This window comes from Pantoea sp. MBD-2R (assembly GCF_039134845.1).
Lineage (GTDB): Bacteria > Pseudomonadota > Gammaproteobacteria > Enterobacterales > Enterobacteriaceae > Erwinia.
Window position 1 is genome coordinate 3,791,984 of record NZ_CP152417.1, and the last position, 461,373, is coordinate 4,253,356.

At 52.7% G+C, this 461,373-nt stretch carries 442 protein-coding genes, 6 tRNA genes, 3 rRNA genes, 1 other RNA gene, 3 pseudogenes and 1 riboswitch (2 of these 456 only partly in view); of the genes and pseudogenes, 193 read left to right on the forward strand and 262 right to left on the reverse strand.

Translation table 11 applies throughout. The features are described 5' to 3' along the window. The 4 genes from AAGQ96_RS17335 to AAGQ96_RS17350 form a co-directional block, all read right to left on the reverse strand. A protein-coding gene (locus tag AAGQ96_RS17335; RefSeq protein ID WP_342754151.1) for a penicillin-binding transpeptidase domain-containing protein crosses the window boundary here: on the reverse strand, positions 1-91 show its start. Its footprint begins 1,631 nt before the window's first position; 91 of the gene's 1,722 nt are visible here — the first part of the coding sequence; its start codon is at positions 89-91; its stop codon lies off the left edge, out of view. 371 nt (positions 92-462) lie between these two features. Further along, positions 463-939 carry a hypothetical protein gene (locus tag AAGQ96_RS17340; RefSeq protein WP_342754152.1) on the reverse strand — a complete coding sequence of 159 codons (477 nt, stop codon included), beginning with the start codon at positions 937-939 and terminating at the stop codon, positions 463-465. Then, on the reverse strand, positions 908-1,105 hold the full coding sequence (locus AAGQ96_RS17345) for a hypothetical protein (protein WP_147199651.1): 198 nt from the start codon (positions 1,103-1,105) through the stop codon (positions 908-910). Before AAGQ96_RS17345 ends, AAGQ96_RS17340 begins: the two co-directional genes overlap by 32 nt. Before the next feature lie 66 nt (positions 1,106-1,171). Beyond that, positions 1,172-3,436 (reverse strand): molybdopterin guanine dinucleotide-containing S/N-oxide reductase, encoded by a 2,265-nt coding sequence (locus AAGQ96_RS17350; RefSeq protein ID WP_342754154.1) that lies wholly within the window; start codon positions 3,434-3,436, stop codon positions 1,172-1,174. Between the two features lie 242 nt (positions 3,437-3,678). On the opposite strand from AAGQ96_RS17350, the gene galR reads away from it, so the two are divergent. Then, on the forward strand, positions 3,679-4,698 hold the full coding sequence (gene galR, locus AAGQ96_RS17355) for an HTH-type transcriptional regulator GalR (protein ID WP_147199653.1): 1,020 nt from the start codon (positions 3,679-3,681) through the stop codon (positions 4,696-4,698). 24 nt (positions 4,699-4,722) lie between these two features. On the opposite strand, the gene lysA is transcribed toward galR, so the two are convergent. Next, positions 4,723-5,976 (reverse strand): diaminopimelate decarboxylase, encoded by a 1,254-nt coding sequence (gene lysA, locus AAGQ96_RS17360; protein ID WP_342754155.1) that lies wholly within the window; start codon positions 5,974-5,976, stop codon positions 4,723-4,725. Between the two features lie 123 nt (positions 5,977-6,099). Between lysA and AAGQ96_RS17365 the strand changes: the two genes are divergently transcribed. Then, positions 6,100-7,020 carry a LysR family transcriptional regulator gene (locus AAGQ96_RS17365; RefSeq protein ID WP_342754156.1) on the forward strand — a complete coding sequence of 307 codons (921 nt, stop codon included), beginning with the start codon at positions 6,100-6,102 and terminating at the stop codon, positions 7,018-7,020. Here the strand turns inward: AAGQ96_RS17365 and AAGQ96_RS17370 are convergent. Beyond that, on the reverse strand, positions 7,017-8,180 hold the full coding sequence (locus tag AAGQ96_RS17370; protein WP_342754157.1) for an MFS transporter: 1,164 nt from the start codon (positions 8,178-8,180) through the stop codon (positions 7,017-7,019). The genes AAGQ96_RS17365 and AAGQ96_RS17370 overlap by 4 nt on opposite strands. A 483-nt stretch (positions 8,181-8,663) precedes the next feature. Here AAGQ96_RS17370 and AAGQ96_RS17375 point away from each other — a divergent pair, with 483 nt between their 5' ends. After that, the gene (locus AAGQ96_RS17375; RefSeq protein ID WP_147199657.1) at positions 8,664-9,287 is read left to right on the forward strand and encodes a serine protease; all 624 of its coding nucleotides are present in this window, start codon (positions 8,664-8,666) and stop codon (positions 9,285-9,287) included. 59 nt (positions 9,288-9,346) lie between these two features. Here the strand turns inward: AAGQ96_RS17375 and lysS are convergent, their stop codons facing one another. From lysS to xerD, 5 genes are all read right to left on the reverse strand, one after another. After that, positions 9,347-10,867 carry a lysine--tRNA ligase gene (gene lysS / locus AAGQ96_RS17380; RefSeq protein ID WP_147199658.1) on the reverse strand — a complete coding sequence of 507 codons (1,521 nt, stop codon included), beginning with the start codon at positions 10,865-10,867 and terminating at the stop codon, positions 9,347-9,349. A 9-nt stretch (positions 10,868-10,876) separates the two neighbouring features. After that, positions 10,877-11,975 (reverse strand): peptide chain release factor 2 gene (prfB, locus tag AAGQ96_RS17385; protein WP_342754158.1). Its coding sequence is split into 2 segments (ribosomal slippage): positions 10,877-11,899 and positions 11,901-11,975, totalling 1,098 coding nucleotides; the frame shifts between segments, so codons are not numbered across the junction. A 159-nt stretch (positions 11,976-12,134) separates the two neighbouring features. Further along, positions 12,135-13,853 (reverse strand): single-stranded-DNA-specific exonuclease RecJ, encoded by a 1,719-nt coding sequence (gene recJ, locus AAGQ96_RS17390; RefSeq protein ID WP_342754159.1) that lies wholly within the window; start codon positions 13,851-13,853, stop codon positions 12,135-12,137. A 2-nt stretch (positions 13,854-13,855) separates the two neighbouring features. Beyond that, positions 13,856-14,563, reverse strand: coding sequence for a bifunctional protein-disulfide isomerase/oxidoreductase DsbC (dsbC, locus tag AAGQ96_RS17395; RefSeq protein WP_147199661.1), 708 nt, complete (start codon positions 14,561-14,563; stop codon positions 13,856-13,858). A 44-nt stretch (positions 14,564-14,607) separates the two neighbouring features. Continuing rightward, entirely contained in the window at positions 14,608-15,501 is an 894-nt protein-coding gene (gene xerD, locus AAGQ96_RS17400) for a site-specific tyrosine recombinase XerD (protein WP_147199662.1), read from the reverse strand. Between the two features lie 99 nt (positions 15,502-15,600). On the opposite strand from xerD, the gene fldB reads away from it, so the two are divergent. After that, entirely contained in the window at positions 15,601-16,119 is a 519-nt protein-coding gene (gene fldB / locus AAGQ96_RS17405; protein WP_147199663.1) for a flavodoxin FldB, read from the forward strand. Between the two features lie 162 nt (positions 16,120-16,281). Here fldB and AAGQ96_RS17410 read toward each other — a convergent pair. The 3 genes and pseudogenes from AAGQ96_RS17410 to sdhE form a co-directional block, all read right to left on the reverse strand. Next, a pseudogene (locus tag AAGQ96_RS17410) lies at positions 16,282-16,581 on the reverse strand (DNA-binding protein); the annotation flags it as partial. A gap of 129 nt (positions 16,582-16,710) precedes the next feature. Further along, on the reverse strand, positions 16,711-17,118 hold the full coding sequence (locus tag AAGQ96_RS17415; protein WP_342754160.1) for a protein YgfX: 408 nt from the start codon (positions 17,116-17,118) through the stop codon (positions 16,711-16,713). After that, the gene (gene sdhE / locus AAGQ96_RS17420; protein WP_147199665.1) at positions 17,099-17,365 is read right to left on the reverse strand and encodes an FAD assembly factor SdhE; all 267 of its coding nucleotides are present in this window, start codon (positions 17,363-17,365) and stop codon (positions 17,099-17,101) included. Before sdhE ends, AAGQ96_RS17415 begins: the two co-directional genes overlap by 20 nt. Positions 17,366-17,584: 219 nt before the next feature. On the opposite strand from sdhE, the gene ygfZ reads away from it, so the two are divergent. After that, on the forward strand, positions 17,585-18,565 hold the full coding sequence (ygfZ, locus tag AAGQ96_RS17425; RefSeq protein ID WP_342754161.1) for a tRNA-modifying protein YgfZ: 981 nt from the start codon (positions 17,585-17,587) through the stop codon (positions 18,563-18,565). 36 nt (positions 18,566-18,601) lie between these two features. Here ygfZ and AAGQ96_RS17430 read toward each other — a convergent pair whose 3' ends face one another. The 8 genes from AAGQ96_RS17430 to AAGQ96_RS17465 form a co-directional block, all read right to left on the reverse strand. Further along, positions 18,602-19,255 (reverse strand): hemolysin III family protein, encoded by a 654-nt coding sequence (locus tag AAGQ96_RS17430; RefSeq protein ID WP_342754162.1) that lies wholly within the window; start codon positions 19,253-19,255, stop codon positions 18,602-18,604. Between the two features lie 305 nt (positions 19,256-19,560). Beyond that, positions 19,561-22,434: an aminomethyl-transferring glycine dehydrogenase gene (gcvP, locus tag AAGQ96_RS17435; RefSeq protein ID WP_342754163.1), complete on the reverse strand. Its 2,874-nt coding sequence runs from the start codon at positions 22,432-22,434 to the stop codon at positions 19,561-19,563. Between the two features lie 79 nt (positions 22,435-22,513). Next, complete coding sequence (gene gcvH / locus AAGQ96_RS17440) at positions 22,514-22,900, reverse strand: glycine cleavage system protein GcvH (RefSeq protein WP_147199669.1); 387 nt, start codon at positions 22,898-22,900, stop codon at positions 22,514-22,516. Positions 22,901-22,963: 63 nt separating this feature from the next. Continuing rightward, entirely contained in the window at positions 22,964-24,058 is a 1,095-nt protein-coding gene (gene gcvT, locus AAGQ96_RS17445) for a glycine cleavage system aminomethyltransferase GcvT (protein ID WP_342754164.1), read from the reverse strand. A gap of 511 nt (positions 24,059-24,569) precedes the next feature. Then, positions 24,570-25,772 carry an FAD-dependent 2-octaprenylphenol hydroxylase gene (gene ubiI / locus AAGQ96_RS17450; RefSeq protein ID WP_342755582.1) on the reverse strand — a complete coding sequence of 401 codons (1,203 nt, stop codon included), beginning with the start codon at positions 25,770-25,772 and terminating at the stop codon, positions 24,570-24,572. A gap of 14 nt (positions 25,773-25,786) precedes the next feature. Next, positions 25,787-26,965: a 2-octaprenyl-6-methoxyphenyl hydroxylase gene (ubiH, locus tag AAGQ96_RS17455; RefSeq protein WP_342754165.1), complete on the reverse strand. Its 1,179-nt coding sequence runs from the start codon at positions 26,963-26,965 to the stop codon at positions 25,787-25,789. Continuing rightward, entirely contained in the window at positions 26,965-28,278 is a 1,314-nt protein-coding gene (pepP, locus tag AAGQ96_RS17460; protein ID WP_342754166.1) for a Xaa-Pro aminopeptidase, read from the reverse strand. Before pepP ends, ubiH begins: the two co-directional genes overlap by 1 nt. 43 nt (positions 28,279-28,321) lie before the next feature. Continuing rightward, positions 28,322-28,900 carry a YecA family protein gene (locus tag AAGQ96_RS17465; protein WP_147199674.1) on the reverse strand — a complete coding sequence of 193 codons (579 nt, stop codon included), beginning with the start codon at positions 28,898-28,900 and terminating at the stop codon, positions 28,322-28,324. A 170-nt stretch (positions 28,901-29,070) separates the two neighbouring features. Between AAGQ96_RS17465 and zapA the strand changes: the two genes are divergently transcribed. The 3 genes from zapA to AAGQ96_RS17480 all read left to right on the forward strand — a co-directional run bounded on the left by zapA (position 29,071) and on the right by AAGQ96_RS17480 (position 30,393). Then, a complete protein-coding gene (gene zapA, locus AAGQ96_RS17470; protein ID WP_147199675.1) occupies positions 29,071-29,400 on the forward strand; it encodes a cell division protein ZapA in 330 nt (109 codons plus the stop codon). Positions 29,401-29,441: 41 nt separating this feature from the next. Beyond that, positions 29,442-29,626: non-coding RNA, 6S RNA (gene ssrS, locus AAGQ96_RS17475), on the forward strand. A 179-nt stretch (positions 29,627-29,805) separates the two neighbouring features. Further along, a complete protein-coding gene (locus AAGQ96_RS17480) occupies positions 29,806-30,393 on the forward strand; it encodes a 5-formyltetrahydrofolate cyclo-ligase (RefSeq protein WP_342754167.1) in 588 nt (195 codons plus the stop codon). Between the two features lie 34 nt (positions 30,394-30,427). On the opposite strand, the gene serA is transcribed toward AAGQ96_RS17480, so the two are convergent. Both serA and rpiA read right to left on the reverse strand, forming a co-directional pair. Then, a complete protein-coding gene (gene serA / locus AAGQ96_RS17485; RefSeq protein WP_147199677.1) occupies positions 30,428-31,663 on the reverse strand; it encodes a phosphoglycerate dehydrogenase in 1,236 nt (411 codons plus the stop codon). Positions 31,664-31,958: 295 nt separating this feature from the next. Beyond that, complete coding sequence (gene rpiA / locus AAGQ96_RS17490) at positions 31,959-32,618, reverse strand: ribose-5-phosphate isomerase RpiA (protein ID WP_147199678.1); 660 nt, start codon at positions 32,616-32,618, stop codon at positions 31,959-31,961. 201 nt (positions 32,619-32,819) lie between these two features. Here rpiA and AAGQ96_RS17495 point away from each other — a divergent pair, with 201 nt between their 5' ends. Next, positions 32,820-33,716: a LysR family transcriptional regulator ArgP gene (locus AAGQ96_RS17495; protein ID WP_147199679.1), complete on the forward strand. Its 897-nt coding sequence runs from the start codon at positions 32,820-32,822 to the stop codon at positions 33,714-33,716. 46 nt (positions 33,717-33,762) lie between these two features. Here the strand turns inward: AAGQ96_RS17495 and AAGQ96_RS17500 are convergent, their stop codons facing one another. From AAGQ96_RS17500 to tkt, 7 genes are all read right to left on the reverse strand, one after another. Next, entirely contained in the window at positions 33,763-34,488 is a 726-nt protein-coding gene (locus tag AAGQ96_RS17500; protein ID WP_147199680.1) for an oxidative stress defense protein, read from the reverse strand. A 145-nt stretch (positions 34,489-34,633) separates the two neighbouring features. Next, complete coding sequence (gene argO, locus AAGQ96_RS17505) at positions 34,634-35,254, reverse strand: arginine exporter ArgO (protein WP_342754168.1); 621 nt, start codon at positions 35,252-35,254, stop codon at positions 34,634-34,636. Positions 35,255-35,424: 170 nt separating this feature from the next. After that, positions 35,425-36,333 carry a small-conductance mechanosensitive channel MscS gene (gene mscS / locus AAGQ96_RS17510; protein WP_147199681.1) on the reverse strand — a complete coding sequence of 303 codons (909 nt, stop codon included), beginning with the start codon at positions 36,331-36,333 and terminating at the stop codon, positions 35,425-35,427. Between the two features lie 193 nt (positions 36,334-36,526). Beyond that, entirely contained in the window at positions 36,527-37,606 is a 1,080-nt protein-coding gene (fbaA, locus tag AAGQ96_RS17515; protein WP_147199682.1) for a class II fructose-bisphosphate aldolase, read from the reverse strand. A gap of 94 nt (positions 37,607-37,700) precedes the next feature. Further along, entirely contained in the window at positions 37,701-38,861 is a 1,161-nt protein-coding gene (gene pgk, locus AAGQ96_RS17520) for a phosphoglycerate kinase (protein WP_342754169.1), read from the reverse strand. A gap of 22 nt (positions 38,862-38,883) precedes the next feature. Continuing rightward, a complete protein-coding gene (gene epd, locus AAGQ96_RS17525; protein ID WP_147199684.1) occupies positions 38,884-39,930 on the reverse strand; it encodes an erythrose-4-phosphate dehydrogenase in 1,047 nt (348 codons plus the stop codon). A gap of 507 nt (positions 39,931-40,437) precedes the next feature. After that, complete coding sequence (tkt, locus tag AAGQ96_RS17530) at positions 40,438-42,429, reverse strand: transketolase (RefSeq protein ID WP_147199685.1); 1,992 nt, start codon at positions 42,427-42,429, stop codon at positions 40,438-40,440. 288 nt (positions 42,430-42,717) lie between these two features. Here tkt and AAGQ96_RS17535 point away from each other — a divergent pair, with 288 nt between their 5' ends. Further along, positions 42,718-43,470: a M48 family metallopeptidase gene (locus AAGQ96_RS17535; protein ID WP_342754170.1), complete on the forward strand. Its 753-nt coding sequence runs from the start codon at positions 42,718-42,720 to the stop codon at positions 43,468-43,470. A 78-nt stretch (positions 43,471-43,548) separates the two neighbouring features. Here AAGQ96_RS17535 and speB read toward each other — a convergent pair whose 3' ends face one another. Next, complete coding sequence (gene speB / locus AAGQ96_RS17540) at positions 43,549-44,472, reverse strand: agmatinase (RefSeq protein WP_147199687.1); 924 nt, start codon at positions 44,470-44,472, stop codon at positions 43,549-43,551. Between the two features lie 161 nt (positions 44,473-44,633). Further along, entirely contained in the window at positions 44,634-46,610 is a 1,977-nt protein-coding gene (gene speA / locus AAGQ96_RS17545; RefSeq protein ID WP_342754171.1) for a biosynthetic arginine decarboxylase, read from the reverse strand. Between the two features lie 786 nt (positions 46,611-47,396). On the opposite strand from speA, the gene metK reads away from it, so the two are divergent. From metK to ruvX, 8 genes are all read left to right on the forward strand, one after another. After that, entirely contained in the window at positions 47,397-48,551 is a 1,155-nt protein-coding gene (gene metK, locus AAGQ96_RS17550) for a methionine adenosyltransferase (protein ID WP_147199689.1), read from the forward strand. Positions 48,552-49,023: 472 nt separating this feature from the next. Then, positions 49,024-50,421: a sugar porter family MFS transporter gene (locus AAGQ96_RS17555; RefSeq protein WP_147199690.1), complete on the forward strand. Its 1,398-nt coding sequence runs from the start codon at positions 49,024-49,026 to the stop codon at positions 50,419-50,421. A gap of 69 nt (positions 50,422-50,490) precedes the next feature. Continuing rightward, on the forward strand, positions 50,491-51,033 hold the full coding sequence (locus AAGQ96_RS17560; RefSeq protein ID WP_147199691.1) for a SprT family zinc-dependent metalloprotease: 543 nt from the start codon (positions 50,491-50,493) through the stop codon (positions 51,031-51,033). An 84-nt stretch (positions 51,034-51,117) separates the two neighbouring features. Further along, entirely contained in the window at positions 51,118-51,831 is a 714-nt protein-coding gene (gene endA / locus AAGQ96_RS17565) for a deoxyribonuclease I (protein ID WP_147199692.1), read from the forward strand. A 75-nt stretch (positions 51,832-51,906) separates the two neighbouring features. Beyond that, complete coding sequence (rsmE, locus tag AAGQ96_RS17570) at positions 51,907-52,638, forward strand: 16S rRNA (uracil(1498)-N(3))-methyltransferase (protein WP_342754172.1); 732 nt, start codon at positions 51,907-51,909, stop codon at positions 52,636-52,638. Between the two features lie 87 nt (positions 52,639-52,725). Further along, positions 52,726-53,670 (forward strand): glutathione synthase, encoded by a 945-nt coding sequence (gene gshB / locus AAGQ96_RS17575; protein ID WP_147199694.1) that lies wholly within the window; start codon positions 52,726-52,728, stop codon positions 53,668-53,670. 92 nt (positions 53,671-53,762) lie between these two features. Beyond that, positions 53,763-54,326 carry a YqgE/AlgH family protein gene (locus tag AAGQ96_RS17580; RefSeq protein ID WP_147199695.1) on the forward strand — a complete coding sequence of 188 codons (564 nt, stop codon included), beginning with the start codon at positions 53,763-53,765 and terminating at the stop codon, positions 54,324-54,326. Then, the gene (gene ruvX / locus AAGQ96_RS17585) at positions 54,326-54,748 is read left to right on the forward strand and encodes a Holliday junction resolvase RuvX (protein ID WP_174822366.1); all 423 of its coding nucleotides are present in this window, start codon (positions 54,326-54,328) and stop codon (positions 54,746-54,748) included. Before AAGQ96_RS17580 ends, ruvX begins: the two co-directional genes overlap by 1 nt. A 2-nt stretch (positions 54,749-54,750) precedes the next feature. Here ruvX and AAGQ96_RS17590 read toward each other — a convergent pair whose 3' ends face one another. After that, positions 54,751-55,746, reverse strand: coding sequence for a type IV pilus twitching motility protein PilT (locus AAGQ96_RS17590; RefSeq protein WP_342754173.1), 996 nt, complete (start codon positions 55,744-55,746; stop codon positions 54,751-54,753). A 15-nt stretch (positions 55,747-55,761) separates the two neighbouring features. Here AAGQ96_RS17590 and AAGQ96_RS17595 point away from each other — a divergent pair, with 15 nt between their 5' ends. The 4 genes from AAGQ96_RS17595 to hemW are packed head-to-tail and all read left to right on the forward strand — an operon-like array spanning position 55,762 to position 58,783. After that, positions 55,762-56,469, forward strand: a complete 708-nt coding sequence (locus tag AAGQ96_RS17595; RefSeq protein ID WP_342754174.1) for a YggS family pyridoxal phosphate-dependent enzyme — start codon at positions 55,762-55,764, stop codon at positions 56,467-56,469. Positions 56,470-56,477: 8 nt separating this feature from the next. Further along, positions 56,478-57,032: a YggT family protein gene (locus AAGQ96_RS17600; protein ID WP_342754175.1), complete on the forward strand. Its 555-nt coding sequence runs from the start codon at positions 56,478-56,480 to the stop codon at positions 57,030-57,032. 25 nt (positions 57,033-57,057) lie between these two features. Further along, complete coding sequence (locus tag AAGQ96_RS17605; protein WP_342754176.1) at positions 57,058-57,651, forward strand: XTP/dITP diphosphatase; 594 nt, start codon at positions 57,058-57,060, stop codon at positions 57,649-57,651. Next, complete coding sequence (gene hemW, locus AAGQ96_RS17610; protein ID WP_342754177.1) at positions 57,644-58,783, forward strand: radical SAM family heme chaperone HemW; 1,140 nt, start codon at positions 57,644-57,646, stop codon at positions 58,781-58,783. The genes AAGQ96_RS17605 and hemW overlap by 8 nt, the downstream gene beginning before the upstream one ends. A gap of 61 nt (positions 58,784-58,844) precedes the next feature. Here the strand turns inward: hemW and AAGQ96_RS17615 are convergent, their stop codons facing one another. From AAGQ96_RS17615 to trmB, 3 genes are all read right to left on the reverse strand, one after another. Beyond that, positions 58,845-59,558: a DUF2884 domain-containing protein gene (locus AAGQ96_RS17615; RefSeq protein WP_147199702.1), complete on the reverse strand. Its 714-nt coding sequence runs from the start codon at positions 59,556-59,558 to the stop codon at positions 58,845-58,847. Between the two features lie 63 nt (positions 59,559-59,621). Further along, positions 59,622-59,948, reverse strand: a complete 327-nt coding sequence (locus AAGQ96_RS17620; protein ID WP_147199703.1) for a YggL family protein — start codon at positions 59,946-59,948, stop codon at positions 59,622-59,624. Next, a complete protein-coding gene (gene trmB / locus AAGQ96_RS17625) occupies positions 59,948-60,667 on the reverse strand; it encodes a tRNA (guanosine(46)-N7)-methyltransferase TrmB (RefSeq protein WP_342754178.1) in 720 nt (239 codons plus the stop codon). Before trmB ends, AAGQ96_RS17620 begins: the two co-directional genes overlap by 1 nt. A gap of 152 nt (positions 60,668-60,819) precedes the next feature. On the opposite strand from trmB, the gene mutY reads away from it, so the two are divergent. From mutY to mltC, 3 genes are read left to right on the forward strand one after another with little or no spacing between them, the layout of a single operon-like run. Beyond that, positions 60,820-61,908, forward strand: coding sequence for an A/G-specific adenine glycosylase (gene mutY / locus AAGQ96_RS17630; RefSeq protein ID WP_342754179.1), 1,089 nt, complete (start codon positions 60,820-60,822; stop codon positions 61,906-61,908). After that, positions 61,908-62,180, forward strand: coding sequence for an oxidative damage protection protein (locus tag AAGQ96_RS17635; protein ID WP_147199706.1), 273 nt, complete (start codon positions 61,908-61,910; stop codon positions 62,178-62,180). The genes mutY and AAGQ96_RS17635 overlap by 1 nt, the downstream gene beginning before the upstream one ends. A gap of 51 nt (positions 62,181-62,231) precedes the next feature. Beyond that, positions 62,232-63,311, forward strand: a complete 1,080-nt coding sequence (gene mltC, locus AAGQ96_RS17640) for a membrane-bound lytic murein transglycosylase MltC (RefSeq protein WP_147199707.1) — start codon at positions 62,232-62,234, stop codon at positions 63,309-63,311. A 110-nt stretch (positions 63,312-63,421) separates the two neighbouring features. On the opposite strand, the gene AAGQ96_RS17645 is transcribed toward mltC, so the two are convergent. Both AAGQ96_RS17645 and AAGQ96_RS17650 read right to left on the reverse strand, forming a co-directional pair. Next, positions 63,422-64,249 carry a phosphoenolpyruvate hydrolase family protein gene (locus AAGQ96_RS17645; RefSeq protein ID WP_147199708.1) on the reverse strand — a complete coding sequence of 276 codons (828 nt, stop codon included), beginning with the start codon at positions 64,247-64,249 and terminating at the stop codon, positions 63,422-63,424. 2 nt (positions 64,250-64,251) lie between these two features. Further along, the gene (locus tag AAGQ96_RS17650; protein ID WP_342754180.1) at positions 64,252-65,472 is read right to left on the reverse strand and encodes a Tm-1-like ATP-binding domain-containing protein; all 1,221 of its coding nucleotides are present in this window, start codon (positions 65,470-65,472) and stop codon (positions 64,252-64,254) included. 371 nt (positions 65,473-65,843) lie between these two features. Here AAGQ96_RS17650 and AAGQ96_RS17655 point away from each other — a divergent pair, with 371 nt between their 5' ends. Beyond that, entirely contained in the window at positions 65,844-66,389 is a 546-nt protein-coding gene (locus tag AAGQ96_RS17655) for a TetR/AcrR family transcriptional regulator (protein ID WP_254446366.1), read from the forward strand. Positions 66,390-66,427: 38 nt separating this feature from the next. On the opposite strand, the gene AAGQ96_RS17660 is transcribed toward AAGQ96_RS17655, so the two are convergent. Further along, on the reverse strand, positions 66,428-68,572 hold the full coding sequence (locus AAGQ96_RS17660) for an ornithine decarboxylase (protein WP_342754182.1): 2,145 nt from the start codon (positions 68,570-68,572) through the stop codon (positions 66,428-66,430). A gap of 670 nt (positions 68,573-69,242) precedes the next feature. Here AAGQ96_RS17660 and AAGQ96_RS17665 point away from each other — a divergent pair. Then, positions 69,243-69,318: transfer RNA gene (locus tag AAGQ96_RS17665), tRNA-Phe, on the forward strand. 307 nt (positions 69,319-69,625) lie between these two features. On the opposite strand, the gene AAGQ96_RS17670 is transcribed toward AAGQ96_RS17665, so the two are convergent. The 6 genes from AAGQ96_RS17670 to AAGQ96_RS17695 form a co-directional block, all read right to left on the reverse strand. Continuing rightward, positions 69,626-70,018 (reverse strand): hypothetical protein, encoded by a 393-nt coding sequence (locus tag AAGQ96_RS17670; protein WP_342754184.1) that lies wholly within the window; start codon positions 70,016-70,018, stop codon positions 69,626-69,628. 72 nt (positions 70,019-70,090) lie between these two features. Then, complete coding sequence (locus tag AAGQ96_RS17675; RefSeq protein ID WP_342754185.1) at positions 70,091-71,026, reverse strand: type VI immunity family protein; 936 nt, start codon at positions 71,024-71,026, stop codon at positions 70,091-70,093. A gap of 127 nt (positions 71,027-71,153) precedes the next feature. Then, a complete protein-coding gene (locus AAGQ96_RS17680) occupies positions 71,154-71,621 on the reverse strand; it encodes a TIR domain-containing protein (RefSeq protein ID WP_342754186.1) in 468 nt (155 codons plus the stop codon). A 138-nt stretch (positions 71,622-71,759) separates the two neighbouring features. Continuing rightward, a complete protein-coding gene (locus AAGQ96_RS17685) occupies positions 71,760-72,341 on the reverse strand; it encodes a TIR domain-containing protein (protein WP_342754187.1) in 582 nt (193 codons plus the stop codon). 30 nt (positions 72,342-72,371) lie between these two features. Continuing rightward, complete coding sequence (locus AAGQ96_RS17690) at positions 72,372-72,962, reverse strand: hypothetical protein (RefSeq protein ID WP_342754188.1); 591 nt, start codon at positions 72,960-72,962, stop codon at positions 72,372-72,374. After that, positions 72,963-74,159 carry a toll/interleukin-1 receptor domain-containing protein gene (locus AAGQ96_RS17695; protein ID WP_342754189.1) on the reverse strand — a complete coding sequence of 399 codons (1,197 nt, stop codon included), beginning with the start codon at positions 74,157-74,159 and terminating at the stop codon, positions 72,963-72,965. A 553-nt stretch (positions 74,160-74,712) separates the two neighbouring features. On the opposite strand from AAGQ96_RS17695, the gene AAGQ96_RS17700 reads away from it, so the two are divergent. Then, on the forward strand, positions 74,713-75,267 hold the full coding sequence (locus AAGQ96_RS17700) for a hypothetical protein (protein WP_342754190.1): 555 nt from the start codon (positions 74,713-74,715) through the stop codon (positions 75,265-75,267). Between the two features lie 292 nt (positions 75,268-75,559). Here AAGQ96_RS17700 and AAGQ96_RS17705 read toward each other — a convergent pair whose 3' ends face one another. Further along, on the reverse strand, positions 75,560-76,579 hold the full coding sequence (locus AAGQ96_RS17705; RefSeq protein WP_342754191.1) for a LacI family DNA-binding transcriptional regulator: 1,020 nt from the start codon (positions 76,577-76,579) through the stop codon (positions 75,560-75,562). Between the two features lie 298 nt (positions 76,580-76,877). On the opposite strand from AAGQ96_RS17705, the gene AAGQ96_RS17710 reads away from it, so the two are divergent. Genes AAGQ96_RS17710 through AAGQ96_RS17725 form a run of 4 tightly spaced genes read left to right on the forward strand, consistent with a single transcriptional unit; the run spans position 76,878 to position 80,348 of the window. Next, positions 76,878-77,198, forward strand: a complete 321-nt coding sequence (locus tag AAGQ96_RS17710; protein ID WP_147199775.1) for a PTS sugar transporter subunit IIB — start codon at positions 76,878-76,880, stop codon at positions 77,196-77,198. Next, positions 77,198-78,529: a PTS sugar transporter subunit IIC gene (locus AAGQ96_RS17715; RefSeq protein WP_342754192.1), complete on the forward strand. Its 1,332-nt coding sequence runs from the start codon at positions 77,198-77,200 to the stop codon at positions 78,527-78,529. Before AAGQ96_RS17710 ends, AAGQ96_RS17715 begins: the two co-directional genes overlap by 1 nt. A gap of 5 nt (positions 78,530-78,534) precedes the next feature. Continuing rightward, positions 78,535-78,867: a PTS lactose/cellobiose transporter subunit IIA gene (locus tag AAGQ96_RS17720; protein WP_342755584.1), complete on the forward strand. Its 333-nt coding sequence runs from the start codon at positions 78,535-78,537 to the stop codon at positions 78,865-78,867. Positions 78,868-78,908: 41 nt separating this feature from the next. Next, the gene (locus AAGQ96_RS17725) at positions 78,909-80,348 is read left to right on the forward strand and encodes a 6-phospho-beta-glucosidase (RefSeq protein WP_147199777.1); all 1,440 of its coding nucleotides are present in this window, start codon (positions 78,909-78,911) and stop codon (positions 80,346-80,348) included. A 53-nt stretch (positions 80,349-80,401) separates the two neighbouring features. Here AAGQ96_RS17725 and AAGQ96_RS17730 read toward each other — a convergent pair whose 3' ends face one another. The 8 genes from AAGQ96_RS17730 to AAGQ96_RS17765 form a co-directional block, all read right to left on the reverse strand. Further along, positions 80,402-81,139 carry an amino acid ABC transporter ATP-binding protein gene (locus tag AAGQ96_RS17730; RefSeq protein ID WP_147199778.1) on the reverse strand — a complete coding sequence of 246 codons (738 nt, stop codon included), beginning with the start codon at positions 81,137-81,139 and terminating at the stop codon, positions 80,402-80,404. An 11-nt stretch (positions 81,140-81,150) separates the two neighbouring features. Further along, the gene (locus AAGQ96_RS17735) at positions 81,151-81,903 is read right to left on the reverse strand and encodes an amino acid ABC transporter permease (RefSeq protein WP_342754193.1); all 753 of its coding nucleotides are present in this window, start codon (positions 81,901-81,903) and stop codon (positions 81,151-81,153) included. 4 nt (positions 81,904-81,907) lie between these two features. Beyond that, positions 81,908-82,603 (reverse strand): amino acid ABC transporter permease, encoded by a 696-nt coding sequence (locus AAGQ96_RS17740; protein WP_342754194.1) that lies wholly within the window; start codon positions 82,601-82,603, stop codon positions 81,908-81,910. A 21-nt stretch (positions 82,604-82,624) separates the two neighbouring features. Beyond that, positions 82,625-83,377, reverse strand: coding sequence for an SDR family oxidoreductase (locus AAGQ96_RS17745; RefSeq protein ID WP_147199781.1), 753 nt, complete (start codon positions 83,375-83,377; stop codon positions 82,625-82,627). 114 nt (positions 83,378-83,491) lie between these two features. Continuing rightward, the gene (locus tag AAGQ96_RS17750) at positions 83,492-84,268 is read right to left on the reverse strand and encodes a 5-oxoprolinase subunit PxpA (RefSeq protein WP_342754195.1); all 777 of its coding nucleotides are present in this window, start codon (positions 84,266-84,268) and stop codon (positions 83,492-83,494) included. Beyond that, the gene (locus AAGQ96_RS17755) at positions 84,265-84,693 is read right to left on the reverse strand and encodes an acetyl-CoA carboxylase biotin carboxyl carrier protein subunit (RefSeq protein WP_342754196.1); all 429 of its coding nucleotides are present in this window, start codon (positions 84,691-84,693) and stop codon (positions 84,265-84,267) included. The genes AAGQ96_RS17750 and AAGQ96_RS17755 overlap by 4 nt, the downstream gene beginning before the upstream one ends. Before the next feature lie 187 nt (positions 84,694-84,880). Continuing rightward, complete coding sequence (gene nac, locus AAGQ96_RS17760) at positions 84,881-85,804, reverse strand: nitrogen assimilation transcriptional regulator NAC (protein WP_147199784.1); 924 nt, start codon at positions 85,802-85,804, stop codon at positions 84,881-84,883. Then, a complete protein-coding gene (locus AAGQ96_RS17765) occupies positions 85,801-85,959 on the reverse strand; it encodes a hypothetical protein (RefSeq protein WP_168199650.1) in 159 nt (52 codons plus the stop codon). Before AAGQ96_RS17765 ends, nac begins: the two co-directional genes overlap by 4 nt. Positions 85,960-86,138: 179 nt before the next feature. On the opposite strand from AAGQ96_RS17765, the gene AAGQ96_RS17770 reads away from it, so the two are divergent. Continuing rightward, positions 86,139-87,344 (forward strand): pyridoxal phosphate-dependent aminotransferase, encoded by a 1,206-nt coding sequence (locus AAGQ96_RS17770; RefSeq protein ID WP_342754197.1) that lies wholly within the window; start codon positions 86,139-86,141, stop codon positions 87,342-87,344. Positions 87,345-87,412: 68 nt separating this feature from the next. Here AAGQ96_RS17770 and AAGQ96_RS17775 read toward each other — a convergent pair whose 3' ends face one another. The 3 genes from AAGQ96_RS17775 to AAGQ96_RS17785 are packed head-to-tail and all read right to left on the reverse strand — an operon-like array spanning position 87,413 to position 89,976. Further along, positions 87,413-88,441: a biotin-dependent carboxyltransferase family protein gene (locus tag AAGQ96_RS17775; RefSeq protein ID WP_342754198.1), complete on the reverse strand. Its 1,029-nt coding sequence runs from the start codon at positions 88,439-88,441 to the stop codon at positions 87,413-87,415. Continuing rightward, the gene (gene pxpB, locus AAGQ96_RS17780) at positions 88,438-89,136 is read right to left on the reverse strand and encodes a 5-oxoprolinase subunit PxpB (RefSeq protein WP_342754199.1); all 699 of its coding nucleotides are present in this window, start codon (positions 89,134-89,136) and stop codon (positions 88,438-88,440) included. The genes AAGQ96_RS17775 and pxpB overlap by 4 nt, the downstream gene beginning before the upstream one ends. A 3-nt stretch (positions 89,137-89,139) precedes the next feature. Further along, complete coding sequence (locus AAGQ96_RS17785) at positions 89,140-89,976, reverse strand: transporter substrate-binding domain-containing protein (protein ID WP_174822368.1); 837 nt, start codon at positions 89,974-89,976, stop codon at positions 89,140-89,142. 247 nt (positions 89,977-90,223) lie between these two features. On the opposite strand from AAGQ96_RS17785, the gene AAGQ96_RS17790 reads away from it, so the two are divergent. After that, the gene (locus tag AAGQ96_RS17790) at positions 90,224-91,141 is read left to right on the forward strand and encodes a DMT family transporter (RefSeq protein ID WP_342754200.1); all 918 of its coding nucleotides are present in this window, start codon (positions 90,224-90,226) and stop codon (positions 91,139-91,141) included. Between the two features lie 5 nt (positions 91,142-91,146). Here AAGQ96_RS17790 and AAGQ96_RS17795 read toward each other — a convergent pair whose 3' ends face one another. Beyond that, on the reverse strand, positions 91,147-92,181 hold the full coding sequence (locus AAGQ96_RS17795) for a Gfo/Idh/MocA family oxidoreductase (protein ID WP_342754201.1): 1,035 nt from the start codon (positions 92,179-92,181) through the stop codon (positions 91,147-91,149). Between the two features lie 192 nt (positions 92,182-92,373). Between AAGQ96_RS17795 and AAGQ96_RS17800 the strand changes: the two genes are divergently transcribed. Further along, positions 92,374-92,721: a hypothetical protein gene (locus AAGQ96_RS17800; protein WP_342754202.1), complete on the forward strand. Its 348-nt coding sequence runs from the start codon at positions 92,374-92,376 to the stop codon at positions 92,719-92,721. Positions 92,722-93,480: 759 nt separating this feature from the next. On the opposite strand, the gene AAGQ96_RS17805 is transcribed toward AAGQ96_RS17800, so the two are convergent. Continuing rightward, positions 93,481-94,419, reverse strand: a complete 939-nt coding sequence (locus AAGQ96_RS17805) for a LysR family transcriptional regulator (protein WP_342754203.1) — start codon at positions 94,417-94,419, stop codon at positions 93,481-93,483. A gap of 83 nt (positions 94,420-94,502) precedes the next feature. On the opposite strand from AAGQ96_RS17805, the gene AAGQ96_RS17810 reads away from it, so the two are divergent. The 7 genes from AAGQ96_RS17810 (at position 94,503) to AAGQ96_RS17840 (ending at position 102,553) form a co-directional block, all read left to right on the forward strand. After that, positions 94,503-95,579 carry a tartrate dehydrogenase gene (locus tag AAGQ96_RS17810; protein WP_147199793.1) on the forward strand — a complete coding sequence of 359 codons (1,077 nt, stop codon included), beginning with the start codon at positions 94,503-94,505 and terminating at the stop codon, positions 95,577-95,579. A gap of 598 nt (positions 95,580-96,177) precedes the next feature. Continuing rightward, positions 96,178-96,585: a hypothetical protein gene (locus AAGQ96_RS17815; RefSeq protein ID WP_342754204.1), complete on the forward strand. Its 408-nt coding sequence runs from the start codon at positions 96,178-96,180 to the stop codon at positions 96,583-96,585. 97 nt (positions 96,586-96,682) lie between these two features. Next, a complete protein-coding gene (locus AAGQ96_RS17820; protein ID WP_342754205.1) occupies positions 96,683-97,252 on the forward strand; it encodes a fimbrial protein in 570 nt (189 codons plus the stop codon). Between the two features lie 56 nt (positions 97,253-97,308). Beyond that, the gene (locus tag AAGQ96_RS17825; protein ID WP_342754206.1) at positions 97,309-98,010 is read left to right on the forward strand and encodes a fimbria/pilus periplasmic chaperone; all 702 of its coding nucleotides are present in this window, start codon (positions 97,309-97,311) and stop codon (positions 98,008-98,010) included. A gap of 47 nt (positions 98,011-98,057) precedes the next feature. After that, on the forward strand, positions 98,058-100,679 hold the full coding sequence (locus tag AAGQ96_RS17830; RefSeq protein ID WP_342754207.1) for a fimbria/pilus outer membrane usher protein: 2,622 nt from the start codon (positions 98,058-98,060) through the stop codon (positions 100,677-100,679). A gap of 14 nt (positions 100,680-100,693) precedes the next feature. Then, complete coding sequence (locus AAGQ96_RS17835) at positions 100,694-101,845, forward strand: fimbrial protein (protein ID WP_342754208.1); 1,152 nt, start codon at positions 100,694-100,696, stop codon at positions 101,843-101,845. Positions 101,846-101,902: 57 nt separating this feature from the next. Next, the gene (locus AAGQ96_RS17840) at positions 101,903-102,553 is read left to right on the forward strand and encodes a LuxR C-terminal-related transcriptional regulator (protein WP_342754209.1); all 651 of its coding nucleotides are present in this window, start codon (positions 101,903-101,905) and stop codon (positions 102,551-102,553) included. A gap of 41 nt (positions 102,554-102,594) precedes the next feature. Here AAGQ96_RS17840 and AAGQ96_RS17845 read toward each other — a convergent pair whose 3' ends face one another. The 5 genes from AAGQ96_RS17845 to AAGQ96_RS17865 all read right to left on the reverse strand — a co-directional run bounded on the left by AAGQ96_RS17845 (position 102,595) and on the right by AAGQ96_RS17865 (position 108,788). Further along, a complete protein-coding gene (locus AAGQ96_RS17845) occupies positions 102,595-103,695 on the reverse strand; it encodes an NADH:flavin oxidoreductase/NADH oxidase (protein ID WP_342754210.1) in 1,101 nt (366 codons plus the stop codon). Between the two features lie 202 nt (positions 103,696-103,897). Beyond that, a complete protein-coding gene (locus AAGQ96_RS17850; protein ID WP_342754211.1) occupies positions 103,898-104,902 on the reverse strand; it encodes a fimbrial protein in 1,005 nt (334 codons plus the stop codon). Positions 104,903-104,906: 4 nt separating this feature from the next. Continuing rightward, positions 104,907-107,465 carry a fimbria/pilus outer membrane usher protein gene (locus tag AAGQ96_RS17855; protein WP_342754212.1) on the reverse strand — a complete coding sequence of 853 codons (2,559 nt, stop codon included), beginning with the start codon at positions 107,463-107,465 and terminating at the stop codon, positions 104,907-104,909. Between the two features lie 13 nt (positions 107,466-107,478). Then, a complete protein-coding gene (locus AAGQ96_RS17860) occupies positions 107,479-108,177 on the reverse strand; it encodes a molecular chaperone (RefSeq protein ID WP_147199803.1) in 699 nt (232 codons plus the stop codon). 53 nt (positions 108,178-108,230) lie between these two features. After that, positions 108,231-108,788 carry a fimbrial protein gene (locus tag AAGQ96_RS17865; RefSeq protein WP_342754213.1) on the reverse strand — a complete coding sequence of 186 codons (558 nt, stop codon included), beginning with the start codon at positions 108,786-108,788 and terminating at the stop codon, positions 108,231-108,233. Positions 108,789-109,420: 632 nt separating this feature from the next. On the opposite strand from AAGQ96_RS17865, the gene mrdA reads away from it, so the two are divergent. Further along, positions 109,421-111,316 (forward strand): penicillin-binding protein 2, encoded by a 1,896-nt coding sequence (mrdA, locus tag AAGQ96_RS17870; protein ID WP_342754214.1) that lies wholly within the window; start codon positions 109,421-109,423, stop codon positions 111,314-111,316. A gap of 95 nt (positions 111,317-111,411) precedes the next feature. Here mrdA and AAGQ96_RS17875 read toward each other — a convergent pair whose 3' ends face one another. From AAGQ96_RS17875 to AAGQ96_RS17895, 5 genes are read right to left on the reverse strand one after another with little or no spacing between them, the layout of a single operon-like run. Beyond that, positions 111,412-112,185, reverse strand: coding sequence for a heme ABC transporter ATP-binding protein (locus AAGQ96_RS17875; RefSeq protein ID WP_342754215.1), 774 nt, complete (start codon positions 112,183-112,185; stop codon positions 111,412-111,414). After that, a complete protein-coding gene (locus tag AAGQ96_RS17880; protein ID WP_342754217.1) occupies positions 112,178-113,179 on the reverse strand; it encodes an iron ABC transporter permease in 1,002 nt (333 codons plus the stop codon). Before AAGQ96_RS17880 ends, AAGQ96_RS17875 begins: the two co-directional genes overlap by 8 nt. Then, the gene (locus tag AAGQ96_RS17885; RefSeq protein ID WP_147199808.1) at positions 113,176-114,003 is read right to left on the reverse strand and encodes a hemin ABC transporter substrate-binding protein; all 828 of its coding nucleotides are present in this window, start codon (positions 114,001-114,003) and stop codon (positions 113,176-113,178) included. Before AAGQ96_RS17885 ends, AAGQ96_RS17880 begins: the two co-directional genes overlap by 4 nt. Next, positions 114,000-115,028 (reverse strand): ChuX/HutX family heme-like substrate-binding protein, encoded by a 1,029-nt coding sequence (locus tag AAGQ96_RS17890; RefSeq protein ID WP_147199809.1) that lies wholly within the window; start codon positions 115,026-115,028, stop codon positions 114,000-114,002. The genes AAGQ96_RS17885 and AAGQ96_RS17890 overlap by 4 nt, the downstream gene beginning before the upstream one ends. A gap of 58 nt (positions 115,029-115,086) precedes the next feature. After that, positions 115,087-117,477 carry a TonB-dependent receptor gene (locus tag AAGQ96_RS17895; protein WP_342754218.1) on the reverse strand — a complete coding sequence of 797 codons (2,391 nt, stop codon included), beginning with the start codon at positions 117,475-117,477 and terminating at the stop codon, positions 115,087-115,089. A 237-nt stretch (positions 117,478-117,714) separates the two neighbouring features. On the opposite strand from AAGQ96_RS17895, the gene AAGQ96_RS17900 reads away from it, so the two are divergent. Both AAGQ96_RS17900 and AAGQ96_RS17905 read left to right on the forward strand, forming a co-directional pair. Beyond that, positions 117,715-117,996 carry a SelT/SelW/SelH family protein gene (locus AAGQ96_RS17900; protein WP_342754219.1) on the forward strand — a complete coding sequence of 94 codons (282 nt, stop codon included), beginning with the start codon at positions 117,715-117,717 and terminating at the stop codon, positions 117,994-117,996. Between the two features lie 280 nt (positions 117,997-118,276). Then, on the forward strand, positions 118,277-119,494 hold the full coding sequence (locus AAGQ96_RS17905; protein WP_147199812.1) for an MFS transporter: 1,218 nt from the start codon (positions 118,277-118,279) through the stop codon (positions 119,492-119,494). Between the two features lie 54 nt (positions 119,495-119,548). Here AAGQ96_RS17905 and AAGQ96_RS17910 read toward each other — a convergent pair whose 3' ends face one another. Continuing rightward, a complete protein-coding gene (locus tag AAGQ96_RS17910) occupies positions 119,549-120,745 on the reverse strand; it encodes an MFS transporter (RefSeq protein ID WP_342754221.1) in 1,197 nt (398 codons plus the stop codon). A 108-nt stretch (positions 120,746-120,853) separates the two neighbouring features. Here AAGQ96_RS17910 and AAGQ96_RS17915 point away from each other — a divergent pair, with 108 nt between their 5' ends. The 9 genes from AAGQ96_RS17915 to AAGQ96_RS17955 all read left to right on the forward strand — a co-directional run bounded on the left by AAGQ96_RS17915 (position 120,854) and on the right by AAGQ96_RS17955 (position 130,690). Next, complete coding sequence (locus tag AAGQ96_RS17915) at positions 120,854-121,840, forward strand: AraC family transcriptional regulator (protein WP_217363417.1); 987 nt, start codon at positions 120,854-120,856, stop codon at positions 121,838-121,840. 194 nt (positions 121,841-122,034) lie between these two features. Then, a complete protein-coding gene (locus tag AAGQ96_RS17920) occupies positions 122,035-123,072 on the forward strand; it encodes a dipeptidase (RefSeq protein ID WP_342754222.1) in 1,038 nt (345 codons plus the stop codon). Positions 123,073-123,236: 164 nt separating this feature from the next. Beyond that, on the forward strand, positions 123,237-123,308 hold the full coding sequence (pqqA, locus tag AAGQ96_RS17925) for a pyrroloquinoline quinone precursor peptide PqqA (RefSeq protein ID WP_071822147.1): 72 nt from the start codon (positions 123,237-123,239) through the stop codon (positions 123,306-123,308). Positions 123,309-123,359: 51 nt separating this feature from the next. Continuing rightward, complete coding sequence (pqqB, locus tag AAGQ96_RS17930) at positions 123,360-124,271, forward strand: pyrroloquinoline quinone biosynthesis protein PqqB (protein ID WP_147199816.1); 912 nt, start codon at positions 123,360-123,362, stop codon at positions 124,269-124,271. An 11-nt stretch (positions 124,272-124,282) separates the two neighbouring features. Continuing rightward, positions 124,283-125,047, forward strand: a complete 765-nt coding sequence (gene pqqC, locus AAGQ96_RS17935) for a pyrroloquinoline-quinone synthase PqqC (protein ID WP_342754223.1) — start codon at positions 124,283-124,285, stop codon at positions 125,045-125,047. Beyond that, positions 125,047-125,331 (forward strand): pyrroloquinoline quinone biosynthesis peptide chaperone PqqD, encoded by a 285-nt coding sequence (gene pqqD, locus AAGQ96_RS17940; protein WP_342754224.1) that lies wholly within the window; start codon positions 125,047-125,049, stop codon positions 125,329-125,331. Before pqqC ends, pqqD begins: the two co-directional genes overlap by 1 nt. Continuing rightward, positions 125,318-126,451, forward strand: coding sequence for a pyrroloquinoline quinone biosynthesis protein PqqE (pqqE, locus tag AAGQ96_RS17945; RefSeq protein ID WP_342754225.1), 1,134 nt, complete (start codon positions 125,318-125,320; stop codon positions 126,449-126,451). The genes pqqD and pqqE overlap by 14 nt, the downstream gene beginning before the upstream one ends. Before the next feature lie 4 nt (positions 126,452-126,455). Beyond that, positions 126,456-128,897 (forward strand): pyrroloquinoline quinone biosynthesis protein PqqF, encoded by a 2,442-nt coding sequence (gene pqqF / locus AAGQ96_RS17950; protein ID WP_342754226.1) that lies wholly within the window; start codon positions 126,456-126,458, stop codon positions 128,895-128,897. A gap of 155 nt (positions 128,898-129,052) precedes the next feature. Then, a complete protein-coding gene (locus AAGQ96_RS17955; RefSeq protein ID WP_147199821.1) occupies positions 129,053-130,690 on the forward strand; it encodes a methyl-accepting chemotaxis protein in 1,638 nt (545 codons plus the stop codon). 32 nt (positions 130,691-130,722) lie between these two features. Here AAGQ96_RS17955 and AAGQ96_RS17960 read toward each other — a convergent pair whose 3' ends face one another. Beyond that, the gene (locus tag AAGQ96_RS17960; RefSeq protein WP_147200676.1) at positions 130,723-130,932 is read right to left on the reverse strand and encodes a helix-turn-helix transcriptional regulator; all 210 of its coding nucleotides are present in this window, start codon (positions 130,930-130,932) and stop codon (positions 130,723-130,725) included. Positions 130,933-131,061: 129 nt separating this feature from the next. On the opposite strand from AAGQ96_RS17960, the gene AAGQ96_RS17965 reads away from it, so the two are divergent. The 3 genes from AAGQ96_RS17965 to ftnA all read left to right on the forward strand — a co-directional run bounded on the left by AAGQ96_RS17965 (position 131,062) and on the right by ftnA (position 132,771). Beyond that, positions 131,062-131,280: a helix-turn-helix transcriptional regulator gene (locus AAGQ96_RS17965; RefSeq protein WP_147199822.1), complete on the forward strand. Its 219-nt coding sequence runs from the start codon at positions 131,062-131,064 to the stop codon at positions 131,278-131,280. Between the two features lie 258 nt (positions 131,281-131,538). Further along, positions 131,539-132,006, forward strand: coding sequence for an NUDIX domain-containing protein (locus AAGQ96_RS17970; protein WP_342754227.1), 468 nt, complete (start codon positions 131,539-131,541; stop codon positions 132,004-132,006). 255 nt (positions 132,007-132,261) lie between these two features. Beyond that, on the forward strand, positions 132,262-132,771 hold the full coding sequence (ftnA, locus tag AAGQ96_RS17975) for a non-heme ferritin (RefSeq protein ID WP_342754228.1): 510 nt from the start codon (positions 132,262-132,264) through the stop codon (positions 132,769-132,771). Between the two features lie 31 nt (positions 132,772-132,802). Here the strand turns inward: ftnA and AAGQ96_RS17980 are convergent, their stop codons facing one another. The 7 genes from AAGQ96_RS17980 to fliS all read right to left on the reverse strand — a co-directional run bounded on the left by AAGQ96_RS17980 (position 132,803) and on the right by fliS (position 139,174). Beyond that, positions 132,803-133,294, reverse strand: a complete 492-nt coding sequence (locus AAGQ96_RS17980; RefSeq protein WP_342754229.1) for a GNAT family N-acetyltransferase — start codon at positions 133,292-133,294, stop codon at positions 132,803-132,805. A gap of 17 nt (positions 133,295-133,311) precedes the next feature. Further along, positions 133,312-133,746 carry an SRPBCC family protein gene (locus AAGQ96_RS17985; RefSeq protein ID WP_147199826.1) on the reverse strand — a complete coding sequence of 145 codons (435 nt, stop codon included), beginning with the start codon at positions 133,744-133,746 and terminating at the stop codon, positions 133,312-133,314. A gap of 201 nt (positions 133,747-133,947) precedes the next feature. Further along, a complete protein-coding gene (locus tag AAGQ96_RS17990) occupies positions 133,948-135,213 on the reverse strand; it encodes a phosphatase PAP2 family protein (RefSeq protein WP_342754230.1) in 1,266 nt (421 codons plus the stop codon). Positions 135,214-135,377: 164 nt separating this feature from the next. Beyond that, positions 135,378-136,601, reverse strand: coding sequence for a cupin domain-containing protein (locus AAGQ96_RS17995; RefSeq protein ID WP_342754231.1), 1,224 nt, complete (start codon positions 136,599-136,601; stop codon positions 135,378-135,380). 436 nt (positions 136,602-137,037) lie between these two features. Beyond that, complete coding sequence (locus AAGQ96_RS18000; RefSeq protein ID WP_147199829.1) at positions 137,038-137,637, reverse strand: cupin domain-containing protein; 600 nt, start codon at positions 137,635-137,637, stop codon at positions 137,038-137,040. 229 nt (positions 137,638-137,866) lie between these two features. Continuing rightward, positions 137,867-138,565, reverse strand: coding sequence for a FliA/WhiG family RNA polymerase sigma factor (locus AAGQ96_RS18005; protein ID WP_147199830.1), 699 nt, complete (start codon positions 138,563-138,565; stop codon positions 137,867-137,869). 225 nt (positions 138,566-138,790) lie between these two features. Further along, entirely contained in the window at positions 138,791-139,174 is a 384-nt protein-coding gene (gene fliS / locus AAGQ96_RS18010) for a flagellar export chaperone FliS (RefSeq protein ID WP_147199831.1), read from the reverse strand. Between the two features lie 475 nt (positions 139,175-139,649). Here fliS and AAGQ96_RS18015 point away from each other — a divergent pair, with 475 nt between their 5' ends. After that, positions 139,650-140,603, forward strand: coding sequence for a transcriptional regulator (locus tag AAGQ96_RS18015; protein WP_147199832.1), 954 nt, complete (start codon positions 139,650-139,652; stop codon positions 140,601-140,603). After that, positions 140,578-141,048: a hypothetical protein gene (locus AAGQ96_RS18020; protein ID WP_147199833.1), complete on the forward strand. Its 471-nt coding sequence runs from the start codon at positions 140,578-140,580 to the stop codon at positions 141,046-141,048. Before AAGQ96_RS18015 ends, AAGQ96_RS18020 begins: the two co-directional genes overlap by 26 nt. Positions 141,049-141,112: 64 nt before the next feature. Here the strand turns inward: AAGQ96_RS18020 and AAGQ96_RS18025 are convergent, their stop codons facing one another. Next, a complete protein-coding gene (locus tag AAGQ96_RS18025; RefSeq protein ID WP_342754232.1) occupies positions 141,113-141,616 on the reverse strand; it encodes a flagellar basal body P-ring protein FlgI in 504 nt (167 codons plus the stop codon). A gap of 274 nt (positions 141,617-141,890) precedes the next feature. Here AAGQ96_RS18025 and AAGQ96_RS18030 point away from each other — a divergent pair, with 274 nt between their 5' ends. Both AAGQ96_RS18030 and flgM read left to right on the forward strand, forming a co-directional pair. Further along, a complete protein-coding gene (locus AAGQ96_RS18030) occupies positions 141,891-142,151 on the forward strand; it encodes a hypothetical protein (protein ID WP_147199835.1) in 261 nt (86 codons plus the stop codon). Between the two features lie 106 nt (positions 142,152-142,257). Beyond that, on the forward strand, positions 142,258-142,518 hold the full coding sequence (gene flgM, locus AAGQ96_RS18035) for a flagellar biosynthesis anti-sigma factor FlgM (RefSeq protein ID WP_342754233.1): 261 nt from the start codon (positions 142,258-142,260) through the stop codon (positions 142,516-142,518). Positions 142,519-142,594: 76 nt separating this feature from the next. Here the strand turns inward: flgM and AAGQ96_RS18040 are convergent, their stop codons facing one another. The 5 genes from AAGQ96_RS18040 to AAGQ96_RS18060 are packed head-to-tail and all read right to left on the reverse strand — an operon-like array spanning position 142,595 to position 146,633. Then, complete coding sequence (locus AAGQ96_RS18040; RefSeq protein ID WP_147199837.1) at positions 142,595-143,488, reverse strand: hypothetical protein; 894 nt, start codon at positions 143,486-143,488, stop codon at positions 142,595-142,597. A gap of 37 nt (positions 143,489-143,525) precedes the next feature. Beyond that, complete coding sequence (locus AAGQ96_RS18045; protein ID WP_342754234.1) at positions 143,526-143,969, reverse strand: flagellar export protein FliJ; 444 nt, start codon at positions 143,967-143,969, stop codon at positions 143,526-143,528. Positions 143,970-144,027: 58 nt separating this feature from the next. Beyond that, positions 144,028-145,248 (reverse strand): flagellar basal-body MS-ring/collar protein FliF, encoded by a 1,221-nt coding sequence (fliF, locus tag AAGQ96_RS18050; RefSeq protein ID WP_342754235.1) that lies wholly within the window; start codon positions 145,246-145,248, stop codon positions 144,028-144,030. Positions 145,249-145,255: 7 nt separating this feature from the next. Then, the gene (locus AAGQ96_RS18055) at positions 145,256-145,606 is read right to left on the reverse strand and encodes a flagellar hook-basal body complex protein FliE (RefSeq protein WP_342754236.1); all 351 of its coding nucleotides are present in this window, start codon (positions 145,604-145,606) and stop codon (positions 145,256-145,258) included. A gap of 19 nt (positions 145,607-145,625) precedes the next feature. Then, positions 145,626-146,633 carry a sigma-54 dependent transcriptional regulator gene (locus tag AAGQ96_RS18060; RefSeq protein ID WP_342754237.1) on the reverse strand — a complete coding sequence of 336 codons (1,008 nt, stop codon included), beginning with the start codon at positions 146,631-146,633 and terminating at the stop codon, positions 145,626-145,628. Between the two features lie 498 nt (positions 146,634-147,131). On the opposite strand from AAGQ96_RS18060, the gene fliP reads away from it, so the two are divergent. Genes fliP through AAGQ96_RS18085 form a run of 5 tightly spaced genes read left to right on the forward strand, consistent with a single transcriptional unit; the run spans position 147,132 to position 152,198 of the window. Beyond that, positions 147,132-147,932, forward strand: coding sequence for a flagellar type III secretion system pore protein FliP (gene fliP, locus AAGQ96_RS18065; protein WP_342755585.1), 801 nt, complete (start codon positions 147,132-147,134; stop codon positions 147,930-147,932). Continuing rightward, the gene (locus tag AAGQ96_RS18070; protein ID WP_147199841.1) at positions 147,929-148,201 is read left to right on the forward strand and encodes a flagellar biosynthetic protein FliQ; all 273 of its coding nucleotides are present in this window, start codon (positions 147,929-147,931) and stop codon (positions 148,199-148,201) included. Before fliP ends, AAGQ96_RS18070 begins: the two co-directional genes overlap by 4 nt. A gap of 10 nt (positions 148,202-148,211) precedes the next feature. Further along, entirely contained in the window at positions 148,212-148,985 is a 774-nt protein-coding gene (gene fliR, locus AAGQ96_RS18075; protein WP_342755586.1) for a flagellar biosynthetic protein FliR, read from the forward strand. After that, positions 148,982-150,115, forward strand: coding sequence for a flagellar type III secretion system protein FlhB (locus tag AAGQ96_RS18080; RefSeq protein WP_342755587.1), 1,134 nt, complete (start codon positions 148,982-148,984; stop codon positions 150,113-150,115). The genes fliR and AAGQ96_RS18080 overlap by 4 nt, the downstream gene beginning before the upstream one ends. Continuing rightward, positions 150,102-152,198, forward strand: a complete 2,097-nt coding sequence (locus AAGQ96_RS18085; RefSeq protein WP_342754238.1) for a flagellar biosynthesis protein FlhA — start codon at positions 150,102-150,104, stop codon at positions 152,196-152,198. The genes AAGQ96_RS18080 and AAGQ96_RS18085 overlap by 14 nt, the downstream gene beginning before the upstream one ends. Positions 152,199-152,219: 21 nt before the next feature. Here the strand turns inward: AAGQ96_RS18085 and AAGQ96_RS18090 are convergent, their stop codons facing one another. Next, positions 152,220-153,212 (reverse strand): hypothetical protein, encoded by a 993-nt coding sequence (locus AAGQ96_RS18090; protein WP_342754239.1) that lies wholly within the window; start codon positions 153,210-153,212, stop codon positions 152,220-152,222. A 162-nt stretch (positions 153,213-153,374) separates the two neighbouring features. On the opposite strand from AAGQ96_RS18090, the gene AAGQ96_RS18095 reads away from it, so the two are divergent. Continuing rightward, positions 153,375-153,857: a YlaC family protein gene (locus AAGQ96_RS18095; RefSeq protein ID WP_147199845.1), complete on the forward strand. Its 483-nt coding sequence runs from the start codon at positions 153,375-153,377 to the stop codon at positions 153,855-153,857. 11 nt (positions 153,858-153,868) lie between these two features. Here the strand turns inward: AAGQ96_RS18095 and AAGQ96_RS18100 are convergent, their stop codons facing one another. Beyond that, the gene (locus tag AAGQ96_RS18100; RefSeq protein WP_342754240.1) at positions 153,869-155,302 is read right to left on the reverse strand and encodes a PLP-dependent aminotransferase family protein; all 1,434 of its coding nucleotides are present in this window, start codon (positions 155,300-155,302) and stop codon (positions 153,869-153,871) included. Positions 155,303-155,392: 90 nt separating this feature from the next. Further along, entirely contained in the window at positions 155,393-157,486 is a 2,094-nt protein-coding gene (locus tag AAGQ96_RS18105) for a bifunctional diguanylate cyclase/phosphodiesterase (protein ID WP_342754241.1), read from the reverse strand. Between the two features lie 200 nt (positions 157,487-157,686). Between AAGQ96_RS18105 and AAGQ96_RS18110 the strand changes: the two genes are divergently transcribed. From AAGQ96_RS18110 to AAGQ96_RS18140, 7 genes are all read left to right on the forward strand, one after another. Continuing rightward, a complete protein-coding gene (locus tag AAGQ96_RS18110) occupies positions 157,687-157,869 on the forward strand; it encodes a hypothetical protein (RefSeq protein ID WP_342754242.1) in 183 nt (60 codons plus the stop codon). Positions 157,870-158,032: 163 nt separating this feature from the next. Beyond that, positions 158,033-158,599, forward strand: coding sequence for a spore coat protein U domain-containing protein (locus AAGQ96_RS18115; RefSeq protein WP_147199849.1), 567 nt, complete (start codon positions 158,033-158,035; stop codon positions 158,597-158,599). Positions 158,600-158,655: 56 nt separating this feature from the next. Further along, positions 158,656-159,153 carry a spore coat U domain-containing protein gene (locus tag AAGQ96_RS18120; protein ID WP_342755588.1) on the forward strand — a complete coding sequence of 166 codons (498 nt, stop codon included), beginning with the start codon at positions 158,656-158,658 and terminating at the stop codon, positions 159,151-159,153. A gap of 23 nt (positions 159,154-159,176) precedes the next feature. After that, a complete protein-coding gene (locus tag AAGQ96_RS18125; protein WP_342755589.1) occupies positions 159,177-159,887 on the forward strand; it encodes a molecular chaperone in 711 nt (236 codons plus the stop codon). Between the two features lie 3 nt (positions 159,888-159,890). After that, on the forward strand, positions 159,891-162,305 hold the full coding sequence (locus AAGQ96_RS18130; protein WP_342754244.1) for a fimbria/pilus outer membrane usher protein: 2,415 nt from the start codon (positions 159,891-159,893) through the stop codon (positions 162,303-162,305). Next, positions 162,302-163,282 carry a spore coat U domain-containing protein gene (locus AAGQ96_RS18135; RefSeq protein ID WP_147199851.1) on the forward strand — a complete coding sequence of 327 codons (981 nt, stop codon included), beginning with the start codon at positions 162,302-162,304 and terminating at the stop codon, positions 163,280-163,282. The genes AAGQ96_RS18130 and AAGQ96_RS18135 overlap by 4 nt, the downstream gene beginning before the upstream one ends. Before the next feature lie 155 nt (positions 163,283-163,437). Beyond that, on the forward strand, positions 163,438-164,757 hold the full coding sequence (locus AAGQ96_RS18140; protein WP_147199852.1) for an MFS transporter: 1,320 nt from the start codon (positions 163,438-163,440) through the stop codon (positions 164,755-164,757). 44 nt (positions 164,758-164,801) lie between these two features. On the opposite strand, the gene exbD is transcribed toward AAGQ96_RS18140, so the two are convergent. Together exbD and exbB are read right to left on the reverse strand one after the other, a co-directional pair. Beyond that, positions 164,802-165,224 carry a TonB system transport protein ExbD gene (gene exbD, locus AAGQ96_RS18145; RefSeq protein WP_147199853.1) on the reverse strand — a complete coding sequence of 141 codons (423 nt, stop codon included), beginning with the start codon at positions 165,222-165,224 and terminating at the stop codon, positions 164,802-164,804. A 5-nt stretch (positions 165,225-165,229) separates the two neighbouring features. Continuing rightward, on the reverse strand, positions 165,230-165,964 hold the full coding sequence (exbB, locus tag AAGQ96_RS18150) for a tol-pal system-associated acyl-CoA thioesterase (RefSeq protein ID WP_342754245.1): 735 nt from the start codon (positions 165,962-165,964) through the stop codon (positions 165,230-165,232). A gap of 245 nt (positions 165,965-166,209) precedes the next feature. Here exbB and metC point away from each other — a divergent pair, with 245 nt between their 5' ends. Next, entirely contained in the window at positions 166,210-167,403 is a 1,194-nt protein-coding gene (gene metC / locus AAGQ96_RS18155; protein ID WP_147199855.1) for a cystathionine beta-lyase, read from the forward strand. Positions 167,404-167,511: 108 nt separating this feature from the next. Next, positions 167,512-168,168 carry a DedA family protein gene (locus AAGQ96_RS18160; protein ID WP_147199856.1) on the forward strand — a complete coding sequence of 219 codons (657 nt, stop codon included), beginning with the start codon at positions 167,512-167,514 and terminating at the stop codon, positions 168,166-168,168. 21 nt (positions 168,169-168,189) lie between these two features. Here the strand turns inward: AAGQ96_RS18160 and AAGQ96_RS18165 are convergent, their stop codons facing one another. Continuing rightward, positions 168,190-169,083 carry an AraC family transcriptional regulator gene (locus AAGQ96_RS18165; RefSeq protein ID WP_147200681.1) on the reverse strand — a complete coding sequence of 298 codons (894 nt, stop codon included), beginning with the start codon at positions 169,081-169,083 and terminating at the stop codon, positions 168,190-168,192. Between the two features lie 229 nt (positions 169,084-169,312). Here AAGQ96_RS18165 and dkgA point away from each other — a divergent pair, with 229 nt between their 5' ends. Further along, on the forward strand, positions 169,313-170,137 hold the full coding sequence (dkgA, locus tag AAGQ96_RS18170; RefSeq protein WP_147199857.1) for a 2,5-didehydrogluconate reductase DkgA: 825 nt from the start codon (positions 169,313-169,315) through the stop codon (positions 170,135-170,137). A gap of 33 nt (positions 170,138-170,170) precedes the next feature. Here the strand turns inward: dkgA and ftsP are convergent, their stop codons facing one another. The 4 genes from ftsP to AAGQ96_RS18190 form a co-directional block, all read right to left on the reverse strand. Further along, on the reverse strand, positions 170,171-171,586 hold the full coding sequence (ftsP, locus tag AAGQ96_RS18175; protein ID WP_342754246.1) for a cell division protein FtsP: 1,416 nt from the start codon (positions 171,584-171,586) through the stop codon (positions 170,171-170,173). A gap of 166 nt (positions 171,587-171,752) precedes the next feature. Then, entirely contained in the window at positions 171,753-172,490 is a 738-nt protein-coding gene (locus AAGQ96_RS18180; protein WP_147199859.1) for a 1-acylglycerol-3-phosphate O-acyltransferase, read from the reverse strand. A gap of 242 nt (positions 172,491-172,732) precedes the next feature. After that, on the reverse strand, positions 172,733-175,006 hold the full coding sequence (gene parC / locus AAGQ96_RS18185; protein WP_147199860.1) for a DNA topoisomerase IV subunit A: 2,274 nt from the start codon (positions 175,004-175,006) through the stop codon (positions 172,733-172,735). Positions 175,007-175,156: 150 nt separating this feature from the next. Next, positions 175,157-175,924, reverse strand: coding sequence for a transporter substrate-binding domain-containing protein (locus AAGQ96_RS18190; protein ID WP_147199861.1), 768 nt, complete (start codon positions 175,922-175,924; stop codon positions 175,157-175,159). 202 nt (positions 175,925-176,126) lie between these two features. On the opposite strand from AAGQ96_RS18190, the gene AAGQ96_RS18195 reads away from it, so the two are divergent. Next, entirely contained in the window at positions 176,127-176,708 is a 582-nt protein-coding gene (locus AAGQ96_RS18195; RefSeq protein ID WP_342754247.1) for an NAD(P)H-dependent oxidoreductase, read from the forward strand. Positions 176,709-176,740: 32 nt separating this feature from the next. Continuing rightward, on the forward strand, positions 176,741-177,049 hold the full coding sequence (locus AAGQ96_RS18200) for an antibiotic biosynthesis monooxygenase (RefSeq protein WP_342754248.1): 309 nt from the start codon (positions 176,741-176,743) through the stop codon (positions 177,047-177,049). Positions 177,050-177,146: 97 nt separating this feature from the next. On the opposite strand, the gene AAGQ96_RS18205 is transcribed toward AAGQ96_RS18200, so the two are convergent. The 5 genes from AAGQ96_RS18205 to AAGQ96_RS18225 form a co-directional block, all read right to left on the reverse strand. Then, positions 177,147-178,403 carry an NAD(P)/FAD-dependent oxidoreductase gene (locus AAGQ96_RS18205; RefSeq protein WP_147199864.1) on the reverse strand — a complete coding sequence of 419 codons (1,257 nt, stop codon included), beginning with the start codon at positions 178,401-178,403 and terminating at the stop codon, positions 177,147-177,149. Between the two features lie 248 nt (positions 178,404-178,651). After that, positions 178,652-179,689 (reverse strand): ABC transporter ATP-binding protein, encoded by a 1,038-nt coding sequence (locus tag AAGQ96_RS18210; RefSeq protein ID WP_342754249.1) that lies wholly within the window; start codon positions 179,687-179,689, stop codon positions 178,652-178,654. Positions 179,690-179,700: 11 nt separating this feature from the next. Continuing rightward, positions 179,701-181,464 (reverse strand): ABC transporter permease subunit, encoded by a 1,764-nt coding sequence (locus tag AAGQ96_RS18215; RefSeq protein WP_342754250.1) that lies wholly within the window; start codon positions 181,462-181,464, stop codon positions 179,701-179,703. 106 nt (positions 181,465-181,570) lie between these two features. Further along, positions 181,571-182,656, reverse strand: a complete 1,086-nt coding sequence (locus AAGQ96_RS18220; protein WP_147199866.1) for an ABC transporter substrate-binding protein — start codon at positions 182,654-182,656, stop codon at positions 181,571-181,573. Positions 182,657-182,715: 59 nt separating this feature from the next. After that, positions 182,716-185,085: a glycoside hydrolase family 3 C-terminal domain-containing protein gene (locus AAGQ96_RS18225; protein ID WP_147199867.1), complete on the reverse strand. Its 2,370-nt coding sequence runs from the start codon at positions 185,083-185,085 to the stop codon at positions 182,716-182,718. Between the two features lie 402 nt (positions 185,086-185,487). Here AAGQ96_RS18225 and AAGQ96_RS18230 point away from each other — a divergent pair, with 402 nt between their 5' ends. Next, positions 185,488-186,435 carry a LysR family transcriptional regulator gene (locus tag AAGQ96_RS18230; protein ID WP_147199868.1) on the forward strand — a complete coding sequence of 316 codons (948 nt, stop codon included), beginning with the start codon at positions 185,488-185,490 and terminating at the stop codon, positions 186,433-186,435. Here the strand turns inward: AAGQ96_RS18230 and argE are convergent. From argE to AAGQ96_RS18245, 3 genes are read right to left on the reverse strand one after another with little or no spacing between them, the layout of a single operon-like run. After that, positions 186,432-187,586 carry an acetylornithine deacetylase gene (gene argE, locus AAGQ96_RS18235; RefSeq protein WP_342754251.1) on the reverse strand — a complete coding sequence of 385 codons (1,155 nt, stop codon included), beginning with the start codon at positions 187,584-187,586 and terminating at the stop codon, positions 186,432-186,434. The two genes, AAGQ96_RS18230 and argE, sit on opposite strands and share 4 nt — an antisense overlap. After that, a complete protein-coding gene (locus AAGQ96_RS18240) occupies positions 187,579-188,253 on the reverse strand; it encodes a DUF1028 domain-containing protein (RefSeq protein ID WP_147199870.1) in 675 nt (224 codons plus the stop codon). The genes argE and AAGQ96_RS18240 overlap by 8 nt, the downstream gene beginning before the upstream one ends. 1 nt (position 188,254) lies before the next feature. Beyond that, positions 188,255-188,674 carry a RidA family protein gene (locus AAGQ96_RS18245; RefSeq protein ID WP_342754252.1) on the reverse strand — a complete coding sequence of 140 codons (420 nt, stop codon included), beginning with the start codon at positions 188,672-188,674 and terminating at the stop codon, positions 188,255-188,257. Positions 188,675-188,921: 247 nt separating this feature from the next. Here AAGQ96_RS18245 and AAGQ96_RS18250 point away from each other — a divergent pair, with 247 nt between their 5' ends. From AAGQ96_RS18250 to AAGQ96_RS18265, 4 genes are all read left to right on the forward strand, one after another. Next, a complete protein-coding gene (locus tag AAGQ96_RS18250; RefSeq protein ID WP_147199872.1) occupies positions 188,922-189,434 on the forward strand; it encodes a flavin reductase family protein in 513 nt (170 codons plus the stop codon). An 85-nt stretch (positions 189,435-189,519) separates the two neighbouring features. Continuing rightward, positions 189,520-190,341 (forward strand): ABC transporter substrate-binding protein, encoded by an 822-nt coding sequence (locus AAGQ96_RS18255; RefSeq protein WP_147199873.1) that lies wholly within the window; start codon positions 189,520-189,522, stop codon positions 190,339-190,341. Between the two features lie 21 nt (positions 190,342-190,362). Next, positions 190,363-191,889, forward strand: a complete 1,527-nt coding sequence (locus AAGQ96_RS18260; RefSeq protein WP_147199874.1) for an amino acid ABC transporter permease/ATP-binding protein — start codon at positions 190,363-190,365, stop codon at positions 191,887-191,889. Positions 191,890-191,912: 23 nt separating this feature from the next. Further along, positions 191,913-192,845 (forward strand): nucleoside hydrolase, encoded by a 933-nt coding sequence (locus tag AAGQ96_RS18265; protein ID WP_342754253.1) that lies wholly within the window; start codon positions 191,913-191,915, stop codon positions 192,843-192,845. Positions 192,846-192,903: 58 nt separating this feature from the next. Here the strand turns inward: AAGQ96_RS18265 and parE are convergent, their stop codons facing one another. From parE to nudF, 5 genes are read right to left on the reverse strand one after another with little or no spacing between them, the layout of a single operon-like run. Beyond that, the gene (gene parE / locus AAGQ96_RS18270) at positions 192,904-194,799 is read right to left on the reverse strand and encodes a DNA topoisomerase IV subunit B (RefSeq protein WP_147199876.1); all 1,896 of its coding nucleotides are present in this window, start codon (positions 194,797-194,799) and stop codon (positions 192,904-192,906) included. 47 nt (positions 194,800-194,846) lie between these two features. Continuing rightward, the gene (gene yqiA / locus AAGQ96_RS18275) at positions 194,847-195,428 is read right to left on the reverse strand and encodes an esterase YqiA (RefSeq protein ID WP_342755590.1); all 582 of its coding nucleotides are present in this window, start codon (positions 195,426-195,428) and stop codon (positions 194,847-194,849) included. Positions 195,429-195,430: 2 nt separating this feature from the next. Beyond that, a complete protein-coding gene (cpdA, locus tag AAGQ96_RS18280) occupies positions 195,431-196,258 on the reverse strand; it encodes a 3',5'-cyclic-AMP phosphodiesterase (RefSeq protein ID WP_342754254.1) in 828 nt (275 codons plus the stop codon). A 45-nt stretch (positions 196,259-196,303) separates the two neighbouring features. Then, on the reverse strand, positions 196,304-196,729 hold the full coding sequence (locus tag AAGQ96_RS18285; RefSeq protein WP_342754255.1) for a DUF1249 family protein: 426 nt from the start codon (positions 196,727-196,729) through the stop codon (positions 196,304-196,306). Continuing rightward, the gene (gene nudF, locus AAGQ96_RS18290; RefSeq protein WP_342754256.1) at positions 196,726-197,361 is read right to left on the reverse strand and encodes an ADP-ribose diphosphatase; all 636 of its coding nucleotides are present in this window, start codon (positions 197,359-197,361) and stop codon (positions 196,726-196,728) included. The genes AAGQ96_RS18285 and nudF overlap by 4 nt, the downstream gene beginning before the upstream one ends. A 214-nt stretch (positions 197,362-197,575) precedes the next feature. Between nudF and tolC the strand changes: the two genes are divergently transcribed. From tolC to AAGQ96_RS18305, 3 genes are all read left to right on the forward strand, one after another. Next, on the forward strand, positions 197,576-199,054 hold the full coding sequence (gene tolC, locus AAGQ96_RS18295; protein WP_147199880.1) for an outer membrane channel protein TolC: 1,479 nt from the start codon (positions 197,576-197,578) through the stop codon (positions 199,052-199,054). Positions 199,055-199,197: 143 nt separating this feature from the next. After that, a complete protein-coding gene (locus tag AAGQ96_RS18300) occupies positions 199,198-199,866 on the forward strand; it encodes a DUF1190 family protein (protein ID WP_147199881.1) in 669 nt (222 codons plus the stop codon). Between the two features lie 6 nt (positions 199,867-199,872). Then, positions 199,873-201,033 (forward strand): glutathionylspermidine synthase family protein, encoded by a 1,161-nt coding sequence (locus tag AAGQ96_RS18305; protein WP_342754257.1) that lies wholly within the window; start codon positions 199,873-199,875, stop codon positions 201,031-201,033. An 82-nt stretch (positions 201,034-201,115) separates the two neighbouring features. On the opposite strand, the gene ygiD is transcribed toward AAGQ96_RS18305, so the two are convergent. Further along, positions 201,116-201,901 (reverse strand): 4,5-DOPA dioxygenase extradiol, encoded by a 786-nt coding sequence (gene ygiD / locus AAGQ96_RS18310; RefSeq protein WP_147199883.1) that lies wholly within the window; start codon positions 201,899-201,901, stop codon positions 201,116-201,118. Between the two features lie 189 nt (positions 201,902-202,090). Between ygiD and zupT the strand changes: the two genes are divergently transcribed. Beyond that, a complete protein-coding gene (gene zupT, locus AAGQ96_RS18315; protein WP_147199884.1) occupies positions 202,091-202,858 on the forward strand; it encodes a zinc transporter ZupT in 768 nt (255 codons plus the stop codon). A 99-nt stretch (positions 202,859-202,957) separates the two neighbouring features. On the opposite strand, the gene ribB is transcribed toward zupT, so the two are convergent. Continuing rightward, entirely contained in the window at positions 202,958-203,614 is a 657-nt protein-coding gene (gene ribB / locus AAGQ96_RS18320) for a 3,4-dihydroxy-2-butanone-4-phosphate synthase (RefSeq protein WP_147199885.1), read from the reverse strand. A gap of 96 nt (positions 203,615-203,710) precedes the next feature. After that, positions 203,711-203,862: riboswitch (FMN riboswitch) on the reverse strand. Positions 203,863-204,009: 147 nt separating this feature from the next. Between ribB and AAGQ96_RS18325 the strand changes: the two genes are divergently transcribed. Then, on the forward strand, positions 204,010-204,321 hold the full coding sequence (locus AAGQ96_RS18325; protein ID WP_147199886.1) for an accessory factor UbiK family protein: 312 nt from the start codon (positions 204,010-204,012) through the stop codon (positions 204,319-204,321). Positions 204,322-204,369: 48 nt separating this feature from the next. On the opposite strand, the gene hldE is transcribed toward AAGQ96_RS18325, so the two are convergent. From hldE to AAGQ96_RS18340, 3 genes are all read right to left on the reverse strand, one after another. Next, positions 204,370-205,797: a bifunctional D-glycero-beta-D-manno-heptose-7-phosphate kinase/D-glycero-beta-D-manno-heptose 1-phosphate adenylyltransferase HldE gene (gene hldE, locus AAGQ96_RS18330; protein ID WP_342754258.1), complete on the reverse strand. Its 1,428-nt coding sequence runs from the start codon at positions 205,795-205,797 to the stop codon at positions 204,370-204,372. 90 nt (positions 205,798-205,887) lie between these two features. Continuing rightward, entirely contained in the window at positions 205,888-208,719 is a 2,832-nt protein-coding gene (gene glnE / locus AAGQ96_RS18335) for a bifunctional [glutamate--ammonia ligase]-adenylyl-L-tyrosine phosphorylase/[glutamate--ammonia-ligase] adenylyltransferase (RefSeq protein ID WP_342754259.1), read from the reverse strand. 48 nt (positions 208,720-208,767) lie between these two features. Beyond that, positions 208,768-210,072: an inorganic triphosphatase gene (locus AAGQ96_RS18340; RefSeq protein WP_147199889.1), complete on the reverse strand. Its 1,305-nt coding sequence runs from the start codon at positions 210,070-210,072 to the stop codon at positions 208,768-208,770. Between the two features lie 283 nt (positions 210,073-210,355). Between AAGQ96_RS18340 and AAGQ96_RS18345 the strand changes: the two genes are divergently transcribed. Together AAGQ96_RS18345 and AAGQ96_RS18350 are read left to right on the forward strand one after the other, a co-directional pair. Next, entirely contained in the window at positions 210,356-210,976 is a 621-nt protein-coding gene (locus AAGQ96_RS18345; protein ID WP_147199890.1) for a TIGR04211 family SH3 domain-containing protein, read from the forward strand. A 139-nt stretch (positions 210,977-211,115) separates the two neighbouring features. Next, positions 211,116-212,342, forward strand: coding sequence for a multifunctional CCA addition/repair protein (locus AAGQ96_RS18350; RefSeq protein ID WP_342754260.1), 1,227 nt, complete (start codon positions 211,116-211,118; stop codon positions 212,340-212,342). 41 nt (positions 212,343-212,383) lie between these two features. Here the strand turns inward: AAGQ96_RS18350 and bacA are convergent, their stop codons facing one another. Together bacA and folB are read right to left on the reverse strand one after the other, a co-directional pair. Further along, the gene (bacA, locus tag AAGQ96_RS18355) at positions 212,384-213,202 is read right to left on the reverse strand and encodes an undecaprenyl-diphosphate phosphatase (protein ID WP_147199892.1); all 819 of its coding nucleotides are present in this window, start codon (positions 213,200-213,202) and stop codon (positions 212,384-212,386) included. A 143-nt stretch (positions 213,203-213,345) separates the two neighbouring features. Further along, positions 213,346-213,705: a bifunctional dihydroneopterin aldolase/7,8-dihydroneopterin epimerase gene (folB, locus tag AAGQ96_RS18360; RefSeq protein ID WP_147199893.1), complete on the reverse strand. Its 360-nt coding sequence runs from the start codon at positions 213,703-213,705 to the stop codon at positions 213,346-213,348. A 107-nt stretch (positions 213,706-213,812) separates the two neighbouring features. Here folB and plsY point away from each other — a divergent pair, with 107 nt between their 5' ends. After that, positions 213,813-214,427, forward strand: coding sequence for a glycerol-3-phosphate 1-O-acyltransferase PlsY (gene plsY, locus AAGQ96_RS18365; protein WP_147199894.1), 615 nt, complete (start codon positions 213,813-213,815; stop codon positions 214,425-214,427). 73 nt (positions 214,428-214,500) lie between these two features. Here the strand turns inward: plsY and tsaD are convergent, their stop codons facing one another. Beyond that, entirely contained in the window at positions 214,501-215,523 is a 1,023-nt protein-coding gene (gene tsaD, locus AAGQ96_RS18370) for a tRNA (adenosine(37)-N6)-threonylcarbamoyltransferase complex transferase subunit TsaD (RefSeq protein WP_147199895.1), read from the reverse strand. A 303-nt stretch (positions 215,524-215,826) separates the two neighbouring features. Between tsaD and rpsU the strand changes: the two genes are divergently transcribed. The 3 genes from rpsU to rpoD all read left to right on the forward strand — a co-directional run bounded on the left by rpsU (position 215,827) and on the right by rpoD (position 220,067). Next, complete coding sequence (rpsU, locus tag AAGQ96_RS18375; protein WP_001144069.1) at positions 215,827-216,042, forward strand: 30S ribosomal protein S21; 216 nt, start codon at positions 215,827-215,829, stop codon at positions 216,040-216,042. A 111-nt stretch (positions 216,043-216,153) separates the two neighbouring features. Then, on the forward strand, positions 216,154-217,899 hold the full coding sequence (dnaG, locus tag AAGQ96_RS18380) for a DNA primase (RefSeq protein ID WP_147199896.1): 1,746 nt from the start codon (positions 216,154-216,156) through the stop codon (positions 217,897-217,899). A gap of 323 nt (positions 217,900-218,222) precedes the next feature. Next, positions 218,223-220,067 carry an RNA polymerase sigma factor RpoD gene (gene rpoD, locus AAGQ96_RS18385; RefSeq protein ID WP_147199897.1) on the forward strand — a complete coding sequence of 615 codons (1,845 nt, stop codon included), beginning with the start codon at positions 218,223-218,225 and terminating at the stop codon, positions 220,065-220,067. Between the two features lie 123 nt (positions 220,068-220,190). Here rpoD and AAGQ96_RS18390 read toward each other — a convergent pair whose 3' ends face one another. From AAGQ96_RS18390 to AAGQ96_RS18405, 4 genes are all read right to left on the reverse strand, one after another. Next, positions 220,191-220,343, reverse strand: coding sequence for a Hok/Gef family protein (locus AAGQ96_RS18390; protein WP_147199898.1), 153 nt, complete (start codon positions 220,341-220,343; stop codon positions 220,191-220,193). 239 nt (positions 220,344-220,582) lie between these two features. Beyond that, positions 220,583-221,110: a G/U mismatch-specific DNA glycosylase gene (gene mug, locus AAGQ96_RS18395; protein ID WP_147199899.1), complete on the reverse strand. Its 528-nt coding sequence runs from the start codon at positions 221,108-221,110 to the stop codon at positions 220,583-220,585. A 17-nt stretch (positions 221,111-221,127) separates the two neighbouring features. Then, positions 221,128-222,078 (reverse strand): WD40 repeat domain-containing protein, encoded by a 951-nt coding sequence (locus tag AAGQ96_RS18400; protein WP_342754264.1) that lies wholly within the window; start codon positions 222,076-222,078, stop codon positions 221,128-221,130. A gap of 78 nt (positions 222,079-222,156) precedes the next feature. Continuing rightward, complete coding sequence (locus AAGQ96_RS18405; RefSeq protein ID WP_147199901.1) at positions 222,157-223,071, reverse strand: LysR family transcriptional regulator; 915 nt, start codon at positions 223,069-223,071, stop codon at positions 222,157-222,159. Positions 223,072-223,219: 148 nt separating this feature from the next. Between AAGQ96_RS18405 and AAGQ96_RS18410 the strand changes: the two genes are divergently transcribed. The 3 genes from AAGQ96_RS18410 to AAGQ96_RS18420 all read left to right on the forward strand — a co-directional run bounded on the left by AAGQ96_RS18410 (position 223,220) and on the right by AAGQ96_RS18420 (position 226,901). Next, positions 223,220-223,609 carry a tautomerase family protein gene (locus AAGQ96_RS18410; protein WP_147199902.1) on the forward strand — a complete coding sequence of 130 codons (390 nt, stop codon included), beginning with the start codon at positions 223,220-223,222 and terminating at the stop codon, positions 223,607-223,609. A gap of 185 nt (positions 223,610-223,794) precedes the next feature. After that, the gene (locus tag AAGQ96_RS18415; protein ID WP_147199903.1) at positions 223,795-225,708 is read left to right on the forward strand and encodes an FAD/NAD(P)-binding protein; all 1,914 of its coding nucleotides are present in this window, start codon (positions 223,795-223,797) and stop codon (positions 225,706-225,708) included. Continuing rightward, entirely contained in the window at positions 225,705-226,901 is a 1,197-nt protein-coding gene (locus AAGQ96_RS18420) for a cytochrome c (protein WP_342754265.1), read from the forward strand. The genes AAGQ96_RS18415 and AAGQ96_RS18420 overlap by 4 nt, the downstream gene beginning before the upstream one ends. Positions 226,902-226,958: 57 nt before the next feature. Here AAGQ96_RS18420 and AAGQ96_RS18425 read toward each other — a convergent pair whose 3' ends face one another. After that, entirely contained in the window at positions 226,959-228,110 is a 1,152-nt protein-coding gene (locus AAGQ96_RS18425) for an autotransporter domain-containing protein (protein ID WP_147199905.1), read from the reverse strand. Between the two features lie 472 nt (positions 228,111-228,582). Here AAGQ96_RS18425 and opgB point away from each other — a divergent pair, with 472 nt between their 5' ends. From opgB to fucO, 3 genes are all read left to right on the forward strand, one after another. Continuing rightward, complete coding sequence (gene opgB, locus AAGQ96_RS18430; RefSeq protein WP_342754267.1) at positions 228,583-230,880, forward strand: phosphatidylglycerol--membrane-oligosaccharide glycerophosphotransferase; 2,298 nt, start codon at positions 228,583-228,585, stop codon at positions 230,878-230,880. A 73-nt stretch (positions 230,881-230,953) separates the two neighbouring features. Continuing rightward, on the forward strand, positions 230,954-232,144 hold the full coding sequence (gene ampH, locus AAGQ96_RS18435; RefSeq protein ID WP_147199907.1) for a D-alanyl-D-alanine-carboxypeptidase/endopeptidase AmpH: 1,191 nt from the start codon (positions 230,954-230,956) through the stop codon (positions 232,142-232,144). Positions 232,145-232,737: 593 nt separating this feature from the next. Then, positions 232,738-233,889 (forward strand): lactaldehyde reductase, encoded by a 1,152-nt coding sequence (fucO, locus tag AAGQ96_RS18440; protein WP_147200684.1) that lies wholly within the window; start codon positions 232,738-232,740, stop codon positions 233,887-233,889. A 137-nt stretch (positions 233,890-234,026) separates the two neighbouring features. Here the strand turns inward: fucO and AAGQ96_RS18445 are convergent, their stop codons facing one another. Both AAGQ96_RS18445 and AAGQ96_RS18450 read right to left on the reverse strand, forming a co-directional pair. Further along, positions 234,027-235,331, reverse strand: coding sequence for an LLM class flavin-dependent oxidoreductase (locus AAGQ96_RS18445; protein WP_342754268.1), 1,305 nt, complete (start codon positions 235,329-235,331; stop codon positions 234,027-234,029). Between the two features lie 44 nt (positions 235,332-235,375). After that, complete coding sequence (locus AAGQ96_RS18450; RefSeq protein WP_342754269.1) at positions 235,376-236,479, reverse strand: iron-containing alcohol dehydrogenase family protein; 1,104 nt, start codon at positions 236,477-236,479, stop codon at positions 235,376-235,378. A 284-nt stretch (positions 236,480-236,763) separates the two neighbouring features. Between AAGQ96_RS18450 and AAGQ96_RS18455 the strand changes: the two genes are divergently transcribed. From AAGQ96_RS18455 to AAGQ96_RS18465, 3 genes are read left to right on the forward strand one after another with little or no spacing between them, the layout of a single operon-like run. Beyond that, entirely contained in the window at positions 236,764-237,300 is a 537-nt protein-coding gene (locus tag AAGQ96_RS18455) for a GNAT family N-acetyltransferase (protein WP_342754270.1), read from the forward strand. Further along, positions 237,297-238,451: an amidohydrolase gene (locus AAGQ96_RS18460; protein ID WP_342754271.1), complete on the forward strand. Its 1,155-nt coding sequence runs from the start codon at positions 237,297-237,299 to the stop codon at positions 238,449-238,451. Before AAGQ96_RS18455 ends, AAGQ96_RS18460 begins: the two co-directional genes overlap by 4 nt. Before the next feature lie 16 nt (positions 238,452-238,467). After that, entirely contained in the window at positions 238,468-239,799 is a 1,332-nt protein-coding gene (locus AAGQ96_RS18465) for an MmgE/PrpD family protein (RefSeq protein ID WP_342754272.1), read from the forward strand. Here the strand turns inward: AAGQ96_RS18465 and AAGQ96_RS18470 are convergent. From AAGQ96_RS18470 to AAGQ96_RS18485, 4 genes are read right to left on the reverse strand one after another with little or no spacing between them, the layout of a single operon-like run. Continuing rightward, on the reverse strand, positions 239,739-242,108 hold the full coding sequence (locus AAGQ96_RS18470) for a molybdopterin-dependent oxidoreductase (protein ID WP_342754273.1): 2,370 nt from the start codon (positions 242,106-242,108) through the stop codon (positions 239,739-239,741). The genes AAGQ96_RS18465 and AAGQ96_RS18470 overlap by 61 nt on opposite strands. 28 nt (positions 242,109-242,136) lie before the next feature. Then, a complete protein-coding gene (locus tag AAGQ96_RS18475; protein WP_342754275.1) occupies positions 242,137-242,898 on the reverse strand; it encodes an amino acid ABC transporter ATP-binding protein in 762 nt (253 codons plus the stop codon). Further along, on the reverse strand, positions 242,891-243,802 hold the full coding sequence (locus AAGQ96_RS18480; protein ID WP_147199914.1) for an amino acid ABC transporter permease: 912 nt from the start codon (positions 243,800-243,802) through the stop codon (positions 242,891-242,893). The genes AAGQ96_RS18475 and AAGQ96_RS18480 overlap by 8 nt, the downstream gene beginning before the upstream one ends. Further along, a complete protein-coding gene (locus AAGQ96_RS18485; RefSeq protein WP_147199915.1) occupies positions 243,799-244,692 on the reverse strand; it encodes an ABC transporter substrate-binding protein in 894 nt (297 codons plus the stop codon). Before AAGQ96_RS18485 ends, AAGQ96_RS18480 begins: the two co-directional genes overlap by 4 nt. Before the next feature lie 282 nt (positions 244,693-244,974). Here AAGQ96_RS18485 and AAGQ96_RS18490 point away from each other — a divergent pair, with 282 nt between their 5' ends. Continuing rightward, the gene (locus tag AAGQ96_RS18490) at positions 244,975-246,282 is read left to right on the forward strand and encodes an FAD-binding oxidoreductase (protein ID WP_342754276.1); all 1,308 of its coding nucleotides are present in this window, start codon (positions 244,975-244,977) and stop codon (positions 246,280-246,282) included. A 74-nt stretch (positions 246,283-246,356) separates the two neighbouring features. On the opposite strand, the gene AAGQ96_RS18495 is transcribed toward AAGQ96_RS18490, so the two are convergent. Genes AAGQ96_RS18495 through idnO form a run of 3 tightly spaced genes read right to left on the reverse strand, consistent with a single transcriptional unit; the run spans position 246,357 to position 247,660 of the window. Then, the gene (locus AAGQ96_RS18495) at positions 246,357-246,602 is read right to left on the reverse strand and encodes a YhcH/YjgK/YiaL family protein (RefSeq protein ID WP_342754277.1); all 246 of its coding nucleotides are present in this window, start codon (positions 246,600-246,602) and stop codon (positions 246,357-246,359) included. A 39-nt stretch (positions 246,603-246,641) separates the two neighbouring features. Further along, a complete protein-coding gene (locus tag AAGQ96_RS18500; RefSeq protein WP_342754278.1) occupies positions 246,642-246,881 on the reverse strand; it encodes a hypothetical protein in 240 nt (79 codons plus the stop codon). Positions 246,882-246,895: 14 nt separating this feature from the next. Further along, entirely contained in the window at positions 246,896-247,660 is a 765-nt protein-coding gene (gene idnO, locus AAGQ96_RS18505; protein WP_342754279.1) for a gluconate 5-dehydrogenase, read from the reverse strand. A 275-nt stretch (positions 247,661-247,935) separates the two neighbouring features. Between idnO and AAGQ96_RS18510 the strand changes: the two genes are divergently transcribed. The 6 genes from AAGQ96_RS18510 (at position 247,936) to AAGQ96_RS18535 (ending at position 256,361) form a co-directional block, all read left to right on the forward strand. Continuing rightward, on the forward strand, positions 247,936-248,928 hold the full coding sequence (locus AAGQ96_RS18510) for a LacI family DNA-binding transcriptional regulator (protein ID WP_342754280.1): 993 nt from the start codon (positions 247,936-247,938) through the stop codon (positions 248,926-248,928). Between the two features lie 172 nt (positions 248,929-249,100). Beyond that, positions 249,101-250,039 carry a 2-hydroxyacid dehydrogenase gene (locus tag AAGQ96_RS18515; RefSeq protein ID WP_342754282.1) on the forward strand — a complete coding sequence of 313 codons (939 nt, stop codon included), beginning with the start codon at positions 249,101-249,103 and terminating at the stop codon, positions 250,037-250,039. A gap of 95 nt (positions 250,040-250,134) precedes the next feature. Then, positions 250,135-251,469, forward strand: coding sequence for an MFS transporter (locus AAGQ96_RS18520; RefSeq protein WP_147199920.1), 1,335 nt, complete (start codon positions 250,135-250,137; stop codon positions 251,467-251,469). 796 nt (positions 251,470-252,265) lie between these two features. Next, positions 252,266-253,771, forward strand: a complete 1,506-nt coding sequence (locus AAGQ96_RS18525) for an OmpA family protein (protein ID WP_342754283.1) — start codon at positions 252,266-252,268, stop codon at positions 253,769-253,771. 14 nt (positions 253,772-253,785) lie between these two features. Further along, entirely contained in the window at positions 253,786-255,534 is a 1,749-nt protein-coding gene (locus AAGQ96_RS18530) for a hypothetical protein (RefSeq protein WP_342754284.1), read from the forward strand. Further along, positions 255,531-256,361 carry a hypothetical protein gene (locus AAGQ96_RS18535; RefSeq protein WP_342754285.1) on the forward strand — a complete coding sequence of 277 codons (831 nt, stop codon included), beginning with the start codon at positions 255,531-255,533 and terminating at the stop codon, positions 256,359-256,361. Before AAGQ96_RS18530 ends, AAGQ96_RS18535 begins: the two co-directional genes overlap by 4 nt. 61 nt (positions 256,362-256,422) lie before the next feature. Here the strand turns inward: AAGQ96_RS18535 and aroD are convergent, their stop codons facing one another. The 4 genes from aroD to AAGQ96_RS18555 form a co-directional block, all read right to left on the reverse strand. After that, entirely contained in the window at positions 256,423-257,322 is a 900-nt protein-coding gene (gene aroD, locus AAGQ96_RS18540) for a type I 3-dehydroquinate dehydratase (RefSeq protein ID WP_342754286.1), read from the reverse strand. Positions 257,323-257,457: 135 nt separating this feature from the next. Further along, positions 257,458-258,996, reverse strand: coding sequence for a NosD domain-containing protein (locus AAGQ96_RS18545; RefSeq protein WP_147199922.1), 1,539 nt, complete (start codon positions 258,994-258,996; stop codon positions 257,458-257,460). A gap of 249 nt (positions 258,997-259,245) precedes the next feature. Beyond that, the gene (locus tag AAGQ96_RS18550; RefSeq protein WP_342754287.1) at positions 259,246-259,965 is read right to left on the reverse strand and encodes a DUF554 domain-containing protein; all 720 of its coding nucleotides are present in this window, start codon (positions 259,963-259,965) and stop codon (positions 259,246-259,248) included. A gap of 70 nt (positions 259,966-260,035) precedes the next feature. Continuing rightward, the gene (locus tag AAGQ96_RS18555) at positions 260,036-261,520 is read right to left on the reverse strand and encodes a UbiD family decarboxylase (protein ID WP_147199924.1); all 1,485 of its coding nucleotides are present in this window, start codon (positions 261,518-261,520) and stop codon (positions 260,036-260,038) included. A 191-nt stretch (positions 261,521-261,711) separates the two neighbouring features. On the opposite strand from AAGQ96_RS18555, the gene AAGQ96_RS18560 reads away from it, so the two are divergent. Next, a complete protein-coding gene (locus AAGQ96_RS18560; protein ID WP_147199925.1) occupies positions 261,712-262,611 on the forward strand; it encodes a LysR family transcriptional regulator in 900 nt (299 codons plus the stop codon). A gap of 101 nt (positions 262,612-262,712) precedes the next feature. Here AAGQ96_RS18560 and AAGQ96_RS18565 read toward each other — a convergent pair whose 3' ends face one another. The 10 genes from AAGQ96_RS18565 to AAGQ96_RS18610 form a co-directional block, all read right to left on the reverse strand. Beyond that, positions 262,713-263,543, reverse strand: a complete 831-nt coding sequence (locus AAGQ96_RS18565; RefSeq protein WP_342754288.1) for a nucleotidyl transferase AbiEii/AbiGii toxin family protein — start codon at positions 263,541-263,543, stop codon at positions 262,713-262,715. Beyond that, complete coding sequence (locus AAGQ96_RS18570; RefSeq protein ID WP_342754289.1) at positions 263,497-264,504, reverse strand: type IV toxin-antitoxin system AbiEi family antitoxin; 1,008 nt, start codon at positions 264,502-264,504, stop codon at positions 263,497-263,499. The genes AAGQ96_RS18565 and AAGQ96_RS18570 overlap by 47 nt, the downstream gene beginning before the upstream one ends. A 156-nt stretch (positions 264,505-264,660) precedes the next feature. Beyond that, positions 264,661-265,722, reverse strand: coding sequence for a DUF1176 domain-containing protein (locus AAGQ96_RS18575; RefSeq protein WP_342754290.1), 1,062 nt, complete (start codon positions 265,720-265,722; stop codon positions 264,661-264,663). Between the two features lie 111 nt (positions 265,723-265,833). After that, positions 265,834-266,505, reverse strand: coding sequence for an RES family NAD+ phosphorylase (locus AAGQ96_RS18580; RefSeq protein WP_147199929.1), 672 nt, complete (start codon positions 266,503-266,505; stop codon positions 265,834-265,836). Next, positions 266,498-267,211: an integrase gene (locus AAGQ96_RS18585; RefSeq protein WP_342754291.1), complete on the reverse strand. Its 714-nt coding sequence runs from the start codon at positions 267,209-267,211 to the stop codon at positions 266,498-266,500. Before AAGQ96_RS18585 ends, AAGQ96_RS18580 begins: the two co-directional genes overlap by 8 nt. A gap of 127 nt (positions 267,212-267,338) precedes the next feature. Further along, positions 267,339-268,388 (reverse strand): DUF1176 domain-containing protein, encoded by a 1,050-nt coding sequence (locus AAGQ96_RS18590; RefSeq protein WP_342754292.1) that lies wholly within the window; start codon positions 268,386-268,388, stop codon positions 267,339-267,341. 110 nt (positions 268,389-268,498) lie between these two features. Then, on the reverse strand, positions 268,499-270,232 hold the full coding sequence (locus tag AAGQ96_RS18595) for a DUF4153 domain-containing protein (protein WP_342754293.1): 1,734 nt from the start codon (positions 270,230-270,232) through the stop codon (positions 268,499-268,501). Between the two features lie 35 nt (positions 270,233-270,267). Continuing rightward, entirely contained in the window at positions 270,268-270,753 is a 486-nt protein-coding gene (locus AAGQ96_RS18600) for a DUF943 family protein (RefSeq protein WP_342754294.1), read from the reverse strand. Beyond that, positions 270,746-271,588, reverse strand: a complete 843-nt coding sequence (locus AAGQ96_RS18605) for a DUF3289 family protein (protein WP_342754295.1) — start codon at positions 271,586-271,588, stop codon at positions 270,746-270,748. The genes AAGQ96_RS18600 and AAGQ96_RS18605 overlap by 8 nt, the downstream gene beginning before the upstream one ends. A 152-nt stretch (positions 271,589-271,740) precedes the next feature. Further along, positions 271,741-272,112 (reverse strand): hypothetical protein, encoded by a 372-nt coding sequence (locus tag AAGQ96_RS18610; RefSeq protein WP_342754296.1) that lies wholly within the window; start codon positions 272,110-272,112, stop codon positions 271,741-271,743. Positions 272,113-272,473: 361 nt separating this feature from the next. Here AAGQ96_RS18610 and AAGQ96_RS18615 point away from each other — a divergent pair, with 361 nt between their 5' ends. From AAGQ96_RS18615 to symE, 3 genes are all read left to right on the forward strand, one after another. Beyond that, entirely contained in the window at positions 272,474-273,487 is a 1,014-nt protein-coding gene (locus AAGQ96_RS18615; protein WP_342754297.1) for an HNH endonuclease, read from the forward strand. Beyond that, positions 273,487-274,131, forward strand: a complete 645-nt coding sequence (locus tag AAGQ96_RS18620; RefSeq protein WP_342754298.1) for a class I SAM-dependent methyltransferase — start codon at positions 273,487-273,489, stop codon at positions 274,129-274,131. The genes AAGQ96_RS18615 and AAGQ96_RS18620 overlap by 1 nt, the downstream gene beginning before the upstream one ends. Before the next feature lie 239 nt (positions 274,132-274,370). Beyond that, positions 274,371-274,706, forward strand: a complete 336-nt coding sequence (symE, locus tag AAGQ96_RS18625; RefSeq protein WP_342754299.1) for an endoribonuclease SymE — start codon at positions 274,371-274,373, stop codon at positions 274,704-274,706. Between the two features lie 59 nt (positions 274,707-274,765). On the opposite strand, the pseudogene AAGQ96_RS18630 reads toward symE, so the two are convergent. Next, a pseudogene (locus AAGQ96_RS18630) lies at positions 274,766-275,338 on the reverse strand (transposase); the annotation flags it as partial. A gap of 662 nt (positions 275,339-276,000) precedes the next feature. Here AAGQ96_RS18630 and AAGQ96_RS18635 point away from each other — a divergent pair. Beyond that, entirely contained in the window at positions 276,001-276,855 is an 855-nt protein-coding gene (locus AAGQ96_RS18635; RefSeq protein ID WP_342754300.1) for an HNH endonuclease, read from the forward strand. A 509-nt stretch (positions 276,856-277,364) separates the two neighbouring features. Here the strand turns inward: AAGQ96_RS18635 and AAGQ96_RS18640 are convergent. Beyond that, on the reverse strand, positions 277,365-277,895 hold the full coding sequence (locus AAGQ96_RS18640; protein WP_342754301.1) for a DUF2778 domain-containing protein: 531 nt from the start codon (positions 277,893-277,895) through the stop codon (positions 277,365-277,367). 413 nt (positions 277,896-278,308) lie between these two features. Here AAGQ96_RS18640 and AAGQ96_RS18645 point away from each other — a divergent pair, with 413 nt between their 5' ends. Together AAGQ96_RS18645 and AAGQ96_RS18650 are read left to right on the forward strand one after the other, a co-directional pair. Further along, positions 278,309-280,852 carry a hypothetical protein gene (locus tag AAGQ96_RS18645; protein WP_342754302.1) on the forward strand — a complete coding sequence of 848 codons (2,544 nt, stop codon included), beginning with the start codon at positions 278,309-278,311 and terminating at the stop codon, positions 280,850-280,852. Continuing rightward, on the forward strand, positions 280,827-282,707 hold the full coding sequence (locus AAGQ96_RS18650) for a DUF2357 domain-containing protein (protein ID WP_342754303.1): 1,881 nt from the start codon (positions 280,827-280,829) through the stop codon (positions 282,705-282,707). Before AAGQ96_RS18645 ends, AAGQ96_RS18650 begins: the two co-directional genes overlap by 26 nt. A gap of 285 nt (positions 282,708-282,992) precedes the next feature. On the opposite strand, the gene AAGQ96_RS18655 is transcribed toward AAGQ96_RS18650, so the two are convergent. Both AAGQ96_RS18655 and AAGQ96_RS18660 read right to left on the reverse strand, forming a co-directional pair. Further along, complete coding sequence (locus AAGQ96_RS18655) at positions 282,993-283,244, reverse strand: ogr/Delta-like zinc finger family protein (RefSeq protein WP_342754304.1); 252 nt, start codon at positions 283,242-283,244, stop codon at positions 282,993-282,995. Further along, entirely contained in the window at positions 283,241-283,963 is a 723-nt protein-coding gene (locus AAGQ96_RS18660) for a hypothetical protein (RefSeq protein ID WP_342754305.1), read from the reverse strand. The genes AAGQ96_RS18655 and AAGQ96_RS18660 overlap by 4 nt, the downstream gene beginning before the upstream one ends. A gap of 518 nt (positions 283,964-284,481) precedes the next feature. On the opposite strand from AAGQ96_RS18660, the gene AAGQ96_RS18665 reads away from it, so the two are divergent. Genes AAGQ96_RS18665 through AAGQ96_RS18690 form a run of 6 tightly spaced genes read left to right on the forward strand, consistent with a single transcriptional unit; the run spans position 284,482 to position 288,453 of the window. Then, positions 284,482-284,739: an AlpA family transcriptional regulator gene (locus AAGQ96_RS18665; RefSeq protein WP_342754306.1), complete on the forward strand. Its 258-nt coding sequence runs from the start codon at positions 284,482-284,484 to the stop codon at positions 284,737-284,739. Beyond that, on the forward strand, positions 284,736-284,984 hold the full coding sequence (locus tag AAGQ96_RS18670) for a hypothetical protein (RefSeq protein WP_342754307.1): 249 nt from the start codon (positions 284,736-284,738) through the stop codon (positions 284,982-284,984). Before AAGQ96_RS18665 ends, AAGQ96_RS18670 begins: the two co-directional genes overlap by 4 nt. A 13-nt stretch (positions 284,985-284,997) precedes the next feature. After that, on the forward strand, positions 284,998-285,522 hold the full coding sequence (locus AAGQ96_RS18675) for a host cell division inhibitor Icd-like protein (protein WP_342754308.1): 525 nt from the start codon (positions 284,998-285,000) through the stop codon (positions 285,520-285,522). Beyond that, positions 285,519-285,788 (forward strand): hypothetical protein, encoded by a 270-nt coding sequence (locus AAGQ96_RS18680; protein ID WP_342754309.1) that lies wholly within the window; start codon positions 285,519-285,521, stop codon positions 285,786-285,788. The genes AAGQ96_RS18675 and AAGQ96_RS18680 overlap by 4 nt, the downstream gene beginning before the upstream one ends. Then, a complete protein-coding gene (locus tag AAGQ96_RS18685; RefSeq protein ID WP_342754310.1) occupies positions 285,778-286,125 on the forward strand; it encodes a DUF5375 family protein in 348 nt (115 codons plus the stop codon). The genes AAGQ96_RS18680 and AAGQ96_RS18685 overlap by 11 nt, the downstream gene beginning before the upstream one ends. A gap of 9 nt (positions 286,126-286,134) precedes the next feature. Beyond that, on the forward strand, positions 286,135-288,453 hold the full coding sequence (locus AAGQ96_RS18690) for a phage/plasmid primase, P4 family (RefSeq protein ID WP_342754311.1): 2,319 nt from the start codon (positions 286,135-286,137) through the stop codon (positions 288,451-288,453). 189 nt (positions 288,454-288,642) lie between these two features. On the opposite strand, the gene AAGQ96_RS18695 is transcribed toward AAGQ96_RS18690, so the two are convergent. Both AAGQ96_RS18695 and AAGQ96_RS18700 read right to left on the reverse strand, forming a co-directional pair. Further along, positions 288,643-289,893, reverse strand: a complete 1,251-nt coding sequence (locus tag AAGQ96_RS18695; protein ID WP_342754312.1) for an integrase arm-type DNA-binding domain-containing protein — start codon at positions 289,891-289,893, stop codon at positions 288,643-288,645. 164 nt (positions 289,894-290,057) lie between these two features. Further along, positions 290,058-290,142: transfer RNA gene (locus AAGQ96_RS18700), tRNA-Leu, on the reverse strand. Positions 290,143-290,689: 547 nt separating this feature from the next. On the opposite strand from AAGQ96_RS18700, the gene AAGQ96_RS18705 reads away from it, so the two are divergent. Next, positions 290,690-291,196: a DUF2501 domain-containing protein gene (locus AAGQ96_RS18705; RefSeq protein WP_342754313.1), complete on the forward strand. Its 507-nt coding sequence runs from the start codon at positions 290,690-290,692 to the stop codon at positions 291,194-291,196. A gap of 235 nt (positions 291,197-291,431) precedes the next feature. Here AAGQ96_RS18705 and AAGQ96_RS18710 read toward each other — a convergent pair whose 3' ends face one another. Further along, positions 291,432-291,971 (reverse strand): hypothetical protein, encoded by a 540-nt coding sequence (locus AAGQ96_RS18710; protein ID WP_342754314.1) that lies wholly within the window; start codon positions 291,969-291,971, stop codon positions 291,432-291,434. Between the two features lie 323 nt (positions 291,972-292,294). Continuing rightward, complete coding sequence (locus AAGQ96_RS18715) at positions 292,295-292,915, reverse strand: LysE family transporter (protein ID WP_342754315.1); 621 nt, start codon at positions 292,913-292,915, stop codon at positions 292,295-292,297. Positions 292,916-293,093: 178 nt separating this feature from the next. Here AAGQ96_RS18715 and AAGQ96_RS18720 point away from each other — a divergent pair, with 178 nt between their 5' ends. Both AAGQ96_RS18720 and AAGQ96_RS18725 read left to right on the forward strand, forming a co-directional pair. Next, a complete protein-coding gene (locus AAGQ96_RS18720; protein WP_342754316.1) occupies positions 293,094-294,617 on the forward strand; it encodes a hypothetical protein in 1,524 nt (507 codons plus the stop codon). 75 nt (positions 294,618-294,692) lie between these two features. Then, on the forward strand, positions 294,693-295,973 hold the full coding sequence (locus AAGQ96_RS18725) for a DUF445 family protein (protein ID WP_342754317.1): 1,281 nt from the start codon (positions 294,693-294,695) through the stop codon (positions 295,971-295,973). A 57-nt stretch (positions 295,974-296,030) separates the two neighbouring features. On the opposite strand, the gene AAGQ96_RS18730 is transcribed toward AAGQ96_RS18725, so the two are convergent. The 4 genes from AAGQ96_RS18730 to lptF form a co-directional block, all read right to left on the reverse strand. Continuing rightward, on the reverse strand, positions 296,031-297,008 hold the full coding sequence (locus tag AAGQ96_RS18730; protein WP_342754318.1) for a YsnF/AvaK domain-containing protein: 978 nt from the start codon (positions 297,006-297,008) through the stop codon (positions 296,031-296,033). Between the two features lie 28 nt (positions 297,009-297,036). Next, on the reverse strand, positions 297,037-297,444 hold the full coding sequence (locus AAGQ96_RS18735; protein WP_342754319.1) for a YsnF/AvaK domain-containing protein: 408 nt from the start codon (positions 297,442-297,444) through the stop codon (positions 297,037-297,039). A 386-nt stretch (positions 297,445-297,830) separates the two neighbouring features. Beyond that, the gene (gene lptG, locus AAGQ96_RS18740; RefSeq protein WP_342754320.1) at positions 297,831-298,907 is read right to left on the reverse strand and encodes an LPS export ABC transporter permease LptG; all 1,077 of its coding nucleotides are present in this window, start codon (positions 298,905-298,907) and stop codon (positions 297,831-297,833) included. After that, a complete protein-coding gene (gene lptF / locus AAGQ96_RS18745) occupies positions 298,907-300,007 on the reverse strand; it encodes an LPS export ABC transporter permease LptF (protein WP_342754321.1) in 1,101 nt (366 codons plus the stop codon). The genes lptG and lptF overlap by 1 nt, the downstream gene beginning before the upstream one ends. Positions 300,008-300,263: 256 nt before the next feature. On the opposite strand from lptF, the gene pepA reads away from it, so the two are divergent. The 3 genes from pepA to AAGQ96_RS18760 are packed head-to-tail and all read left to right on the forward strand — an operon-like array spanning position 300,264 to position 305,098. Further along, positions 300,264-301,775, forward strand: coding sequence for a leucyl aminopeptidase (pepA, locus tag AAGQ96_RS18750; protein ID WP_147199957.1), 1,512 nt, complete (start codon positions 300,264-300,266; stop codon positions 301,773-301,775). Positions 301,776-301,778: 3 nt separating this feature from the next. Continuing rightward, positions 301,779-302,237, forward strand: coding sequence for a DNA polymerase III subunit chi (locus AAGQ96_RS18755; RefSeq protein ID WP_147199958.1), 459 nt, complete (start codon positions 301,779-301,781; stop codon positions 302,235-302,237). A 5-nt stretch (positions 302,238-302,242) separates the two neighbouring features. Further along, positions 302,243-305,098 (forward strand): valine--tRNA ligase, encoded by a 2,856-nt coding sequence (locus tag AAGQ96_RS18760; protein ID WP_342754322.1) that lies wholly within the window; start codon positions 302,243-302,245, stop codon positions 305,096-305,098. Between the two features lie 71 nt (positions 305,099-305,169). Here the strand turns inward: AAGQ96_RS18760 and AAGQ96_RS18765 are convergent, their stop codons facing one another. Genes AAGQ96_RS18765 through AAGQ96_RS18775 form a run of 3 tightly spaced genes read right to left on the reverse strand, consistent with a single transcriptional unit; the run spans position 305,170 to position 306,588 of the window. Beyond that, positions 305,170-305,883: a winged helix-turn-helix domain-containing protein gene (locus AAGQ96_RS18765; RefSeq protein ID WP_342754323.1), complete on the reverse strand. Its 714-nt coding sequence runs from the start codon at positions 305,881-305,883 to the stop codon at positions 305,170-305,172. Further along, a complete protein-coding gene (locus AAGQ96_RS18770) occupies positions 305,880-306,272 on the reverse strand; it encodes an amino acid-binding protein (RefSeq protein WP_342754324.1) in 393 nt (130 codons plus the stop codon). Before AAGQ96_RS18770 ends, AAGQ96_RS18765 begins: the two co-directional genes overlap by 4 nt. Then, positions 306,265-306,588, reverse strand: a complete 324-nt coding sequence (locus AAGQ96_RS18775) for an antibiotic biosynthesis monooxygenase (protein WP_342754325.1) — start codon at positions 306,586-306,588, stop codon at positions 306,265-306,267. Before AAGQ96_RS18775 ends, AAGQ96_RS18770 begins: the two co-directional genes overlap by 8 nt. A gap of 203 nt (positions 306,589-306,791) precedes the next feature. Here AAGQ96_RS18775 and AAGQ96_RS18780 point away from each other — a divergent pair, with 203 nt between their 5' ends. Further along, complete coding sequence (locus AAGQ96_RS18780) at positions 306,792-307,295, forward strand: GNAT family N-acetyltransferase (RefSeq protein ID WP_147199960.1); 504 nt, start codon at positions 306,792-306,794, stop codon at positions 307,293-307,295. A gap of 47 nt (positions 307,296-307,342) precedes the next feature. Here AAGQ96_RS18780 and AAGQ96_RS18785 read toward each other — a convergent pair whose 3' ends face one another. The 4 genes from AAGQ96_RS18785 to rraB form a co-directional block, all read right to left on the reverse strand. Further along, positions 307,343-307,471 carry a hypothetical protein gene (locus AAGQ96_RS18785; protein WP_342754326.1) on the reverse strand — a complete coding sequence of 43 codons (129 nt, stop codon included), beginning with the start codon at positions 307,469-307,471 and terminating at the stop codon, positions 307,343-307,345. A gap of 22 nt (positions 307,472-307,493) precedes the next feature. After that, entirely contained in the window at positions 307,494-308,822 is a 1,329-nt protein-coding gene (locus AAGQ96_RS18790) for an OprD family outer membrane porin (RefSeq protein ID WP_342754327.1), read from the reverse strand. Positions 308,823-309,215: 393 nt separating this feature from the next. Continuing rightward, on the reverse strand, positions 309,216-309,980 hold the full coding sequence (miaE, locus tag AAGQ96_RS18795; protein ID WP_147199963.1) for a tRNA isopentenyl-2-thiomethyl-A-37 hydroxylase MiaE: 765 nt from the start codon (positions 309,978-309,980) through the stop codon (positions 309,216-309,218). A 137-nt stretch (positions 309,981-310,117) separates the two neighbouring features. Further along, positions 310,118-310,537 carry a ribonuclease E inhibitor RraB gene (gene rraB / locus AAGQ96_RS18800; protein WP_147199964.1) on the reverse strand — a complete coding sequence of 140 codons (420 nt, stop codon included), beginning with the start codon at positions 310,535-310,537 and terminating at the stop codon, positions 310,118-310,120. Positions 310,538-310,696: 159 nt separating this feature from the next. Between rraB and argF the strand changes: the two genes are divergently transcribed. The 7 genes from argF to treC all read left to right on the forward strand — a co-directional run bounded on the left by argF (position 310,697) and on the right by treC (position 316,435). Continuing rightward, on the forward strand, positions 310,697-311,707 hold the full coding sequence (gene argF / locus AAGQ96_RS18805; RefSeq protein WP_147199965.1) for an ornithine carbamoyltransferase: 1,011 nt from the start codon (positions 310,697-310,699) through the stop codon (positions 311,705-311,707). An 81-nt stretch (positions 311,708-311,788) separates the two neighbouring features. After that, positions 311,789-311,953, forward strand: a complete 165-nt coding sequence (locus AAGQ96_RS18810; RefSeq protein WP_168199572.1) for a hypothetical protein — start codon at positions 311,789-311,791, stop codon at positions 311,951-311,953. A gap of 2 nt (positions 311,954-311,955) precedes the next feature. Next, on the forward strand, positions 311,956-312,891 hold the full coding sequence (gene pyrB / locus AAGQ96_RS18815; RefSeq protein ID WP_147199966.1) for an aspartate carbamoyltransferase: 936 nt from the start codon (positions 311,956-311,958) through the stop codon (positions 312,889-312,891). Between the two features lie 11 nt (positions 312,892-312,902). After that, a complete protein-coding gene (gene pyrI / locus AAGQ96_RS18820) occupies positions 312,903-313,367 on the forward strand; it encodes an aspartate carbamoyltransferase regulatory subunit (RefSeq protein ID WP_147199967.1) in 465 nt (154 codons plus the stop codon). 78 nt (positions 313,368-313,445) lie between these two features. Beyond that, positions 313,446-313,832 carry a 2-iminobutanoate/2-iminopropanoate deaminase gene (gene ridA, locus AAGQ96_RS18825; RefSeq protein WP_342754329.1) on the forward strand — a complete coding sequence of 129 codons (387 nt, stop codon included), beginning with the start codon at positions 313,446-313,448 and terminating at the stop codon, positions 313,830-313,832. 165 nt (positions 313,833-313,997) lie between these two features. After that, positions 313,998-314,534, forward strand: a complete 537-nt coding sequence (gene cybB / locus AAGQ96_RS18830; RefSeq protein WP_147199969.1) for a cytochrome b561 — start codon at positions 313,998-314,000, stop codon at positions 314,532-314,534. Positions 314,535-314,764: 230 nt separating this feature from the next. After that, on the forward strand, positions 314,765-316,435 hold the full coding sequence (gene treC, locus AAGQ96_RS18835) for an alpha,alpha-phosphotrehalase (protein WP_147199970.1): 1,671 nt from the start codon (positions 314,765-314,767) through the stop codon (positions 316,433-316,435). Positions 316,436-316,463: 28 nt separating this feature from the next. On the opposite strand, the gene AAGQ96_RS18840 is transcribed toward treC, so the two are convergent. Continuing rightward, on the reverse strand, positions 316,464-319,034 hold the full coding sequence (locus AAGQ96_RS18840; protein WP_342754330.1) for a DEAD/DEAH box helicase: 2,571 nt from the start codon (positions 319,032-319,034) through the stop codon (positions 316,464-316,466). Positions 319,035-319,155: 121 nt separating this feature from the next. Continuing rightward, a complete protein-coding gene (locus tag AAGQ96_RS18845; protein WP_342754331.1) occupies positions 319,156-319,707 on the reverse strand; it encodes a TetR/AcrR family transcriptional regulator in 552 nt (183 codons plus the stop codon). Positions 319,708-319,869: 162 nt separating this feature from the next. Here AAGQ96_RS18845 and AAGQ96_RS18850 point away from each other — a divergent pair, with 162 nt between their 5' ends. From AAGQ96_RS18850 to nrdG, 3 genes are all read left to right on the forward strand, one after another. After that, the gene (locus AAGQ96_RS18850) at positions 319,870-320,610 is read left to right on the forward strand and encodes a 3-oxoacyl-ACP reductase family protein (protein ID WP_147199973.1); all 741 of its coding nucleotides are present in this window, start codon (positions 319,870-319,872) and stop codon (positions 320,608-320,610) included. 157 nt (positions 320,611-320,767) lie between these two features. After that, on the forward strand, positions 320,768-322,903 hold the full coding sequence (gene nrdD / locus AAGQ96_RS18855; RefSeq protein ID WP_342754332.1) for an anaerobic ribonucleoside-triphosphate reductase: 2,136 nt from the start codon (positions 320,768-320,770) through the stop codon (positions 322,901-322,903). Then, positions 322,900-323,370: an anaerobic ribonucleoside-triphosphate reductase-activating protein gene (nrdG, locus tag AAGQ96_RS18860; protein ID WP_147199975.1), complete on the forward strand. Its 471-nt coding sequence runs from the start codon at positions 322,900-322,902 to the stop codon at positions 323,368-323,370. The genes nrdD and nrdG overlap by 4 nt, the downstream gene beginning before the upstream one ends. Here nrdG and AAGQ96_RS18865 read toward each other — a convergent pair. After that, complete coding sequence (locus tag AAGQ96_RS18865) at positions 323,361-323,993, reverse strand: NAD(P)H-binding protein (protein ID WP_342754333.1); 633 nt, start codon at positions 323,991-323,993, stop codon at positions 323,361-323,363. The genes nrdG and AAGQ96_RS18865 overlap by 10 nt on opposite strands. Positions 323,994-324,159: 166 nt before the next feature. Between AAGQ96_RS18865 and AAGQ96_RS18870 the strand changes: the two genes are divergently transcribed. Beyond that, complete coding sequence (locus AAGQ96_RS18870; protein ID WP_147199977.1) at positions 324,160-324,681, forward strand: type 1 glutamine amidotransferase domain-containing protein; 522 nt, start codon at positions 324,160-324,162, stop codon at positions 324,679-324,681. A 216-nt stretch (positions 324,682-324,897) separates the two neighbouring features. Here the strand turns inward: AAGQ96_RS18870 and AAGQ96_RS18875 are convergent, their stop codons facing one another. Further along, positions 324,898-325,338 (reverse strand): YhbP family protein, encoded by a 441-nt coding sequence (locus AAGQ96_RS18875; RefSeq protein ID WP_342754334.1) that lies wholly within the window; start codon positions 325,336-325,338, stop codon positions 324,898-324,900. 122 nt (positions 325,339-325,460) lie between these two features. On the opposite strand from AAGQ96_RS18875, the gene AAGQ96_RS18880 reads away from it, so the two are divergent. After that, positions 325,461-325,763, forward strand: a complete 303-nt coding sequence (locus AAGQ96_RS18880; protein WP_147199979.1) for a GIY-YIG nuclease family protein — start codon at positions 325,461-325,463, stop codon at positions 325,761-325,763. On the opposite strand, the gene AAGQ96_RS18885 is transcribed toward AAGQ96_RS18880, so the two are convergent. Together AAGQ96_RS18885 and AAGQ96_RS18890 are read right to left on the reverse strand one after the other, a co-directional pair. Further along, on the reverse strand, positions 325,750-326,253 hold the full coding sequence (locus AAGQ96_RS18885) for an N-acetyltransferase (RefSeq protein WP_147199980.1): 504 nt from the start codon (positions 326,251-326,253) through the stop codon (positions 325,750-325,752). The two genes, AAGQ96_RS18880 and AAGQ96_RS18885, sit on opposite strands and share 14 nt — an antisense overlap. Beyond that, positions 326,247-326,774: an SCP2 domain-containing protein gene (locus AAGQ96_RS18890; RefSeq protein WP_342755591.1), complete on the reverse strand. Its 528-nt coding sequence runs from the start codon at positions 326,772-326,774 to the stop codon at positions 326,247-326,249. The genes AAGQ96_RS18885 and AAGQ96_RS18890 overlap by 7 nt, the downstream gene beginning before the upstream one ends. A 204-nt stretch (positions 326,775-326,978) precedes the next feature. Between AAGQ96_RS18890 and AAGQ96_RS18895 the strand changes: the two genes are divergently transcribed. From AAGQ96_RS18895 to AAGQ96_RS18905, 3 genes are all read left to right on the forward strand, one after another. Next, positions 326,979-327,974, forward strand: a complete 996-nt coding sequence (locus tag AAGQ96_RS18895; protein ID WP_147199981.1) for a peptidase U32 family protein — start codon at positions 326,979-326,981, stop codon at positions 327,972-327,974. A gap of 8 nt (positions 327,975-327,982) precedes the next feature. Then, positions 327,983-328,861 carry a U32 family peptidase gene (locus AAGQ96_RS18900; protein ID WP_147200686.1) on the forward strand — a complete coding sequence of 293 codons (879 nt, stop codon included), beginning with the start codon at positions 327,983-327,985 and terminating at the stop codon, positions 328,859-328,861. 208 nt (positions 328,862-329,069) lie between these two features. After that, positions 329,070-330,077, forward strand: coding sequence for a luciferase-like monooxygenase (locus tag AAGQ96_RS18905; protein WP_147199982.1), 1,008 nt, complete (start codon positions 329,070-329,072; stop codon positions 330,075-330,077). Between the two features lie 74 nt (positions 330,078-330,151). Here AAGQ96_RS18905 and AAGQ96_RS18910 read toward each other — a convergent pair whose 3' ends face one another. The 13 genes from AAGQ96_RS18910 to secG all read right to left on the reverse strand — a co-directional run bounded on the left by AAGQ96_RS18910 (position 330,152) and on the right by secG (position 344,348). Continuing rightward, positions 330,152-331,306: an MFS transporter gene (locus AAGQ96_RS18910; protein WP_342754335.1), complete on the reverse strand. Its 1,155-nt coding sequence runs from the start codon at positions 331,304-331,306 to the stop codon at positions 330,152-330,154. A gap of 195 nt (positions 331,307-331,501) precedes the next feature. After that, positions 331,502-333,436 carry a DEAD/DEAH family ATP-dependent RNA helicase gene (locus tag AAGQ96_RS18915; protein ID WP_147199983.1) on the reverse strand — a complete coding sequence of 645 codons (1,935 nt, stop codon included), beginning with the start codon at positions 333,434-333,436 and terminating at the stop codon, positions 331,502-331,504. Between the two features lie 177 nt (positions 333,437-333,613). Next, positions 333,614-334,498 carry a lipoprotein NlpI gene (gene nlpI / locus AAGQ96_RS18920; protein WP_147199984.1) on the reverse strand — a complete coding sequence of 295 codons (885 nt, stop codon included), beginning with the start codon at positions 334,496-334,498 and terminating at the stop codon, positions 333,614-333,616. Between the two features lie 124 nt (positions 334,499-334,622). Then, positions 334,623-336,752, reverse strand: coding sequence for a polyribonucleotide nucleotidyltransferase (gene pnp / locus AAGQ96_RS18925; RefSeq protein ID WP_147199985.1), 2,130 nt, complete (start codon positions 336,750-336,752; stop codon positions 334,623-334,625). Positions 336,753-337,058: 306 nt separating this feature from the next. Beyond that, on the reverse strand, positions 337,059-337,328 hold the full coding sequence (gene rpsO / locus AAGQ96_RS18930; protein ID WP_024966694.1) for a 30S ribosomal protein S15: 270 nt from the start codon (positions 337,326-337,328) through the stop codon (positions 337,059-337,061). A 108-nt stretch (positions 337,329-337,436) separates the two neighbouring features. Then, positions 337,437-338,381, reverse strand: coding sequence for a tRNA pseudouridine(55) synthase TruB (gene truB, locus AAGQ96_RS18935; protein ID WP_342754336.1), 945 nt, complete (start codon positions 338,379-338,381; stop codon positions 337,437-337,439). Continuing rightward, entirely contained in the window at positions 338,381-338,782 is a 402-nt protein-coding gene (gene rbfA / locus AAGQ96_RS18940) for a 30S ribosome-binding factor RbfA (RefSeq protein WP_147199987.1), read from the reverse strand. Before rbfA ends, truB begins: the two co-directional genes overlap by 1 nt. 65 nt (positions 338,783-338,847) lie before the next feature. Then, complete coding sequence (gene infB, locus AAGQ96_RS18945) at positions 338,848-341,538, reverse strand: translation initiation factor IF-2 (RefSeq protein WP_147199988.1); 2,691 nt, start codon at positions 341,536-341,538, stop codon at positions 338,848-338,850. A 24-nt stretch (positions 341,539-341,562) separates the two neighbouring features. After that, positions 341,563-343,050: a transcription termination factor NusA gene (nusA, locus tag AAGQ96_RS18950; protein WP_147199989.1), complete on the reverse strand. Its 1,488-nt coding sequence runs from the start codon at positions 343,048-343,050 to the stop codon at positions 341,563-341,565. A 24-nt stretch (positions 343,051-343,074) separates the two neighbouring features. Further along, entirely contained in the window at positions 343,075-343,527 is a 453-nt protein-coding gene (gene rimP / locus AAGQ96_RS18955; RefSeq protein ID WP_147199990.1) for a ribosome maturation factor RimP, read from the reverse strand. 212 nt (positions 343,528-343,739) lie between these two features. Beyond that, positions 343,740-343,816: transfer RNA gene (locus AAGQ96_RS18960), tRNA-Met, on the reverse strand. A 59-nt stretch (positions 343,817-343,875) separates the two neighbouring features. Continuing rightward, positions 343,876-343,962 (reverse strand) — tRNA-Leu (locus tag AAGQ96_RS18965). A 56-nt stretch (positions 343,963-344,018) separates the two neighbouring features. Then, the gene (secG, locus tag AAGQ96_RS18970; protein ID WP_147199991.1) at positions 344,019-344,348 is read right to left on the reverse strand and encodes a preprotein translocase subunit SecG; all 330 of its coding nucleotides are present in this window, start codon (positions 344,346-344,348) and stop codon (positions 344,019-344,021) included. A gap of 90 nt (positions 344,349-344,438) precedes the next feature. Here secG and AAGQ96_RS18975 point away from each other — a divergent pair, with 90 nt between their 5' ends. Beyond that, positions 344,439-344,582 carry a hypothetical protein gene (locus tag AAGQ96_RS18975; protein WP_342754337.1) on the forward strand — a complete coding sequence of 48 codons (144 nt, stop codon included), beginning with the start codon at positions 344,439-344,441 and terminating at the stop codon, positions 344,580-344,582. 28 nt (positions 344,583-344,610) lie between these two features. On the opposite strand, the gene glmM is transcribed toward AAGQ96_RS18975, so the two are convergent. The 4 genes from glmM to rlmE all read right to left on the reverse strand — a co-directional run bounded on the left by glmM (position 344,611) and on the right by rlmE (position 349,485). Further along, on the reverse strand, positions 344,611-345,945 hold the full coding sequence (gene glmM, locus AAGQ96_RS18980; protein WP_147199992.1) for a phosphoglucosamine mutase: 1,335 nt from the start codon (positions 345,943-345,945) through the stop codon (positions 344,611-344,613). Between the two features lie 4 nt (positions 345,946-345,949). Further along, on the reverse strand, positions 345,950-346,783 hold the full coding sequence (folP, locus tag AAGQ96_RS18985) for a dihydropteroate synthase (RefSeq protein WP_147199993.1): 834 nt from the start codon (positions 346,781-346,783) through the stop codon (positions 345,950-345,952). Positions 346,784-346,892: 109 nt separating this feature from the next. Next, positions 346,893-348,800, reverse strand: a complete 1,908-nt coding sequence (gene ftsH, locus AAGQ96_RS18990) for an ATP-dependent zinc metalloprotease FtsH (RefSeq protein WP_147199994.1) — start codon at positions 348,798-348,800, stop codon at positions 346,893-346,895. A 55-nt stretch (positions 348,801-348,855) separates the two neighbouring features. Continuing rightward, on the reverse strand, positions 348,856-349,485 hold the full coding sequence (rlmE, locus tag AAGQ96_RS18995) for a 23S rRNA (uridine(2552)-2'-O)-methyltransferase RlmE (protein WP_147199995.1): 630 nt from the start codon (positions 349,483-349,485) through the stop codon (positions 348,856-348,858). A gap of 127 nt (positions 349,486-349,612) precedes the next feature. On the opposite strand from rlmE, the gene yhbY reads away from it, so the two are divergent. Next, a complete protein-coding gene (yhbY, locus tag AAGQ96_RS19000; RefSeq protein ID WP_125287107.1) occupies positions 349,613-349,906 on the forward strand; it encodes a ribosome assembly RNA-binding protein YhbY in 294 nt (97 codons plus the stop codon). 120 nt (positions 349,907-350,026) lie between these two features. Here yhbY and greA read toward each other — a convergent pair whose 3' ends face one another. Then, positions 350,027-350,503: a transcription elongation factor GreA gene (gene greA, locus AAGQ96_RS19005; RefSeq protein ID WP_147199996.1), complete on the reverse strand. Its 477-nt coding sequence runs from the start codon at positions 350,501-350,503 to the stop codon at positions 350,027-350,029. Positions 350,504-350,749: 246 nt separating this feature from the next. On the opposite strand from greA, the gene dacB reads away from it, so the two are divergent. Further along, positions 350,750-352,183, forward strand: a complete 1,434-nt coding sequence (gene dacB, locus AAGQ96_RS19010) for a serine-type D-Ala-D-Ala carboxypeptidase (RefSeq protein ID WP_147200688.1) — start codon at positions 350,750-350,752, stop codon at positions 352,181-352,183. Between the two features lie 105 nt (positions 352,184-352,288). Here dacB and AAGQ96_RS19015 read toward each other — a convergent pair whose 3' ends face one another. The 5 genes from AAGQ96_RS19015 to rplU form a co-directional block, all read right to left on the reverse strand. After that, positions 352,289-354,511 carry a TonB-dependent siderophore receptor gene (locus AAGQ96_RS19015; protein WP_342755592.1) on the reverse strand — a complete coding sequence of 741 codons (2,223 nt, stop codon included), beginning with the start codon at positions 354,509-354,511 and terminating at the stop codon, positions 352,289-352,291. Positions 354,512-354,890: 379 nt separating this feature from the next. Further along, positions 354,891-355,859 (reverse strand): Fe2+-enterobactin ABC transporter substrate-binding protein, encoded by a 969-nt coding sequence (gene fepB / locus AAGQ96_RS19020; protein ID WP_342754340.1) that lies wholly within the window; start codon positions 355,857-355,859, stop codon positions 354,891-354,893. 180 nt (positions 355,860-356,039) lie between these two features. Beyond that, entirely contained in the window at positions 356,040-357,218 is a 1,179-nt protein-coding gene (gene cgtA, locus AAGQ96_RS19025; RefSeq protein WP_147199998.1) for an Obg family GTPase CgtA, read from the reverse strand. A gap of 328 nt (positions 357,219-357,546) precedes the next feature. Continuing rightward, positions 357,547-357,804, reverse strand: coding sequence for a 50S ribosomal protein L27 (rpmA, locus tag AAGQ96_RS19030; protein WP_013204035.1), 258 nt, complete (start codon positions 357,802-357,804; stop codon positions 357,547-357,549). A 15-nt stretch (positions 357,805-357,819) separates the two neighbouring features. Continuing rightward, positions 357,820-358,131 (reverse strand): 50S ribosomal protein L21, encoded by a 312-nt coding sequence (rplU, locus tag AAGQ96_RS19035; protein WP_125287102.1) that lies wholly within the window; start codon positions 358,129-358,131, stop codon positions 357,820-357,822. A gap of 255 nt (positions 358,132-358,386) precedes the next feature. Here rplU and ispB point away from each other — a divergent pair, with 255 nt between their 5' ends. Beyond that, positions 358,387-359,358, forward strand: a complete 972-nt coding sequence (ispB, locus tag AAGQ96_RS19040; RefSeq protein WP_147199999.1) for an octaprenyl diphosphate synthase — start codon at positions 358,387-358,389, stop codon at positions 359,356-359,358. Between the two features lie 319 nt (positions 359,359-359,677). Further along, a complete protein-coding gene (locus tag AAGQ96_RS19045) occupies positions 359,678-359,938 on the forward strand; it encodes a helix-turn-helix domain-containing protein (RefSeq protein ID WP_147200000.1) in 261 nt (86 codons plus the stop codon). Positions 359,939-360,062: 124 nt separating this feature from the next. On the opposite strand, the gene murA is transcribed toward AAGQ96_RS19045, so the two are convergent. The 7 genes from murA to mlaF form a co-directional block, all read right to left on the reverse strand. Further along, positions 360,063-361,325 carry a UDP-N-acetylglucosamine 1-carboxyvinyltransferase gene (gene murA / locus AAGQ96_RS19050; protein ID WP_147200001.1) on the reverse strand — a complete coding sequence of 421 codons (1,263 nt, stop codon included), beginning with the start codon at positions 361,323-361,325 and terminating at the stop codon, positions 360,063-360,065. 73 nt (positions 361,326-361,398) lie between these two features. Further along, positions 361,399-361,653 carry a BolA family iron metabolism protein IbaG gene (gene ibaG, locus AAGQ96_RS19055; protein ID WP_342754341.1) on the reverse strand — a complete coding sequence of 85 codons (255 nt, stop codon included), beginning with the start codon at positions 361,651-361,653 and terminating at the stop codon, positions 361,399-361,401. Positions 361,654-361,778: 125 nt separating this feature from the next. Continuing rightward, the gene (gene mlaB / locus AAGQ96_RS19060) at positions 361,779-362,075 is read right to left on the reverse strand and encodes a lipid asymmetry maintenance protein MlaB (protein WP_147200003.1); all 297 of its coding nucleotides are present in this window, start codon (positions 362,073-362,075) and stop codon (positions 361,779-361,781) included. Then, positions 362,075-362,710, reverse strand: a complete 636-nt coding sequence (gene mlaC / locus AAGQ96_RS19065) for a phospholipid-binding protein MlaC (protein ID WP_342754342.1) — start codon at positions 362,708-362,710, stop codon at positions 362,075-362,077. The genes mlaB and mlaC overlap by 1 nt, the downstream gene beginning before the upstream one ends. 18 nt (positions 362,711-362,728) lie before the next feature. Continuing rightward, positions 362,729-363,271, reverse strand: coding sequence for an outer membrane lipid asymmetry maintenance protein MlaD (gene mlaD / locus AAGQ96_RS19070; RefSeq protein WP_147200005.1), 543 nt, complete (start codon positions 363,269-363,271; stop codon positions 362,729-362,731). A gap of 4 nt (positions 363,272-363,275) precedes the next feature. Further along, positions 363,276-364,058 (reverse strand): lipid asymmetry maintenance ABC transporter permease subunit MlaE, encoded by a 783-nt coding sequence (mlaE, locus tag AAGQ96_RS19075; RefSeq protein WP_147200006.1) that lies wholly within the window; start codon positions 364,056-364,058, stop codon positions 363,276-363,278. Positions 364,059-364,065: 7 nt separating this feature from the next. Further along, a complete protein-coding gene (gene mlaF, locus AAGQ96_RS19080; protein ID WP_147200007.1) occupies positions 364,066-364,878 on the reverse strand; it encodes a phospholipid ABC transporter ATP-binding protein MlaF in 813 nt (270 codons plus the stop codon). Between the two features lie 224 nt (positions 364,879-365,102). Between mlaF and AAGQ96_RS19085 the strand changes: the two genes are divergently transcribed. From AAGQ96_RS19085 to npr, 11 genes are all read left to right on the forward strand, one after another. After that, positions 365,103-366,083, forward strand: coding sequence for a calcium/sodium antiporter (locus AAGQ96_RS19085; RefSeq protein WP_147200008.1), 981 nt, complete (start codon positions 365,103-365,105; stop codon positions 366,081-366,083). 14 nt (positions 366,084-366,097) lie between these two features. Beyond that, a complete protein-coding gene (kdsD, locus tag AAGQ96_RS19090) occupies positions 366,098-367,081 on the forward strand; it encodes an arabinose-5-phosphate isomerase KdsD (protein ID WP_147200009.1) in 984 nt (327 codons plus the stop codon). 14 nt (positions 367,082-367,095) lie between these two features. Next, complete coding sequence (gene kdsC, locus AAGQ96_RS19095) at positions 367,096-367,662, forward strand: 3-deoxy-manno-octulosonate-8-phosphatase KdsC (RefSeq protein WP_147200010.1); 567 nt, start codon at positions 367,096-367,098, stop codon at positions 367,660-367,662. Then, on the forward strand, positions 367,659-368,231 hold the full coding sequence (gene lptC / locus AAGQ96_RS19100) for an LPS export ABC transporter periplasmic protein LptC (protein ID WP_147200011.1): 573 nt from the start codon (positions 367,659-367,661) through the stop codon (positions 368,229-368,231). Before kdsC ends, lptC begins: the two co-directional genes overlap by 4 nt. Beyond that, positions 368,203-368,751, forward strand: coding sequence for a lipopolysaccharide ABC transporter substrate-binding protein LptA (gene lptA / locus AAGQ96_RS19105; RefSeq protein WP_147200012.1), 549 nt, complete (start codon positions 368,203-368,205; stop codon positions 368,749-368,751). The genes lptC and lptA overlap by 29 nt, the downstream gene beginning before the upstream one ends. Before the next feature lie 5 nt (positions 368,752-368,756). Next, positions 368,757-369,482, forward strand: coding sequence for an LPS export ABC transporter ATP-binding protein (lptB, locus tag AAGQ96_RS19110; RefSeq protein ID WP_342754343.1), 726 nt, complete (start codon positions 368,757-368,759; stop codon positions 369,480-369,482). Positions 369,483-369,530: 48 nt separating this feature from the next. Then, positions 369,531-370,964, forward strand: a complete 1,434-nt coding sequence (rpoN, locus tag AAGQ96_RS19115; protein WP_342754344.1) for an RNA polymerase factor sigma-54 — start codon at positions 369,531-369,533, stop codon at positions 370,962-370,964. Between the two features lie 22 nt (positions 370,965-370,986). After that, positions 370,987-371,274: a ribosome hibernation promoting factor gene (gene hpf / locus AAGQ96_RS19120; protein ID WP_034936715.1), complete on the forward strand. Its 288-nt coding sequence runs from the start codon at positions 370,987-370,989 to the stop codon at positions 371,272-371,274. 212 nt (positions 371,275-371,486) lie between these two features. Next, positions 371,487-371,969, forward strand: a complete 483-nt coding sequence (gene ptsN / locus AAGQ96_RS19125) for a PTS IIA-like nitrogen regulatory protein PtsN (RefSeq protein ID WP_174822395.1) — start codon at positions 371,487-371,489, stop codon at positions 371,967-371,969. 108 nt (positions 371,970-372,077) lie between these two features. Continuing rightward, positions 372,078-372,932 (forward strand): RNase adapter RapZ, encoded by an 855-nt coding sequence (gene rapZ, locus AAGQ96_RS19130; RefSeq protein ID WP_147200016.1) that lies wholly within the window; start codon positions 372,078-372,080, stop codon positions 372,930-372,932. After that, positions 372,929-373,201 (forward strand): PTS phosphocarrier protein NPr, encoded by a 273-nt coding sequence (gene npr, locus AAGQ96_RS19135; protein WP_147200017.1) that lies wholly within the window; start codon positions 372,929-372,931, stop codon positions 373,199-373,201. The genes rapZ and npr overlap by 4 nt, the downstream gene beginning before the upstream one ends. A gap of 16 nt (positions 373,202-373,217) precedes the next feature. Here the strand turns inward: npr and mtgA are convergent, their stop codons facing one another. Both mtgA and arcB read right to left on the reverse strand, forming a co-directional pair. Then, on the reverse strand, positions 373,218-373,937 hold the full coding sequence (gene mtgA, locus AAGQ96_RS19140) for a monofunctional biosynthetic peptidoglycan transglycosylase (protein ID WP_342754345.1): 720 nt from the start codon (positions 373,935-373,937) through the stop codon (positions 373,218-373,220). Positions 373,938-374,812: 875 nt separating this feature from the next. Then, complete coding sequence (gene arcB / locus AAGQ96_RS19145) at positions 374,813-377,152, reverse strand: aerobic respiration two-component sensor histidine kinase ArcB (protein WP_342754346.1); 2,340 nt, start codon at positions 377,150-377,152, stop codon at positions 374,813-374,815. A 1,141-nt stretch (positions 377,153-378,293) separates the two neighbouring features. Between arcB and AAGQ96_RS19150 the strand changes: the two genes are divergently transcribed. Together AAGQ96_RS19150 and AAGQ96_RS19155 are read left to right on the forward strand one after the other, a co-directional pair. After that, a complete protein-coding gene (locus AAGQ96_RS19150; RefSeq protein WP_342754347.1) occupies positions 378,294-383,825 on the forward strand; it encodes a glutamate synthase-related protein in 5,532 nt (1,843 codons plus the stop codon). A 57-nt stretch (positions 383,826-383,882) separates the two neighbouring features. Then, positions 383,883-385,640 carry a sulfite reductase subunit alpha gene (locus AAGQ96_RS19155; RefSeq protein ID WP_147200021.1) on the forward strand — a complete coding sequence of 586 codons (1,758 nt, stop codon included), beginning with the start codon at positions 383,883-383,885 and terminating at the stop codon, positions 385,638-385,640. A gap of 41 nt (positions 385,641-385,681) precedes the next feature. Here AAGQ96_RS19155 and AAGQ96_RS19160 read toward each other — a convergent pair whose 3' ends face one another. From AAGQ96_RS19160 to zapE, 7 genes are all read right to left on the reverse strand, one after another. Beyond that, positions 385,682-386,305 carry an acyltransferase gene (locus AAGQ96_RS19160; RefSeq protein ID WP_342754348.1) on the reverse strand — a complete coding sequence of 208 codons (624 nt, stop codon included), beginning with the start codon at positions 386,303-386,305 and terminating at the stop codon, positions 385,682-385,684. Then, positions 386,268-387,185: a glycosyltransferase gene (locus AAGQ96_RS19165; RefSeq protein WP_342754349.1), complete on the reverse strand. Its 918-nt coding sequence runs from the start codon at positions 387,183-387,185 to the stop codon at positions 386,268-386,270. Before AAGQ96_RS19165 ends, AAGQ96_RS19160 begins: the two co-directional genes overlap by 38 nt. A gap of 350 nt (positions 387,186-387,535) precedes the next feature. Next, positions 387,536-388,030, reverse strand: a complete 495-nt coding sequence (gene sspB, locus AAGQ96_RS19170; protein WP_147200023.1) for a ClpXP protease specificity-enhancing factor — start codon at positions 388,028-388,030, stop codon at positions 387,536-387,538. A 5-nt stretch (positions 388,031-388,035) separates the two neighbouring features. Beyond that, on the reverse strand, positions 388,036-388,677 hold the full coding sequence (gene sspA / locus AAGQ96_RS19175; RefSeq protein ID WP_147200024.1) for a stringent starvation protein SspA: 642 nt from the start codon (positions 388,675-388,677) through the stop codon (positions 388,036-388,038). A 318-nt stretch (positions 388,678-388,995) separates the two neighbouring features. Then, positions 388,996-389,388 (reverse strand): 30S ribosomal protein S9, encoded by a 393-nt coding sequence (gene rpsI, locus AAGQ96_RS19180; RefSeq protein ID WP_125287074.1) that lies wholly within the window; start codon positions 389,386-389,388, stop codon positions 388,996-388,998. A gap of 15 nt (positions 389,389-389,403) precedes the next feature. After that, a complete protein-coding gene (rplM, locus tag AAGQ96_RS19185) occupies positions 389,404-389,832 on the reverse strand; it encodes a 50S ribosomal protein L13 (protein ID WP_147200025.1) in 429 nt (142 codons plus the stop codon). Positions 389,833-390,077: 245 nt separating this feature from the next. Then, the gene (gene zapE / locus AAGQ96_RS19190; RefSeq protein WP_147200026.1) at positions 390,078-391,205 is read right to left on the reverse strand and encodes a cell division protein ZapE; all 1,128 of its coding nucleotides are present in this window, start codon (positions 391,203-391,205) and stop codon (positions 390,078-390,080) included. Positions 391,206-391,390: 185 nt separating this feature from the next. Here zapE and zapG point away from each other — a divergent pair, with 185 nt between their 5' ends. The 3 genes from zapG (at position 391,391) to degS (ending at position 394,414) form a co-directional block, all read left to right on the forward strand. Continuing rightward, positions 391,391-391,795, forward strand: coding sequence for a Z-ring associated protein ZapG (gene zapG, locus AAGQ96_RS19195; protein WP_147200027.1), 405 nt, complete (start codon positions 391,391-391,393; stop codon positions 391,793-391,795). Positions 391,796-391,917: 122 nt separating this feature from the next. Continuing rightward, positions 391,918-393,279 (forward strand): serine endoprotease DegQ, encoded by a 1,362-nt coding sequence (gene degQ, locus AAGQ96_RS19200; protein ID WP_147200028.1) that lies wholly within the window; start codon positions 391,918-391,920, stop codon positions 393,277-393,279. 76 nt (positions 393,280-393,355) lie between these two features. Further along, on the forward strand, positions 393,356-394,414 hold the full coding sequence (gene degS / locus AAGQ96_RS19205; RefSeq protein WP_147200029.1) for an outer membrane-stress sensor serine endopeptidase DegS: 1,059 nt from the start codon (positions 393,356-393,358) through the stop codon (positions 394,412-394,414). Positions 394,415-394,441: 27 nt separating this feature from the next. Here the strand turns inward: degS and mdh are convergent, their stop codons facing one another. Further along, positions 394,442-395,377, reverse strand: a complete 936-nt coding sequence (gene mdh / locus AAGQ96_RS19210) for a malate dehydrogenase (protein ID WP_147200030.1) — start codon at positions 395,375-395,377, stop codon at positions 394,442-394,444. Between the two features lie 446 nt (positions 395,378-395,823). Here mdh and argR point away from each other — a divergent pair, with 446 nt between their 5' ends. The 4 genes from argR (at position 395,824) to yhcN (AAGQ96_RS19230) (ending at position 397,713) form a co-directional block, all read left to right on the forward strand. Beyond that, positions 395,824-396,294, forward strand: coding sequence for a transcriptional regulator ArgR (gene argR / locus AAGQ96_RS19215; protein ID WP_147200031.1), 471 nt, complete (start codon positions 395,824-395,826; stop codon positions 396,292-396,294). Between the two features lie 430 nt (positions 396,295-396,724). Then, positions 396,725-396,988, forward strand: coding sequence for a peroxide/acid stress response protein YhcN (yhcN, locus tag AAGQ96_RS19220; protein WP_147200032.1), 264 nt, complete (start codon positions 396,725-396,727; stop codon positions 396,986-396,988). 102 nt (positions 396,989-397,090) lie between these two features. Then, positions 397,091-397,357 carry a peroxide/acid stress response protein YhcN gene (yhcN, locus tag AAGQ96_RS19225; protein ID WP_147200033.1) on the forward strand — a complete coding sequence of 89 codons (267 nt, stop codon included), beginning with the start codon at positions 397,091-397,093 and terminating at the stop codon, positions 397,355-397,357. 92 nt (positions 397,358-397,449) lie between these two features. Continuing rightward, positions 397,450-397,713, forward strand: a complete 264-nt coding sequence (gene yhcN / locus AAGQ96_RS19230; RefSeq protein WP_147200034.1) for a peroxide/acid stress response protein YhcN — start codon at positions 397,450-397,452, stop codon at positions 397,711-397,713. A 77-nt stretch (positions 397,714-397,790) separates the two neighbouring features. On the opposite strand, the gene AAGQ96_RS19235 is transcribed toward yhcN (AAGQ96_RS19230), so the two are convergent. The 5 genes from AAGQ96_RS19235 to aaeX form a co-directional block, all read right to left on the reverse strand. Next, positions 397,791-398,054: a hypothetical protein gene (locus tag AAGQ96_RS19235; protein WP_342754350.1), complete on the reverse strand. Its 264-nt coding sequence runs from the start codon at positions 398,052-398,054 to the stop codon at positions 397,791-397,793. 51 nt (positions 398,055-398,105) lie between these two features. Beyond that, positions 398,106-399,560 carry an NAD-dependent succinate-semialdehyde dehydrogenase gene (locus tag AAGQ96_RS19240; RefSeq protein WP_342754351.1) on the reverse strand — a complete coding sequence of 485 codons (1,455 nt, stop codon included), beginning with the start codon at positions 399,558-399,560 and terminating at the stop codon, positions 398,106-398,108. A gap of 285 nt (positions 399,561-399,845) precedes the next feature. Beyond that, positions 399,846-401,804, reverse strand: coding sequence for a p-hydroxybenzoic acid efflux pump subunit AaeB (gene aaeB / locus AAGQ96_RS19245; RefSeq protein WP_342754352.1), 1,959 nt, complete (start codon positions 401,802-401,804; stop codon positions 399,846-399,848). Between the two features lie 4 nt (positions 401,805-401,808). Then, on the reverse strand, positions 401,809-402,741 hold the full coding sequence (aaeA, locus tag AAGQ96_RS19250; RefSeq protein ID WP_147200038.1) for a p-hydroxybenzoic acid efflux pump subunit AaeA: 933 nt from the start codon (positions 402,739-402,741) through the stop codon (positions 401,809-401,811). Positions 402,742-402,748: 7 nt separating this feature from the next. Then, positions 402,749-402,952, reverse strand: a complete 204-nt coding sequence (gene aaeX, locus AAGQ96_RS19255) for a p-hydroxybenzoic acid efflux pump operon protein AaeX (protein WP_024966634.1) — start codon at positions 402,950-402,952, stop codon at positions 402,749-402,751. Between the two features lie 261 nt (positions 402,953-403,213). On the opposite strand from aaeX, the gene aaeR reads away from it, so the two are divergent. After that, positions 403,214-404,131, forward strand: a complete 918-nt coding sequence (gene aaeR, locus AAGQ96_RS19260; protein WP_147200039.1) for an HTH-type transcriptional activator AaeR — start codon at positions 403,214-403,216, stop codon at positions 404,129-404,131. Between the two features lie 82 nt (positions 404,132-404,213). Here aaeR and tldD read toward each other — a convergent pair whose 3' ends face one another. The 8 genes from tldD to csrD all read right to left on the reverse strand — a co-directional run bounded on the left by tldD (position 404,214) and on the right by csrD (position 416,630). Next, positions 404,214-405,659, reverse strand: coding sequence for a metalloprotease TldD (gene tldD, locus AAGQ96_RS19265; protein ID WP_147200040.1), 1,446 nt, complete (start codon positions 405,657-405,659; stop codon positions 404,214-404,216). 82 nt (positions 405,660-405,741) lie between these two features. After that, positions 405,742-409,551 (reverse strand): AsmA2 domain-containing protein YhdP, encoded by a 3,810-nt coding sequence (gene yhdP / locus AAGQ96_RS19270; RefSeq protein ID WP_342754353.1) that lies wholly within the window; start codon positions 409,549-409,551, stop codon positions 405,742-405,744. A 145-nt stretch (positions 409,552-409,696) separates the two neighbouring features. Then, positions 409,697-411,166: a ribonuclease G gene (gene rng / locus AAGQ96_RS19275; protein ID WP_147200042.1), complete on the reverse strand. Its 1,470-nt coding sequence runs from the start codon at positions 411,164-411,166 to the stop codon at positions 409,697-409,699. After that, positions 411,156-411,749, reverse strand: a complete 594-nt coding sequence (locus AAGQ96_RS19280) for a Maf family protein (protein ID WP_342754354.1) — start codon at positions 411,747-411,749, stop codon at positions 411,156-411,158. The genes rng and AAGQ96_RS19280 overlap by 11 nt, the downstream gene beginning before the upstream one ends. Before the next feature lie 8 nt (positions 411,750-411,757). After that, a complete protein-coding gene (gene mreD, locus AAGQ96_RS19285; protein WP_147200044.1) occupies positions 411,758-412,246 on the reverse strand; it encodes a rod shape-determining protein MreD in 489 nt (162 codons plus the stop codon). Next, entirely contained in the window at positions 412,243-413,253 is a 1,011-nt protein-coding gene (gene mreC / locus AAGQ96_RS19290) for a rod shape-determining protein MreC (RefSeq protein ID WP_147200045.1), read from the reverse strand. The genes mreD and mreC overlap by 4 nt, the downstream gene beginning before the upstream one ends. Positions 413,254-413,320: 67 nt before the next feature. Then, positions 413,321-414,364, reverse strand: a complete 1,044-nt coding sequence (mreB, locus tag AAGQ96_RS19295) for a rod shape-determining protein MreB (RefSeq protein WP_003855260.1) — start codon at positions 414,362-414,364, stop codon at positions 413,321-413,323. Between the two features lie 316 nt (positions 414,365-414,680). Next, complete coding sequence (gene csrD / locus AAGQ96_RS19300) at positions 414,681-416,630, reverse strand: RNase E specificity factor CsrD (protein ID WP_147200046.1); 1,950 nt, start codon at positions 416,628-416,630, stop codon at positions 414,681-414,683. A 201-nt stretch (positions 416,631-416,831) separates the two neighbouring features. Between csrD and AAGQ96_RS19305 the strand changes: the two genes are divergently transcribed. The 15 genes and pseudogenes from AAGQ96_RS19305 (at position 416,832) to AAGQ96_RS19375 (ending at position 431,164) form a co-directional block, all read left to right on the forward strand. After that, a complete protein-coding gene (locus tag AAGQ96_RS19305) occupies positions 416,832-417,809 on the forward strand; it encodes an MDR family oxidoreductase (RefSeq protein ID WP_342754355.1) in 978 nt (325 codons plus the stop codon). Positions 417,810-417,937: 128 nt separating this feature from the next. Further along, on the forward strand, positions 417,938-418,939 hold the full coding sequence (gene msrP / locus AAGQ96_RS19310) for a protein-methionine-sulfoxide reductase catalytic subunit MsrP (RefSeq protein WP_147200048.1): 1,002 nt from the start codon (positions 417,938-417,940) through the stop codon (positions 418,937-418,939). Between the two features lie 2 nt (positions 418,940-418,941). Then, complete coding sequence (msrQ, locus tag AAGQ96_RS19315; protein WP_342755593.1) at positions 418,942-419,541, forward strand: protein-methionine-sulfoxide reductase heme-binding subunit MsrQ; 600 nt, start codon at positions 418,942-418,944, stop codon at positions 419,539-419,541. A 240-nt stretch (positions 419,542-419,781) separates the two neighbouring features. Beyond that, positions 419,782-420,234 (forward strand): type II 3-dehydroquinate dehydratase, encoded by a 453-nt coding sequence (gene aroQ / locus AAGQ96_RS19320; protein ID WP_147200050.1) that lies wholly within the window; start codon positions 419,782-419,784, stop codon positions 420,232-420,234. Positions 420,235-420,255: 21 nt separating this feature from the next. Then, positions 420,256-420,729, forward strand: coding sequence for an acetyl-CoA carboxylase biotin carboxyl carrier protein (accB, locus tag AAGQ96_RS19325; protein ID WP_147200051.1), 474 nt, complete (start codon positions 420,256-420,258; stop codon positions 420,727-420,729). 12 nt (positions 420,730-420,741) lie between these two features. Next, the gene (gene accC, locus AAGQ96_RS19330) at positions 420,742-422,091 is read left to right on the forward strand and encodes an acetyl-CoA carboxylase biotin carboxylase subunit (RefSeq protein ID WP_147200052.1); all 1,350 of its coding nucleotides are present in this window, start codon (positions 420,742-420,744) and stop codon (positions 422,089-422,091) included. 108 nt (positions 422,092-422,199) lie between these two features. Continuing rightward, positions 422,200-423,081: a 50S ribosomal protein L11 methyltransferase gene (gene prmA, locus AAGQ96_RS19335; RefSeq protein WP_342754356.1), complete on the forward strand. Its 882-nt coding sequence runs from the start codon at positions 422,200-422,202 to the stop codon at positions 423,079-423,081. A gap of 135 nt (positions 423,082-423,216) precedes the next feature. Next, positions 423,217-423,954: a carbonic anhydrase family protein gene (locus tag AAGQ96_RS19340; protein WP_342754357.1), complete on the forward strand. Its 738-nt coding sequence runs from the start codon at positions 423,217-423,219 to the stop codon at positions 423,952-423,954. A gap of 307 nt (positions 423,955-424,261) precedes the next feature. Next, positions 424,262-425,224 (forward strand): annotated as a pseudogene (gene dusB / locus AAGQ96_RS19345) (tRNA dihydrouridine synthase DusB); the annotation flags it as partial. 27 nt (positions 425,225-425,251) lie between these two features. After that, positions 425,252-425,548 carry a DNA-binding transcriptional regulator Fis gene (fis, locus tag AAGQ96_RS19350; protein WP_000462905.1) on the forward strand — a complete coding sequence of 99 codons (297 nt, stop codon included), beginning with the start codon at positions 425,252-425,254 and terminating at the stop codon, positions 425,546-425,548. A gap of 200 nt (positions 425,549-425,748) precedes the next feature. Next, on the forward strand, positions 425,749-426,669 hold the full coding sequence (lpxP, locus tag AAGQ96_RS19355; protein WP_147200056.1) for a kdo(2)-lipid IV(A) palmitoleoyltransferase: 921 nt from the start codon (positions 425,749-425,751) through the stop codon (positions 426,667-426,669). Positions 426,670-427,009: 340 nt separating this feature from the next. Continuing rightward, the gene (locus AAGQ96_RS19360) at positions 427,010-428,035 is read left to right on the forward strand and encodes an amino acid ABC transporter substrate-binding protein (RefSeq protein WP_342754359.1); all 1,026 of its coding nucleotides are present in this window, start codon (positions 427,010-427,012) and stop codon (positions 428,033-428,035) included. Positions 428,036-428,102: 67 nt separating this feature from the next. Then, entirely contained in the window at positions 428,103-429,281 is a 1,179-nt protein-coding gene (locus AAGQ96_RS19365) for an amino acid ABC transporter permease (protein WP_342754360.1), read from the forward strand. A gap of 15 nt (positions 429,282-429,296) precedes the next feature. Then, the gene (locus tag AAGQ96_RS19370; RefSeq protein ID WP_342754361.1) at positions 429,297-430,397 is read left to right on the forward strand and encodes an amino acid ABC transporter permease; all 1,101 of its coding nucleotides are present in this window, start codon (positions 429,297-429,299) and stop codon (positions 430,395-430,397) included. 8 nt (positions 430,398-430,405) lie between these two features. After that, positions 430,406-431,164 carry an amino acid ABC transporter ATP-binding protein gene (locus AAGQ96_RS19375; protein ID WP_342754362.1) on the forward strand — a complete coding sequence of 253 codons (759 nt, stop codon included), beginning with the start codon at positions 430,406-430,408 and terminating at the stop codon, positions 431,162-431,164. Between the two features lie 195 nt (positions 431,165-431,359). On the opposite strand, the gene rrf is transcribed toward AAGQ96_RS19375, so the two are convergent. The 5 genes from rrf to AAGQ96_RS19400 form a co-directional block, all read right to left on the reverse strand. After that, positions 431,360-431,475: ribosomal RNA gene (gene rrf / locus AAGQ96_RS19380) — 5S ribosomal RNA — on the reverse strand. Between the two features lie 104 nt (positions 431,476-431,579). Continuing rightward, positions 431,580-434,488: ribosomal RNA gene (locus tag AAGQ96_RS19385) — 23S ribosomal RNA — on the reverse strand. A gap of 205 nt (positions 434,489-434,693) precedes the next feature. Continuing rightward, positions 434,694-434,769, reverse strand: a tRNA-Ala gene (locus AAGQ96_RS19390). Positions 434,770-434,913: 144 nt separating this feature from the next. Continuing rightward, positions 434,914-434,990: transfer RNA gene (locus tag AAGQ96_RS19395), tRNA-Ile, on the reverse strand. A 74-nt stretch (positions 434,991-435,064) separates the two neighbouring features. Further along, positions 435,065-436,605, reverse strand: a 16S ribosomal RNA gene (locus AAGQ96_RS19400). The 16S, 23S and 5S rRNA genes sit together here with 2 tRNA genes alongside, the layout of an rRNA operon. A 516-nt stretch (positions 436,606-437,121) precedes the next feature. Between AAGQ96_RS19400 and AAGQ96_RS19405 the strand changes: the two genes are divergently transcribed. Next, positions 437,122-437,676, forward strand: coding sequence for a gamma carbonic anhydrase family protein (locus AAGQ96_RS19405; protein ID WP_147200062.1), 555 nt, complete (start codon positions 437,122-437,124; stop codon positions 437,674-437,676). Here AAGQ96_RS19405 and AAGQ96_RS19410 read toward each other — a convergent pair. Genes AAGQ96_RS19410 through dprA form a run of 6 tightly spaced genes read right to left on the reverse strand, consistent with a single transcriptional unit; the run spans position 437,652 to position 441,440 of the window. After that, positions 437,652-437,903, reverse strand: a complete 252-nt coding sequence (locus tag AAGQ96_RS19410; RefSeq protein WP_147200063.1) for a DUF1488 domain-containing protein — start codon at positions 437,901-437,903, stop codon at positions 437,652-437,654. The two genes, AAGQ96_RS19405 and AAGQ96_RS19410, sit on opposite strands and share 25 nt — an antisense overlap. Further along, positions 437,900-438,715 carry a shikimate dehydrogenase gene (gene aroE / locus AAGQ96_RS19415; RefSeq protein ID WP_147200064.1) on the reverse strand — a complete coding sequence of 272 codons (816 nt, stop codon included), beginning with the start codon at positions 438,713-438,715 and terminating at the stop codon, positions 437,900-437,902. The genes AAGQ96_RS19410 and aroE overlap by 4 nt, the downstream gene beginning before the upstream one ends. Positions 438,716-438,726: 11 nt before the next feature. After that, entirely contained in the window at positions 438,727-439,260 is a 534-nt protein-coding gene (gene tsaC / locus AAGQ96_RS19420; RefSeq protein WP_342754363.1) for an L-threonylcarbamoyladenylate synthase type 1 TsaC, read from the reverse strand. Between the two features lie 28 nt (positions 439,261-439,288). Continuing rightward, positions 439,289-439,846, reverse strand: a complete 558-nt coding sequence (locus AAGQ96_RS19425; protein WP_342754364.1) for a topoisomerase DNA-binding C4 zinc finger domain-containing protein — start codon at positions 439,844-439,846, stop codon at positions 439,289-439,291. Positions 439,847-439,870: 24 nt separating this feature from the next. After that, the gene (smg, locus tag AAGQ96_RS19430; protein ID WP_147200067.1) at positions 439,871-440,344 is read right to left on the reverse strand and encodes a DUF494 family protein Smg; all 474 of its coding nucleotides are present in this window, start codon (positions 440,342-440,344) and stop codon (positions 439,871-439,873) included. Next, on the reverse strand, positions 440,316-441,440 hold the full coding sequence (gene dprA, locus AAGQ96_RS19435; protein ID WP_342754365.1) for a DNA-protecting protein DprA: 1,125 nt from the start codon (positions 441,438-441,440) through the stop codon (positions 440,316-440,318). Before dprA ends, smg begins: the two co-directional genes overlap by 29 nt. A 118-nt stretch (positions 441,441-441,558) precedes the next feature. On the opposite strand from dprA, the gene def reads away from it, so the two are divergent. The 5 genes from def to mscL all read left to right on the forward strand — a co-directional run bounded on the left by def (position 441,559) and on the right by mscL (position 446,342). Then, positions 441,559-442,068, forward strand: coding sequence for a peptide deformylase (gene def / locus AAGQ96_RS19440; RefSeq protein WP_147200068.1), 510 nt, complete (start codon positions 441,559-441,561; stop codon positions 442,066-442,068). A 24-nt stretch (positions 442,069-442,092) separates the two neighbouring features. Continuing rightward, complete coding sequence (gene fmt, locus AAGQ96_RS19445; protein WP_342754366.1) at positions 442,093-443,037, forward strand: methionyl-tRNA formyltransferase; 945 nt, start codon at positions 442,093-442,095, stop codon at positions 443,035-443,037. A 43-nt stretch (positions 443,038-443,080) separates the two neighbouring features. Next, positions 443,081-444,370, forward strand: coding sequence for a 16S rRNA (cytosine(967)-C(5))-methyltransferase RsmB (rsmB, locus tag AAGQ96_RS19450; RefSeq protein ID WP_342754367.1), 1,290 nt, complete (start codon positions 443,081-443,083; stop codon positions 444,368-444,370). Between the two features lie 57 nt (positions 444,371-444,427). Then, positions 444,428-445,804: a Trk system potassium transporter TrkA gene (trkA, locus tag AAGQ96_RS19455; RefSeq protein ID WP_147200071.1), complete on the forward strand. Its 1,377-nt coding sequence runs from the start codon at positions 444,428-444,430 to the stop codon at positions 445,802-445,804. A gap of 127 nt (positions 445,805-445,931) precedes the next feature. Continuing rightward, on the forward strand, positions 445,932-446,342 hold the full coding sequence (mscL, locus tag AAGQ96_RS19460; RefSeq protein WP_147200072.1) for a large-conductance mechanosensitive channel protein MscL: 411 nt from the start codon (positions 445,932-445,934) through the stop codon (positions 446,340-446,342). A gap of 41 nt (positions 446,343-446,383) precedes the next feature. Here mscL and AAGQ96_RS19465 read toward each other — a convergent pair whose 3' ends face one another. The 29 genes from AAGQ96_RS19465 to rplW all read right to left on the reverse strand — a co-directional run. Then, positions 446,384-446,590: an alternative ribosome-rescue factor A gene (locus AAGQ96_RS19465; protein WP_342754368.1), complete on the reverse strand. Its 207-nt coding sequence runs from the start codon at positions 446,588-446,590 to the stop codon at positions 446,384-446,386. Between the two features lie 55 nt (positions 446,591-446,645). Beyond that, the gene (gene zntR / locus AAGQ96_RS19470; RefSeq protein WP_147200074.1) at positions 446,646-447,068 is read right to left on the reverse strand and encodes a Zn(2+)-responsive transcriptional regulator; all 423 of its coding nucleotides are present in this window, start codon (positions 447,066-447,068) and stop codon (positions 446,646-446,648) included. Further along, positions 447,068-447,439, reverse strand: coding sequence for a DUF1992 domain-containing protein (locus AAGQ96_RS19475; protein ID WP_342754369.1), 372 nt, complete (start codon positions 447,437-447,439; stop codon positions 447,068-447,070). The genes zntR and AAGQ96_RS19475 overlap by 1 nt, the downstream gene beginning before the upstream one ends. Positions 447,440-447,550: 111 nt before the next feature. After that, positions 447,551-447,934 (reverse strand): 50S ribosomal protein L17, encoded by a 384-nt coding sequence (gene rplQ, locus AAGQ96_RS19480; RefSeq protein ID WP_120458461.1) that lies wholly within the window; start codon positions 447,932-447,934, stop codon positions 447,551-447,553. A gap of 40 nt (positions 447,935-447,974) precedes the next feature. Next, on the reverse strand, positions 447,975-448,964 hold the full coding sequence (gene rpoA, locus AAGQ96_RS19485) for a DNA-directed RNA polymerase subunit alpha (RefSeq protein WP_002919219.1): 990 nt from the start codon (positions 448,962-448,964) through the stop codon (positions 447,975-447,977). Between the two features lie 25 nt (positions 448,965-448,989). Beyond that, complete coding sequence (rpsD, locus tag AAGQ96_RS19490; RefSeq protein WP_133847020.1) at positions 448,990-449,610, reverse strand: 30S ribosomal protein S4; 621 nt, start codon at positions 449,608-449,610, stop codon at positions 448,990-448,992. 32 nt (positions 449,611-449,642) lie between these two features. Beyond that, positions 449,643-450,032: a 30S ribosomal protein S11 gene (gene rpsK, locus AAGQ96_RS19495; RefSeq protein WP_034899652.1), complete on the reverse strand. Its 390-nt coding sequence runs from the start codon at positions 450,030-450,032 to the stop codon at positions 449,643-449,645. 16 nt (positions 450,033-450,048) lie between these two features. Beyond that, on the reverse strand, positions 450,049-450,405 hold the full coding sequence (rpsM, locus tag AAGQ96_RS19500; protein ID WP_048917626.1) for a 30S ribosomal protein S13: 357 nt from the start codon (positions 450,403-450,405) through the stop codon (positions 450,049-450,051). Between the two features lie 136 nt (positions 450,406-450,541). Beyond that, positions 450,542-450,658, reverse strand: a complete 117-nt coding sequence (gene rpmJ, locus AAGQ96_RS19505; protein WP_020322760.1) for a 50S ribosomal protein L36 — start codon at positions 450,656-450,658, stop codon at positions 450,542-450,544. Between the two features lie 31 nt (positions 450,659-450,689). Further along, positions 450,690-452,021, reverse strand: a complete 1,332-nt coding sequence (gene secY, locus AAGQ96_RS19510; protein WP_124233601.1) for a preprotein translocase subunit SecY — start codon at positions 452,019-452,021, stop codon at positions 450,690-450,692. Positions 452,022-452,028: 7 nt separating this feature from the next. Then, positions 452,029-452,463: a 50S ribosomal protein L15 gene (rplO, locus tag AAGQ96_RS19515; RefSeq protein WP_147200076.1), complete on the reverse strand. Its 435-nt coding sequence runs from the start codon at positions 452,461-452,463 to the stop codon at positions 452,029-452,031. 3 nt (positions 452,464-452,466) lie between these two features. Next, on the reverse strand, positions 452,467-452,646 hold the full coding sequence (gene rpmD, locus AAGQ96_RS19520) for a 50S ribosomal protein L30 (RefSeq protein WP_004160569.1): 180 nt from the start codon (positions 452,644-452,646) through the stop codon (positions 452,467-452,469). 5 nt (positions 452,647-452,651) lie between these two features. Then, positions 452,652-453,152, reverse strand: a complete 501-nt coding sequence (rpsE, locus tag AAGQ96_RS19525; RefSeq protein ID WP_147200077.1) for a 30S ribosomal protein S5 — start codon at positions 453,150-453,152, stop codon at positions 452,652-452,654. Between the two features lie 14 nt (positions 453,153-453,166). Next, the gene (gene rplR / locus AAGQ96_RS19530; RefSeq protein ID WP_004160572.1) at positions 453,167-453,520 is read right to left on the reverse strand and encodes a 50S ribosomal protein L18; all 354 of its coding nucleotides are present in this window, start codon (positions 453,518-453,520) and stop codon (positions 453,167-453,169) included. 9 nt (positions 453,521-453,529) lie between these two features. Then, entirely contained in the window at positions 453,530-454,063 is a 534-nt protein-coding gene (gene rplF / locus AAGQ96_RS19535) for a 50S ribosomal protein L6 (protein WP_147200078.1), read from the reverse strand. A gap of 10 nt (positions 454,064-454,073) precedes the next feature. Next, complete coding sequence (gene rpsH / locus AAGQ96_RS19540; RefSeq protein ID WP_147200079.1) at positions 454,074-454,466, reverse strand: 30S ribosomal protein S8; 393 nt, start codon at positions 454,464-454,466, stop codon at positions 454,074-454,076. Between the two features lie 30 nt (positions 454,467-454,496). Beyond that, entirely contained in the window at positions 454,497-454,802 is a 306-nt protein-coding gene (rpsN, locus tag AAGQ96_RS19545) for a 30S ribosomal protein S14 (RefSeq protein ID WP_062749332.1), read from the reverse strand. Between the two features lie 14 nt (positions 454,803-454,816). After that, positions 454,817-455,356, reverse strand: a complete 540-nt coding sequence (rplE, locus tag AAGQ96_RS19550) for a 50S ribosomal protein L5 (protein ID WP_056232433.1) — start codon at positions 455,354-455,356, stop codon at positions 454,817-454,819. 14 nt (positions 455,357-455,370) lie between these two features. Beyond that, complete coding sequence (gene rplX / locus AAGQ96_RS19555) at positions 455,371-455,685, reverse strand: 50S ribosomal protein L24 (protein WP_147200080.1); 315 nt, start codon at positions 455,683-455,685, stop codon at positions 455,371-455,373. A 10-nt stretch (positions 455,686-455,695) separates the two neighbouring features. Then, positions 455,696-456,067, reverse strand: coding sequence for a 50S ribosomal protein L14 (rplN, locus tag AAGQ96_RS19560; RefSeq protein WP_004160583.1), 372 nt, complete (start codon positions 456,065-456,067; stop codon positions 455,696-455,698). Positions 456,068-456,369: 302 nt separating this feature from the next. Further along, entirely contained in the window at positions 456,370-457,680 is a 1,311-nt protein-coding gene (locus tag AAGQ96_RS19565; protein WP_342755594.1) for an 8-oxoguanine deaminase, read from the reverse strand. 468 nt (positions 457,681-458,148) lie between these two features. Next, positions 458,149-458,403 (reverse strand): 30S ribosomal protein S17, encoded by a 255-nt coding sequence (gene rpsQ / locus AAGQ96_RS19570; RefSeq protein ID WP_147200082.1) that lies wholly within the window; start codon positions 458,401-458,403, stop codon positions 458,149-458,151. Then, positions 458,403-458,594 carry a 50S ribosomal protein L29 gene (gene rpmC / locus AAGQ96_RS19575; protein ID WP_024966580.1) on the reverse strand — a complete coding sequence of 64 codons (192 nt, stop codon included), beginning with the start codon at positions 458,592-458,594 and terminating at the stop codon, positions 458,403-458,405. The genes rpsQ and rpmC overlap by 1 nt, the downstream gene beginning before the upstream one ends. Further along, positions 458,594-459,004 carry a 50S ribosomal protein L16 gene (gene rplP / locus AAGQ96_RS19580; protein WP_002438716.1) on the reverse strand — a complete coding sequence of 137 codons (411 nt, stop codon included), beginning with the start codon at positions 459,002-459,004 and terminating at the stop codon, positions 458,594-458,596. Before rplP ends, rpmC begins: the two co-directional genes overlap by 1 nt. Positions 459,005-459,016: 12 nt before the next feature. Continuing rightward, the gene (rpsC, locus tag AAGQ96_RS19585; protein ID WP_002919766.1) at positions 459,017-459,715 is read right to left on the reverse strand and encodes a 30S ribosomal protein S3; all 699 of its coding nucleotides are present in this window, start codon (positions 459,713-459,715) and stop codon (positions 459,017-459,019) included. A gap of 17 nt (positions 459,716-459,732) precedes the next feature. Continuing rightward, positions 459,733-460,065 carry a 50S ribosomal protein L22 gene (gene rplV, locus AAGQ96_RS19590; protein ID WP_000447532.1) on the reverse strand — a complete coding sequence of 111 codons (333 nt, stop codon included), beginning with the start codon at positions 460,063-460,065 and terminating at the stop codon, positions 459,733-459,735. Positions 460,066-460,077: 12 nt separating this feature from the next. Next, complete coding sequence (gene rpsS / locus AAGQ96_RS19595) at positions 460,078-460,356, reverse strand: 30S ribosomal protein S19 (protein ID WP_013204132.1); 279 nt, start codon at positions 460,354-460,356, stop codon at positions 460,078-460,080. A 16-nt stretch (positions 460,357-460,372) separates the two neighbouring features. Then, entirely contained in the window at positions 460,373-461,194 is an 822-nt protein-coding gene (rplB, locus tag AAGQ96_RS19600; RefSeq protein ID WP_147200083.1) for a 50S ribosomal protein L2, read from the reverse strand. Between the two features lie 17 nt (positions 461,195-461,211). Further along, a protein-coding gene (gene rplW, locus AAGQ96_RS19605) for a 50S ribosomal protein L23 (protein WP_147200084.1) crosses the window boundary here: on the reverse strand, positions 461,212-461,373 show its 3' portion. 141 nt of this gene lie beyond the right edge of the window; only the last 162 of its 303 coding nucleotides appear in the window; the start codon falls outside the window, past its right edge; it ends in the stop codon at positions 461,212-461,214.

The following is a 461,373-nucleotide window of genomic DNA, read 5'->3' on the forward strand; positions in this document are numbered from 1 at the left end:
CAAATACCCCTAAGCAAATAAGACGAAAGCGAACAGGATGGAATGGCGTTTTTGCCTGGTCTTTGGCCAGTGATTTCTTTAAGCGGGGCATAGCTCTTCTATTAATGGCTGGAGGATAACTGTCGGGGAGTTATACAAAAAATGCGGTGATGATGACAGAGAAACTGTGTTTCAGATCGTGATTACTGGCGGTTTTATGACGGTCGACAAACCTGATGCAGATAATTAATTCAGAAAGTTAGCGGACAGCCGGAGATTGAGATAAAAAAAACCTGCGCATCTGCGCAGGTCGGTGAAACAAAGTAAAAACTTTTTGATGTTCACCCATCAATACCTCTGGGACTTAAACTGTAGCAATCTGACGAGGCGGCTCGCCAGCGCCTATTCGCAACAGTTACCCGCAAAATGTAACCAGCCATGTGATTAGACTACGGTTTTGCAACTTTTCAGGCTGGAGGCTAATTAGCTTTTGTCATCAGAAAATTTGCCTTTTAGCAAATTATCCAACTTTTGGTTGATGAGGCGCATTTGTTGCATATTGTGTTTTGCTGGACCCAGTGCACCAAACATATCGGCATGATCAATCATGGTAAGAATCATAAGCACGGGATCGACCAACCCCTGGCGTTCCTCAAATGAAATAACCAATAGCGGATCATTTTCTTCATCATCGTCCATGACTCGCGTGTGGTGCAGGCCAATGTAGAAAGAAACAAGCGTTCCATCACCTTTGATGTGGGACTCTTTTACCCAACCATATTGATGCTTTTCACCCTGAGAATAGACCCAGACTTCATGATTCTTTTCCCATAACTGCTGGAGATCATCGATATCCTGATAATATGAAAGCACGACCTCGCTATCAAAACCATACTCATTACTGATTGCCTGAAATAAGGCACTGGTTTCAACGTGCGCAATCCTTTTTCTTCTGGCCATGGTTTGTTCCTTCAAACCTGTGAGCGTCTTCCATGCTCATGACATCTTTAATGAACTGCGCGCGACGCTCATCATAGGAGCCGCCTGCAATCCGCACGGAGCCCGCTTTGCGAGCTTTGGTTAACATGTTTGAGAGATTCTCGGCATTGACTGGTGTACTTTTCATACATCCCCCTGTTCATTTATCCATCAAGCATATCACAGGGACAAAGAGTTAAAAGAGGCTAACTTTTTAGAAAACCTTTTTTATTTCTACCAGGCAGCTCATCGCGTTAGGCCCCTGCGTCAGAGAAGATGTGCCGATATCTAGCGTAAGGACGTTTGGGTTCCCTGCGCGATCGTAAGGCTGCCACGCTTTGCCAAAGCCAGGATCAAACCAGGCGCCGGTAGCAATCAGCACCACGCTCGGGCTGACGCCTTCGGTAAGCCGGACGCCTGCCCGCATGCGGCCTCGATCGTTACTGACGTCAATGACATCGCCATCGGCAATACCGCGCGGCTTAGCATCCTGCGGATGCATCCATAGCGTCTCGTGCCCTGCCGTTTTATTTGCCTGCACCGATGGCGTCGCATCCATCTGGCTGTGCAGACGGTCGCCGGGCTGGATAGAGATCATATGCAGCGGGAAGCGCTGGCTGATATCCGCACCAAGCCATTCAACGGGCGGCTGCCACTCCGGGTGCGGGGCAAAGTCGGCCAGCTGATAGCCTTTAATCGTTTCGCTAAACAGTTCGATTTTGCCGCTGGCGGTTTGGATCGGATTTGCTGCCGGATCCTGACGAAACGCCTCCATAAAGACATACGGCTTTTCCGGCTCGGGAATTTCTACGTAACCTTCTTTCCAGAAGCTGTCGAAATCAGGCCAGTGCAGGCCTTTGAGCTGATGCGCTGTCGCACACTGTTGATACAAATGCTCAATCCACTGTGCTTCATTGCGGTTTTCCGTAAAGACTTCGCGATAGCCCAGTCGGTCGGCAAGATCGGCAAAAATATCAAAATCATTACGTGCCTGGTGCTGAGGCTTAATTGCCTGATGCATGGCCAGCACGAAACGGTCGCGGGACGATCCGCCAATGTCGTTACGCTCCAGCGTCGTTGTCACCGGTAACACGATATCGGCCATCTGTGCGGCAGGCGTCCAGACAATGTCCTGAACGATAACCGTATCCGGACGCTGCCAGCCTTCTACCAGCCGGTTAAGCTGCTGATGGTGGTGGAACGGATTACCGCCAGCCCAGTGGATTAGATGAATATCAGGATAGGTGTGAGTTTGCCCCTGGAAGCTGTAGGGCGCGCCTGGATTAAGCAGCATATCGCTGATACGCGCCACCGGGATCGCCCGGTCGGCAACAGGATTCACCCCGGCAGACATCAGCGGTGCCGGGCCTTCAATACGCGGATTTCCTACGCTGTTCATCGAACCATGGCCGAACGAGAACCCTGCGCCCGGCAAACCAGGCTGACCCAGCATTGAGGAGAGCGCGATCATCATCCAGTAAGGCTGCTCGCCGCGATGCGCGCGCTGAACCGAATAGGAACAGGTCATAAAGCTGCGTTTGCCAATCAGCTGCTTCGCCAGCAGTTCAATCCGCGCTGCCGGAATGCCGGTAATGTCGCTGGCCCACTGCGGCGTTTTCGCGATGCCGTCAGTTTCGCCCAGCAGATAGCCGCGCAGCTGCGGATAGCCGGTGCAGTGAGAATGGAGGAAAGCGCGATCGGCCGCGCCAAGCCGCTCAACTTCAAACCCCAGCGCCAGCATCAGCGCCACGTCGGTATTTGGCCGGATCGGGATCCATTCGGCGTTAACAAATTCCGGGCAGTCATCCCGCATCGGGCTGATATTAATGACCGGCGTTCCCTTCGCGGCCAGTTCAAGCAGCGCAGGTTTCAGGCTGTGCTGGCCTGCCCCACCGGAAGCGACCTGTCCATTTTTCAGCGCCAGACCGCCAAAAGCGACAAACACTTCACAATGTTCCACCACGCTCGGCCAGTCGGTGACGCGTCCGGTTAGCGGCATATAGGTGCCGATAACATAAGGCAGGAAAAACTGTGCGGCCCCCCAGCTGTAATTTCCCAGCTGATCGATGCCGCCGCCGCCAGCAGAATAGAAGCGGCGAACCAGCGTACGCGCGTGGTTTACCCTTCCCGCCGAAGACCAGCCGTAAGAGCCGTTAAAAATCCCTTCCGCGCCATAACGATCGCGCACCCGGCGGTTTTCTTCCGCGACCAGATCCAGTGCAGTCTCCCAGTCCACCGCCACAAAATCTTCACGTCCACGCAGCGTACGGTCGCTTTTTTCTCGCGATTTAAGCCATGAGCGGCGCACCATCGGCTGCCGGATACGCTTGTCCGAATAGACCAGTTCAGGAATGCTGTTCAGCATTGGCGACGGATCGCGATCGGCGAAGAAAGGTTCACAGCGTAAGAGTTTGCCATCTTCAACAACGGCGGTGAAGGCGCCCCAATGGGCGAGGTGCGGCACTTTTTTTATGGTCATCGGACGATCCGGCAGGTGTTATTTTTTCTGGATCCTCAGATTACCATTTTTTACGCGTGATTTAGCAACTCCATCGGTGCTGACCTGAAAGCCCACGGTGTTATTAACGAGCTGTTCCTGTCGACAAGGGTTGTTTTCACCTGCTTTGCGACAGGGATGACATTCTGTGTGCTTGAAGTAGCAGGAAAATTCCGCAACACTTAAGCACAATGTAAACGATTACCCTTGAAGGCATTAGACCTATGGCCACCATTAAGGATGTTGCCAGGCTTTCTGGCGTTTCTGTCGCAACGGTCTCACGTGTTATCAATAACTCGCCGAAGGCCAGCGAGGCGTCACGACTGGCCGTTAACAGCGCAATGGAACAGCTACAGTATCATCCAAATGCCAATGCGCGTGCGCTGGCCCAGCAGTCTACGGAAACCATGGGGCTGGTTGTCGGTGATGTTTCCGATCCCTTTTTTGGCGCCATGGTGAAAGCCGTTGAACAGGTCGCCTATGAAACCGGCAACTTTTTACTGATTGGCAACGGCTACCATCAGGAGCAGAAAGAGCGTCAGGTTATTGAACAGCTCATTCGCCATCGCTGCGGCGCGCTGGTGGTGCATACCAAAAAAATCCCCGATGCCGATCTGGTGCCGCTCATGAAGCAGATCCCCGGCATGGTGCTGATTAACCGCCTGCTGCCCGGCTTTGAAAAACGCTGTATCGCGCTCGATGACCGCTACGGTGCCTGGCTGGCGACCCGCCATTTGATCCAGCAGGGCCATCAAAATATTGCCTTTATCTGTTCGACCCACCCGATTTCCGATGCGGAAGATCGCCTGCAAGGCTATTACGATGCGCTGCGGGAGCATAACCTGCCCTGTAACGATCGGCTGGTCGCCCTGGGCGAGCCGGATGAAATCGGCGGCGAGCAGGCGATGACCGAGCTGCTTGGACGCGGCAAACCTTTTACCGCTGTCGCCTGTTATAACGATTCGATGGCAGCTGGCGCACTGGCGGTATTGAGTGATAACGGCATCAACGTGCCGGAAGAGATGTCGCTGATTGGCTTTGATGATGTGCTGGTTTCGCGCTACGTGCGCCCCCGACTGACCACGGTACGCTACCCGATTGTCACCATGGCTCAGCAGGCCGCAGAATTGGCCCTGGCCCTGGCAAATAATCAGCCGCTGCCCGAGGTGACCAACATGTTCAGCCCGACGCTGGTACGTCGTCATTCCGTCGGCGCGCCCGGCCTGGTGCGGACAGAGTCGTAAAGCGCTGCCGCACCGGGTAAGCCGTTACATTTCCAGCGCCAGCAGTTCCTGCACGGTTTGCGCACGACGGATCTGACGCGGCTCGCCATTTTCAAACAGCACCTCCGGCAGCAGCGGCCGGCTGTTGTAGTTTGAAGACATCGATGCGCCATAAGCGCCGGTATCGTGGAATACCAGATAGTCGCCAGGTTTCACCTTTGGCAGCGCACGCGTTTCCACTTTTCCGCCTTCCAGCTGGGTAAAGACGTCGCCGGATTCGCACAGTGGCCCCGCCACCACGCAGTCTACGGTATCGTCGCCTTCCAACTCGCGCCCATCTCCCGCAATCGCAGAGATGTGATGGTAGCTGCCATACATTGCCGGACGCATCAGGTCGTTAAAACCTGCGTCAACCAGCACAAAATGACGGCTTCCCATGTTCTTGACGGCTCTTACCTGAGAAATTAGCACGCCCGATTCGGCAACAAGGAAACGGCCAGGTTCGATTTCCAGCTTCACCGCATGTCCCAGATGCCGTGCAATGCGCTGGCGAGCAGCATCCCACAGGCCAAAATAGTGTTCAGTATCAATAGATTCTTCGCCAAAGTGATATGGAATCGACAGGCCACCGCCGGCTGATATCGCCTCCAAATCCTGACCGAAGTTCACCACCAGATTGACCATCGCTTCGCAAACCTGCTGCAAATGCCCATAATCCACGCCCGAACCGATATGCATATGAATGCCTGCCAGCTTCAGCTGATAGCGCTGAATAGCTTCCAGCGCTAACGCCAGATCGCCATGCCAGATGCCGTGCTTGCTGTTTTCGCCGCCGGTATTGGTTTTTTGGCTGTGTCCGTGACCAAAACCTGGATTGACCCGCAGCCAGACCGAATGGCCGGCTGAAACCTGACCCAGCTGGTGCAGCATATCAACTGAACCCGCATTGACCGGGATTTGCAGTTCCGCCAGGCGAGCCAGTGTTGGCGTATCCAGCACGTCTGCGGTAAACACGATTTCATCTCCGCCAGGCTGGAAACCGGCCACCAGCGCGCGCTCAATCTCACCAAGGGACACTGAATCCACCTTTACGCCTGCCGCCTTCATCAGCCGCAGAATGTGAATATTTGAACAGGCTTTCTGCGCGAAACGCACCACGTCAAACTGCTGAAGCTGAGCGATGCGCTCGTTGATAACCGCCGCGTCGTAAGCCCAAACCGGGCCGCCATACTGCCGTGCTAAAGATAAAAGGTTGTCGCGGGTCAGCGCGGTTTCAGTGTTGTTAAGAGGCCGTGGCATGAAAATTCTCCTGAGATGAATAGCGCTATTACGCCACGGCGGAAAACGGATTGAAAATATCTGTTTTAGCGCAGTCTATTCATTCATGATATGGATAATCGTTTTTCGCCCTCAGGAACTATTATGGCTGGCATCACGCTGCGACATATTGAGATCTTTCATGCGGTAATCGCCACCGGTAATCTGACCGAAGCCGCTGCAATGCTGCAAACGTCGCAGCCAACCGTCAGCCGCGAGCTGGCTCGCTTCGAAAAGCTGGCGGGCCTGAAGCTGTTCGATCGGGTGCGTGGCCGCCTGCAACCTACCGTTCAGGGCCTGCATCTTTTTGAAGAGGTGCAGCGTTCGTGGTATGGCCTGGACAGGATCATCAGTGCGGCGGAAGGACTACGGCAGTTCAAACAGGGTGAACTCTCCGTTGCCTGCCTGCCGGTATTTTCACAGTCGCTGCTGCCGTTACTCTGCCAGCCTTTTTTACAGCACTACCCGGACGTCAGCCTGAATATTATTCCTCAGGAATCCCCCCTGCTGGAGGAGTGGCTGTCGGCGCAGCGCTACGATTTAGGGTTAATCGAAACCAGCCATACCCCAGCGGGCACTGAGCGTACCGAGCTGTTTACCGGAAATGAAGTTTGCGTTCTTCCGCAGGATCATCACCTGGCTGAAAAAACCAGCCTGACGCCACAGGATTTTGCCGGACAAAACTATATCAGCCTGTCGCGCACCGACAGCTACCGGCAACTGCTGGATCAGCTGTTCAATGAACATGGCGTTCAACGCAGAATGGTCATGGAAACGCACAGCGCGGCGTCGGTTTGCGCCATGGTCAGAGCGGGCGTCGGCGTGTCGATCGTTAATCCGCTCACCGCGCTGGATTATGCCAGCAGCGGCGTGGTAATCCGCCGCTTCAGCATTGATGTGCCTTTTACCGTGAGTTTGATCCGCCCACGGCATCGCCCTTCTTCCGCGCTGGTTGAGGCATTCAGCACGCATTTGCAGCAGCACATCAGCCTGTTCAACCAGCGCCTTCAGACGTTATTACATTAAGCGCGAGCGGGTTGAGGTTTGCCGCCAGCGCGACGGAAAGTTAGCAGGCAGACAAGCAAACCGGCCACCGCCAGCACCGCGGCAGCAACCGGCACGGAAGTCAGGCCATAGCCGCCGGCAATCACCGCGCCGCCAGCCCAGGCACCAAAGGCATTACCAATGTTAAACGCGGAGATATTAAGCGTGGAAACCAGGTTCGGCGCATCTTTGCCGTGACGAACCACGTTGATCTGCAAGCCGGGCACGGTAGCAAAAGTGGCCATCGCCCAGAGGAAAAGCGTCACCTCCGCCAGCCACAGCGCATGGCTGGTCCAGCTGAAAAGCAGCGAAAACACCGCAATCAGCGAAAAGCTGAGGATCAGGCTGAAAGAGACTTTCCAGTCCGCCAGTTTCCCGCCCAGAATATTGCCGACCGTCAGTCCGCCGCCAATCAGGAACAGCGTCCAGCTCACACCCTTATCGCTCATGCCCGTTACCTGTAGTAGTAGCGGTGCGATATAGCTGAACAGCGCAAACATCGCGGCGGCAAAGAAAACCGTCATCAGCAGTGACAGCCAGAGCTTGCCGTTTGCCAGCGCACCGATTTCGCTTGCCAGGTTCACCGGCTTCTCGTCACGATTGGTGGGCAGGCTGACAATTAAAGCAATAAAGGCGAGCACGCCAATCACCGCCACCCCCCAGAAAGTGGCACGCCAGCCAAACAGCTGCCCAAACCAGGTGCCGAGCGGCACGCCCAGCACGTTAGCCAACGTTAAACCGGTAAACATCAGCGCCACCGCAGAGGCCTGCTTGCCTGGTGCAACCAGACTTGCCGCGACCACGGAACCAATGCCGAAAAAGGCACCGTGACACAGCGCGGTGATTATCCTGGCTATCATTAACAGGTTGTAGCTGTAAGCCAGCGCACAAAGCAGGTTGCCGATAATAAAAATGGACATCAGCAGAATCAACGTGCGTTTGCGCGGCAGTTTTGCCGTGAGTAATGCCATGATCGGCGCGCCGATTGCCACGCCAAGCGCATAGCCGCTGATTAACCAGCCAGCTGAGGGAATCGAGACCCGCAGGTCGCCTGCCACCTGGGGCAACAGGCCCATAATGACAAACTCTGTGGTACCGATAGCGAACGCGCTTAACGCCAACGCCAGTAAAGAAACAGGCATTTCTCACTCTCCAAAAAAAACGATCGTTCTCCCAGCGCTAAAATGCCCCAGGATCGATCAAGGTTGGTAAAGTATTACAAATGGTAAATTTTGATTCAGATCACAAATATTATTAAATCACAGTTGCTCAATAACTTACAGTACAAGGCTGGCAAAGCACTATTGCGAAAAAAGCAATAAACTCGCCGAAAATTGCACTTAACTCTGCAAAAATCGCCATTACCCTGATTTGTCTGCACTCTCCCTCCTCCCACGCCTGGCTATACTTGATTTTATTTTACGCACTTTTGTGACGCTTATGGTTAAGTATCAGGCGATACGGGTCGCGATATATTACGGAAAATTATCAATTATCTGATAATCAAGAAACCTGTTGTCATGTTAAATACATAAAGTTTCATACGTGTTAGCCGATACCTCGATGAAGGATTCAACGGGCGTTAATTGTGCTGTGCCTGATCGATTCATTACCGAGGAGTAAAGATGCGACTTGCTATCTGTCTGCTGGCCCTGCTGGTTTCCGGATGCTCAGTAGGAAAATATGAGTACAGCAGCGAAGCGGAAAAACGTGTTGATATGACAGTGACCGGTATCCCGACCGTACTGGGCGTGGGGACTTTAGGCACCACGATCCCACTGACTTCGCAATACAGCCTGACGGCGGCTCACGTCGCAAAATATTCACTTTATCGCGTTAAATCCTGGCACCCCGAGTGCGATTTAGCGGTGGTGTACCATAACAACGGCAATATCCCTGCCCCGCAGTTTCGCAACGGCCATATGGGGGACAAGATCAACCTGTATGGCTACAGCTTTATTTCAGCGATGCCGGTGGCGTCAAGCGGCACCAACCTGGTTAATACCGGGCTGAATAACGGCTACAACAAACTGAGCTGCGTGGTGGTGGCTTCTGACGCTGGCGTGGTTAAAGGCATGTCGGGCGGCGCGGTTTATAACGCTTCGGATGATTCGATAGGCGGCGTGATTGTAGGCTATTCCAGCCGTATCAACGACATCAAAACGGGCAAGACATTGTACAAGAACGTGTCGCTCTACGTTCCCTATGCTCGCTTTAAAGACTGGCTGAATGAGGCGATAAAATCATAGTCGTCAAAAAAAACCCCACGTGAAAACGCGGGGTTCAGAGTCCGTCAGCAAGCCGGCTGTTATTTTCCTGAAGGGCGCAGTGCCGGGAACAGGATCACATCACGGATGGTGTGGCTGTTGGTGAACAGCATGACCATACGGTCGATGCCGATGCCCAGACCCGCCGTTGGCGGCAGACCGTGTTCCAGCGCCGTTACGTAGTCTTCGTCATAGAACATCGCTTCATCGTCACCCGCATCTTTCGCATTAACCTGTTGCAGGAAGCGTTCAGCCTGATCCTGAGCATCGTTCAGCTCGGAGAAGCCGTTACCGATTTCACGGCCGCCAATGAAGAACTCAAAGCGGTCGGTGATTTCCGGATTCTCGTCGTTGCGGCGAGCCAGTGGTGACACTTCAGCCGGGTATTCGGTAATGAAGGTTGGCTGGATCAGATGGCTTTCTGCCGTCTCTTCAAAGATCTCAGTGACCAGGCGGCCCAGACCCCAGCTCTTCTCAATTTTGATGCCCAGCGACTGCGCAATAACCGCCGCTTTATCAAAATCGTCGAGATCGGCGAGGTTGGTTTCCGGACGATATTTTTGAATGGCTTCTTTCATCGTCAGTTTGGCAAACGGCTTACCGAAGTCGAACTCCTGCTCGCCGTAAGGCACTACGGTGGTGCCCAGCACGTCCTGCGCCAGCGTACGGAACAGGCTTTCGGTCAGTTCGATCAGATCTTTGTAATCCGCATAAGCCATGTAGAGTTCCATCATGGTGAACTCTGGATTATGACGTGGCGAGATGCCTTCGTTACGGAAGTTACGGTTGATCTCGAATACGCGATCGAAGCCGCCCACCACCAGGCGCTTCAGATAGAGCTCCGGCGCAATACGCAGATACATGTCGATATCCAGCGCATTGTGATGGGTGATGAACGGACGCGCGGAAGCGCCGCCTGGGATCACCTGCATCATTGGGGTTTCCACTTCCATAAAGTCGCGGCCGACCATGAAGCTGCGGATACCCGCCATAATCTGCGAACGCACTTTAAAGGTGTTGCGTGATTCTTCGTTAGCGATCAGATCCAGATAGCGCTGGCGATAGCGCGTTTCCTGATCGGCAAGGCCGTGGAATTTATCCGGCAGCGGACGCAGCGCTTTGGTCAACAGACGCAGTTCACTACAGTGAATTGACAGTTCGCCGGTTTTGGTTTTAAACAGCTTACCGCGAGCACCGACGATATCGCCGAGATCCCACTTCTTGAACTGCTCGTTATAGATGCCTTCCGCCAGGTCATCACGGGAAACGTACAGCTGAATGCGGCCGCCAACGTCCTGAAGCGTGACAAACGACGCTTTGCCCATGATGCGGCGGGTCATCATACGACCGGCAACGCTGACCTCAACGCCCAGTTCTTCCAGCTCTTCGTTCTCTTTCGCATCATAACCGGCATGCAGCTGGTCAGAAGTGCTGTCGCGACGGAAGTCATTTGGAAATGCCACGCCGTTCTCGCGCAGCGCGCTGAGCTTTTCGCGACGCGTTTTCAGTTCGTTATTTAGCTCAACTGCGGCATCAGCGTTCTGCGGTTGTTGTTCTGACATGTCAGTTCCTTATAGCCCTGCTTTCAAACTTGCTTCAATGAATCGGTCCAGATCGCCATCCAGTACCGCCTGAGTATTTCGGGTTTCAACACCGGTGCGCAGATCCTTAATACGGGAATCATCCAGCACATAGGAGCGGATCTGGCTACCCCAACCGATATCGGATTTGTTGTCTTCCAGCGCCTGCTTCTCAGCATTTTTCTTCTGCATTTCCAGTTCGTAAAGCTTCGCTTTCATCTGCTTCATCGCCTGGTCTTTGTTTTTATGCTGAGAACGGTCGTTCTGGCACTGGGTCACGGTATTGGTCGGAATATGGGTAATACGTACCGCAGATTCTGTCCGGTTAACGTGCTGACCACCCGCACCGGAGGCGCGGTAAACGTCAATACGCAGATCGGCCGGGTTAATTTCAATATCAATGTTCTCATCCACTTCCGGATAGATAAACGCGGAGCTGAATGAGGTGTGGCGACGGCCGCCGGAGTCGAACGGGCTTTTACGCACCAGGCGATGCACGCCGGTTTCGGTACGCAGCCAGCCGAAGGCATAATCACCGATGATGCGCAGCGTAGCGGACTTAATACCGGCAACGTCGCCTTCAGATTCTTCGATGATTTCGGTTTTAAAGCCCCTGGCTTCTGCCCAGCGCAGATACATGCGAACCAGCATGCTCGCCCAGTCCTGCGCTTCTGTACCGCCGGAACCGGCCTGAATATCGATGTAGCAATCGGCGCTGTCGTATTCGCCAGAGAACATGCGGCGGAATTCCAGCTCGGCAAGTTTCTTATCCAGCCCGTCCAGCTCGGCGACCGCTTCGTTGAAGGTGTCTTCATCATCCGCTTCAACCGCCAGTTCAAGCAGACCCGCAACATCTTCCAGACCCTGGCTCATCTGATCCAGCGTCTCAACAATGGCTTCCAGTGAGGAGCGTTCTTTACCCAACGCCTGTGCGCGCTCTGGCTCGTTCCACACATCCGGCTGTTCCAGCTCGGCGTTAACTTCTTCTAAACGTTCTTTCTTGGCATCGTAGTCAAAGATACCCCCTAAGAACGCCGCTGCGCTCAGAGAGATCCTGAATTCGGTTCTTTACCGGATTAATTTCAAACATGATTTAAGATCTTCAACAGACTGGAGTGATCTGTGCAGTTTAACTGAATTTGCGGGTAGTTTGTAGCATTGAAGGTCGGGATGAGGCTTAAGGCTGAGAGGATATGTCAGTAGCGGCCAGGCTGGCCGCTACGACAGGATAACAGGCGCACTCAGCCAGCTACAGCGGCCAGAGATGCTCAATAATCAGCTGAACGCTGCGGTTGCCGCGAAACTCATTGATATCCAGCTTATAGGCCAGCTCAACCTGCTTCACGCTCGGATCCGGCCACAATGCCGTATCAATATTAAAGGCGATGCCGTCGAGTAACGGGCCGCCGCCCAGCGGTTCGATCATGACTTTTAAATGACGCTCGCCGACCAGCCGCTGCTGGATAAGTTTAAATTTACCGTCGAACTGCGGCTCAGGAAACGCCTGGCCCCACGGACCGGCTTCGCGCAACAGCTCGGCAGTCGGTAACGTTAGCTCCTGCGCCATCAGCTCGCCATCTGACCAGACCACGCCCTGTAGCGATTCCTCATCCAGCCATTCGCCCACCAGATCGCCAAAACGCTGGCGGAACTCATCAAATTTCGATGCTTCCAGCGACAGGCCAGCCGCCATCGCATGTCCGCCAAACTTCAGCATCAGTCCCGGATTCAGCGTATCAAGCCGTTCCAGCGCGTCGCGCATATGCAGTCCGCTAATTGAGCGCCCGGAACCTTTCAGCGTCCCGTCGCCGCTTGGCGCAAACGCGATCACCGGACGGTGGAAACGCTCTTTTAATCGCGAGGCCAGTATGCCAACTACGCCCTGATGCCACTCAGGATGGTACATTGCAATGCCAAGCGGTAGCGCTTCATTACTGCGCTCCAGCGCATCGCAGAGCGCCAGCGCTTCCGTTTGCATCCCCTGCTCAATTTCCTTGCGCGTCTGATTCAGCGCATCCAGCTCGTTGGCCAGCATCCGCGCCTGAGAAATATCCTCACTCAGCAGTAAGGCTACCCCGACGGACATATCGTCAAGACGCCCAGCGGCATTCAGCCTTGGCCCAAGCGCGAAACCGAGATCGCTTGCCGCCAGCTGACGCGCGTCGCGATTGGCGATTTCCAGTAGTGCTTTAATGCCGACACGACACTGGCCTGCACGTATGCGGCTCAATCCCTGCCAGACCAGAATGCGGTTATTCGCATCCAGCGGCACCACATCGGCTACGGTGCCAAGCGCCACTAAATCCAGCAGCCCGGCCAGATTGGGCAAGGTTTCTGCGCCGCTGTCGCGCAGGGTCGCCCGCAGTGCCAGCATCAGATAAAAGGCGACGCCCACGCCCGCCAGCGAGCGCGAAGGGAATTCGCAGTCTGGCAGGTTAGGATTAACGATTGCTTCGGCGTCCGGCAGCGTCTCACCCGGTAAGTGGTGATCGGTAATAACGACGGCAATGCCTTTCTCATGCGCCAGACTTACGCCAGCATGGGATGAAATGCCGTTATCGACGGTAACAATCAGCTGCGCGCCGCGTGCAGCGGCCTGCTCGACCACTTCGGGGCTGAGGCCGTAACCATCATCAAAACGGTTGGGCACCAGATATTTAACGTTGCGTCCGCCCATGCTGCGCAATGCGAGCACCGTCAGTGCGGTACTGGTTGCGCCATCGGCATCAAAATCGCCCACGATCATGATGCACAAATTATCCGCAATGGCTTTTTGCAGAATTTCCGCCGCGCGCTGAATGCCGCTCAGCGAGTGAAAGGAGTGCAGATTTTTAGCACCGCGTTCAAGCTCAACAGGCTGCTGCACACCACGATGAGCATAGAGACGACGTAATAAGGGATGCAGATTATCAGGAAGCTCGCATCCTTCCGCCGCCACGCGGCGGCGGAGTTCAGTTTTACGGTTCACGGCTATTTGCTGCCCGCTTTCTGACCATCAAGCAGCTGCTTCATCTCCTGGGGTCCCTGGTAGCCAGGGATCATCATGCCGTTTTGCAGCAGAATAGCGGGCGTTCCCTGGATGCCGTACAGAATGCCCAGTTTATATTGCTGAGAAAGATCGATATTGCAGTCAGCTGGCGCGACCGTTTCGCCTTTCATCGCGGCATCAAAAGCTTTTTTGCGATCGGCCGCACACCAGACGGATTTCATCTCTTTCGCGACTTGTCCGTTCATTCCTTCGCGAGGGAAAGCAAGATAGCGAACGGTGATGCCTAACGCGTTATAGTCAGCCATCTGGGCGTGCAGTTTATGGCAGTAGCCGCAGGTGATATCGGTGAAGACCGTGATCACATGCTGCTCTTTTGCTGCCTTATACACGATCATTTCGTTGCTCAGCGCGGCGACTTTTTTCTCCAGCAGCTTGTTGGTCACGTTGACCGGCTGCCCGCCACTGACGTCATACAGCGGCCCCTGGATAAACTGCTTGCCGTCTTCGGTAACGTAGAGCACGCCGCTTTCGGTCAGGACTGTTTTCATCCCCGGAAGCGAAGAGGGCTGAATATCAATTTGCTGTAGTCCAAGCTTTTTTAATGATTGTTGGATAGCGGCATCATCGGCGTGTGCCAGGCCAGTAACGGCCGAGATCAACAAAGAAAGTAAAAGGTAACGCTTTTTCATTTATGGTCCTTAAAGCCTCATTCGCGGGCTGTTTTGATTCCACATCAGGCACGGGGATGATGCTGTTGATGTAACTTACGCAGTCGCTCAGTGGCGACGTGGGTATAAATTTGGGTCGTTGACAGATCGCTGTGTCCCAAAAGCATTTGTACGACACGCAGATCGGCTCCGTGGTTCAGCAAATGCGTGGCAAAAGCGTGGCGCAGCACGTGAGGAGAAAGTTTTTCGCTGTCGATGCCCGCTAGTGTGGCGTAATGTTTAATCCGATGCCAGAAAGTTTGCCGGGTCATTTGCTGCGCACGGTTGCTGGGAAACAGCACGTCCAGCGTTTGTCCGTTAAGCAGCCACGGACGACCATATTCAATATACTGTTCCAGCCAGTGCAGCGCTTCTTCGCCCAGCGGCACCAGCCGTTCCTTATCACCTTTCCCAATAACTCTCACCACGCCCTGACGCAGGCTGACGTTATTTAAGGTAAGGCTGACCAGCTCGGTGACGCGTAATCCCGTGGCGTACAGCAGTTCCAGCATCGCTTTATCACGCAGCTCAAGCGGGATTTCCGTCGAAGGTGCATTTAACAACCGATCAATCTGTGCCTCGCTAAGATCTTTCGGCAGCCGCTGGGGCAGCTTCGGCGAAGCCAGTAGCGCACTCGGATCGTCCTCGCGCAGCTTTTCACGATAGAGATACTGAAAAAGGCGACGCATGGCGCTTAGCAAGCGCGCCGAACTGCTTGCCTTGTAACCCCCCTCCAGCCGTTCCGAGAGAAAGCTTTGCAAATCAACGGAATCGACGTGGCGAAGGTCTTTTTCATGATGCGCCAGCCAGCTGGCCAGTGACATTAAATCGAGACGATAAGAGGCCACGGTGTTTTCCGCCAGGTTGCGCTCGATCCACAAGGCATCAAGAAACTGTTCGATCAGGTCGCTGTCCTGCACATCATCTCCTTTTGCGGATGCCGGTTGGCAAAACCGCCGTCAAAGCTCAATTCTGATATAATTCGCGCCATTGCACCAAGTAAATTGAGTTTAGCGCATATGAATATTGGTCTGTTTTATGGTTCAAGCACATGCTACACCGAGATGGCAGCAGAAAAGATCCGCGATTTTATTGGCGATGACCTGGTCACGCTGCATAACCTGAAAGACGACTCGCCGCGGTTGATGGAGCAGTACGACATGCTGATCCTTGGCATCCCTACCTGGGATTTTGGCGAATTACAGGAGGACTGGGAAGCTATCTGGACTGAGCTTCCTGACCTTAACCTTCACGGTAAAATTGTGGCGCTTTATGGCATGGGCGATCAGGCGGAATACAGCGAGTGGTTCCTTGACGCACTGGGCATGCTTCATGATGTGCTGGTGCCTTCAGGCGTGAAATTTGTTGGTTTCTGGCCCAATGAAGGATACGAATTTACCAGCAAGAAGCCGTTAACGGCTGACGGTAAACAGTTCGTTGGCCTGGCGCTGGATGACGTCAACCAGTTTGAAGAGACGGACGAGCGCATTGCCCAGTGGTGCGAACAAATCCTGACGGAAATGGCTGAGGCGCTGTAAGGACTTTGTAATGACCCTATGGCGCTGAATCACTCAAAAACCTGCCAGAACCCGCACTGAAGAAGGTTTACGACAAGCTGATCGGCGATGCCACGTCCATGACCAGCCGAACAGCTACCCAGCTCGCGCTCAGGGTGCGCCACCAGCGACAGGACAGTAATTTCAGGCGTGTGCAGCGCGACGCCGTTCGATCAGTCTGGTGGCAATAGACTCCACTGCCGCAAAGTCCTTTGAAACGCTGGCTCTGAGTGCCAGATTCCACTTGCTGAGTGTTCGGGCATTAACAGCCAGTTCGCTGCCTGCTTTAATTCGCCCATTCTCTGCCAGCCATTCTGCAACGTCAGCCCAATCCCAAAGCGGTGACTGGCCTTTAATGCGTTGTATCGGGCAGGGGAAATCACCGTTACCACGCGTGCCGTCTTTCAGCATAGCGATGGCCTGGCGGGACATTTCAGTGATATCTTTGCATATTGAGCAAAATTAACGGGCTTTGCATTACCCTGGTAACGCATGTCCTGAACGTCATGCGTTACCAGGGTGTTCCCATCAAATTCGTGCAAACCTCATGGTGTCTTTTCCAGGCTTTTATGTTTAGAGACGCCTGCCCGGATTGAGCAGCTGCTGACGCAGCTGCCGCCATTCGTCTTCGCTCATGCTGTCACTTAGCAGCCAGAGCTTCTCCTGCGCGCCTTTCGCCGAGCGTAATGTCAGTAACATTGCCTGCCGGGTAATCCACGGCCGACCGTAGATCTGCCATTGCTGTCGCCGCCACTGCATCTGACGCCCTTCCAGCAGCGCGATATCCCCTTCCCGACTGCGGATCCGCCGTTGGCTACGCACGCATTCAAACACCGCAAGCGTGACCAACAACATCCAGACCACCGTATAGCTGGCAGGCCAGGGGGCCAGCAGCAATGCCAGAATCACTACGCCGTGCAGCAGCAGGGAGATCCACTGGGCACGCCAGGAAACCCGCAGGTCAGAGTGCCACAGGGCCACGTTGCTGGTTTCGCAATTGAATCAAATTCACCATGCGCTTCAGCTCAGGATCGGCGGGTTCACCATGATTCATCAACCAGTTAAACAGATCGGGATCGTCGTTTTCCAACAGTCGAATAAACAGATGCTTGTCGCTGTCGCTTAGCGAGTCATATTCAAACTCAAAAAACGGCATGATGGAGATATCCAGTTCGCGCATGCCGCGACGACATGCCCAGTGAACACGAGCTTTATTACTAATATCCATTTTACCCATCGTCAGTCAGTCAAATATGGGCGCTAGTGTAGCGCTTTTTCGCGGGGATGTTGATGCTGCAATTTTCATCCTGCGTAATGGTTTGCAAAACAGCTGCATACGTTGCAGGGTTATCACGCGTTTTGTGCGTCATTTTCAGAAAACCGGTTGCAAAGCCCCCCGGCTCTTTTAACATGAGTAGCAGGGCTTATCTTACTTCAGGACTCAATCATGCCGACTTTCTCTTTCCCGCCGCGTCAACCTGCGGCTTCGGCGCGTCTGCCGCTTACGCTGATCTCGCTGGAAGAGTGGGCGCTGGTGAACGTAACTGGCGCTGACCGCGTCAGTTATTTACAGGGGCAGCTTACGCTGGATGTTGCGGCCCTCGGCGCCAATGCCCATCTGCCTGCTGCCCACTGTGATGCCAAAGGAAAAATGTGGAGCAATCTGCGCCTGTTTCATCGCGGCGAAAATCTGGCTTATCTGGAGCGCCGTGGCCTGCGGGACACGCAGATTAGCGAACTAAAAAAATATGCCATTTTCGCCAAAGTTGCGATTGAAGCCGATGACGAAGCCGTGCTGCTTGGCGTAGCGGGTTTCCAGGCGCGAGCGGCGCTGGCGGGTTTCTTCACCACGCTGCCTGATGCCGAAAACCCGGTTGTTCAGCAGGAAGAGTCGACTCTGCTTTGGTTCAGTGCTCCCGCAGAACGCTTCCTGCTAATTACCAGCGCGGATAAAGCGCAGGCGCTGCGCAAGGCGCTGGACGGTCAGGCGCAGCTCAATGACAGCACGCAATGGCTGGCGCTGAATATCGAAGCCGGATTGCCGGTAATTGATGCCGCAACCAGCGCACAATTTATCCCTCAGGCGACGAATATGCAGGCACTGGATGCCATCAGCTTTAAAAAAGGCTGTTACACCGGTCAGGAAATGGTGGCGCGTGCAAAATTCCGCGGAGCGAATAAGCGAGCATTATACTGGCTGGCCGGTACTGCCGGGCGCGTTCCGGCTGCAAACGACTCGCTGGAGATGAAGCTGGGTGAGAACTGGCGTCGCACCGGCACCATTCTGGCGGCCTGCCAGTTGGAAAATGGCGATGTTTGGGTGCAGGCGGTATTGAATAACGATCTGGAGCCGGACGCTGAACTGCGCGTTCAGGGCGATGAAGGCGGCAAGCTGGCGATACAACCGCTGCCTTACGCGCTGAGTTAATGTTTACCGGGGCCAGCGGCGGCCCCGGATTTATCGTTACATGACGTAAAGATAAATAGCGAGGAAGTGGCAGATGCTTCCCCCTAAGACAAAGCCATGCCAGATGGCGTGATTGTAAGGGATGCGCTTTGAAACATAGAAAATCACGCCCAGGGAATAGACTACCCCACCTGCTGCCAGCAGCCAGATCCCACCCGCAGGTAGCTTTAACGCCAGCTGATAAATCACCACCAGCGAAAGCCAGCCCATCAGCATATAAGTAATCACCGACAATGCCTCAAAGCGGTGAATAAACGCCAGCTTAAAGAGCACGCCTGCCAGCGCCAGACTCCAGATCACCACCAACAGGCCATGCGCCAGCGGCGACTTCAGGCCCACCAGCAGAAAAGGTGTATAGGTACCGGCGATCAGAATATAGATAGCGCAGTGATCCAGCTTTTGCAGCCAGAGTTTAGCCCGCGGATGAGGAATGGCATGATAGAGAGTAGAGGCCAGAAACAGCAGGATCATACTGCCGCCATAAAGGCTGTAGCTGGTGATAGCCAGCGTATCTGCCCGGCTTTCTACCGCTTGCGACAGCAGCAAAACCAGCCCCACGATGCCAAAGATAAATCCGATACCATGACTGATGCTGTTGGCAATTTCTTCGGCCAGGGAATAGCCCTGGTCGAGTAATTTTTTATTAGCCATTGCAGATGTTCTCCATTTTCTCAAGCAGACAGGCTGAAGCCGCAGGGTGCGCAGACCCGACGTTTTTGCTAAATCCTACTCAGCCTGCCTGAAAAACGCGCACGATCAGCGTAGCGTAGAAAAATTTCAGAGTACACCTGTAAGCTAAAATAAACTGTGAGGGGCTGTTACCTGCCGCCTGCCGCCTGCCGCCTGCCGCATCGATAATGCTGCCGCCGGTTACCAATGCCGTTTTCATATAAACGCCGAATAGAAAAAAGGGCACCTTATGTGCCCTTAATAATAGCGTCGCCAGCGGCGGAAAATTACTCGTACTCGCTCATCGGTACACAGGAGCAGAACAGGTTACGGTCGCCGTAAACGTCATCGAGACGCTTCACGGTCGGCCAGTATTTGTTATGGCTGCCTGCCGGGAACACCGCCAGCTCACGCGTATAAGGATGCGACCAGTCGCCCACAATTTCCATTTGGGTATGCGGCGCGTTGACCAGAGGATTGTCCTCCGCAGGCCATTCGCCTTCTGCTACGCGATCGATTTCCATACGAATTGCCAGCATCGCGTCGATAAAGCGGTCCAGTTCCAGTTTGCTTTCCGATTCTGTCGGCTCCACCATCAGCGTGCCGGCAACCGGGAACGACATGGTTGGCGCATGGAAACCGTAGTCAATCAGACGCTTGGCAATATCCAGCTCGCTGATACCGGTCTGCTCTTTCAGCGGGCGAATATCCAGAATACATTCGTGCGCCACGCGGCCGTCTCGCCCGGTATAGAGAATGGGATAAGCTGACTGCAAGCGGGTGGCAATATAGTTAGCATTCAGGATGGCTACCGAACTGGCCTGTTTCAGCCCTTCCGCGCCCATCATACGGATGTACATCCAGCTGATAGGCAGGATGGAGGCGCTGCCGAAAGGCGCAGCGGATACCGCGCCCTGCTGCGTCAGTACGCCATCAATCTGAACCACGCTGTGACCCGGCACAAACGGCGCGAGATGGGCTTTTACGCCAATCGGTCCCATACCCGGGCCGCCACCACCGTGAGGAATACAGAAGGTTTTATGCAGGTTAAGGTGCGAAACGTCTGCGCCGATGTAGCCCGGCGTGGTGATGCCGACCTGAGCGTTCATGTTGGCCCCGTCCAGATACACCTGCCCACCGTACTGATGCACAATCTGGCAGACTTCACGAATGGTTTCTTCGTACACGCCGTGGGTTGAAGGATAGGTCACCATTATGCAGGAGAGCGCTTCGCCAGCCTGCTCTGCTTTTGCCCGCAGGTCGTGCAGATCGATATTGCCTTGCTTATCACAAGCGACCACCACCACCTCCATTCCGGCCATTTGTGCCGACGCCGGGTTGGTACCGTGAGCGGAACTCGGGATCAGGCAAATATGGCGTCCGCCTTCGTTACGGCTTTCATGATAACGGCGGATCGCCAGCAGGCCCGCATATTCGCCCTGCGCACCCGAGTTTGGCTGCATACAAAGCGCGTCGTAGCCCGTTAGCTGCACCAGCCATTGAGAAAGCTGGCCGATCATTTGCAGATAACCGGTCGCCTGGTCCGCCGGACAGAACGGATGCATTTCCGAAAATTCAGGCCAGGTGATCGGGATCATTTCTGCGGCGGCGTTCAGTTTCATCGTGCAGGAACCGAGCGGGATCATCGCCTGATTCAGCGCCAGATCTTTACGCTCAAGGCTATGCATGTAGCGCATCATCTCCGTTTCGCTGTGGTAGCGATTGAAGACCGGATGGGTCAGGATAGCCTCCTCACGCAGCATGCCAGCAGGCACCGAAGCACTGCCGGCGGCCACCTCTTCATCCAGCGTCTCAATATCTGCAACCTTGTCTTCGCCCAGCAGAACAGAAAGCAGCGCCGCGACATCTTCACGCGTAGTGGTTTCATCGAGCGTGATGCCTACGGCGTTATGAATGTCGGTACGCAGGTTGATGCCGAAGCTCAGCGCACGATCCAATACGGCCGCTTTATCATCTACCTCAACGGTCAGCGTGTCGAACCAGCTCTGATGGCGCAGCGTTAGCCCGCCTTTTTGCAGCCCAACGGCGAGAATATCGGTCAGGCGATGAATGCGGGAAGCGATGCGTTTCAGGCCTGCCGGACCGTGAAATACCGCATACAGACTGGCGATATTGGCCAGCAGAACCTGGGAAGTACAGATATTAGAGTTCGCTTTTTCACGGCGAATATGCTGCTCGCGCGTCTGCATTGCCATCCGCAGCGCGGTATTGCCAGCGGCATCGCGCGAAACACCGATAATGCGGCCAGGCATAGAGCGTTTGTACTCATCGCGGGCCGCGAAGAAAGCGGCGTGCGGCCCGCCGTACCCCATCGGAACGCCAAAGCGTTGTGCAGACCCAAATACAATATCCGCGCCCTGCTTGCCCGGCGCCTGTAACAGCACCAGCGACATAAAATCGGCGGCCACGCTGACAATGACTTTCCGGCTTTTTAGTTCAGTAATTAAATCAGCGTAATGATGTACTTCGCCGGTTGTGCCTACCTGCTGTAACAGCACGCCAAACACATCCTGATGATCCAGCACCTTTTCAGCTTTATCGACCAGCACCTCAAAACCAAACGTTTCGGCACGCGTGCGCACGACGTCCAGCGTTTGTGGATGAATATCGTCAGCGACAAAGAAGCGGTTAGCCGTTTTCAACTTGCTGACGCGTTTTGCCATCGCCATCGCTTCTGCCGCGGCGGTAGCTTCGTCCAGCAGCGAAGCGGAGGCAATATCCAGCCCGCTCAGATCTTGCGTCACCTGCTGGAAATTGAGCAGTGCTTCCAGACGTCCCTGCGACACCTCAGGCTGATACGGCGTATAGGCCGTGTACCAACCCGGGTTTTCCAGCATGTTGCGCAGGATAACCGGTGGCGTCAGTACCGGGGTATAGCCCATGCCGATACAGGATTTATAGCGCAAATTCTGACTGGCTATCGCTTTCAGCTCCGCCAGAGCCTGATGCTCAGTTAGCGCATCGCCAATCGCTGGCGGCCCCGGTAACTGAATATCAGCCGGAACGATGGAGGCGATCAGGTCGGAGAGCGATTCGGCGCCGGTCGCGTTTAGCATCGCCTGTTGCTGCTCCTGCGACGGACCAATGTGACGTTCGATAAAGGCGCCGGTGTGTTCAAGCTGGCTGAGAGTCTGGGTCATTAGCGAAAAATCCTGAATCGGGCGAAAGCGGGCGTATCCGCCTTACGTTGGCTACGGGTGGCGTGTCCACCCTTAAAAGTTACTCGTCGATGCTGGCTTTATAAGCATCGGCATCCAGCAGATTGTCCAGCTCGCTTTCATCGCTGGCTCTGATTTTAAACAGCCAGCCTTCGCTATAAGAAGCGCTGTTGACCAGCTCCGGCTCGCCATCTAACGCCGCGTTAACCTCAACGATTTCGCCGCTGAGTGGCGCATAGATATCGGAAGCGGCCTTTACCGACTCGGCGACCGCGCAGTCATCACCCTGGCTGTAGGTGGTGCCAACATCCGGGAGATCGACAAAAACCATATCGCCCAGCAGTTCCTGAGCATGTTCGGTAATGCCAACGGTATAGATGCCGTCCGCTTCTTTACGTACCCATTCATGGCTGTCACGGTATTTCAGTTCATTTGGCACATTGCTCATCACCAGCTCTCCTTTATGTTTATTGGTGGCGTATCCGGCCGATACATGACCGGATACCTCCTTTTATGCGACCGGTTTTCCGGCGCGAACAAAAATCGGTTTTGTCACTTTGACGGGCAGCTCGCGATTGCGGATCTGGACGATGGCCTGCTCGCCAATGCCTGCGGGTACGCGAGCAAGGGCAATACTGCATCCTAAAGTCGGCGAAAAGGATCCGCTGGTGATAATGCCTTCCTGAAGATTGCCTGCCGCATCGGTAAAGCGCACCGGCAGCGCGTTACGCAACACGCCTTTTTCGGTCATGATCAGCCCAACCAGCTGTTCTGTGCCTCTGTTTCGTTGCGCCAGCAGCGCTTCACGGCCAATAAATTCGCGATCTTCAGGCTGCCATGCAACCGTCCAGCCCATGTTGGCGGCCAGAGGATTAACGCCTTCATCCATTTCCTGGCCATACAGGTTCATACCCGCTTCCAGCCGCAGCGTATCGCGCGCGCCCAGTCCGGCGGGCTTAACGCCTGCGATCACCAGCTTTTGCCAGAAATCGGCGGCCTGCTCATCAGGCAACGCGATTTCATAACCCGCCTCGCCGGTATAGCCGGTGGTAGCAATAAACAGATCCCCGGCCTGTACGCCGAAGAAAGGTTTCATTCCGGCGACGGCCTGACGCTGGGTCTCATTAAACAGCGCCTGCGCTTTTGCCTGGGCATGTGGCCCCTGAATGGCAATCAGCGATAAATCATCACGAACCCTCAGTTCAACGTTAAACGGCTGAGCCTGCGAGGAGATCCAGGCGAGATCTTTTTCCCGCGTCGCGGAGTTAACCACCAGCCGGAAAAAGTCTTCGGTCATAAAGTAAACAATCAGATCGTCAATTACGCCAGCCGAAGCGTTAAGCATCGCGCTATAAAGCGCCTTGCCTGGCTGAGTGAGTTTGGCCACGTCGTTGGCGAGCAGATAACGAAGGAATTCACGGGTGCGGACGCCGTGTAAATCAACAATGGTCATGTGCGACACGTCGAACATTCCGGCATCGGTACGGACAGCATGGTGTTCATCCATCTGCGAACCGTAATGAAGCGGCATCATCCAGCCGTGAAAATCCACCATGCGCGCGCCGCAGGCCTGATGCTGTTCGAACAAGGGAGTTTGCTGAGTCATATCAATCCTGTATGCAAGTTGCCAGGCGCCACGACGAGCGGGCGCAAACGATATCCTTCCTTCGAACTTATCACTGAACACGGCCTTAAACCATAAGTTAAACAAGGTCTGATTTTTTTAAGCCGTTTTTTACTACGCAAAGCGCTGTAGCTATTTACACCAATAAATGGCGCAATATTACGCATATATCTCATTATCTGCGCATAATTTCAGGTCAAAAGCCGTGTTTTTTCACTTCAGGAATAAATAAATGCTTTAAGCGCCAAACACACACATAAATAAAAGTAATGCGAAGAGCGTAGCTAAATTAGAATTTTTCAAATGAGGCACAACGCTGGCGCAGCCATGCACAAGAAAAGTGCGCAGGCCGTTTTCTGCTATCGGGGAAGCTGAAATAAGAAGGCGTCGAAAGGGGTGAAAACCCAAATACCAGGCGTTTTTTTAGTCAGAAAACAGAGAGAAAGGACGTTCCCGGAGCCTGGGAGTAGCGCTCCGGGTCAAACAAGGAGATTTAGCGCAACCACTCCGGCAGATCGTTAAGCCCCATCGCCTGCTTCAGCAGCCGTGGCTTCACGCCCGGCAGATTATCGGCAAGGCTCATACCAATATCCCGCAGCAGCTTTTTCGCCGGGTTATTACCATCAAACAATTCGCGGAATCCTTGCATACCGGCCAGCATCATTGCGGCACTGTGCTTACGGCTGCGCTCATAGCGGCGAAGATAAAGATGCTGACCGATATCTTTCCCCTGCTGATGCAGGCGTTTCACTTCACCGATGAGTTCAGCGGCATCCATAAAACCAAGATTGACGCCCTGCCCGGCTAAAGGATGAATGGTATGGGCTGCGTCGCCCACCAGCGCCAGCCGATGCGCCGCGAAGTTACGCGCATAGCGTCCCATCAGCGGGAAGGTTTTGCGTTCGCTTTCCAGCGTGCACAGGCCTAAACGCAGGTCGAAGGCAACGGAAAGCTGTTGATTAAACACCTCTTCCGGCATCGACTGTAAGCGGGTCGCTTCCTGCGGAGGAAGAGACCAGACAATGGAACAGAGATGCGGATCGCCCAGCGGCAGAAACGCTAAAATCCCATCGCCATGGAAAACCTGACGGGCTACGGCGTCGTGCGGCTGTTCGGTACGAATATTGGCAACCAGCGCGTGATGTTCGTAGTCCCAGAACGTCAGTGGGATATCCGCTTTGTTGCGTAACCAGGAGTTCGCACCGTCCGCAGCAACCAGCAGTCGCGCACTCATCATCGTGCCATCGCTCAGCGTCACAAAGGCTTCATTATCGCCAAAAGCGACCTGCTGAAGTTCAGCAGGCGAAATCAACGTGATATCGCTCAGCTCGCTGGCTTTTTCCCACAGCGCCTGGTGGATAATCGGGTTCTCGATGATATGGCCAAGATGAGCCAGCCCCTGCTGGCCATCATCAAACGCAATGCGGCCAAAGCTGTCGCGATCCCACACTTCCATGCCGTGATAAGCACTGGCGCGTTTGGCCAAAATGCGCGTCCAGACATCAAGATGCTGTAGCAGCCGTTCACTGGCTGCATTAATCGCCGAAACCCTCAACGCGGGTGGCGCATCGGCTGATAACGTCTGCGGCGCTTCACGCTCAAGTACGGCTATTTTCATGCCGCTGCCCTGCAAACCACAGGCCACGGCCAGACCGACCATTCCGCCTCCGGCAACGATCACATCATAAGTTTGCATCACTGCTTTTCTCCTTAACGCTCGACCCAGCCTAACGTGCGCTCGGCCAGCAAATTACGCATTACCGGCAGGGAGTCCATCGCCATCAGGCCCAGATTTCGTCCCAGCACCAGCGGCGTGTAGCGGTTAGCAAATAACCGGACCAGACTGTCGGTGATGCCAATAGTCGCCATGGCATCCGGCTGACGGCGTTGCTGATACTGCTGTAAAATGGCGTAGCTGCCCGGATCCTGTCCCGCGCGCCACGCGCCAGCTACGGTTTCAGCCAGCGTCATGACATCACGAATACCTAAATTAAAGCCCTGTCCGGCAATGGGGTGCAGCGTCTGAGCGGCATTGCCGACCAGCGCCAGCCGGTGGGAAACGTGCTGCGAGGACGCCTGAAGCTGAAGCGGGTAGCTGTGCCGCCGTCCGACCTGCGTAAAACGTCCCAGCCGCCAGCCAAACGCGTTCTGCAATTCACTGAGAAAGCGTTGTTCGCTCCAGCCATCGACCTTTGGCTTATCGGCTAACGGATGACACCAGACCAGCGAGCTACGGCCACCGGACATCGGCAGCAGCGCCAGCGGACCATGACGGGTGAAACGCTCAAAGGCTCGTCCTTCATGAGGCTGCGCGGTAGAAACATTAGCAATGACTGCAACCTGCTGATAATCCTGAGACTGCCACTGAATGCCGCACGCCGCCGCGATGGACGAGCGTGACCCATCCGCAGCCACGATAAGCTGAGCCGCTAAGCTTTCACCATTGCTGAGCGAGACCTGAACCCGATCGGGCGTGCGTTTAACCTCTGTTACTTTTGCCGGGCAAACTGTCCGTACACCCGGCGCTTTTTGCAACAGAGCAAACAGTCGCTGGCCAATATCATGCAGCTCGACCACCTGACCCAGCGCGGAAATACCGTAATCCTTTGCATCCAGCGAAACAAAACTGGCGTGGCCCCGATCGCTAACGTGCACATGCGTGATCCCCGTCGCGCACGATTTCAGCGAGGGCCACAGATTGATCGCCGCCAGCTGTTGGCACGTGCCTTCGGCAAGCGCAATGGCCCGACCATCGTAGCCCGGATGCGACCGCGAGGAAGGTTCAGTGGCTTCCACCAGCGTGACCGCCAGCTGGCCCTGAGTAAGATGAGAGATAGCCAGCGCCAGCGTCGCCCCAGCCATCCCTCCGCCTGCAATAACAATACTCATTACGCTTTCGCTGCCGCCATCAGGGCTTCAATATCATCCGGGTCTTTTACCACGGTGTCCGTCAGGTTTTCGTTGCCCTGCCCGGTAATGATGATGTCATCTTCAATACGAATACCGATGCCGCGGTATTCAGCCGGAACATCTGCATCCGGCGCAATATACAAACCGGGTTCAACGGTGAGTACCATGCCTGGTTCCAGCACGCGATCGCGTTCGTTGCCGTAAAAGCCGACATCGTGTACGTCCAGCCCCAGCCAGTGGCTAAGCCCGTGCATGAAAAACTGGCGGTGAGCCTGTTCAGCAATCAGCGTCTCCACGTCGCCGCTCATGACGCCCAGCTCGACCAGTCCTGTCACCATGATCCGCACAACTTCAGCATTCACTTCGCGGATGCTGGTGCCTGGCCGGAACAGCTCCAGCGCTTTGTAAAGCGAAGCCAGTACGATGTTATAGACCGCCCGTTGGGGCGCAGTAAACTTGCCGTTTACCGGGAAAGTACGGGTGATATCGCCTGCATATCCCTGCAATTCGCATCCGGCATCGATCAGGACCAGATCGCCATCGCGCATTTCTGATTCGTTTTCGGTGTAATGCAGAATACAGCCGTTCTCGCCCGACCCGACAATAGTGTTATATGAAGGAAAACGGGCACCGTGACGGTTAAATTCATGTTGAATTTCGCCTTCCAGCTGATATTCATACATACCCGGGCGGCATTGCTGCATCGCTCTGGTATGAGCGAGCGCGCTGATGCGCCCTGCTTCACGCAGCATGGCCAGCTCGGCAGAGGATTTGAAGAGCCGCATTTCATGCACCCAGGGTCGCCAGTCGGTCAGCGTTGCCGGCGCAGAGAGATTTTGTCTTGAGCCCCGACGCAGTTTTTCCAGCGCGGCAAACAGCTGCGTATCGGCATGCGCGTACAACCCCTGAGCATGATAAACCACATCCAGACCGTTCAGCAGCTGAGGCAGCTGTTCGCTGATAGTGTCGTAAGGTAGCGCGCGATCGACCGAAAGCTTCTCTGGCGCAGCATCCTGCCCCAGACGGCGGCCAAACCAGATTTCAGCGGTTAAATCACGTACGCGATTAAATAAGACGCTGTGATTGTGGCTTTCAGCGCTTTTAATCAGCACCAGCACCGCTTCTGGCTCGTTGAAACCGGTGAAATACCAAAAATCGCTGTTCTGGCGAAAAGGGTATTCGCTATCATTGCTGCGGGTCGCTTCCGGTGCGGCAAAAATGACCGCCGCGCTGGCCGGTGCCATTTTTGCCAGCAGCGCCTGGCGACGGCGCACAAACTCTTGCTGGGTCATCAGCTTCTCCTGAATGCAGTCCATTTAATTCCGGCCCGTCCGACTAATGCAGGGTCGGTTTTTTGACTTCCACTGCGGTTGGCATTACGCGGGTAAAGGTGTCATGACAGAGCAGCGCCGCAACGCGCACGTACTCAATCACCTCTTCCAGCGACTGTTCCAACTCTTCCTGGTCTTCATCTTCATCATAGCCGAGCTGAGCAATGGTGCGCAGATCGTCAATGGCTTCACCGGTTTCCCCTTTCACTTTGTCGAGCTTAGGCTGTGATACGCCCAGGCCAAGCAGAAAATGGTTCACCCAGCCAGCCAGCGCATCAGCGCGGTCAAACACGGTGATATCGTCATCTTCCGGCAGATAAAGTTGAAACAGGAAGCCGTCTTCTTCCAGCGTGTCGCTGGTTGCCTGATGCAGCTGAGTAAGCGGCTGCGCCAGTGATTGCGAAAAGGCCATCCCTTCGTTAGTTAAGTCATGTACCAGGGCCTGCCAGCTACTGTCCTTGTTGCCACCGCAGAGAATTCCGCTAATCAGGCCATGCATTTCAGCAGGCGTCATGCCTACTCCCTGCTGCGTCATTGCTGAAGCCAGCGTGTCATAGCCCGGCATTGTGTTTGATAGTGACATACGTTTTGGTCATCGTTGGCTGGATAAGTTCGTGTTATGCTACCACCAGGTGCCTCTTTGATTCCAGAAAGGGGTTGTTTCTTCTGCCAGGGGTAGTTATAGTTGCGCCGCTCCCAAGCCTTTGAGCAGTAAGGGAGATTGGCGGCGAAGTAATCAGTCAGGATGGTTTTATGTCTGCACAGCCCGTAGATATCCAAATTTTTGGCCGTTCTTTAAGAGTGAATTGTCCGCCTGAACAGCAAGATGCGCTGAATCTGGCTGCCGAAGACCTTAATCAGCGGTTGCAGGATCTGAAAGTTCGCACTAGAGTCACCAATACCGAACAATTGGTGTTTATCGCTGCACTGAATATTTGTCATGAACTGGCGCAGGAAAAAATGAAAACCCGCGATTATGCCAGTAACATGGAGCAGCGTATCCGGATGCTTCAGCAGACCATTGAGCAGGCGCTGCTTGAACAAGGTCGCATTACGGAGCGAACCGGAGCCCAATTCGAATAACACATCAGCGTTATCTGTGATACAGTGACGGTGAAGTAAAAAATTCTCTGAGATGTTTGCAAGCGGGCCAGTCCCCTGAGCCGATATTTCATACCAAACAGAGTGTGGCGCTCTGCTACCTGTGAGCATGCTCGGTCCGTCCGAGAAGCCTGATGGTAGCGACGGTACATTCACCTTGAACCAAGGGTTCAAGGGTTACAGCCTGCGGCGGCATCTCGGAGATTCCCTTCTTTACCTTGCATTATCCCCCGGTCATCAGCTCTCACCCTGAGGGTCAAAATTCCCCTTACCGTATGGCAATATCCTTCTCTGTTAGTGTAAAACTACAGGCTGTTTGTCGTGGTTTCAGTTTGTTAACGCGATAGCCCTGACGCGCCTTTTTGCTTAACTGATACGGTAAAACCTATGAACCCCAGCCTTCTTGACCGGCAGGATATCCGCACTCACGTACGTCACTTGCGTCGTGGATTAACGTCAGAGCAACAGCAGCAGGCTGCCATCCATGTTGCCGAACACGCCCTAAATTTCCCCGCCATCCAGCAGGCCAAAAAAATCGCCCTCTTTCTCTCTTTCGATGGCGAGCTGAACACACGGCCGCTGATTGCTAAATTCTGGCAACATAATCAGCGGGTTTATCTGCCGGTGCTGCATCCTTTTTCTAAAGGCCAGCTGCTTTTCTTCCGTTACGATACTGATACCGTGCTTACGCCAAATCGTCTGGGCATTCCTGAACCGCCGTTAGATATTCGCAATCTGGCAACGTTGAGCGAGCTGGATGTGTTGATGGTGCCGCTGGTCGCTTTTGACAATCAAGGACAGCGACTGGGCATGGGGGGCGGATTTTACGATCGTACGCTGCAAAACTGGCAGCAGCATAATGTTTTGCCGATTGGCCTGGCGCATGACTGCCAGCAGGTTGAGGCACTGCCAGTGGCCGATTGGGACGTCCCGCTGAAAGCGATAATCACGCCGTCAAAACTGTGGCAGTGGTAAAGGTGAGGAGAATCGCTTCTCCTCACGCAGGCAGTTAGTAGAGCAGACGTGCGCGGATGGTTCCCGGGATAGCTTTCATTAGCTGTAGCGCGGTGTTTGCTACATCCTGAGGCGCATCAATATCAATCACGACATAGCCCATCTGCGGCGTGGTTTGCAGGTACTGTGCCGCGATGTTGACGCCCTGACCGGCGAATATGTTGTTGATGGCGGTCAGAACGCCCGGACGGTTCTCGTGGATGTGCAGCAGGCGGCTTTGCTGGCCATGCATCGGCAGGGAAACTTCCGGGAAGTTCACCGCAGACAGCGTTGAACCATTGTCAGAGTATTTCGCCAGCTTACCGGCCACTTCAATACCGATATTTTCCTGTGCTTCCTGAGTCGATCCACCGATATGCGGCGTCAGGATCACGTTGTCGAATTCACACAGTGGTGAATTGAACGGGTCGCTGTTTGTGGCAGGCTCTTCCGGGAACACGTCAATCGCCGCGCCCGCCAGATGCTTATCAGCCAGCACTTTGCACAGCGCGGGGATATCGACCACGGTGCCGCGGGAGGCGTTAATAAGCAGCGAGCCCGGTTTCATCATGGCCAGCTCTTCAGCACCCATCATATTCTGCGTTGAAGCCGTTTCCGGCACGTGCAGGCTGACGACGTCGCTCATATTCAGCAGTTCTGACAGGTAGCGCACCTGCGTTGCATTACCCAACGGCAGCTTGCTTTCGATATCGTAGAAATAGACATGCATACCTAAGCTTTCTGCCAGCACGCCCAGCTGCATACCGATATGGCCGTAGCCAATGATGCCCAGCTTTTTGCCGCGAGCTTCATAAGACCCAACGGCCAGTTTGTTCCAGATGCCGCGATGCGCTTTGGCATTCGCCGCTGGCACGCCGCGCAGCATCAGCAGCAGTTCGCCGATAACCAGTTCAGCGACGGATCGGGTATTGGAGAAAGGCGCGTTAAAGACCGGAATTCCTCGCTTAGCCGCGGCGTTCAGATCGACCTGATTGGTTCCGATGCAGAAACAGCCTACCGCTACCAGCTTCTCAGCCGCCGCAAAAATGTCTTCGGTGAGATGGGTACGCGAGCGAATGCCGATAAAATGCGCGTCGCGGATGGACTCTTTCAGCGTTTCGCTGTCCAGTGCACCCTTATGAAATTCGATGTTGGTATAGCCAGACGCCCGCAGATTCTCTACCGCGCTCTGATGCACGCCTTCGACCAACAGGAACTTAATCTTGTCTTTCTCCAGTGATACTTTTGCCATTTCCCGACCCTATTTAGCAGACTTCAGAAGTGGCTGGTTACCCCGTGGGTAATAAGCCAGCCTTCTGTCAAAATATCAAAATTTACGCGCGCGGCAATACAAACGATTGCCTGGGGTGCAGTACTGCGGAGAAAAGCATCCCTCTAAATCAACAGATAATCACGATGCGCAGACCTTCATCAGCAGGATCGCCCTGTCTGAGAAAATTATGTGACATAAGTCACCGAATTTGGCCTGTAAAATAAAAGATGTTTTTTATTAAAAATTAACCGACGCGGCCATCGCGCCGGTAAGATCATTTTTGTATGGTTTTTACGCCGCTGGCGGTGCCAATCAATGCGATATCAGCAGAACGGGTGGCGAACAAGCCAACGGTAACCACCCCAGGCAGAGCATTGATCGCCTTTTCCAGCGCGACGGCATCCAGTATATGTAAATTATGCACGTCCAGGATGACATTGCCGTTATCGGTAACGACCTGCTGACGGTACTCGGGCAGACCGCCCAACTTCACCAGTTCTCGCGCGACGAAGCTACGCGCCATCGGAATAACCTCTACCGGCAGCGGGAACTTGCCAAGCACGTCGACCTGCTTGGATTCATCGGCGATACAGACAAATTTATCTGCAACCGCAGCAATGATTTTTTCACGGGTCAGGGCTGCGCCACCGCCTTTGATCATCTGCATAAAGCCGTTGATTTCGTCGGCACCATCAACATAGACCGACAGGGAATCGACCTCATTCAGATCGAAAACGGGGATCCCCAGGCTTTTCAACCGCAATGTTGAGGCGTCCGAACTGGATACCGCCCCTTCAATTTGCTGTTTCATCGATCCCAGAGCATCAATGAAGTGCGCGGCGGTAGAGCCGGTACCCACACCAACGATGGTGCCGGGTTGAACGTATTGCAGAGCGGCCCAACCAACGGCTTTTTTCAGTTCATCCTGCGTCATGGTAAATTTAAAATCCGTGCTGCTGTTGTGTGGCGGTAGTATAAAACAACCACCCAAAAAAAATCCCTGTTCACGGCGGATTTGTTGACAGTCTGGAAGCCAGCTCGCAGCCTTGTGGGATAAACGCTTCATTGCACAGGGCAAAATGACAAAAATGTGGCATAGTGCAAACTTCACACCTGAAAGAGAGTTAAACGAACAATGAAACGCCCGGATTATCGAACGCTTCAGGCGCTGGATGCAGTGATCCGCGAGCGCGGTTTTGAACGTGCAGCGCAAAAGCTTTGTATTACTCAGTCGGCCGTTTCCCAACGCATCAAACAGTTGGAAAATATGTTCGGCCAGCCGTTGCTGGTACGTACCGTTCCACCCCGCCCTACTGAGCAGGGACAAAAATTGCTGGCCTTACTGCATCAGGTCGAGCTGCTGGAAGAAGAATGGCTGGGCGACGAGAACAGCGGTACGACGCCTTTGCTGCTGTCGCTGGCGGTCAATGCCGACAGTCTGGCAACCTGGCTGCTGCCCGCGCTGAAAACCGTCCTGACGGATTCTCCCGTGCGCCTTAATTTACAGGTAGAAGACGAAAGCCGTACCCAGGAACGGCTGCGTCGTGGTGAAGTTGTCGGCGCGGTCAGTATCCAGCCTCAGCCGCTGCCTAGCTGCCTCGTCGATCGGTTAGGGGCGCTGGATTACCTCTTTGTGGGTTCAAAAGAGTTTGCCGCCCGCTATTTCCCGAATGGCGTGACGCGCTCTGCGCTGCTGAAAGCGCCAGCGGTCGCTTTTGATCATCTTGATGATATGCATCAGGCTTTTTTACAGCAGAATTTCGATCTGTCGCCGGGTAGCGTGCCCTGCCATATCGTCAACTCTTCAGAGGCTTTTGTGCAGCTGGCGCGGCAGGGAACAACCTGCTGTATGATCCCGCATCTGCAAATTGAACGCGAGCTGGCGGAAGGCGATCTGATCGATTTAACACCGGGCCTGTTTCAGCGCCGTATGCTTTACTGGCACCGCTTTGCCCCGGAAAGCCGCCTGATGCGTAAAGTGACCGATGCGCTGATTGCACACGGGCATCGCGTACTGCGTCAAAGCGAATAAAATTAAAGGGCCGGATGGCCCTTTGGTACAGCTGTCGTACAAGCTGCTACGGATTACGTTTCAGCTCAAACACCACATCAACCTGATCGTCAAAATGAATACTCTGCTGCTCGTAGGTCTGCGCGGCGGAGGTCATTGGCGCGGCGTCAGCAGCTTTAAACATTCTGGCCACCGGCATCGGCTGATAGTTGGCAACGTGGTAGCGGATGCTGTAGACCGGCCCTAACTGAGTGTTAAAGCCTTTCGCCAGCGCACCTGCCTGCTGAGTGGCATTCTCGATAGCGGCCTGACGGGCTTTATCACGGTAGCTGTCAGGGTTCGCCACGCCCAGCTCCACGGAGCGGATTTCATTCAGACCGGACTTCAACGCCCCATCCAACAGCTCATTCAACTTGTCCAGCTGGCGTAGCGTGACCTGAACCTGACGTACGGCACGATAGCCTTTCAGCTCTGATTTACCGTCTTTCAGATAATCATATTCAGGCTGAGTACGCAGGTTAGCAGCATTAATATCTTTCTTCTCAATGCCGTTTTTTTGCAGAAAATCGAAATACTGGGCGACGCGCGCGTCAGCCTGCTTTTTCGCTTCTGAAGCATCTTTTGATGACACACTGACTTCTATTGCCAGCGTGGCAATATCAGGCGTAGCGTCTACGCTGGCCTGGCCTGATGTCACCACGTGCGGGCCATTGGGTAATTCATCAGCCATTGCTGCGGCAGGTAGAACAGACAATCCAACTATTGCGGCCAGAGCCGATTTTGTAAGCTTCACTGAATTCCTCCATGGGATTTAATCACATCCGGGCAGAAAACGGACGGCACGAACCGCCAGTCAATTGTTCCGTTATAGTGCAACAGCTTATGTTAGTGCCTGAATCGCTCTCCGACTATGATCTCCATTCCTGGAGTACGTTTCTTTACAACCAGCCTAACGCCTGAAGAGCCAGTTTTAACGCAATCGCCCACATTACCAGCCCAACCACCAGGTTAATAACACGCTGAGACGTCGCGGTGTTTAATCGGGGAGAGAGCCAGGCTGCCAGCAGCGCCAGACTGAAAAACCACAGCAGCGAAGCGCTGGCCGAGCCGAGCGCAAACCAGCGGCGAGATTCGGCAGGTAATTGTCCGCCCAGGCTTCCGAGCACCATAAAGGTGTCAATATAGACATGCGGATTAAGCCAGGTGACGGCCATCATTGTTGCGACAATTCGCCAGCGCCCCTGCCTCAGCGCGTTAGCGCTGGCCAGTTCAATATTACCGCTGGCGGCGGTACGTAAGGCACCCAGACCATACCAGAGCAGAAACAGTACCCCGCCCCATGTCACCAGGTTAAGCAGCAACGGTGACTGCGTTAATAATGCGCTGCCGCCAAATACCCCGGCGCAAATCAATACAATATCGCTTAGCGTGCAGAGACCTGCCGTCATCAAATGATACTGTCTGCGAACGCCCTGGTTCATCACGAACGCGTTTTGTGGCCCCAAAGGCAGGATCAGCGCGGCACCCAACGCCATCCCCTGGAAAAAAACAGAAATCATGGTCTATTCCTCAATCTTAACCTGGTGGCGGCGAGTTTATAGCGAGGTTAACATTAGAGGAAATGGAAAGAACTTATGGTTTATCAGAATAGCTAATGATGCAGAACTAAAAAAAGAGCGGCACTGATGTCCGCTCTTCTGAGAAGATTATCGGGCAAAATCGTCTGATATTACTTAGAAGTCACCGGTTCTGCTTTGCTTAACGTCTGCGCGTCAGCCTCTTCTTTTGGCTCAGCCGTTTTATCCTGATGCAGGTGAACATCCATCTGCGGATAAGGAATGCCTATATTGTTAGCATCCAGCGTACGCTTGAAGTTTTTCATCAGATCCCAGTAAACATTTTGCAGATCGCCCGCATTGCTCCAGCAGCGCACCACAAAGTTCACTGATGATGCTGCCAGTTCATTCAGCCCAATCTGAACGCCCATATCCTGGAGAACACGCGGATCGGCATCAACCACTTCGCGCAACAGTTTAAGCACCCGATCGACATCCGCGTCATAGGCCACACCGATAATGAATTCATTACGGCGCACCGGCTCGCGGGAATAGTTAACGATATTACCAGCAATGATTTTACCGTTTGGCACGACGACCGTCTTACCATCGGCTGATTTCAGCGTAGTCGAGAAAATCTGTACGTTCTGTACGGTTCCCATTACGCCGATATCGATAAAGTCACCGGTACGGAAAGGACGGAAGATCACCAGCAGTACGCCTGCGGCCAGGTTACTCAGCGCACCCTGCACCGCCAGACCTGCGGCCAGACCAATTGCGCCTAACAGTGCAATCACCGAGGCCGTTTGCACGCCGACACGGTTTAATGCGGCGGTCAGCGTAAAGGCGATGATGCCATAACGGGCAATGGCCGCCAGGAAGTCGCATACGGTTGTATCGATATGTCGTGCTTTAAGCACTTTATTCAGTGCGTTAGAGACAATTTTTGCAACCAATACGCCAATGATAATGATGATTATTGAGGCAACAATATTGACCGCATAGCTCAGTAGCAGTGCCTGGTTATGAACCAGCCAGCTACCCGCTCGGTTAACGCCATCTACTACGTTTAGATCTTCCATCTGATTATCCTGTTGTTGCTCTCAACTGAGCGTTCGCAGTTATTCATTGCCAGGCAATGCTGACATCCCAAACAACAAGCGTAACCAAAAATGGGGCGTACTGCCAAATATCCAGTGAAATTAATAATTTGTTACCTGACGGGCAAAAAAAAGACCCCATAAAGGGGCCTTTTATTCAGCAAGACGTTTTCGCTTAAAGCACGTCTACCGCATTCAGCTCTTTGAATGCCTGTTCCAGACGAGTAATCATTGAAGTCTGGGCAGAACGCAGCCATACACGCGGATCGTAGTATTTTTTGTTTGGCTTATCAGCGCCTTCCGGGTTACCCAGCTGGGCCTGAAGGTAGCCTTCGTTCTTTTTGTAGTATTGCAGGATGCCGTCCCAGGTCGCCCATTGGGTGTCGGTATCGATATTCATTTTAATCACGCCGTAGCCGATTGACTCTTCAATCTCAGCAGCGGAAGAACCAGAACCACCGTGGAAAACGAAATCCAGCGAGTTATGCGGCAGGTTATGTTTTTTGGTCACATATTCCTGAGAATCACGCAGGATGGTTGGGGTCAGCTTGACGTTGCCTGGCTTATAAACACCGTGTACGTTGCCGAAAGAGGCCGCAATGGTGAAGCGTGGGCTGATAGCGTTCAGCTTGGTGTAAGCGTAATCAACATCTTCTGGCTGAGTGTACAGTGCAGAAGCATCCATATGGCTGTTGTCTACGCCATCTTCTTCACCGCCGGTACAGCCCAATTCGATTTCCAGCGTCATGTCGATTTTCGCCATGCGTGCCAGATATTTGCTGCTGATTTCGATGTTTTCTTCCAGAGACTCTTCTGACAGATCGATCATGTGAGAAGAGAACAGTGGTTTACCTGTTTTGGCAAAGTGAGCTTCACCGGCATCCAGCAGACCATCGATCCACGGCAGCAGTTTTTTCGCGCAGTGGTCAGTGTGCAGGATAACTGGCACACCGTAGTGCTCAGCCATCTGATGAACGTGATGCGCACCAGAGATAGCGCCCAGAATTGCCGCAGCCTGTGGCTTATCGGATTTCAGGCCTTTGCCGGCAATAAATGCCGCACCGCCGTTAGAGAACTGGATGATGACCGGCGCTTTTACTTTCGCAGCGGTTTCCAGAACGGCGTTGATTGAGTCAGTGCCCACGCAGTTAACGGCTGGCAGAGCGAATTTGTTTTCTTTGGCGACTTGGAAGATCTTCTGTACGTCATCACCGGTGACAACGCCTGGTTTTACGAAATCAAAAATTTTAGACATGTCTTTTGTCCTGTTTCGTCGGTCGTAGTAAGAGATTCTGTACCTGATAGTCAGGTCAATCGTTCAGGCGGGAGCAAAACTCCCGCCCCAGAGATTACTGTTTTGCACGCTCTTCCAGCATGGCTACTGCTGGCAGTTTTTTGCCTTCCACGAACTCCAGGAATGCACCGCCGCCGGTAGAAATGTAGGAAATTTTGTCTTCGATGCCGAAGAGGTCGATTGCTGCCAGCGTATCACCGCCGCCTGCGATAGAGAATGCGTCGCTGTCTGCAATGGCTTTCGCGACGATTTCAGTGCCCTTACGGAAGTTAGGGAACTCAAACACGCCCACCGGGCCATTCCACAGGATGGTTTTGGCTTCTTTCAGCAGCTTAGCCATGGCTTCAGCAGTTTCGTCGCCAAAGTCCATGATCTCTTCGTTGTCTTGCACTTCGCTGACTTTTTTGACGGTAGAAGGCGCAGTTTCGGAGAACTCGGTGCCGACGCGGGAATCCGTTGGAACCGGAATTTTGAACTCATCACGCAGTTTTTTGGCTGCATCAACGAAATCAGGTTCGTACAGTGACTTGCCTACGTTGTTATCGATAGCCACGAAGGTGTTAGCGATACCGCCGCCAACGATGACCGTATCCGCAATTTTAACCAGTGAATTCAGTACGTCGAACTTGGTAGACACTTTAGAACCGCCGACGACGGCAACCATTGGGCGCTCAGGGCTTTTCAGGGCTTTACCCAGCGCTTCCAGCTCGTCTGCCAGCAGCGGGCCAGCACAGGCGACAGGGGCAAATTTACCAACGCCGTGAGTAGAGGCCTGCGCGCGGTGCGCCGTACCAAAGGCATCCATGACATATATGTCGCACAGCGCAGCATATTTTTTAGCGAGCGTTTCGTCGTCTTTCTTTTCGCCTTTGTTAAAGCGCACGTTTTCCAGAACGACCAGCTCACCGTCTGCAATTTCAACGCCGTCCAGATAATCTTTCGCCAGGCGAACTGGAGATGAAAGTTTATCTTTCAGATAGTTAACCACCGGAAGCAGTGAGAATTCTTCATTATATTCACCTTCGGTCGGACGACCAAGGTGAGAGGTTACCATCACTTTTGCGCCCTGCTTCAGGGCCGCTTCGATAGTCGGCAGTGAAGCACGGATACGTGCATCTGAAGTCACTTTCCCTTCTTTCACTGGCACATTCAAATCGGAACGAATCAGTACGCGTTTCCCGGCAAGATCCAAATCGGTCATTTTAATTACTGACATGGTGAGTCCTCTCGTTGATTCTCTAAATTTTAAAGGCGCAATCCGCGCCCTGGCTGAAACCGCTTGCGGCCATGGCTAACGTCGTGTCAATCATTCGGTTAGCAAAGCCCCACTCGTTGTCGCACCAGACCAGCGTCTTGATCAGGTGCTGACCGCTGACCCGCGTTTGGGTGCCGTCCACAATGGCACTGTGCGGATCGTGGTTAAAATCTATGGAGACTAACGGTAATTCCGTATAGTCAACTATACCACTAAATGTTTCTTCCGAGGCATTTTGCAGCAGCGCGTTGACCTCGCAGGCCCGTACCGCAGCCCGTACGCTGACGCTTAAATCAATTGCCGTCACGTTAATCGTAGGCACGCGCACGGCGATGGCTTCAAAGCGATCGTTAAATTTCGGAAAAATACGCGTAATGCCTGCGGCAAGGCGCGTATCCACCGGAATGATCGACTGGCTGGCCGCACGAGTACGCCGTAAATCGGTGTGGTAGGCATCAATAACCTGCTGGTCGTGCATGGCAGAGTGGATAGTGGTTACCGTGCCTGACTCGATGCCGAAGGCGTCATCCAGCAGTTTGATAATCGGAATAATACAGTTAGTGGTACAGGAGGCGTTGGAGACGATCAGGTCGTGGGGCTTGAGTTCTTTTTCGTTCACGCCAAAGACCACGGTGGCGTCAAGGTCGTTTCCACCGGGATGGGAAAACAGCACTTTTTTAGCGCCGGCGGCAAGATGAGCTTCGCCATCAGCCCGGCTGCCAAACACGCCGGTGCAATCAAGAACGATATCAACATTAAGCTCGCGCCAGGGAAGATCGGCGATTTCTGCACGATGCAAAATACGAATGGTATCTTCGCCCACCCACAGCAGATCTCGCTCCTGACGAACGTCCCAGGCAAACCGCCCGTGGCTGGTATCGTATTTTAACAGGTGCGCCATGCCTGCCGCTTCCGCCAGTTCATTAATGGCCACAATGGTAATTTCAGCGCGGCGTCCGGTTTCATAAAGCGCACGCAGTACGTTACGCCCAATGCGACCAAATCCGTTTATGGCAATGCGAACCGTCATATCACTCCTGCAGCAAAATTCAGTGCAAAACTGGAACGTTAGCCTGAGGCAGACGTTTACATTTGTACAGGGAATTTTTGCGCCTTCAATCCTGCATTCGATTCCAATCCCGTCAGTCGATACGCGGACTGAAACGGTTCAGCTACAATAAAGACAATACGGAATAATTGGAATGAGTTAGATCAATCCCAGGTTAAAAATCTGACCCGGATCACATTCGGGGAAAGAGTGGTCAAAAAACATCCCATTAATATCGCATTGCAGAGTCAGGCAGGCTGGTGCGATCGCGCATTCCGATCAGCACAAACTTAGCATACGCCAGGGCGAAACTGCTCTCTCGCCGCTTAAATGAGATTTTTCCCAGTCATTTTATGTTAATAGCGAAATTCATACGCAACGAACAGAAATAACCGCAACGCGAAAAGGAACCTGTTGCAGCCGTGAGGTGGCAGTGAATGCTAAGGGTTTTAGGCAGGCTCGCCTGCCTGAGCAGGCGAGCCTGACGTCTTACAGCAGCGCTTTCGCTTTAGCGACAACGTTATCCACGGTGAAGCCAAAGATTTCAAACAGCTTCTCGGCTGGTGCTGACTCACCGAAGGTGGTCATGCCAACGATAGCGCCGTTCAGGCCGGTGTATTTGAACCAATAATCAGCAATACCCGCTTCGATAGCAACGCGCGCGCTAACCGCTTTCGGCAGCACGGCTTCGCGGTAAGCAGCATCCTGCTTGTCAAACGCATCGGTAGACGGCATAGAAACCACGCGAGCCTTACGGCCTTCCGCAGTCAGACGATCGTACGCGGCAACCGCCAGCTCAACTTCAGAACCGGTAGCAATCAGGATGACTTCTGGCTGACCTGCGCAATCTTTCAGCACATAAGCACCGCGCGCAACGTTAGCCAGCTGCTCAGCATCACGATCCTGCTGCGCCAGATTCTGACGGGAGAAGATCAGCGCGGTTGGGCCGTCGTGACGTTCGATAGCATATTTCCAGGCTACGGCTGATTCCACCTGGTCACACGGACGCCATACGCTCATGTTTGGCGTCACGCGCAGGCTGGCAAGCTGTTCTACCGGCTGGTGAGTTGGACCATCTTCGCCCAGACCAATGGAGTCATGGGTATAGACCATAACCTGGCGAATTTTCATCAGCGCGGCCATACGGGCAGCATTTCGAGCGTATTCCACAAACATCAGGAACGTTGCGGTATAAGGCAGGAAACCGCCGTGCAGCGTAATGCCATTCGCGATCGCCGTCATACCGAACTCGCGTACGCCATAATGAATATAGTTGCCTGCGGCATCTTCATTGATTGGCTTAGAGCCGGACCACATGGTCAGGTTGCTTGGCGCGAGGTCAGCGGAACCGCCCAGATATTCTGGCAGCAGCTTGCCGAAGGCTTCCAGCGCGTTCTGAGAAGCTTTACGGCTGGCAATTTTAGCTGGGTTCGCCTGCAGCTGTTCGATGAACTTCTGCGACTCATTCTGCCAGTTTTCCGGCAGTTCGTTTTTAACACGACGCTGGAATTCGAGGGCCAGCTCAGGATGCGCTTTCGCGTAGGCGGCGAACTTTTCATTCCACGCAGCTTCTTTCGCCTGACCGGCCTCTTTCGCGTCCCACTGAGCGTAAATGTCCTGTGGGATTTCGAATGGCGCATGGCTCCAGCCCAGTTGCTTACGGGTCAGTGCGATCTCTTCATCACCCAGCGGTGCGCCGTGTGAATCGTGCGTGCCGGCTTTGTTTGGTGAGCCAAAGCCAATCACGGTTTTGCACATCAGCAGAGAAGGCTTATCGCTGACCGCTTTGGCTTCTTCAACGGCTTTACGGATAGCTTCCGCGTCGTGACCGTCCACGCCACGAACAACGTGCCAGCCATAAGCTTCGAAACGCGCCGCGGTATCATCGGTGAACCAGCCGTCGATATGGCCGTCGATAGAGATGCCGTTGTCGTCATAGAAAGCAACCAGCTTGCCCAGTTTCAGCGTGCCCGCCAGCGAGCAAACTTCATGAGAGATGCCTTCCATCATGCAGCCGTCGCCCATAAACACATAGGTGTTGTGGTCAACAACGTCGTGGCCCGGACGGTTGAACTGCGCGGCCAGAGTACGCTCGGCAATCGCCATACCGACAGCGTTAGCAATACCCTGTCCCAGCGGACCCGTGGTGGTTTCAACGCCTGCGGTGTAACCGAACTCCGGGTGGCCTGGCGTTTTGGAGTGCAGCTGACGGAAGTTAGCCAGTTCAGCAATCGGCAGATCGTAGCCGCTGAGGTGCAGCAGGCTATAAATCAGCATCGAACCGTGGCCGTTTGACAGCACGAAACGGTCGCGATCGGCCCACAGAGGATTCGTCGGGTTGTGATTCAGGAAGTCACGCCACAGAACCTCAGCAATATCCGCCATACCCATAGGCGCGCCCGGGTGGCCAGATTTGGCTTTCTGTACAGCATCCATACTTAGTGCGCGAATGGCGTTCGCAAGCTCTTTACGAGAAGACATGTTCTACTCCAGATCGGATTAAACGCTTCGCCGTCCTTAACCTATTTTAATCAATGAGTTATCAGGCAAAGTGGTAAAAGTCGACCCTCAATGTACATGAAAGGGGGGTAACATGTACATGGCGAAAAGTGCAAAAAACCCGGTCCAAACTTGCGTTTTTTGCCCGTCGCAACTATGCATTTGTACGCTGTACGGTTATAACGTTTACTTCTTAGTCACACTTTTTCCCTGCTATTTAGCGGCAGGTGATTGTTTTTTATTACCTTGTTATGGAATGGATGAAAATATATGAAACTCCCTGCTTCATTACTGGCTCTGACCGTTGCCACCGCACTTTCTGGTTGTCAGAATTTTGACAGCAATGCCCTGCTCCAGTCGGGTGCCCAGGCTTATCAGGCTGCCTCACTCAGCGATGCGCAGGTAAAAGAACTCAGTGTGAAATCCTGCGAGCAAATGGATAGCGAGGCACAAATTGCCCCTGCCGACAGCGTTTATACCCAGCGTCTGAATAAAATTGCCGCCGCGCTTGGCGATAATATTAACGGCACGCCGGCAAACTATAAGGTCTACGTCACGAAGGATGTTAATGCCTGGGCGATGGCGAACGGCTGTATCCGTGTCTACAGCGGTTTAATGGATATGATGACCGACAACGAAGTGGAAGGCGTACTGGGCCATGAAATGGGTCACGTTGCGCTGGGGCACACGCGTCGGGCGATGCAGGTGGCTTACGGCACGACGGCAGCACGCTCTGCTGCGGCCTCCGTTGGCGGTATTGCTGCTACGCTGTCAGCCTCGCAGCTGGGCGACCTGGGCGAGAAACTGGTGAATGCACAGTTCTCACAAAAACAGGAATCGCAGGCGGATGATTACTCATTTGATCTGTTGAAAAAGCGCGGCATCAACCCAGAAGGGCTGGAAACCAGTTTTGAAAAACTGGCGAAACTGGAAGGCAGCAACAGCAGTACAATGTTTGACTCCCATCCTTCCTCTGCTTCCCGTGCACAGCATATTAAGGAGCGGATTGCGGCAGGAAAATAATGACAAAGGCCAGCCACGCGCTGGCCTTTGATTGTTGACCTGATAGTGCCGTGAGAAACGCAAGCGGGCCCTGGGGCTTTATTCGCCTTTGTTCACTGCCTGCACATGCAGCATATCCAGCGCCAGCGTCGCCGCCGCCAGAGAGGTCAAATCAGACTGATCGTAACCCGGCGCGACCTCTACCAGATCCATTCCCACAATATTTAACCCTTGCAGACCGCGTACCAGCTTGGTTGCTTTGTCAGTCGTTAATCCACCGATCACTGGCGTGCCCGTACCTGGCGCATGCGCCGGATCCAGACAATCGATATCAAAAGTCAGGTACACCGGCATATCGCCAACGATCTGTTTCACCTGGGCAATGATGTCATCAACGCTGCGATCGTTGATCTGCGCTGCGTCGAGCACGTTAAAGCCCAGAGAATCATCGAACTCGGTACGAATACCAATCTGCACGGAATGAGCAGGATCGATCAGGCCTTCCTGCGGCGCCGTGTAGAACATCGTGCCGTGGTCAAACGTTGGGCCGTTGGAATAAGTGTCGGTATGGGCATCAAAATGCACCAGCGCCATTTTCCCGAAATGCTTCGCGTGGGCGCGCAGCAGCGGCAGCGTTACATAGTGGTCGCCGCCGAAGGTCAGCATACGCTTACCATTAGCCAGCAGCTTTTCAGCATGCGCCTGCAATTTATCCGACAGATCCTGTGAATCGCCAAACGCGTAAACCAGATCGCCGCAATCAATCACTTTCAGGCGCTGACGCAGATCGAACTTCCACGGCCAGCGGCAGCCTTCCCAGGCCAGGTTGGTAGAAATTTGACGGATGGCGCCCGGGCCAAGGCGGCTGCCAGGGCGGCCCGACGTCGCCGCATCAAAAGGCACACCGGTAATGACCCATTCTGCGTCGCTGTCGTAAGGCTGAAAGTTAACCGGGAAACGCATAAAACCAAACGCGTTTGAAACCAGGGAGTTGTCGTATTGATTGCCGAGAGTGTTATTCATTGCCAATCCTCTTTTGCTGTTGGCCAGTAGGCGCGTAAAAGTAAAGATGAAAAAAATCCCCGCCGCGTCGTTAAGCCCGACGAGGAAGGGATTGATAACCGTATTGCCTGAGCCGGGCAGCGTGCCGGCCCACAATCAGCGCGTTTCGCTAATCAGCTGGCCTACTCATCTTCCAGATAAGTGTAGCCGTACAGACCCGCTTCAAACTCTTCGATAAACTGCGCACGGAGATCGTCATCCAGATCGCTCTCTTTGATCTGTTTACGGAAGTGCGTTAACAGCTCCTGCGGATCCAGCTGAACGTATTCAAGCATGTCCGCGACGGTGTCGCCTTCATCAGACAGCTGAACATCCACGCGACCGTCTGCATAAGCAAAGACGTCCACCGCTTCGGTATCGCCGAACAGGTTATGCATGTTGCCCAGAATTTCCTGATAGGCACCGACCATAAAGAAGCCCAGCATCGGTGGATTATCCACATCGTACTGCGGCATCGGCATGGTGGTTGCAATACCGTCACCGTCAACATAATGGTCGATCGTGCCGTCGGAGTCACAGGTAATGTCCAGCAATACCGCGCGGCGTTCCGGAGACTTATTCAGGCCTTCAAGCGGCAGCACCGGGAACAGCTGATCGATACCCCACGCGTCCGGCATTGACTGGAACAGCGAGAAGTTAACGTAAATCTTATCCGCCATCCGTTCCTGAAGCTCATCAATAATGGGACGGTGAGCACGGTTGCTCGGATCCAGGTGCTGCTGAATGTAGTTACAAATACTCAGATACAGCTGCTCTGCCCAGGCACGCTGCTTGAGGTCGTAAGTGCCTTGCGAATAGCCGGTGTGAATATCGTACAGATCCATCTGGCTGTCGTGCAGCCATTCACGCAGTGAGCGACGATTGTTCGGCTCATGCATTTCCTGCCAGGTATCCCACATGCTGATGATAGGGCGTGGAGCCTCACCAGCAGGCGCCTGCGGAGTACTGAATTCATTGCGTTCAACACCAATGATGTTCGATACCAGTACCGTGTGGTGTGCAGTAACCGCACGACCGGACTCGGTGATCACCGTCGGATGTGGCAGGTCATGTTCATCGCATGCCGCGCCAATTGCCCAAATAACATTGTTGGCATATTCGTTCAGGCCGTAGTTTACCGAGCAGTCGGACTGTGAACGCGTTCCTTCATAGTCCACGCCCAGACCGCCGCCGACGTCAAAGCACTGAATGTTGACGCCAAGCTTCGCCAGTTCGACGTAGAAACGGGCTGATTCGCGCACGCCGGTAGCGATATCGCGGATATTTGCCATCTGCGAGCCGAGATGGAAATGCAGAAGTTGCAGGCTTTCCATCCGCCCTGCTTCACGCATAATATCCACCAGCTTCAGCACCTGAGTCGCAGACAGGCCAAATTTAGACTTCTCGCCGCCGCTGGACTGCCATTTACCGGAGCCTTGCGACGCCAGACGGGCGCGGATACCGAGGCGCGGAATAACATTCAGGCGCTCAGCTTCTTCCAGCACCATCTTCACTTCGGTCATTTTTTCCAGCACCAGATAGACCTTGTGGCCCATCTTTTCGCCGATCAGCGCCAGACGAATATATTCGCGGTCTTTATAACCGTTACAAACAATCACCGAGCGGGTCATACCTGCGTGCGCCAGAACGGCCATCAGCTCTGCTTTTGAACCGGCTTCCAGGCCCAGTGGTTCGCCAGAGCTAATCAGCGATTCGATAACACGTTTGTGCTGGTTAACCTTAATGGGATACACCAGAAAGTAATCGCCACGGTAGCCGTAGCCTTCACGCGCACGTTTAAAAGCGGCGTTGATCGAGCGCAGGCGGTGTTGCAGGATCTGTGGGAAGCAAAACAGCGCTGGCAGGCGCTGGCCATCGGCTTCGCGCTCTTTCACCAGTTTTGCCAGATCGACCCGAGCTTCAGGCACGTCCGGATCGGGACAAACGCTGATATGCCCCAGCTCATTGACGTCATAATAATTATTGCCCCACCAGGCAATGTTATAGGTGCGCAGCATTTTGCTGGCATCTTGATCGCTCATGGCCACCTCCTGCATTGAACGGAGTCCACCCTGTTCGCCTGCTGACGAACCCTTGATCATCTTGTTGTCGTCAGACATCGCGAGCCTCAAATTGCAATGATGCGGAATAGTTAGCTACTATCGCAGGGAAATCCCGCGACAACAACCCAAACAATGGCGTTAAAATCAGCATAAAACGCTGAATCGCCGCCTCAGGCGATAGCATAAGTATAACATTAAACACGTAGCGGACTCCCGGTAGCGGGTCAGACCAATAGCGAATCCCTTTCAGAGAGGGACCTGAAAACGACGTTAACAGAGATTAATCGGCACTTGTCTCAAATTGATGACCGAGGGGACATCGACAAGGCGCCCGAACAGAAGAGCGAAAAGAAGAGGAATTGAGCACGCCTGGCTGGCGTAATTGACCGGCTAAACCCGTGTTCATTACTTTGATCACCGCCACTTAACACAAGTGGAAACGCCCTGAAAAGCCAGCGCGAAAAGTTCGTTGCTGACGTGCCTGCCGCTAAACCCAGCTGATCTCGGTGAAAAGCAGCGGCGTTTTATACAGCCATAACGACAGTAATGCAAAACTAAAATTTAGGGGATGGGAGCGGTGTCAGGATAATTTGACACTTTCTCGCTACAGAGAAGAGCCGTTTCGCTAAAAAGTGCTGGCAATCCGCTTAACGAGTAACCTAAAATAGCCATCCAGATGTGAATCCATCTATACTGGTTAACTTCTAAGCGTCTTAAAGCCATAGTCTGCTCATGGTTTTGCCTGAGGGGGGCGCAAAGAACCACATCCAGTGAACAGTCTGGAGTCCAGTTTTTTCGCGCTATGCAGTTGATTTCAACCCGTTTCAGTAAGGTAACGAATAAATGGCTAAACACCTTTTCACTTCCGAGTCCGTCTCAGAAGGACATCCCGATAAAATCGCCGATCAGATTTCTGATGCCGTTCTTGACGCCATTCTTGAGCAGGATCCAAAAGCACGCGTGGCTTGCGAAACCTACGTAAAGACCGGCATGGTATTGGTGGGCGGCGAGATCACCACTTCTGCATGGGTTGATATCGAAGAGATCACTCGTAACACCGTGCGTGAAATCGGCTATGTCCATTCCGACATGGGCTTTGATGCCAATTCCTGTGCAGTACTGAATGCCATCGGTAAGCAGTCGCCAGATATCAATCAGGGCGTTGACCGCGCCGATCCGCTGGAACAGGGTGCGGGCGACCAGGGCCTGATGTTCGGCTATGCGACCAACGAAACCGACGTGCTGATGCCTGCGCCAGTGACCTACGCTCACCGTCTGGTACAGCGCCAGGCCGAAGTGCGTAAAAACGGCACGCTGCCATGGCTGCGTCCGGACGCCAAAAGCCAGATCACTTTCCAGTATGATGCGGGCAAAATTGTAGGGATTGATGCGGTTGTTCTTTCCACTCAGCACGCTGAAGAGATCTCGCAGAAAGATCTGCAGGAAGCGGTGATGGAAGAGATCATCAAGCCGGTTCTGCCGACTGAGTGGATCAACGAGAGCACCAAATACCACATCAACCCAACCGGTCGTTTCGTTATCGGTGGTCCAATGGGCGACTGTGGCCTGACCGGTCGTAAAATCATCGTTGATACCTACGGCGGCATGGCGCGTCACGGCGGCGGAGCGTTTTCTGGTAAAGATCCATCAAAAGTTGACCGTTCAGCAGCTTATGCTGCGCGCTACGTAGCGAAAAACATCGTTGCTGCTGGCCTGGCGGATCGCTGTGAGATTCAGGTTTCCTACGCGATCGGCGTGGCTGAACCGACCTCTATCATGGTAGAAACCTTCGGCACCGAAAAAGTGTCTACTGAGCAACTGACTCTGCTGGTACGTGAGTTCTTCGACCTGCGTCCATACGGTTTGATCCAGATGCTGGACCTGCTGCACCCGATTTATCGTGAAACCGCAGCTTATGGTCACTTTGGTCGTGAACATTTCCCTTGGGAAAAAACCGACAAAGCCGATCAGCTGCGTGAAGCTGCTGGCCTGAAATAAGTTCAGACTCGCAGTATCGAGGGCACCTAAGGGTGCCCTTTTTGCTGTCTGCTGCTGGGTGATTGCTCATCAACTGCGAATAAAACGTTATGTCCATCCACACCAGGGAATGGAATATAGGTAAAAAAAGGGGGCTTTCGAGCGAAATTCTGTCAGAAATTAACAAAATGTTAACGGTTACAGCCGGAAACGTACGATTTATCTGACAATTAAGAATTTCCAGCCTTAACAATTGCGGTCAGAATGCGCTATTTTCAGCGCTGTCTGATAGAGGACCGTCAGGGAACTAAGAGAAGCTATTTAGCGCTATGACTAACTGGTTATAAAGCGTAAGCGCGTGTGAAAATCGTCATTTTCAGAAAGATCTGGTGTGTAACCGATTACACTGATGTGATCTGCCGCACAGTCTTACGCGCTCGGGTTTTCTAACATTTATAACAACAATATGCAGTACCACTCAAATGGAGGCTTTATGCCTGATAATAAGAAACAGAGCAGAACATCGAACAAGGCGATGACCCTTTTTGTGTGTTTTCTTGCCGCACTCGCGGGTCTGCTTTTTGGTCTGGATATCGGTGTGATTGCCGGTGCCCTGCCCTTCATCGCGAAAGATTTTAGCATCACCGCACATCAGCAAGAGTGGATCGTCAGTTCCATGATGTTTGGTGCAGCCATCGGTGCCGTCGGCAGCGGTTGGATGTCCTCTTTCCTCGGCCGTAAAAAAAGCCTGATGATCGGTGCCGTCCTGTTCGTAATTGGCTCCCTGTGGTCGGCCATGTCTCCGAATGCGGAAATGCTGATTATTGCTCGCGTGCTGCTCGGTCTGGCTGTTGGCGTCGCTTCCTACACCGCTCCGCTTTACCTCTCCGAAATCGCTCCCGAAAAAATTCGCGGCAGCATGATTTCGCTTTACCAGCTGATGATCACCATCGGTATCCTCGGTGCTTATCTTTCTGATACGGCTTTCAGCTACAGCGGCGAATGGCGCTGGATGCTCGGCGTAATTACTATCCCTGCTCTGCTGCTGCTGGTTGGCGTTTTCTTCCTGCCAAACAGCCCACGCTGGCTGGCGGCTAAAGGCAACTTCCGCGATGCGCAGCGCGTGCTCGATCGTCTGCGTGATACCAGCGAACAGGCAAAGCGTGAACTGGATGAAATTCGTGAAAGCCTGAAGATCAAACAGTCTGGCTGGAACCTGTTCCAGAACAACAGCAACTTCCGTCGCGCTGTTTATCTGGGTGTGCTTCTGCAGGTTATGCAGCAGTTCACCGGCATGAACGTCATCATGTATTACGCACCAAAAATCTTTGAAATCGCCGGTTTTACCAATACGACCGAGCAGATGTGGGGGACCGTTATCGTTGGTCTGATCAACGTGCTGGCAACCTTTATCGCGATTGGGCTGGTGGATCGCTGGGGCCGTAAACCGACGCTGAAACTGGGCTTCCTGGTAATGGCGATCGGCATGGGCGTGCTGGGAACGATGCTGCATGTCGGTATTCACTCTACCGGCGCACAGTACTTCGCAATCGGTATGTTGTTGATGTTTATCATCGGCTTCGCCATGAGCGCCGGTCCGCTGATTTGGGTACTGTGTTCAGAAATTCAGCCGCTGAAAGGCCGCGATTTCGGTATCACCGTTTCCACTGCGACCAACTGGATTGCTAACATGATCGTGGGAGCGACCTTCCTGACCATGCTGAACACCCTGGGTAATGCGAATACTTTCTGGGTCTATGCGGGTCTGAATATCGTCTTTATCCTGATTACTCTGTGGCTGATCCCGGAAACGAAAAACGTTTCTCTTGAGCACATTGAGCGTAACCTGTTGAGCGGCAAAAAGCTGCGTGACATCGGTCAGCGCGACTAAGTTTGACTGGCCGGGGAAACCCGGCCAGATTCATTGAAATCCCCTTCGCCACATCGTATTCTCTGCCGTATGAAACCCCTTCGCTTACCCATCGCCCTGCAACAAGCCGTGATGCATTCGCTGCGCGTGAAATTGCAGCTGGCTAACCAGCACCTCGAACGCAACTATCCTGAACCGAAGCTGGTTTATCAGCAGCGTGGCACTACCGCGGGCACCGCCTGGCTACAGACCTGGGAAATCCGGCTGAACCCCGTTTTGCTACTCGAAAATCAGCAGGCTTTTATTGACGAGGTGGTACCGCATGAACTCGCGCATTTATTAGTCTGGCGACACTTTGGCCGGGTTGCACCGCACGGCAAAGAATGGAAATGGATGATGGAAAGCGTGCTGGGCGTACCCGCCAGACGCACGCATCAGTTTGCTATCGAATCGGTGCGCAGCCGCGCGTTTCCCTATCGCTGCCGCTGTCAGCAGCATCAGCTAACGGTCCGTCGTCATAATCGGGTGATGCGAGGCGAAAGTGAATACCGCTGCGTGCACTGCGGCGAACGCTTGCAGCCGGGTGATTTCAGCGTGCCTGAGATCAACGTTCGCGAAAAAAATGCGCAATAATTGCGATTAGACACTCAGCAATTTCCTGTTATCTGGCGCTTCTGTTACTCTCGCCGACCTGACTGACTAACAGAATATTGGAATATGCTTCGTAAAATTATTAGCGCCTTTTCGCTCACACTGCTGCTTCCCACTTTTTTTGTCCACGCTCTGAGCCTGGACAACTATCATCAGAACAATTTCACGCAGGCTAAAGCCTATGCGGCACAGATCAATGCAGATGCGCCTGGCTCGTTCTACTGCGGCTGTAAAATCCGCTGGCAGGGTAAAAAAGGCGTGCCGGACCTGGCTTCCTGTGGTTATCAGGTGCGTAAAAATGCCAACCGTGCCAACCGAATTGAGTGGGAGCATGTTGTCCCGGCCTGGACGTTTGGCCACCAGCGTCAGTGTTGGCAGCAAGGCGGCAGAAAGCAGTGCGCGAAAGATGCAGGATACCGCCGCATTGAATCTGATTTGCATAACCTGCAACCCGCTATCGGCGAGGTAAACGGCGACCGTGGCAACTTTATGTACAGCCAGTGGAACGGCAGTGAGCATCAGTATGGCCAGTGTGAAATGAAGATCGATTTTAAAAACAAGCTGGCTGAGCCCCCTGCACGCGCACGCGGCGCGATCGCCCGTACCTGGTTTTACATGCGCGATCGGTATCAGATTGCGATGTCAAAACAGCAGACGCAGCTGATGACCGTATGGGATAAGCAATATCCGGTAACGGCATGGGAATGCGAGCGTGATAACCGCATTGCCCGCGTGCAGGGGAATCATAATCCCTATATACAGCGTGCTTGCCAGCGGTAAAATCACTGGCCTAAACTAGATGTCACTTTTTGGCCGCGCGCCCTGGCGCGGCTAACCACTTTAATCAGGATCCCCATGCGAATACCCCGCATCTATCATCCCGAGCCGCTTGTTGTCGGCAGCGAGATAGCGCTTTGCGACGAAGCCGCTAACCATGTCGGCCGCGTTTTGCGAATGAATCCCGGCCAGGCGCTGGAATTGTTCGATGGCACTAATCTGACATTTGCCGCCGAAATCGTACAGGCAGACAAAAAAAGCGTACGCGTTTTACTGTCGCAAAGTCGTGAAGAAAGCCGTGAATCCCCGCTTCATCTGCATTTAGGGCAGGTTATGTCGCGCGGCGAGAAGATGGAGTTCACCATTCAGAAAGCGGTCGAGCTGGGAGTTAATACGATTACCCCCTTGTTTTCTGAACGCTGTGGCGTAAAGCTTGATGAGCAAAGGCTGGCGAAAAAAATCCAGCAGTGGCAAAAAATTGTTATTGCGGCTTGTGAACAGTGCGGCAGAAACAGCCTCCCGGAAGTGCGTGAAGCGATGTCGCTGGAAGCCTGGAGTGCTGAAGAAGATGAAGGTCTGAAACTTAACCTGCATCCCAGAGCCAGCCAGAGCATCAATACGCTGCCTCAGCCAGTCAGTCGCGTGCGGTTATTGATCGGCCCGGAAGGCGGCCTGACCGCAGATGAGATTGCGATGACAGCACGTTACGACTTTACCGATATTCTGTTAGGGCCGCGCGTGCTGCGCACTGAAACCACGGCTCTGACCGCCATCACCGCTTTGCAGGTAAGATTTGGCGATTTAGGGTAGTTCATCCGGCCGGACGTCATGGTCGCAGCCCGTTTGCACACGAATGTCGCGCATAAGGCAAGTAAGACAGCTCAACTGGAGAAAAGAATGATTAAGCTTGGCATTGTGATGGACCCGATTACCTCCATCAATATTAAAAAAGACAGCAGCTTCGCTATGTTGCTGGAAGCACAGCGCCGTGGTTACGAAATCCACTATATGGAGATGAAAGATCTCTATCTGCGTGGCGGCGAAGCGCGCGCTTTTACCCGCAAGCTGAGCGTTGAGCAGAATTACGATAAGTGGTTCGAATTTGGCAGCGAGCAGGATATCGCCCTGGCTGACCTGAACGTTGTGCTGATGCGCAAAGATCCGCCGTTTGATACCGAGTTTATCTATGCCACTTACATCCTCGAACGTGCAGAAGAAAAAGGCACGCTGATCGTCAACAAGCCGCAGAGCCTGCGTGACTGTAACGAAAAGCTTTTCACCGCCTGGTTTGCCGATCTGACTCCTGACACGCTGGTTACCCGCAGCGCCGAAAAGATCCGTCAATTCTGGCAGGAGCATGGCGACGTGATCCTGAAGCCGCTGGACGGCATGGGCGGCGCGTCAATCTTCCGCATTAAAAAGGAAGATCCTAACCTGTCGGTCATTATTGAAACGCTGACCGATCACGGTAACTTTTACTGCATGGCGCAGAATTACCTGCCGGCCATCAAAGATGGCGACAAGCGCGTGCTGATGGTGGATGGCGAACCCGTGCCGTACTGCCTGGCCCGAATTCCTAAATCTGGCGAAACACGCGGTAATCTGGCCGCTGGCGGTCGTGGCGAAGCTCGTCCATTATCTGAAAGCGACCTGGCGATTGCCCGTCGCGTTGGCCCTGAGCTGAAGGCTAAAGGACTGATTTTTGTCGGTCTGGACATCATTGGTGAAAGGTTGACAGAGATTAACGTTACCAGCCCAACCTGTATACGTGAGATCGAGGCCGCATTCCCCATTTCAATAACTGGTATGCTGATGGATGCGATAGAGAAGCGTTTAGCCTGATGAGGTAATTGGGGGCAATGCGCCCCCATGTTAACCCCGTTAATTGCTGCGGGCCTTGCCGCGAGCGGTTAACCTGACTACAGAATCCTTATATGAATTTACAGCATCATTTTTTGATTGCCATGCCCACGCTGCAGGATCCTTTGTTCAAACGCTCGGTTGTTTATATTTGCGAGCACAATGACGAAGGGGCCATGGGTATTATTGTCAATAAGCCGATGGAGAACCTGACCGTAGACGGTATTCTCAAAAAGCTTAAAATTATGCCGACGCCTCGCGAGCCTGAAATCAAGCTCGACAAGCCGGTCTTTTCAGGTGGCCCGCTGGCGGAAGATCGCGGTTTTATTCTGCATTCTGCTCAGCATACTTTTGCCTCCAGTATCCGTGTTTCTGATAATACCGTAGTGACCACTTCTCGCGACGTGCTGGAAACGCTGGGTACGCCAGAGCAGCCAGAAAACGTACTTGTCGCGCTGGGCTATTGCGCCTGGGAGAAAGACCAGCTGGAAAGCGAGCTGCTCGAAAATGCCTGGCTTACCATCCCGGCTAACAGCAATATTCTGTTCAAAACCCCCATTGCCGAGCGCTGGCGCGAAGCGGCGAAAAGCATTGGTGTGGATATCCATAATATCACCAGTGATGTTGGACACGCCTGATGAGCCATATGACTTTGTTATCTTTCGACTTTGGCACCAAAAGCATCGGCGTGGCAATTGGCCAGCAGCTGACCGGCACCGCCAGACCGCTGGCCGCGCTAAAGGCTCAGGATGGCATTCCCGACTGGGATAAAATCGAAGCGCTGCTGAAAGAGTGGCAGCCCGATCGCGTAGTGGTCGGATTGCCGCTGAATATGGACGGCACCGAGCAGCCGCTTACGGCCAGAGCGCGCAAATTTGCTAATCGCCTGCACGGCCGTTTTGGCGTTCAGGTCGATCTGCATGATGAGCGTCTGAGTACGGTAGAAGCCCGTGCCGATCTCTTTTCACGCGGTGGCTTTCGGGCGCTGAACAAAGGCAGCGTCGACTCGCTTTCAGCCGTGGTCATCCTCGAAAGCTGGTTTGAAAGCGCCTGGAGCTGATTCTATGGCAGCAAACCTGCCTGCTGACGCTCACTCAGGCTCTGTTCGAAGGTTTGCATGCCGGACTGCATACCGGTTTGCAACACGCCGGGCAACTGATGCGTTTTACCTTCCCGAATCAGGCTCGCTACCGCTGGCGTATTCACTAACACTTCAAATAAAGCGATTCTACCCTGCGTCTTGTCAGGCACCAGCTTTTGCGCAATGGCCGCTTTCAGGCTGCCAGCCAGCTGGCTACGGATGAGGTTTTTTTCCGCGCTGGGAAACACGTCTACTAACCTGTCAATGACCTGAGCCGCGCCCCGGGTATGCAGCGTTGCCAGCACCAGATGCCCGGTTTCCGCAGCGGTCAGGGCCTGCTGTATGGTATCACCGTCACGCAGTTCGCCCAGTAAGATGACGTCCGGGTCTTCACGCAGTGCCGCCCTCAGCCCCGCGCTAAAAGAGCGACAGTGCAGACCGACTTCCCGCTGCTGGATAAGCGATTGCTGGCTACGGTGAATAAATTCAATCGGATCTTCCAGCGTCAAAATATGGCGTTTTTGCTGCTGATTAATCGCCCCAATCAACGCCGCCAGCGTGGTGGATTTGCCGCTTCCGGTCGCGCCTGTTACCAGCACCAGGCCATCCTGAAGACGCAACAGTTCGCTGACAACAGGCGGCAGACGCAGGCTGGCCAGTGCAGGACAGTCGCTGGCGATCACTCGCAGTGCCAGAGAAACGCCCTGCCGCTGCCGGAAAAAATTGGCGCGCAGACGCGTTCCGCCAGGCAGCGACAGGGCAAAATCGATTTGCCCCGCCTGCTCAAACTGCGCCTGCTGCCCTGCGTCCAGCCAGCGTCGCGCAACCGCCTGCAACTGCGTGTCGTCAATGAGTGGCATATCGGCTATTTTTTCCAGATGCCCGGATCGGCGCCAGAACGGAGAATGACCACTACAAAGGTGCAGATCCCCGGCGTTATGCTTTACACTAAGCGCCACGATCTTCTCAATATCCATAATACTCCCTGACCTATGACCTCAATTCAGCACAACTTACAGCAAGTCCGCGAGCGAATCTCAGCGGCAGCCGAGCGATGCGGGCGTGATCCAGCAGAGATTACCCTGCTTGCAGTAAGCAAAACAAAACCTGCGAGCGCGATCGAAGAAGCCGCCGCTGCTGGTCAGTCATGCTTTGGCGAAAACTATGTGCAGGAAGGCGTAGATAAGATCCAGCTGCTGGAAAATTCGTCGCTGACGTGGCACTTTATCGGGCCGCTGCAATCCAACAAAAGTCGGCTGGTGGCGGAGAATTTTGCCTGGTGCCATACCATCGATCGTCTGAAGCTCGCCACGCGTCTTAATGAGCAGCGCCCCGCAGCGCTGCCACCGCTAAACGTGCTGGTTCAGATAAACATCAGCGATGAACAGAGCAAATCTGGCATCATGCTGGAAGCGCTGCCCGCGCTGGCAGAAGAGATTGCTCAACTGCCGCGCTTACGGCTGCGTGGCCTGATGGCTATTCCAGCGCCGGAAAGCGACTACCAGCGGCAGCTTGCCGTTTGCCAACAGATGGCTGAGGCGTTTTCCGGGCTACAAAAAAGCTATCCATCCGTCGATACGCTTTCTCTGGGAATGAGCGACGACATGGAAGCCGCGATTGCGGCAGGCAGTACGATGGTGCGCATCGGCACCGCTATTTTTGGCGCGCGTGACTATGGCGCGACTAACAACAACAATTGAGGGAATTCATGCTGACGTTGACTTTTCTGGTCAAAACTTTGATCGACCTGTACGTGATGGTGCTGCTATTACGTATCTGGATGCAGTGGGCGCGCTGTGATTTTTACAATCCACTTTCACAATTCATCGTGAAAATCACGCAGCCGATAGTGAAGCCACTGCGGCGTATTTTGCCTTCGCTCGGGCCAATTGACACGGCCTCGCTGCTGCTGGCCTTTGTGCTGACCACGCTGAAGTACCCCATCCTGCTGCTGATTCAGGTGGGCGCCATCTCGCTCGACCCGATGAATCTGCTGGTTGGCCTGCTGTCGCTGGTAAAATCGGCAGGTTATCTGGTGTTCTGGGTGATTATTATTCGCTCGCTGATGAGCTGGATAAGCCAGGGCCGTGGCGCGGTTGATTATATGCTGATCCAACTGACCGAGCCGCTAATGGCGCCGATTCGCCGTATTTTGCCAGCCATGGGCGGCATCGATTTTTCCGCCATGGTGGTGATCCTGATCCTGTATATGCTGAACTATCTCGGTATGGATCTGTTCCCTGGCCTTTGGTATTTGCTGTAAACCCTGACTGAATTCTGGACCTGATATGCAAAAAGTAGTGCTCGCCACCGGCAATGCCGGAAAAGTTCGTGAACTGGCTGATTTGCTGGCCGACTTTGGCCTCGACATCGTGGCGCAAACCGAGCTGGGCGTGGAGTCTGCCGAAGAAACCGGCCTGACTTTTATTGAGAATGCCATCCTGAAAGCGCGTCATGCGGCAGCGATAACGGGTCTGCCCGCGATTGCCGATGATTCTGGCCTGGCTGTGGATGCGCTGGGCGGCGCGCCGGGGATCTACTCCGCGCGCTATGCCGGCCTTGATGCCAGCGACTCGCAAAATACCGCGAAGCTGCTTCAGGCGCTGGAAAATGTCGCCGACGGCAAACGTACGGCACAGTTTCACTGCGTGCTGGTCTATCTGCGCCATGCTGAAGATCCTACGCCGCTGGTGTTCCACGGCAGCTGGCAGGGTGAAATCGCCCGCGCTATGTCGGGTGAAGGCGGCTTTGGCTACGATCCGGTTTTCTATGTGCCAACACTGGGTAAAACCGCTGCCGAGCTGACGAAAGAGGAAAAACGCGCGGTTTCGCACCGTGGCAAAGCGTTAAGCCAGATGCTGGAAGCGTTGCGCAATGCATAATCTGCCGCCACTCAGCCTTTATATCCACATTCCCTGGTGCGTGCAGAAATGCCCCTACTGCGATTTCAACTCGCATGCGCTTAAGGGCGAAGTGCCGCATGAAGAGTATGTGCGCCATCTGCTGGCCGATTTGGATATCGATCTGCCTCTGACGTCCGGCCGTGAAGTGAGCACCATTTTTATCGGCGGCGGCACGCCAAGCTTGTTGAGCAGTGAAGCGATGCAGATGCTGCTGGATGGTGTGCGGGCACGTCTTCCGCTGTCGCCAACGGCTGAAATCACCATGGAAGCGAATCCGGGCACCGTGGAAGCAGACCGCTTCAGCGGCTATCAGCGAGCCGGTATCAATCGCATCTCTATTGGCGTGCAAAGTTTCAGCCAGCAGAAGCTGACGCGTCTGGGACGCATTCACGGCCCTGATGAAGCCAAACGCGCGGCGCATTTGGCTACGGATTTAGGCCTGCGTAGTTTTAATCTCGATTTGATGCACGGTCTGCCGGATCAGTCGCTGGACGAAGCGCTGAGCGATCTGCGCCAGGCGATTGAGCTGAATCCGCCTCATCTTTCCTGGTATCAGCTGACCATCGAACCGAATACGCTGTTTGCTTCCCGTCCGCCGATTCTGCCGGATGACGATGCGCTCTGGGATATTTTTGAACAGGGTCATCAGTTACTGACCGCGGCGGGTTACGAGCAGTATGAAACCTCCGCCTATGCTAAACCGGGCTACCGCTGTGAGCACAACCTCAACTACTGGCGCTTTGGCGACTATCTGGGGATTGGCTGCGGCGCGCACGGGAAACTGACGCAGCCGGATGGACGTATTGTCCGTACCAGCAAGACGAAGCATCCGCGTGGGTTTATGGCGGGTAACTATCTGGACAAGCAGTATGACGTTGCGGATAAAGAGAAGCCGTTCGAGTTCTTTATGAACCGTTTCCGCCTGCTGGAAGCCGCGCCGCGCGAAGAGTTCGGCCGCTACACCGGCCTGGCCGAAGATGTTATTCGTCCGCAAATCAACGAAGCGCTGGCAAAAGGTTATCTCACAGAGACCGCAGAACACTGGCAGATCACCGAGAAAGGAAAACTGTTCCTGAACTCGCTGCTGGAGTTGTTTTTGTCAGAAGAGTAATCTGTCACTCCTGCCAACCGTGCTGCGAGCCTTTAATTAAGCTGGCAGCACGGCCCCTCGTTTATTTCATTCCGTTTATCAACGATTTACGCTGTTGCTCCAGGCTGGTAACACGATTACACACCTCGTGGCCGAAATTCTGGAAATCCGCTTCCTGATTGCTCCATTCAGCCTGCACCGCCTGCTGTAGGCCACCAAGGCTTCCCATCATCGCCTGCAAAGAGTTGCCGCCGCTGGATGGCTGAGTGCCCATTTCATTGAGGCTGTCCTGCACGATGCCGCCCAGCGCGCTTTGCACCAGGCGTTCACCGTCCTGACGAACCTGTTGAATAGCCTGATGATGGAAGGTCAGGCCGTCGCTGCGGCGTTCGATAATGCGGCTCATTTGCTGTTTTAACTGCTCGTCCAGCTTAGTCAGCCGACTACGAACCTTGCTGCCCTGCCCCAGTTTCTCAACAATCACCCTGTCCAGCGCCACACGGCCTTTTTCAAGACGCTGGTGAGCGCCTTGATCGATCCAGGGTAAATCGCGGCGTAATGCAGCCTGATAATCGATCGCTGTTTGCCGGGTGGCATTGTCTGGTTTGATCGACTGCCCGTTGCGCTGCACATCACCGGTTGGGGTAATGACAAGATTACCGCTGGCACCAACCACCTGTACCGTCTGAGGAGAAATAACAACGTCATCCTGAGGATTCACGCTACATTGGTAATCAGCCTGCGCCTGCCCCGCCGCAACCAGTAAGAATGCCCCTACGACCATCGCTTTACGCATCTTGCCTCCATTGAATAAAAAGGCCACGCAAGCGTGGCCTCAGAATACTGACAAACTCAACTATTAGTCCCACCAGACGTCAAAAAGTTCGGTCACCTGAACATTGGTCAGTTTGTGATCCTCAAGCCATTTGCGCACCAGCTCGCGATGCTCATCGGTACACTTGCCAATCTGCTGCAGGCAGACCAAACCTTCCCAATGCAGATAACCGCTGCCATCGAAAGCCAGGCCGTTGGGGTCGATCACTTCTTCAATCAGCGCATCAACGGTTGTATCGATCGTTTCACTGCTGCTGCCTTCCGGGAAAGAGAAGCCCACGGAAAAGCCCAGTTCCTGAAACTCATCAATATGCATTTTTTTACGCAAACGACGACTGCGTTGGGTAGCCATTATTTAATCCTCTCAAACATCAAATCCCATACACCGTGACCAAGACGCTGTCCACGCTGCTCAAATTTCGTTAACGGGCGCGAGTCCGGACGCGGCACGTAATCAAGCGTCGGCGACTGGTTTTTAAAGCCGGAAATCGAGCTCATGACTTCCAGCATATGCACGGCATAAGCTTCCCAGTCGGTAGCCATGTGGAATACACCACCCAGCTTCAGTTTACGCATTACCAGCTCAGCAAAAGCTACCTGAACAATGCGACGCTTGTTATGACGCGCTTTATGCCAGGGATCCGGGAAAAACAGCTGCACCATGCGCAGCGAGTGATCCGGGATCATCTTATCCAGCACGTCCACCGCATCGTGACACATCACGCGCAGATTCTCCACGCCAGCCTCATCCGCAGTGCTAAGGCAGGCACCTACGCCAGGCGAGTGCACTTCAATACCAAGGAAGTTCTGCTGTGGGTTCGCTGCCGCCATCGCCACCAGCGAGGCGCCCATCCCAAAGCCGATCTCCAGAACCACAGGCGCTTCACGGCCAAACAGTTCCGCCAGATCCACCGGCTCAGGCTGATACTCCACCCCTTTTACCGGCCAGAAATGGTCCAGCGCGTGCTGCTGGCCTTTCGTCAGGCGGCCCTGACGACGTACGAAGCTGCGAATACGGCGCATTGGACGGCCGTCTTCGTCAAACTCCGGTGTAATAACATCATTCTTCATGTTTTGCCTGCTGGTCTGCAATATCTGGAAAACGGGCATTATGCAAAGTTACAGCGGTTAAGCAAGCCCTGGAAAGTTCCGGTTTACAGCATAGTTGGTCTGTGCTGGAATCCCAGCCTGATTTTTTAATTCTTACTGGAAATCTCTGAAACATGATGCAAGCGCCGCAGTTCTCACGGCAGGTACTGGACTGGTATCAGCGCTTTGGCCGTAAAACCCTGCCGTGGCAACAGGAAAAAACGCCTTATAAAGTCTGGCTTTCTGAGGTTATGCTACAACAAACCCAGGTAGCGACCGTTATCCCCTATTTTGAACGGTTTATGACGCGCTTCCCCACGGTAGCCGATTTGGCAGCCGCACCGCTTGATGAGGTGCTGCATCTGTGGACCGGGCTTGGCTACTATGCCCGCGCACGAAATTTACATAAAGCCGCCATCATGGTGGTAGAAAAGCATGCGGGCACATTCCCGGAGACGTTTGAAGAAGTAGCGGATTTGCCTGGCGTAGGCCGCTCAACGGCTGGCGCTATTCTTTCTCTTTCTCTTGGCAAACATTTTCCCATCCTCGACGGCAACGTGAAGCGCGTGCTGGCCCGCTGCTACGCCGTTGCAGGCTGGCCGGGGAAAAAAGAGGTAGAAAAACGCCTGTGGCAAATCAGCGAAGAGGTGACGCCAGCCGAAGGCGTCAGCCAGTTTAACCAGGCGATGATGGATCTTGGGGCGATGGTCTGCACGCGCTCAAAACCAAAATGTGAAATTTGCCCGCTGAATCTCGGCTGTATAGCTTACGCCAACGGCAGCTGGGCTAATTATCCCGGCAAGAAACCAAAACAGACGCTGCCCGAGCGCACCGGCTGGATGCTGATGATGCAGCGCGACGAGAAGGTCTGGCTGGAACAGCGGCCTCCGGTGGGCCTGTGGGGCGGGCTGTACTGCTTCCCACAATTTGCTACCCGCCCCGAGCTGGAGCAGTGGCTCCAGCAGCGCGGGATCGATGCGGCCTCACTGTCGCAGGGCATCGCTTTTCGCCACACCTTCAGCCATTTTCACCTGGATATCGTGCCAATGTGGCTGAAACTGCCTCAGGCCAGCGCCGCAATGGATGAACCCGCTGGTCTCTGGTATAACTTAGCGCAGCCGCCGTCCGTCGGGCTGGCCGCCCCGGTGGAACGCCTGCTACAGCAGCTGCGTCAGCCGCAACAAACCGCGCTGGCTCTCCGCGCGACAGATGAGGAAGAATAATGAGCAGAACTATTTTTTGCACGTTCCTGCAACGTGATGCTGAAGGACAGGATTTCCAGCTTTATCCCGGCGAAGTGGGCAAGCGTATCTATAACGAGATCTCGAAAGAGGCCTGGTCGCAGTGGATGAGTAAGCAAACCATGCTGATTAACGAAAAGAAGCTCAGCATGATGAACCCGGAAGACCGCAAACTGCTTGAGCAGGAGATGGTGAAATTCCTGTTCGAAGGACACGACGTCCATATCGAAGGTTTTACCCCGCCAGAAGAATAATCAAAAGGCCTCGCCACAGAGGCCCTCTCAGTTTGGGCGAAGCACGACATAATGAATAAGAAGCTGATAGGTTTACTGGTTATTGCGCCGTTGTTGATCTCCTGCTCCAGCAATAAAAAGCCGGTTTTCCATGAAGAATGGGTTAAGGACACCAACGGATTCGATATCCTGATGGGGCAGTTTGCCCACAACATCGAAAATATCTGGGGCATTAACGAGGTGCTGATCGCCGGCCCGAAAGATTACGTAAAATATAGCGATCAATATTACACCCGCAGCCATATCAACTTTGATGCCGGTTCCATCACTATCGAGACCATTGCCGGAACCGATCCGATGGCCAGCCTGCGTCAGGCAATTATCACCACGCTGCTGATCGGTGAAGATCCTGGCAATGTCGATCTTTATTCCGATGCCAACGATATCCAGCTTGGTCAGGAGCCGCTGCTGTACGGCCAGGTGTTAGATAATACCGGTCAGGCGATCCGCTGGCAGGGTCGTGCCGCCAGCTTCGCCGATTACCTGATCCAGAATAAACTTCAGCGCCGTAATTCAGGCCTGCATGTTATCTGGTCGGTGACCATCCCGATGGTACCTAACCATTTGGATAAGCGTGCGCATAAATATCTGCCGATGGTACGTAAAGCGGCTGAAAAATATGGCGTCGATCAGTCACTGATCCTGGCGATTATGCAGATCGAGTCGAGCTTTAACCCTTATGCCGTCAGTCATTCCGACGCGCTGGGACTGATGCAGGTTGTACAGCATACCGCAGGCGTGGATGTGTTCCGCATGAAGGGTAAATGGGGCAAGCCAAGCCGCAGCTATCTGCTGGATCCGGAAAATAATATCGATGCCGGAACGGCCTATCTTTCTATCTTGCAGGGCAGTTACCTGGGCGGCATTACTAATCCGATTTCGCGGCGCTATGCGGTCATCACCGCTTACAACGGCGGTGCAGGCAGCGTGCTGAAAGTGTTCTCCAGCGATAAGGGGCGGGCCTTTAACGCCATTAATGACCTGTCGCCGGCTGAAGTTTATCAGACGCTGGCCACTAACCATCCTTCTGCTGAATCACGTCGCTACCTCTACAAAGTGAGCAACGCGCAGAAAAGCTATCACCGTTATTAACCGCAACGGGCAGTTCGCTGCCTGTTACTGTTCCCGGTTTGTTGGCAAAAAAAACGGCGACTCTGAGAGTCGCCGGTGGATAAGGGGAAATTCCCCAGTCTTGGCAAAAATTAAAGACTTATATTTTTAAATTTTCTGGTTGTTTCGGTCAGTGCGACTTCCGTTGGCAACCGCTCCATGGAGCTGGCACCGTAAAATCCATCACACTGCGGGCAGTGGCTAAGTATGTACTGCGCATCTTCAGGAGTTGAGATGGGCCCTCCATGACACAACACAATCACATCCTTGCGTACACGCTTTGCAGCCTCTGCCCACTGGTTAATAAGCGGCACGCAATCTGATAACTTAAGTGCCGTTTCTGCACCAATATTGCCGCCGGTAGTCAGCCCCATATGCGGCACGATAATATCTGCGCCCGCTTCGGTCATTGCCACGGCATTTTCTTCGCTAAATACATAGGGCGTTGTGAGCAGGCCTTTTTGATGAGCCAGACGTATCATTTCCACTTCCAGCCCATAGCCCATGCCGGTCTCTTCAAGGTTTGCCCGGAAATTGCCGTCAATCAGGCCCACGGTGGGGAAATTTTGTACGCCGGAGAAACCCATCGCTTTTAAATCATCAAGAAACTTATCGAAATGACAGAAAGGATCGGTGCCATTGACGCCAGCCAGCACCGGCGTGTTTTTCACTACCGGCAGGACTTCTTTCGCCATATCCACGACAATTTCGTTTGCATTGCCATAGGCGAGAAGGCCAGCAAGTGAACCGCGTCCGGCCATGCGATAGCGGCCTGAATTATAAATCACTATCAGGTCGATGCCGCCAGCTTCTTCACATTTTGCAGAGAGTCCGGTACCCGCACCGCCGCCGATGATAGGTTCACGGCGCGCAATCATTGCGTTAAATTTAGTCAGTATCTCCTGACGGGTAAAAGCCATCGTTAAAACTCCTTCTCGACCAGCTGTTGAAACTGTTTGACCGCCGCGACCGCAAACTGCGGATCGTTGATGTTAAAAGGCAGACGCAGAATTTTACGGCTTTCGGTCTGTTGGACGTGAGCTTCCAGCGTGGTGATAAAGGCCTGACTGGCTTCTGGCGACCAGAAGGGCTGTCCCGGCGCATCCAGTAGTGAGAAGCCGCCTTCCGGGATCAGGAAAACAAGATTGCCGTCACAGCGATTAAGCTTTTCAGCGATCCACTTCGCCATCGCCACATTCTCTTCCACCGTGGTGCGCATCAACGTCACCTGAGCATTGTGATGATAGAACAGGCGCCCGGCATATTTTTGCGGCACCGTAGACTGATGGCCGAAGTTAACCATATCCAGTGCACCGCATGACATCACGCAGGGAATGCGTTTGTTTGCCACCGCGTCAAAACGCGTTTCATCACACGCCAGCACGCCATCAAACAGCATGTCGCACACTTCTGTCGTGGTCAGATCCAGCAGGCCTGACAGCATACCGCTGTCTGCCAGCTTCTCCATGGCTTTACCACCGCTGCCCGTGGCATGAAACACCAGACAGTCGTAATCGTCTTCCAGCATCGCACTGACGGTCTGAATACAGGGTGTTGTCACCCCAAACATGGTCAGCCCAAGCGCAGGCTTATCCGCCGCATTCTCTTCCAGGGGAAAAAGCACCGCGCCAGCGATTTGATTCGCCGCGTTGCCCAGCACCTGACGTGAGATGCGGTTAAGCCCGGCAACATCGGTGACAGAATAAATCATGCTGATATCGCTGGCACCCACGTAGCCAGAAATATCACCGGATGCCATCGTCGACACCATCACTTTGGGTATACCAACCGGTAGCGCCTGCATGGCAGGCGTGATTAACGCCGTGCCGCAGGAGCCGCCCATCCCAATGACGCCTGCCAGATTTCCTCTTTTAGTGAGGAAAGTCTTAAATGCCAGTGCCATAGCATCAATAGCTTTTCCACGGTCACCGCAGAACACGGCATCGCGTCCGTTGGGATGAAAATCAGCAATCAGTTCAGGAGGAAAATCAGCCTGCGAAGCGGTGCTAACTAATTGAGTAGACAGGTCAACCGTGAGTACGTTAGCCCCTGCCTTGCTCAGGCAATCGCTAACATAAAACAGTTCCCTTCCTTTAGTATCTGCTGTAGCAACAACGTAAATATAGCGAGTATTAATAGTCATAGTCGTAACAACACCCTGTTATCAGACGTAATAAAGACTTGATAAAACAACAATAAAAAAGTAAATACGTCATTGGGTTTTTACACCCTTTCATGATGAGATAACAGTATCATCTTCATCATTGATAAATCAATTGAATGGAATTTACGTCTCACAAGGATGTTGGCTATGCTTACTGATGGAACCTGTCCTGCAGGCTCTGGCGGCGATACCCGTGATTATCCCGCCTGCCGTCATCAATGGCTTGAATAACAAGCAGATTTAATCGTAAAAATGAGGTTATTGTGGAGCAAAGGGATTCCGCTGGGGTTAAAATTCTGACCGCCACACGTGCAAGAACACGTCGCTTACTGATTGAAACAGCAATGAAAATGTTCGACAGCGGCGCGTTCCCATCCATTACCGAAGTTGCCGCCGTTGCCCAGCTTTCTCGTGCAACAGCCTATCGCTATTTCCCTACCCAAAGTGCGCTGGTCTCCGCCATTGTTACGGAAACCCTCAGCCCGATTAAAAGCTGGCGACCTTCACAAGAAGAGGTGGGCGATCGTGTTGAAGAGCTGCTGACCTTCGCTTTTCCGCGCATGCTTGAACACGAAGGGACACTGCGAGCGGCACTGCATCTTTCCCTAACGCAATGGGCGCAGTCGCAGTCTAATGACAACCCGGACAAAGAAAAGCTGGTGCGAGGAAATCGTAAAGCCTTGTTGCAGCACGTGGTTGAACCTTTACACAGCGAATTGCCGCCCCATCTCGTTGAGCGCGTCGTGCATGCCCTGTCGCTGGTGTACGGTTCGGAAATTTTCCTGGTCATGAAAGATATCTGGGGATGCGATAACGATCAGCTTCAGGATATCGGCAAATGGATAGCGAAAGCGATCATTCGCCAGGCCAGAGAAGATTCTGAGGCACTGAGCTAGCTGCCCTGTAGCAGGGGGTGCCCCCCCTGCTGGCAAAATCAGCCGTTGATCATATAGCCCATCAAACGCTTAACGCCGTTTTCGTCCGTTTCGGCATAGACGCCCTGAAGTTCGGGCGAGAAGCCGGGCAGTAGATTCAGCCCCTCTTCCAGCGCAAGGAAATAGCGTTGCACCGCCCCGCCCCAAACTTCGCCGGGGACCACGCAAAGCACGCCCGGTGGATAAGGTAATGCGCCCTCTGCGGCGATCCGCCCTTGTGCTTCAGCGATCGGCACCAGTTCGACATTGCCGCGAATAAACTCCCGGTTTGCATCCTGAGGGTTCATTGCCACAGCTGGTAAACTTTCCTGGCGGAACATCGCTTTCTGCAAGTCCTTCACGCCGTGGCTGACGTAAAGCTGATGCATCTCCATGCAAAGGCGGCGTAGCGTATAGCCTTCGTAACGCGCTGCATTCTTGCGGTAAATAGTGGGCAGCACATCGCGTAACAGCGCATCTTCCTTGATATGTTGTTCAAACTGCGCCAGTTTCGCCACCAGATGCGCCATTTTCTCCACGCTTTCTGCCGGGGTGAGCAGGAACAGAATCGAGTTAAGATCGCATTTCTCCGGCACTACGCCATTTTCGCGCAGATAGTTCGCCAGGATGGTGGCCGGAATACCAAACGACGCATACTGGCCGCTGGCGGCATCAATTCCCGGCGTCGTCAGCAGCAGCTTGCAGGGATCGATCAGATACTGATCCCGCTCGTAGCCAGCAAAACCGTGCCAGGCAGCACGAGGCGCAAAACTGAAATAGCGCGCGTCTGAAGCGATGGTTGCGGTTGGCGCATCCTGCCAGGGTTGCCCTTCTACCTCGTCAGGAATAAAAGGTTTGATCATCTCGCATTTGGCAAGGATCGCCTTACGCGCATCAATGCCTAACGTAACGCATTCGTGCCACAACCGGCGGCCCGCTTCGCCCTGATGCATTTTGGCATTCACGTCCAGCGCCGCGAACAGCGGATAAAACGGGCTGGTTGAAGCATGCAGCATAAAAGCATTATTGAGCCGCTTATGGCTGCAAAAACGCTGCTGACCACGAATGTGATTGTCTTTTTTATGGATCTGCGAAGTCTGCGAGAAGCCCGCCTGCTGCTTGTGCACCGACTGCGTTACAAAAATACCGGGATCGTTCTCGTTCAGCGTCAGCAACAGCGGCGAACAGGCTTCCATCACGGGAATAAACTGCTCGTACCCCACCCAGGCTGAATCAAACAGGATGTAGTCACACAGATGACCAATGCTGTCGATCACCTTACGCGCGTTATAAACCGTGCCGTCATAGGTGCCGAGCTGGATAACGGCCAGACGGAAAGGACGTGCTTCCGTGGCCCGCTCAGGCGCAACCTGGGCGATTTGCTGACGCAGATAAGCTTCATCAAAACAGTGGGCGTCAATACCGCCAATAAACCCAAACGGGTTACGTGCCGTTTCCAGATAAACAGGCGTCGCGCCAGCCTGAATCAATGCGCCATGATGATTCGATTTATGGTTATTACGGTCAAACAGCACCAGATCGCCACGCGTCAGCAGCGCATTCGTCACCACTTTATTGGCGCTGGACGTGCCGTTCAGCACAAAATAGGTTTTGTCGGCGTTAAATACTTTGGCCGCAAATTTTTGCGCATCCTTGGCCGATCCTTCGTGGATCAGCAGATCGCCTAATTTGACGTCGGCGTTGCACATATCGGCACGAAAAACGTTCTCACCGAAGAAATCATAAAACTGACGGCCGGCCGGATGCTTTTTGAAGAACGCGCCGCCCTGATGGCCCGGACAGGCAAAAGTACTGTTATCCATCGCCACATATTTAGTTAGCGTCTCGAAAAATGGCGGTAACAGGCCGGACTGATATTGTGAGGCAGCCGCTTCCAGCCTGGCGGCATCATCCGCTTCACCGGTCAATAAACCTGTCACCTCGGGTAAATCCTGCGCCTGGTCAGCGTCATCCAGGGCAATAAAGACCGGCAGATTAAACCCGGTGTGGCGCAGCAGAGCCAGCATGCCGCTGCGTGAGTCTGCAACGGAGACGACCACCGCCGCCACATCAGTAAAATCGGTTTTTTCCAGCGTGACGACTTCGCGCCCGGTCTGGAGATGGATGGCCACGGTGGTGCTGGCTGCAATTTTCAAAGGTGTCATAGCACTAATCCAAAACAAGGATGAGTGGGTGCCAGAGGCACAGCAATGGGAAAAGGCTACGGCCCTCGCCCGGCGAAGGTGTCAGGGTTTTCAGCAGATGGAGTTCGGCTTCAACCGATAGACATCAGTAAAATCAGATCGCGTCTGTTTTTACGCATGGCCAACAGTAAAGCGTATAAAAACCCTCACCGCATGGCGGGAGAATTTTTTGACGGAATGTGACAAGCGGATCGGCGGCACGACATCGAGTGATGTTGGTGACAGACGCTTTGCAGCTGTGACCTTTTCATGGCGGCGACCTCAGAAGATGGATGATGATAAACGGCCGCAATAATGGCATCTTTTTTTTTCAGGTTCAATATAGAGAGTGCATCAAACTGCAAGCGTCATTTTTACCTTATCTTTAATTTTCAATAAGTTAATCTGTTGCAAGCGGTATAAAAAGGTTGAGCTTTCGTTGCCTATGCATTTGTTATGCAAAGCTATTCAATCAGAAAGCTGTTGATAAGCGCCGTATCTGCCAGGTCGTGTTACCTGGTTGAAAAGCAATCAGGAGAGGTAAGAAAACTGTTTATTTTGCCGACAACTGCTGAAAAAGAGTGCAATCAGTTCGCTTTTCTGCATAAAGCCGTTGACGATTTTAAGCGACTACGGTTTAATGCGCCTCGTTGCCCGGATAGCTCAGTCGGTAGAGCAGGGGATTGAAAATCCCCGTGTCCTTGGTTCGATTCCGAGTCCGGGCACCACTAATTAAAGAACCCAGCCTATGGCTGGGTTTTTGCTTTCTGACGATCCGGTAGATTTCTGGTCGAGATGCTTGCTGATACCCCTGCCCTGCTTCTGCCAGCCAGCATGAGCATTTCTCTTGAGCAACTACCAACCCCTCTGGTCGTAGTGGCCTTGCCTGTCAGACTTCCTTCCCCCGACAAACACTATTTCCATCATGTGTTCTTGGCTAACAGATTCATCACCGCATGGCTACATCCGGTCTTTGTCCGGTCCAGAGAAGGACCGTTTTCTCTTCTGATATGCAAACAGCCTCATCAGGAATCATTACCGTACCCCTCTCTCCCGGAGCAACGTATTTATTTCCTTCAGTGTATTCAGTTGCCTCACTTCAAATTCAGTAGGTTTATCAGCGTTTGCAAGATTGATCAGTCCTACTACAACACCTGCTCCACCAATCAGTGAGTTTATTAACTCCAATTTGCCGGTGATGAAATACCAACCTGCAGCAATGAGTAACAGCACAGCGCAAAAAGCAAAAACCCACAACACTCTAGTAAGTCGTTTATTTCTTTCTTGCTTAACCAGGCCCCATCGATGTACTTCCTCCTGGAGCAGCTCTTCATTATCACAATGGATCAATAGCTTGAACTGACTATTATTTGAGTTATCAATAATGTTCACATCACCAGCAATGTCGCCAGAATTAAAATCTCTCATTATCTGCCCTTTAAATTTTCAAGAAAGTTGCACCATGCCCCAGACAAGCATAGTGCAGCGGGCTTCATCGAATTAATCAGGAATGAAGAACACACTTCCCTTATCGTCACGCTCCAGTAGTGACCAGCAGGCGCGGAATTTCTTGCCGTGTCTGTCTTCGAATTCTGGTAGCACCTGCCCTTCTCTAGTTTGAAGATACTGCGTCGTACCATTAACGATAGTGGCCCAACGACCGGCATAAGGGGCTAAGTCACCATCCCAGCGGGTTATACGCTCTGGCTCGAATGATTTGCCATCATCTTCTTTTTCCAGCTCCGCACTGGCTTCATCGAAGCGGGCAAACCATGCCATAGAGGACGCTTCCTCAAACTGAAAGTTTTCGTGCCCGGAGTAAAAATGCAGCCCGTTATGCCCGTCCTGACGGATAGGTTTAATCATCTGGTTTACTTTTAACAGCAATGGCGGCAACTCTTCAGTTTTCGTCTCCCCCAATGCTGGGGGCAATGCATCTGCCTTCATAATAAGGCCGCTGTTATAAGGCAATAGCTCGATTTCTGGTGTCTTCTTCAGGCGATGAGCCAGTTTTTCCAGCCATGGATTGCCCAGAATGGTATACCAACAGGCTCCTTTTACACCTTCCACAGCCTCACCGCCTTCCAGTGTCCCCAGAGAATCAACCATCACGCCAGGGAAGCGTTGGGCCAGTGCGTATTCGTATGGGAACATCCGTTCACGAGCGTAAGGCAAAACAAACGTCACTTTCTTCTTGCCCGCGAACAGCATGTCGCTGGCAGAAATCAGGCTTAGCTTCTGCTCGGCGCTGAGGGGAATCTCCCCGTTCTGCGCCTGAATCTGTACCGGGCCTTCGCTGGCATTGAGACTAAGTTTCCCCGTGTGGGCGAACAGGCCGATTTTATCCCCGGCAAGGATACTGGTGTTGCCCATCGAACCGATACTGATATCGCCCCCGGCGTTAATGGCCACATTGCCAGCAGCGGTCATCTGCATATGCTCACCGCTGGTAAATGCCCCCCTTCAGGGCCGTGAAAGTGGAGCATTTCATTCAGCGGCTTCAGGCGTTTATCAAACATCGCTATCTGGCTAAAATAAGCCATAGTAAGTCCATTTCATCTAATTATTGATTGATAGCGTTTTCAACCCAAGTTGACAAATTTTTCTTAATATCGTTATACGCATCAATACTATTGGGTTCGTATACCAATGGCTCAATAACCTCATCTCCTCGTTTGAAGATCAATTGGTCAAAAGGATTATCTCCTTTCGTTCCGTAGCCATTGTTCGGGCAGTTCAGTCGATGAATAAAGATACCAACTACAGCTTTACCCTGTTCCCAGGCTTTCTGAATCTCATAAATCACCCATGGGCGGGTGGAAGTTTCGCTACCAATCAGCACAACTAAGCAGGATTTCCCCTTCAGATTCTCATCGATCCAATCTTTCACACCTTTTTCAGTACGCTTTATCTGCTCCCAAGTGTTGGGGCTTACTGGTTCTTCGCCTTCAATTAACCCCATGTTACGAATTTGCTGCACTCTCATAACATCATTATCGAAATGAAAGCTGTAAAAAACCTGACGTTTCATATCTAACCTCCAATTTTATTGGAAAAGGAAAATATTTATTTTATATTTCTCAACCATTCTGCTGATAAGCCGAGAAGGTAAAACCACTCAGCATCAAACTAAGAATGTTGGAAAAGCACACTTCAACTTAGGCTATATCTATTTAAGCCATGAAGAAAAATTATTATATCCATCATCCTTTATCCAATCATACACACTAAAGAAATTGGAAAGATTATAGCCATTTCCTCTATAAGCAGAGTCAACTGAAGTGCTGAAGTTTGCAGAACCATCAATTTTATTATATTGTACCCACTCCCCCCCCACTTTTTCCCAAAGTGTTCCAGTTTTCCCATCGGCAGAATAAGTAATCCCAACATAAGCAAGAGGGTTTGGTCCAAGTGTTTTTGTTTTCTGATTCTTATCTTTGATTCCATTTATGTGCACGGCTAGAATGTGATTGCCACGTACAAAACTTTTTAAAATCTCATAGCGAACCCATGGGCGTTCGTATGTATTACTACCAACTAGAATGCACGTATTCGAAGTATTGACTAGCGCTCCATTAATCAATTTTTTAAGAGCCACATCCCCTTTCTTTTTCGATTCTTCCCAAACTGACGCATCAAAGTATCCCGCACTTTCGCGATCAGATTTAGTTAACCAGTGATTGCGTACAGCGTTTGCTCGAAAATCGCTTACATCCTGGTAATGAAAACTAAAAAAAACTCTTTTTGCCATAAAATTTATCTCGTGATTTTGTAGTTAAAATTATATAATACGTGCTTCGACTGGAGAAATATTAAATTCTCGATACATTAGTCCGATGAAGTCTAATGGCCCCAAATCTTCTGGTATAGCGTATCGAAGCTTTTTTGCTAATTCCCTTGTTGCTCCCCCAGTCACAGCAATAGGAATACATTTAGCATGAGGGTGCATTTGACGAAATATTCCATATTCCTCATTGATCCCTTCCATTCCTCCTATGAAGACAGCTGCATCAAATGATTCTGAAGTAAGCATTGCTTCTCGCATAATATGTAAACTCTGTTCACGGCTATTATCTACAGCGTCAACAAATGTCACGTTTGCGAATCGTTTATTATCTTCCGGGAAATAGTCCTCGAAAAATTTACTCTGAAAAAGCTTGACTGCCGTTGCATACTGAACACCTAAATCCTCAGCTGCCGCCCAAAGCATTGGGGTTATAGCAGGATGCCCGCCCCAGACAATGGTGCGTCTTCCGAAGGCAACCGTTGCTAAGGCTATAACAGCAGACTGGATCATTTGTGGCTCGCAGTCTTCATCAAATGGTTTTCTGCCAGATACAGGTACGCTTGCTGAAAGAAAAATCGCCCCCATTTATAGCCCCTCCAGTTCGGATAATTCCCATCCTGCCTGACGACTCTTGATCCACTGAACGCCTTTGACATTTGTTCCCAACCAATTCAGATGAGTCATCCATTCCTCAGAAAGTCCGACATGGTCATAAACTAAAATAGCAGGTCGGCTATCATTATCCCGCATAGCATCATGCAGCGTAACTGCAGTTGGTACACCAACACTAGGATGAGCCACAAGAGGGTTGCCTGAAGGTAACCTCAGAACAAGTGAGCGCCGGATACCGATCGCCTCTACAGCTCCCCCCATGCTTTCAATAGAACTACGGAGATGACCGGCAATATTTGCGTGACGCAGCGCAACACTTTTACTTCGTAAGCCCTCAACCTGAAGTGATAGAGAATCAATGACTTCATCTGTTAGCTTCCCATCAACAAAGTCATCTACCGACAAAACTCTCGGGGTAGCTAATGCACTGGTTCGAGATGCAGTATGGCCCGGCCAAAGAACTTGCAAGATTGAAATGTGCTTATCTGTCGCACGCCCCCATTCCGCTCGAGCCCAACGACTGTCAAAAAATCCCGGGGTATCCAGCATTACGACGACATCACAATCACACAATCGATGCCACAAAACGCTCTGAAAATCCACCGCTGCACCGACAGAATGAGTATCAAGAAATACTTCAAATTGCCGGGCTGATAGAGCTTCAAATAATTGAACGGCAACATCTCTAGACTCGGTCCGGCGGTAGCTCACAAAAACGCGGCGCTGTGTAGGAAGCAAACCTAGACACTGTAAAGCAACACCTGCCGGTTTAATTAGCTCAATATCTTCAGGTGTAAGCGCTAAGGCATTTAAAGATCTCAAACATTCGGGAAGTTCATTTGCGACATTAGCGACATTACTCACTAAAGGTATTATAGGAATGCTTAGCCGCATTAACTCAGCGTGTTCTGACAAAGAAGGGGCCGTACCACCAAAAAACAAAGCCACAGAAGGAGCCGTCTCTACAAAACTGCCTTCGAACCCCACAGTTATTGTAAAATGCTCATCGGGTTGAAGACCAAACCCTTTCATTGCATTAGAAATAGTTTTTTTGATATTAGTAACTTGGCCTGGTGTCGATTGACCAAAAATTAAACACTGATAAAGTGACTTCGACATCCTTGAGTTCATAAAGGTTTGCCCCATAGACTGAAATTGGTCATGCTGCATAACTCCTTGGTTACTAGACCTAAAGCAGTGGTTTCTCTTTATCGTATACCATTTCTCCTCTGCATTTTCATTGCGTTTTTTCAAAAAACGAGCCCATTATCAAACTAAATCCACTGTGCTCATCGAATCTGATTCGATTCCGAAACCCTGATCCATTCATAATCAGAAATAACCGGCTTCAGTCTGGCTGCATATTCTGGCAACCGGCAGATTTCTCGGCGAATTCAATTGACGTTATCCAGTCCAGCCCCCTCCCCAGTATAACTAACCTCTTACTTTTCCAACGAAAGCCTTCACATGACCGAACGCCGTTTTCCATTCAGGTTACAAAGTGTCTCATCAGCACGATAAACCTGGGCACGTAACGCTATTCACTTCACATTTAGCATCCCCAAGTACTCACTTTTTCTATTCACGCAGGAAACACAGTGGCATTGTTTTAAGCTAATACCGATGATGTGATACGTACCACCAAACATTGGATAGTAGCTTGTTGCTTTGATCAGTCATTTTGCCGTACAGCTGAAAGCGCAATCGACGCAGGGACAAGAAAATGACCAGAGTATCTAGCGATCACTACGCTGCTGGTGAACAGGGCTTAGGGTATATCTATCAGCCTCGTTTTGCGCTACTTAAGCTTCTACAGTGGCCAAAAGATACATCTGTTTTTATCGAAAAAGATGATGACCTAAACTTCGTCAATTCTGATGATGTCAAAACACTGGCATCGCTCAAACACAAAGGGGATGGGGATACTCTAACCGACCTGTCTACCGATTTCTGGAAGTCAGTCCGCATCTGGCTTGACCACTATAATCGTGATGGTAAAACCGAAGCAAATTTTCGTTTCTTTCTGTTTACGACCGGAACTATCTCAAACTCCTCGTTCCTGCAACACTTCTTAGTCGAACCGCCAGCAAAAGACAATAATTCAGTTTCAATAACTCAACTCGCCAACACAGCTCTGGCTAGAAGCAAGTCAAAACTGATCACGGCAATAGCCGATGAGTTCAATAAACTGACTCATGAGAAAAAAGATGAATTTTTTCAACGACTCAAGTCAAATGTTTGCCGCAGCACCAGCCTGCACGCATGCTCATTGCGTTGAAACTTTTGTCAGAGCGGCCTCTTTACTAAGCGGACCCAGGACACGTAAAAGACGTTACCACTTTGCTGATCGGGTTTCGCCATGCGCTGGTCTCGCCCAGCTTATCGCTTATAGCCTAAAGACATTAAATATCTTTCCAGCGGTTTAATACTCGCAGCCCCACAAACGGCAAACAGCCAGCCACAATGCTGAGGATCAATGCCGAAATAAGAGATATAGACAAAAAGCGAACCCGTGATAAAAGCATACGGCGCTACGTATAACCGGAAAACTTCCGGGCCTCAGCTTTTGTTCAGCCTGAATAATAGGGTCCCTTTCCCACCGACTCTCTTTGCATCAGCTTTCCGCGAATCAGCGGAAGCGCCTCAACATCCTGCCCATCCAGCATATTTGTCAGCTGCATTAGCGCACTGGCGACCATTTCGTTTACCGGGACGTGTACGGTCGTTAGCGCAGGAATAAAGTAGGATGCGACAGGAATATTATCAAAGCTGAGTAACGATACGTCACCAGGCACGTTTATTCCCTGAGCATGAAGCGCGTTCGCCGCGCCCATCGCCATATCATCATTACTGGCGACAATCGCGGAAAAAACCACTTTGCGGTTCAATAATTCTGTGGCCGCAATCTTTCCGCTTTCAGGTGTCCAGCAGCCTGCCAGGATCAGCGCATCATTAACGGCAATCTGATGTTTTTCCAGAGCCGACAAATAGCCGGCAAGGCGACTCTGGCCGGTGGCGGAGTTTTCCATTCCTTTAATAAAGGCAATTTCCCGGTGCCCCTGCCCGATTAACCAGCTGACGGCTTCAAAAGTATCACTGTAATGATCGGCGCAGACTGCATACTGCGGATAGTGTTGCAGCCGCCGGTTAAGTACCACCAGCGGCTTAGAAATGGTTGGCAGTAAAGCATCAATATCTTCAACGCTCAGATAGCGCGGATAGACAATAACAGCATCACAACGCGTATCCAGCAGAAACTGAATGGCCTCGCGCTCCTGTTCTGCATTGTGCTTACCATCGGCGAGGATCAGCTGCGAGCCAAGCTGCTCGGTGAGCGTCGCGACCTGAAACAGCAGCTCGCTAAAAAAGGGGCCATTATACAAGGTATTAGGCACCATCAGACCGATACTGTCAGAGCGATTGGTCGCCAGGCTCCGGGCATGGACATTAGGCCGGTAGCCCATTTCCTCGACGGTTGACATCACTCTGTCACGCACGGTTTTTGAAACATAATTATGACCCGCCAGCACGCGAGAAACGGTCGCTTTCGACACGCCCGCGCGTTTAGCCACATCCAACATCGTTACCATCTGACTGCTCTCCTCGCTTCCCTGACCCTTGCATCCAAAAAACTCCCGCTGGAATCTTCTGTTTCCGCCCTGCTCAGATCCCGGCCATAACCATAATAGCACTGTTCCGATAACGCATTGAAAGTAAAACCTGAGATAAAAATAATATGAAACCGCTCTCATATCATCATCAACATCCTTGTAAATAACGATTAATTAACGATTGCGCGACAGATCACAAAAAACAACAAACCAATCTGTAACCGGTTGCAGAAGAGAGAAATGCTGAGTAAAAGTTATTAAAAAAGAGGAGGTAATTATGATTAAAATATTATTATGTTGCTCCGCAGGTATGTCTACCAGCATGGTTGTACAGAAAATGGAAAAAGCCGCGCAGCAGCTGGCTGTGGAATCAAAAATTGATGCGGTCGGAATGGAAGAATTTACTGAAAAACTGTCCGATTATGATTGCTGTCTGTTAGGACCACAAATTAAATATAAACTTGCCGATTTTAAAAAACATGCGGATGAGCTTAACAAGCCTGTCGCCGTGATTAATACCATGGATTACGGCATGCTCAATGGCGAAAAAATCCTTCGTGCTGCTATTTCACTGGTTGAGTCTCATAAGGGGGCTTAATGAACACACTGGCGACTACGCTGTTTGGCGTGATTGAGAATCAAATCAGTCCGGTTGCGGCAAGGCTTTCATCACAGCGGCACGTGGTGGCAATCAAAGATGGTTTTATTGCTGCGATGCCCTTTCTGATTGTCGGCTCGTTTATGCTGCTTTTTTCCCATCCGCCTTTTAGCGAGAACAGCCAGTGGGGATTCGCACAATGGTGGTTAGGCATGGTTCGACAATATAACAGCCAGCTGATGATGCCCTATAACATGACCATGGGCATTATGGCGGTTTATATTACCGGAACAATTGCCTATAACCTGGCACAAAGTTATAAAATGAACGGACTCATGGCGGCGTCACTGGCTCTAATGTCATTCCTGGTCGTTGCCGCCCCACAAAAGGATGGTGCGCTTTCGGTCAGTTCATTAGGCGGAGAAGGCATATTCACCGCTATTCTGATCGCGCTTTACTGCACGGAATTAATGCATTTCTTACAGAAATATAATATCGGTTTTAAATTACCTGAACAGGTGCCGCCAAAAATACGGCAATCTTTCGATCTGCTTATTCCGATCCTGCTGATTTTTTTAACGCTCTATCCTTTTAATCTGTTCCTTGAAAGCCATTTTGGGCTGCTGTTGCCACAAGCGATTATGGCAATGTTCGCTCCCATTATCTCAGCGGCCGATTCCCTCCCCGCGGTGCTGATTGCCGTGCTGCTTTGCCACCTGCTCTGGTTTGCCGGTATTCATGGCGCAGCAATTGTGGGCGGCCTTCTGCAAGCGTTCTGGCTGAGCAATCTTGGCCTGAATCAGGAAGCGCTGAACGCGGGAGAAGCCATTCCTAAAGTGTTTATTGAACCGTTCTGGCAATTTTTCATCGTTGTTGGCGGCTCGGGCGGAACCATGGGCCTGGTGCTGCTTTATCTGCGCAGCCGCTCTGCCCATTTGCGCTCGATCGGGCGGCTGGGGCTGGTGCCCAGCATGTTCAATATCAACGAACCGATTATCTTCGGTTCGCCGGTAGTGATGAATCCCCTGCTGTTTATTCCTTTTATTCTCACGCCGCTGATCAACGCCGTTATCGCCTGGACGGCTACCCGCACCGACCTGGTTAACCACGTTATTTCGCTGGCTCCCTGGACTACACCAGGTCCGATTGGCGCGGCCTGGTCGACAGGTTGGGACTGGCGGGCAATCGTGCTGGTATTTCTGCTTATCGGATTGTCGACGCTGATTTATTACCCTTTCTTCAAAATGTACGAGCGCCAGCTGCTGGCTCAGGAAAACGAGCAGGAAGCCGCCATGTCGGAAGTGACACTGACCGAGGAGATAAAAAGATGAGTGAGATGTCGGAAATGGAAAGCACCGTAATGGAACTGATTATCCATGCCGGAGAAGCCCGCTCTGCCTCAATGCAGGCGCTTCAGGCTGCGCGGCAGCACGACTGGTCAGAGGCGGAAAGCCTGCTGAAAAGCGCCAGCGAGGCTTCGCGTCAGGCACATAAAATCCAGACGGCGCTTATTGGTGCCGATGAGGGCTGCGGCAAAGTGCCGGTGAACCTGATTCTGGTTCACGCCCAGGATCACTTAATGAACGCCATGCTCTGCCGCGATTTAGTTGAAGAGTTAATCGTCCTGCATAAGGAAATTCAGGAAATCAGGAAAGCGGCGACGCATTAATTCCTGCTACTCAATATCGTTAATTTACACGGAGAAAACCCATGTCCAGAAAGTTACCCAACGATTTTTTATGGGGAGGTGCCGTTGCCGCTCATCAGGTTGAAGGCGGCTGGCAGGAAGGCGGCAAAGGGCCGAGTATTGTTGATGTGTTTACCGGTGGCGCGCACGGTGTGGATCGCGAAATTACCGATGGCGTGATTGAGGGTAAACATTATCCTAATCATCTGGCGACCGACTTTTATCATCACTATAAAGAAGATATTGCGCTGTTTGCCGAGATGGGCTTTAAATGTTTTCGCACCTCCATCGCCTGGACGCGTATTTTCCCACAGGGCGATGAGGCGGAACCTAACGAAGCCGGATTACAGTTTTACGATGACGTGTTCGATGAACTGCTGAAATATGGTATCGAACCGGTTATCACCCTCTCTCATTTCGAAATGCCGCTGCATTTGGTGAAACATTACGGTGGCTGGCTGAACCGCGAACTGATCGATCTCTTTGTCAGATACAGCGACGTGGTCATGCGTCGTTATAAGCACAAAGTGAAATACTGGATGACGTTTAACGAGATCAATAACCAGCGTAACTGGCGTAAGCCCTTATATGGCTACAGTAATTCCGGCGTGATATTTACCGACTATGATAATCCCGAAGAAGTGATGTATCAGGTTCTGCACCATCAGTTTGTCGCCAGCGCAAAAGTGGTGAAAGCGGGCCATGAAATTAACCCGGATTTTAAAATCGGCTGCATGCTGGCAATGGTGCCGCTCTATCCCTGGTCCTGCGACCCCAACGACGTAATGTATGCTCAGAAAGCGATGCGCGAGCGTTGGCTGTTTGGCGATGTGCATATGCGCGGCTACTACCCGTCATATATTCTGAACGAGTGGGCGCTGCGCAACTTCACCATCCAAATGGAACCGGAAGATGCGCAGATTTTACGGGAAGGCTGTACCGATTATATCGGTTTCAGCTATTACATGAGCAATGCTGTTGAGCATGCTGCGGCAGAGAAAGCCAAAACGTCGGCGCTTGAAGCCTGGCCGGGCAGCCGTAAAAATCCGCATGTCCCCGCTTCTGACTGGGGCTGGCAGATCGACCCGGTCGGCTTACGCTATACGCTTAACGTCCTTTACGAACGTTACCAGAAGCCGCTGTTTATTGTAGAAAACGGTTTTGGTGCCGTGGACGAGATGAATGCGAGCGGTGAAATCAACGATGACTATCGCATCGCCTATCTGCGTGACCATATTGAACAGATGAAGCTGGCGGTGATTGAAGACGGTGTCGATCTGATGGGCTATACGCCGTGGGGATGTCTGGACTGCGTCTCGTTCGGCACCGGTCAGTACAGCAAACGCTACGGCTTTATCTACGTTAATCGTAATGATGATCAAACCGGTGACTTCACCCGCATCAGGAAAAAAAGCTTCGGCTGGTATAAAAACGTCATCGCTTCTGACGGCGAACAGCTCTGACAAACAGGCCCGGTTGCCAGACCGGGCCTGATAAAAACCTTACGGCCTGCACCTCAGTGCTGGCGTAAATCACTGAGAAAACGTTTAGCCCGCTCGTGCTGTGGATTGCTGAAGAAACGTTCCGGGCTGGCTTTCTCCAGGATTTTCCCCTGATCCATAAACCAAATGGTGTCAGCGACATCGCGCGCGAAGTTCATCTCATGCGTCACGCACATCATGGTCATTCCTTCCTGCGCCAGTCCGCGCATGACGTTTAGCACTTCACCCACCATTTCCGGATCCAGCGCTGAAGTCGGCTCGTCGAATAGCATCACCGGCGGTTTCATCGCCAGCGCTCGCGCGATGGCTACCCGTTGCTGCTGTCCGCCAGAAAGCTGCGCCGGATAAGCATTGGCCTTGTGGGACAGCCCGACTCTTTCCAGCAGCTCACCGGCATGCAGGCGAGCCTGCGAGCGTTTGATGCCCAGCACTTTGACCGGCGACATCATAATGTTTTCCAACACCGATACGTGTGGAAAAAGATTGAAGTTCTGAAAGACAAAGCCAATGCGCGTGCGCAGCTGATTAAGCCGCGTACTGCTGCCATGGATATCCGTGCCATCAAACAGAATCTGGCCTTTCTCAATGGGTTCAAGCCGGTTAACCGTGCGGATCAGCGTCGATTTACCTGAACCGGACGGGCCGCAAACCACCACCACTTCGCCACTTTTTATTTCCGCGCTCAGGTCGGTCAGCGCCTGATATTCGCCATACCATTTGTTGACCTGGTTAAACAAAATCATCGGTCTCATGTCGGTTCCTTTTACGGCTGGGCTCTGGAGAGTTGCAGGGCTTTTGCCACCTGTTCTGCCTGCGGATCGGTGTTTTTACGCCTGCGCGCGATACGCGCTTCGAGTTTATTCGCCAACCAGGTCAGGCTGAAACAGATGATGTAATAACCCAGCGCGACGATGAAAAAGACCTGGAACGGTTTGGTCAGCAGCTGGTTATTGACCTGATTGGCGGCAAAGGTCAGTTCCGGTACGTTAATCACATAGCCCAGCGTGCTGTCTTTAATAATCGAGACCAGCTGGCTAACGAGGCTCGGCAAGGTGTTGTAAAGCGCCTGCGGCAATACCACCAGCCGCAGCGTTTTCAGATAGCTCATCCCTAACGCGCGTGAAGCCTCGTACTGGCCGCCGGGTAGCGCCTGAATGCCACCGCGTACGATCTCAGCGATATAGGCACTTTCATAAATCACCAGCGTGCAGAGCATGGTGGCAAACCCGCTGATGTTATGGCCAATTAACAGCGGGACGCAGAAATAGGTCCAAAAGACCACCATCAGCAGCGGAATGCCGCGCAGCACATAGACCCAGCCTGCCGCAGGCCAGCGCAGCAGACGAAACGGAGAAATACGTGCCAGCCCCAGCAGGATACCAAGGGGGAAAGCCAGCAGCACCGCAAGCAGCGAAATCAGCAAGGTACAGAGAACCCCGCCCAACGGACCGTTTGGATATTGCCCCATCAAAAACAGCATGCCGTTGTCATGCACAATCGTGAAGATATCAATCATCAGATCACCTCGCGGTTGCGCGCTGGAAACGACGAGCCAGCATCGCACCCGCGCCCATCAGCAGCAGAGAGAAGAACAGATAGCCAACTGACGCCACCAGATAAGATTCAAAAGTACGGAACGTCTGATTTTCGATATCGCGGGTCACATAAGTGAGTTCTGCCACGCCAATCACCATCGCCAGGCTGGTATTTTTAAACAACAGCACCGTGTGATTAAGTAAAGAAGGCAAAGCGTTACGGATGCCCTGCGGCAGAATAACCAGGGTCATTGAGCGCACATAGCTCATCCCCAGCGCTCTTGCTGCTTCGCTCTGCCCTTCAGGAATGGCGCGCAGACCGCTACGAATGTCCTCTGAAAAATAGGCGGCCTGACACAAACCAAGCGCAAACATTGAGAAGAGGAATTCAGCGTTAAAATCGTTAATCCACATCTGTACCGATTCCGGCAACAGCGTAGGGATCGCGAAATACCACATCATTAGCTGGATCAGCGTCGGCACGTTGCGGTGATATGAAACATATGCCGCCACCAGAAACACGGCCAGGCGTTGATGAGATAAGCGGATGACTACCAGCAGTAAAGCAATCGTCATTGCCAGCAGCCAGGAACCTAACGCCAGTTTGAGCGTGGTTAGCGTCCCCGCCATAATCATCTGTCCAAACTGGCCGGCTATGACGGCACCGAAATCAAGTGTCATCCTCTTTCCCCTTTCAAGCCGTTATTCGGCACGGTCGCCGGGCCGCAGGGTAGAAAGTCCCCCCGGCACCTGAAGCGTTGGCGTGATTTCAATATTGCCGATGTTAACGGCAACTGGCGCAGAGAGCGCAAAGGCCACGCAGTCGGCGATATCTTTCGCCTGCGGCAGCTCAAAGCCATCAATAAAGCGGCGGCGGCCCTCTTCCCGATCGCCCATCACATTGCCGAAAATATCCGTCGCGACGCGTCCCGGACAGATTTCGGTAATGCGTACGCGTTTGCCAAAACAATCGACGCGCAGCTGACGAGAGAGTGCATGCACGCCCGCTTTGGTGGCGTGATAAATTGAATTGCCGTTGAAGTTATAGATGGCGGCAATGGAAGTAATGTTGATGACGTGGCCACAGTCACGCGCCATCATCCCCGGCACCAGCAGACGACAAAGGTGCAGCACGGCGCGCAAATTAACATCTACCTGAGTATCGATCGCTTCTTCATCCGCATCCAAAATGGAACCGGGGCGGGAAACGCCCGCGTTATTCACCAGGATATCCACGTCGATCTCTTTGCAAAGACGGGTTAACGCATCCAAATCGCCGACGTCAATCGCATGCGGAATGCAACCGGTGCGGGCGGCCAGTGCTAACAGCTGTTCTTCACGTCTGGCGACGGCGTGAACGGTAATTCCTTCCTGGCACAGGCGCTCAACAATTGCTTCTCCCATACCCGCTGACGCCCCGGTAACTAGTGCAGTCTTGTAATCTGAAAATGGCATTTCGCCTCTCCTGTAAACACATCGGCGGCTACGGCCGAAAATCGGTTAACTGACTCTATCAACTCACTCCTCGCCCGGTATAAGACATAAACGGTTTGAGGCAATAAGGGGGGCTTATAACAGTGCCGACTGCCTCGAAGGCGGGAGCAGAGCGATACCCAATTCTTCACAAATTTCCCGCAGCGTATGCACCATGGCGATGGATTCGGGCGTGTCACCATGCACCAGAATCGAGGTGGCGCTAACTGAAAGCGTCTCGCCATCAATGCTTTGCACCGTCCCCTGCGTAAGCAGCTGGCGAACCCGTGCACGAACCTGCTGCGGGTCATGGATTACCGCGCCTGGCTTCGCCCGACTGACCAGTAGCCCACTGTTTTCATAAGCACGATCGGCCAGAAAAGTACAAATTACCGGCAGCGCGAGCTCACGGGCCACCCGCTCAACGGCATTCCCCGCCATCGTGCTGATAATCAGATGGGGATTGAACGCTTTTACCGCCTGCAACAGCACCCGCGCCAGCGCTTCATCTTCTGACACCTTATTGCCCAGCGCGCCGTGAAAACTCATATGCGTCAGCGGATAGCCAGCGGCTGTCGCAAAGGCGGAGAGCGCACCCAGCTGATAAGTGACGTAATGCGCCATGACCTCCGCTTCGATCTGCATCTGACGACGGCCAAAGCCCAGCAGGTCGGGAAAACCGACGTGCGCGCCAAGATCCACGCCGTAGCGCTTCGCCATCGCCACCGTTTTTGCCATAATCACTGCGTCGCCAGCATGAAAACCGCAGGCGACGTTAGCGGAGGTGATCAGCGGCATTAAATTCGCATCATCGGCGATAACGTAATCGCCAAAACCCTCGCCGATGTCGGCATTTAAATCGATATAGTTCAAACTGTTATCTCCGAGTCGCGCAGAACAAATATCTCCGTACCGTACTCAACCACCTCGCCCTGCTGCACCTGAATTGCGGTGATGACGCCGCCGACAGGACTGCGCAGCGGCAGATAAACGGCCCCCACTTTCAACATGCCTAACAGTGCGGACTTTTCGACTGCGTCGCCCGTTTTTGTCAGTGGCAGGCCATTGAGCGGATGCTGAAGCAGGACAATGCCAGGCATCGGTGCCGACAGGGAGACCGGCGGCACATCGGGCGTTGTTTGCACAAGGTTGTCCGGCATCAAAGGCCTGAATTGCGGCGCGCACTTTATTCTTACTCGCCAGGCGCTGCCGTTAAGTTCGATAGTGTCCAGGTTAGACGCACGCATTTTTTGTGCGATCTGCCGCAGTTCCGCCAACGCTAATGCCCTGTTTTCCATAATTATCCTGTCGAAAAGGCGTGTGCCGCGCACGGTCATCTTTCTGCCGTTGATAAGAGGTTGCCCCACCGAAAGGCGACGGCAAGACGGCCCGCTGCATCCTGAAGCAGAGGGATACGGACACTCTAGCGCGCCGTCTTTACCGCCAGGTAAGAGGGTTTCGCTTTGCGGAGATAAGGTCGGCTTATCACCCAACCAGCGTTAACGGCCGGTTATCTGTGGTGCGGTTAGCCATTAAAGCCAGCAGGATCCCTTTTACCGCCTCAGCCGGCTGCGAGAGCGGGAGATGATCGGACATACAGAACGACAGCGACACCTTGAGCTCCGGTTGGGCAATTTTCGCCATCCAGCCATCGGCGGCTTTCAGCATTGCCCGTGCCGCAGATTCCGGCATTATCGTGCAGCCGAGACCCGCCGCCAGCGCGGCATTCAGCGTGGTTTGCGATTCGATTTCGCATTTCACGCGGTAGGCCAGACCTTCATGAATAAACGCGTCGTCAATGGCTTTACGCATGCTGTTATAAATACGCGGCAGGAACAGATCGTAACGGGCGACGCTGGCCAGCGTGACGGTTTTAGTCGGTTTCGCCAGGCTGTGCGGGCAAACAAACCATAGCTCCTCTTTCATCAGCGGCATAAAGCGCAGGCCATGGATTTCGCGATTGCCATAAATCACCGCCATATCCATACGCCCATTCATAATCAGTTCGCTGAGCGTTGTGCCGAAGTTTTCATTGAAGTAGAGGACGATGCCAGGATATTGACGATGGACTTCCTCCATCAACGGCAGTGCCAGCTGCTGAGCGGCGGTGCCAGGCGCAAGGCCCACCGAGACGCTGCCAGAAAGCATCTGGCCCGAACCATCGATAGCGCTCTGGGCCTGATCGCACTGGCGCAAAATCGCCTGCGCATGGGTATAAAGAATTTTGCCTGCTTCCGTCGGCGTGACGCCGCGCTTAGTGCGTATCAACAACTGCTGATTCACCTCGCCTTCCAGCGTGGCTAATTGCTGACTCAAGGCGGGCTGGGCGATATGCAAAATATCGGCGGCCTTGGTCAGGCTGCCAACGTCTACGATCTTAATGAAGTATTTCAACCGTCGCAGGTTCATAGCCACTCCTCATAACGCGGGTCGTAGCTGATATAAGCAATATCGATGCCAGTCACGGCAAAGAGCGTAATACTGGCGCTGTACGGGCGTTTAGCGGTGAAAAGATACGCGCCGTGTCCGGGCGCAGGGTCGGTAAATGCACTGATAAAGCGCATTCACAGGGGCAAACACCGCTGAACCATCGTTTTGCGTTATGTCACCACAACAAAGCGCTATTAACGCCGCCTGACTTTTCCTCAGTACCCTTCTTCTGACCTTCATCTATCCGCCTGTAGCTATGCAAAACCGCTGTTATGCAGCGAGCTGGCTACCCTGAATCTGGGATCTCCGCACCATGCCTGATATTGCCAATCGCTTAACGAACGTCGCCATTTCTGCTTCCGTAGCCATGACCCAGAAAGCCCGAGAACTGAGTGCCGAAGGCGTGCACGTCGTCACGCTTTCCACCGGCGAACCGGATTTCCCCACGCCCGACCATGCTATCGCGGCGGCCCATGCGGCAGCGCTGGCGGGCGACACGCGCTATCCGCCCGTTGACGGCACGCCAGCCTTGCGGGCGGCAATTCAACGGAAATTCAGGCGGGACAATCATCTGGATTATCCGCTCAGCCAGATCCTGACGGCTGGCGGTGCCAAACAGATTATTTTCAACGCAATGATGGCAACGATTAATGCGGGTGATGAGGTCATTATTCCCTCACCTTCCTGGATCAGCTATGCCGACATCGTCAAATTCGCCGGCGGCGTGCCGGTTCCGGTTGCCTGCTTACAGGAAAATGGCTTCAAGCCCCGGCCGGACGATCTGCAAGCGGCCATTACGCCACGCACTAAGTGGCTGCTGCTGAATTATCCGGGCAACCCGACCGGTGCGGTCGCTACCCGCGCAGAGCTGCTGGCGATAGCGGAGCTGATGCTGCATCACCCGGATATCTGGATTATGACTGACGATATTTACGAACATCTGATCTACGACGATGCGACGTTTTATACGCTGGCAGAGGTTGAACCTCGTTTGCTGGATCGCGTGCTGACGGTAAATGGCATCTCCAAAGCCTGGGCCATGACCGGCTGGCGGCTGGGGTTTTGTGGTGGCCCGGAGCCGCTGATCAAAGCGATGAGTAATGTGAATACCCAGAACAGCGGCGGCATCTCGACGCTAACGCAGGCGGCAGCCGTAGCGGTACTGGACGGTCCGCAGGAACTTTTAAAAGAGCGGGCCGCTATTTATCGCCAGCGCCGTGATTATGTTCTTGAGCGTCTGACCTCGGTGGATGGCCTGCTCTGCCACAGGCCACAAGGTGCTTTCTACCTCTTCGTGAATATCGCCGCGTTTACCGGTAAAACAACCGCGGGCGGTCGGAAGATCGGTAACGATACGGACTTTGTCATGGCGCTACTGGAGGAGCAACAGGTAGTCACCGTTCAGGGGGCGGCTTACGGTATGAGTCCTTTCTTCCGCCTGTCGTACGCGACAAGTCTCGATATATTGCAGGAAGGTTGTAACCGTATCGCGGCTTTTTGCCAGGGGATGCGGGATTAGAACGTAGAAGCATGTGATGATTCGGCACCTGACGGTGCCGAGCTCGGGAGAGGACGGATTCAGGTTTATCAGCACGCGGTTAAAGGGGAGCGGCAAGCTGTCATGCTTATCCCTTTAACTGCACAACCGCTTAACGCGCTACAACTTTGCCGCACTTTGGTCAGCCAGCGCTCTATTTCTTTTGCCACAACAATAGCCTCACCTGCCTCGCTTTTTACCAGCTGCAACCACTGGCCGGGTTGGATCTGGCCGAGACGCCATAAATCCTCTTCAATCACTCCCGCGATTTTTGGGTAGCCGCCTGCCGTATTGGCATCGCTTAACTGAATAATCGGCTCGCCTGCGGGCGGCACCTGTACAATGCCGGGCACCAGCCCGTAAGAGCGCATTTCAATGGTTTCGGCAGGGAAAATCGGTTCGCCGCTTAAGCGATAGCCCGTACGATTGCTCTGGCGGGAAACCTGCCAGCGCTGCTGCCAGAAACGGGCATGATCGGCTGCAAACAGTGCATACTCCCCGGCCGGTATGGCCCGTAGCTGCACCACGCCGTCGCTACTGACGGGAAAAGCGTGCGCCATCGCCACCGTTGGTGGCTCAATGCCGATCCCCGCTGCGGGTAAAGCCGCTGCCGATGACAGGCCAACGGGCAGCCTGTCGCCTGTTTCCAGCGCGCGCCCCTTATAACCGCCGAAACTGCCGCGCAACGCAGTACTGCGCGATCCCATGACCTGCGGTACGTCAATACCGCCAGCCACACAAAGGTAACTGCGCGCACCACCGCGGGGAAACTGCAGCGTGAGCTGCTGGCCTTTTTTGACTGAGCAGCCCCACCACGGAGGAAGATCCCTATCATCCAGCCGGGCGCGGCAGTCCGCTCCGGTAATCGCAATACTGGTATCCGTCAGAAAGCGTACGCTGAAAGGGAAGATCTGAATCTCCAGACAGGCGGCGTTTTCATCATTCCCCAGCAGGATATTTCCCGCGCGTAGCGCAAGCGGATCCATCGCGCCGCTTACTGAAACGCCCATATGCCGGAAGCCGCTGCGGCCGGTATCCTGTACGGTATTTAGCGCGGCGGATTTGATAATTTCAATCACAGCTCAATCCTCACAGGCAAAAAACGAATGCTGTCGCCCGGCGCCATCAGCGCAGGCGGATGCGCGTCGGGATCGAATACGTTAAGTTCAGCAAAACCAATCGCATTCCAGCCGTTGGGGCCGGTCAGCGCAGAGACGCCCGTCTGCGCACCGCCAATGGTAACGGTGCCCTTCAGCATATGCAGAGAAGGCACTTTTTTTCTTGGCGTGGCGAGGGAAGCATCCAGCCCGTGCAGGTAGCCAAATCCGGGCGCGCTGCCCAGTGCAAAAACCGTGTAATTTCCCTGAGCGTGCCGGCGGATCACTTCCTGAGCAGACAGGCCGGTATGCTGGCAAACGGTAAGCAGATCGCTGGCGTGTTCGCCGCCATACACAACCGGAATTTCAATGATTTTGCCAACGGGATGTACCGCTCTGGCCTGTTCCCACAGCTTTTTAAGCTTGATTAGCGTGCCGTCGTAATCGGCAGGAGTTTGTCGAAAAATAATGAGGAGATTGGTTACGCCAGGGATAAGCGATTCGACCGCTTTATCATCCTGTAGCGAGGCGGCCAGCGACCAGATCCGTCGCTGGGCGGGTAAATCAAACGCTCCCGGCGCTTCAATCAGCCAGGCGCGACTGCCGATGGTGGATATTTTGGCCTGACCGTCCAGTCCACCTGCGGCAGGTCGTTTCTCATGCAGCAGCATCGTCATCGTTTATTCCAGAGGCTGAAACTTGAGGCTGGCTAACGACTGTACTTTCTCTTCCCTGACCATTTTGTATTCCGTCGCCGGCCCAATCCACTTGTTCCAGATTTTGTCGATACTGCCGTCGTCATCCATCGCTTTCAGGCTGCTGTTCACTTTCTCCAGCAGGGCCGGCTCATCCTTTTTCATTCCAACGCCAATCGGTTCCAGCGCCATCGGCTCCTTAATCATTCCCAACGCGATGCCATCTTTTCCCGCCTGTGAAATCATTTTTGTCGCCGTCATGGTATTGGTCACGAAGCCGACTGCCTTGTTTTGCTCCAGTGCGAGGAAAGCAGAAGCCGCGTCCTGGAAGGTAATGGCTTTTGCGCCTGCCAGATAGATCGACTGTTCTGATGTCGTGCCTTTAGTCGCACTCAGCCGTTTTCCTTTAAAATCTGCCCGCGTCTTGTCCACGTTGGGCTGTTTCACTACCAGCATCTCTTTGGCTACGTAGTAAGGATCGCTGAACTGAATCTGTTTGCCACGGGTTTTGGTGTACGCAAGGTTGGCGATCAGCACGTCTGCACGGCCGGTAGCAATAACGGCGATACGCGCTTCGATGGACGTTGGCATCAGATTGGCTTTTACACCCATCTGTTTCGCTAACGCATCGCACAAATCAACGTCCATACCTGCCAGCTGACGAGTTTTAGGATCGGGAGAGGAAAAAGGCGGGACGTCGGAGTAGACCGCGCAGTTCAGCTGTCCACGCGCCTGAATATCACCCAGAAGATCTGCTTTTGCCGGTGAGAAGGCCATCAGCATCGGCAGCGCCAGTAATGAGCAGGACACCATTTTCTTCATCAAGAATTCCCCGTTATCGTTGTCAGTTACAGCAGATCGCTGCCGCTGTTCAGTTTCCGACTATAGAGAGCCTTGCAGGCGCTGTATAAGAGGTAAACCCTGTATGGCAATATGCAATTTGTATGACACTCTCCCTGATGGCTATAAGTAAATGCTATCCGTACAGAGCAAAATGATGTTATCCCCCGTCGTCTCCGGTCTTTTATGGTGAGCAGCGTTGAGGCAGGCAGGACTGGCGGAGTGAACAATGAATTCCAGAGTGGGCATAGCGTTAAAAATCGGGGCGGCGCTGTGTGCCACCTTAATGCTGGCATGTGTGAAAGGGCTGGATGGCGCCATCCCTACCGGCGAGGTGATTTTTTTCCGTTCTTTTATCGCCCTCTTTCCGCTGCTTGTCTGGCTTAAATGTCAGGGCAACATTGCCAGCCAGCTCAAAACGAAAAATATTTTTGGCCATTTAATTCGCGGATTTTCCGGCACGGGCGGCATGTATTTTAACTATATGGCGCTGGTTTATATTTCCTTAGCCGATGCGACAGCCATCAGCTATGCCGCACCGTTATTTACGGTCATTCTGGCGGCGCTGCTGCTGAAAGAAAACGTGCGTTTTTCCCGCTGGCTGGCGGTAATAGCAGGCTTCTCAGGCATTCTGGTAATGCTTTCTGCGCATTTGAGCGAAAACAATTCATTATTTGCCGGACACATCGATCTTACTGCCGGTCTGGGCGTGATGCTGGCGCTGCTCGCCGCACTCTGTACCGCCGTCTCATCGGTGCAAATCCGTTTTTTAAACGGTATTGAAAAACCGGGCGCGATCGTCTTCTACTTTTCGTTAATGACCATGCTTATCGGCATGGCCACCGTTGTTTTTGGCTGGACGCGGCCCAGCCCGTTGCAATTGTTGCTGCTGGTCGGCTGCGGATTTTTTGGCGGTATGGCGCAAATCCTGATCACGCTCAGCCTGCGCTATGCTGATGCTTCACTCCTTGCGCCCTTTGACTACACCTCGCTGGTCTGGTCGATGCTGATTGGTTATCTCTTTCTGAACAGCTTGCCGACCGTCTCCACCCTGACCGGCGCGTCAATCGTTGCGCTGGCAGGCATATTTACCGTGTGGAGTGAACAACGGAAGTGGAAACTTAGCGTCATCCGCACGGTGAACTAAGCCGTTCAGCGCTCCTCATTAAATACGATGCCCAGTTGCCTGCGCACCTCATCCATAGTGGAGAGCGTCTGCAAGGACGTTTGCAGTGAACGAACAGGCGATGTCTGTAAGCCCTGTCCTACGCACCAGGCAAAATGTTCAGCCTCATAACTGAGCTGCGCATAACGATTTTGCGGTTCTTCCCAACGCAGCGACTTATTGCCCTGGCTTGAGGTCAAAACGAAGCCGCCCGGCGCATAGAATTGTCCGTCAAGCACGATGCTGGCGTCGCGCCCGGCAATAACCGCTCGGCCCGGCGTGTTGCTGAACAGCGTAGTATGCAGCACTGAATGCATGCCGCTCGGGTGCTGTAACAGCATGGATGCCTGCCCGTTGACGCCGCCTTCTGCTGGCTGGCCGCAAGCGGTAATATGCGCAGGCGCCCCGCCTCCCACCATCACGCTGAACGCCAACAGATAACTGCCCAGATCCAGCATCGGCCCGCCAGCTAAATCGGCGTTAAAAATACGGTGATCCGGCGTGAAGAACTCACCATGATCGGCAATCAGCGTGTGCAGATCGCCTAACGCGCCATCAGCCAGCAGCTGACGCAGCACATCATATTTCGGCGTAAAATCACACCACATCGCCTCCATACAAAGTACTCCCCGCCGCTGCGCTTCAGCCTGAAGCTCTGCGCCCTCCTGCGCATTTAATGCCAGCGGCTTTTCAATCAGCACATGCTTACCCGCCCGCAACGCTTGCCGCCCATCCGGGAAGTGATGATTGTGTGGCGTGGCGATATACACCACGTCCAGCGCATTCATCGCCAGCATCTCATCAGCACTGCTGAAGGTATGCGGGATCGCCCATTTATCCGCGAAGGCGCGGGTCTTCCCGGCGTTGCGTCCGGCAACCGCCACCAGTTTTTGCGCGCTGTTTTCTTTTAACGCTTTAGCGAAATGCGCGGCTATCCAGCCAGGACCGATAATTCCCCAGCGCAGAACGGGAACGGCTTGTGGCTCAGGATTTCTCGGGACAGGTAATGCGGAGGGAAACATTCGGACTCCTTTTGCTGTTCAGCATCTGTGCTGTGAATCTAACCGCGCCGATAATGACGGGCCAGAGCGTCAAAGGATGAGAATAGTGTGGCTTCAGGCAGAGCGATAAGTGCGTTTTGCGGCGGCAATGATGGAAAACCCTCAAATGAGGCGGTAAGCTCGCCGCTTCATTTTTTTTGAAAGAAGTTGAGCATGAACCGCAAAAACATCTTGATCCTTATCGCCGTGATGACTATCGTCTACGCAATATATCTTTTTTTTAAGCCTCATAAGCAGGATCCGCACTATTTTGCTGCCGCCTGCGTTGTGCTTAACGATATGGCAGCGCCTGCGTCTACCGCGGATTTTACGGAAAAATTGCGCACCGTGATCATCAATGAAAATGCCTCTTACGCCGTGGATAAAGTTGAGTTCGACCCGGCTTCAGCGCAAGCGGCTATCAGACATTATCAACATTTGTCAGAAACAGAGCAGCGGCAGGCCAAAAAGAGTATCGATAGCTGCCTGCCGGTGATGATGCCTCAGAATTCAGGCAGTTAATTGCCTGACGGCGGTGGAGCCATGCCAACACTCATTTCATGAATTAGGTTAATAAATTTTCATTATTTCCTGATGAAAAATAGTCTTCCGCCGTCGTATACTATTCTCTAATTATTTCTATAACATGAATAAATAATTCCTTTTGCTGGCACTAAATGTCTTTAGCGAGATGAAAAGAGTTAAACCTGACAAAAGCGTGCCATGACATACTCACTTAGCAGAAAAAAATAATGAAACCACCCTGTGGCTTCAACATAATTAAGACCAGACTTTTTCAGACTCACGCCGTAAAAACGTGTAACCGTTTTAAAAAAAAGAAACACATAAATACTTTTCTTTTTGCAATAACATTGTATTAACAAAAAAAACGGAACCTACTGATAATTAGCGCTTAACATCACTGACCAGGTTTAATCTGTAAGTTATTTTCATGGTTAATAATGCCCTTATACTGGAGTCTCGCCCTTTTTTTAAAGTCAGGAGGGGTTAACTATGTCTCTTTTACGGTGGGCGCAATCTTATGCAGGCAGATTATTATTACGTTACGAAGCAAACCGAGCACACCGATTTTCACCTGGTGCACCGGCGGGGATGCCGAAAGATGCCGGAAAAGAATAAACGGGTATTTATAGGCAGTTTTTATGCCCCTCTTCAGGCTTTAACCATCGCTAAAGTGCGTTTTGGTAAGCAGGTAAAAGCCTGCTACTACTGTTGCCAGTTACATCATGATGACGTCAGACGCCAACCTGCTTCTCATGTTTACCGTTCCTGATGCAGCATTAAAGCGTTTGCTGCAAGGTGATGACTCAGATAATCCACAAAGCATCTTATCCGACGGGGAATCTGTCTGTTGTGCGCGTAAACAGCATAAATATCCGCTGACGGTGCCTGATAGCGCGTCAGGACCTGCTTCAGTTTGCCATTGCCAATGGCCTCATGAGCATCCCACCATGAACGCAGGATCAGGCCATGGCCATCAAGCGCCAGGCGCATCGCGACTTCTCCGTCATTGGTCGTTAAACTGCCCTGCACTTTTTGAGCGATCTCACGCCCTTCGCTGCTAAACCGCCATATGGCATAATCTGACTCATGCTGCCGTAACACGATGCAGTTATGCGCGGCCAAATCTTCCACCCTTTCCGGTACGCCGTGGCGTTCAAGATAGTCAGGCGAAGCGCAAACAACCCGAAAATTTGGCGCGATACGTCGGGCAATCAGCCGTGAATCGGGCACATCCCCAACGCGTATATCAATATCAATGCCAGATTCCGGCCAGTTTAAAGGCTGACTGGTGAGCTGCAGGCCGATGTTCAGAGCAGGATGCAGTCTGGCAAACGCAGAGATCAGCGGAGCAATATGCCGTCGCCCAAAACCAAATGAGGCGTTGATTTGCAAACTGCCGCGCAGTACCTCGCTCTGGCGACTGACCGTATCCTCAAGCTCTGCCAGCTGATCTAAAATCGGCCGTGCTCCGGCGGCATAAAGCGCTCCCTCCTGCGTCAATTCAAGGCGCCGTGTAGTCCTTTTAACTAACTGAACGCCAAGTTTATTTTCCAAACTGGCGAGCCTTTTACTGACGGCAGGCAGGCTTAATCCCAGCTCTCTGGCAACCTCAGTCAGGCTTGAAAGCGCGGCAACACGCATAAAAAAATGCAGGTCGTCACTGCTGGTGCTCCATTCTTTACTTTTATTCAACATTGGATTAAATCTCAGGCTAATTATTTAACCATAATGCTGAAATAGACTCAGGGAGAAAACCCCCTTTATTCAGGAGAAAAGTTATGGCTGTCGCAACATACAAAATTGCCGTGATCCCCGGCGATGGGATCGGTAAAGAAGTGATGCCCGAAGGCGTGAAGGTGATGAACGCCGCTGCCCGCCGTTTCAACATAAATATTGAATGGGTTTGGTTTGATTTTGCCAGCGCGGATTACTGGCTCCAGCATGGCAAAATGCTGCCCGATGACTGGTTCGCTACGCTGAAAGCTTTTGATGCGATCTACTTTGGGGCGGTAGGCTGGCCGGAGATCGTTCCGGATCATGTTTCACTCTGGGGATCGCTGCTGCAATTCCGCCGCCAGTTCGATCAGTACGTTAATCTGCGTCCCGTTCGTTTGCTGGCTGGGGTGAAAGCGCCGCTGGCCGATCGTAAACCAGGTGACATTGATTTCTATGTGGTTCGTGAAAATACCGAAGGTGAGTACTCCAGCGTGGGCGGCACGATGTTTCCCGATACGGAACGGGAAATTGTGATTCAGGAGACGGTGATGACCCGGACGGGGGTGGATCGCGTGCTTAAATTCGCCTTTGAACTGGCCCAGAAGCGCCCGGCAAAACACCTGACGTCCGCCACCAAATCTAACGGCATCGCTATCACCATGCCCTGGTGGGACAGTCGCGTGGCGGCAATGAGCAGCGGCTATCCTGACCTGCGCGTAGATAAATATCACATTGATATTTTGAGCGCCCATTTTGTGCTACACCCGGACAGATTTGACGTGGTCGTCGCCAGCAATTTATTTGGCGATATCCTTTCTGACTTAGGCCCGGCCTGCACCGGCACTATTGGTATTGCACCCTCCGCAAATATCAATCCGGAACGGACTTTCCCCAGCCTCTTTGAACCGGTTCACGGTTCCGCACCTGATATTGCCGGAAAAGGGATTGCCAATCCTGTTGGGCAGATTTGGTGTGGTGCCATGATGCTGGAGCATCTGGGCCATGCAGCGGCAAGCGAAGCGATCGTTAAGGCAATTGAAACCGTGCTGGCCGCCGGAAACAGCAGCCTGCTGACTCCCGATATGGGAGGAACCGGCACTACTCACGACCTGGGGGCTGCTGTTGCTGCTGCATTGTAATAGAGAAACACAGGGAATAAAGTTCCTGTAAGAATATAAGACTATTCTTATTAAAAAAACATAAAATTCATGAAGCCAGGTAAAATGACAGGAATTATGCTCAGTCAGAATTATCCTGGCTATATTCCTTTTTTTATCAAAAAAGGAGGCAGTACAAAGTTGAATTGCGAAAACTAATGCTCAAAACGCTCATCACTTTGCATATTTTAATTGAAGGCCTGTTAATGTCATCAACTTAGTTTCTTTCTCGTTAATAATTGATTAGAACCGTGTAAGCAAAATACAAAAAACCAAAACCAGACACGATATTAAACACTACAAACAAGGAAATATATATGTTTTTATCTTGATGATAAAACAGAGCATACAAGAAGTTAGATAAGCCATCAACAAAGACAATAATAATATATAATTTTACTCTTAGTTATAAAATCAGATTTTATATCTGCAAATCACGTCATGACCCTGTTATGCAACCAGTAACAATTGTATATTGAGGGAGATTTAATGAAAAAGGTAACATAGGACTTAATCAGGAAGTGCTGGTGCCATACCGCTTTTTCATAATCGTCGTGAAGTTTTAACAGAGGCGAGAGATATGGATATTCAGCAAGCGAAAGTTTTTGGCTACTTAATAGAGTCAGATATTCAGGTTAACATTTCCTACAACAGCCTGATAAATATCAAATCTCTTATTTCAGAAAAGAAACCAAACAGGCTTATTTTAAGAAAGACAATGATGCGGCTTTTTATCTATCTTCTGGAAAATGCCAATAACGCGGTGATAGAAAACGAAGAGATTTTAACAAACGTTTGGGATAAACATGGTTTAAGCTCCTCATCACAGCGGCTTTGGCAAGTGATGAAAGACCTTAAAAATAAACTTATTGTTATTGGTATATCAGAAGATTTCATTAAACGCGTTGAAAAAGGAAATACAATGGGTTTCAGAATCAATCCTCATAGCGTTACGCCCATTTACTATTTCGATGCACAGAATTTGTAGTTTCTACCTCTACAAATACGCCCTTTATGGGAACAGGCTATAGATCCATAGCGTTAAAATGGATTTATTTTTATCAAATAAAGAATAAGGATATTTCATGAAAAAGTTGCTTATTACTGCATCTGTTCTGGCTGCTTTTGCAGGCATGAACGCTCAGGCTGCATCAACGGGTACGATCACCTTTAACGGTGAGTTAACCGCCACTACCTGTGATGTTGTCGTGGATAATCAGGCAGCAGACGCCACTATTCAGCTACCCACCTTAGGTATCAACCAGCTGGCTACAGCAGGCAGTACGGCGGGTGAGACCAGCTTTAATATGGCACTGACTAACTGCGCAGGAACGCTGACTACCGCTTCAGCTTTCTTTGAAAATGGCCTGACAGTGGATACCGACGGTCGTTTAAAAAATACGGCAACTGACACGGCTGCAACAGATGATACTCCAGCCACAACTGCGGCGACTAACGTAAGTCTGGAGCTGCTTAATGGTACGACTGGGGATGTCATTGTTGCCGGTAATGACAGCCAGGTTGATGCCAACAGCTACGTCAGTATTGCTACAGGTTCAGCCGTTCTGCCTTATTCCGTACGTTACTATGCAACGGGTGCAACGACTGCGGGCCTTGTAGGCAGTAACGTCGTTTACTCTATTCAGTACAAGTAAGTTTATCTGGCAGAGAGAATTTCTCTCTGCCTTTTCTTTTTTTAAAGAAGGTCTGCATGAACAAATATGGCCGCTTTTCTTTAACGTTTTCCTGCTTCGCTATAGTGATGTTTGCTGCTGCTACCGTTTCGGCAAGCGTGGTAATCAGCGGAACACGGGTTATTTATCCATCAGATGCCAGAGAAGTCAGCGTCAAGTTGTCGAACGTTGGCAAAAAACCGGTTTTGGTACAAAGCTGGGTTGATAGCGGTGACAGTAAAGCCAAACCTGAGACAATTCATGTTCCGTTCGTTTTAACGCCACCGATTAACCGGGTTGAAGCGGGGAAAGGCCAAACGTTACGTATCAGCCAAACAGGAGAAGCGTTACCGACAGATCGCGAATCAATTTTCTGGCTTAATATTCTGGAAATTCCTGCTAAAGACCCGAAGTTAAAAAATGAAAATTATTTACAAATGGCGTTCCGATCGCGCATAAAATTTTTTTACCGGCCCGTTAACCTTGCTGGCAATGCAAATTCTGCCGTCAATACTTTTAAATGGAAGACAGAGGGAAAACAGCTTATTGCCACTAACTCAGGGCCATATTACGTTTCCTTTGTCACTCTTTCAGTGAAGAGCAAAAAGGTTGAAGGAAAAATGGTTGCCCCTTTTTCTTCAGAATCTTTTAGCCTTGCCAGTGTGAAAGGAGACGAAATAACGGGTGAATTTGTTAATGATTATGGTGCTATAGCGAAGTTCACAGCCAGAATTATGTAGATACACCAGATAAATATCACCAGCTACGTTTTTGTAAAAGGACTTTTATGGAAACCACCTTGCCGCAGGTAACTCAATGGAAAGTAGCGCCGCTGATTATCATTTTTGCGATATTACCCACCTATGCCGCCCCCCCGGTTCCTTCTTCACCTCAGGAAGTGGCTAAAAATGTCGAATTCGATTCATCATTTCTGAATATCGGAGAAGGGAATAGTATTGACCTTAGCCGGTTTGCTAATGGTGCGTCGGTCTTTCCCGGGGTTTATCGGACAGATATTTATGTCAACGATCGGATGATTGGTAACTATAATCTGGAAATTAAATCTGCCGCTAATAACACTATTGTCCCCTGCATAAACCAGGAAATTTTAAAAAACATCGCCTTTGACTATGAAAAGTTGCCCTCTGACTTTCTGACTAAAGAAGATAAAAGCTGCCCTAACCTGCAAAATGCGCTGAAAGATGCAGTGGTATTTTATGACAGTAATGAGCAACGTCTGAATATTACTGTTCCACAAATCTATATGTTAAGAACAGCCAGGGGTTCAGTCAGCCAGGAGATGTGGGACAGCGGCGTTCCCGCCTTACTGCTTGGATACACCACCAATGTCTACAGTAGCGAGAGCAACGGTGCCGACTATAAATCTTTCTACGCCAGCTTAACGGCCGGCCTCAATTTGGGCGCATGGTATTTAAGGCATAACGGTAATTATAACTGGATACAGGACGGGACAAAAAAGTACAACACCACCAATACTTATCTGCAACGGGACATACCTTCCGTGCGTGGTCGTGCGCTGATTGGCCAGGCAAATACGCAGGGTTTATTGTTCGATACCGTCCCTTTTACCGGTGTACAGTTGGCCAGTGATGAAAGAATGCTGCCGGACTCGCTCCGCGGCTATGCTCCACAAATTCGTGGCATTGCGCGCTCCAATGCTCGCGTCACCATACGGCAAAGCGATCAGATCATTTACGAAACCACCGTTACACCAGGTGAATTTTTAATTAACGATCTTTATCCAACGGGCTATGGCGGCAATCTTGATGTAACCGTACGGGAAGCGGACGGTTCTGAACAGACGTTTCAGGTTCCATACGCTGCCGTTACACAGCTTTTGCGACCGGGTAATAATCGTTATTCCATGACGGCCGGCAAACTGCGCAGTACCAGCTTGCGTGAGGATCCCGCTCTTTATCAGGCGACATGGCAACGCGGCCTGACCAATTCCCTGACCGGTTACGGCGGCGTGCAGGCCAGTCAAAATTACTACGCTGTCCAGCTGGGCACGGCGTTAGGAACGAATGTCGGCGCATTTGCACTGGATGTGACGCAAGCCAGAACCCATTTAGGAAGCAGCGACAGCCACGCAGACAACGCCATGAGCGGCCAGAGTTATCAGGTTAGTTACAGTAAAACCGTTTCTGCTACCAGCAGCACTATTTCACTGGCCGCCTACCGTTTTTCCACCAGTGGTTATATGGATTTACTCACCGCAATGCAGACGCGTGAAGCAGTTAATGACGGATTGTCGACGGAGTCCATCTGGCGTGCGAAAAACCGCTTTATTGTGACTGCCAGCCAGGGATTACCCGATAACTGGGGGCAAATTTACCTCAGCAGTTCACTACAGAATTACTGGAATCAGGGCGGTGACAGTAAGCAATATCAGCTTGGTTACAATACCACGTATAAAAGGCTGACATGGGGACTCAGTGTTAACCGCAGCTATTCTCTCTACGGTCAGACACAAAACAATTATTTGCTCAACTTTAGCCTGCCGCTGGGCAACAGTGGAATGACTCACGTCCCGCAGCTCCGGGTCGACCTGAGTCATAACACCCGTGGACGCTATGCTGAACAAGCAACGCTAAATGGCAATGCCGGAGAAGAAAATCAATACAGCTATGGCGTGAGCGCAACCAATGCTAACCAGGGTAGCGGTACCAGTGGCTCGGTTAATGGGTCCTGGCGTAGCTCAATCGCCTGGCTGAACGCAAACTACAGTCAGGGTTCCGGCTACCACAGCACTTCAGCCGGAATAAGCGGCACCGTAATCGGCCATACTGGCGGGATAACACTGACGCCCTATACCTCCGATACCTTTGCGCTTGTGGAAGCGAAAGGCGCTTATGGGGCAAAAGTTTCATCCTATCCCGGCGTTTATGTCGATCGTGCAGGCTATGCCGCCGTACCTTATTTAAATCCTTACAAGCTCAATGAGATCGTTCTTGACCCTAAAGGGATCCCTCCTGAAGTCGAGCTGGAAAATACCTCACAGAAAGTTGCGCCTTATTCAGGAGCGGTAGTGAAGTTATCTTATGGCACCCGCCAAGGAACAGCGCTGCTGATTAACGCCACTTATAACCATGTTCCCGTCGCGTTTGGCGCAGAGGTTATCGATAGCAAAGGTAACCACGTAGGCACTGTAGGCCAGGGCGGCCAGATTTATGCTCGCGTTCAGGATGAAAAAGGCCGATTACATGTGAAATGGGGTTCCGGGCCAGAGATGCAATGTACCCTGAGCTATATCCTGATGCCACGCGCTAAAAATGCAAAATATACCGCGTTGCAGCGCTTTAACAGCACCTGTGAAAGCCCCAATAAAAGTTCGGGTTCAAAGCAGCTTGCCAGTTCGAACGCCCCTGACAGTGACGTCAACAGCTAATACGGATAGTGAGAATGATGCAATTAAACGTTTTACAAAAATTCGGGATAACGGCCATTGGGCTGGCTGCGTTGAGTCTGGCCCTGGTCTATTCTCCCCAGGCTTCCGCCTTCAGTTGTAGCCTGAGTGAGGGTAATGGCGTAATGGATTTTACGATGCCCTTACAAAGTCTTAATCTTACCGTCGGGCCGGACGTTAGCAACGGCACGATAATATATCGCCAGTATTTTAAGCCGTCCCGTGCAACAACAATTAACTGTACGGGGAACAGCACCAGCTATCAACCGACGATAAGCTGGAGCTACAGTATCATTCCCAATGGGATTTCAGACTGGTCAGGCTCTCCCTTTGGAGGGAAAGTTTATGAGACTGGCGTCCCGGGAGTCGGTATTGCGATATATACTTATAACCGGGCAGTAGACAGATATACCGTCCCTTTTACCTATCAGGCGTGGCAAGAAGAGAAAACCACTGATTCCGCGAGTTGGGTAGCTCAGGGCGGGTTTGAGTTTGATGTTGTGCTCATCAAAACCGGTGTAATTACTCCCGGAACCGTTAGCGGTCTCCAGCTTCCTACGGTCGTATATAATTTTGAGGCTCAGAACATCTCTCCGCTTTACCTTGGCAGCCTCTCTTTTTCGGGCGCCATAAACATTGTTTCCCGAACCTGTACAACCCCAGATGTCGTGGTGGAAATGGGCCCTTATGAAATACCGCGCACCTTTACTAAAGTCGGTAGCTATACCGAATGGAAAGATGCATCCGTTATATTAACCGATTGCCCGCGCTTTTATGGCACCCTGAATGACGGAAGAAATACGTTTAATTCTGATGATGGCACCAGCGGAACCGGGACCATAACGAACAATGTGTTGAATTTAACCCTGGCACCGAATACGTCCGTCATTGACAGCACAAACGGTATTCTAAGCCTGAAAACCGGCACGGATGCCGCTACGGGGGTAGGTATTCAGCTTGCCTATGGCAGCGAAACGGATACCGCGCCTGAATTTGTTAACTTTTCTTCAGGCAATAATTACACGGTCGCTGACGATGCCTTAACTCGCCGGACTTTTCCCTTAATTGCCCGATATATACAGACAGAATCCGAAGTCACTGCCGGAAGAGCCGATGCAACAGTGACTTTCACCATTAATTATTATTGAGAAAAAGCCTATGAACGCATCTTAATCAGGCAGTAAAAAACTCACACAGAGGGAATTATGTGTATTTATGTTATTTCTGATGACATTTACTTTACCGCAGGGCTGGCGCATTTTTTGAGAACCAATGGTATCCCTTTAAAAATCTATAATTATCAAGATTGGTCAGCTATTTTTCAGCGCGAAAAATTAACAGCCAAAGATACGGTGATTATCGATGTTAACTTTACCGGCTGTCATTCGAGGCTGGGCATGGCTAAAAGCCTGGGTTACTTCGGCGTAAATATAGCCTTTATCATTGATCTCCCTCTACAGTTTGAAAAAAAAGGCTTTTACCCTTACTGGTTGATATCGAAGAAAAGCGGATTCAAAAAATTCATCCCCTTACTGAGAGGGCCCGTTAACAATAAAATTTTACGCTGTAGCCAGTTATCGTTTAAAGAAATGCTGATACTGAAAGAGCTCTCCTCTGGGAAATCCGTTATTTTAATTTCTAAAAAATTAAATATTTCTGTTAAAACGGTCAGCTCACATAAACAAAATGCCGTGCGCAAACTAGGCATGATGCATATGAATGATATGTCGCTGGTGTGCTACAAGGAAATTTTAAACCTTTTTTCAGGCGCCATTAACAACAATTTCAGCATGCAGGACCGCTTACCTGCTGCTGCCACGCCGTTTGTTTTCAGGCATTTTTCAGATTGTCATTAAAATCTGGAACAGGAGTTCAGCCCTCCTGCTCCAGAATTGTTTTATTCGCTTACGCGGTAACGATCCAGCCAGTGCGCATAAGGTGCAGGCAGTACCCACGACGCTTTCTCTTTCTTCAGCGCCAGCGCGGCCTGATATGACCAGTTAGGATTGGCGAGGTGTGCTTTGCCGACCATCACCACGTCCAGCTGACCTTTTTCAATTGTTTCGTTGGCAATAGGCGGAGAGTCAATGCCCCAGGCAGAAGCCACCGGAATGTCTGCTTCACGACGGACACGTTCAGCAATCGGCGCAAGGAAAGCCGGTCCCCATGGGATGTTAGCGTCTGGTGTAGAGAAACCAACGCTGACGCTAAGCAGATCCAGGCCTCCTTCACGGAATTTCTTCGTCAGCCAGATCGATTCCTGAACGGTTTCCTCATCACGGCCATCATATTCGATTACGCCGAAACGGGCGGTTAGCGGCAGATTTTGTGGCCACGCTTCACGCACGGCGGCCAGCGTTTCCAGCAGAAAACGGCTGCGACCTTCGAGGCTGCCGCCATACTGATCCTGACGCTGGTTCGCGTGAACAGAAAAAAAGCTTTGCGCCAGATAACCATGCGCAAAATGCAGCTCCAGCCATTCAAAGCCTGCGTCACGCGCGCGTTTAGCCGCTACGGCAAAATCATGACGAACGCGGGCGATCTCTTCCAGCGTCATTTCATGCGGCACCTGCGGCAGGTTCGCACCAAAAGCCGTTGCAGAAGGCGCAAGCGTTTCCCAGTGACGAGGATCGCTACTGGCAATATGGTCGTCGCCTTCCCATGGACGGTTAGCGCTGGCTTTGCGTCCGGCGTGAGCGATCTGAATGCCTGGGACCGCCCCTGCTGCTTTAATTTCACGCGCGATAACGGCCAGTTTTTCAGCCTGCTCATCATTCCAAATTCCCAGGCAGCCCGGGGTGATACGGCCTTCTGGTGCCACAGCGGTCGCTTCCACAATCACCAGACCCGCGCCACCGCGCGCCAGGCTGTTGTAATGCACGCGGTGCCAGTCATTGCTCACCCCATCCTCGGCCATGTACTGGCACATTGGCGGTACGGCGATACGATTACGTAACGTTACATCTTTCAATGTAAAAGGAGAAAAAAGTCCGGACATAACAACCTCATTGGTAGGTTAACAGCAGAATAACGCGGGATTATTGGCACGAATCTTCGAGGAACGGTTAGCCGTTAATGCGATAAAGGTTATCGCATCTGGCTATCTTGCTTTCCTCCGCTGCCAGAAAAACAGCTTGCCGGATGCCTGCGGCGATAGTGAATAGCCGGCCGTTTTACCTGATAACCTTCTGACTGATAAGCTATTCATAAGTGATATAGAAAAGCACGCTCGAATCGGCATTACCGGATTTGATGTCGCTAAGATATTGAAAGTAACGGGCAACAAAAGGGATATTTGTGGTACCCGGCTGTAAAGGATATTTGTTATTGCCGCCGGGATCCGGCTTCATACCATTCATCAATAACTGTATTCCTATCCCCTGGGCCGAGCCTGTCTCAGAGCTTAATGCTATCACGCCGTTAGCTTCATCAGCATAGTCATAGGTGGGTTCAAGCGAAACCAACGCCGTTGCTGCGCTACCAAAACAGTTTTTTAACGTTAAATTGAAGGGGACGTTGGGTCCTGTATCACCCTGTTTTCTAAAGTTGTCTGAGGAAACGGTGCCCATATTTACGTTAATAACGCTGTCAACTGAACACCCTCCAGCCTCAATATACATACTGCCCGAAAAACCAATTTGATAAAGATGGCCTCTGCTGACGCGATCGCTATCGGCTTCATCAATATAAATTAACTGGTCTATTAATGCCGTTTCACCATACCCGGGTTCCGTATTCGTTCTGACAATATAAAACTTATCAGTCAGTGTTGTCGTGCCGTTGGATTGCAACCCCCTTCGTTGTGGGCTAACAGTGGCACTACCACTAAAAACACCAGAAAAACATGCCCATGTTCCGCTCGCAGAATTATAATTAGTCCAGACAATACCTAACCCCATCGCAGATATTGCGGTTCCCTGATCGATCACCGCACAAGATAAGCCATCAACATTCGCTGTTAAACCTGAACTGCTCCAGTCACCATTTCCAACGCCAGCAACTTGTTGAAAATTACCTGTACCCGCGCAGGTAACATGAACACTGTGCGGTGCCATAGCAAGAATATGTCCCGGCAGGGAATTAGCAGGAACCATGATATTAGGAATATTGATATTATAGGCCGTCTCATCAGACGAGCAATTCATCTCGGCGCGGGCAGCCCAGGGGGCAATTAAAAAAAAGAGTACGATAAGTTTGATGGGCATTGCTTTATTTCTCGCATTCAAGTTCGGCCATCATGATGCCGTTTTGTTTATCCGCACGTTGCGCGTTGAACGGTACAGTACATATTTCACCGTCAGCCAGGCTGGCCTTTAAAATAACGTTTTCCGGCATGCCTGACAGGTAGACCTGCCCCCGTTCATTTGAGATACCGCTTACCTCACCGGCACTGACTAATGCGCCCAACGGTAACGGCTTACCTTTATGGTTAATTGTCAGAAAAACGCGATGTCCCTGACGAGTGTTGAAGTTCATCAGCACCAGGGCTTCCCGGGCTGGCACCTTTTTCTGCTCAGTATTCGTCAAGTCCGTTTCGTCGCCGAGCGTGGCGGTATCCAGGCTGACCTCGTTTTCCTGATAGGCGGTGAGGGAAGGAATAATGGCGTATCCCCTGAAATCGGTCATTACCCCGGCATGATTTAAAATCTGTACGTCGGCGGCTCCTGGCGCGCGGACCAGCGCATAGCTGTTCCCCTCTGACAGCTGGCGGGAGAGGGTGACGCCATAAGGATGCGCGACAATTGCGCCTTGAGCCGCCCAGTTTACCCTTTCGTTTTTACCGTAATAATTGGCATAACCGAGACTGACCGTCGATGCTGAGCCCTGCCAGCTGGCGGCCAGTGCCGTGCTGTTATCGACGTTGTTCTTCCTCTGACTGCGCGCCTGCATTGCAGACCAGGAGAGCGCGTTATTACTCAGTGCCGAACCCGACAAGGTTGTCGCCAGAGATTCCCCTCCCTGTTGGGAGGAAGAGAAACGGTTACTCATCCGCAAAGAACGATCGCCCTGAGGGGAGAGCCACTGGCCCAGCGGCAGGCTGAAGCTGGCTGAAAACAGGTTATCCGCTTTATCCGTATGCCTGTTTTTACTGTGGCTCTGACTCAATGATACCGTCACGCCGGAGAAATTTTTGTTCCAGCTACTGGTGTAAGCGCGCATTTTTGCGCCTTTCTGGTGCCAGTATTCTTGTTGCCAGGCGGAAAGGGATAGGGAACCCAGCTCGCCAATATTTTGATTGAGCGTCAGCTGAGCCTTATTCTTTAACGAATAGCGAGAGGCATACGGAGCATCGTTATAGTAGTCGCTTGCTTCGTTAAAATTGTAATAACCATCGGTGGCGAAACGATATCCTGCCAGCGTAATCGTAGTATCGGTACTGTCCAGCCGCTTACTGTATTTGAGACGCCAGGATTGTCCGTTTTTTTTATCTCCCTGGCTGAAGTGCGTTTGTGCCTGAGTGACGTCCAGCGACACCGCACCTAATTCTCCCATTCCCTGCCCGATCCCGGTCATTACAGAGTAATAATGTTCGCCCGCAATCAGGCCACCATAAAGCGAAGTGTTGTTCAGCAGGCCGTAAATCATCTCCGATTGCATAAACTTCTGGTTTATCGCGCCCTCTTTTACCGCGCTACGGCTGCCATATTCGCCCAGGTTGAAAGCGTATTTTATCTGGTCTTTGCGCAAAGAAATGGGCGGCGTGGCGTAGGCCTGAACCGTTGTTCGCTCGGAGCCATCTTCTTCACGGACGGTAATCACCAGATCGCCCGAGCCACCCAGCGTGTAAAGATCCTTAATAATAAATTCGCCCGGTGGGACCAGGGTTTGGTACAGAAGATTATCATTTTGCCGCACTTCAACGGAGGCATTAGTCATTGCCACGCCGTGAATTTCTGGCGCATAGCCTCGCTGACTATAAGGCAGCATCTCATCCTGTGATGCGAGGGCGATTCCCCGAAAAGTTACGCTGTCAAAAGCCATTCCCTGGCTGGATATGTCACCCATGGCCAGGCGCGAACGCAAAGTCCGAATATCCCTTTCCAGCCAGGTTTGCATACTGTTCCACTCTGCTTTACCGGCACCGCTTTGTGAATAATACGTGTAATTACGTAAACGCCACGGGCCAAGGTTCGCCCCGCTACGTAAATTAAGGTACCGCGAGCTTGTTGAGTGGGAAGCATAGCGGGAACGATTTTTCATTTCGCTACCGGAAACACTGTAAGAGGTGAACAGCATCGGAAGCCCTTCTTCCCACCGTTGCGATGGAATATCCCCTCTTCGCTGATGATTTAATGCCGCCTGAGGAATACTCAGTTTAAGCGTATGCAAATCAAAATTAAAATCATCGTGAGCCTGCGGGATCACAGCACTGATATTATTTATGACCGCATCGTCAGGCAGTTTTGCCAGTGCGGCGATTGCATCGACCTTTACGCCCAGTTTTTTAAGTAGGCCAACGTTAAGTATCGGGCAAAGCCGTTCATTACAGCTAATAAAACTTAATGTCTCTTCCAGCACCAGATTCTGATTAACACTGATTTTTACCCGATATTTGCCTGGCATCTGGCTGTGTAAACGAGAGAGCAGATCAAGATCCAGTTGGGATTTTTGCTCGGCAGTCAGATGCAGTGCATTGACATTAAAATAGAGCTCAGCCTGAGCGGATAACGTAATAACGAGCATGACAACTGACAATCCGCCAGGCAGTAAACCTGCCCGCAACAATTTATCAGACTGGCGAAACAGAGTGTGAGCGTCGCACTTCATACGGTTTCCGGTATCAGAACTTTTCATCTCTGACTGAGGTAATGCCGCCATAATCATTAATAGTGCTGAAGGCGACGTGGCGTACCCGTGCTGCGGGAACCTTGATTTGCTTTGATGAGAAAGGCATCAGCGTTCCGGGTCGCTCCACGGGCTGTTCATTTACCTTCATGCCCGTTAGCGTAACGACATAGGCGGTTGGATTAACAACGTTGATACTGTTTGTCCCGGGCACCAGTTTCAGTTTTTGCCCGGCTTCTCCGGCACCCTGGGCCGTTAAGCCTGCGGGCCGGTAAATCAGCTTGATAATATTTTGAGTGGCGATAACCAGACGCGAAGGGTTGGCTTCTTTCTGTACGGCAGGCACCGCACGGACGTTAAGAAGAAATACGCTCTCACGATCGTCAGGCAATTTGCTTTCACCGGATCCGACATAAACTACGCGTATTGCACTAGTGCTCTGTTGTCCCAGTTTGAATAAGGGCGGCGTGGTGATAAACGGCACGTTAGTATTTTTGCGTTCAAAATCTGAAACCCAGGACTGCACCAGCCAGGGTACGCTGTCAGCCCCGTTGCGAAGCGGAACGCTGCTCTCTTTTTTACCGCTTTCATAAATAAGGCGGGTTGCGCCCAGCGTCAAACCTTCGGCCTGACTGATGCCCGGCATCAGCAGGGCCAGTAGCGATACAAAAACCGTAAAACCGGGGAATTTCATTGCCCATTTACCTGACAGTTTTGCCCTCTCTCCGGAGGGCGAGAGAGTAATAATTACGACTCGGCGTAATCAATAACAAAGGTGACATCGGTATCAATCGCACCGACAGGCGTTCCTGCGGTATAAGCCACCAGATAGGCATTAAAACGCCCCGTGCCGCTGGTCACGCTTTCAGAGGAAATAGCATCCAGACCGGTATTGCTCAGGGATACGCCGGGGTTGTAAAAGGTGCCGATGCGGCCGGCATCCTCAAGCCGGATACCGACGCCGGGTACTGGGGTGGCAAACAGGCTGGTATAGTTTGCCTCAGTCACTGCGGTCCCGTTGAAGGTAATGGCAGGCGCGCTACCGGTTGCGCAATGGTTTAGTTCGATCGTAAAGGGTCTTGCCAGCGTAGTGGCGCCCAAAGTAGAGAGGTTAGCGCTGCTGACGGAGCCAAAGCCAACCGTACCGGTCGTTGCACCTGATCCCGCTACGCTGCTCACTGAACAGGCAGAAGCAGAGATAGTGCCCGTAAAACGTACGGTACCGTCATCGACAGCCTGCGCGGTCAGAGAAATTCCAGCGGCAGTAAAGGCCATGGCCAACACCCATGTTTTTTTTATCCACATAAGCAGAATCCTTTTAAAATTTTATTTACAAAAATACAGTAAGATATTTTTTAACTTGCAATAAGAATACGAACCAACTTTGAGCCTAAAGCGTCAAATTCAAAAAGAAAATTAACGCCTCAGGGAAATATATTTATGACAGAAAATAAATTAATATCAGGGATGCAAATAGACATCAAAAATAGATATTATTTAAAATAAATATGCAACAATGGTAAACGTCACTTTCACAATAAAATACATTTAAAGAACAAACACGACATAATTACAACGTAAGTCACCTTTCGCAAGGCGCGAAAAATATATAACGCACGGCGAAACCTATTTATAATTTGAGTAAATCATTCATAAAAAATACGAAATATCATGCTTATTTTTCCACTGCCCGAAAACTCGCTTAAACGGCAAAAGAAAAGGTGGACTTAAGCGTTCCCCCTTCACCTTTAGCCTGTTTTTTGCACAAATAACCCTTGTCACATCTTCTTTGCTAATTGTGATTATTTATCCACTTTTTGTTACATCTTCAATAAATGTCACACTTTAGCCGCGTGAGATGCATCTTTCAGGTCGTGATTTGCTGGGTTATCTCTATTATTGAGCGCGAAAATTCGAAAAGTCGCGATTGTCCGGTAATGAAATTCAGAGATTTTGCAGAAGAAGAAAAGCTGTTTGTACGCAGGGCATTGGTCGCCTTCGGCATGGTAATGGCAGGGTTTGTCACTCTTGTCTGTAACCTCTATCACCTGCAAATTGAGCAAAATCAGTATTATCAGACCCGTTCTAACCAGAACGACATCAAAATGATCCCCATTGCGCCTACGCGAGGCATCATTTTCGATCGCAACGGCATCCCGCTGGTCAAAAACGTCACCTGGTACGATGTCGAAGTCCTGCCGTACAAAGTGCAGGATATGAAAGGGCTGTTGGCCGAGCTGACGCCAATTGTCGATCTTTCACCGGAAGATATCGAAACCTTTACGCATGCGCTGCATGCCGCCAGCCGCTACAAACCCGTGGTGCTAAAAACGGAACTTTCTGCCGAAGAAGTGGCCCGTTTTTCCGTCAACCAGTTCAAGTTCACCGGCGTGGACATCAACAGCTACGAGGATCGTCAGTATCCTTATGGCCCCGATTTGGCGCATGTTGTCGGTTACGTTTCTAAAATCAACGATAACGATTACAAGCGTCTCGACAAAGCTGGCATTGGTGAAAACTACGCGGCCGACCATAACATCGGTAAACAGGGCATTGAAGGCTATTATGAATCGGTGCTGCATGGCAAAACGGGCTATCAGGAAGTGGAAGTTGATAACCACGGCCGGGTAATCCGCGTGCTGAAAGAGGTGCCGCCGGTTGCCGGGAAAAATATCTATCTGACGCTGGATTTACACCTTCAGCAGTATGTTGAAACGCAGCTGGTTGGGCAACGTGCCGCCGTGATGATCGAAAACCCGAAAACCGGTGAAGTGCTGGCGATGGTTTCCAGTCCCAGCTACGATCCCAACCCGTTTGTGAAAGGCATCAGCTATAAGGCGTATAAAGAGCTGCTAGGCAATAAAGATCTGCCGCTGATCAACCGCGTGACGCAGGGGTTATATCCGCCCGCTTCTACCGTGAAGCCCTATATGGCAATGTCGGCATTACTCACCCACGTGATTACGCCACAGACCACCTTTTTTGGTGCGCCCACCTGGACGCTGCCGGGCACAGAACGCAAATATCGCGACTGGAAAAAATCGGGTCACGGCATGCTGGATGTGACCCGCGCGATTGAGGAGTCGGCAGATACGTTCTTCTATCAGGTGGCGTTTATGATGGGCATTGACCGCATTCACACCATGCTCAGCCAGTTCGGCTACGGTAAATCGACCGGCATCGATCTGAACGAAGAGTATAACGGCCTGCTGCCAAGCCGCGAATGGAAGCAAAAAGTGCATAAAAAAGGCTGGTATCAGGGCGATACCGTCTCGGTGGGTATCGGTCAGGGCTACTGGATCGCGACGCCAATCCAGATGGTGAAGGCGATGTCGACGCTGATCAACAACGGTCACGTGGTTCAGCCGCATCTTATGTATGAAGAAAAACAGGGCAAAAGCGTGACGCCCTGGCAGCCAACCCTGCCTCAGCAGCAAATCGGCGACGCGAATTCGCCTTACTGGGGGCTGGTGCGCCGGGCCATGTTTGGTATGGCGAATGCGCCTAACGGTACCGGTTATAAATATTTCCATACGGCGCCTTATGGCATTGCGGCGAAAAGCGGGACGTCTCAGGTATTTGGCCTGAAGCAAAACCAGATTTATAACGCGAAGATGATCCCGGTTCGCCTGCGCGACCATATCTTCTATACCGCTTTTGCGCCGTTTGATAAGCCAAAAGTGGCGATAGCGCTGATCCTCGAAAACGGCGGTATCAACGGCGTAACGGCGGCTCCACTGGTGAGAAATATCATGGATCATATTTTCCTGCCGCCGGATGTCGCCCCGATGCCGGTCACCGCTGACCCGCAAAGTAACCTGACTGCGCAATAGTGATAAACAGGCAGATCGCTTCTGCCTGCTATTTTCTGCTTACCCAATATGTGAGGACATTTGCTCCGTTGAGCCACCGGCACAGTATCTGTCGCTTAACGCTGCAAAATAATTTGCGGCACGTCACCGTGATGATGAACATGCAGCTCGGCCTGATACCAGCGAGTTAGTGTCTCTTCGGTCATCACCGTTTGCGGCGTGCCGCTGGCCACCAGGCAACCCTGATGCAACAGCAGCATTCTGTCTGACCAGAGCGCGGCCAGATTCAGATCGTGAAGCACACAGCACACCGTAAGCTGCCCTTTTCGGGTCAGCTGATGCAGCAACCGCAGCGCATGCTGCTGGTAATAAAGATCCAGCGCCGAAGTCGGCTCATCGAGAAACAGCCAGCCTTGCGGCCCGTCGTCATGCCAGAGCTGAGTCAGCGCCCGCGCCAGCTGAACGCGCTGTTGCTCGCCCCCCGAAAGCTGTCGATAGTCACGGTTTGCCAACACGTCGCTCCCGGTCAGCTGCATTACGTCGTCAATCATCGAGGGCTTTGCTCTGCCCGGCCACGGCGCACGTCCCATCGTCACCACTTCCCGCACGGTTAGCGGAAACTCGACGTGGCTTTGCTGGCGCATTACCGCGCGTTTTTGCGCCAGTAAATCGCGCGGCCAGCGCTCTGTCGCTCGTTTCTCCAGCAGGCAATGTCCTTCGCTGGGCGATAAAAACCCGGCCAGCATGCGCAATAAGGTTGATTTTCCCGCGCCGTTTGGCCCAATCAGCGACACCATTTCACCAGGCTGCAACGACACTGAAACCCGATCGATCAGCAGTCGCTGGCCGAGACGATATGAAGCCGCGACGGCCTGTAAGGTATTATTCATACTGGCTTTCCCGGCGGCCTAAAATGAGCCATAAAAACCACGGCGCGCCAAGCATGCTGGTCAGTAACCCTACCGGCATTTCTGCTGGCGACACCAGCGTTCGTGCCAGAGTATCCGCCACCAACAGCAGAATAGCACCCAGCAGCGTGGAAAATGGCAGGAGCCAGCGGTGATCGCCGCCCGTGCAGAGTCTGATCAGGTGCGGCACCACCAATCCCACAAAGCCAATAACGCCACTGACAGCAACCGCAGCCGCGACCATCAGTGCGCTAAGTACCAGCAGAATGCGCTGCGTACGCAGAACGTCAACGCCCAAATAGTGCGCTTCTTCATCACCCAGCTGTAGCAGATTAAGCCGTCGCGCCTGCCACTGTGTGGCCAGCATTGCGGGCAAAATCAGTGCAGCACAAACCAATACCGTCGACCATTGCGCCTGTCCCAGCGAACCCATCCCCCACAGCGAAAGCTGACGTAACTGCTGGTCATTGCCGATCCACGAGAGGATGCCGACCGCCGCACCGCAGATCGCATTAATCGCGATACCCGCCAGCAGCAGTTTTGAGAGCGTAGTACTGCCGCGACGGCTAAGTAAAAAGATAACCAGGGTAACGGCCAGGCTGCCGATAAAAGCCGCCAGCGTCGGCAGCCACAGCGCCAGTGCGGCAGGCAGCGTTACCGGCAACACCGCCGACAACGCCAGCATCAGCGAAGCGCCACTGCTGATGCCCAGCAGGCCGGGATCGGCCAGCGGATTGCGGAACAGCCCCTGCATAACCGCGCCCGAAAGCGCCAGCGCAGCGCCTACCAGTACCGCAAGCAGCACCCGCGGCAGCCGGATATTCCACCAGATCTGCCAGATAAGACTGTCCGCAGAGGAATGCCAGACCATGGGCAACGAAAGATGCATCGCGCCGATATTGGCGGACAACAGCACCATCACGACCGTTATCCCCAACATAATCAGCAGCGTCCGCCGCAGATTGACAACTTTCATTCGGCTATCGCTTCCGCCGCTTTACGCAGTTTCGCCACGGCTTCAGGCGTTTTCAGGCCGAAACCGAGCAACGCCATTTCGTCCACCACCAGCAGGTTGTGATGCTTCCCTGCCGGCGTCAGTGCCAGACCGGGCAGCGACCAGATCGCGGCATCGTCGCCCATCGCCTGCAGCCCTTCTTTTCCAATGACCACCAGCTGAGGCGCGCTCGCCACAATGCCTTCCTGGGTCAGCGGCTGATAATGGGGGATCGCGCCCATCGCATTGATCAAACCTGCGGCCTGAATCGCACCATCCGCCGCCGTTTGCGTTCCCGCCGCCATGGTCTTCATGCCGCTGTGATTAAGGATATATAACACTTTCACCGGCAGCGGCTTCCCCGTCACGCCAGCCAGCTGCCTGTCCACTTTGGCTTCCAGCTCCCTGCCCTGCTCCGGCCGGTTAAGGGCTTTCGCGACAGTAGCGATTTTTTCATGGATGGCATGCAACGAGGGCGTGCCGGTGACCATCACCACTTTCACCCCGGCCTGTGACACCTGCTGCAACGCGAGCGACGGCTTCGCCAGTTCACTGGCAATCACCAACGTCGGCTTCATCGACAAAATGCCTTCCGCATTTAGCTGCCGCATATAGCCCACATCCGGCAGTTTTAGCGCCAGCGCCGGCTGTTGGCTGGTGCTGTCACGCGCCACCAGCGTTTGCTGAGCATCCAGCGCATAGATAATTTCAGTGATATCGCCGCCAATCGACACCACTCTCTCTTCCGCCATGAGCGAGAAAGGCAGCGTCAGCAGCAGCAGTAGCGCACTCAAGCCTGTTTTCATACTGGCGCTCCAACACCGGTCAACTGCGCCATCTGCTCGCGCCAGCGAGCCTGCTCCGGCATCCCTTCGCTGCGTTGTCCATAAAGCTGCACGATTTGCGTGCCGTCTGCGGCAAACAGTTCAAGACTGGTTACGAAGCCGTCCGCGGTCGGTTTACGGGTGATCCAGCTTTCCGCAATGCCGTTTTCCATCAGATGCAGCGTGAAGGTTGGTGTAAAGATATTTAGCCAGTTTTCCATTGGCATCAGTTTTTCCACTACCCCGGTGAAGATCTGCACGCAGCCACGGTTGCCGACGAAAATCATGATTTCGTTGCCGTCACCGTGGGCCATCGACAGCAGCTCGCTCAGCGCACTGTTTTCGACCTTCAGCGCCAGATCGTCCGCAACCGCGCTGAAGGCCTGCTGGCGCGAAATGTTATGACGCTTCAGCAGGCCAAAAAACTGATGAACGTCCGTCATTGCACGCCACTCCTGTTCAATCAGCGCAGCGTCCGGCTGCGGATTTAACGCAACGGGCTGAGATTTGCCGATCGCAAGCGCGGGCGCGTCTGCCAGGGTAAATTGGTCGATCAGCGCCTGCCAGGCCGCCCTGTCCGTTGCGGCGGTGGCGTAAATTTTCAGGATCGCATCGCCATACGCATCAAAGATTTGAATGCTTTGACGCTCGCCGCGCCCGGTGACTTCATTCAGGGCAAAAGCGCTTTTCCACTGGTGCGGAAACAGACGCTGATCCAGCGCGCGAGGGTTAAGGATCAGCCCGGCATGGCCGCCCAGATGCAGATTTTCATAACGACCGACCTGTTCATGAACGGCAAACGCGTTACGGGTAATGGATTTGGTTTCACCGACGGCCTCCAGTGCAGGCAATAACGCGCTGAAATCCGGCTTTAGCGCCACCGCATCCTGGCCTACGCGCGCATGGGTCAGTTGGCCTTCGCTGACGCCCAGCAAACCTGCCAGATCGCGCGCATACATTTTCGGATTTCCTGCTTTAGCTTGCTGATAACGTTGGTAAAGATTCATCACTTGCTCTCCATAAAGCCCTGCGTTCAGCGCAGGGCAAGTGTTATTTTACAAACAATCAAAAGTCGATATTAACGCCCAGCTGGAAGGTTCGGCCCGGCATCACTGCCAGCGCTTTTTCGTAAGCATCCTGGCTGGTCGCTTCCAGCTGGTTACGGCTGTTGAGGTAATCCCAATATTTGCGATCGGTCAGGTTATAGATACCACCGTTGATTTTGACATTTTTAGCCACCTGCCAGTAAGCGGTCATATCTACCATACCGTAGCCCGGCACGCGCATATACTCAGACGTTGAATCGGTCAGTGCCGTGCCGCTGTTGCTGTAGCTTTCGCGGTTGGTATTGGTAGCGCGCTTACCTTTCACGAAGGTGGCCGTGACGGCTGCGCCGTAGCGTTTTGCCGGATCGTCCCAGGCCACGCCGACAATGGCTTTTACTGGCGCGACGCTGTCGAGATCGACGTAGCTGTCACCGGCGTAGCTGGATTTAGATTTCCCTTCGCTGTAGCCCAGCGCGAAGGTGGCGCTCAGACCGTTAACCTGCTCAAACCAGGTGCCGACGTTGAGCTTCGTGCTGAGCTGGCCGCCATAGATAAAAGCCTTATCACGATTTTCTGCCTGATAAATGGTGTAGATGTTCGAGGGCACGTTGCCGAACATCGATGGATTACGGGAACGACTATAGCGAGTGTAGGCAATAAAGTTGTCGTAAGTGTTGTAGAACATGGCCGCATTGACGGTCACGCCTTCCATCACGTGGCCTTTTAAACCCCACTCGAAATTATTGCTGGTCTCGGTTTTCAGCGCGGTATTGCCGATCAGCGCGTATTGCGCCGATCCCGCGTAGCTTGCGCCAAGATTCCAGGACCCATACAGCTGGCTGGCGTTCGGGAACTGTGCGCCGCGCTTGTACATCACGTAAGTCATCAGCCCGGGCGTAATATCATAGTTAACGCTCAGCGACGGCAGAACCTGCGTATCGGCGTTCTCTTTGCCATACAGCGTTTCCAGCTGGGATTCGGTCAATACTGAACTGCCCGTGGTGAGGCTGCCAAGATTTTGTGGTTTGATACTTTGATGCGCGATACGCACGCCCGGCACCACGCTGAAGTCGTGGCCGTCGAGATCGAAATGGATTTTATCCTGCACGAATCCGCCCAGCGTATAGCTACGGCTGTCGGCCTGCGGCGGCATAATCACACTGTACTGGCTGGCGGGTGGCACCTGACGGAACGGACGTTTGGTCTCATTGATGCTGCCGTTCAGACCGCCGCTCAGATCGTGACGCCCCAACGTTTTCGCCAGCTGCGTTTCAAAGCCATAGGTATCGACATCATAATCGGAATAGACGCGCTGCATCGCCGTCGCGCTGGAAGGCATATAAGTATTATCGTGCGCCTGCGTTTGCTGGTAATAAAGGCGCGATGTCAGGCTGTCGATAAAGGCGTTTGCGGGCGTCCACTCATCCTTCAGGCTAACGCCCCAGCGGCGTGTATTGCTCTGCTGCTGCGCGGTCCCCCAAATGGCACTGCCGCCATCGTTCCATGAGTCGTAGTGGGTATGGTTAGTTTTGTCGTAATAGTCGAGGGTGCCCGTCAGTTTGTGCTCATCGTTGGGCTGCCAGATGCCGGAAGCCATTAGCGCATTGGAATGCCAGTTCGCCGGATAAGCCTCTTGCGTTCCGCTGTTATTACGCGTTTCCTGACCGTCGCGGCGACTGTAAACAAAGACGCCGCGCAGGGTTTCGTCACCTGCTGCTGCGGTAATGCCGTTGTGCCAGCTGCGGTTAGAGGAGTCGTAATCTGACTGATAGCCGAAGTAGGTCGTTTTATAAGGCGAGAGGTAGTCATCAGCAGATTTGGGCAAAAACGACACCGCGCCGCCGATAGCGTTATTGGCTTTGGCGGTTGAGGTTGCGCCCGATTCAATATCCACCTGCCCGTAGATATAAGGGTCTATATAGTCACGGCCGATGCCGAAGGTATTCAGCCCGGCGCGACTGACGTAGCTGCGCCCGGTCGCTTCCGGTTGAGGAATGCCATCGACATCCAGCCCGACGCGGTTGTTTTCAAGACCGCGAATGTTATAGCCGGTATAGCCACTGCGATCGAAGCCGCTTTTGCCCGCCGACGATCCCCCGCTCACGCCGGTGGCACTAATCAGCGGTTCGTAACGCATTATTGAACCAAAATCGTTGGCACCTTTTTTTTGCATCTCCTCAGCCGTGATTGTCGTTTTCGTACCGGCCTCTTTTTCAGGCTGCGGCGCGGTAACCACCATCACCGGCTCGCGGGCCTGCTTTTTTGCGGCAATCGTCAGCGTTTCAGAAGAGGTCGCAGCGGTAATCTTATCGCTCTGATTATCAGCACCGACGGCAAAGCCGGAAGTCACCAGCGTGCTGAATAGCACGGATTTTTGGATAATTCCCTGAGAAATTAATTTTTTACACATTTGGGTAAGCCTTTATTCATTATTAGTATCGACTCATTCATTGCTGCCGCAGGTGTGCCCACTGCACATTATCGGTGTCGATCCTTGACGGTAAATACAAATGCGAATGATAATCATATTGATTTAAGTTGGCAATCATCTCCACAATTAATTCACAATGTTAAAAAAGTGGCCGGGTTGACAGCCCGTAACGACCGCCAGATGATGACCGTCTGTTTTTTTCACGAGCCTGAATCAATGAAAACCTCTCCAGCTATCACTATTCACTACTGTTCTCAATGTAACTGGCTGCTGCGCGCAGGCTGGATGGCGCAGGAACTGCTGCACACTTTCAGTACCGATCTGGCTTCGGTCTCGCTGCTCCCGGGCACCGGTGGTATCTATCAGATCGCCATCGATGGACACCTGATTTGGGATCGCAAAACCGATGGCGGTTTTCCGGAAGTGAAAGAGTTAAAGCAGCGGGTGCGGAATGTCTGTTTTCCCGAGCGGGATTTAGGGCATATTGATAAAGCGTAATTAACTGATTTAATAACAAAATAAGGAAGGATAAGCGCCTCGTCACAGGGTTACAGCGGGACTGAAATGTGACGAAGATCACCCTAAACTTGTGTCTCCCTGCCGCTTCGCTGTAGACTCTGCGTCGCCAAAGCTCAGGCTCTGGCGACGTTAACAAGAGCCAGAAGGCCGATAACAATACGCTTTCCCCTTACCTTCCCTGCCTGAAGACCTGCGCCCCTGTCACATGCTGTGCTCAGGTTCCTGCATACATCGCTAAATTTAAGTGCATCTTTTTATTATGAATACTGTAAGTCCAACACCTCCTGAGGCTCGCGCTATCGGGCCACTGTTGTTTTCTCTCGCGCTGGGCGCTTTCGCCATTGGTTTGAGCGAGTTCGTTATTATGGGCCTGTTGCCGCAGGTCTCTTCGGCCATGAACGTCAGCCTGGCCGAAGGCAGCAAATTCATCAGTTACTATGCGCTTGGCGTGGTTATTGGCGCTCCGCTGTTCTCACTCAGCACCGCTCGTTTACAGCGTAAGCATCAGCTGATGATCTTTATCACCCTGTTTCTACTGGGCAATATCAGCAGCATGCTGGCGGAAACGGCGCACGCGCTGGTGGTTTCGCGTTTTCTGAGCGGCTTACCGCATGGCGCCTTCCTGGGCGTGGCAGCACTGGCGGCGGCCTCTTTAGTGGATGAAAATCGTCGCGGCCAGGCCGTAGGAAAAGTGATGCTTGGTCTGACGCTGGCCTCGCTGCTGGGCAATCCGGCTGCAACGTTGCTGGGGGAACATCTTGACTGGCGTTGGGCTTTCGCCTGCGTTTCGCTGCTGTCGTTGATTGATGCGTTGTTAATCTTCAAACTTTTCCCAATGCAGCGTGAAGAAGCTCAAAGCTCGCCGCTGAAAGAGATCCGCGGCCTGGCTAATATCCGTATCTGGTTAACGCTGGGTATTGCGGCAATTGGTTTTGGCGGAATGTTCGCGGTGATCAGCTATATCACCCCCATTCTGACCTTAGCTGCCCACCTGTCGACCCTCTGGCTGCCGGTTGTGCTGTTTGCTTTTGGTTTGGGGATGGTGCTGGGCAATCTGGCGGGCGGCAAGCTGGCCGATGGCAAAATCATGCTGTCGATTTTCTGCATTCTGGCCTGGAGCGTGGTGGTGCTGACCCTCTTCCCATTGATGGTGACGTCGCTGGCTGGCCTGCTGTTAGGCGCTTTCCTGATTGGCACTAACCTGGCGCTGTGCGCGCCGCTTCAGGTTCGTCTGATGCAGGTAGCCGGAAAAGCGCAAACGCTGGCGGCAACGCTAAACCATTCGGCATTTAACATCGCCAACGCGCTGGGCGCTTTCCTGGGGGCTTATGTCGTGCAGCAGGGTTATCCGATGACGCAGACCGCGACCTATGGCGCAATTTTGCCGGTGCTGGGGATGGTGATCTTTATTGTGGCGCTGCTGAAAGAAGTGGCCGACCGTAAAAATACCGACGTCAGTTCCACCGATTTGATTTGATGAACACGGCCGGGCAATGCGCCCGGCCTGATAACGTTTTTTCAGACGACCTTTTCAGATGTTATCGCGCGCGGGAAGCCTGACCCGTAGCGCCATACAAATCGTCAGCGTCGCCAGCAGCAATGCCGCTGCGCTGCCCATAAAGACGCCTTTCGCCCCGGTGACGTTAAAGATCATACCGCCAGCCGCAGCGCCAATAGTGATTGCCAGCTGAATAGTCGCTACCAGCAGTCCACCGCCGCTTTCCGCTTCTTCCGGCATGGTGCGGGTGATCCACGTTGACCAGCCGACCGGAACAGCGCCAAAAGCCATGCCCCACAGCGCGATAAGTACCGCATCCATCACCGGTGCCGATCCCAGTCCGACCAGCGCCACGCCCAGCAACCCCATTGCCAGCGGCATGCCGATAAGCGTCCGGTTCAGGCTACGCTCCAACAGCACACCCGCAATCAGCGTTCCGGCAAAGTTCGCCACGCCAAAGCCGAGCAGAATGACGGAGAGGCCGTTGACGCCGACGCCCGTCACGCTTTCCAGGAACGGCCGCAGATAGGTAAAGAAGGCAAAGTGTCCGGAAAACAGCAGGATAATCGCCAGCAGCGCCGTCTGCATGCCGGGCCTCTTTACCAGCGAGAGCATCGAATTACCTGCGCCTGCCTGCCCTGGCTGCATTTTAGGTAAGGCAATCGTCTGCCAAATCAGCGCCAGCAGACCGCAGGCCGCCGCCGCGATAAAAACGTTACGCCAGCCAATCAGATGTCCGAAATAGCTGCCCACCGGCGCGGCAACGATTGTTGCGACCGAGACGCCGCTAAAAACAATCGACAGCGCGCGCGGGATCATCGCTTCCGGCACTAAACGCATCGCGGTGGCCGGAGCCAGCGTCCAGAAGCCGCCAATCGCGATGCCCAGCAGAACGCGGCCCGCCAGGATAAAGGTCAGATTTGGCGCGAAAGCCACCAGCAGGTTAGAGACGATAAGCATTACTGAAAACGTCAGCATCACCCAACGTCGGTCAAAGCGGCTGGTGACCGATGCGCTAAAAAAGCTGGTTAACAGGGCAAAAACAGCGGTAACGGTAACGGACTGCCCGGTTACGCCTTCGGTAACACCCAGACTCGCTGCCATCGGCGTCAGCAGGCTGGCGGGCAGAAACTCCGCCGTCACCAGTCCAAACACGCCAAGCGCCATCGAAAAAACTGCGCCCCACAGGGGCTTTTCCTGTGCCGTACCGGCCTGTTGTGCTGTGCTCATAAAAATCTCTCGTGACATGAAAATAATAGCCTAAGCGTAAAAGGCTCGACCCGGATGGTCTATGATGTAAAATCCGTGATTATTGATTATTCGTCCGGATGGCGCCTTATGACCACAGAAAGCCACGATTTAGCCAGCGAACTGCTGCTGGGCATGCGCCTGCTGGGCGTGCAATACCGACGTATTGAGCTGGCCGCCCCTTTTGGCGTCGGCTTTGTGCAGGCGCCAGGCCGCGCGCAGTTTCACTTTGTCAGCCGTGGACCGGTAATGCTGCGTACCGGCAGCGGCACTCTTTATACGCTGAATACCGGCGATGCGCTGTTGCTGCCGCAGGGCATCGATCATGTACTCGTCTCGTCTCCAGACATCGCCTGCAAAGATATTCGCGCTTTCGACAGCACGCCGGTATGCAGCAACGTCAGCTGTGTTAAAGCCTGTCTTAAGGAACCCAGCGCGTTGATTTTTAGCGGCTCAATGGAGTTCGATTTAGGCGGCATGCAGATGCTGGTCAGTGCCATGCCGGAAGTGCTGCTGGCTGCAACGCTGCTGAGCAATTACCCGGAAGTGCAGCCAATGCTTGAAGCAATGGAACGGGAATCACTGGGGAAACGGGCTGGCTATGCGGGTATTTTGTCACGGCTGGCTGATGTAGTGGCTGCGTTTATCGTGCGTGGCTGGGTGGAGTCAGGCTGTGGTGAAGCGGGCGGCTGGATCCAGGCGCTGCGCGATCCTCGTCTCGGTAAAGTGCTGGTTGCCCTGCACCGCGAGCCGGGAAAAAACTGGACGGTTGCCCAGCTGGCCGCCGAAATGGGCAGCTCCCGCTCGGTATTTGCCGAACGTTTTCTGGCGGTGACGGGCATGACGCCGGTTCGCTATCTCACCGGGCTACGCATGCAGCTGGCGGCACAGTGGATCGGCCGCGAAGGCGAGGCGATTGAAACCGTGGCCTGGCGGCTGGGCTATGGCTCGCTGGCGGCCTTTAGCCGCGCGTTCAAACGCACCATGGGCGTGACGCCTGGCGCAATGCGTGCGGGTGAAAATAAACAAGCAGCTCAGGCTTACGATGCCATGCCTCAGGTTGCTGCGCGGGCTTAATGCCCGGCACTGGCTGCTGTACTACGTGGCTGACCGCGACAATTATCCGCCGAGTCGGGTGCAGAATCGCAAAGAAAAATCCAGAAGGGTCCAACCGCACTTTTTAGACCCCCGTCCCATCCATTTTGCGATATCATTTCATTAACATTGTACCTTCTGATTCATAACACTAACCGGACGTCGCCATCACTGCTATGAACCCTGATGCAATCCCTACCGTCTTCGACGGACATAACGATCTCCTGCTGCGCCTGTGGCTACAGGAAGAAGGCGATCCCGTTGCGGAGTTTCTGCAAGGGTCGATGAAAGGTCATCTGGATCTGCCGCGCATGCGTCGGGGCGGCTTTGCAGGCGGACTGTTTGCGGTATTTGTGCCTCCTGTACAGTACGCCAAACAGAGCAAAACGGCGTATGTGGAAGAAGATCATCATCCGCTGGCGATTACCGAAGCGCAAATTGCCCTGCTGCATACTATTGCCGAACGCTCAGACGGACAGGCGAAAGTCTGCCGCAGCGCGGGCGAGATTGAACAGTGCATTGCGCAAGGCGTGCTGGCGATGGTGCTGCATATTGAAGGGGCTGAGGCGCTGGATGAGCAGTGCAGCCAGCTTGACCGCTGGGTAGATAGTGGACTGAAGAGCATCGGCCCGCTGTGGAACCTGCAAAACTGCTTTGGTACAGGCGTTACGGGTGGTTTTCCCGGTTCGCCGGACAGTGGAGAAGGACTCACCACCGCCGGACTGAATCTGCTAAAACTTTGCAATCAGAAAAAGCTGCTGATCGATCTGTCGCATATGAACGAGAAATCGTTCTGGCAGGTTGCTGAGCACAGTAATGCGCCATTAGTTGCCACGCACTCCAACGTGCATGCGATCTGCCCCCAGCCGCGCAATTTAACCGATCGCCAGCTGGCGGCAATCGCAGAAAGCGACGGCTTTGTCGGCGTGAATTTCGGCAATGCGTTTTTGCGTGCCGACGGTAAGCGCGATGGCGATACGCTGCTCAGCGATATCGTTCGTCATCTGGATGCCCTGCTGGAAAAATTAGGCGAGAACCGCGTTGGCTTTGGTTCTGATTTTGACGGCATCAGCGTTCCCGATGCGCTGCAAGACGCCGCCGGGCTGCCGCGTCTGGTTGCGGCGATGTCTGCTGCCGGCTATTCATCTGAGCTGATTGAAAAAATAACCTGGCGCAACTGGCTGAGCGTACTGAAAAAAACCTGGGGGGAATGAACCGTATCCCCGCCGGACCTGATTATCCCTGTTTTACGCAGGGTTGATATCGATGTGACATAGGCGCAACATTTGCGCCGCCAAATTGTCAATATTTGACAATAGGACGATTACCTGCCGAACTTAATGGCGGCGTTTTTTATTAACACCAAGAGGATTTCACTATGTGGACTAAACCTAAATTCGTTGATTTACGTCTGGGCTTAGAAGTAACGCTGTACATCTCTAACCGCTAATCCCTTATGCCCACGCCTGTGGGCATCTTTTTTTTCTTTCCTGGTCTACACATGCAGATTAACGTTCTTGGTTCTGCGGCTGGCGGCGGTTTCCCACAGTGGAACTGCAACTGCAGAAACTGTCAGGGCGTGCGTAACGGCACCCTGAAAACTTCGGCACGCACGCAATCGTCCATCGCCATCAGCGATAACGGCGTCGATTTTGTGCTGTGCAACGCCTCACCAGACATTGCCCATCAGATTGCGGCCACGCCGGAACTGAATAAAAAAGGCGTGCTGCGCGGCACCGCGATCGGTTCGATTATCCTGACCGATAGCCAGATCGATCATACTACTGGCCTGCTGAGCCTGCGCGAAGGCTGCCCGCATCAGGTCTGGTGCACGCCCGAAGTGCACAACGATCTGACGACCGGCTTTCCGGTCTTCACCATGCTTTCCCACTGGAATGGCGGTCTTGTGCACCATGCCATCCAGCCCGGCGAACCGTTCCAGGTGGCCGTTTGCCCGGCGCTGAAATTTACCGCTATTCCGTTACTCAGCAACGCGCCGCCTTATTCGCAGTATCGTGACAGGCCGCTGCCTGGCCACAATGTCGCGCTGTTTATCGAAGATACCCGCAGCGGTCACACGCTGATGTATGCGCCCGGCCTGGGCGAACCGGACAGCGAGCTATTGGGCTGGTTGCAGAAGGCGGACTGCCTGCTGATTGACGGCACGCTCTGGCAGGATAATGAGCTGGCCAACACCGGCGTGGGCCTGAATACCGGCAAGGATATGGGGCACCTGGCGCTCGCCGAAGAGCAGGGGCTGATTGCGTTGCTGGCTTCGCTGCCGGCAAAACGCAAAATCCTTATTCATATTAATAATACCAATCCGATCCTTGATGAAGCGTCGGCTGAACGTCAGGCGCTGACGCAGTACGGCATTGAAGTCAGCTGGGACGGAATGCGTATTGACCTGTGAGCTTGCACAACATGAAGTCTGATTTTCTAACAGAACCGATGACGCCAGAAGCGTTTGAACAGGCGCTGCGCGCCAAAGGTGCTTATTACCATATCCACCATCCTTACCATATTGCGATGCATAATGGTCAGGCGACCCGCGAACAGATTCAGGGCTGGGTGGCGAACCGTTTTTACTACCAGACCAGCATCCCGCTGAAAGATGCCGCGATCATGGCTAACTGCCCGGATCCGCAAACCCGTCGCAAGTGGGTACAGCGCATTCTCGATCACGACGGTCATGAAGGTAGCGAAGGCGGAATTGAAGCCTGGCTGCGCCTGGGTGAAGCCGTAGGCCTGGATCGTGAAAAGCTGCTTTCTGAAGAGATGGTGCTGCCTGGCGTGCGCTTCGCGGTGGATGCTTACGTTAACTTCGCTCGCCGTGCAGTCTGGCAGGAAGCGGCATGCAGCTCGCTGACCGAGCTGTTTGCACCGGAAATCCATCAGTCGCGCCTCGACAGCTGGCCGCAGCACTATAAGTGGATTGAAGCGGAAGGCTACGGCTATTTTCGAGGCCGGCTGAGCCAGGCAAACCGCGACGTCGAGCACGGTTTGCAGCTGGCGCTGGAATATTTCACCACCGCCGGGCAACAGCAGCGTATGCTGGAAATTCTCCAGTTCAAACTGGATATTCTGTGGAGCATGCTGGACGCGATGACCATGGCCTACGCGCTGAAGCGCCCACCGTATCACACCGTGACTGACCAGCCAGCATGGCATAAAGAGAGACTGCTGTAATGACCTTTACTGACCAGCATATTCCCGCGTTTCGTCGCGGCTATCGTTTGCAGTGGGAACCGACGCAGGATTGCCACGTGATCCTCTACCCGGAAGGCATGGCGAAGCTGAACGACAGCGCCACCGCCATTTTACAGCTGGTGGACGGCAAGCAAACGCTGGCCTCGCTGATTGCCGTGCTGAACGAGCGCTTTCCCGATGCCGGTGGCGTGGACGATGATGTAAAAGAATTTTTTGCCGAAGCCGTTGAACAGAAGTGGATAATTTTTCGTGAACCTGCTTAAACCTCAGGTCAATCCGCCGCTATGGTTGCTGGCGGAACTGACCTACCGCTGTCCCTTGCAGTGCCCGTACTGCTCTAACCCGCTGGACTTTGCTCAGCAGGAAAAAGAGCTGACGACGGAGCAATGGATAGAAGTCTTCAAACAGGCTCGCCAGATGGGTGCCGTACAGCTGGGGTTTTCCGGCGGCGAGCCGCTGGTGCGCAAAGATCTGCCTGAACTCATTCGTGCCGCGCGCGATCTTGGTTTTTATACCAACCTGATCACGTCCGGTATTGGCCTGACCGAGAAAAAGATCGATGCGTTTGCCGAAGCGGGCCTGGATCATATTCAGATCAGCTTCCAGGCAAGCGATGAAACGCTGAACGCCGCGCTGGCCGGATCGCAAAAAGCTTTTCAGCAAAAGCTGGCGATGGCGAAAGCGGTTAAAGCGCATGGCTACCCGATGGTGCTGAATTTCGTGTTACATCGCCATAATATCGACCAGATAGCGCAGATTATTGAGCTGGCGATCGAGCTGGAAGCCGACGACGTGGAGCTGGCCACCTGTCAGTTCTATGGCTGGGCGCAGCTGAACCGCGAAGGTCTGCTGCCCACCCGCGAGCAGATTGCCCGCGCGGAAGACGTCGTGGCGCACTACCGCGAAAAAATGAAGGATTCCAGCAACCTGGCAAATCTGCTGTTTGTGACGCCCGACTATTATGAAGAGCGTCCAAAAGGCTGTATGGGCGGCTGGGGCGCGATTTTCCTGAGCGTCACGCCGGAAGGCATGGCGCTGCCCTGCCACAGCGCACGCCAGCTGCCGGTCGAGTTCCCGTCGGTGCTGGAACACACGCTACAGGAAATTTGGTACGACTCGTTCGGCTTCAATAAATATCGCGGCTTTGACTGGATGCCGGAACCTTGTCGCTCCTGTTCAGAAAAAGAGAAAGACTTCGGCGGCTGCCGCTGTCAGGCCTTTATGCTGACCGGCAACGCCGATAATGCCGATCCGGTTTGCAGCAAATCACCGCACCATGGCAAGATCCTTGAAGCACGTGAGCAGGCCAACTGTACCAATATGCGCATCGATCAGTTGCAGTTCCGCAACCGCGTCAACTCTCAGCTGATTTTCAAAGTCTGATCAAATGAGCGCCGCCCAACACTTACCGCTGACGCTGGAAAATGGCTTAAAAATCCATTTAATCCACGATCCACAGGCAACACGGGCGGCCGCGCTGATCCAGCTGGCGGCAGGCACGCATGATGAAGCGCCACGGTGGCCGGGTCTGGCACATTTGCTGGAACATGTGCTGTTTGCCGGCAGCGAAAATTTTCAGAATGAACAGCGCCTGATGGCCTGGGGACCGACAGAAGGTGCCAGACTGAACGCCACCACGCTGGCATGCAGCACCGCCTGGTTTTTTGAGATAGCGCCGGAAAAACTGGAAGCCGGATTGCAACGGCTGGTGGACATGCTGGCAAACCCGCTGCTTTCCGCCGAATCGGTGGCAACGGAAGCGGCAGCGATTGAGGCGGAATATCGCATGCTGTGCAGCCATCGGCCAACATTGTGCGAGGCGGCACTGAGTCAGGCCTTTTGCGCGCCTCACGCTCTGCACGCTTTTCACGTCGGCAATCAGGCCAGCTTCGGTAATGACATCGCATTATTGCAACAGGCGCTAAAAGATTACCATCAGCGGTTCTTTTGTGGCGCCGCCCTTGAACTGTGGCTAAGCGGGCCACAGCCGCTGGAAACGCTGCACGCGCTGGCCAGCCAGTGGGGATCGGTTTTCCGCCATCATAATGCTTTTACCCGCTCTCCTGCCCCGCCCCTGCAACCCGCTTCCTGTCGCACGTTTTCACTACAGCATTCCGGCATGGAACAGCTTCAGCTGCATTTCCTGTTATCTGAACCTGATGCCTCATTGCTGTCGGTATTGCGCGAACTGTTGACGGATAAAGCTGAGGGCAGCCTGCTTGCGGCACTGCGTGAGGCCGGACTGTGCGACGATGTTACGCTACTGGAGCCGTATCGCAGCCGGCGGCAGTCCGTACTGAGCGTGGCGTTTCTGCTGAGTGAGTCAGGGCTTGAGCAGTGCGCGGCCACTGAAGCCATTTTTAAACACTGGCTGGAAAGACTACGGCTGCTGACTGCCGACCAGCTGATGCACTACGCCACGCTGTCGCGACGCAGCTTTAACCAGCTCTCGCCAATGCAGCAGCTGCGTGAGTGGGCTTTTGGTTTCCCACCGGAAAACGCGCCGCCGCTAACGTTGCGCTGGCAGCGGCTGCTCGCTCAACTGCGTGCAGACAACATGGGCCGACTGTGGGTCTCTCCTGATGCCACAGCGCCAGCGACCAGCGTGCAGGGTTTTGCCCTGCATTCCGCCGCTATTAACTGGCCAACGCTGCCGGAAACGCCTCCGCCTGCGCTCGCCTTTCATACCCCAGGCGCAGCCCTTACGCTGCCGGTTTTACCCCCGACGCAAAGCGCTTTACGCAGGCTGCCCGCCGTGGGTGAAACCGTACTGTTGCTGAATCCGCTACCGGGCTGTTTGTCGGGTCATCAGGCCGCTGTCATTGAGGCAGCGCTCCAGCCTGTGATGGGAGAATGCCGTCATCGGGGCGGCGAGCTGCGCTTCTCTCGCCAGCAGGGCATATGGCTGCTACAGCTTAGCGGTAACGGCGATTTACTGCTTGCGAGTGCCGAAGCCATGCTGAACACGCTGAACGAACCGGGCGCCTCTGCCATTGCTCAGGGAAAACGGCAACACCATCAGGCGCAGCAACAGCTGTACAGCGATATCGCTATACGCTGCCTGCTGGCACGACTACCCGATCTGCTGACGAGCGAGACAGAGCCACAAGCGCCTGCAAGCCAAAGCCCGCATCTGGCAAACGACCCGGCTTACGAAAGCCTCCACGGTCTTCGCTGGCAGGGAGGGCTATACGGCGGTGATGTCGGGTTACATCTTGCGCTGGCAAGGCTGCTGTCACGCCTGCCGGGGCAAATCATTGCTCAGCCGCAGCAGGCTAAGCGTTTCCCTTCCCACGCCTGTTCCTTCCCAACGGAAAGCCGTGATGCCGCCGTCCTCGTATTTTGTCCGGTACCGGATGCGGATAGCTTTGCTGCATGGCGACTGCTGGCTGCCCTGTTTGAACCACGATTTTTCCAGCAGCTGCGGGTGGAGCAGAATATTGGCTACGTGGTCAGCTGTCGCTTTCATCACACCGCAGGCCAGGCAGGCATTCTGTTCGCCCTGCAATCTCCCGCCCTGACGACAGAACAACTTTTTCAGCATATTGAAGCATTTGTCTGTGGTATGCGTGAGGTTATCGCGCAAATAACCGTTGCGGAAATTGCCACTATTGCGGCGAGTTTGCAGGCAGAGCTTCCCTCATCTTTACCGGAAAACGTCTCTCAGATAACCGAACACTGGCTGCATCAGCAGCTGGCCGTCCAGCCCCTGATGCAGGAAATGTACGTCCCGCTTCTCCCTTCCCGCCTGCAAATGGCTTATCAACAGCTCATCACAGACAGCAGCACAACGTGGCGGCTGAGTAACAGTGCCCTGATTGCGCAATAAAGCCAGTCACAACCTCAAGCGTAGGTACGTGATAAAACGGATAATCGTTTCAGCTCACATATCTGATTAAGGTCTGGAACCGGATACCATAAAGTTTCTGCCGTTGTGAACCGATAGATCTGTTACCGGGCCACCCCTTCTTCAGAGTACGCCGCATGCTAAAAAATATAAAAGTCGTCACCAGCATTATTATCATGCTGGTTGTTTTTAGTGGGCTGCTGCTGATCTCCAGCGCGCTCTCTTTCAACGCCATCAGCCAGGATAAAAACAACTTCACCCGCGCCAGCATTCTGACGCAGCAGCAGGGCCAGCTAAGCGACACATGGCAGGCATTGCTGAAAACGCGCATCAGTATTAACCGCGCGGCGATCCGCATTCTGAAAAAACAGACCGACCCGGCGACGCTGGCCGGTATCAGCAAGTTACTGTCAACCGCCACCGATTCTCTTAATGACGCGGCGCAACATTTCAATGGTTATAAAAGCGTTCCGACTCAGGCCGGACAAAGCAGTGAACTGGCCTCAACGCTGGCGGGCAGCTATCAGCAGCTGTCAGAAACGATGAAAATGTCGATTCAGTATCTGAGCGCTAATAATTACGAGGCCTACGGAAATCTGGAAGCGCAAAAAGCTCAGGACGATCTGGAGAACGTCTATAACGTCTGGCGTACGCAAAATGCCAAACTGCTGAGCGTCGGCACCGTTGAAAATCACCAGGGTTTCAGCCATATGCTGTGGACGCTGGTGACAATTGTGGTGCTGTTAGTGCTGTTGGTCATCGCTGTCTGGCAGGTGATTAAAGGCGTGCTGCTGGCTCCGCTTAAGCAGGTTCAGACACATATTCAACGTATTGCCGAAGGGGAGCTGACCGAAACGCTGATCGTTGAGGGCCGTAATGAAATGGCCGAACTGGCGAATAACCTGGCGGCAATGCAGCAATCACTTATTACCACCGTCAGTCACGTACGTGAAAGCTCCGATGCGATTTACAACGGTGCCAGTGAAATCTCTATGGGCAATAACGATCTTTCCGCCCGTACCGAAGAACAGGCCGCTTCGCTGGAGCAGACTGCCGCCAGCATGGAGGAACTGACCGCGACGGTGAAGCAGAATGCGGAAAACGCCCGTCAGGCTTCACAGCTGGCAAAAAGTGCATCTGAAACGGCTGCAAAAGGCGGACGGGTGGTAGATGGCGTGGTCAGTACCATGAGTGAAATCACCGGTAGTTCGAAGAAAATCGCCGATATCATCAGCGTGATCGACGGTATTGCCTTCCAGACCAATATTCTGGCGCTGAACGCGGCGGTAGAAGCGGCCCGTGCAGGTGAGCAAGGCCGTGGATTTGCCGTGGTTGCCGGTGAGGTGCGTAACCTTGCCCAGCGCAGCGCACAGGCGGCGAAAGAGATTAAAACGCTGATAGAGGCTTCGGTCAGTCGGGTAGACGCGGGTTCCCAGCAGGTAATGCTTGCGGGTGAAACGATGCACGATATCGTCAGTGCGGTGATTCGCGTCACCGATATCATGGCTGAAATTTCTTCCGCTTCTGATGAGCAAAGCCGGGGAATCGATCAGATTGGCCAGGCCGTGACGGAAATGGATCGCGTTACCCAGCAGAATGCCTCGCTGGTTCAGCAATCCGCTGCCGCGTCCGCTTCGCTGGAGGATCAGGCCAGCCGCCTGGCACAGGCCGTTGCCGTTTTCAAAACGGGCCAGCACGGTAGCTTTGCGCCGGTGAAAAAGCCTCAGACGCCACGCAAAGCGGTGGCCAGTGAAGGTAGCTGGGAAACCTTCTGAGTTGTTAATCTTTCCCGGCCACCGTGCCGGGATTATTTTCCGTAACGCGTGGGCCAGATCCGCTCTGGCTTTTCATTGAGCGCTTCAGCAATAAGCTGTTCTCCTTTTGGCCAGGGACGCCGTAGTGCGTTAGCTAACGTTGAAGAGGCCAAACCCGATTCACGTGACAATGCTGACAAATTCGTCCCCTGTTTTTTTAACGCCGCAATTATATCTGCAGGATGCCAATCTTTTTTATTCATCATTACCCCCGCCTGAATTATTAACAACTTTTAAATTGTGGACTATGAGTCACACAGCATAGCACGCTATTTAACAAATGTGGTTGATAGTCCGTGGACTATTAGTCCGCAAAGCGCAATGCTAATGAGATGGAAAAGCAAACAACCATCAAAGTTCTTTTTGGAACAAGAGTTAAATTACTCAGACTGCAGGCAGGCTTGTCACAAGAAGCTTTTGCACTTAAATGTGGACTGGATCGTACCTATGTTAGTGGAATTGAAAGGGGTTTACGTAATCCCACTCTTGAAGTGATCGCATTGATCGCCTCAGGTTTAGGGGTTGAAATTAAAAATTTGATTGAATTTTAAAATCTATGTTATTTATTTTTAATTATCATTAAATCATCCAGTTGAAGAAAAAACGGGCGTCTCATTATTTATTTTAACCATAAATTCTCTGGATTTTTTTATTGATACCTCCCTTCTGTTTATTAACCTAAAAACATCCGCAATCTATTTTTTTGGCATTTTTTAGTCAAAAAAATAAAGTGTGGATGTCCTCCTGATTTTATTCATTCCAGAAATCCTTTATCATTTTCCCCACCCGCTGAAATCTGGAGTTTTTCAATGAAAAAACGTCCTTCTGCTCGCCTGCTACTTGTTGATCGCCAACGGCGTATTTTACTGTTTCATTTCAGCCACCATGATGACGCCCTCGCAGGACAAAGCTATTGGGCAACACCAGGCGGTGGAGTTGAGGCAGGCGAGTCCTGGGAGCAAGCAGCCTGCCGCGAGCTGCGGGAAGAAACCGGGATAGTCAGGGAAGATCCCGGCGTCTGTATCGCGGAAAGGACTTTCCCGATGCGCCTGCCTGACGGCAGCGAAGTGTTAGCCGATGAACGCTTTTATGCGATCGAGGTTAGCGACCATGAAATCGATTTTGCTGGCTGGAGTGACAATGAACGCCGCGTGATTGACCAGAGCGAGTGGTGGACAGGTGAGCAATTACGATGCAGTGAAGAAACGATTTACCCAGATAATATTGCGCAATTACTTTCTGATTTTATTTCTGAAAAACGTATCACGGCTATTTAATCGCTGATGCGCACGGGTAAAAATAAATTAACCCTGTCAAAAAGCATCCCGTTCCCTGCCAGAAACAGGAATAATAATGGTTATCAAAACCATTTAACAAACAACGCAATCGATAATAATTATCACTTATCTATCATCGAGTTAAAATATTTCTTATTGATGTAAATAAACGATTAACAAGGTTTTTATTTCGCCATTTTTTATGCATAATGCGGGCAATTATTACTCTTTTGCCTGCTAATCCCTGGAGCCGCTATGCTGACTGCCGATATGACCGCCAAGCTGAACGATCAGTTAAATCTGGAATTTTATTCCGCAAACCTTTATTTGCAAATGAGTGCCTGGGCCGCCGACAAAGGTTTTGAAGGTGCTGCCGCTTTCCTGCGTGAGCATTCGGTAGAAGAGATGCAGCATATGCAGCGCCTGTTCAACTATCTGAGCGATACCGGTGCCATGCCGGTACTGGGCTCGATTGCTGCACCGCCGGTTATCTTCAACTCCCTGAACGAAGTGCTGGAGCAGGCCTATGAGCACGAGCAGCTGATTACGGCAAAAATTAACGAGCTGGCACATGCGGCGATCACCACTCAGGACTATTCCACCTTTAACTTCCTGCAATGGTATGTTGCCGAGCAGCATGAAGAAGAGAAGCTGTTTAAATCCGTACTGGATAAGCTGGCGCTGGTGGGCACCAGCGGCAAAGGCCTGTTCTTTGTCGATAAAGATTTGATGACGATGAGCAATGCCGGACACCCGCAGGCGTAATCGATCGGGGGCGATATCTTCGCCCCTTTTTTTACACGTTAATACGGTAAAACTTGCTGTCGACCTGCATTCGCGGAAACGACGACGGTAATAGCGCGTCGCTCACTTCATGAAAACCGTTTTTCTCATAAAAACGATGGGCCGCCAGAAACCTGGAGGTCGTTCCCAGCCAGACAGCCTGTAGCTGCCGTTGACGTGCGTGCTCAAGCAGCGTATTCAGTAACGCATTTGCAACGCCTTGCTCCCTGCCTCGCCAGGCCTCGGCAACAAACATTTTGCGTAATGCCGCCTCGCCATTGCCGATATCCTTCAGGCCAATACAGCCCACCACCTCATCATCTGCCAGCGCCAGCCAGAAATCCCCCTCGCCCTGCTGATAAAAATTCTCGATATCGCCAAGATCCGGCTGCTGTTCGGCGGTTATCGCAATGCCAAACTCATTATTCTGAATCGGCAAAATAACCCCAACCACGCCAGCCTGATAACGAGGCAAGTAGCGCTGAATGCGATAAGCTCTTGTCACGTCGTTCTCCCGGTTGGTCAGGCAACGTGCTGCGCAATATGCTGTAAACAGGTGGCAAACACACCTTCACTGACATTCTGCGCCACTTCCTGCAAATCCTGCCCTTCCGTCACATTAAAATCCGCCCACCATTCTGCCAGCGTGGTGCCGTCCTCTTTTTGGGTCAGCTTGACAACTGCCACGTAGTCCGTCACCGGCATAATGCCGTCGACGATGGCGTAATGCAGTTCGTGGTTATCAACGTCCAGCTTTACCAGACGCTCCCGAACAAAACCGTCCGGCAGCGTGATTTTTCTGATGACGCCCACCGCCGTTTCGCTGGCGCCCTGCTCCAGTTCGCTGGCGGTAATAGCCGGATGGATTTTCGGCAGTCCGTTAAAATCGGCAATCAGCGGCCAGATTTGCGCGGTGGTGGCTTTGATGATGCGGCTGGCATAAGAAGTATGTGGCATAGCAATGCGTTCCTGAGCTAATGAATAAAATTAACTTTAGCACGGCATTTTGCGCTTTTATTATCTCGCCGTGTCGCCTGGTGAAAATTTCCCTGCAATGATAATCCCAGCGGGCGCGAACCCACTCATCGCAGCCGGATAAATAATCCGCCGCGCCGGTAATGGGGATAAGCGGGCGGCATCAGGTCGCCCGTTTTCGGTTTACTGAGTGCTGCTGACCGCATCAACCAGATTCAGTCGCTGCCAGAAGTTCTGCTCAGACGTTGTGCCGGAGAGCGGATAGCCGCCCGCCAGCGCGGTGGAAACCATCAGCTGGCGACGTTTCGCCGCGCTAAGATGAGGCAACGGTCCTTCCAACAGCACTTCTGCCCCCTCCGGTACCACCAGCGGTGAAACCTGCTCTTTTTCCTGCGGCAGATGGTAGGCCATAGTGAAACGATAAAATGCCTTCATCTGTGGCGCTGTGTACGGATCGGCTGCCCCTGCCGGTTTGGCGCAGTGTGCCAGCGACGTTCCGCACTCTTTTTCCAGCGCGCTGCGTAACTGCTGTTTCGCGTCGTCAAACAGGACGCGATATTTTACATCGTTCAGGTAATGCGCCACGTTGCGCTGTGCGACCATGCGCGATCCCATCAGGTCGACGGGATAGTGGACGCCCAGAACCATTCGGGAATAGCCATAACGCGCGCCACGCTCGACCAGCGGGACGAAACGTTCTGGCAGCATTTCACCCAGCAGCAGCGCATCGGTATAACCCGTATTGGTGTGGCCGCTGGGAAAGGATCCTTCCGTTGCGGTGTAGGGCTTATTGTCTTTCACTACTGCGTTGTCCGGCACCGGATGGAGGGTCGTCGTGACTAAAAACGGACGTGGATAGTTAAACTGCTTTTTAGCCGCGCTGGTGCTGACTTCGCTGGCTTTAATCAATGCCGCCGCTTTACCCAGCTCTCCCTTGTTATAAGCCCTCAGAAAAGCCGCCCCCAGTTTCGGTCCCAGCGCATCGGCAAGGAAATAGAGATGGTTTTGCCCTTCTGCATCAATCAGAGCCTGGCGACGCAGCCCGTCGGTCGCGTTCAGGTTAACGTTTTCCACCGTTTTCAGGCTGGCATCGAGGGTGCTTTTCGGCAGCGACGGGAAAGCACCCAGCAGCTGGATACCGACCTGCTGATTGGTTTTTTTATCAAAATCGTAGCCGCTTTGCTTTAGCCACTGTTTATCAGCCAGCTTGTCGCTCTGTTTCGTCTCCTCCAGCTGCTCGCGCGTCAGCTGGCTGGCATCCCCTTTCAGGGCAGCAATCAGTGACTGCTGTACAGCCGTATCGAAATCGACAAACTGCGAGTTGCTGCTGGCGGGCGTAGTACTTTCCAGTAGCGTGCGAACCTGTTCCAGATTCAGGGCTGCGGGTGCAGCCTGCGTGAACTGACTAACCAGCAGCGTGGCAGCCAGCAGAGAATAACGAAAGCGCATGAACGTTCCTTAAAAGAGGGGCGGATACCCTTGCCGACAGTCATGCTGTTCGATAAATATGACAGAAGAGTGACAACTCACATTTTGATACGGATTAGCGCATTGCCGCCTTTCGGCGGCAAAAATCGAGCCGTTATGCGACCGGGCTTAACGGTCAACACCGGTTAACCGACAATCGGCTTTTTATTTTTATCCAGCGCCTGCATAAAGGTATCGTCCAGATGCAGATGCTGGCGCACCAGCTCTGGCGGCGTGGAAGCCAGCCACTGATTCAGCGAAATATCGGCGTAGTAACTGCTTTTAAACAGCTCCAGAAAACGCAGCGGCTTATCACCCGTATTCTCAACATAGTGACCCATTGCAAAGGGCACATAACCGACGTCACCTGCACGAAAATCAAAGGTACGGGCCTGTCCCGAAGAAGCAAAAACGCCCATCCGGCCTTCGCCCTCAAGGTAGTATTGCCACTCATCGGTATTGGGATGCCAGTGAAGCTCACGCATAGCTCCGGGCTGGAGTTCCACCAACGCCGCCGCGATGGTTTTCGAAACCTTGAAAAGTGAGGAGTCGGTAATGCGCACCGTGCCGCCCTTCAGGGTAATCGGCTGCTGCGCCATCATCCGGTGGCTAAACGCGGTGCTGGAGCGGGTTGCGCCTGCAATAGCATCATCCTTCAGCGCGCCAGGCACGTTAGCGGCAAAAATATATTCATCGGAAGGTGAAGGGAGTTTGCTGAAGGTCTCGACGGGCACGCCGAAGTTTTTTGCCAGCACCTCGGGGGGAACGTGCTTAAACCAGTCGCTGAGCAGGAAAGTACTGTCCTCATCAAAACCGCCGCTGTCAAACGCCAGCAGGAATTCACAGCCGTCGGGTCCCAAACCCTGAATAGAATGGGGTACGCCGGAGGGGAAATACCACAGGTCGCCAACGCCAACATCATCCACAAACCAGTGGCCGTCGACATCCAGCGCGGTGATACGCGCTTTGCCGTAAAGCATATAGGCCCACTCGCCCTCTTTGTGCCAGTGCAGTTCACGAATACCGCCGCTGTTCAGGCGCATATTAACGCCAGCAATACTTTTGGAAATGCCCAGCTCACGCTCGGTAATCTGGCGAGTCCAGCCGCCGCTTCCTTTACGCACATGCGAATCGCTGTAGGAAAAACGCAGGTTAGGTAAAGTGCCGCTGTCGGTTGAAGGCGGATTAACCATGTCCGGATTCTCGCCCTGCCGCACCGGATCCTGCGGGCCGGGATCGCTGCCGCCCATCTTTCCTGTCCAGGGTTGAGCAACCACGGTCTGGTCATGCGCATGCACTTTGCCAGCCGCCAGCGCCACCGTACCCCCTGCGGCAAACGCCATAAAACTACGACGCGTTATTGCATTCATTTTTTGCTTCCTTGTGTAGAGTTCAAAGAATTGTGCCGCACACCACCCGGCACGTTCATAAGAATAACTACACAATCATCAACAAAACCTCTCTGCGCAAAAGCCATTACATGCTGAATTGTAAGCATATGACCATAAATAAATTTAATCATTAATACAGATATACTTATAAAAAACCCATGATTATTCGCTAGCCGCTATAACCAAAAACTGTTTTACCAACGTTATTCAGCAGTAATGACTGGTACCGTAATTTGCCAGTGAAAATTTTTATTAGCGCCGCGACGGCGAGTGAAATATCCGCTTACAGCCGCGGTGCGGAAAATCGGCCTTTTGTGGAGAGCGATGCAGAGAGACAAGAAGCAGAAAAAAGAGGCGTTTTTGTCAGCGCCCTTTCTGCTGAACAGAAAGGGCGAGCAGAAAAAAGCAGGAAAGGTCAGGCGGGCGGGTTCGCCAGCGGATGCCAGATATTCGTTACGGCCCCTTCTCCCCCCGTTACGGGATCGTGTTCAGGCAGAGGAACGCGCTTAATGGCAAGCAGCGACTGCTCTAAATCAGCATCGTTATCGCGGCACGTTTCGGGTTTCATTCCTTTAGGGTAAGCACCGACGGCAAAGAAATCTTCGCTGGCGGCGAGCTGATGATGTCCCACGCCTGCCGGGATCAGCACAACATCTCCTGCATGAACCGTCACCGCCCTGCCGGTTTCACCGCCGAACAGGATCTGCGCCCAACCGGCGCCGATACCCAACAGCTCATGGGTATTAGGGTGATAATGGGTATAGGTGTAGACCGGATAGCGCCAGGCGGGTGGCCACTGATGCCGGGCAAACAGATCCTCAAAATAGTGGGCAATATCTTCTTCTTCAATCTCTTCCGGCACGACCTGCGGATAGATAATCAACGGCAAAGGGTTGTTTGGCACCCCATTGACCGGCTGAAAAGTCAGATATTGCGGGTTGTTTGACGAGCCGGCAGAAAAAGTGCCGGCAGCAAAGGACATCATGGCAAGCAAACTACCAGCATGGGGCTGCATAAAGCGTCTCCTGACATCAGGTAGAGGATCGAAGTACTGTTAATTAATTGTGGCACCTGATGCTAAAGTTGCAATGCCCTTCGCTCGCGGCAGATCACATAACTTGCTAATTTTACGCAACTTAAGTCAAATCAAGCTAAACTTATTTACGCGTCAGCCGCCCGGCAAGCAAAGCCAGCCGGTGAGTGGGTATGATCAAGAGCGGCCACTCCCCAGCCAGTTTGAGCATTTAGAAAAAAGCTTTTATCTTTTCGCCGATACGCTTGTTCAGCTGGCAGACACGCGCTTCAGTCAGTGCCAATACCAGCGCAATTTCTTTCAGGCTCATATCCTGCTGATAATAAAGATTAAGAATGACTTTTTCTCGCGAATCCAGGCTATCAATGGCCAGTGCCAGCGTGCGCTGAATTTCCACCTCATCCTCCAGGCGACGCCCCGCGAACGTATAGCCCGGCACCTCTCCTGAAAGGAGCGTGTCGAAGCTCTCCATGGTGCTGGCGTTATCAAGCAGTAAATATTCCTGATATTCCTCATGCGTCAGATCAAGCGCCTGACGAATCTGTTCTTCAGTGGGTTCACACCCAAGACGACGAGTCAGCTCCCTGATGCCGTCATTGAGCTTGTGCGTTTTTTGACGCAGGCTGCGCGGCCGCCAGTCATGCTGCCGGAACTGATCAAGTACGGCACCGCGAATGCGCTGAGAAGCATAGCCAACAAATTTCTCATCGGGACGGCCATAGCGACGAAGCGCTTCCAGCAGACCCATTAGTGCAATCTGCTCAATATCTTCCCTGTCGATCATACTGTTAGCTTGCGGAGCCAGCTGGCGAACGATTCGCTTAACCAGCGGCAGCCATTGCTGCATATACTGGCTTTCTTCCGTCGGCGTGAGGGAAGGCAGTTCTTTAAATATTTCCTGATGTGACATGACTGAAAGACCATTTTTAAGAGGGTGGCGCCTTAAAAGGCATTGGGTTCGCCTTAAAAGCGCCCGGTAGCGTTGCATCTTCAGCTGACGTCGCTCTACGGCCCGCAAATGGCGAGCATTGATGTGAGCCATTGACCTGAAAATATCAACGGTGAATCCCTTTGATTTTTGGCTGCGGCTTTTCCGTGCGCCGCGCCCGACCAGGCCGTGTTTCCACCTGATGCCTTAGCCTGCCATCCCTTCCCAGCCTTCCAGGATGGCGTGCAGGATCTCTTCTACTTCTTCAATTTGCTCAACGGCCAGATGGTGGCTGGCGTCATACAGGCGGTAAACGCAATAGTCGTAAAGCCCGGCCAGCCGCAGCGCCACTTCGCCACCGTTGTCAAAATCGAGCGCGCTGGTTAGCGCATTGAGAATGTCGATACATTTGTTGAGGCTCTCCGCCTTACGTTCCAGACGCCGCATTTCGATATGGTTTTTTGCGCGCGTCAGTTCATCCAGCAAGCCGCTAAACATCATTAATACCCGCTGATGCGGCACGGATGCCGCTGTACGGATTGCCAAATCAGTCGTTTGGTCATGCGTAAAGCCGCTGTTTGCTTTATCCATTTCACACTCCGTTATAAATCGATAATTAACCTATTTTCAGGCATCCCTTTACCGGCCCTGGCTCAGGCTGCCGGGCATTAATTGCAAAGCCCATGCCAGATCAAAAAAAGGATATTTATCATATAATTAATAATTAAAGAGGAAGTTTCCCTTCCGCTCAGAGCGGAAGAAAATGGGTGATGGGCGGAAAAAACCAGCGTTCTTTAGCGAACGTCCTCTGTGCTGCCTTCTCTATTAACAGCGGTGCAGCCTGGACAATGAATAGCGTGGATAATTAACTAACAAATAGAAATCTATTAATTAACAATTAATCAGATAAAAATAATTTAATGGCATCATAAAGCTTACAATAATAAACATCTCCTTAATGAAGGCGTTATCTTATTCCCTAAATTTCATTAAACGTTGAACAACTTATTTTAGTCAGTGAAAATATTGCCCTGTTCAAACGATCGGCTTTTTGGATATCAACGTTATGACTTCTCAATGTGTGATTTATCACTGGTTGATTGATATGCGTTCAGGTTCGTTGATCCATCAGCTGACGGGTGAACAGCGACGTCTGGGTGAATATCAGCTGAAACTGCTGATTGTTTTGGTTCAACACGCCGGTAAAATTCTGACGCGTGAGGAGTTGAATACGCTGGTTTGGGAGCGGCGTGTCATTGGTAATAACAGCCTGCCTAACGCTATTCATGCCTTACGCGTGGCGCTGGAAGATGATGGTAAACAACAGCGTATTATTAAAACCATCCCAAAAAAAGGCTATATCCTGGAAGCAGAATTTTGCGATTTTATACGGGACGAAGAGTACGCCACAGAAACGCCAGCGTTTTCCGCTTCCGTGCTCACTGAGCCTGAAGCGGAAAACGGACCTGAAGCGGAAAGGTTAGCCTTTTCTGAAGTGCAGGACGGAAGCGGCGAGCAAACTCACGCTCTTGCCAGCGCCCATGAGGAATGGCAAAAAGAGTCACAAAAAGAAAGCGCCAGGCTGACCCAGGCTCTACAGAAAAAGCACAACCGATTCTGGCGTGGTATGTGTTTAGCGCAGGCGGCATTGTTACTGTTAACGCTGATTTTTCTGGTACGGCAAACCACGCCCGCCCTGCAAGTGACTGAACAGGCGTCCGGCACGTACAGCAATATTCATATTTATACGCTGAACGCCGGAGAAAACATAAATAAACGGCTTAGCCCTTCACTTTTCGCCATCAACGCGCTGTTAATGGCCCAGAAGATGCAAATGCAGGTCTACTTCCAGGCCACTGCCACTACCCTGAATTACACGCTGGTCCTCAACGATGGCTGTTCTCGTCGCCAGCTGGCGATGAATATTGCCCAGTTTCGCAGCGATGAAGTTCAACTCAACGCACTGATTTATCGGGAAACGGAGAGAGAAATAAATGAAATGGCGAACTGCGTCAATTAGCCTGATGCTGCTAACGCTGCTGCTGATCGGCGCAGCAGTCGTCAGGGATCTTTTTTGTTCATCAATGTATCACGCGCAGCTGTTTCAAGGTCGCGCCAGCGCTAATCCGTCCAATTTTCAGATGGGATATTACGATCTGCTGTCTAAAAACAGCGAGCTCTATAATCTTCATTTTGAAGCCAGCGATAAAACAGTGATGCTGAAACTTTATAACCCGGACGACAACCGTTTACAGATTAAGGTCCGCATGATGCTCAAGGGCGCCACCTCGCAAGGGCTAATCTACGATTATCAGCCGGTCTATATCACTAACAGAAATGACGGATTAATGATCTCCAGCGTGCTGAGCTACCTTGAGCAGGAAAAGATCTTTTTTAGCCGGATCCGTTCTGCCGAGGGTGAAATTACCGCCATTTCAACCGGGCAAATTTTCAGTAATCTTTAACTACCGCTCAGGATATTACAGACTCTGCTGCCGGAGAGGCGGGTCTGGCCCGCCAGTGCCCGGCTCATATCACCACCAGTTCTGCATCAAGCGCGCCCGCCTCTTTTAGCGCCTGAAGGATGGCCAGCGTATCGTTCGGTGAAGTCCCCAGGCTGTTAAGCGTGTCGACAATGCTGCGCAGGTGGGTACTTGTGGAAAAGATGGTTTTCTGACCCGCGCCACGATGCATAACGATTTCACCGGCTGCCGTAACGGCAGTTTTACTCCCGCCTGGCATGCCGGAAGGGTGAATCTTTCCGCTTTCCCGGATGATTACCTGCAAATGCCCATGCGAGATCGCTGCGGCATGTACCCTAATCTCCTTGCCCGCTACCAGTGTGCCGGTACGAGCATTAAAAACCACACGAGCGGGCTTTTTACCTGCACGGAGAGATAACGCTTTTTGTTGAGGCGTAAAAGTGGGATCCACGGACGTATTAAACGATACGGGGGTATGCCGGGACTGTGCCTGGGCAAGCCCCATAGTTAGCATTGCCCCCAGCAAAAAAAATATGAGTGATTGCGTCATTGCCAAACCTTAGAGCGAAAAAGGATTAAAGCAGCCTGTTAGCTGCTGAGTGGGGAATATAAGCGGCAGGCCTTATGCTTTCGTTAATGCACGGGCGGGACTAAGCTTCTGCTTTCTGGCTCGGATAGAGACAAAATGTTAGCGATCTATGCCTTCCCGGTAATATGAAAGCCAATATGCCAGCGTTGTCAGCACGCCGATCCTGATCCTTTAAGTTCCCCAAATACCTGACGTCTTAGAGTTGTAGAAATATGACGTTAGGGAAAACAGCAGGATGAAAATTTCAAGCATTAACCGGGCTTGCGCCCAAAAACAAACCGCACCTCTGCTACGCCAGGCATTCAGCGTAGCGCAGCTCCGGGCCGATCTGCCGGTTTTGCTCGGCTTTCAGGTCAGGCTGCGAGAGTTCCCCGAAATCAGTGAATGGCGTATTGCGTCAATGCAGCTGGCGCTGCAACGCAACGAAATCCCTGCGGATTCAGCAGACATTGCCGCAGCGATGATGGTGTGGTTTTGCAGCAATAAAAATCGGTAAATCCCATTATGAGAGAAAAAAGGGATTATCTGATTAAGAAGTTATTTAAACGGTCGCTTTCAGCAAGGTAACGTTGATAACTCTCTGAACAAAAAAAGAAAACACGATGAAAATTTCCGCAGAAAATCTTATTCATACTACCAGCCCGATCAATCAGGTTATCGCCAGCGCGGTGGAGAGTCCCGGCCAGGCAGCCGTATCGGTTGCTGAAACAGGCCTGGTCAGCCAGACGCAGCAGGCGCTAAAAGCGATGCCGGAGGTGGATTTGGCCAGGGTCAGCGAGATGAAAGCCGCACTGGAAAACGGCACGCTTTCGCTGGATGGTAACGTGCTGGCTAAAGCCATGATGGACTACTATCGGCGATAAGCCAAAGCGGCTTTTGTGCGATCTCGGGCAGCCTGCCGTTTATTCTTGACCCTTTATCATGATCCGCAAATATCCGTTATTTCAGCAATGCGATGCCGAAAACGGCGGGATTTGCGGTGAAAACGCGTTGTGGCCGGGCGCGCTGCCAGGCGGCAAACAGCGCGCTGATATTGACCGTATCCAGCGGCACGTTAAGCTGCATACAGAGCGCACAAAGCATCTTCAGCTGGAAAAAATGTTGGCAAAGATCGGCAAAAGCAAATTGCCATTCGGCGCTATTGCTGCCGGGAAACACATTGTGATAAAGCTCATAGCCGAGAAAGTTGGCCAGTATTCGCGGCAATGCTTGCCAGCCGAGGCTTTGCTGCTGTAGGGACCGCAAGTGGTGTTGCAGACAATCGTCGGATGACAGGGCCAGTATTGAAAGCTGCCGTGATAATGCCTCACTGTAGTGCCCGGCAATATTAGCCTGAATATTTAGCTGGCCTAACGTCCGCAGCGCCGCCATCTTACAACCTGCACCATTTTTCCCTTCAGAAAACTCAGCGGCGGACTGGCGCTGCTGACCCGGATGCAGCAGCTCGTCCATCAGCGTTAACCCGGATTTACCTTTCTGTCGTTGCTGCATTTTTGTGAGAAAACGCCCCAGCTGAAACAGAAAAAAACAGGGATCCGCCTGATTCACCGTAAGCAGTTGCAAACAACACTGATTCACCGCCCTGAGTTCAGAACAGAGCGGCGGCAGGTTTTCAGCTATCGCCTCGCCGATATGCAGTTGCAAAAATTTATCGTGACAGAGAATTTCTCGGGCCGCGCTATCGCAGCTCAGCACGGCGCTGTGACGCACCTGATTTTTCCAGCGCAGCTGGACCAGCGGCGAAGCGTTAAAACAGCCAGCGCAGCCACAAGCGTGTGGGATCGCTTGTAAACGCAAGACGTAATCGGGCATGTAACTTTCGATAAGGCTCATCTCATTCCTGCACTCATTGTGAAAAAACAGCAACGGCTTACCTGCCGTTGCGGCCTCTGCTTAGCCTGATTTCTGTCAACTGACGATCGCTCCGCTGCTGTTCCCACTGCTCCCGGCACTGCCGTTGTGCGGCACGCTGGCGCTCAAGGATCAGGCTCAGCGATTTTTCCCGGCAGGCCTGCTCAACCCATTCCTGCGCCAGCGCTTCCTCACGAATTTGCGCCAGCGGTTGTTCCTGCTTCAGCCAGTCGATAATGCATTGGATGCCGGCCTCAAAACGGATCGGTTCAGAGAGCGTCGCCTCCCCGCTCTCTGGCCTTTGGCCCTGAGCACTCAGGCTGGTTAATTTATTGATAGTGTTGCTGTATCTTTGGCAAACCTGCTGTTGCCGGGCCAGCCTGCCGCTGGCCGCTTCCAGTTCGCTTTCGCGCATTTGTCGTAACAGTTCCAGCACGTCCAGCTTTTCGACTTTCTTGTCCATGTTCTTTCCTTAGAATTAGGCTCAGGCGGCAAAAGGGCGAGCCTGAAGCTTTGGCAGTTTACGTTCGGTCAGGGCGGCGTCTGATACGTTTGAGCAGCAGGACAAGCGCCGACAGAATCAGCAGCGCGAGACCGCCACGCTGCCCCCAGTTAATCAGGTCTGGCTTTTCCCACCACGGCAGCGGCGGCTCGCTGTCAGGTTTGATTTCAGGGAAACTCAGCAGGCTGAGGGTCAAGACATCACCGCGTGATGTTTCAATCCCTGCCGCCTGATTGAGCATTTGCTGCACCTGAGCCTGATTTTCCGGCGTCCAGGCCGCGACGGCCGGCGCAGCACGATTAATCACTACCGAGACCGACAGCTTTTCCAGCTGATAGCCCGGATGGCGGATATGCCGCACGTCGCGGTCGTAGCTGGATTGCCGTTGCGGCTTAAGAAAACGTTCCCGTGTCTCTTCAATCTCATTGAAATTCACCCGGGGTACGACGCTGATGCGAAAATTGTCCGCGCCCACCACGGGAGCCAGCAAGTTTGCCAGGCTGCGTTCCGTCTCCTGACGCATCTGTTGCAGCAGGTCGCCGTGGGTTTTACTGCCCGCAGCAAAGTGACGCTTCGTTCCTGTGCTGGCAGAAAGCAGCGAGCCGTGCTGATCGACTACGCGAACTTCGCTCAGCTTCATACCCGGTACGCTGCCGGCAACAAGATTGACGATAGCGGTTACCTGCTCATCACTAAGCTGCCTGCCGACATGTACGCGCAGCATCACTGAGGCAGTGCTGTCCGGTTTATTGCTCAAGACAAACGAGCTGGTTTCACTCAGGCCCAGATGCACGCGGGCGAATTCAACCGCATCCAGCGCCATAATGCTTTGCGCCAGCTCACCTTCCAGACTGCGCCGGAAGCGGACATTCTGTATAAACTGGCTGCTGCCAAGCACGCTCTCTTTGTCCATCAGCTCATAACCCGCCGGAGAATGTGCCGCAACGCCTTTCGATGCCAGCGCCATGCGGGCTTTCGGCAGATCGGTTTCACGTACCAGCAGATTGCCGCTGTTGGGCTCTACGCGGTAAGAGATTTGCTCGCCGCTGAGAACCTCCACGACCTGCGCAACAGGGATATTTTCCTGTGATCCATAAAGCAGGATGTAGTGGTTATCGTTTTGCCACAGCATTGCCACAACAATCGCCGTTGCTGCTATCGCTACCACGCCAGGCAACAGCCACTTTTTAAGACGTTCGTCAGTCAGAAATGCCCGACACGCCCTGATCTTTTCGTTCACGTTGAGCCTATAGTGTCGTGTTTATGACGTCGTCAAACGCCGTACTGAGCCTGTCACGTACCTGCGCCAGCACAGAAAAAGCGACGCTGTCCTTCTGACTTTCCAGCATGGCCGCAGCAGAATCGACCCGCTGTCCTGTTTCCTGGGCAGGCTGTTGCACGCTGGCAGCGTGCTGCACATTATCGCTATGACTGATAGCCTGATTCAGCACCGCGCCAAAAGAAGGCTGCTGCATGCCGGTGACTCCATTTGCCATCGGCGGCAATGGGAGTGCGCTGGCCCCGGCACGCATTCGTGCCATTTCGGCCATCATCTGACGCTGTCCGACATGCATATCGAAGGTAATTTTTTCTGCCATGTTTTACTTGCCTGTGGTTTCAGGAGAGGTAGCTGGGATCGACACCCTGCGCACGCATGCTGGCCAGACGGTAGCGCAATGCCCGTGGCGTGATGCCCAGGCACGCCGCCGTCTGGGATTTATTACCCCGATGGCGTTTCAACAAGTCCAGGATATATTGACATTCCGCCATACGACCACGCTGTTTGATGGGGCTTTGCACGCTGGCGGCCCCGGTGTCATCGGAAGTCAGAGCGGGCTGCGGCTTCAGGTTCAGGCCAAAGCAACGTTCATCCAGCGGCGTACCGCAGGACATAATCAGCCCACGCTGCACCGCATTTTCCAACTCACGTACATTGCCAGGCCATTCATAGCGTTGCAGATAGCTGCGTGCGCTGTCGGTAAGATGAGGTTTGCTGCTGCAAAAATCCTGATACTTACGGATAAAAAATTCAGCAAGCGGGACGATGTCCTCCACTCTTTCGCGCAGCGGCTTGAGCTGGACAGGCACCACGGAAAGCCGGTAAAAAAGATCCTGACGGAACCGCCCTGCCATAATCTCCGCTTCCAGATCCTTATTGGTCGAGGCAATCAGTCTGATATTTAACGAAACAGATTTATGGCTTCCTAAACGCTCGACGCTTTTCTCCTGCAATACCCGCAGTAGTTTCACCTGTAGCGCCATTGGCATATCACCAATTTCATCTAATAACAGCGTTCCGCCATTGGCCTGTTCAAATTTACCCGGCTGGCTGCTTACCGCGCCGGTGAACGCCCCTTTTTCATATCCAAAAAGGATGGCTTCCAACATATTTTCAGGAATGGCGGCACAATTAACACCGACATAAGGCGCGCCATTACAGAAAGCATGATGGTGAATATATTTTGCCACGCATTCTTTACCGGTTCCCGTTTCGCCTGTTATAAGCACCGGAACGTTAAACTTTGCCACTCTCCGCGCCAGCGATAATAGATCCCTGCTGGATTGAGAATGCGAAATAAAACCACTATCGAATTCATCTTCCCCGTTCATTTTCATTGAGAGCATTCCCAGGTTTAACGTTATCGTTTCACTTTGTTTAAGATGTGAGCAGCATACGCTTTCTGCGTTACACAAATCTCCCATTAATGAGATATTAAAATATAAACCCTTATCAATCATTGGATTAACAAGAAATCCATCGATAAATTCTCGTTTTTTAATAATCAATTAATAATGCCCAAGGGATTGCCATTCAGGCTGATAAGCAGTTTAATTTACGTCGTCGTTTCTCTGGCTGTCAGAATAACCCCCTCTTGCAAGTTGTTCTGCAGAGAGGCGACACTTAAAACAAGAGAAATTGAAAGCTGTAAATTTTAAAACACCAGGAATTATCAATAAATCGTCAGGCGGGCTTTACTTTGCAAGCCCAAATAAAATAAGGCACGGATTTATCATCGCGAAGAACATTCAGAAATGATAAGGCGGGGATTTAATAAGTTGGTTCTACCTTCTTATCATATCCAGCATCTGCTTACGGATAAGCATTATCTGTTTGATACCAAAATGACTATTTCCCGTTGCCAAAAAAAATATCCAGTCCGCGTTATTATCCCGCGCAGATTTTTATCGCACGGCCTGCTGCTGACCGGGCTGCTTATTTGCCCACTGGCGGCGCTGGCGGAATCCCGTGGATTGACGCTTTTTAGCGCGACCACCACGCCTGGCGGTCAGGACTATAGCGTGAAGGTTGAAGTGCTGCTGCTGATGACGCTGCTGGGGCTTCTGCCCGTCGTGCTGCTAATGATGACCTGTTTTACCCGCTTTATCATCGTGCTGTCGCTGTTGCGCCAGGCGTTGGGACTGCAACAAAGCCCACCCAACAAGGTACTCACCGGCATCGCGCTGGTGCTAACGCTACTGGTGATGCGGCCGGTTGGGCTGAAGATTTATCAGGATGCGGTTGTGCCTTACCAGAAAGAGCAGATTTCGCTGCAACAGGCGCTGAGTCTCGGTTCTACCCCGCTAAAGACCTTTATGTTATCTCAGACCAGCAGCACTGCGCTGGCACAGATTATGACCATCGCCAACGCCAGCGGCGACGCTAAACAGCAGGATTTGACGTTGATTACGCCTGCTTTTGTGCTGAGCGAGCTGAAAACCGCGTTTAAAATCGGCTTTATGATCTACATCCCGTTTCTGGTGATTGACCTGATTACGGCCAGCATCCTGATGGCGATGGGGATGATGATGCTTTCGCCACTGATCGTCTCCCTGCCTTTCAAACTGATTCTGTTTGTGCTCTGCGATGGCTGGTCGCTGATTGTAGGTACGCTGACACACAGCGTTCAGGCTGCCGGATTATGATGAGTCTCGATGTGGCCGGCGATATTGTCGCTCAGGGATTGAAGCTGGTGCTAACCATCGCTTTCGTCGCCATTCTGCCGGGTCTGATAACGGGGCTGATAGTCAGTGTTTTTCAGGCCACGACCCAAATCAACGAGCAGACGCTCAGCTTCTTACCTCGTCTGGTTGTCACCATGCTGGTATTAGTGTTTGCGGGTAAGTGGATGCTTATTCAGCTAATCGATTTCACCCTGTTGATTTTTGAACAGGCTGCTGTGCTGGCCGGATAGCGTTTACGTGATGGATATCAACCTTCAGGCTCTGATGACGCCTCTGCTGGCATTGTGGCTGCCGCTGGTGCGCACGACGGCTTTTTTCCACTGCTGTCCGCTGTTCGATCATCACGCTTTCCCACGCAAGGCCCGCTTCGGGCTGGCATTGCTGCTCAGCATAATTATCACCCCGCTGATTGAGCACAACGTTGTGCTGCATACGCTGATGAGCTCTCAGACAATCTTGCTGACCGCTGAACAGCTGCTGTGGGGGTTCTTGTTCGGTCAGATACTGAACTGGGTGTTCTGGGCATTGCAAACCGCTGGCACGCTGTTATCGATGAGTATGGGGCTGGGCATGGCCGTGATGAACGATCCCGGCAGCGGCAGTTCGACCATGGTGATTTCCCAAATCATCTCTGTTTTTAGCGGGCTGCTGTTTTTCAGCATGGACGGGCATCTGCTGCTGGTCACTATTCTGTTCAAAAGTTTCGCGCTATGGCCGATTAGTCAGGCAATCACGCCCCTGACCCTGAGCTATTTTGTCACCGGCGTGGGCTGGATGATCGCCAGCGCCCTGCTTCTGGCGCTACCTGCGGCGATCATTATGCTGATCGTGCAGGGTACTTTTGGTCTGCTTAACCGCATTTCGCCCACGCTGAACCTTTTTGCGCTTGGTTTCCCCGTCAGCATGCTGTTCGGGCTGCTTTGTCTGATGCTGCTCGCCAGCCGTATTCCTCAACATTATCTTTCGCTGACCAACGACATCCTGGCTCAGCTCGAACACCTTAAGGTGAACTGATGTCAGGCTGCGGTGATAAAAGCGAACAACCGACGCAAAACCGATTGCGCCACTCCCGTGAGCAAGGCGATATCGCGCGTTCGAGAGATCTGGGGACGGCAGCCAGCCTGATCGTTGGCCTGGCAACACTGAGCGCTTTTTTTCCTTACTATCTGCAACTGATGCACAGCACGTTTATCGCGCTACGTCAGATCGCCAGCCATATCAACGACGAAGGCGCGCTACGTGAGTTTATGTTGCTCAACGTGCTGGTTATTTTGAAAGTGCTGGCAACCTTAATCCCCATTCCGACCGTCTGTTGCCTGGCTAATCTGATCCCCGGCGGCTGGATCTTCGTCCCTGCCCGCCTGCTGCCCGATTTTAATAAAATGAGTCCGCTGGCAGGCGTAAAACGGCTGTTCAGCCAGCAACACTATTATGAGGTGCTGAAAACGCTCCTGAAAGGCACGGTGCTGCTGTCGCTGCTGGCCTTTACCCTTTTTCAGCAACTCCCCGCGCTATTGGGTCTCGAAAATCATTTCCTGACCGGAGCGATTGTTTCCGCTCTTCAGCACTATGCCGGGATTATGCAGCAGTTCATTATCATCATCGTGCTGTTTGCCTTTATTGACCTGCCGATCGGTCACTTTATGTTTATTAAAAAGTTGCGGATGAGTAAGAAAGAGGTACGCGACGATGCTAAAAATCAGGAAGGCATTCCTCAGGTAAAAAGCCGCCTGCGCCAGCGGCAACGCCAGATGGCAATGGGGCAAGTATCCAGCAAAGTATCCGGGGCAAACGTGGTGATCGTAAACCCGACGCATTATGCGGTGGCGCTAAAATATGCCCCCGAAAAGGCCGCCGCACCTTATATCGTGGCAAAAGGAATCGATGAGACTGCCCTGTTAATCTGCAAGGCCGCACGGCAGCATCAGATTGAAATCGTGGAGTTTCCTTCACTGGCGCGTTCGATTTATCACAGCACAAGCGTCAATCAACAAATTCCTGCCTCCCTCTTTCGGCCGATAGCGCACATTCTTTCGTACGTCATGCAATTAAAGGCCTGGCGGAAGGGAGAAGGCGCAAAGCCCCGGCTGGATTTACACACCCCTATTCCTGAATACGGAACGGATAAGCATGCCAAAATTTAATTTCCGCCAGATCGTGGCGCTGTTGGGACAAAGCCCTTTTGGCGTACCGCTGCTGCTGCTCTGCGTGCTGGCCATGGTGATACTACCGCTCTCGCCACTGGTGCTGGACGTGCTGTTCACCTTCAACATCGTGCTGGCGATTATGGTGCTGCTGGCCAGCGTTAACAGCCGACGCCCGCTGGATTTTTCCGTTTTTCCTACCCTGCTGCTGATTACTACATTGATGCGGCTGACCCTCAACGTCGCATCCACCCGCGTAGTGCTGCTGAAAGGACATGAGGGGGTGGGAGCCGCCGGTAAAGTGATTGAAGCGTTCGGCAATGTGGTGATTGGCGGCAACTTTGTGGTGGGCTTCGTGGTGTTTATCATCCTGATGATCATCAACTTTGTGGTGGTGACCAAAGGTGCCGAGCGTATTTCGGAAGTGTCGGCCCGCTTCACGCTGGATGCATTGCCTGGCAAGCAAATGGCGATTGATGCCGACCTCAATGCCGGTCTGATTAATCAGCAACAGGCCCGATTACGTCGCCGTGAGGTTGCTAACGAAGCCGATTTTTATGGCGCAATGGATGGCGCATCGAAGTTTGTGCGTGGCGATGCCATTGCCGGGATCATGATCCTGCTGATCAACGTTATTGGCGGGATGCTGATCGGGATCTTTAAACACAATCTGGATGCCGGCCAGGCACTTGAACAATATGTATTGCTGACGATTGGCGACGGACTGGTCGCTCAGATCCCTTCGCTACTGCTCGCCACCGCGGCGGCCATCATCGTGACCCGTGTGAGCGACGACGACAGCGCCGGTATTGCCGATGAAATCAAGAATCAGCTGCTGGCAAAGCCTGCCACGCTGTGTACCGCCGCTTTTGTCATGTTCGTGCTGGCGATAGTGCCCGGCATGCCCCATTTCGTGTTTCTCGCCTTTACCGCGCTGATGCTGTTTATTGCCTGGCGGCAATATCGCGTGGTTCAGCCAGCACGGCAAAACGATGAGGAGATCGCGCAGGCGCCAGATGATAATGAAAGCGTCAGTATCAGCTGGCAGAGCATCCCGCTTGTTGAGCCGCTGAGCCTCTGTCTTGGCTATAAGCTGGTTACGCTGATGGATAAATCCAGCGGCACCCCGCTGGCTCAGCGCGTAAGATCCGTTCGACAACTTATCTCGGAAACCAGCGGCGTGCTGCTGCCGGAGATCGCTCTTCACGAAGATTTCTGCCTGAAGCCGGTTCAGTATGAGATCAAAGTCAACGGGTTACGAACGGCGCTGGGAGAAGTGCATCCGAACCGATTAATGGCGATCCCAACGGCGGCGCTTTATGGCGAGATAGAAGGCCTGCGCGACACCGATCCGGCTTGTGGCCTGGCCGTCACCTGGATTATGCCGGATGAAAAAGCCAGCGCGCTGAGTCTTGGCTATCAGGTAGTGGATTGTGCCAGCGTTATTGCCACGCATCTTCATCAGGTGGCGCGCGAGCATCTGCCCGAGCTGTTTAATTACGATGATATTACCTTTTTCAATCAGCGACTTGCAGAGACAGCTCCCCGTCTGGCTGATGATTTGAATAAGGCGCTTTCTTATAGTCTGCAACTGAAAATTTATCGTCTGCTGTTGCAGGAACAGGTTTCACTGAAAGATAGTGTTTCTGTCGCCACCACGCTGGTTGCAAGCGCAGCGGTGACGAAAGACGCCCTTTTACTGGTTTCCGATGTGCGTTATGCCCTGCGCCGGCGTTTGGTTGCCGCCATCGCGCCCGATAACAAACCGCTTTCGGCTTACGCGCTTGCGGCTGAACTGGAAAATCGGCTACTCGGCGCGTTGAGCCAGGCACGGCAGGCGGGCCCGGTCAGTCTCGACAGTTTCCCGGTAGATCCCACTGTTACAAGCCGGTTGCAGTCTGCTCTGCCCGTTGTGCTGGAGACGCTAAAAGCACAGAATCTGACGGCTGTTTTACTGGTGCAGCCTCAGCTGCGACCGTTACTCTCCTGCTATGCACGGCAGTTTGCTGCCGGCATGTCGGTGCTCTCATACAATGAAATCCCGGAGGAAACGGATTTGCAGATTGTGGGTCACGTCTCCTGAGCCACGGCCTTTATCCGGCCATTAATAATCAAACAGCGAGCGCCATTCAGCGAGCGTTTTTGGCAGCGTTGTCCCCTTTTCGCTGGTGATTAGCTGCGTCTCAGGCGCGTTGCCATTATCCCTGTCTGGCAGCAGGCGCATTGCCCACATTTTTCCGTCCTGGGTAAACATAATTATCGCTGCGCGGCGGCTGGCTGCCCCCTTCACTGACAGTGTGACTACGGTAGCGCCCATGCTATCCAAATCAGCGGAATAGACCAGGTTGTTGGCAACATCGACGAATTGCTGATAATCCTTACCTGCCAGCTGGCGAAAACGATCGTCCAGCGCTTTGGTGGGAAACACCCCCAGCGATAACAGCGTCGCGGCCGGGCGCGGATCGCTTTGGCTTCTGACGTAAGTGCCATCAATGCTCATCCCGCCGCGCATCAACAATTTGCAGCTGCCGTTGCTGTCGCTACGGACGTCAATCTGCCCGTCGGTACGCGGGATAAACAGCACCGTGCAGCCTGCACCCCACGCAATATTGTCCGCCAGGCCGGTACCGTAAAACATTTTGACATCACCACGCAGGTTAGATTTATAGGTTCCTCGCCAGACTTGCGCATCAAAGTTAAACGCCCATTTCGTGGTGTGACTCAGGATAATTTTTCCGCCGTCGCCATGCACCGCCGAGCGGTTCCACCATTCACCGTCCCAGTTGAATTTTTCCGGGACGTTATAGAGTTGTCCAATGCCCTGTAAATAAGCCCAGCGCAGACAGCTGCTGCTGGCACAGGCATCGCGCGAGGCCTGCCACTGCTGCATTTCCTGATTTACGCTGGCAGGCTCCGACAGCTTCATGACGTTGCGGTAGGTGTCGTTTAATACCGCGTCCAGCCAGGAGAGCTGAGGAGAGTCACAAATGGTATTTTCCACAATGCTTGCTGACCTGGCGCAATCGATCGCCAGCGCTGAAGAGGTGCAACCAAAAAATGCCACAAGCAGAAAAACGTTTAGCGCCAGTTTCATCATTATCCGGGCCCGGAAGCAGTTTTGAGAACAGAGAGTATGTCGTCATCTCAGCCATATTTCCTTAAACGAACGCAACTGTTATAGCTTTATTTGCATTAACTGTGTCTGCCTCAGGTATACAAACTGTGGTTTACTAAGGCATATACCGAAAGGAGGTGATGAGTGGAAGACGTCAAACAGATACTGCTGCGCGAAATTGACACGCTCAATCGTGAAGAACAGCGCGATAACCGGCCGCGTTTCAGCTTTAACTTTCTGAAAAATCATCCCGGCCTCTGGGCATCAATGTATGTCTGTTACGCCCTGACCGTTGCGCTGATTTTTACCACGGAATTTCTCGGCTGGCCCGCTTTCTGGGGCGCGACTTTTTTCGTGCTGCTGATGAGCGGATTGATGCTGCTGGATGTGAATCCCCGCTATCGCTTTGAAGATATCGATACGCTTGATCTGCGCGTTTGTTACAACGGCGAATGGTATTACGTTCGCACCCTGTCCGAACAGGCGATTAAGGATATCCTTGGCAGCAGCCAGGTGCCGGATAAAGTCAAACAGGGCATTGAGAAGCTTTTGTCGCTGAAAGGCGAAGTGGACTTCTACGATGTTTATCACCTGGCCTGGGGCCAGCAGCGCGCCTCGGCGGTTTAATCGCCACCGTCCTACTGGGGCCAGCCAGTCTGGCCCTGGAGCATTTCGGCTATCAGTTTCCCCAGTTTTTCTGCCGCCGCTTCCTGCGTCGCATTCCATTCCCAGGCGCTGTTAAAGCGAAAATAGTTCGCGTACTGCTCGCCGGAGGAGAACATCTTGCCGGGCGCGATACTGATCTTGTGCTGCAACGCGCGGTAATAAAGTTCGGTGGTATTAATCTGCGCGGGCAACTCAATCCACAAAAAGTAGCCACCCTGAGAATCATTAATTTTGGCCCCGAGCGGCAAATGCCGCTTTAAAGACAGCCGGGCCTGATTTTTACGCTGTTCCAGCGCCTGACGCAGCTTACGTAAATGGCTGTCGTAGCTGCGCGTTCCCAGGTAATTGGCCAGCGCAAGCTGCATCGGCGCGCTGGTCGAAAGCGTGCTCATCAACTGTAAGCGCTGGATCCGCTGCGCGTGTTTGCCTGCCGCCACCCAACCTACGCGAAAACCCGCCACCAGATTCTTTGAGAAAGAGGAGCAATGCAGCACGCTGCTCTGCTTTTCAAACGCTTTCGCGGGGAGCGGCTTGTCGCCGCCAAAATAGAGTTCGCTGTAGACATCATCCTCAATCAGCGAAACCTGATGCTGTTCAAGCAGCGCCACCAGCTGCTGCTTTTTATCCCTTGTGAGCGTACAGCCCACCGGGTTTTGCTGGTTGGTCATCATCCAGCAGGCTTTGATCGGCCAGCGCTCAAGCGCGCGTGCCAGCTCGTCGAGGTCAATGCCGTGCTGAGGATCGGTGGCAATAGCGACGGCTTTCAGCTGAAGCCGCTCAATCACCTGTAACGCGCCATAAAAGCACGGGTTTTCAATCGCGACATAGTCGCCCGGCTCCGTCACCGCCTGCATGCTGAGGTTAAGCGCTTCCATCGCCCCATTAGTAATGACAATTTCATCCGGCGAGACCTGAATTCCCTGCAAGGCGTAGCGCTGCGCCAGCGTTTTGCGCAATGCTTCGTTGCCAGGCGGCAAATTATTCAGCGCATCGGCAGGCTTAAGCGAGTGCGAGACGGCGCTAAGCGAACGCATCAGCTGACGCTGGGGAAAGAGTTCGGGATCGGGAAAAGCGGAGCCAAAAGGCACAATTTTGGGGTCGCGGCAGGCCTGAAGAACGTCAAAGATAAAGCCGTTGATATCGACGGATTCGGTCAACTGCACTTTCTGATGACTGGCAGGTTGACTGAGAAACTCTGCGCGGGGCGCAACGTAATAGCCAGACTGCGGCCGTGACTGGATCCATCCCTGACTTTCCAGCACCTGATAAGCATGCATAACGGTCATCAGGCTCATGCCGCTTAGCGTTACCTGTTCCCGCAGCGAAGGCAGTTTTTCACCGGGAAGCCAGAGCTCGGCGGAAATCTGCTGCTGGATTTGTGCAATAAGCTGTTGGTATTTGGCCAAAACTGTTACGTACCCGATAAGGGAATTTGGCAACTATTATAGGTCTAAAGACGCTGATAAAACAGCGTCCTTTACCTGACAGGTGGTCGGTCAGACGGCCTTTTTCTCGGGCAGCGTTTCACCCCCGTCCGCATACAGATCGAGTTCCGGCACTTTATCCGCTGGCACCGGCCGCCCCAGCAAATACCCCTGTAGCGAGTTACAGCCGAGGCTGGTCAGGAAGTCCTGCTGTTCGCGCGTTTCCACGCCTTCCGCCACCACTTTCAGCTTCAGCGTTTGCGCCAGCGCGACGATGGCCGTCACAATGGTGGCATCTTCATTCTGCGTTTGCAGCTCGTTAACAAACGCCCGATCGATTTTCAGTTCGCTGGCCGGTAAACGCTTCAGATAAAGCAGGCTTGAATAGCCGGTCCCGAAGTCGTCAATTGAGGCTTTAACGCCTAAATCGGTCAGTTCGGTAAGGATGCGCACGCTCTCATCGGGATCGCGCATTGCCGTCGTTTCGGTAACTTCCAGCGTTAACTGCTCCGGCGGAATTTGATGCTTTTTCAGCGCGCTAACCACCGTTTCAACCAGTCCAGCCTGTTCAAACTGTAGGGCAGAGAGGTTAACGGCCACCGACCACTGCGTGTTGCCCATCTGGTGCCATTCATGAAGCTGGCGACAAGCCTCGTTGATCACCCAGTTGCCCATGCTGACAATCAGTCCGGTTTTTTCCGCCAGCGGCAGAAAGATATCCGGCGTCAGCAGGCCGCGCTGCGGGTGCTGCCAGCGGATCAGCGCCTCAAAGCCGACGATCGGGCCCTGCGGTGCACAGAATTTAGGTTGATAAAACAGACGCAGTTCGTTGTGTTCCTGCGCCAGCCAGAGGTCATTAATCAGCTGCAGCTGGTTTTGAGCAATGGTGTTCATGGAGGGCTGGAAGAAGCTGTAACCATTACGACCATTGTTTTTGGTGTGGTACATCGCGGCATCGGCATTGAACATCAGTTCGCGTTCGTCATTGCCATCGCCAGGGTAAACGGCAATACCAATGCTCAGCGATACCACCAGCTCATAGCGTGAAATAACAAAAGGCGCATCAATCGCTTTCACCAGCTGATCGGCAATAGCGGCAGCGTCGTTGGGATCGGTGATTTCAACCAGCAGTACAAATTCATCCCCACCAAGGCGCGCCAGCGTATGGTGCCCCTTCAGCAGATTTTTCATCCGGTCGGTCACGGCGACCAGCAGATTGTCGCCAATATGATGACCAAAAGCGTCATTTACCGCTTTAAAGCCGTCAAGATCCATAAACATCAGCGCGAAAGAGGTCTCTTCTCGTACGGCTTTGTTTAACGCCTGGTCCAGACGGTCTTCCAGCAGAATACGGTTCGGCAAGCGGGTCAGGTTGTCATGCAGCGCCAGCTGGGCCAGTTCGCGGTTAGCTTCAGCCAGAGAAGAGGCCAGCACCGAGGTGCGCGCCTGTAAGCGGGCATCAAGTGTGGAAACGACCAGAGTAATACCCAGAATGGAAAGCGTAACCACTACCACCAGCACCGCCAGCCAGTTGCTGTTTACGCCCATCTCTGTGGCGTGGCTCATCATCGGGAAGCTGGCGGCTGCCATGCCGCTGTAGTGCATTCCGGCAATCGCTGCCCCCATCACCAGCGCGGCTCCTGCACGCAGCAACGCTAAATGTCCCACCCCCTGCCGCAGTTTGAAAGCCAACCACAGCGCGGCGGTACTGGCTGCCAGCGCAATGGCCACCGAGACGGCAACCCAGCGCCAGTCCCAGATGATGCCGGGTGTAAACATTAATGCACCCATGCCGGTGTAGTGCATGGCGACCACGCCGCTGGCCATAACCACTGCGCCAGTCAGCAAACGTGACAGCGGCAGCTCGCCGTAGCAGACGATCCACAGCGCAAAGATTGAGGCAGCGATGGCGATAACCATCGAGATTAGGGTCAGGCCGGGATCGTAGCTCATCACCATTGCCAGGTTCATGGCCAGCATGCCGATAAAATGCATAGACCAGATGCCAATACCCATCGCAAAACCGCCGCCGATAAGCCAGACCCGGGCAACTTTGCCCGTTGAGGTCGCGACTCTGCCCGCCATATCCAGCGCAGTATAGGAAGCCAGAAAGGCGACAAAAATGGAGACAGTGACCAACAGATGGTCGTAAGAGCTCATAAGCATATGCAAATCTCTGATGCCAGCCGATGGCCTGGCGCCGTGTGATGGAACAAAGGTGTTTTTAACACTTTCAATGATCACGGTATCGGCTAAAGAGTAGTCAACTTTACCCCGGAGGAAATCAAAGTCTTCTGACCGCGCAAATTAACCGCATGCAAACTGCCGGTATCCCCATCATTTAACAGGTTTATTAAAGGAGGATCATGTCGCGCAACGACCTTAGCATCCGCAATTTTTTTTGCCCAGCTAATCCTAAGATGATTCCGATCATTTTTAATAAATCGCCAAAATCACCCGCTCAGCATCGCCTTCTCATTCCTTTCAATCCATTAGCTTTATTTTTGCGTTTCGCTTCGCCCACCCCGGCAGGCTGTTCTATAGTTTAAAAACATAAGATAAGACAGCAAGCGCAGATACCGTTTTTATGCCGGTTTTCTGCTCTTTTTTTACGCTGGATGGCGATTATTATTCACCTGCACGCCGCCGCGTTGTTCTCTTTCGTACCAGGCGAAAAAGCACTTCCATCAGACTGATCAGTAAGGAATGGTTATGAAAATGAAGCTTTTTTTGCTGGGCTGTGGCATTGGCCTCAGCGTGGCGACTTCGGGCTTTGCCGCCACTACAACGGGGACTATCAACGCAAGAGTGGTACTAACCACGGGCTGCCTCGTTAACGGCCAGTCGGCAACCACCGGCGTCAATTTCGGTACCTTAGACTTCGGTACGAGCGCTGCTACCTTCGATACTCTAAACGCGACTTTAGTGGGCTCGCTGGGTAACGGTATTTTTGTACGCTGCACTACCGGGCAAACCTACAACGTTCAGCTAACCAGCAGCAACGCAGCACCGGCAACCGTTTTTGGCGCGGTGACCGCCCAGCCGCGTTATTTGATCCTCGGCAGCAACGCGACGCAAGGTATCGCTTATACCCTCTATGGCACCACGTCATATACGACACCCATCGCCAACAATACCAACCTGGCGAATACCGGCACCGCCGACCCAACCAATGGCGATAACTACCCGATTTATGGTCGTATTTCAGGCGGGGGATTCAATGCCGCTATTCCAGCAGGAACCTACACCGATACGATTAATGTCGCCGTAAACTACTGACCTATAACTACAGGGAACGCAACGTGCCGGAGCAGGTAAGACGACTGGCGGGCCTGATGCGCCCGCTTTGCTTCGTGTTGTTTTTTATCAGCAATGCAGGCTGGTCGCTGCCAACTCAAACTTTTCAGGTGACGGCGTCGATAGTAAACGGCTGTGTCATTTCCGGTACAAATACCAGCGTTTTTGGCGCACTGGATTTTGGTACGCAACCCGGTGTCGGTACGGTTTCTGCCAGTGCCAGTTACGTACAAAGCTCTACTCTCACGCTGGCCTGTACGCCGGGCACCACGTTGAATATGAGCATAGATGGGGGCAGTAATTACACTTCGACGCGTAATCTGAAAGTCGCTAATAACACAGATTTGGTGGGCTACACGCTCTATACCAGCGCCACCCACAGCGCAGCAAGTGCCATCCCGGTTAGCCAAAACGTGGCGCTGACCTACAGCAATGCCAACAATATCACGCTACCGATCTATGGCTTATTGCAGATGAGTGGCGTACGGCGGGCCGGGACTTACAGCGATACCCTAACGGTGACGCTGAGTTGGTAATACAGGGAGGAAAAAGGACGATGATGAAACTACCTATTTTTGCGCTACTGCTGGCGTTGTCCAGTGCTTTACTACCGGCATGGGCAGGGAATTCGGTGCTGATATGGCCGATCGACCCTAAAATTCTTAGCGGGGATAAAGCCACCGAACTCTGGCTGGAAAACCGTGGGGCAGCAACCACGCTGATGCAGGTCCGCGTTTTCAGCTGGCAGCAGGTGGATGGCAAAGAGCAGTATCAGACCCAGCAAGCGGTGCTGGCCAGCCCGCCGCTGGTCAGAATCGAACCGGGGCAAAGGCAGCTGGTGCGTCTGATTAATCAGACCCCGCCGCCTGCGGGTAAAGAGATGGCTTACAGAGTGTTGCTGGATGAGATCCCCACGCCGCAAAAGCCAGGAGAGAATCAGGCGGGCTTGAGTTTTCAGATGCGTTACTCGGTCCCGCTCTTTACCTATGGCGAAGGGCTAAATGCCGATAATGCCAATCCGCAGCTCAGCTGGCAGGTGGTGAATCAGGGCGGTAAATCGGCGCTGCGCATTACCAATAACGGTAACGGCCATGCCCGGCTGAGCAAGGTTTCATTAGGCGGCCGCTCGCTGTCAAATAGTCTGTTCGGCTACGTTCTGGCTGGTTCCAGCAATGTGTTTCCCCTGAATTTTCCAGCATCTGACCGCTCAGAGCTGAGTGCGGAGCTGGACAGTGGTAAAACCTGGCGCAGCACCCGTTCCTCGCGCTAGCCAATGAGCAGGCGATGCTTTGCGTCCCCGGGACGCTGCTCCCTGGCCCTGAGCCTGATAAGCTGCCTGTTTTCTGTAACCGGCCGCGCGGAAACCTATTCCTCTTTGCCACCGCCGCCACAGCAAAACACGCCGGGTACGCAAAATCAGCAGTACATGCTGGGGCTGATCGTCAATCAGCAGGATACCGGCCAGATTGTGCCGGTTGAATTCCGGGATAATCACTATCTTTTACGCGCCGCTGATTTGCAGCGGGCTGGCATTCCCTCCCCTCAAATCACGTCGTCGATCATGGATGTGTCGGTGATGCCAGAGGTGAAAGCGGAATACGATCGGACTCGCCAGCGCATCCTGCTGACCGTGCCGCCCGCCTGGCTGCCGCAGCAAAAACTCAACAGCACTGAACAGAGTGGGCCGCGCTATCCCGGCAGAACCTCAACGGGCGCACTGTTTAACTACGATCTTTATACCAGCCACACTTCCGCCAGCGGCAGCCGCATTTCGGCCTTTAATGAATTCCGCCTTTTTGGCAATTTGGGGCAGTTTTCCACTAACGGCGTCTGGCAGGAGCAGCTTTCCGGCCAGCCCGGCGCGCAGGATCAGGGCTATTTGCGTTATGACACCTGGTGGGGAAATCAGAGTGAAAACCGCTCGCTAAGCTGGCGGGTAGGGGATTTGATCACCGACTCCCTAAGTTGGAGTAACAGCGTCCGGCTGGGCGGTATTCAGATTGCCAGAGACTTTTCCGTTCGCCCGGATTTGATTACCTATCCCCTGCCCTCGTTCTCTGGCCAGGCAGCGGTGCCGTCAACGGTTGATCTCTTTGTGAATGGCTATAAGAACAGCACCAACAGCGTCCAGCCCGGCCCCTGGACGCTGACCAATATGCCCTTTGTCAACGGGGCTGGCGATGCGGTGGTGGTGACGACCGATGCCGTGGGACGACGGGTCACTACCACGCTGCCGTTTTATGTCTCCAGCAATTTACTCAAGCCCGGACTTTCTGATTTCTCTTTTTCCGCCGGGGCGCTGCGGCAAAATTACGGACTGAAGAATTTTGATTATGGATCTGCTGCCGTCAGCGGCTCTTACCGCTATGGCCTGACCGACTGGCTGACGCTGGAGAGCCATGCTGAAGGTGCCGATACGCTTGCGCTGGGCGGCGCGGGCGGCCAGGTGAGAATTGGCTCACTTGGCGTGGTTAATGCGGCACTGACTCAAAGCCAGCTGGCTGGCGAGCATGGCAATCAGTACAGCTGGGGGTATCAGTACAATAACAGCCGCTTTAGCCTGGGAATGCAGCATATCATCCGTTCCGCGGGCTTTGGCAATCTGGCGCTGTATGGCGACCGTACCAGCGCCACTACCAATACGGATTACTCCCTTAGCCGCCGCAGCTCGCAGTACAGCGCCAGCCTGTCGCTGAACCAGTATGGCAGCATCGGTGCGGCGTTTATTGATATTACCGCCGGCACCGGCGACCGCACCCAGCTATGGAACCTGTCATGGAGTAAAAACCTGTGGGGCAACAGCAGCCTGTACGTTTCTGCCAGCCGCGATCGGCAGGAAGGCGAATGGTCAGGCGCGATCTCTCTGGTGATCCCCTTTGGCGAGCGCACCAATGCCAGCCTCAGTGTGGAACGCGATGCCCAGGGCGGGTCTGCGCAACGCGTGACGCTTTCCCGCGCGATGCCAACGGATGGCGGCTTTGCTTACGACGCCTCCTGGGCTAATCAGAGCAGCAACAGCGCCTACCGCCAGGGTAGCCTGAGCTGGCGCAATCAGAAAATCGAAACCTCGGCTGGCTTCTATGGCGATGGCGACTACAGTACCGAATGGGGTGATATCACCGGCTCTCTGGTGGTGATGGACGGCAGTTTCTTTGCGGCGAATCAGGTGAACGACGCCTTTGTGCTGGTAAAAACCGACTATCCGGATATCAATGTTCGTTATGAGAATCAGCTGATGGGTAAAACCGATGACAAAGGTTATCTGCTGGTGCCGGGCATCAGCTCTTACTATCCCGCGAAATACGATATCGATACGCTGAATTTACCTGCTGATATGACCACGCCTCACGTAGAACAACGTTTCGCCGTTAAACGCGACAGCGGCTACCTGCTGCACTTCCCGATTGAGCCTTTACGGGCCGCCAGCGTGATCCTGCACGATCTTAATGGTCAGCCGCTGCCCGTTTCCACGCAGATTATCCGCCAGGGGCAGGACTCCGAATACGTTGGCTGGGACGGCATTGCATGGATGGAAAACCTCAGCGCAGAGAATTCTTTCCGTGCCGTTACGCCCGATGGCCGCCAGTGCGAAGCGGTACTGCACGTGCCTGGCGGACGTCCGAAATCACTGGAAACCTATGGCCCGCTGACCTGCGCGCTTCCTCCTCTGCCTGGAACATCACCATGAAAAAGTTGCTTAGCCTCTTTCTTCTGTTAATGAGCTGCTCTTTATCATCATGGGCGGCCTGCTCGCTGCCCTCTTCTACCGCCGCCTTTGGCTCAGTCAGCTCGTTTACGGTCAACACTACGGCCAGTAATACTACCGCGACGGTTAACGTAAACTGTGGTTCAGGCAGCGTATTGTCACTGCTTTCCAGCGACTACATCAGGTTTCAGCTCGCCAGTGCATCTTTTACCAGCGGCACGCGCGGCGCGCTGAAAACGGCGAGCACCGGCACGGATGCGATCCCTGTGCGGGTATGCAGTGATTCAGCCTGCACCAGTGAAATGCTGATTGGCGGCACCACCGTTAACTACAGTCAGGCACAGTTGCTCAACCTGTTAGGGGCAGGCGGCGGTCAAAACTTCGCTATCCCACTCTATTTACGTACGCTGACCGGCCAGGTGGTTGCTGCCGGAACCTATACGGTGACGCTGAATATTCTGGTCTCCTATAACATTTGTACCGGCATCGGGGCGCTGGGTCTCTGCCTGGCAGGCAGCCAAAATACCGGTTCAGGCACCGTGCCCATCACGACAACGATGGTTATTTCTAACGACTGCACCACTATTACTGCACCCAATATCAGCTTTGGTAGCGCACCATTGGTCAGCAGCTTCAATGCGGTCACCCAGTCGATTAACGTCATCTGCACCAAAGGAAGCACCTACACGGTTGGGCTGAGTGACGGCAGCAATGCGGTCAGCTCACAGCGTTACATGGCCAGCGGCAGCAACCGACTGGCCTATGAGATTTATAAAAGCGGCGGCACGACGCGCTGGGGATCGGCGGGAACGGAACGGGTTGCCAGTAGTTCGGCGAACAGCATTACCACCGATGGCCTGACCCGAACCTTTAACTATACGGCCCGGGTTTTGACCACGCAGGCGACACCGGTTGCCGGGAGCTACAGCGACAGCGTGGTGGTTGATCTCTCTTTTTAGCGCAGCCGCGTAGCGGCAGAGACGGGTTACCACGGCATCACCCTGTTAATTTTTTGTTACTAAAGCGATGATTATCAGCCTCATCAAGGGTGAGGCCCGTCACATTAAAATCTGCCGCGGCACGTTAAAAGAGAAGAAAACTGCAAGGAAACTGTATGTCAGCTTTATCTTCTCATCCGAAAAAACCGCAGGGCAGCGCCCGAACTATATTCAATGTGACCAGCGGCAACTTTCTGGAAATGTACGACTTTATGGTGTTTGGCTATTACGCGACGGCCATCGCTAAAACGTTTTTTCCCGGAGACGACCCATTCGCGTCGTTAATGCTTACCCTCATGACCTTCGGTGCCGGTTTTCTGATGCGCCCGCTGGGCGCTATTATTCTCGGTTCCTACATCGATCATCATGGCCGCCGTAAAGGCCTGTTGCTAACGCTGGGTCTGATGGCGATGGGAACGCTCACCATTGCTGTTGTTCCGGGCTATAACACGCTGGGTGCCGCCGCGCCGATCCTGATCCTGCTCGGCCGTCTGCTGCAAGGCTTCTCGGCGGGTGTTGAGCTGGGTGGCGTCTCTGTTTACCTTTCTGAAATCGCGCCCAAAAACCGCAAAGGCTTTTTTGTCAGCTGGCAGTCCGGTAGCCAGCAGGTCGCGGTGATCTTTGCGGCGCTGCTTGGCCTGGGGCTTAACCATCTGCTGGCGAAAGAGCAGGTAACGGACTGGGGCTGGCGTATTCCGTTTTTTATCGGCTGCCTGATTGTGCCGTTCCTGTTCTGGGTACGGAGAATGCTGGAGGAGACGGAAGCGTTCAGCCAGCGTAAGACTCACCCGTCAATGCGTCAGATTGTCCGCTCAGTGGCGAGTAACTGGGCGCTGGTGCTGGCAGGCATGCTGATGGTTGTCACCACTACCGTGATGTTTTACATGATCACCGCTTTTACGCCGACCTTTGGCAAGACGGTATTGATGATGAGCGATAAGCAGAGCTTTTTCGTCACCTTATGCGTTGGCCTGTCGAATCTGATTTGGCTGCCCATTATGGGTGCGGTGTCCGACCGTTATGGTCGCCGTCCCCTGCTCATCCTCTTTACGCTGCTGATGATCGCGACTGCCTGGCCGGTACTGCACTGGCTGGTGGGTTCGCCGACCTTCTCGCATCTGCTGGAAGCTGAGCTGTGGCTCTCATTTTTGTACGCCAGCTATAACGGCGCGATGGTGGTTTATCTGGCTGAAGTGATGCCGGCAGAAGTCAGGGCGACCGGCTTTTCGCTAGCCTACAGTCTGGCGACCGCGCTGTTTGGCGGCTTCACGCCAGCCGTTTGCAGCTATCTTATCCACTCGACGGGCGATAAGGCGATGCCCGGCGTCTGGCTGACGATCGCCGCGGTATGCGGCCTGATTGGCACGATGATTATCAAGCGACTTATTCGCCAGTATCAGGCGAAGCAGTCCGGCGCACCGGTGGTGCAGATGTAATAAAAAAGGCCGACACGTTGTCGGCCCTTTTTTCGCATTGTGATTTACTTCGAGACGGTTTCCATTCCCATCAGGCCAATCTTCAAATAGCCAGCCTGACGCAGTTTATCCATCACGCCCATCAGCGTTTCATAATCAACCGACTTATCTGCCTGGAAGAATATGGTGGTGTCCTTTTTGCCTTCGGTCTGGCTGTTAAGCGCATCCAGCAGCGTCTCGCTGGTTACCGCGTTGTTGCCGATGAACAGCTGCTTATCTGCCTTAATAGAAAGATAAACCGGTTTCTCCGGACGCGGCTGAGGCGCGCTGGTTGAGGCAGGCAGGTTAACGCGAACGTCAACGGTAGCCAGCGGCGCGGCGACCATAAAGATAATCAGCAACACCAGCATGACGTCGATAAACGGCGTGACGTTGATTTCATGCATTTCGCCGTTGCTGTCGAGATCCTCATTCAATCGCATTGCCATGGTGCTTACCCTACCCGCAGTTTCTGCGCTGAGTGCGGACGCTGTGCGTCGCTGCTGGCAGCCAGATCCAGATCGCGGCTTTGCAGCAGCAGGATTTGTGCCGCAACATCACCCAGCGTGGCTTTGTAGTTAGCAATCATGCGAGCGAAAACGTTATAAATAACGACCGCTGGGATCGCAGCAACCAGACCAATTGCGGTTGCCAGCAGCGCTTCGGCAATGCCGGGAGCCACAACGGCAAGGTTGGTGGTTTGCGTCTGAGCAATGCCGATAAAGCTGTTCATAATGCCCCAGACGGTGCCGAACAGGCCAACAAAGGGTGCGATCGCCCCGATTGTGGCCAGGAAACCGTTACCGCGACCTGCATGACGGCTAAAGAAAGCCACACGGCGCTCAAGACGGAACGCGGTACGCTCTTTGATGCCGTCATTGTCTTCCGAACGTTCGGAGAGTTCCAGTTCGTTTTCTGCTTCTTTCAGCAGCTGCAACGTCAGGCTGTTGGCTTTGAAATCTGCGCAGGTTTTTGCCGCTTCAGGCAGAGAACGGGCAGTGGCGATGGCCTGTTGTTCACGCTTCAGGCGGCGTTTCGCCGAGCTTAGCTCTGCGCTTTTGCTGAAAAACAGCGCCCAGGTTACCACCGAAGCCAGCAGCAGACCGATCATCACCACTTTCACTACGATGTCTGCATGCAGGTACATGCCCCAGACGGAAAGATCCGTCTGCATCAAATCATTCGTCACGCTGTCTCTCCAACGTCAGTTACGGATAGCAAAAAACCAGTGCGGATCATACCAAAATGAAGCCGAATTGATAGTGGTTATCATTACTATTTACCTTTCGCGGCCACTTTTTACACAATCACACGCTTTTTCGCCACGGCCTGCGGCTTTAACTGAAACTTTGTCACTCAGGAAGATGCGTAATTTCGCCTTGTCGCCTGCCGTGTTAACGTTAAGGCATACCTGAGATTTTACAGAGCATACCGATGACTAAACACATTGAAACGGCGCTGATTGCCGCCGGACGCAGCAAACGTTACACCCAGGGTTCCGTGAACAGTGTTATCCAGCGCGCTTCTTCACTGGTTTTTGACAGCGTGGCAGATAAAAAGCGTGCTACGGCGGGTCGTGCCGAAGGCGAGCTGTTTTATGGACGTCGCGGTACTCTGACCCATTTCTCATTGCAGGAGGCGATGACGGAACTGGAAGGCGGCGCTGGCTGTGTGCTTTACCCGTGCGGCGCAGCGGCGGTAGCAAACGCGATTCTGGCCTTTGTTTCTGCGGGTGACAATGTGCTGATGGCCGGTTCTGTTTACGAACCGACTCAGGATTTTTGCACTAAAATCCTTAGCAAGATGAATGTTTCCACCACCTGGTTTGATCACTGCATCGGTGCCGGGATCGCTGACCTGATTGTGCCGGAAACCAAAGTGGTATTTCTGGAGTCGCCTGCTTCCATCACCATGGAGGTGCAGGATATTCCAGCAATCGTTGCCGCCGTGCGCCGTAAAGCGCCGGAAGCGATTATTATGATTGATAATACCTGGGCGGCAGGCATTCTGTTCCGCGCGCTGGATTTCGGTATTGATATTTCGATCCAGGCCGGCACTAAATACCTGATTGGCCACTCTGATGCGATGATCGGCACCGCCGTGGCTAACGAACGTTGCTGGGCGCAGCTGCGTGAGAACTCCTATCTGATGGGCCAAATGGTCGACGCCGATACCGCCTATATGGCCAGCCGTGGATTGCGTACGTTGGCCGTGCGGCTGCGTCAGCATGAAGAGAGCAGCATCCGCGTTGCCCACTGGCTGGCGGAGCGTCCGGAAGTGGCTCAGGTCAACCACCCGGCACTGCCGCAGTGCAAAGGTCATGCGTTCTGGAAACGCGATTTTACCGGCAGCAGCGGCCTGTTCTCGTTCATCCTGAAGGCCCGCTTAAGCGACGCTCAGCTGGCGGAATATCTGGATCGCTTTGAGCATTTCAGCATGGCCTATTCGTGGGGCGGCTATGAGTCGCTGATTCTGGCAAACCAGCCGGAAGAACTGGCTGCGATCCGTCCTGCTGGCGGCCCGAACTTTAGCGGAACGCTGGTGCGTTTGCATATTGGCCTGGAAAACGTCGACGATCTGATTGCCGATCTGGCCGCAGGCTTTGCCAGACTGGAAAATTGTCGGTAATAAAGTTAAACAAACGTGCAATACACGGATTAATGCGGCCCGAATCAACGATGCCGCATGCGGTTTACCAGTACAATAATCCTCTTCATGCGCTAAACAGGATTTAAAATGGCAGTCCTTCACGACATCGTTCAGGCGCTCTGGCATCAGGATTTTGCCGCACTGGCAAATCCGGATGTTATCTGGATTATTTACGGCATTATGTTTATCACCCTGCTGCTGGAAAATGGCTTGCTTCCGGCAGCTTTTCTGCCTGGCGACAGCCTGCTGCTGCTGGCGGGCGCGATGATAGCCAAAGGGGTGATGGGGTTTATCCCTACGGTTCTGATCCTGACCCTGGCTGCCAGTCTGGGCTGCTGGATGAGTTACTTACAGGGCCGCTGGCTGGGGAATACGCGCGTGGTGAAAAGCTGGCTGATGCATCTGCCGGCGCAATATCATCAGCGAGCCTGGAATCTGTTTCACCGCCATGGGCTGCTGGCGTTGCTGGCGGGCCGTTTTCTGGCCTTTGTCCGCACGTTACTGCCGACGATGGCGGGGATTTCCGGCCTGAAAAATGGCCGCTTTCAGTTTTTTAACTGGCTGAGCGGCCTGCTGTGGGTCGGTATTCTGGTTTCGCTGGGCTATGCAATTAGCCAGGTGCCGTTTATCAAGCGCCATGAGGATCAGGTGATGACCATTCTGATGCTTTTACCGCTGGTCCTGCTCTGCGCGGGACTGGTTGGCAGCATTACGCTGGTGCTTAAACGTAAAAAACGGGCTTAAACAGGCCGCCAGCCGGCCTGCTTATACGCCCTGCCGCATGCGGGTTATCTCCTCACCCGGCGTCACGCCGAAATAACGTTTGAACTCCCTGGAGAACTGCGAAGCGCTTTCGTAGCCAACCCGCATGGCTGCCGCGCTGGCTTTTAATCCTTCGTGCAGCATCAGCATTCTCGCCTGATGCAGCCGGTAGCTTTTCAGATACTGTAGCGGCGAGGTGCTGGTGACCGCCTTAAAGTTATGATGGAAAGCCGACACGCTCATATTCACTTCTGCCGCCAGCAGATCCACGCTCAGATTGTCGGTGTAGTGACGCTCAATGCGCCGCAGTGCACGGGCAATCTGGCTGAACTGCGTATGGCGACTCACCAGCGCCATCAGCGCGCCGCCGCAGGGACCGAGCAGAACGTGATAAAGGATCTCACGGACGATTTGCGGGCCGAGTACCCGGGCATCACGGGGGTTTTTTAGCGCATCCAGCAAACGTTCCGCGGCACAAAGCATCGCTTCGGTCAGCGGCGAAGAGTGGATCCCTCGCGTCTGCGGCTGTGGCTGAAAGCTGTCGTCATCACCAATATCAATCAGCAAATCCTGCAACTTCACCGGATCCACATTGAGCAGTATGCCCGCCAGCGGCGCCTGTTCCGTCGCGAAGGTTTCGCACTCAACTGCCAACGGCACGGTTAGCATCAGATATTCCGTGGCGTCATAATGAAAAATATGGCTGCCGAGATAGCCGGTTTTACGGCCCTGGAACAGAATCACGATGCCGGAAGCGTAAAGCACCGGCGTCCGGCCGCTGGGCTGGTTAGCGTAAATCAGCCGGATATCGGGCAGTAACGCCTGAGCAGAGGCGCCGGACGTTACCAGTTCCACCACCTGGCTGGCGAGCCGGGCGCAAAGCGTATTGCGATCCACTGTCATTTCTTTTCCTCGAAATTTTCCCGGTTTCATCATGCCCAATCCGCTACCAATCCTCCAGCATCCTGGAGAAACAGGCAAGAATATGACAGGAACGGGCATTGAGCGTATGTCACCGGCTTGCCACTATGAAAAGGTATTCAGCAAACTCCGCCCTAATCTCAACTAGACTTAGAGTCACTCACCGGCACAGAGTCGCCGGTTCAATCGCTGCAAAGGAGATAACATGGCAGATCAACCGATTATTAAACTTCATGATGGCAATATGATGCCCCAGCTTGGCCTGGGCGTCTGGCAGGCCAGCATCGACGAAGCACGCCAGGCCGCGCTGAAAGCACTGGACGTTGGCTATCGCTCCATTGACACTGCCGCTATCTATAAAAATGAGGAAGGTATTGGTCAGGCTTTGCAGGAAAGCTCTGTCGCGCGAGACGATATTTTTGTGACCACAAAATTGTGGAATGACGATCAGCTCAATGCGGAGGAAGCGTTACAGACCAGCCTGAAAAAGCTTCAGCTTGAACAGGTTGATCTCTACCTGATGCACTGGCCGTGTCCGGCGAAAGATAACTATGTCGAGGCCTGGAAAGCGATGATCGAGCTGCAACAGCAGGGGCTGACAAAAAGCATCGGCGTCTGTAATTTCCAGGAAACGCATCTGAAACGCCTGCTGGATGAAACCGGTGTTCGCCCGGTCATCAATCAGATAGAGCTGCACCCGATGTTGCAACAGCGCACCCTGCATGCCTGGAACGCGATGCACCAGATCCAAACCGAATCATGGAGTCCGCTGGCACAGGGCGGTAAAGGCGTTTTCGATCGGCCGATCATTAAAGAGCTGGCGAAAAAATATGGCAAGACGCCGGCACAAATCGTGATCCGCTGGCATCTGGACAGCGGCCTGGTGGTGATCCCGAAATCCGTTACGCCATCGCGCATCGCGGAAAACTTTGAGGTCTTTGATTTCCGTCTGGAAAAACCAGAAATCAGTGAAATCACCAAGCTGGATCAGGGCAACCGTCTGGGACCAAACCCGGATGAACTGAACTAAAGGAAAGCCCCGGCCGAGGTCGGGGCTTGTTGATTAGAGTGCGGGCTGAACCTGCAACTGACCCACGGAACCGCGATCGGCCATCTCCAGCGTCTGGCTGTAATAGACAAACGGGAAATGCTCGCTGGTCGCCTGAGTAAAGGAAACAAACAGCTCAACGCTGCCATCCACCCAGACCGTATCTTTCCAGCCGCGATCTTCCGCCATCGGCTGAGCGCCATTAACGTTTTTAATCAGGAACATCACGCCCTGAATATGAAACGCCTGCGGCAGATCGGCATGCACAATCCAGCGCTCATAACTGCCCTGCTGTGCCTGCACGTCAATGCGCGCCAAATCCCATAGCACCCCGTTGATACCCGGCTGCGAATCACCAAGCCGGAATTCACGCGTACGGCTGACGCTGCCTTCAATGAGCTGATCGGCCAGCAAACGCATCGGCAAATTATCCGTTACCAGCGGCAGCAGGCCGGTAGGCCGCAGCGTCAGTACCCGTGTCGAGGTCAGAATGCTGGACGGTTCGAACAAGCCGCGCAGACGCTCAACCATGCCTGCGGCCTCGCCCGCGGTAATCGAGACTTCATCCCCCTGGCTCATATCCACGAGAATTTCACGGCGCTCGCCCGGCGCCAGCGACAGCCGCTGAACGGCAACGGGTGCAGGCAGAAAGCCCTGATCGCTGGCGATAACGTTAAACGGCCGGCTGTCGCTCATTTGCAGCTGATAGCAGCGCGAGTTAGAGGCATTGAGCAAACGCAGGCGAACCCAGCCGCGTGAGACTTCAACAAACGGATTTTGTACGCCGTTGACCAGCAGCGTGTCGCCAATAAAGCCGCCGTCTGAAGGCGAGTCGTAAACCGGTGAGCCAAAGTTGTCGAGCCGTTTATCCTGAATAATCAACGGGAAATCATCAACGCCGTAATGATTCGGCAGCGGCAGGCTTTTGCTCACCTCATCTTCAACCAGCCACATCCCTGCCAGGCCGTTGTAGACGTGCGGTGCCATGTGGTTTGGCGTATTGGCATGATACCAGCAGGTTGCCGCTGCCTGACGGATCGGCATCACCGGAGACCAGTCAACGCCAGGCGACATCATTCTTGCAGCGCCACCTGCCAGCGCGCCCGGTACTTGCAGGCCGCTAACCGTCATGGCCACTGACTCGTTTAGCCGGTTGCTGTAAATCAGCTTAACGTCATCACCGTTCCAAACCCGGACGGTCGGTCCCAGGTAGAGGCCGTTAAAGCCCCAAACCTGCGCTTTACTGCCGCCGGTAAATGACCAGTGGCTACGTTGCAGCGTCAGGAAAATAGGCTGTCCGCGCCGGGATTCGATCAGCGGCGGCACCGGTAACGCATTGTCCAGCCCGGCGGCACGGACGCTGGCGGGCAATGCGCTGGCGCACAGCGCAATGCCCGATGCCTGAATAAACTGACGTCGACTGAAGGACATACAAACTCCGTAACCGAAAAGTCAGCCTGCAAGACAGGCTGCTATCCATTTATTATGGTTCTGATAAGTGCTGTGTGGCTGACTGAAGTCAGGCCGCTTTTTTACGGAAACCGGCTAAAAACCGCAATTATCACTGCCTTTTCCGCCTGCGAATAGCAAGCCGGAACTACAATTTCCCGGAGGCTTCCCGGGCAGCAACTTCTGCATTCAGCTCATCAAGTTTAGCTGACATCAGTTCGCGGCAGTGGGTCGCCAGCTTGCGTACGGACAGATCGGCAAAAGCTTGCGTATCAACCGGTGGCAGCATTTCGACAATCACCAAACCATTTTTCAGACGATTGAGTTTGATCTTGTCATGCGTGTTGCTGACCACGATAGGAATGATCGGCACACCTGCCGCCATTGCCGCGTGAAAGGCGCCGGTTTTAAAAGGCAGCAAACCACGACCACGGCTGCGCGTCCCTTCCGGGAACATCCAGAAAGAGATTTTTTTCTTTTTAAACTGATCGATCAACTGGTTAATCGTGCCGTGTGCTTTTGTCCGGTTATCGCGATCGATAAGCAAATTACCGGTAAGCCAGTACAGCAGGCCAAAGAAAGGGATCCACAGCAGGTTTTTTTTCCCTACGGTCACGGTCGTCGGCTGCACGCATTTTGCCGCCGTGATCATATCGTAGTTGTTCTGATGGTTCGCAATGTAAATCGCGTTAGGGTAGTTCTCTGCACCTTCCGGTTTACGCAATTCGACTTTCAAACCGAACAGCGGTGACAGACGGCCAAACAGGTGGCCAAAGGTGGCAACGTGGCGGGGATTACGCGGGCTGAACAGACAATAAATGCAGCCGAACACACACACCAGTATCGAATAAATTATCACCACGACGATACGTAAAATTGACAGCATCTTACCCTCATTATTCCTTGCAGGTTGGGTTTAGGGATTCATGCTCACGGCAACATTAAGCCGTTATAAATCCATTGGCGCGCTGCGCCCTGCCAGACAGGCAGCGACAGAAGTATATCCTGAATAAGCCTGTTAAACTGCATTTCATCGGGTTAGCGCCACTTTTGTGCCGCTAACCCGCTGTAAAACTGATGACGCGCTCAAAGCATGGGCAACGCCCCCGCGTCAACAACCCCTGTGCTTTACGCTTCGCTGTCGGTGGCCTGAGGCCGTACAGGCCCGTCGACTTCAACCCGATCAATACGCTGCAAACCACGCGGTAACAGGGTACCGCGACGTCCACGTTCAGCACGGAACTTCTGCAACTCTTCCGGCCGTAGCGTTAGCTTGCGTTTACCCACGTGCAGCGTGACTGACGTTTGCGGCGACAGCAGCAGCAGCCAGGCCAGCTTATCTTCACCGGATGCCGCTTCGGCAGAAGGAATGGAGATAATCTTGTTGCCTTTGCCTTTTGACAGCTGCGGCAAATCGGCCACCGGGAACAACAGCATTCTTCCAGCGGCGGTGATAGCCAACAGCATTTCGTCATCGTGATGAATAGCCATTGGCGTCATAACTTTAGCATTCTGCGGCAGCGTCAGCAGGGCTTTACCGGCACGGTTTCGGGAGACTAAATCGCTAAAGGTGCAGACAAAACCATAACCCGCGTCGGAAGCCATCAGCAGTTTCTGATCGTCGGCTTCCATCAGTACCTGCTCGACGACTGCGCCCGGCGGCGGCGTCAATTTACCGGTTAACGGTTCACCTTGTCCACGTGCAGAAGGCAAGGTTATTGGATCGAGCGTGTAGCTGCGTCCGGTCGAATCAATAAAGGCAACCGGCTGATTGCTCTTGCCGCGCGCTGCCGCGCGATAGCTGTCGCCCGCTTTATAGCTTAATCCGCCAGGATCGATATCGTGTCCTTTGGCGCTGCGCACCCAGCCCATCTGGGAGAGGACGATCGTCACCGGCTCTGACGGCACCAGCTCGCTTTCGCTAATGGCTTTCGCTTCTTCGCGTTCACGCAGCGGCGAACGGCGATCGTCGCCATACGCGTCGCTGTCTGCCTGAAGCTCTTTTTTCAGCAGCGTATTCATTTTGCGTTCGGAAGCGAGAATACCCTGTAAGCGATCGCGCTCTTTCGCCAGCTCATCCTGCTCGCCGCGAATTTTCATCTCTTCCAGTTTGGCGAGATGGCGTAATTTCAGCTCAAGGATGGCCTCAGCCTGTGTTTCGCTGATGCCAAAGCGCGAAACCAGTTCCGGCTTCGGCTCATCTTCGCTGCGGATAATTTCAATCACTTCATCGATATTGAGAAACGCCACCAGCAAGCCTTCGAGGATATGCAGGCGCTTAAGCACTTTTTCCAGACGGAAATTCAGGCGGCGACGGACGGTGTCGCGGCGGAAAACCAGCCACTCGCTGATAATTTCCAGCAGGTTTTTCACCGCAGGACGGTTATCCAGCCCGATCATGTTCAGGTTGATGCGGTAGCTTTTTTCCAAATCGGTGGTGGCAAACAGATGGTTCATCACCTGTTCCATGTCCACCCGGTTTGAACGGGGTACAACGACCAGTCGCGTTGGGTTTTCATGGTTGGATTCATCGCGCAGGTCTTCCACCATCGGCAGCTTTTTATTGCGCATCTGCGTGGCGATTTGCTCCAGCACGCGCGCACCAGAGACCTGGTGCGGCAGCGCCGTAATGACCACGTCGCCATCTTCTTTTTTCCACACCGCGCGCATGCGAACAGAGCCACGGCCATTCTGGTAGATCTTGCGGATTTCCGCGCGTGGCGTAATGATTTCTGCTTCTGTCGGGTAGTCCGGCCCCTGTACGATATCCAGCAGCTCGTCCAGCGTGGTCTGCGGCGCATCAATCAGCTTCATCGCCGCCTGCGCCACTTCCCGCAGGTTGTGCGGTGGAATATCCGTGGCCATGCCAACCGCGATCCCGGTGGTGCCGTTCAGCAGGATGTTAGGCAGCCGTGCAGGAAGCATTGATGGCTCCTGCATTGTGCCGTCAAAGTTCGGCACATAGTCGACGGTGCCCTGCCCCAGTTCGCCCAGCAGCAGTTCCGCATATTTTGACAGGCGCGACTCGGTATAACGCATTGCGGCGAAGGATTTCGGATCGTCAGGCGCACCCCAGTTTCCCTGACCGTCTACCAGCGGATAGCGGTATGAGAACGGCTGCGCCATCAGCACCATCGCTTCATAGCAGGCGCTGTCGCCGTGCGGATGGTATTTACCGAGCACGTCACCCACGGTACGGGCGGATTTTTTAAATTTAGCGCTGTTGTTCAGCCCCAGTTCCGACATCGCATAGACAATGCGGCGCTGAACGGGCTTCAGGCCATCGCCAATGTAGGGCAGCGCTCGATCCATGATGACGTACATGGAATAGTTGAGGTAGGCCTCTTCCGTAAACTTATGCAGGGCACGACGCTCTGCACCATCCTGCGTCAGGTCACTCATTACTCTTTGTTCCTCACATCATGGCGCTAGTGTCGCGCCACATCGGGGTCGTTTGGCGAGGATAGTACCTTATCAGGGCCGCGTCTGTCACAGTTAACCGTGACGGGAGAGATTCCCCTGGCGGAAAAAAAACCCTCCAGGGACGGGGCCTTATTGGGTAACGGCCAGCCATTCGCCAACCACCTGCGGATACTCGCCGGTGGTATTGCTCAGATGCAGCCACTGGTCGACATACATTTTCCAGCTGATATCGTCGCGCGGCAGCATATAGGCCTTTTCGCCATACTGCATCGGCTGCTCGGGGTGGATGGCGCAGAGCTGAGGATAGTGCTTTTGTTGATAACGTGCTTCTGAAGCATCGGTAATCATCACATCCGCTTTTTTATCCACCAGCTGCTGGAAGATCGTCACGTTATCGTCAAAAAGCGTCAGGTTCGCCTGCGGCAGGTACTGCCGGGCAAAAGCCTCATTGGTGCCGCCCGGCGGTTCAATCAGACGCACTGACGGCTTGTTGATCTGCTCCACGGTGCGATATTTCGTTTTATCAGCACAGCGCACCAAAGGGATTTTTCCATCGGTACCGAGCGAAGAGGCAAACCACGCGGTCTGCTGACGTTTGAGCGTAACGGAGACGCCGCCAAGCGCGATATCGCACTGTTTACCCGTGAAGTCTGCCATCAGGGTTTTCCAGGTACTGGGCACCCATTTGACCTGCGCGCCCAGGCTTTTCGCCAGCGACTGCGCCATCGACACGTCAATGCCTTCATACTTCCCGTCCGGCCGCAAAAAGCTGTAGGGTTTGTAGTCGCCCGTCGTACAGACGGTCAGTACTTTGCTCTGCATCACCCGATCAAGATGCGACTGCGCACTGGCAGAACCCGCCACCAGCAGCAGTGCGGTTATTCCTTTTTTAAGCATTTTTTTCTTTCCTACTGTGGTAGATGATCACACCTGGCTACGACATTTTTTTGCATCTCAGCTTTTCCCATAATGAAAGAGTCCTTATCTCAACGCAGCTATTATTGCTCCCAGAGCAAAAGTATTGTGATCAATTGCACATTTTTATCCTGCCGCCGCGCGCGTAGACTGAGCGCAATTTCATTTATAAGAGAGCTAAGCGATGAGCAACATTTTTATTATCGATGCCGGAAAAACCTTTGCCCACTCTAAAGGCGAACTGAACCATACTTTGACTGAAGTTGCGGCAACCTGGCTGCGTGATGCAGGCCATCAGGTTGAAGTAACCACTGTTGATAACGGCTATGACGTTGCTGATGAGATCCAGAAATATCTGGCGGCAGATACGGTGATCTATCAGATGCCGGGCTGGTGGATGGGCGAACCGTGGATCCTGAAAAAATATATCGATGAAGTCTTTACCGAAGGTCACGGCGCGCTGTACGCCAGCGATGGCCGTACCCGTTCAGACGCCGGTAAAAAATATGGCTCAGGTGGCCTGATCCAGGGTAAAAAATATATGCTGTCACTGACCTGGAACGCGCCGCTGGAAGCCTTCACCGACCCGGATCAGTTCTTCGAGGGCGTTGGCGTTGACGGCCTGTATCTGCATTTCCATAAAGCCAACCAGTTCCTGGGAATGGAGGCACTGCCGACCTTTATCTGTAACGACGTGATCAAACAGCCGGACGTTCCGCGCGATATTGCACGCTATCAGACGCATCTGAGCCAAATCTTTGCTTAACTGAGTAGACTACTCTCCTTTAAGGAATGCCCATGCTCACCGTACTCGCCGAAATTTGTGTCAGACCAGGCCGTCGTACCGCCGTCATACAGGCCATTGAGAAACTGACGCCGGTGGTTTTGCAGGAAGAAGGATGCGGCAGCTATCAGGCGCTGGTTGATCATCAGGCACAGGTGCCCTGGAAGCAGAACTCGCCGGACTCGATCTTTATGGTGGAGCACTGGGAATCGTTGCGCCATCTTGAGCAGCACCAGCAGGCAGAACATATGGAACATCACCGCGCCAATATTAAAGATGACGTGGTCGACGTGAAGATTTTTGTCCTGGAGCCAGCGAAATAATGATTAGCGGGGTGATTTTTTTCGCCCCGCGTTAAAGCAACCCCATCTTTTCCATTTATTCGCAGTAAACCTGCCGTGTCATAGTCAGTGCCACCTATTAACCCTGTCTGTATTCATTATATTTCCGCTGCGTGGCAATATGATCGGCAATATATTTTGCATCGTGCCAAACGCCCCAAATAAAAGTAGAGCCGCGACGTGAAAGCCAGGGTAAACCTAAGAAATAAACACCCGGCTCGCTGGAAACACCGCGCTGATGCTTAGGTTTATTGTTTTTGTCAAAGGCATCAACCTTAAGCCAGCTGTAATCCGTGACGTAACCTGTTGCCCAGATAATAGTCGTAATCCCCGCCGCCTTAATATCCAGTTCAGTGCGTGGATGGATCATACACGCCGGATCGGGCAGGAAATGGCGGGCTGTGGGTTCAGGCGGTAAATCCAGTCCGTTACGGGCGATATAGGCATCGGCCGCATCCAGCAGCGAAAGATAGTTGGCATCGCCTTTGGCAATATTATCGACCAGATCGGGCTGGAACGTGATTTTTCCGTCGGCAAAAGATTCGGTCAGGCCAACCAGGTTAACGCCCTGGTGCGCCAGCTGGCGGAAATCAACGGTGTGGCCGCCACGCGCACCGCTGACCGCAATGGTCACGTGCTCTTTTCCAGGTACGCTGGCCGAGGCATCCCACAGGCCCAGCACGCCCAGCCACCAGCAAAAATCACGCTGACGATAGGCGCGCGGCGGGCGATCGTGCGGTCCGACAGAAAGATAAACCGTTTTGCCAGCACGCTGAAGTTCATCGGCAATCTGCACCCCTGATGAGCCAGCGCCAACAATCAACACCGCGCCTTCAGGCAGCTGCTGCGGGTTGTAATAGTGCGCAGAATGCAGCTGATGTAAGCCGTCATTTTCAGGCGCAATGGCCGGGATCACCGGACGCTGGAACGGGCCAGTCGCGGCAACAATATGTCGCGCCAGAATAACGCCTTCCGAGGTTTCGATGGTGAATCCCGGACGGCCTTCATTCCGTACCACGCTTTTCACTTCCACTCCGGTACGAATGGGCGCAGAGAATTTTTCCGCATAGGCTTTGAAATAATCCGCCACCTGTTCTTTCGGTACAAAACCATCGGCAGAAATATTGGAAAATTCCATATTGGGGAAACGGTCATGCCAGGCTGGCCCATTAGCAACCAGCGAATCCCAACGTCCTGAACGCCATGCTTCGGCAATGCGATTTTTTTCCAATACCAGATGACGGATGCCTGCTTTAGTCAGATGTTCGCTCATGGCGACACCCGCCTGCCCTGCACCGACTACCAACGTATCAATTTCGGTTATTTCAACGGTCATCACTGCATCCTTAAATAAGGGCTAAACTATCCCCTAATTATTCGGGGCTTCGACATGCGCCAAGGTTATTGAACTACGCCAGCCGGGTAAATTAGTAAAAAACGAATCCCTGAAGATAAAATAAAGAGGCAGCGGATAACGCTACAATAACGCGCTAAACCAGATACCCTTCTTTTATTTAATCTATGGGATTTCCTCCCGCGTGAAATAGTCCCCACGGGCAAGAAAGCGGGCTGATATTTAAAGCATCAGGCAGAAAGCAGCAAACTTTGCTGCACATCCCATCCCAGCGATACGCGATCGCCGATTTTTTCACAGCACAGGCCACTGCTGCGCACGACAAATCGTGTTCCCTCGGCAAGTGCCACGACAAGTCGCGTTTCCGAACCGGCATAAATGCTTTCGCAAATTTCCCCTTCCAGCGCCGCCGTCCCCGGTTGCTGAATACGGATATGTTCAGGACGGATGACCAGCGAGGCCTGTCCCTGCATGGCGGATTTGTCCGGCAAGGCGAAAGTCCCCTGTTTTGTGATCAGCTGACCGGCACGCACCTCACCGCGAAGGATATTGGAATGGCCAATAAATCCGGCAACAAAGGTCGAACGAGGGCGCTGATAGATCGCCTGTGGCGTATCGATCTGCACGATCCGCCCTTCGTTCATCAGGCAGATCCGATCGGAGAGCGCCAGCGCTTCTTCCTGATCGTGCGTAACAAAAACGATCGTCGCGCCCGATTCACGGTGAATGCGTTTGATCTCTATCTGCATCGTCTCGCGCAGCTGGCGATCCAGTGCGCCCAGCGGCTCATCCATCAGGATGATCCCCGGCTGATAGACGAGGCACCGCGCCAGCGCAACACGCTGCTGTTGCCCACCGGATAACGCTCGTGGAAAGCGCTGCGCGGCATGGCCCAGTTCTACCATTTCCAGCGCCTCTTTGACTTTACGGTTGATTTCAGCGGCGGGCAGCTGGCGCATACGCAGCGGAAAAGCCACATTTTCTTCAATCGTCAGGTGCGGAAACAGCGCGTAGTTTTGAAACACTACGCCGATATCGCGCTTGTGCACCGGCGTCCAGGTTTCGTCTTTACCATCAATCAGCAGGCGGCCTGAGGTCGGCGCTAAAAGACCGCTGATAATTTGCAACAGCGTGGTTTTCCCCGAGCCTGACGAGCCGAGCAGCGTCAGTAATTCACCCTTCTGCACCGTTAAATCCAGATCCTGTAACACCTTCGTCGGCCCAAAGCATTTAGCAATTTGCTCCACCTGTAACTTTACGGATGACATTATTTCTCTCCTTACTGCGCTTCCGCTTTGCGGCGCGAACGTTCAGCGATAATGAACAACACTGTCACGACGGACAGAATAATGACTGACGCGGCGGCCAGCGTCGGCGTTACCGACAGCAGGACGTCATCCCACATCTGTTTTGGCAGCGTCTGCTTCACGCCGCCGCCTACAAACAGCGCGACCGTTAGCTCTTCAAAAGAGTTAAGGAAGCCGAAGATAAAGGCGGCGACCAGGCTGCTTTTGATCAGCGGCAAGGTTATTTCACGCAGGGTGCGCCAGCGGTCAGCGCCAAGGGTTTTCGCTGCCTGATCCAGCCGCCAGTCATACCCTTTGAAGGTGGTCAGGATAATGACAAACACCACCGGAATGGCCATTACCGTATGGCCAAGGATGATGCCGAGATCCGACCCCACCAGGCCGATAGTGGCAAACAAATAGAACAGCGAAACGGCGGTGACGATGTTGGGAACGATCATCGGCAACAGGAAAGTCATGACCACCAGACTGCCGGATTTTCCCTGGTGCCGCGCCAGCCCATAAGCTGCTGCCCCTGCAATCGCAACCGACAGCATGCCGGTGACCAGCGCGATGCCGAACGAACGGATCGTGGCACCCGTCCAGATTGGCGATCCCAGATAGGTTTCCATCCAGCGTAACGAAAAGCCCGGCGGGGGAAATTGCAGGAAGCTGGAGCTGCTGAACGCCATTGGCAGGAACGAAACCACTGGTAACACCAAAACCAGAATCACCCATACGCTGAACAGCGGCAGCAGCCAGCCGAGGCGCGGACGTCCCGGGATCGCGGCCAGCATGTTGCCCAGCCAGTCGGAAATCTTTGCGGCCCCAGCGGTGATCCCCTGGCCCACACGCCGGATATGTTTGCCGCTGGCGTGGCTTTCTCCACCTGATATCGCCGACATGCCAAACAGCTTGTCGTAACAGAAGCAGACTACCAGCGTGGTCACCAGCAGCAGCATCGCCACCGCGCCCGCCAGCCGCCAGTTCAGCAGCTGCTGAACTTGAGTGATCAACAGCTGGCCTATCACCGAATCCTGTGGGCTACCGAGCAGCGCCGGGGTGATAAAGAAGCCCAGCGAGCCGATAAAGATCAGCAGGCAGGCCGCCACCACGCCCGGCATGGAAAGGGGAAAGAAAATACGCCAGAAGCTTTGCGCACGTGACGCACCCAGCGTATGACCGGCGCGTATCAGACCGTGATCGATGCCGGTCATGGTCGGCAGCATGGTGATAATCGCCAGCGGCAGCATGCTGTGTGCCATGGCAAAGACCACCGCACCACGCGTGTAAAGCACATTCAGCGGCTGGTCGGCTCCCATCGACATCAGGATTTCAGAGAGGATCCCGCGCCGCGACAGCAGCACCAGCCAGGCGAAGTTTTTCAGTAAAGCGCTGGTCCAGAACGGCAGTAAAATCAGCCACATTAGCCGTCGGCGGACGTTTTCACTGCGTTGCGAAAGCCAGTACGCTACCGGATAGCCGACCAGCAGGCAGGCGAGCGTGGTTTGCAGGGCAATAGCGAAGGTGTTAATCATCACCTTCACGTAGATGCCCGCGCCAAACATTTGGCGCCAGATATCCAGCGAAAAGCCGCCGTCGCTGCTCTGGAAACTCAGTAGCATTAGCTTCAAAGTGGGCCAGGCGAGAAACAGGGCCAGGAATAACAGGCCTGGCGCGGTCAGCCACAAGGGATGCCAGCGTCGCGTTGCTGTCGGCATACGTTTTTTCTCGTCAGATGTTGCAAGATCGGTCAAGGAACTCTTCTCCCAAAGAACGGGTGACGCTCAGGCGTCACCGCAGACGGCAGGCAAACTCAACGCTCAGGGAATACAGGTCGGGTGCAAAGCACCCTCACCCGGATTAACTCATGACCCATTTTTCAAAGCGTTCGGTCAGCGCGACCTGGTTATCGCCCCAATAATCTGCGCCCAGCAGTGCCAGCCCCTGGATATGGTCCGGTGCCGTCGGCAACAGAGCCGCTTTTTTCTTGTCGATAAAGTCGTAGGCTTTGATGTTGGTCGGCCCGCACGCCAAATCGTTGGTGTACAGCGACTGACGTTTCGCATCCATACAGAAATGGATAAATCTGCGTGCTGCTTCCAGCTTCGGACTGCCGTGCGGAATACTGAAACCATCGATGTTATAAAGACCCTGGCCCCAGGCGATATTGGCTGGCGTACCGGCATCAATCGCGGTCTGGGCGCGAGTGCTCCAGATACTCATCATGTCCAGCTCGCCGCTTTGCAGCATCTGCGTGGCCTGCGCGCCGCTGGTCCACCAGACATCAATGCTTTTGCGGATTTTATCGAGGCTGCGGAAAGCCCGATCGACATCCAGCGGATAGAGTTTTTTTGGATCGACGCCGTCGGCCATCAGCGCCAGTTCCAATGTACAGACCGGGCTGCGCCACAGGCCGCGACGGCCATTGAATTTGGCGGTGTCCCAGAAATCTGTCCAGTTGGTGGGTGCCGTTTTGCCGTTAAAGGCGTCAGTCCGGTAGCCTAATGCCAGTGCGTAAATACTGACACCGCCAAACTGAGAGGTAATCGAACCTTTCACATAATTCTGCGGATCCGGCACTTGCAGATGCAGATCTTCCAGATACGGTTTCGGCATTTTGTTCAGGCGCACCAGGTGCTCCGGGTTGAGCAGCGCCACGTCAAACAGGTAGTTTTTGGTATCCACCATCATCTGGAACTGCGGTACCGGGTCGGGACCCAGCACCGTATTAATGATTTTGATGCCGGTCTCTTCTTCAAACGGCTTGTAAAATGCTTTGCCAAATCCCGTGCCGTAAGGGCCGCCCACGTCGGCGACGGTCAGAGTGGTGACTTCCGCCGCCCGCGCCGGACGACTGATGATCATCGGGGCAACGGCGGCGGTAACGGCGGCCCCAATCCCCAGCTTCAGCGCATCACGACGGGTATACGTTTTGTTCTCTTTCATCCTGGTTCCCCTGCATCACGAAAAGTTTTAATGAGCCGACACGGATGCCGGTGATTTTTCTACGCTTGTTCCTGCTCTTTAATGGCAAGGTTAACTTCCGCAATCAGCTGGTCGATTTCCTCCGCGGTAAAGCGCTGGCGGAAACGGCGGTCAAAGGTGGTGAAAATACTGAAGAATGAGTTTTTGCAGTGTTCCAGCATGCGGTCCGCATCGGCGGCGTTCACCGACAGTTGCACCTGCAAGAAGCGGTTGAAATAGTCACGCGCCAGCGGATTTTCCAGCACGAAAATTGGCTGCGTATCACGCGAGATGAGTCGGTACTTTCCGACCTTACTCTCACAGTGCAGACTGCCCTCAAGCGGCAGGTCTCGCGAGTTTGGCCCGACGCGAAGCAACACGTCACCCGCTTCAAGGATCCACTGCTGGCGACCCGTGTCGTAGTAGCGTAAGTCGGCAGCGGGAACGGTCAGCGCTACGCGACGCTGTTCACCCGCCTGTAATTCAACTTTGCAGAACGCACGTAGCTCCTGCTCGGCCCGCGAGCGCGAAGATGTCTGATAGTGGCTGTAGAGCTGGCAGATCTCTTTTCCGGCACGCGAGCCGGTATTGCTTAGCGTAAAGCTGACCGTCACTTCTTCACCATCGCGCAGGCTATCGCGGTCCAGCTCAATATCGCTATAGGCAAACTGACTGTAACTGAGGCCATAACCGAACGGGAACAACGGCTCGACGTTACGGGCGTCGTACCAGCGATAGCCGACGAAGATCCCTTCGCTGTAGTAATGACGGCCATTTTCGCCGGGGTAGCTGTGCCAGCCGGGAATGTCTTCAATACGCTGAGGGAAAGTCACCGTTAGCTTGCCGCAGGGATTCACCACACCGAACAGTACGTCTGCCAGACCGCCGCCCATCGCCTGACCGGCGTAGAAGGTTTCCACGACGGCACTGACCCGATCCAGCCACGGCATCACCACCGCATCAGGATTAGCCAGCACCACAATCACGTTGTCGTTGACCGCTGCCAGCGCGCGGATTAATTCATCATGACCCTGCTGCAAACCCAGCGTGCGACGGTCTGATCCTTCGCCGTCATAACCATCTTCGCTGTTAACAAACACCACCACGCGATCGGCCTGGCGCGCCGCTTTACAAGCTTCTTCGCGCAATGACGGCCGATCAGCCACTTCATCGCTGGTGCCCTGACACCAGTTCAGGGTGACGTTGTCGCCGCAATGTTTGCGGATTTCGTCGTAGGGAATATCCACCTGCGTCGGCGTCGTGGTGGCGCAGCCCGATCCCTGGATTACGGGCTTCCTGGCGCCTTCACCGACAATCAGCAGATGACGGCAGCTTGCAGCTTCCAGCGGCAGAGCCTGATTGCTGTTTTTTAGCAACACGATGGATTCGGCCACCATCCTGCGCGCCAGCAGATGATGCGCATCGGTTTCCATCGGGGTGCCGGGTTGTTCCGCGTCTTTCGCTTTGTGGATCAGGTTGAGGATACGTTCTGCTGAACGCTCGGCCTGCGTACGTGGCACTTCTCCCGCTTTTAGCGCCCTGACCAGACTCGCCCTGCGCGTTTCGCTTTCTGGCATGTCGAGATCGTTGCCGGCCATCAGCGAGAGCGGGCGATCTTTAATTCCATGCCAGTCTGCTACCACCACGCCTTCAAAGCCCCATTCCTGACGGAGCACCTCCTCCAGCAACCAGCTGTTTTCGGCGGTATGTACGCCGTTTAGTCGGTTATAGGAACTCATGACCGTCCAGGGCTGCGACTGTTTGATGGCGCGCTCAAAGCCGCGCAGATAAATTTCCCGCAGCGCACGCTCATCAACGATCGAGTTCATGCTGGTGCGCTCAACTTCTGAATTGTTACAGGCAAAATGCTTTAAAGATGCGCCAACGCCCTGCCGTTGCAGACCGTTAATTACGCCAGTCGCCATCTCGCCGCTGATTAAGGGGTCTTCGGAATAGTATTCGTAGCTGCGGCCGCCCAGTGGCGTACGGCGGATGTTGATGCCAGGCCCGAGCAGCAGGTTAACGCCCAGATGCTGGCACTCTTTACCCAGCGCTTCACCCAGCGTCTGTGCCAGATTCACGTCCCAGCTACAGGCAAAACTGGACCCGTTGGGGAAACAGGTAGCGGGGCGCATAGTTCCCCAGGCCACTTCCACATCTTTCGCCCGCTGGTTAACCACGTTCAGGAAGGCTTCGAAGTCCTGGCCCCCCTTCTCATCCTGTTCAATTTGCTGGATGGAGTAGCGCACGCCGTAGGTGCCATCGGTCATAACAATATGCGGGATCCCCAGCCGGGCATTGGCTTCGGTTTTCCACATGCCGTGACCGCTAAGAATGTCGCCCAGCTCTTCCGGCGTCATCGATTTGGCCAGAGATAAAAATTTCTCGTGCTGAGATAAAACAGTGCTCATGCCAGTGTTTTCCTGTGAGATGAAAGCGGCGAGCAGTCGCCACTGTTGCGCTGGCATTCAATATGGCCCGGTTAGAAACCGCGGCGAAAGAAGTAAAATGTTTGTCACTGGAGTTAAAAAAACTATCCAACTGCGCAGGATTCCCTGCGTCATAAATAACGCAGCGGAGAGCAGAGAAAAGCCAGAAACTGATGTTTTTTTGCCCTGAAATAGCGCCACTGCCCAGCCAGGTCGCAAACGATTGCACCCTCCCAGCGCAATTCGCCTGCTGTACAGTAAGTTATCAGCGAGCTAGCACGTATTTCCTGTGGCACAGTTATTGCAACTGCTGCCTGCATCGCTTTTTTGTTCTTACGGAAAGCTCTGACATAACCAAATACTAATCAGAGAGATCACCTGCATATGGCGCATTTCACCCTCCGACAGCTTAAATATTTTGTTACCGTGGTTGAGCATCGCAGCATTGCCGAGGCATCACGCCATCTGCATATCGCTCAGCCTTCCATTTCAACGGCGATCAAAGGCCTCGAAGAGAGTTTTGAACAGCAGCTTTTTATCCGTCATCACGCGCAGGGCGTCTCGCTGACGCCCAGCGGACGCCGGTTTTATGAAAAAGCCGCCGAGCTGCTGAGAATGTCCCGGCAGTTTGAACAGAATGCCCGGGCGGATAATGATTTGGTGGCAGGCACGCTTTCCGTCGGCTGTTTTGAAACCGCCGCGCCGCTGTATATGCCAAAGCTTATTGCCGGTTTCAAAAAGCTCTATCCCAATATTGAAGTGCAGATCTATGACGGCGAGCAGCACGAGTTAACCGACGGTTTGCATCGCGGACGCTTTGATATGGCAATCCTTTACCGCCATGAGCTGGACAACAGTATTCATGCCGAACAGCTGAAAGCACCACAAAAGCCTTATGCGCTGCTGCCTGCCGATCACCCGCTGGCCTTGCGCAGCAGCATTAGCCTGGAAGAACTGAGCCACGAGCCGATGATCTTGCTGGACGTCGTGCCGAGCCGGAACTATTTCCTGGATATCTTCAAGCAGAAGGGGCTTTCACCGAAGGTGGCCTTCAGTTCGCCGTCGATTGAGATGGTACGCTGCATGGTCGGTCAGGGATTTGGCTTTTCGCTACTGGTGACCCGCCCCTTCCCGGACTTTACCTATGACGGTAAGCGCGTGAAGCGGGTCACCATTCGCGATGAGATGGAAGGATCATGCCTGGTGATGGCGCATTTACGCCACGCTGAACCGACTCGCCCCACGCAGTTGTTTATGGATTACTGCCGGGCACAGGAACTGACGCCGGAGCATATCAGCGAATCTGAATTGCCACCGCTTTCAGTAGCTTAAACGATTTGCAGCCGATGGCAGAGACGGAGCAGAAACGCATCGCACTCTGCCAGCTGCTGCACACTGACAAATTCATCCGGCTTATGCCCCTGTGCCATTGAGCCAGGGCCGCAAACCAGGGTAGGAATACCATGCTGCTGGAACAGGCCACCCTCGGTACCAAAAGCCACGGTGCTTAACGCTGCCGGTGAGGGTAGTAGCGCCATAACTTCATCTGTCGCTGCGGTGCTTTGCGTTTGCAGGCCGGGATAGTGGCTCAGCGGACTAAAGACGATAGTGCAATCAGGCGAAATGCGCTGCATCTGCGGCACCAGCTCACGTTCACACCACGCCGTGATTTCATCAACTATCGGTTGCGCATCTACATCCGGCAGCGTACGAATTTCAAAATCAAACTGGCAGGAAGCAGGCACGATATTTAACGCCTCGCCACCGCGAATGACGCCTGTCTGCAGGGTGGAAAAAGGGGGATCGAAGGCGACGTTTTTCTCCTGCTGCAACCGCTCTGCCAGCGTCATTAACCGCTGGATAATCTGCACGGCGTATTCAATCGCGTTCACGCCCTGTGGCGTATAGGCCGAATGGCTGGCATAACCCGTGACAGCGCAGCGCAGCGCGATTTTTCCTTTGTGCCCGAGAACTGGACGCATCTCCGTGGGTTCGCCGACAATACAGACGGCAGGCAGTACCGGCAGACGATCGATATGCGCCAGCAGCCCCGGCACGCCCTTGCAGCCTACTTCTTCATCGTGACTGAACGCCAGCCATACCGGCTGACGCAGCGGCCGCGCCACCAGTTCTGGCACCAGCGCCAGCACCGCCGCCAGCCAGCTTTTCATATCCGCCGCACCCCGACCATATAACCGGCCATCGGCCTCGCGCAGAATAAACGGATCGCTTTGCCAGTGTTGCCCCTCAACCGCTACCACATCAGTATGGCCTGACAAGACAATCCCGGGCAGCTCTTGCGGGCCGATGACCGCCAGCAGATTAGCCTTTTGACCGCTACCATCGATCAAAACCTGGCAACTTACGCCATATTCCGCCAGATAGTCGCGGACGTAGTTAATCAGTGCCAGATTGCTCTCGCTACTAACGGTGTTAAAGGCGATCAGTTCGGCCAGCAATGCCCGCGTGTTGAGTTTACTCATCGCCAGGAACACCGTAACTCGGCGCTTCCGCCGGATTAACAGCGCGAGTCAGGTACGCTTCGCTCTGCGGTTGCCACATCTGCCAGATGCGCGCCAGTTCACCAATCGCATCCTTTTCATGCCAGTCGACGCGCAGATCGGTTAGCGGCCAGCTTTCGCTACTCACCACCTTCAATCCGGCGGAATAGACCGGTCCGGCTTCGCCACCGGCTTGTAAACCAGCCTGCAAGGCAGCGATCAGCCGGTCGCCCAGCGACAGCGACGGCTCGACGCAGAATTGACTGACCATGGCCTCAATTACCTCCGCAGTGGCCAGCATATTGCCCGCCGCCACGCAGTTCAGTCCCTGGTGCTGATGGTGAGTGCCCAGCGTATGTAAGCCAGACCACACGGCGCTCTGCCTGCTGTCCAGCACCGTCACCTGTCGCCAGTCGGCAAAAGGTTCGGCGGCCATTTCCGCTGCCAGGGCCGCTGTCGCACTTTCGCCCTGCGCCAACCGGTTGAGGATTTTCGGCCCCAGCGCAGGCAGCGTAACGTTCTGGCTTGATACCGCGCCCACGCCGCTCATCAGCCAGGGGCAACGCGCCGCTACCGCCATGCTGGATGAACTGAGAGCAATACCGTACTGGCCGCTGCGAGGACAAAAACCGGCAATGGAAAAGGTCATGTTATGCCTCCGGGATCACGGCAATCACGTCAATTTCCACCAGCCACTGCGGCTGCGCCAGCGCAGAAACAACCAGCCCGGTGGAGATGGGGAAAACGCCTTTCAGCCACTTGCCCACTTCCAGATAGACCGGTTCGCGATAGCGCGGATCGATAATATAAGTGGTGGTTTTCACTATATGGCTGAGGTCGCTACCCGCTTCTTCCAGCAGCTGCTTGATATTTTTCATCGCCTGCTCTGCCTGCAATGCTGCATCGCCCAGCCCAATCAGATTGCCGTCAAAATCGGTGCCGACCTGGCCGCGAACATAAACGGTATTCCCGGCACGGACCGCCTGACAGAGGTCATTATTCAGCGCCTGATTAGGATAGGTATCTTTGGTATTAAACATACGGATGCGGGTATGGGTCGGTTGACTCATCGTGGGTTCCTTACAGATTAAAGAGGAGACGGAAGCCGCTTTGTTTGCCGCTAACGCCCAGGACAGAGCAAACTCATTTTTGGTGCCTGTGGGGCAGAAAATAAATAAGGATTTTTATTTGCAGGACTTAGGGGAAAACTGGCCTTAGCGAACCTCGTTTTTTTGGTGCCAGAGCCTAAAAAAATACACATTTATCTTTCACGTTGGTCATGAACATACTCGAGCCTGACTAACTGAGGACCTGGCTATGCATTCCATTGTTAAAGAGTTACCGCTGATTACTCGGGATGCGTTTGTTAGCGCGATGGAAAACTGCGTAAGCGGCGTGTATCTCGTCGCCAGCGATGGCGCGGACGGCAAGGCGGGCGGCACACTCAACAGCCTGACCTTCGTTTCTGCCGCGCAGCGTCTGCTGATGATCTGCCTGCACCGTGACAGTCCGCTGTGCCCGGCGATTGAGCAAAACGGCGGCTTCAGCATCAATGTGCTCTCTGAATTACAAAAACCCCTCGTCCAGACTTTCGCCACGTCCGGTCGTAATGCGCAGGCTTTTGATTCGCCTGACTGGGGCGAAAGCCCCGAAGGCCATCCACTGCTGCACGGTGCGGTTGCCAACTTTGACTGCCAGCTGACAAATCAGCTGGTGCTAAACAGCCATGTAATGCTGATTGGCATGGTGAAAAACGTGCATTGTCACCCCGGCATTCCGCTGGCAAGGCAGGCGCGACAGTATGTGCTGATCCAGCGGGATCAGCCTTAAGCACCCGGCTTTATTGCTGTATTGCTGTGAACAGGCTGCCCGAAGAGGCCAATAGAATTCATTACACCTGCACCGGAGAGTAAACATGACCCACCTGCGGATTAAACAGATCGCTCAATGCTTAACGCTGACCCTGCTGGCCTCCACCGCTTATGTTCAGGCGGCGGTAATGACCCCGGGTAAACTGACCGTCGGCAGCGACATCACTTTTCCACCGTATGAATACCTTAACGATAAGGCACCTGCCGGTTTCGATATTGAGTTTATTGATGGCGTGGCGAAGGCAATGAAGCTGGAACCGCAATATATCGACACCCGCTTTACCAATCTCATCCCAGGTTTACAGGCAAAACGCTATGAGCTGATCGCCTCCGCGCTGTTTATTACGCCCGAACGCAGCAAAGTGATCGAGATGATCCCTTATCTGAAAACCGGCGAATCATTGATCGCCCTCAGCAACAGCAGCTTTAAACCGAAAAAGCCGGAAGCGCTGTGCGGTCATAAAGTCGGTTCGATGCAGGGCACCTACTGGCTGGAAAAGCTCCATGCTCTTTCCGCTGATTACTGCGTAAAGCAGGGACAGAAGCCGATTGAAGTCAGTGAATTTTCAACCGATCCTCAAGTCACGCAAGCAATGCTTTCCCATGCGGTAGAAGTGCAGATGACCGATGCGGCGGTTGCCAGCCAGGTAGTGGAAAAAATGAAGGGCCGCCTGGCCATAACGTCCGACACGCTGCTCTATCCGGTATTGGTGGGACTAGGCGTCAGCAAAGCTAACCCGGCATTCAAACAGCAGTTAACCGACGGTATTGCAGCATATAAAGCCAGCGGCCAGTACGCCACCCTGTTGCAAAAATACCATCTTGCTGAACCGCAGGACGTCGATATTCAGGCTCTGAAACAGTAATCCTGCGACGGGAGAACAAGCATGACTTTTGACTGGAATTACTTACTGAGTCTGTTTACCGACACAGACTTTTGGCTGGCGAGCTGGACGGTTTGCAAACTGAGCCTGGCAAGCTGGGCGATCAGCATTGTGCTGGGCTTTGTGCTGGCGCTGGGCAAACAGGCGTCCCGGCGCTGGTTGTCCGTTCCCGCCCGCGTTTATATCTGGCTGTTCCGCAGCCTGCCCCTGCTGGTGCTGCTGATTTTTGTTTATAACCTGCCGCAAGCGATGCCAGCGTCTTCCGCTCTGCTCAGCGATCCTTTCTGGGCAGGGCTGATTGCGCTGGTGCTGAGCGAAACAGCCTATATTGCTGAGATCCATCGTGGTGGCTTGTTATCCATTCCAAAAGGGCAGCGTGAAGCTGCGCATGCCCTCGGCCTGCGCTATGCCGGGATTCAGTGGCGGATCGTGATTCCACAGGCGATCCGCGTGGCGCTGCCTTCGCTGGCAAATGAATATATCTCTATCGTGAAGCTCAGCTCGCTGGTATCGGTTATTTCACTGACCGAAATCCTGATGGTGGGCCAGCGTCTCTATTCGCAAAACTTCCTGGTCATGGAGACGATGGCGGCAGTCGCGTTTTACTATGTGCTAATCGTCACGGTGTTTGATTTTCTGCTGAAAAGGCTGGAGCGCTATCTGGATGTTACCCAGCGCAACACAACTCGACCTCTGGATCCGGCGCTACGGGCTGTCGCCTCTCAGCCGTTGCCTGCTACGGTGCGCCCCACGCTTGCACAGACTATCCCGGCGTTACAGGCCTCTAAGCTACACAAAGCCTATAACAATGTAGAGGTGCTGGGTGCGGTTAGCCTGCAAATTCAGCCTGGTGAAGTGGTTTCAGTTATCGGTCCGTCCGGCTCAGGTAAAACGACGCTAATCCGCCTGCTGAACGGTCTGGAGCAGATTGATAACGGTGAAATTCGCATTAACGGTCAGCCGTTTATTCAGCTAAGCCAACATGGGTCGCAAAAACCCCGCTTTATTGAGCATGATGAACACCGGCTGAACATTGGCATGGTGTTCCAGAGCTTCAACCTGTTCCCGCATTTAACGGTCATGAACAATCTGCTACTGGCCCCTCGCTACCATCGCACCGCGCCGCTGGATGAACTGAAACATCAGGCTTGCGTCATGCTGCAAAAAGTCGGCATGCTGGACCAGGCGATGAAGTATCCGCATCAGCTTTCTGGCGGGCAGCAGCAGCGTGTGGCAATCGCCAGGGCGCTAATGATGCGGCCGCAAATTATGCTGTTCGACGAACCCACTTCCGCTCTCGATCCTGAAAAAGTGAACGAGGTGCTACAGGTCATTGAAACGCTGGCCGGAGAAGGCATCACCATGGTGATTGTCACCCATGAGATGAACTTCGCTTTCAAGGTGTCGGACCGCATTGTGTTTATGGAGAAAGGTCGCGTGGTTTGTGATGATGCACCACAGATATTGCAGGATGGAGAGCATCCACGAATCAAAGCCTTCCTGAAAGACGTTAATTTTGCCACGGGTTGAATTCACGCCCAACGGAGAAGGTGATGAGAAAGATAATTTTTGATACGGATATTGGCGTTGATGACGCTTTTGCGCTGGCTTACGCGGCAAAAACGCAAAATATACTGGGGATCACTACGGTTTTCGGCAATGTGGCGGTGGGTCAGGCGGTTAAAAATGCCAAATTGTTCTCACGGGAGATTGGCCTGAACGTCCCGATTTTTCGCGGTTGCTCGCGCCCAATGGGGCTGGCACAGGTCAGTAGTGCCGCAGCGGTGCATGGCGGCGATGGGCTGGGAGATGCGTTAGCTAATCCTTTCGATGAACAGGCTGATAATGCCGTCAGTTTTATCATTGATACCGTAAAAGGGCTGCCGGGAGAAGTGACGCTGGTGGCTATCGGCCCCCTGACCAATATCGCTACCGCTATTAATCTCGCCCCGGAGATCATCCCGCTGGTAAAAGAGGTGGTAATTATGGGCGGTGCTTTCGGCACGCACGGCCACGCCGGTAACGTAACGCCGCACAGCGAATTCAATATCTGGAAAGATCCGCACGCGGCCGATCAGGTACTCTCTTCGGCTCTGCCAGTGGTGCTGCTGCCGCTGGATGTTACTCATGAGGTGCCGATCACCGGTGAAGATATCCGTGGGCTAAACCTGCCAGTGTTAACCGCTATTTCAAAAGGTTATCTGCGTTACAGCCTGGAAAAAGAAGGTTTTGAAGGCATGGCGCTGCACGATACCTTGACCATCTCGTGGCTGGATCATCCCGAGTTCTTTACGACAGTGAAATCCCCGCTCAGGGTGGTCTGCGAAGGCATTACTCTTGGACAGACGTTGCGGCAGCTCACGCAGTTAGCGTCTCGCTTCAATCCTTTTGCGCATTGTCACCAGCAAACAGTGTGTCTGGGCGTGGATACGGCGAAGGTGAAAGCCGCTTTTCTGGACAGCCTGCGCGTCAATCCTGCGGCCTGACCCCATAAAAAAGCCGGTTAGCTTTCGCATAACCGGGCTTCATATCGCTGTGCGAAAATCAGACCTCGATATCCGCCGTATGGCCGTTTTCCTGTAGCCAGTTACGACGATCTTCCGAGCGTTTCTTCGCCAGCAGCATATCCATTACCGCCATGGTTTTTTCCACTTCATCGTCTTCAATCGTCAACTGGACCAGGCGACGAGTATTGGGATCGAGCGTGGTTTCACGCAGCTGAAGCGGATTCATCTCACCCAGACCTTTAAAGCGCTGCACGCCAGGCTTGCCCTTTTTGCGTTTCAGCTGGTCCAGAATGCCCGCTTTTTCTTCTTCGTCCAGCGCGTAATAGACCTCTTTACCCAGATCGATGCGGTACAGCGGCGGCATCGCAACGTAGACATGGCCGTTTTTCACCAGCGTGCGGAAGTGGCGAACAAACAGCGCACAAAGCAGCGTAGCGATATGTAAACCATCGGAGTCGGCATCCGCGAGGATACAGATTTTGCCGTAGCGCAGCTGAGACATATCTTCGCTGTCGGGATCGATGCCGATAGCGACAGAAATATCATGCACTTCCTGCGAAGCCAGCACCTCATCGGAAGAGACTTCCCAGGTGTTAAGGATTTTGCCCTTCAGCGGCATGATCGCCTGATATTCACGATCGCGCGCCTGCTTGGCCGATCCGCCTGCGGAATCCCCTTCCACCAGGAACAGCTCGGTGCGGTTCAGATCCTGCGCGCTACAGTCGGCCAGCTTGCCGGGCAATGCCGGGCCGCTGGTCAGCTTCTTACGCACCACCTTCTTCGCCGCACGCATACGACGCTGTGCGCTGGAGATGGCCAGCTCGGCCAGCATCTCTGCGGCCTGTACGTTCTGGTTCAGCCACAGGCTGAAGGCGTCTTTTACCACGCCGGACACGAACGCGGCGCACTGACGTGACGAAAGGCGCTCTTTGGTCTGGCCGGCGAACTGGGGATCCTGCATCTTCACTGACAGCACGTAAGCGCAGCGATCCCAGATATCTTCCGCCGACAGTTTGACACCGCGCGGCAGAATATTACGGAATTCACAGAACTCGCGCATCGCATCCAGCAGCCCCTGACGCAGGCCGTTGACGTGCGTACCGCCCTGCATGGTCGGGATCAGGTTCACGTAGCTTTCGGTCAGCAGCTCGCCGCCTTCCGGCAGCCACAGCAGCGCCCAGTCTACCGCTTCAATATCACCCGCAAAGGTGCCGACAAACGGCTTCTCAGGCAGCGTAGGCAGGCCGTTTACCGCTTCCATCAGATAATCGGTCAGGCCATCGGCATAGCACCAGGTCTGCTCGGTATTGTTAACTTTATCTTTGAAAACAATCTCAACGCCCGGGCAAAGCACCGCCTTCGCCTTCAGCAAATGGCTGAGACGTGAAACAGAGAAGCGCGGGCTGTCGAAGAAGGAACCATCGGGCCAGAAGCGCACTCGGGTACCGGTGTTACGCTTGCCGACCGTGCCGGTAACGTGCAAATCCTGCACTTTTTCGCCATTTTCAAAAGCCATTTCATAGACTTCAGCATTACGACGAACGGTAACTTCGACTCGCGTTGACAGGGCGTTAACCACCGAAATCCCCACGCCGTGCAGGCCGCCGGAGAACTGGTAGTTTTTGTTAGAGAATTTACCGCCCGCGTGCAGACGGCAGAAAATCAGCTCAACGGCTGGCACCCCTTCTTCAGGGTGAATATCAACCGGCATGCCGCGTCCGTCGTCAATAACTTCCAGCGACTGGTCAGCATGCAGGATCACTTCGACGCGTTTGGCATGGCCCGCCAGCGCCTCATCGACGCTGTTATCGATCACTTCCTGACCTAAATGGTTAGGACGTGACGTATCGGTGTACATTCCCGGACGGCGACGAACGGGTTCAAGGCCGCTGAGTACCTCAATGGAGTCAGCGTTATAGCTGGATTGAGTCATCGTATAAATCTTGGTCGCTAAATGGTTGCCAGGCTCCACGCATCGCTTCAGGCGTCGGACAGGCCCAGGAAGTCGAGGATCGGGGAGAAATGGCGTTCGAATCCGATAAAAGCGTGATTGCCGCCCTCTTCTACCGTCTGGCGGCAGGCGTTGTAATAGTCCAGAGCCTGACGGTAATCGAGCACTTCATCGCCCGTTTGCTGAAGCAGCCAGAGCAAATCTGGTGACTCCAGCGGGTCGATCTGCATCACTTTCAGATCGTAAATGTGGCGTGACTCTAACACATATTGTTGGCCGTTGTACGGGTTCTCGTTGTCGCCCAGATAATCCGCCAGCAGCTCGAAAGGCCGCACGGCAGGATTGACCACCACGGCAGGCAGCAGAAAACACTGCGACAGCCAGGTGGCGTAATAACCGCCCAGCGACGAGCCAACAATGCCAATCGTCTCCCCCGACGAAGAGAGGATATAGTTTTCCAGCATGATGGCCGCTTCGCCAGGAAAAGCAGGCAGTTGCGGAACGTGCACGTTGATTCCCGGATGATGCGCGGCCAGCCAGCGTTGGAACTGAGTGGCCTTGGCTGACTGCGGCGAACTGTTAAAACCGTGCAGATAAAGCAGCGTGGCCATCATCAATATCCTTCGGAATCGAGATTGGGGCTAAAGGCGCGGGTTTGCAGGCGCTCGACCTGCGTTTCAACGCGGCCGTCAGCGTGAAGGTCCAACCAGCGCCAGCCCGGCGCCTCTGAATCAATCGTAAAGCTGGTACAGTGCGGTTTGAACTGGACACAGGTTGAGGGCGTAGCCAGCAGGCGGCGGCCGTTCCAGTCCAGATCCAAATCCTGATGAATATGGCCGCAAAGCAGCGTGGTCGCCAGCGGGTAACGCTTAAGCACCGCTTCCAACATGTGGGAATTGCGCAGGCTGTGCTGATCGAGCCACGTACAGCCGGAAGGCAGCGGGTGATGATGCAACAGCACCAGCGTATGTCGCTCGGGTGCAATCGCCAGCGTTTTCTCCAGCCACTCCAGCTGGTAGTCGCTCAGCTCACCGTGCGGCACGCCAAAGACCTGACTGTCCAGCAGCACGATTTGCCAGTGTTCGCCCACCAGCACATGCTTTTGATCGGCAATTTGCGATTCGGCAAGCGTACTGAACATCGCTGGCTGGAAATCATGGTTGCCCGGCAGCCAGACGCAAGGCGCAGGCAGACGAGCAATGCCCTCAGCGAAATGCTGATAGGCTTCAACGGAATGATCCTGTGCCAGATCGCCCGTGGCGACGATCAAATCATACGGCTGCTGGCAGGCTGAAATGGCCTGCAATACCGCATCAAAACTGGCCCAGGTATTTACCCCCAGCAGCGTTTCGTGTTTACCAGCAAAAAGGTGGGTATCCGTTATCTGTAAAATCCTGACCCGGGCCCCACTTTCCACAGGAAGTTTTAACAGGCTATCCAATCAATGTCCTTAGGGTTAACGCCATCACAGCTTACAGTGACGGATTCAACAAACCGGAACGGCCAGCGCGCCATGCGATAAACAGTAGCGCAGCCAGTCTGCCAGAAACTGGTTTATCTGATGCTTTTCATCACGCTGATGCAGCTTTTTATTGGGATAATCATAGCGTGCTTTAAAGCGATAGATCTGCTGCGTGGAACACACTTCAGCGACCATCGCGTCGTGATACAGACGCACGGACATGGCGGGCAGACTCCAGTAGCTGACAGCCGGCGCGGTTTGTTTGATCTCAACCAGGGTAGTGTATCGTGTTGATTCCTGGATAGTCACTGTGTAGCTGGCACCGTTCACCTGATAAGTAATAGCCTCACCCGCCCGATCTCCTTTCGGCAACAGGCGACGCAGCTGTGCGAAATTCGTTTCGCAGATCCGCATCATTTCGGGAAAATCAGGTACATAGCGCTTCATCATTCGGTTTTCCACTCTTCGCGTAGTTTTTTATAGTGCAGTTCCAGCCATTGCAAGGCGATGACGGAAGCCGCGTTATCTATTTTCCCCTCTTCCACCCATTGATAAGCCTGCTCGCGACTGACCACATGGACAAGAATATCCTCATTCTCTTCCTCCAGACCGTGGTTTCCCTGTGCCACGCTGGCATCCACTTCTCCCACCAGAATCTCCAACCGTTCGCTGGTACCGCCCGGACTCGCCAGATAGCTGAGGACGGGTTTAACACGGGCTGGGGTGATTCCGGCTTCTTCTACTGCTTCACGGCGCGCCACCTGTTCTGGCGTTTCACCGGGTTCAATAACACCGGCGACTAATTCTAACAGCCAGGGCGTTGGGCTGGTGTCAAAAGCCGGAATACGGATCTGTTCAATCAGCACCACTTCGTCTCTGACCGGATCGTAAGGCAGCAGGACCGCGGCGTGACCGCGTTCAAAAACTTCTCTTTCTACCTCTTTACTCATCCCGCCGTTAAACAAGGAATAGCGAAAGCGATAGCGGATAAGCGAAAAAAAACCGCTGTAGAGCGTCTCGCGTGCAATAATTTCTACATCGTTTTTGCCGAAAGTCACTGGGTATTTTTTTTCGTTTTCCATCGTTTCCTCTCTTCTACCGGTGAGACTAAAAATAGGGAAAGTACGGCCTGAACCGCTCAGAGTGTAGTTCTTGATGAATTATTTGAGTAAATTATGGCAACATGGCACTTTCAGCCAACTTATCTGTTTCCTTTACTCTGTTAGAATCGGCGATAATTTTTTTGGCTTACGACAGCGCTACCATAGCAATTTTGCTGCATAACAAGGAATGCAAATGAAGAAACTGCTCCCTTTACTTATCGGCCTGAGCCTGGGCGGCTTCAGCGTCGCCAGCCAGGCGGAAAATCTGCTGCAAGTTTATCAGCAGGCCCGGTTGTCTAACCCCGATCTTCGCAGTTCTGCAGCCGATCGCGATGCCGCCTTTGAGAAAATCAACGAGTCTCGCAGCCCGTTGCTGCCGCAGTTAGGCCTGGGTGCTGATTATACCTATAACAATGGTTATCGCGACAGCAGCGGCCTGCACTCCAATACCACCAGCGGCACGCTGCAGCTGACGCAAACCATTTTTGACATGTCAAAATGGCGCGCCCTGACCCTTCAGGAAAAAACGGCGGGTGTACAGGATGTCACCTACCAGACCGCGCAGCAAACGCTGATCCTGAATACCGCTACTGCCTATTTTAATGTATTAAACGCCATTGATACGCTTTCCTACGTTGAATCGCAGAAACAGTCGATCTATCGCCAGCTGGATCAAACCACACAGCGTTTTAACGTTGGTCTGGTTGCCATCACTGACGTACAGAACGCCCGTTCACAGTACGATACCGTGCTGGCCAACGAAGTCACGGCGCGTAACGATCTGGATAACAATGTCGAAACGCTGCGTCAGGTAACCGGCAACTACTATCCTGGTCTGGCCTCGCTGAACGTTGACCGTTTTCAAACGGAAAAACCTCAGCCGGTTAATGCGCTGCTGAAAGAAGCGGAAAGCCGCAACCTCAGCCTGCTCTCCGCTCGCCTGAACCAGGATCTGGCCCGCGAGCAGATCCGCTATGCGGAAACCGGCCATATGCCAACGCTGGATCTGACCGCTTCATCCGGTTTGTCTAACAGCAAGTACGGCGGGAGCCGCGCCAACAGCGCAGCTTATCAGGACAGTATTAGCGGTCAGAATCAGGTCGGTCTGAGCTTCACTCTGCCGTTATACAGCGGTGGCGCCGTCACCTCGCAGGTAAAACAGGCGCAGTATGCGTATGTTGCAGCCAGCGAGCAGCTGGAAAGCGCTCACCGTACTGCGGTGCAGACCGTGCGTTCATCGTTTAATAACGTGAATGCATCTATCAGCAGCATCAACGCTTACAAGCAGGCCGTTGTGTCTGCGCAAAGCTCTCTGGATGCGATGGAAGCAGGTTATCAGGTCGGGACTCGTACCATCGTTGACGTACTGGACGCTACCACCACGCTGTTTAACGCCAAACAGCAGCTTTCCAATGCGCGCTACAGCTACATGATTAACGAGCTAAACATCAAGTCTGCGCTCGGTACGCTGAATGAGCAGGATCTGGCGACGCTGAACACTCGCCTGGGTAAAGAGGTTCCTACGTCACCGGAAACGGTCGCGCCGGAGAACACGCAGCAGGATGCCGCTGCGGATAATTCTGCGCCCGAAGCAGTGAAAACCAGCGCGGTTGCCCCTGCGGTTAACAGCCCTGCACCCGCCAGCAATAATCGGAATCCTTTCCGCCATTAAAACGTTTGGGGCAGTGCATACTGCCCCTTTTCAGCCATGAACGTATAGCTAAGTAAAGACCCCGCCGACTCGCCCTTCATCGCTTCAATTTCAACCGCTGTTCCCCTATTCTATGCTTACCTTTGGGCACAGGATTGAACAAAATGAAACGGACAAAAACAATTAATCATGCCTCCTTTCGTAAAAGCTGGAGCGCACGTCATCTGACGCCGGTCGCTCTTGCCGTGACCGCGGTCTTTATGCTGGCCGGTTGCGAACAATCGGATGAAACCGTCTCGCTGTATCAAAACGCGGATGACTGCTCAAGCGCCAATCCGGGTAAAAGCGAGCAGTGCACCACGGCATATAACAATGCCAAAAAAGAAGCGGAAAAAACGGCGCCGAAATATGCCAGCCGCGAGGAGTGCGTTGCTGAATTTGGCGAAGGTCAGTGCCAGCAGGCCCCGGCTCAGGCTGGTGTGGGCAGCACAAATGCTGAATCACAGCAGAGCGGCAGCTTCTGGATGCCGTTGATGGCAGGCTACATGATGGGCCGGCTGATGGGCGGCGGTGCGGGCTTTGCTCAGCAACCGTTGTTTACCTCACGCGCACCGGGTAGCCCGGCAAACGGGAAGTTTGTCGATGCCAGCGGTAAAAGCTTTGGAACTGCCACGCCTGGCCGCACGATGACCGTGCCGAAAACAGCACTGGCGCCAAAACCTGCAACGACCAGTACGGTAACGCGTGGTGGCTTTGGCGAAAGCGTTGCTAAACAGTCCACCATGCAGCGCAGCAGCGCCACATCCGGCTCCAGCCGTTCGTTCGGGGGCTGACGGTTAATGAAACGTCGAGCGATTACCGAACGTCCTGACTGGCGTGAAAAAGCCACCGAGTACGGCTTCCGTTTTCATACCATGCACGGAGAACCCTACTGGTGTGAAGACGCTTACTACGAATTCAACCTTCAGCAGATTGAAAAGCTGGAGGATGTGACCAGTGAACTGCATCAGATGTGTTTACAGGTTGTCGATAAGGTGGTCGGTAGCGAAGAGTTACTGGCTAAGTTCCGTATTCCAAAGCATACCTGGGAATTTGTGCGCTCATCCTGGAAAACCAATCAGCCTTCACTTTATTCACGGCTGGATCTGGCCTGGGATGGTCAAACTGACGCAAAACTATTAGAAAACAATGCCGATACGCCAACCTCGCTGTATGAGGCCGCTTTTTTCCAGTGGATTTGGCTGGAGGATCAGCTGCGCGCCGGTAATTTGCCCGCAGGCAGCGATCAGTTCAACAGCTTGCAAGAAAAACTTATCGAACGCTTTGCGGCGCTGCACCAGCAGCATGGCTTTAGCTGGCTGCATTTTGCCTGCTGCCGCGATACGGATGAAGATCGCGGAACAGTACAGTATTTACAGGACTGTGCGGCGGAAGCGGGATTGCCCAGTGAATTCCTGTTTATCGATGAAATTGGTCTTGGCGAAAAAGGTCAGTTTACCGACGTAGACGATCGGGTGATCGGTAATCTGTTTAAGCTTTATCCGTGGGAATTTATGCTGCGGGAAACCTTCTCTACCAAGCTGGAAGATGCTGGCGTGCGCTGGCTGGAACCGGCCTGGAAAAGCATCATCTCCAATAAAGCGCTGCTGCCGATGCTGTGGAAAATGTTCCCTAACCATCCCAACCTGCTGCCCGCTTACTTTGCCGAAGACAACGTGCCCGCGATGGATAAATATGTGGTTAAGCCGCTGTTTTCCCGCGAAGGCGCTAACATCCGCATCGTTGAAAACGGCAAAGAAATTGCCCGGGTAGATGGCCCTTACGGTGAAGAAGGCATGATCGTACAGCAGTTCCATCCGCTGCCTAAGTTCGGCGACAGCTATACGCTAATCGGCAGCTGGCTGATCGACGATCGGCCAGCTGGTATTGGTCTGCGCGAGGATCGCGACCTGATCACGCAGGATCTGTCTCGTTTTTATCCGCATACTTTTGTGGAATAAGCGATCCGGATCGAGTCGGCATGGATGCCGTTTCTTGCCTCAGTCCGGGTTCCTCGCGCCAGCACTACGTCAACAGTCTGTTTTAGCCTACCTGCACCGACAGCATACTTAACGAGGCCATTTCCAGCCCGTCTACCGGTATAGAAACGGCTTCATCTGGCTGGCGAGCGCCCAGCACATACAGTAAAGGTAAATAATGCTCGGGCGTTGGGTTAGATAGCTCAGCCCCGCTGTGCTGCATAAAATTCACCAGCGGATGCTGCTCTGCCGTTCCCTGCCATTGCAGATTATCCCGCACATAATCATTAAACGAAGACGCCCACGGATAAGGCTCCGCATCGCCCTGCCAGCGCGCCATGCGCAGGTTATGCACCACATTACCGCTGGCGACAATCATTATGCCGCGTTCGCGCAGGGCCGCGAGCTTACGCCCCAGCTCATAATGGTATGCGGCTGGCTTCGTGCCATCGACGCTAAGCTGCACGACTGGAATATCCGCCTGCGGATACATTTTTATCAGCACGCCCCATGAACCATGGTCAAAGCCCCATTCCTGATCCAGATGCACATCAACCGGCGACAGCGCTTCTGCCACTTCCTTTGCCAGCGCTGGTGAACCGGGCGCCGGATAATGGGTATCGAACAGCGCCTGAGGAAAACCGCCGAAATCGTGAATAGTGCGCGGCTTTTCCATCGCGGTAACGGCAGTGCCTCTGGTGTACCAGTGAGCCGAAACGGCAATAATCCCTTCAGGGCGCGGCAACGTTTTTCCCAGCTGACGCCAGGTTTGGGTATAGACATTCTCTTCCAGCACATTCATTGGGCTACCATGGCCTAAGAACAGTGCGGGCATACGTGATTGACTCATGATAATCCTCTGAATATTGGCTTAATGAGAATACCTTACGCCCTTTTTTCTGCGGATGAACCCGGATAACCATGATGAAGATCTTCAGGAAATTTGAACGGTAAAAAGACATTTCCTGACGTTACCGGGCGTCAGCTTCTGCTAATGTATAGCAAAGGCTATACTTTTCATTTTTGCGGAGAGAACACCATGTCTGTGCCTTTACTTCTGACTTTACTGGCTGGCGCTGCAACGTTTCTTGGTGCATTTCTGGGCGTGATTGGGCAGAAACCCTCACCCCGGGCGCTGGCTTTTGCACTGGGTTTTGCGGCCGGAATTATGCTGCTGATTTCATTAATGGAGATGCTGCCTGCCGCCCTGCGGGCTGAAGGCATGTCGCCCATTATGGGCTATGGCATGTTTATTATTGGCCTGCTCGGCTATTTTGCTCTCGATCGCCTGCTGCCTCATCAACATCCGCAAGATTTGATGGTGGGAGATAAACCGCCCCGTAATCTGCGACGCACCGCTATCCTGCTGACGTTGGGCATCAGCCTGCACAATTTTCCGGAAGGTATTGCCACTTACGTCACCGCCAGCAGCGACCTGGAACTGGGGCTGGGTATCGCGCTCGCCGTCGCCATTCACAATATTCCTGAAGGACTGGCGGTTGCCGGGCCGATGTACGCCGCAACAGGCTCAAAAAGCAAAGCAATGCTGTGGGCTGGCGTCTCCGGCATGGCGGAAATCCTGGGGGGCGTTCTGGCTTTTTGGCTGCTGGGGCCGCTGATTTCTCCGGTGCTCATGGGTGCCATTATGGCTGCTGTTGCCGGTATCATGGTCGCGCTATCGGTAGATGAGCTGATGCCGCTGGCTCGTGATGTGGCACCTGACGTTAATCCCAGCTATGGCGTATTATCGGGTATGTCAGTGATGGGCTTGAGCTTGACGCTGCTGGAAAGTAGCGGGCTGAGTTAAAAACCGGCGAGTGCGAATCCGGCCTGGTACTTCATCTGGCGGGCTTGAGGAAGAGGATAATAGCTGCGGCGTTTGGCTTAGCCCGACGCCGCATCAATCTTAGCTAGCCTGAAGCGTCTCTTTGCTGCGGCGATACGCAACCAAATCATCAATGGTCACTACCGGCATATCATGCTGTCTGGCAAAAACCACCACTTCCGGGGCATGCGCCATGGTGCCATCATCATTGGTCAGTTCACACAGCACGCCTGCGGATTTGAAACCGGCCAGCGTAACCAAATCAATTGTGGCTTCCGTATGGCCGCCGCGGGTCAGTACGCCACCATTGCGAGCACGCAGTGGGAATACATGGCCAGGCCGGTTCAAATCGGATGGCTTAGCGCCATCGGCTACAGCTGCACGAATAGTGGTGATGCGATCCGCTGCTGAAACACCCGTTGTCACGCCTTCGGCTGCTTCGATAGTGACGGTGAAGCCCGTACCGTATGAGCTGGTGTTGTTCTCCACCATCATCGGTAATTCAAGCTCACGAAGACGCTCTTCGGTCAGGCAAAGGCAAACAATGCCGCTGCCATGACGAATAGTCAGTGCCATTTGTTCAACGGTCATGGTTTCTGCAGCGAAGATCATATCCCCTTCATTTTCGCGATCTTCGTTATCTAACACCATCACACCACGGCCTGCACGCAAAGCGGCAATAGCCCGTTCTACACGCTGTTCCGGCGTGCCAAATTCAGAAAGAAGCGTCTGATTCATGGTAAATAAACCTTTATTTTGTATGGGTTACCAGAATCAGGGCGTGCTTAGGAGTGCAGTAAATAACGGCGAGGCAGGCAAAAGCCCGTCAGGAAACGTTACCCTCTCCCATCCGGACTCTAACCGTCGGCCCCGGAATCACACCGGATCTGCTGACCTTCAAACCGGCAGGTCTGAAGCGCTCGCGGGCTTTCAGCCGTAGCTGATTTACCGCCGGTGGGGAATTTCGCCCCGCCCTGAGAATAAGCCTGATTACTATAGCGCCGAAAAAATGGCAGAGCAACGAACAAAACGTGCAAATAGTTACCCATTTTGCGGCTTTACCGATTTCGGGTTTATCCTTTCAGGTTATGGCATTACACTTAAAGAAACTTTGCCGCTACCAGGAAGCCGCCATGATTGACCCGAAAAAAATTGAACAACTTGCCCGTCAGGTTCATGACTCTATGCCAAAAGGGATCCGCGAATTTGGCGACGACGTTGAGAAAAAAATCCGCCAGACTTTGCAGTCACAGCTGACTCGTCTGGATCTGGTAAACCGTGAAGAGTTTGACGTGCAGACTCAGGTACTGTTGCGTACCCGTGAGAAGCTGGCCGCACTGGAACAGCGTATTGCCGAGCTGGAGAGCCGTAATGTAAACCAGGCGTCAGCACCGGCCCAGGCACCTGCGCCAGCAGAAGTGATTAAAACAGAAGATATGCCGTAATAAATCAGGGGGCGATCTGCATCGTCCCCTGAACATTCATCCTGCCCGTCAGTTTTTCGACTGAATGGCCTTGATGATATTACTGGTTGAAATGCCGTCCTCAAAATTAAGTACCCGCACTTCCCCGCCATTTGCCCAGACTTCCTGGCTACCGGCAATCTCTTCCGGCTTGTAATCTCCGCCTTTCACCAGCAGATCGGGCAGGATATCGGCAATCACGCGCTGCGGCGTATCTTCTTCAAACGCCACAACCCAGTCGACGGCTTCCAACGCACCCAGCACAATCATGCGATTTTCCAGCGGATTGATGGGACGGCTCTCGCCCTTAAGGCGTTTGGTGGAAGCATCGCTGTTAACCGCGACAATCAGTCTGTCACCGAGTTTGCGTGCGTTTGCCAGATAGGAAACGTGACCGGCGTGCAGGATATCGAAGCAGCCATTGGTCATCACCACCTTTTCACCGCGACGGCGCGCCAGCACGACGGCCTCTTTCAGCTGAGCTTCTGTCATCACGCCAAAACCCGCTTCCGGGCGAGCACGAATGGCGTTTTCCAGTTCGACGGTAGAAACGGTTGAGGTGCCCAGCTTGCCAACGACAACGCCAGCTGCGGCATTGGCCAGGAAACAGCTCTCTTCCAGCGTGTTTCCTGCTGCTAATGCCGCCGCCAGTACGCCAATCACCGTATCGCCAGCACCGGTAACGTCATAAACTTCCTGCGCCTGAGTCGGCAGATGGAACGGCGCTTTGCCCGGTTGCAGCAGGGTCATGCCGTTTTCTGAACGCGTCACCAGCAAAGCGGACAGCTCGAACTGCTGCATCAGTGCCATGCCACGTTCCACGATCTCCGCTTCGTCTTTACACTTGCCGACAACGGCTTCGAACTCGGAGAGATTTGGCGTCAGAATGGTCGCCCCGCGATAGCGCTCAAAATTAGTGCCTTTAGGATCGACCAGTACCGGCACTTTGGCTTCTCTGGCAATGGCAATAATACTTTTTACGCTGGCGAGCGCGCCTTTGGCATAGTCAGAAAGTACCAGCGCACCGCTGGCAGGCAGAGCCTGACGGATGCGTGCATGTAGGGGTTCAACATCCACCCCTTCAAAGCCTTCTTCAAAATCCAGGCGGATCAGTTGCTGGTTACGCGACAGCACGCGCAGCTTGGTAATGGTGGGATGTGTTGCTACCGAGACAAAGTCACACTGCACGTTAACATCCGTCAACGTTTCGTTTAGTGCCCGCGCGGCATCATCCACGCCGGTCAGTCCAACCAGGCGCGAGTGGGCACCTAATGAGGCAATATTCATCGCCACGTTAGCCGCCCCGCCAGGACGTTCTTCCACGTTGTCTACCTTTACCACCGGCACCGGCGCTTCAGGAGAAATACGGCTGGTTGGGCCGTACCAGTAGCGATCCAGCATCACGTCGCCAACAACCAGAACACCCGCACGGTTAAAATCGGGCAGCGTAATTTTCATTCCAGACACTCCAGGCTGCATCAAAAAATAATGCGCGCGATGATAGCACATGCAGCTTGTCACGCACATTTACCCTTCACAAACGTGCGTTCAGTCGCCGAACCAACGCTGCCAGCTGGCGTTTACCACCGCTTGTTCCGTACTGAATGCCTCTGGCGCAACCTGACCCGGCAATGCCTGCAATGCCAGATGATGGAGCTCGTCCCGCAGAGTAACATAGGCTTGCGTCAAGGCGCTGGCTTCGGCTGCCTCCATGCGCCCGTTGCTGGCCATCAGTGCCAGGATCCGCACATTGTCAGACCAGCGCGTCAGTTCCGGCTCTTCTGCGGCGTATCCCAGCACCAGATATTGCGTAATGAATTCAATGTCGGTAATACCGCCGCGATCGGCCTTAATATCCCAGCGTCCTTTGTGTTTGTTTCCCAGATGCGAACGCATTTTTTCACGCATTTCACGCACCTCGGTTTTGAGTTTTTCCGCTTCGCGCGGGAGACACAAGATTCCCCGGCGAATGTCATTAAATCGTTGGCTTAACGCAGCGTCGCCAAACACGATACGTGCGCGAACCAGCGCCTGATGTTCCCATGTCCAGGCTTCATTACGCTGATAATCATCAAAGGCATCGAACGTGCTGACCAACATGCCTGCCGCGCCTGATGGCCTTAGCCGCGCATCGACTTCGTAAAGGATGCCTGATGAGGTTCGGGTACTGAACAAATGCATAACTCGCTGAGCGAGGCGCAGATAAAACTGTCTGCCATCAATGCTCCGCTCGCCGTCCGTTATTGCTTCAACCGGGCAGTCATGCAGGAAAACTAAATCCAGATCCGAACTGTAGCCCAGCTCCCAACCGCCCAGTTTGCCATAACCGATAACCGCAAAACCGCGCTGCTGCGGATCGCTGAGGTGCGAGGGGCGCCCGTAACGCTGCACCATCATTTGCCAGGCCTGCTGCACCACCTGTTCGATCATCGCCTCGGCCAGCCAGGTCAGGTGATCGCTAACCTTCATGACCGGTAGCGTACCCGCAATGTCGGCGGCGGCAATGCGCAGATGTTGAGCCTGTTTAAACTGGCGCAGTGCTTCCAGCTGCTGCTCTTCATCTTCTTCAGGAATACGCAGCAGATACTGGCGCAGCTCATCGCGATAGGCGTCCGTTGCCGTTGGTTGGTAAAGGGTTGCAGGATCCAGTAATTCATCCAGCAGCAGCGGATAACGCGCCAGCTGGCTGGCGATCATTGGAGACGCCGCGCACAGCCGGATCAGGTGTTTTAATGCACCATGATATTCCGTCAACAGCTCAAGATAGGTTGTTCGCGTAACGATTCCCAACAGCAGCGGGGTGAGCCGACTGAGTGTCATATCAGCATCATCGCGCGGGCACACCTCACAAAGCAGACGCGGCATTAGCTGATCCAGCGCGTGGCGACCGCGTGGCCCAATGGTCCGTTTGTCTACGTCCTGACGAAACTCAGCAATCGCCTGCAAAAGACGCTGCCGCGCCGGGGCGTCCAGATGTGGAACCAGCGGTGCCAGGTCATCTTCTTCCAGGCGGTCCTGCCAGAGTACGCCATATTCATCAGCTTCTTTATTTTCGCCCACTTCCGGCGTGTCATCGCCGATCAATTCATCGAAAATCGCCCGCACGGCAGCCATATGCAGCTCAAGCCGCGTATGGAGTTGTGCCCATGAGTTCATGCCCATTGCCCAGGCCAACCGCGCGCGGTTAAGCTCATCTTCTGGCAGCGTCTGCGTCTGTTCGTCGGCAATACTTTGCAGCAGATTTTCCAGGCGACGCAGAAAGAGATAGGCTTCGCCCAGCTGGCTTACCTGTTCAGCAGGCAACAAATTGAGCTCGCCGATAGCTTCCAGCGTAGGCAGTAAGGATCGCAGCTGAAGCGCTCGCTCACGGCCACCACGAATGAGCTGAAAAACCTGCACGATAAACTCGGTTTCACGAATTCCACCCGCACCCAGCTTAATATTGTCGGTCAGTCCACGTCGCCTGACTTCTCGTGCAATCATGCTTTTCATGTTGCGCAGCGACTGGATGACGCTGAAATCAATATAGCGACGATAGATAAATGGCCGCAGCATTTGCTGAAGCTCCTGGCTCCAGCGATCGTCCGCACCGCCCATCAGACGTGCTTTTACCATCGCATAGCGTTCCCAGTCGCGCCCCTGCTCCTGATAATAATCTTCCAGCGCAGCGAAACTCAGCACCAGCGGGCCGCTGTCGCCGAACGGACGTAGCCTCATGTCAACGCGATAAACAAAGCCATCGACGGTAGGCTGATCCAGCACCTTGATCAGCCGCTGTCCGAGTCGGGTAAAGAATTGCGCATTATCCAGCTCGCGACGACCGCCGCGCGTCGTACCGTTTTCCGGCCAGGTAAAAATGAGGTCAATATCAGAAGAAAAATTCAGTTCGCCCCCGCCCAGCTTACCCATGCCGAGGATCAGCAACGGCTGCGGCTCCCCCTCAGCATTAACTGGCGTGCCGAATTCCTTGCAGCAGGCTTGCCATAGCCAGTCACGGGCCGCAACGATCAACGTTTCAGCCAGCACGCTCAGCTGCTGTAACGAAGCCGCCGTATCACCGCCGCGAGTCTGCATCCAGGCGATACGCGTTAGCATATGCCGCCTGAACAGACGCAGCTCGCGCATCAACGCTGCTTCATCCTCTACCGGCGCGAGTTTTTCCCGTAGCCAGCCAGCATAGTGTTGCCATTCATCAGGCTCCGGCGCCTTGTCGCGCAGCGCCTGCCACCATTCAGAATGGCGTGCGAGGCTCTCACGAACAAAATCACTGAATACCAGCACCGTTTGCTCAGAGGTGCTTAACTCACCCCATTCGGCGCTTAGCTGGTTTGCCTGCTCCGCCAGCAGCGGTGGCAATGGCAGCGAGGATGAAGGCAACATAATGACTCCCTGTAAGGTGATGTCAGACAGCAACGACGGCGGCGGCGATCAGACGCGACCGTTTTTCCAGAAAACAGGCTGCTTCAGTGCCTGACGGCTCCAGGTTTCCAGCCAGGCATCCTGTTTGTTTTCGATGGCGTGAGCCAGCTGCTCCCATTCATGAAGCCAGGCTGCTACGGCTGCTTCATCGTAAGCGCCCGCTAACAAACGCGCTGCCAGCAGCTGACGAGTCAGACGCCCCAGCTTGTCCTGATATTCATTTTGCTGGCGGATTTGCCCAAAGGTTTCTTTCAAATCGGCAGAGACGCGACCAAGCATGATATCGCTGAAGCGTTTAAACGAGCCTTGCAGTTTGGCATCGGCTTTCGCATCTATAAACTCGCGCCAGCGCTCGGACGCAATCCAATGAGTAAGTGCTAACTGGGTCTGTAACCAAAGCGGACTGAAGCACAACGTTTCCGCCTGTAAAGCTTCTGCCGTTAACGCCTCGTCCAGCGCTACCAGCTTCTGTCGCAGATCGCTGCTGGCCTTTCGCGGCACCAGCGCACCAAACAGCGTAAAGGCCTGACGCAGCGTTTCCAGCGCCTGGCGTATTTCGTGCAAAGCAGCATGATTACCGCGCAGCCACAGCTCTTCATGATACTGCCACTGGCTTAAGGCCAGCGTGAAAGCGCTGCGCATACCTTCTTCCACGGTCGCTTTCGGTTTTAGTTTTAAGACCGGCAGCGGATGCAGTTCACGCTGTGGATTGCCCTGTGCCAGCGCATAGCCGCGCGCCGCCTTGCTTAAACTGCCCAGGCGCAAACCGCCCATTTCGACCAGTTCCGCAGCAAAGGCAAGCAGGTCATCACGCTCGCCCGATTTGAGTTCAAGCTCGATTTCGTTCAGCGGCTCAGCCTGCTCACCGGCACGCACTTCTCCCTGGTCAAATGCAACTTCTATCTCGCTGTTCAGGTAAGTGACCACCCACTTTTCACGAATGAAGTGGGTGCTGAAAAGTGGGTGCAGCTGCTGTTGTAGCGCCGCTAAATCACAGTTTTCAGGCCAGATTTCTGTCGGCAGCTGTGCAATATCCAGTTCGGGCTTTTGCAGCGGCACATTATATTCCGGGCGCTGATGCAATCCGCCCACGCTCTGCCCGGCGGTTTTAAGCGTCATTTCATAACTGTCGCCATAGCCGCGGATGCGCAGGCCCATATCCCAGCGGCGAAGCTGACGGTTTTCTGTCTCAAAGTAAATATTGGTCAGCTTTTGCGGCGCGGCATGCTGGTTCGGCCAGGCCGCCATCCGTGAGGAAAGTTTTTCGGCTGCTTCAGGTGAGGCGATGAACTTTAATTCAATTTCGATGGTCATATTTTCTTAATCAGTTAGTTACCGGTACGATAGTGACATTCAGGTCTGATTATCCCTTACAGGTCCCGGCTTTTTTTCGCTTACGGCAGGTCGCATGGCCGGGATCAGACAGTTATGACGAGAAGAGTAATGCACAATCCCCCAGGCTGTCCTGGCTTTCTTAAAGCGATGCGCGCCGCCTCGTAGCGATTTGAGACCAGGATAGTTCTCATTCAGCTTTATGCGAGCCAGCTCCAGACTGTGCCATTACTTTTTTCCTGCACTCACGTAAAAAAGATATCGAATGAAAAAAACGCATTTTATTGGCCTCACTTTACTCACTTTTAGCGTAGCAGCATCCGTACATGCCGAAGAAAAACGCTATATTTCTGATGAGCTTTCCACCTGGGTTCGCAGCGGGCCGAGCGACAGCTACCGTCTGGTTGCTACCCTGAATGCGGGCGAACAGGTCGCTTTGCTGCAAACCAATGACGAAACCCATTACGGCCAGATCCGCGATGCCAGCGGTCGTACCGCCTGGATCCCCCTGACGCAGCTTAGCCAGCAACCGAGCCTGCGTACGCGCGTTCCGCAGCTGGAGCAGCAGGTAAAAGATCTGACCGATAAACTGGCGAACATTGACGGCAGCTGGAACCAGCGCACCGCCGAGATGCAGAAAAAAGTCGCCGGCAGTGATGATGCGATCAACAGCCTGAAAGCTCAGAATCAAAAGCTGAAAAATGAGCTGGTGGTGGCGCAGAAGAAGGTGAATGCTGCCAATGTTCAGCTGGATGACAAACAGCGCACCATTATTATGCAATGGTTTATGTACGGCGGCGGTGTAGCGGGTGTGGGCCTGCTGCTTGGGCTGCTGCTGCCGCATATGATCCCGAGCCGCAAGAAAAAAGATCGCTGGATGAACTGATTTTCCCGTCTGGTTGTATTCAGGGCATCTTCCGATGCCCTTTTTCGCATGCCTGCGCAAAGGCCGGCCTCTTCGCAACGCTATGACAGCTTCTACACTTTACGTATGATGCCTGAAACGTTTAATCCAGGAGTGTGTAGTGAAGACTTACCTTGTCGGTGGCGCGGTACGCGATGCCCTGCTGAATTTACCGGTCAAAGACAAAGATTGGGTCGTGGTTGGCGCTTCGCCCGAAGAGATGCTGACGCTGGGCTATGAACAGGTTGGCCGCGATTTCCCCGTTTTTCTTCATCCCGAGACCCATCAGGAATATGCGCTGGCTCGTACCGAACGCAAAAGCGGCAGCGGCTACACCGGCTTTGTCTGCTACTCCGCGCCGGACGTCACCCTTGAGCAGGACTTGCAGCGCCGCGATCTGACCATCAATGCCATAGCGCAGGATGATGATGGCAATTATTACGATCCCTATGGCGGTCGCGATGATATCCAGCAACGCCAACTGCGCCATGTCTCCGAGGCTTTTAAGGAAGATCCCCTGCGGGTGCTGCGTGTCGCCCGTTTCGCGGCGCGATTCGCCCATCTCAATTTTGTTGTTGCCACTGATACTCAGGCACTGATGCGCTGGATGGTCGAAAGCGGCGAGCTGAATGCGCTGACGCCTGAACGCGTCTGGAAAGAGACCGAAAAGGCGCTGGAGACCCGCAATCCCCAGGTCTATTTTCAGGTCTTACGGGATTGTGGTGCATTAGCCGTGCTTTTCCCGGAGCTGGACAACCTGTACGGCATCCCCGCCCCGGCGAAATGGCATCCCGAAATCGACACGGGCATCCATACGCTGATGACGCTCGCGATTGCCGCCCAGCTCACTGAAGATATTGCCGTGCGCTTCGCTACCCTTTTCCACGATGTTGGCAAGGCGCTGACGCCGCCGGAAAAATGGCCGAGCCATCATGGTCATGGCCCTGCTGGCGTCCCGCTGGTTGAGCATCTTTGTCAGCGATTGCGGGTGCCGAATGCATTGCGTGATTTGGCACTGCTGGTGACGGAATTTCATGATCTGGTGCATACCGTTGACCGCCAGAGTCCGGAAACGCTGGTGGCGCTGTTTGACCGCATTGATGCCTGGCGTAAACCCCAGCGCGTTGAGCAACTGGCCCTGACCAGCGAAGCAGACGCGCGTGGGCGTACCGGTTTCGAAAACAATGCGTATCCGCAAGGCGATTATCTGCGTAAAGCGTTTGAAATCGTTCTGAACGTCTCGACCAAAGAGGTTGTTGCCGCAGGTTTTAAAGGCGCTGAAGTCAGAGAAGAATTATCGAGAAGGCGTATCAAGGCGTTAGGTGACTGGCAGGTAGCAAAGGCTTAAGCAACGAGCCGGACTCATCCATCCGGCTCGTTCTGCATTAACTAGACAAAGATCATGTAAACCGCAGCCGCCACAATGAAGCGGTAGATGGCAAACGGCACAAAGGAGATGCGCTGAATCAGCTTCAGGAACACCTTGATGGCAATCAGCGCCACGATAAAGGCGGTAATAAAGCCGGTGGCGAACATCGGGAAGTCAGCCATCGACAGGAAGGCGATGCTTTTATACAGATCCAGCACCGTTGCTCCCATCATCATTGGCACCGCCAGGACGAAGGAGAACTCCGCTGCCGCATAGCGACTGACGCCCATCAGCATCCCACCAGAGATGGTCGCTCCTGAACGGGAGAAGCCCGGCCACAGCGCCAGGCACTGGAAGCAGCCGATGATAAAGGCCTGACGATAGGTCATATCATCAATGCCAACCGCTTTCGGCTGTTTTGGCTTCAGGAACTCCGCAGCCAGCAGCAGCACACCGCCGACGACCAGGGCATACATCACGTTGACTGGATTAAATAACGTTTTGATTTTGTCGTGAAACACCAGACCAACCACGACCGCCGGGATCATTCCCAACAGAATATGGATCAGGGTTAAATGGCCTTTGCCGGTGCCTTCGTGCGGTACTTTACCGAAATGGATACCGATCAGGCCAAACAGGCGTCGCCAGAACATCACGACGACAGCCAGGATGGAGCCCAGTTGGATAACCACTTCAAAAGTATCGGCTTTATCGCCTTCAAACCCTAACAGATGACCGACAATGATCATGTGTCCGGTGGAAGAGACGGGAAGAAATTCCGTCAGCCCTTCAACAATACCCAGTATGGCTGCCACCCACAGCTGATGAATATCTGCCATCTACTCTACCCCTATCCGTATAAAAACCATTAAAAAGGCGGTAGCTCGTGCGCTACCGCCGAAATTGTGCCCACATTGGGTTAGGCCAATCTTAGAGACCCATAATGTGGTTTGGTTTCACTGTGATGGCAATCACAATGCTCTTATTTCGGAATAGTCCCTCGTTGAATGATGACGCCTACCTGATGCGCCTGTGCAACCGCGCCCGGCTTGCTGAGTTTGATGCGAACCCAGGGAGAGTTAAATCGCTGCATTAGCAGAGTGGCGACCTCTTCCGCGACGCGCTCAACCAGTGCAAATTTGCCGCCGGCCACGTGATTAATGATGGCTTCACTGACGTCGGCATAGCTCAGGCAGTCAGCGACGTCATCACTGGCGGCGGCTCGGCGATTGTCCCAGGCCATTTCGACATCGAACACCAGCTTTTGTGAAATAGTCTGTTCCCAGTCGTAAACACCAATCGTGGTGATGACGGAGAGTTGTTCAATAAATACGATATCCATGATGGCAGTCTCTGTTTTTGTGGTTGCCGGATACCACTTCCGGCGGTTTATGCGTATTATCCACGGATGAAGAGATCAAAACGACCCCTGGAAGGCGGAACGGTGTTATGAGTGTATTCGCGCTTGGTATGATTTTTTTCGCGTATCTGTGCGGCTCCATTTCCAGCGCGATTCTGGTTTGCCGAATGTTCGGATTACCCGACCCGCGTCAGAATGGATCTGGCAACCCTGGTGCGACAAATGTGTTGCGCATCGGCGGCAAAATACCCGCACTGACCGTACTGATTTTCGACGTCCTTAAGGGGATGCTGCCGGTCTGGCTGGCTTATCATTACGGCCTCTCTCCTTTCTATCTTGGCCTGATCGCCATTGCCGCCTGTCTGGGCCACATCTATCCGGTGTTTTTCCATTTTAAAGGCGGCAAAGGGGTAGCGACGGCATTTGGCGCGATTGCGCCGATTGGCTGGGATTTGACCGGACTGATGACCGGCACCTGGCTGTTGACCGTGTTGCTGAGCGGCTATTCTTCGCTTGGCGCCATCATTAGCGCCCTGATTGCGCCGTTTTATGTCTGGTGGTTTAAGCCCCAGCTGACTTTTCCGGTGGCGATGCTGTCGTGTCTGGTGCTGTTACGCCATCACGATAATATTCAGCGGCTGTGGCGCGGTCAGGAGACAAAAATCTGGAAGAAGAAAAAGCGGAACAAGCCCGAAGAAGAGTAGTGCTTCAGCGTGGCGGCAGGCTTCTGCCTGATGAATCATTTAAAACGCGCCATCACATCATGGCGCGTTCTGTTTAGTCGTGATGCAGCGGAGAAAGCTCTGCCAGCGGCCAGCGAGGACGTACGGTAACGCTCAGCTCGCCGTGGGTTCCGTCCTTCAAACGCACCATTCCCGCATAAGCGATCATCGCGCCGTTATCGGTACAAAACTCAGGACGCGCATAAAACGCCTCACCACCGCGAGCCTGCATCACTTCTGCCATTTTGGCACGAAGCGTCCGGTTAGCACTGACGCCTCCCGCAATAACCAGCCGCTTAAAGCCGGTTTGCTCGAGCGCTCGTTTACATTTGATCGCCAGCGTATCGACAACGGCATCTTCAAATGCCCGAGCGATATCAGCACGGGTCTGATCGTCATCGCTGTTTTCACGGATGGTATTGGCCGCGAAGGTTTTCAGCCCGGAGAAACTGAAATCCAGGCCAGGGCGATCGGTCATTGGACGAGGGAAAACAAAGCGTTTTGCCACCCCCTGCTGCGCCATTTTTGACAGCAGCGGACCGCCAGGATAGTCAAGGCCGAGCAGCTTCGCCGTTTTATCGAACGCCTCGCCAGCCGCATCATCAACGGATTCGCCCAGCAGCGTGTATTCGCCAATGCCGGTGACGCCAATCAGCTGAGTATGGCCGCCCGAAACCAGCAGCGCGACAAACGGAAACTCAGGCGGATTCTCTTCCAGCATCGGTGCCAGCAGATGTCCTTCCATATGGTGGACAGGGATGGCCGGGACGTCCCAGGCAAAAGCCAGCGAGCGACCGATCGTTGCGCCGACCAGCAACGCACCGACCAGACCGGGCCCGGCAGTATAAGCCACCGCGTCAATGTCTTGTGCCTTCAGGCCCGCTTCTTTCAAAGCGGCCTGGATTAACGGCACGGTTTTACGCACGTGATCGCGCGAAGCCAGTTCCGGTACCACACCGCCGTAATCGGCATGCAGTTTGACCTGGCTGTAAAGTTGGTTAGCGAGCAAGCCGGTGGCATCGTCGTAAATCGCGATACCGGTTTCATCGCAGGAAGTTTCTATTCCGAGTACACGCATGGCATTTTTACCTCATTCTTGCGGCGCGCAGTGTAGCATGAAGGCCAGACTTACGGCGGCAATTTTCCGTGCGGAACCGATGACTATTTGATGTACAAAGGGAAAATACTTTCGCAGCAGTTGGTTGATTAGTGTATAATCATCCGCCTGAAAAAACCGGCAGCGGCACAGGCGCATCTGTTGGTGACATTATGCTATGGTGCTTTACAACGCAGCCTGTGTTGGAGTAAAATTCCGCACCATTTTGAAACAAGCTGGCACTGACGTCAGCAACAAAACCGAATTTATCGAGGTGAGAGTTACATGCCGGTAATTAAAGTACGTGAAAACGAGCCATTTGACGTAGCACTGCGTCGCTTCAAGCGTTCTTGCGAGAAAGCAGGCGTTCTGGCTGAAGTTCGTCGTCGTGAGTTTTATGAAAAACCTACTACCGAACGTAAGCGCGCTAAAGCGTCTGCAGTAAAACGCCACGCGAAGAAACTGGCTCGCGAAAACGCACGCCGCACTCGTCTGTACTAATCTTTGAGGGCTTGCCCTCACGCTTGACAGACAAGTAGTAGTATACAAGGCCGTGCTTTCCGAAAGGAATGCGCGGCTTGTTCTCGTTTATGAGCTGATAAACCGGGGCTTATGGCTGGACGAATTCCACGCGTTTTTATCAATGACTTGCTGGCACGCACGGACATCGTGGATCTGATCGATGCGCGCGTAAAGCTTAAAAAGCAGGGCAAGAATTATCACGCGTGCTGTCCTTTCCATAATGAGAAAACCCCCTCTTTCACCGTGAACGGCGAAAAGCAGTTTTACCATTGCTTCGGCTGCGGAGCACACGGTAACGCCATTGATTTCCTGATGAATTACGACCGTCTGGAATTTGTGGAAAGCATTGAAGAGCTGGCAACGCTGTACGGCCTTGAAGTGCCCTATGAAAGCGGTACGGGCCCCAGCCAGCTTGAACGGCACCAGCGGCAGAGTTTGTATCAGCTGATGACCGGACTGAGCGAGTATTACCAGCAGTCGCTTTCCCAAAATCAGGCAGCAGGCGCACGTGAGTATCTGGCGCAGCGTGGGCTCAGTGATGAAGTCATTAAACACTTTTCCATCGGCTTTGCTCCGGCAGGCTGGGACAATGCGTTAAAACGCTTTGGCCGCAGTCAGGATGACCGCCAGTCGCTAAGCGATGCCGGAATGCTGGTCACTAACGACCAGGGCCGCAGTTACGATCGCTTCCGTGAACGGATAATGTTTCCCATTCATGACAAGCGCGGGCGAGTAATAGGATTTGGTGGGCGCGTGCTGGGCGATGCGCTGCCAAAATATTTAAACTCCCCGGAAACCGATATTTTCCATAAGGGCCGTCAGTTATACGGTCTTTATGAAGCTCAAAAGCATCATCCTGAACCCGCGAAACTGTTGGTGGTGGAAGGCTACATGGACGTAGTAGCGCTGGCACAATTCGGTATTGATTATGCCGTGGCGTCGCTGGGCACTTCTACTACGCCTGAGCACATTCAACTTCTCTTCCGCACAACCGACAATGTGATCTGTTGCTATGACGGCGACAGAGCGGGCCGGGAAGCAGCATGGCGTGCGCTGGAAACCGCATTACCTTACATGAATGACGGTCGTCAGCTACGCTTTATGTTTCTGCCCGATGGCGAAGACCCGGATACGCTGGTGCGTAAAGAAGGAAAAGAGGCGTTTGAAGCGCGGATGGAACAGGCTATGCCGCTTTCCGCCTTCTTATTTGACACGCTGATGCCACAGGTTGATTTGCGTTCTCCGGATGGGCGCGCGCAGCTGAGTACGCTGGCACTGCCGTTGATTAGCCAGGTCCCAGGCGAAACGCTGAGGATCTATCTGCGTCAGGAGCTTGGCAACAAGCTGGGAATTTTGGACGACAGCCAGCTGGAAAAACTGTTGCCAAAACAGGGTGAGAACGCGAAACCGCCTAAGCAGCCCCAGCTAAAACGCACAACCATGCGTATACTCATTGGGCTGCTGATTCAGAATCCCGATCTGGCAACAATGGTACCGTCACTGGAAGGATTAGGAAATTCTGAGCTGCCTGGCTTTACGCTGTTTGTTGAGTTAGTCGGCACCTGCGTTGCGCATCCTGGCCTGACTACGGGACAGCTACTAGAGTTATATCGCGGAACAAAATTTAGTCAGAGCCTTGAAACACTGGCTACATGGAACCACATGATCGTAGAAGATGAAGTGGAAACCATGTTTAAGGACTCGCTGGCCAGTATGTACGACGCCGCCCTGGAACGCAGGCTGGAAGAATTAATAGCCCGCGACCGTACTCATGTACTCAACGCAGACGAGCGGCGTGAGTTCTGGACGCTGAGTCAGGCTTTAAAGAAACAGTAATAAACCAATTTAAACGCGACGACGATTTGGTTTAACAGCTTTAAGAAGCGATTGTCGCAGTCAGTTTGAACGGTGCCAGCGCACAGCACCCGCAGCGTACTTTACTACGTGAGGACGGCGAGCACGGTCAGCGTTCAAAATGGCAAGATCGAGCGCTTCGAACACAATTCAAGCGGCTTAAGTGCCGAACTTCCGCCAGGTTGAACCTGGCAGCCGCCACGATGGGCAGCGGCAATAATCCAACGCCCTCACTGTTATTGTTGGCTGCTTAAGCTTAGCCGACCAACACCAATCTAATTTAACAGAAGTGTGGATACCGTCTTATGGAGCAAAACCCGCAGTCACAGCTGAAGCTGCTTGTCACCCGTGGTAAGGAGCAAGGCTATCTGACCTATGCCGAGGTCAATGACCATCTGCCGGAAGATATCGTCGACTCCGATCAGATCGAAGACATCATCCAGATGATCAACGACATGGGCATACAGGTTGTGGAAGAAGCACCTGATGCCGACGATCTGATGCTGAATGAAAACAGCAGCGATACGGATGAAGATGCTGCCGAAGCGGCTGCTCAGGTGCTATCCAGCGTTGAATCGGAAATCGGACGCACAACTGACCCGGTGCGCATGTACATGCGTGAAATGGGTACCGTTGAACTGCTGACGCGCGAAGGCGAAATCGACATCGCGAAACGCATCGAAGACGGTATCAACCAGGTACAGTGTTCCGTTGCTGAATATCCTGAAGCCATCACCTATTTGCTGGAGCAGTACGATCGCGTTGAAGCGGGCGAGGCTCGCCTGTCTGATATGATCACCGGTTTTGTCGATCCAAACGCAGAAGAAGAAATGGCACCTACGGCAACACACGTAGGGTCTGAACTTTCTGAAGAAGAGCGTGACGACGACGAAGACGAAGATGAAGAGTCCGACGACGACAGCGCTGACGATGACAACAGCATCGATCCTGAACTGGCACGCGAGAAGTTCGGCGACCTGCGTACGCAGTACGAGAAAGCGCGTACGGTCATTAAGGCCAAAGGCCGCAGCCACGCAGATGCGATTGCTGAAATCCAGAATCTGTCAGACGTCTTCAAACAGTTCCGCCTGGTGCCGAAGCAGTTCGACTACCTGGTGAACAACATGCGTACCATGATGGATCGCGTTCGTACTCAGGAACGTATCATCATGAAGCTGTGTGTTGAAATCTGTAAGATGCCGAAAAAGAACTTCATTACGCTGTTCACCGGTAATGAAACCAGCGAAACCTGGTTCCAGGCAGCGCTGGCAATGAACAAGCCGTGGTCAGAAAAGCTGAAAGACGTAACCGAAGACGTTCAGCGCGGCCTGACCAAGCTTTCGCAGATTGAAGAAGAAACCGGCCTGACCATTGAGCAGGTAAAAGACATTAACCGTCGCATGTCTATCGGCGAAGCGAAAGCGCGTCGTGCGAAGAAAGAGATGGTTGAGGCTAACCTGCGTCTGGTTATCTCTATCGCCAAGAAGTACACCAACCGTGGCCTGCAGTTCCTTGATCTGATCCAGGAAGGTAACATCGGTCTGATGAAAGCGGTGGATAAGTTTGAATACCGTCGTGGTTATAAGTTCTCTACTTATGCTACCTGGTGGATCCGTCAGGCTATTACCCGCTCCATCGCTGACCAGGCGCGCACCATTCGTATTCCGGTGCATATGATTGAGACGATTAACAAGCTCAACCGTATTTCTCGTCAGATGCTACAGGAAATGGGGCGTGAGCCAACGCCGGAAGAGCTGGCCGAGCGTATGCTGATGCCGGAAGATAAAATCCGTAAAGTGCTGAAAATTGCCAAAGAGCCGATCTCCATGGAGACGCCGATTGGTGATGATGAAGATTCACATCTGGGCGATTTTATCGAAGATACCACGCTGGAGCTGCCGCTGGATTCTGCCACCTCCGAGAGCCTGCGTTCAGCAACTCATGACGTGCTGGCTGGCCTGACCGCTCGTGAAGCGAAGGTACTGCGTATGCGTTTTGGTATTGATATGAATACCGACCACACGCTGGAAGAAGTCGGTAAGCAGTTTGACGTTACCCGTGAGCGTATCCGTCAGATTGAAGCGAAGGCGCTGCGTAAACTGCGTCATCCAAGCCGCTCTGAAGTTCTGCGCAGCTTCCTGGACGATTAATCCGTCTAGCCCTGTGCAACAAAAAGCCCCTGCTTGCAGGGGCTTTTTTTATGTCAGAAGGGTGCTCAAAGAATCACATCCGGACAATGTGCTGACGGGCAGCCTGCCCGTCAGCATGTTGCCTTACCTTACAGATTCGCAGGCTAAGCTGGCTACAATCTCCGTACCTCCCTGTTTAACATGCAATTCGCAAAGCGAACCACGCGTAATCCAGATAACGCTTATTAGCGTTAGACAGACCACTATTAAACTGAGAACGAACAATTTTTGTGCCATCACTGGCCTCCTTTCCATTGCTTTTCAGCAGGTAAAAGGCTACCTTTCCATTGTTGGGATGGAAGAGCAGCCTCACTTTGATTAACGTCAAGTGGGGCTTTTCTCTTCTTGTCCCGGTCACTCAGGACAAAAAGTTCCTGAGCACCCGGCGGCAGTGTAACGCACGAATTGAGCGATCGTCTGACAGATTTTCTAAAGTCCGCGTTGGCCCTGATTTTTTTGCAACTTCAATGAAACGCCTAACGTTTACGCAGGGTTAGCGCAGTCTCCAGCTCGCGGTAAGCGGCAACCAGTTCCTCCTGCGATGCCCGGTTCAATCCGCTGGGATTCGGCAAAACCCAAACCTCCGTCTCACCAATATTTTGCGGCTGCCTGCCCCACTCCACTTTACTGACGCCAAAGGCCTGCTTATAGGCTTGCTTGCCCAGCACGGCTAAAGCCGCTGGCTGATACCGCTCTATTTTTTCCACCAGCAGCCGGCCGCCATCGAGCAGCTCACCGCGCGACAGTTCGGTCGCCTCTTTTGTGGGCCTTTCCACCAGCATCGTAATGCCACAACCCGTATCCAGCAGCTGCTGTTCTTCTTCCGGCTTCAGCTGGCGGAAGGTAAAGCCCGCCTGCCAGATAGTTTTCCAGAAGCGGTTGCCCGGATGGGCAAAATGGAAGCCGGTATGCGCTGACGACTTTCCTGGATTGATGCCGCAAAACACCACCCGCAGCGCGGGTGTAAGAATGTCCGTGATCGTATGGTCCGTTATTTCACTCATTTACTTTTTTCTCAACTTTACGCCATTTCAAAATAGCTCAGCACTTCGCAACCGCGCCCCACCGTCGGCGTGGCAATAACGGTCAGCGTGGCGATATCAATCACGCTAAGCGTGCCATCCTCTTCATTAGCAATCAGCAGCGTACGGTTATCAGGACTGAAGCAGCCATCCATCGGCTTATTACCCACGGCAACCTGCCCAAGCGGATTCAACTCGCCGTCAAAAAGGCTGATGACCGGCTCGTCGTCACCAATCACCACCAGCAGCGAGCCATCCTCACTGAAACGGACAATTTGCGACGGTTGCTGATGGCCAGCAAGCGACAACGATTTAACCCGCTGATGGCTGGCCGCATCGATAACGTGGAGCAACGGCTGGCTGCCATCGGTGGCGACAAGCCAGGGATGTTTAGGTGAGGCCGCGATACCGCTTATGGCAGCAGGCATAACGATATTATCCACTACCTTGCCGTCGCCCTGGGTCAAATCCACAACGGTTACAGATGCATCTTCTTCGTTATCTGTGAATAGTTTATCCCCTGACGGCAATAGCGTCAGACGGTGCGTATTATGCGACGGCACGGCAATTTTGCGGAGGATCCGATCGGTATCAGGATCGATCACCAGGATCGTCGCGCTGTTTTCACAGCACTGATAAACGTAACCATCGCGGCCCAGCCTGCCGGTATGAGGGGACTCCAGCGGACTGATATCAATAAAACCGAGGGTTTGACGCTTAAGCAGATCGATTACCGCAATTTTGTGGCCCGGATGAGGATTATCACCATGGATGCCATCACCGAAAATCGGCACATAGGCTTTATGCTGTTTGGGCAGGATCAACAATTCGTGTGGGCGAGGGGGAAAAGCATTCAGCTCGCGCTCAACGGCAAAAGTTTCGGGATTCAGAAACAGGACGTTACTGCCCTGCTTATCGACGGCAATCAGGCCATATTGGGTTTGCGACATCGCAGCTCTCTCCTTTAAATACCTGTTTCATATAAAGGTAGTTCATGATGTCGGCGCTGGAACAGGAAAGCGTGTGCTTCAGCGTTCCCGAAACGCATCGCGCAGCCACTGAATAAAACCGCTGACCGCACGGGGAACCTGTGCAGACCATGGCCTCACGATATACAGCGTCTGTGCAAACGCGCCTGTTGCCTGCCATTGCGGTAAAAGCTCGACCAGCCGTCCGTCGCGCAGTGCTGCATGAGCACTAAAATCAGGCAAGAGCGCAATCCCCAATCCGTCCAGCGCAGCATCCCTAATCGATTCACTGTTATTGGTGGCAAAAGGGCCGCTTACGTTGACCTCTACCCTTTCCCGCGGGTTCAAAGCGGATACAAAGGCCCAGCGCGGCGCTTCCGTTCCGCGTGGATAGTAGAGGCACCGATGCTCGCTCAAAGCCTGCGGCGTTTGAGGTTCACCCTGCTCAGAGAGATAGGCAGGAGAAGCGACTACTAACGCACGCGTCGTACACAGTGGCAAAGCGACGTGCGTTTCCGGCAGCGTTTCGCTATGCCGAATGGCCAGATCGAATCCTTCGCTGGCCAGCGCGATCAGCCGGTCGGAAACCTCCAGCTGAACGCGCACCTGCGGATGCTCGCGCAGAAAAGCAGTGATATGCGGCACCAAATGCTGGCGGGCAAAAGCGACCGGCGCCGTCACCCGAACCAGCCCGCGCAAAGGCCCGGCGGAATCACGCACGCTAAAAAAGCTCTGCTCGATTTGTGCAAACGGCGTGCGGAGTTCTGCTACCAGCTTTTCCCCTGCGCCGGTCAATCTGACGCTGCGCGTGGTGCGCGTGACCAGCGGCACGCCCGCCTGTTGCTCCAGTTCTTTAATCTTTTGGCTCATGGCGGCTTTGCTGACTTCCAGCCGCTCGGCCGCTCGGGTAAAGCTCCCCTGCTCTGCCAGGACGGTTAGCCAGTGCAGATGCATCCACAGCGCGTCAGTTTTCATAACCTTTCCATCGATTGTTCAAAATAGTAAATAATCAATTCAAGTATACCGCTTTTTTCCGCACAACATTCGCCGTAAAGTAAAGCAGGAAAAATGAAAAGCAGAACGACTTTCTGCTCATAACCTATTATTTTAAGGGGAATAAATTATGCCACTACTGCAATTTGATGTGATTCAGGGCCGCTCCGAATCTGAACTAAAAACGCTACTGGATGCCGCGCATCGCGCTGTTCTTAGCGCATTTAAAGTGCCGCAACGCGACCGTTATCAGATTGTTCACGAAAACAAGAGTTATCAGATGGTGTTCGAAGATACGGGTCTGGGATTAACCCGTACGGATAATCTGGTCATGGTGCGTGTTTTTACCAGCCCGCGCAGCGACGAGCAGAAGCAATTTTTTATGGCAGAACTCTGCCGCGAGTTAAAAGAGAGCTGCGGCATTGAAGGCAGCGACGTGATGATCACTTTTATTACCAACAGCAAAGGCGACTGGAGTTTCGGCCACGGTGTAGCGCAGTACGTTACCGGTGAGTTATAACTCAGCCCCCACGCCGCTCTCCTCTCCTGCCGGACAGCCGGAAGCGCTATGCATAATGCCGCGCTTCCGGCTTCGCGCGTAATGAATTTACCTTTTCCTTGATCTTCCTGCGTGGGTAAGCACAATAGCGCCGCTTTTGCACCGCGCTTTTCGTGATGACGAAGAAGCCCCACAAGGAAATGATAATGAGCATCACACGACGCGATTTTCTCAATGGCGTAGCGATAACGATTGCCGCAGGACTTACCCCGAGCCACATCCTGCGCGCTTCACCCCTGGCGGCTCAGCAGACGCTGACTTACCCTCCTGCCTTAACAGGCCTGCGTGGAAACCATCCGGGTTCCTTTGAAAATGCCCATCGCCTGGCACGTGCGGGCGAAAACATTCCCGATACACGACTGCCGGTTAGCGAAACCTACGATCTGGTCGTGGTAGGCGCTGGTATCAGCGGCCTGGCGGCGGCCTGTTTCTGGCAGCAGCTGAAAGGGACAGACCAGAAAATCTTGCTGATCGATAACCATGATGATTTTGGCGGACATGCAAAGCGTAACGAGCTTTCATCCGCCAAAGGCATGATTCTGGGCTATGGCGGCAGTGAGTCTTTACAATCTCCGCGCTCCAATTTCAGCCCGGTGGTGATGCAGCTGATTTCACAGTTAGGCGTCAATATTGATACGCTGGAAAAAGGCTTTGATAAGACATTTTACCCCGATCTCAATTTCAGCCGTGGCGTCTATTTTGACCGCGAAAACTTTGGCGTGGATAAAATCGTCAGTGGCGATCCTGGCAGGATGGTGGCTGATGATATTCCTCGCGATCGCTTAAACGGTCGCTCATATGAAGCGTTTATCGGCGATTTCCCGCTGCCACAGGCCGATCGGGATGCGCTGATTTTATTGCATACCCAGCCGAAAGATTATCTGCCCGGTTTAAGTACCGAAGAGAAAATGGCCTGGCTGGACAGCCACAGCTATAGCGAATTCCTGCGGGAAAAAGTCGGCCTCAGCCCGCTGGCGATCCGCTATTTCCAGCAAACCACCAGCGATTTTCAGGCGGTCGGCATTGATGCCACCTCATGCAGTGACGCCCGTATTTGCGATTTGCCAGGGCTCAACGGCATGAATCTGCCGCCTATGGATGCCGAATCACAGGCTGACCTTGACGATCCCTACGTCTTCCATTTCCCGGACGGCAACGCCACGCTGGCGCGTCTGATGGTGCGGAAACTCATTCCGGCAGTCAGTCCGGCCGAACAGAGCATGCAGGCGATCGTGACGGCCAAATTTGATTACAGCCAGCTGGACAAGCCTTCGTGGCCGGTGAAGCTGCGTCTGAACAGCACCGGCATGCATGTTGCCAACGTCGCTGACGGCGTTGAAGTCACCTACGCCACCGGCGACAAACTAACAAAAGTTCATGCCGGTCAGGTGGTGATGGCTGGCTATAACATGATGATCCCTTACCTTGTGCCGGAAATTCCTCCGGAACAGCAGGAAGCCTTAAAACAGAACGTTAAGGCGCCGCTGGTATACAGCAAAGTCCTGATCAAAAACTGGAAAGCCTTTAAAGCGCTGGGCGTGCAGGAAGTTTACTGTCCGACCGCGCCTTACTGCCGCGTTAAGCTCGATTATCCGGTAGATTTGGGCAGCTATCGCCATCCACGCGATCCTGAACAACCCATTGGGTTACATATGGTTCATGTCCCTTGCGTACCGGGCAGCGGGCTTAGCTCGCGTGAACAGGCTCGCAAAGGTCGTGCGCAGCTATTAGGCACCTCTTTTGCCGTGCATGAACAGATGATCCGCGAGCAGCTTCAGGGCATGTTAGGCGCTGCCGGATTTGACCATCAGCGCGACATCGAAGCGATTACCGTCAACCGCTGGTCACATGGCTACTCTTATTTTATCAACGGGCTGTTCGATGATGAAGACGAGGCGCAGGCGACCATTAACCTCGCCCGCCGCCCTGTCGGCAACATCACTATTGCCAATTCGGATTCCGACTGGAGCCCGTATGCCAACTCGGCAATCGATCAGGCCTGGCGAGCGGTTAATGAGCTGACTTCGCAAGCAGCGACCGCCGCTAAGGAGAAAGCATGAGGCTGCGTAATCTCCTTATTGGCGGACTGGTGATGGCCGGAAGCGCCCAGGCCGTGCCAATGTCTGAGGGCGAATATCTGGCAACAGCGGGGGATTGTAGCGCCTGCCATACGGCGCCGAAAGGCAAGCCGCTGGCCGGGGGCGTCCGTTTTACCACGCCGCTCGGCGATATCTGGTCGACAAATATCACGCCCGATAAGCAGCAGGGAATTGGCGACTACAGCTTCGAGGATTTCGACCGTGCGATGCGCAAAGGCGTGGCGAAAGACGGTCATCACCTTTATCCGGCGATGCCCTACACCGCCTATGCCAAAATGGATCCCGTGCAGATGCGGGCGCTGTATGATTATTTAATGCAGGAAGTGCAGCCGCAGCCGCTGGCCAACCGCGCCAGCGATATTCCCTGGCCATTGTCGATGCGCTGGCCGCTGACCGTCTGGAACGCGTTATTTCATGACAGCCCGGTCTTCCGCCCAGACCCACAGCAACGTGCCGAATGGAACCGTGGCGCATGGCTGGTTCAGGGGCCGGGACACTGTGGCAGTTGCCACACGCCACGAGGCTGGGCGATGCAGGAAAAAGGAGAAAGCGCAGCGGATGCGGCTTATCTCAGCGGCGGAGAACTGGCTGGCTGGTACGCGCCGTCATTACGTGGGCTGGAGCCAAAAACCGTTGTCGACCTGTTGAAAACGGGCCGCAGTCAGCACAGTGCAGTCGCCGGGCCGATGGCTGAAGTCGTCACCCACAGTACGCAATATCTTACGCAGGAAGATTTGCAGGCAATTGGCGCTTATCTGCATGCTCTGCCCGCTCTCCCTTCTGCGGTTTCCCACACGGCGACAACGGCAGCAGGGAACGGAAAGCAAAGCTACCGGCAATATTGCGCGACCTGTCACGGCAGCAACGGTGAAGGCGTCGATCGTTTTGTTCCGGCGCTGGCAGGTAACACCGCAGTGGCGGGAGAAAGTTCACTTAATGCGATCCGCGTGGTGCTGGAAGGCGCTCATACACCGCTAACGCAGCAGGGTTTGTCGCAAACGATGCCCGCTTATGCGTGGACAATGGACGATAAGCAAGTGGCTGATGTGATGAGCTACATTCGCAGCAGCTGGGGCAACCAGGCCGCCGCCGTCACGCCAGCAAAGGTTAAAGCCATTCGCCAGATGACAGAGAAGCAACAAGAAGGGAAATAAACTTTTTCTTTATTGATAAGAAAACGCTCCCCGGCCTGCGCCAGGGAGCGTTATTTATCAGAAGTCCCAGCGCAGACGCACCAGGTTCATATCACCCAGGTTATCGGAGCTTGAAGTGAAGACGTGTTCGTAATCGACGCGGAAGCCATAATCCAGCTGGAAGGTAATCCCCACGCCGTTATCGATACGCTGGTAATCACGATCGTTCACGTACTCCAGGCGGTCGCCCATTACGTAAGGCATAAAGGTTTTCAGCCCGTACTGAGCAACCGGAATGGTGTAACCGGCCAAATATTCAATACCCCAGGCATCCCCGGCAAAGTATTTATTCACGTCAACTTTTTTGCTGGTCAGGAAGTTCTGGTAATAACCGCCGCCGAAGCTGAAGGTCCAGTTGTCTGGTTTCCAGCTGAGTGACGTACCATAAATGTTCTGATCCCAGCTCTTGCTGTCGTTGTTGCCAGGGTTACGCATATCTGCACGGGTATAGTTCCACGCCGTGCCCCAGGTCAGATCTTTCGACAGATGATAATCTACGCCCAGTGAGCCGCCGCCCTGACGCTTGTAGCGCAGGCCATTGCCTGGTAAGAACTCGCTGTCAGAAAAAAGATAAGAAGCCAGCACGTCGGCGTTGCCAAAGGTATTCTTGTACTTCAGCATTTTACGTGAACGATAAGAGCCATCGTAATCGCCCTTGATACCGTTGCCTGGCGCCTGGGCCAGCATGTCGTAGTCCCAGATATCGGTTTTAGCACCGACCACATCGTAATAGACGCTGTTCTGCTGACCAAAGGTCAGTTTACCCCAGGTCTTGCTCTGGAAACCGGTATACAGCATACGGCGGCTGGTATTGTGCGCTTTTGCCGCACGATGGTTGTCCCAGTTAAATGCTTCAGGGATATCTACGCCTACTTCGTAATAACCTACCCAGCTAACGTCATCAAACAGATAATAATCGGCCAGGAAGCGGAAACGCGTACCGCCGTCAAAGCCGTTGCGACGATAAGCATTGCTGCCATCTTTGCCGGTCAGGTTATTGAACTGAGGACGGATACTGCCGCCAACGGTGAAATTAAGACGGCTCAGCGGATCGCCAGCCTGAGGATTTGCCTTAAGGACGGTGACTTCAGCATGTGCTGCAAAAGAGGCACTGCCTGCCACTAACGCCAGACCAACGGCCTGACTTAAAATGCGCATCTTTGTTAACATTGTAGATCCCTGTAAAGATTTGTCAGAAAAATATTTGCAGAGATAGTAACGTGAGAAATGCGAAATGCCGCCTGATTTCACCGCGCTTTCATAAGAATTATCCTAATATTTATTTAACAAAATGTGTATTTTGTAATATTTAGACATAAATAGCGGTGTTTTTCGCTTAATTTGTGTTAAGCCGTCTGGCATAAATCAATCGCCTGTTTTTTCACCTTCTGCCGCAGTTAACGTTATTTCGTTTACATTTGACTTAACATCAATATAACAACAAGCTTTTTTACCCTTATACGCCTCCCCGCTCCCTCGTGGTAAAAAAAGCAAAATTAAACGAAAGATAAACGACACGACATCAGCTCTGTTACTGTGACCCTTTTTCTGTCCTGTCAAACCGTTGCCAGCGATAATTCGCTGCATCAGGTTGATTACAGGTCTCAGCCGGGATTGCGTTCTGCGAGGATAAATAACACCAATGGGTTCGGAATTACTGTCACTGCTTTTATTTATTGCTTCCGTTGCGCTTTACACCTGGAAAGCCGGGAAAAATAAACTCTGGTTCACCGCGATTTTGCTGCTGCTCGGGGTCTACCTCGTTTTGAATGCTTCCCTGCTGGCAAGTAATTATTTTACCGGCGAAGGCATAAATGATGCGGTCATTTATACGATTACCAGCAGCCTTAGCGGCGCGGGCGTCAGCAAATATCTGCTGCCGGCGGCGGGGCTTGGCGTGGGATTAATCGCTCTTTTCGGCCTTCTTGCCTGGCTTTTGCGCCTGCGCAAACGTCACAGCGGCAATAAGTTATACAGCCTGCTGGCCGTTCTGCTGGCGCTCGCCTCAATTAAAACCACGCCTGCTTATCAGCAGGTTGCCAGCCTGATCAAATCCCAGGTCGCCAGAGGCGATTCCGATTTTTACAGCCATTACAAAGTGCCGGGAACGCAGCTTCACGGTAATAAACCCAACCTGATTTATATCTATGCCGAAAGCCTGGAGCGCACATATTTTAATGAACAAGCCTTTCCAAAGCTGGCACCGGAGCTGAGTGAAATAAAAAACAACGCCCTGGATTTCAGTAACACAGCGCAGCTTCCGGGCACTGAATATACGATTGCGGGCATGGTCGCTTCCCAGTGTGGCATTCCGCTGTTTGCGCCTTTTGACGGTAATGCCTCCAGCTCGCTGTCGACCTTTTATCCGCAAAACATCTGCCTGGGCGACATCCTGAAAGCGGCGGGCTACCAGAACTATTTTTATCAGGGTGCCAACCTGAGCTTTGCCGGGAAAGATCTGTTCCTCTCTTCGCACGGCTTTGATCATTTATATGGCTTTAACGAACTGAAAAGCATCGTTAAAGATCCCAGCTATCGCAATGACTGGGGCTGGTACGACGATACCGTGCTGGATGTCGTCTTTAATAAATACGTTGAGCTGTCGCAGAAACAGCAGCCTTTTTCGCTGTTTGCGCTAACGGTAGATACACATCACCCGGACGGGTTTATTTCCCGCAGCTGCCAGCGCAAAAGCTATCTCTGGCAAGGCAAGAACAATAAATCCTTTGCTGCCGTCGCCTGTAGCCAGGAGCATATCGCCCGGCTGATTACGCGTATTCAGGCCACGCCCTGGTTCAAAAATACCCTTATCGTGGTCAGCTCTGACCATTTGGCGATGAACAACACCGCTTATCAGGCGCTTAATCAGCACGACCGTAGCGATCTGTTCTTTATGATCCGTGGCGATGAGGCCACCAGCAAAGCGATCCCGGTGAAGCGCAGTACGCTGGATAATGGCGCAACGGTGCTGGATGCGATGGGGGGTGATAACTTTATCGGCCTGGGCCGCAGCAGCCTTTCCTCTTCTTCTCTTTCAGCCACGTATCTGAATATTAAAGAAAAGATAGAAGAGTGGAAGCCAGACGTCATTAAGCTGTGGAATTTCCCGAAGGCGATTTCCGATTATAAAATTGATACGGCTAAAAACACCTTCAGCTTTGCTGGCGTAGATTTCAAACTGCCGCTGCTGTTGTCGGTAAAGCCAGGTAAAATCGAGCCGAAGTTTGATGTTTATATGGCCCCCCCGCTCAAACAGCAGCTGTCGAATTTTGCTCCGGACGAAAAGTTCGTCTGGATCGATCGCTGCTTCAAAATGGGCGATGTCTGGGATGAAAAACTGGAGCTGAATACCCAGCTTTGCGTGGCTGACGGCACGCTTAACTCTGCGCCAGTCATTACCCCGGTTAAATCGGGTAGCTTCTCCGGCCGGGTAACGTTTAAGCAGGTTGGCGAGGGCAGCGACGATCGCTATCAGCGTACCCTTACCCGGTTACGCACCGCTGACGACGACCTGAAATATACCTCGGACACCCTCCTTTTTGCCCTGCCCGGCTTGCCAAAGCAGGTGCAGAAAATTACCGGCTTATCTTTTATCGAGCCGTGGGGTGGCCGCTGGTCTGATGCCAATCTTCTGCCGGTAGTCACCGTACATTATCTGCAAGCGCTGCCTGCGGCGTTCGATCTGATCCTGACCGCTCGTGCTTTTGGCCCCAACAGCCAGCGGCCGGTAAGCATCAGGATTGGTGATATGACGCAGACGGTCACGCTGGGGGCGAGCAACAGCACGGTTAAGCTGCACTTCACCAATCCGCAACAGGCCCGCACCATTGAGATTGTGCCACCCGCGCCGGAAGAGACGGCGGAAGGCGCTGTCGATGGCTTTGCCGCACGAAAACTGGGCATCGGCCTGGTCAGCCTGCAAATAGTACCAACGCCCTGAAATAAACCCGGCCGGGATCTTTTTTACCCGGCCGGAAACAGATTATGATGTTAATCCTTACACGCCGATTCAGATGGATATACGTACGTTGAAACCCGCTTACCGTTTGCTGGCTCTGTTTGCCGCTGTTCTGCCGCTCTGCGGTCAAGCGGCACAGGTTGCTCCCGATCCGCTGCTCGCGTCCCAAATTGTCGATCGCTATGCGCAAAACATCTACTACAACACCAAAGCCACCGGCATGGCGATGGTGGCGATTGACGCCAACCAGCGCGTCTTTGCCAGCATGGGTTCGGTGCGTCCGGGCAGCAGCGTCAGGCCGCAAAAAGATTCGTTAATCCGTATCGCCTCGCTGACCAAGCTGATGACCAGCGAGATGCTGGTCAAGCTGTCCGAACAGGGCGTGGTGCGGCTTGACGATCCGCTGAGCAAATACTCTCCCGCCGGCAGCCGCGTTCCCAACTATGCCGGGCAAACCATCCGCCTGATTAATCTGGCGACGCACACCAGCGGCTTACCGCGCGAACAGCCTGGCGGCAAAGCTAACCGTCCGGTATTTGTCTGGCCCACTGCCAGCCAGCGCTGGAGCTGGTTGCAGAAAGCGCAGCTGAAAGCGCCACCGGGAACGCAGGCGGCCTATTCCAACCTGGCATTCGATCTGCTTGGCGATGCGCTGTCACGGGCCGCAGGCGTGCCTTATCCCGCGCTGCTGCAACGTGAAATAACCCGTCCGTTAGGAATGAAAGACACCACCTTTACGCCTTCGCCGGAGCAGTGCTCGCGCCTGATGGTGGCGCAAAAAGGGGCAAGTCCCTGTACTAACACACTGGCGGCGATTGGCAGCGGTGGCGTCTATTCCACGCCGGATGATATGGGTCGCTGGATGCAGCAGTTCCTCTCCTCGGACATTCACGCTCGCTCTGCGCAGGCCGACCGTATTCAGACCATGATTTACCAGCGCAGCCAGCTGACGAAAGTCGATGGCATGGACGTACCGGGCAAAGCGACAGCGCTGGGGATGGGCTGGGTCTATATGGCACCGGAAGGCGGCCGTCCTGGGATTATTCAGAAGACAGGCGGCGGCGGCGGCTTTATCACATACATAGCAATGGTGCCGCGCTACAGCGTCGGGGTATTTATTGTGGTTACCCGCTCGCCGCAAACGCACTTCACCGCCATGAGCGACGGCGTAAATAATTTGCTGACCGAGCTGATTGGCAACACCCCAGCCAGCGCGCAGTTAGCCGCCAGTATTATGAGTGAATAATGAAATTGAGCTCACCGCCAGAATCCGGAACGCCGCGGAAACCCCGGCAACCAAGAGAACCAAGAGAACCGAGGCCCGCAAGGGTGCCACGAGAAAATCTTGAACCGAGAGAGCCTCGCGAACCGCGAACTCCTCGTGAACCGCGAACTCCTCGTGAACCGCGAACTCCTCGTGAGCCGAGAACTCCTCGCTTAACCAGAAAGCCACTTGCGGTAAAAAATGTTTCTCGGCCAGGCCTGCCTGAAGCATCCAGGCAGGTTACTGCACAACCAGATGCGCAGATATACAACGACGCTAATGAAGCCGTTTCTCACCGCTATTACCCAGAGTTCGCATCAACCCACTTCACCTGTCATGCTTATTGATGCCGCTCATTGCCCGCTCACTCTACCGCTGAGTGGGCAATTGCTAACATTATCCTGCACCTGGCTTATCCGGCAGGCCTGAGATCTTTTCCCGATCGAATCTTTCCGTCTGACTCGTCTATAAATGATCTTAATCAATACGACCCGCACCATTCCTCCTCATATTTTCCAGCAGTGACAATCGCTAATGGACTTTTTTTGTGAAAATTCACACTAACGGAGAATATGATGTTGCACAGAATGATACTGAACGAAACGTCCTGGTTTGGCGCGGGATCTGTCTCGCAAATCGTGAATGAAGTCGCCCAGCGAGGTTTGCAAAAAGCGTTGCTGGTCACGGACAAAACGCTGATCAAAGCGGGCGTAATTGAAAAAGTAACCTCGCTGCTGGAACAGCATAATCTGCCCTATGTGATTTATGACGAAGTGGTGCCTAACCCCACCATCACTGTCGTAAAAAACGGCATTGCCGCGTTTAAAGCCGCTTCGGCGGATTATCTGATTGCCATCGGCGGCGGATCGCCGCAGGACACGGCAAAAGCCATCGGCATTATTATTAATAACCCCGAATTTGCCGACGTACGCAGTCTGGAAGGCGTGGCGAATACGCGTCAGCCCAGCGTGCCGATTATTGCCATTCCTACCACGGCCGGTACGGCAGCCGAAGTTACCATTAACTATGTCATCACCGATGAGGAAAACCGCCGCAAATTCGTCTGCGTCGATCCGCACGACATTCCGATTGTGGCGATTATTGATGCCGAGATGATGGCCAGCATGCCGCCGTCGCTTAAAGCCGCCACCGGGATCGATGCGTTAACGCACGCAATTGAAGGTTTGACGACGAAAGCCGCATGGGAACTGACCGATGCGCTCCACCTGAAAGCTATCCAAATCATCAGCCGCTCGCTACGTGCTTCGGTGGCGGGTGAGGCTCGCGGCGTGGAAGATATGGCGCTCGGCCAGTACATTGCCGGCATGGGCTTCTCTAACGTCGGTCTTGGCCTCGTACACGGGATGGCCCATCCGCTGGGCGCCTTTTATAACGTGCCGCATGGTGTTGCCAACGCCATCATTCTGCCGCACGTGATGGCCTGGAACGCCGAATTTACCGGCGAGAAATACCGTGATATCGCCCGCGCGATGGGCGTGAAGCACATTTGTGGCATGAGCCTGCCTGACGTGCGTGAAGCGGCAGTACAGGCCGTGAAGCAGCTTTCCGCCGACGTCGGCATTCCCGAGCGCCTGCGTGATGTGGGGATGAAAGAGGAAGATATTGCCGCACTCGCTCAGGCCGCGTTTGATGATGTCTGCACCGGCGGCAACCCAAGAGAAGCCACGCTGGCCGACATTGCCGAACTCTATCGCCAACTGTACTAAGCGTCCGGCATGCAGGTTTGCTCCGCCTGCATGCTCTTTTATTCGCAGGCGGCTGTCGATCCTCATGCCCGTACGGTGTTGACCATCGCAATGGTCACGATAGCCGCCACTCCTTTCGTTATTCTGCCTGATGGAGATTATTGATAATCCGGCAGTCCCAGATTGCCGCGCAGCGTGGTGTACTCATACTCCTTACGGAACAAGCCACGGCGCTGTAACTCCGGCACCACCAGTTCAATAAACAGATCCAGCTGTTCCGGCATGATGGCGGGCATGATGTTAAAACCATCCGCACCTTCCTGCTCAAGCCATTGCTGGAAATCATCAGCAATCTCTTCTGCCGTGCCGACAATCACCCGATGCCCACGGGAGCCTGCGGCCACCGCAGCCAGCTCGCGCAGCGTCAGATTGTCCCGTTTCGCCATATCGACCAGCAGCCTGACCCGGCTCTGGTTGCCTTCGCCCTCTGGCACATCCGGCACCGGGCCGTCCAGAGGAAGCTGGCTGAGATCCCTGCCGAAGCGGGCGGAAAGCTGGCGCAAACCGTTTTCAATATCCACCAGCGTATTCAATTTTTTCCAGGTGGCCTGAGCGTCTTCACGCGTGCGGCCAACAATTGGCATCACGCCCGGCAGGATCAGCAGATGCTGAGGATCGCGTCCGGCGGCGGTTGCCTGCTGTTTCTGCGAACGATAAAAAGCCTGCCCCTCTTCAAGGCTGGCCGAGGCGGTAAAAACCACTTCCGCCGTGGCGGCGGCCAGCGCCTGACCGTCGTTTGACGATCCCGCTTCGATAATCACCGGTCGTCCCTGCGGCGATCGCGAAATATTCAGCGGCCCCTGCACCTGGTAGTAGTCGCCCTTGTGGTTAACCGGCTGGATCTTCTCATCAACAAAATAGCGGCCTGTGGCGGCATCCGGCGCGACAGCCCCTTCCTGCCAGCCTTCCCACAGCCTGAACGTCACTGCCAAAAATTCCCGGGCGCGGGCGTAACGATCGGCATGGCCCGGCATATCTTCACGACTGAAATTACGCGCCACGTCAGTGGAATAGGATGTCACAACGTTCCAGGCCGCACGGCCACGGCTGATATGATCGAGAGAAGAGAAGCTGCGTGCCAGCGTGAACGGATCGCTGAAGGTTGTTGATGCCGTCGCGGCCAGACCGATGTTGCGGGTAGAAACCGCCAGCGCGGACAGCAGGGTCAGTGGCTCCAGCCGGGCCATCGTCGAGGGCAAGCGGTGAACGTTGGTGGCCAGCGCATCGCCGACAAAGAACATATCGAACAGGCCCGCTTCGGCCTTTTTGGCAATCTGAATCAGCCAGTCAATGTCGGTCGGTGAACCGAGCCGTTCGGTAAGACGCCAGCCGCTGACATGGTGTCCCAGTGGCTGAACAAACAGCCCCAGCCGCAGCTGGCGTACAGAAGTTGATGAAGGCATAAAGTGTCCTGGATTATTTGCGGCGCGATATTACGCCAAAAGAGTTAGCCGATTTCCGTCGCCAGCAGCGCTTTTTCCAGCGCCTGGGGGGAAATCTCAAAGGGCAGCCGCGCCGCGCAGGCGGGCGGAAATTTGATCCCGTGCGCAAGGGTGCGAATCGCCTCGCCCCTCTCCCCCGTCAAGGGCGAGAGCGTTAGCGGCGCATCGTACTGGCGCAGCAGGGCAAGCAGCTCTGCATCCGGCTTGCCGTCGGGATGCTGCATAATCGACTGTACCAGCAGGCTAAAACCCACCTTTTCGCCGTGCAGCCAGTCATGCAGCTCGGGCAGATGCGTCAGCCGATTATGGATGGCATGAGCGAAACCCGGCGTTGGCAGACTGTCCCGCAGGCTGTTAGCCATGCCGGCCAGAGCAATGCAGGCATCGATTGTTTTGACCAGCGCCGGGGAAACCCGCTGCTGCTGATTATCCACCAGCGCCTGTGCGCCATGCGCCAGGAAGACGTCTACTGCGCGACGGGCGACCAGCGCTTTCATATCCAGCGCGAGACTGTCGGGATTGTGCTGCTGGTAAGGCTGAAACTCATACCATTTGGCAAGGGCATCGACGATGCCCGCTTTCAGATAGCGCACGTCGCTGCGCGCAATAACCTCGCTGTCGACCAGCACCAGTTCCGGCATCACGCCCAGCGGCTGGCTGCGTAAATGGCCGCCCTTCTCGTCATAAATAATGGTGACGGGCGACCAGGCCGCGCAGGTGGCGGCCAGCGTCGGCATCGTGACGATGGCTATGCCAGCCTGCGTGTCGCCAGCGGCGTTTGCGTTATCGATCAGCGCATTCCCCACGGCTTTCGCCACGTCCAGAACCTGGCCACCGCCCACGCCGAGGATCAGGCTGGCACCTTCCTGCTGCGCTTCCGCTGTCAGGCGTTCTGTCACCTCATCGGTGCAGCCAGTCGTTAGCAGGGCAAGCCGGTAACGAATACCCGCCGCCTGCAAACTTTTTTCCAGTTCAGGATTCACCGCCTGCCAGGCCTGCGTGCTGGAAATAATATAAATATGCTGCGACAGCGGCGAAAGATAATCACCAGCCTGCGATCTGATTCCGGCCAGCTGATAATAATTGCGTGGAGATTTAATTGAAAACACGCCACATCCTTTGTTAATTAAGCGGAATATTCCGGACCGTAGCGGCAATAACTTTTCATCGACCAGCGGCTCAGACGGAAGCTTTTTTTCATCATGCTACAAAGAAAAGTGCAGAAGCAATCACGCTTTGCCGTTCCTTTCTGACAAATAAGCAAGTCGTTATGCCAATAAAAACTAAAGCAATAAATCACTTGCCGTTCGCGTTTTCTCCACGGCATGATTATTTTTCAGGAGAGATAAAACGGCGAATTAAATCGCTCTACCGTTATTCAGGGAACAGCCGCATGAACCTGCATTTTCGCCAGCTAACGCTGGACGACCGCCATTCTTATTTATCCCTGATGCTGCACGCCTATGCACCCATTCGTGAAATGGGTATTCATTTTGATGCGGCAACGGCCGATTTAGCGCAGGTCAGCCAGCATCTGCAACAGCATGGCGTTTATGGTCTGTTTGTCGGCGATCGCCTCGCCAGTTCTCTGACGCTTCGTTACCCGTGGGGCCCGCTTCCCGGCCCGTTTGGCCTGCCGCATATTGGCTGGTTTGGCAGCGATCCCGATTTTCAGGGGCAACAGCTCGGCCGTAAAATGCTCGCCTGGGTTGAGCAGCATATTCTGCGAGACCAGTTCAAAGCGCCCGCTGTATCGCTGGGTACCGCGGTCAGTCATCCCTGGCTGAAGGAAATGTATCTGCAACGCGGTTTTCAGCCCATGCACGAGACCGATCTCGGTAAAGGGCATATCACGCTGTATATGAAAAAAATTCTCGACGCGGCGCTGCATACGCAGTGGCTTGCCCGCCAGAAACAGGAAATTCGATGAAGATAGCCGCAGAACAACGGCCACTGGCCGATTTTATTCAGACTTTTCGCCAGGAGTTACATCGCTATCCCGAATTGTCCAATCAGGAGTTTGAAACCACCGCCCGCCTGCGTGCCGTGCTGGATGAACATCAAATCCGCATTCTTAACCTACCGCTGGCAACCGGACTGGTGGCCGAAGTTGGCAAGCCAGAGGGCCCGCTGGTGGTGCTGCGCTCCGATATTGACGCGCTGCCCATTTCTGAGAAGTCCGGCGTCGCGTTCAGTTCTGAAAACCCCGGCGTGATGCATGCCTGCGGCCATGATTTTCACGCTTCTGCGGCGCTGGGCGCGGCGATCCTGCTAAAGCGCAATGAGACGTCGTTGCCGGGGCGGATACGCATTCTGTTTCAGGCCGCGGAAGAGATTGGCCTGGGCGCACCCGCTTTGCTGGCAACCGGCGCGCTGAACGACGCCAGCGTGATTTTCGGCATCCATAACGACCCCACGCTCCCGGTTGGCGTGGTCGGCAGTAAAGCCGGGCCGCTCACCGCTGGCGTAGACCGCTTTACCATTACCGTTACCGGCAACGGCAGTCATGCTGCGCGTCCGCATGATGGCAACGATCCGATCGTGATCGCCGGGCAACTGATCGGCGCGCTGCAAACGGTGATCGCCCGTAACCTGCCTTCCGCTGAAAATGCCGTGCTGTCGATCACCCAGATCCACAGCGGCACAACCTGGAACGTGATCCCTGACAGCGCCTGGCTGGAAGGCACGGTGCGTACTTTCAGTCAGTCGGCGCGCGAGCTGATTGAACGTCGCTTCCGCGAGCTGCTTAACGGATTTGGCACCGCGTTTGCCGCAGAGATTGCGCTGGACTGGCAGGCCGGGCCGCCGTCGGTTATCAATGATGAAGCCTGGGTAGATTTCGCCCTTGAGCAGGCGCCTGCCGCAGGATTTGAAGCGAGGCGGGTGGCAGCCAGCCCCATCGGCGAGGATTTTGCTTTTTACCAGCAGCAGCTCCCCGGCGCGTTTCTGATGATTGGCTCCGGCGGCCCGTTCGCCCTGCATCATCCTGAGTTCCGTGTTGATGACCGTGCGCTGTTTCCTACGGCGGATTATCTGGCCAACCTCGCCGTGAAGGCGCTGGAGCAGCTCGCGCAGCGCTGAGAAATCAGGAGAGACAATGAATATTACCCATGAGCTGGCAACACGGATTGTGGAAAGTCAGCCAACGGCGGCAGCCCGGGAACGCGCTCGCGCCGGTCTGCTGGATTTTATTGCGGTTACGCTGCCGGTACTGCGCGGTGAAACGGCAGACAGCGGCCTGGCGGCCCTTCAGTCGGTCTGTTTCGCTCGCGACAGCCAGACGCGCGCGCTGCTGTTGGGCTATGCCGGACACGCGCTCGACTTTGATGATTTCCATCCCGATTTTCGTGGCCATCCCGGCACGGTGATCCTGCCTGCCCTGCTGGCTTTTGCCGGAGAACATCCCTGCACGCCGGACGCGTTTCTGGATGCCTGTGTGACTGGCGTTGAGACGGCAGGAAGGCTCGGCCTGGCGGCGGGCCAGCGCCACTATCAGCAGGGATTCCATAATACCGCGACGCTCGGAACGTTGGCCGCGGCGGCGGCCATGGCGCGCCTGAGCGGAGCGAGCGTTATTCAGACAGAAATTCTGCTTGGCATTGCCGCGACCCAGGCCAGCGGATTGCGCGCCCAGTTTGGTTCAGCGGTAAAGCCGCTGCATGCCGGGCTGGCCGCGCAGGCGGCGGTGTTTGCGACAAAGCTGGCGCTCGCAGGCTTTGACGGTCAGCGCCAGGGCGTAATAGACGGATTTTTAGCGGCATGCTGTGCCGGTAGCGACCCGGATCGTCTGGTGGCCCAATGGGGAGCACCGTGGCGGATTGAGGTGCCGGGGCTGGAATTCAAGCCTTATGCTACCTGTAGCGGCACCCACAGCGCGGCCGATGCTGCACGCCAGCTGCGTGAGCGCTGGCTGGCGTCTCACGCTTCATCGCACTCGCTGGCGGAAGCCGTTGTCCGTATCGAAGTGGCTTTCCCGCCCGGGGGGGATATTGCTGCGGCCATCCGTCAGCCGGCGAACGGTATCGAAGCGCGCTTCAGTCTGGAATACGTGATTGCTTCCTGCCTGCTGTACGACGGCGTAGCGCTGGAAGACGTCGCGGAAGGCCCAATGAATCCAGAGATTGCCGCCCTGGCCGCACGGGTTGAACGTTGTCCCGATCCCTCGGCGCCACCGGATGAACACGATCCTTCCGCCCGCTTCCACGAGGTCAGGCTCTTTTTCGCTGACGGACAGTCATCAGGCAGCCGCGTGACGCGCCAGCAAAGCCTTAGCAAGCCGGTCGATTTGGTTAAGAAACTGCAAAGCTGTCTGGCCGGCGCTTCCGTTGCTGAGCGCCAGCATATCGTTGCGCTGTGCGAATTGCGGACTCAGGATGCGTTGTCCGGGCTGATAAAGCTGTTGGACGAAAGGCTACGTCCGCTGCACTGAGCCTGTACTTCCTTTAATCCAGAAATTCGCGGCGGCGTAAATGCCTGCACCGCTGGCGCTACCCTGTCGTATCGCCGCACCTGGACAACGGTAATCTGCCCGGTGCAACCCTGGCTCAGGGAAGAGGTTCCCGCATCCCGCGTCAGTACATTGGGATTGCCGTGCCGGCACTGCGGTTTGTCAGCCAGCGGATCGACCGGATCGTACCAGGCACCGGTAGGCAGCTGTACCACGCCGGTTCTCACCTGCCGACTCAGCTGTACACAGGCCAGCACCGAGCCTCGCTGATTAAAAATTTCGACAACATCACCCTCACCAATGCCCTTTTGCTGCGCGTCATCTGGATGCATGCGGCACACTTCGCGGCCTTCACGCTTCTGGCTCACGCTGTAGCGGCCAAAATCGAGCTGGCTGTGAAGACGGGAAGCGGGCTGATTGGCAAGCAGCCAGAACGGGTGCGTGTCATCCGGTTTTTGTACCGGCTCCAGCCAGACGGGATGACCAGGGCAGTCGGCGTAGTGAAAACCGGCAAGCCGTGCGGAGTAGATTTCGATCTTTCCGCTCGGCGTCGGTAAAGGGGAATGCTGCGGATCGGCACGGAAATTTCGCAGCAGCCTGCCGCCGTCTTCGGTTTGCGGCAGCGCCAGTACACCTTGCTGCCAGAAAGCCTCAAAGTCGGGCACGTTAACTGCAATATCCTGCAATTTCGCCCGCATTTGTTGATAAAGATGCGCCAGCCACTGCCTTGCCGAGCGGCCCTCGGTAAAAGCCTGCTCTTTCCCCAGTCGCCGGGCGAGTTCGCTGAAAATGGTGTAATCGTCTTTTGCCTCGCCATAGGGCTGCGCCACCGGCTGCATAGCTATCAGGTGGCGATCCGTTGGTGCGCCGCCAACGTCTTCCCGCTCCAGCGTCATCGTGGCCGGAAAAACAATATCCGCATGACGGGCCGTCGCGGTCCACGCCACCTCATGCACAATCAGCGTATCAAGCTTGCTGAATGCCCGCCGCAGACGCGCCAGATCCTGATGATGATGAAAAGGATTACCGCCCGCCCACCACGCCAGTTTGATATGGGGATAGGTCAGATGGCGGCCGTTATAGTGAAATTTTTCGCCCGGATGCAGCAGCATATCGGCGATGCTGGCGACCGGGATCAGCCGGTCAATGCCGTTTTTGCCCTGCGGCAACGCGGGGAAGCTGACGCGGTTATGATGCTTGCCGTAATGCCCCAGCGCACCAAGCGCATAGGAAAAACCGCCGCCGGGCAGGCCTGGCTGCCCCAGCGCTGCCGCCAGCACCAGACCGAGCCAGACCGGCTGTTCACCATGCTCCGCGCGCTGAAGCGAGTGTGCCACGCTGATAATCGTCCGTTTGCCGTGCAGCTGTTCCGCCAGCGCTTCGATCTTTTCCGCCGTGATGCCGCAGATCGCTGCGGCCCAGGCCGCATCACGCACCTGTCCATCTTCTTCGCCGTTGAGGTAAGCCACCAGCGTTTCCCAGCCTGTGCAGTAGCGGGCCAGGAAGGATTCATCACTCCAGCCGCGCTGGTAAAGCGTACTCAGCAGCGCCAGGATCAGCGCCGCATCGGTGCCGGGACATATCGCCAGCCATTCCCCCTGCGCCTCTTCCGGTAAATCGCTTTGCAATGGACTGACTGAGATAAACATTGTGCCGCGTGCCGCAGCCTGCTGCATAAACCCTCGCTCGGTGTGCTCGCTCAATCCGCCACTTGCGACCTGGGAATTTTTCAATGCGAGGCCGCCAAAAGAGAGCACGACTTCCGTATGTTGAGCTATCTCCTTCCAGCTGACGCCACGACGGGCGATCTCGTTCATGTCGCCAACGATGTGCGGCAGAATGACTGAAGCCGCGCCGGAACTGTAGCTGTTCACCGAGCGAACATAGCCGCCGATGGTGGTATTGAGAAAGCGATGCACCTGGCTTTGCGCATGGTGGAAACGTCCGGCGCTCGACCAGCCATAGGATCCGCCAAATACCGCTTCCGGGCCGCCTTCGTCAGCGACCCGCTTCAGTTCCTTCGCGGCCAGCGCGTAAGCGTCTTCCCAACTGACAGCGATATACTCATCCGCGCCACGACGCGCGTCGGGACCGGGGCCGTTTTCCAGCCAGCCACGACGCACGCAGGGCATTGCCACCCGCACAGGATGACTCAGGACATTTTCAAAATTCTGCAACAGCGGGCTGGGATCGGGATCGCCGCTGAAGGGAACGATGGTCAGACGATCGTTTTCACGGCGCGCGCTAAACGCACCCCAGTGTGAGCTGTGCATCGCGCGGGTCACGGACATGGAAAATTTCCTGATGAGTAGAGGATGATTAAAGCACCGTGGCTAAAAAGTTTTTTACGCGAGGATTTTGCGCACTATCCAGCACCTGCGCCGTAGGGCCACTGGCAATGATTCGGCCCTCCTCCATAAACACGATATTGTCGGCGACTTCGCGGGCAAAGCCGATTTCGTGCGTGACGATCACCATGGTGATGCCGGAGTGCGCCAGCTTCTGGATCACCTGAAGCACTTCGCCAACCAGTTCAGGATCCAGCGCCGACGTCGGCTCATCGAACAGCATCACTTCCGGATCCATTGCCAGCGCACGGGCAATGGCGACGCGCTGCTGCTGGCCACCAGAGAGTTCCGAGGGCCAGTCGTTTTCGCGGCCGCTCAGCCCAACCTGCTTCAGCAGCGCACGCCCTTTCGCTTCCGCCTGCTGCCGGGAAAGTTTTTTCACCCGCATCGGCGCATCAATAATGTTCTGCAAAATCGTCCGGTGTGGGAACAGATTGAACTGCTGAAACACCATGCCAATCTGACTACGCTGTGCGGCAATCTGCCTGCTGTTTAACTCATGCAGCAGCTGGCCTTTTTGCTGATAGCCAACCAGATCGTTACCGATACGGATGGTGCCGCCATCCAGCTTTTCCAGATGATTGATGCAGCGCAGCAGCGTCGATTTTCCCGAACCGGACGGGCCAAGAATGGTAGTGACCGAGCCTGCCGGAATATCAAGATCGATCCCGTCAAGGATAGTCACGCCGGAAAAGCGTTTGGTTACTTTACGCAATGCGATCGCTTCAGCCATTGCTCACTCTCCCTTCTTCCACTGCAAAAGGCGTACGCTTAAACCATTCACGCTTCTCGCGGCGGGTGACGCCTCGCGCGAAATAACGCTCGACATAGTACTGTCCGACGGAAAGCACTGAGGTCAGCAGCAGATACCACAGCGTGGCGACCAGCAGCAGTGGGATCACCTGATAGGTGCGCTGATAGATAATCTGCGCGGAAAACAGCACATCCTGTAAGGAGATCACCGACACCACCGCGGTGGTTTTTAGCTGGCCGATGATTTCGTTACCCGCGGGCGGCAAAATAGCGCGCATCGCCTGCGGCAGAACGGTATAGCGGAAAATTTCGGTTGGGCGGTAGCCCAGCGCTTTTGCTGCTTCAAGCTGACCATTTCCCACGCTCTGGATCCCGGCACGCACAATTTCCGCTGCATACGCGGCCTGATGCATCACCAGCGCAATGACTGCGGCGCTAAACGGGCTGATGAGCGCGTTTGCGGAAGCGCTCCACAGCTCACCCACGCCCGGTAACGATAGCGAAATGTTGGGATAGAGCGCGGCGATGTTGTACCAAAGAAACAGCTGCACCAGCATCGGTACACCACGGAAAAACCATGTATAAGCCCAGCTGACGCTGCTCAGCACCGGGTTGGAAGAGAGGCGCATCAGCGCCAGCACCGTGCCGCCGGTAAAGCCCAGCACGACCGAAATCAGCGTCAGTTGCAGCGTCATCAGCACGCCGTCGATAATCGACTGCTCGGTAAAGCTGTTGGCAATCACCTGCCATTCAAAGCGCGGGTTTTGCACCATCGAATTGACCGCCGCTGCCAGCAACAGCACCACAACCAGGGCGCTGATCCAGCGGCCGTAGTAGCGCTTACTCACAATGCGCAGTGAATCGGGATCCTGTTCTGCTTTCATTTGAAGATATCCTGATTGCGTCGCGCTTCGGTCACCGCACCGTAACCGATTGACCAGTGGTCGAGGATTTTCTGATAGCTGCCATCTTTAATCAGCGAATTCAGCGCGGCCTGTACGGCGGGTTCCAGCGGTGAATCTTTCGCGAAGGCGACCGAGACCGGGGCATCATCCACGTGAATTTGTCCGCGCATTACCAGCGCAGGAACCTGACTGACCTGGTAAGTCAGCCCTTCATAAGGGCCAAAGAACATCGGCACGCGGCCACTGACCACGGCCTGTACGCCCGCTGGCCGATCCGGGAAGACCGCGACGTTGATTGCAGGTTTCCCTGCCGCCACGCATGCCTTGCTCGCCTCGTCCAGACGCGTAAGCTGAGTGGTTCCGGCCCCGCCGCCAATCTGCTGGCCGCAAACGTCCTGCAAAGAAGTGAAAGGCTTAATGTTGGCCTCTTTGCGGGCGATCACCCCAAGGCGGGACGCGTTAAAATAGCCAATAAAATCGACCTGCGAGAGGCGCGCTTTGGTGGCGTTGATATTAGAGAGCGCCACGTCGTAGCGACCCGACTTCAGGCCTGGAATAATGTTGTCGAAGCCGCCGGTATCCTGCCAGTGCACCGGAATCCCCAGCCGTTCGCCAACGGCGTTCATCACGTCAATTTCACGTCCTGCCAGCGTCCGGTTATCTTCTTTATAAAAGGTAGTTGGCGGCGTGTTCGGGTTGGTGCCGGCGATGAGATAACCGCGCTTCACGATATCCGCCGGGAGCTGGCTTTTTAGCTGACTGTCAGCCGTCACATGCAGCGTGCTGGAGGTGGGTACATTCTGTTCAGCGGCCTGGACGACACAGCTTCCTGCCATCAGCAGCGGAAACAGCCATTTAGATATTTTCATTGGTACCCTTTCTCCTGAAAAAAATAAAAGCCGCACAACAAGGTGGCGGAAAGCGTTGCAGGTTGGTTAGCGCTTCGGCCATTCTGTCTGAAGCCGCAGAAGCAGGGCAAATGCGAAAAAAAGATAAGCTTTACCAAATAAAATGTAAGTTGGAAAAAAGAGCGTGTGGTGACACAAAAGCCCGGACGGTGCTACTATCCCGCCAGCGGCACCTAATCGGAAATAGCGCGTCGCGGGCGAAGTTAATTAAAACGGACTGCTGCTTAACAAGGATGATACATAATGAAATACGCCACCCTTCCCTTTAATCAAAATAAAAACGGCTGGCTGAATAAAGAAGCCAAACCCCATCCGGCATTAAGCGCGAATATTACCGCAGACTGGGTAGTCATCGGCTGCGGCTTTGCCGGGCTGGCTTTTGCCCGCCGGGTGGCAAGCCTGCATCCTGACTGGCATATTGTGGTGGTTGATGCGGAATGCGCGGGCGAAAGCGCTTCCGCAAGGAATTCCGGTTTTATTATTGGCCTGCCGCACAATATTGGCAGCTCGACGGCGGAATTAAAAAAAGCGCAGGCTTATCGCTCGCTGTTACAGGAAGGCATTCAGCAGCTGGCATCGATCGTAGAGCAGCATAAGATCGCCTGTGACTGGGAAAACGTCGGCAAGTACCACTGCCAGGTTGATGCCACCAATGAACGCCTGTTGCGGGAATACACCGATAACCTGGACGCGATGGGTGAAACCTATCAGATGCTTGATGCCAACGAACTGGCACAAACGCTGGGCACCCGGTTTTATCAAAAAGGCATTTATACGCCCGGCGCGATTCTGGTGAATCCGGCCAGCCTGACCCTTGGTCTGGCCGCGAGTCTGCCAGATAACGTCACGCTGTATGACAACACGCCGGTTATGAAGATTGAGCACGGCCAGCCGATGCGGGTGATTACGCCCCACGGCATTATCACCGCGCCTAAAGTGATGCTGGCAACCAACGCCCTTTCCCGCGAGCTTTCTCCTGTCACCAGCCGTCAGGCCGCAATGGCGACCTTTGCCAGCCTTACCGCACCGCTCAGCGCAGAACAGCGTCAGCGCCTGCCCGCAATGCAAAGCTGGGGACTGACGCCGGTCAACGCGATTGCAGGTGCCAGCGTGCGCTACACGCACGATCATCGTTTAATGATCCGCCAGCATGTTACGCCCGCGCTGAGCGGCAGCGTGACCGCTACCCAAACCTGGCAGGCGACCTTGCAGCATCGCAATATGCTTCATCGCCTCTGGCCGCAGCTTACCGATGTGGCGTTTACGCATACCTGGTCCGGCACCATTAGCGTAACGCGAAACGGCGCGCCGGTATGGGGAGCGATCGGGCGTGCGCTTTATACCGCCAGCGGCTGCAACGGCGCGGGCATTTCCAAGCAAACCATTGCCGGATCGCTGCTGGCGGATTATGCGTTGGGTCAGGATAACCCGCTGATTGCGCCCATGCTGGGACTGGGCGAAGCCAGCTATCTGCCGCCGTCGCCCGTGCTGGATGCAGCCATTGGCTTGTCGCTGCTTAAAGAGCGCTGGCTCGGCAGGCGCGAAGCCTGATGGTGCATTTTTGTTGCTAAAATGCCTGTCCAGTACGCCAGGCAATGATCTTGTAGGCCAGGCACAACATGATCTTACGCAGCGGCGACGGCACACCTTGCGTACACATTGGGCGGTGCAGCTCCAGCGGGAAGATCACTGCCAGCACCCAGATGAATATCAATATACTGGCGGTGAAATTCCGGCTGCCGGGCATTGATATCGCGCGTTTCGCCTTCCATCACGTTAAAGAAAATCGCCTCGCCCTGAATTTCATATTTCCCCGCCGCCAGCGTTTGCGGATTATGTTGCTGAATGGTCTGCAAAGTACGGCTGATCACCGCCGGATAAAGCGGGTTTGTGCTGCAAGGGTAAGGGTATCAATGATCATAACGCTGCTCCGTTTCTGGCTGAAGGGGGGTCACTGCCGGTGCTGATGTCGATACTTCCCGGCCTGAAGCTGCCGCAGGGGCAGAGGCTGCACGCGTTGAAGGCGCACGTGTCCCCACTGCCCTTGAGGCTGGTGCCTGTAACAGGCTGACGCAGTTAGCCAGCGCCGTGCCGACCGGGGATTTTCCTGTGCCGGAAATGCCCATTAAAATGATGCAAAGTCCCGCCATATCTTCCTCCGTTATCAAACTGCCGCCAGCATGCCGCCATCCACAAACAGCAGATGACCGTTAACAAAATCGGATGCTTTTGCCGAAAGGAATACGGCCGCACCAACCAGCTCTTCCGGATTGCCCCAGCGTGCGGCAGGCGTGCGTTTACACAGCCAGTCGGTGAACTGTTCATTATCCACCAGCGCCTGCGTCATCGGCGTCTGGAAATAGCCCGGTGCGATGCCGTTGACCTGAATATTGTGACGGGCCAGCTCAACGCACATGCCCCGCGTCAACATTTTGACCGCGCCTTTGGCGGCGGCATAAGGGGTAATGGTGTCGCGCCCCAGCTCGCTCTGCATGGAACAGATGTTAACGATTTTCCCGGCCTGTCGCCCCATCATCCTTTTTGCCACGCACTGGGAAACCACAAACACGCCGGTCTGATTGGTAGCGATAATGTCGTTCCATTCCTGCAATGGAAACTCGGTAAAAGGATGACGGCGCTGAATACCTGCGTTATTGAATAACACGTCAATCGGGCCAATGGTGCGCTCAATATGATCGATCGCCTGCTCCACGGCGGGCGCATCGGCAACGTTAAAGACCGACACATGCGCGGTATAACCTTCATCGCGTAATTTCATCGCGGCGTTTTCCGCACGTTCATGTGACGTGCCGTTTATGATGATTTCCGCTCCCTGTTCCGCCAGGCCACGCGCCATGATAAAGCCAATACCCTGCGCCGAGCCGGTCAGTAAAATGCGTTTGTTCTTTAAGCTGAAGAGTTGATTCATAGGTTTCCTGCTCCATAACCTTCAGGCATTCAATGGCGTGCCCGGAGAGATGCGACGGGTGTGAGCTTTATCACACGGCTTTTGCCGCCATAAAACTGTGATGGAGATCACTTTAAAAAGTGTTACAGAAGCAGGTTACAAGCGCTGTGATCCGCCACGAATTTTCCCATGAATCAAGGCGCTGCAAATAAAGTTAAGCGCAGCTTTTGTTAATTTCCTTTATGTCACGCAGCAGGCATAATGACAGGCTATAACCGGCAGGCTGATGACCCTCTATGAAAATGCAACGCATCACGTTACACGATATCGCCACGCTGGCGGGCGTAACGAAAATGACCGTCAGCCGCTATTTACGCACGCCGGAAAAAGTAAAGCCCGACACCGCCGAGCGCATTGCCAGCGTCATCGCCGAAGTGGGCTATCAGCCCGATCCTGATAATCACGCTATCGCCAGCAACGCCCTGCCCCGTATCGGCGTGTTAATCCCTTCTTTTCATAACCAGATTTTTTCCGAGCTGCTGGCCGGTGTGGAATCGGTCGCCGGCGCTCAGGGCTACCAGACGCTGGTGGTTAATTACGACTACGACAGCCAGCGCGAAGAAGAACAGATCGCCACGGTGTTAGCGTTTAATGTTAAGGCGATTTTGTTAACTGAATCGGTTCATACGGTGCGGGCAGAAAAATACCTCAAGGCTTCCGGCATTCCGGTTGCAGAAGTGATGGGTCTGACGACCACTCAGGGTCGCGTTAACGTTGGCTTTAACAACCATCAGGCCGGTTTTGATATGGCCAGCATGCTGATTGGCAGCGGTAAAAAACGCATTATCTACTTTGGATCGATGTCCGATATTCGTGACGAACAGCGCTACGCGGGCTATTGCCAGGCGATGGCGGGCGCGGGTTTGCAGGCAGGACGCATCTCACCGAACAAAGTGTCTTCCGTGTCGACCGGCGCGGGCATGATGACGCTGGCACGCCAAATGTATCCCGATATGGACGGCATTCTCTGCACCAATGACGACCTGGCCGTCGGCGTTTTACAAGAGTGTCTGGCGGCGGGTATCGCGGTGCCTCAAGAAATGGCGATTGCCGGTTTTCACGGGCTGGAAATCGGACAGGTCACCACGCCAAAACTGGCCAGCGTGATCACGCCGCGCTTTGAGATGGGCAAAACCGCCACCGAAATCTTAATTAAAAAAATCAATAATATGCCGACTATCGAGCGCGTAGATTTGCACTATCGTTTATCGATGGGTGCCACTATTTAAGCCTCTTCCCCCCTAAAAATCCCTGCCGATCGTGCCGGTTTTGTCCTGGCGATCACGTAGTCGGTAACACGATTTCTTAACACGATTCAGTGTGATCTTCGTCACAAAAAATCCTTCAGGAACGCCTTTAATAATACGTATCCGACGTATCGCATTCCGAAGGGAGATATTTATGACGACCCAAGCCATCCTGTTAATCGCTGCCGTACCTGACGCCCTGCTCGATCGCCTTGCTTCGGCCTGGACGGTACACCGTCTTTTTGAGCAGGATGACCCGCAGACGTTTCTGGCCGACAAAGGCGACACCATCAAGGCGGTGGTCACGCGTGGTGACGTCGGCGTGCGCAAAGAGGTGCTGGAACAGCTGCCCAACGCGGGCCTGGTTGCCGTGTTCGGTGTGGGTACCGATGCCATAGACCTGAACTATACCCGCTCGAAAAATATTGCCGTCACCATCACTTCTGGCGTGCTGACCAACGATGTGGCCGATATGGCCATGGGACTGCTGCTGGCCGCCTCACGCCGCTTATGTCAGGGCGACAGCTTCGTCCGTCAAGGCAAATGGCTGAATACCGCCCCGACGCTGGGCAATCAGGTTAGCGGCAAACGCATCGGCATTTTAGGCATGGGCAATATCGGCCAGGCGATTGCCCGCCGCGCCGCTGGTTTTGATATGCAAATCAGCTATACCAGCCGCAGCCGTCATGACGCGCTGCCTTACGCCTGGCACGACGACGTGCAGTCTCTGGCACGCGATAGCGACTTCCTGGTAATTGCCGCCGCCGGTGGCGAATCCACCAAAGGTTTGGTTAACGCTGATGTTTTACATGCCCTGCCAAAACACGCCTGGCTGATTAATATTGCGCGCGGCACGCTGGTTGATCAAAGCGCGTTAATTCAGGCCTTACGTAAAGGCGATATAGCCGGTGCCGCACTGGACGTTTATGAGCAGGAACCGCAGGTGCCGGAAGAGTTAATAGCCATGAGCAATGTGGTTTTACAACCCCATGTTGGCAGCGCTACGCACGAAACCCGCCAAAAAATGAGTGATGTCGTTTTTGCCAACGTTGAAGCCTTTTTCAAAGCAGATGATCTCCCTAACGCAATTTAATTCCTTTTATCAGTTCAGGATGACGGGATAACTTCTTTTCATCCTGCCAGACAGGCGTGGGGCACGTTCACGCCTTACTCTAACGAGGGTCAGAGATGAAGAATAAGATACCCGGAACACGCTGGCTGCGTGTAATAGCCCCGATCCTGATTACCTGCATTATTTCATTTATGGACCGGGTCAATATCAGTTTTGCCCTGCCCGGCGGGATGGAAAAAGATTTAGCGATCACCAGCCAGATGGCGGGCGTCGCCAGCGGGATTTTCTTTATCGGCTATCTGTTTTTACAGGTGCCTGGCGGCCGGATTGCCGTTAACGGCAGCGGCAAGCGCTTTATCGCCTGGTCGCTGGCGGCCTGGATGGTGGTTTCCATCGCCACCGGCTTTGTCACCAACCACTGGCAGCTGTTGGCCCTGCGGTTTGTGTTGGGTGTTTCCGAAGGCGGAATGCTGCCGGTAGTGCTGACGATGGTCAGTAACTGGTTCCCGGAAAAAGAGCTGGGCCGCGCCAATGCTTTTGTAATGATGTTTGCGCCGCTTGGCGGCATGTTCACCGCGCCGATCTCCGGCACGATAATCAATATGTTTGACTGGCGCTGGCTGTTTATCATCGAAGGCGTGCTTTCTGCGTTCGTGCTGCTGGTGTGGTGGATAGCGATCAGCGATCGGCCTGAAGAAGCGCGCTGGTTACCGGCACGCGAGCGCGACTATCTGCTGACCGAGCTAAAACGCGATCGGGAAGAGCGCGCGAAAAAAACGCCGCCGGGCAAGGCAAGCCTGAAAGAGGTGTTTCGCAGTAAGGGATTGATGAAGCTGGTGCTGCTGAACTTCTTTTATCAGACCGGTGATTACGGCTATACGCTGTGGCTGCCCAGCATCCTGAAAAATCTGACCGGCGCGAATATGGCGGGCGTTGGCGTGCTGGCTATCCTGCCGTTTGTCGCCACCATTGCCGGTATCTATTTGATTTCCTGGCTGAGCGACCGCACCGGTAAACGTCGCTTTTGGGTAATGGTCTCGCTGTTCTGCTTTGCCGCCTCGCTGCTGGCTTCGGTCGGACTGAATCAGCATATTGTCGCCTCTTATATCGCGCTGGTGTTCAGCGGCTTCTTCCTCAAGGCGGCAACCAGTCCCTTCTGGACTATCCCTGGCCGCATCGCTTCGGCGGAGCTGGCGGGCAGCGCACGTGGCGTGATTAACGGACTGGGCAACCTCGGCGGTTTCTGCGGTCCGTATCTGGTCGGGATCATGACGTATGTCTACGGACAGGGTGCCGCCGTTTGCGCGCTGGCCGCTTCGCTGATTATCGCGGGCGTTCTTGCTGCGACGTTGCCAAAAGGCTGTGATTTATCAGACGATGAAAAATCCGCCGCGAAGAAACAGGCAGAGGAGGAGAAAATGCAGGGCGAGGTGTCGCATCAGGGGCATTAACGCTCTTCAGTCCGCTACCAGCCCACCCGGGTTGGTAGCCTGTTGAACGGCAACGGCCTGCAATTGATCGTTTCCGGCATAATGATTTCAAACCCCGCCATCTTTACTTTCCCGCGTCAGTATTCCAGGCAAATGGGCCACCAGAATGTGTTTGTGCAGATATGTTTTCTTAGTGACCGCTAACAATTTCAATATTCGCCTTAACGTCAAAATCGGCTTTAATACCCATTTCCAGACCTAACCAGTTATTATCCCGATCGCGGAAATCCTGCCACCCGTAATCTGCCATTGCGCTTTCCTTTACTTATTTCACGCCACATTTTAAGAGAATCGATCACAGATTCCCACTGGCATATTAAAGCGTTCTGTTGCCATCTCTCATTCACTTTTTTTTTCGCGAAAAGAGCGGCTGCCTTCCTGACTTATCCACATTCCCGTTTTTCTCACTGACAGATTATTTTGTCAGGACTGGACAATGACCAGGCCTGTGACAATAATGTCCGCGCGTTTTAGGAGCGTTCGGGTAATTTCAGGCGGCTTGATTCTGGACCTTTTGAAATGGACGGCGCTGTCAGAGAAGATCTTCTGCTGTATGGCCACGCCGCGCGCTGCATGCACATGCCAGTTTGGCTTAAAACCAATAATTATAACGCACCATCTTTTTGCAGAAGCATTTCCAGGGCGAATGAAATTTCTGCCCGGATAAAAATTGCTGCAGGCTTATTTACTGTGTCACTCGCTGAGTTATGGAAAAGAAAAAAGCATTTTTACTTTTTGGGATGGAAAAGGAGAGGAAGTGGAACGTCATCATTTGCGGAAAGTGAGTTTATTAACGGCGGTTGTCGTGCTTTCCTCAAGCTGCGCCAGCCTGCATGAAGCAGGTGAAAATTACGGTACGGCTTTAGGATGTATTGGCGGCGCAGCATTAGGCAGCGGCCTCACTTATTTGATTACCAAAGATGCGCGTAAGGCTGTCGCTGGCGGACTGATTGGCGGTATCGCAGGTTGTGCCGCTGGCAACGTCTGGCAGAAGCGTGAAAAAGCGCTGGCTAAAATTGCTGCCGAAGAACATATCGCCATTGCCACTCGATCTTTGCAGTCTCAGGAGAGAGGAGGCAAGCAGGCTGTTGGCATAGTGGCACAAGTTGAAGACCGCGGTATGTTCGACACCGACAGCGCGCAGCTCTCTGCTGACGGCCTTCGTCAGGTCAGAAAGATTGCGGCCGCCATGAAGCAAGACGATCAAAACGGCGTGGTGCTGGTTGTTGGCCATACTGATGCCACCGGCAATGCCAGCTGGAACCAGACGCTGTCAGAAAACCGCGCGCAGGCTGTCGGCCGGATCCTGCAACAGGCAGGCCTTAACCCGCAGCGGCTCTATTTTCAGGGAGCAGGCGCTTCGCGTCCTGTCGCTGAGAACAGTTCTGCCACCGGACGAGCGGCTAACCGAAGGGTTGAGATTGTCGGACTGCAAAATGAAGCCCTCATGAAACAGCGGTTAGAGCAGGAAGGCAGTAACCTGGCTTATCTGCGTTATGGTACACGAACGACAGAAGCGACTCAGCGCACTGCCGTTACATCTATCAGTTCAGCGCGGCGCAGCGCTAAAAATCATCACAGCCAGTCAAAATCAGCTTCCCTCCCCTCCGGTGCTATAACTTCGGATCAGAGCGTCAGCCAGACAGCCTCAGCCTCATCAGAGCCTGCCAACGGTAAAAACTGGGTAGATTTTGGCGGTCAGCCCGTTAGCTCATCGACCACATCGCTTGCCGCTAATCTTAAACCTCGCAGCAGCGGATTCAGCTTAATTTCTCAGGCCAACGCCAGCGGCGTGACGGAAAGTTGTCTTAGCGATAGCGCAAGGGTGAGCGGCGTTGCCCGCAATCTTGCCAGCGGCAAAGTGGTCGAGACGCACACCACTACCGACTATTTTACCGGTATGAACGGCCGCGCCTGGGCAGGCCTGGTCAACAACCATCTGGTCACGCTTTCGCCGGTATCGGTATTAAAAGATAACGCCACCGTCGTCGGTAATCCGAAGGTTTATATTACCCGCAACTATCAGAACAGCGGCAACCGTCATGCAGATCCGGCTATTAGCGCGATCGCCAATGCCTGGGAAGGTGAAGAGAGCATTCTCTATCGCGTTTATCTGCCGGCCGATCAGCAACAGCCTCTTTCGTGCATCGATCTGCTGGTGCCTAAGAATGCGACAAAAGCGCAGCAAGGCCAGCTTTTCTATAGCAGCCATAGCAGCCATAGCAGCGCCTATATGGCGGCTTACAGCCCGATCCGTAGTTAATCAAGGAACAGACAATGGAACTTTTTCAGAGCATCGCTGAAGCGATCTCGCTTTATCGCTATATTTTTTGGCCACTGGTAGGACTGATGGTGTTAACCATCGTGGTTATTCGCTGGTGGGGCCAGGTAAGCTATTTTTTCCTGAATCTTGGCTGTAGCCTGCCAATCATCGGCTCTGTAGCACGTCTGTCGCGCAGTAATGAGCCGCGCCGCGCAGGAACCGGTGGAAAAATGTGGTATCCGGCCGAAGAGGCGCTTTGTGCCAAATACTGGCAACACTATAAATCCTTTAATCTGAATGCCGATTTCTTTCTGCGTAGCGTTAACTATTTGAACAAAGTGGACGAACGAGGCCGTAAACCTACCGGTCCGCTGCTGTGGTTCTGTAGCGTTGCGCTGGTGCTGCTTGAAGCCTTTATTTTTGCGCTGGTACTTTCTCCCTTTATTGCCAACAATATTTCCGCCAACCAGGCTGAATTCTCCGCCATTGTTATTTCAGTATTGATTGGTGTGGTGTTGGTTCCGGCGACGCACCTGATGGGTGCTGAGCTGCACAAGAATACGCTGCTGAAAAAAGTTCGTTACTGGTATGAAGACGCCCGTGATACCAATAACGCCAAAGGATTATTGAAAAGTAATAAGATATCGCTCGAAACAACCGACCAGGATGACAATGAGCCTGAATATGTGCAGATGCGCAATCGCCTCAATACCAATGTGCATGCCAAACCGCAGTACTGGGCTACCATTATTGCGCTGGCGCTGATCGTTTTCTTTGCCGTTGGCGCCTACTTTGTCCGTGCCGCAACAATTGACTCTATTGATACGCAGGCAGTGAATGGCTCGCCATTCAGTCAAATGAGCGAAGCGCAGAACGCTTCTCCGTTCGACCTACCTTCCGCTGCCGCTGAAGATAACGCGAAAGCGGATGGCCAGGCGAATAAAGAGATCAGCAATAACCGGATTTTCGCTTCAAAACTGACTTTCATTATTCTTTCGGTAATCTTTGTTGGCGTGCAGCTAATTGGGATCCTGATTGGCCTTTATCGTTCGTTTGCCGGTATTGAATCCAAAATGGCGGCGAAATACGTGGGTAACTTCAGTAGCTCAGAAGAGTTTACTGCATGGCACAGTATGCATCGCGACCGCGTGGAGCGTGATGCTCAGGAAAAATTGAGTGCGCTGCAAAACCGGCTAATGATGAAGCGTACCAGCAGCCAGAGCCAACAGCTCATCGAGCTGCCCACCTTTAACGATTTTGCCAGCGGCAAGCGTGTGGATAAAGCCCGTTCTGAATTCGAAGAAAGCCAGCAGATTAAAACCACTGCTGAAATGCAGGCCGCCGCTGCTGCGCAGAAAAAAGCTATTGCTGAAGCCGCTCAGCAGGCTCAGCAGGCTCAGCAGGCTCAGCAGGCTCAGCAGGCTCAGCAGGCTCAGCAGGCTCAGCAGGCTCAGCAGGCTCAGCAGGCTCAGCAGGCTCAGCAGGCTCAGCAGGCTCAGCAGGCTCAGCAGGCTCAGCAGGCTCAGGCTACGACTTCGGTTCAGAGCCCTGCAACCTCTTTCACCGCTAACGCCAACAACGTCGTTCAGCTGCCTCAGGACGAGGAAAAACAGCGTCTGCATGCATTAGGCGATCTAACCGGATTGGATCAGGAGGAGCTGGCACTGATTGCTGAAGATCAGGGGCTGCCATTTGAAGCCGTCTCTAAGCGCCAACGCGTTCAGCAACTGCTGAATAAAACCCGGGCGAAGGGGGAAGCATGAGAGGCTTAATTGGGCTAATCCTGGTCACTCTGGCCGGCTTTGCTCATGCCGCCGAGCGCAACGATATCCCCAGCTGTTACCGCTATGCCCAGCTGGAAGCAGAGCGTCCGGCTGACAGTGGCCGGGAGCTGGTTATCGTTATCGATCAAACGGTCAAAGTCCCCCTAGCGCTAAAAAAATCGCTCTGGCAGCACGTAATTCGCTACGTGCAGCCAGGCGATCGCGTGGTGTTGTATCAGTTTTCCGCCCTGCTCCAGGACAATTACCTCAAGCGGGCTTTTGATGGCAAACTTGAAGCGCTGTTTACCAATCAGAAAGCCCGTAACAATATGGGGATGGAAAGTCTGAAGAACCTGGATAGCTGCCTGCTAAAACAGAAGCAGTATTTTGATCAGGGCATCGGCAAGCTAATGGCAACAAGCTTTGCGGCGGAAGGCGACAACGTGGCGAAAAGCGAGATTATCGACAGCCTTAAGCATATTGCCACCGATTTGGAAAACGACCCCGCGCCGGAAAAATCACTGGTGCTGGTTTCAGATATGCTGGAAAACAGCGCGTTCGGCAGCTTTTACAGTAACAATCAAATCCGCCTGTTAACGCCCCAGCAGGAAATAGCTCGCGTGGAAAAACAGGGGCTTATTGCTGCTTTCCACGGTGCTAAAATTTATGTGGCAGGTGCCGGTCTGATTGATACGTCGGCTAAAAACAATTACCGCTCGGGTAAGATTATGCAGCAGCTGGAAGCCTTCTGGCGGCGCTATTTTATCGCTTCGGATGCTGAGCTGGTGAGCTTTGGCGCACCGGAGTTGACGGTCGAAATCAAGTAATTCTTTTGCGAAAGCCGGTTGTTTTCTCCGGCTTTTGCTTTTCCTCTCCCGGCAATAAACCTTATTTCCCGGTCATCGCCATATTGATGGTTTCCAGCGCCTGGCGCAGCGGTTTGACCTCGATCTGACCTGGAGCCGATGCCTCGCCGATCATGCCAAAGGTGAGATCCGATCCCCACACCTGGCCGGTGATTCGCGTGACGGCTCCCAGCCCGCCCATGGACATGGTCAGCAGTGGTTTGCGTGAGTAGCGCTCGCGGATTTGCGCAGTGGCATCCTGCAATTTCAGTACGTCTCCTGCATTGTGCGGCATTACCGCAATTTTCAGGATATCTGCCCCCATTTCATCCTGTTTACGCAGCCGCGAAACTATTTCAGCGGGGTCGGGCGTGTTGTTAAAATCGTGGCTGGACATCACCACCTTGATACCCGCCTCATGTGCCGCAGCCACCACTTTTTGCACCACCGCGGGCTGGCGGAACATTTCAACATCCAGAATATCAATAAAATGCGATTTGATTAGCGCCAGGTAGAGATCGCCCCAGGCCTGGTCCGTTATCACTTTTGCTCCCCCCTCCGCCTTAGTGCGAAAAGTCAGGATCAGCGGCTTACCCTTCACTTCGGCCACAATTTTTTTGCCCAGCGCCGCAACTTGCGCGGGATCGTTGGCAAAATTCAGGTAATCAATTCGATATTCAATCAGGTCGGCATCCGGGTTTTCACCAATCATTTTTGCCTGTGCCAGCACCTGCTCCGCAGTGGCGCCGGTGGTGGGCACAATGATTTTAGGCGCCCCCTGGCCGATAAGGGTGTTATTGATCTTCAACGGGACGGCATGCCGCTGGGTAAAAGCCGCTGCCGCCTGGCTGGTGGACGCCGCATGGGCCTGAGATAAAGCCACAACGCCGCTTTGTGTACCCAGTAATAATGAGACTGCTATAACCATTTTTCGTAAATTCACGTTTACTACTCCATTAAGCACGGATCGTTATTATCTTCAGCGGATTAAAGACCGCCGAATTACGGGATAGAAACAAAAGCCATTAACGCTGAGTTACCGAACATTATTTTTACAGATAAATAAGCACTGTCTCTATTACTTTGCTGTTACGGGCTTGCTGAGGGGCGATGTAGCGCCATCTTCCGTCGTCGCCGTGCTGGTAACGTTAGCGACCACGATGTCATCCGTCAGTGGTAATATATATTTAAACGTGCCCTGCCCATCTGCGTGAACCGGCACCATGTCATAGCCAAGAAAGTTTTCAGCTTCGTCTCTGTTTGCTTTACTGTTAGCGAAGAACTCAATGCGATACAGAGTATTGGCTTCGCCTTTGACACTGCCACTCACGATAAGATCGTTGCCCTGGTGAGCAGCCTGTGAAATAACCGGCGGCAGCTGGTTTTCATTGGGTGTTTTCTCACAACCTGCACTGTTACCATCAAGCGCACAAATACGTTCAAGCGTGGATGCATTATTACTGATGCCTCCACCGCGGCTTCCTGGGAAATCGGCATGTTCCAGGCCTGGCACATTAAACACTATCGCACCGGCATAATCAGGCAGGCAGCTGCCGCCAGCAAAGCAGCGCTTAATATCCTTACCATTATCGATCATAATATTTTCCGAAATGCGATCGCGATTTGGTCCGGTAATACGGTTAATACCAAAGCGGCCATCTTTGCCCGCCACGCCCTGTGGCCGAACCGCGACGGCAACGCGATTATTGACCATACGGTTTCCCGCTACGATATTATCTGTGCCGCTAAGCGTAACGGCAGAGGATAAATTCTTAAACATATTGGCAGCGATATAGTTGCGGTTTCCCCAGTTTATCTGCACGCCGTCTGAATAGTTTTGAAACGTATTGTGGATCACCTGATTATCATTGCCCCACAGCATTTCCAGCCCCTGAGACGGTTCCTGATTACTGGCATCGGTCGTGATTAAGTTATCGGCAATCAGATTGAACGAAGCGCCGCGTGTTGCCTCCATCCCGTCGCCGTTATTAAGAAAGGTATTGCGCAGAATTTTGTTGCGCTGGGTGGTAGTGGCCGTTGAGTTTCCTTTGCCATCGTCGCCGGTCATCATCAGTCCGGCACCACCGTGGTTTGCCACAAAGCGGTTGTCTTCAATTACGTTGTTGCTGGCGCGGTTTAGCAAAATACCGATACAAAAATTACGTACTTCCAGCCCCTGAATGGTGACGTCATGCGTATCGCGCAGAACCAACCCCGGCAGCGTGTTGGTGCGGACATTTGCGCCATACTGCCCTTTTTCTGCACCCGGACAGCTGCGGGGATCGACAGGTTTGATATAGCCAGAGCCATCAATGGCAATATATGTCCCTTCCCGTAACCAGTTCATATTAATAATATCCACTGGCCCTTTAATTTCTGGTAAAGGCTTGCCTGGCTTAATCACTAACGGGGCATTATCTTTAAAATCTATCTCTATCTTATATCGGCCTGGATTTTGATTGTTTTTCTCCAACGCCCATCGCAACGTGCCATTCTGACCATTATCAGCAGCAGCGTTAACTTTCAGTATGTCTTTTTCTGGCAAGACGTTCTCTTCAGCCGTAACGGCAAAAGATAAAAGCAGAGACAGCATAACGGCAATTTTATTTTTAAACATGTTTCACCTGACATTGAGAGCCATAATAATAAGCGCGATTGCGCTCATCCGTATTATCGTAAGCGATCGTTTATAAACAAAAGAGGTACTCATTATTTCTTAAAAAAAGATACGCCTGTCTACAATAAAACTTATGATCAAAATCAAATTAGCCAGCAAACATACAACAATAAAAATAGTTATATACCAGACACGCCGAGGCCCACCCATAATATTTATGAATGAGCCGACTTGTATTTTATTTTTAACTCAAAAAAAGTGCACCCAGGCTGCGGATATTGGCATTGCCAGAACCAGCGCGGGTATCATATTTGCTACAGGAAACATTTTAATACCGCAGATCCGAAACCCGGTAGCAAACATCAATACACCACCGACGGCAGAAAAATCAGCCTGCATTGCAGAAGTGGTCAAGGGCATTATGTAGACTGCACCATGCGCCAGCGCTAACTGAATAATCAGCTGAGGCAGGGCAATAATGGCTACTGCAAAACCCAATGACGTAGCAAATATAGCCGCGGTAAAAATATCCAGGAAGGATTTGGCAATCAGCACGCTGGTGTCGCCGGTCATGCCTTCATGCATTGAACCAAAAATACCCGTCCCGCTGGCGCAAAACAGTACGATGATAGAGACGTATTGATGTAAAAATTGCTCCTGCGCACTTTCATCACTGCTCCCCGGTTTCACTAACAGCTCCACCAGCCCTTTCGCTTTGCCGCCGACTTTACCGATGCCTTTTTCCAGATAAATCAGTTCTCCTAATAACGAACCTAAAATCACTGAAAGCACCATTACCGGCATATGAACGACTTTGACCACCAGTACGATGCCCATACACATTGAGGCGGCACCAAAAATCGACGGCATGCTGAGCCGAATACGTTCCGGCAGGCGGGTACTGAGTACCGCGCCGATGATGCCGCCCAGGAAAACGGCAGAGCCGTTAATATAGGGTCCTACTATCACTGATGGGTACTCCTGATGGATTTCATTGACTCTCCCCAGCGCGGTAAATCAGCCCTGACCCAAGCGCGTCTTATTTTTTAAAGCCGGGAATAAAACGGTTTACGTCCACTTCAAGGAATGCGCTGCGCTTGAAGTTATGCTTCAGATCGTAAGGCACGGTACAGTCGAAAATGGTTTTGCAGGCGATACCGTGCGCACGGATGGACGAACTGAATGCCGGATCGGAAGAGGGATCAAGCGGATGACAGCGCACGCCTGGAATAAACACGGTGCTGGCATCGCCCTGATAACGCGTGGTCATCGCCCACATCACGTCGTTCATATCGAAGAGATCGACATCCTCATCCACCAGCATCACGTGCTTCAGCTCTGAGAAAGCTGAGAATGCCAGCAACGCGGCCTGACGCTGTCTTCCTTCATCTGCCGGAGAACGTTTCTTCACTTGCAGCACGGCGAGGTATTTCCCGGTGCCGGGTGAGGGACAGTGAACATTCTGCACAAAGCCCGGCAGCGCGCGCTCGACCATCTGCAAAATACTGGCTTCCGTTGGGATGCCCGCCATGTTGGTATGTTCATCGCTTGGGCCGATGCAGGTTTGCAGGATCGGATGTTTGCGGTGGGTAATTGCCTTCACCTTGATAACCGGCACGGCGGCCTGGGCATCGCCGGTATACCCCGGAAACTCCGGCATCGCTTTGCCGGTGTTGGTGTTCTGATCTTCCTGAACGCGCACGTTTGGCAACAGTTCGCCTTCAATCACCACTTCGGCATTGGCGATGGCACGCGCATGAACAGAGACGCAGTCCGTCAGCTCAACGGGCTGATTACGCAGGCTACCGGCAATCGACAGCTCATCGAAGCCCAGCGGCGTAGTTGGCGGCTCAAAGCAGGCACCGATTTCAATGGCCGGATCCACGCCAATGCTGATGGAGATCGGCAGCGGCTCGCCCTTCTCTTCCGCTTTCTGACGGAACACGTCCAGATGACGACCCGGCACAAAGTACATGGAGATTTCATCTTTGCTCTGCACGCAAAGGCGATGAATAGTCACATCATGCTCGCCGGTTTCTGGATCGGCGGCGTAACACATGCCCAGCGTAAAATAGGGACCGGCATCTTCCGGCGTATTGGTTGGGGCAGGCAGGATTTTCAGAATATCGAAGTCGGGATCGCTGGCCAGATGCACCACTTCCTGGCAGACGGCTTTTTCTTGCGGAATAACAATCGGTGCGATTGGATTGCTGGCCGCGTCTTTCAACATAAAGGCCAGTTTTTCAGGGGTGCTGCCAAACAGATGAGCAACGCGTTGACGGGAAGAGAGCAGCCCGATGAGCACGCGCATGTCGTTATAGCCTTTGATTTTGTTAAAAATCATGGCAGGGCCGATACGGGTCGGGCGCATCACCGTACCGTTTGCGCCAACATAACGGTAAACGCCAGACAGCTCAGCAATCGGATCTACCGGTTCATCGGTGTAAATGAGCTCGTCATCGTACTGACTCAGCACCTCAATTGCGCTGCGTAAGTCTGTTACTTTCTTCTGATTCTCAGACATTTTAAAACCTCTTAAGCTGTGATTCTGACTGAAGCTAACTAAAGGGTGCGGTTTAATCAGACCCTTCGACTGCGGGGAAAAGGTCATGATTCGCTGTGCTATCAGTTTTAGAATTCCAGCCAACTTTGTCCAATAAGCATTACCCTGTTTTAAATAAGCGTTTATTATCACCAAAAAAAGGGAGACTCAGCGTGGAATACCGGCATTTACAAGCTTTCCTGGTCCTTTCGGAAGAGCTGCATTTTGGCAATGCGGCTTGCCGCCTGAATATTGCCCAGCCCGCGCTGAGCCAGCATATTAAGGCGCTGGAGCAGGAGCTCGGCCTGCCGCTGTTTGTCCGTGATAAGCGCAAAGTCGCCCTGACCTGGGAAGGCGAGCAGCTGATTGGCCGGGCTAAAATTGCGATTAGCCAGTTTTCGCGGTTTCGCGAACATGCCAATATTTTGAAGCAGGGATTGCAGGGCCACCTGACGCTGGGTTATGTCGGCAGTTCCATTCTCGACCCCAGTCTGGCAATGTTAATCAATGGTTATCGACAGGCCTGGCCCACCACCGAGATAACAATTGAAGAACACAATGTCGACAATCAGCTCACACGGTTAATGGATGACCGGCTCGATATCGCGCTGGTTCGCTCGCCGGTGCCGCGTTACGACGAACTGGATTATCTGAATATTGTCACCCGCCCCCTGACCGCCGTCTTACCGGCTAATCATCCGCTGTGCGGGCAGCAACGTATCTGCCTCAGCCAGCTCTCTGATGAAACCTTTTTGATTCAGGAAGATCCACCGGGTATTGGGCTGGGCTGGTCGGTGCTTTCTGCCTGTCAGCGTGCGGGATTCACGCCGGGAAAGATTCAGGTGACGCGCGACGTTTCGGTCGCAATGGGACTGGTGGCGATGGGCATGGGCGTCACCGTAGTGCCGGAAACGCAGCGTTCGGTTCTGCTGCCCGACGTGGGCTATTGTCAGCTGATTGATGAACAGGCTACCACCACGCTGATGCTCGCCTGGCAGCGGCGTCGTTATCACCGCACGTTAAAGAACTTTGTTAATTATGCGCGGGAACTGACTGAGAAAGGGGGATGCTGAGCGAGGCCGGGCGGCGTGATAATTTCCATGCTTGTGTTCAACGTTGAGCATACAGGCAGTGGGCCGAAAAACAACGTTCATAAGCTGGGTTGATGAAACCATTACGGGGGGGTTGCAAACGCATCATCAGGCAGAAGTCCGTGCCAAAAATCATACATTATTTGCTCTGTCACATCGCTTATCAGCGTGTCCGACTGTCGCAGAATGGCATCAGTCAGCTTTTCCCGATCCAGCGTATTTAATTCAGCGAGAGACTCTGCTTTAGCGACAGCGGCAATATCACAACCCAGCAGCTCTGCACCCATACGTACCGGATCCCAGTCTGACCTTTCACCATCCAATGGAGCTTCATAGATTCGGGCGCTTTCAATTGAGCCATACTCGCTGATAATTTTGAAGAGATCTGTGGCGTCCTTTGCATTAGTTTGACCCCGGTCTCGCCATGCAAACAGTTTTAACAGCGCAAGTCCGGGTAGCGAACAAACCGGAATGGTTATACCGTTAGCCAGCTGTATTTTAACGACCTCAGATAACGCTTCGACAAAGCCATCCACAGCCATAAAAATGCTTCTGTCTGGCGGCCAGGCAATCTTATTCTCCTGCGTGATCCCCCCAAACGGAATGATATCCAGCTCGGTGTCCTGCCAGATCAATCGATGAATGTTTTTTGCCTTTTCACTGGCTCCATGCTGTAGCAGACTTTGTTTCAAGGAATAAAATTCCTGCCATTCCTCAACAAATATAGCTACATCAATATCGCGCGTACGGCGGCCCATGCTTTTTCCGTATACATGATGAAGTAATATTTCGCGGGCTGTAGCCCCGGCGATAAAGAAAGGAAGATTCTGCTCAGAACAGACATTATGGATATCGGTTAACAGCGACTCAGTAACTGAAAAGAGCGGTATCGCTAAGCTTAAGGTATTTGTCATTGATAATCCTTGCTGCTTCCTTGTTGCGGTCGTCGTCGCTGGCCAGCAGATCCGCTACGCACAGCATCACCTTTGCTTTTTCATTTAGCTGAAAATCCCGTCCCCAGAAGCTGGATATCAGCTGTAGCTGGCCGTCATGCATTGGCCTGTACCCAAGTTCCTTACAGCGCACTGACAAAGCATAGGGCGTAAATAACTGTCCCTTTTCCGGTACCAGATAACCGTCACTTAATTCAGCGGCGGCCACCTCCCCCCCCCAATACTCTCCTGCACCCAGTGGGATATCCTGCCACAAATCGCAACCCGCTACGCGAACACCTGATAATTTTGGAAGCAAGGCCGAAGCGTAGTCTCGTAGCCACAATACCAGCAGCTCTTCGGCATTCATTAAGCGTCGGCCAGACTGCGTTTTACGGTAGTATTTTTGTGCGGCAAGATACTCAAAAGCTTTGCTCACCATCCCCAGCGAAACACCGGCTTTCATAGCCAGGCTTCTGTAGGTCTCATTTAAGGATTCAGGTTGGGATAGCAGAACAAAAAGCAGCTTCATGACGCCTTCAGCCAGTCGGGACTTAGGCGCGACTATTTTCTCTGCCGTTTTACCTTCAATAAGTACATACAGCCCGGGAACATTTATCCCTGCATTGCCTGCGATATCGATAAAGTTCAGATGATTACTGTGACAATACTCAGCAAGAGTGGGGGTCAGTTGATTACAAACAAGCAGCAGAGGAGCAGCCGTTGTAACGTGCGCCGTATTGTTAACAATGCTTTTAAGTGACTCTTTACGGTGAATTTTTTTAACGTTTAATGAAAAGAAAAATGGTAGCCCATTTGGGCTGACTAACGTCGCCAGCCCATCCTGATTAACTGAAGCCCGATTGGCATTCAATTCGTAATCCAGCCGAAACCCCTCAGGCAAATGGGCTATCGCTTCCGCCAGAAGTTGCTCATCACGCATTTGTTCACACCTTTTAAATGTTCATGAATCATGAACAGAGTGAGTTTATGAACAAACTATGCCTCGTGCAAGATAAAGCACATCTAAAACTCTGGCTTACAAACCTTGTCCGTTTCAGGTTAGTTTCTCAACGGTCATTAGAATCAAAAAATCCGGTCAGGGCGCTGGCTTCACTTCGGCCACAAAATCCGGTAAATCCCAACTTCCGCCCGCACGGATATAGCGACACATCCCGCTGTTCGCATGTCGGGTTTTCTGGAATGTCTGGCCGTCCCATACCCATCCGGCCATACTGACGCAGTCGGCAATGCCGCGACCTTTCTGGAACCAGGAAATCTCGCCGTCGCGGTAATCATCGCCGGAATCCGTGACGATCGCAGGTTTACCGGTTAAGGCTTTATCGATAACCCAGTAGCCGTACCCTTCGTTGTAGGCAGCGCGCCAGCAAAGCGTGGAGATCAGAGCATGGGTGTTATCCAGCGGGATATAGGTCAGCTTGTCGCTCTCTTCGTCGCTAATACTGCCCTTTTCTTCCTCATCCGGGTTCAGGCGATCGCATTGCAGATCGTCGGTCAGCGTAGCCATCAGCCGGGGCTTTAGCGCGGTAATCTCCTGTTGGGTCAGCAGGCGGGAAGGTTCTTTACTGACTTTCGCCGCCTGAATAACCGGCGCCGGTACGGCTTTGGTTACGCCGCTTTCCGGCTTATTTCCCTTTTTGGTCCATGCGCCTGGCGTACCAATACGGCCCTGCACATCATCCACTTTCAGCATGACGGCGTAAGCGCCATCGTTTGAGAGCATAAAGGGCGTGTGGCCGCCTTTGAACTCGACTTTGCCGCTGCCCTTAACGGCATTGATCAGCCCAAGGGTTTGCGGCTGCGATAACCGCCAGGTGTCGTTTTCAGCCGCGGTGAGATCGCCCGCTGAAACACCATTAATCCATACGGTCAGCTTAGTAACAGGTGCTTCATCTTCCGAGTCGGTCTCCGACAAAATGACCTCACCGGTGGGAACCGTGTTCGCACCAGCCTGTCGGGTAAGCAGCACCGAACCGCCCGCGCCTTCTTCACTGGCATAACCAGCGGTACGACAGGTCAGGGTGTTGTCGCAGGTCACTTCCCAGTCTTTATGCTCGAATGAGATGCCGCTTTGTTCGGCGAGGACGGGTGCAGTAAGGGTACTGAATAAGAACAAGGCTGTTGTATAAGAGGCTTTCACGCGATCTCTCCTGTGAGATAAGCCGAAGAGTTTGAACAATTAGGGATTCAATAGGAAATCTTTTATTCAGGGTGCTACCTTTCACCTAATCAGTTGATTATATTACAGGCGCTATGGCCCATAACCGCCCAACGGTTCAATAAGTACAATCCCCAACTGATCGGCTTCGTATTCGATAGCGTTTATTACGGCGGCAGATTCCAAAAGTGGCTGTGACTCAATTAACACGCTGAAATCTTCTGGTTTTACCCGATCGCCAAATAGCATTAAGGCTGTACTTCCATGCTGTTTTGAAGACCACTGCAAGCCATGCACTTCAGAGAAATTCAAATAAATGGCCAGAGAATATTCACGGGTGAAAACATACTGATCGGCGGATGAATCAAGTAATTCAGAACGTGTAATGCCCATTCTGCGAAGCGTTTTAGGATTAAGATCAACCAGAGTAAGATTGGTGCAGGGTTTGATGACCGAATGAACCGCACCTTCCAGTTTTGCCAAATCGTAGGGAACTCCTGCTGAATCTGGCGGTAAATCATGAAAGAGCGTTTCCATTATGGCAACGCCAATGTTCTCACCACCATACAAAGTCGATACACCATTGCTTAAAGGACTAAACCGGGCGTTGCCTTTTCCTGGATTAAACTGGAGAGCGTTAAAGTTTGCCGAATGTATCCGGCAAATTGGTTTGCCCGCTATCCATGTTGTGAAATTGACTTCTAATACATGTTTGGGTTTCCGCAACTTGCGAACGGCAACATCCCTGTTATCCGACTCAGCCATGGGTTCCCCCGTCCAGTTCGGCATGGGCCGCCTCGAGTACCTGCTGTGGCTGAGTTATCAACACATCTTTCGGTTTTCTGCCTGCCAGCCAACTATTTTCTGAACCGAACCAGATAGCTAATCCCCAGGGAGTTTTCCTCCCTTCAAACAATCTAATAACTTGTTTAACAACAGGAATTGGTCTGAATCCTTCATCCAGTGCATATGCCGGATAGTTGTCTTTGCCATTCAGCGGTATAGCAAAAAGAGCGCCAGCAGCCTTCCAGCGGTTCGGGCCTGCACTCGGATTCGTGTTGCGGAAGTTAGCTTTCTCAGACAACTCTCGAGCCGTCAGCCATTCTGAATCCGCAAGAATACGGGCAGTTAATTGCTGCAAACGCTGTGCATTTCGTTCCGCACGCGCCGATTTTTCCGGCTTTGCTTCAGTAAGAGCCTCGTCAGGCACTTTGCGGCGAGCGACAGCGGTTTCAGGCGCTGCGGTCTCAGGCATGCTCAACGATGCCAGAACAGCATTCATGGCCGCCCGCATCGCCACTTTGATGGTTTCATTAAAAACCGGGCTATGTTCTTTAGCCTGCCCTAAATCAATGACCAGATAATCTTTATCTGCATGCGTTTCCAGCTTAGTGAGCTGAGCGCCGTTTAACGTTTGAACGTTAAATGAATATTCATCACGCCGTACAGTATTGGCTTTCGCTGACATCATTCGCTCCATCACGGAACAGGATATATTGGTTATATACATTATATTCTTGATGGAAATTTTGTCACTGTGCTTTTGTCAAAAACGATAATTATGCCTGGTGAAGCCAGCAGATTAGTTATTTTTTCAGTCATTTAGCCGTTTTCACTTCCGTTACCAGCAGAGGCATCTCCCAGCCGCCATCCTCACTCCTTGACCGCCACAGCACCGAGCGGCTTTTCGGGAAAGCTTTACCATCCCATACCCAATGTTCTTCCGTCGCTGAGTTGCCCATGCTGCTGACCATAAAGTAGCTTGAAATGACGCCATCCTGATACTTATAGCCAGCGTTAGTGACCGCTACGGGATCCCCTTTGAGCTGTTTATCAATTATCCAGTAGCCATGCCCTTCGTTATAAGCACCGCTCCAGCACAGCGTGGAAATTAAGGCGTGATGGTCATCAAGCGGAGTCAGCGTAAATTCGTCTTTATCGATTTCTCCATTGATATTTTCCTGGCCGGGATACGTCATACGCTCGCAATCCATATCCTCGTTCAGCGTGGCGAGCAGGCGTGGCCTGAGCGCAGCGACTTCTGATTTGCTCAGGATGCGAGGCTGAGCCTGGCTGACGTTTGCTGCCTGAATCACGGGTTGGGAGATAGCCTTAGCGACGCTGCTTTCCGGTTTATCACCCGTTTTCGTCCAGGCTCCCGGTGTGCCGATACGGCCTTGTACATCATCCACTTTCAGCATGACGGCATAAGCGCCATCGTTTGAGAGCGTAAATGAGGATTCGCCGCCTTTAAATTTGACGTTGCCGTTCCCTTTTACTGCACTAATAAGTGCCAGTGTTTGCGGCTGAGATAACCGCCAGACACCGTTTTCAGCTGCGGTGAGATCGCCTGCTGACTTGCCGTTAATCCATATCGTTAATTTATTTACGGTGGAATCGTCCCGCAGGTCGTTTTTTTCCAGCATCACTTCACCGGTGGGAACAGTGTCCCTGCCAGCCTGTCGGGTAAGCAGAACCGAGCTGCCCATTTCCCGATCCCTTTCGAAACCCAGAGTACGGCAGGTCAGGGTGTTGTCGCAGGCGACTTCCCAGTTTTTATGATAGAAGTAGGTACCGCTTTCTCTGGCTATTGCCGGTGCGCTTAACGCAGCCAGTATCAGGAAAGCTGTTTTGATCGGTATATTCACTTCGCGGCTCCTGCCAGTTAAAAATGTCATTTTTATATTTCAGCTGCGGGATTGGCTGCTTTAACTGTTTTTGTAACCCGCACCAGCGAAGGTGCGGGCTGTTATAATGATTATTCGTCGTCGTTCCCGTAATATTGTACCGGGTATCGATGACCATCAATTTTAAGATCGCGCCAGGGTTTTAACGCCGTCCCGGGCACTTCCTCACGAATACTTTTTTCAATGTTCGGATCTTTATCCCGCAAGGACAGGCTTCCTGTTTGACGCCAGCCTTCTTCACCGGTTTTGTAGATAACGATCTCCTGCTGATTACGGTTATAGAGCAGCACTTCCAGCGACCCATCGTTATTGAGATCCTGCATCCAGAGCAGACAGGTATCCTTATCCACCATGCAGGTAGCAAGGGAATGATCGAGATAATTTGCCTGAGATTGCCACCAGCTTTCTGGCGGCGCTTCACTGCCTGTTCGTAATGGGATACTGCGTTGCAGTTCGCCGACATCCGCTTGCTGATACGTTTTACCCGTTTTTTCCGCCAGGAGCTGTACCAGCATTTGCTTTTGATCAGCAGGAGAATAGAGCCATTGCGGATGCTGGTTTACTGTCTGTAACGCCTGCATCCCCCGACGGCCCGCAGTGCTGAATGAGTAAATATCCATCTCACTCGCTTTTGCTGTGCCTTGCTTAAAGCGCGCCAGCTGGTTTTTTATCTCAATACGATAAGGATCGGCCACCGGAGTATGAAGCAGGAAACAGCCAAGTGCTGTTAAACCCAGCATCAAAGCGGTATACGTCTTCATGCTGCCCGCGCCCTGAGACCAGGCACGGCGCTGGAACCACACAAGCAGCAGCGAACCGATAAAAGCGATCAGGGCTATTGCAACGCCATAGACCCGCTCTACCGTCCAGCCATATTCATTAATCCGTATCCATAATGCCCAGCCAGCCAGCGCGGCCAGCAGTGGAGTAAGAAATTGCGCTATCAGCACGATACGCCCCATACCACGACGCCAGAACGATGCGCTGAGCGCCCTTTTATCAACGACGGCGCTAAATACCAGCATCATCAGCGTTATGGTAAGCAATATTGTTGCCGCTGAAAGCGCATGCGGGAGGCCCGCCAGGCCGGTTAACGGCAGGCAGGCCAGAAACAACAGTGATACGATAGCATGCAAGGGTAACAGCGCGCTGGCCGCCAGAGTTACCAGTTGACGGTACACGCTGACCGGACTCGCCATGCCTTTGCAATATCCAATGCTGCCAGCTATTACCATGCCGGTTGCCATTGGGGCAAAAAAGACATTATTAAAAAACAGCCAGTCAAAAAACGTAATGCCAATTGCGCTGAACAGTTTGCTCCAGATTAACAGCACCAGCCAGAACAGCACGGTTATAATGCCGGTCATACCCAGAGTAAACGTATTGCGCCACAGCGCATCGGCTATATCTACGCTCATTTGTACTTTGCCTTCGCTCTCTTCTGACTTATTGCAGAAAGCCTGAACGGCAGGCATCAACATGCTGAGCATAAAAATGACGGCACAGATATTTCTAAAGTTGAACTCGCCTTGCGGAAGAGTCGGAAAGTTCCAGCGCAGCCACCCTGTCATTAGCGCGATAACAGGCAGTATTGCCAACGCGCACAGCCAGGGCTTTATTGCGCCCGGTCGCGTAAGAGTAAAAGCCAGCACGCTGGCCGCGCCGAGAGAAAGCGGCGGCAGATAAACTGCATAGCGCTCATGCAGGCTAAGGCCATCCGGCAAAGCCCAAAGCAGCCCCGCGAATAGCCCAATAATGATAATCATCCAGCGGGTACTTGCTGGTAAAACGCCTTTTGGCAACATAGCGGTTCCTTGCTGTTTAGCTAAAAAAAAGATTATTATTCACCCTCAAAGATATCACCATTTTTCTTTTGATAGTATTTATGCTCTGTCGTATAACTGACAATACCCGTTGTTGACCTGTTAATTATCAACAGGATATTTTTATCCAAACACCTCTCATTTTCTTTTCCGCTATCAAAACAATACATTTCATTATAAAAAAAATTAAGAAATGAACGCTCTGGCTCTCTAAATTTCTTGTAACCATTACCATAATCCCAAAACGTTACGGTATAAGTCCCATAACTTTTATCTTCTTTAGGAAAACCATACGATTCAAACAGCGTATTTTTATTATCGACCCACCAGTCAATCTTCCCTTTATCCGTCAACGGAAAATTTTTCACAATAACGTTACTGGTATCATTCTGAGTGAACACATCGATTATCTCAGGCTGACGGATGGCCAGCCGCAATCCCATAATAGCCATTGTCATAGCAACGATGAAAAACAAAAAAATAGCAATCCATTTCCTAATCATTTTTACTCCATTTAATTTCCACTCGCGCTTCCAGATTGGTAAAAAAAGGCTTAAAACCAAACCTGTCATATCTCTGAAGCAAAAACCATATACGGAAGAAATGAAACTGGTTAAATTTCGCCTTCATAATATCATCATTATCCAGGCCAAAATGGTCCTGAATTTTGTAGTTTATAACTGCCTGAAACGCATCTTTCTCAACTTTTAGTGAGGAGACAGTAATATGGGTTGCCCAGGTATCATGTATAGTAATTCCCATACCATTAAAATTATCCTGAAACCTGCAAAATTTAGGAAGAATACTGGTTTTTACCGCATCAATTAAAGTGTGCTTTCTTGCATTATCAAAACAGCATAAATTCCAGTCAATGTTAGAGGCTAGTGCCTGTTTAAGTCGCAGAAAAGAGCTGTACTTTTTAGATTTATCATTAAGTATTTGCTCCTTTAAAGCGCTGTCCAACAAAGGATCTCTGAATGCCTGGCCTTCACCTTCCTGCAGGTGAGTAATCATCTTTTCGATAAGATGCTTATAGGGACCGTAAGCGGCAAAAGGTCGCGACAGGCTTCTAAACTCATCAAACAAAATCCTGGCGCATTCCTGCTGAGTGATTTTTTCCCCCTGCCCATGCATACCGTAAAACCGCGACTGTGGTTGATTGAAGGGGGTGATTTTAGTCAGTTTGTAAGGATCGGCTCTGGTGGAGATATCAACCAGGTGAAATTTTCTTTTCAGTTCGTTCTCAGATAAGTCACCACAGCGCATATCGCTGGCGCTGCTATCATCCATTTTCTTTTGGCTTTTAAATACGGTAAAGGGGAATTGCAGAGCTGCCATAGTATCGCTTCCTTGCGTATAAAGATTCATTCAAGTTGCACATATAACGTTCAATCATACGCTGCTAAAACAGCCTGTAAATACCCTTGCTCTTCTGAAGGTAATTTAAGAGTTTTGCCCGATTTAGCCATCGCTTGAGTCTTCATTCAGCCTTAAGCCTCTAACAAATGAACGTTACAGGCTTCGGCCAGCGCCCGATGCAGCTGACCAACAGAGAGATCGCGAATGACTGGCCGGGGAATGCCTCGGATCCAGTCGAACAATCGACAGATCCCCAGCAGGTCCAGACCTTCGCTGTTAAAAAGATACTCGTTTTCTTTAAGAGAAAATATTGTACTGAAACTCTGTTCTGTTGAGCAAAAATCGACTCTGAAGGTTTTCTCTGCCGCTTCTATAAGCTCCACGCCATCATCGCCGGTAATACCGAGATCGGCTTCCAGCAAGGTCTGTTCATGGACAGAAGCAAGCGGCGCTTTCGAGAACTGATGTACAAAAATGATTACCTGAGAAAGTGAAGGATCCATTTATTTTCTGGGCAAGATATTACGACATTTACGAATAGTATATTTTCCACTTATGAATTTGAAGAAAAAATTGAATGTAAGCATTTTCATTAATATTAGGGAAACATAAACCTTTTCTTTACACAGGATTTTTCATGCGTGATAACTCTCTCCAGCATTAATTTCTTTTGGAAATTATTACGCGTCTTTATACAACCTTCAGCCAGACGGCTTCCCTCCGTGTTTGTTTTAAAAAATAGCTTTCACCAGGCAACCCGCCGGTAACGTCGCTGCGAGCTTTTTCAGTTTACAAATAGCGGTTTTTGTTATGTGATCCTGTTACGTTGATTTTTACGAGCCGTCTCACAAAACAGGATCCTGCATGCGTTTTTATCAGGCCGATCCCCGCCTTGAAAACTACTGGCGCGGCGTTATTCTTTTTGGCAAAAACGTCGCCTCTTACAAGTTTGCCCTCGCCCACGCGCTGTATGACCTGAAGCAGCCGGATAACGACCTCATTACGCTGGAAACACTGGCTGCGCCTTTTGCACGCCATCTGTGTGCGCATCTGAAACAGGCACCGAAGCAGATCACCAGTAAGAGCAGCCAGTTCCTTGATGCATGCAGGCGGTTTAATGAAGATGAAATCTCTGAAGATGAGTTGATTACCCTCACTGCGAAGCGCGGTTTTGCAAACGTGATTGACGCCTTTCATAACGTGAACAGCGCCGAAATCGACAAGCGCTTTTTCCTGGATGAACGCAAAACGCATAAAGGGATTCGGCTGACGGATAATTTTTACACGCTAACCGAGCAGGAACAGTTTCCCAATCTGATTCAGGAAACCGACGCCAGATGGCGACTGGTCGAAGAAGCGTGGGCCATGAACGTCTCCAGCCAGCTGATTGCGGTGGAATACGATGCAAACGACAAGATGTTATTCAGCCGTCAGAGTAACCGACGTATTACCATTACCAGCTGTCGAAGCAGCCTGAACGGCTATCAGAAAGGCCACTGCTTCTACTGCTTCCGCGCGGTTAGCGTAGTAGCGGGCGCGGCGGATCTCGCCGACGTGGATCACTTTCTGCCTCTCACGCTTAGTGCTCAAATCAGCAACCTTAACGGCGTATGGAACCTGGTGCTGGCCTGCCAGAGCTGTAATCGTGGCGCTCAGGGAAAGTTCACCCGTATTCCAACCACAACGCTGTTGCAACGCCTGCACGACCGCAACGAATATTTTATTAACAGTCACTTACCGCTGCGGGAGACGCTGATCCGTCAGACGGGCAACACGCCGGAACAGCGGCATCATTATCTACAGCAAAGCTGGAACACCGCAAAGTTTACGCTGTTACATGAATGGCAGCCCGACGCTCAGGGAGACAGTGCTTTCTGATGAATGAAGACTACTACCAACGACATGCTCAGCGCTTTTACGCTGATACGGTAGACGTAGATATGTCTGCGCTTTATCAACGTTTCTTGGCGCACCTGCAACCCGGCGCACGCGTTCTGGATGCCGGTTGCGGCTCAGGGCGGGATACCAAAGCTTTCAGCGCAATGGGCTATGAGGTGGATGCTTTTGATGCTTCTGCGGAACTGGTTGAGCTGGCTCGTCAGCTATGCGGTAAACCGGTTGCACTGATGCGTTTTCAGGACGTTACCGAGCTTGAGAAATACGACGGCATCTGGTGCTGTGCTTCCCTGCTGCATGTTCCTGAAGCTGAGTTGCCCGGCGTGATGGCATCGCTGGCGAACGCGTTGAAGCCTGGCGGCGTGTGGTATCTCTCTTTTAAATATGGCAGCGGCGAGCGGGAAAAGGATGGGCGGAAATTTACCGATCTGGATGAAATCGGTTTAAAGGCATTGGTTGTCGGGCTGAATAACGAAGGTGGCAGTAATACTGAACGGGTTGATAATGAAGCGGATGAAGGCATCAATGCGATTAAGATCGCTGATATCTGGAAAACCGGGGATTTAAGGCCTGGACGTGGTAGCGAGGTTTGGTTAAATGGGATATTGCTAAAAGGAAGCAAATGAGTTTGTGGAAGTAAATAGTTTAATTTAAATAGCATCCTTGCCTGTATTTCATGGCATGAAAGCACTTTCATTGATTGCATTTAATTTTGCGAGCCATCATTCATTTTCTAAATCTGCATTAATATAAAGATAGGATACGGCATCCCGCTGGATATAATAACAGGGTAATTTAATCGCGATGCGAATGTGCGGGAACACATTCACACCGCTGACCACAACAACTAACAGGACTAGTTATTATGGCTGAACAGGATTGTAGTGCAGAAACAGATCTGAAAGAAGTGCCGGGCCACGCAGCGCGCCGGATAAAAGTGAGCTATGCGAGCACCTTCCCAGATTATGAGCGGATCCCTTCGCTGATCATGAAAGGAAAATGGCTTGAGGCCGCTGGGTTTACTACCGGTACAGCCGTCGATGTGCGGGTGATGGACGGATGCCTGGTGATCACCAGCCGTGCTCCTGAGCCGGAAGAACCCGAGCTGATGAAGTCGCTACGGCAGGTTTGTAAGCTCTCTGCACGCAAACAGCGGCAGGTTCAGGAGTTTATTGGGGTTGTTGGCGGTAAGCGGGTTTGAGGCGTGGCTGACTTATAAGCCTGTTTACCAATCGAACTTAAAACTGTTTCCGGTTGTATACGACGTCGTCTGCGTTTTACGCTCAGTCCGTTAAGGTGGTAAATGCTATATACCCGCTTGTGATTGACGTGGAGGCCATCCCGGCGCAGTAACTGCCAGATGCGCCGGTAACCAAAACGTCTGCGTTCAAGCGCCAGCTCAGTGATACGCCCTGATAAATGCGCATCTGCAGCCGTACGCCGGGCGTCATAGCGGCAGGTCGACAGGGACAAACCTGTAAGCCTGCAGGCACGACGTTGCGACAGACCGGTCGCATCTCACATCAACACCACGGCACCACGGCTTCCCGCTTCTGGTCTGTCGTCAGAACTTTCGCCCAGGATCCACCTGTAGCGCCTCCTTATCCAGTATGGCTTCGGCAGGCAGCTTCCTGAGTCTGGCGTTCTCTTCCTCAAGCGACTTCAGGCGCTTAACCTCAGGCACCTCCATACCGCCATACTTCTTACGCCAGGTGTAAACGTGGCGTCGGAAATGGCGTGCTTGCGGCAGAGCTCACGGGCAGAAACTCCGGCATCGGCATCGGCATCGCGGAGAATACTGATGATCTGTTGGTCGGAAAAACGCTTCTTCATGGGGATGTCCTCATGTGGCTTATGAAGACATTACTAATATCGGGGTGTACTAATCAACGGGGAGCAGGTCAGGACGAAAGGCGGAAACAAAAAAACCGCTGTTTTCAACGGTCGTTATGGTCAGTGGAGAGTGCGGAGCCGTAGCGCCCGATTGTCTGGCGTTCTTTCACCGGCTCCGGGGTGACTGCGGGAACCGGTTCGGGCGGCGGCGGCGCGGTAATGACTTTGGTAATGCTCTCGCTGGTTTTGAACGAGCAGGAGTAGTCGAGGTTAGTGCACTGACGATGCCATAAATTAACATATTCAAATAGATAATATTTTTTAATGTCCTTTTTTATTTTTCCCCTTGTTCAGTAAACTCCCTGTTATGCGTGACCTGAAAAAAATCAGATTGTAATTAATGTTGTGATTTACTAATTCTTTAAATCTAAAAAATTTAGATCTATACGGTTTTATTATTGGAATGCCTATGCGCAGAGGTTTGTAATGTTAAAAATTTTTCCAACCTCACTAGTTAATTACTAACGGTTGGTAATTAAATTTCTGACAACAGTATTCTATTTTTCTCTAGTAGTTTTATCCTTTCAAAAAAAACAATAAGATACCAGTAACGAAGTCCTGTAAGCTGTGGTTAAATTTTCCTGCAAAAGAGAGAGCTAAAATTGAAAGACTGGGTCATTTATGTAGGTGGGAAAGCAAGTAAAAATTATGCCGTAGGTAAAAAAACCAATACATGGGGTATAAAAAAAATCAATAGCAATTCGGAATTTGAGACTATAAAATCAGGAGACAAAATTACTTTTGTGTTCAATGTTGGCAGACCTAAAAATTTATTTCCTGTATCATTAGCTGGATTCCCTAGAGTTAAAACTTGTGAATATTATAAGTTTCAAGGGGAAGCAGAAGAAATCGCAACTGGTACAGTTACAATAAGTTATTATAAGGAAAGTAAGTTATTATGGGAAGATGATATTTATGAGCATCGTTTTGGATTTGAAATTGATAACATAGACACCAAAGTACTTTTTACAGCTGATTATATAGGTCATGAACTTGTCAAAAAGACAGTCATCTCTTTTCATAACAAAGGGGATGCTGTTGCTCTTGATACTGTCAATCAAGGTACAATTGATAAGATTGAAGCGCCCATTTATACAGCGAAAGCTAATGAGGGAAGCGTTTCATATCTTACCATTAAAAAAATTGAGCGCGATTCTAATTTAGCAAAATTGAAGAAAGCTCAGTTTCTGTCTCTTCATCAGAATTTTTTCTGTGAAGTTTGCCATTTCTCTTTTAGTGAGATTTATGGTGAGCAATATGATTATATAGAATGCCACCACATACATCCCTTGTCTCAATCAGGTGAGACTGAAACAACCCTTTCAGATTTAATACTGCTTTGTGCCAACTGCCACAGAGTTGTTCATCAAAAATCAGGTTGTATGACTATTGAGCAGCTTAAAGAAATTATTGAAAAACAGAATGTGCAACAATGTCACTCACCAGTCCCGAAATAGGTTAGTAATTTTAATATATCTTTAATGCCTGATGAACTGCATCAGGCATTTCGTATATTAATCATGGATTCTATTTTTCACTACCATAGCTCGCAGTCAATCTTGTTGCAATTTTTTTCATTCGGCTCTATAATAATCTCGCATAAATATTCTATTTATATATAGAGATATTAATTATTTACCCTTCCTTGTTTATGCAGAGCATTTTTATAGAGTGGCTTATGCTTTTAATAACCCAATCACATATTATTATTTTTTAATATTAAATAATAATCTTTTTAATGGTTTTGAACATAAGCGAAAGCATTATAGCTATAACTAATACAAAAAATATCAACATTATATTGCTTGCCGGATCCATACCCCATTCGTAATCGCCTTTTATTAGCTGGAACGACCTCAATAATTCAAAAAGTTCGGAAGAAGACCAGAGATAAAGACTATTAATGGGTTTTACCCACGCTGTAATGCAAAAGGCCAGCAGCATGAAAATTATCGAGGTCACAACTTTAAGCATCACACTTCGCATAATCTGGCTTTCCTTTCACTGACACTTTTCCATAGGCCATCATTCCAGTAAGAGATCCGGGTACCTTAATCTGCTGTGTACGAAGTAATGCCCTTCTCACTTGTTGGAAATCACTAACCTTAAAGAAGGTTATACATCCCCAAGACTCACCCGAACCATCTGGCCTTAGTGGGTGTAATCTGAACTGACCACGTTTAACACCATTAACAAATACACTATCCGATACTGTTTGTGCGCTAAACAGACCAAACCATTCATCATGGTTAGTGTGGTTCACCATATCTTTTAGCTCTCTGAGTATTGTATTGGCTAATCCACTCGATGGCATTTTGACTATCCAGTAATCACCTACTGGGATAGAACCGTAATCTGTAATGTAAGAACAGTTTACGTTATTGATGTATTTTTCCCGTCCGGAAAGTACTGGAAACGTACCGATACCGTATACGGTCAGTACGCCTCGCCCGGAACGTCTGGCATCATCATCGTATACCATGCTCATTTGAATCATTCATTATTTTCCATAACAATCCATATACTTAAGAAAGTATACACGTTTACAGAATCAGCATTCAAGTGACTCAGCCTGGCACCGGTTGAGTGAAAAGCGGGGCGAGACATTACGCGAACTAAATTTCAGGCAGAAAAAAGCCACCCTGAGGTGACTTGATTTTCATACCAAACTTTTTGGTGCGAAGGCCGGACACGCGAAAAAAATATAACTACATGTATTAAAAAGCAAAAAAAACAACAATATATTTTTTTGACCTCAAAATTGACCCCATTGGGAATGCCTAAAAAGTATCCTCTATTGTATAAATTTTGTTTATAGGATGAACTGATTGGTGATAAGATTTATCCTAGAAGAAAAAACTTGTCATAAATTCTGAAACTATCATTTCATTCCTCAGGACGTTATATATTATGTATGAAAGACTTTTAGCAATAAAAGAAGAAAACCACTCAACAAACCCAGACATTGGGCTTGTCATTCCAATAGCTCATTACAATGAAGATGGCAGTCTAAGCGATATAGATAGCTCTGACTTTCCTAACGGAGCTATTTTTGTATCTAAAGGATTTTTAAACATAGACCAGCTATTCAAAAATGACGAGATTTTTATATTAAATGAATATTTTGATAGAGGAGAGGAGGATTGGAAAAATAATTCACGGCTACAAAAGCATTATACTCTTGGTAGTAAGGCGGATAAAATCGATAGGCACCTTTTTATACCTGTGCTTAATATATCACTTCCAGATAAAGCATCGGGATTTATCGATTATCCTTATGAAATACCAAATAACTTATTTTTTATAGAAAATGGTGAGTTTGTATACGGTCCTTTTAAAGCGACAAAACAAAATGACAGTTGGCTATTAACTCCGCTTACAACCCCATCTCCTTTACAATTAAATACTGATTTTATAGCAAAAATTGAAAAAAACAAACTTATTGAAAATAACCTCCTCGAAAATATACGAATAAAAGGAACTGTAAAAAGTTTCATTCGTAACCTAAAAGATATTTCCGTGATTCATTTTCAGCAAATAGATTATATTTCTGATGTAAAGCTAATAAATTACTTTACTCGAAATAATTTTGGTAAAGGAAAAAACAACCTTCTTGGTAAAACGGAGGCACAAAGACTTTCTCAGGGAATCGAGGACTATGCCAAGAAAAATAAAGCCATGAGCAATAATGAACGCTTTGATAGATTACGTAATCTCTTATCTGAATTCTTGGATAAAAGTGATTATGGATCAGAAATTATTAACGAATTTCTAGCAGAAACCAGAGACGGCAGAATTTATCTGGATACTTACTTTGCGAATAATAGAGACCAATTACTAAAGGAAAAAAATGATGAGCTAGAAAAAAGCTTTCAATCTAAAAAGGAAGTACTAAAAAATGATCTAAAAGAAATTGAGAAACATATTTTAGCTAAAAAAGAAGAACTTACCAATAGTATAAAAGAAATTGAAATAGAAAAAATAAAAGCACAATTAAGAATCGAAGAAATAAAGAAACAATCTGATGAAGATGCACACACTGAACTTTTAAAAAAACAAAAAGAACTAACTGAGCAAAACAGTAAAATAGAAAAATCTATCATCGAAAATAAGAAAATAGTTGATGAGTTCAATATAGCTCATGAGCAAATAAATGAATTTAACACTTTAGATAAAGAAATAGAGTATTTAAAAAGAAGGAAACAGGAAATTGAAACTGATAACAGACTGATTGAAAATGCTCTTAAAACACAAGAGGCAATGTTAGAATCATCTCAACTGCCAGATAAATTAGCAGAGATCAGTGCGTTGACATCAATTTTACGGGGGGAGAAGAGGAAAAGCGTAAGAAAAGAACCAGCCACATTTAAAATAAACTGTTCTGAGATTGAGCTTGATAAAGAAAATAGAGCTGATTATATCAACTATTTGACCCAAGTCTTTTCATCAGATGGAGGCAGGAATTTCACGCCGGACGAAATCGCCAACTTGGTAATTTGCATGTCACAGTCATTTATGACAATATTATCAGGCCCCCCAGGAACAGGTAAAACTTCAACCGTTATTCGCATGGCTAAGCATATGCAACTAACTGATGATGACATTAAATCCCATAATACAAACTTTTTAAACATCGCAGTAGGAAGAGCTTGGGTTTCCGGACGCGATATTTTAGGTTTCTATAACTCACTTAAAGACACATATCAGCCTTCAAGAACAGGTTTATATGATTTTTTGAGAAACGAAAAAAACAATGATTTTTTTAAAATGGTTCTGCTTGACGAAGCAAATTTATCAAGCATGGAGCATTACTGGTCAGACTTTTTAGGGATGTGCGATCCAGAAGGCGTAAACAGACTGATTGATACTGGTATTCCAGAACAGTCAGAGAGATATTTTAGCATTCCAGGTAATTTAAGATTTTTATCGACAATTAATAACGATTCTACAACTGAAAAACTATCTCCACGTTTGATAGATCGTGTCCCTGTCATAACCATGGCCCATAATAACAATTACAAAACCATTCCTACGCAATCATTGGATTTCGCAGGCGCATTGCCATTTGAAAGTATGGACAACGCCTTCAACATTAGCTCTTCTGAGGCAAGCTTTACTCAAGAAGAAGAAACAGCACTAGAAAGCATTGTTAACATTCTTTCTCGACCTTTGAATAGAACAAGCTCAGTTAATATAAGCCAGCGAAAAGTAAATGCTATGAGGCGTTATTGTCATACAGCCAATGAGATTGGAATGATGAGAGCAGCACCGCTTGATTACGCTATCAATCAGCATATACTTCCCCTGATTGAGGGGTATGGTAGCTCATTCAAAGAACGCCTTACCGATCTTGAGCAGCAGTTATCTGAGTACGGTTTTACTCTGTCGAAATCCACCCTAACAAATATCATTAATCATGGTGATATTTATGGCGACTCTTATTCTTATTTTTGAGGGATCTATGAAAGTAAAATTAACTTTACTCAGTGGAACGCGCCGAGGTCAATTTATTGAACTATCGGAACGTGATAACACCGTAAATATTTACCCTTATATTCTAGAAGATGAGGCCGTGTCGATCGAGTTTGAGACATTAAATGAATATGAAAAAGTAAGCTTATGTCTACATGAAAATGAAATGCAGTTTAATATTGTAGAGTTTGATGACACTTCAAAAAAATGGATTTATAAACTCTTACCTAAAAAGATGCAAAATAATATTTATGAAAGCTTCTTTTTTAATTATTTTGGCATTGCAGAGTTGTATATAGCAGTAGAAAATGAAAATTTTTCTAAAAACATACCATTACAAAGATTAGATATACTTGCAAAAAAAATAAATGCTGAGCGAGTTGACGACATGCTATCTTTTTTATCTAAAAATGATAGTGATGCGCTCTGTGCTTTTTTTAGGGTTACCCGCCGCATGGCGGGATTCAAAGAAGGGGATATCCCCGTTGACATATATTTAGAATGGATAGAAAAAACAACTAACTTCCTCACGGATTCAATTGATAAAATAATTTCTAAACCTATAACAAAATTGACCTCTCATTATAAATTTATTTCACCTAATGATAGTACTAACATTGACGACCAAACATTATCTTGGCTTTGTGAAAATATTGAGGAGCTATATGAAGTTGACGATAACTATAGTGCTATTTTAAGTTATCAAGATAAATTTTACAGTAGTAAAAAAGTAAGAGAAACAGCGTTACATAATGATAGTGATGTATATGAAAACCAAATAATACATGGGTTCATCGTAACTTTAAAATTAGCCACATCAAGCTTATTAGCTGGTTTTGATGCTCCAAAATTGATCACAGAAAACTCCAAGCCCCATGATGGATATGTCAGTTTTTACAACCAATTAAAAAAGTTCCAAAGGAAAATAAACCAAAACAAAATAAAAAAGTGCAAAGAAGTACTAATTAAGCTTGGTGCAATAAAAATAAAAATAGATCATAAAATACCAGTTAAGCGAAAAACATCTGGCATTCCTTCATTAACCGCAAAGGTTAAAAACAACAAGGATTACTTGAGCATATTTCAAACAATAATAAAATGGCATAGATTTGGCCAACCTGACTGGAGCGTACAGGAAGAACTATTGTCAATTAAAAGCATCCCTAAACTATTTGAATATTATGTATTATTTTATATAAAAGGTGTGATAGAGAAAAAATGCAATATTGAGCTTATCTTAAATCATGAAGAAGAATCATTTTTCTTTCATGGGAGCTTGATAAATGCTGACATTAGCATATATTACGAACCAAAATATTGGATGCCCCTAAACAAAAAGGCTGATTCATTAGGGTTGATAAACTCTGAAGCTTGGACTATCAACAACAATATAATAAAACCTCGAAAGCATCCATTCGCAAACTCAAATAGATCTCCAGACTATGTGATTAACGCAAAGAAAAATGGTGTTGATTATTTTTATGTACTTGATGCAAAATATACCACAAGCAATCGTGCATTTACTTATTATCTTCCTGAGTTAACCCTTAAATACTTGCATGGATTACACTTAGCCAATGAACCAAAAAATAATATAATTGGTTTAACAATCATCAACCCTGCAAATCTTCCGTTGACGCGACATTATCATAGTGAAAATTATAATATTTTCTCTAACAAACCTGTAGAGCCGGTGATTAATGTAGCATCAATACAGCCGGGTCAAGAATATCAAGGAAATTATGAATTCGAGAGAATAGTTGCAACTATAACTGAACTGTTAGCAAAAAAATTGAGTGCCGATGATTATTTAATGACAGCATCAAAAATAGCTTAATGTTATGCGCGCTTAAAGCTCTGCGCCTTATGTTAATACACATAGCGCGCAATGCTACCCCCGCCTCGCCTGCCCGCTTTATGCATCGTTTTTTATGCAGTTGCATGAACCGGGCAAAGCCACGCCGGGCGTGGGCTAACGGGGTGTCTGAAGGCCCGCATTCTGCATGCAAAATCATGCACGCTATGCATGCATTGCTCTTTACAAATCGGCTGGCCAGAAAAAGGGCGTTGAAAGGACGAAAAGCGGACACAAAAAAGCCGCTGTTTTAAGCGGCCGTTATGGTCAGTGGAGAGTGCGGAAGGACGAGCCATAGCGCCCCAGCGTCTGGCGTTCTTTCACCGGCTCCGGGATGGCTACGGGAACCGGTTCGGGCTGCGGCGGCGCGGTAATGACTTTCGTAATGCTCTCGCTGGTTTTGAACGAGCAGGAGCAGTCGAGATTAGTGCACTGGTGATAGCGCTCCTTCACCTGTTCGGACATATAGCGGCTTGACTTGGCATGCGCCGGGCTTTTGCAGTAAGGGCAGTGCATCATGCCTGGCTCTCCTTCTGCTGTTTTCCTTCAAGCTTCTCTTTACGCCCCTGTGCCAGCAGGTGCATAGCGCACGGGCTGTTATACAGGCGCATATCCACACCGGTCAGCGCGGGGCGATAAAGCCCCATCTCCGACAGCACCGGCTCGGCATCCATATCCAGCCGTGCGTCTTGCGCTTTGCCGGTCAGCAGTTTACCCACTTCACGGGCGAGTATGACCTCCGGCTCCTCGTGTTGCGGGTCGGTATGGCGGCCCTGGTCGTTGAGCTTCAGCAACAGCAGCTTCAGCCGGATGGCGCGTACCAGCGTCGGGCTGACGTTGCGCATGGCTGCGTCCCACTGGCCGTTCACGTACTGCGTAAAGGCCGTGCTGTGCGCGGCAACATAAGCGCGACCGGTGCGCACGGCATTTATCGTTTCTCCCTCATGCTCAAACTCCAGTTCTTCAATCAGGCCAGTGAACTCTTCAGCCAGCTCGCGGCTGGCGATGCGCTGGCTGTGCTCGGCGCGCAGCTCCGGCGTGATGGCCCCGCGCAGGTCGCGAAAACGGGTACGCCAGTTAGTTTCCGCCTCTTTCCCGTTTTCAATGGCTGCCTCACGCTCTTTTTTACTGCGGGCAATGGCGGTGGTGATGTCGTTAATTTTCATCATCTGCGCCGTGTGGGCGGTACGGGCCTCTTCCAGGCGTTTCAGTGCAGGGCTTTTTTCCGGGGTGCTCATAGCTTTTCTCTCTGTATGTAAAGGTTGTCGCTATTCTGTCGTTCACCACCGGACAAATCATTTCATTGCTGTCTGCCTGTCGCTCACCAAACAGGGCTGTATTTTCACCGGATACCCCTGTTGAGGTTTTAGTTTTATATAAAACTGTTCACTACTCTTCACCCTTGTAAAAAAGATAATAAATACAGTAAGTAAAGGGGTGAACACTTGAGAATGAACTGTTCACCGGGTGTTCACCACTGTTCACCCGCTTTTAAAACAGCCTTTTTCTGGCGAGCTTTTTTTGAATGTTATTACCTGTTAATTAATCTGAATTTCAGGTCGGTTTTTTATAAATGACAATCTCTGGCAATCGTTGACAAACAGGGTGCAACAGGATGCAACAGAACGTGATTTTGCTCATTTACCACCGGACGACAGCTTGTTTACACGGGCAAAAATATTCTCACAATAGGGGGTTACCAGCACACACGACCGGAACCGGCCAGCGCCGCCCGGATATAACACGAGGTAACACCATGCTTTCCACCGCTCCACAGTCCGCCCCGGCAACGCCGTCCCTGAACGACCTGCAATACCCCCATGACCGCTTTATGCGCCTGCCGGAAGTCATCAGCACCTGCGGCCTGTCCCGCTCCACCATTTACGACCTGATTTGTCGTGAGCAGTTTCCGTCACAGATTTCCCTCGGCGGCAAGAACGTCGCCTGGCTGGCGTCGGAGGTTGACGACTGGATGCAGGCCCGCATCGCGCAGCGTACCGGAGGTGCGGCATGATTAAGCTCAACCTTGGCACCCGGAGCTACCCACTCAGCCAGGAAGAAGCCGTGTACGTGGCCGAAAGCCTGCTTTCCGCCGTCGGTGGCAAAAAAGCCACGCTGCCTGCATTTACCAGCGGCCGCCACGGCCATATTTCCGTGCTCACCGAAAAGCCTCAGCCAGCAAACGGAAGTGAGAGTGCACAAAGCGAGAACTTCCGATCAAATCCGCAGCAGTCCGATCACGTCCTGACCGATTGCTGAGGAAAAAGGCCCGATGTGTAAAAAAAGACTTTTTTCTGGCGAGCCACCGGTATACAGTTTCCCTGCTGCCGCAAAATCGGCAGCCGGGCGTGAGAACCCGAGCAAAACAAAGGCGACACGACACGCGCCACGCGTGTTTTTTTACGTCGTAGCCTCAGTGCACCCATTTACCGGACAGCGGTTTTTCAGCCTCTGTGTCGTCTGCATAATGGTGGCCCGGGCGGGGCAGCCTTCGGGCTGGCCGGTTTCCTTTGTTGCCGGTTTCTCACCCCCGTCCGGGCTGCCACCCAAGTGTGAGAACTTCGGTGGTAGCTTTTACAAGCTAACAAAGGAGTCTGCCACTATGGCCGCAACCCTCATTTCTGCACGCATGCAGTTCACCTTTCTTTTTGCCGCCGTGCGCCGCGCCGATACCGCCGCCCGTCCCTGCATGCTGCGCACCACTGCCGAAACCGAATCCGCCGCCCGCCGCCTGCTGGCCCGTGATTACGTGCTCTCTTTTGCCGGTCGCCTGCCGCGCTGTGAGGTGGCCGCATGAATACGCTTTCCGCCCGACTCAACGGCCACGCCAGCTATCCCATTCCACACGCTGATTTCCTGCGTCTTCAGCATGCCCACAGCGTGGGCGTGACCGTGCTCGACATGCTGGACGTTATCGACTGCTCTGGCAACCGCCTTGGCGGCCCGGACAGCGGCGCGCTGGCGTCCGTGGTGGCGCTGCTTACCGACCAGCTGGGTAAAGTGGTCAGCACCTGTGAATCCGTCATGCTCACCGATATGGAGGTCTCCGCCCGTGACAGCTAACAATTTCAGTAATCAGTCCTGCCTGACCGTTGAGGTGCGCACCGCCGTTTACCGCCGCGCCGTTGCCCAGGGCTATCTGTCCGCCTGCGAGCACTACGGGCTCGACGTGTCTGCCTCGCTGGACGAGGTGCAGATGACAATCGCCCTGGAGCTTGAGGGTTATTACGTGCGCAGGTACGGCCCGGAAAACGGCATGGACATGGCCTGCACCATGCTCAGCGAAATGGTACAGCCCGACGTGCTGGTCGCCGCGCCGAGACTGACGCGCATGGGGGAAACCATGATGGATGAACTGCTGTGCGGTCGCCTGGCCGCTTCAAAAGCCACGCTGCATTAAGGAGGCCGCATGAAACATATCGTCACTGACACCGTGCGCGCCGCCGCCGGTCACTGGCCTCAGCTGCTGCCCGCACTGGGTATCAGCATTAACGCTGCCGGTCAGCACTCACCGTGTCCGGTCTGCGGCGGCAAAGACCGCTTCCGCTTTGACAATCAGGCCGGACGCGGGACGTGGGTCTGTAACCAGTGCGGCGCGGGCGACGGGCTGGCGCTGGTTGAAAAAGCGCTGGACGTGAACACCAGGGAAGCCGCCTGCCGGGTGGCTGACCTGATTGGCACGCTGCCGGTTAAGCTGGTTCAGACATCCACGGAGAAAATGGACGAGGAAAAGGCGCGGGCGCGCCTCAGGGCGGCAAAGGAAGCCGCCCGGCTTGTTGCCGGGTCGACAGCACAGGCCGGTAACGCCTACCTGACCGGCAGGGGGCTGGCTGAAACGCCCGTTCTGACACTGACCACTTCAAAGCGTATCAGCGACACTACGTATCAGCCGGGCGACCTGATTGTGCCGCTGACCGACATTTCCGGCGAAATGGTTAACGCCCAGCTGATTAACGCGGACGGCACCAAACGCACCCTGGCGGGCGGCCAGGTGAAAGAGGCATTCCACCGCCTGGGCGAACCCGGCGACACTCTCTGGCTGACCGAAGGTTACGCCACCGGCCTGACCGTGCACCGGCTCACCGGCCAGGCGGTTTACGTCGCCTTAAGCGCCAACAACCTGCCCGCGCTGGCAGAGCGCCTGCATGCTGAATACCCGGACGCGCTGATACTGATTGCCGCCGATAACGACGAGAACGGCACCGGCCAGCTGCGCGCTGAAGCCGCCGCGAAGCGCTGCAACGGAAAGCCCGCATTACCGCCGGTGCCAGGTGACTGGAACGACGTCTTTCAGGCAGAGGGGGAAATAGCTGCTCAGGCCATGCTGACCGCGTTCACCCAGCCAAAAGCGCTCAGCCCGTTTGAGTCAGTGAGCGAGGCCGACCTGAAGGCCATGAGCGCCAGCCAGAAGGCCGAACTGCTGGCAGAACACTACCTCAACACGCTGGCCGTACCAATGGTGGGTGAAGACCTGTGCCGGTATGAGAGCGGCGCGTGGCAGGTGCTGCCGTACCGGGTGCTCAGCCGTGAAATCGCCGCATTGTTTCAGAAGGTACGCGCGCCGTTCTCGGCAACCGGTATCGGCGGCATCGTGGACACGCTCAAGCTGATGGTGCCACAGATGGGCGCACCGGCCCGCCGGCTGATTGGCTTTCGCAACGGGGTATTTGACACCGCGACCGGCAGCTTCGGCCCGCATAAAAAAGAGCACTGGCTCCGCACCATCAACAGCGTCGACTACACCACGCCCAAAGCAGGCGAAAATCTGGCGGACGACGCGCCGCACTTCTGGCAGTGGCTGACGCGGGCGGCCGGTCGCAATGAGGCGAAGCAGGAGCGTATCCTCGCGGCGCTATTTATGGTGCTGGCAAACCGCTACGACTGGCAGCTGTTCCTTGAGATTACCGGCCCCGGCGGCAGCGGAAAAAGCGTGATGGCGTCCATTGCCCGCCTGCTGGCCGGGGAGGACAACACCACGGCGGCCACCATCGACACGCTGGAGTCATCACGGGAACGCGCCTCGGTCGTGGGCTACTCCTTAATAATCCTGCCTGACCAGGAAAAATGGAGCGGCGACGGCGCGGGCATTAAAGCCATTACCGGCGGCGACGCCGTGGCGATTGACCCGAAGTACCGTGACGCCTATTCAACCCATATCCCCGCGGTGATTCTGGCGGTGAACAACAACCCGATGCGCTTCAGCGACCGCAGCGGCGGCGTATCGCGTCGCCGGGTTATCCTGCCGTTCCCGGACGTCATACCGGCGAACGAACGTGATCCAAAGCTGCTGGAGAAGATTGCCGGTGAGCTGGCGGTTATTGTGCGCCACCTGATGCAGCGATTTACGAAACCGGACGATGCCCGCGAGCTCTTACAGGCGCAGCAGTCGTCGGAGGAAGCGCTGGAAATCAAGCGCAGCGCTGACCCGCTGGTCGATTTCTGCGGCTACCTGACACCGCTGAGTACCCCGACCGGGCTGTTTATCGGCAACGCGAATATCCGGCCAATGAACCCCAGGCGCTACCTGTATCACGCCTACCTGTCGTTTATGGAGGCCAGGGGCCATCAGTACCCCATGAGCCTGACGGCGTTCGGCCAGGCGGTGCCACAGACGCTGAAGGAGTACGAGATTGAATTACTGAAGCGCAAGACGAAGAACGGCATTCAGACCAGCCTGGAGCTGAGTGAAGACTGTGAGGCCGACTGGCTGCCGCGCTGCGATGCATAAGCTATACGGAAAACACCAAACCGGCTCCGGCCGGTTTTTTTATGCAGGAAGGTGAACAGTGTTCACCCCGGGTGAAGAGTGGTGAAGAGTACCAGCTAAAGTGATCACCACTTAACCATATGAATATAAAGTATAAAATTGAAAGGTGAACAGGGTGAACACTTTTACGTAAAATCTTTTTTTTCTGGCTTAACGTCTGCCGAACTCATACGGAGTAAGGTGATATTCATTATTGCTGTCTAAATAATCAGCCCACCACTGCACCATAAGCCGCCGCTCTTCAAGGTGCTCCGCCTTATGAATGTAAGCCGCGCGAACCCCGTTACGTTCCTGATGGCTCATCTGCCTCTCAACAGCATCACGCGACCACAGGCCAGATTCAACTAATGCACTACATGCCATTGCCCTGAATCCATGACCGCAAACTTCTGTTTTCGTGTCGTACCCCATCCTGCGAAGAGCATGATTGATGGTGTTTTCGCTCATTGGCTTAGTGGGATGATGATCGCCCGGAAACACTAAATCTCTGTTTCCGCTCAGCTCCCGGATTTCTTCCAAAATGATTAAAGCCTGTCTTGATAGCGGCACCAGATGGACGGTTCGCATTTTCGAACCACGATGGGAGTGTTTGACTCCTTCAATTGCTTCTCGCTCGGCAGGGATAGTCCACAGCTCTTTTTTAAGGTCAATTTCGCTCCATCGTGCAAACCGCAATTCACTGGAACGGATAAAGACGTAAAGGCTGAGCCTGAGGGCTAAACGGGTAAGCAGGCGGCCTTTATGTGTTTCAATACGCTGAAGGAAGTCAGGTAAGTGTTCTAATGGTAGAGCCGGTCTGTGAGTAGCCTTTCTTGTTATGATTGCCCCGGCGAGATCCTGAGCGGGATTTCGGTCAGTAATGCCAATCTGAACCGCATAACGCATAATACCCGTGATCCTTTGCTGTAAACGGGAGGCAACATCCAGGCGGCCGCTTTGCTCTACCTCTTTCAGAGGCAACAGCAGGTCGCGGGTTGTTAAATCAGCAATATTTCGCTTACCAATAGCTGGGAAGATATTGCGTTCAAGGTCACGCCATACTCGCTCAGAATGGCCGACAGACCAGCGTTTATTGTTCGCATGCCAGTCATAAGCCACTTTTTCAAACGTGTTAAGTGCTGCCTCTTCCTGTTGCCTTACCTCTTCTTTTTTCGCATTAGGGCTGACACCTTCCGCTATCAGAAGGCGTATCTCATCACGTTTCTCACGTGCTTTTGCCAGGGAAAGAAGAGGATAAGCACCTAACGCCGTTCTGCTCTCTTTCCCTTCAAAACGGTACTTGAGATACCAGCGCTTAGAACCGGTTGGTTTGATAAGAAGATACAATCCGTGGCCGTCAGTGAGTTTGTACTCTTTTTCACGAGGCTTTGCGGTACGGGCCGCGATATCAGTTAAAGGCATAATTTGGGGGTCAAATGTTTATCGAAGCGAAGTGACCCCCATTCTGACCCCCAAACTTGCCGGATGTCAATGGATGACCTCGGACGGATACGGACAGAAGAAAAACTCTTATCTTTGATTTTAAAGGGTTTTTGGACTTCCTCGGACGAGGATGGACAGGATACTGGTGCCGAAGGCCGGAATCGAACCGGCACGCCTTGCGGCGGTTGATTTTGAATCAACTGCGTCTACCGATTTCGCCACTTCGGCACTGAAGGGTATGCGGAAAACGTTGTGGATTATACCTTTACCCTCTGTTTCCGCAACCCCTATCCGCGTTCGAACGTGCAACTGATGGAAAATGCAGCAAAAGACGATACCACTCTCCCTTTTCCATTCATAAACCTGCCTCACCTGCCCAATTAACTATCATCTCTCGCAGGGAACACTTTCATTGCAGGTAAGGTAATGGGCTGCATCTGCCAGGCATAAGAACTCGCTCGTCAGATGTTTCTTTCAGCCTCTGACGAGAACACAAAAGTAGACATAACCAACAGCGTTATGCGTCTCTCGGTAAAAGGCGCTATTTACCATTTCACCAATGCTGCCAGCTACTCGACGCCGATTTTTCTGACATCCTCGCCCTGAGGAAAACTTGCCAGGTGCGTACGCGTTTCCAGGACTACTCTTAAAGCCGCTTTTCCTGAATCCTTAGCAGGGTTTGCCAGGGAACTCCGCACTATTCCCGCAGTCCGAGTGTGGAGATCGGCGCGTGATGGGGTTTCATCGCGTCAGATAACTTTGAAAGGGTATAAAAATGAAAGCTTCAACTAAAATGATGTTGGCATTAACGGTTTCTTCTTCCTTGTTTGCTGGCGTGGCTTCGGCAGCCAGCTGGCAGGATCAGCTTAGCAGCGCGGCCAACACGCTTAGCCAGAACAGTAACTCGGGCACGACGACGACACAGCAGAACAGCGGCACTTCGCTGGGCGCGCTGACTGGCTTGCTGAACGGCGGCAATCAGCAGCTCAGCTCCAACAGCATGACCAATGCGGCCGGCGTGCTGCAATACTGTGTGAAGAACAACGTCGTCGATAACAATGTCAGTTCGGTGAAAGATCAGCTGATGAGCAAGCTGGGCCTGACTGATACGACCAAGGCGCAGGAAACCACCGACTACAAACAGGGGCTGATGGGCTTGCTGAACACCGGTAACGATCAGCAGGTGAATCTGAAAAGCCTGGGCAATACCGAGCTGGGCAAGAAGGTAAAAACCAAAGCCTGCGATCTGGTGCTGAAGCAGAGCAAACAGTTTATCTCTTAATAAACCAGCGGGGCTGTCCCCTCGCCTGCTTTCCCGGATCATCATGTTTCCCACGCTTCAGGATTTTCCTGAAGCGTGGGGAATATTTGCCGCAAACATCTGTCAAATAGTGCCCAGGTAAAATCCACTTACCAAAATCAAGCTATTATCAATATTTTTATTAAGAGAACTTGTTAAATAACGCATGCCTTTTTATTGCGACATATCTTTTATTAAGCAGAAGCGTTACTGTTAATTATAGCCACTGAAAACCTTTAGCCATCAGGGCAGCAAGCCCCAACACTGAGGTAATAAGCGCGCTAAACATCAGGCGGAAATCTGTTTTCATATCTCTGCGCAAGTTAGTTTCCAGGCTTCTTATATCACCACGTAAGCTGGTTTCTACTCCTTTGACTTCCCCACGTAAACTGGTTTCCACCCCTTTGATTTCCTTAAGTAAGCTGGTTTCTACGTCTTTGATTTCCTTACGTAAGCTGGTTTCTACGGCTTTGACTTCCTCACGTAAACTGGTTTCCACCCCTTTGATTTCCTTGCGTAAGCTGGTTTCTACGTCTTTGATTTCCTTGCGTAAGCTGGTTTCTGCCCCTTTAACTTCTACACGAAGCTCACGCACATCTTCTTTAATATCAATAATATTGACTTTGATATTCTCAACATCAGATTCAAGTTTGGCTATACGGGATTCCATATCCCCACCTCCGCCGCTGGTTTTCGATTTTCCGGCATCTACTGAAAACGAAGTGACCTTTTTATTCAGATTACCCGACTGTACCATGGTGACACTCCTTGTCATTATATTATCTTTTTTTCCATTGAAGGAGATGATACCGCCAGAGCAAAATTAAGGTTATCGTTTCTTTATTCAGCAGGCGGGCAATGCCTGGTTTCGTAATGCCGCTCTCAATTTTCCTGAAATGACTCTGCAACGTCCATTCAGCCAGAAATTAATAACTATACCTTCAGCGAATATATTTAACAGGCAGCGCCAACCCGCAAAGCGCAGGGGACACCAGACTTTCAGCAAACGCGTCTTGCAGACAATACCGATCAAGCAGCGTGTTCCCTGCGCAGACACAGAACTTACAGACAACCCCCTCATTACTTCACTATCAGCTTGATCCCCAGCATCGCCATCACGCTGCCGCCAATCCGGTCGAAGGTAGTCTTAAAGCGCAGATAGGTATTACGCGGCCCGCTTGAAGAAAGCGCATACGCGACAAACGCATACCACAGACCATCCACCAGCATCGATACGATCGGCAGCGCCACATACATCACTGGCGTGATATGGCTCGGCAACAGCGCGGCAAAAATCCCGGCGAATACCACCGCCGTTTTCGGGTTGCTGATCTGCGTGCCGAAAGCGGTGAGAAAAGCGCGGCGAAAGCTTTTACCGGCAGAGGCGTCAGATTCAACTTGCAGCGGCTCACGGGCGTGACGGAACATCTTAAACGCCATCCACAGCAGATAAATACCGCCGCCGGTCTTTAATATCAGCCACAGCCAGGGCACTGCGGCCAGCAACGTGTGCAGCCCCATCAACGCAACCAGGGAAATCACGATTGAACCCACGCCCATTCCCAGCGCCGCGCCCATACCCGCTCGTCTTGAAGAGGCCACTGCCGTACGCGCTACCAAAATGAAACTGGGGCCCGGACTCATCGCGCCTAACGCCAGCGCACCGCCAATCGTCGCTACTGCAATAAGGTTCGCTTCCATTTTTTTCTCCCGCCGCAAAATTAAATAAATTACAGGATTTCGCGATCTCTGCCAGCCCTCTCTCGCTGTTTGCAAAGAGTTAATCCTCAGGTATCCACGGCTGTGGTTTGCATCTTATGCGGTCAGCCTGCATTATCGTTAGCCGCCAAATGTTAACTTTTTCTTCTGTGAGATAACGATGCAAAAGGATTTAACAACGCTGCTCGCCGAACGCGATGCGCAGCAGCACAAAGCCGAGCTGGAAAAGCTGCGTGAAGAAAATCTGCGTCTGTTGCAGCAGGTCAGCGACAGAATCGATCTGGCTAAAGCGGAAATCACCGACAGCGCCATCACCAAAACCATGGCGGTACTGGACCATACGCGCAACTGGATATTGGGTATTTTTACCGTGCTCGCTTTTGTTATTGCCGCTGCCAGCTTTATTGGCATCAACGGCATCAGCAACAAGATAACGGCAATCGCCACGGACAATGTGCGTAACTGGCTGCGTTTTGAAGACAGCGATAACGACACCGGCAGCCATAAAATTCTGAACGACCTGCGTACCAGCGCCCTGCTCGATTCCTTAACGGTACGCAGCGCTCGCGACAACATGCGAGGAGTTGGTCTGGGTCACGTCACGCTGACGCCGGCAGAAAAAGCCCGCCTGATGGCGTTGATCCTTGATCCCGCGACCGACGATGCTCAGTTTAGCGATGCTCTGAATATGGTAGTTAAAAGCCGGGGCATGTTCGGCTGGATGTCTGAAGATCGGACGGGCAAACAGATTGTCGATATTCTGACCAACAATGATTACAGCAACAGCAAACGCGCTTATGTAATGTATGCCATGCGGCGCGATCGTTCTCTCTACCCTCTGGCGCTGAATATCATCAATGACAACAAGGCACATTATAATGAAAACATGCTGATGGACGCGTTTCAAAACGTCAAACTGTTCGATGAACAGCGTGCGCGGAAGTTTGCTCAGGAAAAGATGAACAGCTTTAAGCGTGCCGACGATCGCGTGGAGCTGGCGAAATATCTTATAAGTATCGGCGCAGATGGCCCCGCTATCGATGACCTGATTGCCGAACTGAAAAAACAGGAAACGCCGGAATCCTCAGGCAGCTATAAGCTTTTAATCTTTGCCCGAATCAGTCAGAGCCTGAAGGCGTCGCCGCAGAAAATTCCCGTCGCAGCCGGGCTTATCTCCACGCAAATCGACGCAGGACTTGAGGCTACAATCCGCAGCTTCACGGATGAAAAGCCCGCTTTTTACCTGAGCCTGGGTAACAACGTTGACAGCTCAATACAGCCGGAGAACCTGATGGGCAATGCAGAGCTGGTCGATGCGGTGGTAAAAGCGAAGCCCGTTAGCGCGGCCCGGTTACAGCGGGTTAGCGACTTCTTTCAAACCACCGATCGTAAAGCCTGGATCACTACGCTGATGATGACGCCAGCAGCCATTACGCAGCTAAAATTTGATAACGGCCAGCAGGTACGTGGCGATGAAATACTGGATGCTGTCTGGCTAAGAGTAGAGAAAAAGGCAGGACAGCCAGCATTAATCGCCAGCTGGCGCAGTAAAACCGGACAAGTCCACGAAGGCGTGATTGCCGATGTTATTCACGGTGATAAAGCGCAGTTCCATGTTGATTTTAACCGCTGGCAGTTAAACAGCTATTCAGAGCAACGTACCCTGGATAGCGATTTTTACTGATGAACCCCATTGCTGAGGCCGATCAGGCCGTCAGCGATTTAACCGATTTGGCCCGACCAGGAGTATGACGCTTTGATGAATAAAGAAACCGAACTGGCGAGAGCCAAACGTCTGCCGCTGTTGCTGCTCTGTGCGGCTGCAATCCTGTTTATCGCGACCGTCCTTTATCCACTCTGGTTTCCGGCCAACGCCTGGGTTAGCGCGCTAAAAGCTGTCTCAGAAGCGTCGATGGTGGGTGCGTTAGCCGACTGGTTCGCGGTCAGCGCGCTGTTCCGCCGCGTGCCGATCCCGCTGGTTGGCCGTCATACCGCCATTATTCCGCGCAACAAAGATCGCATTGCCGATAACCTTGCGCTGTTCGTGCAGGATAAATTCCTCAATACCGATTCGCTGCTGGCGCTGATCCGCCGTCACGATCCGGCGCAAATCATCGCTAACTGGCTGAGTACGCCGGTGAACGCAGCAAGGCTAAGCGGTTATCTGCTGAAAATGGTGCGCGGTTTTCTCGATCTGGCCGACGACCAGCGCATCCAGGCCTTTATGCGTCGCGCGATTCACAAAGCCATTGATAAGGTCGATCTGTCGCAGTCGGCAGCGATGGTGTTGGAAAGCCTGACCAAAAATAACCGTCATCAGGCACTGCTGGACGATGCTATCAGCCAGCTGCTCCAGCTGATTAACAAACCTGCCACGCACGAGTTTATTGCGCTTCAGGTAATGCGCTGGCTGAAACGCGAACATCCGATCAAAGAGAAAATGTTGCCGACCGAATGGGTGGGAGAAAAGAGTGCCGAGCTTGCCGCTAACGCCGTGAAGTCGATTCTTAACGATATCGAACAGGATGGAACACACGAGCTGCGTCAGGGGTTTAACCGCGCTGTGGAGCGGCTGATTGAGCGTCTGCGCCACGATCCGGAAATGCAGCTAAAAGCGGAAGAGATCAAAGCGTATCTCAAGCAGGACGAGGCGCTGAATACTTACATCAGTCAGCTGTGGGGCGATCTGCGCCGCTGGCTTAAAGAGGATTTGGATAAAACAGATTCCACGCTGCACGCTAAGGTAAGCGCAGCGGGACAATGGTTTGGCGAGACGTTAATGCAGGACCGGCAGGTAAGAGCATCGCTTAATCAGCATATGGAAGAGGCCGCCGTCAGCGTTGCGCCAGAGTTCTCGGCGTTTTTAAGCCGTCATATCAGCGATACGGTGAAAAGCTGGGATGCAAAAGATATGTCTTATCAGGTGGAGTTGAATATCGGCAGGGATTTGCAGCGTATACGCATCAATGGCACCGTTGTGGGCGGTGCCATTGGTTTGCTGCTGTGGGCAATGTCGCAGCTGCCCGCCCTGCTGAGATAAACAGGGCGGGCTTCTTTTTGTAGCCGTTGTCAGGAGCGGCTACACGAGGTGGCCGACTTAGTATTTCTTGTCGGTCAGTTTGTCGTCACGCAAAGGATTTTCGGCATTGAGCTTATCATCGCGCAGACGATTCTCATTGCTGTGCTCGACTTCCACTTCCTGACGACGCACGGTATCTTTTACGGTCTCGACGCGGGCAGTTTCTTCACCGCGCAGGCCCACTTCTTCTTTCACGCGGGCGGTTTTCTCAATGGTCGGGATCTCATGAGACTCTTCCACCGAGATGGTTTTATCTGACCAGTCCACATCATTCAAATACGCCGGCTCGTCGACTGCGGTACGGAACACTTCAGCATGTTGGTCGAATAGCGACACGTCTTCAGCCACTTCATCTTCTACCGTAAAGCGGCGCAGACGTACAGAGCCATCATTAATCTGACGTTTACCAATATCCACCTGCTCTTCAGCCAGCTTCAGGGATTCACGGTTGGTTTCGGAAACCGCACGATCGCCCGTCAGCGAGTTGGTGTTGCCTAAGGTGTTCGCTGTGGTGTCGGTATTGGTATTGGTATTGGTATTGGTATTGGTAAGTGGCCCGTTTGGGTTAATGATGTTTTCATCACTGGCCAGCCCGGTCGCCGCACGCTGATTGGTGCCCAAATCGTTGGTTTCCCCGGCAAAATCACGATTGATTGGGTCGCGATCGTTTGCATGCAGTGAAGAGTAATCAGCGGCAAAAGCGCTCAGTTCATGCTCGATATGGTCGGCCTGATCTTTCGGGGCGCGTACTGTCAGCAGTACGCCGCCTGAACGCAGCGCTTTGCTGTATTCACTTGCGTAGTTATCGTCAACATCATCGCCAAACAGGCGCTGCCAGAAGCTTGGATGACGAATCTCTTTATCTTCAACGCGTAATCTTTCGCCAGAGATGATATCAATATTTTTTTCTGCAATACCTTCGACGATCAATTTCTGTTTTGCCGCCTCAGCCTGGGTTACCTGATTGAATGCGGTGACAATTTTTTCATGTGACATAAATAGATCCTCGTTAACAGGTTTGACGTTAAAGTTTCTTCTTCGTAATTTTGACTTCCTGATTACGCAGAGTGACGCTCTGCTGAAACTCTTCTTTATGTATATGCTTGTGGATATGTATTTCTTCCTTAAGCACTTTCCTTCTGACTATTTCTACCTGTTCTTCAATGACGGGAATAATAAACACATCCCCTTCCTGACGAACCTCAGCAGAATAGTCATCTGCAACCGGACAGTTTTTTGCAACATGTTTAATTTCAACATGCTCATGCGTCAGTTCAGCTTGCAGCAGCTTCTCTACCTCATGGGTGGAGCGCGTAAGCTGCACGCGGCTGTCGACCTTGCGATGAGTGGCAATTTCTGCCTGCTCTTCGGCAAGTGGCATCGTTTCAACATGTTCCATATTTTTAGCGAGTGGCGCGTTTTTATTTCCCATAAACTTTACCTTAGAGAAGGTGAAAATTTGCCATCTGGCTAAATCAACTTTTTGCTCACCGTCACGTTGTGTTGCACACACAAATAATGATAGTCGTTGAATCGCATTTCGCACTTTTAATTATCACGCAACATGTAACAGATTTTGTATATCCTGAAGGAATATATACAAATGCTTTTTTTGATAATTAAATTGAACTTTATGCTTATTTAGAACACCGTGCCGTTTCGCTTTAAATAATTGAAAGTCAATACGGATATATCCTGGTTAATTTCATGATGCCTTGTTAATACCAGGATTAATACGAAACGGCAGGCGAAAAACAGGACAAGGATAAGGAGAGGCTGGAGGGCATGCCGCCACAGGAAGCCTGTGGCGGCAGGGAACTAGCGGCGTTTCAGCAGCAGATAGATGCTGATCGCCATAAACGCGGCGCTTGGCAGCAGCGCGCCCAGCACCGGCGGGATATTGTAAACCAGGCTGAGTGGGCCAAAGATCTGGTCCAGCACGTAGAACAGGAAGCCAAAGCTGATGCCGGTAACGACGCGCATCCCCATCGACACGCTGCGCAGCGGGCCAAAGATGAACGACAGCGCCATCAGCATCATCACCGCGACCGATAACGGCTGGAAGATTTTGCTCCACATATTCAGCTGATAGCGTCCCGCAACCTGTCCGCTCTGCTTAAGATATTTGGTGTAGTTATACAGTCCGCTAATCGACAATGCGTCAGGATCCAGCGCCACCACGCCGAGCTTATCCGGCGTCAACGTCGTTTTCCATTCACCGCTTAACGTCTGGCTGCCCGTAACCTGTTTCGCATCCTGCAGATTGGATTCGTCCACTTCGGCCAAATCCCAGACCTTTTTATCCGCATTGTATTTCGCCGTAGCCGCATAACGTACCGACTGTAAGCGACGCTCCGGGTTAAAGCTGTAAATACTGACGCCGCCCAGCTCGTTATTGTCCTTCAGGCTTTCAATAAAGATGAAGTTGTTGCCATCTTTCGCCCACAGGCCGTTTTGCGTGGAGAGCAGCGAACCGCCCAGCAGCTGCTGAGCGCGATAGTTACGCGCCATCTGCTCGCCCTGCGGCGCAACAAACTCGCCAATGGCCATGGTCAGGATAACCAGTGGGATTGCGGTTTTCATTACCGAAGCTGCAATCTGCATACGGGTGAAGCCGGAAGCCTGCATCACCACCAGCTCGCTACGCTGTGCCAGCGTCCCTAAGCCCAGCAGCGCACCTAACAGCGCCGCCATCGGGAAGAAGATTTCAATATCTTTCGGCACGCTGAGAATGGTGTACAGGCCGGCACCCACCGCGGTGTAGTCGCCCTGGCCAGTTTTCCGCAGCTGATCGACAAACTTGATGATGCCGGAGAGCGACACCAGCATAAACAGCGTCGCCATAATAGTGTTGAAAATCGTTTTACCGATATATCTGTCGAGAACGCCGAACATCAGACGGAGCCTCCCTTACTGAAGCGGGCACGCAGACGCCGCATCGGCACCGTATCCCACAGGTTAAGCAGTACGGCCAGCGCCAGATAAGCGATATTCACCACCCACATCCAGATGGCCGGATCTAACCGCCCTTTTGCCCCGCTGGAACGCAGCGAGCTTTGCAGCAGGAAGAACACCAAATAAAGCAGCATTGCTGGCAGCATCGACAGCACGCGTCCCTGACGTGGATTGACCACGCTCAGCGGCACCACCATCAGCGCCATGACCAGTACCGAGAAGACCAGCGTCAGGCGCCAGTGCAGCTCGCTGCGGAATTCCGGTCTTGGCGAATGCCTTAACGTACTGAAGCCCATCTGTTCGGCATCGTTCGGATCCAGCACCACTTCCTGATGGCCCACAATCGCCTGATAATTTTCAAAATCAGTGATGCGGAAATCACGCAGCAGCGCGGTGCCTTCGAAACGCGTGCCTTTATCCAGCGTCACAACCTGCGAACCATCCGCACGCTGCGTCATGTGTCCTTTATCCGCCAGCACGACGGACGGACGCGCGTTGCCTTTTGGCCGCAGCTGCGCCAGGAAGACATTGCCGAAATTATTGCCTTTGACGTTCTCGATAAACATCACGGACTGGCCGTCGCCCGACTGCTGGAACTGCCCTGCCGCCAGCGCGGCCGCGCCCGGATTGGCCTTGGCGTTTTTCGTTACCTCGTTCTGGTAACGCGCCGACCAGGGGCCGAGCCACGCGACGTTGGCCGCCGCCACCACCGCTGTGAACAGCATCAGGACCATCGCCGCTTTAACCAATACAGCCTTACTGAGGCCGCAGGCATGCATCACGGTGATTTCACTCTCGGTGTATAAACGACCAAGAGTCATTAAAATGGCTAAAAACAGGCTTAGAGGCAGGATGAGCTGCGCCATCTCTGAAACCCCAAGACCCAATAATGTCAGAACTAAATTTGTGGGGATCTGTCCATCCGCCGCGGCTCCCAGGATCCTGACTAACTTCTGACAAAAGAAGATCAGCAGCAGAATAAACAGGATAGCCAGCTGGCTTTTGAGCGTTTCCCTTACCAGATATCTAATGATGATCACGCTGAATACGCCTGTGAAAACTTGTCTTTTTGCAGGAAAATCGATAGTTTCATCGCTTATACGCCATTTTTTCTATCAATGGCCTCGTTCATAGCTAAACTAGTATGACAACAATCGTGTTTCGGTGATGTAAAAAAATTCGAACGAATTCAAAAAATCATCAAAACCAAATCTAACGCCCGCAGCATTATGCGGTTGATAAGCGCTACATTCTAGCCGCAGCTGGCGCCGTTGTCTTTAAGATTCAGGAGAGTGCATGGAGTTCAGTGTAAAAAGCGGTAGCCCGGAAAAGCAGCGCAGTGCCTGTATTGTGGTCGGCGTATTCGAGCCGCGCAGACTGTCACCGATTGCTGAACAGCTGGATAAAATCAGCGATGGCTACATTAGCGCCCTGTTGCGCCGCGGTGAACTGGAAGGGAAAGTCGGGCAAACGTTGCTGCTGCATCATGTGCCAAATATTCTCTCCGAGCGTATCTTGCTGATCGGCTGTGGCAAAGAGCGCGAACTGGATGAGCGTCAGTATAAGCAGGTTATTCAAAAAACCATCAATACGCTGAATGACACCGGCTCAATGGAAGCGGTTTGCTTCCTGACCGAGCTGCATGTTAAAGGCCGTAACACCTACTGGAAAGTCCGCCAGGCGGTTGAAACCTCCAAAGAGACGCTGTACTGCTTTGACCAGCTGAAAAGCAACAAAGTCGAGCCGCGTCGCCCATTACGTAAAATGGTCTTTAACGTGCCAACGCGCCGTGAATTAACCAGCGGCGAGCGCGCAATCCAGCACGGTCTGGCCGTTGCTGCCGGCGTGAAGGCGGCCAAAGATCTTGGCAATATGCCGCCCAACATCTGTAACGCCGCCTATCTGGCTTCTCAGGCCCGTCAGCTGGCGGATGCCTACAGCAAAAACGTCACCACGCGCGTGATTGGCGAGCAGCAAATGAAAGAGCTGGGCATGAATGCCTATCTCGCGGTCGGCCAGGGATCGCAGAACGAATCGCTGATGTCGGTGATTGAATACAAAGGCAACCCGGATGCGGACGTGCGCCCTATCGTGCTGGTCGGCAAAGGGGTCACTTTTGATTCCGGCGGTATTTCCATCAAGCCAGGCGAAGCCATGGACGAGATGAAATATGACATGTGCGGCGCCGCGTCCGTTTATGGCGTGATGCGCATGGTCGCTGAACTTAACCTGCCGCTGAACGTGGTAGGCGTGCTGGCCGGCTGTGAAAACATGCCTGGCGGCCGGGCTTATCGTCCGGGCGACGTACTGACCACCATGTCCGGCCAGACGGTGGAAGTATTGAATACCGATGCGGAAGGTCGCCTGGTGCTGTGCGACGCGCTGACCTACGTTGAGCGTTTCGATCCGGACGTGGTCATCGACGTTGCTACGCTGACCGGTGCCTGCGTGATTGCGCTGGGCCACCATATCAGCGGCCTGCTGTCGAACCACAACCCGCTGGCTCACGAGCTGATTGGCGCTTCCGAACAGGCTGGCGATCGCGCATGGCGTCTGCCGATGGCCGATGAGTATCAGGAGCAGCTGGACTCCAATTTTGCCGATATGGCGAACATTGGCGGCCGTCCTGGCGGTGCGATTACCGCCGCCTGCTTCCTGGCGCGTTTCGCCCGTAAATATAACTGGGCACATCTGGATATCGCCGGTACCGCATGGCGCTCCGGTAAAGCCAAAGGCGCAACCGGGCGTCCTGTTGCCCTGCTGTCGCAGTTCCTGCTGAACCGCGCCGGTTTAAACGGCGACGACTAAACCATGAAAAACGCCACCTTCTACCTGCTGGAAAGCGATACGCCGGTTGATGGGATCAGCGCCCTTGAGGCGCTGGTCTGCGACTTAGCGGAAGCGCGCTGGAAAGGCGGTGCGCGAGTGCTGATAGCCTGCGAAGACGAAGCGCAGGCTATTCGCCTGGATGAAGCGTTATGGCAGCGCCCGGCCAATGCTTTTGTGCCGCATAATCTTGCGGGCGAAGGGCCGAAATATGGCGCGCCAGTGGAGCTTGCCTGGCCGCAACGTCGCGGCAATGCGCCGCGCGATTTGCTGATCAGCCTGCTGCCACAGTTTGCAGATTTTGCCACCGCTTTCCATGAAGTGATAGACTTCGTTCCTTACGAAGATTCTCTGAAACAGCTGGCGCGCGACCGCTATAAAGCGTATCGCAGCGTTGGATTCCAATTGACTACGGCAACGCCGCCCACGCCCTCAACGACATAGCAGAAATGGAAAAGACATATAACCCGCAAGATATCGAACAGCCGCTTTACGAGCACTGGGAAGAGCAGGGCTACTTCAAGCCAAGTGGCGACACCAGCCAGGAAAGCTTCTGCATCATGATCCCGCCGCCGAACGTCACCGGCAGCTTGCATATGGGTCACGCATTCCAGCAAACCATCATGGACACCATGATCCGCTACCAGCGTATGCAGGGAAAAAATACCCTGTGGCAGGCGGGCACCGACCATGCCGGTATCGCCACCCAGATGGTGGTCGAGCGTAAAATCGCGGCGGAAGAAGGCAAAACGCGCAAAGACTACGGTCGCGACGCCTTTATCGAAAAAATCTGGCAGTGGAAGGCGGAATCAGGCGGCACCATTACCCGTCAGATGCGTCGTCTGGGCAACTCCGTGGACTGGGAGCGCGAACGCTTCACCATGGACGATGGCCTGTCCAATGCCGTGAAAGAAGTGTTTGTGCGCCTGTATAAAGAGAACCTGATCTACCGTGGCAAGCGCCTGGTGAACTGGGATCCGAAACTGCGTACCGCTATCTCCGATCTGGAAGTGGAAAACCGCGAGTCGAAAGGCTCCATGTGGCATATCCGCTATCCGCTGGCCGACGGCGCAAAAACCGCTGAAGGTAAAGATTACCTGGTGGTCGCGACTACCCGTCCTGAGACGGTGCTGGGCGATACCGGCGTGGCCGTTAACCCGGAAGATCCACGCTATAAAGACCTGATTGGCAAATTCGTGGTGTTGCCGTTCGTCGATCGTCGTATTCCCATCGTTGGCGATGAACATGCCGATATGGAAAAAGGCACCGGCTGCGTGAAAATCACGCCTGCGCACGACTTCAACGACTATGAAGTAGGTCGTCGTCATCGCCTGCCGATGATTAATATCCTGACCTTCGATGGCGATATCCGTGACGCGGCGCAGGTCTATGACACTAACGGTGAAGAGTCTGACGTGTACGATTCGGCTATCCCGGCAGAGTTCCAGAATCTGGAACGTTTCGCTGCGCGTAAAGCTATCGTAGCCGCCATCGACGCGCTGGGCCTGCTGGATGAAATCAAACCACACGATCTGACCGTGCCTTACGGCGATCGCGGCGGCGTGGTGATTGAGCCAATGCTGACCGACCAGTGGTACGTGCGCACCGCGCCGCTGGCGAAAGTTGCGGTTGAAGCCGTTGAGCAAGGCGATATTCAGTTCGTGCCGAAGCAGTATGAAAACATGTACTTCTCCTGGATGCGTGATATCCAGGACTGGTGCATCTCTCGTCAGCTGTGGTGGGGTCATCGCATTCCGGCCTGGTACGATGCTGATGGCAATGTCTACGTTGGCCGCACCGAAGAAGAAGTGCGTGCGGAAAACAGCCTGGGCGCAGAAGTTGTGCTGAACCAGGACGAAGACGTGCTGGATACCTGGTTCTCTTCCGGCCTGTGGACCTTCTCCACGCTCGGCTGGCCAGAAAAAACGCCGGATCTGAGCACCTTCCATCCGACCAGCGTGCTGGTCAGTGGCTTCGACATCATCTTCTTCTGGATTGCCCGCATGATCATGCTGACCATGCACTTTATCAAAGATGAAGACGGCAAGCCGCAGGTGCCGTTCAAAACCGTCTATATGACCGGTCTGATCCGCGACGAGGAAGGCCAGAAGATGTCCAAGTCGAAAGGCAACGTCATCGACCCGCTGGATATGGTTGACGGCATTTCGCTGGAAGATCTGCTGGAAAAACGCACCGGCAATATGATGCAGCCGCAGCTGGCGGAGAAAATCCGTAAGCGTACCGAGAAGCAGTTCCCGAACGGCATTGAGCCGCACGGCACCGATGCCCTGCGCTTTACGCTGGCAGCGCTGGCTTCTACCGGTCGTGATATCAACTGGGATATGAAGCGCCTGGAAGGCTATCGCAACTTCTGTAACAAGCTGTGGAACGCCAGCCGTTTCGTGCTGATGAACACGCAGGAGCAGGATTGCGGCTTTAACGGCGGCGAGCTGGAACTGTCGCTGGCGGATCGCTGGATCCTCGCTGAATTCAACCAGACGGTGAAAGCATACCGTGGCGCGCTGGACAGCTATCGCTTCGATATCGCCGCCAATATCCTGTATGAGTTCACCTGGAACCAGTTCTGCGACTGGTATCTGGAACTGGCTAAGCCCGTGATGAACGGCGGTTCAGAGGCCCAGCTGCGCGGCACCCGTAATACGCTGGTGGTTGTGCTGGAAGCGCTGCTGCGCCTGGCGCATCCGATCATTCCGTTTATCACCGAAACCATCTGGCAGCAGGTGAAAGTGCTGAAGAACATCAGCGATGACACCATCATGCTGCAACCGATGCCGGCGTTCGATACGGCGAAAGTGGATGAAGCTGCGCTGAACGATACCGAATGGCTGAAGCAGGCGATTGTGGCAGTGCGTAATATTCGTGCTGAAATGAACCTGTCGCCTTCCAAACCGCTGGACGTGATGCTGCGTGGCGCAAGCGCTGACGTGGTGCGTCGCGTTAACGATAACCACAACTTCCTGAAAACGCTGGCACGTCTGGACAGCCTGACCTGTCTGACCGCTGATGAAAAAGGCCCGGTGTCGGTGACAAAAATCATCGACGGTGCTGAGCTGCTGATCCCAATGGCGGGTCTGGTGGACAAAGCGGCCGAGCTGGAGCGTCTGGCGAAGGAAGTGAACAAGCTGGAAATCGAAATCGGCAAGATCGAAGGCAAGCTTTCTAACGAAGGCTTTGTTTCTCGCGCACCAGAGGCCGTTGTGGCGAAAGAGCGTGAGCGCATGGCCGAGTTCGAGCAGGCAAAAGTGAAGCTGATTGAGCAACAGGCGGTGATCAGCGCGCTGTAAGCTTCCAGGCTTTACACGCTAAAAACCCGGCGGTTCTGCCGGGTTTTTTTATGCCTGTACACCACGATATTTCAGCGGCTCACGTCAATATGAAACAGGCGTTTAAACGCCGAGCGGCCTTCTTCTGTGATGCTCACTTCTCGATAGCCTGCCGTTCGCATCACCCAGCCTTTCTGTACAAGACAGCTGAGCAACGCTGCACCGGCATCGCCTCCCAGATGACAACGCCGCTCGCTCCAGTCCAGACAGCCGCAGCAGGATTTACGTCGCGTTGTGGTATCCAGTACCACGCCAAGCTGTGGTAGCTGTCTATGGCCTTTCTGAGTAATGCTGTTGCCATCCGCTGCTATCCAGTTCGCGTTCTGCATAAATTCATAAATGCCAACCGCGACTTCACCCGCAAGATGATCGTAGCAGGTACGGGCGCGGCGTAAGGCATAGGGTGTGCGGGTAGCGGGCGGCTCTATGCGCTTCCATGAAACGCCCATCATCATTTCAATCAGTGCGGCAATATCCTGACCGGCGAGACGATAGTAGCGATGGCGCCCCTGTGAGAGGCAAACGATCAGTTTTCCGGCCATCAGCCTGCCCAGATGAGCGCTGGCCGTTGAGGCAGCGATATCTGCCGCCACGCTGAGTTCGGTCGCAGTCCATGCGCGCCCGTCCATCAGCGCGCAGAGCATTCTCACCCTTGAAGGATCGGACATGGCCGAAGCCACCATTGAGATCGCGTTTTCCAGCGTCTCGCTTTCTTCTACTAATAAAGTTTCTTTCAGCCGATTCATTCAAAAGTGGCCTTCCATTTTTCAGTAACCTCACCAGCAAGCGCATCGTTGTCAGTGAGTAGAATTAACCGATTATTGTGATCGCTGTATTGCACGACGATATTAATGCCATGACGGGAAAGCGTTTCTGCTATTTCACCCAGCTCGCCGGGCCGTTCCTGTTTTAGCTTTCGTATCAACGCCGGGCGGAGGTGCTTGACGTTATATCCTGCGGATCTCAGCACCGCAAATGCTTTGTCACCGTCTTCAACCAGATAATGCGCGTGGCTTTCATCCCCTACCGAAAAGAGACCGCCGCCTTCGAGGCCGACCGCATTTTGCCCCAGAATGCCGCCAAGCGAGGCCAGTGCGCCAGGAATATTCCGCAGAACTATATGAATATCATACACAGGATTGCTCCTCACTATTGCGCTGATAATCCCTGAAAACGCTGGCTATACGAATACGATAAGTAGAGAAGATGGCGGATTTACCTTCCTCCTGAGCCGCCTGATGAAGAACGTTATTTTTCCATGCCAACACGGCTGCTTCATCACGCCACCAGGAGAGCGAAAGGATTTTTCCTGGCGTAGCCAAACTCTGAAAGCGCTCAATAGCAATGAAGCCTTCAATTTCAGCCAGCAGCGGCTTGAGTTGTGCTGCCAACTGTAAATAACGCGGTTGTTGATCTGGCTGGATATCAGCCTCAAAAAGTACGGCAATCATCAAATTTCCTCCATCGGCACTTGTTGATGCCACTATAGGGTGCTGAAAAGTTGATGCTTCGACGGCAGACGAAATATGCCCGTCCGGGTAATTATTTTGCTTCGTCAGGCCGCCGCAGGAAACACGGAGCAAAAGCTGAGGATTGCATCCGTGCGCTACGAATGCTATTACACTGCAAAACAGTAAAAATACGGCACAGCATTATGACTAATACTCTTTTAACCAATCTGCGGGTTCGTCCTGTGCAGTCTGATGATAATCCCCATATTGCCAAAGTGATCCGTGATGTTTCGGCAGAGTTTGGCCTGACCGCTGATAAAGGTTTTACGGTGGCCGATCCTAATCTCGATCGCCTGTTTGAGCTGTACAGCGAAGCTAACAGCGCCTACTGGGTGGTTGAGCTGGATGGCAAGATTGTCGGCGGCGGCGGCGTGGCGCCTTTGCAGTGCAGCGAGGCGGATATCTGCGAGCTGCAAAAAATGTATTTTATGCCTGCTATTCGTGGCATGGGCATGGCGCGAGAGCTGGCGATGCTGGCAATGGATTACGCCCGCGAACGCGGTTTTAAGCGCTGCTATCTGGAAACCACCGCTTCACTAACCCGCGCCATCCGTCTGTACGAGCACTTAGGCTTTAAGCATATCGATGGGCCGATGGGCTGCACCGGCCATGTAGATTGTGAAGTAACGATGCTGAAAAACCTGTAAGGCTTTGCGTGAAAAAAGCCTGGGGGCAGGCTTTTTCGCCAGCGCAGTTAATTACCGGATGCCTGTTTTGCTCCGCGTTCAACGAAACGCATGTCGCCAATCGATTCGATAACAAACTCTCCGGCATCGGTATAACGGATTTTCGTCACGCTGGCATTTTCGAGCTGAGAAACCACAGATCCTCATATATCCCCCGTTTTAAAACAGCCCAAATTTATATTCGATGCCGACTTCTGCTGAAAGATTCGGTGAACGCATATAATCGCCTTGTGCATTCAGCAGTGGCGTAGATTTGTTGTTTTTATATGACCATCCGTAGCCAAACTGCGTCGCCAGCGTAAGCCCCTTCAGCTGCTCATCAGTCGGTTTCCAAAGATTTAACAGCGTCACTTCACCGGTGCGGACGGTATTATTTTTCCAGGTAAATTGACCATAGTTAATTTGTATCCCCGCCGACAGGCCTTGAGACAATTCATATTGCGTCAGCGTTGTTAACGCCAACTCACCATCCCGCATATAATCTTTCCCTGCGGATGTTAAGGCGTTAAAACGACCCCGGGTGTTTTTACCCATAAAACGGTCGTAATAGCCGACGGCATTCTCTTTTTTTGCACGGGTCCAGGCGAAACCAAAACGTTGCTTCCATTTATTTTCCTGCCAGCGAATTTCACCGGCATAATGCCACGCGTTGTTATCAAACTCTCTTTTTCCCGCAGGCATGGCTTTATAATTATCCAGCGCATAGCTGGCATAAATTTGTGAAGCCAGCGTCCATTGCCCGGTGACAGGCCAGACGACTTCAACCAGATGTCGGCGCAGATAATCTTTTGACTCACCATATGCCCAGGAAAAGGATTCGCCCCGATCGCGGTAATTCAGCCCGGTGGTAAAAACAGACTCAATCTCTTTGTTATCGGCGGTAAGAAAATGCACGCGGTCGGGCGAATCCTGCATAACAGAACGCGTTACGTAAGCCGCATCTGCGCTAAAATTCAGCCAGTGCAGCGAACCGCTGTAGCCAAAGTAGCTGTTTTTAGCCAGACGATAAACATCGGTAATCACCCCAACGTTTTTCAGCTCATGCCAGCCGCTTTTCGCGTGTAGGCCCAGTGCCTCATCACCAAACTTCATCTTAACGTAACGCTGGCCGAAACGGCCGAAGCCGCCTGCGTTCTGTTTTTCGTACCCGCTACCGTGGTTATAAAGCAGCCCACGCGTGGCAAAATAGTCGCTGGCACTAAGCTTCACGGCCCTGCTGTACGCGGCATCAAAGCCAATGACATCGTTAAAATATCCCGAACGAAATGAGAGCGTGGCGGCTTGTCCCCAGGCGTTATGGACTGCTTTTGGTTGAGCTTCGTTTTCTTTCAGGTACTTCCAGTGATTGCGCAGCGTGAGATCCAGATGCGCATCATTAAAAAAGGCGTTACCGACGATCTTGTTTATGGTGTCAGACTTTTCTGCCTGCGCCATTGTTGAACACAACACGCTTAACAATGACACGAAAAAAACATGACTGTTTTTCATATGACATTCCTTTGTCAAAAGCCCTGGTGAAGGCGAGTTGATTTTAAATAACGTCCACAAATAAAGCACAAAAATTTTATCTGGATTCACGCTCTGCTTATCCGGTGCAGCTTGCGTTAAATCCCATGCATTTTTACTGCCCGATGAATATACACACCAGAAATAACACCACCAGCCTGAAGATTTTATTTTGTGAGCTGTCACGCAAATTAGAATCAGCTCATAAAAAACACTCTCATTAATTAACGAATCTTTTACTTAATTAAGAAATACAACGGAAGGGGATAATTAGAAAATAAATAACTGAATAAAGTTACGTTTATTGTTAATTTTATCTGGGTAATAAAATATTTATTTAGGGAGCCGAAAACCCGTGCGGCTCCTGACATAAAATCAAGACCAAAGCGGTACGCCGCTGTGAAAGCGCAGCTCGCCGTCGGGTTCAGTAATCAACTTCGCTTCCGTTTCACCAATTTTACGTACGCGGTGCGTAATATCGCTCGCTGAAATTTGAGCCGCCAGCGCCAGATAATCCTGATAGTGTCGGGCTTCGGAGCGTAAAAGCGAAATGTAAAATGCCGCCAGTTCGTCATCGAGATAAGGTGCAAGGCTGGCAAAACGCTCGCACGAACGTGCTTCGATATAAGCCCCACAAATCAGCTTATCCACCAGCGTTTGCGGCTCATGGGTGGTGACTTCCCGCAACAGGCCTTTGGCGTAACGGCTGGCGGTAATTTTCACGTAGGGAATGTTACGCGCCTGCATAATTTCCAGCACCTGATAGAAGTGATGAAGCTCTTCTTTGATCAGCAACACCATTTTATCCACCAGCGCGTCGCCATAAGCGACGTCGGCACGGCTGATGATGGCTTTCGACAAGCCTTTGTGTTGCTCAAGGAACGCCAGATCGGCGTTTTCGCTATGGACGAACTGTTCCCACGGCTTTAACCAGGCCAGCAGCGCATCGCCACTTTCTTTATCCGCCACATATTTGCGGATCAGCCACATGGCGGTTTGAGCGGCTTTCAGTTCGCAGACCAGATGATCCGTTAGCAGCAGCGGCAGGTTTTCGGGCTTGCGGGCTTCATCAATCCAGGCCTGTGGCGTACGGCAGTGCAGAAAAGAATGAACGGGGGCAAGCAGCGTGTCGATATTCATGCGGGTAAACAATCCGTAGAAAATAGAGTCAGACAGGCGGGTTTACAGCGCGGCAGGCGCGCCTGAGAGGTGACTTCACTCTCCGTTAAGAAAACAGTCGCGGAACGCTTGGGCGGAATAAATTCCGCCCGGATGCATCAGTGACGGGTACCGTCATCTTCTTCATCGGTAAAGTCACCCTCTTCGTCTTCATCCTCAGCGTCAGGATCTTCAAAATAGGTGCCCCAGCCATCGTAATCAACGTTGAATTTGGCGGCCAGATCGACCAGCTGCTCTACCTGAACATCGATTAATTCAGCATTCAGCGCTGCCTCACTCAGAATGTCGCAGCACATCACTTTTGTGCCGTCTTCGAGATCCAGCTCTTCCGGCTCGGTGACTTCGTAACCCAGTTTAAACGCTTCTACCGCCGCCTTTTCCAGCGCGTCGAAGCTGTCGCAGGAGAGGTGGTGTTCGATGGTATAGAGCGCATCCGGGTCGCTGCCGTCGTCTAACAGCTCTTCAATAATCAGTCGTGTTTCTTCACGCTGCTCTTCCAGCAATGCTTCATTTGCCATGATCCGTTCCTCTGTGTGTGGCATCTCTGGTAAGTATTTTCCCACAGTGTCCTCCGCGCCACTACCTTTATACAAAAGTTTCTGCACGCCGGGGTTGAAAATGAATATTCATACGGTTAAATTGAATTTTAATTCACATAAAACCCTCCGGAGTGCTTTATGAGTCACTTATTTCAACGCCATTTTCTCAGGCTGCTGGATTTTACCCCGGCTGAAATCACCGCACTGCTGGCGCTGGCCGCCAATCTCAAGACCGATAAGAAAAATGGCGAAGAAGTTCAGCACCTGAAAGCCAAAAATATTGCGCTCATCTTCGAAAAAGACTCGACCCGTACACGATGCTCTTTCGAAGTTGCCGCTTACGATCAGGGCGCTAATGTCACTTACCTCGGCCCAAGCGGCAGCCAGATTGGCCATAAAGAATCGATGAAGGATACGGCTCGCGTATTGGGCCGGATGTACCACGCTATTCAGTATCGCGGCCACGGTCAGGAGCTGGTCGAAGCACTGGCTGAACATGCTGGCGTACCGGTGTGGAATGGCCTGACCAACGAGTTTCATCCCACGCAGCTGCTGGCCGATTTATTGACCATGCAGGAACATCTGCCGGAAAAAGCCTTTAGCGAGATGACGTTCGCCTACGTTGGCGATGCGCATAACAATATGGGCAATACGATGATGGAAGCGGCCGCACTGGTTGGTCTGGATCTGCGTCTGGTGGCACCAAAAGGCTGCTGGCCAGACGAGGCGCTGGTGGCGGAATGTCGTCAGGCCGCGGAGAAAACCGGCGGCAAAATTACGCTGACGGAAGATATTGCCGAAGGTGTTCACGGGGCCGATTTTATCTATACCGATGTGTGGGTCTCGATGGGTGAGCCAAAAGAAGTCTGGCAGGAACGTATCGCCCTGTTACGCCCTTATCAGGTCAACAGCGCGATGCTTGAGCTGACGGGCAATCCGCAGGTTAAATTCCTGCACTGCCTGCCCGCTTTCCATGACGATCAGACCACGCTGGGCCAGCAGATGGCGGAGCAGTACGATCTGCACGGCGGCATGGAAGTGACCGATGACGTGTTTGAGTCCGCGCACAGCGTGGTGTTCGATCAGGCAGAAAATCGCCTGCATACTATCAAAGCGGTAATGGTGGCGACGCTGGCTAAGCTGCCATAATTTGGTTGAAGGCAAACGATTACTTTTGCTTGCCGGCGAGTGACGAACGCGTATAATGCCCCCCGTTTGCCTGGAGGATGCATGAAACTGAGCACTGCTGACATGACCATGACGTCACGCCTGACCGCAGGCGGGCAGCGCCGTTTTTCCTTAGCTGGCTTCACCGATCTGCAAAGAAAGCCCCTCATTGAGGGGCTTTTTTTTGCCCATTTTTCCGCTTACCGGCTCAGCTCAAGAGGAGAGTGAACATGGCTAACCCGCTATATCACAAACACATTATCTCAATTAACGATCTCAGCCGCGATGAGCTGGAACTGGTGCTGCGTACCGCAGCCAGCCTGAAAGCGACGCCGCAGCCGGAATTGCTGAAGCATAACGTTATCGCCAGCTGCTTCTTTGAGGCTTCCACGCGTACCCGCCTGTCGTTTGAGACGGCCATGCATCGCCTTGGCGCTTCCGTCGTGGGCTTTGCCGACGGCAGTAATACTTCACTGGGGAAAAAGGGTGAAACCCTTGCTGATACCATCTCAGTGATTGGTACCTACGTGGACGCGATTGTTATGCGTCATCCGCAAGAGGGTGCCGCCCGCCTGGCCACCGAGTTTTCCAACGGCGTACCCATTCTGAATGCCGGCGATGGTGCCAACCAGCATCCAACACAAACCTTGCTGGATCTGTTCACCATTCAGGAAACACAGGGCCGTCTCGATAACCTGAATATCGCCATGGTCGGCGATTTGAAATATGGCCGCACCGTGCATTCGCTCACCCAGGCACTGGCGAAATTTAACGGCAACCGCTTTTTGTTTATCGCGCCCGATGCGCTGGCGATGCCAGCCTATATTACCGACGTGCTTGACGAGAAAGGCATCGCCTGGAGCCGCCACGACAGCATCGAAGAAGTGGTGCCGCAGGTCGATATTCTCTATATGACGCGGGTGCAGAAAGAGCGTCTCGACCCCTCTGAATACGCCAATGTCAAAGCGCAGTTTGTGCTGCGTGCAGCCGATCTGGCTGGCGCTCGCGACAATATGAAAGTGCTGCATCCGCTGCCGCGTATTGATGAGATCACCACCGACGTGGATAAAACACCTTACGCCTGGTATTTCCAACAGGCGGGTAACGGTATTTATGCTCGCCAGGCGCTTCTGGCGCTGGTATTAAACAGCGAACTGGCTCTGTAAGGGGAACGATCATGACTCAGGATAATAAATTGCAGGTCGAAGCGATTAAACGCGGCACGGTAATCGACCATATTCCGGCACAGATTGGTTTTAAGCTGCTGTCGCTGTTCCGGCTGACGGAAACCGATCAGCGCATTACCATCGGCCTGAATCTGCCTTCCGGCGAAATGGGCCGCAAGGATCTGATCAAGATTGAAAATACGTTTCTGACCGACGATCAGATCAATCAGCTGGCCGTATACGCGCCACACGCCACGGTAAACCGCATCGATAATTACGATGTGGTGGGCAAAATTTCGCCGACGCTGCCGGAAAATATCGACCGCGTGCTGACCTGTCCAAACAGTAACTGCATCAGCCGCAGCGAGCCGGTTAATTCCAGCTTCGCGGTCAGAAAACGTAATGAAGACGTACAGTTAAAATGCAAATACTGTGAAAAAGAGTTTGCCCATCACGTGGTGCTGGCAAACTGGTAATCAGTATACCGCGGCTTATAATAAGCCGTTTGGCGGCACCGCAGCCGCCTCCGCTAATCAGGTTAATACGGAGAAATTATGTCTCGCGAAATCAGTACTGAAAGCGCCCCCGCCGCCATTGGCCCTTATGTGCAGGGCGTCGATCTTGGCAGCATGATTATCACCTCGGGTCAGATCCCGGTCGATCCTAAAACCGGCGACGTGGCTGATGACGTTAGCGCACAGGCTCGCCAGTCGCTGGAAAACGTCCGCGCGATCGTTGAAGCCGCCGGGCTGAAAGTGGGCGATATCGTTAAAACTACCGTGTTCGTTAAAGATCTTAACGACTTCGCTACCGTGAATGCCGCTTATGAAGCCTTCTTCACCGAGCACACTGCCAGCTTCCCGGCACGCTCCTGTGTAGAAGTGGCACGCCTGCCGAAAGATGTGAAAATCGAAATCGAGGCCATCGCCGTTCGTCGCTAAGCCCCCCTTCCTCTCCCTGCGGGAGAGGAATATCCTGCCCTGCCGCCACGCCACCTTTTCCCCACCAGCAAGCAAGCTTTTGCTGCGCTACCGCATTTACCTTTCCCGCTTTTTCCAGCAAACATGGTATGTTTACATCTTGTTACCTTTACGCATGAAAAGGCTATGGCTAAATACACGGCTCCGCAGATTGCCCTACACTGGCTTACCGCTGTTTTACTGATCGTTGCTTACGCCACCATGGAGCTTCGCGGCTTTACACAGCGCGGCTCGTGGCAGGGATTCGCCATGATCATCACCCATTTCAGTGCCGGATTTTGCATTCTGCTCCTTATGCTGATGCGGCTTATGATGCGCACGCGCCGGCGCAGTCCCGACATTGTTCCGCCGCTGCAACGCTGGCAAACAGGCTTGTCTCATGCCGTGCATACCAGCCTTTATGCTTTGTTTCTTATCCTGCCGGTTTTGGGCATCACCTCGCGCTACCTGCGAGGCCGGGACTGGTGGCTGTTTGGCATGAATATGCCGGTGGCGTCGCAGCCCAATCTGGAGCTGGCACGGTCGTTAATCCAGTGGCACGAAACGCTTGCGCCTCTTGGCTACTGGCTGGTTGGCCTTCACGCTGCTGCTGCGCTGTTCCATCATTATTTTCTCAAAGATAATACGCTGCTGCGGATGATGCCTTCACGCCGGATCCGCTAGCGGCCGGGCCTCCGGCGAGCACGCGTAGATGCTCGCCGGACGAGTAAATCCTCTTCCCGCTACGATTCTGCTATCAAGTTGCCCTTTTCCTGTCGGGCGCTAACAATTATTTTCGCTTTTCCCCCTATTCTCACCGTTTCACCTTGCCAGTTAATGGCTAACCTTAGGGGAGAACAAAAAGGCAGCGAGCCTTCAGCCTGACCCCTTTCACCTGATATCAGGATTGAGCAATGACTAAAATTCCACCGTGGTGGCAGAACGGCGTTATTTATCAAATTTATCCCAAGAGTTTTCAGGACACGACCGGCAGCGGAACAGGCGATCTCGCTGGCGTTATCCAGCGTCTCGACTATTTAAAAACGCTGGGCGTGGATGCTATCTGGCTGACGCCGTTTTACCTCTCCCCGCAGGTGGATAACGGCTATGACGTGGCGAACTATATTGCTATCGATCCGAGCTATGGCACGCTGAACGATTTTGACAATCTGGTAGAAGAAACCCACCGGCGTGGGATGCGGCTTATCCTGGATATGGTTTTTAACCACAGCTCAACCCAGCATCACTGGTTTCACGAAGCGCTGAATAAGGAGAGCCCTTACCGATCTTATTATATCTGGCGAGACGGTACGCCGACCGAACCGCCAAACAACTGGTTATCGAAATTTGGTGGCCATGCCTGGCGGTGGCATCCGGAAAGTAGCCAGTATTATATGCATTTATGGGCGCCGGAGCAGGCAGAGCTGAACTGGGAAAACGATAATCTTCGCGCGGAACTGAAGCAGATCGTCAACTTCTGGGCAGATCGCGGTATCGATGGGCTCAGACTGGATGTGGTGAATTTGGTTTCCAAACATCAGGATTTCCCGGACGATCCGAACGGTGACGGGCTGCGCCTGTATACCGACGGCCCGCGCATCCATGAATATATGCGTGAGATGAGCCGCGATGTGTTTCGTCCGCGCGAGTTAATGACCGTCGGTGAGATGTCTTCGGCCACCCTTGAGCACTGTCAGCAGTATGGCTCGCTGGACGGCGAAGAGTTATCGATGGTTTTCAGCTTTGATCATGTCGAAGTGGATTTTGTGAACGGCCAAAAATGGACGTTAACGCCGCTGGATCTGGTGGCGCAAAAAGCGATTTTTACCCACTGGCAGCATGGCATGCACGATAAAGCATGGAACGCGCTGTTCTGGTGTAACCACGATCAGCCGCGCGTGGTTTCGCGTTGGGGTGATGAAGGACAATATCGCGTGCAGTCGGCAAAAATGCTGGCGATGGTGCTGCACGGGATGCAGGGTACGCCCTATATTTTTCAGGGTGAAGAGCTGGGCATGACCAACCCACATTTTACCCGTATCATCGATTACCGCGATATCGAAAGCCATAACATGTACGCTGAACTGCGTTCGCAGGGGCGCGACAGCGATAATCTGCTGGAAATCCTTGCCAGTAAATCGCGCGATAATGGCCGCACGCCCATTCCGTGGAACGCTGGCGAGAACGGCGGTTTTACTACCGGCACGCCGTGGATTGGCATGAGTGACAATCTGGAAACGATCAACGCCGAGGCGGCGCTGGCGGATGAAAATTCCGTGTTCTATACCTACCAGCAGTTGATCAAGCTGAGAAAACGCTATCCGATCCTTACCTGGGGCGATTATCTCGATCTGCTGCCGGATCACGCTTATCTGTGGTGCTACTGCCGCCGCTATGGCAAAGAAACCTTAGTGGTCGCCACCAACTTCAGCGGTGATACGCAGGTCTGGCATCCGCCTGCCTACAGCGGCCGCTGGGAAGTGTTAATCAGCAACTATCCCGATACGCATGTCACGCCTGGCGAAGTGATGCTGCGGCCCTGGGAGGCCGTATGGTGGTATCAGAAGCGCTGGGGTATGGAATAATAAATATGCCCGCCTCGCGCGGGCTTTTTTAGAGCGGCTCAAACAGCGCGGCCAGATCGTCGCTGCTAAAGCTGCCCGGTTCGCTCAGCTCGTCTTCAAGAATGCCGCCAGCCAGCTCTGCTTTCTGCTGCTGCAACGCGACGATTTTCTCTTCAATGCTGCCAGCGGCAATCAGCTTGTAGACGAAAACCGGTTTGTCCTGCCCCAGACGATAAGCACGATCCGTTGCCTGATTTTCTGCGGCCGGGTTCCACCAGGGATCGTAGTGGATCACCGTGTCGGCAGCGGTGAGATTCAGGCCGACACCGCCCGCCTTCAGGCTGATCAAAAATACCGGCACTTCGCCATTCTGAAAGCGTCTGACCGGCTCGGTACGATCGCGCGTGCTGCCCGTGAGGATCACATACGGAATACGCGCTTTTTGTAACTCTTCGGCGATCAGCGACAGCATACTGGTGAACTGAGAAAAGATCAGGATGCGTCGATCCTCCGCCAGCAGATCGCTGAGCATTTCGCGCAGTAGCGTTAGCTTGGCCGAATGTTTTACCTTTGCCGCTTTGTCAGTATTCACCAGCCTCGGATCGCAACAGATCTGTCGCAGCTTAAGCAGCGCATCCAGCACCAGCAAATGGCTGCGTCCGGCACCCTGCTGTTCAACGGCCAGCCGGACGCGATCCTGCATCGCGCTGCGCACCGATTCATACAGATCCCGCTGTGTGCCTTCCATTTCAACCGAACGCACGATGGTATTTTTTGGCGGCAGCTCTTTGGCCACTTCCTGCTTGCGGCGACGCAGCATAAAAGGCCGCACGCGCCGTGCCAGCAGATCGCGCCGAACCCGATCGCCGTTGCGTTCTATCGGGATACGCCACTCCTGAGTAAACTGCTTTTCGCTGCCTAAAAAACCCGGCAACAGGAAGTCAAACTGGGACCACAGCTCGCCAAGGTGATTTTCTAACGGCGTGCCGGTCAGACACAAACGATGACGCGACTTGAGGGAACGGATCACATTTGCAGCCCGCGAAGCGCTGTTTTTAACGTACTGTGCCTCATCCAAAATCAGCAGATGATAGCTATAAGCCAGCAGCTGAGGCTGATCGCGCCACAGCAGTGAATAGGTTGTCAGTACGACGTCATAGCGTTCAATCTGCTCATAAAAATCTTTACGCTGTGGCCCGGTTAGCGCCAGCACGTTAAGATCCGGTGCAAAGCGACTGGCTTCCTGCGTCCAGTTATAGACCAGCGTGGTCGGCACCACGATCAGAGCGGGACGATCCAGCCGCCCCGCCTCTTTTTCCAGTAAAAGGTGCGCCAGCGTCTGGATGGTTTTTCCCAGCCCCATATCGTCAGCCAGCACGCCTGACAGATCCTGCGCCCGCAGAAACTGCATCCAGTTCACTCCCTGCTGCTGATAATCCCGTAGCTGCGCCTTTAATCCTGTTGGCGGCGCGACAGGCTGAATGCCATTAGCCGAACGAAGCCGCTCCGCCAGCTGCACCACGCCCGTTTCGCCGTGAAACTCCCAGCGGCCCGTATCGCTCAGCGCCGTCAGTCTGCCCGCCTCAAAAGGCGCAATACGGAGCGGCGTTTCGCTGCCCTGGCTCCATAAATCAATCAGGCTACCGATGAGCGGCTTCAGACGACCAGCAAGAATATGCAGGCGTTCATTGCGGTCGCTGCGCAGCTCAATCACTTCATCATCCGGGATCGGTGACAGATCGCCAGACAACCAGCGGCGATCTTTTTGCAGCAGTCCGCTAAGCAGCGGCTGCATCTTTAGCTGTCGGTTGCCAGTATTGGCTTCGATGTCGAGCGCAAACCAGCCGTCATGCCCCTGCACAGCGCGGCCGTCAATAGATTCTATATCCGTCACGTTCCAGGTAAAGTCATCGTCCATGCTGATATCCCAGCCACGCTTGCGTAATTTGGGCAGCATGACCCGAATAAATTTACGCCACTGCGTTGGCACCGCCGGCGCGAAAATCGACGGCGGCAGCGGCGCGGAATGCGGCGTGTAAATATGGGTGGAAGGGATGGTATTCAGCCCCGCGGCGTTAATTTCCCGCAGCCAGGCCTGCTCAAGATCGTGCTGACGTTCGATATGAAACAGTATGCCGTGGCGATCGGCAAACTGCTCGCCGTTACTGCCTGCCGCAACCAGTACACCCGCATAATCGAAATAGACGGCAGCAAAATCGAGACGCTTTTGCCGGTGGCCATAGCGGCCAAAGCCACTGATAAATTTTGCCCGGGATTCCAGACGCAGCTGAGGCACAGGATCGACGGCGAGGCTTTTAACTGCCTGAGTCGGTTTTGCCGGTTGCTGTTGCAAGTATGCGAGCATCACCGCCGCGACGTGGCGACAGTTATTTTTGACCGGGCAAGTGCATTCTCCACTGGCATGCAGCTTGCCCTGCGGACGGCTGAAATGCACCATCACCTGGAAAGGTTCGATTTTACTGCCCGGGACCTCACCGGTTAACAGATTGTTTTGCCACTGAATATTTTGCGCTTTTTCCACCAGACCTTTTGCTCTGGCCACGGTGCGTGCGCCCGTCCAGCGGCTGACCTGTTTTTCATTGTACGTCACAGAAGGCATCAGACTTGTATCCCGGAATCACCTGAGCAGACACGTAATCGCTGCGCATAACAGGCAATAATATGAATTCACGGCAGGTCTTTGCAACTCTGTGACGTCAATCAGGCGGCAAAAAACGTGTTCAGGCGGATTGTTGCGCGCTTGCTGGCCACAGGTTCATCGCCAGACGGGCAACGTGTTGAAGTGCTTCGCGGCTCGCTCCGTCACGCGCCTGCACTGACATGCCCTGTTGCAGGGTAACGTAAAGCTGCGCCATCGCCCTGGTGTTGGTGTCCGCGGGAAGTTCGCCCTTCGCGACACCCTGATCCAACAGTCTGGCAATCAGTTTTTGGCCTTCCAGACGAGTACGGGTAACGATTTCGCCTAAACGTTCGTTGCCTTCGCTGGCGACCGTCGAAAGGGTAATCATGCAGCCTGCCGGAAAGCCTGCCTGCGTCAGAACTTCTGCTGAACGCGCCAGCCAGGCCGCAACGCCTGCACGCGCGGTTTCCGCTGCGGCCAGCGGCTGCCAGATCTGCGGGCCAATATGGCTGGTGTAACAGGCGAGCACTTCCTCATACAGATCGTCTTTACTGCCAAATGCCGCGTAAAGGCTTGGCGAATTGATGCCCATCGCCTGATAAAGATCGGCCATGGATGTTGCGGTATAGCCTTTTTGCCAAAACACACACATTGCGGCTTTCAACGCGGTCTCACGATCAAAACTTCTGGGTCTTCCTCTGCCTGCCATCGTCATTTCTCATTTTGTGCCGATCGTTATAATAATCCGGTTGACAGCATGATGCAATCGCCCGCAGGATGATTCTGTATCGATCAACACATAATTGAGGTTATCATGAATATTCTGTCAGGAAAACGTGCGCTGGTTACAGGTGCCAGCCGTGGATTAGGCAAAGCAATCGCCCTTTCTCTTGCCGAACAGGGCGCGGATATCGCTATCACTTATGAAAAATCGGCGGACAAAGCCGAAGCGCTTGTTGCAGAAATCAAAGCGTCAGGCCGTCACGCCGTTGCTATTCAGGCCAGTAGCGCCATACCTGAAGATGCCCGCCGCTCGGTTGAGGAAACTCTCGCCGCGCTGGGAGGACTGGATATTTTGGTCAACAATGCCGGTATTGCGCGTGGCGGCCCGCTGGAAGAGATGTCGCTGAACGATATCGATGACCTGCTTAACGTTAACGTGCGCGGCGTGGTTCTTACGACCCAGGCTGCGCTTCCGCACCTTGCTAAAGGCAGTCGGATCATCAATATCGGCAGCTGCCTGGCAAATCGCGTTCCGATGCCAGGTATTACGGTCTACTCGATGACAAAGTCCGCTCTGCTCTCTTTTACCCAGGGCCTGGCTCGCGATCTGGGCTCAAGAGAAATTACCGTCAACCTTGTTCACCCCGGCCCTACCGACAGTGATATGAATCCGGCAGAAGGTGAAGGCGCTGAAGCCCAGCGGCAGTTTATCGCGCTGGGTCGCTATGGTACGGCAGAAGACGTTGCTGCCGCGGTGAGCTTTCTCGCCAGTCCGGCGGCAAAACAGATCACCGGCACGGGAATTACCGTCGATGGCGGCGCGAACGCCTGACAAAATTCTGCCGTTTTTAAGTGCTTAACTTTGCTTCGACATTTTTCATTCTTTGTTGCAGGTCAAAACAGTTGCAGTTAAAAAAACGAAAACACTACATGTAGCGGCTATCATACCAGAAGGTATCTACATATAGTTTCTTCACAGGAATGAAGTCATGGTGTCGACAGTAATTAAGCGTGACGGCTGTAAAAGCGTCTTTGATGAAGCGCGTATCCTGGAGGCGATCAAAGGCGCGGCAGAAGCGGCGTCTATAAAAGACAGCGACTATTGCGCGGCGGTGACCCGTCAGATTTGCCAGCAGCTACAGCAGCATAACAGCGTGGATATTCACGATATTCAGAAAGCGGTTGAAAACACGTTAATGGCGGGTCGCTATCCCGAACTGGCACGCACCTACATCGAATATCGCCACGACCGGGATATCGCCCGCGAACGCCGTGGCAAACTGAATAAAGAAATTCAGGGGCTGGTTGAGCAAAGCAATCCGGCACTCCTGAATGAAAATGCCAATAAAGACAGCAAAGTCATCCCAACACAGCGCGATTTGCTGGCCGGGATCGTCGCTAAGCACTATGCCACGCAACATATTTTGCCGCGAGACGTGGTACTGGCACATGAACGAGGCGAGATCCATTATCACGATCTCGATTACTCGCCTTTCTTCCCCATGTTTAACTGCATGCTGATCGATCTGAAAGGCATGCTGACGCACGGCTTTAAAATGGGCAACGCGGAAATTGAACCGCCAAAATCCATTTCTACCGCCACCGCCGTTACCGCCCAGATCATTGCTCAGGTCGCCAGCCATATCTATGGCGGAACAACGATCAACCGCATTGATGAGGTGCTGGCACCCTTCGTTGAGGCCAGCCTTGAAAAGCATCGTCAGACGGCAAAAGAGTGGCACATTGCCGATGCCGAAGGCTATGCGCAAAGCCGTACCGAGAAAGAGTGTTTTGATGCTTTCCAGTCGCTGGAATATGAGGTCAATACGCTGCATACCGCGAATGGTCAGACCCCTTTTGTCACCTTCGGTTTTGGGCTGGGCACCTGCTGGTCAGCACGCCTGGTGCAACAATCCATTCTGCGCAACCGCATTGCCGGGCTGGGGAAAAATCATAAAACCGCCGTTTTTCCCAAGCTGGTTTTTGCTATCAAAGAGGGGTTGAACCGCTCGCCGGATGATGTCAATTACGATATCAAACAGCTGGCGCTGGAATGTGCCAGCAAGAGAATGTATCCCGATATCCTCAACTATGAGCAGGTGGTTAGCGTCACCGGCTCGTTTAAAACCCCAATGGGCTGCCGCAGCTTTTTAGGCACCTGGGAAGAGAATGGCGAGCTGGTACATGATGGCCGCAATAATATCGGCGTCATCAGTCTTAACCTGCCGCGCATCGCGCTGGAGGCCAAAGGTAATGAAGCCCGCTTTTGGGATCTGCTGGATCAGCGTTTACGCCTGGCGAAAAAAGCGCTGATGACCCGCATTTCTCGCCTGGAGAATATTAAAGCTCGCGTTGCGCCAATCCTTTATATGGAAGGTGCCTGCGGCGTTCGTCTGGCGGCGGATGATAACGTAGCGGAGATCTTCAAACATGGCCGCGCCTCGATTTCGCTGGGCTATATCGGTATTCATGAAACGATTAACGCACTGAGCGGCGGTGCGACCCACCTTTATGATGACGAACAGCTACGGGCAAAAGCCGTTGCTATCGTCAGCCATTTACGTGATGCAGTTGACGGCTGGAAAGAGGAAACCGGCTACGGTTTCAGCCTGTACAGCACGCCAAGTGAAAATCTGTGCGACCGCTTCTGTCGTCTGGATACGGCTGAATTTGGCGTGGTGCCCGGCGTGACCGATAAAGGCTACTACACCAACAGTTTTCATCTCGACGTGGAGAAGAAGGTTAACCCGTACGATAAGCTCGACTTCGAAGCGGCTTATCCGCCGTTAGCCAACGGGGGTTTTATCTGTTACGGCGAATATCCCAATATCCAACACAACCTGAAGGCGCTGGAAGATGTCTGGGATTACAGCTACAGCCGCGTGCCCTATTACGGCACCAATACGCCGATAGATGAATGCTACGACTGCGGTTTTTCCGGCGAATTTGAATGCACCAGCAAAGGCTTCACCTGCCCAAAATGCGGTAATCATGATGCCTCGCGCGTCTCGGTTACACGCCGCGTGTGTGGTTATCTGGGCAGCCCGGATGCGCGGCCTTTTAACGCAGGCAAGCAGGAAGAAGTGAAGCGCCGCGTGAAACATCTGGCCGGGCCTTTGGGGTGAATATCCATCAATACTACCCGGTCGATATTGTTAACGGGCCGGGTACGCGCTGCACGCTGTTTGTGGCGGGATGTGAACACCAGTGCCCGGGTTGTTATAACAAAAGCACCTGGCGGCTAAACTCAGGCCATCCTTTCACTTTGCAGATGGAAGAACAGCTGATTGCCGACCTCACTGACACCCGCATTCCCCGCCAGGGGTTGACGCTGTCCGGCGGTGACCCGCTCCACCCCGCAAATGTTGCCGATGTCCTGCGGCTGGTCAAACGCGTTCGGCGTGACTGTGTGGGAAAAGATATCTGGCTGTGGACCGGCTACTGCCTGGCGGACCTGACGGCTGAACAGCAGCGCGTGGTACAGCAGATTAACGTGCTGGTGGATGGTAAATTTATTCAGGCACTGAAAGATCCCGCGCTGCGCTGGCGGGGAAGCAGCAATCAGGTCATCCACTATTTGCGTCAGGCCTGACGGGGAATATCGCCCGACTCAATCACCGTTATCTCCTGTCGCGCGGGGGTGAAAGCTTCCCGCATCATGACCGCAGCGACATCTTTCGCTTTTACCGCCCGCCAGTTGCCGGGAAGCCGCTTAAACAGCGGCGCCATTATCGATTCTCCCGCGCGGCTGCTCTCCCGTTCACCAAGCAATAAAGAGGGCCGAATCAGCGTCAGGCGCGGCCAGCGCTCTTTCTTCAGCGCATTTTCCATTTCGCCTTTCACCCGACTATAGAAAAAAGGTGAACGGGTGTTGGCACCATGAGCGCTGACGACCAGCAAATGTTTTGCGCCCAGACGCTGTCCGGCAATTGCCGTATCCAACACCAGCGTGTAATCCACATGCACAAAGGCTTCTTTGCTGCCCGCCTGACGCCGGGTGGTGCCGAGACAGCAGAACACCAGATCCAGCGGCGTCTGTAACGGCCCCAGCACGTCCGTCAGATCGGCTTCGACAAGATTGGTGACTTTATTCATCTCGGGTAATTTCCGTCGCGTCGGCGCGATGATTTCGCTGACTCGAGGATCGGCAATCAATAAACGCAGCAGATGACGGCCTACCAGCCCCGTCGCACCCGTGATCAATACTCGACTCATATCCTCTCCTTTTTGCTAAGTGTAGACCCTGCCGTTTCGCCCGCCATCAGACAGATGAACCACTATGTTTATCAGCAGCCTGTAGCGTATTACATCAGAGCTCCTTGATTTTTCAGGATTACCAACCACACTTAATGCGACATCAAAATTATAACCGGAGGAAAAGATGAGTAAGAAGATTGCTGTACTAATCACTGATGAATTCGAAGACTCCGAATTTACTTCCCCCGCCGACGCCTATACAAAAGCGGGTCACCAGGTCATCACCATTGATAAGAAAGCCGGCGTTACCGTAACGGGTAAACAGGGCAAAGCGAAAGTGAAGATTGATAAAGATATCGATCACGTCAATGCAGCCGATTTCGATGCGCTGCTGCTGCCGGGTGGACACTCGCCAGACAGCCTGCGTGGCGACGATCGCTTTGTGAATTTCACTAAGCAGTTTGTTGAGCTCGGCAAACCCATCTTTGCTATTTGCCACGGCCCACAGCTGCTGATCAGCGCCAACGCTGTGCGCGGTCGTAAGATGACGTCGGTGAAAGCCATCGCGATTGATTTAAAAAACGCGGGTGCTGATTTTTACGATAAAGAAGTGGTGGTGGATAACGACAAGCTTGTCTCCAGCCGCACGCCAGATGACTTACCCGCTTTTAACCGGGAATCGCTGCGCATTCTTGAGACCGCCTGAGACACGCAATAATGCTCGCCTGTATCCTTCACGCGATGATCCTGCTTAAAGCGTAAGGAACACGGGACGGTAATAAAGCGTCCTGGGCCATGGACGGCCCAGGCCGAGCTGGCAAGGACGCCGCTTTTTGCGTCTTTATGGACGGCCCGTGTTCCTTGCGCCAGCACAAGACTAACAGCTACTGAGGTCAGGTTTTCCTGACCTTTTTCATGCCTGCTATTGGGTTTCGTCTTGCCGCAGCCAGTGCAGTTTTTTACCAAACCCCAACGCATTATCAGTCATTTTCAGCTCATCCGGCAGGATCTCCCATAAGGGTGCCGAAACCGTAGCCGCTATCGGAAAGCGCTTAATATAGGCTTTACGCGCCTGCTCTTTCTCTTCGCCTTCCAGTAACCGGATGCGGCCCGCATACTGCACGCCTTTGATCAGCAACACCGATTTAGGCTGGCCGTTAACCGTGCCCGCTACGCGGGGATCGCTGACGAACTGCGCGCCATGCCGCGTGCTTTCCTCGCTCATTAGCCAGAAAGCGACCTTCTCTGCATTGAAGACATAAAAACAGTTAGCGCACCAGACAGGATCGCCGCCGCAGACGGAGAGAACATGCTGCTTTTGCAGATAGCGAGTGATGGCTTTAAGCGGTTGAGAATCTGACATCGAAACCTCCCTGGAAAAAGGGTACTTTGCCACATTCCTTTGCCCGCATACAAAATGAAATGCCTTTCAGACCGCCACGTAACTGGTAGAATTCCGTTTCTGATCGACTGAGGCTGGATTGAATGGACGGCAAAGAAGCACCGTGGCATCTCTATATTGTGCAAACGGCCAAAGGCATGCTCTACACCGGTATCACTAACGATGTGGCGCGGCGCTTTAGCCAGCATCAGACCGGAAAAGGGGCGAAGGCATTACGTGGCAAAGGGCCGCTGACCCTGCTGTTTTATTGTGAGGCAGGCGATCGCTCCAGCGCATCAAAGCTCGAATATCAGGTAAAACAGCTGAAGAGGCAGGATAAAATCAGGCTGGTTGCTCACCAGCCTGATTTGTTAAGCGCCTGGCTGGAAGCGCTCAGGCATGGTTAAACGGGATGGAATAGTCGATGTGCCCTTCGACCTCATTGAACGCATTATCGGCCAGTTTGTAGACCTGGAAAGCCGCTTCGGCACCTGACCAGCGACAGCGCAGCTGATGGCGTGCCGCAGGTTCAAAACCAAAACGTCCGAAATAAGCGGGATCGCCGAGCACCACAACGGCGGCATAGCCAAACTCATTCAGCGTGTCCAGACCTTCATAAGTCAGCTGTTTACCCAGTCCCTGGCCACGTACGCTTTCATCTACCGCCAGCGGGGCTAGTCCTACCCACTGATGATCTTCGCCATTCAGCGTTACCGGGCTGAAGGCTGCGTAGCCCAATACCTGTCCTTCATCATCGGTTGCCACAACGCCAAGCGTCAGCAAACCATCTTCACGCAGTTGCTGAACCAGCTCCGCTTCAGCGGAAGTAGTAAAACAGCGGCGTAACAGGCTGTCGATACTCGCCGCATCAACCCCGATCTCCGTACGAATTAACATGATGCACCTGCGCGATCAACCGTGGAAGTCGCGTCCTCAGTCAGTCCTGCCTCTACAAAATCAGCCAGCTGCATAAGCACAACGCGCAATGGCGTCGGCATGCGTTCCAGCTCAATGGCATCCATCAAATTTTTCACCTCAAGCCCCAGTTCAGTATCACCCTCGATAATCAGGCGACGCTGGAAAAACAGGGTATCAGGATCCAGCCTGCGCGCTGCGATCAGCAGCAGATCGTTGGCATCACCGCGGAACCACACGTCCGCATCGGCCCGATCGGCTATCTGCAATTTTCCCTGCTCAACAGTGGTTACCCAGCACAGGCCGAGGTCACGGATTTCAATACCTAATCCATGCCCTTCCAGAAAGTTTAACTCACCTTCAGCCAGAGCATGATGAAATTGCCAATTCAGCAGCTGTTGCAGGCCCTGTTTTTTCAGGCTGAAGGGAGTCAGTTGCAGCGGGAGGCGCAAGAATTTCGGGCCTTTACGGACAATCTGCGCGCGTAACGGGTTCAACACCATCATCACTCCTGTTGAGAAAATTTCAGCTATTTTGCCACAGTGTCAGTTTTCAGCGGGCAGTTGGATCAATAAAGTAGCCGAACACCGGGCCTTTTTTAGCCGGTTATATCCGTTCAAAACGCGTTTAACTGCCTTAAATCAAAAACTGCTGTTACTGGTCAGATTAGCATTAAGGGTTCTTTTTTTAATCCGGAATTGCCTAATATGGAACTGCTTTGTCCTGCCGGTAATCTGCCTGCGCTGAAAGCGGCGATTGCTAACGGCGCTGATGCCGTCTATATCGGCCTCAAAGATGATACCAACGCCCGCCATTTTGCTGGTCTTAACTTCACTGAAAAACGCCTGCAGGAAGCCGCCCGCTATGTTCATCAGCATAGCCGCAAACTGCATGTTGCGATTAATACTTTTGCCCATCCAACCGGCTATCAGCGCTGGGAACGCGCTATTGATATGGCCGCCAATGCCGGGGTCGATGCGCTGATTCTGGCCGATATTGCTATGCTGGAATATGCCGCCCGTCGCTATCCTCAGATTGAGCGACACGTCTCGGTTCAGGCTTCAGCAACCAACGCCGAAGCGGTCAAATTTTACCAACGTCATTTCGATGTCGCTCGCGTTGTGCTGCCCCGCGTACTTTCCATTCATCAGGTTCGCCAGCTCTCCCGCACGACCACGGTACCGCTGGAGGTTTTCGCTTTCGGCAGCCTGTGCATCATGGCTGAAGGCCGCTGCTATCTCTCTTCCTATCTGACGGGCGAATCGCCGAATACCGTAGGTGCCTGCTCTCCGGCGCGCTTTGTCCGCTGGCAGCAAACCCCAAACGGGCTGGAATCACGCCTGAACGAAGTGCTTATCGATCGCTACGGACGGGATGAGAATGCTGGCTATCCCACTTTATGTAAGGGCCGCTATAAGGTTGATGAACAGCGCTACCACGCGCTGGAAGAGCCCACCAGCCTGAATACTCTCGAACTGCTGCCTGAGCTGCTTGGGGCGAATATCGCTTCGGTGAAAATTGAAGGACGCCAGCGCAGCCCGGCGTATGTCGAGCAGGTCACCCGTATCTGGCGCCAGGCGATCGATCGCTGCAAAAGCAATCCACACGCGTTTATCCCCCAGCAAAGTTGGATGTCGGCGCTGAGTGCGCTGAGCGAAGGCACCCAAACCACGCTGGGCGCCTATCACCGTGAATGGCAGTAGGGAATATGATGAAATATGCATTGGGTCCAGTGCTCTGGTACTGGCCGAAAGAAACCTTACAGACGTTTTACCAACAGGCCGCCACCAGCCAGGCTGATATCATCTATCTTGGCGAAGCGGTATGCAGTAAGCGGCGCGCCGTCAGGTTTGCCGACTGGATGGCAATGGCAAAAGAGCTGGCCGCCGCCGGTAAACAAGTCGTGCTGAGCACCCTTGCCCTGGTGGAGTCACCTTCTGAACTGACCGAACTGAAACGCTATGTCGATAACGGCGAGTTTTTGATTGAAGCCAACGACATCGGGACGGTGAATATGGCAGCGGAAGCGGGCCTGCCCTTTGTCGCCGGCCATGCGCTGAACTGCTATAACGCCGTCACGCTGCGCCTGCTGCACAAGCTGGGGATGATCCGCTGGTGCATGCCGGTTGAGCTTTCACGAGACTGGCTGGTAAATCTGCTGAATCAGTGCGAGGAGTTAGGGATTCGCCACCAGTTCGAGGTGGAAGTATTGAGCTATGGCCATCTGCCGCTGGCGCTCTCTGCCCGCTGTTTTACCGCCAGAGCAGAAAATCGCGGCAAGGACGATTGCCAGACCTGCTGCATTAACTTTCCCAACGGCAGGAGCCTGCGAACTCAGGAAGATCAGCAGGTGTTCGTACTTAACGGTATCCAGACCATGAGCGGCTACTGCTATAACCTGGGCAACGATCTGCTCTCCATGCAGGGCATCGTCGATATTGTTCGGCTCTCTGCGCAAAGCAGCGAAACGTTCTCGCTTATTGACGATTTCCGTGCGAACGAAAAAGGGGAATATCCGCTACCTCTTACTCCGCATCAGCAGTGCAACGGCTACTGGCGCCAGGTCGCCGGGCTTGAATTGATCGAATGATCCCTGAGCAGGCCTTGCGCCTGCCTGTGGCAAAATAAATGCAATTATTATGGTTACAGGTTGATATACTGACAGGTAGCTACACCCTGGGCGCTCCGCAGTTTCGGCCATGAAAGTGCTGCAAACTGCCAATCTGGTGAGCGAAAGATCGCTTAGGCTGTGTGTTTGTTTTGGCGCTACCGCCGCCCTTCGAATAAGTGAGCAATTTATGTCTGATAAAAAAACTGTTCCTCTGTCGGTATTGGATCTGGCCCCTATTCCGCAAGGTGCGAGCGCGCGCGATGCTTTCCATTCTTCGCTGGCGCTGGCACAACAGGCGGAAAAGCTCGGCTTTAACCGCTACTGGCTGGCTGAGCATCATAATATGACGGGTATTGCCAGCGCCGCGACTTCGGTGCTGATTGGCTATCTGGCGGCAAACACCACCACTCTGCGTCTTGGATCCGGCGGCGTTATGCTCCCTAACCATTCGCCACTGGTTATCGCCGAGCAGTTCGGTACGCTCGAATCACTCTATCCGGGCCGAATCGATTTAGGCCTTGGCCGTGCGCCAGGCTCCGATCAACGCACCATGATGGCGCTGCGTCGTCATATGGGCGGCCACGTTGATAATTTTCCTGCCGATGTTTCTGAGATGATCGCCTGGTTTGACGCGGAAGGTTCAGCTCAGCCAGCGGTACAGCCTGTGCCTGGTCTGGGATTGAAGATCCCTGTCTGGCTGTTGGGGTCAAGTCTGTACAGCGCCCAGCTCTCGGCTAAGCTTGGCCTGCCGTTTGCTTTTGCTTCGCATTTCGCGCCGGATATGCTGTTCCAGGCGCTGCACCTGTATCGTGAAAACTTTAAGCCTTCCGCTCGCCTTGAAAAACCGCATGCAATGGTGTGTGTCAACGTGGTGGCGGCTGACAGTGAAAATGACGCACGTTTCCTGTTTACCTCAATGCAGCAGCAGTTCGTTAATCTGCGTCGGGGCAGGCCGGGTCCGCTGCCTGCGCCAGTAGAAAACATGGATAACTTCTGGTCTCCGTCCGAACAGTATGGCGTGCAGCAGGCGTTAAGTATGTCGATCGTCGGTGATGGCGATAAAGTTCGTCATGGGCTGGCTTCCCTGATCCGTGAAACGCAGGCCGATGAGATTATGGTTAACGGGCAGATTTTCGATCAGCAGGCGCGGTTGCGCTCTTTCGAGCTGGCAATGGAAGCGCACCAGTCGCTCTGAGCGGCAGATATCTTCAGCTGAAGAGGATAAAGGCAGTGAGTCCGTCAGGTTCACTGCCTTCTTTTTATCAACGATTAATAGCGCAGCTTAGCGGCACCAAAAACAATCACTAAAAATGCGGCGGCGACCAGCGTAAAGGCAACATAAAGGCTGGAGATGTGCGCTATCCAGCCGAGCAGCGCAGGTCCGCCCAATACGCCAAGATAGCCAAGCGTTGCCACCATTGAGACAGACATGTTAACCGGCATCACTTTTTCCTGGCTGGCAAGGGTAATAAGCACCGGGACAATATTGGCCGCGCCAATACCAATCAGCGCAAACCCGCACAGCGACAGCAGCCAGCCGGGTAATAAGACTACCATCATATAGCCAGCCAGCCCGGCAAGTCCGCCATAAATCAGCACGCGTTTACGGCCCAGCCGGGTAACCACCGCATCGCCAGTCAAACGCATTAGCGACATTGCTGAAGCAAAGATCGCAAACCCCCATCCGGCATGCGCGACCGCCATTCCGCGGTTATCCGTCATAAATACTCCGCTCCAGTCAATGACCGCGCCTTCGGCCATAAAAGAGATCATCGCCATTATCGCCATCAGGATCAGGCGGAAGTTAGGTCGGGCCTTACCAGCAGAGTGGTTTTCTGGCTCATGGTTACCGAAAGGGAGAAGCGCATTAAAAGAAAGCAGCAGTATGAGCACAATGAAACCACTGGTAATCCAGGTACTTTGTAGCGGCGTCAGACCTGCGCTAAACAGCATTGCTCCCCCTGCTGCGCCCGCAATGCCCCCCACGCTCCACATACAGTGAAAACCGGACATCAGAGGTTTATCGGACGCCTGTTCCACCAGCGAGCCCTGTACGTTCATCGCGACGTCAGCCAGACCAATTCCCATCCCAAAGATAAAGAGACTTAGCGCCAGCAAACGCAAATCGTCAAGCGTAGCAAGGAAGGGAAGCATCAGACAATAAACTAACACTGACCCCACAATCACGCTGCGACAGCCAAAACGACCAATCAAACGGCCTGAGCCGATCATTGAGAGCAGCGAACCCGCGCCCAGACAGAGCAAAAGTAGCCCAAGCTCGCCCGCCGCTGACCCGGTACGCTGTTGAGCATAAGGCACCAGCGTCGCCCAAAGACCCATAGCCATTCCGGTGACAAAAAATATCGCTCTGGTAGTAAGACGACTGGCATGGCTGTTAGTCATTGCGAGATTGTTTTCAGACACGGGCTTCCCTTAGTTCATGAGTTGTTAGCTTCAAGGGAAGTGTAATCGGACTGACGGGATTTTTTATTTAATTGGCTTAATTTATCTCAGGTCGTGACCTTATTTACCGACGCTTACCCAATCAACAGGCAAAAAAAATGCCGGTCATTTACATGACCGGCATTTCTATAGCGGGCGTGTTAAACGCCCGGGCAATTACGCGTCACGACGACGTGTTGGCGCGCTGCCAGCTTCTTCACGACGTGGGCCACGGCTGCCACCGTCACGGCTGAAACCACCGCCACGACGCTCACCGCCACCGCTACGCTCGTTGCTGAAGCGACGACCGCCTTCAGGACGTGCACCTTCGCTACGACCGCCAGCGAAACCGCCACGACCTGCACCACCGCCACGGCGTTCGCCGCCGCGTTCAGCACCACGTTCGTTGCTGCGAGGCTGCGCATCACCGATCAGCTGCATGTTCATCGGCTTGTTCAGAATACGCGTACGGGTGAAGTGAGACAGAATATCACCCGGCATGCCTTTCGGCAGCTCGATAGTTGAGTGCGTACCAAACAGCTTGATGTTACCGATGTAACGGCTGCTGATGTCGCCTTCGTTAGCGATAGCACCAACGATATGACGAACTTCAACACCATCATCACGGCCAACTTCGATACGGTAAACTTCCATATCGCCAACGTCACGACGTTCACGACGTGGACGCTCGCCGTCACGGCTTTCGCGTGGACCACGGTCCGGGCGATCGCCACGACGGTCATCGCGACGATCGTCACGATCTTTGAATTCGCGACGTGGACGTGGAGCCGGGTCGGCTGGCACGATCAGTGGGCGTTCGCCCTGAGCCATTTTCAGCAGCGCGGCAGCCAGCGTTTCGATATCCAGCTCTTCTTCCGCAGGCTGCATTTTGCTCAGCAGCGCACGGTACTGTTCCAGATCGCTGCTTTCCAGCTGCTGCTGAACTTTAGCCGCAAACTTAGCCAGACGACGTTGACCCAGCAGTTCTGCACCTGGCAGCTCAACTTCTGGAATGGTCAGCTTCATGGTGCGTTCAATGTTACGCAGCAGACGACGCTCACGGTTCTCAACGAACAGCAGCGCACGGCCAGCACGACCCGCACGGCCGGTACGGCCGATACGGTGAACGTAAGACTCAGCATCCATAGGGATGTCGTAGTTTACCACCAGGCTGATACGCTCAACGTCCAGACCACGGGCCGCAACGTCGGTTGCGATCAGAATGTCCAGGCGGCCATCTTTCAGGCGCTCCAGCGTCTGCTCGCGCAGTGCCTGATTCATGTCGCCGTTCAGAGCAGCACTGTTGTAACCGCTGCGCTCCAGCGCTTCGGCCACTTCCAGCGTGGCGTTTTTGGTACGGACGAAAATGATCGCCGCATCAAAATCTTCTGATTCCAGGAAGCGAACCAGCGCGTCAGTCTTACGACCGTAAGCGGTCCAGTAGCTCTGGCTGATATCAGGACGCGTGGTCAGGCTTGACTGAATACGCACTTCCTGTGGATCTTTCATGAAGCGTTTGGTAATACGACGAATCGCTTCTGGCATGGTTGCAGAGAACAAAGCAGTCTGATGATCGGCTGGAATCTGAGCCATGATCGTTTCAACGTCTTCGATGAAGCCCATACGCAGCATTTCATCAGCTTCGTCCAACACCAGTCCGCGCAGGTTAGAAAGGTCTAACGTGCCGCGTTTCAGGTGGTCCAACAGGCGTCCAGGTGTACCCACAACAACTTGTGGACCCTGACGCAGAGCACGCAGCTGTACGTCATAACGCTGGCCGCCGTAAAGGGCCACCACGTTAAGACCGCGCATGTGTTTAGAGAATTCAGTTACGGCTTCTGCAACCTGAACCGCCAACTCACGAGTTGGTGCCAGCACGAGGATCTGTGGTGCTTTCAGGTTGCTGTCAATGTTGTGTAGCAGTGGCAGCGAGAACGCTGCTGTTTTACCGCTCCCGGTCTGTGCCATACCCAACACGTCACGGCCCGCCAGCAGGTGAGGAATACACTCAGCCTGGATCGGAGATGGCTTTACATAGCCCATGCCGTTAAGTGATTCGAGAATGGATTCATTCAGACCAAGGTCAGCAAAAGTGGTTTCAATATCAGTCATGTAGTACACGTGCCTCTTAGATTGCGGCGGCCAGTCTACATAACTCGTCGTGAAAACTTTCAGTCATTTTCATCAAAAAGTGTGAACCGGCTCAAATTAGTGGTTTCGACGAACAAAAAAGCCCTCATCCGTTAAGATGATGACCTTTCTAAAATCAGGGCAATAAAAGTTCGTCAGCTATTGCTGGTCAGATTCTGATAAATCGTCTTGTGTCTGGCCGAGTAGCGCCAGCTCCAACAATGCATATCGATGCTCAACAAAGTTGTGTACGTTGTTGGCGACCGTCAGCTTGAACAACGCTTCTGCGCTGTCCTTCTCCCCCAGACTTAGGTAGTGCTTACCTAAATAGAAGTTGGTTTCACTGAGATGTTCAGCGAGCGAGGTGTTATCTGTTGCGTCCGCCTTAAGACTCTCCATCAGCTTGCTTTCGCTGAGGTGTCCCAGGTAGAACTCGACAATATTCCATCCCCATTGATCCCTGACCGCTTTATCGTACCGCTGTTGTAGCGCTACTTTTGCCTGGTCGGCGTTCATCTCGCGTTCATCGAGATAGAGCCACAGGCTACGGAAAGGATCGTTAGGATCGTCTTGATAAAACGCCAGCAGATCATCTTGCGCTAATTTAAACCTTCCGCCGTAATACAGGGCGATACCGCGGTTTAAATGCGCGTAATTGTAAGTTGGATCAAGCTCAAGTACAGAATCAAACGCTTCATAGGCAGCATCAAAATTGCCTGCCTGCGTTAAATATATGCCTAAGTAATTGAATACTTCGGGCATATCGGGTCTGACAGATAGCGCCTGTGAAAAATCATTCCGCGCCAGTGCTCTCAAACCAAGACTATCATACAACACTCCGCGCTCATATAACAGCTGTGCGCGTTCATCATCGGTCAGGGCCCGGCTGGCAAGAATTTGTTCCATACGTGCCAGGATAACTTCCTGTTGCAACGTCGGCTGTAGCGGAACAGCCAGAACCTCGTTCTTACGCCAATCCGAGTTGCTGCATCCTGCCAGCGTTAAAGCTGTCGCAACGAAACACCAGCGCAAAAAAGGCTTCATTTCCACTCCCAAATACAAACAATGGGATGACTCTCCTTTCATCCGCCTGCCGTGCACAAGGTGTCGTCCTGCCCTCGCGATGATACAGCTCTCCCTGCATCAGCAGAGAGAGCTTGTGGTCTTCTTATTCTGCTTCTGGCGCTGGCGCTGGAGCTGCCTCAGCCGTTTCCGGCTCGGCGGCTTCTTTGATGCTCAGGCGCACACGGCCCTGGCGATCAACTTCCAGTACCTTAACCGGCACTTCCTGACCCATCTGCAGATAGTCGGTCACTTTCTCTACGCGCTTATCAGCGATTTGAGAAATGTGAACCAGACCTTCTTTACCGCCGCCGATGGCAACGAAAGCACCGAAATCAACGATACGGGTAACTTTACCGTTGTAGATACGGCCAACTTCGATTTCAGCGGTAATCTCTTCGATACGACGGATAGCGAATTTCGCTTTGTCACCGTCGGTCGCTGCGATTTTCACGGTGCCATCATCTTCGATTTCGATGGTGGTGCCGGTTTCTTCAGTCAGCGCACGAATAACAGAGCCGCCTTTACCGATCACATCTTTGATCTTGTCCGGGCTGATCTTGATGGTATGGATGCGTGGCGCAAACTGAGAGATGTCGCCGCGAGGGGTGCTGATAGCCTGTTCCATCACGCCCAGAATGTGCAGACGCGCACCCTTAGCCTGGTTCAGAGCCACCTGCATGATTTCGCGGGTGATACCTTCAATTTTGATGTCCATCTGCAACGCGGTGATACCTTCACGGCTACCGGCCACTTTAAAGTCCATATCGCCCAGGTGATCTTCATCGCCCAGGATATCAGACAGAACAACAAAGTTTTCTTCGTCTTTTACCAGACCCATCGCGATACCAGCAACGGCCGCTTTGATTGGTACGCCAGCATCCATCAGTGCCAGAGAGGCACCACAGACAGAAGCCATAGAAGAAGAACCGTTAGACTCGGTGATTTCAGAAACCACACGCACGGTGTACGGGAACGCATCGCCTTTAGGCATTACGGCCAGTACGCCACGCTTCGCCAGACGACCGTGACCAATTTCACGACGCTTAGGCGAGCCTACCATCCCGGTCTCACCGACGCAGTATGGAGGGAAGTTGTAGTGGAACAGGAAGCTGTCGGTACGTTCGCCCATCAGCTCGTCCAGGTTCTGTGCATCACGTGCCGTACCCAGCGTAGCCGTTACCAGCGCCTGAGTTTCACCACGGGTGAACAGGGCTGAACCGTGGGTACGTGGCAGTACGCCAGTGCGCACGTCCAGACCACGGATCATATCTTTTTCACGGCCATCGATACGCGGCTCGCCACGCAGGATGCGGCTACGAACCACATTTTTTTCCAGCGTATGCAGGATGTCGCTGATTTCAGCAGCGTCCAGGCTTTCGTCTTCTGCCAGCAGCGCGGCGGTTGCTTCAGATTTGATCACATCAACCTGAGCATAACGTTCCTGTTTTTCAGTGATGCGGTAAGCATCGCTCAGGCGAGATTCAGCCAGTGCGGCGATACGAGCGTGTAACGCTTCGTTGACAGCTTCTGGCTGCCAGTCCCAGCGTGGTTTACCCGCTTCGGCAACCAGCGCATTGATCTGGTCGATCACAATCTGCTGCTGCTCGTGGCCAAATACCACGGCGCCCAGCATCTGATCTTCGCTCAGCAGTTCTGCTTCTGACTCAACCATCAGCACCGCGCCCTGAGTACCCGCAACAACCAGATCCAGCTTACTTTCTTTCAGCTCGTCGGTGGTTGGGTTCAGCACGTACTGATCGTTCAGATAACCAACGCGCGCAGCGCCGATTGGACCATTGAACGGCAGGCCTGACAGGCTCAGTGCAGCAGAAGCACCAATCATCGCAACGATATCCGGGTTCACCTGTGGGTTAACGGAAACCACGGTGGCAATCACCTGGACTTCGTTAACAAAACCTTCAGGGAACAGTGGACGGACCGGACGGTCAATCAGACGCGAGATCAGCGTTTCGCCTTCGCTTGGACGGCCTTCACGACGGAAGAAGCTGCCTGGGATACGACCAGCAGCGTAAGTACGCTCCTGATAGTTAACGGTCAGTGGGAAAAAGCCCTGACCTGGTTTCGCTTTTTTCTGGCCTACAACGGTAACGAACACGGCGGTGTCGTCCATGCTTACCATTACGGCTGCCGTTGCCTGGCGAGCCATCATACCGGTTTCAAGCGTGACGGTATGCTGACCATACTGGAATTTTTTTACGATCGGATTCAGCAAAATTATATCCTTAACTTCTCGGCAGGGCACTGACCCGGCCGTGGTGGACTTTAAATCTTCATCTGCATCCTCGCGACTAATGACAACCCTTAATCCCGCCCGGGACAAAGCCTCTCATTAGCCGCGCGAATCTCTGCAACTGAAGATCACACTCAGCAACAATACAATAGTTTGACCTGGATTGCTGCGGCTGGCCTGAAAAAAGGGGCCATAAAGGCCCCTTTTTAGCGAAACTCGCACAAATCTGCCTTTTCACCATTTTACCTGCCAGCTTGCGCCTCAGGAAACGATAGCAGATTCTTTGACTTAGCGACGCAGACCCAGACGCTCGATCAGGCTGGTGTAACGTGCAACGTCTTTACGCTTCAGGTAATCCAGCAGCTTACGACGCTGGGAAACCATACGCAGCAGACCGCGACGGCTGTGGTGGTCTTTTTTGTGCTCAGAGAAGTGACCCTGCAGATGGTTAATCTGTGCGGTCAGCAGAGCAACCTGAACTTCGGTAGAACCACTGTCGTTAGCATCACGGCCGTAATCAGCAACGATCTGCGCTTTAGTTTCAACACTTAGAGACATATTACAACTCCAAATTTTAAGATAAATGTACAGGCGCCGATCTCTAATTCAGCAACCCAGTGTAAAGCCGCGCCATTCTACTCTTAAGAAGGGGGCTTTCGCAAATGGCTAGTCGGAATATTCTACAACCAATCGCCGTGGTGCCACGCGACCGTCTTCAGCAATCTCCGCCATGCCGATAAACTTGCTTTCCGGTCCTTCAGTTACGCGAACCAGACCTTCAGCAGGCGCGCCTGAAGCCTGTACGGGCATCCCCTGCTTAAAGTAGGCCGATACCGTTTCCGGCAGGTTCACGACAGGGTAAGCGGCTGCCGGACTGTCCATTGGCATCAGTAACGCATCAAGCAGTTCAGCTGGCGCGCGTTCGCTGCGATAAGCTTCTTCACTCAATGCATTGAGCTGCTCAAGGGTGACCATGCTGGCTATCGGGTACGTAGCAACCTGTAAACGGCGCAGGAAAGTAACGTGCGCGCCGCAGCCCAGCAGCTCGCCTAAATCATCCGTAATGGTACGAATGTAGGTCCCTTTCGAGCAGTGAATTTCAAGCTCAAGCTCATTGCCTTCCCAGCGAATGAACTTAAGTTCATAAACCACAATGCTGCGCGCTTCACGTGGAACGTCAATCCCTTCACGAGCGTATTCATAAAGCTTACGCCCCTGATACTTAAGTGCCGAATACATCGACGGCACCTGCTGGGTTTCGCCACGGAAACTGTCGAGTGCGACTTCAAGCTGTTCCTGCGTGAAGCTGACCGGACGCTCGCTAATAATCTGACCATCCGCATCGGACGTATCAGTGCGCTGGCCCAGACGTGCAATGACGCGATAACGCTTATCGGAATCCAGTAAATACTGCGAGAACTTGGTCGCTTCACCCAGACAGATCGGCAGCATACCGGTAGCCAGCGGGTCAAGGGCGCCGGTATGACCCGCGCGATTGGCGTTGAACAGCCTTTTTACCTTTTGCAGCGCATCGTTGGAAGAGAGGCCACCCGGCTTATCCAGCAACAGTACGCCGTGGATATCGCGTCCGCGACGACGAGGACGACTCATCAGTCCTCCTTGTCTTCTTCCGCGGGGCCACGACGTTCTTCATCGTTTTTCACCACGTTAGTGACAAGGTTAGACATCCGCATCCCTTCAACCAACGAATTGTCGTAGAAGAAGGTTAGCTCAGGCACGATGCGCAGGCGCATCGCTTTGCCCAGCAGCGAGCGGATATAGCCGGAAGCATCGCCCAGCGCACGCAGGCCAGCTTTGATAGCCGCTTCGTCTTTATCATTCAAAAAGGTGACGAACACTTTGGCATAGGCCAGATCGCGCGACAGGTCTACGCCTGACACGGTAACCATCATGCCCAGACGTGGATCTTTGATCTCACGCTGTAAAATAATTGCGATCTCTTTCTGCAATTCCTGGGAGACGCGCTGTGGGCGACCAAATTCTTTCGCCATAATTATTCTCTCCAAATAAATACGGGAGGCGCAAAGGCCTCCCGAACAGGTTGATCAGGCAACCATTAAGCGATAGTACGCTGGATCTCGATAATTTCGAATACTTCGATCATATCGCCAACGCGTACATCGTTGTAGTTCTTCACGCCGATACCACATTCCATGCCGTTACGAACTTCGTTAACGTCATCTTTGAAGCGGCGCAGGGATTCCAGCTCGCCTTCGTAGATAACCACGTTGTCACGCAGAACGCGGATTGGGTTGTGACGTTTGATATTACCTTCAGTCACCATACAGCCTGCAACTGCGCCAAACTTAGGTGATTTGAACACGTCACGAACTTCAGCCAGGCCGGTGATCTGGTGCTTGTACTCAGGCGCCAGCATACCGCTCATTGCCTGCTTCACTTCGTCAATCAGATTATAGATGACGGAGTAATAACGCAGATCCAGGCTTTCTGAATCAATCACGCGACGGGCAGAAGCATCGGCACGAACGTTGAAGCCAACCAGAATCGCGTTGGAAGCCGCAGCCAGCGTAGCGTCGGTTTCGGTGATACCCCCTACGCCAGAACCTACGATCTTCACTTTCACTTCGTCGGTAGAGAGCTTCAGCAGGGAGTCGGAGATCGCTTCGACAGAACCCTGTACGTCGGCTTTCAGCACGATGTTCAGTTCAGATACTTCGCCTTCGGTCATGTTGGCAAACATGTTTTCCAGCTTAGATTTCTGCTGACGAGCCAGCTTAACTTCACGGAATTTGCCCTGACGGTACAGCGCAACTTCACGGGCTTTCTTCTCGTCACGAACGACTGTCGCTTCATCACCGGCAGCAGGCACGCCTGACAGACCGAGGATTTCCACAGGAATAGAAGGACCCGCGGTCATCACTTCACGACCCAGTTCGTCACGCATTGCACGAACACGGCCGTATTCGAAGCCACACAGTACGATGTCGCCCTTGTTCAGGGTACCTTCACGTACCAGCACGGTAGCAACCGGACCACGACCTTTATCCAGGAAGGATTCGATAACCACACCGCTCGCCATACCCTGACGAACCGCAGTCAGTTCCAGAACTTCAGCCTGCAGCAGAATTGCATTCAGCAGGTCGTCGATACCGGTACCCGCTTTAGCGGAAACGTTAACGAACATGTTCTCGCCGCCCCACTCTTCCGGAATAATACCGTACTGGGTGAGTTCGTTTTTAACGCGGTCTGGATCGGCTTCTGGCTTATCGCACTTGTTCACAGCAACCACAACCGGCACTTTCGCCGCTTTAGCATGCTGGATAGCTTCGATAGTCTGTGGCATCACGCCATCGTCAGCCGCCACAACCAGGATAACGATATCCGTTGCCTGAGCACCACGCGCACGCATTGCGGTAAACGCGGCGTGACCAGGGGTATCCAGGAAGGTGACCATACCGTTGTCAGTTTCAACGTGGTATGCACCGATATGCTGGGTAATGCCGCCCGCTTCGCCAGAGGCGACTTTGGTGGAGCGAATGTAGTCCAGCAGGGACGTTTTACCGTGGTCAACGTGACCCATGATGGTAACAACTGGCGCACGTGATTCCATTGCTGCATCGGTATCACGGTCGCTCATTACCGCTTCTTCCAGCTCATTTTCGCGGCGCAGCGTCACTTTGTGACCCATTTCTTCCGCGACCATCTGAGCCGTTTCCTGATCGATAACCTGGTTGATGGTCGCCATAGCGCCCATCTTGATCATGGCTTTAATGACCTGGGAACCTTTCACTGCCATTTTGTTAGCCAGTTCCGCTACGGTGATGGTCTCACCGATAATCACGTCACGGTTAACAGCCTGAGCTGGCTTGTTGAAGCCCTGCTGCAGAGTGCTTGGCTTGCGCTTGCCACCTTTGCCGCCACGGAATTGCGCACGCGCTTCTTCACGGTCGGTTTTCGCTTCAGAATGCTTGTTGCCTTTCTTACGCTGAGGAGCCTTTGCAGGACGAGCAGCACGAGTGCGACGGTCGCCTTCAACCTGCGCATCGTTCTCGTCTTCAGCCGCACGGGCATGAGTGGAGGTGGTCACGTGGTAGTCAGAAGTGTCTTCAACTTCTTTCTCGGCTTCTGCCCACTCGGAACCTTTTTCTTCCGCCATTTTGCGTGCTTCTTCCGCTACGCGCTTCGCTTCTTCTTCGATCTTGCGACGCGCTTCTTCTTCGGCTTTACGCTTCAGTTCTGCGGCTTCCGCTTCGCGGCGGGCTTTATCGGACGTCTGGGTCCGGCTTACTTCGTCGGTATGTTGATTGCTCACTTTATCTTTTTCCGCTGCTTCACGTTTGGCTTTCTCAGCTGCCTCACGTTTGGCCTGCTCCTCGGCTTCACGCTTCGCTTTTGCTTGGGCTTCGCGCTGAGCTGCTTCTTCAGCCTCGCGACGAGCCAGTTCTTCCGCTTCACGCTGTGCCTGCTCTTCTGCTTCAGCCTGTTCAGCTTCAGCAGGATCGCCTTTTACATAGGTGCGCTTTTTGCGGACTTCGATTTGCACCGCTTTACTCTTACCACCGGTGCCGGGCACATTCAGGGTACTGCGCGTTTTGCGCTGTAAAGTCAGTTTACCAGAACCGCCATTTTGTTGACGATTCAGATGGGTCAGGAGCGTCTCTTTTTCCTGCTGCGTCACAGAGTCTGTTTCAGACTTGCGGATCCCTGCATCAGCAAATTGCTGTACCAGGCGTTCTACCGGGGTCTGTATCTCTGCGGCCAGCGATTTTACGGTTACATCTGTCATGCTGTTCCTTCCTGCTACAGTTTATTACGCGTCGTCGCCGAACCAGCAGATATTACGTGCAGCCATAATCAGCTCACCGGCCTTTTCATCGTTCAGGCCTTCAATATCTGACAGATCGTCAACACCCTGCTCGGCAAGATCTTCCAGCGTACAAACGCCGATCTGAGCCAGCTTGAATGCCAGTTCACGATCCAGACCTTCCAGGCTCAGCAAGTCTTCTGCCGGCTGATTGCCGCCCTGACTCTCAGCTTTTTCCAGAGCAAGGGTGGTTAACGCATTTTTCGCACGATCGCGCAGCGCTTCTACTGTCTCTTCATCCAGACCGTCAATTTCCAGCAGCTCGTTGATCGGCACGTAAGCCAGTTCTTCCAGTGAAGAGAAGCCCTCTTCAACCAGCATGGTGGCAAACTCTTCGTCAATGTCGAGATGTTTGGTAAAGACGCCGATGGCAGCGTGGGCTTCAGCCTGATGCTTCGCCTGCAGATCGTCGACCGTCATTACGTTCAGCTCCCAACCACTCAGCTGGGCAGCCAGACGCACGTTTTGGCCATTACGGCCGATCGCCTGAGCCAGATTTCCGGCTTCAACAGCGATATCCATGGTGTGATTATCTTCATCCACCACGATAGAAGCGACATCCGCTGGGGCCATGGCATTGATGACGAACTGCGCAGGATTGTCATCCCACAGCACGATATCAATACGCTCGCCACCCAGCTCGCTGGATACCGCCTGAACACGCGCACCGCGCATACCAACGCAAGCACCAACCGGGTCGATACGCTTGTCGTTAGTCTTCACTGCGATTTTAGCTCGTGAGCCTGGATCGCGCGCAGCGGCTTTAATTTCAATCACTTCTTCGCCGATTTCCGGTACTTCGATGCGGAACAGTTCGATCAGCATCTCCGGTTTGGAGCGGCTAACGAACAGCTGAGCACCGCGTGCTTCCGGACGTACTGCATACAGTACACCACGAATACGGTCGCCTGGACGGAAGTTTTCGCGCGGCAGCATGTCTTCACGAATGATAACAGCTTCCGCATTGTTGCCCAGATCCAGTGAGATGTTGTCGCGGTTTACTTTTTTAACCACGCCGGTGATGATCTCACCTTCCTGCTCACGGAACTGATCAACAACCATGGCACGTTCAGCTTCGCGCACTTTCTGCACGATAACCTGCTTCGCCGTCTGAGTCGTGATACGGTCGAAGGTGACTGACTCGATTTGGTCTTCAACGTACTCGCCCAGATTCAACGCTTCATCTTCAAAACGCGCGGCATCCAGGGTAATTTCGCGCGTAGGCATTGTTACTTCATCAACAATAACCCAGCGGCGGAACGTATCAAAATCGCCGCTGCGGCGGTCGATGCTGACGCGGACGTCGATTTCCTGCTCATATTTTTTCTTGGTAGCCGTTGCCAGAGCGCTCTCCAGCGCCTCAAAAATCTTCTCGCGTGGGAGGGATTTCTCGTTAGATACGGCCTCGACTACAGCTAAGATTTCTTTGTTCATCCTGGTATGCCTCAATCCGGACTTTTAAAAGTGGGGAACCAGGTTCGCCTTCTGGATGTTACTCAGTGCGAACACTTCATCGTTACCCTCAACGGCAACAGTAATCATCTCACCTTCTACGGATTTGATGATGCCCTGCCATTTGCGGCGGTTCTGTACGGCCATACGCAGCACCAGGCTCACTTCTTCGCCGATAAATTGCGTGTAATGCTTTGCAGTGAAGAGTGGGCGCTCAAGGCCTGGTGAGGAAACTTCTAGGTTATAGGCGACGGTAATTGGATCTTCAACATCGAATACAGCGCTGACCTGGTGGCTGACATCAGCACAATCGTCAACATTGATGCCATTTTCACTATCAATATAGATGCGCAACGTGGATGTGCGACCGCGTACAAACTCGATACCAACCAGTTCGTAGCCTAGCGCTTCTACCGGTGCTGAAATCAGCTCTGTTAATTTTTGCTCTAATGTGGACAAGCCCACCCCCAAGACATAAAAAAAGGGCTTAATAGCCCAGTATGCTGTTTCCTGATAACAAAAAACCCCGAAAAATCGGGGCTTTATGCGACTGGACCCTGTACGCCATAAAATGGCGGTTCGGCACAATCCAAAAGAATTTTTTTCAAAATTCGCTGATAATGCGCCGTTCGATGCATACAGTATATTTGAAAAAGAACTCTAAGGGAAAGTGGTTGCGGGGGCCGGATTTGAACCGACGACCTTCGGGTTATGAGCCCGACGAGCTACCAGGCTGCTCCACCCCGCGTCCGAAAACGTGGCAAATACTACGCCGATCTTGCATAAAATGCAAGCAAAACTGAGATTTGGTACCGAGGACGGGACTTGAACCCGTAAGCCCATGCGGGCACTACCACCTCAAGGTAGCGTGTCTACCAATTCCACCACCACGGCACTAAAGATTGCGACTTTTTGTTTTCTGTCGCGTCGAAACCCAACTACGTTACTGCTTACTGTGGGATATCGCTACCCGGCGTAGCCGGTTTAGCTGGCTGGCTCTGCTGCTGTGCAGGCTGAGTCAGATTTTCCCACTCGCTTCCTTTCTGAGTCTTGTTGCTGTTGAGGTTACCCAGAATCAAGCTGATGATGAAGAACAGAGTCGCCAGCACTGCAGTCATACGGGTCATAAAGTTGCCTGAACCGTTAGAACCAAACAGTGTTGCTGAAGAACCTGCACCAAACGACGCGCCCATATCAGCGCCTTTACCTTGCTGAAGCATAATCAAACCTACAAGGCCGATTGCCACAATAAGGAAAACTACTAAAAGAGCTTCGTACATAATCAACCTGTTTCCTTGCGCGTTAACCGCACATCAAAAGCTTCAAAACCAGTCAGCAGATAGCGTCACCACTACCCATCAGAAGCGGGTGTGAATACTAACCAAAGCCGCTCGCCAGCGCAAGGGCAATTTACAGCATGCCAACCAATTGCGGAAAAAAACCGCAACCCGAAGAAATTAGATGGAAAAACCACCAAAAATCACCTGGGTACAACACTTTTTCTGACGGGCTGAATAAGCTCAGCCCGTCACTATTTTGTCTTTAAACCGCCTTTACAGCATCAGCGATCCGATGAGCCAGCGCAGTGACCAGCGCCTCATCTTCACCTTCTACCATTACGCGAATTAGCGGTTCCGTCCCTGATTTACGCAACAGCACGCGTCCGCGGCCGTGCAGTTCTTTTTCCACTTGTGCCGTTACGGCTTTCACCTGTGCATTTTCCAGCGGATCGGTTTCGCCACTGAAGCGAACGTTTACCAGAATCTGTGGTAGCAGCTTCATCCCGCTACAGAGATCGTGGAGGCTCATGTGATTCCTTACCATCGCAGTAAGTACCTGCAAACCTGCTACGATACCGTCACCGGTGGTTGTCTTATCCAGCAGGATCACATGCCCGGAGTTTTCCGCGCCAAGACGCCAGCCTTTTTCCTGGAGCTTTTCCAACACATAGCGGTCGCCCACTTTTGCGCGTGCAAACGGAATACCTAACTGTTTCAGCGCCAGCTCCAGACCCATATTGCTCATCAGCGTGCCGACTACGCCGCCGCGTAACTGTCCCTGACGCAGGCCTTCACGAGCGATGATGTAGAGGATCTGGTCGCCATCTACTTTGTGGCCCAGATGATCCACCATCATGATGCGGTCACCGTCACCGTCGTATGCCAGACCGATATCTGCCTTTTCTGCCAGTACGCGAGCCTGGAGCTGACGAACGTCGGTTGCGCCGCATTCTTTGTTGATGTTCATACCATCAGGATTAACGCCAAGCGTAATCACCGTAGCGCCCAGTTCACGCAGGACATTAGGTGCGATGTGATAAGTGGCACCGTTAGCGCAGTCGACCACAATCTTCAGCCCGTTGAGGCTCAGTTCGCTGGGGAACGTCCCTTTGCAAAATTCGATGTAACGTCCGGCGGCATCCACAATGCGGCTGGCGCGTCCCAGCTCGGCGGATTCAACACAGGTAATAGGTTTCTCCATTTCCGCTTCGATGGCTTCTTCTACATCATCGGGCAGCTTTGTCCCTTCGATGGAGAAAAACTTAATGCCATTATCATCAAATGGATTGTGAGAGGCAGAAATAACGATGCCGGCCTCAGCACGGAAGGTACGGGTGAGATAAGCAATGGCTGGCGTTGGCATCGGTCCGGTAAACGCCGCAGAAAGTCCGGCAGCGGCCAAACCCGCTTCCAATGCGGACTCCAGCATGTAGCCGGAAATACGCGTATCTTTACCGATAATAATTTTTTTGGAGCCGTTGCGCGCCAAAACTTTGCCCGCCGCCCAGCCCAGCTTCAGGACGAAATCGGGAGTGATCGGGGTTTCGCCAACTTTGCCCCGGATGCCATCGGTACCAAAATACTTACGGTTGCTCATTCTACTATTCCTTTGCTGACAGGGTTGCTTCGACGACGCGCATCGCCTCTACAGTTTCTTTAACATCATGGACGCGTAAAATATGTGCGCCCTGCATTGCAGCAATCACGGCACAAGCCAGGCTTCCGGTAAGACGTTGAGACGGTCCAACATTCAGCAACTGCCCAATCATGCTTTTTCGCGACATCCCTACCAATAGTGGCAGCCCGAAATGATGAAAATCAGCCAGGTGCGCCAGCAATTGATAATTGTGGGAGAGATTCTTACCGAAACCGAACCCTGGGTCGAGCAGCAACCGATCTTTTTTAATACCGGCAGCTTCACAGCGCGCTATCTGCTCAACAAAAAAAGTATCTACGTCCTGGAGCAAATTTTTATACCCGGGTGCCTGCTGCATCGTGCGAGGTTCACCCTGCATATGCATTATACAGACCGGCAAACCGGTTGCAGCCGCCGCTTCCAGCGCGCCAGGTTCCTGAAGTGAACGAATATCGTTGATAATATGCGCACCGGCCTTTGCCGCTTCACGGATCACTTCCGGCTTGGAAGTATCCACAGAAATCCACACCTCGAAACGCTGTGCAATCGCCTCGACAACGGGGATCACCCGGTCCAGCTCTTCTTCAACGCTCACTTCATCGGCGCCTGGCCGGGTCGATTCCCCACCAATGTCGATAATGGTCGCACCCGCGTTAATCATTTCATTCGCATGGGTTAGCGCCTGCACCAGACTGTTATGCCTGCCGCCATCTGAAAAAGAATCCGGCGTCATATTCAATATCCCCATCACATGAGGATGTGATAAATCGAGCACGGAATCTCTGGCGTAAAGTTTCATGATGGCGCTTCTCCCTGGAAGTGTGCGGATCGGTCTGGCCGATGTACTCATAAAAAAAACCCCGGTCATCGCCGGGGTTTGCTTGTGACTCAGGACTACTGTCCCGTCATTACATGGTGTTGCCAGGATTTGGCGTACGCGGTTCATCAACCGGACGTGGCGCCTTTGGCGTACCGTTGTCAGAACTGTTGCTGGCCGGATCTTCCCAACCTGCTGGCGGACGCACTTCACGGCGAGCCATCAGGTCATCGATCTGAGGAGCATCAATGGTTTCATACTTCATCAGCGCGTCTTTCATCGCGTGAAGGATGTCCATGTTCTCATTCAGAATACGGCGTGCGCGTTGGTAGTTACCTTCAACCAGAGATTTTACTTCCTGGTCAATGATGCGCGCGGTCTCATCGGACATATGCTTCGCTTTCGCTACTGAACGGCCAAGGAACACTTCGCCCTCTTCTTCCGCATAGAGCAGCGGGCCAAGCTTCTCAGAAAAGCCCCATTGCGTAACCATGTTACGAGCAATAGAAGTAGCAACTTTGATGTCGTTAGACGCACCAGTCGAAACGCGTTCCACACCGTAGATGATTTCTTCTGCCAGACGGCCACCGTAAAGCGTTGAGATCTGACTTTCCAGCTTCTGACGGCTGGCGCTGATTGCATCGCCTTCCGGCAGGAAGAAGGTCACGCCTAATGCGCGGCCGCGTGGAATAATCGTCACTTTATGCACCGGATCGTGTTCAGGTACCAGACGACCAATAATCGCGTGGCCAGCTTCGTGATACGCGGTAGATTCTTTCTGCGCTTCCGTCATCACCATGGAGCGACGTTCCGCACCCATCATGATTTTGTCTTTCGCTTTTTCGAATTCAACCATAGAAACGACACGGCGATTACCACGTGCGGCAAACAGCGCTGCTTCATTCACAAGGTTAGCCAGATCGGCACCTGAGAAGCCCGGCGTACCACGTGCGATAACTAACGCATCGATATCGGTAGCCAGCGGCACACGGCGCATATGGACTTTCAGAATCTGCTCGCGGCCACGTACGTCCGGCAGACCGACCACAACCTGACGGTCAAAGCGGCCCGGACGAAGCAGTGCCGGGTCTAGCACGTCAGGACGGTTAGTAGCGGCAATGACGATGATACCTTCGTTGCCTTCAAAACCGTCCATCTCAACCAGCATCTGGTTCAGCGTTTGTTCACGTTCATCGTGACCACCGCCGAGACCCGCGCCACGCTGGCGACCGACCGCATCAATTTCATCGATGAAGATAATGCAAGGTGCCGCTTTCTTTGCCTGTTCGAACATGTCACGAACACGGGAAGCACCCACACCAACAAACATTTCAACGAAGTCAGAACCGGAGATGGTAAAGAAAGGCACTTTGGCTTCGCCAGCGATAGCTTTCGCCAGCAGCGTTTTACCGGTACCCGGAGGACCGACCATCAGTACGCCTTTCGGAATTTTACCGCCGAGTTTCTGGAAGCGGCTTGGTTCGCGCAGGTATTCCACCAGCTCGCCGACTTCTTCTTTCGCTTCGTCACAGCCTGCGACGTCAGCAAAAGTCGTTTTAATCTGATCTTCTGTCAGCATGCGGGCTTTGCTTTTGCCGAAGGACATCGCGCCCTTGCCGCCGCCGCCCTGCATCTGGCGCATAAAGAAGATCCAGACGCCAATCAGCAACAGCATTGGGAACCATGAGATGAAGATTGAGGCCAACAGGCTCGGTTCTTCAGGCGGTTCGCCAACCACTTTTACATTTTTAGTCAACAGGTTATCGAGCAACTTAGGATCGTTGACGGGGATGTAGGTTGTGTATTTGTTACTGTCTTTTTTGACAACGTTGATTTCACGCCCGTTAATACGTGCCTCGCGGACCTGATCCTGGTTCACTTCCGACAGGAAGGTTGAGTAATCAACCCTACGGCCATTTGACTCGCTGGGCCCAAAGCTCTGGAAGACAGACATCAGCACGACTGCGATGACTAGCCAGAGAATCAGGTTTTTCGCCATGTCACTCAAGGGATTAACCTCTTATTACAACTGTGTTAACAGACAGCGTAGGGTACTATAGTTTGCGCCCTGTCGCTACAATGTACACTTCACGCGAACGAGAGCGCGAAGCGTCCGGCTTACGAATTTTCACTTTCGTAAACAGGGAGCGAATTTCCCGGAGGTAATCTTCAAAGCCATCTCCCTGAAACACTTTCACTAAAAAACTGCCGCCAGGTGCCAGCACATCACGACACATATCAAGCGCAAGTTCAACGAGATACATTGATCTTGGGATATCCACAGCAGGCGTACCGGTCATGTTGGGTGCCATATCTGACATCACAACCTGCACCTTCGCATCGCCAACGCGTTCCAGCAAGGCTTTCAGCACCAGTTCATCACGAAAGTCGCCCTGAAGGAAATCGACACCGACAATAGGATCCATCGGCAGGAGATCACAGGCGATGACGCGACCTTTGGAACCAATTTGTGTCACCACATACTGAGACCAGCCACCGGGTGCTGCGCCAAGGTCGACAACCGTCATCCCTGGCTTAAACAGCTTGTCACCTTGCTGTATTTCATCAAGTTTAAACCAGGCGCGCGAGCGCAGCCCCTTTTTCTGTGCCTGAAGCACATATTTATCGCTAAAGTGTTCCTGTAGCCAGCGGCTGGAACTGGCCGAACGCTTTTTACCAGTCATACAATTTCCAACTATGATTCAACGTATGCGATAAATAAACCGCGCAAATCAGCATGCCGATTTGGTGATACACCAGAGATGGCGGTAGAATGACCCGTTTTCAATCCCAATGTAAGTAAAAAATACGATGAATCTGAGTACCAAACAAAAACAGCACCTGAAAGGACTGGCCCATCCGCTGAAGCCTGTCGTCATGTTAGGCAACAACGGTCTGACCGAAGGGGTGCTGGCCGAGATCGAACAAGCACTGGAGCACCACGAGCTCATCAAGGTGAAAATCGCTACGGAAGACCGCGAGACAAAAACCCTGGTGGTTGAAGCTATCGTGCGCGAAACCAAAGCTGCTAACGTGCAGGTTATCGGCAAGACGCTGGTGCTGTACCGTCCAACGAAGGAACGTAAAATCGCGCTTCCACGTTAAGTTCTGGCGCGATTTGAAACTTAGTCGGGAGAAAATGACATGCTCCCGATGTCAGTAAAAGGCCGCGGTGCGGCCTTTTCCTTTCTTTACACTATGTCTGAAAAAACCCGACCGGGGAAATCAGATATATTCAATCTTAAGAATTTCGTACTCAACATCGCCGCCTGGCGTTTTGATGATGGTCACATCATCCACTTCTTTACCAATCAGGCCACGCGCCATCGGTGAGTTAACAGAAATCAGATTTTGCTTAAAGTCAGCTTCGTCATCGCCGACAATGCGATAGGTTGACTCTTCATCAGTGTCCACGTTCAGCACGCTAACGGTAGAACCGAAAATGACGCGCCCGTTGGCATTCATTTTCGTGACATCGATCACCTGGGCATTTGACAGCTTGGCTTCAATTTCCTGGATACGACCTTCACAGAAGCCCTGCTCTTCGCGGGCGGCATGGTACTCTGCATTTTCTTTCAAGTCGCCGTGCTCGCGTGCATCAGCAATTGAGGCAATAATTCTGGGGCGTTTAACGGTTTTCAGCTCTTCGAGCTCTTCGCGCAGTCTCTCCGCGCCCCTCAACGTCATCGGAATCTGATTCATCTCAACACCTCGTTAACTGATCCTGTGCAAAATTGTGTCATCCTGACAGGTTAATGCAGAAAAAGCGTTCTGCGGCGCTTACCACTGAATTACAAACGAAAGAAACCAAGCCCGGGGGATATCCAGGGCCTGGATGATTCGCATTTTGATACGTATTTTAACCCAGAGTTCTCTATGGGTCATCGTTTACTTTCCACCTTAATGCACCGTAGTATGGCAACATCACCTGCCAGTAAACGCGAGATTATGCGATTTTCACGAATTGTTACCGGCTTAGCCTGCGCATTTATGCTGAATGCCCATGCGGCCACGGTCGAAGACTATACTCAGTACCTGCCCGATGGCGCAAACCTGGCGCTGATTGTGCAAAAAGTTGGCGCCAGTTCGCCCTCGATTGACTATCACAGCAAGCAGATGGCGTTGCCTGCCAGTACCATGAAAGTGATTACCGCGCTGGCTGCACTGTTACAGCTGGGCCCGGATTACCGTTTTCACACCCAACTGGAAAGCAAAGGTTCGATTAGCGGCGGCACGCTACGCGGCGATCTGGTGGCGAGGTTCGGCGGCGATCCGACCTTTACCCGGCAGGATCTCCGTAACTTAGTGACCGCTCTGAAAAAACAAGGCGTGCAGCATATTCAGGGCAATGTCGTCATTGATACGTCGGTCTTCGCCAGCCATGATAAAGCGCCGGGCTGGCCGTGGAATGATATGACCCAGTGTTTTAGCGCCCCACCTGCTGCTGCGATTGTTGATCGTAACTGTTTTTCAGTTTCCCTCTACAGTGCGCAAACGCCCGGCGATAACGCTTTTATCCGCGTTGCCTCTTATTATCCGGTCAATATGTTCAGCCAGGTTCGCACGCTGGCGAGAGGATCGGCAGATGCACAATATTGTGAACTGGACGTGGTGCCCGGCGAGCTTAACCGCTTTACGTTAACCGGCTGCATGACCCAGCGTTCGGAACCGTTGCCGCTGGCCTTTGCGATTCAGGATGGCGCCAGCTATGCCGGAGCGCTGTTAAAAGCGGAATTGCAGGAAGCGGGCATTGATTATACCGGTCATCTGGTGCGTCAGACTCAGGCAACCCAGCCTGCAACGGTATTAGCCGAAACGCAATCAGTCCCTCTGCACGATCTGCTTAAAATTATGTTGAAGAAGTCTGACAACATGATTGCCGATACCGTATTCCGTACTATTGGCCACGAGCGTTTCGGCGTACCGGGTACATGGCGTGCGGGTTCTGATGCTGTCCGTCAGATCCTGCGGCAGAAAGCCAATATCGATCTCGGCAACAGCATTCAGGTTGATGGCTCCGGCCTGTCGCGTCACGATCTGATTTCGCCGGCGACCATGATGCAGGTGCTGCAATATATTGCGCAGAACGATCAGCAACTGAATTATATCTCGATGCTGCCGCTGGCGGGCTATGACGGAACACTACGTTACCGTGGTGGCCTGCATGAAGCGGGTGTGGATGGCAAGGTATCGGCTAAAACGGGTTCATTGCAGGGTGTTTATAACCTCGCAGGCTTTATGACCACCGCCAGTGGTCAGCGGGTTGCCTTTGTGCAGTATCTTTCAGGCTATGCCGTTCCGCCTCAGGATCAGAAACAGCGTCGTATTCCGCTGGTGCGCTTTGAAAGCCGCCTCTATAAGGATGTTTATCAGAACAACTGACGAGCAACGTACACTACTTGTGAAACCAGCGAAGCCCGATATCGGGCTTCGCTGTTGTTCGGGGATACTGCCCGGGAAGGATTGTATGCCGCAAATGCTACTGACTTAAAAATGCGTATTCAGACTCATATAATAAGTACGGCCTGATTCATTGTAGGTATTCGCCCCTGCCCCATACATATACGCATTGGTGGTAGAGTTACCTGTGGTTTGCGCATTGCCTTCGCGGAAATGACGCTTATCGAACAGGTTTTCGATACCCACAGTCACGCTGGCGTATTTATTCACGTCATACGTTCCGCTCAGACCCAGAATCGAATAAGGGCTGACCGTTGACTTCTCGGTGCCGCTAACCGATTCACCTTTGTAGTTATACTTCTTCGGCGTTTGACGGCCATACCAGGTGAAGGTGGTCTGCAACGACAGATCCTGTGTTGCCTGCCAGGCCAGCGTCGAGTTCAGCGTATACTGCGGGATAACCGACAGGCGATCGCCGGTGGTTTTATTTTTGCTTTGCAGCATGTAGGTCAGGTTATTGTTCCAGGTAATGGCTTCCGTCACCGGGAAGTTAACCGTGCCTTCCAGCCCTTCGACTACCGCTTTTGGCACGTTTTCCCATTGGTAGATGTCCGCAGCGCCGGTAGTCGATGTTCCGGTTGGTACATAGCCCGATTCGATTTTGTTGCGGTAATCATTACGGAACCACGTCAGGCCTGCCTGATAGCCTTCATGCTTATACTCAATGCCCACTTCTTTGTTGATGCTGGTTTCGGCTTTCAGATCGTCGTTGCCCATCAGATAGCAGGCACCGGCGCTGTCAGCGCATCCCTGACCACGACTGTAAAGCACGTAGTTTGGGTTGGTTTGATACAGGCTTGGCGCTTTATAGGCGCGTGCGATACCCAGTTTCAGCGTGAAGTCGTCAGCCAGCGTCTGGGAAAGATTAAGTGATGGGCTCCAGTTATTGCCAACAATACTGTGATGATCAAAACGCAGACCGGGTGTCAGTATGGTGCTGTCGGTCAGTTCCATATTGTCTTCGGCAAACAGGGAGAAGATTTCTGCCGAGGAGTAAGGGCTGCGATTGGTGCTGCTTATGCCATCAATCCCACCGCCGGACAGAGCCTGCGTATTGGAGGCGCCATCTTTCATCTTCTGCTGATTCCACTCGGTTCCCAGCGTCAGGGTCTGATTAACCAGCAATTCAACCGGAATACTGACTTCGCTGTGCAGCAGGACATCGTTCAGCTCGATCGTGGAAAAGCCGCTGTCGGAGAAGATCCCTTCGGTGCCGCCCGCCAGCCCTTCATTCATGCGTGAGTTGCGCGTGTTTTCGTACTGCGCATAGCTGCGGGTACTGACGCCGTTATCCCATGCGCCGGTCCAGGTAACCGCATAATCCTGACGATAGAGTCGGTTGGTCTCATCGCCGTATTTGCTCTGCACCAGCGCGCTGGTGTTGGTATTTTGCGTATCACCCGCATAAAGGTTGCCCTGACGACTGTAGCCCGCACTGAATTCCAGATTCTGGTTGCGGGCAAATTCCCAGCGCAGCTTGCCATGAATATCTTTGTTTTCTACTCCTTCGCGACCGGCAGGCACGGTATCGGCGTAGCTGCCGGTTCTCAGCGACTGATGTCCCTGATTGATAAACTGCGCATCGGCCTGAGTTTTGCTGAGGTTGCCGTACAGCGTGAAGCTGACATCATCACCCAGCGGCCCGGTAAGCGAGAAGTTGGAACGCTTTGTGGAACCTTCTGACTTATGCTCAGGCATGTTCAGGTAGGTATCCCAGGAGCCATGCCACTCATTGCTGGTTTGCTTAGTAATGATGTTCACCACACCGCCTGCCGCACCGTTGCCATAGCGCGCCGCCGCGGGTCCACGAATGACTTCAATATGATCGACCATTTCTGGCGGCACCCAGTTGGTATCACCACGGGTATCGCGTTCGCCACGCCATCCAAGGCGTACCGAGTTGCGGCTGGCGACTGGCATGCCGTCGATCAGGATCAGCGTATTTTCTGGCCCCATACCGCGAATGTCGATTTGACGGTTGTTGCCGCGTTGTCCACTGGTGGAGTTGCCGGTCAGGTTTACGCCTGGCATAGTACGAATGATTTCGGAAAGGTCACGTGACGGAGGCCGTTTTTTGATTTCATCGGCAGTGATGGTTGAAACACCCGGCGCCTGAAGATTTTGCTGAGCCGCCGTTACCACCATCGTCCCGCCTTCAGCGTCTACCTGTTCAGGAGAAACGGTGCTCTGAGTCGACGTTGAAACACCCTTTTCCGTGCTGTTTTCCGGTGCGGTTTCCGTGGCTGCCATCGCCGTTGTGACTATTCCCAGTTCCAGCAGGATAGCTAATGATAAACGTGATAATTTGTTCAAAATTCATATTCCCTGAGATCGCCTCACCAACGTTATCTGAGGCAAATTTGGATAACCAGACGGCATTAGGATCCGCCCCGCCAGCGTCCAGCAATAGAGATGGATAACCAGGCGGCAATACACTATTGCAAACACAAACAATTATCAATTCGATTATTCATCGCATTCTCATTGAGATTCTTGTGTTATTGCGTAAACGATAAGAAAAATGGGCTGTTCAGGGCCAACAATGAAAAGAGTAAATTTGTGAGCGGGTTCGCTTTAAAAGACGCAGAGGGAGCAGATCAGCCTCACCGACATGAGGCTGGTCAGGCAGTTACTGTTTAGCAAATAGCTGTTCAAGCCGCGTCAGCAGGTTGCTGGCGCTATAATAATCAAGGCGGAAGGACTCATCCCCTAACGCATAAACCTGCTTATTTTTTACCGCCGGTGTTGCGGCAAGCAATGGCTCAGCCAGCAATGCAGCCTTACCCTCTTCCCCGGTAGCAAACATCATTACGGTGTTGCCCGTCAGTCCCGTCACCAGATTCTCTCCGCTTAGCGGAACGATATCTTTCCGTTTCATTCGCTGACTGGCTTTGATGCTTACCGCGGGAAGCTGTGCCAGGGTGAAGCCTAAGGATTCCAGCAATTTTCCCTGAGCAGACTCAGTGGTCCACAGATTCACTAACCGGCTATGGGGATTGAACACCAGCGCTGAAACCGGTTGTGGCGGCAGCACCAGCTTTGCTTTCACTTCTTTTTCGCGCTGAGCATACGTCTGGATCGACTTTTCAGCCTGTGCTTCATGGCCGGTTGCCTGCGCAAGAACACGTTCTACCTGTTGCCAGCTTTTATCATCGTAATTGACGACCAGCGTTGGAGCCATCGCCGAAAGACGCTCGTATATTGGCAGCGCAGAATCATTGCCTGTGGCGCTAACAATGATCAAATCGGGGTTTTCCGCCGCAATCGCTTCAAGATTGGGTTCGCCCGTATATAAACGTTTAACGCCTTTTTCCGTCGCCGTCTTGCCCCACTGACGGAAAAAACCCTGCTGGTCTGTAATCTTATGTCCTGGCATGGCTGCACCACTGGCAACGACCGGTGCCCCGATGGCAAGCAGCGAGCCCGTCAGCGTCACGCTGGTAGAGACAATGCGTTCAGGCTGATGGTTAATCACCAGCTCGCCATCCCGGTTAGGGATATGACGCGGCCAGCCTTGATCGGCCTGAGCCTGAGTGAAGGGCACTACGGAAAAAGCAGAGAGTAACAGCGGAACGACTAGTCTGGCGAAACGTATCATTGAGTCAGCTCTATTCAGCGAAGCGAAGCAGCATACTGCCCCGATAAACATCCGGAACCGAAGATGATAATGATTATCTTTGCTATTAGAAAGGGGATTTGCCGTACATCGGGGGAAACGTGAACCATCTTCCAGCGTGACGTAAAACAAAAGGGACACAAATTTGTGTCCCTTACTGGCTTAGCGCTGATAGATAATTTCGACGCCTTCGTCGTCTTCATCATCCCAGTCTTCATCCCAGTCGTCATCTTCTTCAACCGCCACTTCGGCTTCTTCGAGCTGCTGACGGTGGTAATCATCCCACATGAATTCCACTTTCTCTGGCTGCTTTTCTTCCACTTCCGCTTCTTTAGGATTGGCGTTAATGAAGGACATCACATCCCAGCACAGCGGGGTTACGCCGACGCGATTGGCGGCAGAGATCAGGTAATATTTCTCCGTCCAGCCCAGCGCATCAGCGATAGCTTTCGCGCGGGATTCCGCTTCTTCCTGATCCAGCAGGTCGACTTTGTTGAAAACCAGCCAGCGTGGCTTGTTGAAAAGCTTTTCGCTGTATTTTTCCAGCTCAGCCAAAATGATACGGGCATTTTCAACCGGATCGGATTCATCGATTGGAGCCAGATCAATAGTGTGTAACAGAACGCGACAGCGCTCGAGGTGCTTCAGGAAGCGAATGCCTAAACCGGCACCGTCAGAAGCGCCTTCAATCAGGCCTGGAATATCGGCAACCACGAAGCTTTGTTCGCTGTCCATACGTACCACGCCCAGGCTTGGTACCAGAGTGGTGAACGGATAATCCGCTACTTTTGGCTTCGCCGCAGAGACTGCACGGATAAAGGTAGATTTACCGGCATTCGGCAGGCCCAACATCCCCACGTCGGCCAGCAGCATCAGCTCAAGCTGCAAGTCGCGCTTCTCACCAGGCGTACCCATGGTTTTTTGACGCGGCGAACGGTTAACGGAAGATTTAAAACGCGTGTTGCCCAGGCCGTGCCAGCCGCCTTTAGCGACCATTTGCACCTGACCATGAGTCATCATGTCGCCCAGGGTTTCACCGGTACCCTGATCGATAATACGCGTTCCTACCGGTACTTTGATGATCACATCTTTCCCGCGCTTACCGGTACAGTCACGGCTCTGGCCGTTCTGGCCACGTTCAGCACGGAAAGATTTTTCAAAACGATAATCGATTAGCGTATTCAGGTTTTCATCAGCCTGCATGTAAACATCGCCGCCATCACCGCCGTCACCGCCGTCCGGACCACCTCTGGGAATATATTTTTCACGACGGAAGCTGACGCAGCCATTGCCGCCATCACCCGCAGCAACGAGGATCGTCGCTTCATCAACAAACTTCATGTTACTTCTCCGTAAATCATTTGCCCGCTGCCGATCAACCTTGCAGTCGGATGATCCGTCGTGGCTCGTGAACGATGGCCTGATGACGGAAACAGGGGTTCTGATGCTGCAAAGGTCTTCGCGATGCAATCAGAAAGAGGATCCGCCTTAAGACATCGTGCAGCTGAATATAAAGTGTACAGCAAAAAACCTGTTTGCTGCGAATCCGCTGGCGGAAACAGCCCCATGCGGATTGAAAAGCAGAATGTAAAAAGCCCCGCAATCATAGCGGGGCTTTTTGATTCGCTGCTAAAAGCGGTATCAGGTACCGCTTTCAGGCACGAAAACCTTACTCAGCAACGATGCTGATGTATTTACGGTTGTTCGGGCCTTTCACTTCGAACTGGACCTTGCCGTTTGCAGTTGCAAACAGGGTGTGGTCACGGCCGCAGCCTACGTTGGTGCCCGCGTGGAATTTGGTGCCACGCTGACGAACGATGATGCTACCTGCCAGTACAGATTCGCCGCCGAAACGCTTAACGCCCAGACGTTTTGCATTGGAATCGCGACCATTTCGAGTGGAGCCGCCAGCCTTTTTGTGTGCCATTTGTCAGATCTCCTCTTATGCGCTGATGCCAGTGATCTTCACGTCAGTGAACCACTGACGGTGACCCTGCTGCTTACGGTAATGCTTACGACGACGGAACTTAACGATCTTGATTTTGTCGCCGCGACCGTGCGCAATGATTTCTGCTTTGATCACGCCACCTGAAACTAAAGGCGCGCCAATAGTCACTTCTTCGCCGTTAGCAATCATCAGAACCTGGTCGAACTCAATAGTTTCGCCGGTTGCGATGTCCAGCTTTTCCAGGCGAACGGTCTGACCTTCGCTTACTCGGTGTTGTTTACCACCACTTTGGAAAACCGCGTACATATAAAACTCCGCTCTCGCGCTTGCCGTCTTGGTTTCAGGCTGCGCTATAAATATTCACAATAGGGCGCGAATTCTACGCAACTTCGCGGGGGAAGACAAGTGCCTGATGGCGGGTATTGCAGAAAAAAAACGCAAAGCACAGGCAAATGTTTCACAGTCGCAATTTTCAAGTACAATCTGTTATACATTACATGCCGCAGGCACGGGTAAAGACGCTTATCATAGCAGCATACTGAGCAATAGCTGAACAGACTGATGAACTTAGAACAGATAAACGAACTCACCGCGCAGGACATGGCGGACGTCAATGCAACAATACTCGAACAGCTGAATTCCGAGGTTTCCCTTATCAATCAGCTGGGATATTACATCATTAGCGGTGGTGGCAAACGGATCCGCCCCATGATCGCCGTTCTGGCAGCGCGTGCGGTGAATTATTCAGGAAAACAACACGTTACTGTCGCAGCGCTGATAGAATTTATTCACACTGCGACCCTGCTGCACGATGATGTGGTTGATGAATCTGATATGCGCCGCGGTAAAGCCACCGCCAATGCCGCCTTTGGTAACGCTGCCAGCGTGCTGGTCGGCGATTTTATCTATACGCGTGCGTTTCAGATGATGACCAGCCTTGGTTCGCTGCGCGTTCTGGCACTGATGTCGGAGGCCGTAAACGTCATTGCAGAAGGCGAAGTCCTACAGCTGATGAACTGTAATGACCCGGATATTACAGAAGAAAGCTACATGCGGGTGATTTACAGTAAAACAGCTCGCCTGTTTGAAGCTGCCGCTCAGTCTTCCGCAATTCTGGCCGATGCGTCGCCAGAACAGGAACGGGCGTTACAGGATTATGGCCGCTATATCGGCACAGCTTTCCAGCTTATCGACGATCTTCTGGATTACAGCGCCGATGGCAAAACGCTGGGCAAAAACGTGGGTGATGACCTGAGCGAAGGTAAGCCGACGTTGCCCTTACTGCACGCCATGCGTAACGGAACAGCTGAACAAGCCGCGATGATTCGTGAGGCTATTGAGCAAGGCAATGGTCGCCATTTACTTGATCCAGTTCTGGAAACCATGCGCCAATGCGGCTCGCTCGAATGGACACGTGAATCAGCAGAACGCGAAGCTGACAAAGCGATTGCCAGCCTTGCAGTACTGCCTGAATCGCCCTGGCGCAGCGCGCTTGAAGCGCTGGCGCATATGTCCGTTCAGCGGGAATTCTAATCCAACCTGAAGCGCGGATTTCCGCGCTTTATCTCTCCCTGCGTTTCTCCTTCTCCGCGCTTTTTATTTCGCTTTTTTCTGCCTTTTTTCAAATGTAACGCATCACAGCATTGCGTAACTTTTGCGAATTACCGCACAACTTATAAATCCCATTAAGAAAGAATTGGAAAATTCTGGAATTTTATTGGTATATTTTACCGAGGGGAATAGTGGCTAACTCGTTATTTTTTTGAGAAACGGGTCAAGGCTCCACCGATAAACCCTGAGATGACTTCCAGAAAATTCTGGAAATTGTTATGTGTACATGGAGAAGACACACATGGTAGATAAGAAAAAAGACTGGCATAACGCGGATATTATTGCAGGCTTACGAAAAAGAGGTACAACGCTTGCCGGATTATCACGCGAGGCGGGACTAAGCTCCTCGACGCTGGCAAACGCGCTGTTCAGATCCTGGCCGAAAGGCGAGTGGCTGATTGCTGATGCATTAATGACTCATCCATCAGAAATCTGGCCCAGCCGCTATTACGATCCCGTGACCAACAAGCTGATCGATCGTAAAAAACTGATGCGATCATAAGCCCTTTCCGGGTATCCCTGCCTTTTGGGATAGAAAAATGCCCCGCCGGCTTAGCGCTGACGGGGCAGAGAAATGCTTTACCAGGGCGGCACGTAACCGTCCCTGTTATAAGCACTATGCGGCTTTATTCGCTGCCGCTGATACGCTCAATGCGCGCACCAAGCGCGATGAGCTTATCTTCAATGTGTTCGTAACCACGATCGATATGGTAAATGCGATCAACGATCGTCGTCCCTTCCGCAATACAACCCGCCAGCACCAGGCTCGCGGATGCACGCAGATCGGTCGCCATTACCTGAGCACCGGAAAGTTTTTCTACGCCATGACAAATGGCCGTATTGCTCTCAATCTCGGCATGAGCGCCCATACGGATCAGCTCCGGCACGTGCATAAAGCGGTTTTCAAAGATAGTCTCGGTAATGACACCGGTTCCCTCTGCAACCAGGTTCAACAGGCTAAACTGTGCCTGCATATCGGTCGGGAAACCTGGATGTGGCGCGGTGCGGAAGTTAACCGCTTTTGGACGCTTACCCTGCATATCAAGGCTAATCCAGTCGTCACCCAACTCAATATCCGCCCCCGCTTCACGCAGCTTTGCCAGCACCGCATCCAGCGTATCCGGCTGCGTGTCACGGCAGATCACTTTGCCGCCGGAAATGGCCGCTGCAATCAGGAAGGTACCGGTCTCAATACGGTCAGGCAGCACGCGATAAACACCCCCGCCTAAACGCTCAACACCCTCGATGGTGATGCGATCGCTACCTGCGCCGGTGATTTTAGCGCCGAGCGTATTCAGGAAGTTAGCCGTATCAACAATTTCCGGCTCGCGCGCGGCATTTTCGATAACGGTTTTGCCGGTCGCCAGCGTGGCAGCACTCATGATAGTGACGGTCGCGCCTACGCTGACCTTGTCCATCACAATATGTGCGCCTTTCAGGCGGCCGTTAACAGAAGCTTTGACATAGCCCTCTTCCAGTTTGATTTCCGCACCCAGCTGCTCAAGGCCGGTAATGTGTAAATCAACCGGACGAGCGCCAATCGCACAGCCGCCGGGCAGAGAAACCTGCCCCTGGCCGAAACGCGCCACCAGTGGACCCAGCGCCCAGATAGAAGCGCGCATGGTTTTCACCAGATCGTATGGCGCACAGTAAATATTGACGTCGCTGGCATCCAAATGGACGGAACCGTTACGCTCTGCTTTTACACCAAGCTGGCTGAGCAGCTTCATGGTGGTATCGATGTCCTTTAGTTTCGGGACATTCTGGATCTCGACCGGATCGGATGCCAGCAGAGCAGCAAACAGGATTGGCAGCGCAGCGTTTTTAGCGCCGGAAATGGTTACTTCCCCGCTTAAACGGGTTGGGCCCTGCACACGAAATTTATCCATAGCACCAGTTCTCATTAATCAGACATACATTACTGCCTTTTCATCACGCACGGCGCGATGAGTTTGCAAGGCATTAAAAACCGTTTAGCTTACGGTCGCGCGCCCATTCTTCCGGGGTATACGTTTTGATAGATACCGCGTGGATACGGTTATCGGCGATATAAGCCATCAGCGGTGCATAGACCGTCTGCTGTTTTTTCACGCGGCTCAGCTCACCAAACAGTTCGCCGACAGCAATCACCTGAAAGTGGCTGCCGTCACCGGTCACATGAACTTCCTGCAGAGGTAACGCGCTCATCAGCACGGATTGAATTTCACTAGTTTCCATGATGCTTCTAATATTCGTTGAGGATTAACAGGCACACATATTAGTGGAAAGTGACGCTATCTTAAACAAGCAAAAAGCCCCTGACGGAGCAGAGGCTTTTTTTAGATCGTCCGTGGGCAGATCGATCAGCTGCCGGAGACGATGATCTGTTGCAGATTATAAAGTGCGATAAGCGAGCGCAGCTTATCGGTGATGCCGGTAAACTGCGGCGCTTTACCCTGTGCCAGCACGATTTGTCGTAGATGAACCAGCAATGCCAGACCGGCGGAATCAACACGCTCCAGCGCGGAGACATCAATGGTATCAATCTGTTTCACGACCGTTTCGCGCTGCTGCCAGAGCGGCAGAAGCGTTTCCCGCTCCAGCTCTCCGGCAAGGCGCAGTTGGTTCGCCTCTATGCGCCAGGTCAGTTGTTCGTTCATTACTGTTGCTTGTCCAGCGTGATTGGCTGATTTGCCGCACTTTGCAGTCGTTCGGTCAAGCCATCAATACCCTTCTGACGCAGAAGGCCAGCCCATTCATTTTGCTTGGTGCTGATCATGCTCACGCCTTCGGCAATCATGTCATACGCCTGCCAGTCGCCAGTGCGGCTGTTTTTACGCCACTGGAAATCCAGGCGTACCGGTGGACGGCCATTCGGATCGATAATCGAAACGCGGATAGCGATAATGTTGGCATTAGCATAAGGCTGTTCTGGCGCAATTTGATAGGTTTGCCCGTTGTAGAGTGCCAGCGCCTGACCATAGGCCTGAGCCAGGTAGTCGCCAAAAGCTTTGAAGTAAGCTTCACGCTGGGCAGGCGTTGCCTCTTTGTAGTAGCGTCCCAGCACTAAAGCGCCAGCGTATTTGATTTGCACATAAGGCAGTAACTCCTCACGCACGATTTGGCGCAGATAGTTGGGATCCTGCTTAATTTTAGGCTGCTCGCTTTTGAGGCGGGTAAAGGTTTTACCTGCAGCTTCATTCATTAGCTTATAAGGGTTCGTTTGATCTGCTGCTGCGTTGGCGGCTACCGGGGCAATAATCAGCATTGCCACCATCAGGAAACGTTTAAACATGAGCTGTCCTCTTCTGAATTATTCTTGAGCTGCCGGCGCGGGTTGCCCGTTTGCTTCCGGTGCCGCCGACGACGCATTTTTATTGTCACTGCCATTGCCGCTCTTATACAAGAACTGGCCAATCAGGTCTTCCAGCACCATTGCCGATTTGGTGTCCTGAATGCTGCTGCCGTCTTTAAGCATAGCTGTTCCCATATCGGGATCGTCAAATCCGACGTTCAGCGCCAGGTATTGTTCACCCAATAAGCCTGACGTTCTTACCGCCAGCGAGCTGGTATCCGGCAACTGCGAATATTTATCTTCAATGTCCATCGATACGCGCGGCGAATAGCTTTTGTCATCAAGTTCAATATCCGTGACGCGGCCAATCACCACGCCGCCAATTTTCACTGGCGAACCCGTTTTCAGACCGCCGATATTGTCGAAGGTGGCATACAACCGCCAGGTCGGCTCGCTACCGAGCGACTTAAGATCGGCGACCCGCAGGCACAAAAACAGGGCCGCTGCGAGGGCCAACAGTAAAAATGCGCCTACCCAAATTTCGCTTTTTTTCGTTTGCATTGAATCAGTTCCCAAACATCAGTGCTGTCAGCACAAAATCTAAACCGAGTACCGCCAGAGAAGCATGTACCACAGTGCGCGTTGTTGCCCGGCTAATCCCTTCAGAAGTGGGAATAGCGTCATAACCGTTGAACAGCGCAATCCACGTCACGGTGAAGGCAAAAACAGCGCTTTTAATTACGCAGTTAACAATATCGGTGCGCACGTCAACGGCATTCTGCATTGCTGACCAGAAAAATCCGCTGTCGATGCCTTTCCAGCTCACACCGACAATCGCGCCGCCCATAATGCCAACGGCGACGAATATCAGCGTCAGTAATGGCATGCTGATAAAACCCGCCCAAAAGCGTGGCGAAATAATCCGCCGCAGCGGATCGACAGCCATCATCTCCATGCTGGAAAGCTGCTCGGTAGCTTTCATCAGGCCAATTTCGGCAGTGAGTGCCGAGCCAGCGCGTCCCGCAAACAGCAGCGCGGTTACCACAGGCCCCAGCTCGCGCAGTAGCGATAGGGCCACCAGCATACCGAGACTGCTGTCTGCGCCGTAAGTATTCAGTACCAGATAGCCTTGCAGCCCCAGCACCATTCCAATAAACAAACCGGAGACGACAATAATCAGCAATGACAGTACGCCGATACTGTAGAGCTGTTTAATCACCAACGGCGCGTGTTTGCGAAAACGAGGTATGCCAATCAGCGCGTGAAAGAGCATCAGCCCGGCACGGCCAAATGAGGCACAGGTATTAATTCCCTGACGCCCGACGGACGCCAGTGCACGTAAAAACATCAGTTGGTTAACTCCCTGAGCCAGTTAAGTCCTGCAGATAATCCCCTGCCGGAAAACGAAACGGTACCGGACCGTCGGCGATGCCATCAATAAACTGACGTACACGCGCATCTTCGTTTTCGCGGAGTGCGGTTGCCGTTCCCTGAGCGATGACTTTCTGCCCCGCAATAATATAGGCGTAATCGGCAATACTCAGCACTTCCGGCACGTCGTGTGAGACCACGATGCAGGTCATGCCCAGCGAGTGATTCAGCTCGTCGATCAGCTTAACCAGGACGCCCATAGTAATAGGATCCTGCCCGACAAAAGGCTCGTCGAACATAATCAAATCGGGTTCTAATGCTATCGCTCTTGCCAGCGCAGCACGTCGTGCCATACCGCCAGACAACTCCGAAGGCTTCAGCTGTGCCGCTCCCCGCAATCCTACGGCTTCCAGCTTCATCATGACCGTGCTGTGTAGCAGTTGCGGTGGCAAATGAGTATGTTCCCGCAGGGGCCACGCGACGTTGTCAAAGACCGTCAGATCCGTAAACAATGCGCCGGACTGAAACAGCATGCTCATTTTTTTACGCGTTTCGTACAGTCGGGAGCGCGAAAGCGCGGGAATATTTTCGCCGTTAAACCAGATTTCACCCGCATCAGGTCGAAGCTGGCCGCCAATCAGGCGCAGCAATGTGGTTTTCCCGATGCCTGAAGGGCCCATAATGGCGGTGACCTTCCCTTTGGGCACCGTAAGCGAGATGTTATCGAAAACCGGTCGATCCCCACGGGCGAAACTGACGCCACGGACATCTACCAAATTCGTCTCCGTCTGGCTCATAGCTACCTCTTATCCTCATTTTCAGGCATATAATCTCCCCCGATGGTATCGTATTACCGCCTGGACTGGACACTTTTACAGAAACTTACTTCCGGAACGTAGCTAAAGTTGGCATAAGTTTTACTTTTTGCTTCCAGACCGTCAAAATCAACGCATTAACTTTAGCCCCTGACTCTCCGTCGTGCAGGGCAAGCCGACGATTATACCCGATCAAAGGACACTTCATGCTCGTAGCTACCGCACTCTTTATTATCGGCCTGGTCCTGCTGGTATATGGTGCAGATCGTCTGGTGTTCAGCGCGGCGATTCTTTGCCGCGCTTTAGGGATTCCACCGCTGATTATTGGCATGACCGTCGTCGGTATTGGCACTTCGTTACCCGAACTCATCGTCTCTTTTTCTGCCGCAACGCATGGTCAGATGGATATCGCCGTGGGTACCGCGCTTGGCTCGAACATTACCAATATTTTGTTGATTCTCGGCGGCGCCGCGCTGCTACACCCGCTGACCGTCCATTCCCGCCTGATCCGACGTGAACTGCCACTGATGTTACTCGTGAGTTTATTATGCGGGGTCGTGCTTTTTGATAATATCCTGAGCCGCAATGATGGCCTGGTGCTGATAGCACTTGCGGCAGCCTATTTAATTTTCATTATCAAAATTGCCCGCAAAGCTGAGCGAGACAATAATGATTCGCTAACGCGCGAACAGCTGGCCGAACTGCCTCGCGACGATGCGGGCAACACGGTCGCCTTTTTATGGCTGGCGGTTGCCCTGATCATCCTGCCGATGTCTACAAGTATGGTCATCGATAATGCGACAGTGATTGCCGACTACTTTGGCATTAGCGAACTGGTGATAGGACTGACGGTAATCTCTGTAGGCACCAGCCTGCCGGAGCTGGCGACGCTGATTGCCGGTGCGCTAAAAGGCGAAGACGATATCGCTATCGGCAATTTGATCGGCTCTAACATCTACAATATTGCCATCGTGCTTGGCGTGCCTGCGCTGGTTCATCCGGGCAGTATTGATCTGCATGCTTTCGCCCGGGACTACTGGGTGATGTTGAGCGTTAGCGCTCTGTTTACCCTAATTTGTCTACAGCGCAGCCGCTGTATTGGAAGAGCGGCGGGCGCCCTGCTGCTGAGCGGCTTTGTTGCCTGGGTGGCCGTGCTGTACTGGCTCCCTTCGGCTACCCTCTGGTAAAAGGATTAGAACTTATGGCACCTTTTCTCAACCCCGATTTCGACTTTCAGCAGGCGGGCAGAGACGTCCTGAATATTGAACGCCAGGGCCTGGAACAGCTGGATCAGTACATCAACGAAGACTTCAGCGAAGCCTGCAAGCGCATTTACGGCTGCCTGGGTAAAGTGGTGGTGATGGGCATTGGCAAATCGGGTCATGTCGGCAAAAAAATGGCCGCCACGTTTGCCAGCACCGGTACGCCAGCTTTCTTTGTGCATCCAGCCGAAGCCAGCCACGGCGATCTCGGCATGGTCAGCGCAGGCGATATTGTGATTGCTATCTCCAACTCCGGCGAATCCTCAGAAATTCTGGCGCTTATCCCCGTGCTAAAACGCCTGCACGTCTTTTTAATTTGCATGACCAGCCGACCTGAAAGCGCAATGGGTCGTGCGGCTGATATTCATCTGTGTGTTAAAGTACCGCAGGAAGCGTGTCCGCTGGGTCTTGCGCCAACCTCCAGCACGACGGCAACGCTGGTGATGGGGGATGCGCTGGCGGTCGCCTTATTAAAAGCGCGCGGCTTCACGGCTGAGGATTTCGCGCTTTCGCATCCTGGCGGCACGCTGGGTCGTAAACTTCTGCTGACGGTCAATGATATTATGCACAGCGGTGATGAAATCCCTCACGTTAGCCGTGATGCGTCATTGCGCGACGCGCTGCTAGAAATCACGCGTAAAAATATGGGCATGACGGTGATTTGTAACGATCTGATGAAGATCGAAGGGATTTTCACCGATGGTGACCTGCGCCGCGTGTTTGATATGGGCATTGATATTCAGCACGCCAGTATCGCCAGCGTCATGACGACCGGTGGCATTCGGGTTCGCCCAAATACGCTGGCGGTCGATGCCCTTAATTTGATGCAAAGCCGTAACATTACCGTTGTCATGGTCGCCGATGGCGATCATCTGCTCGGCGTGGTGCACATGCACGACATGCTGCGCGCCGGTGTGGTTTAACAAGGAATAAGAGAATGAGCACTGCCGCAGGCTGGGTAAATACCTGTTATGGCGAAGTGAGCCAGGATGTGATGGCGCGCGCGCGCGAAGTCAAACTGCTGATTTGTGATGTTGATGGCGTCATGTCAGACGGCGTGATTTATCAGGGCAACAATGGCGAAGAGCTGAAAGCATTTAACGTACGGGACGGCTACGGCATTCGTTGCCTGCTGACCTCCGGCGTGGAAGTCGCTATTATCACCGGTCGCAAAGCTAAATTGCTTGAAGATCGCTGTACCACGCTGGGAATTACGCATCTTTACCAGGGACAGTCCGATAAGATTTTGGCCTTCCGCGAACTTCTGGATAAACTGTCGCTTCGAGCGGACGAGGTCGCCTATATTGGCGATGACCTGATCGACTGGCCGGTGATGGCTGAAGTTGGCCTGAGCGTGACCGTCGCGGATGCGCACCCGGTTTTAATTCCTCGCGCTGACTACGTTACCCGTATTGCAGGTGGGCGTGGCGCGGTTCGTGAAATTTGTGACCTGATTTTGATTGCACAGGATAAGTTTGATGAGGCCAAAGGGCAGTCTGTATGAGTAAAGCAAGGCGTTGGATCACATTGTTACTGGCGCTGGTGGCTATCGTGCTAATTGGCTGGAATCTTGCCGACACCGATGAGACGGCTCCCGTCGCCGGGAACGATCAGGAACCCACTTATACCAGCCAGACGTCAAACACGGTGGTATATAACCCGCAGGGTGGCCTGAGCTACAAGCTGGTCTCCGACAAGGTGACCTACTTCTCAACCGATGCGGTCAGCTGGTTCGATAACCCGATAATGACCACTTATGATGAGAGTAAAACCCCTACCTGGTCGGTGCGGGCGGATAAAGCCAAACTCACGAACGACCGTATGCTGTATCTGTATGGTCACGTTGAAGTTAACAGCCTGACGCAGGATGCGCAGCTTCAGCGGATCAAAACGGATAACGCCGTGGTTAATCTCATCACGCAGGATGTCACCTCCGAAGATCAGGTGACGCTTTACGGTAGCAGTTTTAACTCTACCGGTATGAAAATGCGTGGCAATTTACGCAACAAAACTGCCGAGTTGATTGAAAAGGTCAAAACCTCCTATGAAATTCAGAATGCGAAACAACCTTAAGTTTTTGACGCTCGGCCTGCTGCTGGCTGCCAGCCTGCCCGCTTTTGCGCTTACCGGCGACTCGGATAAACCGGTCAATGTCGATTCGGAAAATCAGGCGCTGGACATGCAGGGTAACGTAGCCACTTTCACCGGCAACGTGATTGTGACTCAGGGCACGATCAAAATCACCGCCGATAAGGTGGTGGTGACTCGCCCTGGCGGCGACAGTAATAAAACCATCGTGGATGCCTGGGGCAAACCCGCCACCTTTTATCAGATGCAGGACAGCGGTAAACCCGTGCAGGGCCATGCCCAAAAAATGCACTATGAGCTGGCGAAAGATTTCGTTGAGCTGACCGGTAACGCCTATCTGGAACAGCTGGACAGCAATGTGAAAGGCGATCGCATTACCTATCTGGTTAAAGAACAGAAAATGCAGGCCTACGGCAATACCGGCAAACGTGTGACGACCGTATTGGTGCCTTCGCAGTTGCAGGATAAAGGCACCCAGTCCACCGGACAGAAAAAGAGTAACTAAACGCTATGGCGACTTTAATTGCGCAAAACCTGGCGAAGGCCTACAAAGGCCGACGCGTTGTCGAAGATGTGAGTCTGGAAGTTAAATCCGGCGAGATTGTGGGTCTGCTTGGCCCTAACGGTGCAGGTAAAACCACCACGTTTTATATGGTGGTTGGGATTGTACCGCGTGATGCGGGCCGCATCGTTATTGACGATGAGGACATCAGCATTCTGCCGCTCCACGCCCGCGCACGCCGCGGTATTGGCTATTTGCCCCAGGAAGCGTCAATTTTCCGTCGCCTGAGCGTTTACGATAACCTGATGGCGGTGCTGCAAATTCGCGAGGATTTGACGGCAGAACAGCGCGACGATCGTGCCAAAGAGCTGATGGATGAATTCCATATTGCGCATTTGCGTGACAGCATGGGCCAGGCGCTTTCCGGCGGCGAACGACGCCGTGTTGAGATCGCCCGTGCGCTGGCCGCTAATCCTAAATTCATCCTGCTGGATGAACCCTTCGCCGGTGTCGACCCGATTTCCGTTATTGATATCAAAAAAATTATCGAACACCTGCGCGATAGCGGTCTGGGCGTGCTGATTACCGACCATAACGTTCGCGAAACGCTGGCAGTCTGCGAGCGGGCTTATATTGTTAGCCAGGGCCATTTAATCGCCCACGGCTCGCCGGAAGAAGTCCTGGCAGATGAACAAGTTAAGCGAGTCTATTTGGGCGAAGAGTTCAGACTCTGATAAGGTGGTCGGACCGGGTTAGATTTTTGAGGAATTAGTATCCTGAATATGAAGCAAGGTTTGCAGCTCAGGCTTAGCCAACAGCTTGCCATGACGCCACAACTGCAGCAGGCGATTCGCCTGCTGCAACTCTCTACGCTTGAACTCCAGCAGGAAATTCAGCTGGCGCTGGAAAGCAATCCCTTGCTTGAGCAAACCGACATTCATGAGGAAGTGGATAGCCGCGAATATCAGGAAAAAGAAGCGCTTGATACCCGCGAAGCCTTAGAACAGAAGGACATGCCGGAAGAGCTACCGCTGGATGCAACCTGGGATGAAATCTACACCGCCGGCACGCCATCCGGCACGGGTACCGACTATCACGATGATGAACTGCCTGTTTACCAGGGTGAAACCACGCAGACGTTACAAGACTATCTGATGTGGCAGGTAGAGCTGACGCCGTTTACCGATACCGACAGGGCGATTGCTACAGCGATTGTCGATGCGGTGGATCCCACAGGCTATCTGACCGTTTCGCTTCAGGAAATCCAGGACAGCATCGGCAACGATGAGCTTGCGGCTGACGAAGTTGAAGCGGTATTAAAGCGCGTGCAGCGTTTCGATCCGGTTGGCGTTTGCGCTCGCGATCTGCGGGATTGCCTGCTGGTACAGCTGTCGCAATTCATTCCTGAAACCCCTTTCATCAAAGAAGCACGTTTAATCGTTAGCGAGCATTTAGATCTGCTGGCAAATCACGACTTTCGCAGCCTGATGCGGGTCACTCGCCTGAAGGAAGACGTGCTGAAAAACGCGATGCAGCTGATTCAGTCGCTCGATCCCAGACCCGGCCAGTCCATTAATACCAGCGAGCCTGAATATGTTATTCCTGATGTGCTGGTACGAAAAATCGGCACTCGCTGGACGGTAGACCTGAACGCGGACAGCGTGCCGCGCCTGAAAATCAATCAGCACTATGCTTCGCTGGGCGGTTCGACACGTAACGACAGCGATAATCAGTTTATTCGCAGCAATCTGCAGGAAGCCAGATGGCTGATTAAAAGCCTCGAAAGCCGTAACGATACCCTGTTGAAAGTAACACGTTGTATCGTTGAACAGCAGGAGGCTTTTTTTGAACAGGGCGAAGAATTTATGCGTCCCATGGTGCTGGCCGATATTGCCGCCGCTGTGGATATGCATGAGTCAACGATTTCGCGCGTTACCACGCAAAAGTATCTGCACAGCCCGCGCGGCATCTTTGAACTGAAGTATTTTTTCTCCAGTCATGTTAATACTGAAGGCGGCGGCGAAGCTTCCTCCACAGCAATTCGGGCACTGGTGAAAAAATTAATCTCGGCGGAGAATCCCGCCAAGCCTCTTAGTGACAGCAAGCTGACTACCCTTCTTTCCGATCAGGGAATTATGGTAGCCCGCCGCACTGTAGCGAAGTACCGAGAGTCTTTATCCATCCCGCCCTCAAATCAGCGTAAACAGCTGGTCTGAACGAACAGATAAGGAAGAGCGTATGCAACTCAATATCACTGGACAGAACGTTGAAATCACTGAGCCGTTACGTGAGTTTGTCACGGCGAAATTTGCCAAACTGGAACAGTATTTCGACCGGATAAATCAGGTTTATATTGTTCTTAAGGTTGAGAAGGTCACGCAGATAGCCGATGCAACGTTACATGTAAACGGCGGTGAGTTGCATGCCACCTCGGAAGAGAAAGATATGTACGCGGCGATTGATGGCTTGATTGACAAGCTAACGCGCCAACTTAATAAACATAAAGACAAGTTGAAGCAACACTAAATTTCACCCAAGCATTGATTATTTTTTCGCCACCCTTATCTGATAAGAACGTGACGTAAGATGTACCGGCTCGTACTCTGTTCTGGAGTCCGGGCCGTTAATCAATAAGGCATGTTGCATTTGACCGATGGCCTGACATATCTGTACGCTTTGCGGCGTCAGATGCGTCAGGCCGTTTTGCCAGGCGAAGTGAATACGTAAGTGAAACTATGATGAACAATGATCACACACTGGAACTGAGCTCGGTACTGAGCGTCTCCTGCACCCGCAGCGGCGTACACTGCCAGAGTAAAAAGCGGGCGCTGGAAATTATTAGCGAGCTGGCAGCCAAACAGCTTAACCTTCCGCACCAGACTATCTTTGAAGCGATCCTGACGCGCGAGCGGATGGGCAGCACCGGTATTGGCAACGGCATTGCTATTCCGCACGGTAAGCTGGTGGAAGACACGCTGCGCGCCGTGGGCGTATTTATTCGCCTTGAGCAGCCGATTGCTTTCGATGCGATCGATAATCAGCCCGTAGACTTACTGTTTGCGCTGTTGGTCCCTGCCGATCAGTGTAAAACGCATCTGCATACTCTTTCTCTGGTCGCAAAGCGTCTTGCCGATAAAACCGTTTGTCGCCGTCTGCGTGCGGCTCAGAGCGATGAAGAACTCTTTGAGATCATGGCGGAAGCCTCTGAGGGAAATCACTGATTTTCCCACAGCCCTGGATTGCAGGGAAAAAGAGTGAAGTTTGACAGGGACGCCCTCCCTCTCGTCGACGAAGTCCCATTTGATCAGGCAAAATCAGGAGAATGAGTCATGGTGCTGATGATCGTCAGCGGTCGTTCCGGTTCCGGTAAGTCCGTAGCCCTGCGGGCGCTGGAAGACATGGGCTTTTACTGCGTGGATAACCTGCCCGTAGTCTTGCTGCCGGAACTGGCTAACTCGCTGGCTGACCGTAATATGTCGGCAGCGGTAAGCATTGACGTGCGCAATATGCCTGAGTCACCAGAAGTTTTTGAAAAAGCGCTGACCAGCCTGCCCGAAAGCTTTTCACCGCAGCTGCTATTCCTTGATGCCGATCGTAATACGCTGATCCGTCGTTACAGCGATACGCGCCGCTTACATCCTCTTTCCAGCAAGAACCTTTCGCTGGAGAGCGCTATCGACGAAGAAAGCGATTTGCTGGAACCGTTGCGCTCCCGGGCTGATTTGATCGTGGATACCTCGGAGATGTCGGTACATGAGCTGGCCGAAATGCTGCGCACACGCCTGCTGGGTAAGCGTGAGCGTGAACTGACCATGGTGTTCGAATCGTTCGGTTTTAAGCACGGTATCCCGATTGATGCTGACTACGTTTTTGATGTTCGCTTCCTGCCGAACCCGCACTGGGATCCGAAACTGCGCCCGATGACGGGTCTTGACCGCCCGGTTGCGGCCTTTCTCGATCGTCATACTGAAGTGCATAATTTTATCTACCAGACGCGCAGCTATCTTGAGCTTTGGCTGCCGATGCTGGAAACCAATAACCGCAGCTATCTTACCGTCGCGATTGGCTGTACAGGCGGTAAGCACCGCTCAGTTTATATAGCCGAGCAGCTCGCCGACTATTTCCGCTCACGTGGGAAAAACGTCCAGTCCCGTCACCGTACTCTGGAAAAGCGCAAATCATGACAGTCAGGCAAAACGTTGAAATCAAGAACAAGCTGGGCATGCACGCCCGCCCGGCCATGAAACTTTTTGAGTTGGTTCAGAGTTTTGACGCAGAAGTTCTCCTGCGTAATGAAGTCGGCACCGAGGCTGAGGCCAGCAGCGTTATCGCGCTGTTGATGCTGGACTCAGCCAAGGGCGGCCACATAGAAATCGAGGCCACAGGCCCGCAGGAAAAAGAAGCGCTGGCTGCGGTGATCGAGCTGTTTAACGCCGGTTTCGACGAAGAATAGCGGCTAATTCAGGGTTTCAGCGCAGCTTATTGCGCTGTAAAAAGCCCTCGCCGCCTAACTGCCGCATTTGCCGTAAAATCCACTGCTGCCGCTGACGAACGTAGGCAGAAGGCGCATCGGCGCGAAAGCGAATGGGATTTGGCAGCACTGCGGCCAGCAAGGCCGCTTCCGACATTGTCAGACGGCTGGCTGGCTTATGAAAATAACGCCGGGAAGCTTCCTCTACGCCAAAAACGCCGTGGCCGAACTCCGCGACGTTCAGATACACCGTCAGGATACGCCGCTTTGTCCAGACGGTTTCAATACCTACCGTTAGCCCCGCTTCCAGCCCTTTACGCACCCAGCTTCGTCCGTCCCATAAAAATACATTCTTGGCCGTCTGTTGCGACAACGTTGATGCCCCACGCAAGTGGCCATCCTCATTATCCAGTACAGACTGAATAGCCTGAACGTCGAACCCCCAGTGCGTGGGGAACTTCTGATCTTCAGAAGCGATGACCGCCAGCGGCATCCAGGGAGAAATGTCATCCATCCCTACCCAGTCAGAGTGAGCGACATAATCAAAATCACCGCTAAACCATGCACCGAACTGGCGCTCAATCATTACCGCAGAGAATGGAACAGGCATAAAAGAGAAAAGAACGATCCCTGCGATCCAAAGTCCGATAAGGCCTGATAAACCGGCAACGAGGCCGATCCTGATTTGTTGTAACCGCGTTCTCTTACGCTGACTCATAAAAATTTATCCATGACTATCTTATCAATTCCGCAAACCGTGATTGACGTTTACTCTTCCAGGCGCGGAGATAAACGCGTTCCAGCCCTTCGCTTTGGAAACGTTTGCATTGCATCATTAAGAACCCGGGCTTACAAATGCCTCATTTGCTTCAATCACTTCCGCGCTTCAGGAATCGGTTCCATTACCAAAACGAACCTTAAAATGTAACCGGTTAGTCCATAGCCCAGGCACGGCCGGCCCTTAATAATAGATTCACAGTACTTATAAATACCGTAAGTTAGCTTTTATTAATTCAATCTTAAAGACGACTTTAACGCGCAAAGTTATCGAAACAGGGGTTTCCAAATGACTCCGGAATGCGCCCTGAATTAATAGCAAGAGGCTTAGCAATACCTTAAATTAATTGCTCAATCCTTTCATTTGTTTCGCTTATCGGACCACTGGATACCGTTTCGACCGGGAGACCCCCATCTCACAAAAATAATATGTTTTACAGAGAGTTAATAATTAGCAATTTCATGAGAAATTCTTTTAGCATTACTGCTAGCGCTTAATGGAACCGGTTACGGTGAGACGTCAATCTAAACCAGACAAAAAGTGGCACAATAGTACATATTTTGAGCAATAACACCGATAAATTCATTCCGTGCTTGACTGTATCACCAAATTAATGTTTTCTGTTTGGAAACGCCGCTCTACTTCACACATTTTAATGAATCTTGTAACATGTGAAGTAGGATTTGCTAAGGTAGTTCCTGAGCGTTTTACCCAATACCGCGCCTGTGCTTTTAAACTCTTAATCTAAGAACAGCACAGGTAACCACTTTCCCTGGTGTTGGCGCAGTATTCGCGCACCCCGGCTTCGGTCGGGGTCATTTTTTTCCCGCTACCGCAACCCACTCTCGCAGTACAGCAACATCGTTTCGCCACTCCTGCTTTAGCTCATCGATCCATTCCTGCACGTTGTCCCACCATGCCGGCAGTTCCGGACTTTGAATCTGTTTTGCCAGCTGCTGTAAATGAACCAGCCCAACCGATCCCGCTGCACCTTTGATTTTATGGCCTTCTTCCGCAATCCCTTTCTGATCGCGCGCGGTCATATTGAGATCCAATACTTCCAGGTAACCTGGCATCATTTGTTCAAACATTTCCAGACTCTGCACAATCAGCTGCGGACCCACCAGTTCAATATATTGCTCCAGCATGGCGACATCCAGTAAACCTAATTTCTTCTCGTCCACTTTTCCCTCCTGAGGGTGTTGCGCATCCTGCTGTTGAAAATCCCAATATTTTTTAATGGTCGCTGTCAGTGCCGGTACGGACAGGGGCTTACTTAAGACGTCGTCCATGCCCGCATCCAGATACTCTTTCTTGTCCTTGAGCACGTTCGCCGTGAGTGCGACCAGCGGCGGTAAAGAACGATTCGCATAGCGACGGTGAATTTCACGGGCAACGTCCAGCCCGGTCATATCGGGTAACTGAATATCCAGTAAAACCAGATCGAATTCGTCAGAGTCAAACAGCGCCAGCGCCTCTTCACCCGTCATGGCAACCTCAACGCTGTTGCCGAGCTTCTCCAGAACGGAACGCGCAACCACTACGTTGAGCTCAATATCTTCCACCAGCATCACGTGCAGTGCAGGCAGCGGCATATCGTCTGCCGGTTGTTCGTCTTCCTGCAATTCCCCGACGCGTGGCGCGTTGATTGTCAAAGTGAAGCAGGACCCCTTACCCGGCGAGCTGCGTACGCTGATATCACCACCCATACTTTGCGCCAGACGACGAGAGACGGCCAGCCCAATGCCTGTTCCGGTCGCGGGTTTGCCGCCGTGCTGGTCTTTCACCTGATAATACATGGCAAAGATTTTATCCTGCTCGTCCTGGGGAATGCCCATCCCTGAATCTTCCACCTCAAACCGCAGGCAGTCTTCGCTCTGATAATTGACCCGCACGATAATGTTGCCCTGCTGAGTAAATTTCACCGCGTTGCCAATCAGGTTCCACAGGATTTGCCGCAGGCGAGTGCCGTCAGTGATGATTTTATGCGGCAGTGGCAGCTGCGGTTCGAGGACAAATCTGAGTCCTTTAGGCTGTACCAGCAGGCCGGAAAGGTTCTCCAGATCGGCGAGGAAGCCCGTGAAATCAATCGGTTGATTATCTAACTGCACTTTGCGGCGTTCGATTTTATCCATCTCAATCACGTCATTAAAAATATTGCCGAGCGTGATGGCGGAGACATGAATAGTTTTCAGGTATTTTTGCTGTTCCTGATTGAGTTCGGTGTCCAGCAATATGCGGCTCAGACCGACGATGCCATTAAGCGGCGTACGAAGCTCGTGACTGATCGTAGAGATAAAAGTGGTCTTCTCCCTGCTGGCGTTCTCTAAAGCGTCCTGGTAGCGCTTACGCTCGGTTATATCGCGCCCGAAGCCCATCAGCCCACTGCGTTTGCCAACACGGTCGTAATACGGCACTTTACGGATCTCAAAGCAGGCTTTACGTCCGTCAGGATATTGCAGCCATTGCTCATAGGTGAGAGAGACGTTGTGGCGGAAGACTTTTTCGTCAGTTTCCAGCACCTTAGTAGCGGCATCTTTATCGTAGACATCGTGCGGGGTCAGGCCAATCAGCTGACGCTCGCTTTTACCAATCAGCAGCTCCATCGCGCGATTGCAGCCGGAAAACTGTTGGTCAATATTGCGATAGAAAACCAGGTCTGGCGACGCATCAAGGAACGAACGCAGGAAAGAAGATTGCTGCTCCAGCTCTATCTGCGCCTGTTCGCGCCTGGCCATCTCCTCGGTGAGCTTATCCATCACCTGTAAACGCGCTTTTTCCGCTTTGATACGGTCAGCGATCTCCTGGTTCAGTTGGGTGATGTTCTCTTTCATCTGCTGGTTAAGTTCCAGATCGCGATGGCGCATCTCTTCCAGCTTGTCCACCAGCCTTGAAAGGCGCTGTCGGGACTCCTCAAGCTGTTCGACCACCACCGAGAGGAAATAAACCGCCCAGGGCGTGATCAGCAGGCCGAAAAAGACCGAGCGCACCATGTCGATGCTTTCGACATGCCCGCGTAACACCATGGTGACAGCCATCTGGACGATCATCGCCAGCACCACCAGCGCCGAGGCCAGCAGCAGGGAGAAGCGTACCAGACCGAGTTTTACCATCAGGTCGACGTAATACTGGGCTAACAGACGAATTTGTTTCATAAAAGATTCCTTCAGACCGGTATCGCCAATCATACCGTAAAAGCCTAAAAGGCCAACTTTGCTGGCATCGGGACTGGCTGCACCGGTTCGGTGCAGCACCGAATGACATTGACTGATTACGCACTCAGCGGACGCAATATCAGAGGCCAGCAAAAATCGACTTTCAGCACAAACGGAATACACATTCCCCGAGACAATTCGCCTTTTTAAGGCTAAGGCTAAGCGTTTCCGGCAGGGCATAAACAGAACGGCCTTGCTCAGAGGCAAAGCTTGATATAGTACGAATACAACACAGGAAAAGCGGCATTCCAGCTGGCCTGGCAAAGCAAAAGTTGCTATCTCATTCACTGCTTTTGACGCTTAAAACATTTCGTGGCTACGTTGTAAAAAGCCCCCCGTTAACTCATTCCATTAATTGCATAATCTGTGCCGTAGTTTTCATAACAAATTGCATTTCTACCTAATGCATTTCATAGCGATGCCCTGTTTGTGGCCATTACACCTCGCTTATTCATCGCATAAAAATTCACATTAACCGACAATTTAATCACACCATGCCTGATTAATTTTACTAATGATGAAGCGTGGTTTAATTCAAATAAGCCACATCCTTAAAAACAGTTCTTTTCAGTAAGTAACCCCATTTTCTTAGCATTTTCTGCTACCAATAACCCCAGCACCAGCATGGTGCAGAGATTTGCCGCCTGCACTACAGTGAGACAGCTCACACTTCCCGCCTGTCGGGTGGCGAAACTCTCGACATTAAAAACAGTAACAAATACTTATTATTCAAAAAGATAAACCAATGAGATGGCCTAAAAGGCTCCGTAAGGACGCTATTTGACCTGAGTTCGCTTTCCCGATAAGTTGGAAATCCGCTGGATGCGTTCCTGACGGGCCAGTGTCTCGGCATATCTATGCAGCAAGAAGACTCCCTCAAGAAGCAAGTTACCTCCAGGTAAGAGAGCCGGAAATCAGAGCAGTCCCACACAGGACGCCATTAAAAGGCGGGGTCATGCCCGGCAAAACGGCAGCCGCCAACAGGCGGTCAGGAAAAACGATACAGAGCCTGGGCGACCCAGCTGCATTCTGTGCTTGAAATAACGTAGGTAATGTCAAAAGAAGTTTAAGGAGGCCCGCAATGTCCAATCCAAAACCTTATCCCTATGGCCTGTACGATCCCTCTAAAGACAGCGATAGCTGCGGCGTGGGCTTTATTACACGTAAGGACGGCGAGCAGACTCATGAGATCCTTCAGATGGCGCACAGCGCGCTTTGCACGGTCCCTCACCGCGGCGGTATGTCGGCGGAAGGCGTGGGTGATGGTGCTGGGGTTAACGTGGATATCTCCCTGCACTTCTTTCGCAAGATTACCGGCCAGCCACTGATTACCGGCCGTTTCGGCGTGGGTAACTTCTTTGTTTCCAAAGACAGCGAGCTGCGCGCCAACGGTGAACGCCTGGTAGAAGAAACGCTGGCTACTTACGGCCTTGGCGTCATTTTAAAACGCGAAATGCCGCTGGATGTCAGCGTACTGCGCCCGGCCGCCATTCAGTTTCAGCTGCCCATCGTGCAGTGGATTTTCAGCGCGCCTCAAGACGTTGTCGATCAAAATGATTTCGAGAAACGCATCTACCGTGCGTTGCTGGATATCGAAGCGCGCGCCTTTACCGAGAGCGATTTTGGCGGACTTTATCCGCTTTCCCTTTCTTCTCGTACCCAGGTTTTCAAGGCGCGCCTGAACTCAAATGAAGTGATTCCTTACTTCAAAGATCTGACCGATCCGGATCATCAGATACGCGGGCTGTTCTTCCATACTCGCTTCTCTACCAATACCGATCCGCATACGACGATGGCTCAGCCGTTCCGCCTGATGGCACATAACGGCGAGCTGAATACCGACCGTAAAAACCGCATCGCGGAATCGGCGCTGGCGCTGGCACGCGGTAAAAAAATCGTGCGGCCAAAAGGCCAGTCAGACAGCTCCCGTCTGGATCAGAGTATCCACAGCCGTCTGATGGAAGATAACCTTGATTTGATCAACGCCGTGGTATCCATGATGCCACCCGCGTGGGAAAACGACGATACGCTGTCGGAAGACGTCCGTGCGATGCTGGAATACTTCTCTTTATATGAAGAGAAAAATGATGGCCCTGCCGCGCTGATCTTCGGCAACGGTGAAATCATCGGCGCTCGTCTTGACCGTCTGGGCCTGCGTCCACTGCGTTCTGTTGAGACAGCAGACTATATCGGCGCGATGTCTGAAGCAGGCCAGATTGCCTTCCCACCAGAAAGCGTTCTGCGTCGTGGCCGTATCGAAGCGGGCGGGATGCTCTATTACGATCACAGCGAAAAACGCAGCTATACCACGCTCGAAGCGCTGGAGAAGCTGGCGAAAGAGAAAGATTATCCGTCTCTGCTGGAACAGGCACGCGTCACGTTGCAGGAGCTGCCCATCGTGCCCGCAGAAAAGCAGGGCTCGCCGCTGCGCTACCGTGGCGACCTGAAAACCTATCAGCGCTTTGTGGCTTACTACTATAACCAGGAAAGCTTCAAGTTCATGATGGACCCGATGCTGAACACCGGCGCGGAGAAGATCTCGGCAATGGGTTACGGCAACGCCATCAACGGCCTGTCCGATCACGAAGGCGGCATGGCGCACTATTTCTCGCAGCGCTTTGCTCAGGTGACTAACCCACCGTTAGACTCGATTCGCGAAATCGATGGCATGACGCTGCGCGTAGCGTTAGGCGCTAAACCGCATCTGGGCCGCAGCAAAGGCCGTCAGATCGTTGTGCCTACGCCGATCCTGACCCATCTGGATATGCTGCAACTGCGTGAGCAAAAAGTGGCGCCTTACGCACGCTTTGAAATGCTTTATGTCCCTGTTGTCGGCACCGATGCACAAAGCCGTGCCGCCAACGCAGACGCGCTGGAAAAAGCCATTGATGACCTTGCTCAGCAAGTTGTGGACTTTGCCCGTGAGCAAGGCGGCATTGCGGTTTTGACCGACCGCCATATCTCTTCCACGCATGCCGGGATCCCGATGCTGCTGATGGTTTCTGCCATCAATCAGCGTTTGGTACAGGAAGGTTTGCGCCTGGACGTCTCTCTGGTTGTGGAAAGCGGTCAGAGCATCTCTTCGCACCATATTGCTGCGGCGCTCGGCTTCGGTGCTTCGGCAATTTATCCGCTGGGCGTACAGATGCGTGCAGAAGAGAAATTTGGTGAAGGCGAAGAAGGCAACAAGGCCTTCAAGCGCTACGCCAAAGCGGCTGAAAAAGCGCTGATGAAAACCATGGGTAAAGTGGGCCTCTGTACGGTGGAAAGCTACAGCTGCGGCGAATTCTTTGAGCCTAACTTCCTGAATACCGACGATCCGGTATTGAAGAAATATTTCCCGAATATCAAGACGCCGGTGGGTGGTGCAGGCTTCGCCACTATTGCCCAGATGGCCGTCGACTGGCATCAAAGCGCGCTGAGAATTCAGGGTGAGTCCGAAGTGCCATTGTTGGGTCTGTTTAAAGAACGTGCGGAGGGTGCGGGCCACTCATACGGCACTATCGCAGTACGTACCTTCATTGATATGACCGAGCAGCCGGTACGCTTCGCCGACAAACCACGTGAAGAAGATCGGTTTATCCGCCTGATGACGCTGGCCAAGCTTGATAACGCCTTCAGCATCAAACCGGAGTCGTTTGCTGACAGCAGCTTTGAACGTATCCCGAACGCGGTGATCGACAGCTTTACCATCACGCCTGACTATCGCGAATTCTCCAGCCAGATGCATGAAGAACGTAAACGTCGTCCGGCCGCGCTGCGCGATATCCTGACCTTCCCTGCCGATCTGACCCACGTGGACAGTGAAGCGGAATTTGCCCGCAAACTGGGCCGCTATTCTTTGATTAATAACGGCTTTGCCGTACGCGGGCTGATTTGTGAAGCAACCGACGCCAGCGCCGGTCATTTTACGCTGCGCCTGTCCGATTCCATTCAGGGGCTGAAAGCTGAGAATGAACGCCTTGCCGCTCTTTCCGCCGCATTGAAAAGCCGCTTCGGTGAGGAAATTGCCAGCGGTGAGATTACGCCAGACGGCCTGCAAATTACCGCGCTGGGCAAAGCGGCAGACTATTTGTCGCGGATCTTTACCGCTGCGCCTTCACTGCCGCTAAGTGAAATCCAGCCCGCCAGCGAAATTACCCGCACCTTCGCTTCCGGTGCGATGAGTCATGGCGCACTGGTTGCGCCGGCTCACGAAGCGGTAGCGCACGGCACCAACATGGTTGGCGGCATGAGCAACTGCGGCGAAGGCGGCGAACACTATTCGCGTCATGGAACGATCCGCGCCTCACGCATTAAGCAGCTGGCTTCCGGCCGCTTTGGCGTCTGGGCGGCATACCTCGCCGATCCGATGCTGGAAGAGTTAGAAATTAAGATCGGTCAGGGTGCAAAACCGGGTGAAGGCGGCCAGCTGCCTGCGCCAAAAGTAACGGTGGAAATCGCCGCGGCTCGTGGCGGTACGCCTGGCGTTGAGCTGGTTTCACCGCCGCCGCACCACGACACCTATTCCATTGAAGATCTGGCGCAGCTGATCCATGACTGCAAAGCCGCTCGCGTGCGCGTCATTGTGAAACTGGTTTCTTCCGAAGGCATTGGCACCATTGCTGTCGGCGTGGCAAAAGCAGGCGCGGATGTGATCAACGTCGCGGGCAATACCGGCGGTACAGGTGCGGCGTCCGTTACCAGCCTGAAATATACCGGCCGCGTGGCGGAAATCGGCATCGCGGAAGTTCACCAGGCACTGTGCGCTAACGGCCTGCGTGAAAAAGTGCAGCTACGCTGTTCAGGCGCGCAGCAAACCGGCAGCGACGTGGTGAAATCAGCGCTGCTGGGCGGCGACAGCTTCGAATTCGGCACCACTGCATTGATGATGCTGAAATGTGTGATGGCGAAAAACTGTAACGTGAAATGCCCGGCCGGCCTGACGACCAACGCCGAAGCTTTTGATGGCGATCCGCGTCAGCTGGCACAGTATTTCATCAACGTGGCTCACGAAGTGCGTGAGATCCTCGCTCGCCTCGGTTTGCGTTCTCTGCGCGAAGCGCGTGGCCGCTCCGATCTGCTGCACCTGATGGATCACCCACTGGAAGTGGGCAGACTGGATTTGCGCGCCATGCTCACCGTGGTCCCAGAACTGAAAATTGCTCATCCGGTTTATCTGGAAAAAGATTTCGAACTGGACGACAGCTGGCTAACTCAGTTGACCAACGCGCTGGTCGATCAGGGCAGCGAGACGCTTGAGCTGGGTAACGGCGCAACGCTGAACAACCGCAACAAAAGCGTTGGCGGACAGCTGGCGATTGATATCGAACGCATGCTGAACCACAAGCTCGACGCGCGTCAGCTGAAGGCCATGCCTGCCGTCCTGAGTGACGATCGCGGTCGTCACTATCTGGCACCCGCCACGGTCAGGATTGCGACCGCCGGCTCAGCAGGCCAGTCTTACGGCGTATTCTGCAACGACGGCATGCAGCTGCAACATTACGGCACCTGTAACGATGGCGTAGGTAAAGGCCAGTGCGGTGGCGAAATCGTGGTGATGTCGCCAGGCGGCGGCTCGCAGGATGCGGAAGGCAACGTGCTGATTGGTAACTTTGCGCTGTTCGGTGCCACCGGTGGGCGTCTGTTTGTTCAGGGTCAGGCTGGCGACCGTTTTGCGGTGCGTAACTCAGGTGCCACGGCTGTTGTTGAAGGCGTCGGCGATTTCTGCTGTGAATATATGACTAACGGCGCGGTGCTGAATCTGGGCACTTACGGCACCGGCTTCGGTAACGGCATGAGCGGCGGTTTCGCTTACCAGTACGATCCCTATGGATCGCTGGCAAAATCCGCAGCGGGAGATTCGGTGCTGTTCGGCTCGATCACCGACGACAACGAAATGGCAAAAGCCCATAAGCAGGCTGTGCTGACCATGCTGCACTGGCATCTGGAAGCGACCCACTCGCCGCGTGCTGCCTGGCTGCTGGCACACTGGGAAACCGAGTCTCAGCATTTCGTTTACGTGATGCCACGCTCGCTGCTGTTGTATCAGGACAGCGCCGAGATCCTCAAGGCAAAAGCGCGTAAAGATTTGCTGGAAGAGCTGTCTACAGCGCTGGCAGCGCATCAGGTTGCAAAATTTAAAGCGGCCTGGCGCAACAAGACCACCATCGCCAATGGTGCGGTACCGGCTTATGGAGCAACCGATACGCAGGAAATGTTCGTACTGCTCAATAACTACACCGTGCTGAGCTTTGCCCAGCAGCTGGCGCTCTCTCGCCTGCCGAAAGGCACTTCTGTTGAGAACGCAGCGGTAGAGAAAGCGGTGCGTAACCTGTTGATGACGGAAGATTTTGCGTTAATCAGCAAGCTACAGCGTCATGCTCGTTCAGCGATTGAAAACTACAGCGATGACGAACTGGCCTGCCTGATTGCGGCAAAACGTATGGCGGATTACAAGGCGGCACTGACGCAGCGTAATATCCGCTCCATGGATAGCCTGGCGACTTATGGCTGGATCATTTATCAGGATGCGCGTAACCGCGAAGTGTTAGGCGGACTGCCTGATTTTGAGGAACTGTTTGCCCGTGCCGCGCTGCCAGAGATTGCCGCTGCCGTTGGCAAATTATCCTGAGTAAATGAAACGACTTTCTAAAGAACATAACGAAACGGGACTGAGTACGGATAACCCATGAAAATTCCTTATATTCCTGAAGACGCGCCATTTAATGGCGATCAGAAATACTGGCTGGCAGGTTTCCTTGCCGGACTGCATTCACGCCTGCTGGTGTTGGAAGATCGCCCACAGGTCGCTGGTGCTACTGGCGCAGCAACCACAACACAGCTGCATATCCTGTTTGGCTCGCAAACCGGAAATGCCGAAGCGCTGGCCCAAACGGCGGCCAAATCTGCGCGCGATCAGGGGCTGGTCCCTGTGGTACAGGCGCTGGGCGAAGTCGATATCGACGTGTTTGCCACGATGCGTCACGTGCTGGTTATCACCTCAACCTATGGCGAAGGCGAAATGCCTGATAATGCTCAGCTGTTCTGGCAGGCGATCTCCGCCAGTACCGCGCCGCGTCTGGAGCAGATGAACTTTGCCGTGCTGGCGATTGGCGATACGGGTTACGACGGATTTTGTCAGGCCGGTAAGTTTATCGATATGCGTCTGGAGCAATTGGGTGCTAAGCGTCTGGCCGATCGTATCGATTGTGATATCGATTATGAAGAGCCTTCGCACCAGTGGCTGGTGGGTTCCATGCCGCAGTTTGCCGCCAGCGCAGGCAGCAGCGGCAAAGCACTCGAAAACCGTCCTGAAGCGCCGGTCATTCCAGGCAGCAATAAACAGAATCCTTACGCCGCAGCGTTAATCACCAACAAGCGGCTCTCCGGTGCGGAGTCGGACAAAGATATCCGTCACTTTGAGTTTGATTTAACCGACAGCGGATTGACCTATGAAGCGGGCGATGCGCTGGGCGTGATCCCGGTTAACGATCCGACACTGGTCAACTTACTGCTGTCACAGCTGAATGCAGACTATGACACGCCGGTCTCTGGCTTTGATCGAAGCCTGGGCGATTTACTGACTTACCAGTTTGAGATCTCAGAACCTTCCCGCAAGCTGATTGAGTGGGTCGGCCAGAACACCACGAATCAGGAGCTGCGCCACGTACTACAGCATGATGATAAAGATGCGATGGGCGTTTGGCTGTGGGGTAAAGATTCTCTGGATCTGCTGCAGCTGGAACTGGCGCGTACGCTGAGCATTCCTGAATTTGTCGCATTACTGCGTCCTTTACAGCACCGTGCTTATTCAATTTCTTCCAGCTCTAAAGCGCATCCTAATCAGGTGCATCTGACCATCGCTTCCGTGCGTTATCACAGCGGTGGGCGTGCCCGTAACGGTGTCTGTTCAACTTATCTGGCCGAGCGTGTGGGGCGGGGTGAAAAACCGGCTATCTTTATTTCGCCGAATAAAGCTTTCCGCGTTCCTGCCAACAACGACGCGCCGCTAATTATGATCGGGCCAGGCACGGGTATCGCGCCTTTCCGTGCCTTCTTGCAGGAACGCCAGGCAACGGGTGCTAAAGGTAAGAACTGGCTGTTCTTTGGCGATCAGCGTCTTGAGCACGATTTTATCTATCAGGATGAGCTGCAAGGCTGGCAGAACAACGGTCTTCTGACCCGACTGGATCTGGCATTCTCCCGCGATCAGGCTAAAAAGATTTACGTGCAAAATCGCATGCTGGAACAGGGTGCTGAGCTGTATGCCTGGTTGCAGGAAGGTGCATACTTCTATGTTTGCGGCGATGCATCGCGAATGGCAAAAGATGTGGATAAAGCTTTGTATCAGGTGATCACACAGTTCGGCGGACTTTCTGCTGAACGTGCTGCCGACTACGTCGACCAGTTGAAGAAAGAGAAACGCTACCTGCGTGACGTTTACTAAGCCCGGTGACTGGCAGCTGCGGCTGTCAGTCATTAGCCGCTTTACTCAAGATATCTGACCACTTTTGCCGGATTACCCATTGCGACAGCGTAATCCGGCACATCAGTTCTGACCACGCTGCCTGCGCCGATAACGGCATGCCTGCCGACGGTGACGCCTTTAAGAATAATGGCCCCCATTCCTATCCATGCATGCTCTTTAATGTGCACCGGCCTTACAATGATGCGCGAAGCTTCATCCTTGAGTCCACGTCCTGTACAGGGATGGCCATCACTGTCCATCAGCGTAACGTTAGGGCCGAAAATCACATTGTCCTCAATCGTGACACGTTGATAAGCCACGATTGCCGTACCTTGCAGCACAACATTGTTTCCAACCACAATATTGCCTGCTTCCCGCTCGTTCAGCTTCACGATGGTGAACTTAAGCTTGCCACAATGAAATGCCAACCTGTCGACTGACTCCATATAAACGCCATGGCCTGTTACAATCTTTTTTTCAAAGTCCCCGAGGTCAATAACGTCCTTTCGGTAAATGTCATCTTTGACCCAGGTTAACGTAATATCAGGCACGCCAGAAATAGTAACATCCGTCGGCAAATCCGTGCAAAATTTATAAGCTGTAGAGTCAGGACTGATATAAATATTTTCGTATAAAGGCATCATTACCTTCCTGGTTTTGATCGGCATACTGACGAATAACTTTATTAAGCGAAAACTTACTCTCACCTAAATCGCACCCGTAAAAAGAGGTTTGCCATAGCTGATATTTTTGATGGATTTTCTTTCCGGCCGTTTCGGAATCATTTTTATGATCCTGAACGAGTTTATCATGAGGAAAATGTATCGAGCAGAGACGCCTGTTCACAATGAACCGGTTATTTTGCATAAAAAGCCTGACGCCTAAATCAACATCTTCACCGCCCCAACAGTTAAAAGCCTCATCAAAAAGCCCGGCATTCATCAACGCTTTTTTTTCTGCCGAGACATGGCACGTCCAGAAAATATCAAAAGGCGCGGGCCAGCTGGAAACATTATAACCAAACTCGTTATATTGATTTTGCCTGATGTCCAGGGCATTCATTTTTTCCAGCATGTCTATCGCGCCACTGACATTATCAGATGACACCAGCGAGGAGATGTCAGCCATCATGGCTTCTTCCACTTCAAAGCCATAAACGTAGCCAATGCAAACGGCCGGCACGAGACTGTCATGATGCAGCTTCAAATGCAGAGATAAAGCATCCTGATGAAGTAATACGCCAGCATCCGTAAAGACGATATATTTTCCTTCTGCGGCTGTAATGCCAATATTTCTTGCTTTCCCGGCTCGAAAACCCTTATCAGGCTGCCAGTAATAGCGAATATTTAACCGTTCTTTGTAGTCGGCGCAGAGTATCTCAGTATTATCACTGCCGCCATCATCAACGACAATAACTTCGAACGCATTTTTATTGAGCGACTGATTGACCAGTGCCTCAAGACTCTTTTTAAGTAAATCCTTTCGATTATAGGTAGGAATAATGACGCTTATTTTTATTTCCATTATGGCAATACCTTATGTCCTTTGAAGGAGTTCCTTCAAAAAAAGATTATTGACGATAAAAGAGAAGCGCAGAAACATTAGTAATTTTTAATAATTAGTTCAACAAATTTACGTTACCGACCGCGTGTTTATTATTAAAGATTGATCAAAATCAATACAGATAATTTTACTGACAATTTCGGACGCTATAATTATTCAAAAACCTTAAAGTAACCAAAAACGGCCAATATATAATAAAGATATTTCCTGATTAAATAGCGTTACCGGACAGCCTCCCCGCTAATTTTAGCGCCGGAAGATTTATCGCAGGCAAAAAAAAACCAGCCCGTTGGCTGGACTGGTTTTTAGCACTATTTCACGACGCGTAATGCCGGACGTCCACCGCGTGGCGGCGGGTCGTCAGGATTATCATCATCGCTCTGCTCGCTGTCATCAGGGCGATCGCCATCAATCACTGACATCACCGTTTCGGGTGATTCATCCTGGTCTGCGGGATTGTATTCCCCGGCAGCTTCATAGACTGGTTCAGGCTCAAACATAGTGCCCGCACCGTTTTCACGCGCGTAGATAGCCATTACCGCTGCAAGCGGAACGGTAACCTGACGAGGTACACCACCAAAGCGGGCGTTAAACGTCACCTCATCGTTACCGAGTTCCAGGTTGCCGACGGCACGTGGCGCGATATTCAGAACGATCTGCCCATCGCGTGCGTACTCAAGCGGCACCATCACACCCGGCAGATTGATATCGACCACCAGGTGTGGCGTCAATTGGTTATCTAACAGCCAGTCATAAAATGCCCGTAACAGATAAGGACGACGAGCGGTTAATTGCGACATTTCCATGGTAATCAGCCCCGCGTATGCAGGCGCATTTCACGTTCCGCTTCCGTCAGGGAAGCGAGGAAGGAATCACGCTCAAAGACGCGCGTCATATAGCCTTTCAGCTCTTTAGAACCTGCGCCAATCAGTTCAATGCCCATCTGCGGCAGACGCCACAGCAGCGGTGCCAGGTAGCAATCTACCAGGCTGAACTCTTCGCTCATGAAGAACGGCGTACGGGAAAACAGCGGAGCGATTGCCAGCAGCTCTTCACGCAGTTGCTTGCGTGCAGCTTCTGCTTCCTGCGCCGTACCGTTCTCAACTTTACGCATCAGGCTGTACCAGTCCTGCTCAACACGGTGCATCATCAGACGGCTTTCACCGCGAGCAACCGGGTAAACAGGCATTAATGGCGGATGCGGGAAGCGCTCATCAAGGTATTCCATGATGATACGAGATTCGTACAGTGTCAGTTCGCGATCGACCAGCGTCGGGACAGTACGGTACGGATTGAGGTCAATCAGATCCTGGGGCAGGCTATCCATTTCTACCTGCTCGATCTCTACGCTGACACCTTTTTCCGCCAGCACGATACGTACCTGATGGCTAAAAATATCAGACGGACCAGAAAACAGCGTCATTACCGAACGTTTGTTGGCAGCGACAGCCATGTAAACCTCCAAGTTTATCCAGAAAATTACTGCGCAAGCCCGCCACGCGGCGAACAACCTGCTTAATAAAAAGCCAGTAGCAGCGACAAAGCCAAAGCAAACCTGGTCAGGTACACCTGCATCACCGCCCTGCTAATGGGCACAAAGTGACACACAGTTTATCAGATTTCAGACAGCTTGTGGGGGCAGGAATAAGGATTTGACGGGAAAATGCGAAAGCCCGTCGCGTTTTGTTGCTGTGGTAAGAAAAAAGGCAAGAAAAAAACCCGGTGCAAGCACCGGGTTTTTCGATAATTGACGCTGCCGAAGCAGAGTAAATTAACGTTTGGAGAACTGTGGACGGCGACGTGCTTTACGCAGACCGACTTTCTTACGTTCAACCTGACGCGCATCACGAGTAACGAAGCCAGCTTTACGCAGTTCGCCACGCAGTGACTCGTCGTATTCCATCAGAGCGCGGGTGATACCGTGACGGATCGCACCAGCCTGACCAGAAATACCACCACCTTTAACGGTGACGTACAGATCGAATTTACCAACCAGATCCAGCAGTTCCAGCGGCTGGCGAACTACCATGCGGGCAGTTTCGCGACCGAAGTACTGTTCCAGAGAACGCTGGTTGATTACGATGTTACCACTGCCCGGCTTGATAAATACGCGAGCGGTAGAGCTTTTGCGGCGACCAGTGCCGTAGTTTTGATTCTCAGCCATTGCCTGTAATCCCGATTAAATGTCAAGAACTTGCGGTTGCTGTGCCGCATGGTTGTGCTCGTTGCCCGCGTAAACTTTCAGTTTACGGTACATAGCACGACCCAGCGGGCCCTTTGGCAGCATGCCTTTAACCGCGATTTCAATCACACGCTCAGGACGGCGAGCAATCATCTCTTCGAAGGTCGCTTGCTTGATACCACCGATGTGGCCAGTGTGATGATAGTAAATCTTATCAGTACGCTTGTTACCGGTTACGGCAACTTTCTCAGCGTTCAGAACGATAATGTAATCACCGGTATCAACGTGCGGAGTGTATTCCGCTTTGTGCTTACCGCGCAGACGACGGGCCAATTCGGTCGCTAAACGACCTAAAGTTTTGCCTGTCGCGTCAACAACATACCAGTCACGTTGGACGGACTCTGGCTTAGCTGTAAAAGTTTTCATCTAAAAGCTTACCCAAATTAAGTTACACGTTGGTGAAATCCCAAACGCTTGAATAAACGGTTGAGGCTCACACGACCATCTCGACCAGCAAGCCCACCCCTTCGGATAGAGTTACTGGAACACAAAGAGTTTTGGGAAAAAAACCTTTGCTGTAACGTGGGGTCGCAAGATTATAGAGAAGTCGCCCGCAAAGCGCGACCCCTTTTTACAATTAAATGCGCCCTGCTGCCCTGAATTTTCTTGTCTCAGGGCAGATGCGACAGCTTCAGGTACTCCTCGCTTTGCATCTCCTGGAGACGCGAGACGCAGCGCTGATATTCAAACTTCAGTCGCGCGCCCTGGTAGATCTCAAACAGCGAGGCCTCCGCAGAGACTACCAGCTTAACGTGCCGCTCGTAAAACTCATCGACCAGCGCCAGAAAACGCCGGGCCTGATCTTCCGTTTTATAAATCATCACCGGCACGTTAAACAGCAGCACGCTGTGGAAGCGGCGCGACAGTTCAATGTAATCGTGCTGGCTGCGTCCTTCGCCGCACAGCGTCAGGAAATCCATGGCGACTACCCCATCCGCCACGCCCAGCGTCGGCATTTTACGATGATTAATGTCGAGAACCGGTTTTTCTGTGCGGCTTTCACCTGAAAGCGCAATAAACAGACGATCCATCTCCTGCGTCGTCTCGTCGTTTAGCGGCACTTTCCACAGGTGGGCAGAGGTCAACGTACGCAAACGATAGTCAATTCCGGCATCAACATTCATGATGTCGCAGTGCTGTTTAATCATTTCAATGGCCGGCAGGAAGCGTGCGCGCTGGAGGCCGTTGCGATAAAGCTCGTCCGGTGGAATATTGGAAGTGGCGACCAGAGTAATTCCACGGGCAAACAATGCTTCCATCAAGGTACCCAGCAGCATCGCATCGGTAATATCAGAGACAAAGAATTCATCAAAGCACAACAGGTCAGTTTCGCTTTTGAAACGATCGGCGACAATTTGTAGCGGATCGCTTTGTCCTTGCAGGCCCGTGAGTTCCTGATGCACGCGCAGCATAAAACGATGGAAGTGCAATCGCTGCTTACGCTCGCCAGGAATTGCCTGAAAAAACATATCCATCAGCCAGGTTTTTCCTCGCCCTACGCCGCCCCACATATAGAGCCCGCGAACCGGTGTTAACGACGCGTTTTTACTCTTTCCCATCAGCTTATTCAGCTTGCCAAACAGCCCTTTTGCAGGCGGTTCCGCCTCCGGGCTGGCGCGGGTTAGCGCCTGATAAATCCCGTCCAGACGGGTTATTGCTTCACGTTGAATATCATCCGGCCGGAACGACCCATTTTCCAGTGCCTGCTGATAGCGCTGCACAGGTGACTTCGTTTGCATAGATTCACATTCCCTGAAATATTTGGTGCGTCAGGCTGTTGATTGTCGAAAAAAAGCTCGTTCTACACTAAGCGATGCAGCCTCAGGATTCCACTTCCGTAAGATTAGCGGTTATAGTGACGGGTAATGAATCGGCAACAGCCGGACGTTACTACGGAACAACAGAAGACAACACGGGAGTTATTATGACCTGGGAATACGCGCTTATTGGGTTGGTAGTTGGGTTAATTATCGGCGCTCTGGCCATGCGTTTTGGTAATAAAAAACTGCGGGAACAGCGTAGCCAGCAGTATGAACTGGAAAAAACAAAGGCTGAACTGGCCGATTATCGTGAAGAGCTGACCAGTCACTTCGCGCAAAGCGCTGAGCTGCTGGATAACATGGCGCGCGACTATCGCCAGCTTTATCAACATATGGCAAAAGGCTCTAATGACCTGCTGCCTAATCTGCCGGGCGAAAAAAATCCTTTCGCTTATCAGCTGACCGAATCTGAAGCTGACAACGACCAGTCACCGGTACAGATGCCGCGTGATTATCCTGATTCAGCGACCGGCCTGCTTCGCAGCGACCGTGCGACTCACGAAAAATAATCAGACTTAAGGGCGCTATGCGCCCTTTTTGCTGCCTGAATTCTGACGATTTGTTAAAATGACTGCGTAGCAGTACTAACCACTGAGTAACCTTTCCTTTCCTGGTAGCGAGAACGTTTGCGATGAAGAAAAAATCCTTACTGTTAAGTGCATTAGCCTTGAGTATTGGTATGAGTCTTGCCCCGCAGGCGTTAGCTACGCTTCCGGCACAAATTCAGGGACAGGCCGTCCCCAGCCTTGCCCCTATGCTGGAAAAAGTCCTGCCTGCGGTTGTGAGCGTGCATGTTGAAGGTACCCAGACGCAGGCGCAGGAAATCCCTGAGCCGCTGAAACGCTTTTTTGGTCAGCAGGATCAAGGCAACGAACAGCCGCAGCCGTTTGAAGGTTTGGCTTCCGGCGTGGTGATTAACGCTGAAAAAGGCTATGTACTGACGAATAATCACGTCGTTAACGGCGCGAACAAAATTAGCGTGCAGCTGAGCGACGGCCGCGAATTTGACGCCAAACTGATTGGACACGACGAACAGACCGATATTGCGCTTATTCAGATCCCCGGCGCGAAAGGCCTTACCCAGGTCAACGTTGCCGACTCTGACCAGCTGAAGGTGGGCGATTTTGCCGTTGCGATCGGTAATCCGTTCGGGCTTGGGCAGACGGCGACATCCGGGATTATCTCAGCGCTGGGCCGTAGCGGTTTGAATCTTGAAGGTCTGGAAAACTTTATCCAGACCGATGCGGCGATTAACCGCGGTAACTCCGGCGGCGCGCTGGTGAACCTGAACGGGGAATTAATTGGCATCAACACCGCCATTCTTTCCTCAGCGGGCGGCAATATCGGTATTGGCTTCGCCATCCCGGCGAACATGGCAATGAATCTTGCGCAGCAGCTCATCGACTTTGGCGAAGTGAAGCGCGGCCAGTTGGGGATCAGAGGGACAGAAATGACCTCTGAAATGGCGAAAGCTTTTAACGTTGAGGCTCAGCGCGGCGCCTTCGTTAACGAGGTTTTACCAGGCTCAGCCGCAGCGAAAGCCGGTATTAAAGCGGGCGACATCATTACCATGCTGGATGGTAAACCGATTGATAGCTTTGCGGCGCTGAGAGTCAAAATCGGCACCACTGCCCCAGGCAAAGAGGTGAAGGTTGGATTGCTGCGTGAAGGCAAGCCACAGACGCTCGCCGTCAAGCTGGATACCAGCAGCCAGACGACCGCCAGCGCTGAATTGCTGACGCCTGCTCTGCAAGGTGCCACCCTGAGCGATGGCGCAGCGAAAGACGGCACTAAAGGCGTCAACGTGGACAGCGTGGAGAAATCAACGCCGGCCGAACAGTTTGGCCTGCAAAAAGGCGACGTCATTGTTGGGCTGAACCGTAGCCGCGTGGAGAACCTGGCTGAACTGCGCAAACTGCTGGCGGCAAAACCGACGTTGCTGGCGCTGAACATCATCCGCAATAATGAGAGTATCTACCTGCTTTTACGCTAAAACTGATGCGGACACCTGCGTGTCCGCTTAACTCATGCTATCCTGCCCAACGTTTATTCATTCAGCGTATAAAGCCATGTTTCCTAAACTCTTGCGTTCAGTGCTTCTTGGCCTTGTTGTGGCGGGCTTACTGCTGGCTGCTGTCCCTGCGTTACGCATCGGCAGCAATTTTATCATGGCCAAAGATGACAGTGCCGACCAGGCACCTGTTAGCTACAATCCGGCCGTGCGCCGTGCCGCGCCTGCGGTGGTGAATGTGTACAATCGCAGCGCTAACGCGTCGGCCGATAACCTGGAAATTCGCACCCTCGGTTCCGGTGTCATCATGGACGGTCGCGGTTATATTCTGACCAACAAGCACGTTATCAACGATGCCGATCAGATTATTGTCGCGCTTCAGGATGGCCGCATTTTTGAAGCCATGCTGGTCGGCTCCGATAGCCTGACCGACCTGGCCGTGCTGAAAATTACCGCCTCCGGCCTGCCTGTTATCCCGATCAATACCAGACGGATCGCCCATATCGGCGATTTGGTGATGGCGATTGGTAATCCTTACAATATTGGGCAAACCGTTACGCAGGGAATTATCAGCGCAACCGGCCGCGTTGGGTTAAGTCCTTCCCGTTATCAAAACTTCCTGCAAACCGATGCTTCAATCAACAAAGGCAACTCCGGTGGCGCGCTGATTAATTCTCTGGGCGAACTGATGGGTATTAACACGCTTTCTTTTGATAAAAGTAACGACGGTGAAACGCCTGAAGGCATCGGCTTTGCTATTCCTACCGCGCTGGCGGCAAAAATTATGGATAAGCTGATTCGCGACGGCCGGGTCATTCGTGGCTTTATTGGCATCAGCGGCCGTGAAATCCCGCAGGTTCATGGACAGAATCCGGGTATCGATCACGTTCAGGGGATTGTCGTAACCAATGTGGCGCAGGGTGGACCTGCCGCGAAGGCTGGCCTACAGGTCAATGATGTGATCACCAGCGTGAACCATAAACCGGCGGTCTCTGCGCTGGAAACCATGGATCAGGTAGCGGAAATTCGGCCAGGTACGGTGATTGAAGTCGAGATCATCCGCAGCGATCGCAAAATGACGCTGCCCGTGACGGTTTTGGAATATCCGGGGAATTAAGGATGGGGCCAGCTGGCCCCATCACGATTACTTAACGAACTCTTCGCCCTGAGTAATATCTTTTTTCAGCGTATCCAGCATGCTGTCCAGCGCCTGCTGTTCAAAAGCGCTCAGTGTGCCGATCGCTTTACGTTCTACAACGCCGTTTTTACCCAGCACCACCGGTTGCGCAAAGAAGCGTGCATACGCGCCGTCACCTTCCACATAGGTACATTCAACCACGTTGCTTTCACCGTTCAGCGCCCGTACCAGTGACAGACCGAATTTGGCCGCCGCCTGGCCCATCGACAGCGTTGCCGATCCGCCACCGGCTTTTGCCTCTACCACTTCCGTACCCGCATTCTGAATACGCTTGGTCAGATCGGCGACTTCCTGCTCTGTAAAACTCACGCCAGGGATCTGGGAAAGCAGGGGCAGAATGGTCACGCCGGAATGGCCACCGATCACCGGGACATTAATTTCTGCCGGATTTTTACCTTTCAGTTCCGCAACAAAGGTGTTGGAGCGGATAATATCCAGCGTGGTAACGCCAAACAGCTTGTTTTTATCATAAACGCCGGCTTTTTTGAGCACGTCAGCAGCAATGGCTACCGTGGTATTTACCGGGTTAGTAATAATGCCGATCAGCGCTTTTGGACATGTACTGGCCACCTGTTCAATCAGGTTGCGGACGATACCCGCGTTGACGTTAAACAGATCGGAGCGATCCATACCAGGTTTACGCGCCACGCCAGCTGAAATCAGCACGACGTCGGCACCTTGCAAAGCTGGCGTGGCATCTTCACCACTAAAGCCTTTAATTTTTACCGCTGTAGGGATGTGGCTTAAATCGACGGCCACACCAGGCGTAACAGGAGCAATATCATACAGAGAGAGTTCTGAACCTGCGGGAAGCTGGGTCTTAAGCAGAAGAGCGAGGGCCTGGCCAATACCGCCAGCTGCGCCGAGAACTGAAACTTTCATCCTAAACTCCTAATTATTTTGCAGATAAATTGCCGGAAATCCATCTGGTTACACACAAAATGACCTGAAGGTCTGAGCGATAATACTCACCGGAATTGCGCTAAGGCGCAGAGTATACGATGAAGCAGAAAAATTTGACCGCGTAACATCAATAAATAACTGGAAGCGATGGTTAACCGACAGGCGATGCGTTCCGATTCCAGATTACCCCTTTAATACTTAGCACAACTACATCAACTTAATAACAATTCGTTCACTTTTTGTGCGTCAAATCAAGACGCCGGAAAATTTTTTTTCGCAGATGAATTTTGTTAGACTGCCGCCGCCCGGGGGAATACACGCTTTAAACAGCAAGTTCCTGTTTGCATAAAAATTCACTTAATTGCATAATAATGTAATAACCCATCACGGGCCTTCCCAGTTTCCTGACTTTTAGCGAAAACCTTATGCGTAATCCATCAAAACAAGAAGATCTGATTAAGGCGTTTAAGGCCTTATTAAAAGAAGAAAAATTCAGTTCTCAGGGCGAAATCGTCGCTGCACTGCAAGAACAGGGCTTTGACAATATCAATCAATCCAAGATTTCCCGCATGCTGACCAAGTTTGGCGCTGTTCGTACCCGTAACGCCAAAATGGAGATGGTCTATTGCCTGCCTGCCGAACTTGGCGTGCCGACCACCTCCAGTCCGCTAAAGAATCTGGTTTTAGATATCGATCACAATGATGCAATGATTGTGATTCATACCAGCCCAGGCGCGGCGCAGCTTATCGCCAGAATGCTGGATTCACTGGGTAAACCGGAAGGCATTCTCGGGACCATTGCCGGTGATGACACTATTTTTATTACTCCAGCACGTCACGTAACTATTCGCCAGCTGCGTGATTCGGTGCTGATGCTGTTTGAACAAGAGTTATAAGCCAGCCTCTGCCTGCCACGGCTCGTCCTGACGAAATCCCTGCAAACATAACCCTGTCTTAGAGCTGGCGCATGCCAGCTTTACATTATTATTGCCCTGTCGATGCCAGGACAGCATGATACACTAGTCTTACGGCCTAAAAGCGGCGTTTCAAACCAGACACTCCCGTCTCATAGTGTGATCAACCATAAATTAGCGCACAAATGGTTAAATTCACATATCTGCATGTTATTCCACATATTTAACAGAAGATGAGCAAGATATAAGCATTTTTTATAACTTAAGGTTATTAAAAGGTGGCTTATTGCTTAAGTTTCCCAACAAAAAATTATTAGCATGCTATTAATTTTTTACGTTATTAGATCTATACTTATTTTCGTGATGTGAGTCACACAAAAATTAGATAAAAAAAACGACGAGGAAAAATATCATGAACATTAAAACTACCATCGCGGCAGTAAGCCTGCTTTCAACACTGTCATTTGGCGCCTTTGCAGCAGATTCTATCAACGCCGATCGGGCGCAGAATATGCAAAACATCGGCACTATCAGCGTGAGCGGCGTGAGTGGTTCACCGATGGATATCAACGCCAAACTGAACCAGAAAGCGGAAGCTCAGGGCGCAACGGCCTATCGTGTCGTAGAGGCTTATAACAACGGCAACTACCATGCGACCGCAGAACTGTACAAATAACCGACCTTTTACCTTTGTAAGACTGTCAGACGATAACCCCAAGAATAATAAATGCTTTTTAGCCCTTTCGGTTATCGCCCACCCCTATTGGAGCGTTTTATCATGAAAACATTATCTCTTGCTGTACTGAGCCTGGCCGCCGCTGTTTCCTTCGGCGCCAGCGCCGCTAACCTGGTAACCGATCAGCAGGTTGCCAGTCAAAATCTGCAATCCATGGGTACCATCAGCGTCAGCGGTATCGATGCTGCACCGACCACGATTCGCCAGCAGCTGTCTGAAAAAGCCGATGCGCAGGGTGCAACATCCTATCGGGTGATTGAGGCCTACACTAACGGCAACTACCACGCGACTGCAGAACTGTATAAATAAATCCGGTGACGAGCGGGCGAAGGCCTGCACGTAAGATTGACGACCTGATCAGGTAGAACCCGCGGGTTGTTGAGCATAATGAGGATAACATCATGAAAATCAAAACAACTGTCGCTGCATTAAGCCTGCTGTCTGTGATCGCTTTTGGCGCTTCTGCGGCAAAATTAGTTGATGCACAGCAGTCAGAGAATCTGCAATCTGTGGGAACGGTAAGCCTGAGCGGTGTGACCGGTGCGCCGATGGATATCCGTCAGCAACTGTCGCAAAAAGCAGATGAGCAAGGTGCCAGCGCTTATCGAGTTGTCGAAGCCCGTCGTGACAACAACTGGCATGTCACCGCAGAGCTTTATAAGTAATTCCTCGTCGACCGTGTCGAAAACGGTCACTGACGAACCCTTTGGCCCCGCTCGCCGGGGCCCTTTTTACCGCTGCATTATCGAATGTTGAAGCGGAGCTGCCCCTCCAGCTCCTCTTCAGCTTCATCAAATAACAAAATGAGCGCGCCATAGCGGCGTCTTTGCCCCGTGCCCAAATGAATAAACGCGACCTCTAACGGTAGCGGCAACGCATTCACCGCATCCCATAAAGTATCCAAATCCGTTATTAGCCGATCCGCCAGCGCAAAACGCTCGCTGAACTGGCGAAAGAAATGTGACTGATCAACAATTTCGTTAAAATCGAAAATCTCTGTTCTCATAGGGCCGCTCCACAGGGCAAACGGTGGACGACACAATGGCCGCCCGGTGAGTTACAGTCCCCCGATATGCAGGGCTTTCACTTCTAAAAATTCCTCAAGACCCAGTACCGATCCTTCACGACCTAATCCCGATTCCTTGACGCCGCCAAACGGTGCTAACTCGGTTGAAACAGCGCATTCATTGACGCCAACCATACCGCTTTCCAGCGCAGCTGATACACGGAAAACGCGTTGCAGGTTTTGCGTATAAAAGTAAGCGGCCAGGCCAAATTCGGTATCGTTAGCCCGTCGGATAACGTCCTCTTCCTCTTCAAAGCGGAAGCAGGCGGCAACCGGGCCAAAAGTTTCTTCTTTTGCCAGTTTCATCTTCTCACTGGCATCGGCGATCACTGTCGGTTGCCAGAAGTTGCCGCCAAGTGCGTGGCGTGCACCGCCAGTAACAATCCTGCCACCAAGAGCCAGCGCATCTTTCACGTGCTCTTCCACTTTTTCCACCGCAGAAGCTTCAATCAGCGGCCCAACCACGACACCGTCATCCATGCCGTTGCCTACCTTCAGCTTACTCACTTCTTCCGCCAGCTGGCTGACAAAGCGTTCGTAAATGCTGTCGTGGATATAAAAACGGTTCACGCTAACGCAGACCTGACCCGCATTACGGAATTTATTAGCGATAGCGCCTTTTACGGCAGCATCAATATCTGCATCGTCAAAAACGATATAAGGCGCGTTGCCGCCAAGCTCCATCGATACTTTTTTCATCGTTTCTGCGGCATTGCGCATCAGCAATTTTCCCACCTGCGTGGAGCCGGTGAAGGAAATTTTCCTGACGGCTTTACTGGCCATAATCGCATCGCTGATCGCGCTGGTATCGCCCGCAACGGCGTTAAGAACGCCATCAGGCACCCCTGCCTTTTTCGCCAGGGCTAACAGAGCGAAAGCGGAAAGCGGGGTGTTGTTGGCAGGTTTGATAATGCCGGTACAGCCCGCAGCGAGCGCAGGTCCAAGCTTACGAGTCAGCATCGCCATCGGGAAATTCCATGGCGTAATAGCGGCAACGACGCCAATTGGCTCACGCGTTGCCAGAATGCGCGATCCTGCTTTGGCGGGCGGGATGATTTCACCATTGGCACGCTTAGCCTGCTCGGCAAACCACTGGATAAAGCTGGCGGCATATTCGACTTCGCCTTCGGCTTCTTTAACCGGTTTTCCCTGTTCAGCGGTCATTAGCTTGCCCAGCCAGGCTTTGTTCTCAATCATCAGCTGATACCAGCGATAAAGGATCTCACTACGCTCTTTCGCCGTTTTCGCTCGCCAGGCGGGAAACGCGGCTGAAGCCGCCGCAATAGCCTGCTCGGTTTCCTGTTTGCCTGCACGGGCAACCTGAGCAATCGTCTCGCCAGTGGCGGGATTTAACACGTCAAAAGTTGAGGCGCAGCGCTGCCAATTGCCGTTAACAAAGTAGCCGGTTTGAAATAAGTCGTTGTCCTGAAGGAAGGATAAGTTCATCGTTTTCTCCTGTCGGTTTGCCATCCTGATGGGGTAAGTATAGATGGCGACAGGATGACGGACCGGGAGAAACGCAGGAAAGCGGCAGATACTCTGGTGATGGCCGTGAGCTTATTGACACAGTGCTGGCGTGAGGAACAGGAGCCTGCCACAAAGACGCAAAAAGCGGCGTCCCTGCGAGCTCGGCCTGGGCCGTCCATGGCCCAGGCCGCTTTGTTCCGGGCCCCTGTTCCTCGCGCTTTGAGTGTGCCAAAAATCTGTGACGGCTGGCTGAACTCCCGGCACTCAGATTTGAATCAGCGTGTTTTGGTATTTTTTCAGCACGTGGGCGAGGCGCTGTACCGGTTCGGTGACGCCGAGTGGCGCTTCGTAGCGTTGCAGCTTGTCCTGATAGATATCCAGTTCAGTCAGCAAGCGCTCAAAATAGTGGCGGCGTTTTGCATCGCTTCTTGCCGCAATCACATGGTCGGCAGTGTGACGAAGCTGCTTATGGAATGCAGAAAGATCGCTGTTAACCGGGATCTCAGCATCACGTAAACGTTGATGCCCCACAATCAGCGTCAGCGCCACGCGGAATTTATCCACATCGCCAGGAAAGATATTCAACAGCATAAACAGTTGCTGATAAAGCGCGGGCAAATGATTTTCACGCCGCCTTGCCTGATTGGTAGTCATCGCCGCCACCGCCGAATACATAAAGCGATTCAGCAACGTGCGACCGATACGTGCTTTCGACGTGTCACGGACTAACAGGATGACCAACAAGGCCAGGAAACAACCAATAGCCTGCCCTAACGCGTTATCCAGAAATGCGCTGACGTTAAAGGTCATCGGGTTATCCAGCGTCAGGATGTTGATGGTTCCCACCAGCGCGCCCAGCGTGCCAATCTGCCGACGTTGAATCAGTAAGCCACCGATAAACGCCATCACGCCCAGTATGATACAGAGCAACAGCATACTTTGTTGCGTCGCGGGCATCAGCACCATGTAATAGAGCGATCCCAGCGGAATAGCGACCACCATGCCGTACAGAAAATCTTTCGCCATCATTAACGGATTCGGCATGCGCATTGCCAGCGCGGTAATCACCGCCAGCATGACCATTGCGCCACTGCCTGAAGTCCAGCCGCTCCAGAGCCAGAACAGTGAACCGATGGAGGTAGCCACAAACGTCCGGATCCCGTTGATCAAGGCGTGACGCGTTTCTGCCGAACGCATTTTTACCACCGGCTCACCCGCCAGCACGCCCTCTTCCATCCCGCTGATCCTGCTGTTGGTGTGGATCCCTTTCATCAGCAGCAGATAGCGTGACGCGGCCCCCACCCAGTTACGGATCGTCACCGGCGTATTTTTACTGCCGCTGGCGGTAATGACCCGCCGCATGATCTTCATCCGCTTGTGGATATCACCAATATTGTCGACCGGTTTTTCGAAGAAGAGATGAAACTGCGGCGGGACATATTCCTGGCGGGTATTCTGGATGAGAAACGTTTCGCAAGCCTGGGTAATCAGCGTCAGAGAAAGCGTGTTCAGCGCCTGTAAACGCCGGTTAACGTTCTGCCAGCGTGCGGATTCCATCATCAGATGGGTGCGCATGCCGTTCAGTGCGGCAGTGCGACGTACCAGACCGGTCCAGGCTTTATCCACCTCTTCTTTGTCGGCATGCGCCACGCAAAGCTGCATCAGCTTATAGTGATCCACCAGCAGGCCATCGATAGCGCGATCGATATCCTGCTTGATTGAGCGAGGTGAAAACAGCATGTCGGCCAGAATGGCGCAAACGATGCCGATGATAATTTCGCTACAGCGTTCTACGGCAAACTGCGGTGCCAACAGCAAAGAACCGTTGGCATCCACGCTGACCACGATAATCAGCGCGGTATAGCCTGCAAGTCCCAATGCATAGGAGTTTTCGACTTTGATAAGCGAGGAGAGCCAGACGCAAAAACCGGCCCACAGACAGCAAAGCAGCAGCATCACGACGGGCGCGCGAATGGTGGCGATCATAATCGTCAGCGCGGCAATACAGCCAAGAAAAGTGCCGACAATACGCAGCAGGCCGCGATGACGCAGCGCGCCAGAAAAAGGGTCGCCACCCGCTGCGAAAGCCGTACCGCCTGCGACGATACAGGCGGTCATTACCGCCCAGCGAGGCGTTTCCAGATTGAAGTGAAAACCGATCAGCAGCGCCAGCAGAATGGCAAAAGTGAGCTTGATCGGAAATCGCAGACGATACCACAACATAGGCTTAGCCGAACTCGCGCAGACGATGTATCAGCTTCATCATCGGTGACATCTCGCCAGACTGGCGATCTTTCTCGCCGGTGATGATTACCGTCGCCGTGGTGCCGGATGGATACAGATTGCCCGGCTGCTGATCCAGATGAATACGCACCGGCACACGCTGTGCCAGACGCACCCATTCAAGGTTGGAGTCGATGGTCGCCATACCTTTGCTGTCAACGGTGCTGCTGCTGTTGGTGACACCCGCGGCGATACTGTCGACGGTACCATGCAGCACGCGGTTGCTGCCCAGCGGCGTGATTTCAACACGGTAACCCGGACGCACGCCGTCCAGCTTGGTTTCTTCCATATAGGCCAGCACGTAGAAAGTATGCTGCTGAACCAGCGCGACGGCTGTCGATCCGCGGGTAATAAACTCGCCGCCGTAAACGTTAAGGTTAGTCACCCAGCCGTCTGACGGCGCTTTCACCACGGTCCTTTCAAGATCCAGTTTGGCCGTGTCACGCGTGGCGACAGCTTTCGCCAGCTGATGCTCGGTGGTTTGATAATCATTATTTGCCTGCTCGATAGCCTCACGGGACATCGCTGAAACGCCCAGTTGGTTACGGCGTGTGGCTTCGCGACGCTTTTCACTGACCAGCGCCTGATAATAAGCCACGTCCGCTTCGGCCTGGTTCAACGCCTGCTGATAACGCGGCTGATCGACCACAAACAGGACCTGGCCTTTCTTCACCAGCTGGTTGTCACGTACGCGAACATCGGTAATCAGGCCGCTTACGTCTGGCGCAATGGCCACTACGTCAGCATTAAATTTAGCGTCTCGCGTCCAGGGGGATTCGGTGTAGAACACCCAGGCACGGAAGATAAGAAGAACCGCAATAATGACCAGAATGATGGTAATGGCGAACCGGGAAATTTTTCTTGTTAACGCTTTCACTATGACCTCAGACAAACAATCGGGAAACCAGGTAGAACAGGCAGCAGTAGAGAGCTGTATTAAACAATGCAGGATGCCAGACCAGGTCATAGATTCCGGTAGGCGTGATCAGACGTCGCACCAGCCAGAACAGCATCAATGACACAATGATTTCAAAGAATATGGGCGGGAAGGAAAGCCCAAAGATCACAATAACCGGAAGCACACTCATCTCTTATCCTTGTCAGTTTACCAGGCGCTCCGCTCGTCAAACGCAACAAACCACCTCCCTTGCAGGGCGGCTTCTGCTTTACAGGTTGATAATGTCAGATTGATTATCATCACCGGCGCTCTATGAATAATAGCGTATTCAGGAGCCAGCATAATGGCGAGTTGAGTTACGGAATGGTAACCCGGCAATGCTATAGTAACGCGGCTGACTATCTGTTTTCTACCAAATGTGATCTAAATCACTTTTAAGCCAGAGTTAATAATGGAAAGAATGAAAGGTATGTCCGTCTTCGCACGGGTTGTCGAGTTGGGTTCGTTTACCGCAGCGGCCAATCAGCTGCAAATGAGCGTCTCCGCCGTGAGTCAGATTGTTGCCCGGCTGGAGGATGAGTTGCAGGTTAAACTGCTGAACCGCAGCACACGCAGCCTCGGGCTGACCGAAGCCGGTAAAATCTACTTTCAGGGCTGCCGTCGGATGATGTCTGAAGCGCAGCAGGTACATGAACAGCTTTACGCGTTTAATAACACGCCCATCGGCACGCTGCGTATCGGCAGCTCATCCACTATGGCGCAGAATGTGCTGGCAAACATGACGTCAGAAATGCTCAAAGAGCATCCTGGCCTGACGGTAAACCTGGTCACCGGCATCCCTGCACCGGATTTGATTGCCGACGGACTGGACCTGGTGATCCGGGTAGGCGCCCTGCGCGATTCCAGCCTGTTTTCACGCCGCCTGGGTTCCATGCCGATGGTGGTCTGTGCGGCAAAAAGCTATCTGGCGCAGCATGGAACGCCGGACAAACCCTCGGACATCAGTAATTTTTCCTGGCTGGAATATAGCGTCAGGCCGGATAACGACTTCGAACTGACTTCGCCAGAAGGCCTCGCCATTCGGCTTTCACCTCAGGGCCGCTTCGCTACCAACGATTCACAAACGCTGATCCGCTGGCTGGTGGCCGGAACGGGGATTGCCTACGTGCCGCTGATGTGGGTAATAGAAGAGATTAACGCGGGCAAGATCGAAATTCTGTTTGCACATTATCAGTCCGATCCGCGTCCGGTTTACGCGGTTTATACGCAGAAAGATAAGCTGCCGCTCAAGGTTCAGGTCTGCATCAACTATCTGTCAGACTATTTCGATAAGGTGGCGGATGTGTATCAGGAGTACCGGCAGGAGTGAGGGATTTAGCATAGCGGCGGTGCGTCAGGGAATGCTTTTTAGCACATTCCCTGACCATGAATAGCTTAGGGTAGGCTGATTATCAGGCCGTACCTCCCACCGTCAGCTTGTCCAGCTTCAGCGTTGGCTGACCGACACCAACCGGCAGGCTCTGCCCTTCTTTACCGCAGACGCCCACGCCTTTATCCAGCGCCAGGTCGTTACCGACCATGGAAATCTGCTGCATCGCTTCAATGCCGGAACCGATCAGCGTTGCGCCTTTCACCGGTTTGGTCACCTTGCCGTTCTCAATCAGATAGGCTTCTGAAGTTGAGAAGACAAACTTGCCGGAGGTGATGTCTACCTGGCCGCCGCCAAAGTTCGGCGCATAGAGGCCATATTCCACGCTGGCGATGATATCTTCCGGGGTGGATTTTCCTGCCAGCATGTAGGTGTTGGTCATACGCGGCATCGGCAGATGCGCATAGGATTCACGACGACCGTTGCCGGTAGGCTTAACGCCCATCAGGCGCGCATTGAGTTTATCCTGCATGTATCCTTTCAGGATACCGTTCTCAATCAGTACGTTGTACTGACCCGGGACACCTTCGTCATCTACCGCTAACGATCCGCGCAGTCCTTCAATGGTGCCATCATCAACCACTGTACACAGCTCAGAAGCCACCAGCTGGCCCATTTGCCCGCTGAAGACGGAGGTGCCACGGCGGTTGAAGTCACCTTCGAGGCCATGTCCTACTGCTTCATGCAGCAGAACGCCAGGCCAGCCCGCGCCGAGGACAACCGGGATGGTGCCTGCCGGGGCTGCAACGGCGCTAAGATTAACCAGCGCCATGCGCACCGCCTCGCGAGCCCAGGCTTCGGCACGGATTTCACCAGACTCGTCCGCGAGGAAGAATTCGTAGCCGAAACGGCCGCCGCCGCCGCTTGAACCGCGCTCGCGCTTGCCGTTCTCTTCTACCTGAACGCTGACGGAGAGACGAACCAGCGGACGCACATCGGTAGCCAGCGTGCCATCAGTGGCGGCGACCAGCACCATTTCATAAACGCCGCTCAGGCTGGCGCTGACTTCCTGCACGCGCTTATCGGCCGCGCGTGCAGCCGTATCCACGCGATGCAGCAGCGCGATTTTATCTTCGCGGCTCAGGCTTTGCAGTGGATCAACCGTCGGATAAAGCTGGCGGTGCATAACGGCACCCAGCGTATGCGATTTGCCGTTGCCCTGCTCACGCACAATGCTGCGGGCTGCCGTTGCGCTCTGCGTCAGTGCATTCAGCGTAATCTGGTCTGCATAAGCAAAACCGGTTTTTTCGCCGCTGACCGCACGCACGCCCACGCCCTGATCGATGTTCCAGGAGCCGTCTTTAATGATGCGATCTTCCAGCACCCAGGATTCGTGGTAGCTGGACTGGAAGTAAAGGTCTGCGTAGTCCAGCTTGCGCTCAGAGAGCTGCCCAAGAAGGGAAAAGAGATCTTGTTGATTGATATTATTAGCAGTTAGTAACTGTTCACTGACCAGATTCAGACTCATGAATTCTCGCTCTGTTGGAGGAGCCAGTCACCGCTGGCGTTGCATCTCTATAGCCTGAGGCAATTCCCCGGTCACGTCAAATTCACTTCGCGCTCTTTTCCCGCGGTTTCCGCAGAACTTCATCAATTTGCGGTTTGTCGAGCGGCCCGGAAATGTGATAGCGCAGCACCGAAATTTTATTCCATAACGGAGCCAACGCCTTACTGGCAGCAAAAACGGCAGCGCCGATGACGGGATTGACCGCAAAGGCGGCCGCAACGCCCACGGTGGCGGAGATTTCTGGCGCAACGACCGCTTCCATATCGATCTGCCGCTGCACCAGATTGATTTTGCCTTTCATAGCGATATCCGCTTCCAGACCATCAACCAGCAGGTTATCGGTATGCATAACGCCTTTATCAATCCACGCCGTGCCGTTAATAGAGTCGAAGTAGAACCCCTGACTGAAGGTGTCGGTAAAGTCGAGGCGCAGTTTGCGCAGCAGCGCGTCAAAACTGACCAGGCGGAGCAGCTGCCCGGCGCGTCCCGTATTCACATCGGCAATTTGTCCCGCGCCCAGATGCGACTTGAGAAGGCCGCTCAGCGTTGCTGCGGATGGCTGCCAGGGTGCCGACTGCCAGTGCAAATCGTAATGGATATCGAAAGGTGCGTCTCGCAGCGGCGAGTTGACGCCAAACCAGTTGGTCGCATCATTGATGCTTTTACCGCTCAGCGTCCCTTTCAGCGCGGTACGCTGCGCGCCAGGACGGTTAACCCACTCGCCTTCAACCTTCAGGCGCGAGCTGCCGGTATCAATTAATCCGTTCTGTAGCGTCAGGGTATCGCTGCTGTGCCGTAAACTGGCCTGCATGCGGCCAAATTTTTGCCCGCGCAGCCAGCATTCATCACAGGCAATATTTAACTCAGGCCAGCTGCTGAAATTAATTGTGGTCGCATCACCCGGCAACGGTGAGTTGCCATCCTGCGAAGGCCACTGAGGATTGTAATAGAGGTAGCTAAGATGGGCGTTCCACGGCATATGCTGGGTCATCATCAGTTTGCCATTTAGCTCACGGCCTTTAGCCTCAATTTGGGTATCGCCAGAGACCGTCTGGCTTAGCGTTGCATCGACATCATGCCATTGCTGGCCTGCCAGCGTTAGCGCAGGCGTCCGCAGGGTAATATCGCCAGGAATATAAGCCCGACCAGTGGCGCTCTGGCTGCTCCCTGAACCGGCTGAACCGGCTGAGAACAGTCCCAGCCAGGCTTCGCCATCCAGCGGCGGCAGGTTCAGTACCATTCCTTCGTTTTCTGGCAGCGCGGGCGTCGTCTGAGCATGGTTTTCCCAAATGCCTCGGTCAACGCGAAGCTGCTTGCCCAGTAACCAGTTACTGTTAAAGCGATGATCGTCCCCAACGACGCCGCTCAGCCTGAATGCAGAAAGATTACCCTGAGCTTTTACCGTAACCGGCATGGCCTGACCCGCATGTTTATCTAGCGGCGAAGGTAAGCGACTGCTTACACTCTTCAAATCACCGTTCAGCGTAATTCGATAATCTGCGTCGCCGCTGTGCGGCAGATTAATCTGTACATCACTTTGCCAGCTGGCGCTGCCCTCAAGCTTATTACGCAATGCCGCGGGCACGACATCCATTTTGCCGGGCTGCCAGTTGCCTTTCAGGTCAACGCCAATCTGGTAATCCTTTTTGCCTTCCTCAGTCGTAAAGCTGACATCAATCGGCTGGCCGAACCAGCTTCCGATCAGTGGCCCACTTTGCAAATTGCCATTGTTATAAGTGAATTGGCCCGAAAGCTGTTTGATAGTACTGCTAAGCGGCTTAATAAAGAGCGAATTGTTGTTCAGATTGACGTCGCCGCTGGCCGTGACCAGCTTGCCGTCCAGGGGAATATCAAGATGTAAGCGACCGCTTACATCGCCACCAACCTGAAGCTGTTCAAGTGCGCTACCCAGCGTCGGTTTCAGTGGCGTCTGGTTAAAGTAGCGGCCAACCTCCGTACCTGCACCGTGGATATCCGCATCGATTATCAACTTTTCTTTCAGATAATCCGGGATCACAGCCGAGATATTTTTGCCTTCAACCTTGCCCAGTAAGGTCTGATCAGCTTTCATAAACAGGCCGTCATTGACGAAATCGAGATTGATGTCGAGGTTTTGCAAATCCGGCCAGCCGGGCTGGAATTGGTAAGTTGCCTGCTTCAGCGGCACCCAAACTTCAAACATACCGTCATTGTGTTTGAACGGGAAAAGATGGGGATTACCCGCGAAAATCAGTGAGGCATTGTGAACCTGGCCACCTTTGATCGCCCCGCTCAGGTAGTTCACCAGCGATTTCCCCATCAATGGTTCCGGGAAGTAGCGCCAGGCATCGCCTGCGTCAGTAACGTTGATACCGGCAAGGATACTTAAGTTTGGCGCTTCGCCTTTGGCCTGTGAAAAGGTGAAATCGCCTTTCGCCCACAGAGAACGGGCTTTCACGTCCAGCTGATGACCAACCAGCTGCAAATGGTTCTGGTCATATTGCCAGTCGATTGAACCACTGGCCCGCTCGATTTCGAGCGGCGCGCGGAACGTCGTGCCGTAAGGCAGCGTAGCCTGATTTACGCCAAGCGTGATTTGCCCGTTAGCCACAGAACCGGAAGCCGAACCGCTGAAGTGTTCCATACCGGGAAGCGTTTCCCAATGCTGCCAGCTCAGATCCTGCCAGCTGGCCTGAAAACGGCTTTGCTCGGGCTGCTTAACGGGAATGTCAGCAGCCAGCATCTTAAGCTGCCCCTGCGGCTGTAATGCACGCCAGTTTTCCAGCAGGGTTGGCGTGAGTTTGGAGAACAGCGGAATGAAAGCGTCCAGACGCCCCAGATCCAGCCGGGTTGCGCGAACGCGAATTTCCTCAGCGCGATCGGGCCCAGGAAGCCGATCTTTCTCCGGGAGCCACAGCAGTGAAAAGCGCCCTTTCGGCCATTGCTGGCCGTCGGTGTTAAAATTGGTCTGCGGCACTTCAATACGCCAGCCGCTGTCGTGTCGTGCAATATGCGCCGAGAGGTTATTGACGCCCAGATGATGGGGCCGCCTGTCGCCCTGCCAGTTTGCGCCGCCCTGTTTTAGCAGGATATCGCCATCATAGACTTCACCCTCTTTCAAACTCATCCAGGCGGCAAGACTGAAGCGCGCGCTCTTAAGCGTGGTGTTATTGCGCATCCATTGTCCCAGCCAGGGCTTAACATCGACGTCGTCTGCCTGCATCCAGGCTCGACCGGTATCAAGGTAGCCATTGGTGTCGCTTAAATCGAGGCGCACCTGCACCACGCCGTGTTGCCCCGTAAAGCTGGAAAGACTGACCAGCCCTTCGGCACGGTGACGCGTTTTTTCATTCAGCCAGGTGAGCTGCGGAACATCAAGCGTGGCACGTTGCCCGGAAGGCGTGAGGAAACTGATTTGGCTCTGACGAAGATCGAAATGATCAAACTGTCGCAGGAAAAGATCGCTGAACTGTCCTGGTTTCAGCTGAACTTTGTTGTCGCTGCCGCTTGTTAAAGGCGTATTGGTAAGAAGATTCAGCTGCCAGAAAGTGAGATTACGGAACTGCCAGCGCAGATGCAGTAAAGACTGCCACACGTCGAGCGCCAGCGTCAGGCGATCCACCTTCAGGCTACCGCCATCTTTCAGCCCAACCTGGATGGATTTAACCTCCAGCACCGGGCCAAAATTTTCCCAGCGGCCGTTCAGCTCGCGGGCATTTACCGGCATATCAATGGCGGAAGAGAGGCGCTGTAAAATCGGTTCGCGCCAGCTGTTCATATGCGGCATTACCAGACGCAGGCCGCTGACCAGTAGCGCAATAACGACCACGATTATTGCGCCGGTTAGTAGCAGAATCCTCGGCAATTGCCTCACACACCTCTCCTTGTCTTCCGCGAGAACGGACAATAAGCACGCAAACTTCTCAACCCGCCAGCGGGATCGGACAAGGTGCAGAACCTGTAGTGTACCTAAACGTACAGAAATGTTCAGCGGACGCAATCACGCCCGCCCGCTTTTATTACATCATAACGACGTCGAACTGCTCCTGAGTATAGAGCGGCTCAATTTGTACTTTCACCTGTTTACCGACAAAAATTTCCACTTCTGCCAGCGCGTGTGATTCTTCTGTTTTTAATGCCTCGCCGACAGCAGGCGAAACATAGACCAGGAAGCGATCTGAATCATAAGCATGATGCACACGCACGATCTCACGCATAATCTCATAGCAGACGGTTTCGACCGTTTTCAGCGTGCCGCGTCCTTTGCAAACCGGGCAGTCCTGACAAAGCACATGTTCAATACTTTCCCGCGTGCGCTTACGGGTCATTTCCACCAGCCCAAGCTGCGAGAAACCATTAATGCCGGTTTTTACCCGATCTTTACTCAGCGCCTGTTCCAGCGAATGCAGCACGCGACGACGATGGTCTTCATTACTCATATCGATAAAATCGATGATAATGATGCCGCCCAGGTTACGTAAACGCAGCTGTCGGGCGATAGCCTGCGTCGCTTCAATATTGGTGTTGAAGATGGTTTCATCAAGGTTGCGATGGCCGACAAACGCGCCGGTATTGATATCGATAGTGGTCATCGCCTCGGTTTGATCGATAATCAGATAGCCGCCGGACTTCAGCTCGACCTTACGATCAAGCGAGCGCTGGATTTCGTTTTCAACATCAAACAGGTCGAAAATCGGCTGTTTCCCGGTATACAGCTCCAGCTTTTCGGTCATCTCAGGAATATATTCGCCAGTGAACTCAACGAGATGCTCCCAGCTCAGCCGGGAATCGATGCGAATGCGATCCAGCGCCGCGCCGGCGAAGTCGCGCAGAATACGCTGCGACAGGGCCACTTCTCCGTAGAGACGGCAGCGCGTCTTGTTGCGCTTTTTACGTTCAATGACTTTAGTCCACAGGCGCTTGAGGAAAGCGGCATCCGAGGCCAGCTCAACCTCACCCACACCTTCTGCCGCCGTGCGAATGATGTAGCCGCCCAGCTCGTCACAATAGGATGAGACGACAGCCTTCAGTCGTTCACGTTCTGCTTCGCTTTCAATACGCTGGGAAACGCCAACGTGTGAAGCGCCAGGCATAAAGACCAGATAACGTGATGGCAAAGTGATATCGGTAGTCAGACGTGCGCCTTTGGTGCCGAGCGGATCTTTCACCACCTGCACCATCAAATCCTGTCCCTGATGAACCAGTTCAGAAATATCACGTACGGCAAAGTTTTTGCGCTCATCACCCGCAACGCATTCGGTGTAGGGAACGATGTCGGACGCATGCAGGAAGGCAGCTTTTTCCAGCCCGATATCAACAAAAGCGGCCTGCATGCCTGGCAGTACGCGGCTGACGCGTCCTTTATAAATATTGCCTACAATCCCTCTGCGCGCTTCGCGCTCGATGTGGATTTCCTGCAAAATGCCGCCATCGATATAGGCAACGCGCGTTTCAGATGGCGTGATGTTTACCAGCAGTTCAGCCGTCATGTTGTTCCCTCACCTCACGCAGCGACTGGAACTGGCTGAACAGCTCGGCCGTTTCAACCAGAGGCAAGCCTACTACCGCGTGGTAGCTTCCATTAATTTTTCTGACAAAGTTGCCGCCCAGTCCCTGAATGCCATAAGAGCCAGCTTTATCCATGGGTTCGCCGCTGGCGATATAAGCTGCGATATCTTCAGCACTCAGATTACGGAATGTCACCTCAGTAACCACCAGGCAATCCAGCTGCTGAAATGCATCGGCCAGCGCTACTGCGGTCATTACCTGATGGGTGTGACCGGAGAGTTTAGCTAACATTTCCGCCGCCGCCTGTTCATCGGCCGGTTTTTCCAGCACGTCATTATTCAGCACGACGATGGTGTCTGCACCCAGCACCGGCAAATCTTTTTCCGCTACCGCTACGCCGGCCAGCGCCTTCTCAATAGCCAGACGCCGGACATAGGCCTCAGCCTGTTCATCCGATCGTTTTTCTTCTTCAACTTGCGTTTGCAGACGTTCAAAACGCAGGCCAAGCTGCGTCAGCAATTCACGGCGGCGGGGAGAACCAGAGGCCAGATAAAGGGATACCATAATCTTCCTTATTGAACGGCAAACTGGCGGCGTATTTTTCTCATCAGCAAGAACAGCCAGGGCCACAAAATACCGTCTATGACGCTACTCCAGAAAATTTCTGGTCGAAACGAGACGTTAATGACTAAGAATTCAGCCCAGAATACAATGACATCCATCGCCAGCGAAAGCACCATTACCATGAGCGCCTGTTGCCAGAGCGCCAGATTACGGAACAGCTGAAACTTAAACGCCACCAGATAAGCGACGATACTGAAAGCCAGAGCACGCACGCCCAGCGTCGAGCCGGAAATAAGATCCATTATAGATCCCATCACAAAGCCTGTACCGACATTCACGCGATGAGGTAAAGCCAGTACCCAGTAGATTAACACCAGCAGCAGCCAGGAAGGCCTGAACATATAAATCTGTTCAGGCCAGGGCATGATTTGCAGAACCAGCGCGACCAGGAAAGACAGCCAGACCACCCAGCGTCCCTGGCTGCGATAGCTGCTCAAGGGCGACCTCCGCGCGAAGCTGGCGCGGTAGCCGCGCCAGAAGACGCCGCTGGCACCTCAGTTTGATTTGGCGCTGGCGGTCCCATCAGTTCATTCGTCGCGGGCAAGACCTGTGGCATCATCTGCATCAGGCGTTCGTTAGCCACGCGATGAACTTCATCCGGTGCCATCGGCATTGTACCGTTACGATCCGCGCCCCACAGTAAAAGCAGGTAGCGCAGGCGTTGCAGGCCAGCCGTTGGGCGCGCCTGAATAACGGTATAGGCACGTTGCGTGTCCAGTTTCACCGACGAGACTACGCCGACCGGATAACCTTCCGGGAAGCGTCCGCCAAGGCCGGAGGTAACCAGCACATCACCGACCCGGATATCCGTATTGCCCGGCAGATGCTCAAGCTGCAAATCTTCCGTACAGCCATTACCAGCAGCGATGACGCGAATATCATTTCGCAGCACCTGAATAGGTAAGGCATGGGATGAATCACAGATCAACATGACGCGGCTGGTAATTTTACCCACGGCAACCACCTGCCCGACCACGCCTTTATCACTGATAATCGGCTGGCCTTCGTACACGCCATTCATGCTGCCTTTATCAATAACCACCTGGTCGGTATAGGGATCGGTACCGGTAGAGATCACCTGAGTGACCATTTTGTGCTCGTCCTGACGCAGCGGCGATCCCAGCAGTTCACGCAGGCGGGCATTCTCCTGCTTAAACTGGCCGAGCATCAGCAGCTCGCTGTTTTTCAGCATCAGTTCGCGTTGTAAGGCTTTGTTTTCCAGCTGAAGCTGCTGGCGAGAGGCCAGTGTCTCAGAAACACTGTCCAGAATCTGACGTGGCCCGTTGGCCAGGAAATAGAAAGGGCTGACCGCCGTATCCATGTAGGTGCGTATCTGGCTGAAAGCGCCCATACGACTGTCGGCGACAATCACGCCTATCGCCACAACAACCGCTAAAAATAAGCGTAATTGCAGGGAAGGTCCCCTGCTGAAGATCGGCTTCATAAACTCGGCGTATTCCTCGACATCATTAACAAGGAGTGCAGGGGCTCCTGCACTCCTTTAAGGCAAATTATTCTTCGCTGAACAAATCGCCGCCGTGCATGTCGATCATTTCCAACGCTTTACCGCCACCGCGAGCAACACAGGTCAGCGGATCTTCGGCTACCACAACCGGAATACCGGTCTCTTCCATCAGCAGGCGATCGAGGTTGCGCAGTAACGCGCCACCGCCGGTCAGAACCATACCGCGTTCAGAGATATCGGAAGCCAGTTCTGGCGGACATTGTTCCAGCGCTACCATCACCGCGCTAACAATACCGGTCAGCGGCTCCTGAAGAGCTTCCAGAATTTCGTTGGAGTTCAGCGTAAATCCACGCGGCACACCTTCAGCCAGGTTACGGCCACGCACTTCGATTTCACGCACTTCATCGCCCGGGTAAGCGGAGCCGATTTCGTGCTTAATGCGTTCGGCGGTCGCTTCACCGATCAGTGAACCGTAGTTACGACGCACATAATTAATGATGGCTTCATCAAAGCGGTCACCACCAATACGTACGGAAGAGGAATACACCACGCCGTTCAGGGAGATAACGGCCACTTCGGTAGTACCGCCACCGATATCCACCACCATTGAACCGGTCGCTTCAGAAACCGGCAGGCCTGCGCCAATTGCCGCTGCCATCGGTTCTTCAATCAGAAACACTTCGCGTGCGCCTGCGCCCTGCGCAGATTCACGGATTGCGCGACGTTCTACCTGAGTTGCACCAACCGGTACACACACCAGTACGCGCGGGCTTGGGCGCATAAAGCTGTTGCTGTGAACCTGTTTGATAAAGTGTTGCAGCATTTTTTCAGTCACAAAGAAGTCGGCGATGACGCCATCTTTCATTGGACGAATAGCCGCGATATTGCCAGGCGTACGTCCCAGCATCTGTTTCGCATCATGACCCACGGCAGCCACGCTCTTTGGCGACCCGGCGCGATCCTGACGAATGGCAACAACGGAAGGCTCGTTAAGTACGATGCCCTGCCCTTTCACATAAATCAGGGTATTGGCTGTACCCAGGTCGATGGACAAGTCATTAGAAAACATGCCACGGAATTTTTTAAACATACTGAAGGATAATCCTGCTAGCTGGGGGCGGAAAATAAAATCCGCTTACTTTACCAACCACACGAAGCAGCGACAAGGCGCAAAAACGTTCTACTTCGGTGAAAAATCACGCTATCTCTCGCCTGAGTCACAACCCCAAAAGCCTGTAGCGAACAAAAGACTTGCTACCAGGGTTTTCGCTATCATTTCAAGGCTGCTATACGGACATAACGCACATAAAATCTAACAAATTCGGGTGTCTCTGGATTACCCAGTCAACCGTAGCCGGCACCACAGCCGCGCGGCTATTCTACGTGAAATCCTGCTTAACGGCAGACTAAACTCTATATCTTTGCAAATATTTTTTCACATCGCTGCTTAACGGCTGTGAGGGTGCAAAAAAATCGCCCTGCCCGCCACAAACCCCCAACTCTGTGAGGGTTTGCCACTCGCTACGCGTTCTGACCCCCGCAGCGTAAACCTGAGTCGGCATTCGCTTACAGCTTTCCAGCAGGCTTTGGACAAAAAGCTGGTTTTCTGTACGTTGGTCAATATTGCGCACCAACCCGGGATGCAGCTTGATCAACTCGACCTCCAGCTGCTGGATATACCCCGTGCTGACGACAGTGACGCCTGCCTGGTAAATGGCAATCCGACAGCCAAATCCCTTCAGCAAACGAAACGCGTTACCCAAGCGGTTGATGTGTTGACACACATCTGCTTCTGCAAGTTCAAATAAAATGTGATTTCTATGGATCTTCGGACATTGCAACAGCACATCGCGTAGCCAAATTTGGAAGGGACGCTGCAACAGCGCATCAACCGTCAGGGGAATAGCCAGCGTTTCGGACGGCCAGACGGAAAGCAGCGATAATGTGCGGCTGACCAACAGGCGATCGTAGCCTTCAGCCATGCCCATTTGCTGTACCAGCGGTAAAAATTCCGCCGCTGACAGCTCTTTTTCGCCATCGAAAATTCTCGGCATGATTTCGCGATGGTGCACCTGACCTTCCCGGGTCACAGCCGGTTTTTGATAAAGGCGTGGCCCGCCACGATTGAGGGTGTTTTCCAACAGTGTCCGCCACTTCACGCTACCCCGGCTGAGATCCTGCTCGGGCGTTTCGCCAACCGACCAGCTATTCCCACCAAGCAGCGTCGCCTGACGAGTGGCCTGCTCTACATTTTCCATTACCTGCTGCGTGGTTTGTCCGCTGTGCCAGGCGCTGATGCCGATGTGGATCATGTCCTCGCGATCCAGCATGCGGGTTGGCGGCAACGCATCAACCGCATTGATCAGCTGCGAAGCAATACTGTCGGCATCTTTCAGGCTGCGGTGAGGAAGCAAGACGGCAAAGTCACTACGAAAATAGCGCGCCAGTAGCGCACCTGGATAACGCATCACAAAGGTAGAAAGAAGATTAACCAGCCCAAACAGGTATTCCCGGGTTTCATTGTGCCCCCAGTTATCGCGCAGCGTGTCCAGATCCGGCAGACGGATCATCATCACCATGCCATGCGCGCCGGTGATTTCGTTGTCCTCCAGCATGGTCGCCAGCTGATTGTCAAAAAACAGGCGGTTGTTCAGGCCGGTCATCGCATCCTGAGCGGCAAACGCACGAATAAGCGTATCAACCCGGTTACGTTGCTCGCCCGCTTCCTGGAGGTCAGAAAGCAGCAGATCCAGTGCACTACTGGCTTTAGGCGGCCATTCGTGGACCGATCCCCGTGCGACCGTTTTCCTTTCGCCTTTAATCACTCTTTCCGCGCGTCTCTCAAGCCGTTCCATTCCCTGAAGCTGTCGGTAAAGCCAGCGATGCGAGATAAATAACACCAGCATTAACACGCTCACAGCCAGCAAAATAAGGATGGATATTGATGCGCCAAAAAACGAATTCAGCCAGGTTTTTGCGGTGTCGATCCAGATAATATGCAGCGAAATGCCGGGATGATTTTTCAGGACAATGCGGGATTGCCGATAGCGATTGGGTTCGTCATCCAACATCGCATCCTGATGACGACTGACCATCAGTCCGGGCCGCCGATCCTGTATAAAGGTGATGCGTAGCACCTGTAAAGGTCCCATCACCTGCGGCAACCAGCGGGAAATTTGCTCGGGAGACTCTTTATCCAGCGCCCGGTCGATATCGACGGCCACGTCTTGCAAGCGCTGCTCTGCACGCATATCACTGAGGTAATAAAAGCTCGCAATGCCGCCCACCAGCATCATGATCATGATCAGTGCGCTTAAGAACGTCATCATTGCGGAAAGTTTGGTGGTTAATCGCATCCCTGTGCTCTTTGTCTGCCGTTGAAATAACGCCATCAACTTTTGCCCCGCAGGTCAAGTTGATGCCCGCAATTGCTGATGTTGAAAAATAACACAAATGCGCTGCTTTTATGCACCTGTCTTAGAATTGTGCTCCCTGCCGGGAGTATAGTGAGGTCAGCTTTTTAATATACGCTTAAGCGTTCTTTTCAGGAGATTCTCATGCAGGCTTTGATTCTTGAGCAGTCCGAAGGAAAAACTCTGGCTAACGTCAGGCAGATCCAGGCTGATGCACTGCCACAGGGCGAGGTGACCATCGATATCGCCTGGTCCGGGCTTAATTATAAAGATGCGCTGGCCATTACCGGCAAAGGCAAAATTATTCGTCAATTCCCGATGGTGCCCGGCATTGATTTTGCGGGCACAGTGCATCACAGCGAGGACCCACGCTTTCACGCGGGCCAGTCCGTTTTGCTTACCGGCTGGGGCGTGGGAGAAAATCACTGGGGCGGACTGGCAGAACAGGCCCGAGTCAAAGGCGACTGGCTGGTGCCGATGCCGCAAGGATTGGATGCCCGTAAAGCGATGATTATCGGAACGGCCGGCCTGACTGCCATGCTGTGCGTGATGGCACTGGAAGAAGGGGGCATTACGCCAGAAAGCGGTGAAGTTTTAGTGACCGGTGCCAGCGGCGGCGTAGGCAGTACGGCCGTCTCCCTGCTCAATGCCCTGGGCTATAAGGTGGCGGCGGTAAGCGGAAGAGAGTCAACGCATGATTATCTGCGCGATCTGGGTGCCAGCGAAATCCTCCCTCGCAGCGCATTTAGCGCCGATGCCCGCCCGCTGGAAAAGCAGCGTTGGGCCGGAGCGATTGATACGGTTGGCGACAAAGTGCTGGCAAGCGTGCTCGCACAGATGAACTACGGTGGCGTGGTTGCCGCTTGCGGACTGGCTGGCGGTGTTAACCTGCCCACCTCGGTTATGCCTTTTATTCTGCGCAATGTTCGGCTACAAGGTGTCGACTCGGTGAGTATCCCTGTCGAACGTCGTATTATCGCGTGGGAAAGATTAACCCGAACGCTGCCGGAAAGCTTTTATCAGCAGGCCACACGGGAAATTTCGCTGACAGAGGCGGCCGAAAACGCGGCTAAACTATTAAATAATGCAATCACAGGCCGCACGCTGGTGAAAATTGGCTAAGGTTTATCTCTCGCTCTCCGGCACTGTCCGGAGGGTATTGCCTTCAGAGGAAACAGCGGCTCACGGTCGCCCGTTCGCTGAAATCAGGCGCTTTATGTAGCTACCGGCTCACCTTCTGGAGGATTTTGATGAAGCCCGTCGATAAACTGACTGAAAACGATGTTACGCCTGAATCTATCTTTAACAGCCAGCGCCGTCAGGTAATGAAAGCGATAGGCGTTAGCGCCGCCGCGTTCACCGTGCCCGGCGCCCGTGCCGATATCCTTTCTTGGATTAAGGGCGACAATCGCCCGACGGCAGCGGCTGGCAAACCGCTGGATTTTAGCAGGCCAGCCCAGTACCAGGCCGATTTGCCACTGACGCCGGAAGATAAAGTTAGCGGATACAATAATTTTTATGAGTTCGGACTGGATAAAGCCGATCCGGCCGCTAATGCCGGTTCGCTGAAGACTACCGACTGGAAAATCGAAATCGGCGGCGAAGTGGCAAAACCCATGACGCTGGATATGGACGATATTTTCAAACGCTTCCCGCTTGAACAACGTATTTACCGTATGCGCTGCGTAGAAGCCTGGTCAATGGTCGTTCCCTGGGTCGGTTTTGAGCTGGGCAAACTGCTCAAAGCGGCTGAACCCACCAGCAACGCGAAGTATGTTGCCTTCCAGACTATTTATGCGCCTGAGGAAATGCCGGGCCAGCGGGATCGCTTTGTCGGCGGCGGCATTGATTATCCTTATGTGGAAGGATTGCGTCTGGATGAAGCAATGCATCCACTGACCATGCTAACCACCGGGGTTTACGGTAAAGCCCTGCCGCCGCAGAACGGTGCACCGATTCGCCTCACCGTTCCGTGGAAATATGGCTTCAAAGGCATTAAATCCATTGTGAAAATCACCCTCGTCAAAGCGCAACCGCCAACCACCTGGAATCTGCTGGCCGCCAATGAATATGGCTTCTATGGCAACGTCAATCCGCATGTCGATCATCCTCGCTGGTCGCAGGCGACGGAACGGTTTATCGGCTCGGGCGGCATTCTTGACGTTAAACGCCAGCCCACGCTGCTGTTCAACGGCTATGCCAGTCAGGTTGCGTCCCTCTATCGTGGCCTTGATCTGCGGGAGAATTTTTAGTGGTGCGACTCAAGCTCAAACAGATTACCGGCCTGAAAGTTTTTCTGCATCTCGCCGGTTTTTTACCGCTAATTTGGCTGTTTCTTGCCGTTAATCAGGGTTGGCTCAGCGCCGATCCGGCTAAGGATATCCAGCATTTTACCGGAAGAATGGCGCTGAAATTTTTACTGGGTTCACTGCTGGTGACGCCACTGGCTCGCTATGGCAAACAGCCTTTACTGATCCGGGTTCGCCGCCTGCTGGGCCTGTGGTGCTTTGCCTGGGCAACGCTGCATCTGGTGAGTTATTCCCTGCTGGAGTTGGGGATCGATAACCTCGGCCTGTTAGGATCGGAACTGATTTCCCGACCTTATCTGACGCTAGGGATCGTTAGCTGGATTATTTTACTGATGCTGGCGCTGACTTCCTTTCAGAAAGCGCAGCGGAAGTTGGGAAAACGCTGGCAAACGCTGCACAATGCCGTCTATATCGTACTGATCCTCGCCCCCATTCACTATCTCTGGTCTGTGAAAACTTTTTCGCCTCAACCCTGGATTTATGCGCTGATCGCCGCCGTTTTGCTGCTCTGGCGTTACAAAAAATTCCGCCTGTGGTGGTCATGAGGATGAATGCCGCATCAAGTTATGGGCCTTTCATAACGCATTTTCGCCGAAGAGTGAGCAAACATCTTCGCTGATACGACCAGTATTTTGCTGCGAATTGCGTTGAAACCATTATAATGCCCGACTTCAAACCTGCTGACAGGTCAAACGAGAGCGCAAATTGCATCATGAAAGGTGACAAATGCCTTTCCGCGTTGTATTTTGTGCGATGCCTCAATTATCGCAGGAGATAGCCGCAAGATGGCTGATAAGTTTCACATACTGCTTTTGAACGGTCCCAACCTGAATCTTCTTGGCACCCGTGAGCCAGAAAAGTACGGGAAAACGACGTTGGCAGAGATCGTCAGCGATATGACATCGCAGGCTGACGCGCTCAACGTGAAGCTAAGTCATCTGCAGTCTAATGCAGAATATGCGTTAATTGACCGCATTCATGAGGCAAAAGGCAATGTCGATTATATCGTCATTAACCCGGCGGCTTTTACACATACCAGCGTAGCGCTTCGCGATGCACTGCTTGCAGTCAGCATCCCTTTTATTGAAGTTCACCTGTCAAATGTGCATGCCCGCGAACCCTTTCGCCATCATTCTTATCTTTCTGATATTGCTGCTGGCGTAATCTGTGGACTTGGCGTCGACGGTTATTCCTGGGCTTTACAGACGGCGGTTAAACGCCTGTCAAAATCTAATTAAACAGAGTACGGAACCACACTCATGGATATTCGTAAGATTAAAAAACTGATCGAACTGGTTGAAGAATCAGGCATTGCTGAACTGGAAATTTCTGAAGGTGAAGAATCCGTTCGCATCAGTCGTTCACCTGCAAACACAGGTTATCCGATGATGCAGCAGGCCTATGCTGCGCCAATGATGCAGCAACAGCCCGCGCTGGCTACTGCCGTTGCGCCTGCCACTACCCCTGCAATGGAAGCGCCTGCTGCAGCTGAGATCAGTGGTCACATCGTACGTTCACCAATGGTCGGTACTTTCTACCGCACGCCAAGCCCTGACGCAAAAGCCTTTGTGGAAGTGGGCCAGAAAGTTAACGCTGGCGATACCCTGTGCATCGTTGAAGCGATGAAAATGATGAACCAGATCGAAGCCGATAAATCCGGCGTAGTTAAAGCGATCCTGGTCGAAAGCGGTCAGCCTGTTGAGTTTGACGAGCCGCTGGTAGTCATCGAATAAACGAGGCGAACCATGCTGGATAAAATTGTTATAGCGAACCGCGGCGAAATTGCGCTGCGCATCCTGCGTGCCTGCAAAGAGTTGGGCATCAAGACTGTGGCCGTGCATTCAAGCGCGGATCGCGATTTGAAACACGTACTGCTGGCAGATGAAACCGTTTGTATCGGTCCTGCTCAGTCAGTCAAGAGCTACCTGAACATCCCTGCCCTGATCTCTGCGGCAGAAATCACTGGCGCAGTGGCGATTCACCCAGGCTATGGCTTCCTGTCCGAGAATGCGGACTTTGCCGAGCAGGTTGAGCGTTCAGGCTTTATTTTTATCGGCCCGAAAGCCGATACCATTCGCCTGATGGGAGACAAAGTCTCCGCTATCACGGCAATGAAAAAAACGGGCGTACCGACCGTACCGGGTTCTGACGGTTCGCTGGGCGAAGACATGGAGAAAAACCGTGCCATTGCCAAGCGTATCGGCTATCCGGTAATCATTAAGGCGTCCGGCGGCGGCGGCGGTCGCGGCATGCGTGTTGTGCGCGGCGACAAGGATCTCGAGCAGTCCATTAACATGACGAAAGCGGAAGCCAAAGCGGCTTTCAATAACGACATGGTCTACATGGAAAAATACCTTGAGAATCCACGCCACATCGAGATTCAGGTGCTGGCTGATGGCCAGGGCAACGCCATCTATCTGGCAGAACGTGACTGCTCAATGCAGCGTCGTCACCAGAAAGTTGTGGAAGAAGCGCCTGCGCCGGGCATCACTGAAGAGATGCGTCGCTTTATCGGCGAGCGTTGTTCTAAAGCCTGTATCGATATCGGCTACCGCGGTGCGGGTACGTTCGAATTCCTGTTCGAGAATGGCGAATTCTACTTTATCGAGATGAACACCCGTATTCAGGTTGAGCATCCGGTAACGGAAATGATCACCGGCGTGGATCTGATCAAAGAGCAGCTGCGTATTGCTGCCGGTCAGCCGCTGTCGATCAAGCAGGAAGACGTTGTGATCCGCGGCCATGCGGTGGAATGCCGTATCAATGCCGAAGATCCCAATACGTTCCTGCCAAGCCCTGGCAAAATCACGCGCTTCCATGCACCAGGCGGGTTTGGCGTTCGTTGGGAATCTCATATCTACGCGGGCTACACCGTTCCGCCGTACTATGACTCCATGATCGGTAAACTGATTACCTATGGTGAGACGCGTGACGTGGCTATCGCCCGCATGAAGAATGCGCTGGCGGAGCTGATCATCGACGGCATCAAAGTTAACGTTGAGCTACAGATGAAGATCATGAATGACGAGAACTTCCAGATTGGTGGAACCAACATCCACTACCTGGAGAAGAAACTCGGCCTTCAGGAAACCTGATTAGCCTGACGTCTAAAATAAGGCCGGTCTGACCGGCCTTTTTCTTTGGCGGTCCCTGTCGGGACCCGCGAGCCGTAAAGACCCCCCTGCTGAATAAAGAGAATCGCCATGCCCTGGATACAAATGAAAATTAACACCACTGGCGCGCAAGCTGAAGAATTGGGCGATGCGCTGATCGAGAACGGGGCTGTCTCGGTCACGTTCCAGGATACGCACGATAATCCGGTTTTCGAACCGCTGCCCGGTGAAACCCGCCTGTGGGGTGATACGGATGTGATTGGCCTGTTCGACGCTGAAACAGAGATGGCGTTTGTGATTGCGGGCCTGGAATCTCATCCTTTACTGGGCCCCGGATTTGTACACAAGATCGAGCAGATCGAAGACAAAGACTGGGAGCGCGAATGGATGGATAACTTCCACCCCATGCGCTTTGGTCAGCGGTTGTGGATCTGTCCAAGCTGGCGCGACGTGCCGGATCCTGATGCAGTTAACGTCATGCTCGATCCGGGCCTGGCTTTTGGTACGGGAACGCATCCGACTACCGCACTGTGCCTGGCATGGCTGGATGGGCTGGATTTAGCGGGTAAGACCGTTATCGATTTTGGCTGTGGTTCCGGCATTCTGGCCATTGCGGCGCTGAAGCTGGGCGCGGCAAAAGCGATCGGTATTGATATCGATCCGCAGGCTATCCAGGCCAGCCGCGATAACGCTCAACGTAACGGCGTCTCCGAGCGTCTGTCGCTGTATCTGCCTCATGAGCAGCCCGAGAATCTGAGTGCCGATGTCGTGGTCGCAAACATCCTCGCAGGCCCCCTGCGCGAGCTTGCGCCGTTGATTAGCGTATTGCCTGTGGCTGGTGGTCATCTGGGCTTATCCGGCGTGCTGGCGAGTCAGGCAAGCAGCGTGTGCGAAGCTTATGAAGCGCAATTTGCCCTCGATCCTGTCGCTGAAAAAGAAGAGTGGTGCAGAATTACCGGCATTCGTCGCTAATTTTTTCTTCGGCTCCACGGAAGGAGCGGATGCTTTTAAAGCAAAATAGCATTACTATCTGTGCGGGTTTTTATTCGTATGCCGGTATGCATCCGCATGCTGGTAAAAAACAGATAGTCAGGATCATAAAGGATTATGAACAAGACAAAATCAGTACTGCTGATCGCAGCAATAGCAACGATGCCCGCCTGGGCTACGCCCGCCATTCACTGGTCCTATGAAGGCAAAGCCGGCCCGGAACACTGGGCAGAGTTAGGGGATGAATTTAAAACCTGTAAAGCGGGTCAGTACCAGTCTCCCATTGATATTAAGCAGGTTATCGACGGGAAGCTGCCCGAGCTCAAGTTTAATTTTCATACCGATACCAAAACCATCGTCAACAATGGCCACACCATCCAGATTACGGTAAAAGACAGCGATGACTTCACGTTAGATGGTCACGCCTTTGTCCTTAAGCAGTTTCATTTTCACGCGCCCAGCGAAAATCATCTCTTCGGTAAGGCTTTCCCGCTGGAAGCACACTTTGTGCATGCGAATGCGGCTGGCGAGCTGGCTGTGGTCGCCGTGATGTTTCAACAGGGAGCGGAAAACAGCACGCTGAGGCCGTTAATCGATTCTGTGCCTGAACGTCAGGATCGCGTTGAGGTGATGAAACAGCGTGTGGATCTGGCCGGGCTTTTTCCACAGGATAAGCATTACTATCGTTTCAGCGGTTCGCTCACTACGCCTCCCTGTACTGAAGGTGTGCGCTGGCTGGTAATGAAGCAGCCGGTATCGCTTTCTGCGGAGCAGTTGAAGACGTTCCAGCAGGCGCTGAAACAGGCTAATAATCGTCCATTACAGCCGCTCCACGGCCGGGTCGTTGTTGATTAGAACGGGGACAGAGAATCTCTTCAGGTGTAGCGCAATGCCGCTTTCTGACGCAACTTGTCCCGTTTTTGGCGCAAAGAACCGTGATTTATATTGTTAAGTGGCTCACAAAAAAAGAAAAATATTTGTACATAATTTCGCCTTAAAATTACAACGTATTGTTAATTAAAGGTATTTAATTCAGCCGCTGATGGAATAAGCGCTGTCGGCGGACTGAAAGCGCCAATTGTTCAAAGTTTGGCCTTTCATCTTTTTGAAAAAATGCGTAATATACGCCGCCTTGCGAACACACTATGGTCACTTTTTTTTCATGCGCATAGGAAACCACCAGCTTCGCAATCGCCTGATTGCAGCACCAATGGCCGGAATTACCGACAGGCCTTTCCGGACACTTTGCTATGCAATGGGTGCTGGTATGACCGTATCGGAGATGATGTCGTCAAATCCCGAAGTTTGGGCCAGCGACAAATCCCGTTTGCGTATGGTACACAGTGACGAGCCCGGTATTCGTACCGTGCAGATTGCCGGTTGTGACCCTGAAGAGATGGCTGCCGCCGCGCGCATAAATGCCCTATCCGGTGCGCAGGTGATCGATATCAATATGGGATGTCCGGCTAAAAAAGTGAATCGTAAGATGGCGGGTTCTGCCCTGCTGCAACATCCGGAGTTGGTGAAGTCTATCCTCTCTGCGGTCGTCAATGCAGTAGACGTGCCCGTTACGCTGAAGATTCGCACCGGCTGGGACGCAGACAACCGCAATTGTGTTGAAATTGCCCAATTGGCTGAGCGTTGTGGCATTCAGGCCCTGACCATTCACGGACGCACTCGCGCGTGTTTGTTCAACGGCAACGCTGAATATGACAGCATTCGGACAGTTAAGCAGAATGTCTCTATTCCCGTTATCGCGAACGGAGACATTACTGACCCGCATAAAGCCAGATCCGTACTTGACTATACGGGGGCAGATGCCCTGATGATAGGACGTGCGGCTCAGGGAAGACCGTGGATCTTCCGGGAAATCCAGCACTATCTGGACACTGGGGAGCTGCTGGCACCGATGCCACTAGCTGAAGTAAAGCGCTTGCTTATCGAGCACCTACGGGAACTGCACGACTTTTATGGTCACCGCAAAGGATACCGTATTGCCCGGAAGCACGTCTCCTGGTATCTCCAGGAGCATGCCCCAAACGACCAGTTTCGGCGCACATTCAACGCCATTGAGGATGCCAGCGAACAGCTGGAGGCGTTGGAGGCATACTTCGAAAAACTTGCATAATAGAAATAAAGAGCTGACAGAACTATGTTCGAACAACGCGTAAATTCTGACGTACTGACCGTTTCAACCGTTAACTCCCAGGATCAGGTGACCCAAAAGCCCCTGCGCGATTCGGTCAAACAGGCACTGAAGAACTATTTTGCTCAACTGAATGGTCAGGATGTTAATGACCTGTATGAGCTGGTTTTGGCTGAAGTGGAACAGCCTCTGTTAGACATGGTTATGCAATATACCCGTGGCAACCAGACCCGTGCAGCCCTGATGATGGGTATCAACCGCGGTACGCTGCGTAAGAAACTGAAAAAATACGGCATGAACTAAGTTTCGGTTCATTGTGATGGAGGCGCTACAATATTGTTAGCGCCTTTTTTAATGTCTGTTGCTCAGAGAAAATTGTCGGGATTGTGCAAATAACAGGCGAACAGCTCAACTTCCTGTTAAAAATGTTGTCTTACTTTCTGTACCGCTACGGATTAAGTTCTTTATGCGCTACATCTTCCCTGAACGCATAAAGAGGAATTATGAAGGCTTCCCCTCGTTTTACCCGCAGCTTAATGCACCCTCGTTACTGGATAACCTGGCTCGGTTTGGGACTCCTGTTTTTACTCGTTCAACTTCCCTTCCCCTTGTTGCAGAAGCTGGGCACCTGGATGGGCCGGACATCAATGCGCTTTCTTAAACGCCGCATTCGTATTACCCGCCGTAATCTTGAACTCTGTTTTCCTGATATGCCCGCAGAACAACGCGAACTGACCATCGTACGCAATTTTGAATCGTTGGGCATGGGCCTGCTGGAAACGGGCATGGCGTGGTTCTGGCCCGACCGTCGGGTAAAGCGCTGGTTTACCGTTAACGGACTTCACAACCTGAAAGCGGCCCAGCAGGATGGTCGTGGCGCGCTGATTATCGGCGTGCATTTTATGTCACTCGAGCTGGGTGGTCGGGTAATGGGCTTATGCCAGCCGATGATGGCCATGTACCGGCCTCATAACAACAAACTCATGGAATGGGTACAGACCAAAGGTCGTATGCGTTCTAATAAGGCGATGATTAACCGTCGCGATCTGCGTGGCATGGTTCAGGCGCTGAAACAAGGTGAGGCCGTTTGGTTTGCACCGGATCAGGACTACGGTCCGAAAGGGAGCGTTTTTGCTCCGCTTTTCGCCGTACCAGAAGCGGCAACAACCAGTGGCACATGGATGATTGCGCGTATGGCCAAACCTGCAATGATCACCGTAGTGCTAATCCGTAATGAAGATGGCAGCGGCTATGAACTGGTTATTCAGCCAGAACTGAAAGATTATCCTATTGCTGATGAGCAGCAGGCTGCTACCTATATGAATAAAGTGATTGAACACGAAATCATGCGTGCGCCCTATCAGTATATGTGGCTACATCGTCGCTTTAAAACCCGCCCGGATGGCGCTCACTCGCTCTATTAATTTGCCAGATCCTGTTTTCACCAGCTCAGTCGCTTCTGAGCTGGTTCATCCCCCTCCCCCTGCAACAAAAGTTACACTTCTGAGAATTACCTTCCACCTTCCTGCAACAATTTGCACCATTTGTGACCAATCCCGCTGTTTTTGCCCCTGTCTGGTGCGCGATATTAAGTAAACTTTCAATATGCTTCCAATTATTAGCATTTCTTTCTAACAAATTCAGGTTGCTGCAAATCTGGCATTACCTTTGCAATGTCGTGGATAGCCCGCGTCATAAGCAGGACAACATGCACCGTAACGTGCGCTGAACATAACAACACGATTTCGCCACACAGGATGCTTTATGAAAAAAATGATGCTCTCCACGTTGGTTGCAACCGCAGCGCTGTTTGCAGTTGCGAATCAGGCTCATGCAGGCAACACACTGGATGCCATAAAAAAGAAAGGCTTTGTGCAATGCGGTATCAGTGATGGGCTGCCCGGCTTTTCTTTTGCCGATGCCAGTGGAAAATTCAGTGGTATTGATGTGGATGTCTGCCGTGCAGCGGCTGCGGCAGTGTTTGGTGATGCGTCGAAAGTTAAATATACCCCGCTGACCGCAAAAGAGCGTTTCACTGCGTTGCAGTCAGGAGAAGTCGATATTCTTTCACGCAATACGACCTGGACTTCGGCTCGTGACGGCGGTATGGGCTTTATTTTTGCCGGCGTAAACTACTATGACGGTATTGGTTTCCTGACCCATCAGAAAGCCGGTCTCAAAAGCGCTAAAGAGCTGGATGGCGCGACCGTATGCATCCAGGCGGGAACCGACACGGAGCTCAATGTTGCTGACTTCTTCAAGGCCAACAACATGCAGTACACCCCGGTGACGTTCGACCGCTCTGATGAATCTGCAAAAGCGCTGGATACCGGTCGCTGCGACACGCTGGCTTCGGATCAGTCCCAGCTTTATGCACTGCGTATTAAACTCGGCAAGCCAGATGAGTTTATCGTGCTGCCGGAAGTTATTTCTAAAGAGCCTTTAGGGCCGGTGGTTCGTCGTGGTGACGACGACTGGTTCACTATCGTGAAATGGTCGTTGTTCGCAATGCTGAACGCTGAAGAGATGGGTATTACGTCCAAAAACGTTGATCAGATGGCAGCGAAACCAACCACGCCTGATATGGCCCATTTGTTGGGATCGGAGGGCGACTTCGGTAAGGACCTGAAGCTGGACAATAAGTGGGCTTACAACATTGTTAAGCAGGTGGGTAACTATCAGGAAGTGTTCGATCGTAACGTCGGTAAAGACAGCCAGTTGAAAATTGCTCGTGGTCAGAATGCGCTTTGGAACAAAGGCGGTATTCAGTACGCGCCGCCAGTACGCTAATTCCTTCCGTTAACAGGGCGTCGCCGGGCGGCGCCTTCGTCAGAGTGCTCATAGCTGAGGTTTCAACATGTCTCAACGCCCAGCCGTAAAAAGGGATTTATCATTCGGCAATCCCGCGGTGCGCGCCTGGCTGTACCAGATTTTAGCCGTTGCCGCTGTGTTGGGAATTGCGGGTTATCTGGTCCATAACACCCTTATTAATCTGGCAAATCGCGGCATTACGTCAGGCTTCGCTTTCCTTGAGCGCAGCGCCGGTTTTGGTATCGTGCAGCATCTGATCGAATACACAGAGGGAGATACCTATGCGCGGGTATTTCTGGTCGGACTGACTAACACTCTGCTGGTATCCGCTTTATGTATCGTTTTTGCTTCTTTCCTCGGCTTTTTTATTGGCCTGGCACGCCTGTCTGATAACTGGCTGTTACGTAAAATTTCAAATATCTATATCGAAATCTTCCGTAATATTCCGCCGCTGCTGCAAATCTTCTTCTGGTACTTCGCCGTACTGCGTAACTTGCCTGGGCCACGTCAGGCGCTTAACGCCTTCGATCTGACCTTTGTCAGCAACCGGGGTTTATACATTCCATGGCCTGAATATGCTCCAGGTACATGGCCGTTTATCGTGGCGCTACTGCTGGCTGTGGCTGGGACTTATGCTCTGTTTCGCTATAACCGGGCTTATCAATTAAAGACCGGGCAGTTCAGGCGTGTGTGGCCCTCAGCGCTGGCTATGCTGATCCTTTTTCCGCTGATAGCGCATCTGATGTTTGGCGCAGCAATGCATTGGGATATTCCACAGCTTCGCGGCTTTAACTTTCGTGGAGGCTTTGTTTTGATCCCCGAGCTGGCAGCCCTAACGCTGGCGCTGTCCATCTACACTTCTTCCTTCATTGCCGAAGTTATCCGCTCGGGTATCCAGTCTGTTCCTTATGGCCAGCATGAAGCGGCTCGCTCGCTGGGTCTGCCAAATCCGGTGACGCTGCGTCAGGTCATTATCCCACAGGCGATGCGCGTTATTATTCCGCCATTAACCAGCCAGTATCTGAATATCGTGAAAAACTCTTCGCTGGCCGCAGCGATTGGCTATCCCGATATGGTTTCGCTCTTTGCCGGTACGGTACTGAACCAGACAGGTCAGGCAATTGAAACCATCGCGATCACCATGGGCGTTTACCTGATTATCAGCCTGCTGATTTCGCTGTTGATGAATATCTATAACCGCAAAATTCGCCTGATTGAGCGCTAAGAGAACGGGATCATTATGACTTTAGCCACTCAAGATACACCCCCGACCACCGGACATAAATTTTTAAACGCTGTCAGTTGGGCAAGGAAAAACTTGTTCTCAAACTGGGCAAATTCCCTGCTGACGCTGCTTTGTCTGTGGGTTATCTGGACTGTAATACCACCCGCCCTTAACTGGCTTGTGTTTCAGGCGAACTGGTTTGGTTCAACACGGGCCGATTGTACAAAGGAAGGCGCCTGCTGGGTCTTTATTCATGCCCGCTTTGGCCAGTTTATGTATGGACTTTATCCTCATGAACTTCGCTGGCGCATTAACCTGGCGCTAATTATTGGTCTGGTTTCAGTAGTGCCCTTGTTCATTAAAAGTATGCCGCGACGTGGCCTTTACCTTGTGGTCTGGGCCATCGCGTATCCTGTTATCGTCTGGTTCTTACTCTATGGCGGGTTTGCTGGTCTTGAACGGGTTGAAACCCGTCAGTGGGGTGGACTGACGCTAACGTTGATTATCGCCTCAGTCGGCATTGCCGGCGCGTTGCCATTGGGCATTTTGCTGGCTCTTGCGCGACGCTCAACCATGCCAGTCGTACGCTCGCTCGCGGTAATCTTTATTGAGTTCTGGCGTGGCGTCCCGCTGATTACCGTGTTGTTTATGTCTTCGGTTATGTTGCCGCTGTTCATGTCGGAAGGGAGCAGTATCGATAAATTGATTCGCGCGTTGGTCGGGGTCATCCTTTTCCAGTCAGCATACGTCGCGGAGGTGGTACGTGGTGGCTTACAGGCTCTGCCGAAGGGGCAGTATGAAGCCGCAGAGTCGCTGGCTCTCGGTTACTGGAAAACACAAGCATTAGTGATCCTTCCCCAGGCGCTAAAGTTGGTCATTCCGGGCCTGGTAAACACGATTATCGCCCTGTTTAAAGATACCAGTCTGGTGATCATTATTGGCCTGTTTGATCTGTTCAGTAGCGTGCAGCAGGCGACGGTTGATCCCGCCTGGCTGGGCATGTCAACGGAGGGATATGTCTTTGCCGCTCTGGTTTACTGGATTTTTTGTTTTAGTATGTCGCGCTATAGCCAATATCTGGAAAAGCGTTTTCACACCGGGCGTACGCCGCATTGAGGCTTAATATGACTAAATCTTTAATTCAACCTGATAACGCGATGATTACGCTGGAAAATGTGAATAAGTGGTATGGGCAATTCCATGTATTAAAAGACATCAATTTACAGGTAAAAGCCCGGGAACGTATTGTTCTTTGTGGCCCTTCAGGCTCCGGTAAATCAACCACTATTCGCTGTATTAATCATCTGGAAGAGCATCAGCAGGGTAGAATCGTCGTTGACGGTATTCATCTCAATGATGACCTGCGCAATATTGAACGTGTACGTACAGAAGTAGGTATGGTGTTTCAACACTTTAATCTTTTCCCTCATCTCAGCGTTTTGCAGAACTGTACGCTTGCGCCAATATGGGTACGTAAAACTCCCAGGAAGGAAGCTGAAGAGCTGGCAATGCACTATCTGGAACGAGTGCGTATTGCAGAACATGCACATAAATTTCCTGGGCAACTCTCTGGCGGCCAGCAACAGCGTGTGGCGATTGCCCGCTCTCTCTGCATGAAACCTAAAATTATGCTGTTTGATGAGCCCACCTCTGCTTTAGATCCAGAAATGGTAAAAGAGGTTTTGGATACTATGATTGGGCTGGCAGAAGATGGTATGACTATGCTGTGTGTAACACATGAGATGGGCTTTGCCCGGACAGTCGCAGACCGAGTGATCTTTATGGATCGCGGAGAAATCGTTGAGCAGGCTCCGCCACAAGAGTTTTTCTCTGCACCAAAATCTGAGCGTACCCGCGCTTTCCTTTCTCAGGTTATTCACTAGGTTAATTAGATAACGAGTTTCCCGGTAATACATACCGGGAAATTTTGTACAGATTGCCGGCCCTTATAAGCGCTGAAAAACAATTCAATCACGCCACGCAGCCGTTGAGTTACCCACTTTTTAAGCCTCAGGCGCCTTTTCTCGCCCCAAACGCAAAAAACCCTGACCGTGAGGTCAGGGTTATCGCGATTTGATGCCTGGCAGTTCCCTACTCTCGCATGGGGAGACCCCACACTACCATCGGCGCTACGGCGTTTCACTTCTGAGTTCGGCATGGGGTCAGGTGGGACCACCGCGCTAAAGCCGCCAGGCAAATTCTGTTATTCACGCCGCCGTAAAGGCCGCGCAAATTTATCCGGTTAACAAGCTGAAAATCTTTGCGTCTCTCAACGCTACAGAACGCTTCTGGCGTTGTAAGGTTAAGCCTCACGGGTCATTAGTACCGGTTAGCTCAACGCATCGCTGCGCTTACACACCCGGCCTATCAACGTCGTAGTCTTCAACGTCCCTTCAGGTGGCTTAAAGCCACAGGGAGAACTCATCTCGAGGCAAGTTTCGCGCTTAGATGCTTTCAGCGCTTATCTTTTCCGCACTTAGCTACCGGGCAGTGCCATTGGCATGACAACCCGAACACCAGTGGTGCGTTCACTCCGGTCCTCTCGTACTAGGAGCAACCCCTCTCAATTCTCCAGCGCCCACGGCAGATAGGGACCGAACTGTCTCACGACGTTCTAAACCCAGCTCGCGTACCACTTTAAACGGCGAACAGCCGTACCCTTGGGACCTACTTCAGCCCCAGGATGTGATGAGCCGACATCGAGGTGCCAAACACCGCCGTCGATATGAACTCTTGGGCGGTATCAGCCTGTTATCCCCGGAGTACCTTTTATCCGTTGAGCGATGGCCCTTCCATTCAGAACCACCGGATCACTATGACCTGCTTTCGCACCTGCTCGAGCCGTCACTCTCGCAGTCAAGCCAGCTTATGCCATTGCACTAACCTCACGATGTCCGACCGTGATTAGCTGACCTTCGTGCTCCTCCGTTACTCTTTGGGAGGAGACCGCCCCAGTCAAACTACCCACCAGACACTGTCCCCACGCCAGATTATGGCGCCAGGTTAGAACATCAAACGTTAAAGGGTGGTATTTCAAGGTTGGCTCCACGCAGACTGGCGTCCACGCTTCAAAGCCTCCCACCTATCCTACACATCAAGGCTCAATGTTCAGTGTCAAGCTGTAGTAAAGGTTCACGGGGTCTTTCCGTCTTGCCGCGGGTACACTGCATCTTCACAGCGAGTTCAATTTCACTGAGTCTCGGGTGGAGACAGCCTGGCCATCATTACGCCATTCGTGCAGGTCGGAACTTACCCGACAAGGAATTTCGCTACCTTAGGACCGTTATAGTTACGGCCGCCGTTTACCGGGGCTTCGATCAAGAGCTTCTCCTTACGGATAACCCCATCAATTAACCTTCCGGCACCGGGCAGGCGTCACACCGTATACGTCCACTTTCGTGTTTGCACAGTGCTGTGTTTTTAATAAACAGTTGCAGCCAGCTGGTATCTTCGACTGGCTTCAGCTCCGGGAGCAAGTCCCTTCACCTACGCGCCAGCGTGCCTTCTCCCGAAGTTACGGCACCATTTTGCCTAGTTCCTTCACCCGAGTTCTCTCAAGCGCCTTGGTATTCTCTACCTGACCACCTGTGTCGGTTTGGGGTACGATTCTGTGTTACCTGATGCTTAGAGGCTTTTCCTGGAAGCAGGGCATTTGTTACTTCAGCACCGTAGTGCCTCGTCATCACGCCTCAGCCTTAAAGAGTTCCGGATTTGCCTGGAACTCAAGCCTACACGCTTAAACCGGGACAACCGTCGCCCGGCCAACATAGCCTTCTCCGTCCCCCCTTCGCAGTAACACCGAGTACAGGAATATTAACCTGTTTCCCATCGACTACGCCTTTCGGCCTCGCCTTAGGGGTCGACTCACCCTGCCCCGATTAACGTTGGACAGGAACCCTTGGTCTTCCGGCGAGCGGGCTTTTCACCCGCTTTATCGTTACTTATGTCAGCATTCGCACTTCTGATACCTCCAGCAGACCTCACAGTCCACCTTCGACGGCTTACAGAACGCTCCCCTACCCAACAACACATAGTGTCGCTGCCGCAGCTTCGGTGCATGGTTTAGCCCCGTTACATCTTCCGCGCAGGCCGACTCGACCAGTGAGCTATTACGCTTTCTTTAAATGATGGCTGCTTCTAAGCCAACATCCTGGCTGTCTGTGCCTTCCCACATCGTTTCCCACTTAACCATGACTTTGGGACCTTAGCTGGCGGTCTGGGTTGTTTCCCTCTTCACGACGGACGTTAGCACCCGCCGTGTGTCTCCCGTGATAACATTCTTCGGTATTCGCAGTTTGCATCGGGTTGGTAAGCCGGGATGGCCCCCTAGCCGAAACAGTGCTCTACCCCCGAAGATGAGTTCACGAGGCGCTACCTAAATAGCTTTCGGGGAGAACCAGCTATCTCCCGGTTTGATTGGCCTTTCACCCCCAGCCACAAGTCATCCGCTAATTTTTCAACATTAGTCGGTTCGGTCCTCCAGTTAGTGTTACCCAACCTTCAACCTGCCCATGGCTAGATCACCGGGTTTCGGGTCTATACCCTGCAACTTAACGCCCAGTTAAGACTCGGTTTCCCTGCGGCTCCCCTATACGGTTAACCTTGCTACAGAATATAAGTCGCTGACCCATTATACAAAAGGTACGCAGTCACCCTGATAAATCAAGGCTCCCACTGCTTGTACGTACACGGTTTCAGGTTCTGTTTCACTCCCCTCGCCGGGGTTCTTTTCGCCTTTCCCTCACGGTACTGGTTCACTATCGGTCAGTCAGGAGTATTTAGCCTTGGAGGATGGTCCCCCCATATTCAGACAGGATATCACGTGTCCCGCCCTACTCATCGAACTCACAGCAAGTGCATTTTTGTGTACGGGAGTATCACCCTGTACCCTGCGACTTTCCAGACGCTTCCACTAATGCACAAACTGATTCAGGTTCTGGGCTGTTCCCCGTTCGCTCGCCGCTACTGGGGGAATCTCGGTTGATTTCTTTTCCTCTGGGTACTTAGATGTTTCAGTTCCCCAGGTTCGCCTCGCAACACTATGTATTCATGTTGCGATGATGCACCGTAGTGCACCGGGTTTCCCCATTCGGGTATCGTCGGTTGTTGCGGTTCATATCACCTTACCGACGCTTATCGCAGATTAGCACGCCCTTCATCGCCTCTGACTGCCAGGGCATCCACCGTGTACGCTTAGTCACTTAACCTCACAACCCACAAGCGTCCCGAAAGACACTGCTGTTGTAAGCATTTGAGAGACTCGAACACATCGTTTTGTTTACCCTTATTACGGAGGATAAACACGACGTGTCGTTTCAATTTTCAGCTTGTTCCGGATTGTTAAAGAGCAAATATCTCAAACGTGACTCACCTTACGGTAAAATCAGTTTTGAGATAGTTCAGTAAACTGCATGGTGGAGCTAAGCGGGATCGAACCGCTGACCTCCTGCGTGCAAGGCAGGCGCTCTCCCAGCTGAGCTATAGCCCCATACAGTTACTGCAGAGACCATCTACTACTACTCAACCTTTCTCTTTTAAGGGAGAAACGTAATTCGTGCTCAGGCAAGGCATGTTTTCGCGCCGCATAGTTCACTATGCAAGCCGGAAACATAACGCCGCATGAGTGCGAATTTGGTAGGCCTGAGTGGACTTGAACCACCGACCTCACCCTTATCAGGGGTGCGCTCTAACCACCTGAGCTACAAGCCTGTAGAGGTTTTTTCTGCTCGTTACTTTTCTATCAGACAATCTGTGTGAGCACTGCGCGGGAAGGTATCTTCAGGTAAGGAGGTGATCCAACCGCAGGTTCCCCTACGGTTACCTTGTTACGACTTCACCCCAGTCATGAATCACAAAGTGGTAAGCGCCCTCCCGAAGGTTAAGCTACCTACTTCTTTTGCAACCCACTCCCATGGTGTGACGGGCGGTGTGTACAAGGCCCGGGAACGTATTCACCGTGGCATTCTGATCCACGATTACTAGCGATTCCGACTTCACGGAGTCGAGTTGCAGACTCCGATCCGGACTACGACGCACTTTATGAGGTCCGCTTGCTCTCGCGAGGTCGCTTCTCTTTGTATGCGCCATTGTAGCACGTGTGTAGCCCTACTCGTAAGGGCCATGATGACTTGACGTCATCCCCACCTTCCTCCGGTTTATCACCGGCAGTCTCCTTTGAGTTCCCACCATTACGTGCTGGCAACAAAGGATAAGGGTTGCGCTCGTTGCGGGACTTAACCCAACATTTCACAACACGAGCTGACGACAGCCATGCAGCACCTGTCTCAGAGTTCCCGAAGGCACCAATCCATCTCTGGAAAGTTCTCTGGATGTCAAGAGTAGGTAAGGTTCTTCGCGTTGCATCGAATTAAACCACATGCTCCACCGCTTGTGCGGGCCCCCGTCAATTCATTTGAGTTTTAACCTTGCGGCCGTACTCCCCAGGCGGTCGACTTAACGCGTTAGCTCCGGAAGCCACTCCTCAAGGGAACAACCTCCAAGTCGACATCGTTTACGGCGTGGACTACCAGGGTATCTAATCCTGTTTGCTCCCCACGCTTTCGCACCTGAGCGTCAGTCTTTGTCCAGGGGGCCGCCTTCGCCACCGGTATTCCTCCAGATCTCTACGCATTTCACCGCTACACCTGGAATTCTACCCCCCTCTACAAGACTCTAGCCTGCCAGTTTCAAATGCAGTTCCCAGGTTAAGCCCGGGGATTTCACATCTGACTTGACAGACCGCCTGCGTGCGCTTTACGCCCAGTAATTCCGATTAACGCTTGCACCCTCCGTATTACCGCGGCTGCTGGCACGGAGTTAGCCGGTGCTTCTTCTGCGGGTAACGTCAATTGCTGAGGTTATTAACCTCAACACCTTCCTCCCCGCTGAAAGTACTTTACAACCCGAAGGCCTTCTTCATACACGCGGCATGGCTGCATCAGGCTTGCGCCCATTGTGCAATATTCCCCACTGCTGCCTCCCGTAGGAGTCTGGACCGTGTCTCAGTTCCAGTGTGGCTGGTCATCCTCTCAGACCAGCTAGGGATCGTCGCCTAGGTGAGCCATTACCCCACCTACTAGCTAATCCCATCTGGGTTCATCTGACAGCGAGAGGCCCGAAGGTCCCCCTCTTTGCTCTTGCGAGGTTATGCGGTATTAGCTACCGTTTCCAGTAGTTATCCCCCTCTGTCAGGCAGATCCCCAGACATTACTCACCCGTCCGCCACTCGTCACCCAAGAGCAAGCTCTCTGTGCTACCGTTCGACTTGCATGTGTTAGGCCTGCCGCCAGCGTTCAATCTGAGCCATGATCAAACTCTTCAATTAAAAGTTCGATTTGCTGCAACAAGTGCAGCGATGCTCAAGTGTAAAACGTCATAATGAATTTTCATTATGTGTTCACTCTTAAGACTTGATATTTTTTGACACCCGAAGGTGTCTTGATATCAATCCTGCGAGTGCCCACACAGATTGTCTGATAAATTGTTAAAGAGCGTTGCGAACAGTGCCTTAGCTTCCTGTCGCGAGGTGGCGTATATTACGCTTTCCTCCTTCAGAGTCAACTTCTTTTTGAGAAGTTTTTCTCCGGCGATTCAGCTTCCTGAACCTCCTGAACCGGCGGGCTGTAAGCCGTTGTGCCGTCTCAGTGGTTGCGCATTATAGGGATCCGTTCAGATAGCACAACCCTTTTTTCGATCTTTTCTTTCGACCGTTCTTTTTTCATCCTCTTTGACGAATAGTCAGACGATCTGCGCAAAAATACCGCTTATTTGACCCGGGTTATTGATCGTTATTGCTGTGTCGCACTACGCTTCAGGGATCATATTGCTGAGGGAAAGTGTTATGTCGACAAATTTGCGATCTTATAAAGGTACATTTCCGCAATCAGGTAACCGTGTAATGGTCGATGCTTCGAGTGTAGTAATCGGCGAAGTTGAGTTACAGGACGATGTGAGCATCTGGCCACTTGTTGCAATACGCGGTGATGTTCATAAGGTGAAGATCGGTAAACGCAGTAATATTCAGGATGGCTGCGTGCTGCATGTTACCCACAGGTCGTCCACCAATCCGGAAGGTTACCCACTTATCATTGGTGAAGATGTCACTGTAGGGCATAAAGCGATGCTACACGGTTGCACCATCGGCAATCGGGTCTTAGTCGGTATGGGGTCGATTCTGCTGGATGGCGTAATAGTAGAAGATGACGTGATGATTGGCGCTGGAAGCTTGGTGCCGCCGGGAAAACATCTGGCAAGCGGCTACCTCTACTTAGGTAGCCCGGTGAAACAAATCCGTCCGCTGACAGAATCCGAGATCGCCGGATTGCTCTATTCTTCCAACAACTATGTTCGCTGGAAAAATGAGTACCTGGATCAGGAGAGCCACACCCAGCCCTGATCGTTTTCCTGTTCTGCCTTTATTGCAGCCTCAGCTTCATCTTCCAGATCCCAGCGGTAGCGGCAAAAGATTTCCAGCGCTGTCTGCTCTTTACCGTAGCGGCGGATCAATGATTCGCCGCCGATCGCGCAAACGATCTGAAAGCCATTGACCAGCGCAACAAAGCAGACCGCGCTGACAGATTCGTCCCACCATTCGCGATCCGGGAACTGAATTGCCTGATTCACGCCTTTAATTCCGCTTTGAGCGTGGCAATAACTGGTGCGACATCAGGTATTACCTCATGCCACAGAAAGAAAGAATACGCCGCCTGTCCTACCAGCATGCCCAGGCCATCGGCGATCTGAGTTGCACCATGCTGCTGGCACCATTGTAAAAAGGGTGTCTGGCCAGCCTGATAAAACATGTCGTAACAACGGACCGTGCTACCGATCAACGTCCTGGGCAAGGCCGGTATTCCTCCAGTAACGCCGCTGGAGGTCGCATTGATAATCAAATCGTACTCTGCTTCAAGCCTGTCCATTGCCTGGGCACGAATCTCTCCCGCATGCTTAAAAATAGTCGCCAGCATCTCTGCTTTATTTAGCGTGCGGTTAGTAATAGTCAACGAACAGCCAAAAGAAAGCAGAGGCAGGATAACCCCTCTGGCCGCCCCACCAGCGCCCACCAGTAAGATACGATCGCCCGGCTTGATCAGTTGTTGTCTTTCCAGATCCCTCAGCAGGCCAATACCATCGGTATTATCGCCAAGCAATCGCCCATCCTCTAACTTCTTAATGGTGTTTACCGCACCGGCAAGAGAAGCCCGCTCAGTCAGCTCATCCACCAGCTCATAAGCTTGTTCTTTGAAAGGTAACGTAACATTCGCACCAACGCCGTCGCGGGCCAGAAAATCCGCTATTGATTGAGCAAAGCCATCAACAGGTGCGCAGATACGTTCATAAGGATGCGGGATCCCTGTTTGCTGAGCAAACATCTGATGAATGCGTGGCGATTTGCTATGGCTAATCGGATTACCAAAGACGGCGTAGTTTTGCATTGTATTCCCCGTTATCCCTGACGAATAAGCTCGCCAGTTAAGGCATCGCGAATTTCTGATGGATTATTACGCCCCCCGGTTTCTCCCTGCAATACGGGGAATTCGTCACCAAACTGTTGATGAACTTCTGCCGCCGTCCGACAAGGCGCTAATCCAGTTAGATTGGCACTGGTCGAAACTAACGGTTTGTTAAATGCACGGCAAAGCTGCTGAACATCAGGATGGTTGCTGACCCGCACCGCAATAGAAGTAAACCGTCCGGTTAGCCAAACTGGCGTTGCTGTACTGGCCGGGACAACCCAGGTAACCGGCCCCGGCCATGAAGAAAACATTTTCTCTTTTTGCTGCGGAGTCAGCTGTTGCTCATCAATATAAGGCTGCAGCTGCTGGTAATCTGCGGCAATCAGGATTAAGCCTTTTTCTACCGGGCGCTGTTTTAACGCTAACAGTGCCATAACTGCCGATTCACTATCTGGATCGCATCCCAGGCCGAATACCGCCTCGGTTGGATAAGCAATAACGGCTCCCTGCCTTACTTGTGTCACGCAGCTCTTCAAAGAGCCTGCCAAAAGATCATTCTTCACTACTGTTTCCTGCTGTTACTGGCTTACCGCAAGCTTTACTGGCACAAAAACGTTTTGCACCGCGCGCGGTCTTTTTTTCTATAAGAAGAGGGAAATGGCAAAAAGCACATTCGCCAGCCACGGGCTTAAAATTCACTGCGAACTGACAATCAGGATAGCGATCGCAGGCGTGAAAAGTTTTACCATAACGTGAGCGGCGCTGGACCAGTTTGCCCTGTGAACATTGAGGACAGGAGAGCGCAGTTTCATCGGGTTTATCGATAAGCTCTGTATGCTCACATTCGGGATAATTGCTGCAGGCGATAAACATGCCATAACGTCCCTGGCGCAAAACCAGAGTGGACTGGCATACAGAACAATGTTGCCCTTCCAACACTTTCACTACATGTCCCTCAACCTGACTTTTCAGTGGACGAATATAGTCACACTCAGGGTAAGCAGAGCATCCAAGGAAAGCACCGTGTTTACCGGAGCGGATGACTAACTCCGCTCCGCATTGTGGGCAAGGTTCATTTTTTCGCACAGCGAAAAGCGCTGTTTTATTCATAGCTTTATTACACGAAGAGGATCTTCAGTGCACTGTTCCTTCATTGGCATCGAAAAGAAGTTCTTCCATTTGCTGGTAGGCATTTTCACACCCGGGAATATTGAACAATACCATCAGCACCACCCACTTCAGATCTTCAAGATCGAAATCCAGCGTATCAAGCGCCATTATACGCTCAATGACCATCTCTCGGGTTTCCAGATTAAGCACCTGGATCTGTTCCAGAAACAAAATGAAGCCACGGCAATTCGCGTCCAGGCGCTGGCTTTCTTCCTCTGTATAAATCCTGACAGAAAGTGGATCGTTCGCCAGCAGAATCGGGGCGACTAAACCGTCCTGATAATCGGCCAGTTTTTCCAACCAGTTCAACGCATTATTAATGTCCCCACGATGAAAACCAGCATCGGTTAAATCGTCCGTCAACTTATCCTGATCAACCTGCATTTCTGCTTCGTTGTGGATATACGTTTCAAACAGATACATCAGTACGTCGAACATGGCTTGCCCTCCTCAATCGGACATAGCCGCCGGGTACAGCTGTAATCCAGCCTGCTAATTCCAACTCAAGCAGCTTAGCTACGATGGCTGGCACAGGCTGGCAGGCACGTTCAGCGACGACATCAACAGGTGTAACCTCATCTCCTACGTTAGCCAACACATCAGCAAATGGCAATGGAGGATTACCCTCCTCTGCCGAATATATTATTGAAGTTTGTGGGTCAGGTAACCATTTCAGGTCACTTTGCAGTTGTTCAAGGATGGTATTGGGATGGCTGACCAACGACGCACCCTGTTGAATAAGCCAGTGGGTCCCTTCACTGCCTGGATTACCGATAGCCCCGGGCACCGCATAAACATCACGATTCTGCTCGAGCGCCAGCTTTGCCGTAAGCAGAGAGCCGCTCTTTATAGCTGCTTCAATCACCAGTACACCAAGACTCAATCCACTAATGATTCTGTTGCGATGCGGAAAGTTAGAGGCATGCGGCCTGACCGGCAGGGAAAATTCAGAAATCACAGCACCGCCACCAGCGATAATGTCTCTGGCAAGGGATGCATGCCGCTGAGGATAAATACTCCGGAGTCCGTTTCCCAGTACGGCCAGCGTTTTGCCGTTCGTCGCCAGCGCTGCGCGATGAGCAATACCATCGATACCCAGCGCCAGGCCGCTGGTGATGGTGATGCCACTTAACGCAAGTGCCTCTGCAAAATGGGTGGCCCAGTTACGGCCATAAGGTGAGCAGTCACGACTGCCGACAACAGCAATTTGCGGCGTAGCCAAAATATTAGGATCGCCGTCAACATAGAGCATTGCCGGGAAGTTGGTGATGTTTCTTAACCGTTCGGGATAACGAGAATCATCACAGGTAATGAGATGATGATGTGGATGTTCCAGCCATGCCTCGGTTTGCGCCACAAGCTGCCGGTCGAAATGCCAAAAGGCCTGACGCTGTTCGGATTGCAATCCGGCTTCACATAGCTCTTTCTCTTTAACAGAAGTGAAACGCTGCAGTTGCACCGCGGCTTTTACCTGCTGATGGTTTCGTAAGCCTTTTACCCCTGACAGACGTAACCAAATCTCCGTTGGCGTCATGTTGCCTTCCCTGCTCTGGCCTTTCCTTAACGTAGCGGCAATGCTGTCAATCATGGCCCGGAATGTCTACAATAAGAGGAATAAATCTTTTATCCCTTGAACACAGATCTGGAAAGTTATGTCAGTTTTGCAGGTATTACATTTTCCTGACGATCGCCTGCGCATCGTTGCGAAACCCGTTAAAGAAGTGAATGCCGATATCCAGCGTATCGTCGATGATATGTTTGAAACCATGTACGCTGAAGAAGGCATTGGGCTGGCTGCAACGCAGGTTGATATCCATCAACGCATTATCGTTATCGATGTTTCTGAAAATCGTGACGAGCGGTTAGTGCTGATCAATCCTGAACTGCTGGAAGAAAGCGGCGAAACGGGTATTGAAGAAGGCTGCCTCTCTATCCCGGAACAGCGAGCGCTGGTTCCACGCGCTGAAAAAGTAAAAATTCGGGCGTTGGATCGTGATGGCAATAGCTACGAGCTTGAGGCTGATGGTCTGCTTGCGATTTGTATCCAGCATGAAATGGATCACCTCGTCGGCAAGCTGTTTATCGATTACCTCTCGCCTATGAAGCGTCAGCGCATCCGTCAGAAGCTGGAAAAATTATATCGCCAGCATGCCCGGGACTGATTAGCATCTGAAGAAGGGAACTGCGTGTCCGACTCATTAAATATTATCTTTGCCGGTACACCTGACTTTGCAGCGCGTCATCTTGACGCGCTGCTGTCATCAAGCCATAACGTCGTCGGCGTTTTTACTCAGCCCGACCGTCCTGCTGGCCGGGGCAACAAGCTCACGGCAAGTCCGGTAAAGCAGCTGGCTGAACAACACAATATTCCGGTGTTCCAACCCAAATCATTACGGCCTGAAGAAAATCAGCAGAGGGTTGCCGACCTCAACGCCGATGTGATGGTCGTCGTAGCTTATGGTTTGATTTTACCGAAGCCAGTACTGACGATGCCGCGTCTCGGCTGTATCAACGTGCATGGTTCGCTGCTGCCGAAATGGCGCGGCGCGGCGCCTATTCAGCGCTCCCTGTGGGCGGGCGACGCTGAAACCGGCGTCACCATTATGCAAATGGACGTCGGTCTTGATACCGGTGATATGCTGCACAAACTTGCCTGCCCAATTGAGCCGACTGATACCAGCGCTACGCTATATCAAAAACTGGCTGAATTAGGTCCTGCTGGCATGTTGACAACGCTTAGCCAGTTAGCTGATGGCACAGCGAAACCTGAAGTGCAGGATGAAACACGGGTTAGCTATGCAGAGAAGCTTAGTAAAGAAGAGGCAAAACTGGACTGGACGCTTTCGGCAGTTCAGCTGGAACGTTGCATCCGCGCCTTTAATCCGTGGCCGGTGAGCTATTTCACCATTGATGAACAACCCGTCAAGGTGTGGAAAGCGTCGGTGCTACCACATGTGGCTAAACAGCCTGGCGAAATTGTGCAGGCAGATAAGAAAGGTATTCAGGTCGCGACTTCTGAAGGCGTATTGAATATCGAGGAGCTACAGCCTGCCGGTAAAAAAGCGATGACAGCTCAGGACCTGCTGAACTCCCGCCGTGACTGGTTCACTCCAGGTAATATTCTTGCCTGATACTACGCCCGGTGCGATATCGGGCGTCTTAAATGCGATTCTTATGAAAAAAAATACCAATTTACGCGCGCTGGCCGCCCAGACTATTGAAAAAGTGGTTGAACAGGGACAGTCGCTGAGCAACGTCCTGCCTGCGGCTCAGAAAACAATTGCCGATAAAGACGCCGCGCTTTTACAAGAAATTTGCTATGGCGTGCTACGCACTCTGCCGCAGCTGGAATGGATTATCAGCCAGCTGATGGAACGTCCCATGACGGGAAAACAGCGCGCGCTTCATTTCCTGATTATGGTCGGTCTGTATCAGCTCATGTTTACTCGTATCCCGCCTCATGCAGCCCTTGCGGAAACAGTGGAAGGCGCAGTTGCGCTTAAGCGTCCGCAGCTTAAGGGATTAATAAACGGCGTACTGCGTCAATTCCAGCGTAAGCAGGAAGAATTAACGCAGGAGATGAACCGGGGCGACCAACAGTACTTGCATCCGAAATGGTTATTGACGCGTCTTAAACAGGCATGGCCGCAGCAATGGCAAAAAATCGTTGAAGCCAATAATCAACGTCCACCAATGTGGCTGCGCGTTAACCGGCAGCATCATACTCGTGATGCCTGGCTTACCCTGTTGCAGGAGTCCGGTAAAAATGCGGAACCGCATCCTGAACATCCTGATGCGCTACGACTTGAAGCGCCCTGCTCCGTTGCTCAACTTCCCGGTTTTGAAGCAGGATGGGTAACAGTACAAGATGCTTCTGCTCAGGGATGTGTGGCACTGCTTGATCCTCAAAACGGCGAAGTGATTTTAGATCTTTGTGCCGCGCCAGGCGGGAAAACCACGCATATTCTTGAAGCCGCGCCTGAAGCCCGTGTTATGGCCGTCGATATTGATGCGCAGCGTCTTGCCCGAATCACTGAAAACTTGCAGCGGCTTAATATGACGGCCGATGTAAAGCTGGGCGATGGATGTACGCCTGAAAAATGGTGTGGTGATACCCAATTCGATCGTATTTTGCTGGATGCTCCCTGTTCGGCTACGGGCGTCATACGACGTCATCCGGATATCAAATGGCTTCGCCGCGATCGGGATATTGCAGAGCTCGCCGCTTTGCAGCAGCAAATCCTTGAGGCTATCTGGCCGCATTTGAAACCTGGCGGCACTCTGCTTTATGCTACTTGTTCAATCCTGCCTGAAGAGAACCACTTGCAGGTTGCAGCTTTCCTTGAGCGTCATGAAGATGCCGTGTTGAAAGGAACCGGTAGTGATCAACAGCCAGGATTACAGGTATTTCCCGATCCGCTCGGTGGCGACGGGTTCTTCTATGCCAAACTGCTAAAAAAATAAACGTCGCGGCCAGCCAGTCCCTGGCCGCATCCGAACTCCTTCAAGCAGACAAGCACAATGAAAATAATCATTCTTGGCGCGGGTCAGGTGGGCGGCACGCTCGCGGAAAACCTGGTTGGCGAAAACAACGATATTACGGTAGTCGATACTGATGCGATCCGTTTGCGCCAGCTACAGGATAAATACGATCTTCGGGTAGTACAGGGACACGGTTCTCACCCTCGCGTTCTTCGGGAAGCGGGTGCCGAAGATGCCGATATGCTGGTTGCTGTAACTAATTCTGATGAAACGAATATGGTGGCCTGTCAGATTGCCTATTCGCTCTTCAATACGCCAAACCGTATCGCACGTATTCGTGCCCCCGATTATATACGCGATGCCGATAAGCTCTTTATTCCTGAAGCGGTTCCTATCGATCATCTGATCTCCCCGGAACAGCTGGTAATCGATAATATTTATCGGCTAATCGAATACCCGGGTGCGCTTCAGGTTGTTAATTTCGCTGAGGGGAAAGTCAGTCTGGCAGTGGTTAAAGCCTATTACGGCGGTCCGCTCGTGGGTAATCCGCTGGCTATAATGCGCGATCATATGCCTCATATTGATACGCGTGTGGCGGCCATTTTCCGTCAGGATCGCCCAATTCGACCTCAGGGCTCGACAATTGTTGAAGCTGGCGATGAAGTGTTCTTCATTGCCGCAAGCCAGCATATTCGGGCAGTCATGAGCGAGTATCAGCGCCTGGAGAAGCCTTATAAACGTATCATGATCGTGGGTGGCGGCAATATTGGCTGTGGCCTCGCTCTACGCCTTGAGAAAAACTATAGTGTGAAACTGATTGAACGTAATCAGCAGCGGGCCGCAGAGCTGGCAGAGCTTCTCCAGAATACGATTGTCTTTTATGGTGATGCTTCCGATCAGGAACTTCTCGCTGAAGAACATATCGATCAGATCGATCTTTTTATCGCTATTACTAATGACGATGAAGCCAACATTATGTCAGCGATGCTGGCAAAAAAAATGGGGGCAAAAAAAGTCATGGTGCTGATCCAGCGGAAAGCTTATGTGGATCTTGTCCAGGGCAGCGTAATCGATATTGCTATTTCACCGCAGCAAGCCACAATCTCGGCATTGCTTAGCCATGTACGTAAGGCTGATATTGTCGGTGTCTCCTCTCTTCGTCGCGGCGTTGCAGAGGCTATCGAGGCTATTGCTCATGGCGATGAAACAACATCTCGCGTTGTCGGCAGAATGATCGACCAGATAAAACTTCCGCCCGGTACGATCATTGGTGCTGTCGTTCGTGGCGATGACGTAATGATTGCTAATGACAATCTTCGTATCGAACAAGGCGACCATGTCATCATGTTCCTGACCGATAAAAAGTTCGTGCCGGATGTCGAGCGTTTGTTCCAGCCAAGTCCATTCTTCCTTTAATTATCTCCGGGCGCTTCATTCCGCCCGGTATTTCACCCGCGTGATAATTGAATAATCTTAGTAATCGCCATGGAAAAAGCTCAATCGTTTGTTAGACTTACCAACTGGCACACGAATGGAGATAACAATGAGTTTACTGAAAGAGTTTCGCGATTTTGCAATGCGCGGCAACGTTGTTGACCTGGCGGTCGGTGTCATTATTGGTGCTGCGTTTGGTAAGATCGTTTCTTCTCTGGTGGCAAATATCATTATGCCGCCGCTGGGATTATTGATTGGTGGTGTCGACTTTAAGCAGTTTAGCTGGGTTCTTAAACCTGCCGCTGGTGATGCGCCCGCAGTTATTATGCAGTATGGCGTATTCCTGCAATCCATCTTTGATTTTGTCATCGTTGCTTTTGCCATCTTCATGGCGATTAAACTGATGAACAAACTCCATAAGAAAAAAGAAGTGGAAAAGCCTGCGCCTAAAGTGACTGCCGAAGAAAAGCTGCTTACGGAAATCCGCGATTTGTTGAAACAGCAGAACAGCCAGCCTTAACAGCGCTATAAGTTCAGAAACCGCCTGTTATGGCGGTTTTTTTATGCGGCTAAAAGAAGAAAGCCAGGGGTAAAGCTGTCTTTACCACTGGCCTCCCAGGAACCTTTTTTACCGTGTTTATCTTTACGCCGGTAACTGCCTTTCCCCTTCAGATTAACTTCAGTTCTTACTCTGAACAGGGGATCGTGCAGGAGTGCTTCAAGTGCATTCTCACGAATTATGCCTTTCTTATGCTGATACTTAGTCACAACATTTTCCTCATGTGGTTGCTGCTGAAGAATATAGAAGCGGAAGACTAAAAGGTCAATCGGCTGCTGTCGCAAGCGATCCTTTTTCCAGGGCTTCCAAAATAGAACAGTACAGGCTGCTGTGCGCTGTTCCACAACAGGCATCATTTAGCCTCTCAAGAGAACGCTGCATATTTTGCAGTTCCGCAATCATACCTTCTACTTCCAGCAGCCTGGTTTGCACAATGTTTTTAGATTCCTGGCAGGTATGATGTTCTGGATCTACTCGGATCGAAAGCAGTTCGCGAATAGCTTCAAGACTAAATCCAAGCTGCCGGCCATAGCGTATAAATCGCAAACGCTGTAAATCATTTTCACTATAAAGACGGAAACCGCCTTCAGTACGAATCATATGATCCATCATTTGCTGTTTTTCGTAGTAGCGAATGGTGTCAGGTGTGACATCCGCAAGCTTAGCCAGCTGGCCTATTTTGTACATTACGCTTCTCCATCGAATCGCTGATTGAGCTGTGCGCCATAGTCACCCCGCAAGAAATCAGTACTTAATCCCGCCTGACGTAATTTAGCTTCCAGTAAAACAAGACGCTTTGAATGTGCCTGATAGTTATCATCTGAGGAATCAATTCCTGCCAGAAGTTCTTGCAGTTCAATAGCTTCGCGACGCATCTCAAGTTCGGGTGGCAGAAAACCAGAGTTTTTCATTAGCCTGTAAGCAGCGCGCAGCTCATGAGGAACGTGGCTGTCGTCATCTAATACCAGCTTTTTACCACTGCCGGCCAGATTGTCGAAATCGCCATTTTTTTGTGCTTCAGAGACGTGTTGCTCTACCAATTGATCAATCAGCCACATAATGACCTCGCGATTTGAAGGAGAGAATACAGGATAGCGTGTTGCAGGAAAGAGGGGAAATTCAGGACATAAAAAAACCGGGCAAGCCCGGTTTTTCCAAGATGCGGCAGATTACTCTGCTGCTTCTGCTTGAGCTTCTGGACGATCAACCAGCTCGATGTAAGCCATCGGAGCGTTGTCACCAGCGCGGAAGCCACACTTCAGAATACGAGTGTATCCACCGGCACGGCTCGCGAAACGCGGGCCCAGCTCGTTAAACAGTTTTGCCACGATCTCGTTATCACGAGTACGGGCGAATGCCAGACGACGATTAGCTACGCTGTCGGTCTTGGCAAGAGTAATCAGCGGCTCAACTACACGACGCAGCTCTTTCGCTTTTGGCAGGGTCGTCTTGATGATCTCATGACGAACCAAAGAGCCAGCCATGTTGCGGAACATAGCCTGACGATGGCTGCTGTTGCGGTTCAGTTGACGACCACTCTTACGATGGCGCATGACCTTATCCTTCTCAGTGAAACCTTAACCTGTGATCGGGTTATTCATCAGCAATGCTAGCTGGCGGCCAGTTTTCCAGGCGCATGCCCAGAGACAGACCACGAGAAGCCAGCACATCTTTAATCTCAGTAAGAGATTTTTTACCAAGGTTAGGCGTTTTAAGCAGCTCAACCTCGGTACGCTGTACCAGATCACCGATGTAGTGGATAGCTTCTGCCTTAAGGCAGTTAGCAGAGCGGACAGTCAATTCCAGATCGTCAACAGGGCGCAGCAGGATCGGATCGAATTCTGGTTTCTCTTCTTTCACTTCCGGCTGACGTACATCACGTAAGTCGACGAAAGCTTCCAGTTGTTCTGCCAGGATGGTTGCCGCACGGCGGATCGCTTCTTCAGGATCAATAGTGCCGTTGGTTTCCATTTCGATGACCAGCTTGTCCAGGTCAGTACGCTGTTCTACACGCGCTGCTTCAACATTGTAGGCGATACGCTCTACAGGGCTGTAACAGGCGTCGACCAACAGACGACCGATCGGGCGCTCATCTTCTTCCGAATGAATTCGGGCAGAAGCCGGCACATAACCACGACCACGCTGAACTTTGATACGCATGCTAATAGCCGCGTTCTCATCAGTCAGGTGGCAGATCACGTGCTGCGGCTTGACGATTTCGACATCACCATCATGGGTGATATCGGCTGCAGTCACAGGGCCAATGCCAGATTTATTCAGAGTGAGAATAACTTCATCTTTCCCCTGAACTCTTACCGCCAGCCCTTTCAGGTTGAGCAGGATTTCCAGGATATCTTCCTGTACGCCCTCTTTGGTGCTGTACTCATGTAGTACACCATCAATTTCAACCTCGGTCACCGCGCAACCCGGCATTGATGAAAGCAGAATACGGCGCAGTGCGTTACCAAGAGTATGGCCAAAGCCACGCTCTAAAGGCTCAAGGGTCACCTTGGCGTGCGTCGAACTCACTTGCTCGATATCTACCAGGCGCGGTTTTAGAAACTCTGTCACAGAACCCTGCATTGTGTCCTCTCTTTGGTACTAAGCTTTACTTGGAGTAAAGCTCGACGATCAGGTGTTCGTTAATGTCCGCAGACAGATCGGTACGTTCAGGAATACGCTTGAACACACCTTCCATCTTAGTTGCATCAACTTCCAGCCAGGTTGGCTTTTCACGCTGTTCAGCCAGCTCCAGAGCGGCTTTCACGCGAGACTGCTTTTTGGCTTTCTCACGGATGCTAACAACGTCATTCGGAGTTACCTGATAAGAAGCGATGCTAACAACGCGGCCGTTTACCATGATGGATTTGTGGCTAACCAGCTGACGTGCTTCTGCACGAGTGGCGCCAAAGCCCATACGATAAACTACGTTGTCCAGACGACCTTCCAGCAGAGCTAACAGGTTTTCACCCGTGTTGCCTTTCAGACGTGCTGCTTCTTTATAATAGTTACGGAACTGACGCTCCAGCACGCCGTAGGTACGACGAACTTTTTGCTTTTCACGTAACTGTACGCCATAGTCAGACAGACGCGGTTTACGCGCACCGTGCTGGCCAGGGGCTTGTTCAATCTTACACTTGGTATCAATCGCGCGAACGCCAGACTTCAGGAAGAGGTCTGTACCTTCGCGACGGCTCAGCTTGAGCTTAGGACCCAAATATCTTGCCATTTTCTTTCTCCAACTATCCTAAAAAACGGGCGTTATACGCGACGTTTTTTCGGCGGACGACAACCGTTGTGAGGGATCGGAGTCACATCAGTAATATTCGTGATGCGGAAACCAGCAGCGTTCAGAGCACGAATCGTTGATTCGCGGCCTGGACCTGGACCCTTAACCATAACTTCCAGGTTCTTAATACCGTACTCTTTCACGGCGTCTGCGCAACGTTCAGCGGCAACCTGTGCAGCGAACGGCGTAGATTTACGAGAACCACGGAAACCGGAACCACCGGCTGTTGCCCAACCCAGCGCATTACCCTGACGATCGGTAATAGTAACGATGGTGTTGTTGAAAGATGCATGGACATGAGCCACGCCATCAGAGACTTGCTTTCTTACACGCTTGCGTGCACGAACTGGTGCCTTTGCCATTATTCAATCACCCCGATTATTTCTTGATCGGTTTACGCGGACCCTTGCGGGTACGTGCGTTGGTCTTGGTACGCTGACCGCGTACTGGAAGACCACGACGATGACGTAAACCACGATAGCAACCAAGGTCCATAAGACGCTTGATGCTCAGGGTGACTTCACGACGCAGATCGCCTTCAACAACAAACTTTGCAACTGCGTCACGCAGAATGTCGATTTGTTCTTCAGACAGCTCACTGATCTTAACATTTTCAGCGATACCCGTTGACGCACAGATAGCCTGTGAGCGGGTTTTGCCGATACCGAAAATTGCGGTTAATGCGATAACGGTATGTTTATGATCAGGAATGTTAATGCCTGCTATACGGGCCACTATGCACTCCTATTTAATTACGTATGCGTCCCATGCCGAAAAGCCCGTTTTCAGGATACTCAAATGGAAACGCATAGACATACAAAAGATTGGCTGGCTAATCTAGCCAGCTCAACCCAACTTTGCAAGAAAAATATTAGCCCTGACGCTGTTTATGCTTAGGCTCGGCGCTGCAAATCACACGTACGACACCATCACGACGGACGATTTTGCAGTTACGACATAATTTCTTGACGGAAGCACGAACTTTCATTTTTACTCTCCGTAACTTCTCAAGCGCCTGATTAACGGCCGTAGCCTTTCAGGTTTGCTTTCTTCAATGCAGACTCGTACTGACTTGACATCATCAGAGTTTGCACTTGAGCCATAAAGTCCATGATGACAACGACTACGATCAGCAGTGATGTACCGCCAAAGTAGAATGGAACTTTCATCGCATCACGCATGAACTCCGGGATTAGGCAGATGAAAGTAATGTAGAGCGCACCAACTAATGTCAGGCGTGTCATTACTTTATCGATGTACTTCGCCGTCTGTTCTCCCGGACGAATTCCTGGTACAAATGCACCAGACTTCTTCAGGTTATCTGCTGTTTCACGCGGGTTGAAAACCAACGCCGTGTAGAAGAAACAGAAGAAGATGATTGCAGTCGCATAGAGTAGCACATAAAGCGGCTGGCCGGGCTGCAAATACATTGAAATAGTTGTCAGCCAGTTCCATCCGGTTCCGCCCCCGAACCACGACGCGATGGTCGCTGGGAACAGAATAATGCTGGAAGCAAAGATTGCCGGGATAACCCCTGCCATATTCACTTTCAACGGTAAATGTGTGCTCTGCGCAGCATAGACACGACGGCCTTGCTGACGTTTCGCATAGTTCACCACAATGCGGCGTTGACCACGCTCAACGAAAACAACGAAGAAGGTCACTGCAAATACGAGAACTGCAACCAACAGCAACAGGAGGAAGTGCAGGTCGCCTTGCCGCGCTTGCTCGATGGTATGGCCAATGGCCGGCGGCAGACCCGCAACAATACCAGCGAAGATTATGATAGAGATACCGTTACCGATACCTCGCTCAGTAATCTGTTCACCCAGCCACATCAGGAACATTGTTCCGGTAACCAGGCTGACAACAGCGGTAAAGTAGAAGGCAAAGCCTGGGTTTAACACCAGGCCCTGCATTCCAGGCATATTCGGTAAACCGGTAGCAATACCGATTGACTGAAATATACCCAGTACCAGAGTGCCGTAGCGGGTGTACTGGCTAATCTTACGACGGCCAGCCTCCCCTTCTTTCTTTATTTCTGCTAACGCTGGATGAACCACCGTCAGCAGCTGGATAATAATAGAGGCCGAGATATACGGCATAATACCCAGAGCAAAGATAGAAGCACGACTCAGTGCACCACCAGAGAACATGTTGAACATTTCAATGATGGTGCCACGCTGTTGCTCAAGCAGTTTGGCAAGTACAGTGGCATCGATACCAGGGATTGGAATAAAAGAGCCAATGCGGAAAACAATCAGCGCACCAATAACAAACAGAAGTCTGCGTTTTAGTTCGCCAAAACCACCCTTGGCACTTTGAAAATCTAATCCCGGTTGCTTAGCCATCTGCTACTTATTCCTCAATTTTACCGCCAGCAGCTTCGATTGCAGCACGAGCGCCTTTAGTGACACGCAGACCGCGAACCGTTACCGGTACAGCGACTTCGCCAGACAGCATAATTTTAGCGAATTCAATCTGAATACCGATAATGTTAGCTGCTTTCAGCGTGTTCAGGTCGACGATCCCGCCTTCAACTTTCGCCAGGTCAGACAGACGCACTTCTGCGGTTACTGCTGCTTTGCGAGAGGTGAAACCGAATTTCGGCAGACGACGGTACAGAGGCATCTGACCACCTTCGAACCCGCGACGTACGCCACCGCCAGAACGAGAGTTCTGACCTTTGTGACCACGACCACCGGTTTTGCCGAGGCCAGAACCGATACCACGACCCAAACGCTTAGAAGCGTGTTTAGACCCTTCGGCCGGAGACAGAGTATTTAAACGCATCTGTTACTCCTCCACTTTAACCATGTAGGAAATCGCGTTAACCATACCGCGTACAGCTGGCGTGTCTTCACGCTCTACGGTGTGGTTAATACGACGCAGACCCAGGCCAAGCAGCGTTGCCTTGTGTTTCGGCAAACGTCCGATCGAACTACGGGTTTGAGTAATCTTAATAGTCTTCGCCATGGTCATTACCCCAGAATGTCTTCAACGGATTTGCCACGCTTGGCAGCGACCATTTCTGGGGAATTCATGTTGGCCAGGCCATCCAGCGTTGCACGAACCACGTTGATCGGGTTAGTGGAACCGTAGGCTTTAGCCAGAACGTTATGAACCCCAGCGACTTCCAGAACGGCGCGCATTGCACCGCCGGCAATGATACCGGTACCTTGAGAAGCTGGCTGCATGAACACACGAGAACCTGTGTGCACACCTTTAACAGGGTGCTGCAGGGTGCCGTCGTTCAGCGCGACGTTGATCATATTGCGACGGGCTTTTTCCATCGCTTTCTGGATCGCTGCTGGAACTTCACGCGCTTTACCGTAACCAAAACCGATGCGACCGTTACCGTCACCTACCACTGTCAGAGCAGTGAAGGAGAAAATACGACCACCTTTAACGGTTTTCGATACGCGATTTACCGCGATCAGCTTTTCCTGCAGTTCGCCAGCTTGTTTTTCGATGTGTGCCATCTTACACCTCTACCTTAGAACTGTAGGCCAGCTTCACGGGCAGCATCTGCCAGTGCCTGGACACGACCATGATATTGGAAACCAGAGCGGTCGAAAGAAACACCAGTGATGCCTTTTTCGATTGCGCGCTCAGCGACTGCTTTACCAACAGCTGCGGCGGCGTCTTTGTTTCCAGTGTACTTCAGTTGCTCACTGATTGCTTTTTCTACTGTAGAAGCAGCAACCAGGACTTCAGAACCGTTTGGAGCAATTACCTGTGCGTAAATATGACGCGGGGTACGATGTACCACCAGGCGAGTTGCACCCAGCTCTTTGAGCTTGCGGCGTGCGCGGGTCGCACGACGGATACGAGCAGATTTCTTATCCATAGTGTTACCTTACTTCTTCTTAGCCTCTTTGGTACGCACGACTTCGTCGGCGTAACGAACACCCTTGCCTTTATAAGGCTCAGGACGACGGTAGGCGCGGATATCAGCTGCAACCTGACCAACCATCTGCTTATCAGCGCTTTTCAGCACGATTTCAGTCTGGCTTGGACATTCAGCAGTAACTCCGGCTGGCAGCGCGTGTTCAACTGGGTGAGAGAAGCCAAGAGCTAAACTCACTGCGTTGCCTTTCACGGCCGCACGATAACCTACACCAACCAGCTGCAGCTTCTTAGTGAAGCCTTCGGTAACACCGATAACCATACCGTTCAGCAGTGCGCGAGAAGTACCAGCCTGCGCCCAAGCATCCGAGAAACCTTCGCGCGGAGCGAAAGTCAGGGAGTTGTCAGCATGCGTAACTTCTACAGCAGCGTTGATGGTACGAGTCAGCTCGCCGTTTTTACCTTTAATCGAAATAACCTGACCGTCGAGTTTTACCTCTACGCCGGCAGGAATGACGACAGGTGCTTTAGCAACACGAGACATTTATCCTCCGTTAAGCTACGTAGCAGATAATTTCGCCACCAAGACCAGCCTGGCGCGCTGCACGATCGGTCATAACACCTTTAGAGGTAGAAACAACAGCGATACCCAGTCCAGCCATTACTTTTGGCAGTTCGTCTTTGCGCTTGTAGATACGCAGACCTGGACGGCTTACACGCTGAATGCTTTCTACCACAGCCTTGCCCTGGAAATACTTAAGAGTCAGTTCCAGTTCTGGCTTGGTGTCGCCTTCGATTTTAAATTCTTCGATATATCCTTCTTCCTTCAGCAGCTTGGCAATTGCCAATTTCAGCTTGGAGGAAGGCATGGTCACCGCAACTTTGTTTGCGGCTTGACCGTTACGGATACGGGTCAGCATATCCGCGATCGGATCTTGCATGCTCATCTGTATTTACTCCCGTGATTCAATTGGTAATTACCAGCTAGCCTTTTTCAAGCCAGGTACTTCACCGCGCATAGCGGCTTCACGCAACTTGATACGGCTCAACCCGAATTTGCCCACATAACCATGTGGACGGCCAGTTTGGCGGCAGCGGTTACGCTGACGAGACGGGCTTGAATCACGCGGCAGAGTTTGCAGCTTGAGAACAGCATTCCAACGTTCTTCGTCAGATGAGTTCACACTAGAGATGATAGCTTTTAATTCCTCGCGTTTAGCGCGGTATTTATCAGCCAGTTTTACGCGAACGACTTCGCGTGCCTTCATCGATTGCTTAGCCATGAAGTAACCCTACCTTACTTGCGGAACGGGAAGTCAAAGGCAGCCAGCAGAGCACGGCCTTCATCGTCAGATTTCGCAGTAGTGGTAATGGTAATATCCAAACCACGAACGCGATCGACTTTGTCATAGTCGATTTCTGGGAAGATGATCTGCTCACGAACGCCCATGCTGTAGTTACCACGACCGTCGAATGACTTAGCGGACAAGCCACGGAAGTCACGGATACGAGGTACAGCAATAGAGATCAGACGTTCAAAGAACTCCCACATGCGCTCGCCACGCAGAGTCACTTTACAGCCGATCGGATAGCCCTGACGGATTTTGAAGCCTGCAACAGATTTGCGTGCTTTGGTGATAAACGGCTTTTGACCGGAGATTGCTGCCAGATCGGCTGCTGCGTTATCCAGCAGTTTCTTGTCAGCGATCGCTTCACCAACACCCATATTCAGGGTGATCTTCTCGACCCGAGGGACTTGCATGACAGAATTGTAGCTAAACTCAGTCATGAGTTTTTTAACTACTTCGTCTTTGTAGTAATCATGCAGTTTCGCCATCGTACTACTCCAAATTACTTGATAGTTTCGCTGTTAGACTTGAAGAAACGGACTTTTTTGCCGTCTTCGAATCTAAAGCCTACACGGTCAGCCTTGCCGGTAGCACTGTTGTAAAGCGCAACGTTAGAAACCTGAATAGCAGCTTCTTTTTCAACGATGCCACCTGGTTGATTCATAGCCGGGACAGGCTTAGAATGTTTTTTAACCAGGTTGATACCTTCAACAATGACCTTGCCAGAAGACAGGACATTTTTTACTTTACCGCGCTTACCTTTATCTTTGCCGGTCAGCACGATAACTTCGTCATCGCGACGGATTTTAGCTGCCATTTTTCGCTCCTTAGAGTACTTCTGGTGCCAGAGAGATAATTTTCATGAACTTTTCAGTACGAAGTTCACGAGTTACCGGCCCAAAAATACGCGTTCCGATAGGCTGCTCGCTGTTATTGTTTAAAATAACGCATGCATTACCATCGAAGCGAATGACAGAACCGTCCGGGCGACGAACACCCTTCCTGGTGCGCACCACTACCGCTTTCAGCACATCACCTTTCTTAACCTTACCGCGAGGAATTGCTTCCTTGATGGTAATTTTGATGATATCGCCTACGCCTGCGTAGCGACGGTGCGAGCCACCCAGAACCTTGATACACATTACGCGACGTGCACCGGAGTTGTCGGCGACGTTCAGCATAGTCTGTTCTTGGATCATTTTAGTGCTCCGCTAATGTCAACTACTACTTCGGGACCTGATTCAGGTCGTATAAAAGCCCCATAATTGAGGGCGCAGCATTATAACACCGCTTCTCGCTTATGGGTAGAAAAAATAAACGGCTCATATCGAGCCGATATTTGAACCTCGAATATGAGGAACGCGACATTCTAAGGAATTGTCTCGCCGGTAGCAATCGTATTCTGCACACTTCTTCAGCTTAATGAGCGATACAGGGCAATTTGGGGGCCTGCGGATGAATAAAATGACGCTCTACCCCCTCACCTGTCGCTCAAAGGGTATCACGGCACGTAAAGTTGGGTCGCCAACGTGTTATGACGCTCGATGATGTTCGGCAGATCTGTATGCACCATGACCCCACCGCGTACTTTTACCTGACCATTGATAACGCTACAGGCAACCTTGCCAGGATTGCAAAACACCAATGCTGCCACGGGATCGTGTCCCGCACCTGCCAGACCGGGCTGGTTGAGATCGAATACGGCCACATCAGCCATCATTCCCGGTGCTAATGCGCCAATGTCATCCCGATTAAGAACCTTAGCGCCGCCCAGGGTAGCAATTTCCAGTGCCTGCCGCGCTGTCATAGCATCAGGTCCAAATCCTACGCGCTGAAGCAATAAAGCCTGACGAACCTCCGCTATCATGTCTGAAGTATCATTTGATGCCGAACCATCTACACCCATACCAACCTTCATGCCTGCATCAAGCATTTTTCTCACTGGTGCAATTCCCGAGGCAAGCCGCATGTTAGAGCAAGGACAATGTGCCACACCGGTTCCGGTTCGGGCAAAAAGCTGAATACCGTACTCATCCAGCTTGACGCAATGAGCATGCCAGACATCCTGCCCTACCCAGCCCAGATCTTCGACATACTGAGCCGGAGAACGGTTAAATTTTTCCCGACTGTAGCGAACATCATTATCGTTCTCGGCCAAATGCGTATGCATCGATACTCTATAGTGTCGGGCCAGCCTGGCCGACTCTCTCATCAAATCCTGACTGACTGAAAAAGGAGAACAGGGTGCAACGACGACTCTCAGCATCGAGCCTCGTTCCGCATCGTGATAGCGTTCGATAACACGCTGAGTATCCTCCAGGATAACGTGTTCCTTTTCTACCAGTGAGTCTGGCGGCAATCCGCCCCGGCTTTGGCCTACACTCATGCTTCCGCGGCTGGCATGAAAGCGCATGCCCATCCTGGCAGCCGCCTCAATACTGTCATCAAGCCTGCAGCCGTTCGGAAAGACATAAAGATGATCGCTGGAAGTGGTACAACCGGTAAGCATTAATTCTGCCATCGACATCATGGTCGAAATACGGATCATGTCTGGCGTCAGTTTTTGCCATAGCGGATACAGGTTAGTTATCCATTTAAAAAGTTCGCCATCCTGTGCCTCCGGGATCACCCGGGTCAGGCTTTGATACATATGATGATGCGTATTGATCAGACCTGGAATGGCGATATGACCCTTCAAATCAATTACTTCATCGGCAGTTGGCGGCAGCTCGTCCACTTTTCCAACGGCAACGATCGTATTGCCTTTAATCAAAATACTGCCGTTTTTGATTTCCCTTCTGTTGGCATCCATCGTCACTACGACGTCGGCGTTTTTTAACAACAGTGTACGTTGGGAACTCACGGTAGCTGGCGAGGCGTTAAAAGACAGGGCGCTGTTTTGCTGCGCTGACAGCAGCTGTGAAGAAACTGCCAGTAAAGGCAATGCCAGCAGTGTCCTGCGGGTGTAATCAGGCGAATCCTTTTGCATTTCTGTTTACCTGTTGTGACCAATATCAGAACTCCTGCTGCTGATACGAGCAGGGGTTACTCTTTCATGCATTTAAAATGCATAAGCAGCTTAAAGATCACACATATTTTTAACGTGACTGATATCACTTTATGCAGGATTTTGTAATCAGAATAAGCGGCAGATCGATAAGCAAAAGGTAAGGCATTTGAAGCGCAGAGAGACGTAAAGGGGTAATCAACAGCAGGGATTTACAGGGAGTATAAAAGAAAAAACCCCCGACAAGCGGGGGTTTTTACAGAGGAAGCGTTCTTATAGAACAGCTTTCTCGATAACGCGAACCAGGGTCCAGGACTTAGTCTTGGACAGTGGACGGCACTCACGGATTTCTACCTTGTCGCCGATCCCACACTCATTGTTCTCGTCATGTACGTGCAGTTTGGTCGTACGCTTAATGAACTTACCGTAGATTGGGTGTTTCACGAAACGTTCGATAGCTACAACGATGGATTTCTCCATTTTGTCGCTAGTCACTCGACCTTGCAGAGTACGGATTTTATCGGTCATTACGCACCCGCCTTCTCAGTCAGTAAAGTCTTAACGCGTGCAACATCACGACGCACATTCTTCAACAGATGAGTCTGTTGCAGCTGGCCGGATGCTGCCTGCATGCGCAGGTTGAACTGCTCACGCAGCAGGTTAAGCAGCTCAGTGTTAAGCTCTTCAACGCTTTTTTCACGCAGCTCTGTTGCTTTCATTACATCACCGTCTTAGTTACAAAGGTGGTTTTGATAGGCAGTTTTGCTGCTGCCAGCTTGAATGCTTCACGGGCCAGCTCTTCCGGAACACCGTCCATTTCATACAGGACTTTACCTGGCTGGATCAAGGCAACCCAATACTCCACGTTACCTTTACCTTTACCCATACGCACTTCCAGCGGCTTCTCGGTAATTGGTTTGTCCGGGAATACACGGATCCAAATTTTACCTTGACGCTTAACTGCACGGGTCATAGCACGACGTGCTGCTTCGATCTGACGAGCAGTCAGACGACCACGGCCAACAGCTTTCAGACCGAAAGTACCGAAGCTAACATCCGTACCCTGCGCCAGACCACGGTTGCGGCCTTTGTGCACTTTACGGAATTTTGTACGCTTTGGTTGTAACATCAGCGACTCTCCTTACTTACGGCCTTTACGCTGCTGCTTTTTAGGTTGAGCAGCCGGTTCCGGTTGTTCAACAGCAGCCATACCACCCAGGATCTCACCTTTGAAGATCCATACCTTAACGCCGATTACACCATAAGTGGTGTGCGCTTCAGAGGTGTTGTAGTCAATGTCAGCACGCAGGGTGTGCAACGGCACGCGGCCTTCACGGTACCATTCAGTACGCGCGATTTCAGCACCGCCCAGACGGCCACTAACTTCAACTTTGATACCTTTAGCGCCCAGACGCATTGCGTTCTGTACAGCACGCTTCATAGCACGACGGAACATCACACGACGCTCCAGCTGTGAAGTGATGCTGTCAGCAACCAATTTAGCGTCCAGTTCCGGTTTACGGACTTCGGCGATATTGATCTGTGCAGGAACGCCAGCGATATCCGCTACGACCTTGCGCAGTTTTTCTACGTCTTCGCCTTTCTTACCGATCACGATGCCAGGACGAGCGGTGTGAATAGTCACACGGATGCTCTTAGCCGGACGCTCGATAACGATACGAGAAACAGACGCCTTAGCCAGTTCTTTTGTCAGGAACTGACGTACTTTAAAGTCGCTGTCCAGGTTGTCAGCGAATTCTTTGGTATTTGCGAACCAGGTAGAGTTCCAGGGTTTAACAATACCCAGGCGAATACCATTAGGATGTACTTTCTGACCCATTGCTAGTCTCCAGAGTCTCAGCGATCGGACACAACCACAGTAATGTGGCTGGTGCGCTTCAGGATGCGATCTGCACGACCTTTTGCACGAGGCATAATGCGCTTCATGCTTGGGCCTTCGTCTACGAAGATCTTCGTGACTTTCAGATCATCAATGTCAGCGCCATCGTTGTGTTCGGCGTTAGCAATGGCAGATTCCAGAACTTTCTTGACCAGTACAGCCGCTTTCTTATTGGTGTAGGTCAAAATGTCCAGAGCCTGCGACACTTTCTTACCGCGTACAAGATCTGCTACCAGGCGAACCTTCTGAGCAGAAGAACGAGCGTGGCGATGTTTAGCGATAGTTTCCATCTCTTCCTCCTGTTAGCGTTTCTTGGCTTTCTTATCAGCCGTGTGGCCGCGATAAGTACGGGTCGGTGCAAATTCACCCAGTTTGTGACCGACCATTTCGTCGGAAACAAAGACAGGAACGTGCTGACGACCATTATGGACAGCGATGGTCAAACCGATCATGTTAGGGAAGATCGTTGAACGACGGGACCAGGTGCGCAAAGGCTTCTTGTCTCCGCTTTCCACCGCTTTCTCTACCTTCTTCAGCAAGTGCAGGTCAATAAAAGGACCTTTCTTGAGAGAACGTGGCATGGCTTATCCTCTAAAATTATTTGCTACGGCGACGTACGATGAACTTATCAGTACGCTTGTTGCTACGGGTCTTCTTACCTTTGGTCTGCAGGCCCCATGGGGACACAGGGTGCTTACCAAAGTTACGACCTTCACCACCACCGTGTGGGTGATCGACTGGGTTCATCGCAGTACCGCGAACGGTAGGACGAACACCACGCCAACGAGCAGCACCGGCTTTACCCAGAACGCGAAGCATGTGCTCAGCGTTACCGACTTCGCCCAGGGTCGCGCGGCAGTCAGATTCGACTTTACGCATTTCACCAGAACGCAGACGCAGGGTAACGTAGGAACCATCACGCGCAACGATCTGCACGTAAGCACCAGCAGAGCGAGCAATCTGACCGCCTTTGCCTGGTTTCATTTCTACGTTGTGTACGGTGGAACCCACTGGGATGTTGCGCATTGGCAGGGTGTTACCTGCTTTGATCGCCGCATCAACGCCAGACTGAATCTGGTCGCCAGCTTTCAGGCCTTTAGGGGCCAGGATGTAACGGCGCTCGCCGTCTTTGTACAGAACCAGTGCGATGTTCGCAGAGCGGTTCGGATCGTACTCAAGACGTTCAACGGTTGCCGGGATACCATCTTTGTTGCGTTTGAAGTCAACAATACGGTAAGCCTGCTTGTGACCACCACCGATATGACGGGTAGTGATGCGACCATTGTTGTTACGGCCACCGGATTTGCTGTTCTTCTCGACCAGCGGGGCGAATGGTTTGCCCTTGTGCAGCTCCGCGTTTACCACTTTAACTACGTGGCGACGACCCGGAGATGTCGGTTTACATTTAACAACTGCCATTGTTCTTCTCCTCCGACTTACTCAGCGCCGCCGACGAAGTCCAGATTCTGGCCTTCTTTCAGGGTGACGTAAGCTTTTTTCCAGTCGTTACGACGACCAATACGCTGTCCGGAACGCTTAACTTTCCCTTTCATTACCAGGGTGTTAACGTCCTTCACTTCCACTTCGAAAAGTTTCTG

Coding starts and splice junctions, on each gene's coding strand:
- mscL (WP_147200072.1), top strand. CDS start 445,932: ATGAGTTTACTGAAAGAGTTTCGCGATTTTGCAATGCGCGGCAACGTT.
- aroE (WP_147200064.1), bottom strand. CDS start 438,715: ATGCAAAACTACGCCGTCTTTGGTAATCCGATTAGCCATAGCAAATCG.
- sdhE (WP_147199665.1), bottom strand. CDS start 17,365: ATGGATATTAGTAATAAAGCTCGTGTTCACTGGGCATGTCGTCGCGGC.
- rsmB (WP_342754367.1), top strand. CDS start 443,081: ATGAAAAAAAATACCAATTTACGCGCGCTGGCCGCCCAGACTATTGAA.
- AAGQ96_RS18710 (WP_342754314.1), bottom strand. CDS start 291,971: ATGGTACAGTCGGGTAATCTGAATAAAAAGGTCACTTCGTTTTCAGTA.
- AAGQ96_RS18410 (WP_147199902.1), top strand. CDS start 223,220: ATGCCACTACTGCAATTTGATGTGATTCAGGGCCGCTCCGAATCTGAA.
- rbfA (WP_147199987.1), bottom strand. CDS start 338,782: ATGGCGAAAGAATTTGGTCGCCCACAGCGCGTCTCCCAGGAATTGCAG.
- rplP (WP_002438716.1), bottom strand. CDS start 459,004: ATGTTACAACCAAAGCGTACAAAATTCCGTAAAGTGCACAAAGGCCGC.
- endA (WP_147199692.1), top strand. CDS start 51,118: ATGCTTCGTAAAATTATTAGCGCCTTTTCGCTCACACTGCTGCTTCCC.
- AAGQ96_RS18865 (WP_342754333.1), bottom strand. CDS start 323,993: ATGAGTCGAGTATTGATCACGGGTGCGACGGGGCTGGTAGGCCGTCAT.
- fliS (WP_147199831.1), bottom strand. CDS start 139,174: ATGGATAAAGCAAACAGCGGCTTTACGCATGACCAAACGACTGATTTG.
- ptsN (WP_174822395.1), top strand. CDS start 371,487: ATGAACAATGATCACACACTGGAACTGAGCTCGGTACTGAGCGTCTCC.
- AAGQ96_RS17765 (WP_168199650.1), bottom strand. CDS start 85,959: ATGCGCTTTATCAGTGCATTTACCGACCCTGCGCCCGGACACGGCGCG.
- ubiH (WP_342754165.1), bottom strand. CDS start 26,965: ATGAGTATTGTTATTGCAGGCGGAGGGATGGCTGGGGCGACGCTGGCG.
- AAGQ96_RS18460 (WP_342754271.1), top strand. CDS start 237,297: ATGAAGATAGCCGCAGAACAACGGCCACTGGCCGATTTTATTCAGACT.
- AAGQ96_RS18465 (WP_342754272.1), top strand. CDS start 238,468: ATGAATATTACCCATGAGCTGGCAACACGGATTGTGGAAAGTCAGCCA.
- AAGQ96_RS17895 (WP_342754218.1), bottom strand. CDS start 117,477: ATGTGTAAAAAATTAATTTCTCAGGGAATTATCCAAAAATCCGTGCTA.
- AAGQ96_RS17820 (WP_342754205.1), top strand. CDS start 96,683: ATGAAAAAGTTGCTTATTACTGCATCTGTTCTGGCTGCTTTTGCAGGC.
- pqqC (WP_342754223.1), top strand. CDS start 124,283: ATGAAGTCTGATTTTCTAACAGAACCGATGACGCCAGAAGCGTTTGAA.
- AAGQ96_RS18055 (WP_342754236.1), bottom strand. CDS start 145,606: ATGGCAGAAAAAATTACCTTCGATATGCATGTCGGACAGCGTCAGATG.
- AAGQ96_RS18120 (WP_342755588.1), top strand. CDS start 158,656: ATGCGCCCGCTTTGCTTCGTGTTGTTTTTTATCAGCAATGCAGGCTGG.
- rpsN (WP_062749332.1), bottom strand. CDS start 454,802: ATGGCTAAGCAATCGATGAAGGCACGCGAAGTCGTTCGCGTAAAACTG.
- AAGQ96_RS18680 (WP_342754309.1), top strand. CDS start 285,519: ATGAATACGCTTTCCGCCCGACTCAACGGCCACGCCAGCTATCCCATT.
- AAGQ96_RS19155 (WP_147200021.1), top strand. CDS start 383,883: ATGAAAATTCCTTATATTCCTGAAGACGCGCCATTTAATGGCGATCAG.
- AAGQ96_RS18060 (WP_342754237.1), bottom strand. CDS start 146,633: ATGCTCTCAATGAAAATGAACGGGGAAGATGAATTCGATAGTGGTTTT.
- AAGQ96_RS18220 (WP_147199866.1), bottom strand. CDS start 182,656: ATGAAAGAGAACAAAACGTATACCCGTCGTGATGCGCTGAAGCTGGGG.
- AAGQ96_RS18415 (WP_147199903.1), top strand. CDS start 223,795: ATGAGCATCACACGACGCGATTTTCTCAATGGCGTAGCGATAACGATT.
- AAGQ96_RS17850 (WP_342754211.1), bottom strand. CDS start 104,902: ATGCCCATCAAACTTATCGTACTCTTTTTTTTAATTGCCCCCTGGGCT.
- AAGQ96_RS18875 (WP_342754334.1), bottom strand. CDS start 325,338: ATGTCAGATTCTCAACCGCTTAAAGCCATCACTCGCTATCTGCAAAAG.
- rpmA (WP_013204035.1), bottom strand. CDS start 357,804: ATGGCACACAAAAAGGCTGGCGGCTCCACTCGAAATGGTCGCGATTCC.
- AAGQ96_RS17825 (WP_342754206.1), top strand. CDS start 97,309: ATGAACAAATATGGCCGCTTTTCTTTAACGTTTTCCTGCTTCGCTATA.
- AAGQ96_RS17615 (WP_147199702.1), bottom strand. CDS start 59,558: ATGCGTAAAGCGATGGTCGTAGGGGCATTCTTACTGGTTGCGGCGGGG.
- AAGQ96_RS18135 (WP_147199851.1), top strand. CDS start 162,302: ATGAAAAAGTTGCTTAGCCTCTTTCTTCTGTTAATGAGCTGCTCTTTA.
- degS (WP_147200029.1), top strand. CDS start 393,356: ATGTTTCCTAAACTCTTGCGTTCAGTGCTTCTTGGCCTTGTTGTGGCG.
- tkt (WP_147199685.1), bottom strand. CDS start 42,429: ATGTCTTCTCGTAAAGAGCTTGCGAACGCCATTCGCGCACTAAGTATG.
- AAGQ96_RS19305 (WP_342754355.1), top strand. CDS start 416,832: ATGCAGGCTTTGATTCTTGAGCAGTCCGAAGGAAAAACTCTGGCTAAC.
- zapA (WP_147199675.1), top strand. CDS start 29,071: ATGTCTGCACAGCCCGTAGATATCCAAATTTTTGGCCGTTCTTTAAGA.
- AAGQ96_RS18255 (WP_147199873.1), top strand. CDS start 189,520: ATGACCCACCTGCGGATTAAACAGATCGCTCAATGCTTAACGCTGACC.
- fucO (WP_147200684.1), top strand. CDS start 232,738: ATGTTGCACAGAATGATACTGAACGAAACGTCCTGGTTTGGCGCGGGA.
- AAGQ96_RS17350 (WP_342754154.1), bottom strand. CDS start 3,436: ATGACCATAAAAAAAGTGCCGCACCTCGCCCATTGGGGCGCCTTCACC.
- AAGQ96_RS17650 (WP_342754180.1), bottom strand. CDS start 65,472: ATGACTATTAATACTCGCTATATTTACGTTGTTGCTACAGCAGATACT.
- AAGQ96_RS18730 (WP_342754318.1), bottom strand. CDS start 297,008: ATGTCACATGAAAAAATTGTCACCGCATTCAATCAGGTAACCCAGGCT.
- infB (WP_147199988.1), bottom strand. CDS start 341,538: ATGACAGATGTAACCGTAAAATCGCTGGCCGCAGAGATACAGACCCCG.
- AAGQ96_RS17920 (WP_342754222.1), top strand. CDS start 122,035: ATGAACCCTGATGCAATCCCTACCGTCTTCGACGGACATAACGATCTC.
- pqqB (WP_147199816.1), top strand. CDS start 123,360: ATGCAGATTAACGTTCTTGGTTCTGCGGCTGGCGGCGGTTTCCCACAG.
- rpmJ (WP_020322760.1), bottom strand. CDS start 450,658: ATGAAAGTTCGTGCTTCCGTCAAGAAATTATGTCGTAACTGCAAAATC.
- AAGQ96_RS19475 (WP_342754369.1), bottom strand. CDS start 447,439: ATGTGGCTGATTGATCAATTGGTAGAGCAACACGTCTCTGAAGCACAA.
- greA (WP_147199996.1), bottom strand. CDS start 350,503: ATGAATCAGATTCCGATGACGTTGAGGGGCGCGGAGAGACTGCGCGAA.
- rsmE (WP_342754172.1), top strand. CDS start 51,907: ATGCGAATACCCCGCATCTATCATCCCGAGCCGCTTGTTGTCGGCAGC.
- fldB (WP_147199663.1), top strand. CDS start 15,601: ATGAATATTGGTCTGTTTTATGGTTCAAGCACATGCTACACCGAGATG.
- AAGQ96_RS19235 (WP_342754350.1), bottom strand. CDS start 398,054: ATGAGAACAGAGATTTTCGATTTTAACGAAATTGTTGATCAGTCACAT.
- dkgA (WP_147199857.1), top strand. CDS start 169,313: ATGGCAGATCAACCGATTATTAAACTTCATGATGGCAATATGATGCCC.
- AAGQ96_RS17645 (WP_147199708.1), bottom strand. CDS start 64,249: ATGGCTTTTACCCGTCAGGAGATACTGACTAAATTTAACGCAATGATT.
- lptC (WP_147200011.1), top strand. CDS start 367,659: ATGAGTAAAGCAAGGCGTTGGATCACATTGTTACTGGCGCTGGTGGCT.
- AAGQ96_RS17890 (WP_147199809.1), bottom strand. CDS start 115,028: ATGAATCTTTACCAACGTTATCAGCAAGCTAAAGCAGGAAATCCGAAA.
- AAGQ96_RS18445 (WP_342754268.1), bottom strand. CDS start 235,331: ATGCCTTCATCAACTTCTGTACGCCAGCTGCGGCTGGGGCTGTTTGTT.
- AAGQ96_RS18340 (WP_147199889.1), bottom strand. CDS start 210,072: ATGACCATCGAAATTGAATTAAAGTTCATCGCCTCACCTGAAGCAGCC.
- flgM (WP_342754233.1), top strand. CDS start 142,258: ATGAAAATTTCCGCAGAAAATCTTATTCATACTACCAGCCCGATCAAT.
- AAGQ96_RS18125 (WP_342755589.1), top strand. CDS start 159,177: ATGAAACTACCTATTTTTGCGCTACTGCTGGCGTTGTCCAGTGCTTTA.
- AAGQ96_RS18070 (WP_147199841.1), top strand. CDS start 147,929: ATGATGAGTCTCGATGTGGCCGGCGATATTGTCGCTCAGGGATTGAAG.
- hpf (WP_034936715.1), top strand. CDS start 370,987: ATGCAACTCAATATCACTGGACAGAACGTTGAAATCACTGAGCCGTTA.
- mreC (WP_147200045.1), bottom strand. CDS start 413,253: ATGAAGCCGATCTTCAGCAGGGGACCTTCCCTGCAATTACGCTTATTT.
- AAGQ96_RS18885 (WP_147199980.1), bottom strand. CDS start 326,253: ATGTTAATTCGTACGGAGATCGGGGTTGATGCGGCGAGTATCGACAGC.
- folB (WP_147199893.1), bottom strand. CDS start 213,705: ATGGATATCGTATTTATTGAACAACTCTCCGTCATCACCACGATTGGT.
- gcvT (WP_342754164.1), bottom strand. CDS start 24,058: ATGACTCAGCAAACTCCCTTGTTCGAACAGCATCAGGCCTGCGGCGCG.
- ftsH (WP_147199994.1), bottom strand. CDS start 348,800: ATGGCGAAAAACCTGATTCTCTGGCTAGTCATCGCAGTCGTGCTGATG.
- symE (WP_342754299.1), top strand. CDS start 274,371: ATGGCTGAACAGGATTGTAGTGCAGAAACAGATCTGAAAGAAGTGCCG.
- rpsD (WP_133847020.1), bottom strand. CDS start 449,610: ATGGCAAGATATTTGGGTCCTAAGCTCAAGCTGAGCCGTCGCGAAGGT.
- AAGQ96_RS18890 (WP_342755591.1), bottom strand. CDS start 326,774: ATGGTGTTGAACCCGTTACGCGCGCAGATTGTCCGTAAAGGCCCGAAA.
- yqiA (WP_342755590.1), bottom strand. CDS start 195,428: ATGGCCACGCTGCTTTATCTGCACGGTTTTAACAGTTCGCCGCAGTCA.
- nac (WP_147199784.1), bottom strand. CDS start 85,804: ATGAACCTGCGACGGTTGAAATACTTCATTAAGATCGTAGACGTTGGC.
- AAGQ96_RS18250 (WP_147199872.1), top strand. CDS start 188,922: ATGCATTCCATTGTTAAAGAGTTACCGCTGATTACTCGGGATGCGTTT.
- AAGQ96_RS17620 (WP_147199703.1), bottom strand. CDS start 59,948: ATGGCTACCCAACGCAGTCGTCGTTTGCGTAAAAAAATGCATATTGAT.
- AAGQ96_RS17705 (WP_342754191.1), bottom strand. CDS start 76,579: ATGGTAACGATGTTGGATGTGGCTAAACGCGCGGGCGTGTCGAAAGCG.
- gcvP (WP_342754163.1), bottom strand. CDS start 22,434: ATGACCCAGACTCTCAGCCAGCTTGAACACACCGGCGCCTTTATCGAA.
- AAGQ96_RS18585 (WP_342754291.1), bottom strand. CDS start 267,211: ATGATGTCAGCGAAAGCCAATACTGTACGGCGTGATGAATATTCATTT.
- rng (WP_147200042.1), bottom strand. CDS start 411,166: ATGACGGCTGAACTGCTGGTAAACATCACGCCATCTGAAACGCGCGTT.
- rpoN (WP_342754344.1), top strand. CDS start 369,531: ATGAAGCAAGGTTTGCAGCTCAGGCTTAGCCAACAGCTTGCCATGACG.
- AAGQ96_RS18655 (WP_342754304.1), bottom strand. CDS start 283,244: ATGATGCACTGCCCTTACTGCAAAAGCCCGGCGCATGCCAAGTCAAGC.
- AAGQ96_RS18845 (WP_342754331.1), bottom strand. CDS start 319,707: ATGTGTGTGTTTTGGCAAAAAGGCTATACCGCAACATCCATGGCCGAT.
- zupT (WP_147199884.1), top strand. CDS start 202,091: ATGTCTGTGCCTTTACTTCTGACTTTACTGGCTGGCGCTGCAACGTTT.
- AAGQ96_RS19150 (WP_342754347.1), top strand. CDS start 378,294: ATGTCCAATCCAAAACCTTATCCCTATGGCCTGTACGATCCCTCTAAA.
- rlmE (WP_147199995.1), bottom strand. CDS start 349,485: ATGACTGGTAAAAAGCGTTCGGCCAGTTCCAGCCGCTGGCTACAGGAA.
- pepP (WP_342754166.1), bottom strand. CDS start 28,278: ATGACCCAGCAAGAGTTTGTGCGCCGTCGCCAGGCGCTGCTGGCAAAA.
- yhcN (WP_147200034.1), top strand. CDS start 397,450: ATGAAAATCAAAACAACTGTCGCTGCATTAAGCCTGCTGTCTGTGATC.
- AAGQ96_RS18895 (WP_147199981.1), top strand. CDS start 326,979: ATGGAACTGCTTTGTCCTGCCGGTAATCTGCCTGCGCTGAAAGCGGCG.
- AAGQ96_RS17845 (WP_342754210.1), bottom strand. CDS start 103,695: ATGTCCGGACTTTTTTCTCCTTTTACATTGAAAGATGTAACGTTACGT.
- AAGQ96_RS19015 (WP_342755592.1), bottom strand. CDS start 354,511: ATGGCAGCCACGGAAACCGCACCGGAAAACAGCACGGAAAAGGGTGTT.
- AAGQ96_RS18790 (WP_342754327.1), bottom strand. CDS start 308,822: ATGAAAAACAGTCATGTTTTTTTCGTGTCATTGTTAAGCGTGTTGTGT.
- AAGQ96_RS19360 (WP_342754359.1), top strand. CDS start 427,010: ATGAAAAAAATGATGCTCTCCACGTTGGTTGCAACCGCAGCGCTGTTT.
- mtgA (WP_342754345.1), bottom strand. CDS start 373,937: ATGAGTCAGCGTAAGAGAACGCGGTTACAACAAATCAGGATCGGCCTC.
- rpsH (WP_147200079.1), bottom strand. CDS start 454,466: ATGAGCATGCAAGATCCGATCGCGGATATGCTGACCCGTATCCGTAAC.
- AAGQ96_RS17745 (WP_147199781.1), bottom strand. CDS start 83,377: ATGCCATTTTCAGATTACAAGACTGCACTAGTTACCGGGGCGTCAGCG.
- mlaD (WP_147200005.1), bottom strand. CDS start 363,271: ATGCAAACGAAAAAAAGCGAAATTTGGGTAGGCGCATTTTTACTGTTG.
- AAGQ96_RS18000 (WP_147199829.1), bottom strand. CDS start 137,637: ATGCAGCCCCATGCTGGTAGTTTGCTTGCCATGATGTCCTTTGCTGCC.
- AAGQ96_RS17960 (WP_147200676.1), bottom strand. CDS start 130,932: ATGAATAAAAAAGATTGGCATCCTGCAGATATAATTGCGGCGTTAAAA.
- AAGQ96_RS17635 (WP_147199706.1), top strand. CDS start 61,908: ATGAGCAGAACTATTTTTTGCACGTTCCTGCAACGTGATGCTGAAGGA.
- msrP (WP_147200048.1), top strand. CDS start 417,938: ATGAAGCCCGTCGATAAACTGACTGAAAACGATGTTACGCCTGAATCT.
- degQ (WP_147200028.1), top strand. CDS start 391,918: ATGAAGAAAAAATCCTTACTGTTAAGTGCATTAGCCTTGAGTATTGGT.
- AAGQ96_RS18660 (WP_342754305.1), bottom strand. CDS start 283,963: ATGAGCACCCCGGAAAAAAGCCCTGCACTGAAACGCCTGGAAGAGGCC.
- smg (WP_147200067.1), bottom strand. CDS start 440,344: ATGTTCGACGTACTGATGTATCTGTTTGAAACGTATATCCACAACGAA.
- AAGQ96_RS18640 (WP_342754301.1), bottom strand. CDS start 277,895: ATGATTCAAATGAGCATGGTATACGATGATGATGCCAGACGTTCCGGG.
- AAGQ96_RS18400 (WP_342754264.1), bottom strand. CDS start 222,078: ATGTCGCAAACCCAATATGGCCTGATTGCCGTCGATAAGCAGGGCAGT.
- AAGQ96_RS17690 (WP_342754188.1), bottom strand. CDS start 72,962: ATGGGGGCGATTTTTCTTTCAGCAAGCGTACCTGTATCTGGCAGAAAA.
- yhcN (WP_147200033.1), top strand. CDS start 397,091: ATGAAAACATTATCTCTTGCTGTACTGAGCCTGGCCGCCGCTGTTTCC.
- AAGQ96_RS17370 (WP_342754157.1), bottom strand. CDS start 8,180: ATGCCTGTTTCTTTACTGGCGTTGGCGTTAAGCGCGTTCGCTATCGGT.
- aaeX (WP_024966634.1), bottom strand. CDS start 402,952: ATGAGTGTGCTTCCGGTTATTGTGATCTTTGGGCTTTCCTTCCCGCCC.
- AAGQ96_RS17655 (WP_254446366.1), top strand. CDS start 65,844: ATGTTCGACAGCGGCGCGTTCCCATCCATTACCGAAGTTGCCGCCGTT.
- AAGQ96_RS18720 (WP_342754316.1), top strand. CDS start 293,094: ATGCAAAAGGATTTAACAACGCTGCTCGCCGAACGCGATGCGCAGCAG.
- AAGQ96_RS18545 (WP_147199922.1), bottom strand. CDS start 258,996: ATGTTTAAAAATAAAATTGCCGTTATGCTGTCTCTGCTTTTATCTTTT.
- ridA (WP_342754329.1), top strand. CDS start 313,446: ATGTCTCGCGAAATCAGTACTGAAAGCGCCCCCGCCGCCATTGGCCCT.
- AAGQ96_RS19405 (WP_147200062.1), top strand. CDS start 437,122: ATGTCGACAAATTTGCGATCTTATAAAGGTACATTTCCGCAATCAGGT.
- argF (WP_147199965.1), top strand. CDS start 310,697: ATGAGTCACTTATTTCAACGCCATTTTCTCAGGCTGCTGGATTTTACC.
- AAGQ96_RS18130 (WP_342754244.1), top strand. CDS start 159,891: ATGAGCAGGCGATGCTTTGCGTCCCCGGGACGCTGCTCCCTGGCCCTG.
- AAGQ96_RS18535 (WP_342754285.1), top strand. CDS start 255,531: ATGAGAGGCTTAATTGGGCTAATCCTGGTCACTCTGGCCGGCTTTGCT.
- AAGQ96_RS19340 (WP_342754357.1), top strand. CDS start 423,217: ATGAACAAGACAAAATCAGTACTGCTGATCGCAGCAATAGCAACGATG.
- lptB (WP_342754343.1), top strand. CDS start 368,757: ATGGCGACTTTAATTGCGCAAAACCTGGCGAAGGCCTACAAAGGCCGA.
- rpsC (WP_002919766.1), bottom strand. CDS start 459,715: ATGGGTCAGAAAGTACATCCTAATGGTATTCGCCTGGGTATTGTTAAA.
- mscS (WP_147199681.1), bottom strand. CDS start 36,333: ATGGAAGATCTAAACGTAGTAGATGGCGTTAACCGAGCGGGTAGCTGG.
- rpsE (WP_147200077.1), bottom strand. CDS start 453,152: ATGGCACACATCGAAAAACAAGCTGGCGAACTGCAGGAAAAGCTGATC.
- aaeR (WP_147200039.1), top strand. CDS start 403,214: ATGGAAAGAATGAAAGGTATGTCCGTCTTCGCACGGGTTGTCGAGTTG.
- AAGQ96_RS17795 (WP_342754201.1), bottom strand. CDS start 92,181: ATGTTTCCCTCCGCATTACCTGTCCCGAGAAATCCTGAGCCACAAGCC.
- mltC (WP_147199707.1), top strand. CDS start 62,232: ATGAATAAGAAGCTGATAGGTTTACTGGTTATTGCGCCGTTGTTGATC.
- sspB (WP_147200023.1), bottom strand. CDS start 388,030: ATGGAAATGTCGCAATTAACCGCTCGTCGTCCTTATCTGTTACGGGCA.
- AAGQ96_RS19240 (WP_342754351.1), bottom strand. CDS start 399,560: ATGAACTTATCCTTCCTTCAGGACAACGACTTATTTCAAACCGGCTAC.
- rpsS (WP_013204132.1), bottom strand. CDS start 460,356: ATGCCACGTTCTCTCAAGAAAGGTCCTTTTATTGACCTGCACTTGCTG.
- folP (WP_147199993.1), bottom strand. CDS start 346,783: ATGAAACTTTACGCCAGAGATTCCGTGCTCGATTTATCACATCCTCAT.
- dprA (WP_342754365.1), bottom strand. CDS start 441,440: ATGACGCCAACGGAGATTTGGTTACGTCTGTCAGGGGTAAAAGGCTTA.
- AAGQ96_RS18030 (WP_147199835.1), top strand. CDS start 141,891: ATGAAAATTTCAAGCATTAACCGGGCTTGCGCCCAAAAACAAACCGCA.
- AAGQ96_RS19160 (WP_342754348.1), bottom strand. CDS start 386,305: ATGATGCCTTTATACGAAAATATTTATATCAGTCCTGACTCTACAGCT.
- kdsD (WP_147200009.1), top strand. CDS start 366,098: ATGGCACCTTTTCTCAACCCCGATTTCGACTTTCAGCAGGCGGGCAGA.
- AAGQ96_RS17740 (WP_342754194.1), bottom strand. CDS start 82,603: ATGACACTTGATTTCGGTGCCGTCATAGCCGGCCAGTTTGGACAGATG.
- ampH (WP_147199907.1), top strand. CDS start 230,954: ATGGATATACGTACGTTGAAACCCGCTTACCGTTTGCTGGCTCTGTTT.
- AAGQ96_RS17735 (WP_342754193.1), bottom strand. CDS start 81,903: ATGATTGATATCTTCACGATTGTGCATGACAACGGCATGCTGTTTTTG.
- AAGQ96_RS18615 (WP_342754297.1), top strand. CDS start 272,474: ATGCGTTTTTATCAGGCCGATCCCCGCCTTGAAAACTACTGGCGCGGC.
- gcvH (WP_147199669.1), bottom strand. CDS start 22,900: ATGAGCAATGTGCCAAATGAACTGAAATACCGTGACAGCCATGAATGG.
- AAGQ96_RS18190 (WP_147199861.1), bottom strand. CDS start 175,924: ATGCTTAAAAAAGGAATAACCGCACTGCTGCTGGTGGCGGGTTCTGCC.
- glnE (WP_342754259.1), bottom strand. CDS start 208,719: ATGTTGCCTTCATCCTCGCTGCCATTGCCACCGCTGCTGGCGGAGCAG.
- AAGQ96_RS18105 (WP_342754241.1), bottom strand. CDS start 157,486: ATGCTTATGAGCTCTTACGACCATCTGTTGGTCACTGTCTCCATTTTT.
- AAGQ96_RS18775 (WP_342754325.1), bottom strand. CDS start 306,588: ATGATTGCCGTACTTTTTGAGGCTGATATCCAGCCAGATCAACAACCG.
- AAGQ96_RS18755 (WP_147199958.1), top strand. CDS start 301,779: ATGAAAAACGCCACCTTCTACCTGCTGGAAAGCGATACGCCGGTTGAT.
- lptA (WP_147200012.1), top strand. CDS start 368,203: ATGAAATTCAGAATGCGAAACAACCTTAAGTTTTTGACGCTCGGCCTG.
- secG (WP_147199991.1), bottom strand. CDS start 344,348: ATGTACGAAGCTCTTTTAGTAGTTTTCCTTATTGTGGCAATCGGCCTT.
- metC (WP_147199855.1), top strand. CDS start 166,210: ATGACTAAACACATTGAAACGGCGCTGATTGCCGCCGGACGCAGCAAA.
- AAGQ96_RS19565 (WP_342755594.1), bottom strand. CDS start 457,680: ATGGATGCCAACAGAAGGGAAATCAAAAACGGCAGTATTTTGATTAAA.
- AAGQ96_RS17770 (WP_342754197.1), top strand. CDS start 86,139: ATGCCTGATATTGCCAATCGCTTAACGAACGTCGCCATTTCTGCTTCC.
- npr (WP_147200017.1), top strand. CDS start 372,929: ATGACAGTCAGGCAAAACGTTGAAATCAAGAACAAGCTGGGCATGCAC.
- mlaC (WP_342754342.1), bottom strand. CDS start 362,710: ATGTTTAAACGTTTCCTGATGGTGGCAATGCTGATTATTGCCCCGGTA.
- AAGQ96_RS18870 (WP_147199977.1), top strand. CDS start 324,160: ATGAGTAAGAAGATTGCTGTACTAATCACTGATGAATTCGAAGACTCC.
- murA (WP_147200001.1), bottom strand. CDS start 361,325: ATGGATAAATTTCGTGTGCAGGGCCCAACCCGTTTAAGCGGGGAAGTA.
- AAGQ96_RS17900 (WP_342754219.1), top strand. CDS start 117,715: ATGAAAACCTCTCCAGCTATCACTATTCACTACTGTTCTCAATGTAAC.
- AAGQ96_RS17720 (WP_342755584.1), top strand. CDS start 78,535: ATGTCGGAAATGGAAAGCACCGTAATGGAACTGATTATCCATGCCGGA.
- AAGQ96_RS18090 (WP_342754239.1), bottom strand. CDS start 153,212: ATGATGAAACTGGCGCTAAACGTTTTTCTGCTTGTGGCATTTTTTGGT.
- AAGQ96_RS18595 (WP_342754293.1), bottom strand. CDS start 270,232: ATGTTGCCAAAAGGCGTTTTACCAGCAAGTACCCGCTGGATGATTATC.
- AAGQ96_RS17910 (WP_342754221.1), bottom strand. CDS start 120,745: ATGAGCACAGCACAACAGGCCGGTACGGCACAGGAAAAGCCCCTGTGG.
- AAGQ96_RS17995 (WP_342754231.1), bottom strand. CDS start 136,601: ATGAATGCAATAACGCGTCGTAGTTTTATGGCGTTTGCCGCAGGGGGT.
- AAGQ96_RS18690 (WP_342754311.1), top strand. CDS start 286,135: ATGAAACATATCGTCACTGACACCGTGCGCGCCGCCGCCGGTCACTGG.
- glmM (WP_147199992.1), bottom strand. CDS start 345,945: ATGAGCAACCGTAAGTATTTTGGTACCGATGGCATCCGGGGCAAAGTT.
- rpoA (WP_002919219.1), bottom strand. CDS start 448,964: ATGCAGGGTTCTGTGACAGAGTTTCTAAAACCGCGCCTGGTAGATATC.
- AAGQ96_RS18285 (WP_342754255.1), bottom strand. CDS start 196,729: ATGATGAAGCGCTATGTACCTGATTTTCCCGAAATGATGCGGATCTGC.
- lysA (WP_342754155.1), bottom strand. CDS start 5,976: ATGCCACGGCCTCTTAACAACACTGAAACCGCGCTGACCCGCGACAAC.
- AAGQ96_RS19425 (WP_342754364.1), bottom strand. CDS start 439,846: ATGAATAAAACAGCGCTTTTCGCTGTGCGAAAAAATGAACCTTGCCCA.
- AAGQ96_RS18025 (WP_342754232.1), bottom strand. CDS start 141,616: ATGACGCAATCACTCATATTTTTTTTGCTGGGGGCAATGCTAACTATG.
- AAGQ96_RS18020 (WP_147199833.1), top strand. CDS start 140,578: ATGAAATGGCGAACTGCGTCAATTAGCCTGATGCTGCTAACGCTGCTG.
- AAGQ96_RS17660 (WP_342754182.1), bottom strand. CDS start 68,572: ATGACACCTTTGAAAATTGCAGCCAGCACCACCGTGGCCATCCATCTC.
- rplU (WP_125287102.1), bottom strand. CDS start 358,131: ATGTACGCGGTTTTCCAAAGTGGTGGTAAACAACACCGAGTAAGCGAA.
- AAGQ96_RS17875 (WP_342754215.1), bottom strand. CDS start 112,185: ATGAATAATACCTTACAGGCCGTCGCGGCTTCATATCGTCTCGGCCAG.
- ygfZ (WP_342754161.1), top strand. CDS start 17,585: ATGCCGACTTTCTCTTTCCCGCCGCGTCAACCTGCGGCTTCGGCGCGT.
- ribB (WP_147199885.1), bottom strand. CDS start 203,614: ATGAATCAGACGCTTCTTTCTGAATTTGGCACGCCGGAACAGCGTGTA.
- AAGQ96_RS19085 (WP_147200008.1), top strand. CDS start 365,103: ATGCTCGTAGCTACCGCACTCTTTATTATCGGCCTGGTCCTGCTGGTA.
- galR (WP_147199653.1), top strand. CDS start 3,679: ATGGCCACCATTAAGGATGTTGCCAGGCTTTCTGGCGTTTCTGTCGCA.
- AAGQ96_RS18475 (WP_342754275.1), bottom strand. CDS start 242,898: ATGGCTGAAGCGATCGCATTGCGTAAAGTAACCAAACGCTTTTCCGGC.
- AAGQ96_RS17840 (WP_342754209.1), top strand. CDS start 101,903: ATGTGTATTTATGTTATTTCTGATGACATTTACTTTACCGCAGGGCTG.
- dacB (WP_147200688.1), top strand. CDS start 350,750: ATGCGATTTTCACGAATTGTTACCGGCTTAGCCTGCGCATTTATGCTG.
- aaeB (WP_342754352.1), bottom strand. CDS start 401,804: ATGTTGTGGTATCGTCTGCGATTTCCGATCAAGCTCACTTTTGCCATT.
- AAGQ96_RS18765 (WP_342754323.1), bottom strand. CDS start 305,883: ATGAATCGGCTGAAAGAAACTTTATTAGTAGAAGAAAGCGAGACGCTG.
- epd (WP_147199684.1), bottom strand. CDS start 39,930: ATGACGGTTCGCATTGCCATAAACGGATTTGGTCGCATTGGGCGTAAC.
- AAGQ96_RS18780 (WP_147199960.1), top strand. CDS start 306,792: ATGACTAATACTCTTTTAACCAATCTGCGGGTTCGTCCTGTGCAGTCT.
- AAGQ96_RS18485 (WP_147199915.1), bottom strand. CDS start 244,692: ATGAAAATATCTAAATGGCTGTTTCCGCTGCTGATGGCAGGAAGCTGT.
- AAGQ96_RS18115 (WP_147199849.1), top strand. CDS start 158,033: ATGAAAATGAAGCTTTTTTTGCTGGGCTGTGGCATTGGCCTCAGCGTG.
- exbD (WP_147199853.1), bottom strand. CDS start 165,224: ATGGCAATGCGATTGAATGAGGATCTCGACAGCAACGGCGAAATGCAT.
- AAGQ96_RS18675 (WP_342754308.1), top strand. CDS start 284,998: ATGTGTAAAAAAAGACTTTTTTCTGGCGAGCCACCGGTATACAGTTTC.
- rplF (WP_147200078.1), bottom strand. CDS start 454,063: ATGTCTCGTGTTGCTAAAGCACCTGTCGTCATTCCTGCCGGCGTAGAG.
- AAGQ96_RS17785 (WP_174822368.1), bottom strand. CDS start 89,976: ATGAAGAAAATGGTGTCCTGCTCATTACTGGCGCTGCCGATGCTGATG.
- AAGQ96_RS17580 (WP_147199695.1), top strand. CDS start 53,763: ATGAATTTACAGCATCATTTTTTGATTGCCATGCCCACGCTGCAGGAT.
- AAGQ96_RS18390 (WP_147199898.1), bottom strand. CDS start 220,343: ATGGCACAAAAATTGTTCGTTCTCAGTTTAATAGTGGTCTGTCTAACG.
- AAGQ96_RS18900 (WP_147200686.1), top strand. CDS start 327,983: ATGAAATATGCATTGGGTCCAGTGCTCTGGTACTGGCCGAAAGAAACC.
- rapZ (WP_147200016.1), top strand. CDS start 372,078: ATGGTGCTGATGATCGTCAGCGGTCGTTCCGGTTCCGGTAAGTCCGTA.
- AAGQ96_RS18325 (WP_147199886.1), top strand. CDS start 204,010: ATGATTGACCCGAAAAAAATTGAACAACTTGCCCGTCAGGTTCATGAC.
- fbaA (WP_147199682.1), bottom strand. CDS start 37,606: ATGTCTAAAATTTTTGATTTCGTAAAACCAGGCGTTGTCACCGGTGAT.
- AAGQ96_RS18015 (WP_147199832.1), top strand. CDS start 139,650: ATGACTTCTCAATGTGTGATTTATCACTGGTTGATTGATATGCGTTCA.
- AAGQ96_RS18240 (WP_147199870.1), bottom strand. CDS start 188,253: ATGACCTTTTCCATTGCCGGTTTTTGTCCTCGCAGCGGCCAGTACGGT.
- nrdD (WP_342754332.1), top strand. CDS start 320,768: ATGGTGTCGACAGTAATTAAGCGTGACGGCTGTAAAAGCGTCTTTGAT.
- AAGQ96_RS17600 (WP_342754175.1), top strand. CDS start 56,478: ATGCTGACGTTGACTTTTCTGGTCAAAACTTTGATCGACCTGTACGTG.
- secY (WP_124233601.1), bottom strand. CDS start 452,021: ATGGCTAAGCAACCGGGATTAGATTTTCAAAGTGCCAAGGGTGGTTTT.
- AAGQ96_RS18605 (WP_342754295.1), bottom strand. CDS start 271,588: ATGGCAGCTCTGCAATTCCCCTTTACCGTATTTAAAAGCCAAAAGAAA.
- AAGQ96_RS18760 (WP_342754322.1), top strand. CDS start 302,243: ATGGAAAAGACATATAACCCGCAAGATATCGAACAGCCGCTTTACGAG.
- pyrB (WP_147199966.1), top strand. CDS start 311,956: ATGGCTAACCCGCTATATCACAAACACATTATCTCAATTAACGATCTC.
- AAGQ96_RS17495 (WP_147199679.1), top strand. CDS start 32,820: ATGAAACGCCCGGATTATCGAACGCTTCAGGCGCTGGATGCAGTGATC.
- metK (WP_147199689.1), top strand. CDS start 47,397: ATGGCTAAACACCTTTTCACTTCCGAGTCCGTCTCAGAAGGACATCCC.
- AAGQ96_RS17465 (WP_147199674.1), bottom strand. CDS start 28,900: ATGTCACTATCAAACACAATGCCGGGCTATGACACGCTGGCTTCAGCA.
- AAGQ96_RS17860 (WP_147199803.1), bottom strand. CDS start 108,177: ATGAAATTCCCCGGTTTTACGGTTTTTGTATCGCTACTGGCCCTGCTG.
- AAGQ96_RS17375 (WP_147199657.1), top strand. CDS start 8,664: ATGCGACTTGCTATCTGTCTGCTGGCCCTGCTGGTTTCCGGATGCTCA.
- AAGQ96_RS18810 (WP_168199572.1), top strand. CDS start 311,789: ATGAAACTGAGCACTGCTGACATGACCATGACGTCACGCCTGACCGCA.
- AAGQ96_RS18515 (WP_342754282.1), top strand. CDS start 249,101: ATGACGACCCAAGCCATCCTGTTAATCGCTGCCGTACCTGACGCCCTG.
- aroQ (WP_147200050.1), top strand. CDS start 419,782: ATGGCTGATAAGTTTCACATACTGCTTTTGAACGGTCCCAACCTGAAT.
- rplV (WP_000447532.1), bottom strand. CDS start 460,065: ATGGAAACTATCGCTAAACATCGCCACGCTCGTTCTTCTGCTCAGAAG.
- pgk (WP_342754169.1), bottom strand. CDS start 38,861: ATGTCAGTAATTAAAATGACCGATTTGGATCTTGCCGGGAAACGCGTA.
- AAGQ96_RS18620 (WP_342754298.1), top strand. CDS start 273,487: ATGAATGAAGACTACTACCAACGACATGCTCAGCGCTTTTACGCTGAT.
- trmB (WP_342754178.1), bottom strand. CDS start 60,667: ATGAAGAATGATGTTATTACACCGGAGTTTGACGAAGACGGCCGTCCA.
- AAGQ96_RS19165 (WP_342754349.1), bottom strand. CDS start 387,185: ATGGAAATAAAAATAAGCGTCATTATTCCTACCTATAATCGAAAGGAT.
- AAGQ96_RS18040 (WP_147199837.1), bottom strand. CDS start 143,488: ATGAGCCTTATCGAAAGTTACATGCCCGATTACGTCTTGCGTTTACAA.
- AAGQ96_RS18180 (WP_147199859.1), bottom strand. CDS start 172,490: ATGCTGTCAATTTTACGTATCGTCGTGGTGATAATTTATTCGATACTG.
- AAGQ96_RS18205 (WP_147199864.1), bottom strand. CDS start 178,403: ATGACCGTTGAAATAACCGAAATTGATACGTTGGTAGTCGGTGCAGGG.
- pxpB (WP_342754199.1), bottom strand. CDS start 89,136: ATGACGATGCTGCTGCATGAGAAACGACCTGCCGCAGGTGGACTGGAC.
- accB (WP_147200051.1), top strand. CDS start 420,256: ATGGATATTCGTAAGATTAAAAAACTGATCGAACTGGTTGAAGAATCA.
- AAGQ96_RS17430 (WP_342754162.1), bottom strand. CDS start 19,255: ATGGCTAATAAAAAATTACTCGACCAGGGCTATTCCCTGGCCGAAGAA.
- mrdA (WP_342754214.1), top strand. CDS start 109,421: ATGAAATTCAGAGATTTTGCAGAAGAAGAAAAGCTGTTTGTACGCAGG.
- cybB (WP_147199969.1), top strand. CDS start 313,998: ATGGCTAAATACACGGCTCCGCAGATTGCCCTACACTGGCTTACCGCT.
- pyrI (WP_147199967.1), top strand. CDS start 312,903: ATGACTCAGGATAATAAATTGCAGGTCGAAGCGATTAAACGCGGCACG.
- AAGQ96_RS18085 (WP_342754238.1), top strand. CDS start 150,102: ATGCCAAAATTTAATTTCCGCCAGATCGTGGCGCTGTTGGGACAAAGC.
- idnO (WP_342754279.1), bottom strand. CDS start 247,660: ATGAATCAACTCTTCAGCTTAAAGAACAAACGCATTTTACTGACCGGC.
- rpsI (WP_125287074.1), bottom strand. CDS start 389,388: ATGGCTGAGAATCAAAACTACGGCACTGGTCGCCGCAAAAGCTCTACC.
- mlaB (WP_147200003.1), bottom strand. CDS start 362,075: ATGAACGAACAACTGACCTGGCGCATAGAGGCGAACCAACTGCGCCTT.
- AAGQ96_RS18520 (WP_147199920.1), top strand. CDS start 250,135: ATGAAGAATAAGATACCCGGAACACGCTGGCTGCGTGTAATAGCCCCG.
- ubiI (WP_342755582.1), bottom strand. CDS start 25,772: ATGCAAACTTATGATGTGATCGTTGCCGGAGGCGGAATGGTCGGTCTG.
- AAGQ96_RS17670 (WP_342754184.1), bottom strand. CDS start 70,018: ATGAGAGATTTTAATTCTGGCGACATTGCTGGTGATGTGAACATTATT.
- yhcN (WP_147200032.1), top strand. CDS start 396,725: ATGAACATTAAAACTACCATCGCGGCAGTAAGCCTGCTTTCAACACTG.
- ftsP (WP_342754246.1), bottom strand. CDS start 171,586: ATGTCCTTCAGTCGACGTCAGTTTATTCAGGCATCGGGCATTGCGCTG.
- AAGQ96_RS18230 (WP_147199868.1), top strand. CDS start 185,488: ATGGCGCATTTCACCCTCCGACAGCTTAAATATTTTGTTACCGTGGTT.
- speA (WP_342754171.1), bottom strand. CDS start 46,610: ATGTCTGACGACAACAAGATGATCAAGGGTTCGTCAGCAGGCGAACAG.
- lpxP (WP_147200056.1), top strand. CDS start 425,749: ATGAAGGCTTCCCCTCGTTTTACCCGCAGCTTAATGCACCCTCGTTAC.
- AAGQ96_RS18610 (WP_342754296.1), bottom strand. CDS start 272,112: ATGGATCCTTCACTTTCTCAGGTAATCATTTTTGTACATCAGTTCTCG.
- AAGQ96_RS17880 (WP_342754217.1), bottom strand. CDS start 113,179: ATGAAAGTTGTCAATCTGCGGCGGACGCTGCTGATTATGTTGGGGATA.
- AAGQ96_RS17340 (WP_342754152.1), bottom strand. CDS start 939: ATGGCCAGAAGAAAAAGGATTGCGCACGTTGAAACCAGTGCCTTATTT.
- rplE (WP_056232433.1), bottom strand. CDS start 455,356: ATGGCGAAACTGCATGATTACTACAAAGACGAAGTAGTTAAAAAACTC.
- AAGQ96_RS17725 (WP_147199777.1), top strand. CDS start 78,909: ATGTCCAGAAAGTTACCCAACGATTTTTTATGGGGAGGTGCCGTTGCC.
- AAGQ96_RS18160 (WP_147199856.1), top strand. CDS start 167,512: ATGGCAGTCCTTCACGACATCGTTCAGGCGCTCTGGCATCAGGATTTT.
- argE (WP_342754251.1), bottom strand. CDS start 187,586: ATGAGTAAACTCAACACGCGGGCATTGCTGGCCGAACTGATCGCCTTT.
- parE (WP_147199876.1), bottom strand. CDS start 194,799: ATGACTCAATCCAGCTATAACGCTGACTCCATTGAGGTACTCAGCGGC.
- argO (WP_342754168.1), bottom strand. CDS start 35,254: ATGATTTCTGTTTTTTTCCAGGGGATGGCGTTGGGTGCCGCGCTGATC.
- opgB (WP_342754267.1), top strand. CDS start 228,583: ATGGGTTCGGAATTACTGTCACTGCTTTTATTTATTGCTTCCGTTGCG.
- AAGQ96_RS17905 (WP_147199812.1), top strand. CDS start 118,277: ATGAATACTGTAAGTCCAACACCTCCTGAGGCTCGCGCTATCGGGCCA.
- AAGQ96_RS18195 (WP_342754247.1), top strand. CDS start 176,127: ATGAGCAACATTTTTATTATCGATGCCGGAAAAACCTTTGCCCACTCT.
- nlpI (WP_147199984.1), bottom strand. CDS start 334,498: ATGAAGCCTTTTTTGCGCTGGTGTTTCGTTGCGACAGCTTTAACGCTG.
- sspA (WP_147200024.1), bottom strand. CDS start 388,677: ATGGCTGTCGCTGCCAACAAACGTTCGGTAATGACGCTGTTTTCTGGT.
- AAGQ96_RS17715 (WP_342754192.1), top strand. CDS start 77,198: ATGAACACACTGGCGACTACGCTGTTTGGCGTGATTGAGAATCAAATC.
- AAGQ96_RS18110 (WP_342754242.1), top strand. CDS start 157,687: ATGTCGCGCAACGACCTTAGCATCCGCAATTTTTTTTGCCCAGCTAAT.
- AAGQ96_RS18260 (WP_147199874.1), top strand. CDS start 190,363: ATGACTTTTGACTGGAATTACTTACTGAGTCTGTTTACCGACACAGAC.
- AAGQ96_RS18005 (WP_147199830.1), bottom strand. CDS start 138,565: ATGTCACATCAGGAAATATTTAAAGAACTGCCTTCCCTCACGCCGACG.
- AAGQ96_RS18555 (WP_147199924.1), bottom strand. CDS start 261,520: ATGTCTGAGAATCAGAAGAAAGTAACAGACTTACGCAGCGCAATTGAG.
- AAGQ96_RS18715 (WP_342754315.1), bottom strand. CDS start 292,915: ATGGAAGCGAACCTTATTGCAGTAGCGACGATTGGCGGTGCGCTGGCG.
- AAGQ96_RS18245 (WP_342754252.1), bottom strand. CDS start 188,674: ATGAGTCAACCGACCCATACCCGCATCCGTATGTTTAATACCAAAGAT.
- yhbY (WP_125287107.1), top strand. CDS start 349,613: ATGAATCTGAGTACCAAACAAAAACAGCACCTGAAAGGACTGGCCCAT.
- rpsU (WP_001144069.1), top strand. CDS start 215,827: ATGCCGGTAATTAAAGTACGTGAAAACGAGCCATTTGACGTAGCACTG.
- AAGQ96_RS18915 (WP_147199983.1), bottom strand. CDS start 333,436: ATGACTGATATTGAAACCACTTTTGCTGACCTTGGTCTGAATGAATCC.
- gshB (WP_147199694.1), top strand. CDS start 52,726: ATGATTAAGCTTGGCATTGTGATGGACCCGATTACCTCCATCAATATT.
- treC (WP_147199970.1), top strand. CDS start 314,765: ATGACTAAAATTCCACCGTGGTGGCAGAACGGCGTTATTTATCAAATT.
- AAGQ96_RS18045 (WP_342754234.1), bottom strand. CDS start 143,969: ATGGACAAGAAAGTCGAAAAGCTGGACGTGCTGGAACTGTTACGACAA.
- AAGQ96_RS17815 (WP_342754204.1), top strand. CDS start 96,178: ATGGATATTCAGCAAGCGAAAGTTTTTGGCTACTTAATAGAGTCAGAT.
- rplB (WP_147200083.1), bottom strand. CDS start 461,194: ATGGCAGTTGTTAAATGTAAACCGACATCTCCGGGTCGTCGCCACGTA.
- AAGQ96_RS17700 (WP_342754190.1), top strand. CDS start 74,713: ATGACCAGAGTATCTAGCGATCACTACGCTGCTGGTGAACAGGGCTTA.
- AAGQ96_RS18735 (WP_342754319.1), bottom strand. CDS start 297,444: ATGGGAAATAAAAACGCGCCACTCGCTAAAAATATGGAACATGTTGAA.
- AAGQ96_RS18500 (WP_342754278.1), bottom strand. CDS start 246,881: ATGGCGGGACTTTGCATCATTTTAATGGGCATTTCCGGCACAGGAAAA.
- AAGQ96_RS17755 (WP_342754196.1), bottom strand. CDS start 84,693: ATGGAAAACAGGGCATTAGCGTTGGCGGAACTGCGGCAGATCGCACAA.
- AAGQ96_RS18850 (WP_147199973.1), top strand. CDS start 319,870: ATGAATATTCTGTCAGGAAAACGTGCGCTGGTTACAGGTGCCAGCCGT.
- AAGQ96_RS18670 (WP_342754307.1), top strand. CDS start 284,736: ATGATTAAGCTCAACCTTGGCACCCGGAGCTACCCACTCAGCCAGGAA.
- dnaG (WP_147199896.1), top strand. CDS start 216,154: ATGGCTGGACGAATTCCACGCGTTTTTATCAATGACTTGCTGGCACGC.
- AAGQ96_RS17810 (WP_147199793.1), top strand. CDS start 94,503: ATGGCTGTCGCAACATACAAAATTGCCGTGATCCCCGGCGATGGGATC.
- AAGQ96_RS18530 (WP_342754284.1), top strand. CDS start 253,786: ATGGAACTTTTTCAGAGCATCGCTGAAGCGATCTCGCTTTATCGCTAT.
- AAGQ96_RS17955 (WP_147199821.1), top strand. CDS start 129,053: ATGCTAAAAAATATAAAAGTCGTCACCAGCATTATTATCATGCTGGTT.
- cgtA (WP_147199998.1), bottom strand. CDS start 357,218: ATGAAGTTTGTTGATGAAGCGACGATCCTCGTTGCTGCGGGTGATGGC.
- def (WP_147200068.1), top strand. CDS start 441,559: ATGTCAGTTTTGCAGGTATTACATTTTCCTGACGATCGCCTGCGCATC.
- ruvX (WP_174822366.1), top strand. CDS start 54,326: ATGAGCCATATGACTTTGTTATCTTTCGACTTTGGCACCAAAAGCATC.
- mreB (WP_003855260.1), bottom strand. CDS start 414,364: ATGTTTAAAAAATTCCGTGGCATGTTTTCTAATGACTTGTCCATCGAC.
- AAGQ96_RS18650 (WP_342754303.1), top strand. CDS start 280,827: ATGGCGACTCTTATTCTTATTTTTGAGGGATCTATGAAAGTAAAATTA.
- AAGQ96_RS18300 (WP_147199881.1), top strand. CDS start 199,198: ATGAAACGGACAAAAACAATTAATCATGCCTCCTTTCGTAAAAGCTGG.
- rplM (WP_147200025.1), bottom strand. CDS start 389,832: ATGAAAACTTTTACAGCTAAGCCAGAGTCCGTCCAACGTGACTGGTAT.
- csrD (WP_147200046.1), bottom strand. CDS start 416,630: ATGCGATTAACCACCAAACTTTCCGCAATGATGACGTTCTTAAGCGCA.
- AAGQ96_RS17590 (WP_342754173.1), bottom strand. CDS start 55,746: ATGGATATTGAGAAGATCGTGGCGCTTAGTGTAAAGCATAACGCCGGG.
- mug (WP_147199899.1), bottom strand. CDS start 221,110: ATGAGTGAAATAACGGACCATACGATCACGGACATTCTTACACCCGCG.
- AAGQ96_RS18210 (WP_342754249.1), bottom strand. CDS start 179,689: ATGTCATCCGTAAAGTTACAGGTGGAGCAAATTGCTAAATGCTTTGGG.
- kdsC (WP_147200010.1), top strand. CDS start 367,096: ATGAGCACTGCCGCAGGCTGGGTAAATACCTGTTATGGCGAAGTGAGC.
- AAGQ96_RS18880 (WP_147199979.1), top strand. CDS start 325,461: ATGGACGGCAAAGAAGCACCGTGGCATCTCTATATTGTGCAAACGGCC.
- AAGQ96_RS17730 (WP_147199778.1), bottom strand. CDS start 81,139: ATGAGACCGATGATTTTGTTTAACCAGGTCAACAAATGGTATGGCGAA.
- AAGQ96_RS18840 (WP_342754330.1), bottom strand. CDS start 319,034: ATGCCTTCTGTGACGTACAATGAAAAACAGGTCAGCCGCTGGACGGGC.
- mlaF (WP_147200007.1), bottom strand. CDS start 364,878: ATGAGCCAGACGGAGACGAATTTGGTAGATGTCCGTGGCGTCAGTTTC.
- AAGQ96_RS17790 (WP_342754200.1), top strand. CDS start 90,224: ATGAATTCCAGAGTGGGCATAGCGTTAAAAATCGGGGCGGCGCTGTGT.
- lptG (WP_342754320.1), bottom strand. CDS start 298,907: ATGTTCGGCGTTCTCGACAGATATATCGGTAAAACGATTTTCAACACT.
- AAGQ96_RS17605 (WP_342754176.1), top strand. CDS start 57,058: ATGCAAAAAGTAGTGCTCGCCACCGGCAATGCCGGAAAAGTTCGTGAA.
- zapE (WP_147200026.1), bottom strand. CDS start 391,205: ATGCAAACGAAGTCACCTGTGCAGCGCTATCAGCAGGCACTGGAAAAT.
- AAGQ96_RS18420 (WP_342754265.1), top strand. CDS start 225,705: ATGAGGCTGCGTAATCTCCTTATTGGCGGACTGGTGATGGCCGGAAGC.
- rraB (WP_147199964.1), bottom strand. CDS start 310,537: ATGGCAAATGAAGCATTGCTGGAAGAGCAGCGTGAAGAAACACGACTG.
- rpsK (WP_034899652.1), bottom strand. CDS start 450,032: ATGGCAAAGGCACCAGTTCGTGCACGCAAGCGTGTAAGAAAGCAAGTC.
- hldE (WP_342754258.1), bottom strand. CDS start 205,797: ATGAAAATTACGCTGCCCGATTTTAACCGTGCGGGTGTTCTGGTTGTT.
- AAGQ96_RS18200 (WP_342754248.1), top strand. CDS start 176,741: ATGCTCACCGTACTCGCCGAAATTTGTGTCAGACCAGGCCGTCGTACC.
- rplX (WP_147200080.1), bottom strand. CDS start 455,685: ATGGCAGCTAAAATCCGTCGCGATGACGAAGTTATCGTGCTGACCGGC.
- AAGQ96_RS17800 (WP_342754202.1), top strand. CDS start 92,374: ATGAACCGCAAAAACATCTTGATCCTTATCGCCGTGATGACTATCGTC.
- AAGQ96_RS17985 (WP_147199826.1), bottom strand. CDS start 133,746: ATGCCACATACTTCTTATGCCAGCCGCATCATCAAAGCCACCACCGCG.
- AAGQ96_RS18425 (WP_147199905.1), bottom strand. CDS start 228,110: ATGTTAACAAAGATGCGCATTTTAAGTCAGGCCGTTGGTCTGGCGTTA.
- pepA (WP_147199957.1), top strand. CDS start 300,264: ATGGAGTTCAGTGTAAAAAGCGGTAGCCCGGAAAAGCAGCGCAGTGCC.
- AAGQ96_RS18905 (WP_147199982.1), top strand. CDS start 329,070: ATGTCTGATAAAAAAACTGTTCCTCTGTCGGTATTGGATCTGGCCCCT.
- AAGQ96_RS17835 (WP_342754208.1), top strand. CDS start 100,694: ATGATGCAATTAAACGTTTTACAAAAATTCGGGATAACGGCCATTGGG.
- AAGQ96_RS18565 (WP_342754288.1), bottom strand. CDS start 263,543: ATGACAAATACCTTAAGCTTAGCGATACCGCTCTTTTCAGTTACTGAG.
- AAGQ96_RS18645 (WP_342754302.1), top strand. CDS start 278,309: ATGTATGAAAGACTTTTAGCAATAAAAGAAGAAAACCACTCAACAAAC.
- pqqD (WP_342754224.1), top strand. CDS start 125,047: ATGACCTTTACTGACCAGCATATTCCCGCGTTTCGTCGCGGCTATCGT.
- AAGQ96_RS18455 (WP_342754270.1), top strand. CDS start 236,764: ATGAACCTGCATTTTCGCCAGCTAACGCTGGACGACCGCCATTCTTAT.
- AAGQ96_RS19280 (WP_342754354.1), bottom strand. CDS start 411,749: ATGGTATCCCTTTATCTGGCCTCTGGTTCTCCCCGCCGCCGTGAATTG.
- trkA (WP_147200071.1), top strand. CDS start 444,428: ATGAAAATAATCATTCTTGGCGCGGGTCAGGTGGGCGGCACGCTCGCG.
- AAGQ96_RS17915 (WP_217363417.1), top strand. CDS start 120,854: ATGACCACAGAAAGCCACGATTTAGCCAGCGAACTGCTGCTGGGCATG.
- nudF (WP_342754256.1), bottom strand. CDS start 197,361: ATGGAAAACGAAAAAAAATACCCAGTGACTTTCGGCAAAAACGATGTA.
- AAGQ96_RS18140 (WP_147199852.1), top strand. CDS start 163,438: ATGTCAGCTTTATCTTCTCATCCGAAAAAACCGCAGGGCAGCGCCCGA.
- AAGQ96_RS17535 (WP_342754170.1), top strand. CDS start 42,718: ATGAAACTCCCTGCTTCATTACTGGCTCTGACCGTTGCCACCGCACTT.
- AAGQ96_RS17595 (WP_342754174.1), top strand. CDS start 55,762: ATGACCTCAATTCAGCACAACTTACAGCAAGTCCGCGAGCGAATCTCA.
- mlaE (WP_147200006.1), bottom strand. CDS start 364,058: ATGTTTTTACGTGCACTGGCGTCCGTCGGGCGTCAGGGAATTAATACC.
- AAGQ96_RS18600 (WP_342754294.1), bottom strand. CDS start 270,753: ATGATTAGGAAATGGATTGCTATTTTTTTGTTTTTCATCGTTGCTATG.
- lysS (WP_147199658.1), bottom strand. CDS start 10,867: ATGTCAGAACAACAACCGCAGAACGCTGATGCCGCAGTTGAGCTAAAT.
- fliP (WP_342755585.1), top strand. CDS start 147,132: ATGACTATTTCCCGTTGCCAAAAAAAATATCCAGTCCGCGTTATTATC.
- argR (WP_147200031.1), top strand. CDS start 395,824: ATGCGTAATCCATCAAAACAAGAAGATCTGATTAAGGCGTTTAAGGCC.
- bacA (WP_147199892.1), bottom strand. CDS start 213,202: ATGGCAGATATTCATCAGCTGTGGGTGGCAGCCATACTGGGTATTGTT.
- rpiA (WP_147199678.1), bottom strand. CDS start 32,618: ATGACGCAGGATGAACTGAAAAAAGCCGTTGGTTGGGCCGCTCTGCAA.
- AAGQ96_RS18725 (WP_342754317.1), top strand. CDS start 294,693: ATGAATAAAGAAACCGAACTGGCGAGAGCCAAACGTCTGCCGCTGTTG.
- mdh (WP_147200030.1), bottom strand. CDS start 395,377: ATGAAAGTTTCAGTTCTCGGCGCAGCTGGCGGTATTGGCCAGGCCCTC.
- miaE (WP_147199963.1), bottom strand. CDS start 309,980: ATGAATATCGACACGCTGCTTGCCCCCGTTCATTCTTTTCTGCACTGC.
- AAGQ96_RS17345 (WP_147199651.1), bottom strand. CDS start 1,105: ATGAAAAGTACACCAGTCAATGCCGAGAATCTCTCAAACATGTTAACC.
- AAGQ96_RS17680 (WP_342754186.1), bottom strand. CDS start 71,621: ATGAAACGTCAGGTTTTTTACAGCTTTCATTTCGATAATGATGTTATG.
- plsY (WP_147199894.1), top strand. CDS start 213,813: ATGAGTGTATTCGCGCTTGGTATGATTTTTTTCGCGTATCTGTGCGGC.
- AAGQ96_RS17865 (WP_342754213.1), bottom strand. CDS start 108,788: ATGTGGATAAAAAAAACATGGGTGTTGGCCATGGCCTTTACTGCCGCT.
- AAGQ96_RS18305 (WP_342754257.1), top strand. CDS start 199,873: ATGAAACGTCGAGCGATTACCGAACGTCCTGACTGGCGTGAAAAAGCC.
- AAGQ96_RS19370 (WP_342754361.1), top strand. CDS start 429,297: ATGACTTTAGCCACTCAAGATACACCCCCGACCACCGGACATAAATTT.
- mutY (WP_342754179.1), top strand. CDS start 60,820: ATGATGCAAGCGCCGCAGTTCTCACGGCAGGTACTGGACTGGTATCAG.
- hemW (WP_342754177.1), top strand. CDS start 57,644: ATGCATAATCTGCCGCCACTCAGCCTTTATATCCACATTCCCTGGTGC.
- rpmC (WP_024966580.1), bottom strand. CDS start 458,594: ATGAAAGCAACAGAGCTGCGTGAAAAAAGCGTTGAAGAGCTTAACACT.
- AAGQ96_RS17965 (WP_147199822.1), top strand. CDS start 131,062: ATGGAAAAGCAAACAACCATCAAAGTTCTTTTTGGAACAAGAGTTAAA.
- rpmD (WP_004160569.1), bottom strand. CDS start 452,646: ATGGCGAAGACTATTAAGATTACTCAAACCCGTAGTTCGATCGGACGT.
- AAGQ96_RS17970 (WP_342754227.1), top strand. CDS start 131,539: ATGAAAAAACGTCCTTCTGCTCGCCTGCTACTTGTTGATCGCCAACGG.
- zapG (WP_147200027.1), top strand. CDS start 391,391: ATGACCTGGGAATACGCGCTTATTGGGTTGGTAGTTGGGTTAATTATC.
- AAGQ96_RS18225 (WP_147199867.1), bottom strand. CDS start 185,085: ATGAGCACTGTTTTATCTCAGCACGAGAAATTTTTATCTCTGGCCAAA.
- truB (WP_342754336.1), bottom strand. CDS start 338,381: ATGAGTCGTCCTCGTCGTCGCGGACGCGATATCCACGGCGTACTGTTG.
- fepB (WP_342754340.1), bottom strand. CDS start 355,859: ATGATACGTTTCGCCAGACTAGTCGTTCCGCTGTTACTCTCTGCTTTT.
- AAGQ96_RS17990 (WP_342754230.1), bottom strand. CDS start 135,213: ATGCGCTTTCGTTATTCTCTGCTGGCTGCCACGCTGCTGGTTAGTCAG.
- AAGQ96_RS19365 (WP_342754360.1), top strand. CDS start 428,103: ATGTCTCAACGCCCAGCCGTAAAAAGGGATTTATCATTCGGCAATCCC.
- AAGQ96_RS18490 (WP_342754276.1), top strand. CDS start 244,975: ATGAAATACGCCACCCTTCCCTTTAATCAAAATAAAAACGGCTGGCTG.
- ibaG (WP_342754341.1), bottom strand. CDS start 361,653: ATGGAAACTAGTGAAATTCAATCCGTGCTGATGAGCGCGTTACCTCTG.
- fis (WP_000462905.1), top strand. CDS start 425,252: ATGTTCGAACAACGCGTAAATTCTGACGTACTGACCGTTTCAACCGTT.
- AAGQ96_RS17685 (WP_342754187.1), bottom strand. CDS start 72,341: ATGGCAAAAAGAGTTTTTTTTAGTTTTCATTACCAGGATGTAAGCGAT.
- rpoD (WP_147199897.1), top strand. CDS start 218,223: ATGGAGCAAAACCCGCAGTCACAGCTGAAGCTGCTTGTCACCCGTGGT.
- rplQ (WP_120458461.1), bottom strand. CDS start 447,934: ATGCGCCATCGTAAGAGTGGTCGTCAACTGAACCGCAACAGCAGCCAT.
- AAGQ96_RS18665 (WP_342754306.1), top strand. CDS start 284,482: ATGCTTTCCACCGCTCCACAGTCCGCCCCGGCAACGCCGTCCCTGAAC.
- AAGQ96_RS19375 (WP_342754362.1), top strand. CDS start 430,406: ATGACTAAATCTTTAATTCAACCTGATAACGCGATGATTACGCTGGAA.
- arcB (WP_342754346.1), bottom strand. CDS start 377,152: ATGAAACAAATTCGTCTGTTAGCCCAGTATTACGTCGACCTGATGGTA.
- zntR (WP_147200074.1), bottom strand. CDS start 447,068: ATGTACAAAATAGGCCAGCTGGCTAAGCTTGCGGATGTCACACCTGAC.
- AAGQ96_RS18405 (WP_147199901.1), bottom strand. CDS start 223,071: ATGAAAACTGACGCGCTGTGGATGCATCTGCACTGGCTAACCGTCCTG.
- fliR (WP_342755586.1), top strand. CDS start 148,212: ATGGATATCAACCTTCAGGCTCTGATGACGCCTCTGCTGGCATTGTGG.
- serA (WP_147199677.1), bottom strand. CDS start 31,663: ATGGCAAAAGTATCACTGGAGAAAGACAAGATTAAGTTCCTGTTGGTC.
- AAGQ96_RS17885 (WP_147199808.1), bottom strand. CDS start 114,003: ATGAAAACAGGCTTGAGTGCGCTACTGCTGCTGCTGACGCTGCCTTTC.
- parC (WP_147199860.1), bottom strand. CDS start 175,006: ATGAGTGACCTGACGCAGGATGGTGCAGAGCGTCGTGCCCTGCATAAG.
- AAGQ96_RS18265 (WP_342754253.1), top strand. CDS start 191,913: ATGAGAAAGATAATTTTTGATACGGATATTGGCGTTGATGACGCTTTT.
- AAGQ96_RS18510 (WP_342754280.1), top strand. CDS start 247,936: ATGAAAATGCAACGCATCACGTTACACGATATCGCCACGCTGGCGGGC.
- prmA (WP_342754356.1), top strand. CDS start 422,200: ATGCCCTGGATACAAATGAAAATTAACACCACTGGCGCGCAAGCTGAA.
- AAGQ96_RS17555 (WP_147199690.1), top strand. CDS start 49,024: ATGCCTGATAATAAGAAACAGAGCAGAACATCGAACAAGGCGATGACC.
- AAGQ96_RS17855 (WP_342754212.1), bottom strand. CDS start 107,465: ATGAAGTGCGACGCTCACACTCTGTTTCGCCAGTCTGATAAATTGTTG.
- nusA (WP_147199989.1), bottom strand. CDS start 343,050: ATGAACAAAGAAATCTTAGCTGTAGTCGAGGCCGTATCTAACGAGAAA.
- AAGQ96_RS17710 (WP_147199775.1), top strand. CDS start 76,878: ATGATTAAAATATTATTATGTTGCTCCGCAGGTATGTCTACCAGCATG.
- accC (WP_147200052.1), top strand. CDS start 420,742: ATGCTGGATAAAATTGTTATAGCGAACCGCGGCGAAATTGCGCTGCGC.
- tsaD (WP_147199895.1), bottom strand. CDS start 215,523: ATGCGTGTACTCGGAATAGAAACTTCCTGCGATGAAACCGGTATCGCG.
- AAGQ96_RS17365 (WP_342754156.1), top strand. CDS start 6,100: ATGGCTGGCATCACGCTGCGACATATTGAGATCTTTCATGCGGTAATC.
- AAGQ96_RS18580 (WP_147199929.1), bottom strand. CDS start 266,505: ATGGCTGAGTCGGATAACAGGGATGTTGCCGTTCGCAAGTTGCGGAAA.
- AAGQ96_RS17805 (WP_342754203.1), bottom strand. CDS start 94,419: ATGTTGAATAAAAGTAAAGAATGGAGCACCAGCAGTGACGACCTGCAT.
- AAGQ96_RS17695 (WP_342754189.1), bottom strand. CDS start 74,159: ATGCAGCATGACCAATTTCAGTCTATGGGGCAAACCTTTATGAACTCA.
- AAGQ96_RS18705 (WP_342754313.1), top strand. CDS start 290,690: ATGAAAGCTTCAACTAAAATGATGTTGGCATTAACGGTTTCTTCTTCC.
- AAGQ96_RS18695 (WP_342754312.1), bottom strand. CDS start 289,893: ATGCCTTTAACTGATATCGCGGCCCGTACCGCAAAGCCTCGTGAAAAA.
- tolC (WP_147199880.1), top strand. CDS start 197,576: ATGAAGAAACTGCTCCCTTTACTTATCGGCCTGAGCCTGGGCGGCTTC.
- AAGQ96_RS18470 (WP_342754273.1), bottom strand. CDS start 242,108: ATGTCCGTGACCCGCGCGATGCACAGCTCACACTGGGGTGCGTTTAGC.
- AAGQ96_RS18345 (WP_147199890.1), top strand. CDS start 210,356: ATGAAAAAAACGCATTTTATTGGCCTCACTTTACTCACTTTTAGCGTA.
- AAGQ96_RS17830 (WP_342754207.1), top strand. CDS start 98,058: ATGGAAACCACCTTGCCGCAGGTAACTCAATGGAAAGTAGCGCCGCTG.
- dsbC (WP_147199661.1), bottom strand. CDS start 14,563: ATGAAAAAGCGTTACCTTTTACTTTCTTTGTTGATCTCGGCCGTTACT.
- ftnA (WP_342754228.1), top strand. CDS start 132,262: ATGCTGACTGCCGATATGACCGCCAAGCTGAACGATCAGTTAAATCTG.
- AAGQ96_RS17480 (WP_342754167.1), top strand. CDS start 29,806: ATGAACCCCAGCCTTCTTGACCGGCAGGATATCCGCACTCACGTACGT.
- AAGQ96_RS19045 (WP_147200000.1), top strand. CDS start 359,678: ATGGTAGATAAGAAAAAAGACTGGCATAACGCGGATATTATTGCAGGC.
- tldD (WP_147200040.1), bottom strand. CDS start 405,659: ATGAGTCTGAATCTGGTCAGTGAACAGTTACTAACTGCTAATAATATC.
- AAGQ96_RS18480 (WP_147199914.1), bottom strand. CDS start 243,802: ATGAAAGCAGAACAGGATCCCGATTCACTGCGCATTGTGAGTAAGCGC.
- pqqF (WP_342754226.1), top strand. CDS start 126,456: ATGAGCGCCGCCCAACACTTACCGCTGACGCTGGAAAATGGCTTAAAA.
- AAGQ96_RS18570 (WP_342754289.1), bottom strand. CDS start 264,504: ATGCGTGATGAGCAACTTCTGGCGGAAGCGATAGCCCATTTGCCTGAG.
- rplO (WP_147200076.1), bottom strand. CDS start 452,463: ATGCGTTTAAATACTCTGTCTCCGGCCGAAGGGTCTAAACACGCTTCT.
- ygiD (WP_147199883.1), bottom strand. CDS start 201,901: ATGAGTCAATCACGTATGCCCGCACTGTTCTTAGGCCATGGTAGCCCA.
- rplN (WP_004160583.1), bottom strand. CDS start 456,067: ATGATCCAAGAACAGACTATGCTGAACGTCGCCGACAACTCCGGTGCA.
- speB (WP_147199687.1), bottom strand. CDS start 44,472: ATGAATAACACTCTCGGCAATCAATACGACAACTCCCTGGTTTCAAAC.
- rpsQ (WP_147200082.1), bottom strand. CDS start 458,403: ATGACCGATAAAATCCGTACTCTGCAAGGTCGAGTGACTAGCGACAAA.
- rpsO (WP_024966694.1), bottom strand. CDS start 337,328: ATGTCTCTAAGTGTTGAAACTAAAGCGCAGATCGTTGCTGATTACGGC.
- AAGQ96_RS17675 (WP_342754185.1), bottom strand. CDS start 71,026: ATGCAGATGACCGCTGCTGGCAATGTGGCCATTAACGCCGGGGGCGAT.
- ispB (WP_147199999.1), top strand. CDS start 358,387: ATGAACTTAGAACAGATAAACGAACTCACCGCGCAGGACATGGCGGAC.
- rplR (WP_004160572.1), bottom strand. CDS start 453,520: ATGGATAAGAAATCTGCTCGTATCCGTCGTGCGACCCGCGCACGCCGC.
- AAGQ96_RS17560 (WP_147199691.1), top strand. CDS start 50,491: ATGAAACCCCTTCGCTTACCCATCGCCCTGCAACAAGCCGTGATGCAT.